General features: G+C 43.2%; 362 protein-coding genes, 4 pseudogenes and 1 other annotated feature (1 of these 367 cut by a window edge). Of the genes and pseudogenes, 97 read left to right on the top strand and 269 right to left on the bottom strand.

The genetic code is table 11. The features are described from left to right. Positions 1-580, top strand: partial view of a hypothetical protein gene (locus MHI51_RS16555; protein ID WP_076218059.1) — the 3' portion only. The gene continues 113 nt to the left of window position 1, outside the view; 580 of the gene's 693 nt are visible here — the last part of the coding sequence; its start codon lies off the left edge, out of view; the stop codon is at positions 578-580. 74 nt (positions 581-654) lie between these two features. Here the strand turns inward: MHI51_RS16555 and MHI51_RS16550 are convergent, their stop codons facing one another. From MHI51_RS16550 to MHI51_RS16540, 3 genes are all read right to left on the bottom strand, one after another. Next, positions 655-837, bottom strand: a complete 183-nt coding sequence (locus MHI51_RS16550) for a hypothetical protein (RefSeq protein ID WP_076126661.1) — start codon at positions 835-837, stop codon at positions 655-657. Between the two features lie 227 nt (positions 838-1,064). Beyond that, positions 1,065-2,294 carry an aminopeptidase gene (locus MHI51_RS16545; RefSeq protein ID WP_076126659.1) on the bottom strand — a complete coding sequence of 410 codons (1,230 nt, stop codon included), beginning with the start codon at positions 2,292-2,294 and terminating at the stop codon, positions 1,065-1,067. A 44-nt stretch (positions 2,295-2,338) separates the two neighbouring features. Further along, complete coding sequence (locus tag MHI51_RS16540) at positions 2,339-3,571, bottom strand: aminopeptidase (protein ID WP_038571402.1); 1,233 nt, start codon at positions 3,569-3,571, stop codon at positions 2,339-2,341. 177 nt (positions 3,572-3,748) lie between these two features. On the opposite strand from MHI51_RS16540, the gene MHI51_RS16535 reads away from it, so the two are divergent. Further along, positions 3,749-4,027 (top strand): hypothetical protein, encoded by a 279-nt coding sequence (locus tag MHI51_RS16535; protein ID WP_076126655.1) that lies wholly within the window; start codon positions 3,749-3,751, stop codon positions 4,025-4,027. Between the two features lie 54 nt (positions 4,028-4,081). Here MHI51_RS16535 and MHI51_RS16530 read toward each other — a convergent pair whose 3' ends face one another. Further along, positions 4,082-5,398: a TrkH family potassium uptake protein gene (locus tag MHI51_RS16530; RefSeq protein WP_076184980.1), complete on the bottom strand. Its 1,317-nt coding sequence runs from the start codon at positions 5,396-5,398 to the stop codon at positions 4,082-4,084. 191 nt (positions 5,399-5,589) lie between these two features. Between MHI51_RS16530 and MHI51_RS16525 the strand changes: the two genes are divergently transcribed. From MHI51_RS16525 to MHI51_RS16515, 3 genes are read left to right on the top strand one after another with little or no spacing between them, the layout of a single operon-like run. Beyond that, positions 5,590-5,943 (top strand): VOC family protein, encoded by a 354-nt coding sequence (locus tag MHI51_RS16525; RefSeq protein WP_036677380.1) that lies wholly within the window; start codon positions 5,590-5,592, stop codon positions 5,941-5,943. Between the two features lie 25 nt (positions 5,944-5,968). Next, positions 5,969-6,397 (top strand): GNAT family N-acetyltransferase, encoded by a 429-nt coding sequence (locus tag MHI51_RS16520; RefSeq protein ID WP_076218058.1) that lies wholly within the window; start codon positions 5,969-5,971, stop codon positions 6,395-6,397. A 24-nt stretch (positions 6,398-6,421) separates the two neighbouring features. Next, entirely contained in the window at positions 6,422-6,955 is a 534-nt protein-coding gene (locus MHI51_RS16515; RefSeq protein WP_076126651.1) for a GNAT family N-acetyltransferase, read from the top strand. Positions 6,956-7,004: 49 nt separating this feature from the next. Here the strand turns inward: MHI51_RS16515 and MHI51_RS16510 are convergent, their stop codons facing one another. Next, complete coding sequence (locus MHI51_RS16510; RefSeq protein ID WP_076126650.1) at positions 7,005-8,315, bottom strand: hemolysin family protein; 1,311 nt, start codon at positions 8,313-8,315, stop codon at positions 7,005-7,007. Between the two features lie 114 nt (positions 8,316-8,429). On the opposite strand from MHI51_RS16510, the gene MHI51_RS16505 reads away from it, so the two are divergent. The 8 genes from MHI51_RS16505 to MHI51_RS16470 all read left to right on the top strand — a co-directional run bounded on the left by MHI51_RS16505 (position 8,430) and on the right by MHI51_RS16470 (position 19,929). Next, positions 8,430-9,197 (top strand): DUF1836 domain-containing protein, encoded by a 768-nt coding sequence (locus MHI51_RS16505; RefSeq protein WP_076190239.1) that lies wholly within the window; start codon positions 8,430-8,432, stop codon positions 9,195-9,197. Positions 9,198-9,287: 90 nt separating this feature from the next. Continuing rightward, positions 9,288-10,490: an MFS transporter gene (locus tag MHI51_RS16500; protein ID WP_076218066.1), complete on the top strand. Its 1,203-nt coding sequence runs from the start codon at positions 9,288-9,290 to the stop codon at positions 10,488-10,490. A 185-nt stretch (positions 10,491-10,675) separates the two neighbouring features. After that, positions 10,676-12,232: a TerB N-terminal domain-containing protein gene (locus MHI51_RS16495; protein WP_076218057.1), complete on the top strand. Its 1,557-nt coding sequence runs from the start codon at positions 10,676-10,678 to the stop codon at positions 12,230-12,232. Between the two features lie 15 nt (positions 12,233-12,247). Further along, entirely contained in the window at positions 12,248-13,567 is a 1,320-nt protein-coding gene (locus MHI51_RS16490) for an ATP-binding protein (RefSeq protein ID WP_076126647.1), read from the top strand. Continuing rightward, positions 13,564-15,762, top strand: coding sequence for a DEAD/DEAH box helicase (locus MHI51_RS16485; RefSeq protein WP_405173106.1), 2,199 nt, complete (start codon positions 13,564-13,566; stop codon positions 15,760-15,762). Before MHI51_RS16490 ends, MHI51_RS16485 begins: the two co-directional genes overlap by 4 nt. A gap of 172 nt (positions 15,763-15,934) precedes the next feature. Further along, positions 15,935-17,605 carry a spore germination protein gene (locus MHI51_RS16480; RefSeq protein WP_076126801.1) on the top strand — a complete coding sequence of 557 codons (1,671 nt, stop codon included), beginning with the start codon at positions 15,935-15,937 and terminating at the stop codon, positions 17,603-17,605. A 37-nt stretch (positions 17,606-17,642) separates the two neighbouring features. Further along, complete coding sequence (locus tag MHI51_RS16475; RefSeq protein WP_076218056.1) at positions 17,643-18,746, top strand: GerAB/ArcD/ProY family transporter; 1,104 nt, start codon at positions 17,643-17,645, stop codon at positions 18,744-18,746. Continuing rightward, positions 18,739-19,929, top strand: a complete 1,191-nt coding sequence (locus MHI51_RS16470) for a Ger(x)C family spore germination protein (RefSeq protein WP_076218055.1) — start codon at positions 18,739-18,741, stop codon at positions 19,927-19,929. The genes MHI51_RS16475 and MHI51_RS16470 overlap by 8 nt, the downstream gene beginning before the upstream one ends. Before the next feature lie 76 nt (positions 19,930-20,005). Here MHI51_RS16470 and MHI51_RS16465 read toward each other — a convergent pair whose 3' ends face one another. Further along, positions 20,006-20,314, bottom strand: a complete 309-nt coding sequence (locus MHI51_RS16465; protein WP_076218054.1) for a DUF4190 domain-containing protein — start codon at positions 20,312-20,314, stop codon at positions 20,006-20,008. 24 nt (positions 20,315-20,338) lie between these two features. Then, complete coding sequence (locus MHI51_RS16460; RefSeq protein WP_076126639.1) at positions 20,339-21,118, bottom strand: GNAT family N-acetyltransferase; 780 nt, start codon at positions 21,116-21,118, stop codon at positions 20,339-20,341. 188 nt (positions 21,119-21,306) lie between these two features. Here MHI51_RS16460 and MHI51_RS16455 point away from each other — a divergent pair, with 188 nt between their 5' ends. Both MHI51_RS16455 and MHI51_RS16450 read left to right on the top strand, forming a co-directional pair. Next, positions 21,307-22,527 (top strand): MFS transporter, encoded by a 1,221-nt coding sequence (locus MHI51_RS16455; protein WP_076106745.1) that lies wholly within the window; start codon positions 21,307-21,309, stop codon positions 22,525-22,527. A gap of 45 nt (positions 22,528-22,572) precedes the next feature. Continuing rightward, the gene (locus MHI51_RS16450) at positions 22,573-23,091 is read left to right on the top strand and encodes a GrpB family protein (RefSeq protein ID WP_076218064.1); all 519 of its coding nucleotides are present in this window, start codon (positions 22,573-22,575) and stop codon (positions 23,089-23,091) included. A gap of 16 nt (positions 23,092-23,107) precedes the next feature. Here MHI51_RS16450 and MHI51_RS16445 read toward each other — a convergent pair whose 3' ends face one another. Continuing rightward, positions 23,108-23,971: an AraC family transcriptional regulator gene (locus MHI51_RS16445; RefSeq protein ID WP_076218053.1), complete on the bottom strand. Its 864-nt coding sequence runs from the start codon at positions 23,969-23,971 to the stop codon at positions 23,108-23,110. Between the two features lie 257 nt (positions 23,972-24,228). On the opposite strand from MHI51_RS16445, the gene MHI51_RS16440 reads away from it, so the two are divergent. The 14 genes from MHI51_RS16440 to MHI51_RS16375 all read left to right on the top strand — a co-directional run bounded on the left by MHI51_RS16440 (position 24,229) and on the right by MHI51_RS16375 (position 47,270). Continuing rightward, entirely contained in the window at positions 24,229-25,527 is a 1,299-nt protein-coding gene (locus MHI51_RS16440) for an alpha-glucosidase/alpha-galactosidase (protein WP_076132990.1), read from the top strand. A gap of 180 nt (positions 25,528-25,707) precedes the next feature. Continuing rightward, a complete protein-coding gene (locus tag MHI51_RS16435) occupies positions 25,708-26,385 on the top strand; it encodes a succinylglutamate desuccinylase/aspartoacylase family protein (RefSeq protein WP_076218052.1) in 678 nt (225 codons plus the stop codon). 156 nt (positions 26,386-26,541) lie between these two features. After that, entirely contained in the window at positions 26,542-26,922 is a 381-nt protein-coding gene (locus MHI51_RS16430) for a GntR family transcriptional regulator (RefSeq protein ID WP_076126630.1), read from the top strand. Next, on the top strand, positions 26,919-27,788 hold the full coding sequence (locus tag MHI51_RS16425; RefSeq protein WP_076126629.1) for an ABC transporter ATP-binding protein: 870 nt from the start codon (positions 26,919-26,921) through the stop codon (positions 27,786-27,788). The genes MHI51_RS16430 and MHI51_RS16425 overlap by 4 nt, the downstream gene beginning before the upstream one ends. Continuing rightward, positions 27,781-28,416, top strand: coding sequence for an ABC-2 transporter permease (locus MHI51_RS16420; RefSeq protein WP_076280407.1), 636 nt, complete (start codon positions 27,781-27,783; stop codon positions 28,414-28,416). The genes MHI51_RS16425 and MHI51_RS16420 overlap by 8 nt, the downstream gene beginning before the upstream one ends. 17 nt (positions 28,417-28,433) lie before the next feature. Continuing rightward, a complete protein-coding gene (locus MHI51_RS16415; RefSeq protein WP_076218050.1) occupies positions 28,434-29,072 on the top strand; it encodes an ABC-2 transporter permease in 639 nt (212 codons plus the stop codon). Positions 29,073-29,153: 81 nt separating this feature from the next. Further along, positions 29,154-30,248 (top strand): HAMP domain-containing sensor histidine kinase, encoded by a 1,095-nt coding sequence (locus MHI51_RS16410; protein WP_036676951.1) that lies wholly within the window; start codon positions 29,154-29,156, stop codon positions 30,246-30,248. A 187-nt stretch (positions 30,249-30,435) separates the two neighbouring features. Then, positions 30,436-30,852 carry a MarR family winged helix-turn-helix transcriptional regulator gene (locus MHI51_RS16405; protein ID WP_248548678.1) on the top strand — a complete coding sequence of 139 codons (417 nt, stop codon included), beginning with the start codon at positions 30,436-30,438 and terminating at the stop codon, positions 30,850-30,852. A 62-nt stretch (positions 30,853-30,914) separates the two neighbouring features. Further along, positions 30,915-31,127 (top strand): DUF896 domain-containing protein, encoded by a 213-nt coding sequence (locus tag MHI51_RS16400; protein WP_036676956.1) that lies wholly within the window; start codon positions 30,915-30,917, stop codon positions 31,125-31,127. A 278-nt stretch (positions 31,128-31,405) separates the two neighbouring features. Next, positions 31,406-32,344 (top strand): alpha/beta fold hydrolase, encoded by a 939-nt coding sequence (locus MHI51_RS16395; protein ID WP_076218049.1) that lies wholly within the window; start codon positions 31,406-31,408, stop codon positions 32,342-32,344. Between the two features lie 162 nt (positions 32,345-32,506). Further along, complete coding sequence (locus MHI51_RS16390) at positions 32,507-35,995, top strand: hypothetical protein (RefSeq protein ID WP_076218048.1); 3,489 nt, start codon at positions 32,507-32,509, stop codon at positions 35,993-35,995. A gap of 10 nt (positions 35,996-36,005) precedes the next feature. After that, positions 36,006-44,579 (top strand): hypothetical protein, encoded by an 8,574-nt coding sequence (locus tag MHI51_RS16385; RefSeq protein ID WP_405173105.1) that lies wholly within the window; start codon positions 36,006-36,008, stop codon positions 44,577-44,579. 264 nt (positions 44,580-44,843) lie between these two features. Beyond that, positions 44,844-46,721, top strand: a complete 1,878-nt coding sequence (asnB, locus tag MHI51_RS16380) for an asparagine synthase (glutamine-hydrolyzing) (RefSeq protein WP_405173104.1) — start codon at positions 44,844-44,846, stop codon at positions 46,719-46,721. Positions 46,722-46,736: 15 nt separating this feature from the next. Further along, on the top strand, positions 46,737-47,270 hold the full coding sequence (locus MHI51_RS16375; protein ID WP_081387607.1) for a putative immunity protein: 534 nt from the start codon (positions 46,737-46,739) through the stop codon (positions 47,268-47,270). Positions 47,271-48,292: 1,022 nt separating this feature from the next. Here the strand turns inward: MHI51_RS16375 and MHI51_RS16370 are convergent. The 13 genes and pseudogenes from MHI51_RS16370 to MHI51_RS16310 all read right to left on the bottom strand — a co-directional run bounded on the left by MHI51_RS16370 (position 48,293) and on the right by MHI51_RS16310 (position 64,031). Further along, positions 48,293-49,111, bottom strand: a complete 819-nt coding sequence (locus tag MHI51_RS16370; RefSeq protein WP_405173103.1) for an alpha/beta fold hydrolase — start codon at positions 49,109-49,111, stop codon at positions 48,293-48,295. A 23-nt stretch (positions 49,112-49,134) separates the two neighbouring features. Further along, a pseudogene (locus MHI51_RS16365) lies at positions 49,135-50,397 on the bottom strand (NADP-dependent malic enzyme); the annotation flags it as partial. 8 nt (positions 50,398-50,405) lie between these two features. Then, positions 50,406-51,806 (bottom strand): M20 family metallopeptidase, encoded by a 1,401-nt coding sequence (locus MHI51_RS16360; protein WP_076217613.1) that lies wholly within the window; start codon positions 51,804-51,806, stop codon positions 50,406-50,408. 16 nt (positions 51,807-51,822) lie between these two features. Beyond that, a complete protein-coding gene (gene aspA, locus MHI51_RS16355; protein WP_076217614.1) occupies positions 51,823-53,247 on the bottom strand; it encodes an aspartate ammonia-lyase in 1,425 nt (474 codons plus the stop codon). 164 nt (positions 53,248-53,411) lie between these two features. Then, positions 53,412-54,293: a DMT family transporter gene (locus tag MHI51_RS16350; protein WP_076217615.1), complete on the bottom strand. Its 882-nt coding sequence runs from the start codon at positions 54,291-54,293 to the stop codon at positions 53,412-53,414. Between the two features lie 43 nt (positions 54,294-54,336). Continuing rightward, entirely contained in the window at positions 54,337-55,755 is a 1,419-nt protein-coding gene (locus MHI51_RS16345) for a M20 family metallopeptidase (RefSeq protein WP_076217616.1), read from the bottom strand. Positions 55,756-55,780: 25 nt separating this feature from the next. After that, a complete protein-coding gene (locus MHI51_RS16340) occupies positions 55,781-57,205 on the bottom strand; it encodes an amidohydrolase (RefSeq protein ID WP_076217617.1) in 1,425 nt (474 codons plus the stop codon). Positions 57,206-57,225: 20 nt separating this feature from the next. Then, positions 57,226-58,521: a CapA family protein gene (locus MHI51_RS16335; protein ID WP_076217618.1), complete on the bottom strand. Its 1,296-nt coding sequence runs from the start codon at positions 58,519-58,521 to the stop codon at positions 57,226-57,228. 30 nt (positions 58,522-58,551) lie between these two features. Then, a complete protein-coding gene (locus MHI51_RS16330; protein ID WP_076217619.1) occupies positions 58,552-59,535 on the bottom strand; it encodes an ABC transporter ATP-binding protein in 984 nt (327 codons plus the stop codon). A 9-nt stretch (positions 59,536-59,544) separates the two neighbouring features. After that, positions 59,545-60,528, bottom strand: a complete 984-nt coding sequence (locus tag MHI51_RS16325; RefSeq protein ID WP_076217620.1) for an ABC transporter ATP-binding protein — start codon at positions 60,526-60,528, stop codon at positions 59,545-59,547. 24 nt (positions 60,529-60,552) lie between these two features. After that, positions 60,553-61,449, bottom strand: a complete 897-nt coding sequence (locus MHI51_RS16320) for an ABC transporter permease (RefSeq protein ID WP_076217621.1) — start codon at positions 61,447-61,449, stop codon at positions 60,553-60,555. A gap of 16 nt (positions 61,450-61,465) precedes the next feature. Then, positions 61,466-62,413, bottom strand: coding sequence for an ABC transporter permease (locus MHI51_RS16315; RefSeq protein WP_076217622.1), 948 nt, complete (start codon positions 62,411-62,413; stop codon positions 61,466-61,468). Positions 62,414-62,438: 25 nt separating this feature from the next. Continuing rightward, complete coding sequence (locus tag MHI51_RS16310; RefSeq protein ID WP_076217623.1) at positions 62,439-64,031, bottom strand: ABC transporter substrate-binding protein; 1,593 nt, start codon at positions 64,029-64,031, stop codon at positions 62,439-62,441. 206 nt (positions 64,032-64,237) lie between these two features. Here MHI51_RS16310 and MHI51_RS16305 point away from each other — a divergent pair, with 206 nt between their 5' ends. Next, positions 64,238-66,055, top strand: coding sequence for a GAF domain-containing protein (locus MHI51_RS16305; RefSeq protein WP_076277580.1), 1,818 nt, complete (start codon positions 64,238-64,240; stop codon positions 66,053-66,055). A gap of 162 nt (positions 66,056-66,217) precedes the next feature. Here MHI51_RS16305 and MHI51_RS16300 read toward each other — a convergent pair whose 3' ends face one another. The 3 genes and pseudogenes from MHI51_RS16300 to MHI51_RS16290 all read right to left on the bottom strand — a co-directional run bounded on the left by MHI51_RS16300 (position 66,218) and on the right by MHI51_RS16290 (position 69,152). Continuing rightward, the gene (locus tag MHI51_RS16300; protein ID WP_254848813.1) at positions 66,218-66,808 is read right to left on the bottom strand and encodes a TetR/AcrR family transcriptional regulator; all 591 of its coding nucleotides are present in this window, start codon (positions 66,806-66,808) and stop codon (positions 66,218-66,220) included. Positions 66,809-66,923: 115 nt separating this feature from the next. Continuing rightward, a pseudogene (locus MHI51_RS16295) lies at positions 66,924-68,325 on the bottom strand (MFS transporter). Between the two features lie 452 nt (positions 68,326-68,777). Next, complete coding sequence (locus MHI51_RS16290) at positions 68,778-69,152, bottom strand: helix-turn-helix domain-containing protein (protein ID WP_076217626.1); 375 nt, start codon at positions 69,150-69,152, stop codon at positions 68,778-68,780. A 152-nt stretch (positions 69,153-69,304) separates the two neighbouring features. On the opposite strand from MHI51_RS16290, the gene MHI51_RS16285 reads away from it, so the two are divergent. From MHI51_RS16285 to MHI51_RS16270, 4 genes are read left to right on the top strand one after another with little or no spacing between them, the layout of a single operon-like run. Next, positions 69,305-69,502 carry a hypothetical protein gene (locus MHI51_RS16285; protein ID WP_076217627.1) on the top strand — a complete coding sequence of 66 codons (198 nt, stop codon included), beginning with the start codon at positions 69,305-69,307 and terminating at the stop codon, positions 69,500-69,502. Further along, positions 69,492-70,343 carry a DsbA family protein gene (locus MHI51_RS16280; protein WP_076217628.1) on the top strand — a complete coding sequence of 284 codons (852 nt, stop codon included), beginning with the start codon at positions 69,492-69,494 and terminating at the stop codon, positions 70,341-70,343. The genes MHI51_RS16285 and MHI51_RS16280 overlap by 11 nt, the downstream gene beginning before the upstream one ends. Positions 70,344-70,356: 13 nt before the next feature. Further along, entirely contained in the window at positions 70,357-71,100 is a 744-nt protein-coding gene (locus MHI51_RS16275; RefSeq protein WP_341164793.1) for a pirin family protein, read from the top strand. A 23-nt stretch (positions 71,101-71,123) separates the two neighbouring features. Then, positions 71,124-71,591: an SRPBCC family protein gene (locus MHI51_RS16270; RefSeq protein WP_076217630.1), complete on the top strand. Its 468-nt coding sequence runs from the start codon at positions 71,124-71,126 to the stop codon at positions 71,589-71,591. 138 nt (positions 71,592-71,729) lie between these two features. Here the strand turns inward: MHI51_RS16270 and MHI51_RS16265 are convergent, their stop codons facing one another. The 3 genes from MHI51_RS16265 to MHI51_RS16255 all read right to left on the bottom strand — a co-directional run bounded on the left by MHI51_RS16265 (position 71,730) and on the right by MHI51_RS16255 (position 73,746). Beyond that, on the bottom strand, positions 71,730-72,314 hold the full coding sequence (locus MHI51_RS16265) for an MFS transporter (RefSeq protein ID WP_076217631.1): 585 nt from the start codon (positions 72,312-72,314) through the stop codon (positions 71,730-71,732). Positions 72,315-72,552: 238 nt separating this feature from the next. After that, a complete protein-coding gene (locus tag MHI51_RS16260) occupies positions 72,553-72,786 on the bottom strand; it encodes a transcriptional regulator (protein ID WP_076106729.1) in 234 nt (77 codons plus the stop codon). Between the two features lie 408 nt (positions 72,787-73,194). After that, the gene (locus MHI51_RS16255) at positions 73,195-73,746 is read right to left on the bottom strand and encodes a TetR/AcrR family transcriptional regulator (RefSeq protein WP_339187159.1); all 552 of its coding nucleotides are present in this window, start codon (positions 73,744-73,746) and stop codon (positions 73,195-73,197) included. A gap of 148 nt (positions 73,747-73,894) precedes the next feature. Here MHI51_RS16255 and MHI51_RS16250 point away from each other — a divergent pair, with 148 nt between their 5' ends. From MHI51_RS16250 to MHI51_RS16235, 4 genes are all read left to right on the top strand, one after another. Then, a complete protein-coding gene (locus MHI51_RS16250; protein ID WP_405173102.1) occupies positions 73,895-74,818 on the top strand; it encodes a ketopantoate reductase family protein in 924 nt (307 codons plus the stop codon). 134 nt (positions 74,819-74,952) lie between these two features. Beyond that, positions 74,953-75,621 carry an MFS transporter gene (locus MHI51_RS16245; protein ID WP_405173101.1) on the top strand — a complete coding sequence of 223 codons (669 nt, stop codon included), beginning with the start codon at positions 74,953-74,955 and terminating at the stop codon, positions 75,619-75,621. Positions 75,622-75,895: 274 nt separating this feature from the next. Beyond that, complete coding sequence (locus MHI51_RS16240; RefSeq protein ID WP_036677000.1) at positions 75,896-76,135, top strand: helix-turn-helix transcriptional regulator; 240 nt, start codon at positions 75,896-75,898, stop codon at positions 76,133-76,135. Beyond that, positions 76,125-76,475: a hypothetical protein gene (locus MHI51_RS16235; protein WP_036677002.1), complete on the top strand. Its 351-nt coding sequence runs from the start codon at positions 76,125-76,127 to the stop codon at positions 76,473-76,475. Before MHI51_RS16240 ends, MHI51_RS16235 begins: the two co-directional genes overlap by 11 nt. A gap of 209 nt (positions 76,476-76,684) precedes the next feature. Here the strand turns inward: MHI51_RS16235 and MHI51_RS16230 are convergent, their stop codons facing one another. Together MHI51_RS16230 and MHI51_RS16225 are read right to left on the bottom strand one after the other, a co-directional pair. Then, on the bottom strand, positions 76,685-78,163 hold the full coding sequence (locus tag MHI51_RS16230; protein WP_076277380.1) for a serine hydrolase: 1,479 nt from the start codon (positions 78,161-78,163) through the stop codon (positions 76,685-76,687). Positions 78,164-78,529: 366 nt separating this feature from the next. Further along, positions 78,530-80,023, bottom strand: a complete 1,494-nt coding sequence (locus MHI51_RS16225; RefSeq protein ID WP_076217636.1) for an SMI1/KNR4 family protein — start codon at positions 80,021-80,023, stop codon at positions 78,530-78,532. Between the two features lie 346 nt (positions 80,024-80,369). Between MHI51_RS16225 and MHI51_RS16220 the strand changes: the two genes are divergently transcribed. Continuing rightward, a complete protein-coding gene (locus MHI51_RS16220) occupies positions 80,370-80,687 on the top strand; it encodes a hypothetical protein (protein ID WP_076302981.1) in 318 nt (105 codons plus the stop codon). Between the two features lie 435 nt (positions 80,688-81,122). Here the strand turns inward: MHI51_RS16220 and MHI51_RS16215 are convergent, their stop codons facing one another. Together MHI51_RS16215 and MHI51_RS16210 are read right to left on the bottom strand one after the other, a co-directional pair. Further along, on the bottom strand, positions 81,123-81,713 hold the full coding sequence (locus tag MHI51_RS16215; protein WP_232061375.1) for a YdeI family protein: 591 nt from the start codon (positions 81,711-81,713) through the stop codon (positions 81,123-81,125). Then, entirely contained in the window at positions 81,689-82,630 is a 942-nt protein-coding gene (locus MHI51_RS16210) for an alpha/beta fold hydrolase (RefSeq protein WP_076217637.1), read from the bottom strand. The genes MHI51_RS16215 and MHI51_RS16210 overlap by 25 nt, the downstream gene beginning before the upstream one ends. A gap of 99 nt (positions 82,631-82,729) precedes the next feature. On the opposite strand from MHI51_RS16210, the gene MHI51_RS16205 reads away from it, so the two are divergent. Then, the gene (locus MHI51_RS16205; protein WP_076126589.1) at positions 82,730-83,641 is read left to right on the top strand and encodes a YafY family protein; all 912 of its coding nucleotides are present in this window, start codon (positions 82,730-82,732) and stop codon (positions 83,639-83,641) included. Positions 83,642-84,187: 546 nt separating this feature from the next. Here the strand turns inward: MHI51_RS16205 and MHI51_RS16200 are convergent. The 32 genes from MHI51_RS16200 to MHI51_RS16045 form a co-directional block, all read right to left on the bottom strand. Next, positions 84,188-85,045: an ABC transporter ATP-binding protein gene (locus tag MHI51_RS16200; RefSeq protein ID WP_076217638.1), complete on the bottom strand. Its 858-nt coding sequence runs from the start codon at positions 85,043-85,045 to the stop codon at positions 84,188-84,190. A gap of 9 nt (positions 85,046-85,054) precedes the next feature. Continuing rightward, positions 85,055-86,068, bottom strand: coding sequence for an iron ABC transporter permease (locus MHI51_RS16195; protein WP_076179405.1), 1,014 nt, complete (start codon positions 86,066-86,068; stop codon positions 85,055-85,057). Further along, complete coding sequence (locus MHI51_RS16190; protein WP_076126583.1) at positions 86,065-87,090, bottom strand: iron ABC transporter permease; 1,026 nt, start codon at positions 87,088-87,090, stop codon at positions 86,065-86,067. The genes MHI51_RS16195 and MHI51_RS16190 overlap by 4 nt, the downstream gene beginning before the upstream one ends. Before the next feature lie 74 nt (positions 87,091-87,164). Then, a complete protein-coding gene (locus MHI51_RS16185; protein ID WP_076217639.1) occupies positions 87,165-89,135 on the bottom strand; it encodes an AraC family transcriptional regulator in 1,971 nt (656 codons plus the stop codon). 256 nt (positions 89,136-89,391) lie between these two features. Then, a complete protein-coding gene (locus MHI51_RS16180; RefSeq protein WP_076309496.1) occupies positions 89,392-89,667 on the bottom strand; it encodes a hypothetical protein in 276 nt (91 codons plus the stop codon). Positions 89,668-89,726: 59 nt separating this feature from the next. Beyond that, on the bottom strand, positions 89,727-90,278 hold the full coding sequence (locus MHI51_RS16175; RefSeq protein WP_076217641.1) for an NADAR family protein: 552 nt from the start codon (positions 90,276-90,278) through the stop codon (positions 89,727-89,729). A gap of 2 nt (positions 90,279-90,280) precedes the next feature. After that, positions 90,281-91,168, bottom strand: a complete 888-nt coding sequence (locus tag MHI51_RS16170) for an NrtR DNA-binding winged helix domain-containing protein (protein ID WP_076217642.1) — start codon at positions 91,166-91,168, stop codon at positions 90,281-90,283. Between the two features lie 26 nt (positions 91,169-91,194). Then, positions 91,195-92,205, bottom strand: a complete 1,011-nt coding sequence (locus MHI51_RS16165) for an AAA family ATPase (RefSeq protein ID WP_076217643.1) — start codon at positions 92,203-92,205, stop codon at positions 91,195-91,197. Next, a complete protein-coding gene (gene pnuC, locus MHI51_RS16160) occupies positions 92,202-92,882 on the bottom strand; it encodes a nicotinamide riboside transporter PnuC (protein ID WP_076217644.1) in 681 nt (226 codons plus the stop codon). Before pnuC ends, MHI51_RS16165 begins: the two co-directional genes overlap by 4 nt. A 591-nt stretch (positions 92,883-93,473) precedes the next feature. Further along, positions 93,474-95,135 carry a DUF6138 family protein gene (locus tag MHI51_RS16155; RefSeq protein ID WP_076277375.1) on the bottom strand — a complete coding sequence of 554 codons (1,662 nt, stop codon included), beginning with the start codon at positions 95,133-95,135 and terminating at the stop codon, positions 93,474-93,476. 44 nt (positions 95,136-95,179) lie between these two features. Beyond that, a complete protein-coding gene (locus MHI51_RS16150) occupies positions 95,180-96,106 on the bottom strand; it encodes an ADP-ribosylglycohydrolase family protein (RefSeq protein ID WP_076126570.1) in 927 nt (308 codons plus the stop codon). 306 nt (positions 96,107-96,412) lie between these two features. Then, positions 96,413-97,354 (bottom strand): alpha/beta hydrolase, encoded by a 942-nt coding sequence (locus MHI51_RS16145; protein WP_076126568.1) that lies wholly within the window; start codon positions 97,352-97,354, stop codon positions 96,413-96,415. Positions 97,355-97,414: 60 nt separating this feature from the next. Then, positions 97,415-98,467 carry an LLM class flavin-dependent oxidoreductase gene (locus MHI51_RS16140; protein WP_405173100.1) on the bottom strand — a complete coding sequence of 351 codons (1,053 nt, stop codon included), beginning with the start codon at positions 98,465-98,467 and terminating at the stop codon, positions 97,415-97,417. A gap of 63 nt (positions 98,468-98,530) precedes the next feature. After that, positions 98,531-99,400 (bottom strand): NAD(P)-dependent oxidoreductase, encoded by an 870-nt coding sequence (locus tag MHI51_RS16135; protein WP_076217647.1) that lies wholly within the window; start codon positions 99,398-99,400, stop codon positions 98,531-98,533. A gap of 157 nt (positions 99,401-99,557) precedes the next feature. Beyond that, positions 99,558-100,142: a TetR/AcrR family transcriptional regulator gene (locus MHI51_RS16130; protein ID WP_249267693.1), complete on the bottom strand. Its 585-nt coding sequence runs from the start codon at positions 100,140-100,142 to the stop codon at positions 99,558-99,560. Positions 100,143-100,332: 190 nt separating this feature from the next. Further along, positions 100,333-101,091 carry an ABC transporter permease gene (locus tag MHI51_RS16125; protein WP_076126564.1) on the bottom strand — a complete coding sequence of 253 codons (759 nt, stop codon included), beginning with the start codon at positions 101,089-101,091 and terminating at the stop codon, positions 100,333-100,335. Beyond that, positions 101,088-101,861, bottom strand: a complete 774-nt coding sequence (locus tag MHI51_RS16120) for an ABC transporter permease (protein ID WP_076217648.1) — start codon at positions 101,859-101,861, stop codon at positions 101,088-101,090. The genes MHI51_RS16125 and MHI51_RS16120 overlap by 4 nt, the downstream gene beginning before the upstream one ends. Beyond that, positions 101,858-102,571: an ABC transporter ATP-binding protein gene (locus MHI51_RS16115; RefSeq protein WP_076217649.1), complete on the bottom strand. Its 714-nt coding sequence runs from the start codon at positions 102,569-102,571 to the stop codon at positions 101,858-101,860. Before MHI51_RS16115 ends, MHI51_RS16120 begins: the two co-directional genes overlap by 4 nt. Before the next feature lie 92 nt (positions 102,572-102,663). Then, positions 102,664-103,671, bottom strand: a complete 1,008-nt coding sequence (locus tag MHI51_RS16110; RefSeq protein ID WP_076217650.1) for a sensor histidine kinase KdpD — start codon at positions 103,669-103,671, stop codon at positions 102,664-102,666. After that, positions 103,668-104,345, bottom strand: coding sequence for a response regulator transcription factor (locus tag MHI51_RS16105; RefSeq protein ID WP_076190267.1), 678 nt, complete (start codon positions 104,343-104,345; stop codon positions 103,668-103,670). Before MHI51_RS16105 ends, MHI51_RS16110 begins: the two co-directional genes overlap by 4 nt. A gap of 207 nt (positions 104,346-104,552) precedes the next feature. After that, positions 104,553-111,350 (bottom strand): stalk domain-containing protein, encoded by a 6,798-nt coding sequence (locus MHI51_RS16100; RefSeq protein WP_405173099.1) that lies wholly within the window; start codon positions 111,348-111,350, stop codon positions 104,553-104,555. 108 nt (positions 111,351-111,458) lie between these two features. Further along, the gene (locus MHI51_RS16095; protein WP_076217652.1) at positions 111,459-112,400 is read right to left on the bottom strand and encodes a hypothetical protein; all 942 of its coding nucleotides are present in this window, start codon (positions 112,398-112,400) and stop codon (positions 111,459-111,461) included. Between the two features lie 341 nt (positions 112,401-112,741). Continuing rightward, complete coding sequence (locus tag MHI51_RS16090) at positions 112,742-118,348, bottom strand: hypothetical protein (RefSeq protein WP_405173098.1); 5,607 nt, start codon at positions 118,346-118,348, stop codon at positions 112,742-112,744. Between the two features lie 295 nt (positions 118,349-118,643). Further along, positions 118,644-119,852 (bottom strand): SGNH/GDSL hydrolase family protein, encoded by a 1,209-nt coding sequence (locus MHI51_RS16085; protein WP_076126551.1) that lies wholly within the window; start codon positions 119,850-119,852, stop codon positions 118,644-118,646. Between the two features lie 17 nt (positions 119,853-119,869). Further along, positions 119,870-122,101, bottom strand: coding sequence for an FAD-dependent oxidoreductase (locus MHI51_RS16080; protein ID WP_405173097.1), 2,232 nt, complete (start codon positions 122,099-122,101; stop codon positions 119,870-119,872). A gap of 84 nt (positions 122,102-122,185) precedes the next feature. Next, complete coding sequence (locus tag MHI51_RS16075; protein WP_076217655.1) at positions 122,186-123,808, bottom strand: response regulator; 1,623 nt, start codon at positions 123,806-123,808, stop codon at positions 122,186-122,188. Further along, positions 123,808-125,547 carry a histidine kinase gene (locus MHI51_RS16070; RefSeq protein ID WP_076217656.1) on the bottom strand — a complete coding sequence of 580 codons (1,740 nt, stop codon included), beginning with the start codon at positions 125,545-125,547 and terminating at the stop codon, positions 123,808-123,810. Before MHI51_RS16070 ends, MHI51_RS16075 begins: the two co-directional genes overlap by 1 nt. Positions 125,548-125,744: 197 nt before the next feature. Then, entirely contained in the window at positions 125,745-127,331 is a 1,587-nt protein-coding gene (locus tag MHI51_RS16065) for an extracellular solute-binding protein (RefSeq protein ID WP_036677074.1), read from the bottom strand. A 66-nt stretch (positions 127,332-127,397) separates the two neighbouring features. After that, a complete protein-coding gene (locus tag MHI51_RS16060) occupies positions 127,398-128,267 on the bottom strand; it encodes a carbohydrate ABC transporter permease (RefSeq protein WP_036677077.1) in 870 nt (289 codons plus the stop codon). A gap of 13 nt (positions 128,268-128,280) precedes the next feature. Further along, positions 128,281-129,228 carry a sugar ABC transporter permease gene (locus tag MHI51_RS16055; RefSeq protein WP_036677080.1) on the bottom strand — a complete coding sequence of 316 codons (948 nt, stop codon included), beginning with the start codon at positions 129,226-129,228 and terminating at the stop codon, positions 128,281-128,283. Between the two features lie 363 nt (positions 129,229-129,591). Continuing rightward, on the bottom strand, positions 129,592-130,173 hold the full coding sequence (locus tag MHI51_RS16050; protein ID WP_076126541.1) for a TetR/AcrR family transcriptional regulator: 582 nt from the start codon (positions 130,171-130,173) through the stop codon (positions 129,592-129,594). A gap of 91 nt (positions 130,174-130,264) precedes the next feature. Further along, positions 130,265-131,275 carry a fumarylacetoacetate hydrolase family protein gene (locus MHI51_RS16045; protein WP_405173096.1) on the bottom strand — a complete coding sequence of 337 codons (1,011 nt, stop codon included), beginning with the start codon at positions 131,273-131,275 and terminating at the stop codon, positions 130,265-130,267. A gap of 155 nt (positions 131,276-131,430) precedes the next feature. Here MHI51_RS16045 and MHI51_RS16040 point away from each other — a divergent pair, with 155 nt between their 5' ends. Beyond that, a complete protein-coding gene (locus MHI51_RS16040; RefSeq protein ID WP_341164812.1) occupies positions 131,431-132,453 on the top strand; it encodes an MBL fold metallo-hydrolase in 1,023 nt (340 codons plus the stop codon). 201 nt (positions 132,454-132,654) lie between these two features. On the opposite strand, the gene MHI51_RS16035 is transcribed toward MHI51_RS16040, so the two are convergent. The 4 genes from MHI51_RS16035 to MHI51_RS16020 form a co-directional block, all read right to left on the bottom strand. Further along, the gene (locus MHI51_RS16035; protein WP_405173095.1) at positions 132,655-133,479 is read right to left on the bottom strand and encodes a hypothetical protein; all 825 of its coding nucleotides are present in this window, start codon (positions 133,477-133,479) and stop codon (positions 132,655-132,657) included. Positions 133,480-133,564: 85 nt separating this feature from the next. Further along, the gene (locus MHI51_RS16030) at positions 133,565-134,158 is read right to left on the bottom strand and encodes an RNA polymerase sigma factor (protein WP_076217699.1); all 594 of its coding nucleotides are present in this window, start codon (positions 134,156-134,158) and stop codon (positions 133,565-133,567) included. Between the two features lie 224 nt (positions 134,159-134,382). Beyond that, positions 134,383-135,258: a stalk domain-containing protein gene (locus tag MHI51_RS16025; protein WP_076217698.1), complete on the bottom strand. Its 876-nt coding sequence runs from the start codon at positions 135,256-135,258 to the stop codon at positions 134,383-134,385. 397 nt (positions 135,259-135,655) lie between these two features. Continuing rightward, positions 135,656-136,537: a helix-turn-helix domain-containing protein gene (locus MHI51_RS16020; protein ID WP_405173094.1), complete on the bottom strand. Its 882-nt coding sequence runs from the start codon at positions 136,535-136,537 to the stop codon at positions 135,656-135,658. Between the two features lie 111 nt (positions 136,538-136,648). Between MHI51_RS16020 and MHI51_RS16015 the strand changes: the two are divergent. After that, a pseudogene (locus MHI51_RS16015) lies at positions 136,649-138,772 on the top strand (DUF5054 domain-containing protein). A 57-nt stretch (positions 138,773-138,829) separates the two neighbouring features. After that, the gene (locus tag MHI51_RS16010; protein ID WP_076302960.1) at positions 138,830-141,277 is read left to right on the top strand and encodes a hypothetical protein; all 2,448 of its coding nucleotides are present in this window, start codon (positions 138,830-138,832) and stop codon (positions 141,275-141,277) included. A gap of 445 nt (positions 141,278-141,722) precedes the next feature. On the opposite strand, the gene cydC is transcribed toward MHI51_RS16010, so the two are convergent. From cydC to MHI51_RS15985, 5 genes are all read right to left on the bottom strand, one after another. Further along, a complete protein-coding gene (gene cydC / locus MHI51_RS16005) occupies positions 141,723-143,450 on the bottom strand; it encodes a thiol reductant ABC exporter subunit CydC (RefSeq protein ID WP_076184901.1) in 1,728 nt (575 codons plus the stop codon). After that, the gene (gene cydD, locus MHI51_RS16000; protein ID WP_339187086.1) at positions 143,447-145,291 is read right to left on the bottom strand and encodes a thiol reductant ABC exporter subunit CydD; all 1,845 of its coding nucleotides are present in this window, start codon (positions 145,289-145,291) and stop codon (positions 143,447-143,449) included. The genes cydC and cydD overlap by 4 nt, the downstream gene beginning before the upstream one ends. Before the next feature lie 68 nt (positions 145,292-145,359). Continuing rightward, positions 145,360-146,376 (bottom strand): cytochrome d ubiquinol oxidase subunit II, encoded by a 1,017-nt coding sequence (locus MHI51_RS15995; protein WP_076126522.1) that lies wholly within the window; start codon positions 146,374-146,376, stop codon positions 145,360-145,362. Further along, a complete protein-coding gene (locus MHI51_RS15990) occupies positions 146,373-147,737 on the bottom strand; it encodes a cytochrome ubiquinol oxidase subunit I (protein WP_076126520.1) in 1,365 nt (454 codons plus the stop codon). Before MHI51_RS15990 ends, MHI51_RS15995 begins: the two co-directional genes overlap by 4 nt. 548 nt (positions 147,738-148,285) lie before the next feature. After that, positions 148,286-150,133 carry a hypothetical protein gene (locus tag MHI51_RS15985; RefSeq protein WP_405173093.1) on the bottom strand — a complete coding sequence of 616 codons (1,848 nt, stop codon included), beginning with the start codon at positions 150,131-150,133 and terminating at the stop codon, positions 148,286-148,288. An 80-nt stretch (positions 150,134-150,213) separates the two neighbouring features. Between MHI51_RS15985 and MHI51_RS15980 the strand changes: the two genes are divergently transcribed. Further along, complete coding sequence (locus MHI51_RS15980) at positions 150,214-150,849, top strand: TetR/AcrR family transcriptional regulator (protein ID WP_405173092.1); 636 nt, start codon at positions 150,214-150,216, stop codon at positions 150,847-150,849. Positions 150,850-150,931: 82 nt separating this feature from the next. On the opposite strand, the gene MHI51_RS15975 is transcribed toward MHI51_RS15980, so the two are convergent. From MHI51_RS15975 to nikB, 8 genes are all read right to left on the bottom strand, one after another. After that, positions 150,932-151,921: an alpha/beta fold hydrolase gene (locus MHI51_RS15975; RefSeq protein WP_248548641.1), complete on the bottom strand. Its 990-nt coding sequence runs from the start codon at positions 151,919-151,921 to the stop codon at positions 150,932-150,934. 257 nt (positions 151,922-152,178) lie between these two features. Further along, positions 152,179-152,775: a class I SAM-dependent methyltransferase gene (locus MHI51_RS15970; RefSeq protein WP_340393598.1), complete on the bottom strand. Its 597-nt coding sequence runs from the start codon at positions 152,773-152,775 to the stop codon at positions 152,179-152,181. Further along, positions 152,776-153,528, bottom strand: coding sequence for a class I SAM-dependent methyltransferase (locus MHI51_RS15965; RefSeq protein WP_076184908.1), 753 nt, complete (start codon positions 153,526-153,528; stop codon positions 152,776-152,778). It lies immediately after the preceding gene. Next, entirely contained in the window at positions 153,528-155,201 is a 1,674-nt protein-coding gene (locus tag MHI51_RS15960) for a nickel ABC transporter substrate-binding protein (protein WP_405173091.1), read from the bottom strand. Before MHI51_RS15960 ends, MHI51_RS15965 begins: the two co-directional genes overlap by 1 nt. 18 nt (positions 155,202-155,219) lie before the next feature. Further along, the gene (locus tag MHI51_RS15955) at positions 155,220-156,068 is read right to left on the bottom strand and encodes an ATP-binding cassette domain-containing protein (RefSeq protein WP_405173090.1); all 849 of its coding nucleotides are present in this window, start codon (positions 156,066-156,068) and stop codon (positions 155,220-155,222) included. 37 nt (positions 156,069-156,105) lie between these two features. Further along, positions 156,106-156,891, bottom strand: coding sequence for an ABC transporter ATP-binding protein (locus tag MHI51_RS15950; RefSeq protein ID WP_405173089.1), 786 nt, complete (start codon positions 156,889-156,891; stop codon positions 156,106-156,108). Continuing rightward, the gene (gene nikC, locus MHI51_RS15945; protein WP_076184910.1) at positions 156,888-157,733 is read right to left on the bottom strand and encodes a nickel transporter permease; all 846 of its coding nucleotides are present in this window, start codon (positions 157,731-157,733) and stop codon (positions 156,888-156,890) included. The genes MHI51_RS15950 and nikC overlap by 4 nt, the downstream gene beginning before the upstream one ends. Before the next feature lie 23 nt (positions 157,734-157,756). Beyond that, positions 157,757-158,701: a nickel ABC transporter permease gene (nikB, locus tag MHI51_RS15940; protein WP_256717171.1), complete on the bottom strand. Its 945-nt coding sequence runs from the start codon at positions 158,699-158,701 to the stop codon at positions 157,757-157,759. 232 nt (positions 158,702-158,933) lie between these two features. Between nikB and MHI51_RS15935 the strand changes: the two genes are divergently transcribed. Beyond that, positions 158,934-159,635, top strand: coding sequence for a hypothetical protein (locus MHI51_RS15935; protein ID WP_076278543.1), 702 nt, complete (start codon positions 158,934-158,936; stop codon positions 159,633-159,635). Between the two features lie 137 nt (positions 159,636-159,772). Here MHI51_RS15935 and MHI51_RS15930 read toward each other — a convergent pair whose 3' ends face one another. Beyond that, on the bottom strand, positions 159,773-163,069 hold the full coding sequence (locus MHI51_RS15930; protein ID WP_405173088.1) for a chitinase N-terminal domain-containing protein: 3,297 nt from the start codon (positions 163,067-163,069) through the stop codon (positions 159,773-159,775). Positions 163,070-163,236: 167 nt separating this feature from the next. On the opposite strand from MHI51_RS15930, the gene MHI51_RS15925 reads away from it, so the two are divergent. Beyond that, on the top strand, positions 163,237-163,440 hold the full coding sequence (locus MHI51_RS15925; RefSeq protein ID WP_076217685.1) for a hypothetical protein: 204 nt from the start codon (positions 163,237-163,239) through the stop codon (positions 163,438-163,440). On the opposite strand, the gene MHI51_RS15920 is transcribed toward MHI51_RS15925, so the two are convergent. From MHI51_RS15920 to MHI51_RS15885, 8 genes are all read right to left on the bottom strand, one after another. Continuing rightward, positions 163,420-165,342, bottom strand: coding sequence for an AraC family transcriptional regulator (locus tag MHI51_RS15920; protein WP_405173087.1), 1,923 nt, complete (start codon positions 165,340-165,342; stop codon positions 163,420-163,422). The two genes, MHI51_RS15925 and MHI51_RS15920, sit on opposite strands and share 21 nt — an antisense overlap. A 133-nt stretch (positions 165,343-165,475) precedes the next feature. Next, on the bottom strand, positions 165,476-166,423 hold the full coding sequence (locus tag MHI51_RS15915) for an ABC transporter substrate-binding protein (protein ID WP_076217683.1): 948 nt from the start codon (positions 166,421-166,423) through the stop codon (positions 165,476-165,478). A gap of 25 nt (positions 166,424-166,448) precedes the next feature. Beyond that, positions 166,449-167,498, bottom strand: a complete 1,050-nt coding sequence (locus tag MHI51_RS15910) for an NAD(P)/FAD-dependent oxidoreductase (RefSeq protein ID WP_076217682.1) — start codon at positions 167,496-167,498, stop codon at positions 166,449-166,451. Between the two features lie 25 nt (positions 167,499-167,523). Continuing rightward, complete coding sequence (locus MHI51_RS15905; RefSeq protein WP_076277346.1) at positions 167,524-168,834, bottom strand: NtaA/DmoA family FMN-dependent monooxygenase; 1,311 nt, start codon at positions 168,832-168,834, stop codon at positions 167,524-167,526. A gap of 208 nt (positions 168,835-169,042) precedes the next feature. Continuing rightward, positions 169,043-169,840: an AraC family transcriptional regulator gene (locus tag MHI51_RS15900; RefSeq protein ID WP_256719049.1), complete on the bottom strand. Its 798-nt coding sequence runs from the start codon at positions 169,838-169,840 to the stop codon at positions 169,043-169,045. 155 nt (positions 169,841-169,995) lie between these two features. Further along, on the bottom strand, positions 169,996-170,280 hold the full coding sequence (locus MHI51_RS15895) for a HesB/YadR/YfhF family protein (protein ID WP_076217679.1): 285 nt from the start codon (positions 170,278-170,280) through the stop codon (positions 169,996-169,998). Positions 170,281-170,303: 23 nt separating this feature from the next. Continuing rightward, complete coding sequence (locus MHI51_RS15890; protein ID WP_076130520.1) at positions 170,304-170,660, bottom strand: iron-sulfur cluster assembly accessory protein; 357 nt, start codon at positions 170,658-170,660, stop codon at positions 170,304-170,306. A 21-nt stretch (positions 170,661-170,681) separates the two neighbouring features. Further along, positions 170,682-172,085, bottom strand: coding sequence for an MFS transporter (locus MHI51_RS15885; protein ID WP_076184920.1), 1,404 nt, complete (start codon positions 172,083-172,085; stop codon positions 170,682-170,684). Positions 172,086-172,251: 166 nt separating this feature from the next. Between MHI51_RS15885 and MHI51_RS15880 the strand changes: the two genes are divergently transcribed. After that, the gene (locus MHI51_RS15880) at positions 172,252-172,935 is read left to right on the top strand and encodes a metalloregulator ArsR/SmtB family transcription factor (RefSeq protein WP_076217678.1); all 684 of its coding nucleotides are present in this window, start codon (positions 172,252-172,254) and stop codon (positions 172,933-172,935) included. 309 nt (positions 172,936-173,244) lie between these two features. Next, positions 173,245-174,057, top strand: a complete 813-nt coding sequence (locus MHI51_RS15875) for a class I SAM-dependent methyltransferase (protein ID WP_076130506.1) — start codon at positions 173,245-173,247, stop codon at positions 174,055-174,057. A 92-nt stretch (positions 174,058-174,149) separates the two neighbouring features. Here MHI51_RS15875 and MHI51_RS15870 read toward each other — a convergent pair whose 3' ends face one another. The 14 genes from MHI51_RS15870 to MHI51_RS15805 form a co-directional block, all read right to left on the bottom strand. Then, the gene (locus MHI51_RS15870; protein WP_076130505.1) at positions 174,150-174,341 is read right to left on the bottom strand and encodes a hypothetical protein; all 192 of its coding nucleotides are present in this window, start codon (positions 174,339-174,341) and stop codon (positions 174,150-174,152) included. A gap of 128 nt (positions 174,342-174,469) precedes the next feature. Next, positions 174,470-174,733, bottom strand: a complete 264-nt coding sequence (locus tag MHI51_RS15865; protein WP_076190298.1) for a hypothetical protein — start codon at positions 174,731-174,733, stop codon at positions 174,470-174,472. 154 nt (positions 174,734-174,887) lie between these two features. Then, entirely contained in the window at positions 174,888-175,475 is a 588-nt protein-coding gene (locus MHI51_RS15860) for a DUF1349 domain-containing protein (RefSeq protein WP_076130504.1), read from the bottom strand. A gap of 137 nt (positions 175,476-175,612) precedes the next feature. Beyond that, positions 175,613-176,623 (bottom strand): phosphotransferase enzyme family protein, encoded by a 1,011-nt coding sequence (locus MHI51_RS15855; RefSeq protein WP_076130503.1) that lies wholly within the window; start codon positions 176,621-176,623, stop codon positions 175,613-175,615. A 175-nt stretch (positions 176,624-176,798) separates the two neighbouring features. Further along, entirely contained in the window at positions 176,799-176,912 is a 114-nt protein-coding gene (locus MHI51_RS15850) for an RCC1 domain-containing protein (protein WP_139330042.1), read from the bottom strand. Between the two features lie 23 nt (positions 176,913-176,935). Beyond that, on the bottom strand, positions 176,936-177,655 hold the full coding sequence (gene treR, locus MHI51_RS15845; RefSeq protein ID WP_076130502.1) for a trehalose operon repressor: 720 nt from the start codon (positions 177,653-177,655) through the stop codon (positions 176,936-176,938). Positions 177,656-177,819: 164 nt separating this feature from the next. Continuing rightward, positions 177,820-179,790, bottom strand: coding sequence for a PTS system trehalose-specific EIIBC component (gene treP / locus MHI51_RS15840; RefSeq protein WP_076303695.1), 1,971 nt, complete (start codon positions 179,788-179,790; stop codon positions 177,820-177,822). Positions 179,791-179,840: 50 nt separating this feature from the next. After that, the gene (gene treC / locus MHI51_RS15835) at positions 179,841-181,544 is read right to left on the bottom strand and encodes an alpha,alpha-phosphotrehalase (RefSeq protein ID WP_405173086.1); all 1,704 of its coding nucleotides are present in this window, start codon (positions 181,542-181,544) and stop codon (positions 179,841-179,843) included. Between the two features lie 386 nt (positions 181,545-181,930). Continuing rightward, positions 181,931-183,118 carry a phosphopentomutase gene (gene deoB, locus MHI51_RS15830; protein ID WP_340010177.1) on the bottom strand — a complete coding sequence of 396 codons (1,188 nt, stop codon included), beginning with the start codon at positions 183,116-183,118 and terminating at the stop codon, positions 181,931-181,933. A gap of 20 nt (positions 183,119-183,138) precedes the next feature. Further along, positions 183,139-184,320, bottom strand: a complete 1,182-nt coding sequence (locus tag MHI51_RS15825) for a NupC/NupG family nucleoside CNT transporter (protein ID WP_036677141.1) — start codon at positions 184,318-184,320, stop codon at positions 183,139-183,141. A gap of 15 nt (positions 184,321-184,335) precedes the next feature. Further along, positions 184,336-185,640: a purine/pyrimidine permease gene (locus MHI51_RS15820; protein ID WP_076302118.1), complete on the bottom strand. Its 1,305-nt coding sequence runs from the start codon at positions 185,638-185,640 to the stop codon at positions 184,336-184,338. Between the two features lie 47 nt (positions 185,641-185,687). Further along, positions 185,688-186,395, bottom strand: a complete 708-nt coding sequence (deoD, locus tag MHI51_RS15815; protein WP_076277337.1) for a purine-nucleoside phosphorylase — start codon at positions 186,393-186,395, stop codon at positions 185,688-185,690. Positions 186,396-186,556: 161 nt separating this feature from the next. Then, positions 186,557-187,990: a helix-turn-helix domain-containing protein gene (locus tag MHI51_RS15810; RefSeq protein ID WP_076277336.1), complete on the bottom strand. Its 1,434-nt coding sequence runs from the start codon at positions 187,988-187,990 to the stop codon at positions 186,557-186,559. 118 nt (positions 187,991-188,108) lie between these two features. Beyond that, a complete protein-coding gene (locus MHI51_RS15805; RefSeq protein WP_076277335.1) occupies positions 188,109-188,660 on the bottom strand; it encodes a biotin transporter BioY in 552 nt (183 codons plus the stop codon). 247 nt (positions 188,661-188,907) lie between these two features. Here MHI51_RS15805 and MHI51_RS15800 point away from each other — a divergent pair, with 247 nt between their 5' ends. Continuing rightward, the gene (locus MHI51_RS15800) at positions 188,908-189,885 is read left to right on the top strand and encodes a biotin--[acetyl-CoA-carboxylase] ligase (RefSeq protein ID WP_076190305.1); all 978 of its coding nucleotides are present in this window, start codon (positions 188,908-188,910) and stop codon (positions 189,883-189,885) included. 129 nt (positions 189,886-190,014) lie between these two features. Here MHI51_RS15800 and MHI51_RS15795 read toward each other — a convergent pair whose 3' ends face one another. The 4 genes from MHI51_RS15795 to MHI51_RS15780 all read right to left on the bottom strand — a co-directional run bounded on the left by MHI51_RS15795 (position 190,015) and on the right by MHI51_RS15780 (position 194,318). Beyond that, positions 190,015-191,367, bottom strand: a complete 1,353-nt coding sequence (locus MHI51_RS15795) for an MATE family efflux transporter (protein ID WP_076184945.1) — start codon at positions 191,365-191,367, stop codon at positions 190,015-190,017. 234 nt (positions 191,368-191,601) lie between these two features. Further along, positions 191,602-192,285 (bottom strand): MarR family winged helix-turn-helix transcriptional regulator, encoded by a 684-nt coding sequence (locus MHI51_RS15790; protein WP_076281823.1) that lies wholly within the window; start codon positions 192,283-192,285, stop codon positions 191,602-191,604. Positions 192,286-192,580: 295 nt separating this feature from the next. Then, the gene (locus MHI51_RS15785) at positions 192,581-193,363 is read right to left on the bottom strand and encodes an ABC transporter ATP-binding protein (RefSeq protein WP_076130491.1); all 783 of its coding nucleotides are present in this window, start codon (positions 193,361-193,363) and stop codon (positions 192,581-192,583) included. A 112-nt stretch (positions 193,364-193,475) separates the two neighbouring features. After that, positions 193,476-194,318: a helix-turn-helix transcriptional regulator gene (locus tag MHI51_RS15780; RefSeq protein ID WP_076277333.1), complete on the bottom strand. Its 843-nt coding sequence runs from the start codon at positions 194,316-194,318 to the stop codon at positions 193,476-193,478. A gap of 149 nt (positions 194,319-194,467) precedes the next feature. On the opposite strand from MHI51_RS15780, the gene MHI51_RS15775 reads away from it, so the two are divergent. Further along, positions 194,468-196,177, top strand: a complete 1,710-nt coding sequence (locus tag MHI51_RS15775; RefSeq protein ID WP_076277332.1) for a glycoside hydrolase family 2 protein — start codon at positions 194,468-194,470, stop codon at positions 196,175-196,177. Between the two features lie 201 nt (positions 196,178-196,378). Here the strand turns inward: MHI51_RS15775 and MHI51_RS15770 are convergent, their stop codons facing one another. The 3 genes from MHI51_RS15770 to MHI51_RS15760 all read right to left on the bottom strand — a co-directional run bounded on the left by MHI51_RS15770 (position 196,379) and on the right by MHI51_RS15760 (position 199,219). Further along, a complete protein-coding gene (locus MHI51_RS15770; RefSeq protein WP_076277331.1) occupies positions 196,379-196,951 on the bottom strand; it encodes a TetR/AcrR family transcriptional regulator in 573 nt (190 codons plus the stop codon). Positions 196,952-197,235: 284 nt separating this feature from the next. Then, a complete protein-coding gene (locus MHI51_RS15765; protein ID WP_076277330.1) occupies positions 197,236-197,988 on the bottom strand; it encodes an SDR family oxidoreductase in 753 nt (250 codons plus the stop codon). A gap of 229 nt (positions 197,989-198,217) precedes the next feature. After that, positions 198,218-199,219 (bottom strand): NADP-dependent oxidoreductase, encoded by a 1,002-nt coding sequence (locus MHI51_RS15760; RefSeq protein WP_143761937.1) that lies wholly within the window; start codon positions 199,217-199,219, stop codon positions 198,218-198,220. A 184-nt stretch (positions 199,220-199,403) separates the two neighbouring features. Between MHI51_RS15760 and MHI51_RS15755 the strand changes: the two genes are divergently transcribed. Further along, positions 199,404-199,952, top strand: coding sequence for a TetR/AcrR family transcriptional regulator (locus MHI51_RS15755; RefSeq protein ID WP_076190311.1), 549 nt, complete (start codon positions 199,404-199,406; stop codon positions 199,950-199,952). Positions 199,953-200,050: 98 nt separating this feature from the next. On the opposite strand, the gene MHI51_RS15750 is transcribed toward MHI51_RS15755, so the two are convergent. The 7 genes from MHI51_RS15750 to MHI51_RS15720 all read right to left on the bottom strand — a co-directional run bounded on the left by MHI51_RS15750 (position 200,051) and on the right by MHI51_RS15720 (position 211,115). Continuing rightward, positions 200,051-201,379, bottom strand: a complete 1,329-nt coding sequence (locus MHI51_RS15750; RefSeq protein ID WP_405173085.1) for an amidohydrolase family protein — start codon at positions 201,377-201,379, stop codon at positions 200,051-200,053. A 172-nt stretch (positions 201,380-201,551) separates the two neighbouring features. Further along, positions 201,552-202,160 carry a TetR/AcrR family transcriptional regulator gene (locus MHI51_RS15745; protein ID WP_076133162.1) on the bottom strand — a complete coding sequence of 203 codons (609 nt, stop codon included), beginning with the start codon at positions 202,158-202,160 and terminating at the stop codon, positions 201,552-201,554. Between the two features lie 93 nt (positions 202,161-202,253). Continuing rightward, positions 202,254-204,869 carry a phosphoenolpyruvate synthase gene (ppsA, locus tag MHI51_RS15740; protein ID WP_076278092.1) on the bottom strand — a complete coding sequence of 872 codons (2,616 nt, stop codon included), beginning with the start codon at positions 204,867-204,869 and terminating at the stop codon, positions 202,254-202,256. A gap of 285 nt (positions 204,870-205,154) precedes the next feature. After that, complete coding sequence (locus MHI51_RS15735) at positions 205,155-207,806, bottom strand: endo-beta-N-acetylglucosaminidase (RefSeq protein WP_076278091.1); 2,652 nt, start codon at positions 207,804-207,806, stop codon at positions 205,155-205,157. 226 nt (positions 207,807-208,032) lie between these two features. Further along, positions 208,033-208,956 carry a phosphotransferase family protein gene (locus MHI51_RS15730; RefSeq protein WP_076278090.1) on the bottom strand — a complete coding sequence of 308 codons (924 nt, stop codon included), beginning with the start codon at positions 208,954-208,956 and terminating at the stop codon, positions 208,033-208,035. A 70-nt stretch (positions 208,957-209,026) separates the two neighbouring features. Further along, positions 209,027-210,049 (bottom strand): phosphotransferase enzyme family protein, encoded by a 1,023-nt coding sequence (locus tag MHI51_RS15725; protein WP_405173084.1) that lies wholly within the window; start codon positions 210,047-210,049, stop codon positions 209,027-209,029. 151 nt (positions 210,050-210,200) lie between these two features. Further along, positions 210,201-211,115, bottom strand: a complete 915-nt coding sequence (locus tag MHI51_RS15720; RefSeq protein ID WP_076219237.1) for a transcriptional regulator — start codon at positions 211,113-211,115, stop codon at positions 210,201-210,203. Between the two features lie 174 nt (positions 211,116-211,289). Between MHI51_RS15720 and MHI51_RS15715 the strand changes: the two genes are divergently transcribed. After that, positions 211,290-212,786 carry a glycoside hydrolase family 43 protein gene (locus MHI51_RS15715; RefSeq protein ID WP_342409674.1) on the top strand — a complete coding sequence of 499 codons (1,497 nt, stop codon included), beginning with the start codon at positions 211,290-211,292 and terminating at the stop codon, positions 212,784-212,786. Between the two features lie 119 nt (positions 212,787-212,905). Here MHI51_RS15715 and MHI51_RS15710 read toward each other — a convergent pair whose 3' ends face one another. Together MHI51_RS15710 and MHI51_RS15705 are read right to left on the bottom strand one after the other, a co-directional pair. Further along, a complete protein-coding gene (locus MHI51_RS15710; protein WP_405173083.1) occupies positions 212,906-213,757 on the bottom strand; it encodes an aldo/keto reductase in 852 nt (283 codons plus the stop codon). A 36-nt stretch (positions 213,758-213,793) separates the two neighbouring features. Further along, the gene (locus tag MHI51_RS15705) at positions 213,794-214,759 is read right to left on the bottom strand and encodes an aldo/keto reductase (RefSeq protein ID WP_076281835.1); all 966 of its coding nucleotides are present in this window, start codon (positions 214,757-214,759) and stop codon (positions 213,794-213,796) included. A gap of 325 nt (positions 214,760-215,084) precedes the next feature. Here MHI51_RS15705 and MHI51_RS15700 point away from each other — a divergent pair, with 325 nt between their 5' ends. From MHI51_RS15700 to MHI51_RS15685, 4 genes are all read left to right on the top strand, one after another. Next, the gene (locus MHI51_RS15700) at positions 215,085-215,759 is read left to right on the top strand and encodes a response regulator transcription factor (RefSeq protein ID WP_036677195.1); all 675 of its coding nucleotides are present in this window, start codon (positions 215,085-215,087) and stop codon (positions 215,757-215,759) included. Further along, complete coding sequence (locus MHI51_RS15695; protein ID WP_081387692.1) at positions 215,756-216,811, top strand: HAMP domain-containing sensor histidine kinase; 1,056 nt, start codon at positions 215,756-215,758, stop codon at positions 216,809-216,811. Before MHI51_RS15700 ends, MHI51_RS15695 begins: the two co-directional genes overlap by 4 nt. 119 nt (positions 216,812-216,930) lie before the next feature. After that, entirely contained in the window at positions 216,931-218,682 is a 1,752-nt protein-coding gene (locus MHI51_RS15690) for an ABC transporter ATP-binding protein (protein ID WP_076130605.1), read from the top strand. Next, entirely contained in the window at positions 218,682-220,442 is a 1,761-nt protein-coding gene (locus MHI51_RS15685; RefSeq protein ID WP_076219233.1) for an ABC transporter ATP-binding protein, read from the top strand. The genes MHI51_RS15690 and MHI51_RS15685 overlap by 1 nt, the downstream gene beginning before the upstream one ends. A gap of 102 nt (positions 220,443-220,544) precedes the next feature. Here MHI51_RS15685 and MHI51_RS15680 read toward each other — a convergent pair whose 3' ends face one another. The 13 genes from MHI51_RS15680 to MHI51_RS15620 all read right to left on the bottom strand — a co-directional run bounded on the left by MHI51_RS15680 (position 220,545) and on the right by MHI51_RS15620 (position 238,992). Next, positions 220,545-222,107, bottom strand: a complete 1,563-nt coding sequence (locus MHI51_RS15680) for an ABC transporter substrate-binding protein (protein ID WP_076219240.1) — start codon at positions 222,105-222,107, stop codon at positions 220,545-220,547. Positions 222,108-222,197: 90 nt separating this feature from the next. Beyond that, a complete protein-coding gene (locus tag MHI51_RS15675) occupies positions 222,198-223,133 on the bottom strand; it encodes a carbohydrate ABC transporter permease (RefSeq protein ID WP_081383287.1) in 936 nt (311 codons plus the stop codon). A 13-nt stretch (positions 223,134-223,146) separates the two neighbouring features. After that, positions 223,147-224,106 (bottom strand): sugar ABC transporter permease, encoded by a 960-nt coding sequence (locus tag MHI51_RS15670; protein WP_038574490.1) that lies wholly within the window; start codon positions 224,104-224,106, stop codon positions 223,147-223,149. Between the two features lie 121 nt (positions 224,107-224,227). Further along, the gene (locus MHI51_RS15665) at positions 224,228-227,578 is read right to left on the bottom strand and encodes a glycoside hydrolase family 9 protein (RefSeq protein ID WP_076219651.1); all 3,351 of its coding nucleotides are present in this window, start codon (positions 227,576-227,578) and stop codon (positions 224,228-224,230) included. A 226-nt stretch (positions 227,579-227,804) separates the two neighbouring features. After that, on the bottom strand, positions 227,805-229,547 hold the full coding sequence (locus tag MHI51_RS15660; protein ID WP_405173082.1) for a hypothetical protein: 1,743 nt from the start codon (positions 229,545-229,547) through the stop codon (positions 227,805-227,807). Next, positions 229,544-231,220, bottom strand: a complete 1,677-nt coding sequence (locus tag MHI51_RS15655) for a response regulator (protein ID WP_081387763.1) — start codon at positions 231,218-231,220, stop codon at positions 229,544-229,546. Before MHI51_RS15655 ends, MHI51_RS15660 begins: the two co-directional genes overlap by 4 nt. Next, the gene (locus MHI51_RS15650) at positions 231,136-232,878 is read right to left on the bottom strand and encodes a sensor histidine kinase (RefSeq protein ID WP_076184977.1); all 1,743 of its coding nucleotides are present in this window, start codon (positions 232,876-232,878) and stop codon (positions 231,136-231,138) included. The genes MHI51_RS15655 and MHI51_RS15650 overlap by 85 nt, the downstream gene beginning before the upstream one ends. A 142-nt stretch (positions 232,879-233,020) precedes the next feature. Further along, positions 233,021-234,232, bottom strand: coding sequence for an FAD-dependent monooxygenase (locus tag MHI51_RS15645; protein ID WP_076184978.1), 1,212 nt, complete (start codon positions 234,230-234,232; stop codon positions 233,021-233,023). Between the two features lie 5 nt (positions 234,233-234,237). After that, positions 234,238-235,473: an MFS transporter gene (locus MHI51_RS15640; protein ID WP_076184990.1), complete on the bottom strand. Its 1,236-nt coding sequence runs from the start codon at positions 235,471-235,473 to the stop codon at positions 234,238-234,240. A gap of 25 nt (positions 235,474-235,498) precedes the next feature. Next, on the bottom strand, positions 235,499-236,062 hold the full coding sequence (locus MHI51_RS15635; protein ID WP_076184979.1) for a TetR/AcrR family transcriptional regulator: 564 nt from the start codon (positions 236,060-236,062) through the stop codon (positions 235,499-235,501). A gap of 323 nt (positions 236,063-236,385) precedes the next feature. Continuing rightward, the gene (locus MHI51_RS15630) at positions 236,386-236,727 is read right to left on the bottom strand and encodes a helix-turn-helix domain-containing protein (RefSeq protein WP_036677218.1); all 342 of its coding nucleotides are present in this window, start codon (positions 236,725-236,727) and stop codon (positions 236,386-236,388) included. A gap of 515 nt (positions 236,728-237,242) precedes the next feature. Further along, entirely contained in the window at positions 237,243-238,100 is an 858-nt protein-coding gene (locus tag MHI51_RS15625) for a hypothetical protein (RefSeq protein WP_339167805.1), read from the bottom strand. A gap of 136 nt (positions 238,101-238,236) precedes the next feature. Continuing rightward, a complete protein-coding gene (locus tag MHI51_RS15620) occupies positions 238,237-238,992 on the bottom strand; it encodes a hypothetical protein (protein WP_143761892.1) in 756 nt (251 codons plus the stop codon). A gap of 373 nt (positions 238,993-239,365) precedes the next feature. Here MHI51_RS15620 and MHI51_RS15615 point away from each other — a divergent pair, with 373 nt between their 5' ends. From MHI51_RS15615 to MHI51_RS15605, 3 genes are read left to right on the top strand one after another with little or no spacing between them, the layout of a single operon-like run. After that, positions 239,366-239,806, top strand: coding sequence for a BlaI/MecI/CopY family transcriptional regulator (locus MHI51_RS15615; protein WP_036677226.1), 441 nt, complete (start codon positions 239,366-239,368; stop codon positions 239,804-239,806). Continuing rightward, positions 239,803-240,951, top strand: coding sequence for a M56 family metallopeptidase (locus MHI51_RS15610; protein WP_036677228.1), 1,149 nt, complete (start codon positions 239,803-239,805; stop codon positions 240,949-240,951). Before MHI51_RS15615 ends, MHI51_RS15610 begins: the two co-directional genes overlap by 4 nt. Beyond that, entirely contained in the window at positions 240,948-241,193 is a 246-nt protein-coding gene (locus MHI51_RS15605) for a hypothetical protein (protein WP_036677231.1), read from the top strand. Before MHI51_RS15610 ends, MHI51_RS15605 begins: the two co-directional genes overlap by 4 nt. Positions 241,194-242,049: 856 nt before the next feature. Here MHI51_RS15605 and MHI51_RS15600 read toward each other — a convergent pair. The 4 genes from MHI51_RS15600 to MHI51_RS15585 form a co-directional block, all read right to left on the bottom strand. Then, positions 242,050-246,975, bottom strand: a complete 4,926-nt coding sequence (locus MHI51_RS15600) for an S-layer homology domain-containing protein (RefSeq protein WP_076184649.1) — start codon at positions 246,973-246,975, stop codon at positions 242,050-242,052. Positions 246,976-247,000: 25 nt separating this feature from the next. Beyond that, positions 247,001-248,098, bottom strand: a complete 1,098-nt coding sequence (locus MHI51_RS15595) for a hypothetical protein (protein WP_076184648.1) — start codon at positions 248,096-248,098, stop codon at positions 247,001-247,003. Between the two features lie 414 nt (positions 248,099-248,512). After that, positions 248,513-250,678, bottom strand: coding sequence for a GH92 family glycosyl hydrolase (locus MHI51_RS15590; RefSeq protein ID WP_340393516.1), 2,166 nt, complete (start codon positions 250,676-250,678; stop codon positions 248,513-248,515). 63 nt (positions 250,679-250,741) lie between these two features. Further along, positions 250,742-252,916: an alpha-amylase family protein gene (locus tag MHI51_RS15585; protein WP_340393514.1), complete on the bottom strand. Its 2,175-nt coding sequence runs from the start codon at positions 252,914-252,916 to the stop codon at positions 250,742-250,744. Between the two features lie 270 nt (positions 252,917-253,186). On the opposite strand from MHI51_RS15585, the gene MHI51_RS15580 reads away from it, so the two are divergent. Further along, positions 253,187-254,470: a response regulator gene (locus MHI51_RS15580; protein ID WP_076218693.1), complete on the top strand. Its 1,284-nt coding sequence runs from the start codon at positions 253,187-253,189 to the stop codon at positions 254,468-254,470. Between the two features lie 31 nt (positions 254,471-254,501). Continuing rightward, a complete protein-coding gene (locus MHI51_RS15575; protein WP_162164258.1) occupies positions 254,502-256,229 on the top strand; it encodes a sensor histidine kinase in 1,728 nt (575 codons plus the stop codon). Positions 256,230-256,599: 370 nt separating this feature from the next. Here MHI51_RS15575 and MHI51_RS15570 read toward each other — a convergent pair whose 3' ends face one another. From MHI51_RS15570 to MHI51_RS15455, 24 genes are all read right to left on the bottom strand, one after another. Beyond that, positions 256,600-257,640 carry a hypothetical protein gene (locus MHI51_RS15570; protein WP_076218692.1) on the bottom strand — a complete coding sequence of 347 codons (1,041 nt, stop codon included), beginning with the start codon at positions 257,638-257,640 and terminating at the stop codon, positions 256,600-256,602. A 60-nt stretch (positions 257,641-257,700) separates the two neighbouring features. Continuing rightward, positions 257,701-260,163: a hypothetical protein gene (locus MHI51_RS15565; RefSeq protein ID WP_405173081.1), complete on the bottom strand. Its 2,463-nt coding sequence runs from the start codon at positions 260,161-260,163 to the stop codon at positions 257,701-257,703. 101 nt (positions 260,164-260,264) lie between these two features. Beyond that, entirely contained in the window at positions 260,265-261,695 is a 1,431-nt protein-coding gene (locus tag MHI51_RS15560; protein WP_081383668.1) for an ABC transporter substrate-binding protein, read from the bottom strand. A gap of 142 nt (positions 261,696-261,837) precedes the next feature. Further along, the gene (locus MHI51_RS15555; protein ID WP_051490964.1) at positions 261,838-262,722 is read right to left on the bottom strand and encodes a carbohydrate ABC transporter permease; all 885 of its coding nucleotides are present in this window, start codon (positions 262,720-262,722) and stop codon (positions 261,838-261,840) included. 5 nt (positions 262,723-262,727) lie between these two features. Then, complete coding sequence (locus tag MHI51_RS15550; protein ID WP_197740348.1) at positions 262,728-263,660, bottom strand: carbohydrate ABC transporter permease; 933 nt, start codon at positions 263,658-263,660, stop codon at positions 262,728-262,730. Between the two features lie 210 nt (positions 263,661-263,870). Continuing rightward, a complete protein-coding gene (locus MHI51_RS15545; RefSeq protein WP_405173080.1) occupies positions 263,871-265,976 on the bottom strand; it encodes a hypothetical protein in 2,106 nt (701 codons plus the stop codon). Continuing rightward, positions 265,969-268,617 (bottom strand): glycoside hydrolase family 2 protein, encoded by a 2,649-nt coding sequence (locus tag MHI51_RS15540; RefSeq protein ID WP_405173079.1) that lies wholly within the window; start codon positions 268,615-268,617, stop codon positions 265,969-265,971. The genes MHI51_RS15545 and MHI51_RS15540 overlap by 8 nt, the downstream gene beginning before the upstream one ends. 841 nt (positions 268,618-269,458) lie before the next feature. After that, on the bottom strand, positions 269,459-272,263 hold the full coding sequence (locus tag MHI51_RS15535) for a glycoside hydrolase family 2 TIM barrel-domain containing protein (protein WP_405173078.1): 2,805 nt from the start codon (positions 272,261-272,263) through the stop codon (positions 269,459-269,461). A 10-nt stretch (positions 272,264-272,273) separates the two neighbouring features. Beyond that, the gene (locus MHI51_RS15530) at positions 272,274-273,878 is read right to left on the bottom strand and encodes a response regulator (RefSeq protein ID WP_076218968.1); all 1,605 of its coding nucleotides are present in this window, start codon (positions 273,876-273,878) and stop codon (positions 272,274-272,276) included. Continuing rightward, positions 273,878-275,668, bottom strand: coding sequence for a sensor histidine kinase (locus tag MHI51_RS15525; RefSeq protein WP_076184638.1), 1,791 nt, complete (start codon positions 275,666-275,668; stop codon positions 273,878-273,880). Before MHI51_RS15525 ends, MHI51_RS15530 begins: the two co-directional genes overlap by 1 nt. A gap of 102 nt (positions 275,669-275,770) precedes the next feature. Further along, complete coding sequence (locus MHI51_RS15520) at positions 275,771-277,456, bottom strand: hypothetical protein (protein ID WP_076218969.1); 1,686 nt, start codon at positions 277,454-277,456, stop codon at positions 275,771-275,773. A gap of 30 nt (positions 277,457-277,486) precedes the next feature. Further along, positions 277,487-278,383, bottom strand: coding sequence for a carbohydrate ABC transporter permease (locus MHI51_RS15515; RefSeq protein ID WP_076218970.1), 897 nt, complete (start codon positions 278,381-278,383; stop codon positions 277,487-277,489). 6 nt (positions 278,384-278,389) lie between these two features. Continuing rightward, the gene (locus tag MHI51_RS15510; protein WP_081383282.1) at positions 278,390-279,283 is read right to left on the bottom strand and encodes a sugar ABC transporter permease; all 894 of its coding nucleotides are present in this window, start codon (positions 279,281-279,283) and stop codon (positions 278,390-278,392) included. Positions 279,284-279,490: 207 nt separating this feature from the next. Further along, on the bottom strand, positions 279,491-280,837 hold the full coding sequence (locus tag MHI51_RS15505) for an LLM class flavin-dependent oxidoreductase (protein WP_076125544.1): 1,347 nt from the start codon (positions 280,835-280,837) through the stop codon (positions 279,491-279,493). Between the two features lie 75 nt (positions 280,838-280,912). Continuing rightward, complete coding sequence (locus tag MHI51_RS15500; RefSeq protein WP_076218971.1) at positions 280,913-281,392, bottom strand: DinB family protein; 480 nt, start codon at positions 281,390-281,392, stop codon at positions 280,913-280,915. Beyond that, complete coding sequence (solA, locus tag MHI51_RS15495) at positions 281,392-282,564, bottom strand: N-methyl-L-tryptophan oxidase (RefSeq protein ID WP_076218972.1); 1,173 nt, start codon at positions 282,562-282,564, stop codon at positions 281,392-281,394. The genes MHI51_RS15500 and solA overlap by 1 nt, the downstream gene beginning before the upstream one ends. After that, positions 282,561-283,742 carry an amidohydrolase gene (locus MHI51_RS15490; RefSeq protein ID WP_076218973.1) on the bottom strand — a complete coding sequence of 394 codons (1,182 nt, stop codon included), beginning with the start codon at positions 283,740-283,742 and terminating at the stop codon, positions 282,561-282,563. The genes solA and MHI51_RS15490 overlap by 4 nt, the downstream gene beginning before the upstream one ends. Positions 283,743-283,795: 53 nt before the next feature. Continuing rightward, positions 283,796-284,812, bottom strand: coding sequence for an LLM class flavin-dependent oxidoreductase (locus tag MHI51_RS15485; RefSeq protein WP_076125550.1), 1,017 nt, complete (start codon positions 284,810-284,812; stop codon positions 283,796-283,798). Positions 284,813-284,823: 11 nt separating this feature from the next. Further along, positions 284,824-285,576: an amino acid ABC transporter ATP-binding protein gene (locus MHI51_RS15480; RefSeq protein ID WP_076125552.1), complete on the bottom strand. Its 753-nt coding sequence runs from the start codon at positions 285,574-285,576 to the stop codon at positions 284,824-284,826. Further along, the gene (locus tag MHI51_RS15475; protein ID WP_076125553.1) at positions 285,573-286,283 is read right to left on the bottom strand and encodes an amino acid ABC transporter permease; all 711 of its coding nucleotides are present in this window, start codon (positions 286,281-286,283) and stop codon (positions 285,573-285,575) included. Before MHI51_RS15475 ends, MHI51_RS15480 begins: the two co-directional genes overlap by 4 nt. Beyond that, a complete protein-coding gene (locus MHI51_RS15470) occupies positions 286,280-287,065 on the bottom strand; it encodes an amino acid ABC transporter permease (protein WP_076218974.1) in 786 nt (261 codons plus the stop codon). The genes MHI51_RS15475 and MHI51_RS15470 overlap by 4 nt, the downstream gene beginning before the upstream one ends. A 34-nt stretch (positions 287,066-287,099) precedes the next feature. After that, positions 287,100-287,957: a transporter substrate-binding domain-containing protein gene (locus tag MHI51_RS15465; RefSeq protein WP_076218975.1), complete on the bottom strand. Its 858-nt coding sequence runs from the start codon at positions 287,955-287,957 to the stop codon at positions 287,100-287,102. A gap of 4 nt (positions 287,958-287,961) precedes the next feature. Continuing rightward, positions 287,962-288,477: a GNAT family N-acetyltransferase gene (locus tag MHI51_RS15460; protein ID WP_076218976.1), complete on the bottom strand. Its 516-nt coding sequence runs from the start codon at positions 288,475-288,477 to the stop codon at positions 287,962-287,964. A 119-nt stretch (positions 288,478-288,596) separates the two neighbouring features. After that, positions 288,597-289,490: a LysR family transcriptional regulator gene (locus MHI51_RS15455; protein ID WP_076276550.1), complete on the bottom strand. Its 894-nt coding sequence runs from the start codon at positions 289,488-289,490 to the stop codon at positions 288,597-288,599. Between the two features lie 294 nt (positions 289,491-289,784). Between MHI51_RS15455 and MHI51_RS15450 the strand changes: the two genes are divergently transcribed. Further along, positions 289,785-290,324: a GNAT family N-acetyltransferase gene (locus MHI51_RS15450; RefSeq protein ID WP_076218978.1), complete on the top strand. Its 540-nt coding sequence runs from the start codon at positions 289,785-289,787 to the stop codon at positions 290,322-290,324. Positions 290,325-290,428: 104 nt separating this feature from the next. Here the strand turns inward: MHI51_RS15450 and MHI51_RS15445 are convergent, their stop codons facing one another. The 8 genes from MHI51_RS15445 to MHI51_RS15410 all read right to left on the bottom strand — a co-directional run bounded on the left by MHI51_RS15445 (position 290,429) and on the right by MHI51_RS15410 (position 299,511). Continuing rightward, positions 290,429-292,366, bottom strand: coding sequence for a hypothetical protein (locus MHI51_RS15445; protein ID WP_405173077.1), 1,938 nt, complete (start codon positions 292,364-292,366; stop codon positions 290,429-290,431). A 213-nt stretch (positions 292,367-292,579) separates the two neighbouring features. Further along, a complete protein-coding gene (locus tag MHI51_RS15440) occupies positions 292,580-293,596 on the bottom strand; it encodes a sugar kinase (protein WP_076218093.1) in 1,017 nt (338 codons plus the stop codon). Further along, on the bottom strand, positions 293,589-294,344 hold the full coding sequence (locus tag MHI51_RS15435) for a 2-dehydro-3-deoxy-phosphogluconate aldolase (RefSeq protein ID WP_076218094.1): 756 nt from the start codon (positions 294,342-294,344) through the stop codon (positions 293,589-293,591). Before MHI51_RS15435 ends, MHI51_RS15440 begins: the two co-directional genes overlap by 8 nt. Further along, positions 294,337-295,389 (bottom strand): DgaE family pyridoxal phosphate-dependent ammonia lyase, encoded by a 1,053-nt coding sequence (locus MHI51_RS15430; protein ID WP_370511604.1) that lies wholly within the window; start codon positions 295,387-295,389, stop codon positions 294,337-294,339. The genes MHI51_RS15435 and MHI51_RS15430 overlap by 8 nt, the downstream gene beginning before the upstream one ends. 13 nt (positions 295,390-295,402) lie before the next feature. Further along, entirely contained in the window at positions 295,403-296,536 is a 1,134-nt protein-coding gene (locus tag MHI51_RS15425) for an amidohydrolase/deacetylase family metallohydrolase (RefSeq protein ID WP_076218096.1), read from the bottom strand. Positions 296,537-296,680: 144 nt separating this feature from the next. After that, positions 296,681-297,574, bottom strand: a complete 894-nt coding sequence (locus tag MHI51_RS15420) for a sugar phosphate isomerase/epimerase (RefSeq protein ID WP_036677301.1) — start codon at positions 297,572-297,574, stop codon at positions 296,681-296,683. 24 nt (positions 297,575-297,598) lie between these two features. Then, positions 297,599-298,456 carry a sugar phosphate isomerase/epimerase gene (locus MHI51_RS15415; protein ID WP_076218098.1) on the bottom strand — a complete coding sequence of 286 codons (858 nt, stop codon included), beginning with the start codon at positions 298,454-298,456 and terminating at the stop codon, positions 297,599-297,601. Then, positions 298,453-299,511: a Gfo/Idh/MocA family protein gene (locus MHI51_RS15410; protein ID WP_076276545.1), complete on the bottom strand. Its 1,059-nt coding sequence runs from the start codon at positions 299,509-299,511 to the stop codon at positions 298,453-298,455. Before MHI51_RS15410 ends, MHI51_RS15415 begins: the two co-directional genes overlap by 4 nt. 123 nt (positions 299,512-299,634) lie before the next feature. Between MHI51_RS15410 and MHI51_RS15405 the strand changes: the two genes are divergently transcribed. Next, positions 299,635-300,504: an AraC family transcriptional regulator gene (locus MHI51_RS15405; RefSeq protein WP_341002579.1), complete on the top strand. Its 870-nt coding sequence runs from the start codon at positions 299,635-299,637 to the stop codon at positions 300,502-300,504. A gap of 70 nt (positions 300,505-300,574) precedes the next feature. On the opposite strand, the gene MHI51_RS15400 is transcribed toward MHI51_RS15405, so the two are convergent. After that, entirely contained in the window at positions 300,575-301,078 is a 504-nt protein-coding gene (locus MHI51_RS15400) for a DUF1572 family protein (RefSeq protein ID WP_036677310.1), read from the bottom strand. Positions 301,079-301,330: 252 nt separating this feature from the next. Here MHI51_RS15400 and MHI51_RS15395 point away from each other — a divergent pair, with 252 nt between their 5' ends. The 4 genes from MHI51_RS15395 (at position 301,331) to MHI51_RS15380 (ending at position 306,229) form a co-directional block, all read left to right on the top strand. Beyond that, complete coding sequence (locus MHI51_RS15395; protein WP_405173076.1) at positions 301,331-303,415, top strand: subtype B tannase; 2,085 nt, start codon at positions 301,331-301,333, stop codon at positions 303,413-303,415. Positions 303,416-303,580: 165 nt separating this feature from the next. Next, complete coding sequence (locus MHI51_RS15390) at positions 303,581-304,273, top strand: response regulator transcription factor (protein WP_405173075.1); 693 nt, start codon at positions 303,581-303,583, stop codon at positions 304,271-304,273. Continuing rightward, positions 304,270-305,517 carry a sensor histidine kinase gene (locus tag MHI51_RS15385; protein ID WP_405173074.1) on the top strand — a complete coding sequence of 416 codons (1,248 nt, stop codon included), beginning with the start codon at positions 304,270-304,272 and terminating at the stop codon, positions 305,515-305,517. Before MHI51_RS15390 ends, MHI51_RS15385 begins: the two co-directional genes overlap by 4 nt. Before the next feature lie 142 nt (positions 305,518-305,659). Next, on the top strand, positions 305,660-306,229 hold the full coding sequence (locus MHI51_RS15380) for a hypothetical protein (protein WP_076276540.1): 570 nt from the start codon (positions 305,660-305,662) through the stop codon (positions 306,227-306,229). A gap of 23 nt (positions 306,230-306,252) precedes the next feature. Here the strand turns inward: MHI51_RS15380 and MHI51_RS15375 are convergent, their stop codons facing one another. Continuing rightward, positions 306,253-307,242, bottom strand: a complete 990-nt coding sequence (locus tag MHI51_RS15375) for a zinc-binding dehydrogenase (RefSeq protein ID WP_405174063.1) — start codon at positions 307,240-307,242, stop codon at positions 306,253-306,255. A 131-nt stretch (positions 307,243-307,373) separates the two neighbouring features. Here MHI51_RS15375 and MHI51_RS15370 point away from each other — a divergent pair, with 131 nt between their 5' ends. After that, positions 307,374-308,228, top strand: coding sequence for a LysR family transcriptional regulator (locus tag MHI51_RS15370; RefSeq protein WP_076276568.1), 855 nt, complete (start codon positions 307,374-307,376; stop codon positions 308,226-308,228). 104 nt (positions 308,229-308,332) lie between these two features. On the opposite strand, the gene MHI51_RS15365 is transcribed toward MHI51_RS15370, so the two are convergent. The 3 genes from MHI51_RS15365 to MHI51_RS15355 all read right to left on the bottom strand — a co-directional run bounded on the left by MHI51_RS15365 (position 308,333) and on the right by MHI51_RS15355 (position 311,094). After that, complete coding sequence (locus MHI51_RS15365) at positions 308,333-309,160, bottom strand: SUMF1/EgtB/PvdO family nonheme iron enzyme (protein ID WP_076276539.1); 828 nt, start codon at positions 309,158-309,160, stop codon at positions 308,333-308,335. Between the two features lie 164 nt (positions 309,161-309,324). Further along, the gene (locus tag MHI51_RS15360) at positions 309,325-309,960 is read right to left on the bottom strand and encodes a glycoside hydrolase family 11 protein (protein WP_076190353.1); all 636 of its coding nucleotides are present in this window, start codon (positions 309,958-309,960) and stop codon (positions 309,325-309,327) included. Positions 309,961-310,212: 252 nt separating this feature from the next. Then, positions 310,213-311,094 carry an alpha/beta fold hydrolase gene (locus tag MHI51_RS15355; RefSeq protein ID WP_405174031.1) on the bottom strand — a complete coding sequence of 294 codons (882 nt, stop codon included), beginning with the start codon at positions 311,092-311,094 and terminating at the stop codon, positions 310,213-310,215. A 157-nt stretch (positions 311,095-311,251) separates the two neighbouring features. On the opposite strand from MHI51_RS15355, the gene MHI51_RS15350 reads away from it, so the two are divergent. Continuing rightward, complete coding sequence (locus MHI51_RS15350) at positions 311,252-311,965, top strand: MerR family DNA-binding transcriptional regulator (protein ID WP_405174030.1); 714 nt, start codon at positions 311,252-311,254, stop codon at positions 311,963-311,965. Positions 311,966-312,012: 47 nt separating this feature from the next. On the opposite strand, the gene MHI51_RS15345 is transcribed toward MHI51_RS15350, so the two are convergent. The 6 genes from MHI51_RS15345 to MHI51_RS15320 form a co-directional block, all read right to left on the bottom strand. After that, on the bottom strand, positions 312,013-312,483 hold the full coding sequence (locus MHI51_RS15345; RefSeq protein ID WP_405174029.1) for a GNAT family N-acetyltransferase: 471 nt from the start codon (positions 312,481-312,483) through the stop codon (positions 312,013-312,015). 168 nt (positions 312,484-312,651) lie between these two features. Beyond that, on the bottom strand, positions 312,652-312,822 hold the full coding sequence (locus MHI51_RS15340; protein ID WP_342410854.1) for a hypothetical protein: 171 nt from the start codon (positions 312,820-312,822) through the stop codon (positions 312,652-312,654). Positions 312,823-312,869: 47 nt separating this feature from the next. Then, positions 312,870-313,110 (bottom strand) — a binding site (T-box leader). 103 nt (positions 313,111-313,213) lie between these two features. Continuing rightward, on the bottom strand, positions 313,214-313,663 hold the full coding sequence (locus MHI51_RS15335; RefSeq protein WP_076125859.1) for a DUF1569 domain-containing protein: 450 nt from the start codon (positions 313,661-313,663) through the stop codon (positions 313,214-313,216). Positions 313,664-313,914: 251 nt separating this feature from the next. After that, complete coding sequence (locus MHI51_RS15330; protein ID WP_405174028.1) at positions 313,915-314,796, bottom strand: phosphotransferase family protein; 882 nt, start codon at positions 314,794-314,796, stop codon at positions 313,915-313,917. A 98-nt stretch (positions 314,797-314,894) separates the two neighbouring features. Beyond that, positions 314,895-315,458 carry a hypothetical protein gene (locus MHI51_RS15325; RefSeq protein WP_405174027.1) on the bottom strand — a complete coding sequence of 188 codons (564 nt, stop codon included), beginning with the start codon at positions 315,456-315,458 and terminating at the stop codon, positions 314,895-314,897. A gap of 348 nt (positions 315,459-315,806) precedes the next feature. Continuing rightward, the gene (locus MHI51_RS15320; RefSeq protein WP_076190357.1) at positions 315,807-316,154 is read right to left on the bottom strand and encodes a VOC family protein; all 348 of its coding nucleotides are present in this window, start codon (positions 316,152-316,154) and stop codon (positions 315,807-315,809) included. Between the two features lie 860 nt (positions 316,155-317,014). Between MHI51_RS15320 and MHI51_RS15315 the strand changes: the two genes are divergently transcribed. Continuing rightward, entirely contained in the window at positions 317,015-320,074 is a 3,060-nt protein-coding gene (locus MHI51_RS15315) for an ATP-binding protein (RefSeq protein WP_305954102.1), read from the top strand. A gap of 45 nt (positions 320,075-320,119) precedes the next feature. Here MHI51_RS15315 and MHI51_RS15310 read toward each other — a convergent pair whose 3' ends face one another. The 5 genes from MHI51_RS15310 to MHI51_RS15290 all read right to left on the bottom strand — a co-directional run bounded on the left by MHI51_RS15310 (position 320,120) and on the right by MHI51_RS15290 (position 323,695). Beyond that, positions 320,120-320,914 (bottom strand): SDR family NAD(P)-dependent oxidoreductase, encoded by a 795-nt coding sequence (locus MHI51_RS15310; protein ID WP_076276530.1) that lies wholly within the window; start codon positions 320,912-320,914, stop codon positions 320,120-320,122. A gap of 166 nt (positions 320,915-321,080) precedes the next feature. Continuing rightward, the gene (locus tag MHI51_RS15305; RefSeq protein WP_405174026.1) at positions 321,081-322,106 is read right to left on the bottom strand and encodes a helix-turn-helix domain-containing protein; all 1,026 of its coding nucleotides are present in this window, start codon (positions 322,104-322,106) and stop codon (positions 321,081-321,083) included. 18 nt (positions 322,107-322,124) lie between these two features. Further along, a complete protein-coding gene (locus tag MHI51_RS15300; protein WP_405174025.1) occupies positions 322,125-322,865 on the bottom strand; it encodes an LLM class flavin-dependent oxidoreductase in 741 nt (246 codons plus the stop codon). Continuing rightward, positions 322,846-323,208: a hypothetical protein gene (locus MHI51_RS15295; protein WP_076218114.1), complete on the bottom strand. Its 363-nt coding sequence runs from the start codon at positions 323,206-323,208 to the stop codon at positions 322,846-322,848. The genes MHI51_RS15300 and MHI51_RS15295 overlap by 20 nt, the downstream gene beginning before the upstream one ends. 37 nt (positions 323,209-323,245) lie before the next feature. Beyond that, positions 323,246-323,695: an OsmC family protein gene (locus tag MHI51_RS15290; protein WP_038571065.1), complete on the bottom strand. Its 450-nt coding sequence runs from the start codon at positions 323,693-323,695 to the stop codon at positions 323,246-323,248. A gap of 151 nt (positions 323,696-323,846) precedes the next feature. On the opposite strand from MHI51_RS15290, the gene MHI51_RS15285 reads away from it, so the two are divergent. Continuing rightward, positions 323,847-324,332, top strand: coding sequence for a nucleoside deaminase (locus MHI51_RS15285; RefSeq protein WP_076125601.1), 486 nt, complete (start codon positions 323,847-323,849; stop codon positions 324,330-324,332). Between the two features lie 122 nt (positions 324,333-324,454). On the opposite strand, the gene MHI51_RS15280 is transcribed toward MHI51_RS15285, so the two are convergent. Next, positions 324,455-325,354: a glycerophosphodiester phosphodiesterase gene (locus MHI51_RS15280; RefSeq protein ID WP_052097044.1), complete on the bottom strand. Its 900-nt coding sequence runs from the start codon at positions 325,352-325,354 to the stop codon at positions 324,455-324,457. Positions 325,355-325,680: 326 nt separating this feature from the next. Between MHI51_RS15280 and MHI51_RS15275 the strand changes: the two genes are divergently transcribed. Together MHI51_RS15275 and MHI51_RS15270 are read left to right on the top strand one after the other, a co-directional pair. Next, positions 325,681-326,655 (top strand): glycoside hydrolase family 43 protein, encoded by a 975-nt coding sequence (locus MHI51_RS15275; RefSeq protein ID WP_405174024.1) that lies wholly within the window; start codon positions 325,681-325,683, stop codon positions 326,653-326,655. Positions 326,656-326,704: 49 nt separating this feature from the next. Beyond that, positions 326,705-327,847 carry a glycosyl hydrolase family 8 gene (locus MHI51_RS15270; protein ID WP_076190363.1) on the top strand — a complete coding sequence of 381 codons (1,143 nt, stop codon included), beginning with the start codon at positions 326,705-326,707 and terminating at the stop codon, positions 327,845-327,847. An 82-nt stretch (positions 327,848-327,929) separates the two neighbouring features. Here MHI51_RS15270 and araA read toward each other — a convergent pair whose 3' ends face one another. The 3 genes from araA to MHI51_RS15255 are packed head-to-tail and all read right to left on the bottom strand — an operon-like array spanning position 327,930 to position 331,706. Next, complete coding sequence (gene araA, locus MHI51_RS15265; protein WP_038571054.1) at positions 327,930-329,354, bottom strand: L-arabinose isomerase; 1,425 nt, start codon at positions 329,352-329,354, stop codon at positions 327,930-327,932. Positions 329,355-329,386: 32 nt separating this feature from the next. Beyond that, positions 329,387-330,082, bottom strand: a complete 696-nt coding sequence (locus MHI51_RS15260; RefSeq protein ID WP_036677359.1) for an L-ribulose-5-phosphate 4-epimerase — start codon at positions 330,080-330,082, stop codon at positions 329,387-329,389. 16 nt (positions 330,083-330,098) lie between these two features. Beyond that, positions 330,099-331,706 (bottom strand): xylulokinase, encoded by a 1,608-nt coding sequence (locus MHI51_RS15255; RefSeq protein ID WP_405174023.1) that lies wholly within the window; start codon positions 331,704-331,706, stop codon positions 330,099-330,101. 308 nt (positions 331,707-332,014) lie between these two features. Here MHI51_RS15255 and MHI51_RS15250 point away from each other — a divergent pair, with 308 nt between their 5' ends. Further along, entirely contained in the window at positions 332,015-333,097 is a 1,083-nt protein-coding gene (locus MHI51_RS15250; protein WP_076125610.1) for a GntR family transcriptional regulator, read from the top strand. Positions 333,098-333,196: 99 nt separating this feature from the next. Here the strand turns inward: MHI51_RS15250 and MHI51_RS15245 are convergent, their stop codons facing one another. The 5 genes from MHI51_RS15245 to MHI51_RS15225 all read right to left on the bottom strand — a co-directional run bounded on the left by MHI51_RS15245 (position 333,197) and on the right by MHI51_RS15225 (position 338,067). Then, the gene (locus MHI51_RS15245) at positions 333,197-334,207 is read right to left on the bottom strand and encodes a helix-turn-helix transcriptional regulator (RefSeq protein WP_405174022.1); all 1,011 of its coding nucleotides are present in this window, start codon (positions 334,205-334,207) and stop codon (positions 333,197-333,199) included. A gap of 109 nt (positions 334,208-334,316) precedes the next feature. Further along, the gene (locus tag MHI51_RS15240) at positions 334,317-334,910 is read right to left on the bottom strand and encodes a chloramphenicol phosphotransferase CPT family protein (RefSeq protein ID WP_076125614.1); all 594 of its coding nucleotides are present in this window, start codon (positions 334,908-334,910) and stop codon (positions 334,317-334,319) included. 68 nt (positions 334,911-334,978) lie between these two features. After that, a complete protein-coding gene (locus tag MHI51_RS15235; RefSeq protein ID WP_342410846.1) occupies positions 334,979-335,968 on the bottom strand; it encodes an ABC transporter substrate-binding protein in 990 nt (329 codons plus the stop codon). Positions 335,969-336,098: 130 nt separating this feature from the next. Beyond that, positions 336,099-337,073, bottom strand: coding sequence for an AraC family transcriptional regulator (locus MHI51_RS15230; RefSeq protein ID WP_076125617.1), 975 nt, complete (start codon positions 337,071-337,073; stop codon positions 336,099-336,101). Between the two features lie 292 nt (positions 337,074-337,365). Then, positions 337,366-338,067, bottom strand: a complete 702-nt coding sequence (locus tag MHI51_RS15225) for a hypothetical protein (RefSeq protein ID WP_405174021.1) — start codon at positions 338,065-338,067, stop codon at positions 337,366-337,368. Positions 338,068-338,216: 149 nt separating this feature from the next. Here MHI51_RS15225 and MHI51_RS15220 point away from each other — a divergent pair, with 149 nt between their 5' ends. Next, on the top strand, positions 338,217-338,996 hold the full coding sequence (locus MHI51_RS15220; RefSeq protein ID WP_076303799.1) for a GNAT family N-acetyltransferase: 780 nt from the start codon (positions 338,217-338,219) through the stop codon (positions 338,994-338,996). 70 nt (positions 338,997-339,066) lie between these two features. Here MHI51_RS15220 and dhaK read toward each other — a convergent pair whose 3' ends face one another. Together dhaK and MHI51_RS15210 are read right to left on the bottom strand one after the other, a co-directional pair. Then, the gene (gene dhaK / locus MHI51_RS15215; protein ID WP_405174020.1) at positions 339,067-340,827 is read right to left on the bottom strand and encodes a dihydroxyacetone kinase subunit DhaK; all 1,761 of its coding nucleotides are present in this window, start codon (positions 340,825-340,827) and stop codon (positions 339,067-339,069) included. Between the two features lies 1 nt (position 340,828). Further along, on the bottom strand, positions 340,829-341,965 hold the full coding sequence (locus MHI51_RS15210) for a glycerol dehydrogenase (protein WP_076217597.1): 1,137 nt from the start codon (positions 341,963-341,965) through the stop codon (positions 340,829-340,831). Positions 341,966-342,168: 203 nt separating this feature from the next. Here MHI51_RS15210 and MHI51_RS15205 point away from each other — a divergent pair, with 203 nt between their 5' ends. Further along, positions 342,169-343,227 carry a PocR ligand-binding domain-containing protein gene (locus MHI51_RS15205; RefSeq protein ID WP_076125624.1) on the top strand — a complete coding sequence of 353 codons (1,059 nt, stop codon included), beginning with the start codon at positions 342,169-342,171 and terminating at the stop codon, positions 343,225-343,227. Positions 343,228-343,251: 24 nt separating this feature from the next. Here MHI51_RS15205 and MHI51_RS15200 read toward each other — a convergent pair whose 3' ends face one another. The 3 genes from MHI51_RS15200 to MHI51_RS15190 all read right to left on the bottom strand — a co-directional run bounded on the left by MHI51_RS15200 (position 343,252) and on the right by MHI51_RS15190 (position 346,929). Continuing rightward, positions 343,252-344,178, bottom strand: a complete 927-nt coding sequence (locus MHI51_RS15200; protein ID WP_076217595.1) for a VanZ family protein — start codon at positions 344,176-344,178, stop codon at positions 343,252-343,254. Positions 344,179-344,336: 158 nt separating this feature from the next. Further along, positions 344,337-346,295 carry an RICIN domain-containing protein gene (locus MHI51_RS15195; RefSeq protein WP_405174019.1) on the bottom strand — a complete coding sequence of 653 codons (1,959 nt, stop codon included), beginning with the start codon at positions 346,293-346,295 and terminating at the stop codon, positions 344,337-344,339. Between the two features lie 229 nt (positions 346,296-346,524). Next, positions 346,525-346,929 carry a MerR family transcriptional regulator gene (locus MHI51_RS15190; protein WP_076217593.1) on the bottom strand — a complete coding sequence of 135 codons (405 nt, stop codon included), beginning with the start codon at positions 346,927-346,929 and terminating at the stop codon, positions 346,525-346,527. Positions 346,930-347,098: 169 nt separating this feature from the next. Between MHI51_RS15190 and MHI51_RS15185 the strand changes: the two genes are divergently transcribed. Together MHI51_RS15185 and MHI51_RS15180 are read left to right on the top strand one after the other, a co-directional pair. Beyond that, on the top strand, positions 347,099-347,419 hold the full coding sequence (locus tag MHI51_RS15185) for a carboxymuconolactone decarboxylase family protein (protein WP_076276521.1): 321 nt from the start codon (positions 347,099-347,101) through the stop codon (positions 347,417-347,419). An 18-nt stretch (positions 347,420-347,437) separates the two neighbouring features. After that, a complete protein-coding gene (locus MHI51_RS15180) occupies positions 347,438-347,833 on the top strand; it encodes a cupin domain-containing protein (RefSeq protein WP_076217591.1) in 396 nt (131 codons plus the stop codon). 68 nt (positions 347,834-347,901) lie between these two features. Here the strand turns inward: MHI51_RS15180 and MHI51_RS15175 are convergent, their stop codons facing one another. The 25 genes from MHI51_RS15175 to MHI51_RS15055 form a co-directional block, all read right to left on the bottom strand. Next, positions 347,902-351,066, bottom strand: a complete 3,165-nt coding sequence (locus MHI51_RS15175; RefSeq protein WP_405174018.1) for an ATP-binding cassette domain-containing protein — start codon at positions 351,064-351,066, stop codon at positions 347,902-347,904. A gap of 103 nt (positions 351,067-351,169) precedes the next feature. Continuing rightward, positions 351,170-351,586 carry an SRPBCC domain-containing protein gene (locus tag MHI51_RS15170; protein WP_405174017.1) on the bottom strand — a complete coding sequence of 139 codons (417 nt, stop codon included), beginning with the start codon at positions 351,584-351,586 and terminating at the stop codon, positions 351,170-351,172. Positions 351,587-351,588: 2 nt separating this feature from the next. Then, positions 351,589-351,909: a helix-turn-helix transcriptional regulator gene (locus tag MHI51_RS15165; protein ID WP_038571021.1), complete on the bottom strand. Its 321-nt coding sequence runs from the start codon at positions 351,907-351,909 to the stop codon at positions 351,589-351,591. Between the two features lie 216 nt (positions 351,910-352,125). Next, positions 352,126-353,598, bottom strand: coding sequence for a glycoside hydrolase family 1 protein (locus tag MHI51_RS15160; RefSeq protein WP_076278465.1), 1,473 nt, complete (start codon positions 353,596-353,598; stop codon positions 352,126-352,128). Positions 353,599-353,640: 42 nt separating this feature from the next. Beyond that, positions 353,641-354,939 carry a PTS cellobiose transporter subunit IIC gene (celB, locus tag MHI51_RS15155; RefSeq protein WP_038571015.1) on the bottom strand — a complete coding sequence of 433 codons (1,299 nt, stop codon included), beginning with the start codon at positions 354,937-354,939 and terminating at the stop codon, positions 353,641-353,643. Positions 354,940-354,998: 59 nt separating this feature from the next. After that, positions 354,999-355,322 carry a PTS lactose/cellobiose transporter subunit IIA gene (locus tag MHI51_RS15150; protein ID WP_051490993.1) on the bottom strand — a complete coding sequence of 108 codons (324 nt, stop codon included), beginning with the start codon at positions 355,320-355,322 and terminating at the stop codon, positions 354,999-355,001. 23 nt (positions 355,323-355,345) lie between these two features. Continuing rightward, entirely contained in the window at positions 355,346-355,663 is a 318-nt protein-coding gene (locus MHI51_RS15145; RefSeq protein ID WP_036677859.1) for a PTS sugar transporter subunit IIB, read from the bottom strand. 143 nt (positions 355,664-355,806) lie between these two features. Beyond that, on the bottom strand, positions 355,807-357,729 hold the full coding sequence (locus MHI51_RS15140; protein WP_256721796.1) for a BglG family transcription antiterminator: 1,923 nt from the start codon (positions 357,727-357,729) through the stop codon (positions 355,807-355,809). A 221-nt stretch (positions 357,730-357,950) separates the two neighbouring features. Then, complete coding sequence (locus tag MHI51_RS15135) at positions 357,951-358,841, bottom strand: hypothetical protein (protein WP_339174258.1); 891 nt, start codon at positions 358,839-358,841, stop codon at positions 357,951-357,953. A 213-nt stretch (positions 358,842-359,054) separates the two neighbouring features. Beyond that, on the bottom strand, positions 359,055-359,975 hold the full coding sequence (locus MHI51_RS15130; RefSeq protein ID WP_036677864.1) for a metal ABC transporter substrate-binding protein: 921 nt from the start codon (positions 359,973-359,975) through the stop codon (positions 359,055-359,057). Then, a complete protein-coding gene (locus MHI51_RS15125) occupies positions 359,972-360,814 on the bottom strand; it encodes a metal ABC transporter permease (RefSeq protein ID WP_036677866.1) in 843 nt (280 codons plus the stop codon). Before MHI51_RS15125 ends, MHI51_RS15130 begins: the two co-directional genes overlap by 4 nt. Then, positions 360,807-361,550: a metal ABC transporter ATP-binding protein gene (locus tag MHI51_RS15120; protein ID WP_342410902.1), complete on the bottom strand. Its 744-nt coding sequence runs from the start codon at positions 361,548-361,550 to the stop codon at positions 360,807-360,809. The genes MHI51_RS15125 and MHI51_RS15120 overlap by 8 nt, the downstream gene beginning before the upstream one ends. Before the next feature lie 239 nt (positions 361,551-361,789). Then, positions 361,790-363,592 carry an alpha-L-fucosidase gene (locus MHI51_RS15115; RefSeq protein ID WP_342410839.1) on the bottom strand — a complete coding sequence of 601 codons (1,803 nt, stop codon included), beginning with the start codon at positions 363,590-363,592 and terminating at the stop codon, positions 361,790-361,792. After that, the gene (locus tag MHI51_RS15110) at positions 363,586-364,752 is read right to left on the bottom strand and encodes a glycoside hydrolase family 88 protein (RefSeq protein WP_076190378.1); all 1,167 of its coding nucleotides are present in this window, start codon (positions 364,750-364,752) and stop codon (positions 363,586-363,588) included. The genes MHI51_RS15115 and MHI51_RS15110 overlap by 7 nt, the downstream gene beginning before the upstream one ends. Positions 364,753-364,799: 47 nt before the next feature. Next, positions 364,800-365,831, bottom strand: coding sequence for a glycoside hydrolase family protein (locus tag MHI51_RS15105; protein ID WP_341002549.1), 1,032 nt, complete (start codon positions 365,829-365,831; stop codon positions 364,800-364,802). 16 nt (positions 365,832-365,847) lie between these two features. Further along, positions 365,848-367,050 (bottom strand): glucuronate isomerase, encoded by a 1,203-nt coding sequence (locus MHI51_RS15100; RefSeq protein WP_405174016.1) that lies wholly within the window; start codon positions 367,048-367,050, stop codon positions 365,848-365,850. Positions 367,051-367,106: 56 nt separating this feature from the next. Beyond that, the gene (locus MHI51_RS15095) at positions 367,107-368,669 is read right to left on the bottom strand and encodes an extracellular solute-binding protein (RefSeq protein WP_405174015.1); all 1,563 of its coding nucleotides are present in this window, start codon (positions 368,667-368,669) and stop codon (positions 367,107-367,109) included. 209 nt (positions 368,670-368,878) lie between these two features. After that, positions 368,879-370,705 carry a histidine kinase gene (locus MHI51_RS15090; protein WP_341002545.1) on the bottom strand — a complete coding sequence of 609 codons (1,827 nt, stop codon included), beginning with the start codon at positions 370,703-370,705 and terminating at the stop codon, positions 368,879-368,881. After that, positions 370,705-371,730, bottom strand: coding sequence for a response regulator (locus MHI51_RS15085; RefSeq protein ID WP_341002544.1), 1,026 nt, complete (start codon positions 371,728-371,730; stop codon positions 370,705-370,707). The genes MHI51_RS15090 and MHI51_RS15085 overlap by 1 nt, the downstream gene beginning before the upstream one ends. Positions 371,731-371,901: 171 nt before the next feature. Continuing rightward, a complete protein-coding gene (locus MHI51_RS15080) occupies positions 371,902-372,765 on the bottom strand; it encodes a carbohydrate ABC transporter permease (RefSeq protein WP_076125649.1) in 864 nt (287 codons plus the stop codon). Between the two features lie 18 nt (positions 372,766-372,783). After that, positions 372,784-373,677: a sugar ABC transporter permease gene (locus tag MHI51_RS15075; protein WP_051491014.1), complete on the bottom strand. Its 894-nt coding sequence runs from the start codon at positions 373,675-373,677 to the stop codon at positions 372,784-372,786. Positions 373,678-373,856: 179 nt separating this feature from the next. Further along, complete coding sequence (locus tag MHI51_RS15070) at positions 373,857-376,217, bottom strand: glycosyl hydrolase family 95 catalytic domain-containing protein (protein WP_405174014.1); 2,361 nt, start codon at positions 376,215-376,217, stop codon at positions 373,857-373,859. 170 nt (positions 376,218-376,387) lie between these two features. Further along, on the bottom strand, positions 376,388-378,202 hold the full coding sequence (locus tag MHI51_RS15065) for a hypothetical protein (protein ID WP_342410836.1): 1,815 nt from the start codon (positions 378,200-378,202) through the stop codon (positions 376,388-376,390). Positions 378,203-378,491: 289 nt separating this feature from the next. After that, positions 378,492-379,475, bottom strand: coding sequence for an aldo/keto reductase (locus MHI51_RS15060; protein ID WP_076276509.1), 984 nt, complete (start codon positions 379,473-379,475; stop codon positions 378,492-378,494). 15 nt (positions 379,476-379,490) lie between these two features. Continuing rightward, on the bottom strand, positions 379,491-380,081 hold the full coding sequence (locus tag MHI51_RS15055) for an SDR family oxidoreductase (protein ID WP_076276508.1): 591 nt from the start codon (positions 380,079-380,081) through the stop codon (positions 379,491-379,493). A 156-nt stretch (positions 380,082-380,237) separates the two neighbouring features. Here MHI51_RS15055 and MHI51_RS15050 point away from each other — a divergent pair, with 156 nt between their 5' ends. Further along, complete coding sequence (locus tag MHI51_RS15050; protein WP_076278454.1) at positions 380,238-381,146, top strand: AraC family transcriptional regulator; 909 nt, start codon at positions 380,238-380,240, stop codon at positions 381,144-381,146. Continuing rightward, positions 381,139-381,294, top strand: coding sequence for a hypothetical protein (locus MHI51_RS15045; protein ID WP_179087429.1), 156 nt, complete (start codon positions 381,139-381,141; stop codon positions 381,292-381,294). The genes MHI51_RS15050 and MHI51_RS15045 overlap by 8 nt, the downstream gene beginning before the upstream one ends. 313 nt (positions 381,295-381,607) lie before the next feature. On the opposite strand, the gene MHI51_RS15040 is transcribed toward MHI51_RS15045, so the two are convergent. Beyond that, positions 381,608-383,104, bottom strand: a complete 1,497-nt coding sequence (locus MHI51_RS15040) for a glycoside hydrolase family 43 protein (RefSeq protein WP_405174013.1) — start codon at positions 383,102-383,104, stop codon at positions 381,608-381,610. Between the two features lie 143 nt (positions 383,105-383,247). Here MHI51_RS15040 and MHI51_RS15035 point away from each other — a divergent pair, with 143 nt between their 5' ends. Continuing rightward, a complete protein-coding gene (locus tag MHI51_RS15035; RefSeq protein ID WP_076217573.1) occupies positions 383,248-384,111 on the top strand; it encodes an AraC family transcriptional regulator in 864 nt (287 codons plus the stop codon). A 460-nt stretch (positions 384,112-384,571) separates the two neighbouring features. Here the strand turns inward: MHI51_RS15035 and MHI51_RS15030 are convergent, their stop codons facing one another. Beyond that, complete coding sequence (locus tag MHI51_RS15030) at positions 384,572-385,552, bottom strand: aldo/keto reductase (protein WP_076125870.1); 981 nt, start codon at positions 385,550-385,552, stop codon at positions 384,572-384,574. Positions 385,553-385,904: 352 nt separating this feature from the next. On the opposite strand from MHI51_RS15030, the gene MHI51_RS15025 reads away from it, so the two are divergent. Further along, positions 385,905-387,035, top strand: coding sequence for a glycosyltransferase family 61 protein (locus tag MHI51_RS15025; RefSeq protein ID WP_342410834.1), 1,131 nt, complete (start codon positions 385,905-385,907; stop codon positions 387,033-387,035). 76 nt (positions 387,036-387,111) lie between these two features. On the opposite strand, the gene MHI51_RS15020 is transcribed toward MHI51_RS15025, so the two are convergent. Further along, the gene (locus MHI51_RS15020) at positions 387,112-387,837 is read right to left on the bottom strand and encodes a dihydrofolate reductase family protein (protein ID WP_405174012.1); all 726 of its coding nucleotides are present in this window, start codon (positions 387,835-387,837) and stop codon (positions 387,112-387,114) included. Positions 387,838-387,849: 12 nt separating this feature from the next. Continuing rightward, on the bottom strand, positions 387,850-388,596 hold the full coding sequence (locus MHI51_RS15015; RefSeq protein WP_076276504.1) for an SDR family oxidoreductase: 747 nt from the start codon (positions 388,594-388,596) through the stop codon (positions 387,850-387,852). A 168-nt stretch (positions 388,597-388,764) separates the two neighbouring features. On the opposite strand from MHI51_RS15015, the gene MHI51_RS15010 reads away from it, so the two are divergent. Next, entirely contained in the window at positions 388,765-389,310 is a 546-nt protein-coding gene (locus MHI51_RS15010) for a TetR/AcrR family transcriptional regulator (protein ID WP_076276503.1), read from the top strand. Between the two features lie 318 nt (positions 389,311-389,628). Here MHI51_RS15010 and MHI51_RS15005 read toward each other — a convergent pair whose 3' ends face one another. The 11 genes and pseudogenes from MHI51_RS15005 to MHI51_RS14955 all read right to left on the bottom strand — a co-directional run. Further along, positions 389,629-391,494 (bottom strand): ABC transporter ATP-binding protein, encoded by a 1,866-nt coding sequence (locus MHI51_RS15005; protein WP_081387453.1) that lies wholly within the window; start codon positions 391,492-391,494, stop codon positions 389,629-389,631. Continuing rightward, positions 391,481-393,220 (bottom strand): ABC transporter ATP-binding protein, encoded by a 1,740-nt coding sequence (locus tag MHI51_RS15000; protein ID WP_405174011.1) that lies wholly within the window; start codon positions 393,218-393,220, stop codon positions 391,481-391,483. The genes MHI51_RS15005 and MHI51_RS15000 overlap by 14 nt, the downstream gene beginning before the upstream one ends. Before the next feature lie 18 nt (positions 393,221-393,238). Beyond that, positions 393,239-393,724, bottom strand: a complete 486-nt coding sequence (locus tag MHI51_RS14995) for a nitroreductase family protein (RefSeq protein WP_405174010.1) — start codon at positions 393,722-393,724, stop codon at positions 393,239-393,241. Beyond that, positions 393,711-394,103 carry a hypothetical protein gene (locus MHI51_RS14990; protein WP_076125684.1) on the bottom strand — a complete coding sequence of 131 codons (393 nt, stop codon included), beginning with the start codon at positions 394,101-394,103 and terminating at the stop codon, positions 393,711-393,713. The genes MHI51_RS14995 and MHI51_RS14990 overlap by 14 nt, the downstream gene beginning before the upstream one ends. Positions 394,104-394,304: 201 nt before the next feature. Then, entirely contained in the window at positions 394,305-395,909 is a 1,605-nt protein-coding gene (locus MHI51_RS14985) for a response regulator (RefSeq protein ID WP_341002534.1), read from the bottom strand. Beyond that, positions 395,899-397,665 (bottom strand): sensor histidine kinase, encoded by a 1,767-nt coding sequence (locus tag MHI51_RS14980; protein WP_076217565.1) that lies wholly within the window; start codon positions 397,663-397,665, stop codon positions 395,899-395,901. The genes MHI51_RS14985 and MHI51_RS14980 overlap by 11 nt, the downstream gene beginning before the upstream one ends. 104 nt (positions 397,666-397,769) lie before the next feature. After that, entirely contained in the window at positions 397,770-398,609 is an 840-nt protein-coding gene (locus MHI51_RS14975) for a carbohydrate ABC transporter permease (protein WP_076125690.1), read from the bottom strand. Next, positions 398,609-399,508 carry a carbohydrate ABC transporter permease gene (locus MHI51_RS14970; RefSeq protein ID WP_076125692.1) on the bottom strand — a complete coding sequence of 300 codons (900 nt, stop codon included), beginning with the start codon at positions 399,506-399,508 and terminating at the stop codon, positions 398,609-398,611. Before MHI51_RS14970 ends, MHI51_RS14975 begins: the two co-directional genes overlap by 1 nt. Before the next feature lie 57 nt (positions 399,509-399,565). Next, positions 399,566-400,921: an extracellular solute-binding protein gene (locus tag MHI51_RS14965; protein WP_342410831.1), complete on the bottom strand. Its 1,356-nt coding sequence runs from the start codon at positions 400,919-400,921 to the stop codon at positions 399,566-399,568. Positions 400,922-401,146: 225 nt separating this feature from the next. Continuing rightward, entirely contained in the window at positions 401,147-401,476 is a 330-nt protein-coding gene (locus MHI51_RS14960; RefSeq protein WP_256717452.1) for a hypothetical protein, read from the bottom strand. Between the two features lie 115 nt (positions 401,477-401,591). Next, positions 401,592-401,759, bottom strand: a pseudogene (locus MHI51_RS14955) (formylglycine-generating enzyme family protein); the annotation flags it as partial. A gap of 191 nt (positions 401,760-401,950) precedes the next feature. On the opposite strand from MHI51_RS14955, the gene MHI51_RS14950 reads away from it, so the two are divergent. Continuing rightward, entirely contained in the window at positions 401,951-402,397 is a 447-nt protein-coding gene (locus MHI51_RS14950) for an OsmC family protein (protein ID WP_076217562.1), read from the top strand. Between the two features lie 121 nt (positions 402,398-402,518). Continuing rightward, positions 402,519-404,411, top strand: coding sequence for a squalene--hopene cyclase (shc, locus tag MHI51_RS14945; RefSeq protein WP_076217561.1), 1,893 nt, complete (start codon positions 402,519-402,521; stop codon positions 404,409-404,411). Positions 404,412-405,660: 1,249 nt separating this feature from the next. Here the strand turns inward: shc and spoVB are convergent. Next, the gene (spoVB, locus tag MHI51_RS14940) at positions 405,661-407,217 is read right to left on the bottom strand and encodes a stage V sporulation protein B (RefSeq protein WP_405174009.1); all 1,557 of its coding nucleotides are present in this window, start codon (positions 407,215-407,217) and stop codon (positions 405,661-405,663) included. Positions 407,218-407,689: 472 nt separating this feature from the next. Here spoVB and MHI51_RS14935 point away from each other — a divergent pair, with 472 nt between their 5' ends. From MHI51_RS14935 to MHI51_RS14915, 5 genes are all read left to right on the top strand, one after another. Beyond that, positions 407,690-411,175, top strand: a complete 3,486-nt coding sequence (locus tag MHI51_RS14935; protein ID WP_405174008.1) for a sugar-binding domain-containing protein — start codon at positions 407,690-407,692, stop codon at positions 411,173-411,175. Between the two features lie 491 nt (positions 411,176-411,666). Further along, positions 411,667-412,353, top strand: a complete 687-nt coding sequence (locus MHI51_RS14930; RefSeq protein WP_076278442.1) for a response regulator transcription factor — start codon at positions 411,667-411,669, stop codon at positions 412,351-412,353. After that, on the top strand, positions 412,340-413,329 hold the full coding sequence (locus MHI51_RS14925) for a sensor histidine kinase KdpD (RefSeq protein ID WP_076217557.1): 990 nt from the start codon (positions 412,340-412,342) through the stop codon (positions 413,327-413,329). Before MHI51_RS14930 ends, MHI51_RS14925 begins: the two co-directional genes overlap by 14 nt. An 82-nt stretch (positions 413,330-413,411) precedes the next feature. Continuing rightward, entirely contained in the window at positions 413,412-414,098 is a 687-nt protein-coding gene (locus MHI51_RS14920) for an ABC transporter ATP-binding protein (RefSeq protein WP_405174007.1), read from the top strand. Next, entirely contained in the window at positions 414,095-416,683 is a 2,589-nt protein-coding gene (locus tag MHI51_RS14915; RefSeq protein ID WP_076276492.1) for an ABC transporter permease, read from the top strand. The genes MHI51_RS14920 and MHI51_RS14915 overlap by 4 nt, the downstream gene beginning before the upstream one ends. A 229-nt stretch (positions 416,684-416,912) precedes the next feature. Here the strand turns inward: MHI51_RS14915 and MHI51_RS14910 are convergent, their stop codons facing one another. The 9 genes from MHI51_RS14910 to MHI51_RS14870 all read right to left on the bottom strand — a co-directional run bounded on the left by MHI51_RS14910 (position 416,913) and on the right by MHI51_RS14870 (position 428,105). Beyond that, positions 416,913-419,702, bottom strand: coding sequence for a glycoside hydrolase family 3 C-terminal domain-containing protein (locus MHI51_RS14910; RefSeq protein ID WP_341002517.1), 2,790 nt, complete (start codon positions 419,700-419,702; stop codon positions 416,913-416,915). 180 nt (positions 419,703-419,882) lie between these two features. After that, positions 419,883-421,364 (bottom strand): Lsa family ABC-F type ribosomal protection protein, encoded by a 1,482-nt coding sequence (locus tag MHI51_RS14905; protein WP_076217555.1) that lies wholly within the window; start codon positions 421,362-421,364, stop codon positions 419,883-419,885. 301 nt (positions 421,365-421,665) lie between these two features. Further along, on the bottom strand, positions 421,666-422,574 hold the full coding sequence (locus MHI51_RS14900) for an NAD(P)/FAD-dependent oxidoreductase (protein ID WP_405174006.1): 909 nt from the start codon (positions 422,572-422,574) through the stop codon (positions 421,666-421,668). Between the two features lie 279 nt (positions 422,575-422,853). Then, on the bottom strand, positions 422,854-423,366 hold the full coding sequence (locus MHI51_RS14895) for a DinB family protein (RefSeq protein ID WP_076125721.1): 513 nt from the start codon (positions 423,364-423,366) through the stop codon (positions 422,854-422,856). A gap of 414 nt (positions 423,367-423,780) precedes the next feature. Next, positions 423,781-424,326 carry a CueP family metal-binding protein gene (locus MHI51_RS14890; RefSeq protein WP_076278438.1) on the bottom strand — a complete coding sequence of 182 codons (546 nt, stop codon included), beginning with the start codon at positions 424,324-424,326 and terminating at the stop codon, positions 423,781-423,783. A 214-nt stretch (positions 424,327-424,540) separates the two neighbouring features. Continuing rightward, positions 424,541-425,407 (bottom strand): SDR family oxidoreductase, encoded by an 867-nt coding sequence (locus MHI51_RS14885; RefSeq protein ID WP_076184560.1) that lies wholly within the window; start codon positions 425,405-425,407, stop codon positions 424,541-424,543. Between the two features lie 195 nt (positions 425,408-425,602). After that, on the bottom strand, positions 425,603-426,898 hold the full coding sequence (locus MHI51_RS14880; protein ID WP_405174005.1) for a sensor histidine kinase: 1,296 nt from the start codon (positions 426,896-426,898) through the stop codon (positions 425,603-425,605). A gap of 17 nt (positions 426,899-426,915) precedes the next feature. Next, positions 426,916-427,353, bottom strand: coding sequence for a hypothetical protein (locus MHI51_RS14875; RefSeq protein ID WP_405174004.1), 438 nt, complete (start codon positions 427,351-427,353; stop codon positions 426,916-426,918). Next, entirely contained in the window at positions 427,350-428,105 is a 756-nt protein-coding gene (locus MHI51_RS14870) for a response regulator transcription factor (RefSeq protein WP_076217551.1), read from the bottom strand. The genes MHI51_RS14875 and MHI51_RS14870 overlap by 4 nt, the downstream gene beginning before the upstream one ends. A gap of 191 nt (positions 428,106-428,296) precedes the next feature. Between MHI51_RS14870 and MHI51_RS14865 the strand changes: the two genes are divergently transcribed. Together MHI51_RS14865 and MHI51_RS14860 are read left to right on the top strand one after the other, a co-directional pair. Next, a complete protein-coding gene (locus tag MHI51_RS14865) occupies positions 428,297-429,328 on the top strand; it encodes a M23 family metallopeptidase (protein WP_341144294.1) in 1,032 nt (343 codons plus the stop codon). A gap of 200 nt (positions 429,329-429,528) precedes the next feature. After that, complete coding sequence (locus MHI51_RS14860; protein WP_076303784.1) at positions 429,529-430,404, top strand: deoxyribonuclease IV; 876 nt, start codon at positions 429,529-429,531, stop codon at positions 430,402-430,404. A 44-nt stretch (positions 430,405-430,448) separates the two neighbouring features. Here the strand turns inward: MHI51_RS14860 and MHI51_RS14855 are convergent, their stop codons facing one another. From MHI51_RS14855 to MHI51_RS14810, 10 genes are all read right to left on the bottom strand, one after another. Beyond that, positions 430,449-430,772, bottom strand: a complete 324-nt coding sequence (locus MHI51_RS14855; protein WP_076217548.1) for a hypothetical protein — start codon at positions 430,770-430,772, stop codon at positions 430,449-430,451. Between the two features lie 84 nt (positions 430,773-430,856). Then, positions 430,857-432,077: an enhanced intracellular survival protein Eis gene (gene eis, locus MHI51_RS14850; RefSeq protein WP_076217547.1), complete on the bottom strand. Its 1,221-nt coding sequence runs from the start codon at positions 432,075-432,077 to the stop codon at positions 430,857-430,859. Positions 432,078-432,171: 94 nt separating this feature from the next. Next, positions 432,172-433,539 carry a Na+/H+ antiporter NhaC gene (gene nhaC / locus MHI51_RS14845; protein ID WP_405174003.1) on the bottom strand — a complete coding sequence of 456 codons (1,368 nt, stop codon included), beginning with the start codon at positions 433,537-433,539 and terminating at the stop codon, positions 432,172-432,174. Positions 433,540-433,762: 223 nt separating this feature from the next. Next, on the bottom strand, positions 433,763-434,389 hold the full coding sequence (locus MHI51_RS14840) for an HAD family hydrolase (protein ID WP_076303786.1): 627 nt from the start codon (positions 434,387-434,389) through the stop codon (positions 433,763-433,765). A gap of 58 nt (positions 434,390-434,447) precedes the next feature. Then, positions 434,448-435,929 carry a DUF4179 domain-containing protein gene (locus MHI51_RS14835; RefSeq protein WP_405174002.1) on the bottom strand — a complete coding sequence of 494 codons (1,482 nt, stop codon included), beginning with the start codon at positions 435,927-435,929 and terminating at the stop codon, positions 434,448-434,450. Between the two features lie 17 nt (positions 435,930-435,946). Next, positions 435,947-436,444 carry an RNA polymerase sigma factor gene (locus MHI51_RS14830; RefSeq protein WP_076217600.1) on the bottom strand — a complete coding sequence of 166 codons (498 nt, stop codon included), beginning with the start codon at positions 436,442-436,444 and terminating at the stop codon, positions 435,947-435,949. Between the two features lie 166 nt (positions 436,445-436,610). Next, the gene (locus tag MHI51_RS14825; RefSeq protein WP_405174001.1) at positions 436,611-438,995 is read right to left on the bottom strand and encodes a polyprenyl synthetase family protein; all 2,385 of its coding nucleotides are present in this window, start codon (positions 438,993-438,995) and stop codon (positions 436,611-436,613) included. 76 nt (positions 438,996-439,071) lie between these two features. Next, complete coding sequence (locus MHI51_RS14820) at positions 439,072-439,842, bottom strand: flavodoxin family protein (protein ID WP_405174000.1); 771 nt, start codon at positions 439,840-439,842, stop codon at positions 439,072-439,074. A gap of 166 nt (positions 439,843-440,008) precedes the next feature. Next, positions 440,009-440,575, bottom strand: coding sequence for an adenylyl-sulfate kinase (cysC, locus tag MHI51_RS14815; protein ID WP_076276478.1), 567 nt, complete (start codon positions 440,573-440,575; stop codon positions 440,009-440,011). A gap of 35 nt (positions 440,576-440,610) precedes the next feature. Further along, positions 440,611-441,690 carry a saccharopine dehydrogenase family protein gene (locus MHI51_RS14810; RefSeq protein WP_076276477.1) on the bottom strand — a complete coding sequence of 360 codons (1,080 nt, stop codon included), beginning with the start codon at positions 441,688-441,690 and terminating at the stop codon, positions 440,611-440,613. A gap of 128 nt (positions 441,691-441,818) precedes the next feature. Here MHI51_RS14810 and MHI51_RS14805 point away from each other — a divergent pair, with 128 nt between their 5' ends. Beyond that, entirely contained in the window at positions 441,819-442,904 is a 1,086-nt protein-coding gene (locus MHI51_RS14805) for a helix-turn-helix transcriptional regulator (protein WP_076276476.1), read from the top strand. Positions 442,905-442,982: 78 nt separating this feature from the next. Here MHI51_RS14805 and MHI51_RS14800 read toward each other — a convergent pair whose 3' ends face one another. Further along, the gene (locus tag MHI51_RS14800) at positions 442,983-444,506 is read right to left on the bottom strand and encodes an MDR family MFS transporter (RefSeq protein WP_076125763.1); all 1,524 of its coding nucleotides are present in this window, start codon (positions 444,504-444,506) and stop codon (positions 442,983-442,985) included. A 275-nt stretch (positions 444,507-444,781) separates the two neighbouring features. Here MHI51_RS14800 and MHI51_RS14795 point away from each other — a divergent pair, with 275 nt between their 5' ends. Next, entirely contained in the window at positions 444,782-445,204 is a 423-nt protein-coding gene (locus tag MHI51_RS14795; protein ID WP_179087001.1) for a MarR family winged helix-turn-helix transcriptional regulator, read from the top strand. An 80-nt stretch (positions 445,205-445,284) separates the two neighbouring features. Here MHI51_RS14795 and MHI51_RS14790 read toward each other — a convergent pair whose 3' ends face one another. From MHI51_RS14790 to MHI51_RS14765, 6 genes are all read right to left on the bottom strand, one after another. Next, complete coding sequence (locus MHI51_RS14790) at positions 445,285-445,626, bottom strand: DUF1801 domain-containing protein (protein ID WP_076125767.1); 342 nt, start codon at positions 445,624-445,626, stop codon at positions 445,285-445,287. A 292-nt stretch (positions 445,627-445,918) separates the two neighbouring features. Then, positions 445,919-449,359, bottom strand: a complete 3,441-nt coding sequence (locus tag MHI51_RS14785) for a discoidin domain-containing protein (protein WP_405173999.1) — start codon at positions 449,357-449,359, stop codon at positions 445,919-445,921. 290 nt (positions 449,360-449,649) lie between these two features. Beyond that, on the bottom strand, positions 449,650-450,009 hold the full coding sequence (locus MHI51_RS14780) for a multidrug efflux SMR transporter (protein WP_076306430.1): 360 nt from the start codon (positions 450,007-450,009) through the stop codon (positions 449,650-449,652). A gap of 17 nt (positions 450,010-450,026) precedes the next feature. After that, the gene (locus MHI51_RS14775) at positions 450,027-450,353 is read right to left on the bottom strand and encodes a multidrug efflux SMR transporter (protein WP_339248664.1); all 327 of its coding nucleotides are present in this window, start codon (positions 450,351-450,353) and stop codon (positions 450,027-450,029) included. Between the two features lie 13 nt (positions 450,354-450,366). Further along, positions 450,367-450,900 carry a TetR/AcrR family transcriptional regulator gene (locus MHI51_RS14770; protein ID WP_081387451.1) on the bottom strand — a complete coding sequence of 178 codons (534 nt, stop codon included), beginning with the start codon at positions 450,898-450,900 and terminating at the stop codon, positions 450,367-450,369. Between the two features lie 117 nt (positions 450,901-451,017). Further along, positions 451,018-451,494, bottom strand: a complete 477-nt coding sequence (locus MHI51_RS14765; RefSeq protein ID WP_076184542.1) for a GNAT family N-acetyltransferase — start codon at positions 451,492-451,494, stop codon at positions 451,018-451,020. Positions 451,495-451,617: 123 nt separating this feature from the next. Between MHI51_RS14765 and MHI51_RS14760 the strand changes: the two genes are divergently transcribed. Beyond that, entirely contained in the window at positions 451,618-453,285 is a 1,668-nt protein-coding gene (locus tag MHI51_RS14760; protein ID WP_405173998.1) for a ribonuclease J, read from the top strand. Positions 453,286-453,516: 231 nt separating this feature from the next. Beyond that, positions 453,517-454,383: a helix-turn-helix domain-containing protein gene (locus tag MHI51_RS14755; protein ID WP_076217535.1), complete on the top strand. Its 867-nt coding sequence runs from the start codon at positions 453,517-453,519 to the stop codon at positions 454,381-454,383. Positions 454,384-454,658: 275 nt separating this feature from the next. On the opposite strand, the gene MHI51_RS14750 is transcribed toward MHI51_RS14755, so the two are convergent. After that, positions 454,659-456,215: an ABC-F family ATP-binding cassette domain-containing protein gene (locus tag MHI51_RS14750; RefSeq protein ID WP_036677991.1), complete on the bottom strand. Its 1,557-nt coding sequence runs from the start codon at positions 456,213-456,215 to the stop codon at positions 454,659-454,661. Positions 456,216-456,446: 231 nt separating this feature from the next. On the opposite strand from MHI51_RS14750, the gene MHI51_RS14745 reads away from it, so the two are divergent. Further along, on the top strand, positions 456,447-457,031 hold the full coding sequence (locus tag MHI51_RS14745; protein WP_405173997.1) for an AAA family ATPase: 585 nt from the start codon (positions 456,447-456,449) through the stop codon (positions 457,029-457,031). A gap of 849 nt (positions 457,032-457,880) precedes the next feature. On the opposite strand, the gene MHI51_RS14740 is transcribed toward MHI51_RS14745, so the two are convergent. The 3 genes from MHI51_RS14740 to MHI51_RS14730 form a co-directional block, all read right to left on the bottom strand. Continuing rightward, positions 457,881-458,768, bottom strand: a complete 888-nt coding sequence (locus MHI51_RS14740) for an RsiV family protein (protein ID WP_405173996.1) — start codon at positions 458,766-458,768, stop codon at positions 457,881-457,883. A gap of 1 nt (position 458,769) precedes the next feature. Continuing rightward, entirely contained in the window at positions 458,770-459,276 is a 507-nt protein-coding gene (locus tag MHI51_RS14735) for an RNA polymerase sigma factor (RefSeq protein ID WP_076125785.1), read from the bottom strand. Between the two features lie 90 nt (positions 459,277-459,366). Further along, positions 459,367-461,253, bottom strand: coding sequence for an acyltransferase family protein (locus MHI51_RS14730; protein WP_405173995.1), 1,887 nt, complete (start codon positions 461,251-461,253; stop codon positions 459,367-459,369). Between the last annotated feature and the right edge of the window lie 120 nt (positions 461,254-461,373).

The raw sequence follows: 461,373 nt of genomic DNA, 5'->3' as shown, positions 1-461,373 counted from the left end.
AAACGGCTTAACTAAGCCCGAGAATTGGCATACTGGAACAGATTTAGATCCGTGGTCATGGCGTGCGCAGTTTCCAGGTGAGGGTCTTGCAGGATACGGAAAGTTTATTAAGAAAAAGGCTATTTTGGTCTCAAGGGAGTGGTTTCCGGCATTTGTAGCAGCAGTAGACAGTACCAAATCTATTGAAGAGCGGTATAAGGATGGGTTGGCTAGTAAAGAAGCTGTGACCTTACTGCAGATTGTTCGTGAACATGAAGGCATTGATACACGTAAACTTCGGGCAGAGGCTGATATGAAGGCAAAAGAAAAGAAAACAGCCTTCGATAACGCGGTTACTGAGCTTCAAGGATCGTTAGATATGGTGATCTCAGGCATCAAGCAACGCCTGAATGATGAAGGTGAAGTAAATGGCTGGAGCAGCACCTCGTTCGAGACGGTCAGTCACTGGATGTCAGATAACGGTCTATCCGCTTTTGAAGGGGATAGAGAAGAGGCCATAGCTTGGATACAAACGAAGATGAACGGGGTATGGTCGCCAACAGCAATAGCTTGGACAAACAAAGCATTCTCATGGAATTAATAAAAACGGTTAATCACTGCTCCATAGAGAGTGATTAACCGTAAGCGTTTTCCAATAAAATTATATCCATCACATTAAGGTTCCAACATAGGCGCCAAGTAAGCAATCAGGAAATACAAGAATCCAAAAAGCAGCATAACATAGGCAGTGTATTTAATAGCATTAGATGCAACAATTCTTGAATCTACCGGTGGTTGAATTTCTAGCTGTTCTTCTTCGAGGCTGTCAACTTCTTTGGATACTGGGTCTCTCAACATGATAATCCCCTCCTTGGAAATTCAATCCTTAACTGTATTGTGACATATTTGTGAACGGAAATCAACAATAGTGTGAACAAATATTGAACTTTTATTCAAATTTGGGCATTTTACCACCTGAAATGTTGCTGTTAAAACAAAAACAACCCGCTTACTCTCTAATTAGAGAGCTAAGCGGGTTGTTTGAAGTTGGTTCTATCTAGGATCTAACGGGTGTTATTTAAGCCTTAAGCCCAATCCCCATTACGGAAGATAGGTACTGTTGTTCCATCATCGTTAATTCCGTCAATATTCATTTCAGGTGAGCCCATCATAAAGTCAACATGGGTATGGCTTTGATTCATTCCTTTTTCCAACAGCTGTTCTTTAGTCATCGTAATTCCTTCTTGAATTGTGAAGGCATAAGCTGCACCTAAAGCCAAATGACAGGAGGCATTCTCATCATACAACGTAGTGTAATAAAGAATACCGCTCTCAGAAATCGGAGAGTGGAAAGGCACCAAAGCAACTTCACCAAGATAGGAAGAGCCTTCATCCAGTGCGATTAGTGATGCCAAAGTTTCTGCGCCTTCTTCAGCAGTAAAATCAATCACTTTACCGTTCTCAAAGGTCAGCGTGAAGTTATTGATTAGATTGCCGCCGTAGCTAAGTGGCTTAGTGCTGCTCACTTTACCATTAATACCAGACTTCAGAGGGGCAGTAAACACTTCTTCCGTAGGAATATTGGCTAAGAAAGGGACGCCCTTACCGTTCACAGCTCCAGCCTGACACCAGATGTGTCCTTCCGGCAACTCAATAGTTAAATCTGTACCAGGTGCTGTATAGTGCAGCTTGCGAAACTTACTTTCATTCAAGGAAGCGCAACGAGTTTTGAGTCCATCTAAATGGCGGCTCCATGCTTCAATAGGATCTTCCTGATCCGCACGTGTGGCTTTAAAGATGGCGTCCCATAATAGTTCAACCTGCTGCTCTGATGGAGCGTCAGGGAACACTTTTGCCGCCCAAGAGGCTGATGGGAAGGCAAGGCCGCTCCAGCTCGCATGATTCCCCATTAAGTACTCACGATAAGGTGCTAGGGTCTGCCCAGAAATACGTTGATTATCGGCAATTCTTCCAGGTTCAACGCCTTTTAAAAGATCTGGGTCAGCGGAGATAATGGTTAGAAATGCGGCTCCCTTTTTAGCAAGATCCTCTAATTCATCGGCTTGCCACTGCGGCGGCTCCAGGAAGGAATCAGATGGAGCAAGATCATAACGTGTACGTAATACAACTTCATCACTATAATTTACCTTTACAAGTCTCGCACCGGCTTCATAGGCTTTACGAACCACAAGTCGCACAAGCTCTGCGGATACAATATCTGCATTCACAACGAGTGTCTGACCCGGTTGAATATTAACGCCAATCTTCACGGCCAGCAATGCGTAATTCTCCAGCTTTTGCTTGAAATCCAACATAGTTTCTATTCCTCCCAATATCCTGTATCTCTTGTGTGCTTAAATTAGAACGCCCAGTTTCCATTCAGGAAGACAGGTTCTTCAGTTCCATCAGCAGTTATCCCGTAAATGTTCATCTCAGCTGACCCGATCATGAAATCCACATGGGTTACACTATTGTTGAGGCCATGCTCAATTAACTGCTCTGGATTCATGTCTTTACCGCCTTCTAAACAGAAGGCATAAGCCATACCTATAGCAAGGTGATTAGAAGCATTTTCGTCAAACAATGTGTTGTAATAAAGAATGTTGGATTCAGAAATAGGGGATTTATGAGGAACCAAGGCAACCTCCCCTAAGTATTTCGCTCCTTCATCCATGCTAATGAGGTGCTCTAGCGCTTCTTGACCTTGCTCAGCAGTAACACTTACAATACGGCCGTTCTCAAAGCTAATAGAGAAGCCATCGATGATGTTGCCGCCATGACTAAGTGGCTTTGTGCTTCTTACAGTGCCATTAACACCAGTCTTTAGTGGTGCAGTGAAGACTTCTTCGGTAGGCATATTGGCTACAAAAGAATGACCTTTTGCATTAATGCTGTCTCCTTGTGCCCAGATATGGCCTTCAGGAAGCTCGATGCTAAGGTCAGTGCCAGGTGCTATGTAATGCAGCTTTTTATATTTTTTTGCATTGAGTACATTCGCTTTTTGCTCCAAGGTGTCAAGATGCTCCTGCCATGCAGCTACTGGATCTTCACGGTCAAGACGCACGGTGTGGAAAATGGCTTCCCAGAGTTTATCTACACGTTCTTCGGCTGGAACCTCAGGGAATACTTTATCCGCCCAAGCTTGACAAGGAACAGCTACAATACTCCAGCTCACTTTGTCGGACATTTGCATTTCACGATATTTGGTGAGGGCAGCTCCGCGAACTTTTTGGAAATTGGAGATACGTACTGGATCAATACCTTTAAGTGCATCAGGATCTTCAGCGATCACGTTAAGGATAGCCGCACCTTTTTCGGCGAATTCAGTCATTTCACCTGCGTACCAAGTAGGAGGCTGAGTGAATACCTCTGGCGCAGCGTGTTCAAACTGTTGGCGTGTAATGCTTGCATCACTCCAGTTCACCTTAACTAAACTTGCTCCGATAGCATATGCCTTAGCGGTAATTAGACGTACGAAATCAGCGGCAAGAATCGGTGCATTCACCACTAGAATTTGCCCGGGTTGAACATTAACACCTATTTGTACAGCTAAATCTGCATATTTACTAAGCTTAGCCTGAAAATCAGTCATTGTAATTTCCTCCATTTACTAATAGTTTAGTACTTTACAAGCATTGTACTAAATTATTAACCGCCGGATGAAAAAAGTCAATTACGTGGAATTTACAGTGCAAAGAGAAGGAATTACATTCATTTCAATGATATACTGAAAGGGTAGCTGATTTGATGATAGGAAGGAAGATAGTGGATGAATTTAGAGATCGTAAGTGCTGAAATGAGCCGTAAAGAAGATAAAAGTTATGTAGGGAGGACTGTATTCACTCTCGAAAATCATAAGGCTCCATATGAAATTACTTTCTTCAGTACAAGAGGAACGGAATGGGATTACAGTCTAAGCTTTGCGGGTGAGCCTGGGAGCGAGGAACAGTTCTTAGAAACGGATGCATTGCTGGAGAATAACGATGATGTGTACAATCAGTTGCTGGATGCTGCACTTGATCAACAAGAAATCGTGGAAGAACAATAATATTATTGATATGACGCCAGCGGCATTATCTGGTAGCCGCTGGCCATATCATGATTATCCAATCGTTATCTTACCTTCTGGGTAACGGTACAGTTCTTTACTACCTTTTGGTTTCAAAGCATAAGCAAGTGTAAGTGGTCCGGTCCGGCCCATAAACATCAGGATAATCACTAGAACCTTTCCTGCCGTAGTCAGTTCCGGAGTAAGGCCCATAGATAAGCCTGAGGTTCCAAAAGCAGATACTGCTTCAAAAAGTACAGTTAGAAATTCAGCGCTCTCGGTTAAGGATAATAACATCGTAGCGATGACAAGCAGCATAAGAGACATTAATGTGATAGTAAGGGCTCTATATACATTTTCTTTAGCGATCCGGTGGCGGAACATTACAATATCTTCTTTCCCCCGTAATCGCGCAGCTACTGCAGTAACCAGTACGGCGAATGTAGTGATCTTGATTCCTCCACCCGTCGACCCAGGTGCAGCTCCGATAAACATCAATAGAATCATCAGAAATTGTGTGGATTGCCGTAAAAGTGGAACTTCAATGGTGGTGACACCACCAGATCGCGGAGTTACCGCTTGTAAAAAGGTCGCCCAAAACTTTCCGCTTGCACTCAAGGGCTTCAGCGTAGAATTAAACTCCAGTAAAAAAAACAGCCCCGCACCAATAACAATCAATATAAGAGAAGTCCAAAGAACAACCTTTGAATGAAGAGTGAGTCTTCTGCGTTTAGGAAAGTCCATAAGATCAGACAGAACGATAAAACCAATCCCTCCAAGAAATATGAGACTCATTGAGGTGAAGTTAACAATGGGATCATTTACAAAACGAGTAAGTCCGCTAAACGGCCCATGAATATCACCGAAGAGATCAAAGCCTGCATTATTAAAGATAGAAATACTGTGAAAAATCCCATAATATGCTGCTTTCCCAAAGGGCATATCCATCATAAACCTTCCAGCAAACAACACGGCCCCCGACAGCTGAATAACAAGAGAATAGATCAGGACTCTACGGATTAAGAGTACAATTCCCTGCATCGAATTTTGGTTCATGGATTCTTGCAAAAGGATTCGCTCTTTCAAGGATATCCGTTTATTAAGGACCAAGGTAATCAAAGTAGCCATCGTTACAAAGCCTAATCCTCCGATTTGAAATAAAATGAGTAGAACAACTTGTCCGAAGGTAGTTAGCTGAGTTCCCGTATCAATGACCGCAAGGCCTGTTACACAAGTGGCTGAAGTCGCCATAAACAAGGCATCGATAAAGGATATTTGTCCGGATGTTGAGGAGACCGGGAGACTAAGCAGAAAAGTCCCGGCAGTGATAAGGATTAAGAATCCTAGTGATAAAACTTTGGGTGGGGTCATTTTAAAACCACCGAAGTTCAGGTTAGCCAATGTAATTCTCCTGACGTACGTGATATTGGAGTAATGCTCACAGAATTATAACACAACTTACCAGCCCTTCCCTAAATGGAGGGAGGTAATTGACATATTTTATCGAATTATTCTAGAATAACACCCTATCCGTCAACTTAAAAGAGGAGGCTTTCTTAATGATGATAAGTCCGATTCTGAATCAGATTGGTGCTGTTTTTATTCCGGTAAAGGATATTGAGAAATCAAAACAATGGTATTGCCAATTGCTTGGACTCCCATTAGATGGAGAGGTATTATTCGGTCATTTATATGTTGTCCCTATGCAGGGACCGGGCATCGTTTTGGACAGTAAGATTTACACCGCTGAATCTGTTCTAAACATCCCTTCGTTTCATCTTAACACCGAGGATATTGATGCTGCTTATGATTATGTAAAGGCCAACGGAGGAGAGATTCTCACGGATATTGAGCATGATCATTGGTTTAATTTTAAAGATCCCGATGGAAATGTGATCATGGTCTGTCGTTGTTAATCGTTGTATAGAAGGGAGTAGACGAATGATAAGAGAAGCAGTGCCCGAAGACGCTACCTTCATTGAAGAACTTTATCGGATTTTGCTGCCTGAGCATCCAGCTATTCATGTATCTCCTGAGCGGCTGAAGCAGATAGCAGGTCATCCGGAGAGTTTTCTATATGTGTGCGAAGAACAAGAAACAATTGTCGGGTCGTTACATCTTCATTTTTGTATGGATGCTTTGTGTGACGATAGGCCCTTTGCTGTCATAGAAAGAGTCATTGTGGCTGAAAAAGTACGAGGAAAAGGGTATGGCGCAATGCTAATGAGACATGCCGAGAATGTAGCAATCTCCAAGGGAGCCCTTAAGATTATGTTATCAAGTGCTGCAAAGAGAGAAGAAGCGCATCGTCTCTACGAAATTCTTGGTTATGATAGCAGCTCCAGTAAGGTATTCAAGAAGTACTTATAGTTATTTACGATTGGAAGTGATGATATGATGGTTACACTTAGAGAACTGGTGCCGGAGGATGCAGGTGAACTGCTTCGACTTCAGCATCAGTTAGACCAAGAGTCCAAATTTATGTTATTGGAACCGGATGAAAGACAAGCTAGTCTTTGTCAGGTCAAAGAAATGCTCGAAAGCTTTCTGGCAGCAGAAACTTCAATTCTTATAGGGGCAGAGGTTGACGATCATTTGGCAGGTTACTTGTCTGTTAGAGGTGGAAGTGTTAGACGCAATAGACATAGCGCGTACATAGTGATTGGGATTCAGAAACAATATCAGGGGAATGGGATTGGGGCTGGCCTGTTCCGTGAGATGGACATCTGGGCTATGAACAATGGGATTGTTCGTCTTGAGTTATCCGTCATGACCCATAATCAAGCTGCTTTGGGGCTGTATACCAAGAGCGGGTTTGAAATCGAAGGGACGAAGCGGAAATCTCTTATTGTCGATGGTGAGTGGGTGGATGAGTATTATATGAGCAAAATTCTCCAAAAAGAAAAAAGGATAGAGTGTCAGATTTAATCTGATGACCCTATCCTTTTTTTATGAATAAAGGTTATGATTTCGTGATTTATGATGATTCAGTGTTGCTTGATTGTTCGATAACAACTTCAACCTTGCGGACACGGTATCTGTTCATCTCGCGGATGGTCAATGTTACATGGTCACGAACAATACTTTTGCCAATGGCTGGATCTGCGATATGACTGTATACCCAGCCTCCAACTGTGGTCACTTCTTCATCTTCGAAATCAAGCCCTGTAAGATCCTTGACCTCTAACAGAGATACCTTACCGTCGAACAGATAGTTAGTATCGCTTATTTTTTCGACTTCTCTGCGTTCATCACCGTCAAACTCGTCACGGATTTCACCAACGATTTCTTCCAAAATATCTTCAATCGTGATGAGACCGGATGTTCCACCATATTCATCAAGCAGCAAGGCAATATGCACACGCTCCAACTGCATACGAGTTAGAAGATTCTTGACCGGTGTCACCTCAGATACTGTCAGTACGGGTTGAATTAAGCTATGAAAATCAAAATCAGGATTGTTATCATACTGCAAATAGAGCTGTTTCGTGTTGATCATTCCGATAATATTATCCTTGCTGCCTTGTGCCACAGGGAAACGAGTATATTGCTCCTTGCGGATAATTTCGAAATTTTCTTTCAACGAATGATTGGTGAAAAGACATACCATATCGGTTCGCGGAACCATGATTTCTTTGGCGAGCATCTCATCAAAAGTAAAGATTCGGTTAACATAGCCATATTCGGCTTTATTGATTTTCCCGCTTTCGTAACTCTCGGACAGGATCAAACGAATCTCATCTTCACTATGCGCGTCTCCATGCTCACTAGCTGGTTTCATCCCAAAAAGACGAACAAGCATATTAGCGGAACCGTTCATGAACCAAATGAGAGGGTACAAAATTCTGTAGAACCAAATAATCAGCGGTGAAGTAATTTGACCGATTTTTTCCGGAATGTTTATAGCTGCCGTCTTCGGAGCAAGTTCTCCGACAACGACGTGCAAGAATGTTGCAATGATGAATGCGAGTAAAAACGCAAGAGGGTGACTCACACTAGAACTGATATTGGCCCAGTCGAAAATAGGAAGCAATAACTGTTCGAATGCAGGCTCTGCCAGTGCACCAATACCCAGCGCAGTGATAGTAATCCCGAGCTGACAAGCGGATAAATAGCCATCGAGATTAGCGGATACCTTCTGTACTGCCAAGGCATTCTTCTTTCCGTCAAGCACCATTTGACTGATCTGGCTACCTCTAAGTCTCACCAATGCAAATTCTGTTGCTACAAAAAAAGCGGTTAAAATAATCAAAATAACCACCAACGTCAAACTAAGTCCTATACCCATATAATCTTTACCATCCCTTTCGTTCCTAAAATAGGTTATACTCATTATTATGAGTTCTTATGAACTATTCTACGAACTTTTCAGTAAAATATCAAATGGTGGAGGGAAACAGATATGGAATCATTTGCATTGACTCGTGTGGAGATGTCCAGTCTACTGCTCTCATTGACCGGATTGTCAGACCGGAAACCGCTGAATATCCTCCAAGAGGCATGGGCAAAGTTTCACCGTGAAGAATTACAAAAGGGGACTTCGTTGCCCGCTTTTTTATCAACCAATGTTCCACCCATATTACAAAAGATCATTAAAGGCGGCCATGTAAAAGGCTTTTCACTTGGTGAAATTGCTTCATTGGGCCATCTTATAGAGTATTCCACATTGACCGTCACAGCTATGCAAAATTGGGTCAAGCGCGACTTCAAGGAATATCTCGGTTCGCCTAAAGAAGGAAAGAAATATTCGGTTAATCAGGCGGCGCTTTTGTTTATTATCGATGATCTCAAATCTGCTCTTAACTTTGAAAGTATCCGCCAACTGTTCCAGCTAATGTTCCTAAAGCCGGATCGGGATGATGATGATCTAATTGAACCGGCCAAGCTGTATTACGCCTATGCAGGGCTTTTTGAGGAGATCAAAAGCAATCCATCGATTCAGACGCAATGTAAAGTAGATCAAGTGTTGCACAAGGAGTTCTCTTGGAAAGATGATACCTCATTAAAAAGCTCTATAGATCGTGTGATTAACCGGCTGACACATTTGTCGAGAGCGCAGAGAGAATCCGTTCGTAATATGCTGCTTATCGCCACAATTTCTGTGCAGACCTGTTATTTTCAATCGCTGGCTAGGCAATACTTTAATGCTGCTTTATTTCTTGATTTTTGAGCACTTCAATTTTAAAATGTATAAGTGAAACAATCAAAAGTAAGTTTATTGGTTAACAGGTTGAAATAAGGGGGCTTCGAAGTGAATCAAATGACACTGCTGCGGAATCCGAAACAAAGGAAATTACTCTTCAGCGCTGGCTTGAGCTGGATGTTCGATGCGATGGACGTCGGAATGATTTCTTTTGTTGTAGCAGCTTTAGCTAAGGATTGGAATCTGGGACCGGAGCAGATCGGTATATTGACTAGTATTAATTCCGTCGGTATGGCAGTAGGTGCTGCAGCGGCAGGGATATTAGCAGACCGCTTTGGCCGTAAACCGATATTGCTGTGGACACTCCTTATTTTCTCGGCGGCAAGCGGATTATCTGCATTTGCAACAGGCTTTGCGATCCTCTGTGTGCTTCGTTTTATTGCTGGGTTTGGTCTTGGCGGAGAGCTGCCTGTCGCTTCTACCTTGGTCTCAGAGAGCATGCCTGCTCAGGAGAGAGGCCGTGCGGTTGTGCTTTTGGAGAGCTTTTGGGCAGTCGGTTGGATTGCATCTGCATTAATCGCGTTCTTCATTATCCCTGATTATGGCTGGCGTATAGCTTTCGGAATTGGGGCTGTACCTGCACTCTACGCTTTATATCTAAGACGGGCGATTGATGATTCACCGAAATTTGCTGAGATTAAAAAGGCACCCGTTTCCTTAAAGAAACGAATCGCTACCGTATGGTCGCCAGAATATCGCCGTTCTACAATTATGTTGTGGATTTTATGGTTTACGGTGGTGTTCTCGTATTATGGCATGTTTCTATGGCTGCCTACAGTTATGGTACTTAAAGGCTTCAGCTTGGTCAAAAGCTTCGAGTATGTGCTTATTATGACGCTCGCTCAGTTGCCTGGATATTTTACTGCCGCTTACTTTATTGAAAAGTTCGGACGTAAATTTGTCCTAGTCATCTATATGCTGTTCACTGCGGTTAGCGCTGCATGGTTCGGAAATGCGACTACTGAAGGCATGCTGATGGCTGCCGGAATTTGTTTATCCTTCTTCAATCTTGGCGCTTGGGGTGGCATGTATGCTTATACGCCAGAGCTGTACCCAACGGCTATTCGTTCCACAGGCGCTGGTTTAGCAACTTCCTTTGGCCGGATTGGGGGCATTATCGCACCTTTGCTGGTAGGGGTTCTAGTAGGTAAATCTATGGCGATTGGCTCGATCTTTATGCTATTTTTTGTAACGATTATTATCGGTGCATTAGCGGTATTGTTCCTTGGCAAAGAAACAAAGGGAACCGAGCTTCTCTAAAATGTGATTCTGCATTACATACTTGATGTTAATCTATCAACAATGCTAAAATATCAAGAAGAAACGATGTTATCGTCCTGTATGGATGACCACTATTCACGTAAGAACAAAACGGTTCCTTCACAGTTGTGAACAGGACCGTTTTTTTACATTAATCCTTATTTATAAGGACGGAGCGATCGCACATGAGTAATGATAGGAAGCAACCGCATTTCACAGAATTAGTCTGGGAAAGTACGGAACAAAATGTACCGATTCCGCCGCGAAATTCCCCTGAACCTGCGCTGCCTAAGTCATCTTCTAAGAATAATGGCAAAACAAATTCAACCCCTGAACCTTCATTACAGCTGCAGCTTTGGGATACAGAGATGGAAACGCCGGAGCCTGTGACTACCACCGAAGGGCAGTTCGTAACAAGAGCGAAGGAATTAGTTGAAAAAACTGAGGACTCAGCGCTTTTTGTTCCTTTTAAGAGTTACTGGCCTACATATGGCCATATGACAGGCACGCAAAGCAGATGGTATTTTTATTGGCGGAATGAAGTTAGACAAGGCAGATATCTGAAAACAGATCTTTCTTATATTTTTCTGCATGTATATGAGCTTATTAATGGCGTGGGGTGGACTGACCCTAATGATGGCTATAGGCAGCTAAATCTGATCTGGGAAGCTTACCGGGAAAGTTATAAACGTTTGGATCAATATCTTGGCGGCTGGATCGCGGACTTCTCTTTTGTACATCATTTGGATGTCCCGCTTTCTATCATTGTGGCTCGTTCACGTGGTCTTGCAGGAGATCTGGCGGAGCTTGAATTAATGAGAGGCCTGACGGCAGCGCCTGAGCAGCTAACCTTCGCAGTATTAACGGCAATGTCGGACTATGATATTAGTAAATCCAAGTTCTACATCGGAGAAGGCAAAGAAGCTCTTGAACAATACATTCCGCAGGTCGTGGCGTTAATTAATGCTTATGTCACCCGGAAACACGGCTCCAATCTAGTGGAAATGTTTCCGCCTGGACCAGCGGTGATGCGGGAGCGTTATTTATTCCGTAGTGCCGTATATGATATTTCATTATATGGCTATTCTGTTCTTATACCGGTTGTACGTATTAGTAAATCTCCACCACTTCGCAGTCTGATTACAAGGCTATTTCGTCTGACTGAGAATAAACTCCGGGAACTGATGGGCTACCGCGGACGACTTAAAGGTATTAATGTAGATGCCGATATGGACGATTTGATCACTCGTTTTCTAAAGCGTGAGCACCTTAAAGAGACGCAGGAAGACAAAGGGCCGACAGTCGTCATAGATCCTGAGAAGCTAGAACGCCTGCAAAGTGATTCTGAAATTGTACGGACAATGCTTACGGTTGAGAATATGGACGAGCAAGATTACGAGGCTAGCGAGCTCGAAGCAACTATCGGTGAAATCGATCCAATACAAGATAGTAAGGAAGAATTGTTGCCTGTAGAGGTGATTGAAGAAGCTCAAGCGGTTAGCATAGGATCGGAGGCAGAACAGTTTGCCAATGCTTTAAGTCCACTACAACGGGAAGCACTGCTTGCTCTTTTGGATGAGAATGGAAGTCAAGCTTTACTGAAGCTGGCTGCTGCTAATGGCACGATGTCAGAGCTTCTAATTGATGAGATTAATGAGATCGCAATGGACATTCTTGGTGATCTGATCATTGAGGGGGAAGACATTGTTGAGGAATATATCTCTATGCTGCGCAATATTTAATGAGGTGAACTTTGGATGAGTGAATTAAAAATACCTAAACGAATGACAACTGCGCTAGTCAATTCGTTGACGGCAGGTGTTGTTCCGCGTATCGGACTAGAGCACATAGCCGTTGGCCGTCGGCCGGAGATTGAAGCCATATTAAGAGATATGGAGAACATTGCAGAGGGTGGGGCAGCTTTTAAGCTGATTACAGGCAAATTCGGCAGCGGCAAAAGCTTTCTGCTTCAGATGATCCGTAATTACGCGATGGATCGGGATTTTGTAGTAGCAGATGCTGACCTGTCCCCTGAGCGTAGGTTAGTAGGAACTAAAGGACAAGGCTTAGCGACTTACCGGGAGCTAATGAGCCATTTATCGACCCGCACACGTCCAGATGGTGGAGCGTTGGAGATCATCCTGCAGAAATGGATTATTACGCTACAGCAGTCCGTGATGCAGGAGAAGGAATATGGGCCTGATCACCCTCAGCTTGGTGAAGAAGTAGAGAAGCGAATTTACGCTGTAGCCTCTGAAATGCGTGGTTTGGTACATGGTTTTGATTTTGCCAAAGTACTCGCCTCTTATTGGAATGCACACAAGCTGGCCGATGATGACCAGAAACAGGATTCGCTTCGCTGGTTGCGAGGAGAATTTGCAACTCGGACAGAAGCCCGCAAAGCGCTTGGAGTTGGCGTGATTATTGATGATGATAATTGGTATGACTATATGAAGCTTTGGGCGGAATTTACTGCGGCTATTGGCTATAAAGGTCTGCTGCTGTTTATTGATGAAGGTGTCAATCTTTATAAAATTACGAACAGTATTTCCCGTCAGAGCAACTATGAAAAGCTGCTTACCATGTTCAATGATACGATGCAGGGGAAGGCAGAGAACCTTGGGATTTTTATAGGGGGAACACCGCAATTTGTGGAAGATGGACGGCGTGGATTATTTAGTTATGAGGCACTGCGATCGCGATTGGTTGCTGGCCGGTACGGGGCGGCGGGTCTGAACAATTATACTGGACCTATCATTGCACTGGACATGTTATCACACGAGGAAATTCTTGTACTGCTGCAAAAGCTTAAAGAGATTCACGCCCTACATTATGGTTATGAAGCACGTTTATCACAGGAACAATTGGTTCATTTTATGGAGGAAGCGGTTGGAAGATTAGGGGCTGAGGAACTCTTAACTCCACGGGAGGTAGTTCGTGATTTCATGGATCTGCTGCATACGCTCCACCAGCATCCGGAGATTACTTTTGAACAGCTAGTGGGCGAAAAAACGGCTAAGCCAGCTGAGACTGAGCAAAATGAACTGGATGGATTCCTGGCGGAGTTTGAATTATGAGTGATAATCCGTTCTATAGGCTGGCTCCCTTCATTAAAGAGTTTATTTATAAGAACCGCTGGGAGACTTTGCGTGAGGCACAGGTGGATGCCTGCCGGGTGCTTTTTGATACCCCGCATCATCTGCTGATTGCCTCAGGTACCGCTTCAGGTAAGACAGAGGCAGCTTTTTTTCCTGCGCTTACTGAGCTGTATGAACGTCCTTCCGGTTCGGTTGGCATTTTGTATATCGCCCCTCTGAAAGCTTTGATCAACGATCAATTTACACGTTTGAATGATTTGCTTCGTGAAGGCAACATTCCGGTGTGGCACTGGCATGGAGATGTACCACAAGCCGATAAAACAAAACTGGTGCAGAATCCTTCAGGCGTGCTGCAAATCACCCCTGAATCGCTTGAAGGATTATTGATGAACCGCCCGAATGCTATTCCAGCGTTGTTCCATGATCTACGTTTTATTGTCATTGACGAGGTGCATGCCTTTATGGGAGCTGACCGGGGGATCCAGGTGTTAAGCCAGCTGGCGAGAATCTCACGAATGGCGGGATGTCATCCTCGCAGAATCGGTCTATCAGCTACGCTGAGTGACTACGCTTCTGTCACAGAGTGGCTGGCGGCGGGCACGCGGGAGAGCGTTGAAGTGTCCGCTCCACAAGGCGGGCGTAAGCTCCGTTTAAGTGTGGAGCATTTCTCTTTCCCGGATGCACGGGATGAGGTGCAGGCAGAGCATTTAGAACGTGCGAAGCAGTCTTATTACGATTTTATTTATGATCATACGCATCTGAAGAAGGCGTTGATCTTCACCAACAGCCGTTCAGATGCGGAGACGGCGACCCTAGAGATGCGGAGAACGGCCGCGAAGCGTGGTGAACGGGATGTATTTCACGTTCACCATGGCAGCATCTCCGCGATGCTGCGTGAAGAGACGGAAGCCGCGCTGCGGCAAGGCACCGGACCGGCTGTTGCCGCAGCGACGTTGACGCTGGAGCTGGGTATTGATCTGGGCGAGCTGGAGCGAGTGCTTCAGGTCGGCGCTCCCTATAGCTGCGCAAGCTTTGTGCAGCGGTTAGGCCGCTCGGGCAGGCGTGGAGACGCTGCATCCGAGATGATCTTTGTCACGCCCGAGGAAGAGGACGAGGAAGCTCAGCTTCCGGCCCGGATGCCGTGGACACTGCTTCGAGCGATAGCGGTAATTGAGCTATATGTGCGCGAGAAATGGGTGGAACCCCTGGTCGTGCGTCAGCTGCCAGTTGGACTGCTGTACCATCAGACGATGAGCATTTTGAAAAGTATGGGTGAGGCCGAACCGGATGATTTAAAAGAAGCGGTTCTGAGTTTGCCTTCGTTTAAAACCATAGATCCTACTGATTATGATATTTTCATGACCTATATGTTAGGCATGGGACAAATTCAGAAGATGGACGAAGGCAGCTTGATCATCGGGATGGCGGGAGAGAAGATCGTGAATAACTTCCGCTTCTACGCGGTCTTCAAAGATGATGAAGAGCATGTGGTCTATAACGGGACTGAGGAAATCGGATCGATCACAACGGTTCCACCACCAGGCTACTGTTTTACTCTGGCAGGTAAGCTTTGGAAGGTAGAAGAGGTGGATAATCGCCATAAAGCCGTTTATGTGAAAACCTCACGCGGCAAAGTAGATACGTTGTGGCTTGGTGCGGGTGGGGATGTACATACACGCATCATGAACAAGATCCGTGAAATCTTAGGAGCCACTTCATTGTATCCGTATTTAGCTCCGAGTGCGGCTGCGCGTCTTGAACGAGCCCGTCGTTTAGCGAAGGAAAGCGGAATGCTTGTGCGGTCCGTTATGCCGGCGGGTGGAGATTCCATGTTCATTCTGCCCTGGGCCGGTAGTCGGCAATTCCGTACGCTGGAGCGCCTTCTGAAGAACAACCTGAAGAGCCCTCTGGGACTGCGTTCTATCGTTCCCATGGAACCTTATTATATGGTCGTTGCGGGTAAAACAGATGCAGAAACGCTGGAAGCAGAGATCATTGCCGAAAGTATGGCTGCCACAGATCCATTATCATTGTTATCCCCAGATGAAGCACCCTATCTCGGAAAATACGATGAGTTCATACCGCATGAGCTGCTGCGCAAAGCTTTTTCCTTGGATGGATTAGATGTCCCGGGTTTGATTGAGGTTTTAAAGCAGTGGCAGCAACCTAATTAACCTTAAGCAGTACCTGTTGAAAATACTCTAAATTGCAGACGTCCGCTTATGCGGGCGTTTTGTTATGTCCGGACCAATGCTGATATATGAACTTTCCTTAAGTTTCAAATGTTGCATAAGAATAGGGTGGAAGGAGAATAGTACTAACAGATTCCTATAGAGGATGATTGCGATGTGGCCTAAAATAGTCTCTTATATTCCGGACTGGACAATTTTTATGCAGGCGGCGATTACGCTGCTCTTTCCCGTAGGGATTTTTTATCTTTACAGGCATTTGTATTTTTATGTTGGAAGCGGACGCTCCAAGGAAACAGAGGCCAAATCACAGGATGCGGAACTGAAGAAGAATGACAATCGGGAAGTAAATCCGCAGCCTCCTGTGTCTACTGCTTTTACCCAGGACTATGATGCCGATCTGACAGCGATAAAAACGGCATTGGGGGAGAACAGTGATGTACATTTTCGTGAATTCTCAGTTAAAGGTATACAGGCACGTGCCGCATTGGTCTATGTAGAGGGGATGCAGCACGAGGAGCTAATCAATCAGCAGGTGCTGCAGAATCTGATGTATGCCGGCGAAACGCAGGCTTCAGAAGGAATATACAACTACTTGAAACAGAATATGCTCCCCTTAGCTCAGCTTAGTGAAGCCAAGGATTTAGACCAACTGCAGGAGTTTGTCCTATTCGGATACACTGCGCTGATTGTCGAAGGCATGCGTGAGATGTTGCTGGTGGGTTCTCCGCATGGATCCGTGCGCGCGATTACTGAGCCAACCTCGGAGGCTTTACTGCGTGGGCCTCGGATTGGCTTTACCGAGGTGCTTAGTGAGAATACCTCTATGCTGCGGCGCCAAGGGCTTAATAAGAATCTGGAAATGAAAATGGTTGAAGTAGGCAGCGAAATCAAGAAGAACCTGGTTATCGCTTATATGAAAAACATTGTAAATCCTGATCTGCTCCAGGAAGTGAAGGAACGTATCTCCAAAATTGATATGGACTTTATTCTGGAATCCGGCTATGTGGAACAGTTGATCGAGGATGATTATTTAAGCCCGTTTCAGCAGACACAGAATACGGAAAGACCCGATCGGGTAATTGCTTCCTTGTTAGAGGGAAGAGTCGCGATTTTGCTGGATGGCACACCGTTTGCACTCGTTGTTCCAGTGACGTTCAGTATGCTTTTGCAGTCTCCTGAGGATTATTATGAGCGCTGGATTCCGGGTACACTTTTGCGGATACTCCGGTTTTGCGCATCATTTCTGGCTCTGTTGGCTCCGGCGCTGTATATTTCCTTTATCTCTTTTCATCCGGGACTGATTCCTACACAACTGGCGATCTCCATTATCGAAACACGCCAAGGTGTACCCTTTCCTGCATTAATTGAAGTGTTGATTCTGGAAATTTCCATTGAAATCTTGCGTGAAGCTGGAATTCGGCTGCCGAAGCCCATAGGTCCGGCAATGGGGATTGTCGGAGGTCTAATCATTGGAGATGCCGCGGTACAGGCTGGTATTGTGAGTCCTTTTTTGGTAATTGTTGTAGCCGTGACAGCGATCTCTTCGTTTTCCATACCGATGTACAGTGCGGGGATTACTCTCCGGATCTTACGATTCGCAGGCATGTTATTTGCGGCGGTCCTGGGCATGTTCGGAACCATCCTTTTCTTCCTGCTTATTTGCAGCCATCTGACTCGGCTTTCAAGCTTTGGAGTTCCTTACGTCACCCCTATTTCCCCTTTCCGCTTAAGTGACTGGAAGGATTTGTTCGTTCGTGCACCGTTATCGATCATGAAGCGAAGACCGGAGATGCTGAAGACCCAGAAGAAAAAACGCAGGTCCTAGAGAATGTATTCTTAGCAGGAGCAGAGGGGAGACCACAGTGTTTAAACGAACTGATGACAAGATCACAACCTCGCAGGCTTCTATAATCTTGACCAATTCAATGCTAGGTGCGGGAATTTTGACTTTGCCCAGAAATGTTGTTAAGGCTGTGCAGACTCCCGATGCCTGGATTTCAGTAGTGCTGGGAGGTATCGTCGTATCTTTGGTCATATTGGTTATGGTGAAGCTTAGCCAGCAATTTCCAGGGAAGACTGTCTTTCAGTATTCTAAAAGAATTGTTGGGAATCTTCCAGGCAGTGTAATGAGTACAATATTGATTCTTTACTTTATTGTGATTGCGGGTTTCGAAATCCGCGTTCTGGCGGAAGTAACATTGTTCTTTCTTCTGGAAGGAACTCCGATCTGGGCAATTGTAATGCCGTTCATCTGGGTGGGCACTTATTTGGTCTATGGTGGGATTAATTCCATGGCCCGCGTGTTTCAGATTGTATTTCCGATCAGTATTTTTATCCTGATTATTTGTTATATCTTAAGTGCCAGAATATTTGATATCCAGCATTTACGTCCTTTTTTGAGTGAAGGGCTGATGCCGGTGATCCGAGGCATGAAGTCGAGCATCCTGATCTTTACCGGTTGTGAGGTTGTGATGACAATGACGGCCTTTATGGAACATCCGCAGCAAGCGGTCAAAGGAATGATGGTCGGTTTAAGTATCCCGCTGGTACTGTATCTGGTTACTGTTGTGATGGTTATCGGCGGCCTATCCATCAATTCTGTAATCACCAGCACCTGGCCTACGATAGATTTGGTACGGAGCTTTGAAATATCAGGGTTCTTTTTTGAACGATTTGAATTTCCGTTGCTCGTCATTTGGCTGATGCAGATGTTCTGTAATTTTTGCAGCTTTTTCTTTAATGCATCACTTGGCATCTCCCAGGTATTCCACCTAAAGATCCATCCGGTTATGTTCGCTTTAATGCCCATCATCTTCATCTGTACGATGATCCCTCAGCGCATCAATGATGTCTTTAGTCTTGGTGATGCGATTGGCTATATGGGTGTGCTGATCTTTATAATGCTGCCACTGTTATTGTCGATTGTATTAATCATTAGGAAGAAAGGACTCAAGCAGAATGTTTAGACAGCGGGTTATTCGCCTACTATTGGTATTCGTGATTCTGCTTACGCAGTCTGGCTGCTGGAGCAGTAAGGAGATTGAAGACTTGAGTGTTTATACGGGATTGGCGCTTGACAAGGGGGAGCCGAAAGGAGTCGAACGGGAGTTTGAGGAACTCGGAGGAAGCTATTTTAAGAAAAATAAATTGACGGCTACGGTACAAATTGTGCCTGAAAAAATACTCGGAAACACTGGCAAAGATGGCGCAACACCCAAAACTCATTATCACAATATTTCTGAGACAGGGGATTCTCTGCTTGAGATATTCCGCCAAATCTCAATACGTAAGAACCGTCCGATTATAGGTCATCACCTCAAGGTTGTTGTCATATCTGAGAAACTGGTGCAACAGGAGAAGATCAGACGGCTAATGGACTTTTTACTGCGAGATAATGATATCCGCCCTAGCTGTCTTATATTTCTTAGCCAAGGGCCTGCGTCCGACACACTTAAAACAACCTCGGAGGAGATTCCATCTTTTCGTCTGGCAGACATGATTCATAACCACTTCAGAACCAGTAAAGTTATGAAGGGCATAACGTTGTCTAATCTAGATGCACTTATGTACTCCAGGCAAAGCTTTGTTTTACAAAACATCGTGGAGGCACAGGGTGAGGTCGAATTTTCCGGAGCAGGTATTATCAAGGGAGACACAGGACAGTGGATTGGCAATATTGATCAACAGGATGTGGAGAGTATAGCCTGGATCAAAGGGGACATAAAAGGTGGGAGCATTAAAACCTATAATCAGTTGAATGAAGCGATTACTTATGAAATTAAATCAGTTAAGAGCAAGATTACGCTGAAGGAGACTGCGGATGAGAAGTTCTCTATTCATGTAGCCATTGAGTCTGATGGACGTCTTATTGAGAATTGGGATGATAATGAGCATTCCGCGGAAGTTGCCTATTTCAAAGAATTGGAGAAGATATTCGAGGAGAGATTAACCGAAAAAATCAATGCTCTTATTCACAAAATGCATTCCACCTATAAAGTAGATGTGGCAGGGTTCGGAAATTGGTTTAGCATAGAAAAACCGCAGGTTTGGAAAAAGATCAAGGATCATTGGGACGAGGAATTTATTCGGATGCCATTGACCTTTGATGTTAAGCTTAAAATCACCGATTTTGGTTCCACGACTGAATGAAGGGTTCACTTGATAGCGTGTTAACTCGAAAAAGGATCTCAGCAGCCGATGATGGCTATTGAGATCCTTTTCGTGGTTAGTAAGTAGAAGCTGCAAAAACAAACACAACGACGAATAATATAATAATTGCGTACATCAGCGTGCCCACAATTCCACATACCAGGCCTGCAATCGCTAGGCCTTTGCCTTGTTCATAACGATTACGGATTTCCTTCAGCGATAAGGCGGATAGAATAATCGCAATAATTCCTAACAGAAAACCAATATAAGGCACAACAATAGAGAGGATTCCCAAGACAAAACCAGCGATTGATTTACCATTCGTCGGTGCCGGAGGGGGTGGAGGCTGATAATAGTTCAAATTGTCGTTTGTTGGATAGCTCATTAAAATCACCTCCAATAGAAATTGTTATTGAATGTAGTTAATCCAGTGCTCTAGCTGCACACAAGGGACAAGCCCAATAGATTCAGCTAGACGAATGGACGCTTGATTTCTTTCAAGGACGTGATAGCGTGGAATAAAGCCTCGTTCTAACGTTTCTTGTATGGCTGTGCGAACTACCATTTTCGCGTATCCGTATCTTTGAAATGCTTCTAAAGTATGAACAGCGCCGATTTCCCAAATCTGCTCTTCATTTCGGAACGCTAGGCAGGTACTAACCGGATTGTCGCCCTGAAAGATTGAAACGGAAAACGCTCCTTTTTGGAAATATTCCTCAATTTCTTCCTTATTGTAATGGTTAGCAGCCCAAAGTGGAAGTAGTCTGTCGTCAAATGAATGATTGATTGACACCTCTTTGTCCTTACTATACCTTAACCCCTCAGTTGTGCTGTAAGAGAAAAACCCCCGAGTTTTTTCTAAAGAAAAATGCGCAGACAGTGCCTCTTGGTACTTCACATCCTGTAGTTTAAAAACAAGCTTCGCCTGTGCTGGGAGCAGTGGTAGTAAAGCTGGAAATATATCGGGGCAGCTGTAATCCAAAAATACGATGTAATCCGCTTGAGGATATACCCTATGATCATATGCGTATGCTGTGGCTGGAAGAAGTAATACAATACCCCACTGATCACCATGCTCAACTAGATGTGTTTCCATGACTTCGTGGAAGGAGTTTAACATTTTTAACAAGCTTACATTCTTTAAGGGATTCGTTTGTAATTTGTTTATGATTCGTTCGTTCTGGTGCACGTCCATCCACTCCTAGCTCAGATTTATATATTTTACTATAAATTGTACTTATGCAGATATTTATATTTTTTCCTTTACTAATCATTAATCTATTGAAGAAGGAAGGTTGACATTGGCTGTTATAATATATTAGGGAAAATAAAGCTCGCTGTTTGAAGCAGCATACGTGAACGGAGGCACATAATTTCATGACACAATCTATCACAGGCGCTGCTGTTCGTGTAGGAGAAGGTCTATCTAAGCAATTCATCCTAATTCTAGCCATTGCATCAGGACTAAGCGTGGCAAATATGTATTATAATCAGCCGCTCCTAGCTGAGATAGGACGCACATTTAATGCTTCCTCTAACGCAGTGGGATATGTATCGATGCTTACTCAAATCGGCTACGCGCTGGGAATGTTATTTTTTGTTCCACTAGGTGACATTCGTGAACGCAGAACACTGATATCAGGACTTCTTATTGCTGTATCACTGTCACTAATTGGTTTCGCTACCGCACAAAACCTCACTTGGATGTATATCGCCAGCTTTGCTATCGGCATAACTACGGTGGTGCCGCAGGTCATCATTCCTCTCTCGGCTGAGTTAGCTTTACCGGAGGAGCGGGGGAAGGTTATAGGCACTGTAATGAGCGGATTGTTTTTTGGTATTTTGCTAGCAAGAACAATATCCGGAATTATAGGGGATATGTTTGGCTGGAGAGCGATGTACTGGATTGCCGCAGTAGTCATGTTATTGTTATCCCTTATTCTTTATCGGCTAATCCCGGCAACGAAACCAGACAATAATTCCTCGTACTCAGATCTGCTGAAATCAATGGGGCAACTGATTCGCAGATATTCGACGCTTCGTGAGTCATCTTTAATTGGGGCCTGCATGTTTGGCGGCTTTAGTGTGTTCTGGACTTCTCTAGCTTTCTTTCTGGAAGGAGAACCTTATCACTACAGTAGCTCTATTACAGGATTGTTTGGTCTTATTGGTGTAGCAGGTGCTGCTGGTGCTCCATTTATCGGGAGGTTAGCAGACAGAATTGCTCCTAAAAAGATTGTAGGAATCCTACTGTTAATTACATTAATTGCTTACGGATTTTTTGGTTTAGCCGGATTTACGATCTGGAGTTTGATTGCTGGAGTTATTATTCTGGATCTTGGGGTACAGGGGTCACAGGTCAGTAACCAAACACGGATATATGCACTTGAACCAGCGGCTCGCAGTCGTATTAATACTGTTTTTATGGTCAGCACTTTTACAGGTGGAGCGATTGGATCCACGCTGGGAAGTTTTGCATGGCAGCATTGGGGCTGGAGTGGTGTCTGCTTAATGGGGGGAACGCTGGTTGTAGCCGCTTTATGCATATGGATCGTCTATAGAGTGATCGAGAAAGAGGATATACCAGAGATTAGCTAGAAACGGATTACAGTACCTTTTATTATACCCGGGAGGTGTTTGATCATCGCTGAGAAGACGAAAGTTATAGAGGTTGTCCCGTATAACCCAGAGTGGAAGGCAGAATTCAATAGATTAAAAGAACAGCTCTTATCTTATGTCGGAGATCTTATTATTTCTATCGAGCATGTGGGCAGTACTTCGATTGAAGGGCTAGCTGCTAAACCTATCATCGACCTTGATCTTGTGATGGACAGCTACGATGTACTCCCACAAATCATAGAACGTTTACAACAGCATGGATATGAACACCAAGGGAACTTGGGAATAGAGGGAAGAGAAGCGTTTCAAAGACTTCAGGATGATGGATTTATGAAATATCATCTGTATGTATGTCCTAAGGATGGAAAAGGCTACTTGGAGCATATCGCTTTCAGAGACTATCTGCGATCGAATACAGCAGCGCGTCAAGCGTATGCAGAGGTCAAAAAACGCTTGGCAGAACAACATCGTTATGATATTGATGCTTATTGTGAAGGAAAGACAACGTTTGTAAGCTCAATTTTATCTAAAGCCATGAAATAAACGTAAGATACATCAATCACTTGCCCGTTCGAAGATGATTTCGAAATTCACTGGGAGACATGCCGCTCCACTTACGGAACTGCTTGGAGAAGTATAACGCGTCATTGAAACCGACCGAGGAAGAGATCTGGTCGATGGTCAGCGTGCCTCCTAGCAGTTTTTTTGCTTTATCCATACGAACCTTTAATAAATATTGTTTGGGAGACATGCCGATCTTTTGTTTAAAGACTTTAGAGAGGTGCGCCCTATGATAGCCTAGAGACGATGCCATATGGTCGATACTGATCTGTTGATGAAACTGTAGAGAAATCCAACGGATCGCTTGATCGATCTGACGGTCGATAACATCCGGTAATTCTATCGATTGAGAGGGAAGCGAACTTATGTTCGCAACACCGAATTTGTGCACTAGCAGCCGCAGCCAACCCGAAGCTTCTAAGCTCTCCAGTCGAGGATAAGCAGATTGCTGAAAGGATAAACGAATATGTTCATATACTTTATGTATCTCTATTAGGTTATCTAAGTGGATTATTGGCTTGTCCCTTGTAATTCCCACTTCGTGTAGTAACTGTTCAACCGCTTCCCCTTGTAAGGCCACCCATACATATGTCCACGGACGATCCATGTCTGCCTGATAGCTAAATAACGCCCCCGGAAAAATAACAAAGGTATCCCCCTTACTACATCCCTGCGAATTACTGCCACTTTGAAAAACACCTTCCCCATCAATTACTGTGTGAATGAGATAGTAATCATGAACAGATGGGCCCATTTTATGGCCAGGAACGGGTTTGCCTTCTCCGCTGAATAATACAGATAGGTCATGATCATCGGGAGCCAGATTAAACCCTGCTGTAAAATGATAATGCTCTAAAGCCATTTACTTAGAACCTCCCCAAGATTGCTTTTATAATACATTTAGATTATAGGATTGAATATACAAATGCAACAAACGTCCATATATCTCTTGTATTTCTCCATACTCATTGGGACCGCTCTCATTTATAGTGATTAGTGAAGAGAGCAGACGGTTATGATCTGACATCCTAGTGTTTATAAGGGGATTATAGTTTACTCTACTCCATAAAACTGCGATGTTAATACCGTTCACCTCACCTATAAGGAGGAATATTTCACATGTCTAAAATTACATTTATCGGAGCGGGTAGCACCGTATTTGCCAAAAACGTGTTGGGAGATTGTATGAGAACGCCAGCCCTGCAAGGGTTTGAACTTGCCCTGTATGATATTGATCTACAACGCCTGAAAGATTCCGAGAATATGCTAAATAATATAAAAGAGAGCAGCGGCAGCACTTGTGTTGTGAAATCCTATACGGATCGTAAAGAAGCTTTGCGTGGAGCTAAATATGTCATTAATGCAATCCAAGTGGGAGGCTACGATCCTTGCACCATCACAGATTTTGAAATTCCGAAGAAATATGGCTTGCGGCAAACGATTGCGGACACAGTTGGCATAGGTGGGATTTTCCGTAACCTGCGTACTATTCCAGTGATGCTGGACTTTGCTGCGGATGTACGGGAGGTTTGTCCGGACGCACTCTTTATGAACTATACGAATCCTATGGCAGTTCTGACCAATGTGATGAATACCTATGGCGGTGTAAAGACGGTGGGATTATGTCATAGTGTGCAGCATTGTATTCCGGGCTTGTTCGAGCATCTGGGTATGGATCAGACAGGTGTTCAGGCTAAGATCGCTGGGATTAACCATATGGCTTGGTTATTGGAGGTTACTAAAGACGGCGAGGATTTGTATCCGGAAATTAAACGCCGTGCCGCTGAGAAGCAACAAGAACATCACGGAGACATGGTCCGTTATGAAATGATGCTTAAATTCGGTTACTACATTACGGAATCTTCGGAACATAACGCAGAGTATCATCCTTATTTTATCAAACGTAATTACCCTGAGCTTATCGAACGGTTTCAAATTCCACTCGACGAGTATCCACGCCGCTGTGTAGATCAAATTGAACGTTGGCAACAAATGCGTGAAGAATTGGTTAATAACAAAGAACTTAAACATGAACGTTCGCATGAATATGCGTCTTATATTATGGAAGCTATCGAAACTAATGTGCCTTTCAAAATAGGTGGCAATGTTATGAATACAGGTCTCATCACCAATCTGCCAAAAGAAGCATGTGTAGAGGTCCCTTGTTTAGTAGATAGAAGCGGAGTAACTCCGACCTACGTGGGAGATCTGCCTCCACAGTGCGCCGCACTGAATCGTACAAACATTAATACACAGTTGTTAACGATCGAAGCAGCGATTACCCATAAGAAAGAGCATATCTATCACGCCGCAATGCTTGATCCACATACAGCAGCTGAATTGTCGATGGATGACATTACAAATATGTGCGACGAGCTGATCACAGCCCATGGAGACTGGCTCCCGGCGTATAAATAAATTAACTAGTTAGGACTAAGGAAGCCTGAGAAATCAGGCTTTTTTTGATTGTATTTCTACGAAAAACGAATGCTATCTTTAAAAAAGACCACGTCGTTTCTTCTTGCTTATCTGTCTAGGACAACTGGGGGACATCGGAATACACATATATGGATTATCTAAATGTGGAGGTGATCCTTTATGATCGTTGAAAGCTATACCTTAGCATCGTCCACAGCTTATGCTACTCCTTATTATGTGATTAGAGGTGAGCTTCCTGGTCCTGTCTTTATGGTGGTGTCGGGGATACATGGGAATGAGACAGGAAGTATTCGTGCCGCACAGATCATTGTAGAACGTTTTAACCAGAGAAGGTTGTATATACACCGGGGCACGATCATTGTAGTACCTCTAATGAATCAAAAAGCTTACCGCAAACGGATCAGAGGTGTACCCGATTTAAACCGCACCTTTCCACGTTCTAGCAAAACAGCGGCAAAACATCCATTAGCTTCAGCTTTGCTACAGCTAGTACTAAGATATCGTCCCACCTGGTTTCTGGATCTTCATGAAGCAAATGGGTTGTCACAAAAAAATCCGAAGCGACTTGGCCAGTCGATCATCGTCACTCCGGGAAGCCGAGGAACAGGTACAGCAAAACGTGTCATCAAAGGCATTAATCGAACGATTCCCAAAACCGCTTATCATTTTAATATCCGTATACGGGAGCGCCCCGGCTCCTCAAGGGCAGCCGTTACCCGTATATTAGGGGCTAAAGCATTTACTGTGGAAACCTGCTGGAGCCTTGATCGTGAGCTACGGATTCGCTATCAGATAGATATTGTTAGCCGTTTTTTAAAAAGTGCGGGATTATTGTGATAGAGAAAATATCTGATAACTGTGTAAGCTGGTTCTTAGATCCTAGGAATCAGCTTTTTCGCCGATACTAGAAAGTTAATTGACAACAATGGGTATAGTGTATATATTACATATATACATTGATAACACATAAACTAGGAGTGAGGGCACGATTCCATGAACATATTGATATCCAACACTTCCGGTGAACCCATCTATGCACAGATTGTCAGCCAGATCCGCCAGATGATTCTGCAAGGAGAGTTAGTGTCTGGCACCCCATTACCTTCTATCCGGCTATTAGCCAAAGAGCTGCAGATTAGCGTAATTACAACGAAACGAGCCTATGAAGAACTGGAGAGAGAAGGGCTTATCAATTCAATTGTGGGGAAAGGTTCCTTTGTTTCTGGTGCAGATCAGGAGTTTATTCGGGAACAACGGCTACGGATTATGGAGAACAAAATGAAGGAGATTATCGACGAGAGTAAAATGCTGGGGATTAATTTTGCTGAGTTTAGTGAGATGTTGAAATTGCTTTATGAGGAGGAGACAGAATGAAAGAAGTCATTCAATTGGACCAAATATCTAAAAAATATGGCCATTTTAGCCTATGCGAACTTACGTTCGGTATTAAAGAAGGGTATATCACGGGGCTAATTGGACCGAATGGGGCAGGGAAAACAACATTAATAAAAATGATGATGGGGATGGTGTTTCCTGATCATGGCAGCGTCAAGATTTTTGACCAGGAGATGTCTATCCATGAAGCAGAGAATAAGGATCGGATTGGCTATGTCTCCGATGAGAATTACTTTTACGATCAATTAACCATCGATCAGATGAGTAAGATTATTGCTCCTTTTTATAGTCGTTGGGATCAAGAAACGTATAGGAAATACATAGAGATGTTCAAGCTTTCCCCGCGGAAAAAGATTAAGGAGCTCTCCAAAGGAATGAAAATGAAGTATTCGCTCGCCATTGCCTTATCACATGGTGCAGATCTGCTCATAATGGATGAACCTACTGCAGGACTTGATCCTATATTCCGAAGAGAGTTGCTTGATTTGCTTAGTGAGCATATCCAGGATGAGAAGAAGTCTATTCTTTTTTCAACGCATAATACGACTGATTTGGACCGGATCGCGGACTATATTGTTTTTGTGAACGAAGGGCACCTAGTATTTAATGAAATGAAAGAATCTCTAGCCAACAAATACATGCTGGTAAAAGGCAATAAAGAGTTGCTTGATCGGGATGTACGAAAATGGTTCATCGGGCTTAGAGAGACGGAAGTTGGTTTCGAGGGGCTTCTGAACAATCGCTCTGAGGGGGAACACTTCTTTAGAGGTCATGCCATATGCGAAACGCCTACTCTGGAAGAAATCATGTATTTTACGGTAAAGGGAAACGCTTTGTATGTTTAATCTCTTGTTGCTGATTCGAAAAGATTTTATTCTCCTGCGGAATTTTATCCCTATATTTCTCTTGAGTATCTTGTTCATCGCATATGTTCAACTGGATAACTCCAGCATGTTTGCTACTTTTCAATCTTTACTGTTGCTCGTATACTCCTGTTCTATGGATGCACAGAATAACAACACAAAGTTTGTGATAGGGTTACCAGTAAGACGGCAAGAGATTATCTTGGCTAAATACTTATCACTTATTCCTTATTGTTTCATCGGTTTGGTTTGCTCTTTAGCTTTGTTACTAATTTCCTTTTCATTTGGATATTCCATTAGCCCGTTTTATTGGATAGGGGTATCTTTAACGTTACTTATGATTCCTTTGGCTGCGTCTATTTATCTGCCGATTCATTATTGGCTTGGTTCCAAAAACTATTACTTCAATATCCTTTTTAATGTAGTAATAACGATTACCACCCTGAACACTGGATCTTCACTCTCAAATTCATCCTTTTTCTTAACAATTACCGACATAAAGCTGCAGGATCATCTGTTGTCGATTGGTTTGATAGGGATTGTTTATCTCTCCATATTGTACTGCTCTTATAGGATTTCACTACGATTGTTTAGCAAGGAAGAGTTATAAGCTAAGGAGGACGTAAAGTGTATAAATCATTTTTTTTAATTCAAAAAGACTTCATTCTTCTGCGTAAATTTCTGATGCTGCTAATCCCCTTTTTTATTTTTATAGCTTACTCGAACTATCATAGCTTCAGTTTATTTACGGTAATGCCACCCATGCTGTTATTGATAAGCTCCTGCTCAATGGATACTCAGCAGATGACACAACGGTTTCTCGTTAATCTCCCTGTAAGGAGACAAGAGCTTGTCCGTGCCAAATATTTTTCGATCCTCCCGTATGCGCTTGTTGGGCTGGCAGCCACGTCCTTTACCTATCTCCTGATTATTGTAACAGGTAAAGCCGTAACCCCTCATTTTTGGCAAGAGGTTGGTATTACGTTATCCATATTCCCTCTCCTTGCGATGCTTTATTTACCGATTCATTACTGGTTAGGGGCAAAGGGAGCGCAAGTGGTTAATCTTGTTTTTATGATGATTGTAATGTTTGGACCGAACGTGTTTAGCTTTTTGATCCAGTGGATACCTGATGTGAACAGATGGCTGAGTTTTGGAGTGAAAGGTACAGTCATTCCCTTTATAATCCTAGGGCTGGCTTATGTATTCTTGCTTAGCTGTTCATATATCATTTCTCTGCGGATTTTTTTGCGGAAAGATCTTTGATTCGAAGGATTTGAGATTTTGAATGAATTCATATACCATTGTCACTACAAAGATAAATAGTAGGGGAAGGGTATACAACCAATGCCTAAAATGATCTATAGCTTTCGCACAAAAATGATTATGCTGCTGATGGCCAGTATGCTTGTATCCGGTGGAATTACCTTTTCAATCTATAAAATTCTGCAGAGATATTATCGATCAGAGGTCTTATTAGAAAATCCATTGACTAAAGTTCGCTACTTGATGCGGGATATCGGTGATGTTAATGCATTTCTGATTATCTTCATTCCTTTGGCCATCTTATTCTTTTTTATATTTACTAAACCATATGCAAATTATTTCAAGGAAATCTCGAAAGGGATCCATCAGCTGGCGTCGGGTGATTTCTCGGAGCGGGTAGATATCCCATCTAAAGATGAATTCGGCCTTATTGGCCATGATATCAATCTGGCTATTGACCATCTTCAGGAAGCTATTGAGCGGGGCGACTTTGCGGAGAGCAGTAAAGATCAACTTGTATTAAATCTGGCACATGATCTGCGTACACCACTTACCTCGGTTATAGGTTATTTGGATTTTATCCTGAAGGATAATGAATTAACGCCAGAACAGACCAGACATTACACAACGATTGCTTATACTAAATCTCAACGTTTGGAAAAATTAATTGATGAGCTATTTGAAATCACAAGAATGAACTATGGTAAGCTTACGCTTGAAAAAACCTCGATCGACCTGAGTGAGCTTCTTTTGCAGTTAAATGAAGAGTTATATCCCGTTTTTGAGAAAAATGGTCTTACTTCCCGCTTAGATGTAACCCAACCTCTGAAGATAGAGGGTGACGGTGAGCTGCTGGCACGTGTATTTGAGAATCTCCTCACCAACGCAGCGCGATATGGAAGCGACGGCCAATTTATTGATATTCATGGGTATTTAGAGGAAAATGAAGTCGTTATTGAGATCATTAACTATGGAGATTGTATTGATCCGGAAGAGCTGCCGCGTATTTTTGATATGTTCTACACCGGGGATCGAGCGCGAACGCATCCCACAGGGAGTACGGGACTGGGCTTATTTATCACTAAAAACATTGTGGAACAACATGCTGGAACAGTTTCTGCACAAAGCAGTGTAGTGCGGACGATGTTTGAAGTGCGGCTTCCACAAAATAATTGAGAACGAAGTCAAGTGTCGACTGGGCAGGAGTAAAACCGAGACTACGTGATCTTGTGGTTTTACTCCTTTTTTAATGGTTTGGTCAGCAAACAGGATGAATGTTACGGACATTTATTTGAAATTTTTAATAAATCGTGATATTATTAGCTTGCTAAGTAATTTGTAAGGCAGTACGGAGGAAATATCTGTGATAGAAGATGAGATAAGGGAACTACTGGATAGAATATCAGCGGAAATGCGTAGAGATTATGCAGAGCTGCTTAGAGAACTTAATCTTCATGTGGGTCAAGAACAGTTATTATGCCGGTTATGGAGAACAGATGGAATGACACAGATACAGCTAAGTGAACGCTTGAATTGTGAGCCTCCAACCATAACAAATATGGTGAAATCTCTTGAAAATCATGGGTTTGTTGTTCGAAAAAGAGATTCTGAAGATGGCAGAGTTAGCCGAGTGTATCTAACCCCAGCCGGACGTAATCTCTGCGAACCTGTGGAACAGATCTGGAACAAACAGCTGGATAAATTACTAGCCGGAATTATACCTGAAGAGCGTTTATTATTAAGAAGACTTATGAAACAAATGGCCGATAATTTAGCTTGAATCTGGAACTAATCGCCATAACCATTAGTAAGCTAATTAAAACTAAGAAAAGAGGAACATAGATGATTACAAGTTTGACTCGCATCAATGAATTAGCTAAGAAAGAACGTGAAGTAGGCCTGACACAAGGCGAATGGGTTGAACAGATCGCTTTGCGTGAAGACTACCTGCGTGAAATTCGTGGACAAGTTCGTAACAGTCTTTCTGGCGTGACAATTTTAGATCCGGATGGAAATGACGTAACCCCTGAGAAGCTTCGTGCAGCGCGTAAATAATCAATGAACTAATAAGTGGAAACTACACCTTTAGATAACGTTAGATTAGCCTATGGCTGATCGACGGATATCTAGAGGTGTTTTTTGTTATATAAATCTTAACAGAAGCTTAATTCGTTATCCTTAGGAGCTGGTGAAAGTTAAGAATCAATTAAACTTGCGTTACACAGGATCTAAGACTGGATTGTTAGAATGAAATAGACAAAAGATAAGGGATAACATGAAGGGGTGCAGAAGTTGGAGAAACTAAAAGAAACACCAAGGAAGGAAATGAAAGTATGAAAAAAACATTATTAATTTTACTTAAAGTAATAGTCGCTATAGTCATACTCATAGCACTTTTTCTGGTCATCGTTTTTACAGTCAATGTGATCAGCAATAAAGTGGAGAAAGGAAAAATAGAACCCTATGGTCAGCTTGTACCTGTCGACGGGAAAAAGATGAATGTTACCATACAAGGGCAAGGCAAGGAAACAGTCGTGTTACTCCCAGGGTTTGGAACCGCATCACCCGTAATTGATTTCAAACCACTTGTAGATGAACTGACTCCTTTCTATAAAGTTGTAGTAGTTGAGCCGTTTGGTTATGGACTAAGCGATGTCACCACAAAAGAACGAACGGTCGACAATATCGTGAGTGAGCTTCATGAAGCTTTACAAGAATTAAAGATAGATCGTTATATTCTGATGGGACATTCTATAGCGGGAATTTACGGACTGGACTATGTGAACAAATACGAAAACGAAGTTAGTGCATTCGTAGGCATCGACAGCAGCGTACCCACACAAGGGGGCAACGATGAAGAATTTCCATCAGGAACCTATAAGCTGCTTAAAAACTCAGGATTTATGAGATTGCTGGTAAAGCTCAATCCAGCCCAAATCGTTACACCAAGTGATGATGAGGAAACTAAAGAACAAAATAGAATGATTTCACTTAAAAACATGATGAATCCAAATATCATCAGCGAAGCAGAGCATTTTAAAAGTAATTTCAAAGCCACGGAAACATTAAATTTCCCAAAAGATCTTCCTGTTATTTTCTTCCTAGTGAAAGAAAATACGGATGTTCCAGGCTGGGAATCCCTGCATAAAGAACAGATTAAAGACTCCTTACACGGGAAATTGATGTTGCTTGATGGGGAGCATTATTTGCACCATACCCGATCCAAAGATATCGTCGAGAACTTTAGAAGCTTTATGGGAGAGATAAAGTAGGATAAATGAGAAAACGTCTACTGATTCGTTTAGTGAATCAGTAGACGTTTTTATATGTTCTTATTTTTGAAAGTTGAAAGTAATCTCAACGATCTTATGAATATTATTATTTCATAATGCAACACTAGAGCTTAAGACATATTCAACGAGGGAGAACTTTATATGAATCAGCCTTATTATGAATTCATTGATTTTTTCGATCGGATATTCACAAACTCAACTGGCTCATTATATAGACATCATGGAGCGGAAGGACTATGGGTTGGTTTTGTTGCAAGAGGGACAACTCCCGTATCCATAACTTTAGGAAAATCCTGGTCATATAACATAGGCAGTTACGTTTTTTGCGAAAAGGAACCTGCAGACCATAATGCCTTTCTGGATTCCATATTGAAACTTATGGACAATCAGCAAGGTCCTTGTTATGAGAGTGACAGTCGTATGTATGTTTCTAGGTACTTTTTCTGGTGTGACTGTAACGATAGAGGAGAGGCAGTAATAAAAAACTGTTATCTTGTATCACAGCTTAATAGTGGTAGTGGAATATCACACTTTGACAACCCTTTATTTATTAACAATTCGAGCCTGAAGCTTGAATTTATTGAAAAAATCTCTATTCAACCGACTGCAGGAAATCAATTTCTGTTTAATCAGTATGGAGATCAAGGGATAATTAATTTCCTTTCTTATAGTAACTCTTCAGAAGAAAATAGTTATATACAAGTAGGGATTCAAAACTTAGTCCTAGCTCTTCATGGCAAAGAGTCAGGTTCATTTAAGTTTGATACACGTGCGAAATTAAATGATAAAGGATTAAATTTCTATCCATCTCCAGAGTTACCTGTGACCCAGTTACCTGTAGGTTTGCGTTATCATTTTTTCTATAATGAAGCCGGAAAACAAAAAACAAAAAGCCAGCATTTTGGAATAACAGGAACTAGAGATACCGATACACCATACCGCTTTCAGTGTGTTTTAAATCCGCTTTTCCCACTCGCCAAAGAAAAGCTTCCAACAGCTTTCCGGTTTGGAATATTACCAGATGAAAGTACTGATATAAACATTAATCTGTTTAAGACTCCTTTTCGTTCCGATTTCGGACATCCCATTATGTTAAAACCTATAGTTTTTAGCTCTGAGTTTAGACTGGAGGATAACGATTATGAACCGTACTGGACTCCAGGTGGACCTTTCCAAATTCAGATGGCGAAACTAAGCGAGCGAACTAAGGATGTGCGACATTTACTCTGTGGATTATCCGGCACTGAAACTATAGGTTTCAGAAACGGGCACATGCTTAATTTTGTTTCCTATCAACCGGCGTTAGCCCCGATATTTCCTGTTCCTTCTCTTGAAGAACAAAGGTTCACAAGTGGTGATGCGACGATTCCGGAACTCTTACAATCTCATCGTACAACTTCATGGATTTCTGTCCAAAATAATCAATCACAAGAGAATATCTACGTCTCCCAACCTGAAGATGCTGTTTTATTTAAAACGACAGAAGTACGATTAACACCACCAAACTTACCCAGTCCATTAATTTATGATCAACAAAAAACTTCCCTGTTAACTGCAGAGCATCTATATCCTCTTGTTCCATACGTGGGTATGAAGAACAGTGATATATCAGATTTTGAGGATGAGGTAGCGACTCAGTATGAATACCAGGTTATTCATCCAGTCCGTAAACGAAATATTACAGGAATATCAAATCATGCGGTCATTACTTTTCCTATTATTGAGGGTGATTTGCGAAAAACGACAACTCCACAAGGTCTACTGGTTGAAGCAGATATAAATGATAATTGGGAGAGTATTTTATTAGCACAAATCGCTAACGGCACAGGGACTACTCAATATCTGAAATTAGGAATGATAAGTTCGCAACTGAAAAGTGCATTTTTAACCAATCAGTTATTTCTTGTCATCACTAATCCGCTGGACCCATTTGTTGGTCAATTTATGGATGAATTAGATATTTCGGAATGGCCGTTCCATATCAACAATAAGAAGGCTGACAATAAATACGGTAACTATCAGAATGTAATAATTCTGAAATTTTGTGAAGGAACGCTTAAGGATTTAGTAGAAAAACCTCAAAATTGGACTAATGCGGATACGTTTAATAAATCTGATAACGGTGAATTATTCGCGCTTTCTGCTTGGCTGCGCGAATATTTCGAGGATGCCTTAACGCAAAAGGATCCTTTCTATGCTCTTTTTAATCATAAAATTCAACAAGCCAGTTGGACTGGGATATTAGCATTAAAGGTAGACATTAAACAAAAGGCAATGCCGAGTGATTTGAAGGTGCTGAATGCCGGGATGGAGAAGGATCTCTTTCACGCGCATCATATAGGTATTAATGTGAATATTCCTGAGGAAGTGAATGGGAAGATCGTTCTCGAAAAGGACAGCTCTTTATTCGCTTTAGTTCACTATATGGATCCAGTTTACGATCAAGTGAACAACTTTGGGAACCCAATTCCTGTATACACTGAAGATGATTTCGATTTTAAAGTTTTATCTGTACGTGCACTTTTTTTTAACTCAGAGATTCAAGACTTTACAAGCGAAGTTCAGTTGACAGTAAAACATATGTTTGAGGAATCTGTAAACGAAGTGATTTCGCAGGGAGATCAACTCACTGTATCATCAGGCTTAAAATCCATTTTCTTTACAGGGCGTAGAGAAAATCACGGTGAAACCAACCTCTACGTCTTTAATACCCCGAAATCAAACAAATGTCAGCTGGAGAGTAGTGTATTCCATCATGTGGAGATTTCTGGTGCCAGCATTGATACTGTACAAATAGCAAATGGACCCAAATTTGAAACAAGGTTTAATCTTATGGGATTTATGGATTTTCAGAACATTAAAGGACTTGATGCTTTCTCGTATGGTAGTTTAAGTGCGGAGGATGCAAGCAAATCGAAGAAATCCGGACTTCCATTCTCGAAACAGTTGATCCGCCTTGTCTTTGATGAATCCACTATGAAGAGGGATAGTATCTGGATGGATACTTCAGATATCCTGATAACTCCTGAACAAGTTCAACCACGTAAGGAAAGTTTGATCTTTGGATTGCCTTTAAAATTTAAAAGGTTTGTATCGTTCGCTTCTTCTGGAAAATTGCCATCAGAATTGGGTTATATCCCACTTATCCTCTTTAACACTGCAATTTCTGTACCACAGCCTCTTGATATTAAAGGACCTTGGTCAGGCTTTGAGTTTGAGCTGGATCTAGGGAATGCGGGTATGCTTGCAGCGGATACACTTTTCACTACTCGTGTGTTGTTAGCATGGACCAAATCTAATGTTCCAGTGAATATTGAACGTCCGAAATATAACTTCTTTCTTGGATTGCAATTACCCGGAGGAGGAGAACAGGGTAAGCTCTTTAATTTACAGGGAGTTATTAAAATGGGTATCGGTGATATCGTGCTAACAGTAGATCCAAGTAGCGGTAAAACATCATACTCGATGCAATTTAATAATGTAGGCTTACAATTTTTGAATTTCAAATTTCCCCCTGGAGGGACGATGAATTTTGGCCTACAGCCTCCCCCTGGAGCTACAGCTGATCAAACCAACGGGCCTGGATGGTATGCGAATTATATAAAAGATTCCACTAATCCAATTTGTTAAGGAGGGTACCATGAGTATTTATATTTTAAGCCAGAAATTAATGGAACAGAAATCATTGTATCAAGCAGTGGCTGAAGCTAATATGATATCTCCCATTGATCTTGAGACGTTGAGACAATTATTGGTGAATTCGTTTGGAGTCGCAACTGACGATGTCTTGGTCATAACTAATCCAGAAATTGATGAAGCAACTGTAACTCACCTGAAGATCAAAGGCTCTATGCAAGTATTAAATAAGGCCACACATATAGCTGTTGAATTTATCTGGGATGGAACAGAATTGAGAATTGTTCTTGCCGCGGAATTCAGTTCGAAATGGAAACTACGCGATAGCTTTCCAGGACTTCCACCATCACCGCTGGACGTGTTAGAGATGAATGGCATTACGTTCTTCTTTACAACTACGAATTTGACTGATTATCCAGTTGAAGGAGGCCAGTGTATTCCTTATTTGAAAAAAGGACAAAATTTAGTGTGCGATTTTTCAGTTAAGGATAAGCTATTTCAAACCTATAAAGCCTACCTACCGGATTCGAAGATTTATTTGTTCTATACTCCTCTTGATGTTCAAGGCTTATTACGTAAAGAGTTGCCACACTGGGAATGGATACAACAGCTTTCTGGCGTTATGGTGAACATGCCAGATTTTTTAACAGTAATGAATCCGGGATTAGGATTATCAATAAATGAGGTACGAATCAAAGCTTTTTTGGTAGCTGAACTACGCGTTCCAAATGGGTCACTAATTAAGGTACAGTTGGAGCAGCTCACAGACGGTAACTACCAACTAATCTTAGGAGATGTTAGGGAATTAATCACTCCTCCTCAAGTATTTGCGCTCATGGAAGGACGAAGTTGGTTTAAAGGAATTCCCTCTAAAATGCTATCTTTTTTTGTTGAAATGTCGCTGTTAGATTATAAAGTAACTCTAAATGGAACTAATCATCAGATGAATTGTCATGAGATAACTGTTGCTTCCACCCAAGCATGGGAGGTGGGGAATCTCTCTATGATCCCGGAGATTTATTGGAAGGTTGGGGAGTGTCTCCACCCGGGTGAACAGGAATTGATTGTTCGAGGGCGCATATTAGTAAGTGGATTCAAGGAAGCCGTTCTTTTATTAGAAGAAGATCTTTCTTTTCACGGGATCTTTGATGCAGAAAATGACACGATTCAGGTGAACGATATTCTAATTACATTTGAAGGTAATGTCATCAACCTGCCTGGAACCTTACACTTTCCAATCAAACAAATGGATTTGACCATTACAAATGCTTTGAATGGTGACTATAAAGTTATACTTATTGGGAAGAGTGACCTCAATCTCTTGAATTTTCAAATTCAAGATCCTACCTTCGAATGGCGCAAATTCAGTTATATTAACCAGATAAGATATCATTACGTGTTTCGAGGGAAAGTAGTGATTGGACCATTGAGCTTTGATGTGGAAGCTCAGCCGAATTCAGTGGGTTGGTTATTGAAAGGGATGACTTTGAAAGAGGTCAAGATGAGTGATTTGGTGCCTTCATGGCCATTCTCAGATGTAATTGCTGACAGTATAACCTTTGAATATCAAATCACTGATAATGCAGATAACGATTCGTATAGTATATACGCTGATTTCAAATGGGAAATTAATGAACGATTTTTACAGTTAGAAATCGATGCCGTATTAAAGATTGAGGGAGGCTCCACCCATAACACTTATACGATTGAAACGGAAGTGGAGATACCAAGGATAGGGGCACAAGTGTGTCTAACTTATATTCTAGGTGGAGCTCCAATATATAAGGTTCAATGGGAAGGTATGAAATTTGATTACTCGCCAGATCAAGAATATATGCGTTTTGCTTTTACAGGTAATAACATAAGATTCCTACTGACAGCTATGATGAAGTTAACAGGGAGACCTTACTTCCATCTTCCTGAACCCTTAGACCAGCTCTTAGATAAGGTGGGGCCATCTTCCGTTCTTTTTGATTTAGGACCTGCTGAAAAGGTTACTTTAGAGACAGATTTGAACATAAGTATTTTGGGGTTAGATTTGAAAAAACTTAACGTTAACAAAGATAACTTAGATCACGTATTTGTTACTATTACAACTAACCAGTCCGACCTTGAATGGGATCTTAGTGACCCAAAAGAGAAGCCTAACATTAAATTGTTCCCCGATTTTTCAACAACGTTTGACCTTGAGTGGCTAGGACTAGCGCAAAGATACACCATGAATCAAACTAAGTTTGATTCCGTGGGTGATGCGGTCAACGCGATGAAATGTGCCTTTCAAAATGGAGCCGGATCAGCTGAATTACCTTATGATGCGGCTAGCCAGTGGCTGATGGGTACGGAGTTTAATTTGTTACAATACAACACAGGGGACTATTTCCTCAATATGCAGCTTGTTTTTAATGACCCAAAGTTATATGGGATAAAGATTGCATTAAAGGGTGAATTGGCGAAGCTGTTCGACGGTCTTGAGTTGGAGGTTATGTACACTAAGCTTTCAGAATCCAAGGGGGTTTACTCAGCTGAACTAACACTTCCAGATTCCATGCGATATATTCAAACCCCACCGTTTACGATAATCATTCCGATATTTGGCATCAAAATTTACACGAATGGTGATTTTGAGATTGACGTAGGTTTTCCTCGGGATCTCGATTTTTCAAGATCTTTCACCATTCAAGCTCCCCCATATTATTCAGGTGCCGGTGGGTTTTATTTGGCTCGATTGAAATCGGATGCTTCAGAGTATGTTCCAATAGCAACGAATGGCCATTTTGGACAAGTCTTAGCTTTTGGTTTAGGTATGGCTCTTGGAGTGGGTAAGGACTTCAATAAAGGAGTTCTAAAGGCAGGATTTAATGTGAGTGCGGTTGGCGTCTTCGAGGGTGTCCTCGCAACATTTCATCCCGATAACGCAAATAAGGAGGAACGTTATTTTTCATTAGATGCAATGCTTGGTGTCATTGGACGAATCTATGGAAGTGTGGATTTTGGTTTTGTGATGGCTGATCTTAACATAGCTGTTAACCTGGTCATTCGCACTCTGATCGCTGCTTACAAGAACCTGGTTCTCGAACTAATAGCGACTGTGGATGTATCCATTAAGTATCGTATTAAAATTTGTGGTGTGAAAATCACAGCCTATAGCTCTTTTCATACAGATGTGAATGAATCGGTTGATCTTGGAGGAGGGAGTAAGGCACCGTGGATAATAGAGGGTGAGAGCCTAATTGCACCATACATTACAAATGAGTGTAAAGCACCCATTTGGAAACAGCTTCCGATAAATCGCAGAATTAAGATCAAGACGTATTTTGTTCCTCAGCTTACAGTAGATCAACTGAAAGAGACGGATTCAGTTAATGCTCATTACGTTGCAATGCTTTATATAAAGAAAGATGAATTTAAAGGCTTGTTAGAATCATTTTTCTTATGGGTATTACAAGCCTTTGGTCAAGGGGATCTGGACCAAAATAACCCTATTATCACTAAGCAAGTTGTTAGTGATGCACTTTGTTGGTTCAGGGATGAAACAAACGGGACTCCGATGGATTATGATCATTTAGTTCAATATTTTTTCACTGATGAAGGTGCGATCCAAATCCATCAACCTGGTAGTGATTTGAGCGATATTTCTGTGTTTCCAATGGTTCCAGCCCTTTCGATGCGAGTTCCCTATTATAACGGGACTTCGCCCGTAGATGTAGACTTTAGCTTATACAACGAGTTAACACCAGTATATCTTGATAATCTTAGATTACATTTCTCACAAGTCCGAGCACGTTATTTATCGGAACTTGGTCAATCGATATCAAAACGCAGCTATTCATGGACTACAAGTCATAAATCGGCCTCTAAAGTCTTGTACGAAGATTTCTTTGTTTCACTCGCCAAACAAGGACTTCAAACTACAATGGATCTATTTAAGGGTGATAACAGTTTAGAATGGGATGCTATAAAAACCGAGTTGGAGTCTAAAAGCTCTGATATTTCAGCAATGGCGAGCCATTCATTGTTAAGCGGTATGCGGCCACCCAAACTAGACGAATTTGAAAATAATGTTTCAATGGTATGTACAGGCAATCCTCCAGTCTCCACCATGTCTCTTTACCAACTGACGGGTCAACAGTTTCTTTTACCAATCTTTACTCAGGTCCCTGATTGTAACGATTATGGTATTAAGATATCCTCAAACCAAACCTGGGTTCGTCTCTATGATTCGTCTAATATTGAGACAAGTGAAATCTGTGTGAGCCTCCTAAGAGAGGATATCACAAACATCCAAGAGTTGACAATCGAAGCGAACAATGGCATCAAAACAATGTCTGGTATTGGGATATTGCCTACCATGAAGCAAGTTACAAAGTGGTATACACTTGTTTCCCCTACAACAATAGGTAATTTGCAGCTATGGAGTTTCCCCAACAGCCTGCTAGGACTTATAGCGAAACAAAGCCCAATAAATTCATCTTTGTATGCTCAAGTGAACCAGGATGGTAACGGGGACGGCGCCATTGATTATCGGTCAGGTGTTATGATTAATGTATCGCTGAAGAAGCTGCCGGAAAGGGATAGTGTTACTGGAGTCAAGCTAGATGGAGCACTGTTTGAACTAGTAGGTACGGATGAAGCCGGTACAACTCTTTTAGAAAGATGGCTGACTTCCAATCAAGGGGATCCAGAAATACAGGTGAGTTATTCAACGAAAAGTGGTGAATGGACTCTAGGTGAAGGTATACCTACCATTGTGAAAAGCAACCTTTCTACAGAAACCAATCCGATGAATGGTTTATCTTTTCAGAATACGTATGAAAGTATTCTATGGGCATGGGAGTGCAGTATCGTTCGATCTGGAGGCTTCTATCTCCATTATGAGAATAATGGGAATACACTTCCCGAAGAGATCTTTAATGAACAGGGCATAGGACAAATCCGTCTAATCCTGTTGAACGAAGTAAATTCAACAACCTTGGATACCTATTCAAATTGCTTAATAACAATGTCGGGACAGACAGCACCACTCTATATAAGTCTGACCAAGAATAGAGCAACGATCGCTAATAACGATGATACACTAATGAGGATTTCTTCTCGACTAAGCTTACCTTTCATGGATACGGGACGTCTTCTTCAAAATCAGCTACTTAATACGATTGAGCTTACTATTCCGAAATCCGGTGGTTTTGTTCATTCTGTTGCCCATAGTGAAACCCTTCTGTCTATATCTGAGAGTTATGATGTATCTCTGGAATCTTTACTATGGGAAAACAGGAATCTAAAGAACCTCTTTCTGGTCGGTGATCTCCTTGACGTTTCATGGCCCATTCAAGAAAAGGTTAACACGATGCCTGTGGGGCATGTAGGTTTCTCAGTCCTCAGGGATGAGGTAGCAGATAACGATACTATCGAGAATTATTTGGAACAGATTTATCGACTGCTAGGATATCGTATTCGAGGGAATTTGGATTTTTGTCAGAGCATTGATGGACTACCAGTTGCTATTCACAGTTTAAATGATGATGAGGGGAAGTATGAGAACGTAGTTCCTATCTTCCCTTATGCGAAATATAATCCACTGAATTGTATGCCTACTGTTCCGAATAACTATTGTGTGCCGGAGTTTGACTTGAATCCCTATTCCGGAATAGGGAAAACGGTTCAAATCGATTTCTTTTGGCATGATTACTTTGGAAACCAACTAGTGATGAAACAATTCCCAAATTTCATTCAAATCCCAATTGGATTTACTGATCGTTTATTAGCTATTGAACAGTGGCCTGGTATAACGACTTCTTACACATTTAGTGTAAAAGAGATGAAGCGTAGATTTCATATCGAACTTCTGTTGAATTTTGAGTTGTATAAACAACAGCCAAATGAAGAGTACGGGGTCTATCTTAAGCGGTTGGAAGCAGACATGCTAATTTACACTAAAATTTATTATCAGCTATGCCAGTGTGACGAGACTGGTAATCCTTTAGTTTCGTACAAAGTGCAAACCAGTCTTGATGAGTATGTAGATCATTTATTTGACATCGTTCAAACTGACGAATTAAAAGCTTTTATCACCGATTGCTGTATCTACTTAAATAACCTGTTAAATCCTCTCGACTGTGATGGGAAAAGTGAAATTAGGAAGTCACTCGATTGGCTCATCGAAGATACGAATCCATTGGATATTTATGAATTAAAAGTACTCTTGTTTATAGAGCGTCCGATTGATTTAGTGGATATAAACTTCAAAGACGAAGACACTGTTCGAGCCGCTGTTTCGGAAATTCGACCGATGATCAAAGAAAACAGCTTAGTGGACTCTGATCCTAAGATGCGTTCTCTGAAGAAATTCGCAAGAAACTTTGAGATGGTATTCAATATGGATGCTTATGATCTTAAAGTGGCCATGGGAAGAACTAGGTTCGGCAGTACAGGAACAGATGCTGATAAACTATGGGTTGTCCGTGTTGCAAAACCTGGAATTACAGATCATGATCCAGATGCCACTTGTGGGGACAAGAAAGGACTGCGATATACGGTCGGTGCTTATCCGATATTTTTTGCGCCAAAATTAATGTCCAAAAGTAAGATTTCCCGGCTTGTTAGCATCCCTGAGTTTGATGGAGCTACTGGAACATTGGGGATATATAGGAGTCAATTAATCGGACCGATTGATATGGATAATTGGGCAAGATTGTATTTAAGTGCAATAGAAAATCTATTATCAGCTTCCATGGGCTGCAAAGTGTATGAGAAAGATCCACCTATGTATAGAAGTATACTTAGTCTAAAGGAACAATTAGCTAAGATCATACCGGAAACACTTGACCCCATACTGGAACCTACTGAGAGTGAGCGAATTAATGTTCCAATGGAAAAGTTAAAAGCCGATGCTGCCGAGAAACTTAAACAGCATTTGCTGATAAAGTTAACTAACGCCTATGACATTGAGACCATTGTCTCGTTTCCAGTTTCCGTTCCTTGGAGTCCATGTACCGAATCTCAGGCACAGCTTCCACAATTGTATGGGGGCATTAAGGTTCAAAAAAATACCAAACCTCTACGAGATGAGGAGCAGGATGGAACTGAATCAGCTTATCAAACCTCGAATTCTAAAGTACTACTTGAGAAAGGGGATAGTGCTCTTAGTTTTACATTCGATGCGAAGTGCGCTGAATGTCAATCCAGTGTAATGGTTGATTTAGCTTATGAAATTCAACATATTGAGCACGAAATAGGGAGTCTCCCAAATATTGAAGGTTATAAGGCTTCTTCATGGCTAAGTTTTATTCACCCACTGGAGCAAATTGAAATAGCTAAAGATGTAACTGTCCCAATACCACTTCGTTTTTATCCGGATGAACCTAAAATGATTAGACATGAAGGGGTTTCCATGCTTCAGGGTCTAAACAATACATCTGAGGAAACTACGGTGCAAACAGCCGTGAAGTGGAGATATGGGTTTGAGTTTGAAAGAGAATATGCTTCTCAAGATATTCTGGAATGCCAAGTGATGTTTAATCAGAAATCTAATGATGCATTTGTGAAGGTGGAAGACTTTTATGATAAACTCACTCGATGTGTACAAGTATACAAAAAGATGGAAGAGGTTCTAAAAAAAGATAACATTGATGAGGAGCTTCTGCTGAAGATTGTATCTTCCTTTATGTCATTAGCAATTCCAGTAGCGTCTTCTTGGAAAGAATGGTATGAACATGGAAACAGAAGAGCAATGAACGTAATTTCTGATACTGAGTATCGCTTTAGAATTCTACAAACACAATGCGATTACAACGGTGAGAAACAGATTTTCAATACGATTATCAACCCTGTATCTGTACCAGTGGAGCTTAAAGATCTAGCTCCAAAGCTTCAAATTGACGGCTATAATCTGGAGAAGATCGCCGACAATAGTTATGTGTATCAATTAAAGAATCCAGGTGGAGGGAATAAGTATTTAAGTTGGGCGGACGGGTTGGAACTTCCGAAAAGGAGTATCCAATTTGATGATTTACATTTAGCTTATTTACAAGATGCATGGGCTGGATTAATGGTAATTCGGAATGCGGAACTCGTTCCAGGAAGAACAACGAATGAGAATTTTGTATATAGAACACCTGTCATTCGCTTCCCAATGAAATTAACACCTCAATTGGATATCTACCCAACAATCCATATAGCAGCTATAGGAGCAGCAGGAGGGCAATTAGTAAGACGTTCATTGGATGAACATCTTACTGCATTATTTACAAGTTTGTATGGAGAAATGAATACAGGCTCGAAGATAGACAAATCAATTATTAAGGTAAGACCACGGTACCAACAAAAACTAAGTGGTAACTTGAGATTTGGTACATTACCTATATCATTGATTTTACCTTCAGATTATCAACTACCTGTTGATGATGATTTTATCAAAATATTGGGAGGCAACATTCGGGATTGGTATAATCAAGTTGAACCGTTTAAGGACGGGGTTTACCAATTTGAACTTACACTATACACAAGTGTAGATGATGCTAAAGCTCCTTTGGTTCGTCTTAGAAATTTGGTGTTAGATCGTAAGGATATTACACACGAATAATGTTAAGGATTGCTTTGCAAAATTATCTAAAATAATTTATCTGAGAAAAGCTTGTTAATTCAGGCTTTTCTTTTTTTGTCTATCTAAGGATAAATTCAAGTCTAGACAATTTCGATAATAGTGGTAAATGCAGTGGCTTTCCATTTCGTAAGAATCTTCTATAGATGCTTTGTTAGCGTTACATCTCTGAAAAAATGATGATATATCAAAGCAATTATGGGCACTCTATATCCTAATCTTTATAATAGGAAGGACTACCATAGTATGTGCGGAATAGCAGGAATATTAAAATATAATGGACAGCCACCACAGGAAGAAACCTTAAAACAAATGACAGGGGTTATGAATCACCGAGGTCCCAATCATGAGGGAGTATGGCTCGATTCTCGTATTGGACTTGGTTTTCGCAGATTGTCTGTAATTGATATACGTGATGGTAATCAACCGATGACGAATGAAGATCGTACTCTTTGGATTGTTTTTAATGGTGAAATCTATAATTATAAAACACTACGAGATCAGTTAAAGCTAAAAGGACATCACTTTCAGACGCAATCAGATACAGAGGTCATTGTGCATTTATTTGAGGAATACGGCAAGGACTGTGTCCATCATTTACGTGGAATGTTTAGTTTTGCGATTTGGGATCTTAAGGAACAATCTCTTTTTGCTGCTAGAGATCATTTCGGGATCAAACCTTTTTATTATTACAAAGACGAAAATAATCTTTTATTTGCTTCGGAAATTAAAAGCATACTTGCAGTGCAAGGGGTACCCAGAAAGCTTCAATATCAAAGTTTATTCAGCTACTTAACTTTTCAGTATGTCCCGCATCCTGATACGATGTTTGAACACATTCATAAATTAGGACCTGCGGAGCGATTATTTGTTAACTCGGATGGTGAAATGAAGATCGAGAAATATTGGGAACCCCATTTTCAACCGGTAGAACGATCTTTAGCAGACTATGCCGAAGAAATTCAGTGGAAATTGAAAGAGTCTGTAAACCTTCATTTACAAAGTGATGTGGATAGAGGATGTTTTTTGTCCAGTGGAATTGACTCCACCGCAATAGCTGCAATGATGAGAGCAGAAGAATCAACAAAAACCTTTTCGATTGGATTTGAAGGGCTGAACAATGAAACAATCATTGCAAATCAAACGGCAGCCAAACTGGGGACTGATCATTATTTTCACATTTTATCGCAAAAAGACTTTTTTGAAAGTATCCCGAAAACGGTCTGGCATCTAGATGAGCCTGTTGCAGATCCTTCCGCTATTGCACTCTATCATCTAAACCAGCTTGCAAAAGAACATGTAACGGTTGTCCTATCAGGGGAAGGCGCTGACGAATTATTCGGAGGGTATAGAATCTATAGAGAGCCAAATGCATTAAGACCGATAACCTGGATGCCTAACTTCATAAAGGATTCGTTACGAAAATCATTATCTGTATTTCCCTATCATTTTTATGGCAAAAATTATTTACTTCGGGGTCTGACACCTTTAGAAGAGCGTTTTTTCGGAAATGCTAATATCTTTAACAAAAGCGGTAAAATGAACTTGCTCCACGAATCGGTACACGCTCAGAATAGCTTTTTACATCCCACGGATATCGTTAAGCCTTTTTATGATAAGACAGCTCACCTAGACCCTACGACAAGAATGCAGTTTATTGATATGAATTTTTGGTTACCTGGAGACATTTTATCAAAAGCAGATAAGCTGTCCATGGCACATTCATTAGAATTAAGAGTCCCGTTTTTAGATAAAGAGGTTTTCGAAACAGCTAGTAAAATACCTGTGTCCAATCGGATTGGCCAAAAAACAACAAAACTTGCTTTGCGTAAAGCTATGGAAGGAATCGTTCCGGAAGCTATTGTGAATCGCCCGAAACTAGGATTTCCCGTGCCCATTCGTGATTGGCTCAAAACTCCAATTTCAGATATAATGTTCGAACAAATACGCTATAGTGGCATTGAAGAAATATTCAATATGAATATCATCGAAGAGATGTTTACCCAGCATCGGAGTAATAAAGGCGACTATTCGCGTAGAATCTGGCTAATTTACATTTTTTCAGTATGGTACACTCTTTTTATAAAAGAAGACCTGAAGCAGTTAAATAGTGCCGTGTTGTAATGGGGGAGTGATTCGTTGAATATTGAGGAATATGCATGGAATAAACATGAACAGCAATTAAGAGAAACTAACATGTTTACTTATACTAGTCCAAAGATAAAGATTGTAGATAACCATGAATTAAGAAATCGGCTTGAAGAAACGCTTGAAGAGCTGCCGCAGAAGTTTCTGGCCAAATGGGCTTTGAAAGTAGCAGTTGAGCACCTGGATCATCTGGTCCAGCAGCTTGTAAATGACCCGCGGATTGATTTAGGTATAGAAACGCTAGAAAAGCGTATAACTGGTGAGATTAGAGCCTTTGACTTAAGAAAAGTTGGATTTATTGTCAATGAATTAGCCAAAGAGTCCACAACCGAGGCTAGTAAGTATGCTGCCCGTTCTTTTGCACAAGCCATTGCAACTGGACATATGCGAGGACACGCTATGGTTTGCAGTGACTATGCAGTAAAACTGGTGAATTACATATCAGATCATTCTTCAGTTGCAGAGGCAGCTACTAAAGAACGGGAAAGACAATTAAGGATAGCTGAAGAGTTGCTTTGTAATTGAAGGTTTAAAGATGAACATGTATGAGGATGATTATAAAAGTTAAATAATGGGAATAGTTGACTTTTTATATGATCGAGAGTTATGTAATCTAATGCAAACAATAAAAACATTATTAGTACTTAAAGTTTTATGCGTGACTTGATGAGCTTTAAAGCTTAATACTCGTTTTAGATAATACGATTACTAAATAAGAATCAATTGCTAAGGAAAGGGCAGTTATTTTGAACAGGTTTGAACATTGATTAGATATCAGTAATGGATAGTTAATTAGTAATATTATGGAACTAATTGGTTGCTTCCATTAATTTATACACTACTTCCTCACAAAACCCGTATTTTGTACATATGTCTATGAATAGTATTTCAGCTTGGGAATACCTGCTTTCGCTCGTTATGCTCTAAGGACACAATTCCTCCTCATTAATGAGACGACATTTTTTTTAAGGTAGGCGACCTTTCCATCATTCAGATAAACCTCTTCGGTAGAATATCGATTTATTGATACCTCGCCTATTTTTTCTCCATTAGTGTATTCAATATACGGAGTAATCCAATCCCAAAACAACTTGATTTCTTTATCGTAATTTTTAAAATTTGCTTGGGTATTTATATACCATCTGTCACCATCAAGCTCAATTTCTGTGTACTTTTCGTTATTAAAATAAGCAGACGTGCAATTGAATTATACTTTTATGTCGATTTGCGAAAATGTGGGCACTTTTGTGTATTTCTCAGTGACACAATGTACCTACACAACTCCTCTTATTGTTGATATTTCAATACTCACTATGTAGGATTAGGAGGATTTGTGTCACTGGACTGGGGATAAAATGGCAGCCAATCGATCAATGTATTCACTACACAAAAACCACATTCCATATTATACCATTCGTACAACACAAACTAAAACAGCCTTCTATTAGGTAGTAATAGGAGGCTGTTTTTAAACTACTAATTATTTGTATCCGGAATTTGCTTGAAAATCAAGTGGAGAGTTTCATTTCCTCTTACAAGGGTATAACTCAGCAATTTATATATCCGCTCTCAAGTTCATCAAGCCAATTGTTTACTAAGGCATTGAATATATTGGGCTGTTCTATTTGTAGATGATGTCCAGCCAAATCCAGCAATGAAAAAGCTCCGTTTGGATATTCATCCAATATACCCCATGCATCCTTGTATCCGACAATATGGTCATGACGACCAGTAATAATAAGTACAGGATACTCGTTTATCGTTGTATCAGTGTCCATTTCAAATGTGAACCCGTATCCATTGTTGCGGACTTGAGTTAAAAATGAGTGATCCGCTTTTCTTGAGGGTAAGAGAATTTCGCGATTAAACCTGACCCATTCCTCTTCTCCCTGAATAACGGACACGGCAGCAAATTCAGAGGCATCTTCCAGGGGGAGACGCGACAGCAATGAACTATCGGCCTTGATGACTCTTTTCTCCGGCAAGTTTCTTTTCGACGGTTCACTTACAATTACTGGTGCAATTAAGAGCATGCCACGTACATCTTTTTGAAGATAATGTGCAACACCCCGTGCAATAAGGCCGCCGTATGAATACCCGAAGATCAAAAAAGGTTCATCAGGAATTTGTAAAGTTATGAAGTCAAGAACCGCTTGCAGCATATCATCTGAATTACGAATGTTTGCTTGAGCTTTCGATGCTCCCATTCCTGGTAAATCGATGTAGATTCTTTTCCAGCCCTGCCGTTTCACAAAATTCGGCTCTAGGCAGCCTGACATTACGCTGTGATCCAAAGACCAGCCATGCAAAATAACTACCGGGAATCCTTCACCTACAATTTTGCAGTTAATGACAATAAAATACACAGCCCTTCCCGTTATTATTTGGATTACGACACTCCATCCATTAAGTCTACAGGCATAACTCTCGCTTGCCCAGATGAAACAGCTGCTCTAATCACAGCAAACCTCACTCTCGCGACGACTTCTCTGTCCAATACAGCAGGAACAATATTCACCGGGCTTAATTCTGCATCCGGAATGGCTGAAGCTATGGCATAGGCAGCAGCAAGCTTCATCTCTTCATTAATGGAGGAAGCCCGGCAGTCCAGGGCTCCACGGAAAATCCCGGGAAAAACAAGGGCATTGTTGATTTGATTGGGGTAGTCACTGCGTCCTGTAGCGAATACTTGAACATAAGGCAGAGCTTCCTCCGGTGCAATCTCCGGGTCCGGATTGGCCATGGCAAAGACGATGCTGCCGGGAGCCATATACTGCACATCGTCAGCCGTAAGAACCCCTCCTCTGGACACCCCGATAAATACATCCGCATCCCTGATAACTTCCTTGAGCAGCCCAGGAATGGCTTCCACTTCTGGCCGCTCCGCCAGCCATTGCCACATGGGCTGAGAATAACGGCCGCCTAGTACGATAGCTCCTTCCCGGTCCACGGGGACGAGTCTGGTGACACCGGCTCTTAGCAGCATTCGGCATATCGCCATTCCCGCCGCTCCGATACCGTTGACGACAACGCGAATTTGATCGATCTGCTTGCCTGCCACCTTCAGCGCATTGAACAATCCGGCAAGCACCACGATCGCAGTACCATGCTGATCATCATGAAACACAGGGATATCCAACAGATCAGCTAATCGGCGCTCTATTTCAAAACACCTTGGAGAGCTAATATCTTCTAAATTGATCCCGCCGAATATAGGACTGATTCTTTGAATCGTACGAATGATTTCCTCTGTATCGGTAGTGTCCAGACAGATCGGAAAAGCATCCACCCCAGCCAGTTGTTTAAACAGCATGGCTTTGCCTTCCATTACAGGAGCGGCTGCATATGGCCCGATATCCCCCAAGCCCAGCACGGAAGTTCCGTCTGAGATCACGGCAACGGTATTCTTCTTGATAGTTAATGTGTGGGCCTTATCCGGTTCCCTATGAATTGCAGAGCAGACTTCTGCAACACCGGGAGTATAGATTCTTGCCAAATCCACACTGTTGTGTACAGTCTGCTTAGGCTCTACTGATAATTTCCCCCCTTGATGAGCTGCGAATATTTGCTCGGACATGCTGAAGCTCATGGTCCCTAGAATCCCGTTGTCCTTCACTCTTTCCAACCCCTTCACACTCTTGATGGTCTCGATTTTCTCTGCTAGACCGCTCTGCTTGCTGCTGGCTGCACTTCCGGCGGAATCAGTGACTGGTACACCTCTCCGTCCAACTGTTCCTTCAGCTCAGATTTCGCAGCAGCAATCACTGCGGGATGCTGCAGCACATGTATAGCTGAAGCAGCCAGCACCTTGCCTGCCAGCAGCATGCCTTTATGGGCTGCAGAAGATTTGCCCTGTGCCACCAGCTGCCAGCTATGCGGCTGGGTGCCGTATGCACAGGTGGTCACATAGACCTGCCCTGTAGGCACAATCCAGCTGACATCCCCCACATCTGTCGAAGCATACACATATCCCTGCTCCTCTGAATACGGCTGAAGCTGCTCCGACAGAATCCTTCCGCCTCCGTTCCGCACTATGCGCTTTTCTTCCGCCGAGAAGCTGTCCTGAATCCCCCGGGCAAACCGCTGCTCATCTTCTGTAAAAGCCGCACCACCGAGTTCAGTGAAGCACTGGTGCATCACCCGGCTTAAGGTGAAATTAGGAATCAGATCTGCGGAGGCACCATCCACCTGATGTTCTACACGGGTTCCGGTCATCATGGCTGCTCCACTGGCGATATCGCATACCCGTTGGATCATTTCCTTCACCTGGCTCATTCTTGGAGCACGGAGCTTATACAATACCGAGGCTTTGGCCTGCACAACATTGGGCGAGTGTCCGCCGGCATCCGTAATGGCATAATGCAGCCTTGCCTCAGAAATCAAATGCTCTCTCAGATAGTTGGCTCCTGCATTCATAAGTCCGACAGCATCCAGTGCGCTGCGGCCCAGATGGGGACTTGCAGATGCGTGCGAGCTGTTGCCCCTGAAGGTGAACTGGATCTGGCAGGTGGCCAGCATTCTGCTGTTATATGCCAGATTCTCATCCCATGGATGCCAGGTAAAGGCTGCATCGACATCCTTGAACAATCCCGCCCGCGCCATATAGGCTTTACCGCCGCCTCCTTCTTCAGCAGGACAGCCGTAATAACGGATGGTTCCCGGCAGGCCGCTTCTCTCCAGATAATGCCGGACGGCAACCGCAGCGCCAAGCGAGCCTGCACCCAGCAGATTATGTCCGCAGCCATGTCCGTTTGCACCTTCTTGCAAAGGTTCTTTGAAGGTTACACCGGCAACCTGGCTCATCCCTGACAAGGCATCAAATTCACCAAGTATGGCGATTATAGGCGCCCCCTTGCCGTAAGTGCCCACAAAAGCCGTTTCTATCTCTCCCGCGCTTCGCTGAACACTGAAGCCCTCTTCTTCTAGTACCTTGCATAAGACCTCCGCTGAGCGGTGCTCCTGGTAACGTGTTTCGCAGAAGTCCCAGATTTGATCACTGGCCTCCGTGAGCTTCCCTTGCTTCTGGTCGATGATATCCGATATAAATTGATAATAATCCATAATCCTCACGTCACTTTCAGCTATATTCCAAACGTTCCTTACCGGCAATGCCAGGTTCGGTCATTTGGTAGGGATCGAGAATCAGATCCAGCTCCTCCTCCGACAGCACATTGTACAGAAGGCAGAGCTCGCGGACGGACTTCCCGGTGGCAATTGCTTCATTGGCGATTCTTGCCGCCGTTTCATAACCCAGATGCGGGTTGAGCGCTGTCATTATGCCTACGCTCTGATCCACATAACTTCGGCAGCGTTCTTCATTAGCTTCAATTCCCTGCACACAGAGGGTGTTAAATACATCCAATGCCTGATTCATGATTGTTAAGGATTGGAGGAGATTGAATACAAGCACAGGCTCCATCACATTCAGCTCCAGCTGCCCGGCTGCTGAAGCCTGGCAGATCGTATGATCATTTCCCATGACCTGAAATGCCACCTGGTTAACCAGCTCGCACATCACCGGATTAACCTTGCCCGGCATAATTGAGGAACCCGGCTGCCGGGCGGGCAGCGTAATCTCACCCCATCCGGCCCGCGGGCCGGAGGCCATTAACCGCAGGTCATTGGCTACCTTTGACATATTGATCATGCAGATTTTCAGAGTAGCAGACACTTCAGTATAGGCATCCGTGTTCTGCGTAGCGTCTGGTAAGTGTCCCGCACGAATCAGCGGGAACCCGCTGATGTCCGCAAGCGATTCCACAGCTCTTACAATATATTGCGGGTCTGCGTTGAGACCCGTCCCCACAGCAGTCGCACCGAGATTCACTTCATATAGCAGCTCTTTCGTTCTGCTGATCCTCTGGATGTCCCGGCCCAGTACACTGGCATACGCCTGGAATTCTTGCCCCAGCCGGATCGGAACAGCGTCCTGCAGATGGGTGCGTCCCATTTTGATCACGTGATCGAACTGCGCTGCCTTCCTCTCGAATGCCGCATGCAGCCCGTGTAAAGTTCCAATTAGCTTCTCCAGCATGGAGAGAACCGCCAAGTGAATCGCTGTAGGAAAGCTGTCATTAGTTGACTGTGACATGTTGACATGAGAATTTGGGCTAACAACCCTATAATCACCTTTACGTCCACCGAGAAGCTCAATGGCCCGGTTCGCAATGACTTCATTCGCATTCATGTTAATGGAGGTTCCTGCTCCGCCTTGAATCGGATCAACGATGAACGAACCATGCCACTGTCCCGCTATAATCTCGCCTGCAGCCTGTATAATCACTTCGCCGAGTCTCGGCGTCAACTGCTTGAGCTCCATGTTCGCGGCTGCAGCCGCCTTTTTAACCATAGCCAGTGCAACAATCAATTCCCCGTGAATGCGGTAACCGGTAACCGGGAAGTTCTCCAGGGCGCGCACCGTCTGGATACCGTAATATACATCAAGCGGAACCTGTTTCTCTCCAAGAAAATCCCTTTCAATCCGAAATGCTTCCTCTGTCATTTCCTTGCCTCCTAGATTACTTGGGCGTTTGAGCTCTGCGGGTATGAAGCGTCATCGAGGTTCACTTCCCGCTATGGTTAGTCCGCAGTTCCATAGGACGGTACTGGGGCAACTATCCACAAGTGTGAGAAATGAACAAGAGTTATATCGCTCTATCTTCTTTTTTAGGGATCTTTGACTTTCGGCTGCCGGTTGATGCAATACAAGCTGAAGGCAATCAGCATTAGGCCGGCCAGTAGAAATCCGGTTAACGGCTCATTCAGCAGCAGCGCACCAAGGGTTACGGAAACTATGGGGACAAGGAACAGGAAAGAGGATATCTTTTGAAGATTGCCGGCATTCACCAGGAAGAAATACAGCATCCAGGATACAGCAACTCCAAACACGCTCGCGTACAGGAGGCTTATTAAAAAAGAGCCGTTCCATACAATGCCGCTCCAAGTCTCAGTAATGGAACCGGCACCCGTCAGCACCACTCCTCCAATTAAGCACTGCATGGCCGCAAGCCACATGAAGTCTACCCGGCCGCTGACTCTCTTGACGTACACCGTGCCTACAGACCAGCTGATCGCTGTACCCAGGGCAAGAAGCAGCCCAGCTGCAGATGCATTCCCGCTTAAGTTCTGGATACTTGCCACAGCAACACCCGCAAACCCCGCCAGAAATCCGGTCACCTTCAAGGCTGACATTTGGTCTCCTAACCACAGCCAGGCCAGCACACCAACCATAACCGGCTGTAAATATACAATCACTGCGAACATGCCGGAAGGCAGATAACGAAGCCCCATGATTTGTAGACCCAAAAATAAAATGACGTTCAAGACCGCAGAAAGAATATATATCTGCCAGTTGGCCTTCCACCTCAGTGCGCTCCGTTTGTGAACCATCAGCAGAAACAGGATCGCCCCTCCCGCCAAAGTCCTTATACCTGTAAACAGCAGAGGTGGAGCATAATTCAGTGCAATTTTATAGACCGGAAACGAAGCACCCCAGATCAAAATCAGCAGCATAACCAGCATAGCCGTACCGGCACGTGATACTTTCATTGTTCATTCCCCTTACTTGCTGTATCACCGCATTAACCAAAGGTTAGCGCTTAACAGGTCCTGGTGTTACGTCATCGGGGAAGGGGCATTTATAGGTTCTGCCGTTCAGGCGCAAGGCGTGCTCCCGCTGGGCTTCAGCCAGAACCTCTGGCTGAAGGAACAGTTCAAGTGCGGTAGCGCCAATGACCTTTCCTGCCTGCAGCATCCCTTTATGCCCTATGGACATTCCGCCCTGACTGACCACCTGCCACGTATGGAAAGGGGTCCCCAGTGCAACTGAGGTGACTTCACATTGAACCGTAGGCACCTTCCAGCTGACGTCTCCGACATCTGTGGAGCCCCAGAGCATGGAGGTCTGCGGATCGTATTCTTCCACCCGGTCTGCCAGCGCCTTGCCGTGCAGCCCGGCCGGCACATTGAATGTCCGCTCCTGACTAGTCAATGTACTGCGGATCGCTTCCGCAAACTGAAGCTCAGACTCATTATGAACCGGTCCGCCCAGCTGGACGAATTGCTCATACATCAGCTTCTCCAGCGTTTTGTTGACAATAAGCTCTGAGGAGCCGGAGTCGAATTGAATCTCAAGCTCTGTACCCGTCATAAGAGCAGCGCCCTTCGCCACATTGCATATCCGGTCATACAATTCTGCCAGATCTTCAGAACGTGGAGTGCGTAATTTGTACAGCACCTCCGCTTCCGCCTGGACTACATTGGGCGAGATGCCGCCGCTGTTGGTAATGGCATAATGCAGCCTGGCTTCAGGAATGATATGCTCCCGCAAATAGTTGCACCCCACATTCATCAATTCGACGGCATCCAGCGCACTACGGCCCAGATGAGGGGCCGCGGAAGCATGTGCACTGCGGCCCTTGAACTTAAAGTACACCTGGCAGGTTGCAAGAGAGGTATGATTGGTAACCTTGTTCCTTGCCTCCGGATGCCAGGTCAATGCAGCATCAACATTCTCGAACAGGCCGTTTCTGGCCATCAGGGCTTTGCCGCCCCCGCCTTCCTCGGCCGGACAGCCATAGAAGCGTACCGTACCGGCAAGACCATACTGCTCCAGGCAGTGCCGGACGGCGATCGCTGCGGCAAGCGCGCCCGTACCGAGCAGGTTATGCCCGCAGCCATGGCCGTTGCCTCCCGGGACTACCGGATGATTTGCGTTCTCTCCACGATGCTGGCTGAGCCCAAACAAGGCATCGTACTCTCCAAGAATAGCGATTACCGGCTTCCCGCTCCCGTAGCTGCCTACAACAGCAGTCCCGATATTGCCTGCGGCACGCTGGACCTCAAAGCCTTCCTGCTCCAGAATCTCCGCCATAAGTTCAGCGGACTGCTGCTCCTCATATCTGGTTTCGGCATACTCCCAGATCCGGTCACTTACAGAGATCAGCAGCTCCTGCTTCTGATCGATATACTCTTCTATAAATCTTAGCGTTTCCGCCTGTATTGGGGTCATCTATACCACTCCCATCAGATTGAATTTATCGTTTGACTGGACCGGGAACCACATCGTCTGCGATCGGACACAAGTAACTGCGGCCCGTAACCTTATGCCGGTGCTCCGCCTTAGCCTGTTCAAGCACTTCCGGATGCAGGAACAGCTTCAGCGCTGTCAGTCCCATCAGCTTTCCGGCATGGAGCAGTGCCTTGTGAGCCGAAGACGAAGCTCCCTGGCTAACCACCTGCCAGGTATGCAGCGGTGTGCCTAGGGCCATGGAAGCGACATAACATTGCACCATCGGCATCTGCCAGCTGACATCGCCGAGATCGGAGGAGCCCATGACCAGGTGGTCCTGCGGGGAATAAGGCTCCAGCCGGTCTGACAGGGCCTTCCCTTCCAGACCGGAAGGAAGTCCATCCAGCTTATCCTGTTCGGTCAGCGTCGTGCGGATCCGGGAGGCGAATTCCAGCTCAGCCGCATCAAAGTCAGGAACACCGATCTCCTGGAATACCGCATAGGCTGCCCGCTCCAGTGTACGGTTCATGATTAGCTCAGAAGCGCCGGAGTCGGGACGGATCACAAGTTCAGTACCGGTCATCAGAGCCGCTCCCTCGGCGATTCTCACAATCCGCTCATACAAATCTGCCAGCTGCTCGGAGCGGGGAACACGCAGCTTGTACAGCACCTCTGCCTCTGCCTGCACAACGTTCGGTGAAATTCCGCCTGTGTTTGTAATCGCATAATGAATCCGGCAGTCAGACTCCATATGCTCCCGCAGATAGTTGACCCCCATGTTGGTCAGCTCCACACCATCCAGCGCACTTCTGCCCAGATGGGGGGCTGCCGCTGCATGGGCACTCCGCCCCTTAAACTGGAAGTATACCTGGCGTGTAGCAAGCAGCGTAGCGGAATTAATATAATTGGCTGGACCGGGATGCCAGGTAATAGCCGCGTCCACCCCTTCGAACAAGCCCCGTTTAACCATCAGCCCCTTGCCGCCCCCGCCTTCTTCGGCAGGGCAGCCGTAGAAGCGTACAGTGCCGGACAATCCTTGGTCCAACAGGTATTGTCTCACCCCGATGACTGCCGCAAGGGCCCCGCTGCCCAGCAGGTTATGGCCGCAGCCATGACCGTTTCCGCCTTCCACCACCGGCTGCTTGCTGGAAAGGCCCTTTTCCTGGCTAAGACCGAACAAAGCATCATATTCACCCAGGATACCGATCACCGGGGATCCGGTGCCGAAGCTGCCAATTACCGCGGTTGGTATTCCTCCAGCGGCTCTCTCTACTTCAAAGCCCTCCTGCTCCAGAATTTGCGCGAACAGTTCTGCGGAGCGCGCCTCTTCATAACGCGTTTCAGCAAATTCCCAGATCCGGTCGTTTATACTGGCCAGGAGCTCTCTTTTATGCTCAATCGTTCCGCTGATATGCTCAATAGCTTCAGATCTAATTTCAATGGTACCCATGGCCGTCACTCCTAACCCTCTTATAGTAGCTCTACCTTTCCGGTTCCACCTGCAATCCGGATGTTCGTACCCATCGGCTTGGACAGCCTCTGTAAATCCTGAAGCGCTGCATCACTTGAAGATAACTCAGGCCAGCCCCGTTGGTAACGCGGCAGGCCGAAGCCCATTTCAATGGGGTGCAGCGTAATTTCGATAATCCGGCCGTTCTCCATGGTCCAGCGGGGTAGGAAGGACTGCCAGATCCGCAGATTGGCGGCCATTCCCCGGGTATCATTCTGCCCCCTCTGATCAAACGCATCAGCAGTTCCGTGGGAACTGTCCAGGCCAAACTTTGTATAATAATCAGCGGGCAAATGCGCCACCGTCTCATTCTGAAAGATAAAGTTTCCCAGGCTGTAGAAGATCGGTCTCTCTTTGTACATCTCCATCCCGCATACCTTATGCGGGCCGTGACCAATAACTGCATGTGCGCCTGTATCAATACAGGCATGTGCGAACTCGCGCAGGAAATCGGCCGGCTCATCTAGGTGCGCGCCTTGCATTTCATGGGTATGGATACTGACCAGAACAACATCCGCTTGCCTAGCCGCTTCCGATACCGCCTTAAGAATCCGCTTCATATCGCCGGCATGCGCTGAAGTAGCCACACCTTCCTTCTCACCGGCTTCGAAAATATAGCTCCCGAAGGGAAGCTGTCCCTCCGGCAAGGCCACACGGTAGCCGCTCTCCACAGCATAATGGTATTCAGCATTGATGCCGGTAACCTCCGCAATGGCCCGCAGTTCCTCCAGCCGTCGTGCAGTGACCACTTGCCGTATTTCATGCCGTAGCGGGTTGACCCCCGGCCTGCCTATCATATCGGCACGCTGCTCTCCGGCGGGCCACGACTCGTGAAAAGAGGACGTAACCGCGATTAATGCCACCCTACCGGAGGGGGTATCCAAATATTTGGGCTCCCCCGCTCTCGCCAGATTCTCTCCGCATCCGGCATGGACGAAGCCGTAGGCATCCAAATATTTAGCCGTCGCTTCGAGTCCGCCGTAGGAATAATCCAGGCTGTGGTTATTGGCCCAGGCGACCAGATTGAAGCCGTATGCCTTAAGGTCCGCCAGCACCTCAGGCGGAGCAATCGCCCAGGTGCCTCCGCTCACCGCCCCCGGAAAGCCTTCATACCTGTGCGTAGTGACTTCTAGATTCGTGAAGCGCACATCTGCCGATTGGATCAATTCAGCCAGAACCGTATACTTTACTCCCTGATTCGCCAGCCTCCTTGTAATGAAGCTGTCTCCGGTGGCTATGAAAGAAATACTTCCCATTTTAATCCCTCCCTGGCTTAAAACAGCCTGCTAATGCAGATGACAGCTTACGAAATGTCCCTCGGTTACCTCTTTATTCAGAGGGGCTTCCGTCTTGCACCGGTCCATGACATAAGGGCAGCGGGTATGAAAAATGCAGCCCGCAGGCGGGTTCAGCGGAGAAGGTAAATCCCCCTTGAGAATCACCCGCTCGCGGACCTCATTCGGCTTCGTGGCCGGTACCGCTGACAGCAGGGCCTGGGTATAAGGATGCAGCGGAGTCCTGATCAGCTTGTCTGTAGGAGCCTGCTCGACCATCTGCCCCAGGTACATCACGCCGATCCGGTCAGAGATATGCCGGACCACGCTGATATCATGGGCAATGAAGAGGAAGGTCAGCTTAAGCTCACGCTGAAGCTGCTGCATGAGATTGATGATCTGCGACTGAATGGATACATCCAGCGCAGAGACCGGTTCGTCGCAAATGATCAGCTTGGGATTCATGACCAGTGCGCGGGCCAGCCCGATACGCTGGCGCTGCCCTCCCGAGAATTCATGCGGATAACGATAATATTGATCGGCATTCATGCCCACCTTCTGCAGAATTTCCATCACCTTGTCTGTACGCTCCCGCTTATTCCCCATCCGGTGGATAATCATCGGCTCCTCCAGCGTAGCGCCAATCCGCTTGCGCGGATTGAGTGAGGAATACGGGTCCTGGAATACCATCTGCAGCTGCTGGCGCATCGGCTTCATCTCCCGCTCCGAGAGTCCAAACAGATCCTTGTTCTGAAAAATTGCCTGGCCTTCCGTTGGTTCAGTCAGCCGGAGAATGGTGCGGCCCATAGTGCTTTTGCCGCAGCCGGATTCGCCTACAACACCGAATGTCTCACCCTCGTACATGTTGAAAGAAATGTCATTAACCGCCCTGACCTGCTGGAGGGTTGCCCCTAGAGGGCTTTTTACCGGGAAATATTTCTTGACGCCCTTTACCTCAAGCAAAGGGCGTCTTGGTTGTTGAACGGTCATTGTCATCCGCCTCCTTTACTTGATTTGCTCATAATGCCAGCATCGCACCTTCTGGCCGTTGTCCGCCTCGCTCAGCTCCGGCATCCTCGACAGACACAGCTCATCGGCGTAAGGACAACGCGCGGCAAACCGGCACCCCTTCGGTACATTATTTAATGAAGGCACTGAACCCTTGATGACGTGAAGCGGCAAGGAACGGTCCCCATCCATATGGGGAATAGACTGCATCAATCCCTTCGTATACGGATGAAGTGGAGTGTCGAAGAGATCCTGCACATCTGCCTCCTCCACGATCTGGCCCAGATACATGACTACCACCCGTTTGCAGGATTCAGCAACCACGCCCAGGTCGTGCGTGATGAGAATTACGCCCATGTTAAGCTCCCGGTTCAGCTCCATAATCATGTCCATAATCTGTGCCTGAATTGTTACATCCAGCGCCGTTGTCGGTTCGTCGGCGATCAGCAGCTTCGGGCGGCAGGCGAGTGCCATGGCAATCATCGCCCGTTGTCGCATGCCTCCCGACAGCTGGTGCGGATATTCGTCCACCCGTCTCTCCGGGGAAGGAATTCCGGTCAGCCGGAGCATCTGGACCGCACGCAGCCGGGCTTCCTTCTTGGATACCTGCTGATGGATGCGGACCGCTTCTGCGATTTGATACCCTATCGTGTAGACCGGATTCAGTGAACTGAGCGGGTCCTGAAAGATCATGGCGATATCATTGCCGCGGATATCCTCCATCCCGCCAAGGGATTCCTTCAGCAGGTTCCTGCCCTCAAACAGCACCTCGCCTTCATAGCTGGCTGTGTATTTCTCGTCGAACAAGCGGAGAATGGATTGTGAGGTTACACTTTTTCCGCAGCCGGATTCACCTACAATGCCAACAATTTCACCTTCATTGACATGGAATGTTATTCCGTCAACTGCCGTTACCCTGCCTCGTTCTGTCTTGAAATGCGTTTTGAGCTCTTTGACCTCCAGCAGCAGCTGATTGTTCATGAATAGCCTTCTCCTCTCCGTGTTTTATTTTTTTACATTCTGCGTATGAGGGTCCAGCAGGTCACGCAGCCCGTCGCCGAACAGATTCAGCGAAAGCACGGACAGTACCATTGTTAAGCCGGGAAACACCGTCATCCACCACGCCTTCATGATGACCAGCTTGCCGTCATACAGAATATTGCCCCAGCTGGGCGAAGGCGCCGGAATTCCTGTACCCAGGAAGCTGAGTGAAGCTTCCACGATGATCGCTTCGGCAAAAATAAAAGTGGATTGTACAATCAGCGGAGATAGCGTATTCGGTGCGATATGCATCCATAATATCCGGCTGCCGGAAGCCCCTTGTGCCTTCATGGCTTCAATATAGGTCTGCTCCCGGACGACAATCGCCGAAGATCGGACAGCCCGGGCTACTGCTGGAGTAAAGACAATGCTGAGCGCAATAATGACATTGGTGACATTGGCTCCGAGCGCGGCCATCAGTGCGATGGAGAGCAGAATACCCGGGAAAGCCATAAGCCCGTCGCAGATTCGCATTAGAATATTGTCCAGGAACCGGTAGTAGCTGGCGTACAGGCCAATCACAAGCCCCATGGCTGAAGTGGCAAGTGCAACGGCAAATCCTACCCCCATGGATACCTGGGCACCGTAAAGTGTCCGGCTGAATATATCGCGTCCAAAGTTATCCGTGCCGAACCAATGGTTCGTATCCGGCGCCTTCAAGCGGTCTGCAACAGTCATTTCATAAGGGTCATACTTGGTGATGTATGGAGCCGCAATTGCGGCAATGACTAGAATCAGGACAATAATAGATCCGAACACCATAGATTTATTCGCAAGCAGCCTCCTCATCATCAGGCTCCGGTGCTGTTTTTTCATATGGACTTTCACAGTTTGCTGATTCATATTCTCAATTGCGTCCATTTCATGCCCTCCTTGCTTAGCCATTTAACCGGACTCTTGGATCTATGACGCTGTATAGCAGATCCACCAGCAGGTTGATAAATACAAAAGCTACGGTAATAAATAACACAGCTCCCTGGATGACAGAATAATCACGACGCTGGACAGAGTTGACGATCAGCTGGCCGACTCCAGGGATATTGAAGATGGTTTCGAGAACCGCAGCCCCCGCAACCAGCCCAGCAAAGGTCTGACCGATGACTGTCAATACGGGCAGGAATGCATTTCTCAGGGCATGGCGGTAGATCACGCCTCTTTCCTTGACCCCCTTGGACCGGGCTGTCTTGATATAGTTGGCATTCAGCACCTCCAGCATCGAGGAACGGGTCATCCGGGCAATAAGCGCAGCTGTAATCGTGCCGAGCGCAGTAGCGGGAATGATTAAATACCTGAAATGCGTCCATAACCCGTCACTCAGCGGCCTGTATCCGGCAACCGGCAGCCATTTCAGATTGACTGTAAAGATCAGCACCAGGAACAGGCTAAGTAGAAAGTTTGGGATCGACAACCCAAGCAGTGACAGACTCATTAAGGACTGGTCTGTTGCTGTACCCCGTTTCCGTGCAGAGATAATACCGATTGGAATCGCTATAACAACTGCAATCAATTGAGCCATAATTGCTAATGAAAGCGTTGGCCCAAGGCGGTCAAAAATCGCTTCCGTAACCGATTGCTGCATGAAATAGGAATAACCCAGATTACCTATCAGAGCATTGCCAATCCAGTGAAAGTACTGTTGGTAGAGCGGCAGATTCAGACCAAGCTGGTCGCGCAGGGCCGCCACTTCCTCCGGTGTTGCTTCGTCTCCCAGCATGACTGACGCCGGATCACCCGGCGTCAAATGAATAATCATGAATACGAGCAGCGAGACGATGAACAATACCGGCAGTACAGACAACAGGCGTTTAATCAAATATGCTTTCACTCCGTACCGCCTCCTTGACTGAAAATTACTTGTAGACCTTGGTATTCCACAGCACAATTCCTTCGAAATCGTGGTACCCTTCAACCTTCGAGGTTGTTGCTGTCAAGGTGTAGAGATCACCCAACTTAATGGTCGGCAGATAATCCCACACGGTCTGTTGAACATCTTTCCAGATCGCCTGCTCTTCCTCCTCTGATGCAGCGGCGTTCATCTTGCTGAGCCCTTCCGTAATGGCCGGGTCATTTGTCCAGCCGTAATAGTTCGGATTTAAAGCCGAGATTTGGGAGGGTGTTACTACGGAGGTATAACCGCCAAGATTCAAATCCCATTCAGCGGACTCGTTTAACTTCGCTACGAGCGTAGGCCAATCATACACAACCAGGTTAATATTCATCCCTGCTTTTTCAAGCTGATCTTTGATTACAACGGCCTGATCATAGATATAGCCATATTCACGGGTTGCCAGCAGGCGGATTTCTTCGCCATTGTAGCCTGCTTCCGCCAGAAGAGATTTGGCTTTCTCCGGGTCTTTCTGGTTGAAAAGGCCTGCTTCCGGTTCCACGTACCAGTCGCTCTGCTCCTTCAGCATGTACGATTGGTCAATGCGGTAGAACTCCGGAATGCCCGGATTCGCCATGAATATATCATCGATATTCAGCGCCGCATTTACGGCCTGGCGCATTTTCAAATCGGTAAACAGACCTTGCTTCTTATTGAAGTTCATGCTGATGTTCGTTGTCATTACCTGGGTTGTATTCAGGCTGGAATCATCCTTGATGCTGTCATAGTTGTCGGCTCCAAGCTGACTGGCAACATCATACTCTCCCGACTGTAAGCCAATCATGCGGGTGGAGTCCTCAGAGACAAAGGAGAGGCGGATATCCTTAACTTCAGCCACCTTCTTGCCACCAAGTCCGTCTGCTTCCGTATCAAGCGGTTGATAATCATCGTTTCTGGTATATGAAATATATTGATCCTGTTTCCATTCTACGAACTTGTAAGGCCCGGTTCCGATGAATGCCTTAATACCGGAACTCGGGTCGGCACTCTTAATGACTTCAGCAGGCATAATAGCCGGAAATTGCTTGTAGGTTGCCATTACTAGCAACACATCCAGAGAAGGTTTATTTAATGTCAGGACAACGGTATAATCTCCATCCGTTGTGAATCTGCCATCTCCGATGATTCCTTGTGCAGCTGTTGATAAGGTAATCCAGCGATTCATGGAGGCTACAACATCTGAGGAAGTCATCTCTTTCCCGTTATGAAAGTGAATACCCTCGCGCAGCTGGAAGGTGTACACGAGACCGTCTTCACTCTTGTCCCAACTTTCCGAAAGCATTGGGACCACCTGATACTTAGAATTCAAGGTGAGGAGTGTTTCAAAGATTGGACGAGCAGCATCCTTGGTTGCACCACCTGTAACCATCTGCGGGTCTAGCGTGGACGGCTGAGTCGGATAAGCAATTCTTAATTCATCACTTAGCGCTGCACCGCCGCTATTGCTTTCCGAATTGCCGGTTGCTGCACCGGAACCGGAATTCGAACCGGAAGAACTGCAGCCATACAGAAACATCATTACCGCCATAATCATCAGCAGCATCGTACCCTTTTTCATTGAAACGCCCCCTTTAATAATGTTTAATGATATGTCAGAAAAACTATCATAAAAACAAATTTACTCTGACTTGTCTTCATTCTATAGATTTATCGACAATTTTCTATGTTTAAAACCTCTAATTTAGTATAGAATATATGTATGTTACCTCTATAATCTCGATTTTAATGTCATGTATTCTAACGCAATGGTGAGGAGATGTCGAATTGAATCCGAAAGCAAACCCTGTCATTTCCAGCAAGCTGCTGTTCAGCAGCAGTGAATTCAGAAATATTATTGAAGGTATCCGGACACTCACCTCAACACTTAACTACGATGAGTTGTTGAACAGAATCCTAGAAATTGCTTTGACAGTCATTCCCCTCAGCACAAGCGGAATCTTCCGCTTATTCGACGAGAAACGGCAATTGCTGATTCCACTGGCTTATGTGGGGAATATTGCAAGCTCGCTGCTGCATAATACACGCAGAGGTGAATCATTGTCGGGAAAGGTATTTGATGATGGGATTGCTAGGATTTACAATATGAACGATATGCTGGATGAACTGGAGCACCTGTCGCCGGAGAATCAGAACTTCCGTAATAAGCTGCTCACCGATGAACAATATATTGCCCGTTCCATGATTTCTGTTCCGGTTACCATACGGGGAGAACGAAGAGGGACATTAACGCTGCACCGGTTTGATGATGAGGGCTTGTTCACCGCCTATGATCTAGAATTACTGAAAGTATTTGCCGATCAGGTAGCTATCGCTGTGGAGAATGCAAAGCTGTATAGCGAAGTTCAGAATGTATTGCAGGAGGTTACGGAGCTGAGCGGCCAGATTCAGGAGAACAACCAGATTTTGCAGAAACGCCTGGAGGTTCATGAGGCCTTGACTGCTTTGTCTCTGAAGAACAAAGGCATACATGCCATTGTCAAAGAGCTGAACCGCATGATCAAAATGCCGGCGTCCTTCGTGGATATGCTCAACAAGCATTCCCATAACGGCAATTCTCAGCAGATACAGCTTGAATTTGATGATATTGCAGGGCTTTGGGATACCGAGGATCACGTACCGCTTACAATCAGCTTCCATGAACAGGAATTTTATCTGCATCCCGTTACTGTCGATAAGGTGCTGCTGGGGTGCATCATGGTCAGGCTTACCGGACCGATTGCCAGCATGGACATTGTGACTCTTGAGCAATCCAGCTCGCTGTTCGCCTTGGAGATGATCAAGAAACTCAGCCTCACTGACATTTACTATAAGGAGACTAAAGAAATCTTCACTAAGTTGCTGCAGAACCAGAATGACGATGCGCTGATGGCCAAGGGAGTTGAATTAGGTCTTGATTTCTCCGGGTACATGTCGGTTTCTATACTGGAGATAACCGGTCAATTTGAGCTGTATCAGACAGAAATTAACATCCAGCGGCTTGTGTTCAAGCTGAACGAGACTTTTAATAGCACACCCCATATGGCGTTTGGACTTCATAATCAAGTAATCATGCTAACTTCCTTCCCCCATGCTGCAGATGCCGAATGGGTTAAACAATCCATGGAGCGTATGATTCAGGAGTGGCGGTTCAGTTCAAGCAAGTACGTGCTGAGTGCAGCAATGGGTACCCCTTACAAAGGCATAGTCAATATTGCCAAAAGCAATACGGAAGCTCAAAAAACCCTGCACTATATGTTCAGCAAGCAGCAATCTGGATGTATTCAATATAAGGATATAGGTATCAACCGGTTATTCCTTGGACAGGATGTCTCCGAGATCCACCAGTTTATCTCAGACATCCTTGGCCCTCTGGAAAGCACACCGGGTCATAGTAGCCAGTTGGAGCAAACCTTGCACATTTATATGTCTGAGGATAAAATTGCAATCAATACAGCAGCGGTGCTTGGTATTCACATCAATACGCTTTATCAGCGGCTCAAAAAAATCCAGCAAGTGCTGAACATACGCTTCGACAATAAAGACGATATGTTAAAAATTCAAATGGCTTATCATCTCAAAGATACCTTTAACCAAAAGCATTAGCACGGGACGAATAGAGTAATGAATATAACATCTTCAGCAATTACACAATGAATACAAAAAGAGACGTATTGGCAAGCACTGCTCCATTCGGATCAAGGCTTGCAATATACGTCTCAGGATCGCTTCACTACGTTACTCCTATTTTCATAAAACGGTTGCTCTTTAAGGCGCCAAGCCTCTAGTAAATGTCTTCACACTCTCCGCAATAAATGATTCAAGTGATATATGAGGGAAAAACCCGCCGTTATCCAGGTTGTTTAGGAAGGTCCCATAATTCATTGAAATGAAGGAGTACGCCTGAAGCTCTGGATTCGTATCAATTAGCTTCCCTTTTTCGAACATAACCTTAAAATAATTCGATAGTATCTCCATGAATTGTCTGGGGTGTTTGATTGTTCTTTCATGAAATCCCGGTAAATTGTCTATCTCTTTAATGCTGATCATAATCATTTTGCGGTTACGGTTCATGATTTCATGATAGGTTCGACTGATCAATAACAAGTCCGTCTGTAAATCCCAAATCAGTTTTTCATTAAATAGCTTTGTCATTTCTTCAGCATAATGAAAACGGTCAAATGCAGCTTCGAGCAGATTTTGTTTGCTGCCAAATTGCCGAAACAGTGTTTTTTCACTGAGTCCGGCTGTCGCAGCAATTTCCTGGGTAGTTACTCCTTTGTAGCCTTTGCTTGCGATTAAATCGATTGCTGCCAATAGCAATTTATCACTAGTGCTTAAAGTGCTGTTGTTGCGCAACTTTCCCACCTCATTTTGTAGCCAGTTCGTACCGACTGTCATTCCTCGCGATAATAGCCCTTCACAAAAGAAATGTCAAGGCAACCGGCGCACACCTGAACCTCATTAATACCGGTTACATTTGGCCCTTTTCCACACGTTGGGCTGTATTCATTTTCGAACTGCGGCCGAATAGAACGAAATATAAAACGGCCATTACAGCAACCAGCAACGCAAGCGCAAGGAAAATATTGCTGTATACGAAAGCAGCGCTATTTGTCGGCAGCGGGTTTAAATGAATAGTTGGGGTACCAAAGTCAAGAATCTTCCCAATAGTCGCTGTGGATACAGCTGCAGCAATGAAATTAAACATCGATAACAAGCCCATACCAATTCCGATTTGCTCCTTCGGCAGTGTTCTTGAAATGGTGTTTGACAAGGCAATCTGCATAAACGATTGACCGGGAACACTTAAGATTAGGAATAGGGAAATAAATATAGGTGACATGCCTACAACGGAAGACAAGCACAGGAAACCAATGATAAGAAGGGCGGCGGCTGTAGACAACAGAAAGGAATTACCTTTTTCATCAGCTAACTTACCGCCTTTACGTCCCATATATGCGGTCACAAGGGCAGATGGCAACATAATGAGCCCTGTTACGGCTGCTGACAAATGGTTTACTTGTGACAGCAGTTGCGGCACCATAAAGGGAACGCCGAAGCCTACTGCAGTCAATACGAAGGTAATGGCTAAACCGAAGGAATAAGATTTGTTTTTAAAAACAACCAGCTTTACGAACGGATCAGCAGCATGACGAATACGTAAGATGAACAAGATCAATAAAACAATTCCGGTTACAGCATAACCTATACCTCCATTGGTTAACGCAAGCAGCAGAGTAGCTACTGTTCCTGCTAACAGAATTCCGCCAATAAAGTCAATTTTGCTGGCACTCCCTTTTTCATTATCCAAATACTTCCGGTAGAAAGGTAACGTAAACAGTGAAAGCAAAGGAATTACAAAAAGGACTTGCCAATTCAATGCGCTGGACACCAAACCAGCAATGATCGGACCAAGTGCAGCACCAAGAGCTGTTCCGATAGCGGTAGTGCCTAACGCACGGCCGCGTTTTTCAGGTGGAAAATAACGAATGGGTATGATCATGGCCAGCGCAGGAATGACGGATGCCCCAACTGCCTGTAAGATACGTGCGGGCGATCATCATCCAATAAGCGGAGGCCAAGATCCCCGCTAAGGAGCCGGCTGCTAAAAAGATGAGGCCAAAGGTCAGTAAGTTCTTCAAGCTGTATTTGTCTGTCAGTTTGCCGAAGGTGACAGTTCCTATTGCGTATACAATCATATAACCGGTCACCATCCAGCTCACTTGCGACGGTGAAATTTGAAATTGTTTGCTGATCACCGGAAGCACCACATTAAACATCGTTCCATTCATAACGGAAATGATCAGTGTAAAGACCAGAATTCGCATTAAGCGCTCACCGTTATTTTTTTGAATACTATCTGTAGTTTGCATAAGTTTGCCTCACTTCTAAAAGGTAATATATTTTCGTTAAGTACAAAAAAACTCGCTCCTCCTTCTAACAGGATAAGTCTTTATGTAGAATTGGATCGATTCCTGCCGATTGAATTCACACTTTTATTCCAAAAGATAGTACGCTTATAGTTCCCCTTTCACCTCAAGTATGTCTGTCAGTACTTACTGACATTCGAAAAGATAATATCCTCTTTTATATATAGTGTCAAGCCAAAACGAAATAGCAATGAATTCCTAACGTTAGACAACCGTTAGGCAATTTAAAAAGGCTGCCGGTAAATAGCAGCCTTACACAGTCCTCTATCGCCTCAAGTCCGAACCGAAATTGAAGTGAATCACATCATATGAGGAAATAGATCCCTTTTTTTGTAATTTTACATCCTTTTCGTGCTTTATTATAAAGTTATATATTCAATATTTTTTTACCACAATCAATCGAAATTCAATATTTCATTCTCCTCGGCCCTTTTCTCAAGTTCCATCTCTTGCATGAATTGCAGGTGCTTGGTACCCCATTCATTCATAACTGCCAACACGGGCTCCAGAGTTAGACCATGTTCTGTAATAGAATACTCCACCTTAGGCGGAACTTGCGCATAGACATTCCTTTTAACGATATGCTGCTCCTCCAGCTCCCTCAGATGCAGTGTGAGCATACGCTGAGTGATCTCTGGCATTAAGCTTCTCAGCTCACTAAACCTTTTGGTGCCTCCTTTAATCAGATGACGCAGAATAAGGGGTTTCCATTTTCCCGTTATGATTTCAAGCACAGGAATCACGCGACATGCTTCGAATTCATAATCCATTTTGAGACCTCCATTAGTACCTTTTTTGATACTATACCACAATTTTGTGCTTACTTCACAATTGGGATGCATGGGTACATAATAACTTCATAGACACCAAATGAGGCTGGTACAAACGTTGTTTCAATGCAAACATAAGGAGGCTTAACATCATGGCGCAACAGATTGATATCGCTGAATACGAAAGTGCTGCTCCCCGGCTTGATTGTGAAGATGATGATGCTTTACTTAATAGCAGTCCCTCTAAGCTTACTCTAATCAACTGGGATAATAAAGAAGCGATTGGTTGTGATCTTAACACTGGTGTTTGTTCACGGATAGAAGAGGAGCAGAAAGAAAATGAAGATTGAAATCATAGCATTTACCGATCCGTTTTGTGTATGGTGCTGGGCATCCGAGCCTATAACCTATCAATTAAAAGAACGTTATCGCGAGCAAATTCAATTTAAATATGTTATGGGTGGGCTAACGAAGGATATGTCTGCTTTTTACGATGCTCAGAATCAAATCGGAAGCACAGCGCAGGTTGCACCCCACTGGAGACTAGTATCAGAAAAAACGGGTCAACCCAGTGATGAACGGGTCATGCTAGATATTACCGACCCCCATTTTTCCACATGGCCTTCCAATATCGCGGTCAAAGCAGCGCAGATGCAAGGCAGTTCCATAGGTGATGATTATTTGCGGAGACTGCGCCGGGCTGTTCATACAGAGCGGAAGAAAATTCAGGAACATGATGTTTATATTCAGTTGGCAGATGATATACCAGGCCTTGACGTCGAACAATTCAAACGGGATCTGGATTCAGGGGCAGCTGAGAAGCTTTTCGAAAAGGATTTGCGCATCTGCCGGATCTATGGAGTGACTGGATTTCCGACTGTAGCCATTCGCTTACTGGATGCGTTAGCCGGAGATAATTCGGATACTCTCCTGTTGAACGGATATCGTCCGTATGACACTTATTTACAGGTTTTCTCCAGGCTAGGGGCTGATTTAGTAGAATATGAGCCACGCTCAGTCCGCGAATTGCTTACGGACTATGGTCCATTGACCACTAAGGAATTGGCAAGTATTTATAACCGGGATTTAGCGGACATGGAAACAGATTTGCTCAATCAATCAGCCGATTTAGGTCTTACCCAAACTGATGTCAACGGACATGGACGGGTATGGGACTTAGAACAAATTTAAAGGAGGAATTTCCATGCAAGTACTCAAAGCTAATCAAGGGCATCAAATGGGGCAAGGCCTCTTTCAGCTTCGTTTAATGCGTCCGGGGTTAATCTGGGGAGATCCTTCGCTTGAAGATTATGCTTTTGGTCCTCTGAGCAGAATCGATCGTGGAATTCTGGGACCCGGTGCGCTTGTTAGAATGCATGAGCATAACAATGATGAGATTTTTAGCTATATGTGGAAAGGAAAGATGCTGCACGAAGATTCGGCCGGACACCGGATTGAAGTATCTCCTAACCATCTAATGATGATGAACGCGGGTAAAAGCTTCTTTCATGAGGAGTCCACACCGAACAGTACCGTCGATATGCTACAAATCTTTATCCGGCCGGAAAAGGCTGATCTTCCTTCGAAAGTTCAGTTCTTTGAGCGTGTTGTCATTCCTACAAACGGAGAATGGACATTGCTGGCAGGACCAAAAGAAGTTGAGGCTCCACTTGAAATTCGACAACAAGTAATCGTTTATGATGCCCATGCTAAAGCGGCAACAGAAATGCAGCCTCCCAGCATAGAGGGCATGGAACCTTGGCTTTATGTGATGGATGGAAGCATTTCAATGAATGATATTACAATAAATAAAGGAGATGCGGTAACTTATTCCCTCTCTGAAATGTCAACGATTCAAATTCTTGAGGACTCTTCTCTTGTGCTGTTCCTGGTTAAACTAGATGCTCCGATGACGCTGGCAGGACCTTTCAGTGGAAGAAAAAGATAAATTACTAAAATAGGAGTGATACCATGTTTACAGTATCCAGCAGCATCCCGGTTAACAATAGTACAAAAAATCATCCCGTATTGGATAGACATCAAGTATGGCAAGGTCTTGTTATGAAAGCAGAAGACGCAACCCGTTTTGTAGGTGCGATAACAGAGTGCACAGTAGTAGAAAAGGACGAAAGATCACTTCTGCGGGAAGTGGTGCTGTACGGTGAAAGAATGAATGAACAGGTTAACTTTTTCCCTGAACAGATGATCGTCTTTGAACCTCTGGGCGGGCCGACTAAAGGCTTCATTAAAAATGAAATCGAAGAAGATGAACATGGCAATTTATCTGTAAGATTTACCTTTACCTTCGAACTAAGAAGCGGAGAACAAAACAAAGCAGCAGAGAAAGAATTCTCTAATAAAATGGAGAAAAGCTATATTGAAGCCGTTGAAACAACACTTTCCTCTATAAGAGAAATGGTTACAGTTGGAGCTCTTTAAGCTAATTCAGACTACTGGAAGGCAAGCAATATAAAGCCCTTTCACCTCCTTAGCCGGGGTAAAAGGGCTTTATTGTGTTCCTGACGGCTGCAGCTATTCAATGCTTACCATCATTCGTGTTTCGCAGCTAACTGCTGCTCACTTTTTAACAAACAATGTTAAGATTGCTCCGGCTAGTGCCAGGAGGGTTGCCACCATAAATGCCGAGTATACACCTCCTATCATATCCTCCGGCATAGGTTGCCCTGTTGAAGTGATTGCATTGAACATGACCGTAACCAGAATAGTTGTTCCGATTGAACCGCCGACGAGGCGCATCGTGTTATTCATTGCTGTGCCATGAGAGATCAGCTTGCGGTACAAGCGGTTGATGCCAGCCGTCATTAGCGGCATCATGACAAGCGAGATACCAATCATTCTAATCATATAAACCGTCAGTACATAGCCGTAAATCGTTCCGGTTTCCAACTGGGTGAACAAAAAACCTGTAACAGTGATAATTGTAAATCCTGTGATGGCAAGGCAGCGAATTCCGAATTTATCGAACAACCGGCCTGAAGCCGGCATCATGGCGCCATCAGGAGCGCACCCGGGTAGTAATGCAAGACCTGATTCCAGAGCATTATACCCCAGCATGTTCTGCATAAATACCGGAATCAGTGTCTCTGTGCCAATCATTGAAGTGAATGTAAATACCCCGAGAATCGTCGTCAGAGAGTACACCGGATCTTGGAAAACCCTGAGTTCAAGAATTGGACTTACAATACCGGTATTCCCGATATTCGAGGAGAAACCATACTCGACCTGCTTTTGGGAAGAAAGCTGAATGCGTTACGCGCGTATGCCGAGCAGTATCTCACAATGATCAACTGCCTTCTTATTTTGATAGAGCTATCGTTTCCCATTATCTTAGCTTAATGGATCACATTCGTAGTCTTAATGCAACCTACCACTTATTCCATTAATCTCCCTTTACTTCATTATCATTCGGAATTAATTCATACAAGGCACGAACATCACAACCGATGGAATCGGCGATCGATATGGCAATTTTGAGTGGCATCACTCTTTTGTTTTCAATAAAGTCGTAAACTCGTTCCGGTTTAAAAAGCAAGTCTTTTGCCAGCCATTCCGCTGACTTCCCGGATTCCATCAATCGTTCATTCAGTAAGCAACGTCCTAGTTCAAATTTCAAAAAGTGATGACCTCCCGCATAAGATAATACTTAACCTTAAGCGTTGTCCATTGCCAGCATGAATATACTTCATAAAGGGTCCTATAACGATGAAGTTCCCCATGTTTCCTGTTAGTTCAATCTGAGGTTTTCCTATTTTCAGCCTAATTTTCCTGTTCACAATTGAGATTAATGATGCATAATAGCACTGTGTAGAAAATCTGCTAAATCCTCCTTGCTATATTGATTAATGATGTTCATATCTCTCACTCCGTGCATATATAAGCAATAACGCCCCATCTCGTGGTCTATAACATCGTCCACCTTAAGAGTAAGTTAGGTCAGTTTTTATGGAGTATATTGTGTAAACAAGCTTATGCGCGCTTTTTTATTGTTATAGAACATATGGATTTGGTTTGAATGACAGACTCATTCTTTAATATAGGGCGTAAACCCTCTTGAATATAGGTTCTCCACTAACTTGAAAAATTCTTCTGACGATAAATCCTTTTGACGCTGGAGCCAAAGACGAAACAAAGAAAGAGCAGTTGTCAGGTAAAACTCAATGAAGTATGGCGTTAGTGATTGGTTTTGCGGAACGTTTAATTCTAATTGATTCAAAGCGATTTCTTTTTTTAAGCGTTTTAAAAAACGGACACTTCCATAATCACCCAAAAGGGCATTAAGAACCAGGAGATGTTCTTTTTTATCCAGACAATAAAGCGTGTCTTGAACCGTATCCAACGATAGCTCTTTATTTGCCAATTCTTTTTTCATTTCATTCAATAGGTCATTTTCAACAGAGTCTAACAATTCGTAAATGTCAGTAAAGTATTGATAAAAGGTGCTGCGGTTATATCCTGACTTATTCGAAATTTCCTGAATCGAAATTTTCTCAATCGGCTTTTGGCTATATAACTCACAAAAAACTTCTACAAACTTTTGTTTTGTTTTCTCCGTTATTTGGGGTTGCTTTTTCATGTTTCCCTCCTACTAGTGAATAAGAATACCATCCGACAAATCATAAAAAACTGATGGTTGATCAAGGAATAATGAAGATTTATAATCACATCATACAACGCGTTGTCGGATAATCAATAGGGAATATTAATAAGTTGGGGTGGTTTATATGTCAGCAAAACAAGATAGAATTTTAATTTTTGGTGCAGGTGTCATCGGGAGCATGTACGCAATTAAGCTTATTGAAGCAGGGTTTGACGTTAGCCTGTTTGCACATTCGAATAGATATACATCATTAAGAGAAAATGGCCTGCAGTATATAGAAAAAGGTACAGTTAGATCGATACAAGTGAATGTCATGGATACGCTCGAAAATGACGATGTATACGATTTTATTTTCGTTACTGTTCGTTATGATCGGTCCGAATCAGCATTGTTAGCGCTAAAAGATAATCAAAGCAAAATTATAGTTACGATGATTAGTAATTCAATTGGATTTTCTTCGTGGCTGGATATCGTAGGGGATAGACTTTTACCAGCTTTTCCCGGCTTCGGCGGACAGATTAAAGATGGGTTATTACATGCGCGATTTCTACCAAATTTTATAGCGGCAACTGCATTTGGAGAAATTAATGGTGTAGCGACAGAACGCATAGAAAACCTCGCAAAACTATTTAAAACAGCAAAGCTTCCCTACGTTATTAAAAAGGATATGCAAGCGTATCTAATCACACATTCCGTATCAGATATTGCCATGCTGAGTTTTTTGCATTCTGAGAATAAGATTATTGACAAAAAAACAGCCAGAACCAGAAAGACGGCACGCAAAATAACAGTCACTTTAAAAGCGTATCTTAGGGAAATACAAAAAGCGGGCGTTTTAATTGATCCTCCAATACTTAAAATGGTGCTTAAATTTCCAAACTTATTTTTGGATCTCTTCTTTATGACATGGCTACGAACTAAGATGGTTAGGGATATGATGTTGCCGGATTATGCGAATAATGCTAACAATGAGATTGTACAGCTGAGTAATGATTTAATGAAATTTTTAAGTCAACATGATATCAAATCGGAAATACATGTTCCGTAATTTTTTGTTAAAATAGTATGGTATTTTTTAATTTATTTTCATTAAATCCTTCAATCAGGCATTAATCTGAATATGAAAATCTAAATATATAGTTTTTTCGTAGCATCCTTGAATAAACTACCGGGAAATGATAATTGAACAGCGGCAGTCCAAGATTTTATTTATCAAGTCTTGGACTGTCGCTGCTTTATTATCCGGGACAGTCGGCTGATAAACGCATTTCAGTATTCAAAGTTTTACTCACACCTGGGGTGATTCCTATCTTGGTTGTGGTTTTTGCCTGGATGCTGGCTCATAATATTTTGTATACCTATATCTCTCCTTTCCTGGATGATATGGGGCTTGAACCCTATCTCGGACAGGTTCTGCTTGTTTTTGGAATTATGGCACTGGTGGGTATCTGGGTGATTGGGATTTTCATTGATCGTTGGTTGCGTCCGTTGGTTCTCATCAGTCTTACCGGATTTGCTCTGATATCTCTTGTACTAGGACTTTGGAGTGAGCATGGTACTATTATCTTCATTTCTGTTGCGCTGAGGGGGCTGACATTCGGTGGTGCGGCAACATTGTTGCAGACAGCACTTGCTCAGGCTGCGGGGAAGCAAGGGGTGGATATCGTGATGCCAATCAATACAACGGTTTGGAATCTGGCTACCGCCGGCGCCGGGATATTGGGAGGAGTCCTTCTGAATCAATGGGGCACCACCTCCTTTCCTTGGTCACTCCTGCTTCTCTTGCTTCTTGCTCTGTTTGTTGCCTGGTGTGCTAAAAGGCATGGATTTCGTCCATCCCAGATCCGTTAAGTAATCCGATTGCGATCCGTCTGCTATTGACTGTAAATTGTTCTTGCACGATCGTGGCAATCATTCATCGATTTGCACCACTGAAAATCATAAATTACATTAGATCGATATGTGAACCAGGCGGAATCATGAATCTCGTCAGGTTCTTTTTGCATTCTGGCTTTTGTTAAATCAAAGTAGTACAGGTAAACATAAATGTATTATGTAATTAAGTATAAGTATACTTTACATTTGTTAAAAATCAGTTTATAATTTGATTCAAGAGGTGATGGTCATGAAGAAAGATTTCGGTGATTCGATATCCAATAAGGTTTATGAATATCGTGTACTTGCCAGAATGTCTCAGCAAGAATTAGCAGAGAAAGTCGGGGTTTCCAAACAAACCATTTTCGTAATGGAAAAAGGGAATTATGTGCCGACTCTGCTATTGGCTTTTCGAATTGCCGATTTTTTTAATGTTGATGTAAACGATGTTTTTACTTATTTGAAAGGAAATGATCAAAATGAAAATTAAGTCTATTTCTGATATCCATAACGCAATTTTCCACCCTTTAAAGTCCTGGGCTGAGCAATCTACGGGAAATTGGAATATTCTCATTGGAGTAGGTTTTTTACTGCTCATGGGTAGTGCGATTTTTACCTATGTATTTTATAAGAAGATTGGGCAAGACGATGAACGGACAAATAAAATCTTTTTGAAAAGCAGTTACTTTATGCTGTTGACAATTATTCTATGTGACATGATTTTTCCTAAAGAGTATATGTGGAACATCTTTTTCTTGTTCAAATATGCGCTAGCGTTTTTAGCTGGTGGAATTTACATGGCCATCCAGTATAAAAAGGATTTGTCGTAAGGAAGGGTCAGAGCGAGGACCAGCTAAGGATGGGGATTAGACAATGTTGATAAATATGCTAACTAAGTGGTATGGAAGTTCAATAGGTGCAATCGGGTTGTAAAATAAATTGCTAAAATCAAAAATATCCTTTTATGTTCCTTCCCCCCTCTGCTTCTAGCGGCAATGAATACATGTTCTTGTCCTTTGATCGCGACAAGAACATGTATTCATAAATCAAAAAAACCGCGCTCTGCCCCGCCTTTTATGAGACTATTATATCGGTGATTGTATACAAGCCATGTAATGCTTGCTGTTAATAATGCTGAAGAAATCAAGGCTGTAAGAACACTATATGGTTGCCAAATAAGTATCGTTGGCCAATCTAATGCACAGCACATTATACACAGGGCAATCGTAGCCATCAGCAAAATAGCTGTTACGATTATTCGCTTTTTAGTCATTGGCTGCCGCCCATTCATTTTTCTTCTGCGTAATCCTAAGAGAAAGAACAGAACGGCCAATAGGCAAAAAATAATTGTGGTAGACGATAAAATGATGTCCAAAAGCTGTGTGCCGCTTATTTCATATGACTGCGTTAGATTGCCGTCTAATATCTCTTTAACTTTTAGTATCATGCTTCTATTGATATTTGCGCCATTGGTCAGCAAGCAGACGGCTGTTCGTTCATTTGGCAGTATGATCACTTCGGTTCCAAAATTGGGATTTCCCCCGGGGTGCTCTATAATCGTTTGGTTGGCGTTTACCGTCCAGCCCGCCGCATAATACATTTCGTTGACGGCCGGAACAGACATATCACCCTGATGTGATTTTTCGATAACCGTATGGAATATTTCGGGTATGTCCTTCACAATACCCATCTGTATGCCCATCCAACGCGCCATATCTTTTGTACAAGAAATGATGTAGCCTGCGGGTTTATTCCCGGAAAAATCCGGCGCGTTATATGGAGTTGTCATAAAAAAGGAAGAACGGTAGCCCTGTGCCAACTGTCCGGTGGCTTGAGCATCTTCTTTATAAACATACGTCTGGTGAAGACCTAACGGCTGAAATACCTGTTCCCTCATAAAGTCTTCATAGCTTTGTCCCGACACAATCTCAATAACCAAACCCAATACGTCATAATTAACGGTCCCATAGTTGTACTGTTCACCGGGAGGGAACGCCAACTCAACATCTACCAGCATTTCCACAGTCTTTTGCAGCAAATCTGGTGTATTGCCTTGTGGAATATTTTGAGAATGCTTACCATTTGTTAGGCCGCTAGTATGGTGAAGAAAGTTATTGAGTGTAAGGCTTTGCATATCAACAGGTTTTCCTTGATACTTTAACGTAAACCAAGGTAAATATTTTTGGACAGTGTCAGTCATTGACAGCAGCCCTTGTTCCTCCAACAGCAGAATACCCATGCCGGTAAAGGCTTTACTGACCGAGGCCAGTTCATATAGTGTGTTCTCACTTGCAGACAACCCACTTTCACGGTCTGCATACCCGGAAGAAAAGTAGAAAATTTCATCATCAGCTAGTATCGAGATTGACATTCCCGGCACACCTGATATACGACGGGCATCATCCAGCAACGCGTGTATTGCCGCAGATTGCGTATCTGACAACGCCGCATAACTTTGTGTTGCGAATCCTGAGAATACGATAAGTATCGCTATTACACAAACAATAGTCTTTTTCATAAGCTCTCCATTTCGAGTAAATTATGCGAGGATAATATAAACAACCTGTAGTACGCCTTATCCGCCTAATGCGTCGCTCCAATATACTTAATGCTAGACGTTCAATAATTAGATTACAATTGTAAACTTCACAGACCCATGTATATTATTTCTTGTTTCGCAAAAAAGGCCCCTCTGATTACTTAGCGGAAAGGTCAATGGTTTAAATCTTATGTCTACAATTTTTCTGCTTCATCATTACTATTTTATTAGGTATCAGCGTTGGTCTAACGGCAAAAAGAAAGGAGACTAACCAATATGGCTAGTCTCCTTTCTTTTATAAAAATTTCACCCTATAATGATAAAGCTCAGTGCAGGCAAGCTTCATTAATCTTTCCATGTGACCTGCCATCCATATGACTGAAGTTTAAAGTATTTATTAAACTCCGCAACTACGGACTTCGCGTTCTCTTTCGATGTTGCATGAAATATAGTTATATCGACTATATTACAGTCTGAAATTTCCTCCAAACCTTTAAGTCTTGATGCATCTACTCCAATCTGCTTTAGACTCATACAATTTTTGAGTATTGTTAAATCTCCAACCGGATAAGTGAACTGCTTTAATTTCTTCAATTCTCCTATAACCTCTATATGTGATTCATCTATTGCACAGCTATCTGTCTCAAAAACCGTTAGATTCTTTAAAGCTTTTAAGAATGATAAATGTGGTATTGTCACTTGTTTGAGCTCTAGTTTTATTAACTTACTAAGGTTTGAAATATAAAGCAGGTCGCCAACCTCCATTTCTTCTAAGCTTAGTTCCTTCAAATTTTTTATAGTTCCAATTAATCCCCTATCAATTGAGTTCATTCTACATAATCTCAAACTCTTTAATTTCTTTATATCTTTCAGTGTATGTATATCTTTTAATGGAAGTCCTATTAATGTTAGCTTCCTTAACCCATCTAAAGAAACCAAGTACTTCAAATCAGACTCTTTAAAAGCTTCTGATCCTATCACAAGTTCTGCTAAAGAAGTCAACCGTTGAAGTACATCAAAATTAGTAATTTCATCCGCATGTATAATAAGTTCTTTAAGATTAACCATATGGGTTAAAATATCCAAAGATATTGCTCCGTATTTTTGAGCTTGATCAGCTCTAATAAATACCATTCTCTTTTTTTTTAATGTTTTTGAAGATACAAAACCACTTTCAACATCGTCTTTAAAATACTCTTCCCAAAATCCGCTTACAGGGATAAGGCTGTTCTCTTCGATATTCAAATTAGTCAGAGCCAAAATATCATCTAACAAACTTCCACTTTCACGGGATAATATGATTACATCTTCTTCTTCACGAATACCAATACTACTATTTCTGAGACTCGAATCGATAAATTCAAAGAAATGTCCCAAACTTTCTGCAATAACATAGGAAAAATGAGAATTATGATCTATCGTAATAATTTGCCCATAAACGCCCTTTTCTCCGGGGTCTAAATCTATTGCCAAAAATGAGCCACCACCATCTTCAGCAAAAGGAATCCAGCCTTCTCTGTAGTTCCCATCTTTTATTACATCTGATTTGCTGGATATAATATCGTACGCTGATTCCAAAAGGGACTTCCAGTTGCTTACTATCGATTCAATGTTCATCCAACCAAGACCAGCCATTATGCCAAAAATCTGCTCTCCTTCTCCATTAAAATTCATGTATAGCTTTCTGAAATCTTCTGGAAATTTGCAGTTCATCATGCTCTCGAAAAGATTTATTTCTGATTCCTCAACTGCTGGATTCAGTAATTCCTCTACATTTGGTATATGCGATTTTAATGTCTCTATAAGGAAACACTCTTCTTTTTTATTAGCTAATGACATATATTGGCCCCCATTCTACAGAGTCATAATAGTTTCAGTAAACATTCTTGGTTGATCATCAATCATTTTGTTATGATTCATCTTCAACAGTTCTATCAATAATTAATTCTATCTTAAATATGGAGCATCTATCTCCCGATTTAGCAATATCGTATCATGAATTTGTAAATATTGTTGTATTAAGTCATATGAAAAAACCTAAGAGTCATCTTAGAGGTTAATTTTATCTCTATATAAACTTCATTCACAACTAATTTTCACCCTATTTAATGGTACGGTTCAGCGTAACATCTATAGAACGCAGACACCTACACAAACACCTGCACCATTGTCTCCACAAGCCGCGTTGGATACGATTAATGCTTACTACGTTCAGCAAGCTGGCGATGCGCCTGACCACTCAATATTTGACACTACTGGAGTAACAGATGTTACTCCGTCGAACTTAACCTATGTTGATTATGCATTGAGCGTGGACGAGACATCTCCATGGACAGTACTTGAAATTCAAGAGATTGTTAATGAAGTTCATTCAGGACTCGTATTGACAGCGATCGGCACGGGGCTTTCCCATGCCGTTTTGAATTCCATTTTTATTCCCGTTCTTACCTTTGAGCTTAACTTAATGACCTTGCCTGTTTGGGTGTCCTTATTGTTTTTCTAAGTTTTGCTTGCTAAGCGACTCTATTCAGCATCATTCTGCTCTTCCAGCCATCTCAAAATCGCTTGGTTTGTTTCTTCCGGCTTTTCTTGCTGGATCCAATGACCGCAATCCAGATTGACCACTTCTGCATTAGGCACGAACTTTGTCAGGTTTTCAGACCTCTGGACCGTATCCCGGTCACCATAGATCATGAGGGTCGGCTGTACCATGAAAATGAAGGGGGTTGCGATTTTGGATGAGCTGTTTCATCCCTTCTTCATTTAGCGATTTGATTTATGCCTCGCATTTAAAACGTTCTGACTTTTGATGAGAATGAAACCCTAATTGATTGAGAAATACAGTAGCTCCTCTCTCCTATAGATCAGGGAAACAATAGACCCAGATTTATGCAGTACCAAAAATCCTTTTAACCATTCTTTTGTTATTTATATTTCCTTATTCTGTAATATATTTTTTGCAATGTTGAAATTTTAGCCCTTCTTCAGATGAAGCGATCAATATTCCAAGCCTTCTTAATCGTGTTTCTTCTTTCTTAGCGCTCATTACCCACCAGATTGAATCTCTTTTATAGGATGGTGATAAATTAGTGAAGAATAGCCAGGCTGTTTGATTTGCCTTGATTTGTTCTTCATATTCTTTAGCAAGTTCCACGTTTCTTTGTTCAGAGGAATAGCCTTGTGCATCGGTTCTGTTGTTAAAGACGTGCATTCCTTCTGGTCTCATCTTTCCAAACTGTATTAGTGCTTTTACCTTCTTTACGTTCACAGCACTCCATACACTATTTACTTTGCGCGGAGTAAAGCGAATCTTATAGCTTTGTTTATCAATGGTTTTTCGTATACCGTCAATCCACCCAAAACAAAGAGCGGCATCTACTGATGCAGACCAAGTAAGGCTTGCACGACCTGTACTTATCCCAAAATAGCCCACCCAAATTTCACTAGCTTCAGCATGATGTTCTTCTAACCAATCGTTAAACTCTTCTTGGTTGTTGAAAAAAACTACATCTCCCATTGTTCCAGCCATTTTAAAATCGCTTGGTTTGTTTCTTCCGGCTTTTCTTCCTGGATCCAATGACCGCAATCCAGATTGACCACTTCCACATTGGGCACGAACTTTGTCAGGTTTTCAGACTTCGCAACCACATCCCGGTCGCCGTAGATCATGAGGGTCGGCTGCTGGATGATTGGGTTCACTTTCGCCAATAAGCGCCAGTTGCGGTCAAGGTTCCTGTACCAATTTATGCTGCCCGTGAACCCTGATGTTTCAAAAGCGGAGACGTAAACGGCCAGCTCGCTTTCGCTCAATACGGGCTCACCGAGCGGTGTTTCTGCTCTGGCGAGATTGATCAACGCCATACCTGGCTCAGGTGCTCTGAGAGGCTCGTTCTTCCGGTACAGGTTGCAAAGGAACCTGTATGTATTGTCTTCGAATACGGCGTCCGCGACGCCTGGCTGTCGATTGAAGTGGACGAAATAGAAATCGCCGCCAAGTATTTCTTCCATGAACTCGATCCAGGGTTTTTCTCCGCGCTCTTGGTAAGGCAAGCTCAGATTTATCACTTTATTGACGCGGTTTGGATGCAACAAGGTCAGTCCCCAAACGACGAATGCACCCCAGTCATGACCGACAAAGGTAGCGTCCTCGTATCCATAGTGATCGAGAAGCGCGATGAGATCACCCGACAAGTGTTCAATGTCATAGTCTGTTACTTCGGTCGGACGGGATGAGTTGCCGTAACCCCGCTGGTTGGGGACGATGACATGGTAGCCCGCTGCGGCAAGTGCGTCCATCTGATGGCGCCAAGAAAAGGCATGCTCTGGCCAGCCGTGGCAGAGTACAATAGGTTTTCCTGCGTTTACTCGGCCTGCTTCAAACACTTCGAGTTCCACACCGTTGGCTGAAATAAGGGTGGGCTTGGGAAAATCGGTTGGATTAAACATCGAATTAAAACCTCCTTCTTGTGATACTTGTAGTATAATGAATAAAAGGTGACATCTAGGTGTCACCTTTCTGAAATCATGTAAAAAAAGAGGGCAATTATGGACAAAGTGGAGAGACTCATTTCGATTATCATGATATTGCTGAAAAAAGAGGTTGTTTCTACAACGGAATTCTCACAACTATTCAATGTCTCCAAAAGAACGATCCTTCGCGATATGGAAACATTGAGCTTATCGAACATCCCGATCTACTCTGTCAATGGGGTCAAAGGGGGCTACGGCATAATGGATGAATACAAGGTTGATAAACGCCTTTTAAGCAGCTCCGATTTACAGAATATATTAACTGCGCTCGGCGGATTGGAACAAATCCTCCGTACTGAAGAAGTTGAAAGAACGATAAAAAAAATAGAGGCAATGGTTAGTCCATTGTCTCTAAATCGTTCCATTCAACTGTCGTTTTATGATTGGGAAGGTCGGTCCGAGATTCTTGAAACCTTAAAGACATATCAAGAATCCATTTCAAAAAAGAGGCTGGTTTCGTTTGATTATACAGATAAGGACGGGGCTGTAACGAATAGAATGGTCGAGCCCTATGAGCTGCATTTTAGCGAATCGAGTTGGTACTTGAAAGGATTCTGTTTACATCGACAGGGATATCGAACTTTCAAGTTATCTCGGATCGATCATATTACTATGGATGAACGCGCGTTTCATCCTAGAGACGATTGGTCAGAGCAAGTACACGAAGCAAATTATCTACCTGAATTCGTCACGATTAAGGCCTGGATATCGCCTAGCATAAAAGATCAAATCATCGAAAGGTATGGTCGAAGAAGTATTGAAGACCATAATTCTGGATTTTTATTAGCAACCATTTATGTCCCACAAAATCGTATGGGATTTCAACTTTTAGCAAGCTTCGGCACTCATCTAAAAGTTGTAGAGCCCAAAACCTATGTTGAAGACTTTCGAAATTATTTATATCAAATGATGGAGAACTATTCCTGATATATTTAGCATTAAAGCTTCAACCTTCAACTCAACTTTTCACCCTATTTATGGTACGGTTCAGCCCGATTTGTCTTCACCGTGTGATACATCTGTTCCAAGATTTCAGCCACGTTTAGATTCTATTGTGATTGTGCGCCTGAGTCTGAACCAGCTGATCTTCTCAACTGCTGTGTTGCGGTCCCCATCTGCAGTTTCCGGGCAATCTGCTTGTTGCGCATTCCTCTGATACCTTCAATAGTCCTCCTTGCTTCATTTAGAGTTATATATACTGGTTCTCTCAAATTAATCACGTAATCTAGTGCTCCGAATAATAAAAAAAGCCCGCAAGCTAGTTACCTGCGGCTGTGAATTTAGGATATGTTGTTATTTATTATTATCTCTCCCCTCTGCAACAAGCCTTAGCCCACTTTCATGGAGTTAGTTGCTTGTGGAAGCTACACCAAAGGCTATACGCGTTGAATCGTGGCTATCATGACACCGGCAAATCCAATGCCTAACTGCACCAGTATTTCCGTGCGCCTAGGAGGACACGCTATGCGATTTTCAAGTGGCAATCGCCTCCTTCTGTTCCTTAGCTTTTGGGAATCCTTGATCCACACCTTGTTCTCTACGATTATCACGCAAGAGCTCGTACGTCACATACACCGGTCGCCCTGTTCGTGGTTCCAGCATAATCTCGGCATCAATGGCAAATACCTCACGCAGCGTCCGTACCGTCATTACACGCTCTGGCGAACCATGCTCCACCACCTGACCCTCACGAATCGCCACCATATAGTCGGAGAAGCGTGCTGCCAGATTCAGGTCATGCAGCACCATCACAATCGTCACCTGTTGACTGCGATTTAGTTCATAGAGCAGTTCCAGCACTTCAAGCTGATGCGCCAGGTCCAGATAGGTTGTGGGTTCATCCAGCAGGATCAGATCGGTTTGCTGGGCGAGCGCCATCGCAATCCATACGCGCTGACGCTGACCGCCAGATAGCGTATCGACCTCACGATGCTCAAATGCTGTAAGCTGTGTAACCGATAGAGCCCAGACTACTACTTGCTTATCCTCTTTGGAGAGCTTGCCGAAGCCCCGTTGATGAGGAAAACGCCCATAGGCGATTAATTGACCGACCGTCAAACCGCTCGGTGCGGTTGGCGTCTGCGGCAGAATTGCCATCTGTTTGGCCACTTCCTTGGTGGACAGCGTACGGATATCGGCGCCATTCAGATAAACCGTACCATTATTCGTCTTGAGCAACCGACCGACTGCCTTTAGTACGGTTGATTTGCCGCATCCATTGGGACCAATAATCGAGGTAATCTGTCCACGCGGAATCTGCAAGTCCAGTTCTTGTACGATAAGCGTGTCATTATAGGCAATATCGATTTGTTGCGCTGTAATACTTTCCATGACGTCCTCCTAATTGGCCTTCGATAGTAAATAAAGAAAGTACGGAACACTGATGACCGTAATGACAATTCCCGTCGGCACATCTCCCCCCAAGCTAACCGTGCGCGTAATCGTGTCAGCCAGCACCACGACTAATCCTCCGGTCAGGCTGGCAGCCGGAACGAGCAATTTGTGATCGGGCCCGACCAGTTTTCTTGCCACATGCGGAGCGATCAAGCCAACGAAAAAGAAGCTTCCGCCCACGGCCACACTGCCAGAGGATAAAGCAACCGCAGCGATCGACAACCCCAAAAACTGCCGCTTCACGGCAAGACCCAGCCCTTCTGCCGTCTGATTGCCCAGATGGAGGGTGTTGAGTATGCGAGACTTGTAGAAAATATAGCCGAGTAAAATCAAGACCCATGGTGCCAGCACGGAAATATAACGCCAATCAGCGCCCCATAAGCTTCCCGCCAGCCAATGCAGCATGAAATCCATCTGCGAATCATTCAGCTTGAGAGTCAGGAAGGTGGTCAGCGCTTCATACCCGCTTCCGAGTGCGACCCCGGTTAAGATCAAACCGATTGGCGAAATATCTCGCCCACGGCGATACGATAATAAGAAGATCAATCCCGCCGCCAATAATCCGCCAACAAAGGCCAGTAGTGGTAGGGCAATAAAGGAGCCCTTTCCTGTCGATGCGATGAATACGACGAAGAACAGGACAAACAAACCCGATCCCGAACTAATCCCCAGCGTCCCTGGACTAGCCATGTCATTACGCAGCAAACTCTGCATCACGACCCCAGCCGCTCCCATTCCCAGACCTACCAAGATCGACAGTGTGATTCGTGGCAGGCGAAAATCGAACACGATCAGATTTTGCTTATCTGTACCGTTTCCGAGGAGAACATTCAGCACTTCTAGCGGTGAAAGATTCATTTTGCCAGAATTCATGCTAATGACAGCAAACATAAGGATGAGCACCATAAGCACTATATTGACGATAATGCCCCTTTGCACCGTATAACGCTGCTTGATCATTCAGATTCCCTCCTTTGCTTGCGAGCCAGGAAGAGAAAGTACGGCACACCAATGATAGAAAATATAATACCAATCGGTGTTTCGAACGGCTTATTGATCAAGCGGCCAGCCAGATCGGCCGACACGGTCAGCAACGCACCATATAGTGCAACTGCCGGAATAATGTAACGATAGTCGACACCGACCATGTATCGCACAATATGTGGGGTAATCAGACCAACAAACCCGATCGGACCAACTAAGACAACAGCTAATCCAGTCAGCACGAGCACGATAATCGTCGATAAACCTTTGACCAGTCCGCTACGAATACCGAGTCCACTTGCCACATCATCCCCCAAACTGAGCAGTGTAACAGAAGGAGATAGCGCCAGCGCCAGCAGTACACCACCAACAAATAGCGGTGAGATGATCAGCAATTCCCCCCACTTGACCCCCGCTGTACTGCCTGCCGTCCAGAATGCTAATGCTCGACCCAGATTATAATTGATCGCTAAATACTGACTGAGCGCGCCAAATAGCATAGAGATGGACAGTCCTGCCAGTACCAGCCGCTGAGGCGTCATCCCGCGCTTGCCCAGTGACGCGATGAAGTAAGTGATCCCGGTCGCGAGTGCTGCTCCCAGACAAGCAAACAGCATCATATGCCCATACGAATAACCCGGCAGAAAGGCCAGGCAAAGAGCAATCGCGAATGCTGCACCAGAGCTGATGCCCATCAGCCCGGAGTCAGCCAGCGGATTTCGCGTCGTTCCCTGCATAATAGCCCCACATACCGCAAGGCTGCATCCGACGATCAGATCGGCTACGGTACGCGGAAGACGTAGGGTTTGTATAATTTGATGCTCAGTGAGCGTTGGATCAAATCGGAAAATAGCCTCCCATGCAGTCGCTAACCTCATGTCGGCGGCGCCGAAGCTAATCGACGCCGCCGACATGAGAACCGTTAATCCAAGCCCTACCACCATGTACATGGTGAAATTCACCGCCCCACGGCGTTTTTGTTCAGGCTTGTTTTTCATTACGCTTTCCTTTCCTTACCTACTGATAGTCATATTTACAAATTGGAGTACTTCTTTTTACCTCGTCAAAATCCTTATCTAGCCATAGCCAGCAATTGATTTACAATATGATCAATCAATGCACTGGAAGTCATTATATCCGTGGACCAAGATAGCGATGTACCCACCGATATGATCCGATTATGTTGCACAGCAGGTAGCGATTTCCAGACAGCATTATCAGTAGGGACTTCCGTATCTCCTATAGCGATTAGATAATCCCCTATGTAAGCAGCCAAGACCTCCATAGAGATATCTCCCCAATATTTATCTGTGTCAATAATATCAGTTTGAACTTTTGAAGGTGCCTTCATTTTAAGTCCATTATAAACAAGCTCGCCAACCGCATGCTTGGCTCCAGCGATGTAGTTACTTTTATCACTGAATTCCCCCATAGTAATCGTCACGTCTGAAAGACCTGCATTCTGAAGGGCTAGCTTCGCTTCTTCGATTTTTCCGGCATAAGCACTCAGAACAGCCTTAGCCTCTTCCTGCTTGTTCAAAACATCACCAATAAAATGTATCCGCTCTTCTGTAGTCATATCACCATAAGGGACATAAATTGTCGGGGCAATTTTGGATAAATCTTCATAATTTTCATCGCCCCATGCTAAAATGATCAGATCAGGCTCAAGAGTCATGACATCTTCCGGCTCCATAGCTATTTTAATAGAGTCTGTAATCTGGTTAGCAAAAACAGCCTCTTTCCCGTCCCTTGCCGCTCTCGCCACCCCTAAAGGAGTTACACCTAGGGCCACTACATCACCAACCAAATAATCGACTACAACACGCTGAGGGTTGTTCGGTACCTTAACGTCGCCCTTTACTGTGGATATCGTTCTCGTCTGCGAGACTGCTTCTGAAGCATTCGTCTCCGATACTTCCGGTTGTGTCGTCTGTTGTGTCTGCGCAGGGTTTGAATTCACCGTTCCCCCGTTATTCGATGGCGTTCCCGACGCACATGCCGACAATAACAGCATCAAGCTCATCGTCGCCGCCAAGATCATTTCTTTACTTCTTACTTTTCCAAACATGGTTGATTCCCCTTCTCTATAAGACTGGACTAGACCCGCTAGTTCCCTCTCATAGTAAAGAAAATGAGAATCATTATCAATACCATCAACCTGCATAGATAGTGCGTTTATTTTCCGATAATCACTTGGTGTCATCTTGTAATACTTCTTAAACATCCGAAACAGATTTTTCTCATCTGCAAAACCAGATCCTGTTGCGATCTCTTTAATGGTTGCTTCTGTATGTTTCAAGTCATGGCAGGCAGCTTCAATCCTTCTCTGAATGAGGTACTCCTGTAAGCTCATGCCTTCCTTTTTTTTGAACAGCCGCGTCAATTGCCCGCCACTGATCCCAAACATATCAGCAATTTCTTGGAACATAATCGGCTGCATGTAATGTTTATCGAGATATATCTTGGCAGAACAGGCTGGATCTGGCTGGAGATACCGAATTTCACCACTCTCAAAATCTCTGTACACCCCATGTATCAATTGATATAGAAAACTTTTGGCCTGCAGCTGATCCATCGCTTTGCCGCGGTTCCAGCCAGTCATCATCTGTTGAAACCAATCGAGTAACAAGATAGGATTGCTTGGTGTATAACCATACTGTTGAACAAATGGATTTACTTCCTCCAGTAATTGCTGCAGGTGCCTCTTGAAAAAAAGAGGTAATTCTGCTTTATAAAACACCATAAAGGTCTTCACATTCTCCCCTTTAGGCGAAATACTGAGCAGGCTCCCCTTCCCTCCGTGAACTAAACCAAAGCGTTCCATTCCAAATGTGGTTTCATTCATTTGAATTTGTGCTTCTCCTCCACATGCATAGATAAACATGCTACTAGGCATTTTATACTGCTCCAACGGGTATTGGGACGCTACATTCTGAAAACGTACATCTATTAATGTAATGATCGAACGTGTCCAAATGTGGGCCATCGTATCGATCATCTCTGGTGTAAATACCTGGCTTGCTGCTGCTTCGTCTTGCATCTATCTGCGCTCCCTCATCTCACCTTTTGCAATTTATATATCACCTATCAATTGATATTGATTATCAATATCATAATTCATGAGGTAAGTATATCATCATTAAGTGACATTGGGGACAAGTTCTTGCCCTGAGCAAAAGACAAGCACTTGTACCGATAAAAAAAACCGCGCACAGCGCGGCTTCCAGTGAGACTATGTTCTTGTCCTCTGAGCGAAGAATCGTTTCTATACTCTCAGTAGAAGATATTATTTACAGCTAAATATTCCGAAGCAGTGAAGGATCAAGTTCCTCTCTCCCTAAGTAGCCGCTGCAGATAACGGGACGGTTAATGATTTCATACATTTTTTTAAGATCCGAAATGTACTCTTGGCTCCAAGTTTCAAAAGAATCGAATTCCGCCTTAGAAATTTGATGGTACTCCGGGGAGTCGGTTACCCCCGTAAGGACCTCATATGCATAAATATTATCGCCAAACTTTCCTACTGATTGGTATCTTCCTGTTTTCAGGCAGATATAATCGGTATATTTCACGGTCATCCCTCATCCTGTCATTGATTTCCTCAAGTCCATTAATTTAATCTTGTATAAATCTAACTCCGCAGCAACTCGTCCCGCGCTTCCGTCAGTGCGAACCCCAGCAGATTTCTGCCCCGCCATTTCATGGGATTCTCCGCATCCGGATTGGACTGGCCCATGCCGATCCCCCAAATACGGTCCCGCGGGCTAGCCTCGACGAGGATGCGGTTCTTCGTCGAGTTAAGATAATCGTTAAGCTTCGGATTCTGCGAAAATTTGGCCAAGCTGGCTCTTTTGACGATGCTGTAACATTCCTTATCCCAAATATCTTTGTCAAAGTTTTGGACCGCACGTCCAAAAGCCTTCATCTCCTTTGGATGCTTAGCTTTAAGGATGGACTCCAGCATTTCGTCATCGCCGAACAACCTTGCCTTCTCGGCCATCATAAACTGCTCGGCGCATGAGTACTGCGTTCCCTCTAACGTGAACGGGCACAGCCACCATTGGCTGAAGCAGCTTTTATCAACGCTCCCGTCCTTAGGCGGTGTATGTCCCCAAAAAAACACGAATTTGAACTTTTTTCCTTCGTTATATGCTTTTCTTAACTCATCGATATTGTAAATCATCGTTAACCCTCCAAATTTCTCCGATATAAGCGGGATGGTCTATGCCCCGCATTTTCGGTATAATGATCGGTCTCCACTACAAGATCGGCTACTTTACGCCGGAAGGCCGCCTTCAACAGCTCTTTATCCATAATTACCTCATAAACCTGCTGCAGTTCCGTCAAGGTAAAAAGCTTCGGCATCAAGTGCAGTGCAATATCGGTGTAATTCACTTTTCCCCGTAACCGATCAATAGCGCATGCTATGATCTTCGCATGGTCGAAGGCCAATCCGTCATTCGATACGATCTCATAATCCGTGCCAGTCGATGTAGTCTTCGCTGTCATAGTCCTCGCCACGACCGCCGAAAGTTCTTCTTCTTCACTGCTTAGTTTGAGTTCGTACTCCAGCGTCTTGATGTATCCGTCCACAATCAGTTCTTTTTGCTCCCGCAGCGGCCGATAGGATACCTTGAACCAGGCGGCGTCTGCTGCATCATCTCCTGCCTTTAACTCCAACTTGTCGCTGTTAATCAGAGCCATATAGCTGCAGCTTATTACCCAGGTTCGTGGGTCGCGCCCGATATCACTGAACGTATACAGCTGCTCCAGATAAACGTCTTCTACGCCGGTTTCCTCGCATAGTTCCCTTACTGCTGCCTGCTCAGTTGTCTCATTCGGCCGGACAAAACCGCCAGGCAGCGCCCATTTGCTCAGGAAGGGGTGAGCCCCCCGGCGAATTAGTAGGACGCGTAGCTCTTTTTCTGGTAGTTTGCGATAACTGTCAGCCTCGTCTTCCGTCACAGTGAAGATAACCATATCCGTTGTCACTGAAGGACGCTCGTAATCGCCTGCCTTGTATTGCTTCAAAAATTCAGATTCCGTAAGTCCATCCTTATCCAACAAATCCAAGTGGGTATGCCTCCTTTATATTTGATTTAATCGTTCAGCTCTCCGAAATAGTTCCCGTAGGGCTCGAACTTTGCCAACACTTCATCTACCTTGCGTATACGTTCCTCCAGGCTCCCCCGCAGCGTAATATAGGGGATCCGCCGCTCCTTCAAATCCGCGATAATCTGTTTATGAAAGACATGCCGCTTCTGATCCCCGCTGCGGTCCCACGTATCGTCGTAAGGAATATCGTCAGCGCATAAGAAGAACAGATCATAACGTTGCGCGTTCTCCAGAGCGATCCGGGTTAACAGCTCGGGGGCCCGGCCGTGGTAATCTAGGGCGAACATATACGTCGTGATCGCATTGGTATCGACGAACAGAACCCGGTTCGCCGCAAGCATTGCCTGTTCTTCGCGCTCGATATGACCCACCGCGATTTCATCGAACGCTTCCAAGCCGATTCGGCGGTCCACCTGATGTTCGGTCCAATAATCGCGTCCGTATTCGCTTGCGAACGTTGTGCAATATCGCTGTGCCAGTGCTTCGGTGATCGTCGACTTACCCGTTGACATCGCTCCAACGAATACCAATTTCGTGATCAAATCCCGGTACACGATATCACTTACGAACTCCCTGTACTGATATGGATTGGAACGGACCATCGTCGCTGAGATCGGGACCCGCTCTCGGGCTTCATCCACCCGCCGGTCTATTGCACCCAAAGCGAGACTCATATGTTTGCCGTAGAATTCGCTCGAGTAAAAATGCGTTACTTGCTCTCCGTTCAGCAAACCGAGTATATACTGTTCTTCCCGAACCTCATGCTCCCTGTCATCCGAATATCCATCCGGACCATCCCAAGCTTCGATTACCCGGACTTCCGGATAGAGCCTGCGAATCCAATTTGCCCGGACATGAAGCGGGATCGGAGTGACTGTCGTTTCGTAAATGACTAGGATCAATTCATCGACCTCTTGTAGCGCCGTTTCAATCATGAACTGATGGCCTTTATGCAGCGGGGCAAACTTCCCCAGTGTTAGTCCAAGCGTGTTCATGCCGCCACCTCCTTCGCCCCTTTATTCCAAATATAGTACCCGTAAACTGCGTTGACCAGATACGCGCTCCACATCACGATCATCAGTAGGCCTTCCCCGCTGCCCTCCAGCATGCGAATCGCCCACAGCAGCACCGTAAAGAGATTTAGCACGATATAGACCAGCCATTGTTCCTTGAATCTTCTAACCATTAAGAAGGTCGCTACAACAGACAGCACCGTTGTAGTGGCATCAATGTAAGGCGAATTCTGTCCCGGAATGAACGAAAGCCCAAATCCGAGCACTAAACAGCCGATTACACAGACCATCCCAACGAGGAGCAGTCTTCTAAGATCCATCTGCCGCATGGTCAGTCTACCGTCTTTTTGGCGATTATTTTTCCACATGTAGAAGCCAATGACATTCATTGGAACAAAGAATAGCAGATTCAGCATAACCTCTCCAAACAAACCGTTAATATAGGCCAAATAAGCATAACCGATGGTATTGTACATGCCGAAAACATAGCTCATCAGGTTGCCCTTCGCTGCAAGCACCACGCATAACACCCCAGTAATAAATACCGTGAATCCGAATAAAGAGTCCTTTGTAATCACTGTAAACCCGACAGCGATTGAGGTAAATAGTATCAACCACGTAATTTCGAACAGATTCCAGTTAGCCGCTACCTTTTTCATCTTACATCCCTCCGCTTTTTCCACTCATTCATAGAGCGAAAAAAATTAGTTGTACTTAGTATCATTTTGTTATTAACATATTGTTACTATCAAAAATAACAGAAAATTCTGCGAAGGGCAAGCAAATTCTTCCTATTTCCATAGACAGGTACTTATTTAAGGCTTCTCAACAGAACTAACTTTAAATTTGTAAAAATAAAAAGAAACCCCTATTAAAAGGGATTTCCTCTAATCTTGTTCAACTAACGTACCAATAGGTGGACTGTTTTTTTAAGGTTTACTATTCCGTCTTTCTACTCAAATAAATAATCACCCTCTTTTTCTAAGAGAACAGGTAAATACTGAGTTACCATTTCAGTAAACACGAAATCATCCCCACAATTAAATTGTGCACTTCATTACATAAACCCGTCTTCGGGTTCACCAACATCAAATCCTAATACTTTTGTCGCCTCCAATTTAAATCTCTCTATCCAAGAACTCCAATCACTATTACTCATCTGTGCATAAAATGATAAACCACTTGGCTCCACTGAAGCCACAATAAAAACATCATCATCTTCCTGCCCGAACCAATAGGGAATTCCATTTTTATATATCGTCATAACTTATAAGAGTCAGTAGCTCCGATAGAATAACTCTAAGCTCAAGCTCCGTTTGCTCTGACTTCACGGCTTTTTCCAGCTTTGCACGGCTTCCGAATATCCGGTATAGAACCTGCTCCCGTTCATATATTTCTTTAGGCGACAGCTCTTGAAGCAGCGCTTCTGCAAGCTCGACCCGATCGATCACGAAGTTTTTGACAGATCTTGCTTCCTCATTTCCTGCTAGCAGAATGTCGACTAGAACTGGCATAAGCTCAGCCTCCACACCGTGCGTATCAATAAAGGTCTCCGCATAACTATCCTGTATCATTTGGTGCTCCGAATCTACCATCTCCATATAACGAGAGACGAGTGAGAAATATTCCTTGCTATATAATCCTAATCCGAGTACAGCATAGGTACCAGGCATGACCGACTTTTCACCCGGTTCCGTGTCCTTGTACCACGCATAGGGCTCCATTGCGATATCCGCATACGCAGCCAGCTTAGGAAAAAGAGACGGATAGGCTAGTGCACCAGCAAAAAACTGATGAAGACCTGATTTAGCCATTTTTTTTAGAGGAAGATAGTTCCTTTGTTTGCTTTTCAGCTTCAGGTGATATTCCTTCGGGAATCCCTGCTGCAGCAATTGGGTAATGTGATCCAATGCTTCTCCATAAGCTGCTTCCTCCTCGTTCAAAATCCGGACTTCAATGCTCTGTGTTACATCATTATTATCAACTTCAACACGGGTCCCTTTATATACTGGAGTGAATTTCCCGCTTCCCCCCAGGATATACTCCGCTGCGTGTTTTGAACCAAGTTGGACAGCTAGTTTCAAATATTGTTCCCGGATGTCCGGTTTCGTTTTTCCAATTTGCAGAGCGGCATATACAAAAAAGGAAAGTTGATCTGCATTCGGATCCATAAGCGCCATATCCTCTTTAGGTATCCAATCCATTCTAAAGCTGCCTGTACGCACAAAATAGCGTGGAAGAAAAATATTTTGAATCCAATTATCCATAGCCAAAGTATACTGGCCAGTCCATTCGTCTAAGCGTCGCCTATTACTTCTGAGCTTGTCGGATAAATGCTCAATTAATGGGCCAACCGCATTTTCTTCTTGCTTCATAAGATCAGGGTTCATCAAGTGATGAGAAAAGAAAAACTGGTCATCAACACTCGGCAATACGGGAAGATCAGACATGATTTTGGATGTTATAAACTTCTGTAATGATTTGCGGAGTTCGTTCAGCTTCTCTTCGTTAACCAGATGCACGCAAAGTGTTAAGTCTTCGTCCTCCATTTCAAAGGAAAGTACGATCTGGAATCGGTAATCAAAAAAACGAGGACCTAACTTCTCTGATAAAAAAAGCTCCTCCACTCTCTTGCATAATGCCGGGTAAAGTTCAGATCTAATTAATTCATCCGTGAGTTCGGCGATATAAGGACCTGCTTCGATTTCATAAGAGCTGTCCGTCCAATCGAACGGTTCTTCAACATCAATATGTATTTTTCCGTCACGCCAAGCTACCTGAAGATAATCCTTTATCCCTGCCTGGAGCGGACGATTTTCTATGAATTCATTTATTCTTATAGTCTCTTTGTTGTATATGGTTATCATCTCGCTCCACACATCGTCTAAAAACCTCTGTACTGCTGCGTTCATTCCCATTCCTCCTCATAGTTAGTGCTAATAGAACCTAGTACTCCTCATGCAGATTGAAGACGGAGCAGCAGTTGATCAACCAGATCTGTCTCTCGCAGCTGGTTGATCCAGCGCTGAGGGATATGCTCATACCCATATCGGATTCCGGCAAGTCCACCTGTGATACAGGCTGTTGTATCCGTGTCGTTGCCTAAGGCAACTGCTCGTTTGACGGCATCTTCGTAGGAAGTGCAGGTTTGGAGGATCATACACGCACTGAACAAGGAATCCACAACATAACCAGATCCTTCGCCATAGAATACTTTATCTGGATGAATGTTCTCTTCGAGCTCCCGTTCATGCTCAGGCATCTGCTGGTAGATCGTTCGAAGCTTGCTAAGAGCAGTTCGGTAGCACAGATTGAAGTCTTGCTCTTGCAACAGTTCACGTGCAATTAACACATAGAAGGCACAACATACCTGATTACAGATATGTGCATGAGTTACAAGGCATTGAGTATGTGCATCCTGAACGAGTTGTTTATCTGTTCCTTTGTGCCACAAGGCAAGTGGTAGCACACGCATTAGCGCCCCATTCCCTTTCCCATCAGGAACTGTATTGCCACTCTCGTAAGGGGACATTCCTTGGTAATAAGTAGACAACGTACGACTGGTTTGTATTCCAACATCAAAAACTTGTTGGGCTACTGCCCATCTACCTTCATGATACCAGTCGACCAATTTGTCAGCAAAATCAGTTAGCTCCAGTGTACCTTTATCGATCAGACTCTCCAGCAGACATAGTGCCTGCGCACCATCATCCGACCAGGTGCCGGCTGGAACATCTCGGTAGGTGGGCTGAAAGCCCACAGGAGGAGTAAACTCAATCTGCTCCAGAGGTGGGAGCTGCTCCGCTGATCTGAATTCATAGGGGACACCAAGAGCATCTCCAATCAATAAGCCGTAAAGCCCACCCTTAATCTTATCCCACATGTTGTATTCTCCTTATCACTAGATATAATTTGGATCAAGCTGTCTACAAATATATAAGCCTACCCTATCAATATTTAAACTGTTTTGCATCATGTAAATAAAAATTGAAGAAATAAGCTTCCAATGAACAATACGATAGTAATCTAAGCCCTTTTTGAAATCAATAATATATAACAAAAGATGAGGCTGTTTTTAAAATCAACAACCTCATCTTTTTTATGAATACTTCCCGAATAATTACGTGTCTCTACTTAAATAACCAATCAACTTTTTCTGCGTATTCGCAGTTTATTTTAGTCCCTATAATTAGCTAGGATGAAGTGCCCGGGCCATCGCATCCATATAGCCCTGAACAGCGCGCTGACTCACTTCTGTTTCTGGAGCGAAAATTTCGAAAAGGTGAAAACAACCGGGATACAGGTGGAATTCAACATCTACACCTGCTTGTGCAAGTCGTGCCACATACTCCATTGTCTCGTCTCGGAATAGATCGAGCTGACCTATACAAGTATAGGCTGGCGGCAAACCTGCCAAGTTCTCCGCTCTCGAGGGTACTGCATAAGTAGATTCTCCTCTGACATCGCTCTCCTCGCCCAGGTACATGTTCCAAGCTGCTATGTTGTCTGTTCGTTTCCAGATTGCGCCTGCTTCCGTAATCTCATGACTGGACGGTGTGATGTTACGGTTGTCAAGCATCGGGTATAATGGCATTTGGAAAATAAGAGACGGTCCTCCTTTATCACGCGCCATCAGCGCGAGTGCTGCTGTCAGTCCGCCGCCACCGCTAGCACCGGCAATTGCAACCCGATCCACATCAATGCCAAGCAAGGCTGCCTCCTCCGTCATCCATACCAATCCAGCATAACAATCTTCGATCGCCGCCGGATAAGGGTGCTCGGGAGCAAGCCTATAATCAACCGATACGACTATACATTCAGCTGTCTGAACAAAACGTTCGCATAATTCGTCGTCCATATCCGGATGTCCTAACACGTATCCGCCCCCGTGAATCCATAGCATGGCAGGTAACAAGTCATTCGTTCGCCCGGCAGGCTCATAAATTTTCACCAGCATCTCGCCTCCATCCCTCGGGATTTTGCGCCTGGTTGTGTTTACATGCTCTGATCCTTCCACGGATGCAGCTGACACTAAGCTCCTGCTCCACTCTAAATTCTTCTCCAATTCAAACCCAGGAAATTGTGAATAAACCTCTCTTAATTCTGGTAGTATACGTGGTTCAACACTCATAATAATCCCTCCAAATAAAATAATGAATTCGTTCGTTTACGTCTTATTCATAGATAATCCTTATCCCATTTGAGCTTCCCACTTGGCAATTTCCTCTCGTACTCGCGGCGCAACCTCTGTACCGAGCAGTTCTATAGCCCGCATAACCAACTCATGCGGCATCGTACTTAAGGGAACATACATCATGAATCGTGTAATCCCTACATGCTTACGCAGATGGATTATTTTTTGGGCGACTGTTTCCGGATCCCCTACATACAACGCACCATCAAAGCGTTGGGCAGCATCATAGCTGGAACGATCGTAGTACGCCCACCCCCGTTCTTTGCCGAGCTTATTCATACCGTACTGGGCAGACGGAAAAAAGAGTTCTGCTGCCTGTTCCGTATCTTCTGCAACAAATCCGATGGAATGTGAACCTACCTGAAGCCGTGATACATCATGTCCGGCATGAGCTGCCGCCTTTTTATACAGTTGTACAAGCGGAGCAAAATTGGTTGGGTTTCCACCGATAATCGCCAGGACTAATGGCAGGCCCAGAAGTCCTGCACGCACGGCAGACTCCTGGGTACCGCCACTACCAATCCATACGGGTAAAGAGTGCTGAACAGGGCGCGGGTATACACCCAGATTATTTATCGCTGATCGATGTCCTCCACTCCATGTAACTTTCTCAGATTCCCGTATTTTCAGAAGCAGCTCGATGTTTTCATTAAATAAATCCTCATAGTCATGCAAGTCATACCCAAAAAGCGGAAAGGATTCAACAAAGGAACCCCGGCCCGCTATAATCTCGGCACGTCCATTGGATAAGCCGTCAAGCGTGGCAAAATCCTGAAACACACGGACAGGATCAGCTGATGAAAGAACCGTCACAGCACTCGTCAATCGAATCCGCTTTGTTAGGGGGGCTGCAGCAGACAACACCACTGCGGGTGATGAAGCTGCATAATCTTCACGATGATGCTCACCTATGCCAAACACATCAAGTCCTACCTGATCCGCAAGGACGATTTCTTCGACGACTTCTCGTAATCGCTGTGCGTGACTCATCACAACTCCGGTCTCAGTATCAGGCTTTGTTTCTATGAACGAAGTAACACCTATTTCCATAGTTAATCTCTCCTTATATTTTCTCTAGCAATTCGCCCGACATCATCGGTGCAACCCAATTTTTTAAGAAGAATGCTCAAGACAACGGATTAAAGCCGTCCAATCCAACTCACCATAACCATTGGCGATTCCTTCAGACAAGTGATGGTGGATAAGCTGACCTAAAGGTAGAGGAGTTTGAACGGACTTCGCTGCCTCAATAGCCAATGCAACATCTTTTAACCCAAGCTTCATTTTAAAACCGGCCGGTTCAAAGCGTTGTTCGCTCATGATCGCTCCATAGTTCTGATATATTGGAGATTGAAAAAGAGCATTCACGACATTCATAAATCGGGACGAATCAATACCGTGCTTTTCTACCATTAGCTGCACTTCCGACAAAGCTTCCAGCATTGAAGCAATTAGAAAGTTAACGCCAATTTTCACAACGTTCCCTTCTTCGCCGTGATCCCCAATCTCTACTATCTCTTGACCCAATACTGTTAAAACGGGAAGTACCCGTTGTCTTGCTTGTTCCGGACCAGCTAAAATAATACGCAATTTAGCTTCTTTAGCGGCATCTGGGCGCCCCATCACCGTGGCAGACACAAAGTGTTGCTTTCGCTCCGCATGCGAGACGGATAATTTTCGAGCCAGATCTACGCTGATTGTACTGGCAGAGATGTGAATTCCATTTTCCGACAATCCATTCAGAACACCATCTGGTCCCTCGACGACCTCCTTCAAAGCAGCATCATCAGAAAGCATGGTAATTACAAGATTGCTTTCTTTCACTGCCTCTAGCGGTGTTTTGGCATATCGTGCTCCCTGTTTCATTAAGGGTTCAACTTTTTCAGGGGTCCGATTAAAGATGACTAATTCATAACCCGCTTTCAACAGATTTTGGGCCATTGGGAGCCCCATATTTCCAAGCCCAATAAACGATACTTTCATTAGACACCTCTCCTTATTTTGAGGGATTTCTCAATAACGGAATGATCATTCCATAATAATTAAAAAAAATATAGTCTAACACATACTCCTTAATTAGCACCTTCAAAATATGGGGAATATGATAACGGAACGATCGTTCCGAAATAATTAAAAAAAATTAGATTCCTGCTATTACAAAGCTAATCATCTCTTTTGCACGTTCCGGATTCTGATCTGCTTTGGCCATAATATTAATGCTTTGATGTAAATTCAACAATAAATAAGACAACGCTTTGATATCAGTCGTTTTATCAATTTCTCCCCGTTGCTGGCCCTTTTCTAAAAGGTCACAAAAAGCTTGCTCTAATTCCAAAAAACTAGTCTTTATCAACTCATTAATTTTTTCATCTGGCGACTCCAATGTTGTAGCTACATTCGTAACAAAACACCCGCCCGGCAGGCTGGTATCGTATGCTGAAGCAATATGATACTCAAAAAATTGAAGAATTCCATCTCTAACACTAGATGCATGTTCAAGAATAGCCTGCTTATTGAAATTCCCCTTTTTATAATGCTCAAGGGCATCTGTATACAAGGTTTGCTTGTCGGAAAACGTATCGTAAAGGCTGGATCGGCTAATGCCCATCACCTCTAGTAAATCAGGTATGCTAGCCGCTTCGTATCCTTTTTTCCAAAACAACAGCATGGCTTGATGCAGCGCTTGATCTTTGTTAAATTCTTTTGTCCTAGCGATAAGTAACACCTCCCGTCATTGAAATATAACATATCTGAACTGATCAGTCCAGATTTATAAAATAAACGGACACTCATATTGGTGTCCGTTCTTAAGAGCAAATACTTAGTCATTGAATTGCTCATAAACATCTTTTATCCAAACATCAATGTTTGTTTCATATTATTCTAGTTTAATGATCAAATCAGCTAGCTCAGAATTAGGCATCTCGTTTACGGTAAAATATAATAGCTGCTGTAATAAAGATCAGTGTCCATAACAGGGAAATACCTGTCCCTTCCATTGGTGTAAGGACATTTATTTCATCGGAGGAAGGCGGCATATACATATAATATCCTGCTGTATCTGGAAAAAAATATTTAGTATTGTGTAGAAAATCTTTCGACAATGGACTGACAATGAAGTAATAGCCAAGCAGTACCACTAAAGCAGGAGTAGTTCGTCTTAATAAAGCACCTATAGCTGCACTGAGAAGTGTGGTTAAAGTTAGATAGCCTGTTGCACCTGCTAATGATTTTATCATTTCGTCTATTTCAATCACTACTGCTGTGTCTTTCATCATGATAAAGGTATATAGTACACCTGATGCAGTAGTAAAAGACGCCGCAGGAATGGTTATAATGGTCAAGGCCAAATACTTCGTGGATAATTGAAACCCTCGCCAAGGTATCGTAGTTAAAGTAGTTCGAATCTGTCCCCCTGTATACTCTGAACAAGTAGCTAAGATACCAAGAATAATGAATCCTGCTTGAAGATATCCCATAGAAGAAAGTCCTGTATTCAGTATATTTTGCGTTCCTGCTGCCCCTTGTAGATCAACAGAAGTAAAAGCAGCGGCTAAACCTAAATTAAGAATGAATGTAACCAAAAGAGTGAGCCCTATCAATGGTAATGTAACTAATTTATCCAGTTCAGCACCCAGGATTTGTGTTATCTTTCTACTAGATGAGACACTCATGCTGCAACGTCCCTCCTATGGAATACAATAGCTGCAATAATGAAAACAACGACTACCCAGGCAAACATGACTAAACCGCCTGTGAAGGGGGTGTGAAACCTGTCGAATAAACTGCCTGTGGACGTGTTGTCCGTAAACATAAACATTTCAGCGCCAGCCCTATCTGGTAAGTAAAACGCCAACTTTGTAACCCTATACAACAGGACACTAAATGATACAACGGATGAATTTATTATGAGCACAGCAAGCGGGAGGATGCCATTCTTAGTTAGAAAAGTAATTCCAAGTGCTAAAAGAGCAGTGAATGTCCAGTAACAAATGGCACCGATAAGTCTGGACCATTCAAATGCAGGGGCATATTCACCAAGAATAAGATGACTTACAGACACAGTTGTCATAATAGCAACAATACAAAGCAGTATGCTGATCACAGTCACAGCACCTGCTTTTGCCAATAAAAAATGAATTCGGGATGAAACAACAGTTAAACTCGTTGTAATCTGTTGTCCTCCACCAGATTCACTGCTCTCTGTCAAATACTCACTGCTGACAGCAAGCACACCAAGAATAATAACGCCTTGCACACCAAGAGCTAACCCGATATAGCCAACTTCCGATAGCCGCGTGCTAACTCCAGCTATAATCTCCTCTTTTTGTGCTATGCTGTCCAAGGCAGAAATAAGCGCTGGGGCAAACGCTCCAATGAGAAAAGCAAGCCAAATACCCGGTAAGGAGAACAATTTAGAGAGTTCCGCGTTGAATGCTCTCATACAACTTCACCCGCATTTTCAGATGTCAGGGCAAAAAAGGCTTCCTCCAGCGTGGAATAGTTACCTATTACTTCTTCCAATGTTCCATCTGCAACGATAGTTCCATGCTTAATAATCACCACATCATCAACCGTCTCTGCAAGCTCTCCCATTAGATGACTGGATAACAACACCGTATTTCCAGACTCAGCACGTTCACGTAAAAATGTCCGAATCCACCGAATTCCTTCTGGGTCGAGCCCATTTACGGGTTCATCTAAAATCAATACTTTTGGATCACCGAGTAGCGCAGCTGCTATTCCAAGTCTCCTCCCCATACCAAGAGAATACCTCCCAACTCTTTTTCCGGCTGCATTAGTAAGACCTACTATTTCCAGAACTTCCTCGACACGTGAGTTTGACAATCCTGCGGCACGGGCAATCCAACGCAAGTGTGCCCGTCCTGTTCGCATACGATGAGCTCCAAATCCATCAAGTGCGGCACCTACTGTTGATACAGGATTATGTAATTCTGCGTATGGCTTTCCATTGATTAGTGCACTCCCTGAGGTAGCACGATCTAATCCAAGCAGGATGCGAAGTGTAGAGCTTTTACCTGCTCCATTTGGACCTAGAAAACCAGTTACTCTGCCAGGTCTAGCTTTAAAACTGATACCTGATAAGATTTTCCCAGTTCCGTGATGTTTGACTAAGTTATTAATTGTAAGCAACCATAACACTTCCTTTCTGTTATGGTTCTAATTATAAAGAAGCAAAGTTACATCTCGGTTATCCTGCTGTTTACTTCTGGTTTAACTTTAGGTTAAGCTCTACCAATAGCCACTGTTGTGCCGTTTTCATTTGATGTAAAGTCAGCTTTAAGCTTCATTTTATTCAACATATAATTTGAAGTCGATAAACCTATCCCCGCCCCACGCTCATAGGAAGAGTTATCCATCCCCGGACCTCTGTCTGCAACAATGATCTGTTCTTTTTCTACATCAACCACAATGTTTACATATTTCCCCTCTGCTGCATGGCGGAGAATATTCTGAAATAAATTATCCAGAACACGTGTCATCCATTTAGGATCTGCTTCCCAATAAAAAGTCTTCTCTGTCGGTAAATCAACCTCGATCCGGATTTCTTTTTCTTCAAATACAGGATACCACGCAGCAACAGATGCTCTTACTAAACGTCCAATATCTGTTGAAGTGGGCTCAAAAGGATGTTTTCCTGATGTAAGCAATGTATAGGAAAGTAAATCATCCATTAGATCTCCGACTCTAGTAATCGTATGGTTCATCTCTGATAATGAGTTTTGTCCTTCTAGACTCATTGATTCTTTATTTAATCGGGTGACATGTCCTCTCAAAATGGTAAGCGGCGTTCGTAAGTCGTGAGATAAATTCGCGATGAGTCGATGTCGTAACAATTCCTCTTCATGTTCTCGCTTGCGACTGTCTTCAAGCTGTTGAATCATCCAATTAAAAGAACTTCCTAACTGGTCTATTTCATCCATACGATCACTTTGAACAGCTATTGGTTTAGGAAATGAGTTATGATTAGCTGAAAATGACATGACTTCCTGTAAGCAGGTGAGACGTTTACGAAGTCGCAAGAAGAAAATCCAAGAGATTACCACAAATGCGACAATAATAAAACCAAACACAAGAAGTACAATGTAAAAATAATTTAACTTATTCAGCTCTTCTTCATTAAAAGGAGACGCAATGAACGCAGATAAGAAAATAAGTACGATCGGAGGTAAAAAGATAAATAGAAAATGTCCTTTTAGAAAACGACGAAATAATGATTTAGTCTGTTTCATAATTTCACCCGATAGCCTATTCCCTTCAACGTTTCAATAATCTCTGGGGAGTCTGGATGGCGTTCCAGCTTTTGACGCAGTCGATGAATATGTACCATTAATGTTTTATCACCTGTGATATAAGCTTCTTCCCAGATGGCTTCATAGATTTGTTCTTTTGGTAAAACTTGATTAGGGTGGCGTAAGAAGTACATCAAAATATGATGTTGTTTCCCTGTCAATATAATTTCTTCTCCTGTGTGTTTGTCAAATACCGTTTGGATTTCCGGATCTACTTCAATATAATTCCCTAATGAAATGCGTTCGGAATGTGTTCCGCCCTTTCGACGGATTAATACTTCTAATCTAGCAATTAGTTCATCCGTATGGAATGGTTTCGTTAAATAGTCATCAGCAAATTGTAACCCTTCTACCTTGTCATCTATCGATGTTCGAGCAGTTAACAGCAAAATAGGAACAGCAGGAGCTGCCTTTTTTAATCGTTTCCCCACAGTAAATCCGTCTAAACCGGGTAACATGATATCCAAAATAACGATTTCATGCTGATTTACTTCTTTTTCAGCTCCTTCACCAGAAAGCAGCCACTGTACTGAAAATCCTCGTTGTTCCAATTCTTCCTTTACCCAACTGCCTATCTTCTCATTATCTTCAATATATAACACGTTTCTTTTCAAGTAACTTCCCTCTTTCTAAACCGAGTTCACTATTAGACAGATTAACACAATCTAAAGAATTGTTTCCAGTTAAGACAATTTTATTGTTCGTTAATAGAGGACTTTCACCGCCAAGTTATCGTCTATGCCGGGCGCACACTAGAAAACCCTCTAACATGGCAGTGCATGTTAGAGGGTTTCGATCGTAGCTGCTAATTTTAGGAAATACTACTTCATGATACTAATGGATTTCGAAGTATTATCGAAGAATATATTTGCACCAAAATACTCAGCAATGAAACGTAATGGGAGCATAGTACGACCGTTTACAAGTTCAGCTGCTACATCCATCCCTGGTGCAAGTTCACCGATCTTAATCGACAAAGTCTGACCTTTCAAAGTAATCATTACGGTTTTCGTAACGTTATCCCAGCTTACATTTGCTCCTAAGCTCTCGGCAACGAAGCGCAGTGGGACTAACGTTCTGCCTTTAACTACCGTTGAAGCAACGTCCATACTCATTTCGATTCCGTTTAATTTATATCCTGTCTTTCCTAAAGTGAATTCCAATTTCACAGGTTCAGGCTTGGCTGTAATGAAGATATAACCTAGTCCTTTTGCCGTGAAAGTAAATTTACCTGTCTCACGCTCATAGTTGCCGCCTAAACGCTCCATGTTACCGTTCAACCGAAGCATGACACCGCATAACAGGCTAAGATCATTTGTGGACAACTTCTCTTTTGACAGATCGAAGGTTACGGGTATAAGCCCTGTATAATCCGTTACTTCCCGGCCATCCACGAAGATCTTTAATTCATATCCCCGCCCTATAGCTCCGCCTCTTTCATCTACAGGTATAATGACAACCTTCATCCGCTTTCCTGTATTCAACTGCTTCAACAATTCAGCGGACAATTTAACAGATATGGTGTCATTCGTAACGATTAGCGGTTTGTCGGCATTAATAATCGCACCGATCGTATCGCTTTGAATCTCAAGCTCATCTTTTCCGGCTGACATCGTCAATGCAATGGAATTACCCTTCTTCAGCTGCTCTTTGATTGTAGCATCAATACGCTCCGCTACTGATGACTCTGGCGAAGGAGTCGGCGTACTGCTGTGGCCATTTGAATTGCCGCCATTGTTATTGCCATTATTGCCACCACTGTCATTTGTAGTAATTACAATAGTTAACTCTATCGTATTCATGCCAGCATGATTGGAAGCCGTAATATTGAATTTGTAAGTTCCCGCTTCAGTAGGCACGCCTGAAATAATACCCGTAGCTCCTTCTAAATTCAGCCCAGCAGGTAAATAATTATCACTCACTTTCCAGGTAATCGGTTTGTCGCCGTAAACCGCTAATGTTACCGTATACGGTTGTCCAACGTTGCCGCTTAGCAGATTCTTAGTGATAATCTCCGGAGCTGTATCCACTGGCTTATCTTCTTTAATCTCGATGCTCAATTCTCGCTCATCTCTACCAAAATCATTCGTTGCTGCAACAGTGAATTCGTAATATCCCGCCTCTAGAGGCGTACCCGAGATAACGCCTGTTGCTTCATCTAGGTTCAAATCTACTGGCAAATCTCCTCCCTGGACCTTCCAAGAAATTGGTTCACTGCCATATACCGCTAGTGTTACTGTATACGGTTGTCCAACTTTGCCATTTGGTAAATTCTTAGTGATAATCTCCGGAGCTGTATCAACTGAGACATCTTCAGTGATCACTATATTGAACTGTTTTGTGTCACTGCCAACGTCATTGTTTGCTTGAACTTTGAACTTAAATTGACCCCATTGACCCGGTGTACCAGAGATAACACCAACATCTTCATCCAAGCTCAATCCTGATGGTAATTGCCCCTCTACAACGGCCCATTTGATCGGCTTATCGCCATCAGTGGTAAGAACTGCCGAATAAGGTTGTCCTACCTTGCCATCCGCAAGCGAATTCGTCATTATCGTTGGTGCCGTACCTGCGTCTTCAGCCCATTTCGCATATAATTCAATATCCCTTGTAACAGGATCAGCATCGAAATTCCAAGCATCGTTTAATCCTTTATCTTGATACCAACCGCCGAAAACAGTTTTATCTTTTGTCGGCGCTGTTGGCTCGGTAATTGTACCGCCCATGTCAGCGAACTTCACCGCAACTTCACTGCCCCCATTGGAATCAAAAGTTACCGCATAAGGGTTGTGCGCGCCGATGGAAGGCGTTCGAGTGCTAAGTGAATTGCCGAAGAAGTCTGTTCTCTCCGTCATATGAGGCAGAGCATTCGCCCGATCCACATATGGGCTTACAATCTCGGCACCTGCACCATAGGCCAGGTTATTACCATCCGCAAGACGGAACCCGTTCATCGCACTGTAATCAAGCTTGGCCTCCACTGTTCCACTGTTGGTAATCCAATGTTCAGGCGCAGATTTATAGTCTTTTAATATAGAATTCAGTTCCTCTTCCGTTACATAGCGGTTGTCTGTTGCTGTTACGCCTGCACCTAGATATCCGCCTCCACCTGCGTTCATGCTGCCAAAAAGATTAGCCGGATACACAATGTTGTTCGTAAACCGTCCGGCTGCAAATGGAGCTGATGTTCCCCCGCCTTTCAGACCAACCTGGTTGTTTGCCCCAGTGTAGGCAAATATATTATTTTGGAAATAAATGTGCAAGTTGGAGGCTGTCGGGTCAAATACTAACGAACTGCTATTCTTCAATGGTGTGACGATGACATTGTTATAGTATAAGCCACTTAATTCCTCGCTCGTTGAAGAACCTCCTGCAAGCAATATTAGACTGTTAAAGCTCTTGTTAAAATCGGGGCTGCGGCCGTCGTTCACGCTAATATTATAGCGAACGATATTGCCCTTGGCAGCATTCATCTGTAAGTACCAACCACCATAGTTATTTCGGCTGTAATTGTATTCATACACATTGTCCTGACAATAGTTGTCAATGTCCCAAGCCATACCGTCATTACTTGCATGATAAGGGTTATCCACAGCTTCATTATAGCGGAAGATGGTGCCTTTACTTGCCATAATCCACGCAGCCGCATAGTTTTGCGAACCTAGATATGTTGGTGTTGTATTATTTGGCCCCCAGTTCGTAACCAGATTGCCGCTCTTATCGCTTAAATAGCTATAACCGTTGTCTGTGACCACATTTCGTTCCACAAGGGAGTTGTTCCCGCCGGACATGACAATGCCATCTCCAACCGAACTAGAAACCCAGTTGTTTCTAAACACAGCGTTGGATGCCCAAGGATAGCTAGAATTACTCCAAGTAATGCCTGTGTTATTAGTCCCAGGATTGCTTGGCCCGTAGGCATTATTGCGAATACCTTCGTTATCACAACGAAGGGTTTTGTTGCCTTCAACCAATATATCCACATAACCATTAATAATGATACCGCCGGATACCTTACTTGCTCCATTTGCTTGGTGCAACCCATTAACATCATGAACATAGTTATCTCGAATGACGATTCCTTGCATACGAGCATCAGCATAATCTTGAATATTAAACTGACCTTGTCCCAGCTTGGAAATCCGTGACATTACAGCGATACCGGAGCGGCCGTCACCTGCCGCATTGCCGATGTTCGTTACTTCAATTCCACTGACTACCCAATAGTTTACGTCATATAACTCTATGGTACCGTTTAAGGAAATGCCTGATGGGCTCGACGCTGTTCCTCCACCATTAATTACCGGGCGTTGGTTAGGGTCGGTCGTATTATATTTTGTAAGTGTAATCGGATTTCCTTCCTCACCATTGCCGCGCAGTCTGATTTGTTCGTTCCATACGCTATTCGCATCCAGATAAATAGTTGAACCTGGCATAAATACATATTCATTAATCTTGGAGATTGATTTCCATGCCGTAGCTGGTGTGCGTCCATCTGCATGATCGTCACCGTTATTGGAGAGATAATAATCACGGACTTCAAGGGGGACAATGTTCAACTCGAAGGTGATTTCGGCAGGATACAGATCAAGTCTAACGGTATATTTTCCCGGCACGATATTATTTCTTGTGAATGATTCTTTGTTAATCTTCAATACATTACCGCTAACCGTATAATCCACATCCCGCAGCAGAGTTACAGCGCCGATCTTCACTCCAGCCAGATCCGTTAAATCAGGATTTACGGTGATATTATAGTCATCCAGACCAATAACATATGTGCTGTCTTCCAAGTGACTATACTCTTTAGGCAAGAGCTTTAGCGTAATAGAAGCTGTTCCGGCTTGGGCTGCTATTCCACTATCGATAACATATACGTCATCGATAAAATGCCTGTTCTGTATATCCTTAACCGTTCCAGGCTTGTTGCCCCAGTTCGTAGCAAGCTGCAATGCGTCGATCTTGGAAATATTGTTCTTAACTGGAGTATCAAAATTTCCGCCAGCTGTTGTTTGCCTTTGAATGTCTTGTCCATCGATTTTATAGGTTGTTCCTGTTGATGTAACGAACCATTGAAATTTATGCCAGCCTTCGCTTCGCTGGACATCTACAGGATAGAATCTCCCGGATGAACCAGGCCTGACTGCGTAATTGGTCAGATTTGCCGCCCAGTCACCATCTCCATTGCCATAATTTATTGCGATATGTTCATTGGACGATGGGGTTAAGCCAAAGACAGCGTGGTCATTGGAAGCCGCTCTGCCATCATCATAGTACCAAGCAGTAACAATTGTTGTCTTACCGGTTGCAGGGGCATAATTATAGGTATCTGGAACCGTCGCCACCTGACCGGTGCCGCTTGATGTCGCGGCCTTTCCTCCGGTACGGGACATCACATCGCTGTGAACATATCCGTTCGCACCATTTGAAAATTTCTTCTCCCCTTCAAATCCATCGTAAAACTTAGTGTCAGCCTTATTGAAGTAATCAACGCTCACATGTACAGTAACTTCTTCGTTCCCTGTCGGAATATAACCTTTCTTAACCGTCACGAATCCGGCATCATCAACTTCAATCTTATCCTTGTCTTGATCCGCCGGACTGAAGCTGATGTTATCAGCAACGAACACATCAGCTGTGTCAACCATTAACCGCGTTCTATCTCCTGCCCGTAATGTATCGTTCTGGCGAATTAGCGCAATGTTCGCTGAATATTGTGCACTCTCCCCTGACTCATCAGAGTCTAAGAATCGTGACGTTGCGTTGCCGTTTGCTTTTATTTTAAATGTATCATTTAAAGTCGGGGACAAAGCCGCATCATTGCTTGTTGCTGCAATCGGGCTTCCTTTAGCCACACCATTACTGAAGAGTTGAACCGAATAGGCAGATGCGTTAGCGACGCGATCCCATGTAGCGTACGTGCCGTTCCATCTGGCATTTGCCGGTGTAGGCAATTTCTCGATCTTTAATATTCCGGATGCTGCAACTTCTTCACTGATATCTCCCGCGTTATTTATGACAATAGCTGTAACCGTGTAGTTGCCCACTCCCAGTGCCCTTGCATAGGGCAGAACATGATGCCTTTCATGATTGTTAGGCTGGTCGGGTCCCCCATTTTTCGATAAATAATAACCAACAGGTACACCGTCTTTGAACAGTGTTACAAGGGTATCCCCGTAATTGGAAGCGCCATTATAAATACCCGAATCCGAGTCAAGCGTTGGATTAATTGGTGCATTCACCTGCGTATTGGTGGTTATCAACAACGGTACAGCATGGGATTTCACTACAACTCCCTCTGCCGAGGAAACCTCGCAATAATAAAAATTGCCTTGTTGTGAAGCTGCGTCCACATTGGAAAGTGTTAATACTGCCTTATCAGCTCCGCTGACTTTTGTCCCGCTCAAGCCAGTCTCATCATCAGATACATACCATTGATAAGCAGTAGCAGCGGCTGATGCCGTAATGCTAAATGTTGCTGTCTCACCTTGTTTCACTTCTGCAGCTGTTGGCTGAGTGCTTATTTCTAAATTTGGCAATCCGCCGGGAGGTACCAAATTCACTGTTAATGTTCTGGTTCCTGTTGTTGTAGCCACATCTTTTACAACATAAAAATCGTCGATTAGATGTTTATTTTTAATATAAGCTTTGTTCCCTGTCTGGCTATTCCATCCTCCCGCTATTTTAGGCTGAATGGTTGTACCGCTCTTCATAGCTCTGTAAATATCACTTTGCGCTGAATCGGATATTAATGTTCCGTCTATTTGTAACGTCGCACCATTTGGTGTAATAAGCCACTCGAATTTATGCCAGCCTGTGGAACGTAAAGCCCCGCTATCTTTCCAACGGTTGCCTGCTGTACCCGCTGATGATGGTGCATAAGCCCAAGTATATTTCGTCGGGTTATGAATAACATCAGCCTCTGAACTTTGATAGAATGTCCCGGCAAAGGTGGCATTTTTACCATCTACAATAGCAAATTGCGTTCTATCCGTCGCAGTCTTCTCCTCATTAGGATACGGGTCAAAATACCATGCCGTCATCTTATAATTGCTGCCAGCCGGCAATGCCACATCTTGAGCTACCTTTTCATTATTCGTATCATCCGAAGGTGTAATCGCTTTCAATCCAGAACGGGACTGTGCATCGGACAGCGTGAATGACGAGCCTAATTTGCTCATAGATGTCATCGGACCATTGTTGTTCTCGAAGTCCTCCATGAATAACACTTCTGAGTCAGGGTAATAACCCGCCCTGGCCGTGATTGTCACCGGGACGCCCGGAGCATCTGGCGACGCAAATGTATAACCGTTAGATAACGTAATGTTCCCCTGATTATTAACAGTTAAAAGTTGCGAATTGCTGGAATCATAACTTACCTCGTCAATAACCGGTCCTTTAACCAGACTGCTTAAAGGTGAACCTTTATACGTAAGATTTACCCTACCTGTTTGACCTGCCGCTTGTGTCAATTCTAGTACAACGGAGTCAAAAGATTCGCTCCCTCCCGCAGCTGACACTTCGGATGAAGGTGCCAAGCCGAACAGAGCAGGGAATGCCAACGTTGTAGCTGTAACTATCGACAAAGCTTTTTGCATCCATTTCCATCGTATCATTCCAAAATTTCCTCCCTTTGAAATTAATAAATTTATACTTTATAAAAAATCTGTATCTATGGAAGTCTCAATAGACATAGATTTTTATAAACTTAAAAACTAACTATTCTAGTTCACTACAAACTCACTGAATCGATTACCGTTATACACGATCTTCAATTCATTCGTATTTGCAATTAACGCGCGCAAGTCAGACTCCGCCGATCCGTATAGAATGGAATCTTTCACTTCTTCCAGTTTAAGCTTGGTGATTTCCGGTTTTGTGGTTAATGTAGCAACGACATCCTCACCCATATATTTACCGATTACTGTCTCACCTACAGAAGCAGCAGCTAAAGACTCCCAGAACTTAAGAGACTCGGTATCTTCTTTGGATATATCTAAACGATTTAGCACTTTCTCTTCTTTGACTTGTCCCGCTGTCGCTAACGCAGCCGTTAATTTATCAGCTACACGAATATAATCCGCACTTTTTGATGCATACTCAACTTGTAACTGGGCGTCGCTCATTTTCGTTTTCTTTACCTGGGTTTCTATCAAATCCGGCCAACGGGCGCCACTTAAATATTGCATGTATTGATATAAATCAAACTGAGGCAACCCATAGTAAGTCTCTCCTGAATCATCCATCTTAGCTCGCTTAACATTTTCTTCTTGCATGTCGGATTTAAGCTCATCAAAGCTTTGGTAAGGGGCGATTCCTCGCTTGTCTGCAATAAATTGCTCCTGCTTGGACATTAGCAATGCTGTCATCGCAGAATTTTTGGCGTATTCAGAGGGGGTTTCATGATTTTTGCCGTATTGATGTGTCCAGAAGCCCTCATCTACTTGGGCCCCATAAGTTCTGAAGAAATAGTCTACCGTTATAGCTCTCTGCTCTTTGACAAAAGATTGAAATTCTTCCTCTGTTACGGCGTATCCATCTACTGTAAATATCCAATTTTCAGGCAGTTCCACCTTTTTGTTAGTTAAGCCCAACATGAGTAAAGCAAGAACAATCAGAGCGGTAAACAAGATAATCACTGTTGGTTTTCGTCTTGTAATCCCCATGACAGCCTCCTCTCCAATATTCAACCTAGCTTTGCATGAAAGCCATGACAGTGAAATTCTTCGCCATTGCAGGAGAAGTTCCCAAATTTAAATGGTTAGACATTATTGTAAGTTTAGCCACACCCTAATATAAGCGCTTATTTAGACTGAATTAGAACAAATTTGACATGTTCAAATTACCACGTTTGGTTGAAAACGCCCTGCTAATCTAGCATGAGCAGTATTATGTAGATATCACCCAGTTGAGAGCCTTGAAAGATTAGCTTTTTGTATAGCTCTATACTAAATTCCAGGAAATAAAAAAGCCGAATGGATTGTTCTCATCCACTCAGCTCATAAGTTTATTTTACAATAATCTTTATCGTATCACTTTCCGTTGTTCCACTTCCATTCATAAACTCACCGCGATATTGATAGATGCCAGGAGATTTTCCTGAAATTTGTGTAATGGCCGATTGAGCACTTGGTGTTTGTGAAGATAAAGATTGCGTTTCAATAAGTTCGCCATTTTCATATAATCGATACTGTTCTGCGTTCGTGCCCCACCACATATTAGCAGTAATACTATAGTCGCCATCTTGATCCCAGTTGTCACTAGACAACACAGGTTTGCCGGGATTCGCCTCAGCCACGGTGACGGTGTGTGGATCACATGAAGTCGTTCCATACAAATTCGATAACTCACATGTATACACATAGGTTCCATTCGGCTTTCCTTGAATAGGAATAATGGAAGTCTGGGCGGCTGGCGAAACATCGGCCAGTGACTTCGTTTGGATCAATTGACCATTCTCGTACAACTTATACAGTGAGCCATTGTTTCCCCACCACATATTCATTGTAACCTCATAATTGCCATCATTTATACCTGTCGCAACACCGCTATTATTCGAAAGTATCGGTTTACCTGGCACCCCATTTGCAAGCAATTCCGGGCTAACGGAATGCCGTTCGAACTTGACTGCATCAGCCCTCGTATAAATCATATCGGCAGGTAGAGTTGGCGGATCTACCGTTGTCGGAGTAACCCTGGTTAGACGAACGTACTCGCTGCCGTCTCCAGTAAAGTCGAACGTTCCTAGATTAACCCAACCTGATGAGCCGACGGTTGCATCAATATACGTAACCTCGGTAACCGACTGATGCTTCACTTCCACTTTGACATAGTTATCGTTTGCCGTCGTATGGACGAGCTTGTAAATGGAGACCGTATATTTCCCCTCTGGGAACTGGCCTTTCCACGTCGCTGATGAACCTTGAACGGTAGAATAACGGGACTTAACCCCAATTTTGTATCCAGCTAAATTGCTTTGGCTCCAAGATCCTTCTGTCGTGTATAACCCAGTCGTATTCGTGCTGTCGACAATAACCGTTAAGTCCCTGATCGCAATTGTCATAGAAGGTGTTGTTAAGGTCACCCCGTCAATCGTTACAGTGGCCCATACCTCAATATGATCCGTTTCTCCGTCGAGACTTAGAAGGGTCAACATACCGCTACTGTCCACTTCAGCCAGATCGGTTCGATCAACGAAATACTGCACATTTGCCTGTGATAGATCACCAATCAGACCGTTATCCAAATAGCCGGTTACGCTTAGTTGTGCGGTTTGAGTCATTTGCAGTTCACCCCGATCCGACAGGATCACCACAGACTCCAATTGCGGCATACTGTTTGGATCCACCCACATCATCGCATCGGCAACTACCCGTGACTTGTTGGCCTTATTGGTTAATTCGACATATCCGCTATCGCCTGCTGCAAAAGGATAATCTCCCAGGTGCACCCAAGTCCCATTGGCCGTTGTCTCATCAACGGTAACCGTCTCGGAGCCTCCACTATAATAAACGGTAAATGAGGCATTCGTTGCCCAATTTTCACTTGTAGCGGTTATTTGCGGAAGCTTGTAATACACACTGTAAGTAACACTTTCCGGCAGCTCAGGCCGCCATTTAATTCTGCTTGTCGCTGTGCCGGCAGTCGATTTGGCGTACACATAGTTATCATAGTAATAGTCGTTAGCCGTTGTATCCCGTATCCAGACGCCTTCTGTCTCTGCCTCCGTATTATCCACAATGATCGATGAACTCTCCTGCCAATCCGGTTGAACTGGAGTTTCTTGTACTTGATCAGGCAAATAGAGTGTCCGCTTGCGGGTCTGTTTCCCATCCGATTCCACATAATAAGTGAAGGTTTGGGATAAATCGTTTACCCGTATCGACCATTCCATCGGATAGATCGTATCTGGAATGGTTGTATACGTTACTCCGCCATCCAAGGAATAATGGATCGTCGCTGGTTTTGTCGTTTTTGCCTGCACATAAGCATCATAGGCCGTTTCGTCGGGCTTGACGATCAGCATACCTTTAACCGCATCTATTGGACTGTGGATATCGAAGAAATAGCTTGCATCCGATGTATCAGCAGTTCTGACCTGGTGCAGCGGCACATCAATGTTGAGTCCTTCTACAATGATAGCGGTTATTCCTTTGCTTGAAACCGTGGCTTGAATGATTCCACCACTCATAACCGCTTGCTCTGGTGTGCCATTGTCGCGGATGATGGTTACGGTATAATCTTGTGCCGGGTTGAACCCAATGATTTGCGCATTCAATTCGATCGGAGTCTGGACTTCAGCTGATGATTCGTTGCTTAACCCGATGTAGAATTTATTCCCGCTCTCTCCCGTTATCCAGTTCAATTGAGGATGGTTGGTCTTGATAATCCCCTTGGGCATCCAGAGCCAAACGTCGGAATTACCGTAAAAAATCCCTGGTTTATTTCCATAGAGGTGATATTTGAACCATAAAAAATTAGTTTCAAAAACAGAAGGAAATGTAATACTACCATTTGATTTCAACGTTTGTTCGCTGATCAAATAATCCATCGTTTGCCCGAGCTGTCCCGGGATATGGTGATAATAGATGGATGTAGCCCCGCTTGGGCCTTCCAGAGGAAACTCTGGCTCAAGTTGGCTAACGGCGAAGCCCTTATAGTAATAACCTGGATAACTTGAATATCGTCCAATAACTGCATTATGAGCAATATCCTGCAGCAGTTTATCACCTGTATAGAGCGACAATCTCAGCATGAATGGAGCTTCCTGAGCATTCATCCGATAATAGCCAGTTGTACTTCCCGCTTCAAACGTCAATCCATTGGGAGAAACAAGCCAACTATCCGCTTGTACGCCTCCGGCTACATCTTCTGGGAGCTTGATCCGAGGATATTGATATTTACCACTTTCCGGCCAATGGAACGACTCCGCGTAATTATACGTCTCAGGCTGCGGAATCGTAACTCTACCTTCAGGAACCGGACGAGCAACAAACATCGTTGCATACCGTTTGGCTTCCTTATAAGCTGCATTCAAGTATTTGGGATCCTGAGTTTCCTCGTAAAGCTCCAAGATCTCCATCCACAGCTTGCTATAATAATAAATGAACTCATTTTTACTCACATTGACGGATGCAGGCGTATCAATATGCTGCATGATATAGCTGTCGGCTGCATCCTTGGCAGCCTGTAAATACTGCGTATCTCCCGTCATACGATACATCATCAGGGGTTGAATGACAGGACCACGGTCTTTCTGGTCAGGATCACGCACGAGGTATTCTTCCTGTGCCAGTGCTCCAATTCCTGCCGAAGTACCCATCATCTGATTGAGAGCGGTTACGCTTGAAAAATCAAACGGCAAGGTTGCCATTTTCCATAACGACGGCACACCGTATACTGGCTTTTGCGTAGGCGACCAGCCTATACCATTTCGCGATAAGCCATACTGGACGGACGGCAATGCTCTCGTATCGTAGAGCTGGTCATCCCCAGTCAAATAGTAAGCCCCCAAAAGAACTGCATTCGAGCTTGTTCGAACGCTATCCTCGTTTTCGATGTCAATAAAGCCCTTGGCACGGCTCCACCACCCGCTGGGTGACGGGACATAATCAACAGAGTCATCCCCTTGCGGCTCTATCTTAAGTAAATCGATCATATTGAACATCGCGTCAGTAAGCGACTGATCTGATACATTTTCCCGGTAAGCAGAATAACCGTACTCTTTGCGAAGAATATCCGCGTAGGACTCATACAATTTGCTTTTTTGAGTGATTAGTCCCATATGAAATTGATAAGTGCTTTCTGCGTTCATTTGAGAATAGGTCCCTAATTGAGGAGCGTACAAGATTGGCTGCACGCTGCCTTCGTTGTTGACAAGGCTCATGCCAAGCCTTTGCTTCGTAACGCCTCCCGTCGGTTCAAATTCAACCGGAAGCTCATCCGACGGTACAAATACCCCATATGTCAATGGATTCCCCGAACCGTCATTCTTCTCAATTAGACTCATCGGAGCGCTTAGTTCCCTTAAGCTTGTTGATTCCACTGAACCTACCATTTTGGCGTGTGATCTGAAACCATTTAACACTTCATTGACGTCTGAGATTTGCTCTGTTGTGAAGGACTGATAACCGATTACATAATTGCCATCCTTGCGAGGTGTAAAGGCGAAGGAAACATCAGGTTTGTCCCCTGACATAGACCAGTTCACTTGTAAATCGTAATCGCTTTCATGTGAAGAATCGGTTAATATCGCCGTGTGGCTGTCTGGGAAATTGATCTCGTCGAATGTAATCCAGCGTTTGTTCATCGTATCGTAATAATTGGTTCGACTCCCCGCATTCCCATCCAATAAGACCCATTGTTCTTCAAGTCTTTCCGCCACATTATTAACAGGCATCCAGTTCCCCGTATCCGTATCCTTGTAGAACATATCACGAACGATGGTTTTGCCTTCATCCCAAGCAGCTTCATAAAAGGTAGCCTTATAGCTGGCATTCTCGATGCTGCCTTTTTCCGTGTAACTGAGATTCGCCAATGTACGGCTGCGCAGCGGAGGCAACGGCGGAGCTTGCTGCCGTATATTCCCTTCAAATTTGACCGCATCGGCCCGCGTAATGATTTTTCCGGTCGTAGGTTGTGTTCGAGTCAGTCTGACAAATTCGCTATCATCACCACTGAAATAATAGGACCCCAAATCAACCCATCCGGCCGATGGCCCCGACGAGGGTCTCAGATCCATAAACATGACATCCGTAATCCCATTGTGAACAATTTCGATTTTAACATTACTGTCTGCTTTATCCGCCCAATCAAGCTTGTTGAATGAAATTTTCGCCGTCCCTGCTTCTAATCGCGGATTCCATGTGATGCTTCTTCCTACTGCATCGGTAAATTTGGAACTAGAATTTTTATATCCCTTCACTCCCGTACTTGTAGTCCAATCAGGAGCGGAGAACCCGTTATTTGCGTTATCTACATCAGTGGTGACGACATCATCAATCGTGAGGCTTCCATCATCAATGATGATCGTCTTATGAGGCTCTTTTTGCTGAATATTCCCTTCGAACTTGACCGCATCTGCACGAGTAAGTATCGTGCTGGTTGTGCTGGTAAACCGAGTTAATCTAACGAATTCGTTACCAACTCCGGAAAAATAGTACTCTCCCAAATCAACCCATCCCACAGAAGCGCCAAATGAAGGTCTCAAATCCATAAAAAGAACATCCGTCGTTCCATTGTGGACGATTTCAATTTTTACATTGCTATCCGCTTTATCTTCCCAGTTAAGCTTGTATAACGAAATTCTCGCCGTTCCTGCTTCCAATCGTGGATTCCATGATATCGTTCTGCCTGCTGTACTCGTATATTTGGAGCTGGAGTTATCATACCCCTTCACCCCTGTACTTGTGGTCCAATTTGGAGCCGAATATCCGTTGTTCTCGTTACCCACATCAGGTGTCACAACATCATTGATCGTGATGCTCCCGTCATCGATGATAATCGTCTTATACGGTAAGGTCTCTGCATAAGCGGTCCTTATTCCGTCTAGGCTGAAAGGAACTAATATCGTCACGATGAAAACGATTAAGAAAAACAGCTTCCTTTTTATCATACAACTCACAGCCTCCCTTAAGTTGATAACGCTTACAAATTAATAAAACCCTCCTTTGTTCGAAGATCATAAAGAAGCAATCAGCCGTATTCTTCTGGCTAATCCCGCTCCGTCATTTTTATCATAGCATGTCACGTAACTGTGAAATTTCTTTGATTTCAAGAATTTCTTATAAGATTTTAAGCAAGAAGAAACGACATTGTCTTCCTTTAAAAAGAGACCTACATCATAACTGGCCGCTCAACTGCAGTCAGTATGATATAGGTCTTTCAATTGGAGAAAACCTTATGATTAATTATAATGGCGGCTGCACCAATAACAACTTCCCAAGCTGGATCACCGTTTGATCATACCAATCTGGATGCTGCCGAACATGCTCAATACTTCGTTCATTGCCGCATGCCTCAAATACAGCCGCTTTGTCTGTCTTTTCGGTATCGACTTCGAAGCGCACCGTATGTTTCCCATTCGGGAGCTCCGGCAAGAATACATACTGATTACGATTATGATCGTTGTGTAGTGTGAATCGATCGACAATAAAGGGTTCCCCACCATCCACCGACACCTTCAATCTGCCAGAATCAGGCCCCCCGATATCGAATAACCCGATATGGGTTCCCTCGAACTGCACCGTAATAGCCTCTCCAGGATCGACTGCTCGCCACAGGCCGGGGAACAACCAATTGTACTCACGTACTAAAGCACAATCATCGGGAGTCATGTAAGACCATCCTGCGGAAAAATCGGTAAGACTATCCAATGACAGCATGCTCGCATATTCCCAAGGATTAGCCGGGACCAACGGATTCTGAGGTAAGTGATGTACTGACCTTCCTGGATGATCCTGAAGTTCTCTAATTTTCTCAAATGACCGGGTGATCGTATCCGTGTAAATCTGATGTCCTTCGGGAATAGTCGGATGGATCGAATCATGTGTAAAAACAACGGCTCCGGAAATGGACACGTCTTCCCTTGAGGTGAAAACGAGTTTTCCCTCCGACACCAAGTGACTGACCGCTACGCCCAGATGAATCGAAGGAATACCGTAATAGTCGGCCACTTCCTCTTGCATTAGAGCCCCCTTCTGGTATTCTCCAGACTGAAATAAGGCCACATCCCGCTCCTTCAGCGTATAAACGAACAGGATATCAGTAAACCGGCTCCGCTTGCGGATCTGACGGACAATCCCTTCGATCCGCGCCTTGGATTCGGGATCTCCGCCATCATTACCGACAAATTCAACAAATACTAGATCAGGTCGATGACGCAGTACATCTGTCTCCAAACGGGCACAGCCCAAATCCGATCCTGTCCCATCAATGCCTGCATTCACAGAGCGGATATCCGCCTTAGGATATTGCTTACGAAGCCAATCCGCCGTCATAACCCTGTAGCCTTCAGAACGTGTATTACTGCCGCCGAAATAGACGATTGTTACGGTATCCCCATTTTCCAATTTTTGAATTATATTGGGGAGCCCTTTACGAGGGAATAATTCCTTCATCGTGACTTCACCTGTCCTCATTTATCGATTTTAGGAGCAAACAATTTCACAGCAAACACTTCAAAATAAGGCGAACCATAAGTTGCGCAGAAATTAATCCGGATTCGGGTTACACCGTTCGCATTTATCTTATGTTTATTCAACGTGAGATAATTTCCACGAGTTATGATTGTCCTCTCGGTTCCGTCTTCTAAGGTCAAGGTCATATCATAATCTTGGATAAGGGACTCAATCGGGTCGTTGAAATGCTCCAAATCCAGCTGCGAATTAAAAACAAGATGGATTTCGTCCAGATTTTTGGGGCTTGCAAAACAGAATTCCAACCATTCCTGTCCTTCCGAATGTTCAGAAATCCAGCCATTCGGTTGGCCATAAGGTCTGGAGTAGCCATTGACAACATTCTCAGGGCTATACATATTCTGAGCTGGCACCAGGTCCTTAAAGCAAATGCTCTTATTGAATTTCTTCAGCCTGGACGGCTCTTCCGGCCTATAGTGGAAGCTGACCGCTCCTGTCAATTTCTCTTCATTACCGTATATGGCAAGGCTCGCCGTGCCCTCCAATATGATGTAGATTTTGTCGTCAGCCGGTTTCTTGCAGTCCAAGTCTAGCGTAATCCAGTCGTCATGACCGGCTGTAATAACCAAGTGGTAGTCTCTCAACTCGCTGGTTGGAATGTAGTTTTCCTTTCGTTCCCCGCCAAAAAGCTTCACATGTAGAGTTTCCGAATGCTTGGAGCTATTTTTAATTTTGAACCGTACGCTTTCAGCCACGGATGTCTGAATCGGCAAGACCAAACATAACCCTTTCTCCAAGGAAATCTCTTCGGTTGGATGAAGATTGTCATAGCTGCGCTGAGACGAGGCACGAATAGTTAATCCGTCAGCGAAGTAAGGATCCAATTCCTCTTGAAGGCCTACAATGGTTTGTCCGTCTCGAAGCAATAGCGCCTGCAGCTCCCCCATATGAGCTTCGACTATAGCAGCAGGGTCTACCTCATATTTTGAGCACAACGAAGCAGCTGTTCCAACCGCCTGCCCCATACAACCGCAGGTTGCCATAACCCTTGTAGATCCGAAAGCCACATGGGTAGCACTTATATTGCGACCAGCGAACATGAGATTAGGAATATTTCGTGAATATAAACTGCGGAAAGGGATATTGTACAATCCAGGCACGAAATTCCAAGCTGTAGCCGGTCCCTCATCGTAGATGCCCTTATTAGCATGTAAATCCATATACCATCCACCGACGGATACAGCATCTTCGAAATGCGGCTTTGCTGTGAGATCGTTCTGAGACAACATGTGATCCCCAATAAACCGCCTCGACTCCCGCTTTCCCGGGATCGGGCATACATAATCCAAAATGAGATTGTCTACATCATCAAATTCACCGCTATTTTTGAGATAATCCCAAATCCCGTATACCAATTTCCGCAGCTCCAACGCGATGTCTTCATTATTTTTGATAATATCCATATGTCCGCCGTATTCCAGCCACCACAATCCGCCAAGCCCGTTGATTTTTCTTGGAAAAGCCCGATGGTTTAAGCCTTTTCTGATACTATCGAAAAAGGCCAACTTCGTAATATCATACGCAAAGCCAGGTCTTTTGTATGGAACGGAATACCCTACGTCACGGGCTTGAAACAGGATCGTATCACCCATGGTGTAATGGTCCGCCACTTCAGGAGCCAATTCTTCCTTGTATTCATGTTTCGCTTCTCTCCCCCATCGGAAGAGAGCACCTGACTGATATCCAACAACTCCATCTCCGGAGCAATCGATATAGGTTCGGCTTTCAAAACGAAATTTCCTTTCGGAAGCCAATTGAAGACCATCCACCCATTTAATTCTGCCGTTCTCCATGCCCGTCTCATGCACGCATGTATTCAGAAATAGAGAAATGTTAGGCTCAGCATAGACCATATCCAACAAGACCGTATCCGAAAGCGAAAGCATCAGCTTCTTGTTGTATAACGGATTATAGTGGAAAATCTTCAACTTGAGTTCTTCCACCAACCCTCCTTCGCGTGCATAATAGGATGGACTGTTTCCGAGATAAGCCGACCCGTTGATATGAACCCTGACCTCGCTGCTCGCATTTCCCCCAAGAACCGGTCGATCATTAATAAGTGACACTTGCAGTCCTTGGCGTGCGGCAGCAATTGCAGCGCATATCCCAGCAATACCTCCGCCGACGACGGTTACATCTGCTTTAATAAGCTCCATTTTGATAACCTCCATGATTAGATCCTTCTATCATGGTAATCCTTTTGCTCCCTTTTTTTTTACATGATTTCGCGAAAAAATCACACATTTTTTGCAACCTTAATTGGATTCATACCGTGTCATTTTTATCCGGTATTGCTTAGGAGTATCACCCGTATATTCTTTAAATAATTTGCAAAAATAACCTTCATTCACAATTCCTACTTCTTCGCACAATTCCAATATAGAATAATCCTGAATATTTAACAGCTCGAGAGCTAATTGGATTTTTTTACGATTGATGTAGCTGATAACGCCTTCGTTCATTGTTTTTTTGAATAAGCTGCTAAAATACGATGGAGCTAAATTCACTTCCTCGGCAATCGCCTCGAGCGTTAATCGCTGTTTCAGGTTTTTCTCTATAAACCGCATAGCACTCATGATTTCTATACGATGTAAAAGTTGCCCGGCGTGTACATATTCGAAGGTAAAGTCGCCAATATAGGCAAGCTGCTCCCGAAAAGCTAAAAATTCTATGGGAAACTCTGCTACTTCCGCGGCCAACTTGTTCCCCGATTTAAACTTCACAATAATGTCTCTGTACAAGTCTCTTAACATAGGCGCCATGATGGACTTATGGATTTTATGGTCCGTAACAAATTGGTTCAGATCAGCAAATGCTTTCTCCAGCTCTTCCTTGGAAACCTTTCTTTTCACCCCAGCAAGAAAATCAGCCAATTTCTGCTGAACTTCTTCTTTTCTGTCATTATGGTAATGGAACCGATGCATGGGTGTTTTTACTACTTTCTCTGTATGATAATAGAAATCATCACTCACATTTTGTGCTTCCGTGTAAGCTTGTTTGATGGATTCCCAGCCTCGGTGTGGACCTCCAAAAGCGACGGATACCCTTTGATTCAAATATTGATGCAAATGGGAGACGATCTGCCCCCCCAATGTCTGGCAATCATATTCCGTTTCCAGATCACTGCGATTATTTTCCCAGGATAGAAAGCCAATAAACCGATTATCGGATAGATCCGCAGCTACACCACTGCCACCATTCATCACCGTTTCTTCGATTATATTTGTAATCGCATACCTCAATATGTTCTGATCAGACGCTGAATAATCATTTCGGAAACTTTCATACATATTCATTTCGACAATAAAGCAGCGATAGTTGGCTTGAAAGAAATGGAACTGCATACGATTGGCAAAATCTGATGCCCGATGAGAAGGGATTTCGCCTCTGATAAGCTCGTTAAAAAATTGCTTGCGGACTCTATATTTATTTTCAAGCACGGATACGTTTAAAGATTGAAATTCCGCTTCTTTTTTCTTAACTTCATTTAAAATCCCGGCTGCCTTATCTAAAGCTCGATCCAAATCCGCATCTCTGAGCGGAACCTTAACAATGTACTCCAATACGTTGGCTTGAATAGCTCTCTGGGCGTATTCAAAGGATGAATAAGCGGTCAAAAGAATGAATTGGGTATGGGGAAGCTTTGGCTTTAGCTGCTCAATCATGGAAATTCCATCCATTCGCGGCATGACGATATCAGATATTACGATATCCGGCTTAAGCTTTACGATCTCCTCTATCCCCTTCAGCCCATTATTCGCTTTTCCCACTAAATGAAATCGCTTATCCCTAAGGGAGCGCTCGTGAAAAAACAATTCCAATCTCTGAATGATTAGATCTTCATCGTCAACAATGAAGCAGGTATAGTCTCTCATCATCATGCATCTCCTTTAAACAAGCCTGCTGGGAATAAGGCGCGAACCCGGGTTATTTCCTTAGGTATGCTTATGATTTGGAGCCCGAACTGTTCTCCGTAGTGAAGTCTGATTCGGTCATGAATATTATTTAACCCGATTCTTTTCCTTTTCAATTCCACATCCCCCGGTTCTGAAATTAAAATATGCTTTATTTTATCAGTTGGAATTCCCTCGCCCTGATCAACTACTTCTATGATGACGTTGCCACCCTCCCTGTACGCATGAATAGTAATAGGGCCTTCGATCCCCCCTCCGTTATAACCATGGAAGATACTATTCTCCACAAGGGGCTGCAACAGCATTCGAAAAACCGGAAAATCTATTAGCCCTGCTTCGATATTTTCGATTAATTGGAAGTTTCGGTTATAGCGGATGTTCTGGATCGCGATATAGTCTGATACATTTTGCAATTCCTGACGCAGTGATACCTTCTCCGAAGCGTCGGCTATCCCATATTCCAATATTGAAATGAGAGACTCGATCACCACATCTACTTTCTCTATTTGTCCGAGTCGTATGACATTGCTGATAGAACCAAGCGTGTTATACAGAAAATGAGGGTTTATTTGAGACTGCAGCACTTGAATTTCCAGCTTTCGTTCAAGTTCGTTATGAAGCTCTGCTCCCCGAATCAGTTCCACAATTTGCTGCAGCATACGATCGAATGCTCGGGAGAGATCTCCAAACTCATCATTTCGGTTAATCGATATTGTAGTTGTGAGGGAGCCTTGCTCCACCCGCTTCATTTTTGTTTTGAGTGCATAGAGCGGGTTCCTTATATATTTGGCAATAAAGAAGGAAACGAACAGACTTAAGAGAAAACCAGCAGCTAGAAGCTCGATATAATAGGTTTCCAATCTGGATAAAGCAGCTTTCAAGCGTGATTCATCGTTGATTGAGATGATGGTCCAGTTGAATTTTTCAGTCGGTTTTTTTAGAAGGGAAACTTGAATCCCCTCCTTGGTGTGCAGTTGAAGGTTTGTTTCTGTAGTATCCAGAATTTCTTCTGCTGACGTTTCACCGATTGAAAAAGTATGATCTTGAACATTCAGGGGGCCTTTATTTTCCGAAAATCCGGCAATGATTTTTCCCGATGCGGTGATTAGAGCCAAATTCATTTGTTCTTTTTTATTAATCTTGAACAAGGTATCTTCAATGGCATTTAGATCTAGATCTACTGCAATGGCCATAGGAAACGGAGCACTGTTCAGATATCGGACCATCGTAACTGTCCAGCCGGAATATTTAGATTTGTAAGGATCACTGACAAATGTAATCCTTCTATTCTTGTCAGCTGCATCAAACAATGGTTCTCTTTCAGCTAAAGGTTCATCAAATATTCGGGTAGGTGTACTTCCGCCTAGAATAGATAAATCGTTTTTGATCAAATAAATATTACTGACGTAATTACTGTTGAGTTCATAGAGCTCTCTTAATTGCTTTTTAATCACGTCCGGATTGTCAATGTTGGCTTTCACCGATGACTCGACCGAGAACAGCATCGTCTGGAAGGAGGAAAAATTAACTGTGAAATACTGATCAATCTTATCAAGTATTTGGTTGGTGTAATAAATGTCAGAGGTTCTTATTTCCTTTTGGACATAACGATAAGACAATTGGCTTATCAAGATTATGCAGCTTAACACAAATGCAAACACGATAAAAAATAGTTTTAAAGGCAAGCTGATTCTTCTTCGCATCGATCATCTTCCTTTTAAATCTGTAATAAACAAATAATAGCATATGATAAGAAGAAACGCCTTCGGCGTCCTTTTTAAGGACGATAAGCGTTTCTTCGAAAAATAGAAGGATAAAGTATAAAGTATAAAGTAAAACTTATACTTTCTTATATTTCAATAAAGAGAGGGGCTAATTATAGCCGCTCTCTTCGTTTGATTTACTTGATTAAGCCTGCTTCTTTAAATTGCTTGATTACTGAGTCTTTATACTTCTGCATGTCAAACTTAGTTTCCAATGTATTGAGGAAATTGTCCCAGTTCGAAAGAGGTTCTTTGCCAGTCATAAATTTGACCAAGCTTTCATTAATGTAACGTTGGCGGTCAGCTGCCAAGGAATCGTTCGGGTCTTCAGTCAATAAATTCCCGGGCAACGTAGCCGCCACGTATTTCTGATTGTTCTCAAAAGCTTCTGCCGTCTTCGGATTCTGGAAGCTGAAGTACTCAGCATCATCACCACGACGCGGCATTCTATAATGATCGACCCATAAGTACTTTTCTTTCATTTCCTTAGATAATTCGGAGGTTTTATTTTTGATCTTGCCGTCTACCAAATCCCAATGAATCCCTTTAATTCCGTATGCAAAATTCGGATATGCTTCTTTGTCCGTAAAGAGATAATTCAGCATGGACAAGATCCGAATGATTTTGTCCTTATCCGCTTTCTTGGATATGGCCCATGAATTGCCTTGGAACGATTTTCTCTCTACAATTTGATCACCATAAGGACCTGTCATTGGAGGAATGACGATCCATTCCGGCACCTCTCCACTGATTTCTTTCATTTTTTGCTGATAATCTGGTTCCAGCCTGCGGGCATCTCTTATCATGAAGCCAACTTTACCCTTAAATAGCTTTTGGTCCAATAAATCGGGAGTATTCATCGTCACCCAGTCTGGATCTACAACTTTAGCTTCCATCATTTTATTGATATAAGCGAGCGCTTCTTTCATTTTTGGGTCGGTAAACAGGAACACCGGTTCATTGTCTTTCACATCAATGGCTGAGGGAGGATTGACTCCAAACATCCACATCAAACTATCGAAGCCATAGGTTTGCAGATTGCCTTCTTTATTCATACCGCCTATGAATCCGTACGTATCATTTTTGCCATTGCCGTCCGGGTCTTTCTCTGTAAAGGCTTTCATAACTTCAAATAGCTCGTCAGGTGTTGTTGGCACTTCCATATTCAGCTTTTTCAGCCAATCATTACGGATAAAGAAGCTTCGACTAATACCGTTTACATTATCATAACCTGGAACTCCAATGGTTTTTCCCTGATAGGACATCGCCTCCCAGGAGTCGTTGCTAAAACGTTTCTGCAATTCAGGAAATTGATCCAGATACGGTGTCAAATCCGCAAGAACGCCTTGGTCATAATATTGCGCGAGATCAGCACGGCTCTTCAAAAAGATCAAATCTGGAATATCTCCGCCAGCAATGAGCGTATTTAATTTAGTCGTTGCTTGCCCTGATTGAGGAATCATCATTTCCAAGTCGATATTTACTGCTTTCTCCAACATTTGGCGTTGGATATCTTCTTCACGGGGAGGAATCGGAGCAGCAGCATTGAAAGTTCCTTGGTTAAACATCGAAATTTTCAATTTGGTTTCAAAGGGACTAGACTGGCCTTGTGAATTACCCGAAGCTGTCGATGTAACCTCTTTTTGTTCCCCACAGCCTGACAATACTGTTCCCACACCGACCATTGCTGTCAGAATAGCAAATGTAATCGCTTTACGTTGCATAATGACCTCTCCTTTGCTTCTATATTATCACGGTTTCCCCGTAACAACTCAGGTTGGAATATCTTTTTAACCTTTAACCGATCCCAAGAGCACACCTTTGGTAAAATGCTTTTGCATAAATGGGTAAACGATCAAAATCGGAACTGTAGTCACGACAACTGCTGCCATTTGTATAGCGAACGTACTAACAGCTCCGGTATTGGCAAGCGAATCAGCACTTTGTGTTGCGACGTTAAGCAGGATGTTGCGCAAGATCACTTGGAGCGGCATTAAGTTGGAATCATTGATATAAACAATAGCATCGAAGTAACTATTCCAATGCCCGACTGCGTAAAATAATGAAATTGTGGAAAGGACGGGCAAGGACAGAGGTAAAATGATCCGCCATAACGACTGAAGTTCACTTGCACCGTCTACCCTCGCTGATTCCTCGATTTCAGCAGGCAATTGCTCGAAAAAGCCTTTAATGATCACCAGATTAAATGCACTAATGAGATTTGGAATGATCAATACCCACGGACTGTTTAGCAATCCCAGAGAGCGGACTAGTAAATAAGTCGGAATTAATCCTCCTCCAAACATCATAGTAAAGACAATGAATAGTAAAAATGGGCTGCGACCCGGCAAATATTTTTTGGATAACGGATATGCCGCGATTACCGTAAAGAACACATTGAGAGCAGTGCCTACAATCGTTCGAAACAATGTGATTTTATACGCCTGCCCAATACCATGAGAAATGAATACTTCTTTATAGGCTAGAAAGGTAAAGGTTTCTGGTATAATAACAATTCCTCTTCTTAGCACTTCCGATTCTGGCGTTACTGAAACAGCAACCACATATAGAAAGGGTAGTAAGCAAAGTAGAGCTAGCAAAATAAGAATAAAATAAACGAATGCTTGCCAGACCTTTTCTCCGATTGTCAAATTGATCATTTTGATAACCACCTCACCAAATTTGCCCATCGAATTTTTTGGCGAGCTTATTCGCTGCCAACACTAAAACAAATCCGATGACCGCTTTAAATAATCCCACAGCAGTAGCCAAGCCAATCTTAAGTCGCTCGAGCCCTTCACGGTATACCCATGTGTCGATAATGTCGATCTTCTCCTGATTAAAGCTGTTGGCAAACATGAATATTTGGTCAAAACCAGCATCCAGAATATGGCTTAATTTAAGGATCAGCATCAGAATCATCACGCCTCGAATGCCGGGAAGTGTTACATGCCATAGCTGTCTCCACTTGGAAGCGCCATCAATTCTAGCCGCTTCATATAAGCTTGGATCGATTCCTGCTAATGCTGCAAGGTACAATATCGCTCCCCATCCAATATCCTTCCATATTTCAGATAAGATGATCAGCAGTCTGCCCCAGGCAGGTTCCGTTAGGAATGAGATGGGTTCAACTCCAGTTTCCTTCAATATCATGTTAAAAAGACCATCCCCTGGGGCTAATAATGCCACCATCATTCCATAAACAATGACCCATGATAGAAAGTGGGGTAAATAAGTGATCGTTTGAACGATTTTCTTAAACCATTGGGTATAAACTTCATTGAGCAGCAAAGCAAGTATGATAGGAGCTGAGAAACCGAACAACAGCTTATACAGGGATATGATAATCGTATTTCTCATGATGTCCCAGAAATAAACGCCGTTCATAAAATCTGTAAAATTTCTAAATCCCACCCATGGGCTATCCCATAGTCCCAAAGCTAGGTTATAGTTTTTAAAGGCAATAATGATTCCCGCCATAGGAATGTATTTGAATACGGCAAAGTAAACTAATGCCGGGAACAAGAGAGCGTACATCACTTTATACTTTTTTATCGTCCTTATCCATGAGTTCCGCTTTTTGGGGAGGGGAATGGCGTCCGCTGCCAATTTTGCTTGCATATCATCACCTCGTCTTTATTTGTATTTGTATAATAGCATCCCCCTACTGGATAAATTTCTGTAATTTCAAGAATTTCTTATAAGATATTAAGTAAGTACAGCCCTGGATAATTCCAATGCAATAGGCATGATTGTCTTGCATTTAAGCTCGTACAATAACTCTGACTCGAAAGTTTGGGTATAGACTAAATACAATCCTGAGTCCCCAAAAAAAAAAGCCCCTAAAAAAATTGGGCTTAATTAATGGTCAGTTTCTATATAATGCATCCACGTATTTTATTTTCCATTACTAAAAATAATCACCACATCATCAACCGTCGCTGCATGCTCTTCCATTAGATGAATGGGATAAATCAATAATGCTTATGACTGGGCTAAAATTCCTTTAACAAACAATGAGACACTATGCTTGTAGAACTCTTCCTCGGTGACGAATTGGGATTGATATTGCCGGTGAATCAGCTCGCTCATCTGAAATCCGTAGCACATCGAGAGAAAAGACATTGCGACAAGACGCTCATCCTGTCTGGCGATAACTTTTTTCTTCTGCAAGCGTTCAAAATATTCAACCAGCAAGGAGTGAAGCTTCGCCGGCGGATCGGCGAGCACTCTGTCTAATTCGGGAAGCATTCCTTTGTCGCGGATGCCAATCAAAATGATGTCCGCATTTTTATGGAAAAATAAACGGTACTGCTGACTTACATTCAGCAGATCGACTTCCGGATTATCGGTCGCTTCCTCTTTTAACAGCTTCTCAAATTGTGGAATATCCGAATGTCTTTCAATGATGGCTTCCAATATGCCTTGCTTGCTTCCAAATTGCCGAAAAATCGTAGATTCATTGACTTTAGCTTCCGTTGCAATGGCTTTGGTGCTTACTCCTCTATAGCCATTCTTTTTGATGAGCTGTGTCGCGGCTTCAATGATTCTGTCTGAAGTTTGCATTGTAGTTCTCCTTTTGCATATGTTAATCCTATTCTACTACAAGTTCTGCATATGCAGCAGGGTCGGGGTTCATCATTTTGATAAACGTTTTTTAAGGCAAATCGCTTCTTTTTTCCCAGCGGCTTGGTTCCGTAATCTTGACATGATCAGGCACCAATTGCGTGAGCGTGCCTAATTTATCAAATGTAATCTGGATTCGGTCAGAGGGCAACAGCCATTCTTCGGTCTCGATTGCGCAGCAATCCGGTATCGTCCCCATTCCTATAATCGTGCCCGGGAGCGGCGTGAAAACTTTGAGAACCTCCTCCATCACTTTTGCAGGGTGTGCAGAATACTCGGATGTGCTCCCCTTCCAGTGCAGTCTCTCCCCGATGCATACATTCACGTCCAGTACCAGCGGATTGTCGATTTCATCCGGCGTAACCAGAAATGGCCCTATGCCTTTGCTGCGATCAAAATCTTTGCAGCGCGTCGGTCCGGTCAGCCCCTGGAAATCCGGCCATTGCACATCGCGGACAGTACTGTCATTAAAAATAACATAACCTGCAATGCAGTTCTCCATCCCTGTAACAAAGGCCAGCTCCGGCTCAATATCCAGGTAGGAAGAATACGAAGGCCAATGAATCGTATCTCCATCGCCAATTAATGCATTATGGTTACATTTGTAATAACTGAAAGTTACTTTGTTCGGATCTTGCTGGAATTTTTCAGCAATTTTTTGTTTAAGCTCTTCTCTTTCCGGCCCTGTATATTCTCTTTGCAGCAGATTTACGCCAGCATTTCTCAGATGTCTTGGTGTCAGCCCGAAATCGATAAGCGCAGCCGGATTTGGAACTGGCGGCAGCAGGTTTACCGCTACAATCGGGCAGATTTCATTTTCATTAAATTGATGCGACTGTTCGACCGCATATTGCATTAATTCCTTAGCGGCATCATAACTTGCCGGTAAATAATGAAGATAGCTGTCTATACTTTCAAGACTGTCAACGAATGTTCCCTGCTTTTTCATGATTGCGGCAAAAGACACGACAAATTTCTCGTTAATTACAAGCCCAAACAAAGGTTCCTGGGATGTCTTGGTTTGAAAGGTTACTAGTTTCATGTTGCAGCGCCTCCATCCATGTAGTGTGATGTTGTTCTGTTACATCATATTACACGGAACAAATGCATGCAAGTACATGCTTGCAATTATGTTTTCCACTCTCTATAATAAAGGCATGCTTTACCCCAAAAACATATACGTAAAGGAGAATTTTTATGAAGTATGGACGTATTATCCAAAAACCTCGCGTTAAATTTTTTGAAGTCGCAGATGGCGTCTTTGCTGGTATTTCGCCGTATCGCGGGATCAGTTGGGCCAATGCCGGATTCATCAACAAGGGTGACGGGTTGGTGTATGACACGTTTTTCGATTTGTTCCATGCGCGGGAAATGCGGGAGGCTTTTATGGATGTAAGCAACGGCGGCTCTCCCGCATATGTGGTGAACTCGCACTATAACAGCGACCATGCCTGGGGAAACAAAGTGTTTGAAGATGCTTGTATTATTATGCACAAGGAAGCCTCCAGAGAGCGTCTCACCGAAAATATCTCTTGGATGGACAGCGTCATCAGAAGAGGAAAGAATTCTCCGGAATCGACTCCGGGCGAGCGGTTTTTTGCAGCGGAATTTGAAGGATTTGACCTGGAAGGCGTAGAATGGGTGCTCCCGAATATTGAGATAAAGGACGATATCAACATCCGTCTTGGCGATACAGAAGTTATGATTCAGAACGTAGCTCCAGCCCACTCTGATAGTGACTTACTGTTGTGGATGCCAAAAGAAAAAGTACTGTTCGCTGGCGATGTCGTGTTTAATGGTTGTACGGCATACAGCGAAGAGGGAACCCTCAATTGGGTTAAAGTGCTTGATCGCATTATTGATGAAATTAAACCCGAAATCGTTGTTCCAGGGCATGGCGCCATATGTGGCCTGGAATTCGTGAAGGAGCAGAGAGAATACCTCCTAAACCTGATTAGCGAGTTCAACAAGCATTACAATGACGAAATTGATTCCTTGTCTCTGACCAAGCAAATGGATATTTCCCGCTTCCTTCATTGGATTCAGCCAGAACGCTTGTATGTTACAGTGGATATCCTATTGAAAAGCAAACGAGGGTTACCACCCTTTCCAATTTGGAACGAGGTGCCTGCTAAGCTGGAAGACATGAAAGCTTTTTTGGCTGGAAAATATGGCAATCAGATCAAGCCATGGGACCCTATGAGTGTTTGGCAAGAATAGCAATTTACAGCTAACCTATGAAAAACAAAAAAACGGCCCTGTCGCAAATGATGCGAACAGCGGCCGTTCTTATGCATTGTTCCACGGAATTAAAATCGGTGCTTAGAAACGATTATGATAAAAAATGAAGAAGGACTATGGTTTACTAGAGGGGAATCCCCCCAATTGGATGGGAGGAGACTCCCGTTGTTGTTGTATTTATTATTCCAAATAGCCTTCGGCAAGTTTCATTAGGGTTTCTTTGCTTACTTTATTTAGGTCACCCCGTAAAGTATAGGCGTATTTCAGCTTTTTGTCTGGGCTCTCGTATACCCATTTCAGCTCGTGCGTCTGCGAAGGAGCAAATTCTGTATGCAGCATTTCTACTCCCTTCACTTGAACCTTCTCCTGCTTAAATTCAACCTTCTCGTCAATATACATTGTAGGATCGCTCTTTCCACTCAGATTAGTGATATCAACCCCGATTTCATCTTCGCCATTTTGATACGTAGCAAAGAGAAGGAAAAACTGATCTGTCATTTCAACCGGCATCATGGCATATCCCTGATTGGATTCTTCCGCCTGCCTTCTCAGCTTTTCTGCCATTTTCTTTTTTTCTTCCGAAGAAGGAGGATTCACTTCCTGAGCATTTTTAAAGATTACGTCCGCCTTCTGGAATGTATAATTTCCATTGATGTTGTCTGCGATCTTAATGGATTTATCCGTAATCTTATCGCGCAATTGAGATAGATCATGGAAGATCGTCAACTTTGTTCCAAGATCTGTTTGATGATTCGGGTTATTGGCAACCATATAGAACAGCCCAGCTTCCCCGTTCTTAAGCACCTTTTCCTTCACTTCAAAAAATGCCTTGAACCGCGCTGCCTCATCTTTCGTTTCTGTTTTTACGTAATCTTTTGTAGATTTAGTTTCATATACGACTTTTCCATCTTTATTGGTCAAAGAATGATATTGAACTGCCGCATAACCCGTGGAGGCCATTAACATCATCCCTACACACGCAGTCAGAACAACTTTATATTTCATAAAAAACCTCTCCTTTTCTTTTGGCTTAGCATGTATTATTCTCATTACTTTTCCTGTCAAGTCGGCGTCGGGAATGCGCGCGTCATCAAACAGTTTTTTCAAATCCCGATCCCTGTCCATATTCATACACTCCCACTCCCTTCACTTGCGCATAATACTTTCGAAATTTTGCAGATGTACGTTCGTATCTTTTACGAAGGCTGACGCTGTTTTTACCGAGAATCAATCCGATCTCCTGATAGCTTTTATCCTCGACACAACGTAAGATTAACAAATTACGCTCTTCCGCCGATAATTTTGCCATGGCCTGATGTACGGATTCATCAAAATAGTTGGCTTCAATATGCAAATCGACTTCATTATTTTCTTTCTCATCTTGGTAAAAGAAAGGCAAATATTTCACCAACTTTCGCTTACGAAGGATGTCGATACATTGATGGTAGGCAATCTTGTATACCCAGGCACCAAAATCCATCTGATATTGGGTATATTTTTTCAAGGTGCGGAAGGTCTTCAAAAATACCTCCTGTGCGTTTTCCTCGGCTTCGGCATAATTGCCCAGCATGTGATAACAGTAGAGAAAAATCGGTTTTTGATAAATCTCCATGATTTTCTCGAATTGTTCTGTGTTCCCATCCAACACATCTGCAATGATCTGATTTAACTCCGTATCATTCAAGCTGTCTCCCCCCCTTTCACTCTATACAACGAAGAGCTCGACCTAAAATGTGACAGCAATAAAAATCTCAAGAATAAATCTTCTTTATTAACCCCTCGTTTTTTAGCATCTCCCTTGGCACATATTGCTTTTCAAACTTTAATGTTAATAAACATAACAAAGAAGCCCTTCTTGTGAGGGCTTTCTTTGTTTTTCTTACTCAAATATCAGGAGCCTATGAATAATTATTGAGGTTGAAAATCTGAGAACCCTGAGATTAGTACCCTCAACCCCTTGCTGACGCTATCGACCTTCCATACACCATTCGTAAATACGAGAGTGATCGTACGATCCTCGGCATATTGATCTTCTCCTGTTAGACCATTTGCCAATATAACCGATTGCGCAAGCGTGGCTAAAGTCTTGTTAATGTATACTGGCGACGAGGCAGGCGATTCATAGGTACTAGCTGTATTCAAGCCTTTATTTTGAACGATAGACTTAATTAATTTATCGGTAAAGTACGGTTTGAAGTAGGAACTAATATTTTTAATTGAAGAGATATCAGCTGCTTGATTTAATTTATCGGAGAGTTGTTTTAACCGTGGATCCATAATTTTCTGCTTATCAGAGATTTGAATAGATTGTTGCTCCATGTTGACTACGAGTTCCTTACCCCCCAATGTTATGGTCGCCTGCTTAGACTGTTGGTTCCATAAGACATTTGCACCTAGCGATTGACCGACAAAGCGTAGCGGAACATAGGTTGTTCCTTTAATGACCTGCGTGGCAGTATCTATATCAATATATTCCCGGTGCGGAATATCCGGGTTATCTGTAGTCGGTGGTGATTCAATAATTGCGCGTTTGAAATTTGCAGCAAGCCAGAGGGTCGTGTCTCCATTTTTAATCTTTACTTCTTTCTCCGTTTGAAACCATTCCACACTTGCGCCTAAATTTTCTGAAACAGCTCGTAACGGAATGAGAACTCGACCGTTGTTAATTTGGCCGTTATTTATGATCGTAGGTTTGGATGTATCCACTGCAAAGCTATGCACCGGTATTACTGGAAGCACAAGTAAAGCTGAGGCAAATAAGGAAATCATCAATTTTTTCTTCATAATAAAACCTCCCATAATAGATTTATCTTAATAATAGAAGTTTTCCTTTCTTATTTTGTTTGAGTTGTTTGAATACCCAAATTGTTATAAGTTTATCCAATATTTATACACTATTACATGCAACGAATCTAGAGAAACTTCCATACTATTAATGAGCTGTAGCGTAAGCGATGCTGTATCTCAGAATCGCGTCCGTAGAAACATCAACAAATTGCCGAAAGCTTTAAGCGCTTTATTTGACTTGAAAGATTTAAGTACATCCAATGCGCTAGTTGAGAAGCACTGTCCGGGCCGGCGTTCGAGAATAAACCTGTTCATCAAGTCCTGCCGATCAATCTTTAAGTTCATATGACCACTCCGTTATATGACGAGTGTTTTCAAAATTTCAATACCAAATTCATCGCTGCATATTCTGCTTTCTCCAGGCCTTCGGTGTCACCCCTATCATTTTTTTAAATACTGTAGCAAAATGCTGACTTGTCTTAAATCCAAGTTCCATGGCAATATCCGTGATGGACATCTTCGATTCCTTCAGCATCTGGCTTGCACAATCTATACGAACTCGTTCCATACACACTATAGGCGATTGTCCATTCGTCTCTCGGAACACACGATAGAAATGCGACTCACTCAACCCGAACTCCTTTGCAAGCTGTTCAATTGAATAACGAGCAGATGGATTCTGCTGAAGTCTGTCCTTCAGCTGCTGCGTGTAGGTATGCATGTTTGGGGAATGCACAACAAGCTGCGAATGATGAAATAGATGCAGCAAAATTTCCATGACATAATGCCGAAGTTGAAAATCCAGCAGTACCGTACTCTGGTTCTGTAGAAGCTGCTTCAATTGTTTGAAATAGACGACAACGTCCTTGCTGACCAATTGAATGCGTGGACAGTTCTGCATCCAATTAACGAAGATCTGACGCTCCTCCTCTTGAAGCCCGAACCATTCCTTGTTTTGGGCTGGGTCGCGAATAATCATCCACCAAATGGTGGATGGACCAATATAATCAAATTTGGCACGGTGCCGCTCCCCCGGACTTGTATGTATAACTTGCTGGGCATTCGTATGGTATGTTTCGTCTCCGATCTCCCAGTCGACAGCCCCCTGATCAACATAGACGAATTCGTATGCATCCTCATGCACATGATTCGTTAAAGGCATCGCTTTGCTAAAATGGTCATACCCCATTAACAATAAATCCTTTACTCGAGCCGAGTTGCCATTCTCTCCCTCTATGACATATACCCACCGTTCATTTTTGATATGATTCGCCACAATCTATACTCCACCTCTGCATGATTTGTTTCTGATCCTATTCAATATAAATCGAAAAGTCAAATGAGATAAATTGCTATACACTGAAATCGTGATTATGAGGAAGGAGCGATGAACTTGAATCAGAGCGCAACACACATTCACGTTATATTCAAAACACACTTGGATATTGGCTACACGGATTTCGCGAAAAATGTGACGGACCGATATATGGGGCAACTTTTTCCAAGTGCGATTCAAACAGCGAAATATTTTGCCGAGAACCCGGAGAAAGGTTCCTTTATCTGGACAACGGGCTCATGGTTAATCCATCATCTATTAAAGCACGGTTCCGACGAAGTAAGACAACAAGTCGAAGAAGCGATTGCAAAGGATTATTTAAGATGGCATGGTCTTCCTTTCACCACATATACCGAGTTATATGATCGCGAATTGCTTGACTATGGCATTCAAATGGCGACGCGACTTGATGAGCGATTTGGCAAGCGTACGATCGCAGCCAAAATGACGGACGTTCCCGGTCATACACGCTCGTTAATCACGCATATGGCAAAGGCTGGTCTAAAGTATTTGCACTTAGGCGTTAACCCTTCCAGCTATGTTCCTCACGTTCCTGAAATGTTCTTATGGCGAAATACGGACGGATCTGAAATTGTTGTCCACTACAGCAAAGATTACGGCACAACCTTTGACATCGAAAGTTTGAACGATATCCTTTACTTCGCGCATACCCATGATAATCATGGCCCTTCTACGGTGCAGCAGATTGAAGCTGAGTTCGCCAAGCTGCGAGAAGCTTATCCGCAGGCAGTGATACAAGCTTCCACATTAGACCAGTATGCCGAAAAGGTATGGGCTATTCGTAATACCTTAACTGTCGTAGAAGAAGAAATCGGCGATAGCTGGATTCACGGTTCTTCCACCGACCCTTACAAATTAGCATGTTACCGAGAATTGCTACGCTTGAAGAGTAAGTGGCTGCAAGAAGGGGCGTTAACAGACAGCGATGAAGAATATCGCAATTTCTGTGATGAGTTAATTATGATTCCTGAGCATACGTAGGGTGTAGATATCAAAAGATATCTTGCAGATTATATCCACTATGGTAAAGATGACTTCCAAGAAGCGCGCAAACGCGATAAGGTCGATATCAACTTAAACCCGCTGGAATATCGGTTCTACGAAATGAACTCCCGCGCTGAAATGATTGAAATGTTTGGTGAGGAAGCCGATGCCAAGCTGAATGCACGTTCCTTTAGTCTTATAGAGAAGTCTTGGCAGGAACAGCGTGAATACTTGAAACAAGCAATCCAAGCACTTCAACCTGAACGACAAGAGAAAGTCGAAGTTACCCTGCTCGCGTTGAAACCATCTCGTAGCACTCTAACGGATGCAACTATCTTATCAAGTGACCAGCCTTATGTATTAGGAGATTTTGAGGTTGTGTTTGAGGATAGTGGCGCAATTGTCGGACTGAAAGATGCTCGCGGTCGGGCATGGACCGGTCCAAAAAATCAAATTGGTTTACTCTCCTACGAAACTTATTCGCAGGCCGATTATGACCGATGGTATCGTGAATATCATCTCAGATGGAGACATACGCATGTGTGGGCAACCGGAGATTTTGGGAAACCAGGGATGGACTTAACCCACGAGTGGATAGCACATGAAGTTATGACACCAAGGCTTCAGTCCTTGCAGGCTGTCTTTTGTGAAGAGCAGGATGTCGTGCTTGCAAACCTACGTATGCCGAGAGCGGCATGTGAGCGTATGGGCGCTCCACGGGAATTAACGCTTGAGTATGTCTTTAAAAAACATACGCATACAGTGGAATGCAAGCTGCAGTGGTTTGACAAAGATGCCTATCGCCTTCCTGAAGCTTCTTGGATGAGCTTTAATCCGATCGTGAACAATCCAAATCAATGGAAGCTGGACAAAATCGGACAACTCATCTCACCTTTGGATGTCGTTCAAGGTGGAAATCGCAACATGCATGCGGTTCAGCAAGGGATGTACTATGCAGCAGCAGATGGAAAAGTGCAAATCGATACGTTGGATGCTGCACTTATCTGTCCTGGGAAGCCACGCTTGCTTCAGTTTGATCATACTTTTGCTCCGCTTACCGGAGGTATGCATGTGAATTTGCATAACAATGTATGGGGAACGAACTTCCAAGCATGGTATGAAGAAGATGCTTTGTTCCGCTTCAAGCTGTATTTTCAATCTCATATATAATTTCCCTTCGTTTATATCTCGATTCGATAATCCTGTAATTCCGAAAGGAGCTCTACGATGAATCAGCACAAACCTTGGACAATTTACGTCATTCAACATTCCCATACCGATGTCGGCTATACCGAGCGTCAAGAAAAAATTCGTCAATATCATGTCAATTATATTCGGCAGGCTCTGCAAATTGTACGTGATATTGAGAGCGGCGCCAGACCTGACTTAAAAGGCTATAAGTGGGTATGTGAAACCTATTGGCCTGTTGAATCCTTCCTATTGAAAGCCACAGACATAGAAAAAGAAGAACTCGCTCATGCGGTGAAGAAAGGTTATATCGGTCTCTCCGGCACCTATCTCAATTTCGGTGAGCAATTAAATCAAGAGATACTCTCTATCATGATTAAGCGGATAACAGATTATGGACAATCGATTCAATTCCCGGTACGTTCTGCGATGACGGCAGACATTACAGGCTTTGGTTGGGGATACAGTCAAGTGCTGGCGGATGCAGGTATCGAGAATTTGATTACATGTATTCATACGCATCATTCCATGTTTCCACTGTGGAAGAAGCAGATTCCGTTCTGGTGGGAAACGCCGAAAGGAGATCGTATTCTCACCTGGAGCGGTGAGCATTACATGTTCGGCAATGATCTTGGATTGACCCCAGGCATTGGCGGATCTTATACGATTCGCGATGATCATGATGTCCGAAACGGTGTATCCTTTGAAGTGGCCGAAGCACGTTTTGATCGTTATTTACAGCAATTGGTTGCTGATGGTTACACGTTCCCGTTCGTACCGGTGATGGTGTCCGGACTTCCTACCGACAACGGCTCGCCGAACGCAGCGTTGATGGATTTTGTGAATCCATGGAATGAGAAGCATGGCGAACGCATCCGGATTCAACCGGCGACCTTGGACGATTTCTTTGCAGATTTGAGAGCTTATGCAGAGGAGCATCCCGAGGAAATCGAGACCTTCCGTGGGGACTGGCCAGATTGGTGGACAGATGGCTCGGCGACGACGCCGATGCATGTACAGATTTTCCGTGAAGCACAGCGTGTCTATACAAAGGTGAAGCTATTAGATCCCGCATGCGAGATCGTCTCCAAAGAACGTCTTGAAGCAATGGAATATGAGCTAGCGCTATTCGCTGAGCATACATGGGGTTATCATTCCTCGGTCACCGAACCTTGGAATCCGTTCGTTCAAGAGCTTGGCTGCAGGAAAGAAGCCTATGCGGCCAATGCCAGCTCACTCGCTCATACCGCTTTATACGACATCCTTGAGGCTCGCGGTGACGCTTTGCTTCGTCCTAATTGTCCAATGAAATTTGAGTTATATAATCCTAATGATTTTTTGCAAACTGATTATGCTGAACTCATTATGGAAGGCTGGAATATATCGGAATTGAAGAACGGTTTTGAAGTCATGGATGAATCGACGGGCACTGAATATGAGGTGCAAATGGTTACAGGGCACCGCGGTGTCATCCTTACCATTCCGGTAACGCTTCAGCCAAAGCAGCAGGTACAATTGACGATCAAGTCTCTTATCAATCACAAACCTGTAACTGCGTATCGAACAGATTATGTAGGCTCGGATCGTATGTTGGATATCATCCCGCCAGTCGCACCGAAGCTTCAGGTTACGCCGAAATATATGGAATCGCAATACGTAAGACTTGAATGGGAGATCGGTGCTGGCATCACGAAATGGATCGACAAGACCGTGAATCAGAACCTGCTTCGTGCAGATCGGAATCACCATGCATTTTCTCCTGTTTATAATGTGACTCGGGCAGCTAACGAATTTGGTATGTATGATGTTCGGCGCAAGATGGGACGCAATCGTAGAGGCCCTGATGCAATTACTTCTGTGGGAACACTGGTTAATGTTGATATTGTTGAAAAAGGCGCACTATACGCTAAAGTTCGTCTGACATACAGCGTCAATGGCTGCAGTCATTATTCCTTACTTGTCACCTTATACAGTGATCGTGCGCGAATTGATGTTGCCGTACGCATGCATAAGGAAAGTGTATGGGACCCAGAAAATCTATACATTTCTCTTCCGTTCGGAAGTGCTCCCTCTTCACCGCAGCAAGAACTATGGATTGAAAAAACCGGTGCGTCAGTACGACCGCGTATCGACCAACTCCCGGGTTCCCTTGCCGATTTCTACTGTGTTGATGAGGGTGTGGCGTATATCAGTGAAGGACGAGGGATTGCGATTGCCATGCCGGACACGCCGCTGATTCAAATCGGTTCATTAGACTATGAGGATCGTCTTCTGAGCGGCCATCCGGAGCTTGCCCATGATCCAGCCCACCTGTACTCATGGCCCATGAATAATTATTGGGAGACAAACTTTAAGGCGACACTGGGAGGATTCTATGAATTCCGATATTATGTTACTTGGGGTGAGGAACTTCATACCCCAGAATCTGCAATGAAGGCGTGCAGGAGCATGAACGCGGGTATCCTGTCTTGGAGAACAAATTTATAAGCAATAATCATTGAAAATAATCTCCCTACAAGATGTCTCTTCTCCCTTAACATAGTAAACTAAAAAGTTGATCTGCAAAATAGATCAACTTTTTAGTGTCACGTAAATTGAGGGCTTCTCCGAGATTAAACCTCCCCATCGTTCAACATGCCATCATTAATGGATATAATGGATATTTTACTGTTTAATTTTATATATTTCTTCTTCCAGACGTTCCAATTTACGTGTGCTAATACAATTTGAGCCGGTTTAGCGTTTTTCTCTGAAGCGATTTTTATTACCAGTTTTTGAAGAACTGCTCATCGTTTAAGACAAACGTGGATTATAGTCTAGGCGAGAATCGCAAAACAGGCTAAAGAACTGCTCCCGATATTACACCGGAAGTTATTCTTTAGCCTGTTGCTTGGTAAGATTGATCGAATGCTCAGAGGAGCTCTTGCTTTTTTTACACTCCAACTTCTCCGATCATTTGCTGTTCGATTTGTTTCATCTCATAAAAATAGCCTTTTTGCCCCATCAACTCCGAATAGGACCCCGTTTCGACTACCCTGCCTTGGTCCATGACCACAATCTGGTCCATCTCTTCCAATCCGGTTAGCCGATGACAAATCAGGAGAAGCGTATCATTAGCCGCCTGTGCGTAGAGATGCTTCAAAACATGATGCTCTGTCACATAATCCAGCGATGAAGTGGGTTCGTCCAGAAGCCATACCCGTCCTTTGCGGAGCATCGCTCGCGCCAGAGCCAACCTCTGCTTCTCGCCGTCTGACAGATTCTCCCCTTTTTCATACACCATATCGGTCAACGATGTATCGGGCAGCTGCATTTTTGCTAGCACATCCAACAATTGTTCGTCTGCATGTTCTTCTCCATTCAGCAGCAGGTTGTCCCGGATCGTTCCCCGGAAGAAATGACTTTGCTGAAACACTACAGTAGCCGTTTGCCAAATGCTCGTTTCATCCAGTTCCTTCACCGAAATGCCGTTTAACCGTATATCACCGGCCGTTGGTGTTCGCAGCTTGAGCAGCAATTCGATAATCGTTGATTTTCCTGATCCACTCGGCCCGACAATCGCCGTTTTGGAACCAGGTAAAATGTGCAGGGATACATCCCTGAGCGCCGGTCTCCACTCCCCTTCATATTGAAACGTAACATCGGATAGCTCCATCGTAACGGCATGATCAACAGACAATGTGCCACTTGGCTGCGAGGACTGCTCATCAAAGGTCTGAACTGTTTCCGTCAGTCGTTTGGCTGCGTGTTCGCTATCCTCTTTATACGCGGGTAATGTGGCCATAGCCGCCGCTTCTTCAAATACGGTTTGTGATGCCATAACCAGCATGGCAAGAAATACGCCTGCAAGCGCTCCTTCCATAATTAAATAGGCGCCAAGCGTAAGCACTCCCCAGGAAACGAAAAACGTAACAAAAGTGTGCATCGATTGCCCGCGCAGCAGTTGCCCGGCTGCTCGTTGCTGCTCAGCTGCCAATACAGTGGAAGCATGCTGGAGATGTTCCTCCCGCTGTGCCAATTGACCATATACTTTTAAATCCCGGAAACCGTACAACACTTCGGTAACTTCCGTGGACAGCTGCGCCCTCTGCTCACGAACGCGTCCATGTATTCTCCGCTGCCCGAGTAACACAATTCCCGGTACAACGAATGCCGTTACCAGCATACCTATTACAAACAAAACGGCAATCCAGATCGAAAAGGTAGAAGTAAACAGCACCGTAGCCAAAAACACCATGACGACCATGATCGGAGGATAAGCGACTCGCAAAAAATAATTTTGCAAACTTTCCACATCCCCAACGATCCGCGCAAGCAGATCCCCGCTTCGATTTTTGTTCAATATACCAGGCGTTAAAGGAATAAGCTTGGCAAAAAAGGATGTACGTAAACGGCTAAGCATGGAGAATGTCGCCCGGTGAGAATACAAGCGTTCTCCATAACGACTCGCCGCCCGAAGCAGACCCAGCAGTTTGACCATGGAGGTGAGTACAATTAAAGTATAAAGCGGTGGCGCAAATACCGTTTGCGAAATCAGATATCCGCTCGCAGAAAAGAGTGCCACACCGGCTATGCCGGCGATAAATCCACCCAAAATCGAAAGAATGATATCCTTGCGCTCCTGAATCATCGCCTTTGACAGAACAGCCAGTTCATTCATGAGGATATCCCCCCTTTCCGCTCTACATCAATCATCTCGGCATACTGAGGCAGGCGCTCCAGAAGCTCGTCATGTCGTCCCGAGTCCACCAACACTCCATTGTCCATAAACAAAATCTTGTCGGCTTGTTGAATCGTATATAATCGGTGAGCTACCGTAATCATTGTAGCCGTTTTTGCCAGTTTGGCTATGGAGCGTTGCAGTACCCGCTCGGTGTGCAAATCCAGTCCAACTGTGGGTTCATCAAACAAAATGATAGCAGGACGCTTCAAAAAAGCGCGTGCTAAGGCAAGCCGTTGCTTTTCCCCACCAGACAGTCCCCGGCCTCCTTCACCAACAAAGGTATCAAATCCATGCTCTAATTGGGCTGTAAGCGCAGCGAGTCCTGCTTCTTCCCCCGCCCGCTCAATTTCTGCTCTGGAGATGCTCCCACGAGCACCAATCGCAATATTTTCAGAAAATGTGCCTGCAAAAATATACGGATGCTGTGTAATGTAGCTAACATGTTCGAACCATTCGGTTTCATCGTATTGCGAGAGTGGACTTCCATTCACCAGAAGCGTTCCCGATTCTGGTTTCAGCAGACCGGCAATGAGATGTAGCAAAGTCGTTTTGCCGGAACCGCTTTTGCCAACAATGGCAATGTGTTCTCCTGGACTAAGCTGGATCCGCCCCGTCTTAAGCTCGAAAGAATCTGGAGCATACTGAAACCGGAGTTGGTCAATTACGATGGACGGCGGTATTAAAAGGTCTCCAGAATGGGTGAGTTCCAATTTGCTTATTCTGTCGGTCCTATCACCGACCTTATCCATGCTGTCGATCTCGTCGATTCCATCGGTTGTTAATGCTCCTTCAATGCCATTAGCGTCCCTGCTCCCCCCTGCCGTTTCCTCAAGCATCTGTTCCACCTTACGAACCGCACCCATACTTGTCCGGCCACTGTGAAAGGCCGTTCCCGTATTCTTTAACAGGTTGTAAAACTCGGGAACGAGCAGCAAAACGAGAAAGGCGGTGTGGAACGTCATAGCTTTGAAAACGAGCAACTGGATGGCCAGTTCAAGAGCGACAATGCCAATGCTAAGCATTACGATCGATTCCAGCATGAAGGTATTCGTAAACGCAATCTTCAAAATGCCCATTGTGGCATCACGATAACCCAAGCTACTGCGCTCGATCTCCTGTTGCTGACGGTAAGCCCGTCCAAATATTTTCAATGTCACCAGTCCTTGAAGAGAATCCAGAAACGTCCCTGAGAACTCAGCCAGTTGCGCATATTTTTCTTCGGATTTGTTCTTCGTTTTCAGCCCTACCAAAATCATGAACAGCGGGATGAACGGAGCAGTAAACAATAGAATGAAACCTGTGTTGGCATGTTGGATAAATGTAACGACCAAAATCAGAACCGGGATGATAGCAGCTTCCATCATACGCGGCATGTATTGACTGAAATAACTATCGGCCTCATCCACAGCATCCAGAGCAACACTGACCTTTCCTCCCGTCTGTCCACGAAGGGTTGAAGGCATGGAGGCATGAGTCAAGTTTTGCAGCACGGCAGCGCGCATATTTGTCTTAGCAGTGGCAGCCATATGTAAGCCAACTATACCGTTTCCATAAGACAACAGTGTGCGCACAGCCATAACAGCTAGAAGTATGCCGAGCAACAGGATAACCGATGAAAATGAAGCTTTCTCGACAAAAATCCGTTGGACTGCTTCAGCAAGCAGTCCAGCCTGACTCACAATAGCTATACCAAGCGCTAGTGAAATGATTGCGAGGAGAGCCATGTTTTTCCTTTGTGAAGACATTTGTTGAGAAATCAGACTGGATTTCCTCTTCACAGATCACACCTCCTTTATCTATAGGCTTGTAGGAAAACCTCAAACATGCCGTAATGGATTAATCAGCTTTATTTTTTCCCTTTAACATAATCCGCATCAAACAGGAAGAGTTTGAAGACCAGAATAAGGGATGGGATCAACAGGCATAGACCGCCGATAAACACAATTACTAACGCTAAACCCATTGCCGGTGAAGTTGCACTGCTCTGAATCGTGATATACGGATCAAGAATATAAGGGTATTGCCCAATCCCATAAGCGAAAAAGGCACAGAAAAACTGCAACATGACGCATATAAAAGCTAATCCGTAACGGCGTCCGTTATATAATAGCCACATCGCGATCATGAAGAAAGCAACGGAAAGTGCCAGTAACCACCATAAATCCATCATATTTTGAAAATGGCGCTCATTGTGTTGACCCAAATAGATAAATGCTGTCAGTGCGAGGATTATCGTGGGTGTGCTCCAAAACAGGGCGTAGTTGCGCATCAGCTTCAACGCGGAATGATCCTCCGCCCGAGAAGCGTAAAATGTCAGAAATGATCCGCTAATGAACAAAACGGACACGATTGCCAGTCCAACGATACTCCACGATAACGGATTGGTAAACAGCGCCCAGTAATCTAGAGAAACCGTCTCCCCCTGCTTCACGATAAAGCCGCCTTCAGACAAAGTTAGCGCCACTGACAACGATGCTGGAATAAGCAAACCTGTAGCTCCGTACAAAAAAAGATATACTATGTTTTTCTTGGAACCGTAATTTTCAAAAGCATAGAATGAACCGCGAATCGCAAGAAGAATCACTGCAATGCTTCCCGGAACAAGTAACGCGGAGCCATAATAATAGGCTGTGTCCGGAAAAAATCCGACGATGCCAATATAGAAAAAGATAAAAAATACATTTGTAATCTCCCATACGGGTGATAAATATCGGGAAATCAGACGATTAATGAGATGATCCTGCTTTGTTAAACGTGCATAAAAGGCGAAGAAGCCCGCTCCGAAATCAATGGAAGCTATAATTAAATAGCCGTACAAAAACAGCCAGAGCACCGAGATGCCAATCAATTCGTAACTCATCATTCAGTGCCCCCCTTTTCCGTAAATTGATTAGGATGATCCTTCATCCATTTCTCCATCTCAGCTTCTGCCGGGTTATTGTTGAACAAGCGTCTCAGCACGATTACACACATACTGCCGAGTACGATGTACAAGAGCAATAAGGCGAAGAATATAATTCTTACATTCGGTGAAGACGTGGCAGCCTCCTCAACACGCATATATCCACGGATAATCCACGGCTGTCGGCCAATCTCTGCATAAAACCATCCCAGCTCAACAGCCAGAAAAGCGAGAGGGGCGCTCAGTGCGATGATGCGAAGCATCCACTTGTTAAGCTCATTACGCTTTTTCCAGAACACAAACAGAAAATATAGAAACGAAATCGCGAGCAGAGTAAATCCAATTCCGACCATTAAATCAAACAGATAATGAACGAGAAGCGGTGGCCATTCTTCCTTGGGGAATTCCTCGAGCCCCGTCACCTCTGCATTAAAGTCTCCAAAGGCCAGGAAGCTGAGCAGCTTCGGCAGATGAAGAGCCCCTAGAACTTCATGCTCTGCATTCAGCCATCCCAATAGTACCAAATCCACACTGCTGCTCGTCTCAAAATGCCACTCTGCCGCTGCAAGCTTCTCTGGCTGATGCTCGGCCAAAAACTTGGCAGACACATCACCGGCTAACGTGTTCAGCAAACCGAATAGTAAAACGACCGCCATCATTAGATTTAAAGATTTTTTGTGGTATGCGGACACACCTTTTCTCAGCATCGCGAAGGCTGCAATCCCGGCTAACAAGGCAGCTCCAGTCAAATAGGCCGAGCTTAATACATGGAACACTTTGGAGAACGTCGCCGTATTCAGCATCGCTTGCACCGGGTTAATCGCTGTGAATTGGCCTGCTTCCATGACAAAGCCTTCAGGCTGGTTCATGAATCCGTTCACCGTCGTAATAAAAACGGCAGACATGCCTGCCCCGGCGACAATCGGTATCGTCAGCAGCCAATGGATATACGGATTTTTGAACCGACCCCACGTATACAAATAAATGCCCAAGAAGATAGCTTCAAAGAAGAACGCGAACACCTCCATGAATAACGGAAGTGCAATGACATTCCCAGCCAGTTTCATAAAATTCGGCCATACCAGGGCCAGCTGTAGTGAAATCGCTGTACCGGTCACGACACCAACCGCCACAGAAATGACAAATCCTCGAGACCACCGCTTTGCCATAAGTGTATAATGGGGGTCCTTCTTCCGAATCCCGATAAACTCTGCTATAGCGATCATTAGCGGTATACCGACGCCAATCGTCGCAAAAATAACGTGGAACCCGAGAGTCAAGCCTGTCACCAGCCTGCTCCATAGCACCGTATCAATTGCCATTCTTTACTGCTCCCTTCAAAACACTGTTCATTTTTCTATGATTAGGCCTGCTAACTGTTGGCTGCATTCAATATCAGGTTTAGCAAGGTTCAGCGACATCGTTGCCTGTTCGTTTTAGTATGACGTTCATCGTTCTTTGCTATGTAAAAAGAGAAAAAATTCACAAAGCAAGAGTTGGCGAGCCCGATTTATCTGATACTGAGCAGTCAAAATTATAATGTGACCCAATAATTAAAATCATCTTATCTTAAATTGCAAGTAATTCAATCACAGATATCTCTTAATCCCTAAACGTTCAAGAAAGGGTCAAATCTTTCTGACAACTCAGTGAATAACACAATAAGTACCCGAAGGAGCTATTGATTGATTAGTGCATATGTGATGTCACAAGTTCCCTCCTACTTCGATGCTGGCAAAAAAACGATATTTTCTCATTTTGAGCCATAATATATCCCCTTTTGCAACAAAAAACACTGACTCAAATCATCAGTGTTTTTTGAATTAAAGCTAATGTCATCTTCGTCATGACAAATCTTGATCTGCCAATATCATTTAGTACGACCGTAGAAAAAAGAATACCCATCTGACTTCCCAAGCTTAGTCGTCTCCGTTCCGTCCACTAGCTTGACCGCTTTCAGCAACGATACAATTTGCGTATGCATTAGCTTTGCATCAAATTTGTCCATCTCTCTGTTGTCACTATCCACGAGCAGATAGTCGGGCATTGGAATGAAACCAATCACCGGTATCCCTGCTTCAAATAAGGGCTGACTCTCTCCAAACTCAAACTTGTTATGTCCACGCAATAATACAGTACGTGTGCTATCTGTCTTTTCAATAGCCTTCAGCCAAATGGCTGCCATCATTTCATTGCCCGCATAGGTATATTCTGTACTTATTTGTCCAGTTGGACCATAGTGACCCGTATCATCGTCCTTCCACTCCATGCTGCCTAAATGCTCGACCGTAATTCCAGCTACAGCTTTTAAATGGCCATTCTTGCCATCCCACAGCTCTCGATGCCCCTCCATCCAGGTGGAAGTTGCCTGAGAGGACCCTTTGAACTCCGGTAATCTAAAATGCCCTGTCACAAAAGCAAATATCATCGTACGTTCCGGCTGCTCCTGCTGTAAGTAACGAATCATAGACAGCATGCCCACAGCGCCATTCTCCTCCACCACATTTATCCCATCCGTATGAGTATTTACGATAATTGCTTCGTCTTTATTCTTACCGTCAATTTTCACATAAAAGGATTCTGTTGGGGCATCTTTTTGTATTACCGCTTCTAAAATAACCGTACCTTCTTTATGCTCCTGAGCTGCCCTGATAACCTTTTGCCCTTCCGTTTCATTCACCCAGATCGCAGGGATTCCAGCATAATCGGTGGTAAAAGGCACATATTGCTCTTCAACCTTATCGTCAGATACCCCTTTCCAGACTAAAACAACAGCTTTTACGCCCTTTTCCTTCGCTTGCTCCAATTTAGCTTCTTTTAAAGCTGTAGTGAGGACCAGATCGCCTTCATTTGGGGCAATTTGGTTGTCCATTGGAGATGAATCCCGCATATTCATAACGATCCCACTTGGAAAATTTCTGAAATTCTCAATTTCAATGACAGCAATTTTTCCGCTGGCCTGGCCATATTCACCACGCTTCGTATACACCAGCTCCCCAGTTACACCTTTTTCGTCAGTTTCCCCGGAATAGGGAAAAGCTGAAGAGACATGAATTACCTGCTGATCAATCATTAAAGTACTGTTCTTTTCTTCCCATCGGTCAAAAGTATAGCGATCACGATAAACTTGCAGCCCCATATCCGATACCTGCTGCTCCAGCCAAGCAATAAACTGATTGTGACCCTCAGAGCCGGTTGTACGGCTTCCAAAAGAATTCATTACTTCAATATCTTTGAGCATCACTGCTGCAGAATCCAAATTGCGTTCATCGATCGTCACTGTCGTATCAGCAGCTAATGCTACAGGTGTTGTAATAGGTTTTGCATAGACTCCAATACCCCAAAGTGCAGTAACGATAAGTGCAGCAATGCTGAATAACACTTTACGAACCACTAGAAACGGAGTAACTCTTCTGCTTACCTTTTGCCCCAAGAGTCCTCTCCATATGCCCGCTATGATCAGCAAGAGGATAGAAAGCGCAAGCAGCCAAAAATTTCTTGTTAGTAAGAATAACCCTTCTGCCACCATCGCACTAATAAATACTACATGTAACTTCTCACGCTTCTTTAATAGTAAAAAAGAGATGCCTAATTCTGCTAATAAAAAGATGATGGTCACGATTGAGATTACCGTTTCTTCGCCAATGAATACCGTAGCACTTAGTGCTAGGATCAAAAGCAGCACTGCTGACAATCGTCTATATAAGATTTCTAACATGACGCCCTCCCATTTTAACTAACGATTATTTTGACATTACATTTGTAATGCCTTATGGTTTTAGCATATTGAAAAGACTCATGAAAAACAATGAAACGAACATCAGAATGTACAAACGGAGGGGAAATGTCATCTCAAATCATGAATTATACAGTCCAAATACCTCTCAGCATCGTTCCAATAAAGAAACCAACCGTTTGACAAGAGAAGCCATCTGTACGGCATTAGTCTTCTTGATCCAGGAACAGCCTTTTGACAAAATCACCATCACCGATATTGTGAAGCGCGCAGGGGTTTCTCGAACAGCCTATTACAACAACTATTCCTCCAAGCAAGAGATCCTGGTGGATTTGGTCGATTCGCTTATTTTTGAAATTAATCAAAAACTCTTACCTTACACCAATGAATTAACAGGCAAAGCTAAAGAACCTCAAAAATTTATCAAAGTGCTTTTTGAAGTTATTTTTCAGCAGCGGAACATCTACAAAGCACTTCAGAGTGCAAAGTTTGATCATGTAATTCTGGATTGCTTGAATGAAATGATGCTTTCTACTGCTCATGACAAAAGCGACGAGAATGTGTACCGAATATACTTTAAAGCGGGGGCCCTCTATAATGTTCTCCTTAAATGGATACAATCAGACTTTGCAAAATCCATAGACGAAATGGCCAAAATTTGTCTTGAGGTATACCATACTCCAATGTCCCAGGAATAAGGTTTAAAAATCGTGTTTATAAATGAAAAAACAAAGAAACCACGGAACCAAGTTCGGCTCCGCAGTTTAATTATCAACCCTACTATTGAATTTGAATTTGTTTCATGTACTCTTTGAATGCCTCGGCGATTTCTTTGTATTTTGTATGATGCAGATAATGTGAACCTTCCATTGGGATCATTTTGCCCTGTGCGGATTGTTTGACTTGCTCCTCATGCAGCGGAATCCACTGTTTATTGTGCTCGTTATTTGATTGAACGAAGAGAAGCAGCGGCAAGTCATTTGGCATTGTGATTTTTTCTCCATTTTTGAAATTGGAACCGAGGTGGCCCAGTTCATTCATCAACGTTGGATTGGTCGCGACTTGATTCGAAATCAAACGCATCTGTTCTTTGGTATGCTCATCGAACGCAAGCGATTCATAGGGATCTCCGCTCACTTTTTGGACCAATCTCATTAGACCTGATTTTTGAAGAAATTTCATGGCGTTCAAAGGTAATTTGACATCCATTCCGGGTTGATTGGGAACGCTGCTATCGATGCCGACAAAAGCAAGAACTTCATCCGGATATGTGTTCACATAGGTCGCTCCGTAAAGTCCCGCGATGGAATGTCCCATTAGAATGTAACGGTCTACACCCAGTTGCTGCAATGCTTCGTGAACCTCACTTACTATATTCTCAGTCGTTCTCTCCTTCTCGGTTTCATCGCTCAAACCATAACCGAAAGGCTCGACCACCACGACTTTATAATTAGGGGTAATTTCATCGATCAGCAATTTGAAATCAAGTGCAGGCGTCGGGGTTCCTTGTCCCGGTAGGAGTACAACCGTTTGTTCTCCACTGCCTTGAATAAGCACATTCATCTTTTTCCCATCCACATTGACATACTGGCCATACGATTCGATTTTCTTTTTCTCTACCCCGTCGCTGATTGCATCAACGATAAAAACGATGCCCATGAACAGCACGAGCGCCCCTACAATACCTCCGATTATTTTTAACCATAGGTTCCGTTTCTTGTGGCTCTTAGTCCCTGTTGTTTTTATTTCTACCTTATTTGCCACGTTCATCTCTTCCCTTCCTTGTCCCTGTATCTGAAGTGCCGCCTTGACGACATATTCAAAGTGTAATCAATCAAGATGTACTCTTCGTGACGACAATATGAACGGAATATGAACAAGCCCAAAAAAAAAGAAGTTTTAGATTAACATCAAATCGGAAATGAAATAATGTTCTTGTCCTTTACTCAAAAAGCAGCGCCTCTCATTAGAGATCGCTGCTTTTTATTGTATACTTCATTTAATATGTGTAGGTTCTCACTATTCTATTATTTCTCAGCACAAATCATGAATATCGGTGTTGACCGGTTTAAGACTTGCTGTTTCTCATCCAGAATTTTTGAGTTCAAATTCTCTTCAGCAAAAATATTAGCGAAGCCTTCTTTTTTGAGAGTCCGTATATCCCACTCGGGACGCCATTCTCTGGTCAGCGGCAATACAAGACTCAGACGGTCTGTCTCCTCTATGTCCTTGTGATGCGGGAGTTCACCAAAGCCCTTATCTACATAGGTTTGCTGATCCTCTACTCGCTTTTGCTGCATCTCTTCGTCCCAGAGATGGCGATTCCAGTTGGCATCAAAAACCAGCAGCCGTCCCCCAGGCTTAAGTACTCTTCTCCACTCTTTGTAGGCTGACTGCGGATCGGTAAGGCTCCAGGTGACATTGCGGCACACGATTAGATCGAAGCTCTCCGCAGCAAAGTCAAGCTTGTGCGAATCCATCTTGCGGAAAGTAACGGTTACACCTTCCCGAATGGAGTGGGCACGTGCTTCTTCCAGCATATTGTCGGTACAATCGATCGCAGTAACCAGATGCCCGGCACTCGAAAGAATCACAGAGAAGAAGCCAGGAAACCCATTTATCATTCACTCCTTCTTGGCAAGTATCATGAACCGGTTTACATTCTGGTAACCGTATTTCAAATAATCTAGCGGCATCGCACGGGCAGGGATAAAGTTCCGGTGAACATCTATGGTTCGGAACCCGGCCTGTTTCAGCGCTGTCTCGTCAGCTTCAGGCCGTAATACATTAACATATGGCAACTCGCTTAGCAGGCTTTTATCTTGACTGCTTCGCTGGCGGATTCTTTGTTCTGTGAGTAGAATCAGTGTCCAGGACAAGGCATACCAAAGTCTATGGAATACAGTCTTGCTCTCTTTATACAAATAGTTACCGTCAAAAATAATCAGGGTCCCGCCCGGTTTTAGAATCCGATACCATTCAGCATAAGCCCTCTGTGGATCAGGAAGCGTCCATACTACATCCCTGCAGACCACTGCCTCAAAGCTATTCTCTAGCTCCATATGCAAATCGGCAGCATCAGCGACATAAGCTGGAACTTTATATCCATAACTCTCAAAATTTCGTGAAGCTCTATCGATCATTCCCTGAGAGGTATCCACCGCTGTAGGCAGATGACCCATCTGTGATAAGAGTATGGAGAAAAAGCCAGGCCCTGTTCCCACATCCAGCACCTTTTGCTGGGGAGTTGTTCCCAACCCTTTAATAAGCAGTTGTTTCCAGAGATTTATGGTTTTTTTGCTGCGGAATTGAGTCTGTATGACTTTGTCATAACTCTCCGAGCTTGATGTCCAGTATTTCGAAATCTCTTTTAACATCATTTTTCTCCTATGTCGAGTAGATTCCAGAAGACCGGTATAAAGGTGGAGTACCCCGGTTTAAATCCAGTCACTCTATTATTTACTGCCAAGATATCGTCAGGAAAATAAATAGCTGCAAACATAGCCTCCTGATACAATTTGGAGAAAATGGAGTCATATGCGGTCTGACGTTCCTGAATATCGGTTGTTCCTACTGCTGTGTCAATCAGTGATTCTAGTCCAGGATCAGACCATACGACAGCAGATTCGTCAGCTGTTTTATGAAATAGGGACAGCAAGAATGCATGCGGATTATAGGCATCATCATAAGTCCGGTACATGATTAGATCATAGGCTTTGCTTGTCCATAAGGTATCGTAATAGGCATTCGGCTCAAGAACCTGAAGATTCACTCTAATGCCAATCTCCTTTAACTCAGACTGAACCAGTTCACTAATCGACTTCCATTCGGGATATTCAGCCTGCTGCAGCACGAAATTAAGCTCAAGCGGCGCTCCGTCCTTCTGTACAATTCCATCTCCGTCCGAATCCGTGTAACCGGCAGCTGCTAGCAGTTGCTTCGCTTCCAGCAAATCAAAGCCGTACCAAGTATTATTGGACTCCGTCACATAAGGAACTGTCAGCGGGAACAGGCCTTGAGCTTCACTGCCGATACCGTCCATAAGATCATCGACAATGCTTTTTTTATTAATTGCCAAATTGATAGCTTTGCGCACATTCAGATCTTGAAGTGCGGTCGTTTTGTAGTTAAAGATCATGAAATGTGAGTTTGTTCCTTGTGCTTTTTGCAAGGTCAGTGAAGAATCTGCTTCAATCACTGGCACGCTTTCGACTGGAAGCTTACCCATTTGTCCCCCGGCAATGTCAACATCTCCAGCTTGCAGCGCTAGTACTCTGGACTGTGGATCAGGGATTACCTTTAAAATAATTTTCGACAGCTTCGGCATTTCTCCCCAATACTTCGGATTTCTGACCAGTACGGCTTCCTGATCTGTTTTGTAGCTCTCAGCTATCCATGCGCCAGTTCCAATCGCTTTGATGAATTTACCCGTAATATCTCCTGCGGGTTCCACAGCGGAAGGGCTGATAATTCGGACCGGTCTTGCAAAGGATAACTCAGTTAAGAAGGGATAATACGCTTTGTTGAATGTCATTGTGATCGTATGTTCGTCCACAACAACAAGGGATTGCATCGCAGTTGCTACATTTAACGAATTGGCTGGATCCTTAATCCAGCGTTCGAAGGAGAATTTAACTGCATCGGCATTAAACTCCGTACCGTCAGAGAATTTGACGTCATGGCGAAGATGGAACGTATATACTTTCCCATCTTCTGAAATATCCCAAGACTCCGCAAGCGACGGCAGTATTTCGCCTTTTTCACCATACTCCACTAACCCCTCATATATCATCGCGTGCACATTCATCGAACCATCATAGGCACCGGCATCCAATCGGTCTATACCGGCATCAGACGATATAGCAACAGTGACTGTCTTGTCCTGAGCTTCAGATCCTTGTGCAGCTTCATTATTGGCGGTATTATTGGCTCTAGCCGTAGAATTGCTGTTATTACTGTTGCTGCAACCTGATATCAACACAACTATTACAAGAAGCATAAAGAATAACGATTTTGATAATAGGTTTTTTGTCTTAGGGTTCGTTCTCATTCTTGGTACATCCTTTCTCTACTTAACATCATAGGAATGGCTGGGTTGCCACTCCTCTCCCAGTCTCTTCTTTCTTAAGCGGGGGTCCTGCACAGGTACCGAGGAGAGCAATGTTTTTGTATAAGGGTGGTCTGCTTGCTGCAACATGGTTGCACCCGATTGCTTCTCTACAATTTCCCCTTGACACATTACAGCCACACTGTCGCAAAAACGATTTACAACTGACAAGTCATGTGTAATGAATACATAGGATAATCCCAGCTCATGCTTCAATTCCTGCAGCAGATCCATCATTTGCTTTCGCAGGGTGACATCGAGACTCGAGAAAGGTTCATCGCAGATAATCAGCTCCGGCCGCAAGGCGATTGCGCGCGCAATTCCGACCCTTTGCTGCTGTCCGCCGCTGAGTTCATGCGGATAGCGGTGAATATGCTGCCGTTCAAGTCCCACAAGCTCAAGTGTGTCTGCTACCGTGGCCCTGCGGGCTCCAGCCTTCCTCTCTCCATAGTTTCGAAGAGGCTCCCCGATAATCTGCTCTACCGTAAACAACGGATTAAATGAAGCCAGACTGTTCTGAAACACCATCTGCATCTTCCTGCGGATCATGCGCATTTCGCTAAAGGTCCAATCCGTATAATCCTCGTTCCGGTACATAACTCTTCCGGAGGAGGGTTTCTCCAGTCCCAGCAGAAGTCTGGCCAAAGTGCTCTTACCACAGCCACTTTCCCCCACTAAACCAAGGGTCTCACCGCTCTCCAGACTGAGAGACAGGTTGTTGACGGCATGAACACTTCTGGCATTACGTGTGAACCACCCCCTTTCCAACTCATATTTCTTGTTCAGGCTTACCGCTTCCAATAACTTCAAGATCACCACGTCCCTGAAAAATGTAATATTACCGTTGTTATCTGCACACCATTAAGTATTTAGTATAGGGATGCACGGGATTAGAAAAGAGTTCAAACACATTGCCTGATTCCACAATCTTCCCGGACTTCATCACATATACATAATCTGCAAGCTCCGCAACAACGCCAAGATCATGGGTAATTAATAGAATGCCGACATTGTTCGTCCATCTGATTCGGTCCAGCTCTTTAAGAATCTGGGCTTGAATGGTTACATCCAATGCCGTTGTAGGCTCATCTGCAATTAGCAATTGTGCTCCGGATACCAGGGCGATGGCGATCATTACTCTTTGACACATACCACCGCTAATTTGAAAAGGATATTTATTGAAAAGCAATTTAGGCTCGCTGAGCCCTGCTTGCTCCATCTGCCTCATGGCAAGCAGCTTTGCTTCTTTTCCCGATATACGCTTGTGCAGTTTAATCGTCTCCATGATCTGCCTGCCAATAGTAAGTACCGGATTCAGCGCGTTCATAGGATCTTGAAAGATAACAGCCATTTCTGTTCCCCGAAGCTTCTGTAACTGACGGCTGGAGCACTCACGTAGATTGTTACCCTTAAGCCAGATTTCTCCACTCTCAACTATGCCTGGAGAATCTACTAATCCTAATATGGACATTGCCGTAACACTTTTACCGCTGCCGCTCTCACCTACAAGTGCGACAATCTGCCGGAATTTCACCTCGATACTGACATCATCAACCGCTGTAACTTTATAACTGCCTGTGTGAAAGCAGGTGCGTAAATGACTGACCTTCAGCAGTGGAGACTCTGCCATCATATTCTGGCCCCCCACTTTACTACAGAATTGAAAGCACGCTCTGGTTGTCGCAAGCCTTCTCCCAACAGATTAAAGCCCAGAACCGCCAGCATGATCATCATTCCCGGAAATAGCATCAACCGCGGCTCCGTTTGAATATAGGCACGGCTGTCGTTCAGCATTACTCCCCATTCCGGTGTAGGCGGCTGAGCTCCCAAACCCAGAAAGGACAAACCCGCAATGGAGAGCATAATCGTACCCACTTCCATAGAAGCAAGAACCAGAATAGGCCGGGCTGCGTTCAGCAGAATATGCCTGAAAATAATTTGTAAATGAGAAGTGCCTGACGCTTTGGCCGCTGTAATATATTCACTTTCCTTGATTTGAAGGACCATACTGCGTATCACTCTGGCATACCCCGTCCACCAGACAGCAGCAAATGCGATTAGCAGATTCTTCATACTGGGACCTAGCATGGCTGTAATAGCAAGGGATAGGATTAAGCTGGGAAAGGCAAGCAATATATCTATGATCCGCATAATCAAATGATCGATCTTGCCGCCAGCGTAACCAGCCAGTAAACCAACAGGGATGCTAATCGCAAAAACAACGATCAACACCATAAACGAATCATTCAGGGAGGTTCGGGTCCCATAGATTAATCGGGATAAGACACAACGTCCCAGATGATCCGTACCGAGCGGGTATTGCCAGGAAGGTGTAGCCAGTTTGAGTTCCATGTGAATCTGCAGCGGATCGGAAGGTGAGAGCCATGGGGCAAAGAGTCCAACGGATATGAACAAAAGTACTATGCCCGCTCCTAACCTTGCTCCCTTATTCTTAAATAAGCTAATACGAAATATGACAATCCGCTCCTTCTAAATCGTCACCGCAGCCTGATTCGCGGATCCAGCAGCAGATGTAATAAATCCACTGTCAAGTTAATCAGGACAACGACAACAGCCATCCATAATACGTAACCCTGAATGACAATATAGTCTTTCGCAAAAATCGCCTCAATGGCATACTTACCAATTCCCGGCCAAGAAAATATAGTTTCAACAATAACGGAACCGCCTAATAGCCCCGCTATGTTAACCCCAAGGAGGGTAAGACTCGGAAGAAGCGCATTACGAAGTGCATGCCGAATGATTATTCTCCATTCCTGCAGTCCCTTAGCTCTAGCTGCTGTGATGTAACGCTTGCCCAAAACGTCTAGGAGACTGGAACGAATCAAGCGGATGTAGACTCCTGCCATACCAAATCCTAGTGTGAGGGCAGGTAGAATGACACTGGATACCCCATCCATTCCCATCACAGGAAATAGCTTAAACTTCACCGCACCATAATAAATCAGAAGCAGACTTAGCCAGTATCCTGGCATTGAAACACTGAGCATTGCACATACTCTTCCCAGTCGATCAAGCATTCTACCCGGATATAATGCAGACCCCACTCCTATCGGCAGGGCAATAAGAATAGCGGACAATACGGAACAGGCACTGAGCAGTAAAGTTGCCGGAAAACGACTCATCAGCTCTGTGAACACTGGACGACCGCTGCTGTAAGATAAGCCAAAATCGAGATGGGATACCCGGTTCAACCAGTGAAAATATTGCTTATGTACAGGACCATCCAGACCAAGTGTATGTCTGGTCGCCTCAATAGCTTCCTGCGTAGGTTTGATGCCGTCAGCACGCAGCATGATCTCCGCTGGATCACCTGGTGTTAAATGCATCAGCGCAAAGGTAATGCAAGAGATGCCGAGCAGCACGGGGATGAGCTGCAATAAGCGTTGCAACAAGTATCGATTGATGGCATTCAACTCCAAAATATTAATCGTAATAATTACGATTATAGCATAATCTTTTTAAATTAATAGTCTTAAATTGATTTATTTTATGTAGGACATAAAAAATCAACCCCTATTAAATGAGTTGATCTTTAAACATTTGGTCTCTGCACAGTCGCAACTATTTTTCACAATAATATTGTCAAATCCTTAGGAATCATGTCATTATAAGTAGGTTCATATTAAAAATAACAATAAAGGAAGTGTGTATTTGAGTCGGTTCAATCTAGTCCTCATCTATGTTTTATCCATCATGATAGCTTTTCTTTTAGGAATTTACGTGGCCCCTAGCGTTGAAACACGCTTGAATGGGCAGACTGTGGCAAGTAATCCCGTTATCGAAGAAATACCGCCTAGTACCGCAGATAAAGCTGCTATTGCTGCTGAATCCAACACTACTGGATCCAATCCTATTGAATCAGATCCTACTGAATCTTCACCTTCACCTTCACCTTCCCCGGAAGCCGTTGTCTTGGAAGATATGCCTTCGGACGATGATACTGGACCCGTTGGTGATGACTCTGAAGATCTGTCAGTAGCAGATACCCCATCCGGGCAAGGGATTGGTGCGCCATTAGAATTCAAGTATAGTACGAACTCTGCCGATGCTGTTAAGCTTACTTGGGAAGCTGACAACTTAACTGGAAAAAGGATCAATTATTACACAGCCCACATCAGCACGTTTAATCCAGTAGGCGATCCTTCCAATGATCAGCTGAACGGCAAGAGCAGCTTTTCACTTAAATATGTGGGGCCGGTTGAGCCCAATGATACTTTATTTATTTTCAGTGATTTTACATATCAGAATACAATACATACGATTATTATTGACCAGCTCACACTTCAATATGATGATGGTACTATCGAGACCTTCGACTATGGTTACGAAACTACCGATGATAGCGGCCTATAATCCACATGATTTGCAGCCCTGGTGCGAACCAGGGCTTTTTGCGAGGCACAATTGAACTAATGGTAAAGTAAAAAACGAAGAGCGGCCTGGAATCCGGCGCTCTTCGTTTTTTACTTTTATTGTTACTGTCAGTCTGTTTAGCGGATGACCGTTACCTTGATCGTATCACTGGCAGTCACTCCCGCCGCGTTGACCAGCTCCGCCCGATATTCGTACACACCGGCAGTGCGTCCGCTGATAGTGGTTGCTGCACTTTGTGCCGAAGGCGTATGGGCATTCAGCGGCTGCGAGTCGATGAGCTCCCCGTTCTCATACAGGCGGTATTCTGTAGCGTTAGTCCCCCACCACAGATTCATCGACACCTTATAGGTGCCATCTCCGTCCCAGTTATCTTCGGATAGTATCGGCTTGCCCGGCGCGGAGTCACTTATGGTGACCGTAAGCGGATCGCTCTTGGTCGTACCATATTTGTTGATTAACTCCGCAGTGTAAACATAAGTGCCGTTCACCTTACCATGAAGCTCTGTACTTGCCGTCTGGGCAGCCGGAGATACATCTTTCAGTGTCTTGGAATCAATCAGTGTGCCGTTCTCATAGAGTTTGTAACTCGTGCCGTTATTACCCCACCATAGGTTCATGGTGACTGTATAGTTACCATCACTAAGTCCATTAGCATAGCTGCTGTTGGAGGATAGCACAGCTTGTCCTGGCTTACCAGTCGCAATCACCTGGCCGCCAATAACCTGGAACGTATTGCTCTTTTCAGTCGTATTGCCGGCTGCGTCATGCACGATGTATTTCACGGTGTGGGGGCCGGCGCCTAAATCGGCGGCGCTCAGGGTCTGGCCTTCGGCAATCGGTCTTCCATCTAATAGAAGCTGTTTCGAGGTGACACCTGACAATACATCGTCAGCAGTCAATTCAAAGTAAAGCTGTGCTCCTTCTTCTACATCTCTCACCTCATGACCGGATTCTTTCAGTTCGGCAACCGGTGGAGCCGTATCAATATTAAGGTTCAGCGTCTTTAGATCTTCCACTTTGCCTTTTGCCGGCACAGCATGGTATGTCAATGTATGCCGCCCATCTTCCTTCAGGTCCACAGGTGTACTGTACTCAGCTTCCTTGTTGCCGTTCAGCGAGTAATAAACATTAGCTGTATCTGTATTCGCCTTCAGGGTAACGGTGACCGGCTGGTTAAACCAGCCGGAATCATTAGGCTCGGCAGAAAGCGTCGCCGTTGTTACCGGAGCCCCCTCTTCTGCTGCTGCGGCGAAGTCATCGAGGCTTCTCGGCTTGAGCTGGTAGATGCCTTTAAAAATTGCGGCAACACCTGTAATATTAAGTTTCTGTCCCTCTGTATAAGGGAAGATATCCTTAGTAATGCCTGTCCGGGCATCCACGCGCACATGATTGCTTGTCCCGTCGGTATTGACGGCGTCGAATTCAAAGGAGCCGCTTGGCGTAGCGTTGATAATGTTCGCCACGGTCACACCGTTCAGTTGAACCAATTGGCCTTGGTTGGCATCATTCACCATGCTCGCCGCAATCGGCTGCGGCAGTGTCGCCGTGCCCGTCTTCGCAATTTGCACTGCTTCTGTCAGCTCCAGCTCTGTGTTGTACAATGCGGTGGACGCTGTTACCTTGACCTTATCGCCCACGTGGAAGCCGCTCTGACTCTGAAAGACATAAACCCCACCGGTTCCATCTTGGAGATAGAAGGACTGTCCGCCGAAGATACCCGGCTCAGTCGTCACGGTCCCCTCCACCGTTACCAGTGATCCGGCTGCCTTAGCCCGGGAGTCGCTGATAGAGATTGTAGCCGGAATGGGATCTTCCTCAGCCGGAAGCGGTTCAGCAGGAACATTGCCCAGCGTCACCGATTCAGTCTTGAGGTTTGTACTGTTCTGGCGGAGGCGCAGATTGGATGCAGCTGTGGTGCCCGGCTTGATCTGGATCGTCAGATCCTTATAGGCATGACCGTTCAGATCAGCTGTCAGATTGAATGAGGAGCTATAGCCGTAGCTGCTTGGCCAGGTACCGTCGCTGTTCTGAATCTTGGCGATTTGGGCGCCGCTGCTTACCTGGTAGACACCTACCTGGAAGCCGGATACGCTTGTGCCTGCAGGAAGATTATCTGCACTCACCCGAATCTGAAAATTCTGTGCATTTGGCAGCACAGCCTGGTGCGTGAAGTTATAAACCGCACTTGCAGTGGCTGCCGGTCCGCCGTAGGAGCCTGCTTTGAAGGTGCTGCGATCATACCATTTGTAGCCAGCATTAGGTTGAGCCCAAGGCTCCGGCTGCGGCTCAGTGGACAGCGCCGGCTCCTCGAATGGCAGCAGTGTTGTCGGCTGATCTAGCGTCAGGCCATTCACCTGGGTGAAATCCGTATAGCTCTCCTGCTCGGCGAGCCAGTTCACGGTGTTAACCAGCAGTGTGGCATCGTCCACTTCCTTGAAGCCATCGTAAGTTGTTTTCTTGGCGCCGGTATCTTCGCGCAGGTATTTCGGTGTTGCATCCTCTACAGGAGATGAGTCACCGATGAAGGCTGCCTTGCCGGCGCCTTTTTTAGCAACTGCCACATAGGGACCTTCTGCCACACCGCCGCCGTTATAGACCCCCTGGTCTACGGCATTGGCCCAGGCAGCATTGGTTTGCGGCAGGTAGACGATACCTTTCGCACGGGTTGGGTCTAGAATGGCCAGCGTGGAACCGGCATGCATAGCTACCGCTGATACGCCCGTTGTAATGCCGAAGGCTTGATCGGGAGCTACGACGTTGGTTGCGTTAATGTCGCCAAGCGCATTGTAGCGGAAACGGACACCGAACTCGTCCGCCAGCCAGTCAGAGCTAACCACACCCTGCATGGCTGCAGAAGCGACCTCATCGGCATTCATGCCTTTAGCTGGATTGTCCCACGCTCCACGGCGGTAGCCGTTGAAAGCTTCTGAACCATCCCAGCGGTTTTTGTTGCGGTCGGCGTTATAATGGTCGCCGATGAAGAAAATACTGCCGCCATCCTCCACATATTCCGCCATCGCAAGCTGCTCGCTTGCTTTGTAGGGCACGTTGGATTCGGCGACGATGTAGACATCATAATCGGAAAGATCACTCAAAGTAATTGGAGTCGTCTTGCGGAGTTCTTTAACATAATAGCCTTTCTGGGCAAGGGCATTCCCAAAGTCTGAAAAAGCGCCGTCAATCACCCAATCGGCTGCTCCCGCAGTCTGCTCATGGGTGTTGTCGAACAGGATCTTCTGGCCTGCATGCTCATTGACGACTTTGGCCTCAATGTACGGCGCAGGATCGTTTGGTCCTTCTGCGAATACCGCCGAACCGGCTCCGAACGTGAACAGCTGAAGTGGTACGGCCACCGCCACAGCTAGAGTGCTGTTCATCAGCCTCTTTTTCCAAACTGAATTCTTCTCCTTCATACCCTTCCTCCTCAAGATATAGTCCGGTGAGTAATTACCATAAATACCCACCTGTTAGACATCTACTATCCTATCTCAAAACAATTAAAAAAAAGATAGATTTATGTAAACTGCTGTAAAAATTATACTTTTGGCCTATAAAACGGGTCGAATATAGAAAGGGTATTATGAAAAAAGTCACAGTTGCTGAGGCTTATGATGAAGGATTGGACTATCGGGAGATTAGCAAAAAAAACGAAACGGATAAATGCTCCGTTTCGCTCTCTTCCTATGTCGCCGCTGGCAGTTTCTGCTTGTTGTCCTGGTATCAATATTCCAGAAACATCAGTGGCTTAAGTATGTCTATTAAACTATTTACTAGTGCCAAGTAACAAATTCACAATCGTAACAAGCTGAAGCTCTAATGAAAAAGGATCTTCCATTACGAATTCATCATGATAATTATCACCATACAAATAAACTTTGCCATTTTTCACTGCAGGGATGCCTTTCCATATGTTACTTTCCATTGCTTTATTGGTAGCATCCGCATCGCCATTATAAACAAAAACATAATCACCTAAATATTCTGGAAGCACTTCTAATGAAATCGATTCAAATCCCTCCGCCATATTTTTTGCACTTTCTGTTGGAGGCAGCTGAAGCATATTGTATATAGTGGAAGAACCATAGTTTCCTCCCTTTGCCGCTAAGACGTATACCGCCTTTTGTGAAAACTGAACAATCGAAACGGTTTCCCCTTCCTTGATAACCCCGGCAAGTTTAGACTTTGCTTCAGCTACTTTCTGATCATATTCCGTAATCCATTCTTCTGCTTCTTTTTCTTTTCCGAATATTCTGCTTACACTCCTAAATTTATCAAGCGGCCCTGCTGTTTTTAACCCCTCCCAATAAGGCAGAAAAACAGTGGTCCCAATTTTCTCATATTGTTCTATGTTCTCATCGATCGAACCGATAATTAAGTCCGGATCTAGCATCGTTAATTTTTCCAGATTTAAAGGGAAATCCCCTAAATCCTCAATTTTCTCGATCGTTTCTTTGGGTATGTCCGCTTTTTCCATCCAGCCTTCATCCAGCATAAACGTTCTTGCTCCGATGGGTACAATTCCTAATTTCAATAAATGCCCCATATATTGGTCAGCCGCCACTCTTTTCGGCTCTGCTGGTACTTCCACATCTCCCTTAGGCGTTGATACTATTCGAGTGTTCGTACTTTCTTCTGATGTTGCTTGATTTACGGTTCCATTCCCATTACTTTGTTCCTTCGTAGCAGTACCCGTCCCACTTGAGCAAGCACCTAATAATAGAGAACCGCAAAGCAGTAAAGCAGCCGTCGTCTGAGATTTTGTCATTTTAAACATATGTAATTCCCCTTTTTCCGTATTATGATAATGATTATCATTATTAATATACTGTTGAACGATGGGTTCAAAAATAGAGGATATGGGGAAGTTTAATGGACTTTCAGCAACTTTTGGCCGCAGTGACTCTTTTGTTCTAAAATGTGCAGGGGATACACCTTTTCTTTTCTTGAAAATTCGGCTGAAATAATATACGTCTTTATAACCAACGCTTGCTGATATTTCCCCGACCGAAGCATCTGTTGTCATTAAAAGCTCTGTTGCAAGTTCAAGCCGAAACCGAATTAAGTAATCAATCGGACTCATGCCTGTGTACTCTTTAAACAAGGATGACAAATGATAAGCACTGAAATTAAATACTTCCGCAAGAGAATCTAATGTAATTGGCTCCGCATAGTACTCCTGAATGTAGGTGATTACTTGGACTGCAACACTGGTCTGTTTCACCTCAGTCTCTTTTCTATGTAATTCTTTTAAAACCTGATGAATGAATTGATAAAAAAGTGATTTTACGTTGAGTCTCTCTTCTTGCTCGTTCCATTTTTGATACATCAATTGCATTTTGTTATAAAGTAAAATGGGTGCATCAGGGGAAAAACAATATTGTGATTGGAACAGATCCTCCTCTTGAATCCATGCACGGTAATAAATGATATAGTAAACAAAATTCTTACTTGTCGGAACAATATTAAGTATCGCCCCTTTCCCGCTATGCAGGACTTGAAATCCTGTAAAAGAAAATTCAGAGTGATCTAACTGAACTTGAGCGCTCCCTTGTACCGAAAGTAAAAATATACTGGCAGGAATCTTGTACTTATGAAGAATTTCGCCTTGAACCCTTTCAATATGGCGCACATCCAATAACTTGACCGTCGCTTGGTCCCAAAGCAATATTTCATTGCTTTTGTACATAATGACTACCCCTCCGTTATCTGTCTAATCCTCATCATAAATGATAACCATTATCAATAATAGTCAATATATTTATCTTAATAACAAAAATCCGATTGCCCTAAAAGGTGCAATCGGATTTTTTAATATAAATTTATTGTTCAGACGCCAATTGCAGAAAATGATCTGCAGCCAAACGGACAGCCAGGATACTTGCGCTATTGAGTGAGTTATCAAAGATTAGAACATGATTGTTTTTCACTGCTTCCAGTGAGTTCCACACGTTCGAAGTTTCCTTGTCCTTGATGGCTGCCTTTGCGGTATCCATATCATGCTGGATAATAATATAATCAGGATTCATGCTGTATATCCCTTCCAGAGAAAGGGCTCCTCCCTCTTCAGGATATCCCTTCGGTGGCAACAACCCGAAGCCTACAGTTTGATTGTAGTACATCGTGTTTTTAGAGCCTTGAGCATTAAAATTAGCTTTTCCGTCGACCCGTAGTAAAGCAAAGGTTTTATTCTCAAGACTACTTAGCTGTTCTTTTGTTTTTGCAATCATTTCTTGGGTTTCCTTAATGGCTTGTTCCGCTAATGTCTCTTTACCAACAATTTGAGCACACAGCATCGTCGTTTTTTCCCAGGTATCGGTGTAGTCAATTAAGATGACTGGTGCAATCTTATTCAACTCTTCATAATTGCTATCAACAGAACCCTTGAAGGTTACAATCACATCAGGCTTTGCTTCCATGATCATTTCCAGATTCGCATTGCTGCTGCCCAAATCAATGATTTCAGCAGTTCCAGCGTAAGGCTGTAAAGTAGTAAAATCCTTCATCGCTTCCGCTGCGTTAGTTGATGCGATTGGAGGCGTATCTAGAGCAAAAAAGTAATCTAAATACAAGGGATGCAGAACCGCTATACGCTCAGGTCGTGTCTTGAGCACCACTCCATTGTCGCTGGCATCCGCAATTGTTCTTGGCCATCCTGCTTCTTCGATCTTGCCAACTTCTGGTGTAGGCGTGACTGAAGTTTCGGAACACCCAGCCAGTAATCCTGCTAGTATAATTAAGGATGCAATCCATCCATATAGTCTTTTCATTTGGCTCCCCCTTGAGTTGTTATCATTACTGTCTGTATAAATGCTTCATTAAATCACGGTTTTTCTGCGTGAACAGGTCATTATGTGAAGACACCATCCCGGACGAATTTGCCTCCGGTGTGATGTATTGTTTGGCTTGGTTTACCGCATTGGCAGCATCCTGAAATGCCCCCGCGATCAGGTGCAGTTTCCCATCATGATGTAGAACATCCCCTGCCGCATAAATACCCGGCACGGATGTCCCGCTCATTACTGATCCTGAAATCCGGTGTTCCCACAGATCCATTTTAATTTCACTGTTCACCAGCAGTTCTTTGTCGCGCTCATAACCGTGATTAATGATGACCTCATCGACAGACAGCTCAAATCCCTCTCCGTTGTCATTACTTTTTAGCAGTACAGTCCCTATTCTTTCGTGATCCGGTGTGGCAATCAACTTTTCGATTGAAGTATTTAACAAGCACTCTACGCCATTGTTTGCCAAGCGTGAAATATCGGCTTCATGCCCCTTTAAGTTCTCTTTCCGGTACGTCAGAAATACCTTTTTGGCAATCGGAGCCAGTTCATTCGCCCAGTCAACAGCAGAATGGCCGCCTCCCGATATTAGGATAGTCTTCTCTTTAAAGCGGGCAAGTGACTTCACCGTATAATGCAAATTTGTGATTTCGAATCTTTCGGCACCCTCGATTTCGAGCTTGACCGGCTTCAGAATGCCTCCTCCAATGGCCAATATGACAGTTTTAGTGAAATGCTTCCGGTTTGCGGCCGTGTGTAAAATAAAGTAACCTGCTTCATCTTTCGAGATGGATGTGACCTTTTCATTAAAGGCAACCTCCGGTTGGAAAGTCATCCCTTGACCAACCATTTGTTCAATAAGCTGTGAGCCAAGAATAGGCTGTAAGCCTCCCACGTCCCAGATCATCTTTTCCGGATAGACATGCACCTTGCCGCCAAGCACAGGTTGGAATTCTATAATTTTGGTTTTCATTTCACGGAGTCCGCTATAAAATGCAGCAAATAATCCAGCCGGACCGCCGCCAATAATCGTAACATCAAACAATTCCTCTTCATGCATCGTTCAATCGCCTCATTTCTCTTTTTTAAATCCCTAAATGCTCACGGAAAGTGCTACCCGTATATTCGCTCCGGAATAAGTCTCTTTCAACCAGCTGCGGTACCAACTTCTCAAAAAACAGCTCCATAGATTGTTCCGAACCGCCTGGCAGGGCGATGAAGCCATCTATAGCCCCCGCTTCAAACCGTTCAATAATATCGTTCAGCACATCCCCGACTGTCCCGACAGATACCCAATGTGCAGATCCGACAACCTCCGGCCTGTCCAAGATTTCTTTCACTGTAGGCTGATTTTTAATAATATACCGCCGTAACAACTCAGCATGAGTCCGGCTGCGGACGGCCTGACTGGAATCGGGTAACATATCGGCAGTTACTCGCTTATCTAAGGGATAACCGCTTAAATCAAGACCTAGCACCGATTTGAGCGATGCATGTCTGCGTTCAAGGCTTAAATTCGCATGTGCAGCTTTATGTAATTCAAGTGCTTCTTCGCGCGTATCGGCCAGGAAAAAATATAAGCCCGGCAAAACTTTGATAGCATCCGGATCACGGCCCTGCTCAGCCGCTTTTCTTCTCAGATCATTCCTTAGTTCCACTCCCGATTCGATATCCGGCATTGCGGCAAAAATAGCATCAGCTACAGATGAGGCGAAATTCCGTCCAATATCCGAAGCCCCAGCTTGGAATAGCGGCGGCGTTCCTGACTTGTGAGCAGGCAAAGTAAGCGGCCCTTTTACACTGAAAAATTCCCCGGAATGATTAATGGCAGTCACTTTATCCTTATCCGAAAACATACCTGACTGACGGTCGATAACAATCGCTTCATTCGGAAAACTCTCCCAAAGCTTGCATACAACATCCGTGAACTCCATAGCCTTGGCATATCTCTCTTCCGGTGACGGCATAGGTGAGTCGCTGAAATTATCGGCGCCTTCAATAGAAGTGACAATATTCCAGCCGGCGCGTCCATTGCTCAGCCAGTGTAAGGACTGCAGCTGCCTTGCAACAACATACGGCGGATTAAAAGTAGTGGAAATCGTCGTTACCAGTCCGATCCGCTCGGTTTCACGAGCTATCGATGCAAAAAACAATGCAGGGTCTGGGCTACCGAAATTTGAGGAATCTCCTAACATCTGCGGACTAACATACAGATAATCAGCTCTGAAAAGAAAATCGAGCTTTGAATTCTCCGCCATTTTTGCCAAATCAATATAGTAATCAATAGAATCCATCTTTTCTACTCCGCTATCCGGGTGCCGCCAGCCGTCTCCTTTCATCCAGGTTGCATTTAAGGACAGGCCAATACATAATTGTTTGGGTCTTTTTTCTGTCATATCTACCAGCCTTTCATTTATAAATCAATTTACTGATAATGATTCTCAGTTACAAAGGTGAGTTTATCAAAAATTTAAATAAATTCAAATGTACAAATCTCAAATCCAGCATGCATCATTATTTAATCTAAATAAAAAAAGTCTGCACTTCTGGCTTATCACCAGTAGCTGCAGACGTAGTTCAAGTACAAGAAGCTCATTATGTACATTATTTATAGGCAGAGGGAGAAACACCGAATTTCTTTTTGAATAATCGGCTGAAATATAGTGGATTGTCATAACCGACACGGTCAGCAATCTCGCGGATAGGAAAATTACCTGCTTTGAGTAATTCACAGGCCCGTTCCAAACGATAATTAACAACATAGTCGATGGGTCGTAGTCCCGTATATTTATGAAAGAGGTAAGAGAAGCGGTTGGCACTCATTGCATGCTGTTCCGCTAACTCACCAAGTGTAAGTGAATTCATATAATGAAGTTTAATATACGCAAGGGCTTCGTCTACCATTCTTTGATTCGGAGAACGATCGTTCTCTCTGTAACTGCACGCAATCAGAACCTGGTGCATCAGGCTTAAGAACAACTCCTTGATACGCAGCTTCCCAATTTCTCCGGATGGATGGGCATTCTGATGGAGCATAATTAGTAATTCAATAATTTTTAGATTCGCTCCCGGCTCCAGCTTGAAATGAGAGTCAAATTCGTGAGTACTATTCAATTCTTCCGGCATATCCAATTTATAAAAAAGGGAGTAATACTCGAGCTCAGATTGTCCTATAACCTGCGAATCCATCTGCATGCCCGGAGCAGCATGAAAAACTGATCCTGGCCGTAATTCATATACCGTTCCATTCACACATATTCTGGCTCCCCCGCGAATGATAAATAGAAATCCATGCTTAACGGTGGTGAATTCACTTAATAAGCTTTTGGGCTGGATGACTAAGCGGCTTCTATCTTCTATTTCATAGAAACCTTTAGTAAATGCCTTTGCTAATTTGTCCAAATTTATCAATGCTCTGCACCTGCTTCCTAGCACCATGCTTCTTATAAAAATCAGATCCAATTCTGATATTTATTTAAAACAGTATAGACAATAGTATGCGAAATTGCTAGAAGTGTAGTAGATATTCTACTGTACACTGCAACCCAAGAAGATGCTCAGGAGATTTTGCTTGAAAATATGCCGTTTTCATTACAATCAATTTGAAGAAGTTCATCCTGTAAAATCCAAACATCAGTTTTTTCAACAAAGAAATGAAATCCGCCAATGGATTGAACCCATGCGGGATCGATCGGTGTAGCACTTGCATTAATTCCAACAGTGAAAGCATCAGAGCCTCCACCGGCATATTTTGCGTAAATTCTTACATATTGCCCCTCTTCCAAACCCCATTCATTCTTAAATGAATCCAATGCTTTTTCGGATACTGCAAATGATATCATTCCTCTTCTCTCCTTCCTGCTGTTTAATCACATTTTTTTATTTCGCCACGATAATTGGCCATTCTGAAACTGGCTCCGCATCCACATGAAGCTTTTGCATTAGGGTTATTCATAGTGAATCCGCCTACCATTCCACTCTCTTCATAGTCAATTTCAAGACCGTCAATATATGGAATACTATTCGGGTGAACCAATATACTAAAATCTTGTTTATTTAATATAATATCCTCTTCTGCTTGCTGCTCATCCACGACTAGGGTATAGGATAGTCCACTGCATCCCCCTTCATCAACACCCACTCTTAGAAATGGATTTCGGATATTCGCACTTGATAAGATTTCGGCGATTTTTTCTGATGCTTTGTCACTGACCTCGATGATCATTGTGAACTCCTCCTTCGTTTATTTGTTTTTCAAACCTAAAGATTGAATACCCGTTCCTATCTGTTCAGCTACTGGTGAGATCCGAGTGCTCGCAAATAAACTCATTACAATCAACAAGAGATGGAAACCCATTGCTACAATTAATCCGGATTGGAGTGACATTCCGCCAGCCTGACAAACCACAAGGATGGAACCGCCGATCCCGATAACTACACCGGGTGTAAAAGAATCCGCAAATTGCAGATTAGCCGAGGTGTTGCCGACACCTCCTTCTCCTGTCTGAGAAAACGCCACAACACCGCTAATCGGATGCGCCAATCCAATGCCGATTCCAGCGATGATCTGTCCAATAACTGCTACGGTAACGGTCACAACGGGTATCCAAAATACGATAGTAATCCCTATGGCAAGCAGCAATACACCCAGAATAATTCGCGTATGCCGTCCACGGCCCTGATCTGCCGAATCCCACCGTCCTTGCAGATACGCTATGACGCACCAACTCAACGCAGCACTCGCTACAATCAATCCGGCCTGAGAAGGCGTTATTCCTTTCACATCGATTAGAGCCAATACCAAGAAATTCTGTGTGCTGGTATAGGCAGCGAAGAACAGCCCACGTGTTGCCAGAATAGCTGGCATGCCTCTTCGAAGCGTAAGAGTTCCCTTCGGTAGCAGTTTGCGGAGCGGAAATATCATAAGTACTAAGCCGATAATGACTAAAACAAATCCCATAATGCTCGGAAGCATGCTTAGACCAACTAAGAAAATCCCTGTACCCATCGTTAACAGTAACGCATTCCAAGTTGATGAAGCTCCGATATCCCCTTGCGTCTTCGGTGTTTTTAATTTCGTGAACGCAGGTAAACTAAGCAGTGCTGAAATCATCAGGATCGGTAATATTCCCCAGAAAACAAACCGCCAGGACCACTGATCTGCGATAAGACCTGCAACGTATGGACCGAGCATGGACGGAAGAACATAGGCCGTACCAAATGCTCCGAGTATTTTGGCGCGTAATTCATCCGGGTAGCTTAAGGATATTGCTGTGTACACACAAGTCATCATAGCTCCGGCACCCAAACCCTGCATGGCCCGTGATCCTATCATGGTATACATATCGCCTGATGTTGCGGCAGCAATCAACCCAACGATAAACAAAAGAAGTGCGATAGTGAACGGTACTGCAGGTCCTCTTCTATCTATGATTCGACCGACGACCAGAGTTCCGATAATCTGCGCAAGCAGATAAGTACTGAATATCCAGCCAAACAGGCTAAGGCCGTTCAAATCTCCAGCAATTGAAGGGGCAATGGTGGTTACGGACAGGCCTTCGAATCCAACGGCCATCACTGACAGAATAATACCTATGGATAGTGCAAAATAACGTGGGCTGAAAATACTTTGATGATTAGACGACATGAAATGTGACCTCCAAGAAAATTGGTATGTATACATCGTATCCGGACACTTAGTAAACATTTTTGTTTATAATGTCTAAGCTACAGTTCAGCTTTGACTTTGTCAACATTTTTGTTTAAAATGTAGTCTGTGATGTAGATTTAGTTGTTTCAGTAGGAGGTGCAACATGAGCCGAAATCAAACCAAAAAGGATGTCTCAACCAAGACCCGAAGAGCGATCATTGATCTGTTAAAGCAACAAGGGGGAATGGATGTTATGGCACTCTCCTCCCAGTTTTCGCTATCTGGAATGGCTATTCGTCAACATTTGAATGCGCTGAAAGAAGAAGGGCTGGTTACTAATATAGAAGAGTCCCGTCCCATGGGGCGGCCAACCAAGCTATGGATCTTAACCCCCGCGGCCGATCGGTTTTTTCCAAGCGGATATTCGGATTTATCCGTCAGTCTGATCCATTCCATGAAAGAAGCTTTCGGAAATGAGGGGCTGGACAAGCTGCTGGCTGTTCGAAATAAGAATATGCAAGAACAATATCTTCAGCATCTTGGTGATACAGCAGACGTTAGAGAGAAGCTGGAGAAACTGGCCGAGATTCGAACAAATGAAGGGTATATGGCCGAGGTTAAGGAGCAGGATGATGGCAGTCTTTTATTCATTGAGAAACATTGCCCGATCTGTGAAGCTGCTGCTGTATGTACCGGGTTATGCAAAAATGAGTTACATCTATTTAAAACTGTTCTAGGTAATAATGTTCATATTGAACGGGGGGAGTACATATTAGCGGGAGGAAGAAACTGTGTTTATACGGTTAGACAAAATAAGCTCTTGTTTCCAAGCTGCCATGCCGAATGACCGCGCCACTAAGGGAAGGTGTTCCCGTTGAAATATTCATAATTTGAAGCGGTACCCTGCAGCGGTTTTACATATTGTAACAAATTCGTGGGGCATAACTTTCCTTTTCTGATACGGTCATATCATGCTTTATTTCACAATTGGGAATTTTAGTGGGAAATTTTGGATGGATATGTTCATGGGAAAATGGTAGATTATTCTATGGTTAATCCCTCAGCTTGTTCGTGTTCGATATATGTTATTGGGATTACGCGCAAGTCGGGAGATATGTTTAGGCTTATATAATCTATATTTGGGGCGGGTGTCTGCATGGACAAAAATTCTGGTTATAGAACAAACGTTATAGGCGCTGGTGAGGTTGGCGTCGCCATCTCGGTCGATATGGATACGAATACTATTCATGAAACAAACAGCTTATTTTGGGATACAAAAGGAAATGAAGTTTTAGGAGCTACTGCACTTCCTCTTTATGGAGCATTTGTATCGGAAGAACAATGCCAACTTTTTGGTGATGTCTCAGGGAAAAAGTTGCTGGAGATAGGCTGTGGAAGCGGTCAATCTTTGCAATATCTGGGGGAACGCAATGCATCTGAACTATGGGGTACGGATATAGCAGAGAACCAAATCGAAAAGACTAGGCAACTTTTGACGGAGCACGGTCTTTCAGCAAAATTGATCTGCTCACCCATGGAAGAAGAATGTGGCCTGCCAGAGGATTATTTTGACTTTGTATATTCGGTTTATGCCATAGGCTGGACAACTGACCTTGAGGGTACTTTTAGCCGGATTGCTTCTTACCTTAAAAAAGATGGATCATTTATTTTCAGCTGGTCTCACCCTATACACAAATGTGTTGTTGCAGAAAATGATATGCTTGTTTTTAAAAAATGTTATTTCGATGAATCTTGGTATTCAGTATCTCTTGATGAAAGTACGCTAACTTTATCGGATCGTAAATTATCAACTTATGTGAATGCGCTATCTAAAGCTGGATTTGTTATTGAGCAAATGATTGAGCAATCTGATGATGAACTTATGCAGTCGCGGGACGATAAAAGCGATTTTGCAAAAAAAGCAAAGATGCTTCCTGTAACTTTTGTAATTAAAGCAAGAAAACTCTAGCATCTGATACCTATTGAACAACCTTACAACGTAAAAATTATTTTTCTAAGCCGATCCAGAAAAGGATCGGCTTATTTGATAGCTTTTTAAGATCAATCTTGTCTGTTCTCAACAGATTTCATGCGGTTTTGATCATCTGGCACTCGGTCATTACTGAATTCCTGGCCTGCTTCTGCTTCACCATGACCGGAAGCACTTCGGGCAAAATTTGTGAACTGCCTCTTCTGCTCATCCAGCTTGTGTTTACTTTTAAGAAGCTCCTGCGGATCTTGATTTGTCATCATTATCACCTCGCAAAATAGATTCATGCTGTTTATTCGCACTACATAAGTTTTCCATAATAGGGCGGTGCTTATGCAAGATAAAAAAACTCCTGCTCACCATAAGCAGAAGTTTCTAAATGAAGTTCTAGTTAACGAAAAATATCAATTATTTTATGCAAAACAAGGTATTCCAAAACAACAATTCCACCGCAAATGAGTATAAAAAACTGAAGTCTTGCCGTATTCATTCTATCCTTCCAATACTCTCCCCGGAATAATGAAATGATGTTAGGTGTAAAAGTATGCCTAATCGATTCGTTATAATCATCATTATCCACGAAGAACACGCGAAACAAAAATATATATACTGGAATATTTAAGAACAGTAATAAAATGATCATCACAAGACTCATTGTCCTCGCCTCCCAAGATCCAATTATCCTAATTTTACCACATGGGTAACTGTAGAAATCGGAAACTGATGACAACTTTATACCGCTCATAAAAAAAGACCTTCCTTTTAGGAAGGCTCTATTGAGTAATGTTCACTTTCAGCTGCGTAAACGACTATTTATGCTCCAACCACTTACACTCTGTAATTTCCATTTCGGTGAAAACACCTTTAAATGAAGAATTCTCTGGGCTACAAGCATATAAGCCAAAATTTATTTCCTCATTCCCTTCAAACAAATGAAAAATACGCATCTGTTCAAATGTAGTCCCGTCCAAAGAGCTTTCAATACAGAAATCACTTTCGCGTCGACTTAGTCTATAATACATAGTTTTAATGTTTGCATCGATATCAGTTGTTGCCCAATCTGAATATCCGTGATTTGTAACCACACTTCCAAGTCTTTGGAATTCCTCATTTTCATATTCTACCGATGCCTTGAACCAATTATCACTGTCCTGATAGATGACTATCCCACACTGCTCGTATCTATGTGTACTATCATAATCTGTTCTTACTATAAATGAAAAATACTTCTCAGCAGTTTTCATTAACAGTGCAGGTGAATTATCATTTCTAAAACCATAATAGGTTCGTTGCCAAAAATCTGTATTCGGCATCGTTACAAATTCAATCCTGTTTTCTGTAATAGAATAATCATTGATTGGATTTATCCAAAAAAGCTGTTCTTTATCAAAGTTCATTGCTCTACTCCTCACTTTTTATAAAGTTTTGTCAACCATTTTCATTGCTAAGATTCCAAATACAATTTAAATAGTTTTCAGCAGTTCATCCTAATAATACCATTTGAAAAATATAACGCACATCATTTTCTAATCTTTTATTTTGAAGTATCCAGAGAATTAAATAAAAAGGTTGTCCCGTTTACATACGCTCTCAAAATCGCTTGAGCATATGGCTGCTCTTCAATCAAACCCTCGGTCTCTAGCGGATTCTCTGCATGAAAGCTATAGGCTTCGATTATTGCCATGACTAAGAAGCACTCTAGCTTCATTATATATTCATTTTCCAGCTTCCTGATTCTCTGATATCCTTCGACGAAATAAGCTCTCTGTGTTGGGTATAATCCCATAATAGCCTGAGCTATATCGTAAAGATGATAGCCGAAGCCACACCTGCCAAAATCGATAGGATACGGTTCATTATCCCGAAAAATGACATTTCCATTATGTAAGTCCGCGTGGATCATCCCATAATTTTGTTCATGTCTTGTGAACGTTTCGAGACATGTTGCCACTTTAGTGGCGGCTGCGGAATATAACTTAAAACCCTCATCCGATATGAAATGTTTGCGATGTAGACTTAGGTGATCCCAGTCCCGTTTAAAGCTCAGTACACCCCAAGAAGGGCGAGTAAAACCGCTGGAAGGACTAAAATCAGAGCTGGCCTCATGAAGCTTTGCCATCAATGATCCTATTTTACGGATGCCCTGCTCCGTTAGTTCGCTTTTGTCTACATGCTTTCCCTCGACCCATCTCATTAAGCTCGAATAAAACCGTTGTCCGTCACACACCGACGCTTCCGTAATAAAGGTCCCTTCACGATTGATTACAGCTTCGGGCAAGAGGAGGCCCTTACTCTTCAAAGCGAACAACCACTCAATTTCTGAAATGGTTCCTTCGCGTTGTTTGTTATCCGGGTGAATGCGGAGCAAGAACTGTTCCCCCACATCGTTTACAATGCGGAAGGTGACATGTTCGGATACTTGAATGAAGTGAATGGAGTTCCAGTCTATTTCATATTCCTGTAAAGCATGAAACGCCGCTTGTTTTACTTGCCTCAGAGTTCGGTGTCGGTTCTCCTCAGTATTGATCCGAAAGCCATTATTCATTGCTTATCTCCTTTGTCTACCATACTTCCATCATTTTAACAGTCTAGACGGATAGCTGTAATGATAAAGAATGAATATGAAAAGAGTTTTCTCTTTTTGACTCACCTATAAAAATAGGGAATTCATTGCCACTTAGGCATGAAATTCCCTACTCTTCAAATCTAATAAGATTCTTCTACAAGCGAAATTGCAACAGGTTCTGCTGGCCCTCATTGTTCGCTCCCCATATCCATACGTTTCCATCGCTTTTCAGAGCCATGCTATGCAAGGCACCAGCGGATACACTGATAACTGGGACACCCTCGGATCAGCTTATCGCCTCACCCTTCGAGCAAAATCCACGAACTGGAATTTATCCAGCCGGTGTCTAGACTCGGTATATTGGTAAAGCACCGTGTTCTCCAAATACACATAGTTTCGTACTACTACAATATGCGTAAAATTCTTCAAATCGAGCAGTCTATGATCCTCCTCAGTAGAAGGCTCAACGGATATCAGCTTCTTCGCATAACTGATCTTAAGCCCCAATTCCAGCTCCAGATATTCATAGATTGAGCCTTCCGCGATTTCCTCACTCAGAAAGGAAACAATATCCGCACGAAAATAATCCTTATCCAAAATGATCCGTTCACCTTCAATTTCTCTGGCGCGAACAACCTTCCAAATCAGAGTTTCAGGTGGAATCTGCAGATGTCTGGCGATTGCGGAGCCTGCCGGCTCTTGTATCGTCCGCTCTACCAGTGTCCGTGAGGCAGTACCCAGGGTATCGGCCATCTCTTTAAATGAAATCAAACCGGTAACAGGGAAATCCATTCGGGTCATGTCAAGCACAAAGGAGCCTCTGCCCTTAATTTTGTGAATATATCCTTCACGGAAAAGTAGATTCAGCGCTTTGCGCACGGTCTCTCGTGAAGTGGTGTAAGCTTCGGCGAGTTCACTTTCGGAAGGCAGCTTGGTTCCCGGCAGCAGTTGTCCAGAATGGATTTGGTTGCTGTATTCATTATAAATTTGCAAATATTTATTTTCTCTCAATTTTGATCACCGCCCTTTATTGTATCACGTCATGCCTTTGGAAGCATCGATTCAATTGGAAGGGAATTTATAGCGTTGAACATATAAATTCTTATATTTATAGAAAAACAGCCCCCAAGGGGCTGTCTTTCTAAAGTATAAAGTCTTTGCCAATATAGCCTTTATCAACCCTTGAGATGAATAGTCAAGATGCTTGTTTGTTTGGCCGTAGCTGGTCCGGTCTTCTCCTCGATCTTCTCGACCATCTCCTGACCTGCAGGAATGATGATTGGAGTAATCACCGGGTAACCTGCTGCGCGGATAGCTTCCATATCAAATTCTAGTAGAAGCTCTCCTGCTTGCACCTTATCACCAATATTCTTCAGGCTGGTAAAACCGCTACCTTTAAGCGCCACCGTGTTAATTCCAACGTGGATTAATACCTGAACACCGCTGGCATGCTCCAGTATAAGCGCATGTTTGCTCTTAATCACATGGGCTACTGTAGCATCAAAGGGAGCATATACTTTCCCCTCAGAAGGTTCGATTGCAATTCCCTCACCCATTTGCTTTTCAGCAAAGGCAGGATCGGGCACCTGTTCCAGCGATACTGCAGTTCCACTAAGCGGGGAGACAAGCTCCAGAATATTAACTGATTCCTGTGACCCTTGAACGGAATGACGGCTACTCAATTCCTCTGGTTCGCTCGTAGTACTAGAAGCCTCTGTAGCTGTGTTCTTTTCGGAACGACCCACTACAGAACGTCCGTACAATACTGTGGCGGCAAATGGCACAACGAGAACAATAACCATGCCAATAAAGAAAACGCCCCACTGATTCGGGAAAATAGAAAGGAAACCGGGAATTCCCCCTACGCCAATGGATGAAGCTCGAACCTGGTTAACGGTAAGGAGCATACCGGCAATTGCTGAGCCGATCATCCCGAAGATGAAAGGATAGCGATAGCGGATATTCACCCCAAAGATTGCCGGTTCAGTCACGCCGAGGAATGCAGAGACGGAAGACGTAGCCGCCAAACCTTTTGCCTTTTGTTCTCTAACAACGAACATCATCGCCAGTGCCGCAGCGCCTTGCGCAATATTGGAGAGCGCCAGCATCGGCCAGAGGAAGGTGCCTCCCTCACTGCCGATGAGCTGAACATCGACTGCCAAGAAAGTATGATGCATCCCAGTGATGACCAGAAGTGCATAGAATCCACCATAGATCAAACCACCAAGGAGCGCAAAATGATCAAATACATAGATCAAACCCGAGGTGATAGCATTGGCAATAGCGAACGTAACGGGTCCGATAATGGTGAAGGCCAGAAAACCTGTAACCAGCAGGGTCACTGGAGCAACGACCAGTAGTTTAATGGAATCAAGCACCCGGCGGTTGAGGAACTTCTCCAGTCTAGCCAGAATATAGGCCGAAACCAGTACAGGCAATACTTGCCCCTGATAACCGATCTTCTCCAAATGCCAGCCGAACAAATTCCAGGTCGGAACGGTTCCCTCAGTTGAAGCACTTGCATAACTGTAGGCACTTAATAGATCCGGATGTACGAGAATGAGACCCAGCACGATTCCGAGCAGAGGACTGCCCCCGAAACGTGTAACAGCTGCCCAACCGATAAGGGCTGGTAAAAAGGTGAAGGCTGTGCTGGCAATCGTGTTAATAATCGCAGCAATGTCTTTCCATGCAGGATAGACATCTACCAATGACTTACTATCAAAAAAGATACCAGGTCCGGTCAAAATATTATTAATCCCAAGCAGCAAACCTGCGGTTACGATGGCCGGAAGAATCGGAATAAAAATATCAGCCAGTGTTTTGATCGCCCGCTGCAGTGGATTCTGTTTCCGTGCTGCCGCTGATTTCACCTCATCCTTGGAAGAGCGGGCACCACCAGTGATCTGAATCATTTCATCATATACTTTATCCACAGTTCCTGGTCCGATAACGATCTGGAACTGCCCTTGCGTAGAGAATTGTCCTTTTACGAGTTCGTTACGGTCCAGGGCTTCCGAATCCACCTTGCTCTCGTCATACAGCGAGAATCTCAGCCGGGTTACACAATGCGTCGCAACCTCAATATTCTCCTTGCCCCCAACCGCCCGTACAATATCTTCAACATTTTTGCGGTCTATAGCCATATCTTCACTCCTTACAAAATTGATGTGTGCTCCTTCTCAAGTACACCTCGTTAGCGGACTAACCACATGTAGGAAGCATAAGGACTAAGCTGAAGCTCTTGTGTTAATGATGGTGCATCTGCTGTATTCCCAATCAGAAGCTCGTCCTTACCACTTGGCGACAATTCAGTCCAGTGATTGTCTTTAAAGCGGAAAGAGATTTCTTTATTGCTGAAGTTCGAGACCACAACAAGTGTCTCTCCATCTCCTGTTCTGGCGTAAGCGAAGACTTCAGGATGACCTTCATCGAGTCTCTTGAAAATACCTTCTATGAATACTCCATACTCCTTGCGAAGTGCAATTAGTTTGCGGTAATGGTGGAAGATGGAATCAGGGTTTTCCAGTTCCTTCTGCACATTGATGTCTGGATACCGCTCATCTACCTTCAACCATGGAGTACCAGTGGTAAATCCGGCATTCCGGCTGTCATCCCACTGCATCGGCGTACGTGAATTGTCCCGCGAACGCTCCTGTAGAATACTGAGGGCAACCTCCGGGCTTTTCCCCTGTTCACACAGAATGCGGTACATATTTAGTGACTCAATGTCGCGGAACTCATCGATGCTTTTCCATACCGGATTCGGCATACCGATTTCTTCCCCTTGATATACATAAGGTGTTCCCTGAAGGCCATGCAGAGTTGTCGCGAGCAGCTTGGCGCTTTCCACACGGTAGACCTTATCATCAGCGAATCTGGAAAGGGCACGCGGTTGATCATGATTGTTAAAAAATAGTGCGTTCCAGCCTCCGCCTTTCTGCATTCCGGTCTGCCACTGCGCGATCAACCGTTTCATTGCCTCGAAATCATAAGGCATCAGTTCCCACTTCTGTCCATTCGGATAGTCGACTTTTAAATGATGAAAATTGAAGGTCATGGAAAATTCCCGCTCTTCGGGACTTGAGTACCGGATACAATGCTCCAGTGTAGTTGAGGACATCTCTCCTACAGTCACCATCTCAAACGGACCAAACACCTCTTCATACATTGCTTTGATGTATGCATGGACCTGTGGACCGTCAGTATAGAATTTACGTCCATCCCCCGGTGGAACACTCCCGTCATCGTTAGGGAAGCGCTGATCTTTGGAGATTAAATTAATTACATCCATGCGGAAGCCGTCGACACCCTTTTTAGCCCAGAATAACATCATATCATTCACTGCTCTACGTACCTTCTCATTCTCCCAGTTCAGATCCGCTTGGGTTTTATCGAAGAGAGTAAGATAATATTGTCCCGACACTTCGTCGAACTGCCAGGCAGGCCCCCCGAACTTCGACTGCCAGTTGTTGGGTAAGCCGCCGTCCGGAGCCGGGTCCTTCCAAATATAGTAATCACGGAAAGGGTTGTTCCTGCTTGAAATGGACTGTTTGAACCACTCATGTTCAGTCGAGGTATGGTTAACCACGATATCGATCATTAGCTTCATTTCGCGTCTATGCAGTTCCTGTATTAGCTCGTCAAAATCCTCCATCGTACCGAAATCCGGGTTAATATTTTCATAATCTGCTACATCGTAACCGTTATCATGTTGCGGCGAAACATAAACCGGCTGTAACCAGACAATATCGATTCCAAGCTTCTGCAAATAATCTAATTTCTCAATAAGTCCTTTAATATCTCCTGTTCCGTTGCCTGTAGTGTCCTTAAAGCTTTTCGGGTACACCTGATACACCGTGGAGCGGCGCCACCATTCCGAATACTGGGACTGACTCAAGTTGAACACCTCCAAAAAGAATTCCTATATTTCAACCATTAAACCTGTATATACAAGTTCAAACACTTCACACAGTTTAAACCTGTATATACAGGTTGTCAATACTATTACTATCGAAGGAGTGGCATGAGTAGAAACTAGATTATTTATAACGTTGTATTAGAATGCGATTCATCGAAAAAAGGGTTAACGACAGGTGGCTCTAAAATTAACCCTTTTAATAATTGATTATTACCCTAATATTTGATCCGTAATAACAAAAAAAGCCGCTTTCTCGGCAGCTTTTTAGATACAAAGATATGTAGATAAAAAAACAAACAGGATACCTTTTACTAATACAAGTTAGGTATCCTGTTTCTATTCAAAGTGTCTATTCAAATTATAGTTTATTTAAGCTCCTGTAGGAGGCTCTTACCAAATTGGGGCATGGTCACAACAAAGTTATCAGCAACTGTTGCTCCAATATCCGAAAAAGTCCTCGATATAGGCAGCTCCCCTTGTCGATTGAAACTCTTACTGTAGAGGAGTAAAGGAACATATTCACGGGTGTGATCCGTACCCGCATGAATGGGATCATTGCCATGGTCTGCCGTAATTATAAGAAGATCATCTTCGCATAGTTCTGCTAGAACTTCATGTAAACGATCATCAAATTCTTCCAGCGCTTTCCCATACCCGATCGGATCTCTACGATGGCCATAAAGTGCATCAAAATCAACAAGATTCAAGAAACTAAGTCCTGTAAAATCAGTATGAAGGGTCTCCATGAGTTTATCCATGCCATCCATGTTAGACACTGTTCTGAAAGACTTGGTGACACCTTCCCCATCGTATATATCTGAGATCTTGCCAATCGCTAGTACATCGAACCCGGCATCCTTGAGCTCATTCATCACGGTTCTTCCATAAGGCTTCAAGGCATAATCATGACGGTTCGATGTTCTTTTGAAATTTCCGGGCTGCCCGAGGAAGGGTCTAGCAATCACTCTGCCTAGCATGTACTCCTCACGTAAAGTAATCTCTCTGGCAATCTCACAGATTTGATACAGTTCTTCCAAAGGAATAACCTCTTCATGAGCCGCAATCTGAATCACGGAATCTGCAGAAGTATAGACAATGAGTGCACCTGTGTTCATATGCTCTTGTCCAAGCTCATCGAGAATAGCTGTACCACTAGCGGGTTTATTCCCAATCACCTTTCGTCCTGTTCTTTCTTCTAATTCATTAATTAATTCATAAGGAAACCCTTCAGGAAACACTTTGAAAGGAACATCAATTCGTAGGCCCATGATCTCCCAGTGACCTGTCATCGTATCCTTTCCATTAGAAGCTTCCTGCATTTTGGTCCAATAAGCTAAAGGGTGCTCTACGTTGGGAACTCCGGGTATTGGGTCAATATGACTTAACCCTAGCTTGGATAACGCAGGAACATGTAGCCCATTCATTTTTTCTGCAATATGCCGTAATGTATGTGATCCTGCATCCCCAAACTTGTCAGCATCTGGAGCTTCACCAATGCCAACAGAATCCATAACGATGACGAAAATCCGCTTAAACCGGGGTGTTTGTTTCATGTTAATACTCCTTGCATCAACTAGAATATGATACCGATAATCAAAGCTGATAAAACGCTTACAAGTGTGGCGCCAAATAACAGCTTTAATCCAAATCGTGCGACGATATTCCCTTGCTTTTCATTCAATCCCTTCACTGCACCCACAATGGTACCAATCGACCCAAAGTTAGCAAATGAGATTAGAAAAACGGAGACAATGGCTGTAGTACGGCCACTTAATCCTTCTTGAATCTTAACAAAGTCAAGCATAGCAACGAATTCATTCGCAACAAGCTTTGTCGCCATAATACTACCGGCCTCAACAGCTTCATGCCATGGCACACCGATAAGAAAGGCGATGGGTGCAAAGACGTAGCCTAACACTCCTTGGAACGAGATTCCGAATATGCCACTGAAGACTCCGTTAATTAAAGCAATGATTCCCACAAAACCAACTAACATTACCCCAACTACTATGGCTACTTTAAAGCCATCCATAATATATTCGCCCAGCATTTCAAAAAACGTTTGTTTTTCTTCTACCTGAACTTCAACAATATCTTCTTCAGGTGTAACTTCATACGGATTAATGATGGATGAAATGATAAATCCGCCAAATAGGTTTAATATCAATGCAGCTACTACATACCGAGGTTCTAGCATCGTCATATAGGAACCAACGATTGACATGGATACCGTAGACATTGCAGACGCACATAATGTATACAAGCGATGTTTTGGTAATAGTCCAAGCTGATTTTTCACCGAAATAAATACTTCATTTTGTCCGACAATTGCGGCTGCAACTGCATTATAAGATTCCAATTTACCCATGCCATTTATTTTACTCAATACCAGTCCAATATACTTTATAATGAATGGCAGTATTTTGTAATGTTGCAAAATCCCAATCAATGCTGACATAAAAACAATGGGCATCAAAACATAAAGGAAAAATGTATGCGCCCCTTCATTTGCAATGCCGCCAAACACAAAGTCAGTACCTTCATTGGCGTATCCAAGTAATTTTGCAAAACTATCAGCAAACCCTTTAATCAAAAATTCTCCAATGCTCGTTTTTAGGATAATTAATCCCAAACCTATTTGAATAGCAATCATTACAATGATCGGACGATATTTAATCTTTTTCTTATTGTTACTTCCTAGCCATGCCAGTAATAGAACAATAACCAGACCAGCAATAGAAATTAGATAATGCATTTTTAGCCCTCCAAATTATCGGTTAATTTTCTTGGAATCCTCATATCGAAATGCATCTTTCCACATTAACCCTTGTTCCAAAATAATCGCTAACAGGCTCCCGCATATTAATCCATTATTTAAAATGGCTATCACGATCGGAGATAAATGGGCCGTAGCTGATGCAGGAATAAACATTAAACCTACACCCACTAAAAGGGAAAGCCCACTGACAATAAATGTTCGCTCTTCATGAATAACCTTTTTCAATTCCTTTAGCGCTAGTCCGACCATCTTCACAAAAATGACGAAGGTAACAGAATAGCCTATGGGAGCTGGAATCGCAGATATGAAATTCATCATAGGCGGAAACAAGGATATTGAGATCACTAAGCTGCAGCCTATTAAAAATGATTTGCGCTCCCTCATCCCTGTTTGCTCAACATATCCCGCCGCTCCCGAAATAGGGACTGAGCCGACCGCTCCTAAACCACCACTAATAAGATGCGTAATTCCAGAAGTAAACCCGGCGCGCAAATAACGACGATGATCCCCTTGCTTTGGTTTCATAACGGTCTCCATCAAACGGATGGATGCCACTGCATTGGTTATTAATAATAGGGTTAGTAAAAATGCAGTAGTAATTGTCCCGGCATCGAATCGGGGTGTTCCAAATGGGAATATTTCCGGCAGCTTAAATAGAGTATCCGCACGAGAAACCGCCGGCATACTACCGCAGATTATAAATAATAGGCAGCCTATCACTATACTGAGAATTATTGAAAACTGGCTTAGTAATACAAAGCGGCTGTTGCCTAACCAAAAGGTAATGCAGACCACGATCACACTAAGGATGAATACTTTAACATCTAACATGGTGTGGGCGATGGTAATCCCCATCATCCCTTTCATAAAAGATCCGCTTAATTGAAAGATCAATAAAAGTAAATAAATAAAGGTGATGGTTGGAGTAAAAAGACGAGCGATTTTATCCATTAGCTTAAATGCTGAAATTAAGATAAACAACACTCCGCTAATGATCATCGCTCCACTTAAAGCCTGTAAAGCGCCGTTGTTAGAGGAATAGAGTCCCCCCACTAAACTCGCGTAAATGGTAAAAATGCTCCACCATAACCCTGCTGGACCTTCATGAATAGGGAATTTATGACCCATCAGGCCTTGTAAAAATCCAGCTATTGCTAAAGTAATCATGGTGCTCTGAATGAGTCCAGAAGTCTCTATGGGTGTTAAGTTATATAAATCTGCGATAGCAATGGGTGCAGCAATTGCACCAGCGATCATAAAAATCATCCACTGCAATCCTGACAGTATTACCTTCATTTCTTTCTCACTCTCTTTTCTAACAACACTGCACTCTTATCAATAAATCAGCCTTCAACGACTGTGTTAAGAGCTACTTCGACCATTTCATAAAAGGATTGTTCACTTTCTTTATGAGTTAGGTGCTCCTGTCTTAACAATTGACTGCCGACGGTCAAAATCGATAACGCTTTTACACCATATTTAGCGGCTAAAGTGTATAGGGCGGTACTTTCCATTTCTACAGCTAATACACCGAAATCCATGAACTTATGAAGCCGATCTAAATTTTCACGATAGAATTCATCAGAATTATAGATGTTACCAACAAACACCTTTGCATTTTTAGCTTGTGCTTGTTGATATGCTTTCATTAGCAATGAGAAATCTGCCGTTGGTGCAAAATTACAGCCATAAAAGATCTTTTCCGTCATATTACTGTCTGAAGATACTGCTTGGGCTAATATAATATCGCGGATATTTATTTCTTCCTGCATCGCGCCACATGTACCAATGCGAATCAATTTCTTAACTTCATAATCGACGATCAATTCTGTTGCATAGATACTCATCGATGGATTTCCCATCCCTGTCCCCTGAACCGACACAGGCACACCCTTGTATAATCCAGTGTATCCAAACATCCCTCTTACTTCGTTATAACAATAAGCCTCCTCTAAAAAGTGTTCTGCCACAAACTTTGCACGTAAAGGATCTCCTGGGAGCAAAACGAGCTCTGCTATTTCTCCCTTATTTGCACCTAAATGCCTACTCATAGTTCTTCCTCCAACTTTTAATAGTAAACTGAGGTTTACCGAAATCGCTTTCCATTTGCCTTCAAGTAAAATCAGTTTCGAAACTAGATTGAGCATAAGGTTTTTTAACATTACAAACTAGACCAAAAACTTACGGAGCTTACGGAAAATAATTGGTCAAATTATAAAAGCAGTTCTTTACGAATGTTGTCTAAATCTCTTTTAGAGGGGATCGTGGAAATAATAACAACAGGCACTGTCGTTAATGCAACCGGGATATTACTAATGACAAGATCGATATTATTTTGCTGCATGATCTCGTCGGTCAAGCCTTTCATTATGGAAGTATTAAGGATCAACTGATCCCCAATCTCCTTCTTTATCAAATCTGCTATGTAATGACGAATTGAAAATTCTTCCCCGATCACTAAAAAGGCCCTCTTACTTTTATAACGTAAACTCGAGCGGACAATTAAGGTTAGCTTTGTTAAATGAAAATGATTAAACAAAACGGAAGGGTAAGTTTTATTCCACGTTTGCATACAGGTTTGCAATTCTTGATAAATCTGCTGGCATTCCTTTTGAACATATGTTGTTAAATGACTTGTTGAAATCATCATCCATTCAGGAATGGCATTTTCGATTAATAGCTTGTCAAAGAAACCGTAAATCTCCAAAATAAACCGTTCTTGTATATCTAAGTTCGGGTATACCTTTGCTAATAACATTAGAAGCAGATTCCCCATTTGATATTCTTCTTTATCCTTGTGTAATTCGACTTCTTTCATCGGAGTGATCTCTGACCCTTCATAATAATGATATTGGCTGAGACTAACCATGGATTGCATAAAGAATATTTCACTGTTTGGAAATTCAAGGGACAGCTTGTCCTCAAGACGTCCTGTAATAGTTTTCACTGGAAAATAAAACATCCCCTTTTCCCAAGGGTAAGCATTTTCGTCGATGTTCACACATTTTCCTTTAGCCACTCTTTCTATAACAATGGCCAACAAAAACGATAATCTCCTTTTGGAATTGATAAAATATACAATGTTATTCTCATTTTCTATATTTGTGATTAACTGATTCATATAAGCAAAATCAACATTCGCAAAGGGCCAGCCTGTAAACTCATACGCATCACAATATAACTTCCAATAAAAATATCGAATATTCATTTCATTCCCTTTGATCATGGGGGTAGAAAAACTAATGCGTAGCTTATAAGCTTTTAGATCATCATTATTTAATTGCACAATCAATTTCTTTAAAGACGAGGTACTCATAAACATGGCTTCGGAGAGCTCCTCCACAGACAGTCGACCCACATTCATAAACAAAAAATCCATCAGCCGATAAAAGATGGTTTGTCTGAACATAGAAGAAATCACTTCACTAATCGTACTTCGCCCATCACGTTGAAGAACTATTCCCTTTCCTCTAGAAACCTCAATGGTTACAGTAGATGGTAATTGCTTGCTGATTTCCTCCACCATCTTCCGGATGGTCTTATCAGAGATCCCTAAACTTTTTTCGATTTCCGCTAAGGTAAACCATCTATGTTCTGTATCAAGCAGCGTTAATAGTTGACTAGCTAAATTAAATCCCTTATCCATTTTTCTACACCCACTTCAATTTCGTTTAATTTTTATAGTATAAACAAATTCGCAACCATAACCCTATTCTTTTTCAATAAAAAAACCCGGGTTTTATTTACCCGAGTTTCACATCACATTATATTTGTGTTTTTTCTTCTATAGGGCTTATTGCTTTCAGCTGCATCGTTATGACGGCTGCAATAACGGCTTTGATGATGTCTCCCGGAAGAAAGGCCAACGCTCCGACAAGACCAGCCCAGATCGAAGTATTGGTTATCAATGCCATGACAGGGGCACCAATCAGACTCACTAGTAATACACCGAAGATTATGTTGATAGCTACCAGCTTCCAAGTTCGAACCTTCGGCCAGATTTTTTCGGAATACCAGCCAATAAGGCCGGCCGCGATTGGAAAACTAAATATGTATCCTGCAGAAGGTCCAACTAACACCGCGATTCCGCCGCGACCGCCAGTCAGTACAGGCAGCCCAATGGCTACTAGTATGATGAAAATAATGAGACTGAGGGCGCCCATCCGTTTCCCCAGAAAACATCCAGCCAACATGACGCCAAGCGTCTGGGCAGTGATCGGAACGGGGATGAAGCCGAGGGGGATGGGCGGTATCATCCCCAACACCGCGATAAGTGCTGCGAATAATGCAGCATAAATTAGTTCTTTTGTCTTCAAAAAAATGACCTCCATTGGATATCAATGATTGTATTCTGGTTAGTAAATACGTCCAGTAAGCTGAATTATAATGGAGTTATTCTTTATTGTAAACCATAAATTAATATATGGTTTACAATAGGATAAAATACCATGCTTGAGTTTTTCCTATTGTTATATAGAATTAGAGTATTCAGTCGCAATCGTTGGATGTTAATCTATTCAATGGGTTTTGGTCGGAGAGTTATACTTTTGGAGGTTTAAGTTCATGACAGTAAAAGAACATATTCTTGCCTTGCTTGACAGTAATAAGGGTGAATATTTTTCCGGCGAGGAAATAGCCGTTCAGTTATCCGTGACGCGCAGCGCGGTCTGGAAAGCCATAAAATCTTTACAGACAGACGGTTATTCGATACAAGCTGTAACCAATAAAGGATATTCCATGTCACCACAAACGGATATCTTATCAGCCAGTGCAATTTCAAAGTACCTGGATACTCAGGGGCAAAAGTTACGTGTTGAAGTCTTTAAGACCATATCTTCCACGAATGAAGCCGTAAAAAACCTTGCCTCAAATGGAGAAGCTGAAGGTAAAGTGATTCTTTCGGAAGAACAAACAGCTGGTCGCGGGCGAATGGGCCGGAAATTTTTTTCTCCACCTGGAACGGGTATCTATATGAGCATCCTGCTGCGTCCCAAGCTGTCCGCAACAGACTCAGCTTTATTGACCACTTGCGCCGCTGTAGCTGTAGCCCTTTCTATCGAGAGCGTATCCGGTAAAGAAACGCAGATTAAATGGGTAAATGACGTTTTTATGGAAGGTAAAAAAGTATGCGGGATCCTTACCGAAGCATCCGTGTCACTGGAAAACGGCTGGCTTGATTATGCTGTCCTCGGCATCGGTATCAATGTAGTCCTCCCTTCCGAAGGCTTTCCCAATGATCTTACCGAGATTGCAACAACTGTAATTTCAGAAAACAATCCTTATGGTGATCTGCGCAACCGTCTCGTTGCAGAAGTACTAAACCATTTCATGAGATATTATGAACATTTAACGGACAGATTGTTTCTTTCCGAATACAAAAAAAGGTTAATTTCACTTGGCGAACCTGTGACCGTGATAAAGGATAATGAACAACGTAAAGCAACAGCCATTGATATCGATGACGATTGCCATCTGAAAGTCAGATATGAGAATGGTGACGAAGAGTATCTTTCAAGTGGAGAAGTTAGCATTAAAATTTAACTGGAGCTTCGCCTCCAAAGCAGCTAGTGCTGCCTCATGGCAGGCTGCTTCATCATACGAGCCAAAAAAACCTTGCTGATTCAAGGTTTTTTTAGATGAACTAAAAATATCAACTTAAAGCTTAGGATTCTACTGTACTAAAGTATCTAAATCAGGCTGCAATTTGTTCCGCAGAACATACAGCATGATGGCACCCACAAGGAACGCAACAGCATCTGAAATGACGAGCGACCAGACTACTCCGTGGAAACCGTTCATTCGATTAGCGATATACAATACTGGAATCAGAGTAACACCTTGAATAATTGACATAATAAAGGCGGCGGTTCCTTGTGCTGTCGCTTGGAAGATCCCCGTAAACAACGCGGTCGTTCCTGAAATGAACAGGGATAAGAACGTTACATGAAGAATGTAGCTGCCCAGTTCAATTAATTGCGGGTCATTCGTAAATAAACCGATTAAGTGGTCGGAAATCAGATATACAATAATGCCGAATACGGCTGCTAATGCCACAGTCACTTTGATTGTGAATGTTATGGTATGCTTCATGCGTAATTTATTGGCTGTAAAAGAGAAGGCAATCAGCGGCACGACTCCCTCACATAAGCCCATCAGAATAACCTCTGGAAATTGTAATAATCGTGATGAAATTCCGAAGGCCGCAATGGCCTGCTCCCCATATTCGACCAGAAAACGGTTAAAGATAAGTGACATTGCACCCATGAAGAGACTCATAACAAAAACGGGTACTCCAATTTTAAATACATTGCTCAGAATGTCTTTGGAAGCTTTGAACCATTTAACAGAGAGGGTTAAGAATTGGCTCTTATATCCCATGTGGAAGGCGTAGAATGCACTTGCAACCAAGTTAGAAATGACTGTAGCAGATGCAACCCCGATCACGTCCCAATGGAAGACGAAAATGACTAGCGCATCGAGAATAATATTCACAACAACACTGAGAAGCATGCCGATCATCGAAGTGATCGCTGCCCCCTCCGAGCGCACGATATTCTCCAGCGTGAAGAATAGAACGACGAATGGTGAACCAATAAGCATAATCGTGACATAGTCCTTCGTGAACCCGAAGGAGTCAGGCGTCGCTCCCAAGCCATGGACGATTGAATCGATCAAGGGGATGCCGGCAGCCATCAAAATAAGACCGAGAGCTAAACTGCTGTAAAAGGCGAATGAAGACACATGCTTTACATCATCATATTTTTTCTCTCCCAGCAAACGGGAGATGAATGCACTGCTACCGATACCAATCAAGTTACCTAGCGCCATAATGGCGGCGAATAACGGTAAAGTTAGTGCGAGTGCGGTTAACATCGCAGTATTGCCCAGTGTACCAAGGAAATAGGCATTCAAAATGGAGTATATGACACTCATCGACATGCCTAGCATCATCGGTACTGCGAAGTGAGCTACGGCTTTTGCGACAGGTGCTTTTTCAAAGTAATGGAGGTTTTCTGCATCCATAAGGTTCACCACTATCTTTCTTTATTTTGTTTTTTGAAATTACTTAGAATTCTAACTATCGGTCCAATATGATCCGTGACGCAGCAACAAGCAAACCTGTACCCTAACGACGAGTTTTCAGATTTGGCGTACGAAATTTGACTATTCTTTAGTTTCACATTACGCTGCCTTTGCCGTTCATCTTTCTCTGGTGGAAAGGCAGCGCCTCAGCTACTGTTTGCTAAAAGACTTTAATTACTTATCGTCCGGGCCATGTGACTTGTCAGGTGACGAATTACTGTCATCGCTGGAAGGCCAGCCGAATCCGCGCATGTCACCACGCCCTTCTCCGCCAAATCCAGGGAACCTTCCGCTAAAGCGTTCGTCCCTAGAATTTCCCCACATTCTGTGCATTTGTCCGCGCATAGCCATCATTTTTTCAAATTCCTCTGTTCCCATGCGCGCCTTGGCAGCTTCCATCCACATAGCCATCACATCACGTTCTTCGCCCGATCCAAGTTCTTCCTCCAAAGCTGTAATGACGCGAGTTAGGTAATCCCCGAAAGCTATCTGCTCTTCTGGCGATAAGCGAGAAAATATGTTGCCGCTGTCTATCTCTTGTTTCTCTTCCTCTTGTCCTTTTTGCGTTAGGTAAATCAACATGATACGTTTGTCTGTTTCTGAGGGTTTACGGGTGATGTATTCTGCTTTCTCCAGTTTACCAAGCAATTCATTAAGGGATGATACACGGATGTCCAACATATAGGATAAGTCTTTGGTGCTGATACCGTCTTTCATCCGAAGAAACGCTAATATCCTCCCTTGCCCACGTGATGCGTCGGCCATAGGACCAACCGCGGCATGAGACTTCAAGTGTTGCCTTTGCAACAGCCATTGCAGTTTCGCGAGTTTTTCGTACAATTCAGTATTCATGTCCATAATGAATCCTCCATTAAGTTTTTACGGTACCTGTTGAACTTTATAACGGTACCTGTTGATTTGTATTATAACGGTACCTGTTAGATATGTCAAAATGTTTTTTACAGGTACCGTTAATATGTTGTTTGACTGTTTATGGACGTGGCTTATAAGCTTGCAAACAAATATAAAACCCGCGCGGTGCGCGGGTTATTTTAAAATTATATTGTGATTAGTTTTCATTTTTTATATCTGCAAGCAATCCTTCAAACCACTTCAGAGCGGTTTGCTCGCCTATTCGATGTGCCTTGATATGCTACTTATCACCGGCAAGTGTAAGCCACTTGCGGTTATGATGTTCCTGTACTTCAACGGGGGTATCGAAGAAATCACTCAAAACATCTGACTGCAAGCAGTTTACTGTCTCGTCACCTTTGTAGATTTCACCGTTCTTTACCAGCAGCGTGTGCGTGAAGCATGGTGTTATCTCCTCGATATGATGGGTTACATACAGCAAGGTTGGTCCACCAGGTTGCTTTGTTATCTTCTCGATCATCTGCAGCAGCTGTTCACGGGCAAAAATATCTAGTCCCGTGCACGGCTCATCAAGGATTAGTAGATCTGGATTGGCCATTAGTGCGCGTGCAATGAGGACTTTCTGACGCTGTCCTTGCGACAAGGTATCATATGTACGACCAGCCAAAGAAGAGCAGTCTAGAAACTCCATTAACTCCTCGGCTTGCTTTTGATCCTCTTCATTCGTCTTATCATACAGACCAATCGTCGCGAATTTTCCGCTTAGGACGATGTTCAGGGCAGTCTGATGGCCGTACAGCTTCTGCTGCAAGGAGGTGCTTACCCAACCGATTCGTTTGCGTAGCTCTCTCAAGTCCACATCGCCGAAGCGATGGTCCAGCACCTCGACTTGTCCTGTTGTCGGCCAGATATAGCCGTTCACTACATTTAGCATCGTCGTTTTTCCTGAACCGTTCAAACCGACGATACACCAGTGTTGTCCTTGCTTCACTTCCCAGTTCATATCGCGTAAGATCATTGTCGTATCACGTTGCCATGATACATTTTTGAGTGATATAATCATGCCCAATTTTCCCTCCTTAAACATGCTTCAATGAGTTCAATATTAACATGGTAAAGTCCTTCCCGTAAAAAAACATAACCTCAAGATTTTTTACCAGCGGTTCTGCGGACAATTAATCTTTGATTCTCTGTTTGTTTCGGTATACTGTCGGAGGGATCCCGTTAAGCTGTTTAAAAATCTTACTGAAATGATATTCTTCGTAGTACCCGCATAATTTGGCGATTTCCTTAACTGGATAATCGGTAAAAACCAGATAACGACAAGCTTGCTTGTTCTGTAAGTGCATATGGTATTCCTTCGGCCCCATCCCCGTAAATTTCAGGAACATCTTCCGCAAGTAAGATGGCGAAATGCCGTATTTCTCCGCTAATTTCTCGATCCGGTGATGATCCTTATAGTCGTTCTCGAGTGTTTTCTTGATCTGTTCGAAGGCGGCGAAAGCTCCAGACTCCATCAGATTCCAGTCCGGTTGAACGGTCTGGTGTAGCATATGCAGCAGGATCTGCATTTTAGCCCGGGATACGGCTATGCCTTCGGTTAGTCCGGGCAGCCAGTCCTGGTGAATCTCCCAGACCAGCTGGCTAATTTCCTCAGCCTGCTGTTGGTTATATTGGCTTAAGAAGGGAAGTCTCAGTTTTACGATTGGCTTGACTTCCTTCCATACCGCATCATAACCAAGCTCTGCACAATCGAAGAGCAACATCGTTATACGAAGTGGAGCATCCATCTGCGAGCGCATGGACAGTTTAAGGCCTGGTTTTAAATAGATTAGCATTCCAGCCTCTACGTTGTGCTCAACATTGGTCAGGAAAACCCCTTTACCTTCATGAATCCAGTACAAGCTGTGCACATTTACCATGTTACGGATGTCCTCCCACCCGGGATAAGTAGCTTTGTCGAGTACAAAATGGATATGCACTGTGAGGTCATTCAGCTTGTAATCATTTTCTTCCAATTAATATCCCCTCCTGCTGCTAAAAGAGCGATTTAAACAAGACGGTAACGTTTTTTTCTATTCAATGCTTAAACTCCAAATGTTACTATCCATATTATCAAGATGTCTGAAATTCACAATACATTACAGGAAAAAAAGGAGGAACACACTTGTTAAGGACTTTTAGCGAGTATCAAATTCGGAGAACTGCGCTGTTGGATGGGCCTTGGGATTTCATGAAGGATCCGTTAAATACGGGTGTTCAAGAAAAATGGTTTGAGCGATTTCCACATTCTTGGCAGTCTCTTTATGTGCCCTCGTGCTGGAATAATGAACTGGGAATGTACGATTTTGAAGGTGTCGGTTGGTATCGTAAAAAAATACAGATTGTGAATTCGCAGCATGTCAGACTCATCTTTCATGCCGTGCTGGGCCACGCCGATGTCTATTTGGACGGGCAGCACCTTGGGTATCACTATGGAGGATTTACACCTTTTGAATTTATTGTTCCTTCCTTAGGAGCAGGAGAACATGAGATTATCGTCCGGACGGACAGCACCTTGGACCGACTTACGATTCCTACGGAGCAGGTGGATTGGTTTCATTATGGGGGAATCATACGGTCGGTGGAGCTGCAATATTTGCCTGAACTTTACATCGAACAACTGAAGATTGATTATGAACTGCATGGACCAGATGCCGATGTCACTGTTCAGGTGAGGCTCCATTCCTTCTTTAAGGAGCAGCACACTACAAAGATCACATTCTCCGAAAGCGGACATGAATTGCACTCGGAAGAAGTACAGATTGAAACTGGCCAGACCCTCAGTCATACGTTCAAGTTGCTTATGCCTGAAGTACGTTTGTGGAACGTAGGTCTTCCAGAACTGTATACCTTTCAACTGCGGACAGAGGAAGACGACAAGATTGAACGGATCGGTTTTCGCTATATTGAAACAAAGGATCATCGGATTCTAATTAACGGTTCACCCGTTTATCTTAAGGGGGTGAATAGACATGAAGAGCATCCTGAGTGGGGTTTCGCCTTCCCTCCGAAGCTGATGCACAAGGAGCTCAGTATCATTTTGGAGTTAGGTTGCAATTCCGTCCGGGGTTCTCATTATCCCCAAAGCCCATATTGGCTTGATCTACTCGATGAGCAAGGGATTGTATACTGGAGCGAAATTCCGATATGGGGAGCCTTTCTGCCGAACGAAACAGTAAGTGAGCCGCTCTTCCAGGAGCGTGCACTGACTATGATTGAAGAAATGATCAGCTTGCATATGCATCACCCAAGTGTGATCTTTTGGTCCGTTCATAATGAGATTGATACCCGGACGCAAGAAGCATATGCTTTCACACAAGCTCTAGTCGGATTGGTGAAGAAACTCGACAGTACTAGGCTTGTCACCTACGCTACGATGCATCCACTCGAAGATATTCTACTTCCTTTATTCGATGTTATCGGTATTAATAAATATTTTGGTTGGTACGAAGGCGATACAGCCAGCTTTAAAGACATGCTGGAACAGTTCCATGTGCGTGCGGAGCAGATGGGAGCCGGTGACAAGGTAGTGCTCATGACCGAATTCGGTGGTGCTGGACTATTTGGGGATGTGGGCTGGGAGCAGAGATTGTTCAGCGAGGATTATCAGGCAGATATTGTAACTGAAGCACTGGCGATCTTCAAAAATGATTCGAAAATTGGCGGGACTTACATCTGGCAGTTTGCAGACATCCGCGGCGATCTGAAGAGCAGCAGCAAGAACTTTCGCGACCGTGCCCGCGGCTTCAACAACAAGGGTCTGGTTAATGAATACCGCAAACCTAAACAATCCTTCCGTGAAGTGCGCCGTATCTATCGATCTTGGACAGATTAATATCCACATTGACTAAGAAGCCCATCGTCAACATGGGTTTTTTTAGTGTCTGCATTCTTAGTTCCTTACAGTTGGTGTCGGACGCGGTATTTATATAGTTAAACTGGGCGTATTAAGTCGGTTCTATTCTTTGCGTACTCGGGTAGCAGTAAGTTGATTGTCTATTTTCGGCATTCGATACAAGTGCTAGATAAAGGAGTTTTAATCTAGAGTGATCAGTATGGTATGAATAATACTTGTTAATTTCTCATGGTCCGTTGCCGTTTTTACCATTGTACGTAGTCCTAACCAGGCATTCATTAAATAATGGGAAATAGCCTCGGGCTCCAGTGAAATTCTAAGTTCACCTCTTTGCTGGCCAGTCTGAACGAGGTCATATAACAACTTCTCCGTTTTTGAATAGCTATTCTCAACAAAGGATGCAACCTCCGGATCCAGTACTCCCAACTCCACACCCGAATTAACTATGAAACATCCTTGAGGTTCTCCTTCGCTCCTCATCGAAGATTCTAGAAATTGTCGAATGATCTCCTTTACGGGTTCTTGTTTCTCAACCAAGAAGCTCATTTTTTTGTTTTGAGTAGATTCGTACCGTTGGAGTGCCGTCAAATATAAGGCGTGCTTATCACCAAATGTATCATAGATACTTCTTCTGTGAATTCCCATACAGTCTACCAAATCTTGCATTGAAGTTTTCTCGTAACCTTGCATCCAAAATAGTTTTATCGCTTTATCTAGTACTTCATTAATTTCAAATTCTTTGCTTCTTGCCATTGTAATCACCTCAAGCAATCATTATACATTTAAGTAAACGATCCGCAAACTAATATATAAAACGTAAATAAAATCAAGCAAGATGCTTGATTTTATTCATAACATGATAACTTAACTGATGCTTACCGAAGAATTCTTACTTTGTCTGCTTATAAACAATCCAGAGTCCAATCTTTTTCCAGCGTGTGCAAAAAAGTTGTACCCCACGATTAAGAATAGGGAAGCCAGTTCTTTTTGCTCCAGTTTCTTCAACGATCGTTTTAGTGACTAATATCTAATTCGATTTAAAACTCAGATATAATTGGATAGATTTGATCTCTCAGATTGAAGTCATAGTTCTGGTCAACAATCCCTATCATATCATTGCTATCATAAAGCTCTACCATGAAACTCGCCATTTGTTTGGCAGTGTGGTATTTAGGCATGTTTGCTTTGTAATCAAATTCTTCAGCATCTATTGATTTCTTCACAAATTCCGTTTCAGTTATTGCTGGTGCTAAAACCTTTGCTTTTAATTTCGCGCCTTTAAGCTCTAGTTCCTTTGCAAGCCCTTCGGTGAAGGCACTAACATAATATTTAGATGCAGAATAAGCAACGCTCCCAACAGCAATGGCATATCCGAGTGCGGATGATACGTTAATTAACTGAGTTCCTTCTACATCAGCATAATCTCGCACAAATAGTGTAGAAAGGATCGTCAAGGATTCGATGTTAACACGTAACATAATTTCAACTTTATCTAAATTCTGTTCTACCACAAAAGAAGCTTCACCAAGTCCTGCATTATTAATCCAGGTTTCTATTTGGTATACCTTCAAAGTGTTATACAGTGTGTAAGCCTGCTCTGTAATAGACAGATCATTTGAAATAATAATAACATTTACATTAGGATCAATATTCTGAATTGTTGATTTAAGTTCTTCTAATTTATCTAATCTTCTAGCTACCAAAATTAAATTTTTACCGCGTGCAGCAAACGCCAATGCTGTTTCATACCCAATTCCTGAGCTTGCTCCTGTAATCACTGTATATTTCATATTATTCTCTCCCATTTAAGTTTTTTGATCAATTAACAACATTTCAATAGAGTTTTGTTCACGATTAAACTTGTATCTCATTCCCCCCTCCCTTAATAAATTTCTTCAAAATATTCAAGAACGATCATTCTAGTTAAGGTAAAAAACTACACTATTAACTCTAATTTGCATCAGTATATCAATTCTAGAATGATCAGTAAAGAATTTTTTGACAACAATTGAGCCCTCCTTAAAATCTGATAATAACTTTCCCTTTAGGATGACCTTCAGCAACAAAAGTCAGTGCTTCGTTAATATCTTCTATGTGGAATTCTGTAGGGTCCACTGCTGGTACAATCCCATTATCTTCAATAATCTTCGTAATTTTCTTTAATTGTTCGCCATCACTGCGAACAAAAATGAAATGATATTGAATCTCCTTTTTCTTCGCTTTATGATCATACTTAGCCCCGGCGATGGTGAAGAGCTTTTGTTTCCAGCCAGAGAAGCCCAGATCTTCTGCAAAACGTTTGTTAGGACCGGTCCGCAGAGAAAGAAGGCGGCCTCCTGCTTTAATAATTGAAAGTTCATGATCAAATTCGCTGGGTCCCAAGGTATCTATCACATAATCAACATCACTAAGCTGTTCCCAATAGTTCGTAGTCGTATAATCAATATATTGGTCTGCACCAGCGGCCATTGTCCGTTCACGTGCTTCTGGATTTCCACTGATAATGACCTTGAGCCCCATGCTTTTGGCGATAGGAATGGCCATTTGGCCAAACGAACCAGACCCTCCAGGGATAAACACGCTTTCGCCAGCTTTAGCATTTAATTCTTCATTTAATCCTTGATAAGCTGTTAATCCTGTTAATGGCGCAGCAGCACCAGTCACAAAATTCAGATTGGCAGGTAGGTACCCGATGGCATCTGCATTAATTGTCGCGTATTCCGCAAAGGCACCGATTTTTTGTAGTGGCAGACGTGAATAAATTGCATCGCCAACTTTGAAACCTTGCACCTTCTTACCCACTTTTTCAATAACACCCGTCAGCTCGTTACCAAGTACTAATGGGAATTCATAATCCTGAATCAGCTTTACACTTCCGGTACCAATAAGCAATTCCAAATGATTAACTGCTGCTGCTTTCACCTGAACCAAGACTTCGTTATCACTTATTTCTGGGATTGGAATATCGTTCACTTTTACTATGAACTTTTTTGAATATTTGGTGATCTGTGCTGCTTTCATAATTAATGACCTCCTATGCGTTAAAAAAAGTAACATTTATTTGGTTTTGTAACTTACACAACAAGCATAAAACAATAAGTTACAAAAATCAACAATTGTTACTGAATATTTTATATGTTAGAATACTCGCAAGTGTATTAACGATAAAAGGGAATTTATTGAAGAAAGAAGGGTTAGCAGTACGGTGGCTAAAATCACTCAAGAGCTCATTATTGAAACAGCGGAGGCATTAATTAAACGCACGGAAAAATCCGAAGTGACACTCTCACAAATTGCGGATGAATTAAGTATCACCCATGCAGCGCTCTATAAGCACTTTAAAAATAAGCAAGAGCTCTGGGCAGCCGTATCTAAGAGCTGGTTCAACCGGATGATTTCAGAACAAATTAAATTAGATATGACTAATTTAACTAAACCGCAAGAATTGCTTCACGATTGGCTATGGGCATTTGTTAACGCAAAAAAACGCGCTTATAACGAGAATCCCAAGATGTTTGCCTTGAATACTCAATACGTGGATAGCAATCCACTGGTATTACGCGATGTTCTCTGGGATTCCTACCAAATCATTGACGGCCTCATGGACTATCACGATCCCCACTTGGAACGGGCTGAGGCGATTCTCTCTGCGTTTGCAGTATTTAGCCTCCCATCCTTCAAAGAATCCTGGAATTTACCTGACTACCAAGACAGGTTTGAACGCATCTGGAGTTTAATTAATAAGGGTCTTTGAATTCAAAGTTTTAGGGTATCTTACGGCTACAAATTCTAATTCGTAGAGTTCATGAATTGCTGAAATATGCTTAGCTTCTACAATCATTTATCTCACTCCTAAATACTCCAAACCGTATCCAGCAGCTCGTCCACTGCTTGAATTCTGGTCACAGAGGGTGTTTGTATTAAATTCCCTCTGACCATAACCATAGCTACATCAGACAAAGTTTTTATGTTCTCCAATGGGTTTTGCTCCATCATGATTAAATCCGCATATTTGCCAACTTCTATTGTCCCTGTCTGGTGATCGATTCCCAAAATCTCTGCATTTGATTTGGTTACTAGTTCAATAACCTGACTTGCGTTCAGCTTTGTTTGTCGCATGAAATGATCAAGCTCACGCCAAAGATCATAGTGGGTTACATAGGACATAGCGGCATCCGTGCCCACACCAATTTTGATATCATGTTCTATAGCCTGCTGTAGCCCTTTTAACATAGAGCCATACACAAGCCGGGCATTTTCCTTAACGGTTGTATTCAACTTTGTCAGGCTCGGATCTAATTTCGCACTGGGATAAGCTGCTTGTAAAGTAGGGATCACAGCGGTGTAGCCCTTTAAGGCTCTGGGATTATTTTTGTACAGCCTGATCATTTCCTCATCCATCTCCGCGCCGTGTTCAATAGTATCCACCCCACCCTTTAACGCAACTCTTACACCTTCGGTACTTTCTGCATGTGCCGCCACACGCATCCCAATTTTATGAGCTTCCTCGCAAATCGCAGCCACCTCTTCTTCCGTCATTTGCAAGCGGCCTGCTTCTCCGACCCTTTTGGCATCGGTAACCCCGCCAGTTACACATATTTTGATTAGGTCCACTCCGTTTTTTACATTGATTCTTACATTTCTTCTCCCTTCCCATGGTGAATCACCGACCAAAGCCAAATAAGGTGCACCGTGGCCATCCGTTACGCTCAGGAAATACCCGGACACCAAAAGATTAGGTCCAATAAATTGATTTGCCTTAATCTCATCCCTCAAAAGAACATCAGTATAAAAAAATTCACCTACACTACGCATCGTTGTTACTCCGGAATGCAGTGCGGTTAGGGCATTTTTTTTCATCCATTTCTTCAACACGTTTCTGCCCAGTCTCGTATCCAAAATATGATGAAACGCAAAATTCAGCAGCCCTTCACTGGCAGATAGCGTAAATGGCTTCCCATCGGCAAAAAGATGAACATGCGCGTTGATGAGACCGGGCATCACATATTTCCCCGAACAATCGATCGTTTGGTAATGGGTCGGAACAGTTACAGCGCTTGCTTTCCCGATCTCTTGAATCAACCCGTTTTCCTGAATCAAAATAGTCATATGGGTATCTGTGCCTTTTATTGCATCTCCATATATAACATTGCAGTCCTTAAACGCATAACCTATCTTCATCGTAGCTTCCCCCGTTTCATGATTACACCTTTCAATAGTGAATTAATTATTCATTATTGGATTAAAAAAATAGGGACCCTCGTAGATGCTAAATGTGCATATCCACTTGGTTGTCCCTCATTGCAGTGTTGTGCGCCAGTTCCACCCCACACCTAAATTCGGCGCATTGACGTTATTCGTTTAAGCTTTTTAGTCCATGCAGCCAGTATAAGCTTAATGCCTCAAAAATCCGTTTCCGGCTATCGGCGCTCATCTCGTGCTTTAATAAATCCAGAATCATATTGATGACATTGTTCGCGATGATCTTCAGCAGAATCATATTTTCTTCGGTTCCGATTTCGTATCTTTTATAATGATCCTTAATATAGGGCCTTTTAGTTTCGATCATCAGATCGATCAGCTCGTTTTTGGCATTGCTATATACGGTCCCTTTATTCTTTTCAAAAATAATAACAATCTGCCTGCTGTACTGGGTTAATATAGTTATTTGCTCTTGAACGATAGCTGATTTTTTCTCATTATTAACATCATCAAAAAAAGTCTGGTTATCGATGCGAATATTTTCCACTAACACATTCTTCAAATAGTCCACTAAAGACGGCGGAACAACCGAATAGAACAACTCTTTTTTATTTTTAAAATAAGTATAAATATTTCCAACAGAAATTTGAATTTCATCGGCAATATCATTCATTTTGGCATCAGAGAAGCCTTTTTGGAAAAATACCTTTAAAGCGGCGGATTCAATTTCCTGTTTCACTTCATCTTTTTTAGACTGCATATTGCCCCTCACCTTTAATAATGAATTTAAAATTCACTATTAAAAAATAATTCAAAAGATTGAATTTGTCAAACCACATTCGTGATTCAGCCATTACAATATCTCGATATAGCCTTCTGTTCCATGCACACGAATTCGTTGCCCGTCTTTTATCAATTTGGTAGCATTCTCCACGCCGACAACTGCTGGCAAGCCATATTCACGCGCAATAACTGCCCCATGGGTCATTAGTCCACCAACTTCAGTAACTAGGCCTTTTACAGATACAAACAATGGAGTCCAGCTAGGGTCAGTAAATAAGGTAACTAATATATCTCCGTTTTCTAGATCAGCATCCTCTATGTTTAAGATGACACGCGCACGTCCCTCTATAACACCGGAAGAAACCGCTAAACCTACAATAGCTTCAGTTGGGAGGTTTTCTCGTTTATACTTCCCCGCAATGATTTCACCATCAGACGTAATAACACGTGGTGGAGTTAGTTTTTCAAATAATTTGTACTCTTCTTTGCGTTTGCTGATGATCTGGTAATCCATTTTATTTGTGCTTACAACTTCGCATAGTTCTTCAAAAGTGAGGTAGTATATATCTCCTTTTTCAGGAATAACTCCCGCTTGTACTAGTTGTTCTGCTTCTTTCAGTAAAGCTTGTTTATAAACGAAGTAGCGATTAACCATGCCGTATTTTGGGTATTCTCTAAACCCGCTGAAATTCCGGATGAGATCAATCATTCGTTTTGTTTCATTCGCTTTTTGTTCACCATCGGGTAATTGCTTCAATCGATCTAATAGCTCTTGTTCTTTTTTCAAAGCTTCCTGTCGACCTTGCTCAAATTTCCGATGGCCAGCATTAGGTTTAAAGTTTTTGATATTACTGAGAATCATGGGGACAAGTGTAGTTGGTTTTTCGCTCCAACGAGTTCTTGTAAGATCGATTTCTCCGGTACATCGCATTCCGTATTTACTGAGATAGTCATAGAAAGCGTCTTGGGTTTCCTGCCCACCCTCAAAGCTAACCAGTTCATTTAAGAAATTTTCATCTTTAACCTGCTGTAAGTAATCAATGACTTCCGGATAAGGCCGAATCACATCAGCGAGATTGAGTAGCGCCAGACCCATTTCTGAAGTAATATTGCCCTGTACAGATTGAGAAAGCGTATCCGCTGCGTTTTTTTCACCTAACCACTCATTTATTTTTTCATTGATCCATGCTGAGGCATCCATAGCCGCCATAATCACACGCATACTTTGTGGGTTGAATAGAATCTTCTTTAATTGCTGCATATCTTCCAGAATAAAATCAAACAACTCCGCCCCTGATTTGGTTTGAATGATTTGTTGCAACTCTTCTATCGAGGCTTGGTTGCTCTTAATGAGGTCAGAAACGATTGTCGGATCATTTTCGAGTTGTACTTGAGAATCACTAGGTGGCAGGCTTGTATTTCTCTTACTCGGAGTAGAAGCCTTTTCATTATCTGCCGAAAATTTTATAAAATCTTCTCGCTCTACGATGGTTATGAGTGCGTCTTTTATGAGGGGATCAGATTTACCTAAGGCTTCTATGATCATTTCTCTGCTGCCAGATGAAGCAAGACTTGGTGTGACATCAACAAACAATCTTCCGCCAGCTGTACGCATAGGTGCAGGAGTCGTTAACAGGTAAAAGGCCAATCCCAGCGGTTTCATGGGATCTGTCATCATTTGTTGATGACCAACAGATACATAAACGTGGTTTTCTTGATCATTCGCTTCTGGGATGGGGAATAAAGTCGTGATTGGCCGACTCTGGACGATATAAAATGTATCCTCGGCCAAACACCATTCGATATCTTGTGGGCAACCAAAATAAGCTTCAATCTGTCTGCCTATCCTTGCTAATTGTAAAATTTGTTGTTCAGTAAGTGTTTGAGTCTCTTGCTGATCGAGTTCGATCTGCCGGGTCTCTGTTCCGCCTTCTTTTAGTCCGTAAATAGCCAATTTTTTGGTTGCTATTCTCTTATCGACAATTTTCTCTTGCTGTACTTTATAACCATCGGCAGATACCAAGCCAGAGACCAGAGCTTCGCCAAGTCCAAAACTGGCATCGATGGATAGCAGTTTCCGGTTAGAAGTAATCGGATCAGCGGTAAATAAAATGCCTGAAGCCTGTGGAAAAACCATCCTTTGAACGATAACGGATAAATAAACTTGACTGTGGTCAAATCCATTTTGCATACGGTAGATTACGGCACGATCCGTAAATAGAGAAGCCCAACATTTGCTGATATGCTGAAGGATTGCTTCTATGCCGATGATATTTAAATAGGTATCTTGTTGACCTGCAAAAGAGGCATGTGGTAAATCTTCAGCGGTCGCACTAGAACGCACTGCATAAGCATGTTCATCACCCAGCTGGGTGAGATAGTGAGAAACTGCCTTCACAACATCGGAAGGAATTTCTGCTTCCACAATGATTTGCCGAATCTTCCTACTGATTTCACCGATTTGATCCCGATCTTCTACTTTTAGCATAGTTAGTTGATCCAACAAAGCATGATACGTTTGGTTCTGTTCGAGGGCTTGGTGATATCCTACTGTTGTAATACAGAATCCTTCTGGTACTTGTATTCCTTCTATTTGTGATAGTTTCCCTAAATTTAACCCTTTTCCGCCAACGAGCAAAAGCTGTGTATTGTCCACTTCCTGAAAACCGAGAACTAAAGAACGCATTTATTATCGCTCCTAACTATTAAATTGAGAAAAAAATTGACAAGAATTTAACGGCATGATAATATAAATATATAAGATGCATTTTTTATGCCTAACTATAGAATTTCAGTCGTGAGTTGATTATATCATCGTGTCTTTTCATATGCAATATATAAGAATCTGATGAGATAAATCAGGTTCTTTTTTTGATTTCAGCTATCATTAGTGTTAAAACAAATAAACCGTAGCCCCTCAAGTGGCCTACGGTTTATTTGCTTTAATATTAGAATGACGTAATAGGGTATATTATAATCCCTTCACTTCAAACTCATAGATCCGCGCTGCCGTATCGGCTCCCTGCGTAGGTTTGAGAATCAATAATTTTACATAGCGGGCTTTTACTAACGCAATTGAATCAGTCGACTCGGCAGCCGAGTTTCCTTGGACGTTGACGACATCCGTCCAGTTCGTTCCGTCGCTGCTGACCTGAATCGTATAATCACTGGTATTAAAACCGGACCACTCTCCTCCGCTCTCAGCATGCTTGATGACAAAAGCGCTGAGTTGATGTTCGGCGCCGAGGTCGACCTGAAGCCAATGGGGCAGATTGCCAATTGCGCACCATTTACTGTTATCCGTCACTTTACCATCTACGGCGTTAGGTGCCCCTTCCTTTTCCCCGCAGGCATGATCGGCTGTTGCAGTTTTACCAAGTGCCAGATTTTTCACTGCTCCAGCTTCCTTACTCACTGTGATAAGCGCTTTTTTCGTAATTGTGTCTTGGCCCGAGCTGTTAGTTGCAGTCAGCGTCACACTATAAACGCCTTCCTGAGAGAACGTCACAACTGGGTTCTTTGATGTGCTGACCGCGGGGCTTCCGCTTTCGAAGGTCCATGACCATCCTTCTGTCACTTCAGTCGACAGGTCGGTGAAGTTTACGCTCTCGCCTGGAGCGACTAGGGTTCGATCAGTTTTGAACTCCGCAGTCGGCTTTGGATAATCCGGCCAGCTGATCTTCACGCTAGAGGATTGACCTTGCTCGTATCTTCCATTGACGGCAACAACCTTCAATACTGTGATAGTTTCTTTGTCTATTCTTCGCATCTCAGGAACGTAAAACACATGATTTGGTGTTGCACCTATGAACATCTCACTGCCATCTGGAAGTACTCGATAGATTTCGTATTGCTTGACCTGTTGGTCAAGCTGTTTCCACTGTAATCTGGCATCTCCATAAATACCATTGCGAAAGTCAGTTTGAGTGACCTTAAGATCGCGAACCGCGGGTAGTGGTTTGATCGGGTCATTAGCATTTTGAATGGAGAGCTGGCCAATTTGAATGTTGTAATTATTAATCGCATTCTTAGAATCAAAATACAGTGACAACGCTACGATCCGTTTCCCTTTGTATGGGGTCAAATTCAATGTTTCAGTTGTCCAGTCTGGCGATGTCTTATCCTTCACATTAAGGAAGATATATTGATTGGGCTGATCTGCGAATGCAAGACCAACCTTCAGGCTTGGCTTATTTTGTGTTTTGTACGTAATAGACAGCTTTGTGCTTGCTTCGATCTTAAGGTCGGTCTTGTAGAGCTTCAGATGTGTCGCATTGTTAGGGTTCAGTACGCCTGATACCTTCAACGAACTGCCGCCGTAATAGGCATCGGACCAATCGAGCACTGGTGAAAGCGGGGTACCTTTGCTGTCTGCAATCCAGCGCCAGGAGGGAAGAATATCCTGCAGACTCCGGTTGTTCCAGCTTTTATCCCGCACCTGCTTCCCTCTTACAAAATATTTCTGTCCGCTTCCCGTGTTGAAGTTGGTGGTGAAAGGCAGCTCATTGATTGGTGATGATTCGATCACATCGTTAGCGATACCTTTCCAGGCTTGATCGCTCGAGGTGTTACTCGGATTCCCGTTTGGACCCACCCAGAATTTGTTCTCGCGTACGAAGAAATCTTCCATACTCTCTGCGCTGTTAAAAGCCCAATCGGGGCGGTAAATACCAAGGGAAGTAACGGCAGGATCTTTATCCGGAAACAACAGATTCCAGTTCACCTTTGTATCGTAACCCTTGGCTTCGACATCGATGCCTGCATACAAGTCATAAGGACTTCTGCCCAAGCTTCTAGCCTTCTCTGCCGAGCTTTTAAGATCCTTCCACCAAAAGTTCAGGAACATATTGTCTGTTATTTGCTTTTTATTGTCTTGCAGGAACATCGCATTCTTGTCGTTAAGTGCATTTTGCCAACTGATACTGCCCTCATTGGTCATGGAATCATACCATACGATGTGCATAGAATTTGACTTGTGCGATTCCAGATAACTTAGGAAAGCTTTCATTTGCTGTGCGTCAGCCGGAGTTCCGCCCTCAGTCTCCTGGTTAATAAACCAGCCGTCAAATCCGTAATGGCTCGCAACCTGGATCAACTTGTCAGCAGCAGGAAAGGATCCGTCACTATTCTGCTGAAGCATCTGCTTGACCCATTCATACTTCCCGCCATATACGGTTGGTGGGAAGAATACCGTTCCGATGATCGGCACGCCATTTTTATGAGCCGCGTCGATCGTATCAGCGCTTGGAGGTACGATGATCCCTTCGCCCGCGGAACCACCCCAATAGACCAGCTTGTCAACATATTGCCAATAGGTAAATGTGTTAGCTTCGAATTTGCTTGAACCCTGCGATGGAACTCCGCTTGTTCCCGGGTTCAGTGCTGATAAAGCCATGACTTTTGGCGCTTTGGTTGCATGAGCGTTGACTCCATCTGCTACAAAACGGTCCTGCAGCGGGACTGTGCTCCGGTTAAATGCCGCATCCGGGTCGGATGCCGGACTCCACTGAAGCAATTGCTCCGGAAACCAATAGGATGAATAAGGCTGTTTCGCGAACGCAGTTGTGGATAAGGCTGCGCACATCACAAGTAAGAATATAAAACCTGCCCCAATCTTTTTCATGCCATACTCCTCCAATCGATTGATTAAATGATTGCGCTTACATTTTATCAAGTTGGACAAAGCTATAGATAGTGGATTAATGGCAAGTTCAGGTGCATTTATTACAGGTCGTCAGCCTAGGCTATAATCCCAGTGGGGAATTTGCTCCTTGAAATTTGATATTTATATACAAAAAGCCGCAATTATGCGGCTATTAAATGTTTATGATAAGGTATAGCGTCAGTTATTACGCTTTTAGGTTTAAAAGAAAATGCCGTGTGTCCTGATAAGCCTCTGTCCAGCCCATCTTAGCATAGAATCGAAGTCCATCGAGTCCCTTAAAATAATAGGCACCGATTAGCCGCTCCTCAAAATTCGGGGTCACTATTCTAGCTTTCTTTTGATAATTTTGATATGTGTTAATGACATCACACCAAGGCATATGCTTGTCGAGAACCGCAAGGTCTATGAGAGAATCGCCATACATGCAATTTCCATCAATAATGCCGGTTATCCGTGTTCCGTTGGACAACATATTCCACTGTTGAAAATCTCCGTGTATAAAGCTTCTATTAGATTCATTATAGGGTACATAGGTCATCAAACGACTATAGATTTCTTCGTATACGTCTCTTTCCAAGCAAGACGTGCGGAAGAGTTCATGCCAATTCTCCCAGAATGTCCCCGTCTGATCTTCCGCATTTACGGCAATGACGAAGTCTTTCCAAGATGAATAGGAACCATTGCCGTCAGGTCCGATCCAACCATAACCGTTAGTTCCCCCAATATCCGTTTCGGCCATTCTTGTTAAAATGCCGATAATTTCCGGCATCAGACGGGTTTGTTCCTCTGCTGTACAATCGGATAGATTGCGACCTTCCATTCGCTCCATGATCAAATAGGTTAACTGATTAGTCCTCCCTAACCCCAAACATTTTGGGAAAGGGATACCTTGGTCGAGTAGCAAATTAGATACAAATTGTTCGGTCTCATATGCTCGTTCCAAATCGCTGAATTTCACAACATAGTCTTTTCCTTCTAAAATAAAAGAAAACACGTTGCTTATATTGCCGCCAGACAACGGTGTAATCTCAGCCGCTCCCTGTCCAAGATGATTCCACAGTACTTTTTCAATTTCACTCATGGTCAATTCCGGTTTTTCGTAAGCCATATTTACTCCAACTCCTGCTTATTTGAGTCTACTATGAATTTATCCGCAGCATATCAAAAACACCCTCATCCTAAATATCTCGTTCCTCATACTCAAAGGGTTCATCACATGAGTAAATTTCATGGAAAAATCCTACATATGGGATATCGTCTTCTAGACATTTTATACGATATGACAGCTCTTCATCGCATTCCGGCTCTTCACCATTGTTCCACATTACCTCGAATGCATCAACGATGTTTTCCATGAGGGTTACTTGGATAAACAACGGCAATGTGTCTAACATCGAATCTTCGATCCTGGTCTCGGATCTGTAGCCATCAAGGACTGTTTTAAAATAATCATCCATAAACTGTTTGCGTTTATCAGTGTCTTGTTCAAATTGTATCCAGCCCACTCCAAGTGTCCAGAGATTTGCCAGGTCATACATATACCAACAAAAGCAGGAGTTATCGAAATCAAAAACAGTTATTTGCCCTGTATTAAAATCGATCATATAATTCCCATCGCAGTAATCAAAATGAACCATCCCAAAAGACTCGTGATTCCTGTCCATCCCTTCTAAGGTTGTAAGGAGATCTACCAGTTTCTCTTTCAACAGAGATAACGAGTCAGGTATTAGCTTATCTATATAATCGGCATTGTATTTATCAAAAAAATCATACCGGGAATGGACAGGTGTATAACCCTTCGATAATTGATGCATTTTTCCAAGAACTTTGCCACAGTTATAATAGTATTCCGTAATAGGAACGCCTTCCCGATACTGATAATTATTTTCCACGAGCATACCCCCCTTGGCCTTTTCAAACAAGCAGACAAAAAAGGTATGATTATTAAGAGTTATCGTTTCCAGCAGATTCCCCTTCTGGGAGTTGACCACATTCGAAACACTGCCTCCATGCTCGTACAAATACCTGATATATTCCACTTCACCCAAAATATCTTCTCGGCTTCTGTCACTTAAGAAGGCAATTCTGATTATTTTTGCTTCAGAATCAGCTTTATCACAGTTATATGCGACATTCCGTCCTCCTTCATGTGCATTGATAAGCCTGATTTGATAACCTTCCAATCCGTACAATTCATTCACTAATGGAAGTAAGTGTGTATCAGCGATTTTAATAACCTCGTTATAATTCAGAATATCTCTCCTCTCAACTTCTTCAATATATGGATAGTTTACCAGTTCCAGCTGATAAACTGGATGGAGAAAACAACTATAACTGAACTATCCTGCTTCATTAGGTCATCGTTCCTAGGTACACACGAATTAAAATATCTTGGTCATGGTTACCGAATCCAGCCCCATAAAGTGTCAAACCACCAACATTAACAGCCTTCTCGTCAACTGCGAACCGAAGCGTCCAGAATTGTTCCCGTAGCAAAATATCTGCGACAGTAATGTCCGACATCCTTTCTTCATCAATAAATGTGCCCGAAGTGTCAATGCGGATCGTCTTCAATAACCCGTATTGATTTACATTCCGATGCCACCAATCCGGAGTATATATGCCTCGTGCCGCTCTTCCAAAGTCTGCCGGACTGGTCCAAGTTCCAAGCTTCACACCGTTAAAAAAGAACTCAATATCCGAAGGCCAATGATCTTTCAAGCCTGGCGCTTCAGAAGCAATTTCCATTGAAATCTCGATGGCCTCGGGCATTTGACCGGGAAGTAAGTAGTTAGGCGTTTTGTACTCTACGTAACCTCTCCCAAACCACAAAATGCCGGCGTTGACCCGCTCGGGATCGAGAAAATAGCGGGGATCGTCCCAAACCCCAATCTCTTTCTCTTGTGTCCCAAGACCACATGTAGGATGGACATCAAACGAGGTATAATGACCGACTGAAATGGTCTGCTCTCTGATCCTCGGAGTTTGAGTGGCAGTGGGGAGTTCGATTTCAACTCTTTTTTGTTTAAGGAAGCACATTTTGTGTGTTCCTCCGTTTAGGCGTATCCTGTGACTTCCTGTAAGTCCAGCTTGTTCGAGCTTTCGGATATGCATAGTAACTATGGAAGGGCTAAGCTCTAACTTAGCCGCGATCTCCTTCACATTCATTTCATTATCTGCAATGAGGCTCATAATCCTCCATCTGACTTCGCTTGCCAGCGCTTCATACAACGACATGAATTTTGCTTCGCCGTTTGCTTTGATCATCATCATAATCACCTGACCTGTGCTTATTGAAATTACATATATATTAATTTAATAAATATAACGTATATCTTCAACCCCGATTCATTGAAAACCTATAAGCAATAGTGTTTAATTTTCTTAGTAGTTAAATATATTGAATTCTTATTTATATGAATTTATTAATGAGGTGGAGAAATGAAATACAATAACCCGGTCATCAAAGGGTTTTATCCTGATCCCAGCGCATGTAAAGTTGAAGACACTTATTATTTGGTCTGCAGTTCCTTTCAGTATTTTCCCGGTGTTCCGATTTTTGAAAGCAAAGATTTAATTAATTGGACCCAAATCGGTCATTGCTTAACCCGAAAGAACCAGATTCAACTGGATACTGTGGACAGCTCCGGTGGTGTATTCGCCCCCACCCTGCGGTACAATAATGGACGATTCTACATGACGACCACTAATGACACTCTGCGCCAGAACTTCTATGTCTGGACTGACAATATTTACGGCGAATGGTCTGATCCGATTAATGTAGATCAAGGCGGTATTGATCCGGATTTGTATTTTGAAGACGGCAAAACGTATTTCATGAGTAATGGGACAGACGATTACGGAGTTAATGGTATAGTCCAATGTGAAATTGAAATTGAAACCGGGCAGAAGCTGTCGCCAAGCCGTTCAATCTGGCAAGGATCCGGTGGGCGTTATTTGGAGAGTCCTCATTTATACAAAATTAATGGACAATACTATCTGCTAGCTGCTGAGGGTGGAACCGAATATGGGCATATGGTTACTTATGCAAGAGGCAATTCTCCTGCTGGTCCATTCAAAGCCTACCCGCATAACCCCGTATTGACTAATCGAAATTTAGGCGGTTACGAGCTTCAGGGAGTTGGACATGGAGATTTGGTACAAGACCATGAGGGGGATTGGTGGCTGTTACATCTTGGATTCCGGCAGACTGGCCAGTATCTTACCTATCACCATTTGGGGCGCGAGGTTTTTCTAACTCCGATTACCTTTGGCGAGGAGGGATGGTTTACAGCAGGTCATGAAGGTACCACTCTTATAAGTTTCGAGACTGATCGTATTGCGGACAAAGTCATTCAGCAGGAGAAAAGAGTCTTTACGTTCGAGAACACAGATTGGAATTTGGACTGGTGTTACCTGCGTCACCCGGTTACAGAAAATTATAGGTTAGAAGCTGATAAAATAAAGCTTAAAGGAACTGCTGTAACGTTAGATATCCCGGCTACCCCGACATTTATTGGTATTCGTCAAAAAGACTTTAACGCAATTATTTCATGCGAAGTCAGCCTTACGAATGGTGAAGCCGGAATTACACTTTACATGGACGAAAATCACCATTATGACTTGGCCTTGCGTAAACATCCAGAGGGTTATGAGATTATCGAACGGCTGAATATCGGAGATATCAAATCCATTGAAAAAACAAAAAATATAGGTCAGTGCAACCATGCTTCATTAGTTGTCAAAAGCAGTCCAACGCATTATCACTTTTATATCCAGGTAGACGGTACTGAGATCTTATTCGGAGCTGCGCAAACCAAATATCTATCCTCTGAAATAGCCGGAGGATTCACAGGTGTGCTTATTGGTTTGTACGCCACTGGAGAAGACCAAGATTATAATGCGATATTCACAAATTTTAGCTGCCTTTATTCTTAAACCTCCAAATTAGAATGAACTGTACAAGGCTAAGGGTGTTCTTATAAATAAAAGAGGGGTTAACCCCTTAATTATGGTTAACCCCTCTTTTATCAAAACCTACAAGATCCTAAGAAAAATTAGATATCCAGCTTCCTGGTACTTAACGCTTTTACCATTACAGGATCTCTATGTGAAAAGAACAAACTCTCTTTTGTGTCTAACAGCGCAATTTGTTCTATATCCTCTGAGTTTAATTCAAAATCAAAGATATTAAAGTTTTCAATTATTCTTTCTTTCCGGACAGACTTTGGAATCACAACAACTCCTCTTTGCGTCAACCAGCGTAAAACCACTTGGGCAACAGATTTATTATATTTTTGAGCTATTGATACTAAAACTTCGTTCTGGAACATGTTGTTTTTACCTTCAGCAAATGGACCCCATGATTCAATCTGAACATTGTTTTCTTTCATGAATGCAGCACTTTCAATTTGTTGGCAGAAGGGATGTGTCTCAACTTGATTAACGGCAGGTGTTACTTCATTATGAATAATCAAATCAATCAGACGATCGTTCTGGAAGTTACTTACGCCAATCGCTCTGATTTTTCCTTCACGGTACAATTCCTCCAGCGCCCGCCAAGAACCATGCACATCGCCAAATGGCTGATGAATTAAATACAAATCCAAATAATCAAGTTGCAATCTTGAAAGGGATTTTTCAAATGCTTCCTTTGTACGTTCGTATCCTGTATCTTGAACCCATAATTTCGTAGTAATAAATAGATCCTCTCTTGGTACTCCACTCCGTTTGAGGGCTCTTCCCACCGCTTCTTCGTTTAGGTATGAGGCTGCGGTATCTATCAGTCGATAACCTGACATGATCGCATCGTAAACAGTTTGTTCACATTCAGCTTCATCTTGAATTTGAAAAACCCCAAAACCAAGTATCGGCATTTCAACACCATTGTTCAAAATAACTTTTTGCATAAAAAATCCTCCTATTAGTTGATGATATAGCTCTATTTAAAAGTGTGAACTATCAATATCCATTTTAGACAAAGCTTCATTTAGACTATCTACATCTTCCTTTGTTAATTTGAGATCAGCTCCATATAGGTTTTCTTCTAATCTGTTTAATTTTGTAGTGCCTGGAATTGGAATGATATATGGTTTTTGAGCTAATTCCCACGCGAGTACGACTTGAGCTGGTGTTGCATTTTTACTTTTTGCAACTTGAGTAATTAAATCTAATAACACTTGATTATGATCAATCACATCAGGTTTGAATCTTCCCATGAAACTTCGATAGTCACCTTCATCATATTTGGTTTCCTTGGTATATTTACCACTTAAGAAACCATTTCCTAATGGACTGTAAGCGATAAAAGCAATTCCTAACTCTTCACAAAGCTCAAACAACTCTTTTTCCGGTTCACGCCACATCATGGAGTACTGATTTTGGGTTGCAGTAATCGAACATACAGCATGTGCTCGTTTCATATAATCAATCGGTGCATTAGAGACTCCCCATGTTTTAATCTTCCCTTCAGCTATTAAATCTTTCATTGTTTCTGCGACAGCTTCAGGTTCGACATTCGGATCCACTCGGTGCTGATAATATAAATCAATGCAATTGACCTTCAACCTTTTTAATGAGCCTTCTATTTGTTCACGAATAGAATCTGGTGTGCTATTCAAAATAAGTTGAGGTTGACCGTCTACAGCTTCTTGTCCTAAAATTCCAAATTTAGTTGCAATCACAACTTGATCTCTTAGGGGTGCAAGGGCTTCGCCTACTAATTCCTCATTGGAATCTCCATAAAAAGCAGCAGTATCAAAGAAATTACATCCTAGTTCAACTGCTCTGCGAATTAATTTAACCATTTCATTACGATCGGCTGGCTTTCCATAGGCATGATCCATTCCCATACAGCCAAGCCCTATTGCCGAAACTTCCAAGCCACTATTTCCTAATTTACGCATTTGCATCTGTGATCTTCCTTTCGCATGAAGTTCAGTCAAAGTTCAACGTTCGACGTAGTCTGCATTATTTTCAGCACGTTAATCCAGCTAAATTAGTTTGGGTACTATTTTAGTATGCAACAATTTTTCACAAAACAGATATCATAATAGTATTAAATCATTGCCTATTCCTCTCATTTCATTAAATCCTCCCTATGTATGAGTCACTTTATATCGACTACAAGGATTTCAAACCAAATCTTAAGATTAGATAAATATTGATTCTGCTCCCTTTAAAACAAATTCCCCACAGGTAATAATGGATACAAACCTACTATTGGAGTGAACAGTAATGATTAACATACTCGTAGTTGAAGATGATAAGCATGTAAGAAGACTTCTTGAAGCTGTTCTGAAACGCGAAGGATATGATGTTGTAACTGCTGAAGACGGAGTTAAAGCTTTGGAGGTCCTTGATTCACAGCATATTGATCTAATCATTCTGGATATCATGATGCCTAATATGGATGGTTATGAATTCGCCAAGGAAGTAAGAGATGCCGATAGCTTGGTCCCCATTCTTATGGCTACAGCAAAACAGCTGCCTGAAGATAAGAAAAAGGGGTTCCGGATTGGAACTGATGATTATATGACCAAACCCATTGATACCGAAGAAATGCTGCTCAGAATCCAAGCGCTGCTTCGCCGTTCGCAAATCGCAAGTGCCCGTAAATTAGTAGTGGGTAAAGTGATCCTTGATTATGACGCATTGACAGTAACGCGGGAGGACGAGAAACAAACGCTTCCGCAAAAAGAATTCTATTTGTTGTATAAGTTGTTGTCCTATCCTGAACGGATTTTCACGCGCATCCAGCTTATGGACGAGATATGGGGCATGGAAAGTGAAAGTACGGATACAACCGTTAATGTGCATATCAATCGTTTGCGGAAACGGTTTGACGCTTATCCAGAGTTTGAACTGGTTTCCGTCAGAGGTCTTGGATACAAGGCGGTGCGAAGCCAGTGAGCAAAATAAGTAACAAGCTCAGCAACAGAATCAGCCTTCCCATCTATTTTTCTCTTATCATATTTTTCATCTTTCTTATTACCGTTGTGATTACAGGACTACTCTTCTTTCTCGCACAGGTTTTTGGTTTGTTGAACGAAGAGCTTGCCCAGGATGGATTCGTACTACCCATAATGGTATTAATCGCTTGTACAATTATCGGTACCACGATATCAGCCATCACAAGCCGGAAAATGGTAAAATCCATCCGGATATTTATAGAGGCCACAGAGCGTCTTGCCAGTGGTGACTTCTCCATGCGGCTCCAGCTCAAAAGCCCGCCAGAGTTTGAAATTCTATCAGAGAACTTTAACCGTATGGCTGAAGAGCTTGGGGGTATCGAAATTCTGCGAACTGATTTTGTAAACAATTTTTCCCATGAATTCAAAACACCGATTGTATCTATTAAAGGGTTTGCTGAAGTCTTAAAGAATGATGATCTTACTAAAGAGGAACGTGATGAATATCTAGATATTGTCATTGAGGAATCGACCAGACTTGCCTCCCTTGCTTCGAATGTACTGGAGCTGACGCAGGTTGAGACGCAAAAGATTCTGACAAACAAAATGCGGTTTAATGTTGGGGAACAAATTCGCCAGTCTGTGCTTTTACTGGCTGCCAAATTTGAGAAGAAGCACCTGAAGCTGAATGTTAATATTCAGGATTATGAACTCTCCGGCAACAAAGAGCTTTTAAATCAAGTTTGGTTAAATTTATTGGATAACGCGATCAAATTCACTCCTGAGCATGGTGAAATTGAAGTTAAGATGAAGAAAAACGATGATAACCTGGTGATTCTAGTTCATGACTGCGGAATCGGTATTCATCCTGAGGCTCTTCCCAAGATATTCGATAAATTTTATCAGCAGGATACTTCCCACTCGACTGCAGGCAATGGACTTGGATTAGCAATTGTTAAAAAAATCATTCATCTACACCATGGAACCATTTCTTGCGAAAGCATTCCATTACAAGGAACCACATTTACAGTTACGATTCCGATTGGAATGTAGTACGAGCCCTGGAGAACCTCATCGTTCTTTCAGGGTTTTTTTATTTTTCAGAAAAGTTAACTTTCAGTTTATCTTCTTTCGTTATCATTTTAGCAACGCCACATAAAGGAGTCAGATGTATGGTAACTATACTTAAGTACTTAAAACCGAAGGAATGGGCCCTAATCGGTATCAGCATCCTATTCATTGTCACACAGGTATGGCTGGATCTGGAATTGCCCGGTTATATGAGCGAGATTACTCGTCTTGTACAGATACCAGGGAGTGAAATGAGCGAAATCATTGCAGCCGGAGGCTGGATGTTGCTCTGTGCCCTCGGCAGCTTAGCTACATCAATCATAGTGGCAGGGATCGCCGCTAAAATTGCCGCTAACTTCTCTTCAAGATTACGCTCTAAATTGTTTGATAAGGTACAATCTTTTTCTATGGAAGAAATCAACAACTTCTCTACAGCTAGTTTAATTACCCGTTCAACGAATGACATTACGCAAGTGCAAATGCTGATTGTCATTGGTCTGCAACTGCTGGTGAAGGCTCCCATCCTTGCCGTTTGGGCAATGCTCAAAATTACAGGCAAGAGTTGGCAGTGGTCGCTTGCTACCGGTGTCGCCATTGGGGTATTGATTCTTATTGTCGGCATAGTGATCGTGCTAGTGCTTCCGAAATTCCAAAAATTGCAGCAACTGACTGATAATCTTAATCGTGTTGCAAGAGAGAATCTTACCGGCCTTCGTGTCATTCGTGCGTATAATGCGGAAAGTTACCAGGAAGATAAATTTAGCGTAGCCAACAGCGAGCTTACCCGAACGAATTTATTCGCCAATAATGTACTGTCCATGATGATGCCAAGTATTTCTCTGATTATGAGCGGTTTAAGTCTCGCAATATATTGGATTGGTGCTATTTTGATTCAAAATGCCAATGGTACGGCGAAGATGGGCTTATTTTCAGATATGATTGTCTTCTCATCCTATGCAATGCAGGTGGTTATGGCATTCATGATGCTGATCATGATTTTTATCCTGATGCCTCGTGCCCATGTATCCGCTAAAAGAATCAATGAAGTGCTGGATACTAAGCCAAGCTTAGAGAACGGATCACTTACTTCCTCCAAGGCAAATCGGTTGGGTGAGGTCGAATTCAAAAATGTCAGCTTTAAATATCCGGATGCAGAAGAATACGTTATTGAAGATATCAGCTTTACGGTGAAAAAAGGAGAAACTGTAGCCTTCATCGGTTCAACCGGATGCGGAAAAAGTACCGTCGTGAACCTGATTCCTCGCTTTTATGATGCTACAGCAGGTGAAGTGTTGGTGGATGGAATTAATGTTAACCAATATGAGCAAACTGCACTGCGCAATAAAATGGGATATGTATCTCAGAAAGCGATTTTGTTTGGCGGCACGGTGAGCTCTAATGTTGCTTTTGGCGATAATGGCAGTGATCTGTCCTCGGATGTTGTTGATGCCATTTACACCTCTCAAGCTTCAGATTTTGTTGAAAAGATGGAAGGAAGCTACGAGGCTCATGTCTCTCAAGGCGGTACGAACTTGTCTGGCGGTCAAAAACAACGTCTTTCCATTGCCCGAGCCATTGCCCGTCGTCCTGAAATATTAATCTTCGACGATTCCTTCTCAGCGCTTGATTATAAGACGGATCGCAAATTGCGAAGTGAATTGAAGAAAAAATCCAGCGGTACAACGATACTAATCGTTGCCCAGCGTATCGGTACAATCAAAGATGCAGACAAAATCATTGTACTGGAAGCCGGACGAATGGCAGGCATGGGAACACATGATGAATTGATGCAGACCTGTGATGTCTACCAAGAGATTGCTTACTCACAACTTTCAAAGGAGGAGCTAGCTTAATGAACAAAAGCAAAGAGCAACTCAACACGTGGAGCAGACTTCTCCACTATTGCAGAAAATATATCCCTGTAGTTCTTATAGCTATTATTAGTGCAGCAATCGGTACGGTTCTGACTCTGCTTGGACCGGATAAGCTTTCGGAGATGACAGACTTGATCACGGCCGGCCTCGTCACCGGAATTGATATGGAAGCAGTAACTTCTATCGGCCTTTTCCTTGTATTTATCTATATCCTTAGCGCTGTGTTATCTTTGGTACAAGGATTAATTATGTCCGCAGTTACGCAAAAGGTCTCCAAAAACTTAAGAGCCGATCTCTCACGCAAAATGAACAAACTTCCGATCTCTTATTATAATAATTCTACAACCGGTGACATCCTGTCCCGGGTTACCAACGATGTGGATACGATCGGGCAAGCTTTAAACCAAAGCGTCGGCACACTGGTAACTGCCCTTGCCCTCTTTACGGGATCCATCATCATGATGTTCAAAACAAATGTGATCATGACTATTACGGCGGTTGTTGCAACTATCATTGGCTTTGGCCTCATAGCGGCAATTATGAAAAAATCCCAAAAGTATTTTCAAAGTCAGCAAGAATACTTAGGGAAAATCAATGGCCATGTGGAGGAAGTATATACAGGACATACTGTAGTGAAAGCCTACAATGGTGAATCGCAAATGCGCAATACATTTGAATCCCTGAATATGAATCTTAAAGATAGTGCATTTAAAGCGCAGTTCCTCTCCGGTCTTATGATGCCGATTATGATGTTTATAGGCAATCTAGGTTTTGTGGCCGTTTGTGTAGTTGGTGCTGTACTTGCTATGAACGGAACGATATCCTTTGGGGTCATTGTAGCCTTTATACTGTATGTCCGTTACTTTACACAACCGCTCTCTCAGATTGCTCAAGCCGCACAAAGTCTGCAATCGGCTTCCGCGGCAAGCAAACGTGTCTTTGAGTTCCTCGATGCTGACGAAATGGACAATGAAAGTCATAAAGAAAGACATCTTAAAACTGCTGTGGGCAAAGTTGATTTTGAACATGTGCAATTTGCTTATGAAAATTCAGATAAACTTGTGATTAAAGATTTTTCTGCAGAGATTAAGCCTGGGCAAAAAATTGCTATAGTCGGTCCTACCGGCGCAGGTAAAACTACACTGATAAATCTTCTAATACGGTTTAATGAATTAAAGGGCGGAGAAATATATATTGATGATACCCCCATCAGCAGCTTAACAAGAGAAAACATCCATGATCTATTCTGTATGGTCTTGCAGGACACCTGGCTTTTTGAGGGCACTATCAGGGAAAATCTAGTGTACAACAAAACAGGTGTAACCGATAAAGAAGTTGAAGATGCTTGTAAGTCGGTAGGCTTGCATCATTTCATTCAGACCTTAAGTGCCGGTTATAATACCATACTAAATGACAAAGTTAATTTATCCACGGGCCAAAAGCAACAGCTTACGATCGCCCGCGCGATGCTCAAAAATGCCCCAATGCTCATCCTCGATGAAGCTACAAGCTCAGTCGATACAAGAACAGAGCTCTTGATTCAGCAGGCAATGGATAAGCTCATGGAGGGAAGAACCTCTTTTGTTATTGCGCATAGACTCTCAACCATTAAGAACGCCGATGTGATTCTGGTTCTGAAGGAAGGCGATATCCTTGAAAGCGGCAGCCACGAAGAACTACTTGCCAAAAATGGTTTTTATGCGGAGCTTTATAATAGCCAATTCGACCAAGCCTCTTAAAGCCTAGTTGACACTGTGAATTAAATAACGAAAGTCAAAAGGACCTACTCATTGTTCTTATCCAGAACAATGAGTAGGTCCTTTATTTGCTATGAACACATATCATCTACTGGCAAGGAATTCATCAAGCTGTTTTTGCTTTTCAGCAATGACTTTATCTAGGCCGGCCGATTTTTGGGCGGCGATAAATTTCGGCAATTCTTTGTCCAGATCAACCGAGCCGGTCTCAAGCATCTTTTGATATTCTCTTAGAACGTTTGCTAGTGCTCCGACTTCGGATTTGACTGGCTCGCTGTCAAAGGTGAAGCCCAGTGCCGGCGATGATTTAGCGCCTTCGTTGAACTTTTTGAACTGCTCCCACTTGTCTGGAGCTTCCGAACTCCAGACATAGTTCAGGAATTGATTTCCCAGCTCCCAAGCGACGCCCGGTGCGTACTGTCCTGACTTCTCCGTCTGCGTCATAACATTACCATTAAGTGTAAAGTGTGTACCTTCAATACCGAAGTTAAGCAGATTAATAATCTCTTGATCTGTATGAAGCAGGTTAATCAGCATCATGGCGCGTTCCGGATTCTTAGACGTTGATGAGATGGCTAACATGGCGCCGGTAGTCTCCGATGTGGCGACCGTTTTACCTGTTAAAGTAATTTGTGCAAGCTTGCCATCAAGTCCTGTCGCGGATGCGATTTCTTCTGCTTTGCCTGGCTTAAGAGGCTCTACAGTGGAAAATACATTGCCCGTCTTATAAGCATCAAGGGATGACGTTTGGGAAGTGGCCGCATCTTTGTTAAGATACCCCTTCTGGAAGAAATCACGGGTTACTTTTAATGCATTTAAGTATTGTGGATACTCTTCGGCCGGTTTGACTGTCGCTTCCGTGCCATTCTTATCGATAGCGCCAGGTATCGTCGTATCACCTAAAAAATCCAATTCCACAAAAGAGTGAGAGGCGAATGTGCCACCCGTTGTATACAGCGGATACATGGTTGGCTTCTTCTCTTTAACGATCTTATAAACGGCATCTAAATCTTCGATTTTTTGCACTTTACTCATGTCGATGCCGAGTTCATCGGCAATGTCCTTCCTGTACACAATGCCCCCTGACGATGCCAACTCTTTATTCGTAGGGACTGCATAATTTTTGCCGCCGATTTTGGAGCCATCGAGAAAAGCTGGATCCAAGCTATCCTTAATGCCCTGGCCATACTGATCGAGCAAGGGACCGAGATCTAAGTAAGCACCTTTGGCAACGTTCTTTGCATACCCGTTCCATGAGGCTGTAAATAGAATGTCTACGGGCTCTCGAGAAGCGATGATGAGGTTAGTCTTATCATCCCATGCTCCCCAATCGATTGGTGCGATATCTACCGTCGCGTTGATTTTTTCGGTCAAGATCTTGTTCAGCGCTTCCTCGACGATAGCCTCGTCCGCCTGTGGAGCTCCTTCGTAGACCAGCTTTAGTTTATAAGGCTCCAGCTTCGAGGGCTCATTGGATGTGTTATCGGTGGTTGAGTTCGCTGATGAGCTCGGTGCGGCGCTTTCTTTTCCGGCATTATCTGGTGTAGCGTTGTTCGAGTTGTTTGAATTGCCGCAAGCCGTAGTGGCTAATGCTGAAATAAGCATCAGTGTGAGAAGCAGTGAAGCCTTGCTTTTCGTATCCTTCATTTTCAAGTAATCCCCCCATAAAATAGAATGATATGCTAAACCATATACTGGTTTTAGCCGTTTCCGTGCCCACGTAAGTGATCGGCAATCTTAGCCTTTAACGGAGCCTACTGTCAGGCCTCTGATAAAGTATTTCTGGAAGAACGGGTAAGCAAATACGATAGGTCCAACACCTACAACCACCATCGCCATACGCACGGTTTCACTTGGGAAGTTGATCATTCCGCCAGCTCGGGTAATTTCAGCCATCGCGTTCGGGTTACTGGATAAGTACTGGATGTTGACCATCATCTTGTAAAGAAAGTACTGCACGGATATATTGTGGTTGTCTGTAATAAACATTAGGCTTAGGAACCAGTCGTTCCAGTATGTCAGTGTTTGGAACAGTGCAACGGTTGCCAGAACCGGCAGAGATAATGGCAATACAATTCGGATAAATATCCGTAGCTCCCCTGCCCCATCTATTTTTGCTGACTCCAGCACAGCTTCAGGTACGGTCTCCTTAAAGAAAGTGCGCATGATCAGTACCCAGAATGCGGACATGATCAGCGGCATGATCAGTGCCCAAAGTGTATCTTTTAATTCCAGCATCTGTACGTATACCAAGTACCAAGGGACTAAGCCGCCGGAAATCAGCATCGTTAGAAAAACAAAAAATGTAAAATACTTAGCCTGCGGAAAATTATTCCGTGAAATGGGGTACGCATACAGAGCTATTATGATGACACTTAGTATCGTACCTATCACCGTGACGGTTAGTGAGATTCCATAGGAATGAACGATTTGACTGATATCTTTCATTAGGAATCGATAGGCTGCCAGATTGAAATTTTCGGGCATAAATCGATATCCGTGTGTCATAACGGACTGCTCATCGGAGAACGATACCGAAAGAATCAGCAAAAGCGGTAGGATACAGAGCGCCGAATAGATGACAAAGAAGATGTTGATGAGGGTTGACGCCCATCCCGACAGCTGATTCTTTGGATTGGACCCAGATAAGGATTTACTCATTGTATTGGTCATAAGGGCTCCTCTCTTAGAACAGCGCGTTCTCGCGGTTAAAGCGGCGAACGACCCAATTAGATACAAAAACCAAGATGAAACCAACGACTGATTGGAACAGGCCTGCTGCTGAGGAAAGTCCGATATCCCCAACGGTCAGGAAGGTGCGGTAGACATAGGTATCGATAACGTTTGTCACAGGGAACAATGCCCCCGATTCACGTGGCACTTGGAAGAATAGGCCAAAGTCGGCATTGAAGATCCGGCCAACCTGCAGCAAAGTCATAATCGTGAGGACAGGCATGATCAAGGGAATCGTGATTTTCTTGATCTGTTGCCACTTATTTGCCCCATCAATTGTCGCGGCTTCGTAGTACTCCTCGTCGATACCAATGATTGCTGCCATATACACAACCGTGTAGTACCCCATGTTCTTCCACGTGTTAATGATCGGCAAAACGATCGGCCACACTTCTTTCGTGAAGTACCAGCGTACGGAATCAAGACCAAGCGCCGGCAGCAACGTGCCGTTGAAGTATCCTCGCTCGTCGCTCATGAACCCATATACTAAGTACGAGATGACGATCATCGACAGGAAGTATGGCAGGAACATGATCGTTTGGTGTAGCTTCGAGAGGAAGCGGTTCTTCATCTCGTTAAGCATCAAGGCGAACCCTAGAGGAAGCGCCATGTTCAATACAATAAACAGCGAATTATAAAGCAATGTGTTGCGAATGATGATGTACGAATCCTTCGAGGCAAATAAATATTCGAAATTCTTCATCCCTGTCCATGGGCTTCCCAGGATTCCGTCCTGGTAATTGATTGTTTTAAAGGCAATAACGATCCCGAACAAAGGGATGTAGTTATTTATTACAAGCAGAACGATTCCCGGCAGCATCATTGCGTAGAACATCCAGTAAGTACGAAGATTCTTCACGATGGAAAAATTACGTACAGTACGTATTGGTTTCCTATTTGTAGGAAGAGGCATAGCTTTCAATAGAGTTGTTGCACTCCTTTCACTGTCTTACACACTCCCCACACCGTTGTTTAGGCGGTAATGGGGAGTTCAGGTTTTCACTATTGAGCCGTAACGTCAATTGTGACGTTACTTATTGAGGTTCTGTTCCCCACTGAAGAGCGCCTGCGATATAGCCAGTTGTATGGCTCCAATCGGTGTAAGTCGAATCGGTCGGATCGAAGGAGTAATCTCCCGTCTGCGTGTAGTTCGTCCAATCGGTCTTGCTCACGCGGATCTGAAGCTCAATGCTGGCTCCAGCTGCCAAACTTCCGGCTCCGCTCGTAAAGCCGATTTCCAGATAATGATCAGCTCCTGTCAAAGGAGCCGGCAACTTGACGAAGTCGCCAGTTACGTTGCTACTGCCGACAGTGGACCAATCGCACCAGAAATTCTGGTCCTTCTCCCCATCGATCGTGTAATAATAATGAAGCTTCACGTCGGACAGATTGATGGCAGTGGTACCGGTGTTCTTCAGCTTTATCCGTGGGCTCAACGAATTGCTCGTTGCCGTAACAGGAGAATTGTACTGCTGCACTTTGATAGATCCACTTTCGGCAGTGGGGGTATCGACCACGGAGACCTCAAGATTCGCACTTGCTCCTGCGCTAAAGTTGAACGTCAGCGTCGTTGTTCCCACCGGTTGGGCAGCCAGATATGCCTTCTGAATCGTCACTGTCGTGCCTGATACGGTGTAGTCCGTACCAGCAACTAGGGCAGTCGTGCCATTATTAATGCCGATGAGTGTGTTATCGTTCAGCGTCAAGGTCACCGGAATGTCGGTCTGATTCGCGGTTTGCTTGTCAAAGGCAGCGGTCGTCGGACTGATCGTCGAGTTAATAACCGACGAATCGTTCACAGCAACGGATAGCGTAGCAGATGAACCGGCGTTAAACAGGAAAGTGAGGTTCGCCTTGCCGATTGGCTGCTGCGCGAGATAGCTCTTGTGTAGAGTGACCGTGTTGCCCGAAACGGTATAGTCCGTGTCCACAACGAGAGATGTCGTACCGTTCTTAATGTCGGTGAGCGTGTTGCCGTTCAACGTTAGAGTCACCGGAATATCAGCTTGATTTGCTGTTTTCTTATCAAAGGCAGCAGTCGTTGGACTAATGGTCGAGTTGCTGCTATTTCCGGTTGCGAATGCGGCAATGAATACCAACCCTGAATTCCAATAAACGGTATGTTCATTTGTAGTCCATTCTTGGAAGTTATCGGTATAGTTTTTGGCTGCAAATCTTGATATCTGGTTTCCTACGGTTATGTCGTTGGAGTATTTATTCGGTCCTCCGACAAGATATCCCTTAGGTACACCAGGTAATCCATCTGTTCTATACATGATGCTGAACGGATATTTCACGCTGTTATCACCGTAACCTGATACAAAAGATACGCCTACCGGGTTCTGGCCAAGAATCCAGTCTAACTGACTATTGTTAATCTCATTAATGATAGCGCGGTTGCTCTCAAAAGTTCCCAGTAACTTCGTACCGATGATCATTTCCATCGGTGTGTCCGCAACCTGCATGGTGATTCCCCAATAGTAGTTACCATCTTTTATGATGCTTTTCCAAGGGCTATCGTTATATCTGCTCACTTTGTCATTGAACCATTGCTGGAATTTATCCGAATACCAGCTTAAGACTCCGGAGTCCGGATTAGCGGCTTTCAGATAACTGAAGAAGCCTGTATTCCAGGTGTTTGCCCAACCACTGGCGAAATCAAGGGTATCCTCAAAAAATATTCCCATATCGGTGTAATTCGCCAGGAAATAATCATTGTATTCGGCATCGCCGGTCGATCGGTACAGGGAGCCTGCAGCCCACAGACGATTCGAAGCGTCATCCGTCACATCGTAAGGCCATCTGCCCGTGTTAGGCGTCCGAATATTTTCCGGATGTGCTTCCAGGTACCCCCATGCGTCTATTGCCGCATCCAAGCAACTTTGGGCAAAAGCCGGATCAATATTCTGATAAATTAAGTAGGCATGTGCCAATACACCGGCTGCGGTAGCTGTATCGGCGGTCGTTTTGATATCAGTCCGCGAGCTTACCGTATCCTTATCGATAATTTCTCTGTCTACCATATTGTCGTCATCCTGAAAGGTCACTCGCGCATAGAAACCGCCAGTTGCAGCATCCTGCATTTTGAGCATCCATTCCAGTTCCCACCTTGCCTCATCCAGGATGTCGGGAATGCCGTTTCCGCTCTCAGGAATATTAAATTGATTGTCTGTAAATTTCTCCGGCATCATTTCATAGGCCCAGAAGAGATCCGACAAGGCTTTGGCTCCTGCGTTAACGTACTTGCCTTTATCGCCCGCATCGTACCATCCCTTGGAAACATCTTTTTTGATGGAAGGGTTAGACATTAAAGGCACTGCGGTGTCAGGGGTAAAATCTGTTCTTTGATAATTTTGAGTGTATGGGCTGGTAATATTAATCCCGGTTCTCTGGTAATAGAAGTATCTTGTTACGTCATTTAAAAAGGGTTCATAGATTTCGTTAGCTTCGCCGATAGTGAACTTGGGCGAATTCTGAAGACCCTGCACTGAAACATAATATTTTCCCGGAATCGTTAAATTTGTGAAATCGGCGGTAAAAATACGCTCCCCGCTATCGATAGCATCATAATTTTTGGTGAGTACAAGCGTTCCGGAGTAAGCTGTCGAATTATTTGTGGCGTTAATAATGTTAAACGTAGTACCTGCATCGACCGTGAGCACATCCTCAAAACCGGTTACAAGCGCTTGCTTCACTCCATCTACGGGATACCCTAATTGATTGACCTTGATGGGGGCGTACTCTTTCTCCTTATCGGGAGACGTAACCCTAATGTCATTAAGCCACACTTTTAAAGGTTGAAAACCATTATTCTTGATGGATAATGCATCTATGGAAGATACATCAATTCCTTGGGAGACCTGAATTAGATCCTTTAACGGGATCTTCACATGGGTCCAACTTGTAGTAATGTTGACGTAGTTGTTAATGTTTACTGTAGTGGTAATTTCATTGCCGGCAGCTCTTTCGAATACCCGGTCTTTGAAGCCCAGTAAAAAGGACTCTCCGCCCGCATTTCCTTTGATATTAAACTCAAGGAATCCATTTGGATGATAAGAGGTAAAGTCATATGCTTTCCAGCCGGCAACCGTAATTAAAGCGTTGTACCAGGAAGGACTGGTAGGCGTCTTCGCATTCAACAATAATGAAGGCAATCCATTGTACATTGCTGTAGAATCAATGGGAAGCTTGCTGTTCTCCGTCTCCAATCCAAACCCGCTATCTCCTGCCCAGCCGTCGGATATATTACTGAATATTTGGTAATCTAGTAAGTCTCTCCACCCTGCAGGCGCTTCGGGGGTTGCCGCATTAGTCTTGATCGGATTTGAAAAAAAGATAGTCACAAACATAGTTAATGCCAGAAACACGCTTACTTTTTTCCTCATTACCTCTCCTCCTAAAAAGTTTTGTGAGCATAAACTGCTTCGCTCCGCTTCATACAAAAATCAGTTCGAAAGTTTACACTTAGTTAGTGAGAGTTACTCTATGATTAACTTCGTATACCATCACCTCTTTTTTGAAAACGCTTTCTAATAAAATCATTTTAATTCACGAAGTTAATCCTGTTATATAGAAGAAATAAAGGAACATAGAAGAAAACAAGCCACAATATTATGGCTTGTTTTCCATGTACCAATTATTTACTTCTCTCGTGATTACGTCGCCGCCATTCTTGTAAAATTGGGCTACGAACTCATCAAAGTAGGAGATCGGCTTCTCGCCATAAATGATGCTCAGATAACTCTCCGTTGCGAGTTTCTGCAGGAACACTCCGTGTTTCTCCATCCCGTCCGTTAAAGGTCCGTGGTATCGGTTTGGGATTTCGAGTCCCTGCTCGGCAATCGCCACCCCAGCCGCCGTAAGTTGAGCTGAATTTAAACCTTTAATAGCTTGTTCGATCGGCGTCGTCACTATGGCTTCCGAATTTTCAGATAATTTTCTGATTGCATCCGCATTCATATAAGGCAAGGCTGGAGCGCCACCTGTCAGCGGATAGAGCATCCAGCGCATATCCATTGAAGACCCGTCCGCAAGCGGCCACTTATCATTTGGCACGCCTTCAGTGGCGAAATTGACAGTAATGACCTTGTCGTTCATGATCACATAATCGTAACCTTCGTGAAACCCTTGTGCGAATCGGGGATCGAAGTACGGGTCATCCGGGCCGAAATTTTTGGCAAGCAACTTGTTATAATAAGCGAACCAGGCTTCCATATTCGTGAAATCCTTGCTGAACACCGTGTAGATACCGTACAACGGCTTTTGTGCCTTGCCCTTTAACCCATCTGGTCCGGCAGGAAGGGGGTAAGCCTGCCAAGCCGCTTCGGGATCGACCTTCACTGTATCGCCGAGCGGCCAGGCTCCCATCCAAAACGGGCCGAACATGACACCGGCCATTCCGTTAACCGCCAGTTCGGACGCTTGGCTCGGGTCCTGCATGCCTGCATCCCTGTCCATATAGCCCTTCGCCATCCAGGATGCCATCGTTTCCAGGTATTTCTTAGCATCCGGGTGTACGGCGCCAAAGATCAAGCTGCCCTTCTCGTCTTCATTCCAGAACAGTTTGATGTCAGACGTGCTAATCATCTGCCTTGAAAAAGCTCCGGCAATCGCATCTGTCTGCCCCATCCAGCTCCAGGGACCTTCCTTCAGCGGAACCGCTAGACCAACTTCGTCATCTTCGCCATTCCCATTAGGATCTTGTTCAGAAAATGCCTTCAGCACGTTCTCCAACTCACTTATCGTCGTAGGCGGGTTCAACGACAGTTTCTCAAGCCAATCCTTACGGATCCACATGACCGTTCCCTCATCTCCTGCACTAAAACGGGGAAGTCCATATATCTTGCCGTCTTTGGTCACTTCTGCCATGGTATAAGCGTACTTCTCCAGCGCTTCTTTTAGCTTAGGATGAGCATACTTCTCGATGGCATCATCCAGCGGAAGCAACTTGTCGGCTTTGAGCAGATACTTCAGGATGTCTCCTTCAGCGCTAAGGGTGTCCGGCAGCTTGCCATTCACAGCCAGCGCGAGCCGAATTTTGGTATCTGCATCTTCGAACTTGCTGACAATCCAATCAAACTTCGTGACGATTCCCAGATTATCTTCCATCCAGCGGGTATGCACGTTGTCTGTAAGGCTTTCATCTGGCTTGAATGCGTTAGGCCGATTCTCGTCTACGATTCCTGTTGTGATCGTTATAGGCGGATCGTATTTAAAGTCCCATACCGGCTTCTTTTCCCCATTGGATATACTGTTCTGTGCCGTTTTCCCTGTGCTACTTAAACAGCCGGAAACTAGCAGCACTCCGCTCAGAACTGCCCATAGAAAGATGGCCTTTCTTTTTTGCTTCTTCACCGGCCCAATCCCTCCATTCCCGATCGGTATCTGTCCCTGAATTCCTGGGGCGTCACCTGATAATAGTCACGGAATTTCCGAATAAACCAGTTAGTATTGGGATAGCCAATGCTTTCACCAATATGGTAGATTTTATTATTTGTATGCTTGAGCATCTCGCAGGCTTTGAGCATACGCTGCTCGTAAATATATTGGGATACGGTAGTGCCTGTGCACTGCTTAAAGATTTTTGACAGATGGTTAGGATGTACGAAGACGCGTTTGGCCAGCAAAGTAAGTGACAAGTCCTTGTCCAGCTCCTTCTGGATGTAGAGTTGCGTCTTCCGGACGATCACCTGGCTGTGGTCCTCGGTCTCCTCCCCTAGCTTATCGCGAAGTGTGCGTAGTAAGTCGAGCGCCCAGCTTTCCAGCTGCGACGCGTGCAGCATTGCTTTTCCTTTAACGAAAGCCGATTGCTCAGGAGTGAGCATTTGGGCCAGCGTCCTGCCACTGCGATTCGCGATATACTGGAAGGCATTGGAGAGAAAGAAAAAGACGTCGCGCATGAGGTAAGGTGAACCCGTATGCATAAGCGGTGACACGAACGCTCGGATCTTAGCTTCCGCCGCTTCCCATTGCTCCGTTTCCAAAAGATGTGTCAGCAGAGGCGTTTCATAGAGCTTGCGCATAAGACGCGCTTCCTCTTCATTCCGCTCTGGCACCTGTCCACCCGAAAAACTGTCACTATCCAATCGCGATTTAGCTGTCATATAACTAGCTTGCAGTTCTTCCGGGAATAGACAGTCGGTTTCCCCTACAGAAATTTCACCTTTAAGCAAACGCTGTACTTCTTGCTTTAATCGCTCTATCCGCTCAAGCACCCATTCCGGATCAGGTGGTGCTCCTGATAGGTCGTATACCAGAGCGAGCAGGTTTCCTTCATCATCCGCTGCCGACCAGCAGTCATAGCGGTCCATCAGCAATTCTTCCAGCATGTTTGTTACCGCGAACCTGATCAGTGACTGCGAATAGAGATCTTGTCCGTCGAAAGGGGAACCCAACCGGACAAGGCACATTGAGACGTGACCTGGTATCGGAAGAGGCAGGTCAAACAGCTTTAACTTCTCTGCAAGAACCTTGCCATTTAGATTTCCGCTGAGTACTTTGAGCAACAACCCTGCTTTCAGTTCTGCACTATTGTCTCGGTAGATACGGAAGCCCTGTTCGATTGATCGCTCCTGCTCAAGCTGTTTAATGATCCGGCCCATTGCCGTAAGTAACTGCTCGTCCTTCGCGGGCTTCATCAGGTAATCGAGCGCTTGCAGCTCAATCGCTTTTCGGGCGTAATCGAAGTCCGCATAACCTGTGAGCAGCAGGCACTTCAGCCCTGGAATACGAAGCCTGGCCTGTTCGATCAGTTCCAGGCCGTTCATGCGCGGCATACGGATATCCGTCATAAGGATATCAATGGGGAAGGAGTCTATCAGAGCAAGTGCCTCGCTCGCGCTGTATGCCTTCCAAACGCGGGAGATACCAAGTGTCGCCCATGGAATCGTATCTGCCAGACTGTCCGCATAATGTTTCTCGTCATCAACTACAAGCAGGCTATTCAATGCTCTTCCTCCTTCGTTTCTTCTTTCATCACCTGTCTCCAAATCAGCCTCACGTTTAGACCACCCAGTCTGGACGGGCAAAACTCAATTTGAGCGTCTGAACCGAAGTTGCCTTGCAGTCTTTGATATACGTTCCAAAGACCGCAGCCTGCATATTCGCTGGCCGGAATATGAAGCTCCATTTGCAGTTGGTCCATCCGTTCTTTATTTAATCCTTTTCCGTTATCCTCCACTTCCAAGTGCAATTGGTCTTCATTGACGTAAACTCTAATTTCAACCCGGCCTGGATATTCGACGTTCTCAAGTCCATGCACGATCGCATTCTCCACGATTGGTTGGATAAGAAGCCGGGGAATTCGCAGCTCCGCCAACTCTTCAGGCAGTTCGATGCTGTAGGACAGCGTCTCATTGCGAAGCCGAAGAATCTCGAGGTGAATGCGCACGAACGCCAGTTCTTCACCCAGGCTGACTCCTTGATTATCCATTCGCGTCGTATACCGGTAATAGTCGGCCAAATGATACGCCATGTCTATAACAGCCCGATTCTTTCCCATCTTGGTCATATTAATGATGAAACCCAAACAATTGTACAGAAAATGAGGATGGATCTGTGCTTGTAGCTGTTTTAGCGTGGCATCACGCGCAAGGATACGCGATTGTAGGACATTCTCGATGAGATCTTGGATCTGCGTCGCCATCTCGTTAAAGTTCTGCATCAGGAACGTGAATTCATTGTTTGATTTCTTCGGTAGCCGGTACGCGTAATCGCCTTCCTTAATCCTCTGCACCGCACGCACAAGTTGGAAGATAGGTCGATGTACGTTCCAGTACAAAGCAGACGCGGCGGTAATACAGGATAGGAGCAAAATAATCGAAGAAGCTCCAAATAATAACCTCTGTTGCTTGATAGGTCCGATAATCTGGTTAAGTGGAACAGAATCGACGAGATGCCACTCAAGAATATTGGAATAATAATAGGTAATCAGATAAGGCCTGCCGTCGAAGGAATGAATTAAAAAACTTGAATTCCGGCTATTGATCCTGTCGCCTAATTCCGCGATAATTTGGTCCATCTTGGGCCCATCTGCGGATCGGCTGGCGATGATGGCATGTCCTTCTTTGTAAAAAAACGGGTTGTCAGAGTGACCAGATTTGTAGGTATCAAGCAAATTTTCAAAGCTCCACTTGTAGAGGTTAATGCGAACGGCAACATCCAGATCGTCCGGACGGGCTGGTTTGTAACCCGTAGTGACATAAGTTCGAGTAAAACCGGAGCCAATCTCCAAATCTTCGCTGTAGCTCCACCCTAGCGAAAATCGGCTATCAAACTCTTTAAGGTCATATTCATAGGAGGGGGAAGAAGAAATACTATCGTCTCGTTGCGGGAAATAGACGGTCACGTCATTGCGCCAGTTGCCCGATGCGCTGGCCAGCGACAGCTTCTCTTGGATCAGCAGCCTTGTCTTCATTAGGGAATAATCGCTCATATTGAGGTTGTAAAGGTATTCCAGCACGTTCGTGTCAACGAGCATAGGTGCGGAGACTAAGTCGAACTTCTCAATGCTGGCATCCAGTTGTGCCACGAAGAGCTCCATCCGGTTCAGGCTGGCTTTGATAAGCTCCTCCTGTATGACGTTGATGCTCTTAGAGGTAGAATAATAGTACAGCGCCACGACCGGAGTTAGCAGAATCAGCAACAACACTAACATTTTCTGAAAAATATTAAATTTGATCCGCATGGGATTTCCATCCTTGTTTTGTAATTACACCTCAACCTGTATTTTACAATGGATAGAAAGCGTTTTCTATACAAATTCTTTGCGTTTCAGCAAATTAAAATAACCTCATTCCCAATGAACTCTACTTAGGAATGAGGCTTCGTTAAAATTTGAAGGCATTATCAACCGTTATTTTAGGACTCCCCAAAAAGAATCTCCGCATTAAATATCTTGCGATCCTGCTATTTCCCATCAGTTTCATGCAGGCTAGCGAGAATTTTTTAACCCCTTTAGGGGATTTAACGGTCATGCTGATTATCAACTGTTGAGCAAAATGCACAAAACGAATTTCCCGATTACGAATGGGCTGCAAACGATCTAAACACTTGTATTCATGATTTGGCTCTAATTTTGATGCAACAATAAGTTCAGCAGCGACCAGCGCTGTTTCAAAAGCCAAGGACAATCCGATAGCTCCGAGTGGTGAGGAACAATGTGCAGAATCACCGATTAGAATACAACCCTTATTATGCCAATTGTCCACCATAAAAGTCTCTGATTGGATAGAAACAAACGATTTGAAATCAATGATCTTTTCAATGTCTTCTTTAAGCTCGGGAAAGGCCTTTATGAATTCAAGCTTTAATGGTTCGATGCCTTTGCTTTTTATGGAATTCCATTGGTCTTTCTTCATTGTAAAACCTATCTGCACACAATCAGAGGAATAAGGAAGCCCGATGAAGTTACTAAAATCAGACAATCTGAAAAGGAGTTTTTGATTTAGCTTGAACTCATTAGTCGATATTTTGCACCAGATTAAATCAAAATCTTCTTTTTTATACTTAAAAGAAAAATCGCTTGTCTTCCTAACCGTGGACATCCGTCCATCCGCTCCGACTACTAAAGAAGCATGGATCGCAGTCATTTGTCCATCTACTAAGGCGTTTACTCCGACTGTTCGATTTGCACTTTTAATAGTTGAAGTGACCTTTGCGTTAAAAATGAGCTCAAAATTACTATAATCCTTTGCCAGATCATAAAGAAAAGTTAACAGGACGGATTGTTTTATTTTAATTGCGTAAGGTCCCTCCGGCATTTCTTTTTCATAATCAATTTGAGTGATATATTTCTTATTATTCCATATTTCAGCATTAAATAATTTTATATGCTCATACTTTTCAAGACGCTGTTCCAGATTCAACTCTTTCATGAGCCTTACAAATCGAGGCTGAAGAACTTCTCCTCTGAACTTGCGATTAAAGCTTGTTTGACTTTCCAGTACGGTAACTCTAATTCCGTTTTTGGCTAACAGCAGCCCTAGAAAGAGACCAGAAGGTCCACCACCAACAATGCAAATCTCCGTTTCTTTATTCATTCCTATCACTCTGTGGGTAAAGTAGCAGCCCGTTCATTTTTCACTACTGGAACCCTAGCCGATAATCTAAGAAAAAGAGAGATTAAAAAACCTAATAAAAGAATAGAACCTAATATAGTAAAGGATAACGAATAATTTTCTGTTTTTAGTAATTTCAAAGCTAATATCGGGCCTGTGCTAGCGCCTAGGAATAGAATAAATGCATTGAATGAAATCGCAGACCCTCTTGCATTTCCCCCTAATTGACTGACGATTGAGATGATAACGGGAGTTACCAGCGCGATACCAGCCACAAATACAACGCTCATTAGGACAAGAAGTGGCAGGTTCGTACTAAAACCTAGAGCAAGCAACCCAATTGCAGCTAAAGCTAAGCCTCCCCTTAGAACAGCGGCCATTCCAAGTTTTTGAGCAATTCTTCCGGAAAAGGGTGATAAAAGCATCCCCGCGATTCCAAATGCACGAATATAAAGGATATCCTGTGAGGAAAGACCAAACTTAGCTGAGCTTAAATAACTTCCCAAAACGGTGTACATGCCAACTAAAGTTAATAGAAGCATAAAGGTTATCGCAAAAGCCAAAAGCAATTGTGATTGTTTTAGCAGAATTGTCATTTGTTTAAACTTCCGCAGAACATTTTCTTTCGGTCTTAGCATTTCATCTTTAGGAAGGAACCTCATTACTATTACTGAAGTAATACCATACACAATCCCCAAAATAAAGAAAATAGCACGCCAGCCAAGAGCTTCGTTAACAATCCCACTAAAAACCTGGCCTACTATACCTGCCATTAACAGTCCTGAGCTTATAAATCCAACGGCTGTTAGTCTTTTATGAGGCGGGAACATCTCCCCTGCATACACTAGCGCAATAGGTGCAAAAGCAGCAGCCACTAAGCCTTGCACTCCTCTGAGCATAATAAGCCCGTAAAAACTATCCACAAATCCTAATGCAAGCGTAACTACGGTTAACCCAATAATGCTGGCTACTAAAAATACTTTACGTCCATATCTGTCTGAAAAAGGTCCATACAAAAGACAGCCCAGAGCATAACAAAGAGAAAATGAACTCCCAATCCAAGCCGCCTCACTCGAGCTAATCTGAAAGGCATGTGAAAATACTTCGGATAATGGAATTGTAATATACATGCTAGTTAAAATAACTAATCCACACCAAAATAAAATAATCGTCATTAATGAATAGTTCTTATTGTAATTCTGAACGTCTATCGTCTGATTCATAAAGTAAATATCCCCCGGTTTACTATTAATTTGCAACAGTGATGCCTTCCAAGACATGGATCAACAAATCGTTTATGTAATCCGCATCCGGAATTTGTTTATAGATGAGAATTTGAAAGTATATGGGACCATAAAGCAGATCTAAAGTTATATCAAGGTTGATTGCTGGTTTCAATTCTCCCATATCTATGGCTGCTTGGAGTAATTGTTTGGCTTCATTTCTTTTTGTCATTAAAAACAATACGTAAAAATCTTTTGCGATTTCTTCGCTCTCTGTAACTATAGTTAAAGTGGATTTCCCGATTTTGCTATTGAGGATACGAGCTAAAGCTTCAAGCTGTTGTTTGAAGTTATCCTGAATGGATTTATTACTATCAAATTCAAACTCTGATTCTACGGTCATTAGAAAAGCGTCCAGTACAAGACGCGCTTTATTTTCCCACCATCTATAGATGGTTGTTTTGCCTACTCCAGCTTGTGCTGCAATCGCCTCAATCGTTAAAGATGAATAACTGTTGGATTCTAACATTTCAAGTGTTGCAGTAAGAATCTCTTTTTTACTTCGAGGTTCTTTGTTTTTCACGTTCATATTCATTTCACCTCCTAGATGTTATTTAAGTTATTAAAAGGATGTAATTATAGAACGATACGTATCGTTTCATTTGTTACACTATCTTATATCATTTTCATAAAATTTAAAATAGTTAATTTGAAAATTATTATTTTCTGGATTTAGGCATGCGGTAGATGACGAAACATAACTTGCGCATACAAAAACTAACGCTTCGGAATGGTCCGAAGCGTTAGTTTTCGTGGATATTTGCAATTAAGGATTCGATGACTAGTCCAGATACATCATTCCACTGATGATGGCTAAAACTTGAGCTACATCTGTTATCGGTGCAATATCCTTTAAAATTCTTTCCTTTGTTGGATAGATTCTTTTATCCAATCATTTAAAACGGATGTACTAACAAAAATTTCATCTCCGATTTTAATAATGGGAAACAACACACCGGTATATGCACCTTGTGTTTTCAACATTGTTTCTTCTGTAGTAATAATCTTGCGCACTTGAGATTCAGTGATGTTTAAATATTTAGCAGTTTCTTTAAGTGTCATTAATGGTTTATTTGAATATTCATTGTTAATTGTTGGACTTATAGATGACTGACTGCCTTTGATGATAAAACAACCAGTAATGATTGCAATTCCTAAAATTATTGAACTAATAACGTTACTAAGATTTTTCATAGATATTCCCCCGCTTATTTAGTTCTTGTAATTTTTGCAGCTAATAAACTTCTTAATTTTATTTAGTTTGCTACCTTTAATAGAAACTTGTTCGTTTTTTCAATAAAGCACCATTTCTAATTCTTATTGTAATACATCAGGAAAAGATGAGTGTTGTACTTAGTTACATATTACTCCTCAATTTTATTCGACACACCACATATTTTCAGCTGCTCTCATTTTAAAGTGAAATAACTAAAACGTTCAGCAAATCATTAGACCCATGAAGATTGTGATAAAAGACAAGCAAAGGGAACGCGATCGTTACAAAGTTGCATCTGGAGAGAAGTGCCGCTTATCATACTTCCATCGTAAAACACTCTGGATTAAACGAAAAATGTGCATATTACTATTCATTGTTTCTTTTCTTTTAGATTCTATATTAGCATTTAATACTTTTAGTATAAGCAACTATTACAAGTCATCTTCATGAAATAATTACTTATCTCCTATTTTTATATTAATAATATATTTTTCTAAAAATTAAAAAAACTTATTGGTGTAAATGGTGCTAAACTTTGTTCTTTATTATTATAAAGAAGTTTTATTTCTGGTTGAAAAACTATATTCTCCTTTTTCTTAATAATATAATTACATTTAATTTCATAAACTTTCAGTTCTTTTAAAATTTTTTTATCAACTTTATTTCTGAATTCTTCCTTAATTTCTTCCTCTGCATATATATCTGGATTAACTTCTACAGTAACAATTTCAATAAAACTCTTTACTTCTTTCGGATAAATTAATTCTGCTTTTATATCACTAGTAATAATATGATTTGAATCTAATATCTTATACGAGTATGAATACTCTTTATTTAGTGCTGTTACATTTTTAGGGGATATCGGAGATTCCATTACGGAAATTCCATTTTCCTCACCAGAATAAAATTGTAAATATACTGGACTAATATTTTTTTTAAAGGTTTTACTTCTTAGTTTTATTTTGATTTTATCAAAACCCAATTTTTCTAAACCTAATATCCTATCAGAATTTAACCTTATAGAAAATCCTTCTACTAAAAAATTCTGGTCAGTCAATTCCCATTCTATATCGTCTGGGCTAAATTCAATTTCATCCTTTTTTTCATTGGATAAAGTTATTGTTATATCCGATTTATTTAATTTTTCAAAAGTATCTTTTTTTAAATTTGATGTTGATCCAAATAACAGCAATGACGAACCATTATTTTCTGAATGTTTTATATTGATCGTATATATCCCAACTGCTTGATTGAATTCTAGCTTATTTAGTATATTACTAATGCTATTAGATTCACACCCAAATACTATTAATAGAAGAGCTACTTCAATCAAAAACATTATTTTTTTCAAATAGTGTCAATTCCCTTCCAGTTATACAGATATAAAAAAGGAGTGAATAGTATGTATCCACTCCTTTTTTACATTAACTAAACTCTTAAACTCTCAAACCTATTTCTGCTGTTATAACTCATCTTTAATATCAAATCTATAGAGCAACCTGCTGTAATGCGTAATATTGGTCATGTGCTTCAGTAAAAGCGCTGCCTGCATATTTAACACCTAACTTAGTAACATCATAAGTATACTGTTCTTGGTAATATCTTAAAATAATCCTACCTTTGTATCCTTTAGTAGTTGGGTACGAAATGGTCTGTGTCGTTGTGAATGCAGCACTTGAACCGATCGTTCCTGAAATATTGGTTTTTAAAAACGCTACGTCCACTCCACCACCACCCGTAACTGAAGCAGTGACAGTTGTGGTTACTCCTTTCGAAACTGAAACAGTACCAGGATAAGCAACGTAATCTGAGACTGGCTTAAATAAATTATAACTTATAGGCTTACTTACATTAGAAAGTGTGTATGTCGCTCTTGCCAAATAATTTGTTGCATCGGGTTCATTCGGCGTAATTGTTTCCAGTTCTGGTGTAAAGCTGCGCTTGGTTGAATAGTCACCGATATATGTTTCAATTGCACCTGGTTCATTTACAGTAATTGTATCCTGTTCGGATTTAAAGATACTCTCGGATGCATAGTCACCGATATAAGTTTCAGTTGCGCCGGCTTCATTTACAGTAATTGTATCCTGATATTCTGATGCTGCAAAAGCGGTTGTGCTTAGACCAAAACAAAAAGAGCATGCAAGCAGCATTGTAAAAACTTTCCTAGTTTTTTGTGTTCTTACAGCTCCACCCCTTTTTTTTAAACCACCTATCTTAGTACAGTTTTTTTCATATCGCATCAAAGTCACCCTTTCGAATTTATGGAATTTTTCGTTAAAATGTGTTATCCAAATAATAGTTATTTACATCATCAACAATTTAGTTTCAAAAAATATCACAAGAAAAAAGTAACAACAATTGTACTTATTAATAAATCAATATGACCACCCACCTTCATATGAATAAAATAAAGACATGTATATACTTTTAACATTAACGCTTAACATTTATTGTGTATGGATAAATTACCATTTAAATCATTATTTTGTCAACAATAGCTTAATAGATACCATTATTCTCTTAATTATTAATATAAAGTAAAAATCAACGGTTGATATAACGTGAAAATCGATCTATAATTTTAAGATACTATATTATACTGGGGGAACCTTTATGTCCTATACAAAATTGACTAATCGGGAATTAGAAATCATGCATATTTTATGGAAGGAACCCCACCCTCTTACCGCGACAAATATTTTTGAGAAAATCGAGGAGAAATTTAGTATATACAGCATACAAAACGCCTTACAATCGTTACTTACTAAAAATGCAATTGAAGTTGCAGCTTATACAAAGGTTTTTAAAACAACTGCAAGAAAGTACAGACCTATTATCACTACAAATGATTATGCAGTTATGCAATTTGCTCAATATTACTCAACGGATGATGCTCAAACTGGTATTACAGAATTAATCTCAACATTATTTAAGTTCGAGGATGAAAATATTGATATACACACGATTGATAGATTAGAAAAGTTAATAAAAGCGAAAAAAACAGAGCTTGAACAAACGAAACTGACGCAAAAAAATGGGGAGGTCGATAGATGATAACCATTTGGAGTATACAAACTACTCTATTAGTAAGTAGTTTGTTTATTTGCTTATATTGCCTTATAACTAAAAAATCATCTACTATTAGTAAAGTTGGTGTTCCGGTTTTATCCCTATTGCTGTTACTTATTACAATCAGATTACTTGTTCCAATAGAAATACCTTTTGCTCATACTATCGAATTACCAAAATTCCTACCCATAATAAATGATTTTTTTAATTTTTCTATTTATTCATTCAGCGATCAAATAAAGATTAACTTATATCTTTTTTTGGGTGTTATTTGGTTATCGGGAACACTCATAAGTATTAGTCGGATTTTTCAAAGGTACTCTAATTTGTGTAAATTAATAATGACGTGTTCTATCAAGAAAAATATAAACTCTGAACTTTTAAGTGTCCTCCAGAAGGAAATTAAAATACCTAAAAATTTAAAGTTAATTGAAACCTCATTGACTTCAGTTCCCATGATGTATGGTTTTTTTAGACCCACAATTGTTTTTCCAGTACATAATTTTACTGATCAAGAGGAATATTTTATTATTCGGCATGAATTGCATCACTATTTTAATAAAGATAATTGGATTAAAACTATCATTGAACTGTTATGTGCTTTTTATTGGTGGAATCCTTTTGTATATCAATTGCGTAACCAAGTGGATAGAATTTTGGAAATAAAAAATGATCTTACCATAACAAAAAATTGGGAGGAATATAAACGGCTTAATTACCTCGAATTTCTTGTGAATACCTATAAAAACTCTATAAAATCTAAATATATGCCCTTTACTATGGACCTTATTGATAAAAACAGATCTACTTTCATGAACCGCTTTGAGCTACTGTTATCAAACAATAAACCTAAAGAATCATGGTTAAGGTTTTCAACCACGAGTATATTAGCCTTATCATGCTTTGTGTCTACATTATTTTTTGTTGTACAACCACGATATTCTTTTCCAGATAATTACGCTAGCACAGCTATTGATATAACGCCTGATACAGCTTACATAATAAAAAACAAGGATGGTACTTTTGATATTTATCTCAATAAATTAGGTTATTTCACTACCATACAAGAGATTAATCCGTTTTACGATAAGTTACCTATCATAAAAATGAAAGAGGACGATATTAAATGAAGAACCAGAAGATTTTCAAGAGGATCATTGGAAGTATTATAATCATTGCTTTTTTTAGTAATTTTTTGAGTGTACATATAGAAGCTAGTTCATATACAACACCACTCGAACAAAGTGACTTTAAAATATTTGCAGACGTACTGGAAAATAAGATAGTACTTATTGACGGTAAATGGTATGAAATCGTATTTAATAGAACTACGGGGAAGATCATTAGTAAAAAAGAAATTAAGCGGAATTAGATTATCTGCACGAATATAATTTTCTGAAAAATGATAAATGAGCTAAAAAAACCTTAAGATGCACGAGCTACCAAAGTCAAAAATTAAAGCGAGACCGTACTTCAATATAGAGAGTACAGTCTCGCTTTTTCAATATAAATTCAGATCATGGATAAACAATACCTAGCAATTTCACAGAAAAGTGTGGCTACACTAGCTGCGCGGCTCGGGTAATTTATCCACTAGAATTGTAAGGTCAACAACATCGGATAGTTCAGTTAGCGAGCTACAATTCCCTTCAGAATAATTACCTTTGAAGGGAATTTTGTAATAGATACGCTTTAATACCATTCACAGACGAAAAACGAAAATGGTTTTGTTCTGTGTTTTACCACTAATCATTAATTATATTATAGTGTCTCAGTTCACAATCTTCCATTTATTACCAGAGTATATTTTTGCTCCGTTGTATAGGAGTCACATTCATCATTAGTGATATTCGCTTCGAAGAAGTTATCATACTCTATGACTGTAGCATCCAAGTAAGAAGTAACCTCAGCATCACAATAAATTCACTAGTAACACTGCCTCCATCCAAAGACTCGACCAAAGGGCTGGTTCGTCCAACCCAACGATCCTTAATAACAGAAATAAGTGGCTGAATAGCGTCCTGTGATTAGTGTGATAAATGCTATTCTTCCATGTTTACCACTCCTTACTTCAAAAGATATTTATTAATAATTGTAGCTGTTAATGGATACATGTGAAAGGAAACAACATTTTTAATTATTAGATCTTTCGCCACCTATTAATAAACACTTTGTAAGCAAAAAAAAGCTGGAGCCAAGTGAACTTGGCTCTAGCTCTTCTTTGGTGCTTACAATTCCATTACTCTGTAAATTAAAGCAGCGGCTTCCGCACGTGTGGTCAGGCTCAGTGGTCTGAAGGTACCGTCGGTATAACCGTTGACAATTCCTGTCTCCCGCAGGTACTCAACCGCATCCATCGCGTAAGAACCGATTTGATTCTCATCGGCAAAAGTTGCTGCCTTGCCGGAGATATCCGACTGGAGAGCAGTTAAGCTCAGAGCGCGAAACAGAATAACAGCCATTTCTTGGCGGGAAATAGGTTCTTTTGCGGCAAATACGCCTTCGCTACGTCCGTTAACAAGCTTTAGCGCCTGAGCTGTTGAGACAGCTTGGTAATACCAAGCATTTGAACTCACATCTTTGAAAGTACTGCTACTCTCGGCTTGAAGTTCTAGCGCTGATACTAACAGTTGAACAAATTCCGCTCTTGTAATTTGCCGGGCAGGCTCGAATTTGCCCCCGCCTGTGCCATGAATAAGATCACGGGAAGCCAAAGTTTCCAAGATGACTGTGGAGCCTGAATCAACATCGGAGAAGTGGATATTTGCATTAGCTGCAGCATAGAGTCCAAAATCCCTTGTTGTAAACGTTGTTTTGCCTGTTCCTGATACGTATTTGGAGTTTTTGACCACTTCGGCCACTCCCTCGCCGGTAACAGAGTAGACGATGGCTTGATGTGGGACTTCACCAAGGTTTAATTCATATCCAAATGATACCTTCATTGCCGCAGAAGGGCTTAATGTTTCTTTGGACTTACCGTCTACCGTCATTGAGATCCGGAACAAAGCATGCGTTTTCCATTTCTCTTTTAAGGCAACTGGAAGGGTTGACGCATCAACAAAATGGATAGATAGCTCCAACTGCCGGGCACCCTCTGGAATATTCTCACCTAAAGTGTTAATTGGAAGTGTTATTGTGGCAGCACCTGCTTTTACAGTTAGGGAAGTAACATTATCTTTTAGTTCGGGAATGGGCACTTGAAAAGCCACACCACTGGCAGTCGCATCCTCTTCAGCAAGCTCAAGTACTAAAGCTCCATCTTGCACTCCCTTCATCGCTTTTTGGAGTTCTCCTGTGGGAAGCTGTGCAATTTTCATTCCTTCAGCACCGGGTGAACCCTGAATGCGAATACGGCCCGCTGAAATTATATTCACTGGATTAACTATTTTTCCTCCACTACTCTCATTTGTGTTGCCACTATTATTGCTGCCGGACGAATTGCCGGGCGTATCTGTTCCCCCACCTTCTTCACTCCGCACTACATTCAAAGTGTATGTCTTAGTTGTTATGCCGTTCGCAGCGGTAACTTTAACATCGATTCTGTTATCTCCTACCTTAAGCTCACTTCCGCCTGTTACCGTCAATTTGGCTTCTGCATCAGAAGGTGTCCCAGTTACAGCCACCGCTGTCTTGGAAAAGGGCACATTTATTGTATAGGTCAGTTTCTTACGGTCAAACCCAGGGATGTCTGTACCGTCCATACTCAAAACGCTCAAATCGGCATTATCACTCAGTGGTGTCTCTTCTTCACCTTCTACGTTCATAAACTGGAAGGTGCGGAAAAGTGAGGCGTCCTTCGCAGCGCCAATGCCTGATCCCCATTCAATATATCCTTTTCGACCCGCGCCATCATTATCGTTAACCAGCATGGAGAAGCTTAAGATATCGCTCGCCGCTGGACGGATCGGGCTTATTTCGCTCCAAGGTAGTGCCAGTGCATATGAGGTAACCTTGGTCGCCTCATCTCTGGTCACACTTAAAGTTCCCTTAGTCAACACTCCGGTAGCTGCACCTTTCATGGACAGCCAACGATATATTTGCGGCCCCTCTGGTGTTTGCGAGATTCCGTATTCATACCAGGATTGACTATCGCCCGGTACACCGGGAGCAAGACTGAACTGAATACTGTCATTTTGCCAAATATTAATCCCGGCGGCATTATGGCTGAATACATCATCGCGGATATCGGCGGTCAAATAAATGTGTTCTTCATCCCAGCGTAGTTGCGCTGTTCCACTAAGATCATCCGCACCCTTATATCCGTTGAGCAAAGGGGTTCCGTCCGCAAGATCAATCAGAGCTGGACTTCGTGTATCGGACTGATGCTGCATCCGGTTAATATCTATGTTTTGCTTGAGGTGAACTGTCTCATAACCTTCAAGGTCAACTGTCAACTCAAGAGGATATTTAACCCCTTCAGAGAATCCCGGCAGTGGAATTGAATAAGTAAATCCACTATTTGGGGCAATTTCAGACAATTGCGATTCACTACCGCTGATCTGACCAGTCTCTTCCCCTAGGGTCCAGGAAATCTTTTTAATTCTCAGAGGATCCACACTGGAATTGTTCGTAAATTGAAGTTGTAGCGACATGCCGCCGTTATTACCATCTGTAATATGAGGAGCAATTTTTAAACCTTGAAAATATAGTCGCAGATCATCTACAGGGGCTTCTGGAAGAGTAGCAGGATCAAGTCCGGGTCCATTATAAGCTCCAATATTCGGTGGAGTTGCTGCTGAAACGGGATTGCCCCAGTAGTCCCGCCCACCGTTGTCTGCAATGACAGCACCGGCCCCAAGTGCAGGAGACCCCTCTCTCAGCTTGTAACCGTCCACTGTATTCCAGCCCATTCCGGCGGTGCCCTGAGCAACTAAGAGTGGATTTGCTGTGATAGGATTGGTATTTTCCGGCTCGCTTACTGGATGGTTGCCATATAATAGATTATGGTCGAAGCTACCGTTCACCCCTGGCAGATTATAACCTCCTTGACCAAGGTTGTAGACCAGATTGTTCCTAAAAGAATATGGAGCGTTAATATTTCCTGCGTCATCCCATTCATGATCGATAATTTTGGTGTTTTGCCCAGCTCCGATATAGATAGTATTGTTATAGATTTGTGTATCTGGCGTAACCCCGCCTGCAAAATTAAACGTATGCGTTAGATCATTCTGGCTGATGTTGTATCTGACTACATTGTTAGAGGAGCCTGTCAGCACGCCTGGAGTCAAACGGGCATCGACAAAAAGCATGAATCCGCCTTTGTTGCCATGGCTGTAATTATATTGAACCACACTGTCCATCGTATCGATATCCAGATTGAAGCCTTGACCATCTCCCTCTGGTTTGTTCGTGTTAAAAGACTCATTGAACTGGACGATATTATTCTTGCCGCGAGTCGGCCAAATTGCGGCAGAGCCGTTAAACTCGCCTTCTTCGGAATAATTTCCGCCTTCCTCCGCTATGTTATGCTCAATCACCGCTCCATCCGCACCGAAGGTGAGAATACCGTCGCTGTCGGCTTGTTTGACATAATTTCCACGGATCGTAACATTGACCGTAGCATAGTCTGCTCCGTTAAAACGCTGATCCCATACCACAATACCGGTCCGGCCTATCCGTTCCACTGTATTGCCCTCGATCCATACCCCATCGAACTTGTCCGTGCCCGTCGTTCCGCCCACATATACGGAGATACCTCCAAACGCATGTGGGCCACCTTCGGCTCCGGAAACCGTTGGATAACGGAAACTGCTTGATACATCATGGACATAGTTATCCTGAATGCGGATATTACTTAATGTTCCTCCATTTGCGTTCTCCACCATAATACCTTCCCGGTAAACACTTCCCCTCTCGGAAGCATAATTAGTGACCTCAAGATCCCGAATCACCCAGTTCGAAGCGTTACGTAGGTATACAGCTGCTCCGGCCATGCCTCCACCGTTGATAATCGGTTTGCTTCCACTCCCATAGGCAGATATTGTAATCGGTTCTTCATCTGTGCCGCTGCCCTTAGGATATAATTGTTCATTCCAGATTCCACCCTTCTTTAACAAAATACGATCCCCAGCTTCAAAGGTAGTCTGATTCACTACAGAGAAGGTCTTCCAGGCAGTCTCCGGTGTTTTTCCATCGTTGTTGTCGCTGCCTGCAAATGAATCCACATAATATTCTCCGTCTCCACCGCTGCTCCCTCCATCTCCAGGCAAGCGGTTGGATAAAGTGACCGATCCTAGTTGCATCAGCCAGGGTGCGGAATCACCGCTAAGCTCGATTTTTAAATAATGAATGCCGGAAGGTATCCCTTGTGCCGGAGTATAATTCGTCCCAGTCCAAGCCGCGTCACCAGTGGCCTGTGGAGGTTCATGAACAGCAGAAAGTTCTGTCCAAGTGGATGCATCCGCCGAACCATAGAACTTGATAGTCCCGCTAGACCCGGCAAAGGAATGCATGCGGGCTGTGAAATGTTGCAGATTATGCAAATGGTACACGAGTGATTCTGCTGAGTCTGCTGTTCTCACCGCACGAGAATGATCTCCACCAAAAAAAGCGGGATTGCTTGTATCTAAAGACCAATTTGTACTGTGTGCATAAAGCTGTGCAATGTCGTCAAGCTCATCAACAATCGTTTTTGGTGCAAGCGACACATTGGAGAGCGTAAGGTGCCCAAGCTGCATCAGCCAGGTATCGAGGTCACCACTGACTTCAATTTTGAGATAATTGACACCATCCGGCAGCGCCCCCGAGGGTGTATATACTGTTCCGTACCAGCCAGAACCGGTTGCGGTGGGACTGTCGTTGATGGCTGGAAGCTCCGTCCAGATATCTGCATCTGGCGATCCGTAGAACTTGATAACAGCCGTGGAACCAGAGAAATAATATGCATGAAGCGTAAACGACTGAACTCCAGTCAAAGTGTAAATGGCATAGCCAGTCTCCGTGGAGGTTCTGACCAGCCGGGCTGCATCTCCTTCGAAAAACTGAGGATTACTACTGTCAATTAGCCAGTTCTCGGACCTGTGTTCCGCTGCCGGTAGGGTTGAGAAATCATCGGCATTCGTCTCTTCAGCATGGGCAGAAACGCCCATTACAGGAAGCACCGCTGTGAAGATCAGCACCATTATAAGCAGTGATTTTGCGAGTTTTTTGAACATTATTGTATTATTCCCCCTTGAACATTTATTGGATGGTATGGTTTGCGAGATCTTCAGCCATCGGGTAATTCCATTCCACGACAGCTTCGGACAGCTTTTCGTCCACAATGGATCTATACTTCTGCTGCGCCAAATTCAGTGCGATGGCATCCTTCACATGATCGAACGGCTGAATAGCTGCATCATCTGCCGACAGGCAGTAAAGTAGGTGGATAGCCCCATTTTCAGTAAACAAACCGCTAAACTCTCCCGGCGCCAGTTGCTCTGCGGTAAGCAATACCTTTGGATTTTCCAGAGCTGCTGTTCGCCGTGAAGCACTTGTTATTTTCACCTCGCCAACGTTTACGCCAAACTCTTTTGCCTGGTCTTGGAAGCCTGTGCCTGAAGAATCTGTTGCTGCTGTCGCTGTTGCTATTGCATGGAGCTTTTCCATTCTTTCTAAGGCTTTTTGCTGATCTTTGTACTCTGTTTCTGGGCCAAAGGGAAGCGTTGCCCATTCCAGACGAATCGTTCCCGGCAGAGAATATTTCGCAATTAGATTTGCTGCATATTCCAATTTCACCTGTTCGTCTGAAATCACGATACTTCCGTTACTGCGCATGGCCTCAATCGTGGCATCCTCAAGGTTGCTCATGTAATAACTGAAATAGGCCTGCGCCTCCAGATGAAGAGGACCATACACCACCTCCTTATTCGCTGCTGCCTGACTCCGCCGATTATTCTCGCGCTCCATCTCCTTGAGAAAACCTTCAAAACTGATATCCGTTACGACTCCTGCTTCTTGAGCAAGCTGTAGCTCCATCCGCTTCGTCAAAAGCTGAGTTTGAGCTGTATTGATCCATTTCTGCATTGGATTTTCGCCGGAATAGTAGGCAGACCAGAAGTCTTTTGAATAGTCGGCGTTGTAAGTTTGTTTAAAATAATCAACAATCAGTGCCCGATTCATTTGAAGATGCCAGTTGAACTCCGCTGCTGTGGCCTCCTGCCCGTTAAGGGTCAGAAGCATTTCTTCTGCTTGTGGAGCTTGCAACTTCTTCGCACCAATCAGCAGCAGGCTTCCTGCTAACAGAGCGGTCAGAATAACGATTAGCTGATTTCTTTTGGAATGAAGTTTTAGAGTCATAAGTTATTTCCTCCTCTCTCATCCTCGATGTTAAGCGCTTTCATTATCTTCGATATTAGACATGTTCACCTTGAAATAACAGGCGAGAAAGCTGCGAAATGGTTTGCCATTTCACGATTTGACTGTAAAGCCCAGTTTTCGCCCCATAAAAAATGCTGCGGAGAATAGAGAAGTTACGTATTCGAACGTGGAATGTTGTACAATGTGCAGGAATTCAGCGCGTTTGTCGGGATTGAGCAGCAGATTGTTGTATATCAAGCATGATATCCATGCAATTACGGGATCAGAGTGATTTATAGAAAAGTCGATTTGCAATCATCACTGATTCAGTGTGTTCCTCAATTTTTTTGATTGTAAAATCATCTAATAAAAACAAAGACAGTCCGGAATTTTCCAGACTGCCTTGCATTGTTCTTAAGACTGATCTGTGCCCGAAAACATACAGAAATTCAAGGCTCCACCTTTGACAATCTCGTCATGTGACAGAGAGTGGTGCTCCCATAGCGATCCGTTCCAGTGGACGGATTTACTGTACACATTGGCGGGGCTGTTGTTCTCTGCTTCAATGATCCATTGCTGCCCATTTTCAAGCTGAATAGTTACCTTATCAAAAAGCGGGCTGCCGAGCACATATTCAGGAATTCCGGGACTTAAAGGGTACAGGCCGATGGCGCTCCAAATAAACCAAGCACCCATGCTGCCGTTATCTTCGTCGCCGGGTAAACCATCCATCTGGCTGCTGAACAGTTCGGCCATGGTTTTGCGGACCCAATATTGCGTTTTGGACAGCACACCCAGTCTGGCAAATATATAAGGAATGTGGAAGCTCGGCTGATTGCTGATGGCAAACTGCCCCAGATCGGCGGAGGCCATTTCTGACATTTCGTGTATTTCCAAACCATAGGATCCCACTTTAAATACCGGTTCCTCGGTCATCAACTGATCCAGACGCTGGACAAAAGCCTCTTCACCACCCATCAGCCCGGCTAGTCCCGGGAAGTCGTGGGGCACTGCCCAGCTCCCCTGCCAAGCCCCGCCTTCACAAAACGGATTACCCCACTCCAGAGGATCAAATACTTCCTGCCAAGTACCGTCCTCATTGCGACCTCTCATAAACCCAACTGTCAGATCAAACAGCAGCTTATAATTCTGTGCCCGAGCCATAAAACGCTCATAATCATCCATTTTGCCAAGTGTTTTGGCCATCTGCGCAATACAGAAATCTCCGTATACATAATCCAACGTGTTGCTTACACTTTCATGGAAACGGTCATGCGGCAGATAACCATGCTGCAAGTACAATTCAAGGCCCCTTCTGCCCAGCTTCTCGTCCACTGATGGACGATCTGCATGCTTCAGAAGACCTTCATACAGTACCTCTGTATCAAATCCGCCGATGCCCTTAACCACGGCATCCGCAGCTGCGGCATCAATCAGTGTGCCGGGCATAGCACTGCGCTCCCCTGGTGACAGCCACTTTGGCAGCCAGCCGCTCTCCTTGTATGCCAATGTCCACGCCTGCATAATCTCACCCAATAAAGATGGGAATAGGATACTGTATAAAGGAAGGCTGGTTCGGTATACATCCCACAGCCCGATATCCGAATACATCGGACCCTGGCAGATGCTGCCGTTAAAGGGGCTGTAATGGATCTGCTCGTTCTGCTCATTATATTCATGCCACGTTCTCGGGAACAGGCAGATTCGGTACATGCAGCTGTAAAAGGTGCGGAGGTTCTCTTCATCTGCGCTTTCAGCAACAATGCGCCCCAACCGTTCTTCCCAGCTTGCCTTTGCTCTATTCAAGATCTCTCCGAAGCTGTCTTCCCCAATCTCTCGGTTCAGATTAAGCAGCGCCTGCTCTCCGCTAATAAAGGAAGTCCCGCACTTCACTCCCACTATGCCAGATTCCGGTGCAGCTATTCCTACGTAAGCGCCCAGTCGTTCGCCAGTCCCTTCATGGGTCTCCAGTGGCTGATAATCTCCGTTAAAGATTCCCGACTCCTCCATGTGAAAATCCCTATCGAACTGGAACACGAAATACATCGCGAAATTATCGGGCACCCCGGCGGTATGGCCTCTTGTGTAGCCGGTGATTCTACGTTTATCCGGCTGGAAGGTGAGATGTGACTCACCTTTCAGAGGTGCTATAATAAGCCTGTTCTGCTGCCTCTCAGCGAAAGTTATTCTTATCGCTGCACAACGTTCGGTTGGAGTCAGCTCCAGCCGGGTGCGGTAACGTTGAAGAAACACATCGAAATAGTGAGGGGACACTTGCATCTCTTCCGTTTTGAAGGAAGAAGAACGTGAACCGGGACTGAGGAGCAGTGGACCTGTCTGCGGCAACAGGGTCAGATGCCCATAATCTCCGATCCACGGGCTGGGCTGATGGGTCAGCCGGATGCCCTCTAGGTGGCGATGGCGCGGGTGGAAGAACCAGGTTCCACCTGCTTCATAGGTTTGCGGGCACCAAGCCGCCATACCAAATGGCATCGCTGTAAGTGGCAGTGTATTGCCATGTGAATACCGGAAATCTGACTCCGTTCCCTGTAATGGATTTACATAATCTAACCAACCCAAATAGATACACTCCTTTAGCCAGTTTTCACCGGCTCTATATTCTCCGCTCTTTACTGATACCGGTTAAGATAATCGGAATACTTGAACATCTCCAGCTTCCACCCGCACAGTCAGTTTTGTAGTTGTGGGTTTCAATAGATTCATTGGTTGAATTTCAGCGCTGCCATCATCAAACCACGGTTCGACAGAAGTATAAACAATACCCAGCGTAACGTCAGCCTTAACCGCCATATCCCCTTCATTATGAACAAAAAGAAATGCCCCTCGGTCCTGCTCACCTTCCCACTCGGAGAGATCCGCGCGGACACCGCCGCTTGCTTGTACATACGGCTGCAGCTTTAGTTCCTTCTGTAATAGATCCCGCACCAGCTGAAGCGTTCCGGGATGTCCATCCTGCCAGTAGGCAGCCGCAAGCAAGGTACCGAACCATACGGCACGCCCGTTGCCATAAGCGGCGGTAGTCAACACAGGCATGCGGTCCTCGGCAAATTCAGCCAGTACCTTCACATGGCTTTCCAGCTCGATATCCGATTTGTAATAGGATCCGTGCGCCGTATCGTCTGCTGCCGATTCCTCCGCCTTGCTATGCTCCATAATATTCCGCAACGGAATCGCTGTCCGTGATTCGAACGCAACCTGATGATAGCTGTGATCCAGGTTCTCAGCGGAATGAATCCAAGTCTCACGGACCCCGAACACCTGGTCAAATCCATAACCGGGCACCGTATAGCTGTGGCAGCCATTCTCTGCCTGAAGTGCACCGAACGAGCATTCCGAAATCAAGATCCCGCCCTTTTCCACCCACTGGCGTAGGATGTCACACAGTTTGCGGTTCAAATATAGAGGATAAGGCATCCACAAGCAGTGGTATTGCTCCAGTGTCTTCACGTTAACATCCGTCTCATGCAGAAATTCAACTTTATAATTGAGCTCATGCAGTAGTTTATGGGCGCCTTGTAAGGAATCGTTGTAGGTGTCCAGATGATCATGTGCCGCAAAGTTAGCAACCTGGTTCTGCGGACTGAACAGAATGGCAATCCCGTCTCCGCGCCGTTTTGCATGCATCAGCTCTTGCTTATTGTTTTGCACCAGCTTATTTAGATGAGCCATATCCTTGTACCATGGGGTTGGACTTCCGTCCAAATATACACTGCCCCATGCAGGGGCCTCCTGTCCCAATATCTCTGGTCTGTACTGCCAGAACAAATATCCCGTGATGCCACGAGCGAGCGGGGTCAGAATATGCCGTTTCATTTCCCGCAGTTCCGGCTGACGCGGCTTCATTGCAGTATTGCCTGGCAAAGCATGAATCTCCGAATTGATAATGGGTTTACCTTTGGCGGCAGAGATCAGTAGATCAGCAGACCAGGCCGAGGACCCAAGGCTATTGCCTGTCAAGTCACAGGGCTCAGCCAGCTTGAAGTCGTCCGAACCCGCTGTAATCATATTAAAGATAGGGGCGGGCACAGTGTGGGCCATAACAGGATGCAAAAGATCCAGTGACTTCACTATATCTACCCGGCTCCGCAGCTCATCCGTTAAAGTACCGGACATGAACAGGCGCCAGTCCACCAGATCATTAAATACGCCTTGTCCACGCGGTGCCTCTACTTCCTCCCAGCTCCCGTAAGTCCGCTGCCATGATTCATTGAGGGCTTCCAAAGTAACATATTTATTTTTTAGCCATTCTTGGAACACCCACAGCGATTGCTCGCAATAACACACCTGGTTGTCAAAAGACAACTTGCGCTTGATTCCTGTGGTTAGTTCAGGCTCATTCCATAAATCCCAGACCCAGAGCGCCGGATGATCCTTAAAAGTCTTCACCGTCTCCGCCAGAAACTTTGCCTTTTCTTCGGCGGCAGCTGGATGATGATAACAGGGCCCCGGCGCTCCGCCGATCTGGCGGCAGTTAATCGCCCTTGGTTCCAGAATGGAACCGTCCGCTGTAACCATTTTGGAATCAGGATATTTTTTATAGAACCAGGCCGGCGCCACGTCGAAAATTACATTCAAAATGACCTTCAAACCATTCCTCTGCGCAATATCCATTAGCTCCTGAATATCATCGAAATGATAGGTCCCTTCTTTGGACACACTCGCGCGCCATTGTACCCAATATTTCACACAATTGAAGCCCTGTCCGGCAATATTGCTTAGGTCTTGTTCCCATTGATCACGGAAGGGGGTCGGGGAACGGTAATATTGAAACCCAAATGGAATAAATGAATCTTGCATCTAGTGTACTCCTCCTACAACGTTCAATTTCGATCTCTCTATGTTTATAAAAGCGCTTACTGCTCTTTTACGCTTAAAGTCTATCACAGTGGATTTTGCAAAAGTTAGGATGGAATCCTATGAAACGGTTTGCGAAGCTGTTGAAATGTTTGATCCTTACGCTACGTGGCAGTCACTGCGCAGAGTCACCGGGGAATATACTGCGAAATCGTTTGCGATCCTGACAACCTCAGAAATTATACCTCCTCTTTAAGAGGTTTCATGTTTATAATGGCTGTAAGACATATTAGAAACTACTTCGAGGTGAAGCCAATGTTGAAAGCGCTTGTAGTGGATGACGAATATCTGGTCCGCATGGGCATCACCCAGACCATAGACTGGGCAGAATACAACGTCGAGATCATAGGAGAAGCCAGCAATGGCGAGGAAGGATTGGAGCTTGCCCTAGTGCACCGTCCAGATGTGATCATTACCGATATTCGTATGCCGTATATGAACGGTCTTGAGCTCATCGAAAAAATACGGGAACAGGACATGCTCGTAGGGATTGTCGTGCTCAGCGGTTATGACGAATTTCAATATGCGCAGGCTGCTTTGCGTTATGGCGCCTCCACCTATTTGCTAAAGCCCATTAATATAGAAGAACTTGCAAATACAGTTCGAAGCGTCGGGGATGAAATCCTTGGCAAAAAGCAACTCTCCAAGCGGTATTCACAGCTTAATGAGGAATTGGCCTCGATCTCCAAGCAGTTCTGGCAGGATTTGCTGCATGACCAACTGCATGACGAAGAGTTTATTTCAAATAAGATAAAATTACTGGAACTGCAATTGGAACCTGGAAAAGCTATCCTACCGCTGTCCATTACCTTTCCTCCTGATAACGGCCTTCAAGGAAATACTGTAGGCAAAGCGCTGGAGGATGCAGCGGCGACTATTCTGGAAGCGCATTCTTTTGAGCAACTGTGTCTATTCCGGGACAGCCATCTGGAGTGGGTTATGATCCTTCGGACCGGGGAACCAGAGCTGGCCGGAGATTCTGCACGAAAATTGGGCAAACAACTATCTGAATGGAGCCAACAGCACTTCGGCCAGGCCTTAAGCGTCGGCATAGGTAAACCTGCGGGAGAATGGAACGGGATCGTAGATTCATACCGGCAGGCTGTACTTGCTGCGCAGCGTGCCCTTTCTGGCATTGAACGTGTGCTGTATGCTGAAGAAGAGGCTGGGGCTCGGTGCCGGCGTGAAATCAGGGACGCACTCGCTTTTATCCGGGAGCACTATGCCGGAAACATTACCGTTGAGATGGTTGCTGCGGCGGTCTTCGTCAGTCCAACCCATTTGATGCATCTGTTCCGTAAAGATCTGAACAAAACCTTTTACGAATGTCTGACGGAATACCGTATCGAGGAGGCCAAACGTATGCTGCGCAATCCGAAGTATCGGGTGTACGAGGTTGGCAATCAGGTCGGCTTCACCGACTCCAAATACTTTAGCCAGATCTTCAAAAAAATGACGGGCATCCCGCCGAGTGAATATGCAAAAACCTATGGGTAAGCGGAGACTAGCCAACCGGATGGATTCCTGGATGAGGCGGTTCAAGATCAAAAGCCGGATTGTTGTTGTTCTGTTAGCAGGACTGTCTCTGCATCTGGTGCTGATGCTCGTTATTTTCAATTTTTATTCCTATACCTACCTGCAAAAGGATCTGTACCGCCATGTCGTTCAGACTCAGCGCCAAATTGGGCTTAGCGTGGAGCTCATGGTCGATGACATTCAAATGTTGTTTCTGCGGTTTCTGGTGAACAGTGATATCTACCAAATCATCAATAACGATTCCCTGCCGTCAGCTGACAAGGAATCGCGAATCGGAGCTATCATCGACGGTATGCTGGCCCAGAACGACCTGGTGGGTAATGTAATTATCAGCACCAACGATAATATGCTTTATTCTTACCAATCTAAGGAGCAGATGCTGGAAGTGCCTGAAGCCCTGTTCATCAAACGCATTCAGGAGAGCAGCATGCCTGTTGTCGGTGAGATCAAACGGGATGGAGAAGGCAATGCGTATATTCCATTCGGCCAGCAGTTCCGCAATTTCAATACAGGGCAAAATATCGGGGTCGTGATCATTTATGTCAGGGAGGCTGCTTTGGCGGACCTGTATTCCTCCAGCTTCACTGGCATCGGCTACTCCTTCCTGACTTCCGACAATCGGATTATTTCTCACCCCGACAAACGGCTCTTGGGCAATTTTTTGGAGGAAAACGCCCCTCTTCGCCCAGGTAAAAAAGAAGGCTATCGTACCTGGTCAGATAACGGAAATTCCTACATCATTGCTACTTATCCTTTGAATCCCCGGTTGGAGACACTTGGGGTCAGCTGGGAATTCACCAGCGTGATTTCCAATCACAAACTGCTCTCGGGAATCGCCAAAGGCAATCAAAATGCGCTTTTGTTCGCCAGCGTTACCTTTATTGTGCTGCTGATTTTTTCCTTCTATCTGGCAGCCAAAATCACCCGTCCACTGCTGAACTTGAAGAAGAAGCTGAGCCTGTTTGGCAAAAAAGATCTGGCCGCTGTTTATGAACAGCGCGGTCAGGTTGATGAGATTTTTCAGCTTGAGAACAGCTACTATCAGATGGTGGAGCGGATCAGCCAATTAATGCTGGAGAAAGATGAGGAGAAAGAAAAGCAACGGAAAGCTGAGCTGACCGCACTTCAATCACAGATCAATCCCCATTTTCTCTACAACACACTGGATGCAATTGCCTGGATTGCCCGACTGAAGAAGCAGCCCGATATCGAACGGCTGATTTCTTCATTAGCTACCTTTTTTCGAATCAGCCTGCATAAAGGCGACAAGTTCGTGACCGTGGACGAAGAAATCCGCTTGGTGCAGAGTTTTGTGACAGTTGAGCAAATGAGGTTTCCGGATAAGTTCGAGATTGAATACGAGATTGAGGAATCGCTGCGCAAGGTTCGCATTCTGAAGCTGATTCTTCAGCCTATTGCAGAGAATGCGATCAAACACGGCATCAGCGAGAAACGCGGGATGGGCCGAATCTGGATTAAAGGCGAATTAGTGGCAGATGAGATTCGCTTCACAGTGACTGATGACGGGGTGGGATTTTCCAACGGTGCGACGCTTAGCCAAGCCAAGGAAGATGTGTTGTTTCAGAGCGGGTATGGACTAAGAAATGTGGACGAACGAATTAAACTTGAATATGGTCCTCAATATGGTTTAAGTATCTCCAGCACGCCGGGGCAAGGCACCACGGTTACGATCAACTTGAAGAAGGAACTGCCCAATTAGCGAATTTAGTTTATAAATGCGGACATAACAAAGAAATCGAACCTTTTTGAGTGGGTAAGCGGGACTTCTACTTTGCTTAAAAAAACGATTTCTTGTTTTATTCTGAGTAGTGGCAAATTAAAGATACTTTCGAGAATTATAGGTGCTTTAGTTGTATTTAATACAGCTAAAGCACCCTTTTTTTGCAGCGAGCAGAAGTTTAAATGTATTTGGTACATCTATACGTTCCAATTCTGTTGGCAGCAACTAACTTTCCGAATAATAAGTGTACTGAATACAACTATATCTTACTTCATCCGTTTATTGCCCAAGCTAGATGTATGAAATACACTTCGGTTAGCGATTTTCATGATTCAGACTCCATCTTATCTTAGTCTTTCATTGTTGAATTAATCTTCAGGTACAACTGCTTCAGTGGATTAACTATACTGCCGCTAAGCACTGAGATCAGCAGCCAGAACACTATGAACACTACGAGGTTCAGGGCGAGCATTAAATACTTAAACGTTCGCAGCTCTGCATTCATGCCATCTGCTGAGATATAGGTGACAATCCGCTCTGCCGATTCCGGTAGTGGATAGAGCAAAATCAGGCCGTCAGCCGTTTCCCGCTCCAGCAGATCTGCATCACCTCTGCCTGTACTATTTTGATCGATACCCTGTGTCACGGGCTCAGCCAAGGTAGCTTTTTCCGAAGTAACTAGTGCTGCTTTGATCTCCTGCAGGCGCTCCTTCGGGACATCGGCAGCACTCAATAGCTTCCCGTTTCCGGTCAGTAAGTAAACTTCATTTTCCCCGTAGATTGTATTCTCGCCAGATAGGTAGAAGCTGTAAAGCTTGTCAATCTCCACTTCAAGCGAGAGCAGACCGAGGACGTCTCCCATCGAACCCTTAATTTTTACTTCAAGCAACAGACGGTCGCGCAGATCCGAAGGTGCATTCATTAGATGCTCCCGGTTCAGCACCGTCCAGCGCAAAGCCTGCTCTCGGTTATTTAGAAATTGTTCCATCCCTGGTTCTTTTTTGATCTCTGCAAAGGGCAGCAACCCGGAAACATTGCTTGAGGAGTAAGTTCCCCCTGCTTCTCCCCAAATGTAAATGCCGAGAATGTCACTACTGGAAGAACGTATGCCCTCAAGTATCGGAGAGATTGCCCCGTCATATGTTGGTTTTTTCAGCGCATTCTGCACCACCTGGTTGTTGGATATAAGCTTCGAGGTCTCCTCCAGCCAGTTCATGAACAGAAGTGTATTCTTATGCTGCTGGCCAGTGTACTGAACGGATAGCTGCCGCAGCATGTCAAGGCTTCTATGCTCCATAGTACGGTACAGAATGAAGCTCGAAGCGACAATATAGACAGTAATGAACAACACCAGGACTAGGCGGATATTGCGGCCGAACGATCTGAACATATGACTTCCCCATCCCCCTCCGGTGTATGAATCATGAAAACAAAATCAACTGAAATCAGACTAACAGCTAAGGTGACTAATGTCGATCTCCTTGTAAAAGGAACCCTCATCTGTCTCATGCACTTCATGATTAGGCAGAATTATTGTAATTGCCGATCCGGCTTGCCAAAAAGCTTTCATGTGGAAGATCTCCTGTCCTGTTACTGAACGGATCTCCCATTTGATGTTTATTGGGCCGATACTTGTACTTACGGTTCCGCTGGCCTGCCGCAGTTCTCCATAGTGGGGCTTTATAGTTATTCCCTCTATTCCTTGTTGGACACCCAATATCCCTCTGGTGAACTCAGTGATCGGCAGTGCGCTCCATGCGTGGCAGTCACTTCTGGTGCCGGTTGAATCTATTTCTGGAAGTGTAGTGAGATTAAGCTCCAACTGCTTCAACCACCGTGTCCATAGTCCGAACGAGCGGTCATACATTCCGCATTTCTCTAGCGCGCGGAATAGATAGTAGCTCATCGGCAACGAAAGCTTAGCCAGTGATGTGTCTGTTAACGTTGACTCCAGCAGTGCCGCCCCTTCTACAACATCCACTGTGCCCGCCAAAACCGCCCAGACCTGCGTGTGCTGGCTATGCTGCGTTCCCGCAGTTGCCTCCGGACTGTCGCGGAACAGCTGACTGTTCGTTAGCCGGCAGCAATCCATTACCGCAGCGTTGACCGCCGCTTTGCGTTGACGCAGTTCACCAGCAATCTGTGTCCAACCGCTGGCTGCAAGCAATTCAGCCGCTTGCTCCAGCGCGGCCGCATACATCAGGCTCAGTACGGTTGCGGGTGCATCATCCGTACAATCCGGTGCGCCGAGCGGCCATTCCTCCACCCAATCGAAGTAATTCCAATATTGGCGGGGCGTTCTGTCCACCAGACCCTCCGGAGTCAGATGTTGATCGAACCAGTCCAGCACAGATAACAGCGCTAACCGGTACTGATTCACCAAGGCCATATCCCCGAAGGATCTGTAGTGGTCATGAATCATTCCGATCCAATATAGGGAGAAGGAAGGAATGACCTGCGGCAGCACAGAGGGATAGCGACTTTGCAGCATCCCGTTTGGTAGCTGAGAGGCCTTATAATCTTCCATAGCTCTCCGCGCTAACCGGTCGTCCCCTGATAATAGGTACGTAAACTCCATCATCAGTTTGGTATCCATGGTATACTGCAGCTGTTCATAATACGGAGTATCCTCGTAGGTCTCATGCATGCAGCGCTGAAGTGTTCGTACACTGAGCTCCCATAGTTGGTTATATTGTTCATCGGAGCAGTGAAAGTTTCCTTCCGGCTGCAGTGGATATCCGGTCTCCCTATAGCTAAAGCTGGAAATCGTTAGAGGCTCGACACCAGCCTGCACTTCCAGCCGTACATAGCGGAAAGTACGGAACCAGAACGGTTCGTAGATTTCCATCCGCGCAGAGATGCCGTAACCTGCCGGGTGATAGCTATCGTAGCCCCCTCTTAATACATGTTCCTTCGTATTATCGCGGACAGCTTTGCGGCGAATCTCATCATCCCCCGTTTCTTCTTCATAACACTCAGCGCATAGTAGGGTAATCCGGCTACCTTTGCCTCCAAGAAGTCTAAGCTGCAAATACCCTGTGGTTAGCTCGCCAGCATCCAACTCCAACCAAAAATGTTGCCCTGCTTCTATTGTTATTCCAGCGGAAGGCAGTACTGCGTTGGGTGAAGCGCCGCCATCTCCATTTCGCAGCTCCAGACTATGCCCTTCCTCAAAAAAGGCTTGCCCTACCCCGCTACTGCTGCGCATTAGCTTCAGAAAAAATTGCTCCCGCTCATACAACAGCGGAATCGGACGCCGGGCCAGCTGCCAAGGGGTTAATTGGCCATATTCATCCCGCACCGGTTGCACAATTCCGCTAGCAAGCCAGGCACTGTCATCATATTCGGGCAGTGTCCAATCCAGCAGCGCTGCGTCACCCTCCACTTCTTCCAGTCCACCCATCCAGCGTATGATCGGAAACTGCTGGAGCTTATAGCGGCGATCCTTAATACTTTTCCATGAGCTATCCGTATTTAGCTCCTGTACTAGCTGCCCGCCTTGTGTAACTGCCGCTTCCACAAGCAGACCGCCTTTTTGCGAGCGCCAGACGGACAAAGGTCCGTCTTCACCCAGCTCAAAGGGCGTAGTCCCTGCATAATGAACGACCATAACAGCAAGCACATTTAAACCTGGTTGTAGAACATTGTCCAGACTGAATTCTTCATAATACTGTATATGACCATGTCCTTTACAAGGACCGGCCCATAAACGCTGCCCATTGACGAACAGCCTGTAGCGGCTGTCTGCGGTAATGGCCAAATCCAGGGTGCAGGTCTTTCCGATACCAGCTGGCAGTTCGAACACTCTGCGAAAGTACGCACGCTCGTGCTGCTGTTCCCTATCCGCTGATCCTTGCTCCTCCTGCGGCCAGATCCAGCGTGCTCCCCAGTCTCCCCATTCTTTTGCTGCCATGTTATGCATATCTCCTTTATCTCATTTAAGTAGTTAAGGCAATCTACGCAGAAACGGCATCGCCGCCCTTCAGAAGGACGACGTCGCCGTTGGTCTGCGTTTTATTTAACCTTATCGAGATAATCACGTTGGAATTCTTCGGCAGCCCTATCCAAGATCTGTTGCGGATCTGCGTTCTTGTCCGTCAGTACGGTTTGCAGTACGATATCCAGCTTTTGGTACAATTCCTGTGCGTTGACTGGTTCTTCCGCCCGCATGCCTTTGCTGCCATTGTCCATATAATCACGGAACAAATCCAGATTGACGTTGTTGTATTTGTCGAGAATCTTTTGTTCTTCTCCAATCCGTTTCTCATCAGTCCAAATCCGCAGCCCGTAAGGCCCTACGATCAGCCCTTGATCGCTCAGTGTCTTCTTCTCAATATCCCAACCGGTCAGTGCCTCTTCAGAGGACTCTGGTGTAAATCCGTAGGTTTTTAGCCATTTGAATCCGGCATCAATCTGCTCAGGTGTTACATTAGGCGAGAACATATATAGGCCGCCACCGAGCAGGGTTACAGGTTTCCCGATCGGTCCTACTGGAAGCGCGGACATTGCCACATTGTCCTTGGACATCTTAGTCTGTTGCTGGATGACCGGTGACCAGTCATTCGTGCCGAAGCTCATAGCGACCTGATCGGTTCCGAACAAGCGGAACATATCGTTCGTAACATCGACCAGATTGTTGTCGGGCAGTACATCATATTTCCATTTTAAGTCCTTCACATATTGCAGGGCCGCTGCTGCTTCCGGCGAATTGAACACCGCCTGCCATTTCCCGTCCACTTGTTTTTCAAATTCTGCTCCGTATGCCCAGGCAATGTTCATGAACATCCAACCGCCTTGACCACTTTTTGTAGGCAAGAACATTCCGGCTTTACCGGTCTTTTGTTTAATAATCTGCGCAGTTTCTGCTAGCTCTTCATATGTTTTAGGAAATTTAGGAATCCCCTTGTCGTCCAGCAGTCCAGCCTCCTTGAAAAGATTCATATTGTAGAGCATACCGATGACGTATCCGTCCTTCGGAATCCCATAATACTTATCGTCCTTGGTAACCATTTTCAGCAGATCTGGATTGATCGCCTTGTCGTAGCCATATTTTTTCATCGTATCCGTTATATCAGCCGCGTAATTTGCCTTGATGATTTTGCTTGTTTCTGTAAAAAAGGTTTCGTATACTGTCGGAAGCTGGCCGCTGGCCGCTTTTGGCAGGAATGAGCTGACATCATAACCCCATTCATCTTTGTCCACAATAATTTCCGGATAATTGGCTTTCATCTTCGCCATGACCTGCTCATACTGGGCGATTTTGGCTTCCTCATTCGGCTTTGGCCAGTTACTGACCTTGATCGTCACCTGTTGATTGCCCGCTGTCTCCGTCTTTCCTCCGGCATTCTTCTCATTGGAGCCGCCTCCACAGCCAGCCAGTCCGGCAGAAAAAAGCAGCGTAAGTGCCAGTGTAGCTGTCAGGTTCTTGGTGTGTCCTTTTTTCAATGTAATTCCCCCTAGTCTTATTGTTAAAGCATTCTTCGCAACACGTAAAGCGCTTTCTTTTTGAATCTGAAATCATCTTAACATGCACCTTCTGCAGCACCCTACGGGGCAAAACTGTGAAATGGTTTGTGATCGGGTGATGTTACCCTTTAATACTGCCGCCGAAGGATTGCCCGTTCATAATGTACTTTTGGAAAAAAATAAACAGGATAATCGGCGGCAGAATCGCAAAAGTCAACGCAATAAACTGTATGTCCTGTGGCAATGTCGCCTTCAGATTGTAAATAGCCACAATGACCGACCAGGTCGATTTATCCTTCAGCACCATAAAGGGCCAGAAGAAGTCCTGCCAGACACTGTTCATCGTAAGGATTGTAATTGTAGCCATAACTGGTCCGCTGAGCGGGAGAATGACTCGAATAAAAATACCGATGGTGCTCGCTCCGTCAATTTTGGCGGCTTCCAGCAGCGCTTGTGGGATGGTATCGAAAAAGTTTTTGAAGATCAGAATTACCACCGGATTCACAGCAGCCATAAACCACATCGGCCAGTAAGTATTGGTCAGGTTCAAGTGCAACAGCGGAAAATCAATCAGATTCTTAAACAGCGGCACCATGCCCACTGTATTCGGCACCATCATGGTCCACACGATCAGTGCAAACAGCAGGGCACTGCCCCGCGGCTTTAGCTTGGAGAAGAAATATCCGGCCAGTCCGTTAAAAGTAAGGCAGAACAGTACAGAACCTGCGGCCAGATAAGCCGTATTCAGATAATAACTGAGGAAGTTAAACTCCTGCCAGGTCTCCCATAGCTTGCCAACATTGAACGAGCGGGGGATCAGGGTGGGCGGGATTGCATAAAACTCTTTGATGTCCTTCAGACTTGAGACCATAATCCAGACCGGAGGCAAAATACAGACAGCGGCCAGCACAATCATCAGAATGAACATGCACCAATACAGCAGGCGCACCCAAGGTGATCTGTATTCTATATTGCCGATAATGCCATATGCTTCTTTAGTTTTCATAGCTTCTACTCCCTGTTCAATTTCTTATCCAGCCGGAAATAAATAATGGTAAGCACCATCAGGACTAGAAAAGTAATAACCCCGAGCGCCATTGAATGGCCTGCTTCAAAACTCCGGAACGCATAATAATAGCTTTGCAGCATTAAGGTCATTGAGGCATTGTTCGGTCCACCCTCAGTCATTACCAGGGGTTCATTGAAGATCTGGAATACACCGCTGATCTGCAAAATCATCATCAGTCCGATCATGCTAGAGATTTGCGGAATGGTGATACTTTTGAATCTCCGCCATACATTCGCACCGTCAATCGAGGCTGCTTCGTACAGATCATGATTAATGCTCTGTAGACTTGCCAGATAAAGCAGTACTGTTCCCCCGAAATTTCGCCAGGTAATCGTGAAGATAATCAGCATTATCGTCATTTGCGGATCCTGAAGCCATTGCTGCACCGGAAATCCCATGGCACTCAGCATAATATTCAGCACGCCACCCTTTCCGGGCTCAAACAAAAACATCCATAACATCGAAGCGGCAATGCCGGGAACCATACTCGGAAAAAAGACCGAAAAGCGAAAAAATGACTTCCCATGTCTCAATTCATTAATCACGACAGCGACAATAATGGGTACGGCAAAACCGATCAGTAGTGACCAGAACACATACACAAAAGAGTTGGTCAATGTCTGTTGAAACGCCGAGTTCTGTATAACATCCTTGTAATTCTGCAGTCCGGCGAAACTTACGGCATTATAACCCTCAGTATTGAAAAAAGAGAGCACAATGCCCTTCACGAGCGGCTGCCAGGAAAAAAAGAAAAAGGCAAACAGTGTGGGTACAATTAATATCCAGGATGACCAATCTTTGAATAAACGCCGTACAGGATAACCTTTCTTTTTCTCTGTCATTAAAGGATTTAGTTCACTGGTTTTTCCAATCATGCTCCTGTCCTTCCTTCCTCCCGGAATCAAGCTTTAATCCGGTCAGGCGTTGTATAGTTGTTATACCTAAATGATAGCGCTTCCTACTGAGCGCCGAAATCCGGTAACCCTGCGAAAGCGTTTGTAAAGCTACTTATTTGTTGGCAAAAAAAAGCAGTGCACGCACCGGAATGGCCGCACACCACTTATGTTCATGTTATGGTGAATCGTTTAGGCCTCACTTAACCCTGCGCTGATGCAGAGGACGGCCGCTTCCGCCCGAAACGCTTCGCTCGCCGGATTGGGCTGCTCCTCCATAATACGAAGCACCGACTGAGGCTCTACGCCGGGCTGTGGCACACGGGAGGGAGAAACTACGCTCCACTTCTGCTCACCCTTGAGCCTGTATGACAGCTCATAAAGATATAAGCCCGCATGTTGTCCGTCAGTGAGCTGGCTTACGCCATCCTGCCACGAGCAGAGTTCAAGCGGATGCTGTTTGTCCGGCAATACACCGGACGCCAGTGTGATGCGCTCATCTCGAACTACCTGCTGCTTCTGTTCCCAAGCCTGCTGATCTAGGATTCCCAGATCCAGGCGGTATTCCATTCCCGGCTCTCCATAAAGAGTCCAAGCCACAGGGCTACCCACCGCTACGAACTTAGGTGCTTCCAGAAAAACGGGTTGATGAGTTGGGACAAAACGTTCGGTCTGCTCCCACTCTCCCGCAGCCGGACTGCGTCTGCGATAATGCACCGTGCCCGTGAATTCGAGCTCCTGTTCCTGTAGCAGAGCTATTAGACATAGAATAGCTTGCTCGTAAAGATCCGTGCAGTTGTTATGGCCGAAGCGGTATCCGATCTCATGGCGAAGCGGTATCCCGCGACTCCGGACCAAAGCCGCGAAGGAAAAGCTGAAGCGGCTAAGGGTAAAGGCATCATGCGTGCCATGGTTAATCAGCAGCTTTGTGCCACTCGCTTTAAGACCCTCCAGAAAAAATTCGGATTCCAGTCCGGTCGTTTCCTTTAGACTTGCAGAGTCAATAGTTCCCGTCAGAGTCTGTAGCAGAGTCTCGATTCCCGTGCTTCCGTTCTGTGGATGCTGCCAATCTTTCTTCCAGATTTCCCGGTAACCGGTGTCTACTTCCGCCACATGCCAGATCAGTGGGCAAGCTCCTTCGGCAAACTCACGGGTAAGCCCGTTCAGAATCAACGGCGGTGCATAACACAGTGTGTAGCGCACCCGGTAGGGTAAGCAAAGCGGATTGCCTCCAGCCAGCAGCGCAGTTAAGCCGCCGCGCGAACCACCTACAGCCACTACCTGCTCTGCATCACCGCCATAACTTTCTTGACCTCTGGTAATTGCCGCCCCAATGCCAGCATAGATGGAGCCTTGCAAGGAACGGCTGCCGATATATCCTCCTCCGTTCCACAGAATGCCGACAACGCCTTTGCCGGTGCTGGCCAGAGTCTTGCCGATGATTTCCAGAAATGAGGGACCTACCGTACTGAAGGTATTCTCATTGGCATCATAATAACCATTGAACAACAGTGGATATCCCTTAACCTTTGCCGCGCTCCAAAAGGGCGGCAGAATATAGGAAGCAAGGCTATGCTGGTCATTCTCTGTAACTAGCAGACTGCCGCTGATGAGCTGAAATACAGGCGCATTACTTAAAAGTGAAGCATTGTCTGTGGATGCATTGCGGAAAACCACCGGAAATCCGAAGGTCTTAAGGATGCGGTCGCTCAAGGAAACTGCAACTAGATCATCTACAGCATAGAGACTGTAGCGGTCACCGATATAATGCTCGAATTGCGGAGTTTTAAAATTCTTATTTCCCTCGTTGCCTCCGAACAGCTGATGATCTTCCGTATTGTATACATAAGGGCTATCTGGGTCGCTATTGTAGAGCCGTGCATGCTCGGAAACAACCTTTTCCCCGGCTTCGTCCATCCGCAATGTCCCTATGCCATCTGTTCCGCCATAACGGAAGCCTCCTTTTCCCTCAGCAACGCTATTATCCCAGTGAGACACTACAGGAAGCATATTGGTCAGCAAAGGACTGACTAATACAAATACCCCCTCCTCTTTCTCGGAGATCCCTTCTGCTGCTTCAGCTTCAACAGTGTCTTCATGGAGGGTTGACCAATTCGCTTTCTGATAAGCTACTTCGCCGCTTCGCAAGCAAGCAAGCAGCAGTGGAGCGTTGTGCAGCCTTAAGTAATCAGCCACTGCTCTGCTAACAGGTATAGCGACAGGTGTAGATCCCTCGGCTTGAATAAACCGACTTAGCGGAACATATGCCTCCGGTACAAAACACAACGTTTTACTCACGATTTTTTTCTCCTCCAACCTGTATCATTCTGCTCTGTGCTGTTAGGAACGACATGAATCTAATTTCTGGCAAGCCATCTGTGATCCTATAATTTTCCCCAGACAGGAATCCTCCTGAGAGTTTAGGAGTGCAAGTAACCGTTACTGTTTTGGTCTCACCCGGAAAGAGGGTATGGAACTGCTCATCCGCTTCCATCCAGTAGCGGTCTCCCCTTTCCTCTGCATGTACATGCAGCAAAACTTCACTACCGGTATTTCGGACTGTAAAACGGGCCTGCTGGCTCTTCTCCTGAGCACCCGTCGGCTGCCATAAACTCTCCTGACGCACCTCAAGATTGCCTCCTATAAGTGCAAGCGCGGGAGCATATGGATGCTTTTTATTGGTAGAGAATACATATAAATTCTGCTGTGGTGCTTCATCGCCGTCCTGGTAGGACAATCTGACGAAATATAAAGCATCCTCATGCTCTGGCACGTTGAAATTCAGCACCCCAGCGCCGACAGCCTGATCTTTGTTTCCCTCTGCCTCAAATGATTGCTGATAGATGCACCGTCCGACTGCATCGAAGACTTCCGCGTCGACTTCTACCTTGCGTCCATTTCCTCCATGCACGTATACATCTCCCTGAAATCCGGTGCTTGGTGTAAGCAGTAGACTGCGGTAGTCCAGCGAAACATGTAGCGGACGGAAGGCAGATTTCACCCAATGGTAGGCCATCTTCGTTTCACCGTAATAATCGACAAGGTTAGTGCAGGACACATTCGGCCACGGCTCGTTGAACTGCCAGACAATACTGCCGCTGTTTCGGAACTTACGGCGGCGGTTAGCCTCCAGCACGAACCGGATTCCTTCCGCCTGTATCCACTGGCTGCAGGCAGAGAACTGCTCCAAATCTGTCATGCTGCCGAACATTTCTTCTTCACGGCTCAGCGTATCCCACCACTCCCCGTGATGTCTCCATATCGCGTTGTTCTCCATAGAAACCGGTCGCCGGTTGGTCTCACTCAGAAATTTCTCCAGACTTTTGAGAGAACTCAGACCGTCCACTCCAAATTCGCTGTGCAGCAGATTATCGTTGCTGCCATATAACTCGTAGTGATAAGGGTTTCCCATATACTTCCAGTAACCGTGCACATCATGCCCCTGACCTTTGGCATCCGTAATATATTCTACCGGGCCGGAAGCTGAGGTCGGTAGGAAGAGTCGCTGCGGATCATACTGTTCTACCAGTTCTTTCAACATCGCCAGATTGGAATCGCTGCTGTCGGAAGGCTTATTCGGCTCACTCATTAATTCATTGCCGCCGCTCCATACCGTTAGCGATACATGATTGCGTTTGTCACAGAGCGCTGTGCAGGCAGTCTTGTGAAGCAGCTCCAAAAACTCCGGCTGCTTCGAAGGGATATTGTCAATACCTGAACTGGACTGAATGAACTCCTGCCAGACCATAATGCCGTTTACATCACATAAGTCGTAAAAAGCCTTTTTCTCAATGATTCCACCGCCCCATACCCGAACGAGATTAATATGAGCTGCTTTCATCAGACGAATCATCAGTTGATATTGTTCAACCGTTACATTCCCGTAGAGATGGTCCAGAGGGGTCATATTTACCCCTTTCATATAGATCTTGCTTCCGTTAATCACCACTGTATATGGTAGGGCGTTGTCTGGACTGTCTACATTGTGGATATAATCGAGCTTGCGAATGCCCGTTTGAAAGCTCTGGGTATCCAATTCCGTTCCAGCTTCATCCAGTAGCTTTAGTTCAAGATTGTACAGTGGCTGCTTTCCATAACCGTTTGGGTACCATAGCTCAGGTTCGGGTATTTCCAGCTCCGCGTTCAGAAGCTCTCCAGCTCGAACTGGTCGCGATTGAACCAGCAGCGGATTCCCCTCCGGATCAGCACAGGTGATGCACACTGTCAGTGTCCCATCATCTTCAGAGCCAGCCATTCGCTTGATTCCTGCTTGAATGGTAATTCGACCAGACGAGATCTGATTTCTATCGTTCTCGCCAAACTCCGCATCTGTAGTGATCGACACATCATCCCAAAAGCACTGTTGATGTACCCTCAATACCACATCATCCCAAATTCCGACATTGACCAACCGGGTAGAGAAATCCCATTTATAATTAAAACGGCTCTTCTGCGTGAAGGTAGCCGAGGTTTTGCCGATTTGCCCCATTTCATCTGGCGCCTGCTTCAACAGCACTGAAATTTCAAGGCTTTCCCGCCCGGAGAGCAGGTCTGTAACATCAAATACAGCCGGCTCGAACATACCTTTATGTTCACCCAGCAGTAAATGATCAGCGTATACCGAGGCTTCATAGTCCAGTCCCTGAAAGACCAGTTCAACTCTGGCTGCTCTCAGCTCAGGCTGCTTCAAGGTCGTACGGTAAACCCACCAGCGGTTCTCCACCCATTCACAACTCAGGCTATTTAACTCTTGATAAGGGTTGGTAATCCAGCCCTGTCTGAAGAGATCATAGTGAACTCCACCCGGCACAGTGGCAGGCATCCAGTCCGTAACCCCCATCAATTCCTGTCCCAGCTCCATACTGGTGCCCTTTAGCGGAACCCAGGGCCAATACCCTTTGACTTCCCACTTCAAATCGTTCAATAGAATTTCATTCATGTCTTCTCCCGTTCCCCCAAACCCTGCTAAATTTGGCGCTGTTCCTGACGATGAGCGGCTCTGGCGCCATTCGTTAATGCGCTTACAACTTTAGGTGTGCAGCTTCATTACCAATGATAGCACCGGGTTAATGTTTTCAAAGGTCTCCAACCCTGTGAAATCGTTTGTAAAACTGCTCAGTTGCTGATAAACACAAACAACCCCTCTAGGCTGGAGTGAGGGTTATCAGCAATCATCTATAGAGGTGACTTTTTAAGGCTTGTTTTGTTTCGGAGCCTCTGACTCCCGTGCTTTACCAATACGTGTAATACGTCGAACGCGAAAAAAGGAGTTCCCTTCAGCCGCGAAAGGCTGCTTGGTGAACTCCTTTACTTTTTGTTCGATAGAAGTTTTAAGAACTATTGCAACAATGTAGCACCACCTATCGGACATAGATGACGCTAAAAGCAGTATTATTGTACTTTTGGTGGGCTAACTGTCCCCATAGCCACTATCTGTATGAAATACAACACATATGGACCTCTTTATAAGCAATAGCGTCACTGGAGTCCGAAATGTTGTTCAAAAGGCTGAAAATTAGCAAATAGTGTCATCTGGGTCCGAAACCCTCAGAGACTCAGATAACGATGACACTGTTGAAGCTGGCGGCTACCAATAAACTAAAAGCAGCAAAAAAACTAAGAGCAGCGAATCTCTCTTTATTATGAGAAACGCTGCTCTAGAGTTTTTTACGATGAAACCTTCTGTCTTACTCAATGAAAAAGTGGTTTTTAGTATAGCGCCATTGAACTGTGCATCCCTATGAAACTTGAAAAGCAGCTCAGTAATCGCCTGCCTCTGCCTATTGGATCAGCTCTAGAAGCTCCGCAACATTGGCCTTGTACTGTGGTTTGAAATCGTCTGATTTCATATAACCCGCAAGGCTGGATAAGAACTGTCTGCCTTCCGGCGTATCGTTAACCTTATCAGCATCCAATGCGCATATCAGCAGGTTGCCTGCTCCTACACTGCATTCCACTAGGAAACTCAGCTTATGATTGCGTTCAAAATTATCGATAGTCTGCACTACGGGATTCCAGTTGCGGTCAGCTGCATCCATGATGAGCGATTTCGAATTCTCAACAATACTCCACCAAGGATAAGTAGAATATTCCTCGCTCGGGAACTCACGCAGCGCCGGGTGGTTGTTATCAATCAACAACCCCATAGTACCAATGGGTACTGGCCGGTTCATGCTCTCTGAGATCGAGCGGAACATTGGATAACACCAGAAATCTGTGCAGTAATAACCTTCAACAGCATTTTTGAGAGATTCCGGTTTCGGCATAAGCAGTACATTCTCACCTTGCTCCAGCAATGCAAGTGCATTATCAGATAGCTTGTCGAAGACATGGACACCCTCCAGCATGTTGCCACTCTTCACTGGATAAATCCACAGGTCATAGCTCTTACGGATATCTGTTCCCTGTATGGAGAGGGACAATATGATAGTACTCATCCGGTCAACTACAGGTAGTTTTATTGCCAGATCGCAGATATCGATATAATTCGTTCCTGCAGGTACGTCCACCTCGGTTGAACCTGAGGCGAGTATACCGTTATCCTCGGTAAGCTCCCAATGCAGTTCAAATGTACTCGGCATCCCGCTGCGGAAACAGCTCAGTTCGACATGGGCATCGAACGTTTCACCAGAGACATAGTTATACTTGGGGAATCTTGCCAACAGAACGGCATCATTACAAAAAGTTCGCCAGTCCTCAGCACTTATCATTCCTTTGGAATCCATAAAGGCGTCGAGGACACCCACCAGCGCCGTTCCCTGGCCACTGAAATCCTGCAAATCAAGCAGTTGGAAGCCCGCAAGCCGCCGGGAGCGGAATGCAGACTCGAGTTCCTCTTTGTAGCAAGCTACTGCCAGTTGCCCCGAGGATTCAAAATATTTGGCGGCCAAATGACCCAGCCCTTTACTTTCCAGTCGTTCACGGAAAATTTTGAAATTCTCAGCTTTGAGCGGACCGTTGTATTTATCGATTTCCTCATAATTAGGATAGGTAGCATACTGTCCGATCTCATGCGAGATTACCGGAATGTGCGGTATCCATTCTGCGGAAGCGTCTCCAGCCTTCACCGTCTTGGCTTCCGTACCATACTGGATCTGGATCTCGCCGCCAGCGGCAGCTTCCAACCCCTCTTCGTTGAAGAAATCCTGAGGGACGATCTGATCGTCATAGTCTTTCATCGTGCCTGGCAGATCAATCTGGACATGACCTAATGGAGCATCACACATCGCATAGGAGCCTCTGAACAGCCGATCTCTGGAGAAGCGCACGCCGCTGAAAAAATCGTCATGTTCCAGAATTTCTGGCACCCATTGGTGGTTATTGGATCCCTGTGTATAGAGAATCCGATTATCAAATGCTTTATAGTCCTTTAGGAAGGAATCAATCTTAGCTTTGCTGCCCCATAGCTCGTTGCCAAGCGACATCATCACGAAGGAGGGGTGATTGCCAAAAGCCTGGAGAATGGCATAGCCTTCGCTGATCAGATAGTCCTGCTCCGCCTGATTATGGCCCTCGTCGGTTTCTTCCGTGATTGTTCCCCAAAATGGAAGCTCTGGTTGCATGTAGATACCGAGCATATCCGCTGCGGTGAAAGCAGCTTCCGGCGGACAGCAGGTATGAAAGCGATAATGATTGATGCCGTAAGACTTGGAGATGCCAAGGATTCTTACCCATTCCTCGACGTCAGTCGGGGCATAACCGGTAAGCGGGAAGATTAGGCCGTCATGTTTGCCGCGGAGGAAGGTTTTTTGTCCGTTGATTGTAAACTTATCGCCCTCTGCCCGGAATTCCTTCAATCCAAAAACGAGCTCCTGTCGGTCCATTATATATCCATCGCTGTCTTTCAAAACAAGGTTTATGTTATAAAGATTGGGAGCGCCTTCACTCCAGAGCAGCGCGTCTTGACCAAGCTCATAGTTGAAGGAAAAACTACCCGGTGAGACTGGGTACTCCCGCTGGTCCACAGCATGTGTATTGTCGCTGTTGAAGCTCTGCGCAGACACTGTAAGTATAGATTCGTTCCTGCTGTCCAAGGTTGCCGTGATTCGGACTGAGCGGGCTGAGAGATCCGGATCGAGCCGGATGCCGCTGAGCCGTGACTCACCATAGAACTGAAGCTCCATACGTCCGGTAATCCCATTCCAGTTGGTCTGGGTATCCTGCGACGTTAAATGTCCACCTTTGGTTGGGTAACCAGTATTGTCCACACGGATGGTGAGCGTATGATTCCCAGGTTGAAGCTGCGGCAACTCGTATATATGTGGGGTGTTCAGACTGTTACGGCTGCCTATTTCCTGATTGTCCAGCCATAGAGTCGTCAGCCTCGTGCGTTCCAAATATAGGAAGCAGACTTTGCCGGCTAGTTCTTCCGGAATGACGACCTCTTTTGAATACCAGACTTGCCCTTCAAACAAATACTCATCCGTTAATGCGCTTACTAAAACATCCTCGTTCTTCGGACCTTTGCGTGCGTAGGACGTTGTTCCCGGCAGTGTGATAACATCTGTAAAAGGCAATGCCAGTCCTTGATTTCCCTCATCCAATTGCAACTTCCATTCGCCTTCCAGGCTGATCTTTGTCTGCAAAATATCACTCCTAATAATGATAATCTCTGAACTCCTGAGGTGTAGTGCCGGTTGTTTTCTTAAAAAGGAAGGCAAAATAAGCCGCGGTTTGAAAGCCCACCTGTTCGGCAACCTCGTAGACCTTAATATTGGGGTCACGAAGCAGTTCCTTGGCTTTGTTCATACGCGCTTCCTGCACGAAGTCGGAAATCGTGCGGCCCATTTCTTTTTTGAAGAGCACACTTAAATAGCTGTGATTCAAGTGAAACTGCTCAGCAAGCTGCTTTACAGTCATGTTCTCATGCAGATGCTCCTCCAGTTGGCGGGCGACCCGCTGGATAAGGTTATGCTGCTGAGCGACCTGCTCTCTTTGATTAAGCTTAGCATATTGCGCCAAATATTCCAGTACGACCTTCCTGACTTCATCTACGCCTGTACAGTCGATCAGCCGCTGCCACATGAGGATGTTCATCTCTGAATCCTTCTCATGTATACGCTTCAGTTTTCTGGCTAGTTCGCTAAGCAAACCCATTCCGAAAGCCTGCACATAGGAAAAGGATACAGGCTCTCGCGCAAGTAACACTTCGAAAGCATGATTGAAATAAGCGGAAGCTTTATCGCTCTCTCCTCTGTCCAGTAGCTTAACGATTTCCGGAATGTATTCTTCACGCAACCGGAAATCATGATATTCATTCATCAAGTTCCGGTCGAAATAAAGGATTTGTCCGTAGCCGGCCAGCCTGGCACCGGTCATCATATGCCTTACTTCCTTATACAGCAACGGTATTTCCGTCCAGAACAAACACTCTCTGCTGATTCCGACCGAGACGGAGGCTTTATACTGCTCTCTTAGGATATCTTGGATAAACGCAAGCTGCTTCTCAAGTCTTGCCCGCACCAATGGCGTTGCGTTCAGCACAATGACGGCCAGTTCATCCGCTCCTGTCTTCCCTATATAGGTACCGGAGAAACCAGATAGACCAGTCTTAACGCAGTTCAATAGCCCTTCGCTAAGCAGGATCCGATCCTTGGCATCATGCGGATTATCTAGGAACCTGCGGTCATATCCAAACAGGAATAAAGTTGCCTGCCATTCCCCATTAGGCAGATCCAGCAGGCGCCGCCAGGATTCGAGCAGCTCATCACTGTGGATCCAGCCTTCGACCATATCTTTGACGAAACGTTCCTGCAGCACCTCATAGCTCTCTGTAACTTTCTCCCTAAGTACAGTGGTTTCCTGTTCAATCTGTTTTTTCTTCTCAACTACTTCTCTGAACACAGCCAGTTTCATTTCGAGTTCTTCCGTCTTGATGGGCTTCAGAACGTAAGCTTTAGCTCCCAGATGTATAGCCTCCTGCACAAATTCAAACTCGTCATATCCACTGATCATCACAGTCTGTAAAGACTGGAGTGTCGGATAATCCGCTCTGCATCTGGCGAGCAGTTCGATCCCTGTCATACCGGGCATCGAGACGTCAGCGATCAGCACATCCACAGGAGTTTCTCCTAGAATCGTTAGTGCTTCTTCACCAGATAATGCAGTTAACGGTTCCTCATACCCCAGAGCTTTCCAGCCAATATGACGAAGAAGCCCTTGAATCTGCATAGGCTCGTCGTCGACAATTAATGCCCGCATTAAGCTCCATCCCCCTTTTTTATCTCAGGACTTTCCTTGCAAACAGGGATATCAATGGTTACACAAGTCCATTCGTCTTCTACACTTTCAATCTCAAAGCGGCCCTCTGTGCCAAAATACAATGCAAGACGTTCACGGATATTGTTCATCCCGAATCCGTTTTGCGTACCCGTGTAGCTGCCGGCACGGATCTGTTCCAGCTTCTCACTGCCAATCCCTTTTCCATTATCAAAAATCTGAAACTGCACCGTATTCTCCACTCGTTTGATCGTAATTTGTATAAAAGCATGAGTTCTAGTTGTGATGCCCCCGTGCAGATAACAGTTCTCGACCGTTGGCTGTAGGATCAGCTTAATGCTGTACAGGTCAAGAACGTCCGGCTCTACCAGCCACTCTACGGATACCTGACCGGGATAACGCAGCTGCTGAATTTCGATATACGCTTTCAGATGCTCAATTTCGTCACGGATCAGCGTCACATTAACCCGGTTATTGAGTGCCAGCCGATAGAATGTCGTCAGCGCATCTATGGTTCGGATTTGCAATTCGTCCTGCTGATCTAATGCCCGCCAACGGATCAGGCTTAACGAATTATAAATAAAATGAGGGTTAATCTGTGCCTGCAACGCCCTGAATGATTGCTCCCGCTCTTTGAGCATGGCCTCTGTATGTTCTTCGACCAGTTTTCTCAAACGGCCAGACATGGAATTGAACAATACCTCAAGCTCACCCAGCTCATCGTTGTCACGGTTTCTCACTGTAACTTCGAAATAGCCCTGTGAGATATCTGTCATCCTGGTGCCCAGCTTGCGGATCCGCCAAATCACATTTTTAAGTACAATCATGATTAGAAAGATGGACAGCAGCAGGAAAAAAGCAATACCTGCTCCGATATAGTACATAATCCGCGTAGACTGCTCCTCCAGTCGGTCAAGATGCACAAGTGCGGCAACCGTCCAGCCAGACTTAATCTCCTGAGTGATCAGCATCATCCCGCTTTTTGTCGCTGAGGTTTCCAACGAGTTGTTCCAGTACTGACCTAAGGAGGATGAGGATAACCGGCTGCCAATTTCAGAGGGCTCCGAGGATGCAATAATGCGTTCGTTGTCGTCAACGATATACAATTCTCCGGCCCCTTCAAAAGGATGTTCGAACGATTCCATGAAGACACCGTTATAGTTCAGTAACAGGTACACAATCCCGTAAACATCTCCATACGCGTTCAGAATTTTATGGGATACCACTAGCTTAGTCCTGTCGTCAGCTGCATTAGTCCATACCAGATTGTCTGTTGTGCGAAGCATTTTCGTATACCAATCCCGCTCTCGAATTCCCGAAAGGCTCCGTTCTTCCGGCTTCCACAGAAGCCCTCCATCTTGCACTAGTGTATCGTTGGTATGATAGATTCGGAAATTCTCAATCCCTGGCAAGTATTTACTGGTGAGCAGGAAGGAACGGTCCACATAATTGACCGTACCCAATTGTTCATCGATATCCGCATAGTCCCTGGCTAATCTAGAGATCAGCTCACCATCCGTAGCCGTTCGGGTAGCCAGCAGATCATAGCTTTGCTTCCTGAATTCAATACTCTGCGCACTTTGCCGAACGGCTTCCCTGATCGTAAGCATATAATTGGCCCGCACCGTATGAAGCATCATGTACCCTGCACCTGCAGCCAGCAGTACGGTGGGGAGAAATACAATTAGTCCGTAGAATAATACAATTTTACTCCTCAGGTTCATGGAACGGGTCATACGGATGATCCATTTCTCTATTTGTTGTTTAATCATAGATTCCCCCCATGAAGTGCAAAGGGAGCCCCCTCCAAGTGAGAGGTGCTCCATTAATTTTTTATCGTTTACGATCCGCGACTGAAAGAGCATCACGGTTGTCTATTGCAAGGCTGTTACTTCCTTCTTGTACGTATCCAGCCACTCCTGCTTGACTTCACTCCAGTGCCCACGCTTCTCTAGTGCTGCTTGGAAATCGCTCCAATTCTTTTCGAATTGCCCCTCGTCTTTGGCCATTAAAAGCTTGGCTCGATATTCCTTGCGGATATTTTCGATCTCCGGTGAATATTTCTCCCATGCGCCGCCCTGTTTCATCTGGAATAGATCATAAGGCTCTGCCACGCGGATCGTTCCCATTTTGCCGATAGCTTCAGTGAACTTAATGGTCTTAGCAGCTCCGGCTTTTCCTGCATCCTCTGTGTTCCACCATGGGTACCATTCATTGCTGTAAGAGGCAGTCATGTAAAGCTCAGGGGTGACTTTAGCTTTTTGTGCGGTGTCTCCGGAATTGCGGCTCGTCTTGTAGGTTTCGTCTGTGAATTTCCATTTGCCCAACGGTTGATCAATCCAATCCCAGTATAATCCCGCCGGTCCTTCATTAATGACCTGCTGCTGCTCGGGTTTTGGCTGCAAGGTATAATCGAAGAATTTCAGAATAGCTTCCAGATTTTTAGTTTTTTCACTAACATAGACATCATAGCCTGGATTCGGATTGGTAACCTGGTTAATTCCGACTTTCTCTACACCATCCACTTTAGGAAAAGGGATCGCTTCGTAAAACCACCCTGGCTCTGTTGGGCCGTCCAATGTCTCCCAGGCTGAGGCAGGAATGTTCCAGAAGCTGCCGACATTGAAGGCAATACGACCCGATTTGTTCTTTTCTGTATACTGTTCTCTTTTGCTGGTGACGACCTCTGGATCGATCAACTTCTCCTGGTACATCTTGTTCATCCATTGATAAGCTGCTTTATAATTGGGATCGTCGTAAGCGAATACAAAATCATCGCCGCGTTTGTCAACGCCATTACCTGCTGTAGTCACCCCGAATGCTGTCAAAATCGCGTTTTCATCGCTCCAGCCCAGATTATCACTAGTGTCCATCAGGAATGATAGAGGAATAAGCGATTTGCCGGAAGCATCCTTCTCTTCTGCAGCTTTCCGAAGGAAGGTCTCAACTCCTTCTAACGTTGCTAAGTCCTCTTTGGTCATACCTGTTTTCTCCAGCACATCACTTCTGACAATCCAGGCTTGAGATGCCCAGCCTGGCCACGGATCTTCCGGGTTTTGGTCAAACCAGGTAGGAATGGACCAGATATGACCCTCATTATCCTTCATAAGTTCCAGATACTGCTTTGGAATAGACGCCAGTCCTGGATATTTGTCAGGCATGTCGAAATACTGCTCTAGCGGCATAAGCTGTTTCGACCGGTTCATCGCGCTTTTGACCGTTTCGTTTCGGCTGAAGATAGCTGCATCTTCAAAGCCGCCTGTGTTTATCTTCAAATTAAGTGCAGTCATTGCGTCGCCTTGAGTGGTTTCCAGCTTCACATTTACTCCAGGCTCCTGTTCACGCCAATATTTCTGGACCAAACTATCATTATTGATGGTTGCCGTCCATCCAAGCCAGAGATTAAAGGAAGTCGAGCCACTGGCGGGCTGGTTACTTGACGTTTCATTGTCGCTTCCAGGCTTGTTCGCAGTATTCCCACCTGATCCGGAGCATCCGGCAATAGACATCAGTAAGGTTGCTGCAGCCAAAGCGGCTAGACCCGTTTTTTTGAATATCATTGATTTTTCCCCCTGTTCTATTATTGAAAATCAACCTTTTACTGACCCTACAAGAACTCCTTTCACAAAATATTTCTGCAGGAACGGATACACGCACAGGATGGGGATTGCACTCACCATAACGACTGCCATCTTAATCGACATCAGCGTAATGTTCTGCATTTGTGAGCTTCTCGCCAAAGCCTCCTGATTGGTATTCGAGCCAAGGACAGCGGATAAATCCTGTGCAGCGAGCAATTGCTGCAGGAAGGTCTGCACCGGAATCAGGTTCTGCTTCGTGACGAAGAAAGCACCGGCGAACCAGTCATTCCAGTGTCCCACTGCGGTAAACAATCCAAGTGCGGCAAGCATAGGTTGAGAGAGTGGAATAATAATCTGAATCAGAGTACGAACAGGACCGGCTCCATCTAGTTCAGCGGATTCTACCAGAGCTTCAGGGATTCCCTGTATAAACTTCAGCATGACAAACATGTTCCAGACCGAGAACAGCCCGGGGAAAATATACACCCAGAACGTGTTGATAAGCCCGAGATTATTAAGCTGAATATAGAAAGGAACCAGTCCTCCACTGAATAACATGGTTAAAAGAACATAGCCTAGTATCGTGCTTCTTAATGGAAGACCGCGGTAGGACAAGCCAAAGGCCACCAGAAGTGTGACGATAAGTCCTGCGAATGTGCCAATGACTGTCCTAGCGATTGTAATTAGATAAGACTGGCGGATAATCTCATTTCCTAATACAATCTCATAATTAATTAATGTGAAATTCTTGGGCCATAGATACACGCCACCTTTGGCCGCACTTGCACCGTCATTCAGTGAGATAGCCAGCATGTACAGGAATGGATATAGTACAGACAAGCACAGACCGGCCAGTACTATGACGATGACGTATTGAGCTATTTTTTCACCTCTGCTGAGCTTCATATACCATCACCATAATCCTTCACCATTTATTTTTCTGGATAACTGATTAGTCGAAACAACCAATATCAAACTGATCACTGAGGATAACAATCCCACTGCGGTCGCCATCCCAAAATATCCCTGCTGCAATCCGTTGCGGATGATATACGTATCCAGTACATCCGCGACCCCTTGATTAGCAGAATTCATCAGCGGATAAATCTGATCCATCCCTACTGAAATCAGGCTTGGGATACTCAGAATTAGCACAATCGATATTGTCGGTAGAATACCCGGGAAGGTGATATGCCGAATCTGGGCTAGCTTTCCTGCACCCTCTACTTTGGCGGATTCATACAATTGCGGATCAATCGTTGTGATCGCAGCCAAATAGAGAATCGTGTTCCAGCCGGTCTCTTTCCACAAGCCGCTTAATATAACCATGGGCCGGAACCACTCCGTGGAACCTAGAAAAAATACAGGATCACCGCCTGCTTTCTCGATGAACTGATTGACCAGCCCACCATCCAATGTCAGAAAAGACTGCAGGATGTAAGCGACTACAATCCATGAGAAAAAATGTGGCAAATAGCTGACCGATTGCACGAATCGCTTAAATACAGGCCGGGTTACCTCGTTAATCACCAGTGCCAGTAGAATCGGTGCCGGGAATCCGAAGATGAACTTAAGCACAGATATATATAACGTATTTTTGACGACAGTTAAAAACTGGGGATCTTGCAGGAAAGAAAAGTTGTCTAATCCCACCCATGTGCTGTTCCAGATCGAGGTGCCAATCTGAAAGTCGCGGAAGGCGACCTGAATCCCTGCCATCGGAATATAGCTGAACAGAAATAGCAACAGCACTCCCGGAAGAATCATTAAATATTGCCATCGGTACTTGTAGAACTTAGCGTACAATTTACATCCCTCCTTGATATTTCTATCATAAGGTGCAGCGGGAACCCTGCCTATATAACAGTGATTGGTTATCTATTGCTCTGATTGGTTCTTTAAAGCGCTTACTTTGTTAGACAAGCTCCGCGCGCACGCAAATAAACGCAGCCTTAAACGGCTGCGTTACATTTTTTATGACGAAAGCTAATTATTCGATTCAAATTATTATTGTTAATGTACGGCTTTTTGCCCTACCGGTTGTGAAGCCTTGGAATAGCGGTTCTCTGGCAATGGAATACCGAGATTTCCACGCAGGGTGCTACTTTCGTATTCAGTGCGGAACAGGCCCCGCTCTTGCAGAATCGGCACTACCCGATCCACGAATTCCTCCAGTCCATTAGGAACAGCAGCTGCGATCATAAATCCGTCTGCTCCTCCACCCTCAAACCAGGTTTGAATCTGATCAGCCACTTGCTCAGGTGTGCCAATAAAGCTGCTGCGCGGGGTAGCGGATTGTAAGGCGACCTGTCTTAGTGTTAAGCCTCTCTCCTTCGCGTCCTTTTTGATTTTATCCGTGCCGCTCTGAAAACTATTGCGCCCCAACTCGCCAAGCTCAGGGAACGGTTCATCCAGCGGATATTGCGAGAAATCATGATGCTCGAAGAATCTGCCCAAATAGTTCAGTGCATTCTCAATCGTCACGAGACCAGCAACCTCCTGATATTTACGCTCTGCTTCCTCTGATGTGTCGCCAATGATTGGTGCAATACCAGGAAAGATCAGCACCTCATTCGGATCCCGGCCAAATGAAGCTACCCGTGTCTTAACATCGCTATAGAATGCCTGGGCATCTTCTAGCGTTTCGTGGCCAGTGAAGATAGCATCCGCTTCCTTTGAGGCGTAATTTTTACCAACTTCTGAGGAACCTGCCTGAAACACGACTGGCTGCCCCTGCTTCGAACGAGCAATATTGAGCGGTCCTTTCACGGAGAAGAACTCTCCTTGATGGTCCAGGGTATGCATTTTTTGCGGATCAAAGAATACACCTGTTTCTTTGTCTCGAACAAACGCATCATCCTCCCAGGAATCCCATAATCCGCGGGTCACCTGCAAATATTCGGTAGCAATACGGTAACGCTTGCCATGGTCAGGATGCTCTGTTTTGCTGTAATTCGAGGCAGAGCCTTCCAGTGGTGAAGTCACCACATTCCAGCCGGCCCGGCCACCGCTGATTACATCCAGTGAGCCGAATTGACGCGCGACGGTAAACGGTTCACTGTAGGAGGTGGACAGGGTACCAACCAGACCGATGTTGGTGCTGACGGCGGCGAGTGCGCTAAGAATGGTCAGCGGTTCAAACCGGTTAAGGAAATGCGGAATGGACTTTTCATTAATGTACAAACCGTCTGCGATGAAGATCAGATCCAGCTTGCCTTCTTCTGCCTTCTGTACCCACGCCTTGTATAATTCAAAGTTTACACTTGCATCCGGCTTAGCATCAGGATGGCGCCACATCGACGTGCTGCCTCCTACTCCATGCAGCAGTGCGCCTAGCTTCAGTTGTTTTGGTTTGGTCATGTTCATTCCTCCTAAAAGTTTTGTGAGCATACGATTCCCAGGTTTTACTTCATGCAAAACTAACAATGAAAGTATTCATTGCACGAACGATGCATTGACTGCGCCCTGCTTGATTCGCTCAATCTGACCAAGATGTCTCTCTACATGTGCGGTGAAGCTATGGACGATATCGGAAATTTTAACGTTTTCACCCTTGAAGTTAACCCCGCTTTTCTCCCAATCCTCTGCGCTGAGCCGTTCAAACAATAGACTGTTATAATAAAGCAGGCTGCGGAACAACTCCAGACTATCGGAAGCACTACCACTATTGGCGTACTGGCCGCTGACCCAAGCGTCCTGATTGAAGACTGGCAGCTGCGCAGTTGTAGCAGCGAGAATATCACGTATACGGAACGAAACCACAATGCTGTGATCAGCTAGATGGGCTAAAACCTCAGTAATACTCCAACTCGTTGGTGCTGCCTTCCATTTCAGCTGTTCCTCTGATAACCCTGCGGTTGCATGCACCAGTTGGTTGTGCGTACTTAAAAAATTGCTAATTTGAACTTTGCTCATTAAATCCCCTCCAAAATAAGGCCTGCTTGCGAATGATCAGGTGTAAAACGTGATAACGCAAAAGGTTGAATGTTGTGGTTGGTAGCTCCACTTGTCGCCAAATCAGCAAGTATTTCACCTACAACACTAGAAAATTTAAAACCATGCCCTGAGAACCCTCCGGCTACCAGCACATTGGAGTGGAGCGGATGGCGGTCAATAATGAAATCTTCATCAGGCGTATACTCATATTTGCATACAGAGCCTTTAAGTAATCGGCCAGCTGCACCCGGCATGTAAGTCTCCAGTACTCTTCGGAGGTCTTGCTCATCGCTGGCTTCACTGCCAAAGGGAGCAAGTAGTGTGCCTGGTTTCCATTCCAGCCCCGTATCGTGCCGGCCGATCTTCAGACCGGCTCCAGCAATGCTGGGAAAGCCATAATAGCCACCTTCCTCAGCTCCTAGCGTGAAGCCAGGGAAGTTACCGGCTGCAAAAGCAGGTGAGCTCTCAAACCAGCCCACAACTTTGCGGATCGCCTTGATTGGCAAATGCACAAAAGGCGCTAACGCACCAAACCAGGCTCCGGCACTAAGGATAGCTGACGCTCCGTGATAATCGCCGTTTGTTGTATGAACTGTTACACTGCTTTCGCGGGCGGTGATGTTTACTACCGAAGTGTTCGTCAACAGTTCCGCACCCTGTCCAAGGGCAAGCTGGCGGTAGGCGGTGATACAGCGCTCGCTGTACAAATACCCGGCATCCGGTTCATACATTGCTGCGAATGTTTCCGGAATGTTCAATCCCGGCCAGCGCCGCCGGATCTCTCCGGCATCCAGTTGCTGGACCGGCACCTTCCGTATCTTTGCTTCCGCGAGACGACCGCTAAAGGAATACACTGCACTATCTGCGAGATTCAATACACCCGAGCGGACAAGCAGTTCTATTCCGCTCAACTGCTCAGCTTCTTTCCATAAACGATCTGCCCGCAGAGCCAAATCAATGTAGGCGGGATCACCACTGTAAGCATGCCGGATCAGCCGCGTTTCCCCGTGATGGCTTCCCTGTGTATGTGGAGGATCAAAGGCATCAATTAGCAGCGTCTTCACTCCGCGCCTCGCAAGATAGTAACCGGCACTCATGCCCATCGAGCCTGCGCCGACGATAATTACATCGTAACTGTTATGTTCAGCTATAATTCTGCACCTCCATCGGGACTGTACTGCACTAGGGATCGTACAGCTACATCCGCAAGGAAACGTGCTGCCACAGGGAGTGCGCGTTCATCCAGATTGAAGGCCGGATGATGCCATTCCTGGCTTCCTTCAGTACCTACAAAAACGAACAGTCCGGGTACCACGCGCTGATAGAAGGCGAAATCCTCTCCAGCCAGAGAAAGCTCTGGCTGAATCGCTCGGTAGCCAAGAGCATCGACCGATTCACCTCCAAGCGCTGCTAGGGAGGGATCGTTGATAACCGGAGGTGGCCCTTCTATCCAGCGAACGGTAGCTTCTGCTCCAAGAGCCGCTGCTACACCGACCGCCACTTCCTGAAACCGGTCCAGCACTTTGCTGCGCACCGTTTCATCAAAGGTGCGGATCGTCCCTTCAAGCACCGCTTTTTCGGGGATAATGTTCCATGAATTGCCGCTGTGAATCTGCGTCACACTGACCACCGCACTCTGCAGCGGGCTGACATTGCGACTTACAATGGACTGGAATGCCGTCACAATATGCGAAGCCGCTACAATCGGGTCTATGCCAGCTTCCGGAACGGCAGCATGAGAACTGCCACCCTGCACTTCTATCACAAACCCGTCAGCTGCTGCCATTAAAGGACCACCCTTAATACCGATGGTTCCGACTGGCAGGTCTGGCTTGTTATGCAGCCCGATCACTGCCCGGACGTCTTCTAGTGCCCCGCTAGCAATGATTCGTTGTGCACCCTGCGCCTTCTCCTCGGCTGGTTGGAATAACAGGCGCACCGTTCCCTGTAATTGCTGCTCTCGCTGTTTCAATTGATAGGCGGCACCAATCAAGGCAGCCGTATGGAAATCATGCCCGCAGGCATGCATTTTGCCGGGATATAATGAAGCAAAGGATACTCCGCTTTCCTCCTGGATTGGCAAGGCATCAATATCTGCGCGCAGTGCGATGACCGAACCGGGCTTTTTGCCGCCAATCTCTGCGATCACGCCGGTAGACAGACCGTATTCTACGATCCTGACTCCTGCCCGCTCCAGCAGGGAAATAATATATTCTGTTGTGCCATATTCTTCATTGGACAGTTCCGGGTGCCGGTGCAGATGACGGCGTATCCCGATTAATTCTTCTTCAAGCGCTTCCGCACTCAACTCTTTAGCTTTACTTGTCATTTACAGTCACCCTCCTTTACACGATTTCCTGTGTGATACCGAGCCCGCCCGCTTTATGCCTCTGCCGCCACTTCAGCGATTGCTTCGCTCAGTAGCTCAAAGGATCGGAGCCGTTTGTCAAAGGGCTGTACATTCGTCGTTATGATGAACTCCTCGACACCGGATGCCTCTGAAAGTTCCAACAACTGTTCACGGACAGATGATTTTGTTCCCTTGGTAATCTCCGGTTCCAGCTCTTCAATCGTGTAGGCTTCATTGCTCTGGCGGGCAAATTCCTCCGCCTGTTCCAAGGTCCCTACTGTCAGCTTCTTCCCGCTCGCCAGTTGAATCCGGATCAGCTTATGCGCACCTGCCAGTTCTTTCGCTCCCTCTTCAGTCTCAGCCACCACTAACGCTAAAGCGATAATGGCTTGCGGTTGTCTGCCCTGTGAAGAAGCGAAACCGCTGCGGTAAGCACGAATGGCATCCAGCGCTACCGCCTTATCGCTGTTAATAAACAGGGAGAATACGTAGGGTAACCCCAGTTCAGCGGCAATTTCCGCGCTGCTTACACTCGCGCCAAGGACATACAACTCAGGAGGAATACCAGGAAGGGGACCTGCCTTCAACCCTGCCAGCGGATGGTTTTCTTCGAGGCGGTTATGTACATACTTTTCCAGCTCGATGATTTTGTCCGTCAGGTCTGGGGTTTCAGCTTTTCCCTGCTGTAGTGCCTGTGTGCTACGTGGGAGTCCACCGGGAGCACGTCCCACACCGAGATCCACTCGTCCAGGAGCCAGTGTAGACAGCACATTGAAGTTCTCCGCTACCTTATACGGGCTGTAATGCTGGAGCATGATGCCACCGGAGCCAATGCGGATTCGCTCTGTTTTAGCCAGAAGATGTGAGATAAGTACTTCCGGGGAAGAGCCGGCTACCTGCTCGGAGTCATGATGCTCCGAAACCCAGAACCGGTGGAATCCAAGCTCTTCGGACAATTGTGCCAGCTTGATCGTATGCTGGAATGCTTCCTCCGGCGTTTCTCCCGGATAGATCGGACTTTGATCAAGTACGCTGATTGTAATAGCCATTGTTTTTCCTCCTATATGGAATAGTTAAATTCAGGTGTGATCCGCTTCAGGAACTGCTTCGTTCTTTCTTCGCGCGGATGGTTAAACAGCTCTGCCGGAGTCCCTTCTTCAACAATGACGCCTCCGTCCATAAAAACCACATGATTCGCCACATCGCGAGCAAAGCCCATTTCATGAGTCACCACAATCATTGTGATGCCTTCCTTGGCAATTTTACGGATGACGGCCAGCACCTCACCCACTAACTCTGGGTCCAACGCCGATGTGGGTTCGTCGAACAATATAACCTCCGGCTCGAGCGCCAAGGCACGGGCAATGCCAACCCGCTGCTGCTGGCCTCCGGACAGCTGACTTGGATAGGCGTCCAGCTTGCTGCCAAGACCAACCTTTTCAAGCAGGGCAATACTCCGATTTTTCGCTTCGTCCTTCGGAAGCTTTTTGACAATCAGCAGTCCCTCCATCACGTTCTCCAGCGCGGTTTTATGGCGGAATAAATTGTACTGCTGGAACACCATTGCCGTTTTTTGCCGGAGCAGATGAATCTCCTTTTTGCGGGGATGTTTGCAGTTCACTTTGAAATCGCCGATGGCGATCTCTCCGCTGCTTGGCTTCTCCAGATAATTCACACAGCGTAAAAGTGTCGTTTTGCCTGAGCCGCTGGGACCGAGAATGACGACAACTTCACCCTTCGTCACCGTTAAATCTATATTATTGAGCACCTGATTCCGACCAAATGACTTCGAAATTTGCGCAAGCTTGATCATGCTACTCCACCTCGATTGTACAGATTAATTCTTTTTTCAATCAGCGACGTCACGCGTTCGATTAGGAACGTAAGTCCCCAGAAAATCAGTGCTGCCGCCAGATAAGCCTCAAAAAACTTCCAGTTCGTTGAAGCTACAATTTGCGCCTTAGCATTGATATCCACCACCGAAACGGTAAAAGCAAGGGTAGATCCATGCAGCATACCAATTACCGAATTTGACAGATTAGGCAGACTCGCCGCCAGCGCCTGAGGAAAAACAATCCGCCGCAGTGCCTGGGGTGTGGTCATTCCGATAGAATGGGCAGCTTCCAGCTGACCGCGATCCACAGCAAGCAGACCGGAACGGACAACCTCGGACATATAGGCTCCCGCTGTAATCGAGAACGAAATATAGGCAAAACCGATCATCGGAATGGCTACCGACCTGAAGCTCCAGCCGAACTGCACTGCCAGACCATCGATTAACACGGGAAGTCCAAAATAGATAAGCAAAAGATGCGTCAGCATGGGTGTCCCGCGGATGAACGTAACATAACCGACAGCCAGCGGATACAGCAGCGGAATTCTGTATATCCGGATCAACGCTACAGCCACACCAATCACAAATCCAATGAGTACTGAGACAGCAGTAATAGATAAGGTCACAGGAATTGCACTTAAAATTTGCACCAGAGCAGTCCAGATAAAAGATGGGTCCAGCTTCATAATCCGCTACCTCCTTTACCCGGTCCAAGTTCAGCAATGATGCGGCGGTAGGACCAGCTTTTGTTGATTTTGAACGTTTTTTTCTCCGGTGTATTCCGTTTCTCATGCCGCAGCAGCCGGCGTTCTGCTATAAGCAGCAGTTTCTCGATTGTAAAGCTGATGACCAGATAGATTAGCGCAAGCGCGATATACGTTTCAATAAAGTGCTGAGTTAAGCTGCCTAGCGTCTGTGCTTTACCTGACATTTCCATCACCCCAAGAGTAAAGGCCAATGACGTATCTTTCAGTAGAGCAATCACCAGATTGGAGAATACCGGAACTGCGATTCCGAGCGCCTGCGGCAGCACGATTCGCGTAAAGGCTTGAAACCCCGTCATCCCTGTAGCATAAGCAGCCTCTACCTGCCCCTTATCCACCGCCATTACAGAAGCCCGGATCATTTCGGACATGTATGCCCCCGTATGCAGCCCGTAAGTAAGAATCACAAAAACAAGCACCGGAGTCCGGGTCATATCGACATGAACCAGCTTCATAATTTCGGGCAGACCATAATAAAACAAGAAGAGCTGGATAAGAATCGGAGTTCCCCGAAAAAAAGAAATATAGATTTCGGAGATGGTTTTTAACACAGGCACTTTATAAAGTCTTGGCAGAGCTACGAGAAAGCCGACAAGAATTCCTGTCAGTAGAGAACAGGCGACAATCAGAAGCGTGGTGCTTAAAGTCCCTAGTAACTTAGGCAAAAACGAAAATACAAAGCTGATATCAAACTGTGCGCCCATATATTCCCCCCCCTTCCCGTGCTCACCGGCTCAATCATTTCACCGAATCCGCTGTAACATCCGCACCCAACCATTCCGTACTAAGCTTGCCTAGTGTGCCGTCTGTCTTCAGCTCTTTAATCGCACTGTCAATCGCATCTGACAGATTTTGTGAATCGGCATCATCCTTACGGAAAACATAGAGAATGTCCGCGGAGGATAGCTCGTCGCCCGTTGCTTTTAGCTGACTCTGCGGATCAATGATCGGCAGGACAAAATCTGCAGCCAGCGTAGCGTCCACACGCCCAGTACTAATCTGTGCGACGGTATCATTCGCTGCACCATTCTGATACACGATATCAATCGCATTGTCATTCTCTTTATTGTAGTTCTCGAGTATTTGTGCTTGTGCACTCGTTGCACCTACAAGCACCTTTTTCCCTTTGAGATCATCAAGCGATTGGATTGAATTATTATCCTTTGCCACTACAATGCGGTTTCTCCAGTGGGCATAGGCTTCTTTGTTAAAAGAGTATTTCAGCTCCCGTTCCGGATTTTTCTCCATGACATGGGCGACCAAATCGATTTTTTTGGTTTCCAGGCTCAGCAGCAGATTGCTGAAATCCATGGTTTGAAATTCGAATTCATATTCTGGCAGCTGCTTATCGATTTCTTTGAGCAGTTCCACATCAAATCCGGTGAGTTTGCCGTTCTCATCTATGAAGCAGACTTTCGGAAAAGCAGTACCCGTGCCCACAATGATCTTAGTTACCTTTGCCGAATCCTTTGCCGGTGCCGCAGCTTCTGCTGCATTTCCATTCTGATTGCTGCTAGCGCTGTTACTGTTGTTTCCGCAGCCGGCAATCGCCAGTGTCAATACCGATGCAAATACTAGTAAAATGGACTTTTTCATTGTTTTATCCCCTTTGTATGAACTGTGGTTTGTCTGTAAGTGTTTTTTTCATCAGATACATAATGCCGTCACCGTTCTGCTGATCCAGTTCTAAAAACCGTTCGTACCCCCGGCGTTCATACATTTGAACCAACCACGGATGTTTCTTCGCCGTTGCCAGCGTGACTGCAGCCGAACCTAACTGACCAGCAATAATGTTCTCTTCCACCCAATCCAAAAGTTTTCCACCATAACCTCTGTTACTGTAATCTGGATGGGCAGCAAACCATTTGATAAAAGGCAATGGGCTAATCTTCTTAATCTCTTCTTCTTTTGAATGGGTTATGGTCGCAACTATCGTTCTGTCAACTTCAAGCACATAACACTCATTCGTAGCTATATTGTCTTCAATAAGCGCCAAGTCGGCTGTGGCCGCCGGCCAATGCAGTCCGAGTTCACGAATCAGCTGATAGGCACGATATGTAACATCTAGCAATTGCTCCGCATCCTTCAGTTCTGCCAGCCTGTATACCTCACTCATCACATGCCCTCCAGCCTTTCGAAAATTAACTTTATAATCCCTATCGAAATAGTCGTGATTATATGCAATTAACTTTATCACTGCATGTGTCCATGCGCTAATAGAGTTTTTTAATACATCTATACAATTAGTCGATCTCCCACTTTACCAATCCCCAGTTCTAGCAGGGTTTTGATGAATTCTGCGTTCTCTCCATTTAGCGAAATCAGGCTGGTTCGTAAGGAGATGCCTTCCGTCTCCGCAATATCCACCCGGATCAGCGACCCAACCGCCACTTCCTCCTGCACACTGAGGGCGGGAAGGAAACAGATGCCTGCTTTTTTCAATACCAGCTTTTTGGCTGTCTCCAGGTTATCTACCTGATATTCAATCTTCGGTGGCTGTTCCATACTCTCAAATACACGATGCAGCCGCATCCAATCCAAAGATCCGCATTCAAAAAAAACCAACGTCTCCTGGCGGATATCCTCCAGTGAAGCCCGCTGTGCTTCAGCAAAGCGGTGTCCCTCATGTACATACAGTGAGATGGGGTCCTCGCAGAATGGAAAGGTTTGAATTGCCGGATTTACGACCTTACGAATAAAAGCCAAATCAAGCTCCTTCGATTTTAACTTTTCAGTCAATACTTCCGTAGAAGCTGTCATCAGCTTGATTGTGATATGAGGATATCTGCGCTTTAAATGAAGCATCAGATGGGGCATTAAATAATTGGAAACCGAGACCGTACTGCCGATTCTCAGTTCATTTGGAATGTGCCCCTTAGCCTGAACCTGATATTTTCCGTTCTGATAAATCTGGAGAATCTGCTGGGCATAGGGTAGAAACTGTTTACCTTTATCCGTCAGGTTAATCTGCTTCCCCAACCGATCAAACACTTTGCAATCCAGTTCCCTTTCTAGCGATTGAATCCGGGCCGTTACTGTCGGCTGTGAGATATATAGGACTTCGGCCGCTTTATTGAAGCTTCCATAATGATTGATGTAGACAAAGGCCTCAATATTTTCAATGTTCATCCCTAATCCCCCTATGCTTTTATTAATTTTACTATTCCGATGAAAAAACAATGAATTATAGCGATGCTTTCCTATAGATTTTGTTTATATCTTAGTCATCACCCTATTTTTTGTCAACAATTAATTCCATGTAAATCAATCGGATTTTGAATCAAACGTTATGTTTATTTCATATAGAACTTTTCTATTCCTATATCAGAATTATAAAACACCTCTTATTCCACTGGGAATTATCATATATAATAATTTCATTCGAATGAACATTACATTTGTCTGAAAGGGGATAGCGAAAACATGTCACAAAAGATCATTATCCGTGAAGCTGAGAATAAAGATCGTAATGCTATCGCCAAAGTGCTGTTAGATGCATACCACCAATATTCGGAGATCATGCCTGAGCCGTTGTGGCTGGAGTATCGGAAATCGCTTCTTGATTCCGTTCATGGTGATACCCCGCTCGTACGGATCATCGCTGAAATCGACAAGAAAATCGTTGGTAGCGCACTCTTGTTCAGCTCCTCGGAAACGGCTTACGGGAAACCGGAGCTAGGGATTCACTCCCCTATCCTACGTCTGCTAGCCGTATCTCCATCCGCTCGTGGTCTTGGCGTTGCAACCCTTCTGATTCGCGATGCTGCACGGAGATCACTACAGTTGGGTGCCACCACCTTGAACCTGCACACCTCGGAAATGATGTCTTCAGCCATCAAACTGTACCAGCGCTTAGGCTTTAATCGTGCGTATGAGACCGATCTTATGAACGGTGACACTCTAGTACAAGGCTTCCGGCTAGACCTGCTGTCCTCCGTCCGTTCTACAGCGGGACAAATATAGAATTCGAGAATTCTTAAATATTTGTCTTTTAAATATAAAAAGAAGCCTCGGAAAGCTTCCCCAATGATCTTGTGTGATCGTTACGGTGAACTCCCGAGGCTTATTTATTTTTCTTTTTTATAAGTGATTTCTTTAAAACTCACAGTGATTTTTCCCGTATTATCGGCATCGCCCATTCGAAGATCTGTAGTAACGGTAGCACGGGAAGGGATGGACGAAAAGCTTGCCCCCTTCTGCTTCTTTTTTACATCATAGAGATAATAAGAAACATCCTTAACATTAAGCCCTACATTATCCTTGTGTATAAGTTCTACAGTATAGGATTTTATCACGGCTACATTAGCGTCCATCCACCCCACAACTTCAATAGCTGTATCTTCATGGTTGCCTTCAGTCTTAATGGAGCCGATGGAAAGACCATCCTGATTATAAAAATTAATTTTTTGTGCAGCTATTTTCAGATAATCGATATCGATGTCAAGAATTCGGTTTTCGTTGACTTCTGCTGTATCCATCCAGGCAATCGTGCCCGCCGGGTTCCACTTTATTTTCTCAGAAGGCACATATTGCTCTAGTGGTAACGGAACAGTACGAAGAGAAACTCCTTTATTATCGTAAAAGGTTAATTCGCCGCTCTCATCATCATGTACAAATCTTTTAAAAGTTGGTGAGAGGAACAGGGATGGCGCCCCGGTCGTCGAATGTGGGATTACGCGATATTTCAGAAGATGGACATCGTCCTTTCCTGTTTTCAGATCAAAGATCCATACATTGCCGAGATAACTCTGCATAAACAATTTTTGCTCATCAGCTTTCCATTGAAATTTATAAATGTAATCATAATCATCAGAAAGCGGCCAGAAGTTTTCCCGAAGTCGTTCAATCTTTCCTGTAAGAACATTATATGAGGACAAATGATATTGCCCAGCTTTTTTCGTCACATCCGATTCCAGAAATAATAGATGATCCTCATCCAGCGGGATTAGCATATTATAGTTGCTCATAAAAGCATTATTCCATCGATTATTGGAATCGTTGAGCTCGTCGCTCCATTTCACCTTTACCTCATCCGAAGCAGGATCATGGGCTAACAAAGCGTTGACAGCATTATGGTCGCCATAGAAAAGATGAATGGTATGATAAGCGATTCCTTGCAGTTCAACTACTTCTCCACCGTTTAATAGATAGTTATTTTCGGATAGGCCAATCGGTTTGGCCACCAGATCTCCAATAGAGTTCCGTTCTGTATTAAACTCCAAACCATTAAATTTTGCTTCCGAGAACAGAATCTTTTTTAACTTGGCAGTTGATTCGTTAGTAAGTGTGTAGCCTGTATCCGTTTTGTTCACATTCATTAACATGCCTTGCTCGCTTGTCTCGTTAATCCATAAATGAAAGGCATATTTATTATTATCTGAAATTAGAACGATATCGTAGTTAGGCGTTGCGGTATTTAAATTTCCTGGTATTTGTTCAGCGGTACGGATGGCTCGGACGAAAGTATCTATGGTTTCATGATCTGTATATTCATCCTTTATGTTTGCATTCACTGAACCATGTGCTAGAGCGTTTGCTAATGTGATTCGCTTGATGGTCTCATCTATCTTTAGATTATCGGATTCTACATGCTGATCATTTGATTGAAATAAGTTAAGCAAAGCAGCCTTATCCGTTTCAGATAACTTGTAATGCCCATTTACTCCTGATTTGGTGAAAAGACCATTATTATTGCCCATAATCCAGAATGAGAATTTTTCGTTTTCTTTATTCTTCAATTCAACAATAGCCTCATAATCAGGTGCTGCAATATCAAGCTTCGCGTTGTCATACTCAGCAGTATGTATAGCTTTATTGAAACGTTCTATTAGCTTTTGGTCCGTTATGGTTATTAATCCGCCGCTATCATTATGGATTGTAATGGAGTCCACAGAACTCAGATCGATTAGCGTTTGATTCCCTTTATCTTTATTCCCTGTATTGGTACATCCAACAAAGATTATTGAAATAACTGCTAAAAGGGCTAGTAGATTTAACTTTTTCATATAGGCTCTCCCTTCTTATTCTCTCTTCTTTGACGCCGGATAGAGGATAAAGTTGCAAAAAATGAGATTTTACACCTATTTAAAAAGATCTAATTAAGCCAAATCTAGCCTGTAACCATTGGATCTGATTCTTGGCCTGAACAAAAGTACAGTGTTTATAGCGATAAAAAAAGCCACCGCACAGGCCTGTTCTCCTGTAAGGCAGCTTCTTCTTTATCTCAATATATCTCTTACAGCACCCGTCAGTACACCAACAACTTCTTGCTCGGAGGCCAGCGGAGAATCTCCTTCTACTGTGTGGGCTAGCATACCGGCCGTGGCCGCAAAGGCTACAGAATGCTGAGGATCAAAACCTTCCAGCTCACCATGAATTATACCACTGGCATATGCATCTCCAGCCCCGACTCTATCAAGCACCGGAAAGGTTAAGGTCTCGGAATAAGCGAAGCAACCGGCTTTGAAGATATAACCGCGCAACGAGTGGTGGTTATCATCATGGATGGACCGATGCGTTCCTGCTACCGTACTTAGACTGTAGCGTGAAGCTACTGTGGGAATCAGCTCCTGAAGTTGTTCTTCTCTTGAAGTTCCTTCGGGCTTCATACCAAGGATTAGCATTGCGTCTTTTTCATTCATCAGCACGATGTCGGCCAAATGCAGCATGTCTTCGTAATGGGAGCGCGCCAGCTCATAGCCTCTCTCCCCCCAGAGCGATGGGCGGTAATTGCAGTCAAAAACGACTAGGCCACCGTGTTGCTTAACCGTTTCCGCATATGTTTTCATCGCTTTTCGCACATCGTCGTTCATTGCCAGTGTTATCCCGCAGAAATGAACAGCATCCGCGAGGTCTGCCAGCTCTGCGAATGGATAAGTACCCGGAGGAGCAGTATTGAAGCTGCTCTCCGGGCGACCGGAATAAGTCACTCGGGAGGGGCGAGCCCCGAATCCGTTTTCAAGAAAGTACATCCCTATACTTGAGCCCCCACGCTGGATATGCTCCGGCTGGATGCCCAGTCGCCGAAGATAGGCTGTTGCTGCGTCACCAATAGGATTCGCAGGCAGTCTGGACACCAAAGTCCCCCGATGTCCGTATCGGGATAATGCGGACAGTACATTGACTCCGGTGCCGGAGAACGAATACTTCAGCAGGTTACCCTGAGATAACAGTTCAAAGCCCGGTACCTGTAGCCGCATCATTATTTCACCAAAAGCGGCGATATGTTTAGGCATATTGATCCGCCAGCTTTTTCATCGTCCGATACAGCTGTTGTATATCCGCCACTCTCGTTGCTCCGCTCTGCGGATCGATGATCGATGTATAGACATGGGGAATCACCTGCGGCACTCCTGCTTCCAATATAATGGACAAGATCTCTTCAAAGTTGTCCAGATCGATACCGCCGGTCGGCTCCAGCGCAAAACCCTCTTCCGCACAGGCTTTGGCCACAGCGATTAGCTCCGCTTTACGGCTCAGCCCCTGCATCGGAAAATACTTTAAAGCATTTCCGCCCATATCCCGAACCAATGCAATGGCTGCATTTACGGGAATTACAGCGGGTACAGATTGTGCCGCACTGGCCGGGCCGGTGGAGATATTCACAAAACCAGGTTGTCCCGTTGGTGCGATCATGCTGTTAATCCAACTATCTTTCGCTCCAAGGTTAGCACGGGTCGCACCAACTGCTGGGAATACCTGATTAATGTGGTTGCCAGCATAGGATTTGACAATCTCTGCAACAACAGCAGCTTGCCGATTATCACCCGCACCTAGTCCTATTGATACCGCACCGTCAATTTCCCGCCCATATGCCTCCATCGCTTGCACAGCTTCTTCTACCGTTGCATAGTCTTTGGACAATACACCGACCAGTACATAACCTTCGGCAGCAGCAAATACCTCTTTGGCATTTTCTATATCCTTAGCCAATACGTTTAAGGCCACCCGACCTTTATAGAACCGCTTGTTAATTTCAGACATTGCTTGCCCCTCCTGTCAATTCCCTTATCCTCGCTGTAATCATTTCTATGTCATCACCCATTAGCGGACGCGGGTCAATATCAAAATAACCTTGCCTTACCCCATAGTCTCTAGTGTAAATAGCCACTTCACCTTGTTGAAGCTGCTGGGATAGCTCAAGTGCTGTTATTGCGCACTGATTCGGGTCCACATGGATGCGTCCACGGTAAATCGCCCGGCCTGCTTCATCCTGCACGATAGTTACCCGAATTCCGGGAAGCCCGTCGAGCGGCATCAGCAATTGGAGCGTAGCTTTTTCCTTTTCGCTTGTATCCTGTTTGTGAGCATATTCATCCAACGCTTGCATCAGGCCGAAGGATGTTTCCTTACCAACCTTCATGCTGCGTCCAATGCCGTGAAGCTGCACTTTCAGCCATTCAATATAAATACGTTTTCCCGCCACAAGTCCGGATGTTGGACCTTCTATGGCTTTGGAGCCACTATAAATGACCAGATCGGATATTTGCACGTATTTCTGCAGATCCTCTTCCGCTGCAGCATCTACAATAAGCGGGACGTTATGAGTTTGGGCCACAGCCCAAGCTTCCTCTACAGAGATCATATTCTTCTGAACGGCATGATGAGATTTGACATACAAGATAGCCGCAGTCTGATCCGAGATCGCAGCAGCCAAATGCTCCGCCCGTCCTTCATTGGCATAACCTGCTTCCACTACTTTACCGCCGCCGAGATAAACCATGGTTTCCACTGGTGCACCGTATTGTACGTTATGACCTTTTAGCATTACAATTTCATTTCTAAAAATGCTATCCTGATGGAGCCGTAGACTTGTACGAATATTACCGCGGGTTACCAGCGCCGCCACGGATAAAGCAATTCCACTGGAAGCCGAGTTCACGATCACCGCTGCTTCAGAACCTGTATGACGTGCAACATAATCCCCCGCTTTATCCACCAAATCGGCGATTTCCACATAACTCTGTCCGCCTTGACGCATAGCTTCCATCACCGTATCGGTCGGTGCCGATACCCCGAGGATGCTCATCCGGCCGCTTGCATTAATAACTCTTTTCAGGCCGTATTTCGCATTCCATGTATTTGTCACCTATGATCACTCCTATTGCTTGAATGGTTTGCTGCGCTACCCGGCTTTCCCCCTCAGAATCTACCAGCTCAATCTTCTCATCCGTCACACGAAAAAGGGTCAGATTCGCCTTGTTGTTGATCCGAATCTCCCCAAGTTCCGGGCGTCCCAGCCACTGAGCTGCTCTACTCGTCACCCGTGCAATTGTATCTTCAAGGGAATATCCCAGTGCAAGGAATTTGTTCAACAGATTCGCCATGGAGTAGACGGGACCATTCATACGGTTGCCTCTGTATATGTCTGTGCTGATCGTATCCGGATCAATACCGTTTTGTTTGGCCGCCTCGGCCACAGCGAACGAGAAGCTAGCCGTACCATGTCCCACATCCAAGTGAACTCCACGCTCAATAGCATCTCTCAGCACCTGGAGCGGTAGATTCTCCTTATCGAACAAATTGTTGCTTTTGCCATTTAGATAATGGGTTATCACGTCGTTGCGTTGAAGTAGCGGTAAAACCTCACGGATATCCGGCGGTGCGGAGCCTATATGTACCATCAGTGGCAGCCCGGTCTTTTCCGAAAGCTCCAGTGCATGTTGAAGCGGTTGAATGCCATTGTCACCCACTACGCTTTTGCTGATTCTGGCCTTCAAGCCTACGATAAATTCAGGATAAGCAACTACCGCCTGAAGCACCTTTTCATGATCAATCCACTCTAATTGGGACAACTCGTCAATTCGCATCAGGCCAATCTTTGAAATGTTAAGAAAAGCAAGCAGTTGCGTTGCTGACTTTTTCCCCGCCTCTGCCAGCTCACCAATACGCTCCGCTCCGCAGCTACCTGCGTCCACGAGCGTAGTCACACCACATTTGATTCCGATTTCATCGATCTCGTCTCCATACGGATTCAATTCTGCAAACGCATGTACATGCAAGTCTACCCAGCCGCTAGAGACATGCGCCCCATTGGCTTCCACGACCTTGAAACCATGGTCTTCGGCGGTGCCACCGGGAACAATCTGGACTACGTTGCCATCAGCTATGACAATGTCCACTTCCGCTCCATTCAGGACTTTCGCCCGGCGGAGGAGCAAACGTTCTGCTGTCATCGTCACACCTTCTTTCCAAATTCAGAACATTACCGTCCTAGGTCTTTCCCGCACACTCTATAACACAAACAGTCCCAATGGATGTAGGATCTTTTTTCACAGGGACTGTTTGGATGAACTATTTATTCTTTATCACTACCGTGTTCAGACCCGAAAACCCTTTAAAAAATTCACAGCCTGGCGGATATCTTCCTCCGGATTAGTGCCAACTTCCCGTTCTATGGTCAGGAATCCTGTATAACCGATGTCGTTCAGTGCTTGCAGATAGTTGTTCCAATCAACAGAACCCGCTCCGAGCGGAACTTCACGGAATGCCGAGCCGGTCTCGGCCATTTCAGCGATTTTCTCATGGTCTAATGCTGGTGCTTCATAACCATATTGACCGTAAACATCGCGTGGATCGATATCGGCAAGCTTGAGACCATCTTTAGCATGGGTGTGTACAATGTAGTCTTTTAGAGTATGAACACCTTGCACCGGATCATCACCAGTCACCATGACCATATTGGCCGGATCAAAATTAACGGAAACCCCTCTGGAACCCAGACCGTCGAGGAACGTCTTCAGACGTGCTGCGGGTTCTGGCCCAGTCTCAATCGCAAAATAAGAATTCATCTCATGTGCATATCTGCTAAGTTCCTCACACGCAATGTGCATGGTTTCATAGATTTTACTGGCTGGATTAGAGGGAACAATACCGATATGTGTAGTTACGATATCTGTACCTAGCTCCTTGGCCAGCTCCATAATGCGCTTGGACTTTTCAATTTTGGCACGGTTCTGGGCAGGGTCCTGAAAGCCATGTCCGCCTAAATCTCCAACGAGGGCAGAGATTTCTAAACCCAGCGATGCAATGTAATCCTTCCATTCACGGCGTGCTGACTGAGAGAGAGTAGCGGGATCAAATTCGCCTTGTACCGCATAAATCTGAACTCCATCTGCCCCAGCTTCTTTTGCCTTGCGCAATCCCTCTTTCACTCCAACCTGAAAGCTGTCTACGATAACACCGATTTTATTAGTAATAATTGGTTTAACCATGGCATAATCCTCCAGTATAATGAATTAGATTTGGTTCCAAACCCGCTTGATATATTCCAGCCCCAGTCTTGTTCCCTTACGGCACTCTTCCATTCCCTCAAATTCTACAGAGATATATCCATCGTAACCGCTTTCCTTAACGATTCGAATTACACTCGGCATATCGATGTCTCCTTGACCAACGATGGCACCTCTCAACCAGTTTCCACCGGAGGATTGGAACCAACCTTCGCCAGGCTGGCGGTCTTGCGGACGAATATAGAAATCTTTGAAATGCACCATTGAAGCAAGCTTGATGTTGTTAGGTACAGCTATTAGCGGGTTCTCATCTGCGCACAGGAAGTTCCCAATGTCGAGTGTTGTACGGAAGTTGTCTCTACCCACCGCATGAACCAGCGCCTGTACACGATCGCTGTGCTGAATAAAGTATCCATGATTCTCCACACTGGTCGTAATGCCTAAACCTGCGGCATAATCGGCAATTTCTCGGCAGGCTTCAGCCAAACGTGGAAGCTCTTCCAAAAAATGCTTGATGGATAGATCGTTTGAGGAGGCTACATCATGCCGCATCCGCTGAATGCCTAATGCCGCGCACACGTCTACTTCCCGCTTTACCCGCTCGACTTCCCGCTGCATTTCCGCTGTCTCCAGCCCGGCAAAGTTCGCCCCGATAGCATAATTGGATAACTCTAGTCCACGACCCGCTGCTGTTCGTACAATCTGATCTATTAGCTCAGGATTTTCAACCAGATTAATACCTAAGGGAACAATCTCCGCATGTTCTGCGCCCAGATCGGCGATCGTCTCAATGACACCTTCAAGCGTGAGCTCACCCGTCGAAAAAGCTGAATGCAGACTGTAAGTGCTGATTCCTAACTTCATAGTTTCACCTCTTCACCTTTGGCTGCGGATTCATAGATCGCGCCGAGTATCTTCATAATTGTAACGCCGTCTTGCACAGGACTAATCGGTGTAGAGCCGGTACTGATGTTGCTCGCAAAATGATTAATTTCATTCTGGAATGCACTGTTGAACTCAAACCCCTTATTATCGGTCTGCGGATAGGTATTGACGATCGTATCCGCCTGTTCTTTAACAAGGACTATCTCAGGATCAATTTCAAAACCACCCTTGTCACCGTACAGGCGTACTGAACGCTCGTCTTCTTTGGCATGCAGTGTAAAGCTGACATCGACCATCAGCGAAGCTCCATTCTCAAAGCGAATCAGTGCATTTGCTAAATCTTCCACCGTATTGTTCGCTGCGTCGTAATCGGCGGCTTTATAGAATGAGAGATTCTTAATATTAGAACGATTGCCGAGCTTCCGGTAGGTGTTAGCACTTACCGATACTGGATTCGGACGGCCCATCAAATACCAGCATAGATCAATCACATGGACACCAATATCGATCAGCGGTCCGCCGCCGGAGCGTTCAATATCACTGAACCAGCCGCCGGGATTGCCTAGTCTCCGGAACGTCGTTGCTTTTGCATAATAGATTTCGCCGAATTCTCCTTGTTCCACCAACGTCTGAAGGAGCTGGGCATTGGAGTCATAACGTCGTACAAAGCCTACTTGCAAAATCTTGCCGCTCTTTTCCACTGCTTGCTGTACCTGAAGCGCTTCTTCAACCGTACGGCAAAGCGGCTTTTCCACAAGCACATGCTTGCCTGCCTCAAGCGCCGCGATGCTGATCTCGGCATGAGAGTTGTTCCATGTGCAGATGCTTACTGCATCTATTTCGGAATTGGCCAGTAATTCACGGTAATCCGTGTATACTTTCTCGACGTTATATTCTGTAGCCACTTCGCGTGCACGTTCTTCATTCAGATCACATACCGCATATATGGTTGTCTGCGGATTATTCCGATAAGCACTTAAGTGCATGCCGGAGATAGAGCCCGTTCCTATTACGCCAATTTTGATCTTATCCATTAACACTCGCTCCTTTATTTTGCATAGGTTATGATTCGTATTATAATGATTTCAACCCTAAACACCATGCAGAGCCTTGCGGTTTCATTTGTACAATTGTGCTATAGGAGGTGCAGTCTATAAATGTTGGACTATGATAAACATCTACAGGAACCCATGGACATGCCGGATCCCGAGTTTCCGATTAAAGTACATACCCAGCGTTTCAACCAAGAAGGAGTTATGTTGTTCCCACATCATTGGCATGAGCATCTTGAGTTTATATTTATTGAAAGTGGTGAGGCTGTTTTCGAGTGCGGACGAACACCGATCAACGTTCGGGCTGGCGATTTAGTTGCTGTGAACAGCAACGAGCTGCATTATGGGGTAAGCGCTTCTTCTGATTTATTGTATTATGCGATTATTGCAGATACTTCTTTGCTGCATAGTGCGGTAAGCGACGCTGCCGAAACCAAGTTCATCGCCCCGATTCAGCGGAACCAGCTGCTGTTACGTAACCATATCCGGGGGGATCAGCATATTACTGACTGTGCTTTGGCGATTATTCGGGAACTGGAACGTCGCGAATTTGGTTACGAGCTGGCCGTCAAGTCCGAGCTATACCGCCTGTTAACGCTGTTGTTGCGCAGACATATCGTCACCGTACTCTCACAAGCTGAGCAAGAGAGGCGTATTCAGACCGTTGAACGCTTCGCACCTGTTTTGCGTTATATCGATACCCATTACCAGGAACCGATTCAAGTTGACGAACTTGCGGCGCTAACGGGGCTAAGCCGCTTCCATTTCAGCCGTCTCTTTAAAGAACTAACTGGGCATACGATATCGGAATATGTAAATGCTGTCCGTTTAGACCGTGCAGATTATTTGCTCCGCCATACCCAGCTAACGATTTCTGAAATCGCTGCCACTACTGGCTTCAGCGATATCTACTATTTCAGCCGCACCTTCAAAAAGCATAAAAAAGTAACCCCTAGCAGTGTGAGGGGATTCTAGTTAGAGTGAACAAAGGACTGCCTCTTGGCAGTCCTTTGTTAGTGTATGCAACGTTCCTCTAGTTAAATTATTATTGCCATACAAGCTGTCCCTTTCTTATTTTTGCTGCATAGATGATTTGGCCTGTATGATAATGGACTTCTCTCACCATCGCTATCATGAGATTAAGAGCAGTGGTCTCGTTATTTACTTGGCTATATGTTAGTGGTGGCAAATTAAGAAAGGGTTGTGACATCAATAACTCCGGGTTAGATTGGAGCCGTTCAAGATATTGGATAATAATATCAAAAGCATCCCTGGTCATGGTTATAGCTTGCTCTTTTGTCATTTCTAGACCTCTTTCAAACTCCCTCTCTCTATCTCTTGTATCAGGAATATCTAAAAGAATGGTTTCAATTCGTGAGTGTACTGCCCCGCTAATATGAGCAACCAAATTTGCAATACTGTTACTTTCCACGGTTGGGGACCATGTAATATCCTCTTGGGTACATTGCTCGATTGCTTGGAGCGTCCATTTTTTTTCCGATCTAAATTTAACCAACATACTTTCAATTAACTCAATGGCGATATCCATTGCTAACCTCCTATTGATATAACCTATGTAAATTTTACCAAACTCATCTCTACTGTCAAATGAAATCCAGTACCAATGCTATTTTTATGCCACAATGATTTGTTACATTCTTATCCGAGCTCCTGAGTAGAGTTAATTGATAACGTTTGTTGGCCTTAAAAGAAGGAGTTGGTATATGACACTGGATCATTCAGATTAGTACAAAAGAGACTGATGAGATTATCTACTATTTTTAGAAAAAGGAGATTCGAAATGAAACTTAAAAAATGGATTGCCCCTATCCTCACATGTTCTCTGATGAGCCTCTCTTTCGCTACAGGATCTGCAAGTGCAGCAACTAACAGCGAGTATAGCTTGAAATTCAATGCGACTAACTATACTACTAAGACCATAACGGTGGATGGTCAATCCGTCACTTATCGGGCATATGAGAATATCGTTTATGTAAAGAACCCTGTAGATATTAATTATGAAACTATGAACGTCTATGTCCCTGAGGAATACTTCCAGGGTAAGTCGATCGGTAGTTACACCGCCGATACCGCACCTATCTTCTTCCCAAACCAGGTTGGCGGGTATATGCCTGCTCAGCCAGGTAGTACTGAAACAGGTAAAGGAATGGGTATGGGGGCAGGTCCACAGAACGGCGCTCCGAAAACAGACAAGGAATCCGCAGCAGCCCCAGGCGCCGATACAGGAACGGAATTGAATAAACCCGCTGCGGGTAAAGACGAAAACGCAGGAACACCTTCATCTGAATCTCCCAGTGCTATCGCAGTTGCCCTGTCCAAAGGTTATGTGGTCGCATCTCCAGGCGCTCGCGGTAGAACTACAAAGGACGAAAAAGGTGTTTACACTGGTAAGGCACCCGCAGCTATCGTAGATCTGAAGGCGGCTGTCCGCTACCTTCGCTTTAACGACGACATTATGCCTGGTGACGCCGAGAAGATCATCTCTAACGGCACAAGTGCTGGCGGCGCGCTCTCCGCATTACTGGGTGCTACCGGCAACAATGCGGAATATGAGCCTTATTTGGAAGCGATCGGAGCAGCTGATGAGCGTGACGACGTTTTTGCCGTTTCGGCCTACACGCCGATTACGAATCTAGATAACGCAGATGCAGCTTATGAGTGGCAATTCAACGGAATTAACACTTATGAAAAACTTGATTTCTCCGGAAATACGGATTTTAACATGGAAAGAACGTTGGTAGAAGGAACATTGACGGAGGATCAGATTCAGGTATCTAACGAACTGGAAGCTATGTTCCCTGAATACGTCAATAGTCTAGGACTTACGAATACTGACGGAACAGCTTTGAAGATGGATGCGGACGGCAATGGCACCTTTAAAGATTACATCAAAGCTTTTGTGATCGCTTCAGCGCAAAAAGCGTTAAAATCGGGTACAGATCTGTCCGACAAAACCTGGATCACCATTGAAAATGGCACTGTTACGGATATCGACTATGATCAATATCTTGCATACTTGGGCAGAATGAAACTGCCTGGAGCCTTTGACGGTTTAGACCTGAGCAATGGTGAAAACGATCTATTCGGCACAGCGAATGTCGCTGCACAGCATTTTACTCAGTTCGGTTTGGAGCATGATACAGCGGGGGGAACACTTGCTGACCAGAATCTAGTGAAAATGATGAATCCAATGAACTATATCAGCACTGAGGGAACAACCACTACAAATAATTGGCGGATTCGGATGGGAACCAAGGATAGTGATACTTCCCTCGCTGTTTCTACTATATTGGCAACAGAGCTTGAGAACAAAGGTTCAAACGTTGACTTTGCAATGGCTTGGGATATTCCACACAGCGGAGATTACGATCTGGATGAGCTTTTTGCTTGGGCGGACAAGGTTAGTGCTACTTCGCCAAAAGCATCCGCAGCTGCCATTCCTTCCAAATCATCATTGTTGGTGAATGGTAACAAGATATCTGTTAACGCGTACAATATCGACGGCAGCAACTATTTTAAATTACGGGACATTGCTATGGTTGTAAACAACACTACACAACAGTTTGAAGTGACATCGGATGAAAATACAAATACTTTAAACATTACATCTGACAAAACGTACACTCCGACGGGCATTGAACTTTCAGCATCTGTAAATACTAGTTCAAAGACCGGTGTTATGACAGCCACTAAGATAACTTTGAACGGACAAGAGATTTCAGTAACGGGCTATAATATCGGCGGTAGTGAGTATTTTAAGCTGAGGGATGTTGCAAAATCACTTGATTTTAATTTGGAATGGGATGCTGGAACGCACACCATAAGTATAGATACTTCTAACATCTATAAGGACAGCAATAAATAATAGAACAGTAACTTATTCTGGTTACAAGAGGCCGATCCTTCAATCGGTCTCTTTCCATTCCATGTAGAATGCGATTATTTCCCTCACGGACATGCAGTCTTCCTTGCTCCTTTTAGACAATTTACATACAATAAGGTCCAAGATATCGGAATAAGGGTGGTAGCTATGCAGGGTAAAGTGAACATACTAATTTGTGATGACAATATAGCTGTACATGAGAGCATATCTGCTTATTTACAGGCGGAAAATATGGAATATGAATCCGTATACAATGGTGAGGAAGTTCTTTACAAATTGGAAGATCAGCATTTTGATCTCTTAATTCTAGATATTATGCTGCCTGGACTTTTTGGGACAGAGGTCTGCCGTAAGATTCGCTTGACTAGTAACGTCCCGATTATAATGCTGAGCGCAAAAGGTGAGGAAACAGACCGCATATTAGGCTTGGAAATTTGTGCAGATGACTATATTACAAAACCGTTCTCCCCCCGGGAGGTCGTTACAAGAGTAAAAACCATTTTAAAACGCACTCATTACACCTTTCCAAGTGAAGACGCCATCCTGACGCTGGGAGAAATGAAGATAGACCGAAATGCTTTTAATATCAAAATTAATGGATCACGAATGGAATTTACACCTAAAGAGATCGAATTGCTTATCTATTTTACAATTAATAAAAACAAGGTGCTTTCAAGAGAACAAATCTTAAATAAGGTCTGGGGTTATGATTATTTCGGTGATACTAGAGCCGTTGATAATCTCATTAAAAGAATGAGAAAAAAACTGCCTGAAAAGAATTTGGGATTTGAAATCAAGTCTGTTTATGGGATGGGCTACAAAATGGAGACTTCCACATGAAAAAAGTAACTTCCAACAAAAAAGTGATTTATCTGGCCATCCTCTTTTGTTTCATTTTAGGACAACTTGGAGGAACCTTGATTATTAAACAGCTTTTTTTGAATTATAAATTAAAAGATATGCTGCCTCAGGCCTCTGCTATAGCTGCTGAAATGGCACAAAATGAGATGAGCATTCGAGGTTTTAAACCGTATCTTATGAAGGTGTATGATTTAGAGGGGAATGACCTTTCACCTGGTGACGAAAATAAGCAGCTTTTTTTCAATGTTACATCGGAAGAATTCAAGGATGCCCTTATAGATTATATTCCCGAAGTAATTAAGTACAATAAATTCGCTGCGATTAAAAATATTAATGGGTTTCCGAGTAAATCCATTGTCGTAGGTGCACCTATTATTCAGGATAAACAAGCGGTCGGAGTCGTCTTTTTATTAGAACCTGGTAGTGAATTTCAGGCGGTATTGAATGGCTTCTATTACGTTTTTACAGGTACCCTTTTGTTAGGCACACTAATAATCAGCTTCTTTATATCCTCCTATCTAAAGGAGATGAAGCAGCTTGAAAAGACTCGTCGGGATTATATAGCGAATATTAGCCATGAGCTGAAATCTCCCATTGCCTCTATCAGAGCTTTAACGGAGACGCTGGCAGATGGAATGATTCAAGATGAAGAAAAAACAAATAAATACTATGGAATTATTTTATCCGAATGTGCGCGCTTGCAACGATTGATTTATGATGTACTGGAATTATCAAGAATGCAAAATAAAAAAGAAACTTGGAATAAAGAAAAAATAGATACTCAGGAATTAGTCATACTTATTGAGTCTAAATACTCTTTCTTGTCCGATGAAATGGGCATTGTATTTGAGATTACAGATAACGCCAGAAACCTTCCAGATGTTTTTTCTAATAAAGATAAAGTGTTGCAATTAGTCAATATTTTGATGGATAACGCCATGAAATACGTTCAGGAGGATGGGAAAATAACTTTTGATGCTATTGTGCATTCGAGGGTTGTAACTGTGCAGATATCAGACAATGGACCCGGCATTGCAAAAGAGCACCTCCCTTATATCTTTGAAAGATTTTACAAAAGCGAACAGTCCCATAATGAAAAAGGAAGTGGTCTTGGGCTTGCTATCGCCGAGGAAATTGTAAATGGTCTGGGAGAAAAAATATCGGTTACAAGCAAACCGGGAAAAGGAACGGCTTTTCAATTTACCATTAGACGGTTCAAATAATAACTCTCTCATTTAACACCAAGAAGGTCAGGTAAGGGTATTTCCCTCTACTGACCTTCTTATATTTTATTAATTGTGTAAAAGAAACTATCTTCCATCTTATGGGTATAATTAACATAAAGCTCTATAGGAGGGAAAATCATTGAGAAAAATAAGGAAGCTGATTCTTTTAGGATTTTGCATCATGATTTTACCGGGAACCGTGATTTATGCTGCAGCTGGCTCATCTGAAGTATCATTATATTTGAATAATGTGCTTCAAAAACAGCCCGCAATATTGTCCGAAGGTTCGATTTCCTTGACGACTGAGCAGTTGTCTAAAGATTTATTTGCACTATTCGCCTTGGATGAATCAGGTAAAACCGTTCGAATCTACAAGCCTAATATAAACATGGTTATGCTCGATAATAACGGAGAGATTTTTGGTAAAGTAAAAAGCCCGTCACGTTTTGCATTTTCGACTCTATTACAGGTGGATCATTTAAAAACAGAAATTTCAGATATTAAGGTTGTGATCACCGATCCTGCGGATAAAACAGAAACCATTGATGCTCAACAAATTAAGAACAGCGAAGAAAACTTTTGGTTCAAAACCAACGAGTATACATATTCCTTTACTACAAAGGGCACCTACACTATTCAAGTATTTTTTAAAGATGTGGCTTCGAAAAAGTGGTTTCCTGTCTCCGAAATCGATGTATTTGGCATTTGAATTCCAGTTATAATGGACTCCGCTCATTCTATTCTTATCGCGATATTACCAAATTGTTCTCCCTGCTGCATTCGGTGAAAGGCTTGAACTGTGTCTTGTAAAGGATACACTCGATCAATGATAGGTCGAATCGAATGGTGTTCCATAAACTGAAACATATCCGCAAACTCTTCACTACTTCCCATTGAGCTACCTATGATACTAATTTGCGGGAAAAATATGGCTCGCGTCGGGATTTCGATTCGATCTCCTGAGCTTGCACCAAACGTAACAATACGTCCATTGGGTTTAATAATATCAAAGTAATGTGGGAACGTCGCAGGCCCAATGCTGTCGAGGATGAGATGAACGGTGTCTCCTTTCATGCTTTCCTTCCAGTTGCTATGACTGTCAAACGCATGATCAGCTCCATGAGCGAGTGCAGCTTGTCTTTTCGTTTCACTGCGTGAAGTGACACTGATACGTGCACCCACCGCTGAAGCCATCATCATGGCATAAGTCGCAACCCCACCACCAATGCCAGGTATAAGAACATGTTCACCTTTCTTTAAGCGGCCTCTAGTGAATAGCGCCCGATAGGCTGTTAAGGCAGATAAGGGCAGCACGCCGGTTTCTTCCCATGACAGGTAAGCTGGCTTGCTGATGGCATTTTGCGCAGGAATGATGATTGACTCAGCGAATGTGCCTTCTGAAGGTCCCCCTACAATGGCTGGAACGTTTGGAACATTATCGGTATGTTCCCATCCGATGCACGGATTAATGATGACATCTTCACCTACTTTATGATCAAGCACACCTTCACCTATTGCTTCAATTCTCCCCGCACCATCAGAACCGATAATCAAAGGAACATCCTGTTTTGTTCTGGCATCCATGATAAACAAGTCCCTGTGGTTTAGCCCTGCAGCCTTTAACCTAACCTTCACTTCTCCAATCCCCGGTCTTTTATCCATAATCTCTTTATAGTTCAAGCCCTTCAGGCCACCTTCTCCAGCATGTATAATGGCTTTCATCATCTAAGCCCCTTCCTCAAGTTGTTATTAATGAATCTATAATAAATTTTACATAGTGGGTGTAATCCAGTAAAATGATCAAAACTGAAGGTGACTATCATAAATCATCATACCAAGAAGGTGCAAAGGAAATGGAAAGTGGAGATTTGAGAATATTTCAAGCGGTTGCTCGCGAGGGTAGCATAACGAAGGCTGCTCAAGTCTTGAATTATGTCCAATCAAATGTGACGAACCGGATTCAGTATCTAGAAGCTCAGCTGAAAATCCCCCTATTTCGTCGATCCAATCGAGGGATGACGTTAACGCCGGCTGGTGAGAACTTACTGGCCTATACAGACAAAATATTATTACTAATGGACGAGGCTGTGATAACCACACAATACTCTGAGCACCCTGCTGGTCCGCTCCGTTTAGGTTCCATCGAAACAACAGCGGCTACTCATCTAACGCCTCTGCTAACCGAATATCACTTACGGTATCCCGAGGTTAATCTATCGCTTATAACGGGAGAAACGCATAAACTCTTACAAAAGGTGCTTGATTACCAACTAGATGGAGCCTTTGTTTATGGGCCCACTGACCAGCCTGATATAGAACATGTTGTTGCTTTCGAAGAGGAGCTGGTGCTTATCTCACAACCAGGTAAGAGCGATATGCGCGAATTGCTTACAAAGCCAATGTTGTTTTTCGACGTCGGATGTACACATCGCGCCAAAGCTGAGAGTTTCCTAAATGAAAGCGGGATGAGCTCTTATAAGATTATGGAATACGGAACGTTAGATGTAATTCTAAGTGGGGTTACCGCTGGACTCGGCGTGTCTATGCTGCCCCAATCTTCGATTTCCAAGGCTGAAGAGGCGGGAGTAATTACTTCCCACCGTCTGCCTGAAGGATATCGAGATTTGCAGGTATGGTTTGTGTATCGCCGGAACGCGGTTTTTTCTAGTGCGTTTTCAAAATTAATCCAAATAATCGAAGAAATATAGCAAACATACATATTGGGGTTTGATTATATTCGAGCGCAAAGCTTGTTTATTAATCAAACCCTTTTCAGCTTTTTCCGATTATACATGGTATGTCTTGTTCCCGTCTACTCACCACGAATTACTCGAAAACCTTGATCAGGACCCATACCATTCGCTTCGAACTTTCCCCGAAAAGAAATCTCGTTGTTGCTGATACCGCCGATCCACCCGCCACCCTTTACAACCCGGAAAGAACCGCTGTTACTATCTATATCTCCGTACCAGTTCCAACACCATTCCCTTACATTCCCTGACATATCGTAAAGACCTAGCTCATTAGGTTTTTTGCCACCGATAGATTTTGTTTTGTTGTGGTTGTTTTCTATGATCGGCCAGTTCCAATCTCCTGATAAGTATTTGTCTCCAGCATTTTGCCAATACCATGCTACTTCATCTGCTTTATTGCTTCCACTGTAGATGTAACTTTTGCTCAACTGTCCTCCACTTGCAGCATATTCCCACTCTGCTTCAGTAGGCAATCGGTAACCATTAGCTCCTGCATTGAGCGTTACTGTCCATTTTAAATTATCGTTATCACTCTTATTATTCGGATCTTTTTTATTTTTATCTATATTGTAATAGGGTTTGAATCCCTCTTTTATACTTCTTTTATTACAGTAATCTATTACGTCATACCAATTAACCATTTCTACTGGCAAGTTGTCGCCTTTGAATGCTGAAGGGTTGCTTCCCATTATTTCAACCCACTCTTTCTGAGTCACTTCATATTGGCCGATATAGAAATTTGATATAGTTGTACTTTTGTAGTTGGAATTTGTGTTAATGAAAGTCCCGCCTTTGACTAATACATAAGTATCCTTCTGTTCAGGCTTTTCTTGCGAACAAGCGCTGATAACAACTACTATTAAAAGAGAAATTAATAGTTTTCTCATGGATATATCTCCTTTCCAACCACTGGTATTGTAGTTAAGTATCATTTGTTGAATGATCTAGAATGATCTAAGGCTGCCGGCTGTGGACCGGCAACCTTAGCAATGATAGTGATTAATAGTTATTTTAATAATCTGGAGATGCCTGAGCTGGTCCGATGCTCAAGTTACCATACTGTTACGTTTGAGCTCCCGCTACTTTGATATCCTTCTGTCGCTAACACCTGATAAGACCAACTGCTGCCCAGATTCATTCCGTAACTTTTCCAAGCATTAACGTGGTTGGCAAAAGTGATCGCGACATTGCTTCCCGTTGCTCGCTTGGATTGTCTTACACTCCAAAACTGTGTGAAGGTTGCCGTACCATCAATAGAAGGGGCGTTCGTTCTCGTAGTCGTATATATATCATATGTGCCTCCATCACTGGTCACGGTACCTTTATAAGTTCCAGTAGGTCTATAAGTGCCCCAGCTATCAACGACGTAATATTCTATGAGGGAGTTTCTCGTCCACCCATAAAGAGTTAAATACCCATTCCCGGATGGTGCCCAGACGCCTGCATTGTAGTTTATTGTTCTAGATGGAGATCCAGTATTCCAACCCTTACCAACAACAAAGTTACCAGTATTTGACCATGTAACACTGTAATTCCCACCAGATCCATTAGTAGCATTTACTGTCCCGCCACCATCGGTCCAATTTTGCCAATAGTCTGTCGCTGCACTTGAGGTTGCTGCAAACAAGCTGAAACTCATTGTAGCTGCCATAATTACAGTCACGATTTTCTTGTTAAATTTAAACATAATCTACCTCCTGAAATTTTTTGTCACTACATACCTACATACTGCTTGTCTGTATTTCTAGTAGTCGAAGCAATTCCTTATTGGGGCAGATTCGCAACACCACTTCCTTCCATATATATTAATGTAAGCGATTTCATATAAAATCTTATCATAGATCGTTTACTATTTAATCTCTTCAAATTAAAGATTTTACCCTAAAAAGTATTGTTCTTTTGGGATACCTTATTCACTGGATTTTTGTATCTGCCACAATTACAATCCAGTATTTTTTAGTAACACGTTCATAAACCAAGGCTTAATCAGTGGTAAGACTACTGCTGGTTGCATAGCTTTTGTATGGTCCATCTGGGCTCCCGAAAGGATTTCAACATCCCAGCCTAAATCCGCCAACTGCTCCTTATTCTTTTTTAACAACCCGACGATGTCAACGGTAACGCTCCCGAAATTTTCACCGTAAACGATCGTATCATTTCCACCTGCAAAAGCTAGTTTAGGGAGACTAAGCAAATGTTGAATACTGCGATCATCAAAGGCTGTGAGGCTCTGGTATAGAGAGACAAATTGTGCTGTAACACGGGTATCTATGGTAACCTTTATATTGTCCCAATCCATTTCGTTTGGATTCTCCGATCCTGTTGGGCTTTCTACAGATTCATTTTGGTTACTCAAAGCTTGTGTATGTGTTTTATGGGTCACAACCCTCATTTCTTGATAGGGACCATTATAGGGTGGAAAACCTCCCATTACCAAACTCTCCAAGCGATCTGTTCTTATAGCCATTTGCAATCCAATCAACGCAAGCCAGGAATAACCGTAGTAACTAAAGCTTGTAACATTCATTTCATCCGCAATGTGGAGAAGATCCTTCACAATATGATCTGCTGTTAGATTTTCCACTGGATGTTGAAATAGATGACCTTCATAATCGAAATAAAGCACTTGAAAAGTGTCCGCTAATCCTTCAACAAAATGTTTACCTAATTCGGGATCTACTCCCCACAGCTTTAAGTTTTCTGCTTCCTGATTGTACACAGATTTTTTAGCGATGGGTAACATGAGGGTTGGGCAATCTGGAAGTCCTGCCATACCTACTTCTATTTCTGATTGATTTGCTAATTGTATTATCTTTTTCAATGAACTCACTCCTTTGTGTTCTATAAAAGTATCATATAACATTCATGCAATCTTTCGGTTTATCCCTCTACCTCCCTTGATATATCTACCTAAATTCGATTTAATATTGTTGTAGCACTTGAATGTTCAACTTTAATGTATTGGGGTGATGATGTTTATGGAAGAGATATATACACCTACACTGATAGCTAAGCAATTAAATGTGAGTACCACTACTTTAAGGAGATACGAAGATCAAGGTTTAATTCCAGATGTACCAAGGACCGCCAGCAACCGCAGATGTTACACTTCCATCCATGTGCAAGCTTTTATTACCATTCGGGCATTATTGCAGGGATATGAAATTCCGGTTGTGTACGAAGTGATGAGGAAGATAAAAGGCCAGCAGATGGAGTCTGCTCTTTGGGCAATCAATCAAGAGCAACATAATACCCAAGTGGAAAAAGAAAGGTTAGAGGAAGTCTTACGCATGTTTCGGGATGTTGATTTATCTAAATACAAAGATTTAACTGTATCAGATTCAATGACGATTGGTGAAGTTGCACAAATGGCAGGAGTTAATCCATCAGCTATTCGGCATTGGGAACAAGAAGGGCTAATCTCTTCGAATAGGAACAAAGATAATGGCTACAGAGTCTTCACTTCAACGGAATTAAGAAAAATTATTCTTATCAGCAGTTTAAGGAAAACTGTTTATTATATCGAGAATATGAAACAGCTTTTGAATGAAATAGAAACACATAACTACAAAAAAGTGGAGATATCCTTTCAGCTTGCCTTACAAAAATTGAATTCTCAATTAATGAAGCAATTTTTCGCGATAGCTGAACTTACAAACTATGTGAAATTGTATAAAAGTAATGCCGAGTAACATATTGATCATAGAAAATGGACTACCTTGCGGTAGCCCTTTTGTGCCTATTTGAACTTGATGTCAACAATCTTCCCGCTTTCCACAAAACCAATATTTCGATAAACCTTATTCGAGTCAGGATTCTTTAAATCAGCATAAAGCATGGGTACTAAATCCTCCGATAAAAGAACAGAACTTAACTCTGCTACTAGTGCACTTGCATAACCTTTTTTCCGGCAAGACGGTGGTGTGTATACCGCATTTAATCTGGAATATCTTGCCGACCTATGTGCAATGTACGCCATTGATACAGGTTTATCGTCTACAAACCATATATACAAGTCCCCTGTCTCAATCATCCTCTTGGCATCTAGAATTTTAGCTTCTGGGTTCACCCTACCCCCATAAGCCCCCTCTGAGAAACCCGCCAAAAACTCTGCTACAATGGCCAGGTTTTTTCTCGTTGCTTGTTGCATTGTACCCTTTACGTTCAACGGTTTCTTTGGATCTGTACAGAAATAAGATTCTATAGTCATCGTGGACTCATATTGAAGATGATTTGCCTGAGAATACAGCTGTGCAAAACGTTCTGTTGTTTTTGGTTCTCCAGATACTCCCGGTAATGTAGTCTCTTTAAGAAATTCTATAAGTTCTTCGTAGAGAACGGCCTTCTTATCCTCGACAATATCCTTAGAACTCCAAAGCTATGCGTTATGTCCCGTTGACTGGGCATAAATCATTGTTTCATCAGAATCTTTTAAGCAAGTAGAACTCTTCGACTCGCAAATAAGGTGAATCAGGTTGTATTGAACCTCATCAGCAATAAATATATCCTGGCTAAGTATTCGATCGGAGACATTGATTTTTTGAAACATTGTTACTCCTCCTTATTTATTTATAAGAACGCAAAAAACTCCGTCCCATTAGGGACGGAGTAGATTCCGCGTTACCACCCTGATTGGTGTATTTATGAATACACCCTCTCTGCTGCCATCGTCCAACAACGATGCTTCTTTGTAACGGCAGAATCCCGGGCCCGCCTACTATGATTTCGGGAGCCAGCTCTGAGGCGATTGTTCGATTCGGGTGTCCTCTGCCTCGCACCAACCGGCAGTTCTCTGATCGACATATCCGGATTTACTTGTCCTCTTCGTCGCATTTGATTGCAATGTAATTAGATACAATATAAAGTAATAGGGATTTTATGTCAATAAAAAATATGTAAGTTGGCGACGTTAAACAATTATTATTCACTGCGGAAAAATACTAAACACCAAATTGTCTTAAATGATGGTCTAGATGTTTATAAATCCCTTTACCCCATTGCTCCGGAGTGAATTTCCCGAAAAAAGGATGTGGATGGGATGAACAATTCTCCGGACCGTTACTTTGAAAAGTTATAATCTTTTGTTTCAGTATTTCTTTTTCTTTTCCAAAATCTCTATCATCTAAAATAAGTATGGTCGGAATTGTTGACATATTATGTGGTACTGGCTTGTCATTGTAAAAAATAGATTTCACAAACCCTCCTATTAATATTCCTAGCCAACTTCTAGGAGGAAAGGAGTTTCCATTTGCGATGTCTTGAAATGCTGAACAGTGAGCCAACATTTGAGAAACATTCATTTTTCCCCACTGTGGGTTTGAATTTGGACTTAAATTCTCGATACGGCTCAGTATTTCCGCTGTATGTAATTTGTTATATATATTTTCCATAAACACACTTCCCATTGCGTTTTTTGGGTTTTCGATTTTTTCATTATTAGGTCTGATGATCCATATATCACGATAAGCTATTGTATTCATGATTGCATCATAATAATTTTACAGTATACTGCCGATCTAATATTCGCCATTTCCATTATTCTATCCTTTATTCACTATCATATCCTCTAACGTAATAAAGCTATCCATCATGGAGGTAGCTCCTCGTCTTAAACTGTCTTTAAATATCGTTTCCCGTCAGTTCAACAACCTACGGATTTCTGCAATACAGAAATACTTTCCTTTAGGAACGCCCTATTCTTTTCAATCCCTCTATTTTTACACCAGACAACAGCACCAAAAGCATCGTAAAAATCATAAAAGGGTAGTATTGTTTCCAAATCCATTAGAGGACGAATTTTTGAATATCCCTCTTTATACGAAATTCTACTTTGAGGATTCACTTCCCAAACATATCGGTTAATTTTTGTGAAATCAATTTCAGAGGATCCACCCCGTGCACTCTCAAAATCAATAATTCCAACAACCATATTATTATTTGTTAGTATATTACCTTGTCGAAAATCCATATGAACAACACACGGGCCATCAGGAGGAGGTAAAACTGAGAAAGCACCCTCAAAGTAATTAATACATTTTTCGAAAAGTCCTCTCTCAAGGACTTCCTTGCAAGGTTCTATAAATTTTTCAAAGCTATTTCTTATATAAAGTCTCCAATTGTTCTGATTAAAAAATTGAAAACCGTCTAATCCTTCCACACCATATCCCGGCATTTTAACTTCATGCAGCTTTGCGTGAAGTACTCCAATTTGAAATGCTAATTCATCGTCAATAGCACCTGTACATGGTATACCTTTAATCTCAGATAAAAGTAATGCACCAGAAATTAAGTCATCCCCACTCCAGAAGTCTAACACCTTTGGAACCGGTAATACCTCCCTCAACAGTTCAAGCATACGATATTCGCGATATAGTTTATCCCTGTTATAAGGGATCTTCGCATACAGCGTTTCTCCATTAGTAAGATTCAGCTTGTATACTTGTGAACTAAAGGACTCAGGAACATTATCTATACTTAATACATTAAGGTTAAATCTTTTTATGATTGTTTCTACTAAATTCAACTCGCACCTCACATGTTATGAATGAATAGTAATTAGTTCTGCTATCTTATTCTTAATTTTATTGAACTATCCTAACCATTAGTTTAATAAAATTACACTTAGCCCTTTTTCCTTCTTGCTCTCAGGTAAATGACCGAAATCACCACTAGTCCTATTGCAATTACAATATACAAATCAATATCCTGCTCAAACATTAACCACATCTTGTATTCTAGGTGTACTTGCTGTTTGGGTCGAAGTCCTTCACCGAATAGTTCTGTTGCTTGGTTAAGGTTATTCATTTCAATTGTTATACTGCATGGACTACTGCTTGATTCGCCATCCACTTCGCTAATGTATATTAAGTATTTATTACCTTCCTTGAAATCAAAACCCCAAGTGTAGTCTGTTCTCACAATAATTTGAGAGTCAACTTCAGTTTTCCAACTTCGTTCAACATCCACTAATATATATTTGATTTTCTCTTTTGTCCCCGTAAATCCTTCTTGTTTCAAATCGACCTTTATTTGTTTTACTTCACCGTAAATAGCTCCGCCGTAGACCTCTAGGGCTTCTTGGGGACTTCCTAACTCGACACAGGATAAAGCTTTAGCATCTTGTCCATTTGCAATAAAGAATGCGAAAGTGAATAAACATATTAACGTGATTAAACGAAGTTTCAATTTACCACCTGCTCTTATGATTTTATTACATAACTTCTTTATTGACATAAGTTATAGGTGAAATGTTGCACTAATTTTCCAATTCCTTCAATGAAATAGGGAGTACACCTCGACGGTATGCTCCCTATTTGGGTTGACAATAGTATTTCGTTGGCCGTGGATGCAGCGCAAGCGCCGCACCTCAGAATATAGAAGTTAAAGTTCTTCCTGGGAGCTGAAAGCTTTGAAGAAATATTCCCCACGGATTTGACAACTTTATTCCCTAATACATTTACAATTAGATGTTGAACTGAGCGTTTTTATTAAACTAACGCACCTGTTAGCTCAATAGCAATGATGTGCAACTCCTTACTTCTCCCAAAGCTCGATCAGTCGACCTTCTGGGTCTTCAATCCAAATAAACTTTCCAAATTCACTAATCTCTATTTTCTTTGCAAGAGGTACACCAATCTGTTCAAAATGCTTAATCGTCTCATTTAGATCATACACTTGGAAATTTAACATCACTTGTTGTTCTATTGGAAAATAACTGTCATCCTCGGTAAAGAAAGAAAAAATAGTCTCATTTCCCACTTGAGGTTTTATCACAGTCCCATTCCAATTCTCAATGTCAAGCTTCAACACCTCACTGTACCACTTTTTTGTAGCTTCAAGATTCTTAGTTCTCCAGAATATTCCTCCGAAACCTTTAATCATCGTATCTACACTCCTGTCTGCATTGAATTTTCTAATAATATACCCTTTAGGATTAAGGAGAATCCACCGTTAACCTCCAGTCATTACACCGAAGGTTAGTACTAACGGGGGATTCAAAATCACATTCACAATAAACGAGAAGCCTAGCTTATGAAAAATGATATTGGAAGCAGGAGTGAAGTGTATCGGACCCTATAGTCGCTATTAACCATAATTCGGCTCATTTGAGAACCTATCGGACTCTATAGTCGCTATTGGCTCGAAAAGCCCTCATATCGCGCATGTTTGGAACAAATAACGCCTCTGGGGTCCGAAACACTTCTCAAAAGCCAAAATTCAGCCAAATAGCTGCATCTGAGTCCGATCGCTCATGGTGAAGAGAGCGTGTGGGAATACAATACGCACAACAAGCAGCATAGTCGCACATCCGGTAACACAGACGCCAAACATGCAGCAAAATCGCACATCAAGTAATCCAGACACCCAACAGCAAAGCACTAATCAAGTGTTGAAGTATCCGTGTGTTCGTGTGTTCGTGTATTCGAGTGTTCGTGTGTTCGTGTGTTCGTGTGTTCGTGTGTTCGTGTGTTCGTGTGTTCGTGTATTCAAGTGTTCGAGTATTCGAGTACGCAAATGTTCAAGGAGATACATCATGCTTCTTCCATGTGGAGAACATTCCTCTTAGCCCCACGCAGTGTCCGTTGCTCATTACTTCTCCTTCTTATGTAAATAATCTTCATTTTAGATTCTAGATTAGAATTATTTGCTATAATGTTCTCATGAAAAATAAAACTATCCTAAACAAATTAGCTATCATTCTACTTTTTATAAGCATTCTCTTTGGCCTACGCTGCATTTGGTTGAGTCTATTTAAGGTTTCCGACACTGTACCTGTGATTAACAATGGGGTACTGGATTTACGCGGCCAGGATCTGGAGCAGGCTAACTTATTCAGGCTGGATGGTGAATGGAGCTTCTATCCTTCGCAATTCGTTTCATCGAAGACTTCTACTCTACCAAAGCTATCCCACTCGCTTCAAGTTCCTGGAAATTGGAGCCATGTTATGGGAAGCGATCAGAATTCTTCTTATGGTTATGGTACGTATCGTCTGCGAATTTTGGTAGACCCGCTTCAGCAACCTGTCTCTTTCTGGATCAAACAAATTCATTCCGCTTCCAGTGTGGAGATTAACGGCACACCTATTCTCAATAATGGGGTAATAGCTCTTGATGCCGATACATATGTACCCAAAACCACCTCATATACAGCAGCTTATTTTTCAAAAAACACCACAGTGATAGATGTATTTATTCACGTAGCTAACTTTGATCACCCCTATAAGGGCGGTATAAAAGGCCCTATTTTCTTTGGCTCTCAGGAACTCATTGACCGGACATACTTTTACACTGTCGGATTTCAAATGCTTACAGCAATTATCTTACTACTGCATGGGCTTTATGCCTGTATTCTGTACTTATTTAATCCTAAAGAACGTGCTTTGTTTCTTGTAGGATTAATGACCTTATCTGTAGCTGTAATCCTTTTAGCTCGAAATGACAACTTAGTGCTTTCATTACTGCCGATTAATTATACTTGGTCCTTAAAAATCCGTTTGATCGCCTTCTTATGGCAAAACCTTTTTATTCTGCTTGTTTTCAGGAAATTCACCTCAGGTGCCAAAGTCAACAAGTGGTTACGTGCTTACACATGGTGTCTTTTCCTTTATACCTTGTTTATATTTATTGTCCCTGCTTATTTAGTCAGCACATCCATTCATTTGGGAATCATTCAAGTGTTCCAGTATATTCCCTTCATTTGGTTGCTCTATAGCTTAGGGCGCTTATTGTTCAAAAAGCAAGATGATAAAGATGTTGTTTTTCTGCTGTTATCAGGTGCGGCGATCGTTTCTAATTTGTTATGGAATTTGTGGGATAGTAACGGACAATATTCAATTGTCTATTATCCTTTGGATATTATCGCAGCCATCGTGGGCTTCTCAGCTTATTGGTTTAAAAAGTATTTTCAAAATGCTAAAGAGAACATGGAACTGAATGAGCAGCTGAAAAAAGCAGACAAACTTAAGGACCAGTTTCTCGCTAATACCTCACATGAGCTGCGTACACCGCTTCACGGAATCATGAATATCGCGCAAAATATTGTCACAAAAGAAAAGGACAGACTTTACGAAAGTAGCCGTCAAGATATGGAACTGCTGATCACAATCAGCCGCCGTATGTCTCATATGCTTGGTGATCTACTGGATGTGGTCCGTCTTCAGGAGCATCGTGTTATTTTACAACAGGAACCTATTTCGGTTCAATCAGTAGTTCCCGGTGTGATTAGTATGCTTCAATATATGATTGAAGGTAAGCCAGTCCAGCTATCTATGGATATCCCGGAAGCTATGCCGCCAGTTCTTGCGGACGAGAAAAGACTGGTGCAGGTTTTATTAAATCTGGTGCACAACGCGCTTAAATACACCGAAGCAGGACTTGTAGCTGTTAAGGCTGAGGAACAGGACGGACAGGTTCTTATCTATGTGACAGATACCGGAGTAGGCATGACTGAAGAGACTATGGCACGGATATTTCTCCCCTATGAGCAAGGCCCTCACGGAATAAATGACGGGCGTGGAATTGGGCTGGGATTAAGCATATGCCGGCAGCTCGTAGAACTGCATGGGAGCAGCCTAAACATTCAATCTGAGCTTGGTAAAGGTTCAACTTTTAGTTTCACACTCTCTCTTGCCGATTCTTACAGCGAACAGATAATAAAACAGACGGAACCTACAGTTTCGTATATGGCAGATGAGATTCATAGACAGATGGCTGAGTGGGGAATTTCCGAACATCAGCCAAGTAATCACTCTGAAAAAATTCCGCCGCTTTTTACAGAGATTAAGGTAAATATTCTGGTGGTAGATGATGATCCTGTCAATCTGAATGTACTAAAGGGTATTCTTGAAACCGAACCTTATATCATAACTACCGTGAACTCAGCCCATGAAGCATTGGAATTGTTGGATAAAAGGAACTGGGACTTACTTATTGGCGATGTTATGATGCCACAGATGTCGGGATACGAATTAACACAGAAGGTTCGTACTCGTTACTCCTTATATGAGCTTCCGATTCTACTGCTTACTGCCCGTAGTCAGCCTGAGGATATTTATACTGGATTTTTGTCCGGTGCCAATGATTATGTCACAAAACCTGTAGATGCAGTGGAGCTTAAATACCGTATTCGGGCTTTAACTGCGATGAAGCTATCCTTCAATGAACGGGTGCGGATAGAAGCAGCCTATCTACAAGCACAGATACAACCGCATTTTTTATTCAATACATTGAACTCTATTGCCGCACTCAGTGATTTGGATACTAAAAAAATGCAGGAGCTCATTGGTGCGTTTACTTCTTTTTTAAGAATCAGTTTTGACTTTTTAAATATCGGAGAGCTCGTGAACCTCTCCCATGAACTGGAATTGGTAGAATCTTATCTGTATATTGAACAGACTCGATTTGCAGAAAGGATATCTGTTGTCTGGAAGGTAGATCCGAATATTGACATCCTAATTCCTCCTCTATCCATCCAACCGTTGGTAGAAAATGCTGTTAAGCACGGTATACTTAAGCGCCAACAGGGTGGAACTGTTCAAATACGTATTATCCGTCTGCACAAGACTGTAAAGATTGAAGTGGAGGATGATGGGCAAGGCATGGATTCCGGGACTCTCTCTTTACTGCTGAAGCCATTGATGGAAGGCAAAGGTGGCATCGGGCTGGCTAACACCCATCGGAGGTTAAGTCAATTATATGGTCAAGGTCTCTCGATCCAGAGTAAGCCTGGAGAAGGCACCTTGGTATCCTTTGTTGTACCAGAGGACAGTGATGATTTTTCAAGCAAAAAAGCCGCTCCATAAGGAGTGGCTTTTTTGTATCGTTATCTATATCCTTTTAGAGTAAGCTTAAAAAATAGTCGGCACCATTCCCCCATCCATGCGAATTGGAGAACCTTTAAATGCAGAGGCATAAGGACTGCATACAAATGCTGCTAGTCTGCCTATTTCAAAAGGTTTAATAAATCGTTGTATTTCAGATTGTGGAAGATTTGTAGTCATGAATTTTCTTTCTTTTTCTGAAAAAGTCATATCTTCATTGGAGTATATCCCATCAATAATTTGATGCACATTTTCAGAAAGTGTTGGTCCTGGCATGATTGTATTGACTGTAACTTCAGTTCCTATCGTTAACTTAGATAAGCTTTTTGACAATGATAATAACATTGATTTGGTCATTGCATATTGAGGCATTTGGCCTGAAGGCATAATGGCTTCTTCACTAGCAATAAAGAGAATGCGGCCATAATCTTTTTGTAACATTTTAGGTAAATAGAATTTTGTTAATCTATTCGCAGCAAGGACATTAGTACGGAAGTATTTTTCGAATATTTCGTCGTCAACGTCCTCATATTTCATAATTTCATAGATACCCATATTATTAACTAAAATATCTATATTAGGGTATTTTTCGAATAAGGCTTCTCTTTGTTCAATATTCACAATATCCGCTGTAGCATTTTGTGGAGAGGTAGCCGGGAAATTTGACTTTATTTCATTTACAGTTTGTTCTACCTGATCATAATTCCGTCCATTAATTAGTACATTAACTCCTTCTTTAGCAAGTTCAAAGGCGATTGCTTTGCCAATACCTTTTGTTGATCCTGTAATTAAAGCTGTTTTATTATTTAATCCCATATCCATATTACATTTCTCCTTTTATCACGGCGTGCTGAGTAGTTGTCATTTCAAGAATAGTCCTGTGTGCCGGCTAGGATTATATTATCGTACCGGGGTTGTTCAGTAACTAGCGGATTGCGCCAAAGTTCTTGTTTAACACGCCAATGATAAATCTCTGAAAATACTGTCTTTATGAAGAGGGTATCAAGTTTAAACCTAAATGTTCAGTACGCCAATTTGAAGGAGTATCACCTTCCCAAAGACGGAAGGCACGGTAGAACGAGTTCTGGTCTTCATATCCAATCAAGAAAGCCACTTCTTTAATATCAAGCGATGGATCTGCCAGATACTCTCGTGCTTGCTCATGTCTAGCTTGTGTCAGCAATTGCTTGAAGCTTGTGTTTTCTTCAGTAAGCCTGCGTTGTAACGTACGGTCACTCATACTTAATGCCTTCGCAACAGCTTGAATGTCAGGGCGTCCTCCGCTGAAGCTGCGTTTCATGATCCATTTGACCCTCTCGGTTATAGAGCGAGTGCCCTTCTGTTCAGCAAGCGTCCGGTCCAAAACGGGAGTCAGAATCTCCAGCAGCTCTTCGTTGTACGAGATAAAAGGCCGATCCAAATCATTTCGACGCAACGTCAAACGATTATATTGAGCACCTATCTGAATTCGGCAGCCGAAATAAGCTTCAAGAATCTTTACATTTCCTATAGGCTGTGAAAACTCGACAAGCTGTGCTGTCAAAGGTAGACCTGTGCCTCGCCGTCCGAGTTCTAGAAGAAATGCCAAAGTGAGGCCGAGCAGCAGCGGTGGACCAGAATGCCTGGGATGCTGCCATTCCAATTCGATTGTACATAGCTCGCCTTCCTCGGTAATACGCAAGCTTTCAGGAGGGCACATTTGTTTGTATCGTACCATTCGGTTAAGAGCATCGCGATAGTCCTTAGCATGGTATGTTGCTAAAACCGTCGGCGGATATTGTGTGGTTTCATAGACGGTTGCAAGCTTAATGATTCCTTCGGCAGTATCTCCAATGAGATCGGAATATGCCTGCCAGACTGCGAAATATTGGGCGGTGGTGACTTCTGACTCTGTGATCTGGCTAAGTGGAAGATTTGCTTTGCTGGCTACATCTTGTGCAGTTATCCCTAATTGACTTAATCCAGCCCAAAATCCTGGTGGGATTTTAATTTGATCAGAGGTATGAGACTTCATACATATGGACCTCCTTTATTAAGAACTCCAGCACGCTTGGGCAAGCAGTTCGAACGAATGTAACCGTTTCTCATAATCTGGAATCATGGTAACGATAATGAATTCATTAACTCCATACAAAAGAGATAACCGTTCCAACTTACCTTTAACACTTTCCGGAGTACCTACCAGCAGCTTGCGTTCCAAGGGCTCAGACTTCGCTTCGGCAGAACCTTCTTGTTGGAATAATGTCGTACCAGATGAGGCCAATCGCTCTGCCTCTTCCTCAGTCTCGGCGCAAATGACACCAACAGCAACCATGGCCTGCGGTTCAGGAGAAAGTGAAGAAGGAGTAAAGGTTTCACGGTAAGCCTGCAAAACCTCCTCCCCTGCTACATCGCTCATGAACTGGCCAAACACATAACCTGCTCCAAACTCGGCAGCATATGCCGCGCTTTTCTTGTTTGTACCCAGCAGCCATAGCTCTGGAGATACGGGAGGGACCGGACGGGCGGTTATTGAACGTCCTTCATAGGAATAGTTACCCTGCAATAATTCAGTGACTCCTTTAAGGAGTTCTGGCATTTTCCAAACATTTTCGAGAAAATTGCCACCTAATCCCGGCATATCATGATGTTCAGCAACCCAATAACGAGTATATCCCAGTCTTTCTGCTGTCTGAGCCAGCTTCACTGCTTGTCCCAATGCGGTACTAGCATCCACCGTATTAAAAACAGGTACGAGATCTAATACACTAAGCTTAATGGATGTTGTTGTCATGATTAAGTCCTACTCGAGGGTTTCGGTAAAATTCGATCATATCGATAAAAATAAGCTTGTAATCAACTGTCACCGCAGCCAGATCATACATTCGGCCATGGCCGTCTTCTTTGGAGGCAAAAACAACATCGTGCCGCAGCTTGTCCATAATCATTTTGCCGATGAACTGATGCTCGTATTCCGCGTACTTCTTTTTGAAAGCTTCATTAAATTCCCACACCTCTTGGTAAGACCGCTCTAGCATTGCGTTTACCAAAGTCAGCTCGTTGCCCTCTTTTTGTACAGCCACGTAATAATTTCCGCGCTCATCCTTGATCAAATCCTTATATAACTCAACGTTCAAAGTTAACGTCTCCTCTCTGATTACCTAGGACTCAATTTTATAGGCTTGCAGTCAGCACCGTTGGCTCTGTCGTGATTTCTACATTTCCTGCAACGGCTCTGGAGATCATGCAGGAGCCTTCTGCTTTATGGGCAATTCGGATGGTTTTATCGATATCGTCCTGTGACGCATCTTTGGTAAGGGTGATTAGGGGTGAATGTTTGATGGCTTCATATGTAAAAATGTTATTCGTTACATCGACCGTCGCCTCTGAGGTTAACGTCAGCTCTGAAGTCGTAAGCCCTGCCCGCTCCAGCATTGCTGCAAGTGTAATGAGATAACAGGTTGCTGCTGCTCCCAAAAGCATCTCATCCGGATTCGTTCCTACTCCGGGTCCTCCCATTTCCTTCGGAATGGAAATTTGAGTCTTAAGCTGTCCAGCTTCAATAGTTCCGTCACTGTTACGGCCACCGTTCCATACGGCGTTCAATATAAATGGATGCTTCATTTTTATATATCCTCCCTAGCTTGATATTGCATGATATATTTTTCATCGAATACTTTACATGCTAACATAGAAGAATGTGGTGAACAAACAGGCTCAGGCCTACTATTCATGAAACTTATCAATAAATTAAAATTCAGGAGGTTCTAACATCATGATAAACGACACGGATATCAAACATCTTAAGCGTTGTATTGAACTTGCCCAAATTGCACTCGAAGCTGGGGACGAACCCTTTGGTTCCGTCCTTGTATCAGCAAGTGGCGAAGTGCTGGCGGAAGACCGCAACCATGTAGGTAGCGGTGACCATACTCAGCATCCCGAATTCGCTTTAGCCCGCTGGGCAGCTCAGAATATGACACTGGAAGAACGTAAGCAGGCAACAGTGTATACCTCCGGAGAACATTGCCCTATGTGTGCAGCGGCACACGGGTGGGTTCATTTAGGACGAATTGTATATGCCAGTTCCTCGAAGCAATTATCGGCGTGGTTAAATGATATGGGAATTGCAGCATCACCCGTCCGTAATTTAAGTATTCAGGAGGTTATTTACGAAACGTTCGTAGATGGCCCTGTACCCGATCTTGCAGAACAAGTACGGGAGCTTCATCTACAATTTCACGAGAAAAGACTTCATTAGAAAGAAGAAACAAAAATAATTGATTTTCCGTAAAAAAAGAACCTTTGGATAAAGGTTCTTAGGCTGTCGAGAAAGTCCCGACAGCTTTATTTATGTCCAGAAAAGGGTGATTTCACATCCCTTTACCTTTTATTATTCTTAATTACTTCGCTAAAGCGGTCAGGGAAATTTGTATGTACACCATCTACACCCCAAATTACGGCTTTATCCATATTCACTTGATAATTCACAGTATATGGAAACACCTTTAGCCCTGAATTTTTTGCCTGCGCGACATATGCCGCATTTATTTTTTGAAAGTTAGGACTTATGCCTACCGCATAAGTTTTTAATCTATTCACATAGGATTCTGATATTTTATAAACAGGGAAATCATACCATACAATTTGATAAAGAGGGACTGCTGGATTTATGGAATGGAATCTACGCAAACTCGCTTCACTAAATGAATGAATAGCAACATGAGCCGACAGATCATAATTTAAGATTTCTTCGTTTAACAATGCCTCGATGTTCGAATTCGACGTGGGATCTTTAATCTCAATCATATAGTCCACTTCTTTTCCGAACCTTTCAAATACCTCTTTTAGTGTCGGAATACGTAAATCTACATATTTATCTCTAGCGAACATGGGATATTGTTCATTAAACCATGAACCCGCGTCTAATTTTGAGATCTGCTCTAAAGTAAAATCCTTTACATACCCTTTAGCATTCGTGGTACGATTTACGGTCCCATCGTGAATAACAACAGGAACATGATCTTTTGTTAACTGAATGTCTAACTCGATATAATCGGTCTTCATATCAATGGCTAGCTCGAATGCAGGTATTGTATTCTCAGGAGCATATCCTGAAGCACCACGGTGAGCGATGGTATATACTTTATCCGCAGGCATGATAATTTCCTTTACTTTAATGCGAATCCAGGGGGAATAAGCATACAAAGAGGTGAACAATAAGATTAATAAAAGCACATGTATACCTATAAAGTAGATTCTGGAATTTTGAATTTTTTGCATTAAGCTGACCTCATCTTTTTAAAAATATAATGTAGAATACTTGGTGTCTTTCGCTCTAACATTCATTCTTGTGTAAAATTATGATTTATATTCCCTTATGTTAATCTCACCTCATCGTATTTGTAAGGCAAAGTTTGGAGATTTCTATTGTACCAGATTATCTAGAGAAAATATTGTGAGGCAGCATAAATGGGAAAGGATCTGCAAGGTCAAGAAAGCAACATCTAAACTTTGTGGGGTATAAACTATAGTTGCTATATATACAGAGTCCTAAAGTTCTTATACCATTAACTTTGTAAGCGATTAACTTTATAGGAGGAAATGACTTGACAAAGCCAGTGCAACCCAATGAACCTCTCGTAACTCATATTTATACTGCGGACCCTTCTGCTCATGTATTTGAAGGCAAGATTTATATTTATCCCTCTCATGACCTGGATCACGATATGATCTCTAATGACAACGGTGACCAATATAATATGGAGGATTACCATGTTCTGTCTATTGATGGAGATGGCTCCCCTTGTATCGACCACGGTGAAGTGCTTCATGTGAAGGATGTCCCATGGGCTAAACAGCAAATGTGGGCTCCGGATGCAGCATACAAAAACAATACCTACTATTTGTTTTTCCCAGCCCGAGACCATGACGATATTTTCCGAATTGGGGTTGCAACCTCAGCGTCACCTTCCGGACCCTTTACACCTGAACCGAACTACATTCCCGGCAGTTATAGCATTGATCCCGCTGTTTTCGTTGATGATAATGGCAAATCATATATATACTTTGGGGGTCTTTGGGGCGGTCAACTTGAAAAATGGCAAACCGGCTCATTTGTTGCGGATGCAGAGGGACCGGCTGAAACGGCACCTGCTCTAGGACCTATCGTAGCGGAGCTGAGCGAGGACATGCTGAGCTTTGAAGGTGCGCCTAGAGAAATATCCATCGTCGATACGAACGGAAATCCGATACTTGCTGGAGATGAAGAGAGAAGATATTTTGAAGGTCCATGGGTTCATAAATATAACGGTTATTATTATCTTTCTTATTCCACGGGTACTACCCATAATATTGTATACGCTATCAGTAAAGATCCGCTTGGGCCTTTTGTATATCAAGGAAAAATACTTACACCCGTCCTGGGCTGGACAACACACCATTCTATTGTTCAGTTTAAAGAGAAATGGTATTTATTTTATCATGATAGTTCTTTATCTGGTGGTGCTGACAACAAGCGTTCTGTAAAATATACGGAGCTGAAATACAACGATGATGGCACCATTCAAACCATCCATCCTTAGTTTTTATTGAAATGGAGTGCATGCTGTAGTCCATAGGAGGGGAAATATCATGCCAATAACACAACAAGGTGCTTTTTATACGGGGAAATATCGCAATTTATTTAAGGAGCTCGGCTTTTCTGAAGATGAAATCAACGCTAAACTCGAAGAAACTTGGAGTGATTTGTTTTACGGAGATCCGAACGTACGAATCTACTATCCGCTGGACGAGGATAAAAGCTATATTCTGGATACAGGTAATCTGGATGTTAGGTCTGAAGGAATGTCCTACGGGATGATGATGGCTGTTCAAATGAATAAAAAAGATGAGTTTGATCGTTTATGGAACTTCTCTAAGACGTTTATGCAGCACAAAGAAGGCCGTTATGCCGATTACTTTGCCTGGCACTGCAAGCCTGACGGTACAAGAATTTCTCAAGGACCCGCACCGGACGGGGAAGAGTTTTTCGCCATGGCTTTGTTTTTTGCCTCAAAACGTTGGGGGAACGGTCCGGCACCTTATAATTATTCCGAGCAGGCTCGAATAATATTGCGTGCTTGTGTACATAAAACTGAAACAGGCGCTGGTGACTCAATGTGGGACGCGGAAACGAAACTGATTAAATTCGTACCGGAATCCACCTTCAGTGATCCATCTTACCATCTCCCCCATTTCTATGATTTGTTCGCTTTGTGGGCTGATGCAGGTGACCACATGTTTTGGCGAGAAGCGGCGGAAGCCAGCCGCTCATATCTACACACTACATGTAATCCTATAACTGGTCTCGCTCCCGAATATGCTAATTTTAACGGCACCCCGGCAGAACCCCAGCCTCATGGTGATTTCAGTCATTTTTTCAGTGATGCTTACCGGGTTGCGGCTAATATCGGTCTGGACTGGGCATGGTTCCAAAAGGACAGCTGGCAGGTCGATCAATGTAACCGGATTCAAGCTTTTTTTAGGAATATCGAAGTTTCCAATTACCGGAGGTATACCATTGAGGGACAGGCATTCGACGAACCGGCGCTGCATCCGGTAGGCCTTTTGGCGACCAACGCTATGGCTTCGCTTGCTTCTGATGGCCCGGAGGCAGAGCATTTTGTCCGTTTGTTTTGGGATACACCTTTGCGAACTGGACAACGTCGTTATTATGATAACTGTCTGTACTTCTTTAGTTTACTGGCCCTAAGTGGAAACTATCGCATTTATTGAAGTAAATCGAACAAAACAATAGGACTCCATTCCTCAAAAAGCCGAGGAATGGAGTCCTATTGATCGTAATAAAGCTTTGCTATTATTTAATAACTACATATTCCAAGTTAACAAGTTTTGCGTAAGCAATAATTTGGTCTGTTGTAAGAGTTAATGAAACAACGGTGTGGTGACCGCCACCATTTTCGATCCAAGCTTTAACTCCGTCTTGGAAGTTTGGTTTAACATTCCAAAGCACACGAGCTACTGGAAGGTTTGGGGCTGGAACAGTTGGTTCAAAAGCAGTCACTTCATTGATCAAAAGTTTGTAATGCGTACCGAAGTCAGCCATGGAAACCACTACACCGTCTCCTGCTTTGCCGTCAAATACTAAACGGGCTGGATCGTCTTTACCACCAATACCTAGTGGAGACACGATGATTTTTGGTTTGTTGCTTGCCAAAGTTGGATCTACTTCAAGCATATGGGATTGAAGAATAGATTCTTGTCCAACTGTCAATTCATAAGTGTAATCTTCCATAAAGCCAGTCGATTGGTTATGGCTCATCACTTTAAGCAAGCGGTCGAGAGCTGCAGTCTTCCAGTCTCCTTCTCCAGCAAAACCATATCCTTGTGCCATCAAACGTTGAACAGCAAGTCCTGGAAGTTGTTTCATTCCATGTAAATCTTCAAAGTTTGAGGTGAAGGCATTGTAGCCACCTTGATCAAGGAAACGTTTGATAGCAATTTCATAGCTTGCTTGAACTCTTACGCTAGCTTCCCAAGCTTCTTTGCTGTTAGTGCCATAGTCGAATTCATACAGCTCTGCATATTCAGCAAACAAACCATCGATTTCTTCTTCTTTAACTTCATTAATGACTTGAACCAGGTCACCAATACCAAAGTAGTCAACCGTCCAGCCAAATTGAATTTGGGCTTCAACTTTATCTCCTTCAGTTACACCAACGTTACGCATGTTGTCACCAAAACGAGCAACTTTGATATTGAAGCTTTCGTTATAAGCAACGGCTACGTCCATCCATTCTGCAATTTGCTTTTGAACTTCAGGGCGTTCCCAATAGCCTACAACCACTTTGTTTTGTTTGTTCAAACGGGCGTTAATAAAACCATATTCACGGTCACCATGAGCTGCTTGGTTCAAGTTCATGAAGTCCATATCAATTGTTGCCCATGGAATACTTTCATTATATTGCGTAGCTAGATGAAGCAAAGGTTTTTGCAGCATTTTTGTTCCGCGGATCCACATTTTTGCAGGTGAGAAAGTATGCATCCAAGTGATGACACCTGCAACTTCGTCACGGTAGTTAACTTCTTTCATAATGTTGGTGATTTTATCTGCGCTGACAGCCAAATCCTGCAATACTAGTGGGTAAGGCAAAACTCCGCTTTTATTCAAAGCATCTGTCATCGTTTGTGCGTGCGCTTTAACTTCAGCCAATGCTTCTTCCCCATAAAGATGTTGCGAACCTACGACAAACCAAAATTCTTTTGCTACTGCTGTTGACATATTCATCCTCTTTTCATCAATTTGTAGTTTGATTATTTTTGACCGTAATAAGCGTCTTTCCCATGTTTGCGCAAGTAATGTTTATCTAGAATACGTTGTGGCAATTCTTCCGCAAAATGGTTCAACTCTCTAGCAAATAAATTCATTTTTGATACTTCATCCAACACTACGCTGTTCATTACAGCGGATTTTGCATTTTTCCCCCAAGTAAAGGGTCCATGGCCTTTAAGCAAAACACCGGGAACCGCCATAATATCTATCCCGCGTTGTTCAAAGGTTTCGATGATTACATTACCTGTTTCCGCTTCGTAACCCCGATCAATTTCCTCTTGCGTCAAGAAACGCGCACAAGGAATGGAGCCATAGAATGTATCAGCGTGCGTAGTTCCCATTACAGGAACGTCAAGTCCTGCTTGTGCCCAGATAGTCGCCCAAGTGGAATGTGTATGCACAATTCCGCCAATTTCGGAGTAATGTTTATAAAGTACTGCGTGAGTAGGTGTATCGGAGGAAGGTCTCATCTCCCCTTCAACTACATTGCCATCCAGATCAACAACTACCATATCGCTGGCTTTCATTGTTTCATAATCTACACCACTAGGTTTGATTACGAATAATCCACTTTCGCGATCAATTGCACTCACATTTCCCCATGTATACTTGATTAGTCCATGTTTCGGCAATTCCAGATTGGCTTGAAAAACCTCTTCTTTAAGTTGTTCTAACATCTTGGTCCCTCCATTTTCAGACTAAATTATCAACAGCGGTTTGCTCAATCGCCAGACCTTTTTTATAACGTTCGATAAAGGTTTCAAAACCTTTAATGTCGGTTGCATCGGGATGAATTTCTTCTCCCTTTACATCTTTGAACACTTTTTGATCGAGGAAGTCTTCCAAGCTTTCTTCCTGATTTTTGTTCATCATGTAGGAGGCAAGAATAGCCATTCCCCATGCGCCGCCTTCTCCAGCTGTCGACATTACGGAAACAGGAACATTCAGTGAAGCTGCCATCATTCTTTGGCCAACAACCGGAGTCTTAAATATACCGCCGTGTCCTAAAATACTATCTATGGCTACATTCTCTTCTTTCGTCAAAATGTCCATTCCAATTTTCAAAGCACCAAAGGCGCTGAACAAATGTGTACGCATAAAGTTAGCCAGATTAAATTTGCTCTCAGGCGAACGTACAAATAACGGACGACCTTCTTCTAACCCCGTAATGTTCTCACCCGAGAAATAACCGTAACTGAGCAATCCACCGGCATCTGGGTCTGCTTCCAAAGCTTTATTCAGCAGTACGCTGTACAATTTGTCAGCTTCGGCTTTTTGTCCCATCGCTTCATAGAATTCACGGAATAATCCGAGCCAGGCATTAAGGTCACTTGAACAGTTATTAGCATGAACCATACCTACTGGACTTCCGTCTGGCGTAGTCACCATATCGATTTCCGGATAAACCTTGGAAAGCTCTTTTTCCAATACGATCATGGCAAAAACAGAGGTTCCTACGGAGACATTCCCGGTACGTTTTCTTACACTATTGGTAGCAACCATACCGGTTCCTGCATCCCCTTCTGGAGGACTAAGCGGAATCCCAGCTTGTAATTGCAATGATGGATCCAGAATTTTGGCTCCTGCTTCGGTTAATAGACCTGCTTGCTCGCCGGCAACATACACCTTAGGAAGAAGGTCGCTGGTCTTCAGCGAATAACCTTTGCCAGCAATAAGCTCATCAAACTGTTGTATCATAGATTCATTATAATTTCCTATGGATTCATCAATCGGGAACATACCTGAAGCATCCCCAACACCAAGTGCTTTGTTGCCGGTCAATAACCAATGAATGTATCCTGCTAACGTCGTAACAAACCGAATCTGCGGCACATGTTCTTCTTTGTTTAAGATCGCCTGATAAAGATGAGCAATACTCCATCGTTCAGGGATATTGAATTTAAATACATCGGTCAGTTCTTTGGCTGCCTTCCCCGTTGTTGCATTACGCCAAGTCCGGAACGGAACGAGCAATTGATCCTGTTCGTCAAAAGCCATATATCCATGCATCATTGCAGAAAACCCGATTGAACCAACGGTTTGGAGGGTGATTCCGTAATTTTGTTGAACTTCTTGCTTCATCTCACGATAAGCATCTTGTAGACCTTTGATAATATCTTCTAGGCTGTACGTCCAAAAGCCGTCTTTCAATTGATTTTCCCATTCATAACTTCCAGAAGCGATCGTTTGAAAACTATGATCAATAAGTACTGCTTTAATACGCGTGGATCCAAATTCAATCCCTAGCGAAGTTTCTCCCTTATTGATTGCTTCTCCGATGCTTAATCGATTCGATATCACGTTGGTCACCTCTCTGACAGCGCTTTTTTAATATAAAAGAATTCGCTTTCTTAATTGACAGCTTTAGTATAAATTTTTGTACGTACATTTGTCAATAAAATAGTTATATATACATACAAATATGGCGATGATAATAATTTCGCGCCCTACTTAGTTTGTTTATGATGATCTATGGGTACGAAATATTTACATTTTTTCATAAAAAAAGAGCCCCTTTATATTTAATTCGTAGTCATGCTATAATTTGTACATACAACTTAACGAAATGTACGAATTATAAAGCGAACAAGTATGGAAAGAGGAATTACATGAAACCAAAGTATCAAGTGATTATAGAGGATATAAAAAGCAAGATCCTTTCAGGAGATTACAATGTAGGCGAACAAATTCCTACGGAGTCTGCCTTGCAGTCCTTGTACGAGGTTAGCAGACAGACTGTCAGAAAAGCCATTTTAGAGCTATCCAACGAAGGATTCCTCCGCAGCGAAAAAGGTTCTGGCACTTATGTCAGCAACCAATATCGCACAAAGACCGGCGGGAGTTCCCATAAGAAGACGATCGGTGTAATTACGACCTATATCTCTGACTATATCTTCCCTTCTATTATCCGGGGGATTGAAAGCCGAATGAATGAGGATAACTATTCACTACTATTGGCTAGTACCAATAACGATGTTGCGCAAGAAAAAAAAGCTCTCGAAATGATGTTGTCCTACGGCGTAGATGGTTTAATTATTGAACCTACGAAAAGTAATCTGTATAATCCCAATATTGCGTATTATCTGTCGTTTAAGGAGCAAGATATTCCACTCATTATGATTAATGCTTTTTATGAGGAAATAGAGCTCCCCTTCCTTTGTCTTGACGATGTGCAGTCCAGTTATCTGGCAACAAAAGAATTGATCTCCAAAGGCCACTCTCAAATTGGACTTATCGCAAAAATGGATGATTTACAAGGCAAATATCGAATGAAGGGTTATATCAAAGCCCTCGAAGAAGCTAAATTGCGGTTTTATCCAGAGCAAATATTTTCGTTCAACACCGAGACCAAACAAACCTTAGCTACGAACTTGAAGGATTTCCTAAATAAAAATAGAGATACCCTCTCTGCGATTGTCTGCTACAACGACGAGGTTGGTCTGGAAGTGGTCAATGCTTGCAGACAGCTAGACATTTCTATACCAGAGGAATTATCAATTATTGGCCAGGACAACTCCTATATTGCCCAAAATGCAAACATCAAACTGACCACTTTAACACATCCCCAAGAAACTATGGGCCGTGATGCAGCGGATTGGGTCATTAAAAAATTACAAGGAAAAAAGGATCTTCCCAACAATACTTATTATCAACCTGTGTTAATTGAAGGAGAAACAGTAGTCGAGAGATAGAATAAATTCTGAGGGATTTTGCGTTCCTCTTCATATGTAAATGTAATAACCCACCAGTCGTGACTGGTGGGTTATTTGCAACTGTCATCTCCGTATTCTTTAAAGGTTCGATTCGTGTTTTGAAGTCAACAGTACAGAAGAAGCAAACTGTTTCACAAGCTTGCCGGGATTGATCCCGTATTTCTCCCGAAACACCTCTGAGAAGTGACTTGAGTTGGAATAACCTACAGCACAGGATGTCTCATTAACGTTCAAATTACCTTGCTGCAATAGGTGTAGAGCCTTCTCCAACCTTATATCCCGCAAATAGCCAAATACAGTTGTTCCGAACATTTCTTTAAAGCCTGATTTTAATTTGTTATCATTCATTCCAATCAATCGGGAGAGCTCCAACAGGCTTGGCGGATCTATCATCCGTTGCAACATGATGTCCCGGGCTTCACTAATTTTTGTCATGTCGCTTTTCGACAGCTTTGTTGTCCCAGAAGTACCCTCTGTTAGAATCGATTGAAAGCCCAACGACAAAAGCTCTAATGTACTACATTCGATCTCCAGATTTTTGGTGCTGCGGTTTTGAAGCGCTGCCAGCATTCGTTCAAGCACGATAGCAGTAGACGGCTGCATCGTTTCCTGGAATACACGAAAAGACGCTTGGCCAAGAATGCGGTCAAAATCAGCGGATCTCCCACCCCCGCCTTCTTCCATGAAGTGATGAAAAGTCGAAACAGGAATACCTATGCCTAACATAAGATAATATTCATTCCCCTGAAACTCAAATTGAGAGCCAACTTCATTCATGAGTTGTAGCGTACAGCTTCCCGGAACAAACTCATACTGGACACCATCTACAGAGACTTCTCTTTTCCCTTGTAAACAATAATTAAGTTCAACCATTGCTGTTTTGGTTACCAAAGGCATGCTGTAATCCTGGCGAAAGGTAAAATCGGATACCACCACATTGATATCAAAGCGTGGGACGAATCGACGAACGAACCCTTCTCCCCTTTGCGAATGTAGTGCCATGTGCTCTGTACGATCTCTATTCTGCCGCGGCAGCTCAAGCCCATCGAAAAAAAGATTGAAATTGTGATGATAATCTATTCCAGTCATTGCTACCGCTCTCCGTTCAAGTTTTATAATATTGAGAATAATTCTCATTATTATAAAGGATCCTCTCTTTTTTGACCCGCTTGAATATGGTGTTATCTGGATACGCCATCTAGGAAACACTAACATTTCTTTTACTTAATTTCTTAAATACCGAGTATTCCTTATTGGACTTAATAAAACTTAATATCTTTGCGGCACATTCTATTGAATTCATCTCTTCCGTATTTACTTCGAGGTCATATTCATCAAAGCAATATACTTTGCTAAACTGTGAAGCTGCTAGTCCAATCTTTCTATCTCCTCTTGTTTGCTCTCTTCTTATGAGTTCTTCTTTCGAGCATATTACACCTATAAATAACGTAGGCTGATCGAAAAATTGATCAAGAAACACATTAAACCTCTTATCATTGTCGATTACGGTATCTACTATTACATTAAAACCCATTTCTATTAACAATTTAATTGTCGAGCGGTACACTGAGAATATGGAATCATCTAATATTTGGGAAACGACTTGATGATCTATTTCTCTTGGAGGTTCATCTGGAAATTTATTATTAATAAAATCATTGTAATTATTAAAAAAATCATCAATTGATAAATGATAAAAAGGAATCTCTTTCTGTTTTATCAGTTCAGTCGATATGGAGGTCTTTCCGGAACTTGAAGTTCCATTTAGAAAAACTAATATCCCTTGCTTCAATTTAATCATCCCTTCAAATAATAATCATTGCAACTCAGAGAATATTCGAGAAAAGATTAAATTATCCTTTACTGTTTGATATGTTCCTTGATTTGTTCGGCTATTTGCTCCAACAATGCTTCTTTTCCTAAAGCAAAGAAAGCCTCATTATAATTTTGTCTGCTTGTCATGCGATATATATTATTCGATTTTGCAGCTTTCAGATTACTCCAGACCTTGCTTTGGTCAAGAACATTCTGGTCATTATCGGATAATAAAATGATATGGTCTGGATTAAAGGTAGACAGTGCTTCTAGACTTGTCACTTTCCCTCCCCATGGATCTGGCTCCGGTGTACCTGGCGCGAGGGGTAATCCTAGATCATTAAAAATCATATCCGCAATACCTGTGCGGGAATAGATGCGTATTTCTTTCTCTGTAGCTTCGATTACCGCAAACGTCTCTTCCTTGGTTATCTCAGTGATTTGATCATGTAGTAGTAGAGCACGTTGATCATAGACCTTCAACCACGTTTCCATTTCCGCTTTCTTATCAAGTACCTCCGCAACAAATGCAAATCGCTCTCTAAAAGCGTTAAAGCCATAAGGCACCCTCACTGTTGGAGCAATCATATTTAGTTGATCATAGATTTTTTCTTGGGTAGGTCCTGCCAGTATCAAATCAGGGCTTGCTGCAATGATCGCTTCTAAGTTGACTTCCGTCTGAAACCATCCAGCGGGAGTTACATCAGGCAGTTCTTTTTTGAGAATAGGAGTGATTTCTAATGAATTAGCCATATCCGTATTCCCAGTAATAACAGGTTTATATCCAAGCACCAGAAGTTCTTCCGTTGAGCCGGATACATCGGCAATTCTAACCGGATTCACCGGTATTACAACATCTCCTTTAGCATCCTTGAGGGTACGTGTTTCGGTCGAATTAGTAGCGACGGGTTCTGAATTTACCGCAGGTTGAGAATTTTCTACCTTAGCCTCCTGACCTGAATTCCCACACCCGTACAGAATCACCATCATGATTAAGGCGATTCCGACAAAAGAGATTCGTTTTAAACTGAACATTTTTTCCAACCCTCTCCAATCTATTGATAATCATTCTCACTTCTAGCAAGTCCGATCATACACTCTGCTAATAGGATAGAACTACCGGCAGAGGGATTGAATAACGGTTTGGCGGATATTTATTTAATTTTTATCGTTTTTTAATTACTTCTGAAGGATTAATTCCATACTGCTTCCGAAAAGCTTCGGCAAAATGACTAAAGTTGTTGTAACCTACCATCGTCGCCGTTTGGCTGACACTAATTTCCCCGGTACTTATGATTTCCCATGCTTTTTCTAAACGTTTGTTCCGTAAATATGCAAATACAGTTGTTCCGTACTCTTCCTTAAATCCAACTTTTAATTTGTATTCGTTAATGCCTGCCAGCTTGGACAATTCGATTAGCGATGGTGGGTTTGCCATGTGGTCAAGGATGATATCCCTGGCTTTCCGAATGTTTTCTCGGTCACTACGTGATAAATGCAAACTACGTTTAGTATGTTTCTGCTCAAAAAGAAAAGCGTCAAAATATACAGAAAGGAGTTCTAATGCCTTCCCCTCTACGTACAACCGGCGCATGGAGGTATGATATGGACAGTCTCTCAATTGAACCAATAATCGGGTGGTTTCTGGAAGAATAGGCATACGGAACATTCGAAAAGCACGTGAATCTAACAGCCCGGATAAGCTGCGAGCATGTGAAGAGCCTTGATCCGCCATCCATGAATCGAATAGTGTAACCGGTACACCTATGGACAATAAACGGATAGGTTCAGCACTGCGATAGTGAAATTCCGCTTGGAAATCCTGCATGAACTGCAATGAACAACTATCGGGCATTAACTCATGGCTGGTATCTGTTACATGAACTTCCCCGCTTCCCTGCAGACAAAAGCTTAACTCAATCATCGCCGCTTCGGATTGAACCCGAACTAGGCGATCATCAGCAAAACGGTAATCACTATCAACAATTTCGATCCCGGAGGGTGTGATCACTCTATCGACGTATCCTTGGGTACTGGATTGTGCAAAATGTTTCCTCTCTGTAGTGCCCCTCATAGACGGAGCCTCAAACAAAGCATCGAAATACCCGTTATAGATGTTATGAATAGATGAACTTGTCATTCTGTTATACACTCAGCAGGTAAGCTGCACTCCGTAATCCCAATATTATGTTTTATCATGAGCAGATCACCTTTTCTCTTCTATTAAATGATAACAATTATCATTTAGATCATTATATGCGAGATATTAGATAACCTGCAATGTACAGTTTTTAAGGATCTCTTATCTCCGCCTCCTCAGTAAAGCGGTAGCACTTCTTGTGTCAGCCTTATAAAGAGATCGCTGAGTTAGGTTGCATATAAAATACAAATAACCCCTCATCCTAAGGGATAAGGGGAAGTTATGATATCATCTAATTTTTAATTAATTCTACTTCCTTCATTGGAGCCTTTGTCTTACGGAGCATCATCCAGATCCCCCCCAGACAAAATAAAACACTACATCCCATGCCAAACAACGCGCTGGCGTTTAATGCCTGAGGTGAGCCTTTCATTGTAAGCACAGCCATTTGAGTGACAACAATGGAGACTAAGGCATCAGTAAAGCTAATCATTTTTAATGTTGATATAATGGGATTTTTGAGATGACGGTTAACAATATTTCCATGAATGGCAAAACCAAGTTTTGTAAAAGCGATCAGTGCTACCAGATATACAATGTAACCTTCATAAACCAAAGCGTCTCCGACTAGATAAATCCGCAGGCAGACCAACAGATATGAAACCCCTAGAAGACAAAGAAAAACACCGCCACGCTTATAAACATAAAGCTCCATGGAATACCTTTGCTGTGCTGAACTGACTTTTTTAGCTAATGTATATTTATGAAGCACCTGTCCTTTGGCTATACAAAGGATCAGATAATAAAGTGCATTTGTGATGAACCATCCGGACAATAGATATAACCCAAGAATTAACTTGCCTATACCAATAAAAGCATCGATGACTAAGGAAACAGCGTTGAACATGGCGGTTCGATCTTGCGGATTTCCGAAGTACCGAACTAAGATTGCCTTAATATATATCATCCTTTCAAGAAAACCTTCATATCTCATTTTATGTTTCTAAGGGGACAATAGTATCATACTTGACTCAACCCAGCAATAAAGCAATTAAAGTTCTGATTTATGATATATTAGAAAAGGTTGTGCAAATTCGGCAAGAGGAAATAGCAACAGCAATTGTTAATGGAGGCAGGTCGTATATGTATAGAAAATTAACAGCAGCAGAGTTAGATTTTATATTAAGCTCGATTAATAAGGAACAGCATTTTTTATATTATTCATACCTTACTTTTCGCAGACAAAACACAGTGCATTACGGTCAGTATTCTGACCAGGGCGAGTTGCTTGGAGTATTAGCCTTTTTAAGTGGCCTTCCGTTTAATGCTTTTTCTGTATATCCAGTTCAGCAATCCTTTTGTCTCAGCTCAATGTTGGCGTTCATGAAAGATGAATTACATCTACATAACCATGCGGTAGGTAGCTTTATTATTAACGAACAAGAGCTGCAGGTCTTTGCTTCTCAGCTTGAGTTCTACAGCCCTCCCAAAAAATTGCTTCTTATGAAACATATTCATGAAGATGTTCTACCAACAGCGGACAAGCATGTTATGCACTTAGGACCTGCTCATTTCCAGCGAATTGAAGCAAAGATGAACGAGCTGCAAACCATGGCTTTTTCAAAAGAAGAATTACAGAATCCGTTCTATGGTGTGATGGCACAAGACGAGCTGATTGCTGTAGGAGGATACCATATATATAGTGAGGATTACGTTGAACTAGGAAATATCGGAACAGATGTGGCCTGGAGAAGAAATGGTTATGGTAAAAAAGTCTGTGCAGAGCTAACACGCCAAGGACATGCCATTTCAGCTAACGTATATTTGAATGTTTTTGAGGAGAATGTAGGAGCCATTTCTCTATATCAATCGCTGGGATATGAACTCATTTGCCAACAATACATCGTTGAATTTATGATTTAAATTAAAAACGTACTGCAGCTAATGCAGTACGTTTTTTTAAATTTTTAGGTGATACGCCAGTTAACCTTGTTTATTTCATTGCTTTTTCCAGCTCTGTGAAAATAACCCCCAGCGCATGAGCACCCGCATCTGGATAACCGATGCTGCGTTTCCCTACTGTACCGGCTCTTCCCATACGGGCAACGATTTCTATAGTATTTTTAGAACCTTTGACAGCTGCTTCCGCTGCTTTATTTGCCGCCACTTTGATATCGTCGCCTTGTTCTGCACTTTGGGTCCAGGCATCTGCGAACGGTACAAGCGCATCAATCAATGTCTTGTCTCCGACGACAGCCCCTCTGCCAAAAGATCTTTCACCCGTATCTTGAATCCCTTTGACAACAGCCTGCATCATATCAGCAAACTCCTGAATGGTCAGCTCTTCCTTCTGCTGAACATTTTTACTCGCTGCGCGGAAGCCTGATCCCCAGATCGGTCCGGATGCTCCGCCGCAATATTCCATAATGACCATGGAGCAGGCGTCAAGGAACTCACCGATATTAGTGAGATGATGAGCTAAAATATCTTCCCACTCGACTTTCAGCTGTTTAAAGCCCTTAGCTACACTCATCCCGAAATCGCCGTCTCCAGCGTGGGAGTCAAGCTCACAGAACGGAACTTCATTCTCGATAATAACCTGGCTCATTTGATCGAGCAGATAGACGATATTTTGCAAAGTAAACCGATTGTTCTTAATCACCGCTGAAGCAGCATCCGTATTATTCTTAAAGGATACATTGCTGTCTGCTTTCTCTTCTTGGATTACTTCAGTATATTTCACAGGCTCAAAAGGGCCTTTAATCGACAAGGCTGGTGTATCACAAGGCGCAGATAACCATTTTTTCAGTGTCTCATCCAGCTTCATTATCGTCACCGATGCACCTGCCATGTCAATGCTGGTCATGTAGTTACCAACAAACACTTTAAACACTTGTTTGTTCTTAGCGGTTAATTCGCGGATAACAGAATTGTTCAGCAAATATAACTCTTGCAGCGGGGTGCCGCCAAAACCATTAATTAATACGGCTACTTCCCCCTGCTTCTGATCATTCATTTGGAAGTTGTCTAACAAAGAAGTAACCATTCGCTGTGCTAATTCATCTGCGGGTACAATTTTCTCCCTGCGTATTCCGGGTTCTCCATGGATGCCAACCCCATATTCCATTTCGTTCTCTTCAATATGAAATGTCGGAGTACCTTTGGCAGGCACGGTACAAGAGGTATAGGCGAAGCCTATGCTGCGCACATGATCAATTGCATGTTGCGCCGCTTCTTTCACCTCCGCTAAGGATAATCCAGCTTCTGCTGCTGCTCCGGCTACCTTATGAACAAGCACTGTTCCGGCTACGCCTCTTCTTCCGACTGTATAAAGGCTGTCTTCAACGGCAATGTCGTCGTCTACTTTGACATAATCCACTTCGATACCGTCTTCAGTTGCTAGATGGGCCGCATTTTTAAAGTTCATGATGTCACCGCTATAATTCTTGATAATAAGCAGCGAACCTTTGGTGCTTGCTGTGCGGCGAATCGCTTGATAAACCTGAATTTGGGATGGAGAAGCAAACACATCACCGCATACAGCTGCATCCAGCATCCCGGTTCCTACAAACCCGGCATGAGCCGGCTCATGCCCGCTTCCGCCACCACTGATCAGGGTAACTTTATCTTGATTGATCTCTTTCTTAGAAATCACTTTGAATTTAGGATCGAAATCCAGCTCGGGATGCGCCAAGACAAGCCCGTTACACATTTCCCTAACCAGAGTCTCCGGCTTGTTTATTATTTTTTTCATCTTAAAGCTCCTTAATTGATTTATATTGACGGCCTAATTGATCGGCTGCCATAATTGCTGATGCAACCGCATCCTCCGTAATTGGGAACGGCATCGAATGGATAGATTCCTCAGCAATGCAAGCTTTTTTAGCAACCTCAAGCAGTTCCTCATAGGTTACATGCTCAACACCAATATCCGCTAAGCATACTGGGAGGCCAATCGAAAGACAGAAGTCCAACACTTCTTTTAATTCAGTCCGGTCTGCATTTTCAAGAACCAATTGAGCAATCGTGCTGAAGGCAACCTTTTCACCATGATAATAATGATGAGTTCCTTCCAAAGCAGTTAACCCATTATGAATCGCATGAATCGCTGCCAAACCACCACTTTCAAACCCAAGACCCGATAAAAGAATATTCGTCTCAATTATATTCTCCAAAGCTGGGGTTACGATATTCAGATCGCAAGCTTGCTTCGCCTTGAATCCATTCTCAAGCAATGTCTCATAGCAGAGCTTCGCAAGTCCCAACGCTGTTACTGTTCCTTTAGCTTCACCGCAAACCCCTTCACGAACTCCGCAAGGTAGACCTGCATTCACATTGGAGTAAGAATTTGCAGTAGCTCTTGCTTCAAAATAGGTTGAAAGTGCATCTCCCATACCTGCCACAAGAAATCTTGTAGGTGCATTGGCAATAACTGTTGTATCAATCATGACTACACTCGGGCTTTGCTTGAAATAAGCATAATCATCGAATTCACCTTCCGGAGTATAGAGCACCGCTGAGTGGCTTGTCGGAGCATCAGTTGCTGCTATCGTTGGAACGATAATCAGCGCTTCTCCTTCAGCTACACATTTTGCCGTATCAATCGCCTTACCTCCACCCAAGCCAATCGTACATGCACATTGATGTTCTTTGGCTAGCGCTTGTAATCTGGCGACTTCTTGTCTTGAGCATTCCCCGTGGAAGCCACTTTCAACAAGAGTTATATTAAATTTCTGTTTAGTTGACTCCAGTTTGTCTTTCACACGTGTTACATCATCTGGATGGGCAATTAACAAAGCAGAATCACCAAATGTTTTTACGAAGTAACCTAAGTTCAATAATTCATTCTCACCTTGTACATATTTCGTCGGACTGATAAATGCTCTTCTCATTTTTCGTTCCTCCTCAGTTGTTTATAGTTATCATTATAGATTGCTCTAATTTAAGAAACATGAAACAATAAAAGCTTATTAAAGCGTTTTCTTATCGTATTTTTTTGTCATAATCGTGAAAAATCGAACTTTCATGTCATTATGTTGAATTATTCTGTATAATGTTCATTAAGATTCTATAACTTACATAGGAGAATTTTGTGATGTCAAAATCCCGGTTCAATCTAGAAGAAATTATTGATTTGAAGAAATGGGAAAAGCTCCAGGATTCCTTATCTCTTGTAACCAAAATGGCTATTCTTACTGTTGATTACAAGGGTGTTCCTGTGACCAAGCACAGCTATTGCCAGCCATTCTGTCAAGGTGTGCGCCAGGACTCCCATCTCTCTCAATATTGTCAAAAATGTGATGCCCGCGCTGGGATTGAAGCGGTTCGCCAGAACAAACCGTTTATTTATTTATGTCATTTCAATATTATAGATATCGCGATTCCGATCATTATAGATAATCAATATCTAGGTGCAATTATGGCCGGACAGCTCAAGCTTCGTGAACCTGACGTGCCACAACTGGAGCAAATTGTCTCTCGCCCTCCGAATGTGGAGACGAACATGAAATTTAAAGCACTCAAAGAGGATTACCAGGCACTGCCTGTTTTATCCTACGATGAAGTAACAAAGTGTGTTGAGCTGCTGCTGCAGTTAAGTACCTATATCGTGGAGGAAGCCATTCAAAAGCATACTACTGTGGATTTGTACAAAAAGGTTCTGACCACCAATATAGAAGCACCCGCTTCTGCTGAAGCAATGGACGAGTCAGACCGTACGTACCGAAAAATCCAATCCATACAGCAGGAGTTATCCGGGGCCTTGATCGAGACCAAATTAAAGAATGGTGTACAAAAGTTCGTCTCAGTAAATTCTGTGCTTCAGCCTGCTTTTAATTACATTTATGCTCACAAAAATGAGAATTTCAGCCTCAAAGAGATGGCTAAGCTTTGTCATATCAGCCCCAGTTATTTCAGCCGTATTTTCACTAAAGAAACTGGAGAGAATTTCTCCATCTTCATTGCCAGACTCAAGATTGAATGGGCTAAGCAACTGCTGGAATCCACGGATTCCCCGATCAATCAAGTCAGTGATGATTTGGGCTTTTGCGACACGGGATATTTCATTAAAACCTTCAAAAAATACGAGAACCTCACCCCGGCTGTATATCGGAATATGTATATGAGGCGATCAGCAAAAGAAACCCTCCGTTAATAAAATTAACGAAGGGTTAGTTCCTCATTCCCACCAATGCTTCATTTCACTGAATCCTACATCCCATAACTTCACATTCCCTTTAAGGATAAAGGTTATTTCTTTTACGGTAACTAATGCCGTATTGTTGAGTTCAGCTTGGGAACTATATTGTTCACTGGATTGAAGGATCATGTTACCATCAGCTATAATCATTAGTTCACTGCTAGAATTTTCATTTTGCGGGAATCCAAAGCTGAAATATAACCATACCTCTTTTTTATCACCCAAAGTATAGGTGTATTTTTTAATATCTTCACCTTCACTGCTGTACAAATTCATTTTTGGTATTATATTTTTACCTGCGATAGTGAAACTGGGAAGATTATGCGTGGTAGGCATGCTTCCCGTAAGCTTTTCCAACGTTTGTAATCCCTGCACGGGTCTTTCACTTTTCTTCAGAGTTAAATCAATGATCTCAGAGATTCCCATGATTCCTACCAATAGCACAACAACAGATAATGCCGAAGTAAAAAGTGATCTCCTGGTGATTTCCGGGGAAAATCCAATCTTATATGCACAAAATCCGATCATTGCCCCTAACGTATTGGAGATGACATCGGCTACATCAAAGCAACCCAAAAAAGTTAAAGCTTGAAGACTTTCCAGCACAAAAATTGTTAAGATAAACAAACAAATAAACTTCTTAAAATGTGTACGATACAGCAAAGGAAATAATACGCCAAAAGGAATAAAAGCAGCGATGTTCCCAAAGTCATAAAACCAAGAAAAGGATAGGTCAAAGAGATCAGGAAAAAGAAGCGGAACACTTTCTGGAATCAACATAAACGTATATTCATACTGGCTTGTTGCATGCTCTACTCTATTGAAAGCAAAAAACAAAAAATATAAGATCAACAGTGTATACAAAATAGTTCCTATAATAAGAATCTTTCGTAATTTCACTCCCATAATAACTTCACAATTCCCTCCATATGTCGATGGAAATAGTATATCTCTCCAAAGTGACATTCCCGTGACACTGAAGGTGACGATTTAGTCATTCAAAGCTTATATCGACAAAAAGTCATCACCCTTAATTTAAGGTCGATGACTTTTGGTTACATAAATTATCTATTCGAGACTAGTTTCCAGTGCTGGCCAGCAGAACCTGTATTATTTGTTTGAATAATATTTGCTCCCTCTGTCGTCGAACCCTGATCTACTGCCAGAGCTTTTCCACTATTACGATTAATAATATTGTAAAAATCACCTGAGGACTCCAAAGTCCACTGCTGGTCATTCGATCCGTTATCATTCCATTGTACACTTTGAGCACCGTTAGCTAATGAACCTCCTAAAATGCCCAGGTTTTTACGACTATTAGTATTGACCAGCTTCGTATAGCCATCAGCTGTGCTGACTACAAACCAATTTTGGTCATGGGAAGAAATTCCGCTGGTCCACTGAACCGCCTTCCCTCCATCCGCCATCGAACCTTGATAGATACCCAACACTTTACCACTGTTCTCATTAACTAATCGATAACTGTCCACCATAATATATCCTTCATCTGGAACCAACTCCCACAGCTGATCAGTGCTGCCTGCATCAGTCTGCTGTATAACTTGGGTACCCTCTTCAGTAGAACCCTGCGCTATACCTAACGTCTGACCACTGTTACGGTTAACAATCTTGTAGTAGTTACCAGAGGCTTGTAAAGTCCACTGCTGGTCATCGGAATGGTTTTCAGTCCATAAAACGGCTTTAGCTCCTTCTGTTGTTGATCCTTCTAATATTCCGGCGACCTTTCCACTTTTTGCATTCACAATGGATTTGTAACCGTTAGGAGCATAACCACTTTCCGCTGTGGAAATGAGCCAATATTGATCCAAAGAATTAGTCCCGCTGCTCCATTGGACGAGCGGATTGCCATTCGCAGTTCCACCTTCCAATACACCTAAAGCCTTCCCACTCTTCACATTAATTAATTTGTAGTAACCTACGGACATATCACCATATTTCACCGTGTTTTTCCCACTAAAAAATCCGGCTTGAGGGATAAATAAGCGGCCATTGCTAAGCGGCAGTAGTTGGCGGTTATACCCTGCATCTACGGGCGGATTATATGGAACCCAGCTTCCGGATGCATCCACTCTAGAAGAGTTGATCAGCACTTCTTTTTTCCCTGCAACGTTTAATACGAGTCTCCCATCTCCCAAAACAGAAATATAGGGACTTCCTCCGTACCCTACAAGAGATCCTACTTCAGTTGGATTCCAGCTCTCAGGATCTGCTGAAATTTTCAAATAATTGGGCACGCCCGGGTATCCGACCATCTCATAGGTCATTGCGTAATTACCATTGCCCAGCTTAGCGATTGTAGGCATTCCTGGACGTAATTTACTGTCTGCAAATGCCACATCAACTACCACAGGTCCCCAGTTCGTACCCTCCAACGTAGTCTGATGAACTAACTTCTGGGCATGGGCAGGATCACGTTCATCTGAATAATAAACAATGAGTTTGTTGTTGTGAACCAAAAAGAAAGGCTCCCAAATGGGATCATAACCAATATCGTTTCGTCCACCTTCAGTAATGGTGCTTACATATGTCCATGTTCTACCTAAATCATTGCTTTTATATAATTCCAACTTGGTAGCTGCTTTGTTGCTTGGCACAGAATTTCCTGCAAGAAGCATAGTACCTGCAGGCATGTTACCTATAGATTGGGGGAGTTCAAACAATTCAGGGCAATTTAACATTCCCCAACCGTTTTGAGTATCCTCCACTTCTCCAACCTGATTCCAAGTGACACCATTGTCAACGCTTTCATAAATAGGGAAAACAGGGGTGGTATTAGAGGTTTGTTCAAATGTAGCATACATTTTATTATTGTTGATGCCACTATATTTAAGCTGGATTGCCCTAGGTGATAAAGCCCCATAGGATGGTGAATCTGCTGGTGGTACATATAAGACATTAGGACCGAAAGCGTTTACAATATCGCCGTCAAAGCTAATCCCTGTGCCAACCACTGTCACTAAAACCAACAAAAAAGACAAAACCTTCCTCAGTTCTCTTCTCAAAAGTAATTTCTCCTTTACTCTGGTTTTTTTAAACGAATACAGCTTCAATATAATTAATAAACGGATAAATGAGAATGTAATATCTCGACCGGATCATGCAATATGATTACACAAATAGACTCTCATCTTCGATTTCAAGTTTTGAAATTAGAAGAGGCAGATGAACAACCTTTGATAATCAAAAGTTGTTCATCTGCCTCTTAACTTGTTAGGAATCTACTTTTTCTTCTTAATGTGATTTCTTTTCATTGTGATAAAGGACGAATTCGTATTTATTCCCCGTTAGTTGATCATTATAAAATACAATTTTACGGTTCAGTATATCTAAGTTTTGTTGCAATGCCTTAATTTCTTGTTCCACTTGTTGCTTACGCTGTTCAAGTAAATTTTTCCGTTCAGGAATTGTCTCGTCCCCCATAGCCCGCCACTCGGTATATTGCTTCAATTCTGCCATCGTCATTCCTGAATCTTTTAAATGAAACAAAAATTGAACCCAACCTATATCCTGATCTGTATATTCGCGTAAATTATTGTCACTTCGATGTGGAGTAAGTAAGCCTTCCAATTCATAATATCTGAGCGTGCTCTTGTTAACACCGACGATTTCTGCAAATTCTCCAATGGAATAAGGCATGATCCCCACCTCCATTTCTAATTTTGTTTCTATTCAAAGGATATACTTAAATTAATAAAAAACCAAATGTCAGAGTATGAATCCATTTTTATGGCTTGCCTTAAAGTGTACTTTAAGGTCTATACTTCATTTTGAAGCAGTTAATCATCGATGAAAGGGATGTTCTTATATGGCTGAAAAACAAACAGCAGGACGAGACTTGTTAGGAGAATTCGCTCCGAAATTTGCTGAACTGAACGATGATATCTTATTCGGTGAAGTGTGGTCAAGAGAGAAAGAATTATCTGCACGTGACCGCAGCATGATTACAGTTTCAGCATTAATATCAGGAGGAAACTTTGAACAATTAACTCCACATCTGCATAAAGCAAAGGCAAACGGAGTCACAAAAGATGAAGTAGCGGAAATCATCACGCACCTTTCGTTTTATGTAGGGTGGCCTAAAGCATGGTCGGCATTTAATATTGCTAAAGAAATTTATAAAAATTAAACGAAAGAGGTTTTTATTATGGCTAATGAGCAACTAAGCAACAGTACTATCTTTCCACTCGGACAAAAGGTTGAAGCTAATTTTATAGGTGATGCATACTTGCAGATGATTTATACTGATGCGACACCTTTGAATGCGCCTATTGGGAACGTAACCTTTGCCCCGGGAGCTCGCAATAACTGGCACTTCCATAAAATCGGACAAGTATTATTAGTTACCGGTGGTGAGGGTTGGTATCAAGAAGAAGGCAAACCAGCTCAATTCCTCCAAAGCGGGGATGTTGTGAATATTCCAGCGAACGTAAAACATTGGCATGGTGCTACAAAAGACAGTTGGTTTGTCCACTTAGCCATTTCACCCGGAGAAACAGAATGGTTAGAACCTGTTGATGGTGAGCTTTATAATCAATTATAAAAAAACGCATCGAGTCTATAGACTCGATGCGTTTCTTTTCTATATCGTCTTTTTGAGAAAACTAAACTTTATTGCTCAAGAAATTGGTAAACTGCCATCATCTCTTGTTTATTCAACTCACGAATACGATTGAAAATTGGAATATCAGCAACAGCTTCAATATTTAAGCTTTCAGAAATAACGTCACTTATTTTACCCGTTAGCCAAGTCTGAACATCTATACCTTCAACGACTTCCTTACGTCCTTCATCATTGATTCCACTCGCATAACAACTCACACAGGGAATAGTTAATTTATATACACCATCATGAAGTCCATCTTCCGAGATAACTTTTTTTCCTTTACAGAATGGACAGGGATGGCTTGCTTTAACCTTATTAATTAAGGTGACGATTTTTTTGTAACCAAACGCTTCATAGACATAAGTCAGCTTTTTATATTTTCCATTAGTGAAATACTTATCTATGATATTTTCTCTTGTTTCGTGGATATTGGCAAAATCACAGATCGTAATCCGGTTTTTCATGCTGATGGTTTCGATACTGCCGCTAATGCTGTCCCAGAATGGCAGGGCATTTTGTAACACCATTTCATATTGCGCAAAACTTCCTAACTCTAGTTCAAGCATTTTTAGAGCGACTTGTGTTTCCCTAGGTAATAGAGAGACCTCTTCTGTCAAAACCATATCGCCGCCCACGATGGCTTTCATTTTTTCTAGTACCTGTAATTCGCCAACAGTGCTAATAACTTGATCAAGGGGCATCCCAATAAGCTCGCGAATATCAGTGTCGCCGTATTTAAGCTTTTTATGATGATTTAATACCGTTCCTTGACAAATTGGACAGGTAATCATTTTTTTGGATGCTTTAATATGCTCTTTAATAATCGATTTCGAGATAACCATATAGTTCCCGATAATGGTATTAAAGCCATCCCAAGTTCTCGAGGCTTTAGCTGCTTTATCATAGAAGGACTTTTCCCAATACCCGTATAAAAAGGTGTGTTTTTCAGCTTCTGTCATCTCATTATAACTTTTGCTAATATCCTGTCCGAGCTCATTCTTTAACTCATCAAAGATGAATTTTATTTTTGGTAATTGATAGAATTTCAGAATCTCCATCGCATCTGGATGTAATGAACCGTCCCAAAAGGGTACGTTCTTGTCCTGAAGAACAATATCAAAGTCAAATTCTTCAATCACACGGCGGCCCTTACAGCTTGGACAATGATTGTCTGATTGATAGAAATCAAAGCTTTTTGTATCCTTATTAGTGGGATGCGCTGCCACAATATGGTTGATCAAGCCACCCATTTCATAAAGGAAAGTAAACTGACTATACAAGTGTCGTTCCAGATCAATGGCGATGACAGGCGCAATCGTATCCGATTCATATTCACCATAAATCAGGCGGGCCATGGAGGATAAGCTTTTTAAGATGCCACCTTTATAGATGTTCTCTGCATTTTTAAAATAGGGGATCTGACTTTCTTTTAAATAGTCAGTTCCATTTTGTAGCTGGAGTGTTGAAGAAATGTGCGCAGGTGCCACACTATCAGCAGGATTTTGTTGACGATAATAATCATCATGACTGAGAACATCAAGATGCTCCACAGGTGCAAGCTGTCTTTTGCCAAAATCAACGATAAAATCAGAGTTCTCTAACATATAAGAATTATGTTCAATCATGATTATGGAGACAGATTCATCCTGCAGAATGTCCCTAATGCTGTCAATGAATTGATTTAAAATATTTTGTGATAAACCTTTGGAAGGCTCGTCAAAAATAAAAAGTGTATGTGGATTTCTTGAGCCCGCAAACAGCTCAGAAACTAAATGGACACATTGAAATTCACCCGTGGATAAGGACTGTGTTTTCCGCTCCAACGTCAAATAACCAAGTCCAAGCTTGATCAATAAGCTTAGTCTTTTATGAGCAATGTCCTCATTTGGCAGTTCAACAATAATATCTTCAATCGAGCGCTCAAAAATATCATCAATATCCTCACTGTACTTTGTGAGTTTCCTTTTAATATCAAGAAAAGTGGCAACGGTCGAGCGACTGGTAATCGACTGATTTCGATCTTGCCCTACGATCACCAGCTTATCTTTGGAATAACGCTTTAGAAAATCTTTGACCATACATTCATTAACCAGTGTAGATTTACCACATCCGGACTCACCTGTAAAAGTTACCAGTCTATTTTGAGGAATCTGAATTTGGGCCATTTGAATATTACGACAATAAAGATCATGAAATTGATAATATTCTGCAGGTGCTGCCTGATTTAGTTCTCTATTGATGGGCTCAGGACGTGGTGATTCTTCAACAATTTTCCCGCCATATTTGCCACTGCCAGGTCCAAAGAACAAGTGTTTATCCGCTGTGTCCAGCACCGTGTCAGAATGGTCAATGAGCCAAATTTGATTTTTATATCCCAACTGTTTAATCTCCGCTAAAATCTTCAATAGGGTTTGGTGATCGAGACCCACGGAGATTTCATCAATGATAATCACGGTATTTTCACTTGTTGCCATGAATTCTGCCAGGTAAAGTCGTGTTAATTCTCCGCCTGATAATGTACCCATAATACGATTTAATGTTAAATAACCAATATTCATATTGATTATATTTTTCAGAATTTGTTGTTTACCTTCACTTATTTTTAGAATATCTGCCTGTGATAAAATGGTCTCTATACTTAAGTCGTTTAGATCAGAAATACTCTTTGCTTGATCCAATAATTCAATTTTATATTGTTCAGCTGCTTGATTATAGCGTTTCCCCTGACACTTTTTACACTCGACATTTTTTGTAGTTCCACGACCCTTACAATCAGGACACCAACCCAACTCATTATTAAATGAAAAAACCTCTGGAGAGAGATTATATTGTTCAGCAAGAGTGACACGGATTTCAGTAAACACACCTGTATGTGTGCCAATGGTTGACCGAGGATTTGAAGATATGGATGATCTACCAAGAAAAAGAACAAGTGGCATTGCTTCCATTTTGATCGCACTGAAATTAGTCTCCATAATATTGGGGAATAAATACTGGTATTCAGCTTTTGGCAGTAAGGAAACGAGACGTTTTTTTGATTCTTCCCCAATCGTTTGACAAAAAGTTGTTTTACCAGATCCAGACAAACCAGCAATTCCTAACGACTCATCAACTGGCAGTACCGTTTCTAATCTGTTAATATTGTTCGCAATTAATTGATTTATTTTCATAGTAAGCTCATCTCATCTCCATTCTCTTCATCTAGTATTGCCATGATTTATTCCATTAAAAAGGGCACTTTCCTTGTTCCAGAAAAGCGCCCTATTCTTGAAATTACAATTCTGCTAATGCCTTTTCGAGCTGACCACCCATATTTGTCCAAGCATATTTAGCACCTTCGATGGCTCCTTGGCGGGCTTTCGTCTCTTCACTAAATCCTGATTGATCTAAATGGAGATTAACCTTCCCCTCTGAATCTTGACTCAAAGTCCAAGTAACAGTTGTACTTTCTCCCGCACTATTCCAAGTATAAGATAACGTATGCGGCTCATCCACGACGAGTACTTCGCTATCTATAATTCCATCCCACCATTCATTTGGCTCAACACGGAATTGAAATTTATGACCAACGACGGGTTTAAAATCATTACTCCAGATCCATTTCGCAAGCGTATCCGAATCCGTTAAAGCATTCCATACCTTCTCGATCGAACTTGTAAATTGAAAATCTAATGATACATCTGGGTTCATAGTTATTCCTCCAATATAAGTTTTAATTTATCAATTCTTTGTTTCCAGAATCCTTCATAAAAAGATACCCAATCTTGAATTTCTTTCAAAGGATTGGCATTCAACCGATACCTCGTCTCTCTGCCAACCTTTCGAGCAATTACGAGACCAGCATCTTTAAGTATATTTAAATGCTTCGAAACGGCTGTACGACCCATTTCAAAATGAATCGTTATCTCATACAGAGGTAATTCATCAACATCAGCCAGAATTTGAAGAAGTTTTCGTCTTGTTGGATCCGCAACAGCGTCATAAACATCCCTCACTTGACTATTGTCGCTCACAACCACCCCCACCTTTTCCGTAATATTTCCTGTAATGTCACCTAGTATCCATCATTATTAATTAATAGGACACCATTTGGTGTCTAATTGATTATAAGACACCAAATGGTCACATGTCAACAATTCAGTAAAAAAAGCATTACCAAAAGCGAGTCCAGCATAGGACTGCTTTTGATAATGCCTCCAGATAAATCATTTCGTTGTACGCTTTAATAATTAATCTAATTGTTCTCCATTAGTAGCGATAACATTTTTGTACCAATAAAATGATTTTTTCTTTATACGACGTTTTGTACCTCTGCCCATATCATCTTGGTCCACATAAATGTAACCATAACGTTTGGACATTTGATTTGTTCCTGCACTCACCATATCTATGCAACCCCAGCTTGTGTAGCCCATTACATCTACACCATCTGCAATGGCTTCTTTTATTTGCTTAATATGTTCTTTTAAATAATCAATTCGGTAATCATCCTCTATAACATCGCCTTCTTGTAATACGTCTAAGGCACCTAGGCCATTCTCTGCAACAAGTACCGGCTTTTGATAGAGGTCATACAATTGGTTTATTGCAGTTCGTAAACCCTTAGGATCAATCTGCCAACCCCAATCACTCGATGGTAAATAAGGATTTTTCACTCCGCCTGTAAGCAAATTCCCTTCTGCGCCTTCTATCTTTTCTGGATGTGCACTGACTGCACCAGACATATAGTAGCTAAAGGATACATAATCCACTGGATAGTCTTTCATGATTTGTTCATCCTCGGGCTCTGTTTTCAGAACTATATTTTTTTCTGCAAACATTCGAGCGGTATAAGCCGGATAGTAACCTCTCGCTTGAACATCAGTAAAGAATAAAGAGGTACGTTGTTTATCAACTGTGGCTTGAACGTCGTCAGGATCACAACTATAAGGAACAAGAAGTTGATAACTAACCATACATCCAACCATTGCTTGAGGATTACTTTCTTTACACGCTTTGGTTGCAAGTGCACTTGCGACAAATTGATGATGCGCTCCTTGAAACATTGCTTGTTCGATATTCGGGTGATTTTCTTCGATAACCCCTAAACTTACATATTGGTGGTGTACTACACAGTTAATTTCATTAAAAGTCATCCAATATTTCACTTTATGCTTGTATCTTTCAGCTACAGTGGTTGCATAGCGAACAAAGAAATCTATAACTTTCCGGTTCACCCAACCTCCATACTTAGTTGTTAGATGAAGTGGCATTTCATAATGGGATAAAGTAACAATAGGCTCAATTCCATATTTGTTCAATTCATCAAACACACGATCATAAAATGCAAGACCTTCTTCATTAGGGATTAATTCATCCCCATTTGGAAAAATACGAGTCCAAGCAATGGACATACGGAAGGCTTTAAAACCCATTTCGGCCAATAAAGCAATATCTTCTTTATAGTGGTGATAAAAATCCACCCCATGTCTTTTGGGATAATACTTTTCACTTGCGGGATCTTGTGCTTCTTCTATTTGTTTATGAGTCATGAGGTGCCACTGGTCAGACCAGTTTTTTTTAGGGGTGTTTTCGTCAAAAATATATACATCTGCTAGAGAAAGCCCTTTACCGCCAACATTACTTGCTCCTTCTAGTTGATTGGCAGCTGCTGCTCCTCCCCATAAAAAGTTTTCTGGAAATGTCGTTTTCAATTCAAACATGTGTAAACCCTCCTTGTTGTTAAATAAAACATATGCTACGGATTAAACCTGTTGGATAAGGGCATCTTGTTCTTCTTTATATTTTTGATTATCCATTATTCTAAAGAACGGATAGTAAATAATAAACGCTACTGCAAACAGTACAATTTGTAAGATCATTCCCGAGATACTACCTGTCATCAAATATCCGCCGATAATTAATGGCATTGTTCCCGGAGGCAGTACACCTATTGGCAACGCTACTAATCCAAAATCCATGGAGAGATAGGTTATCAAAACAGTAACAATCGGTGTTATAAGAAATGGGATTAACATCATTGGGTTTAATACGATAGGCATCCCAAAGATTAACGGCTCATTGATATTAAATAGTCCTGGTCCAATCGTCAGTCGACCCATTTGTTTCAGCTGTTTGCTCTTCGCAAAGAATAACATAGCAATCGTTAGTCCTAGAGTTGCACCAGATCCACCGATAAAGATAAGATATCTGAATTCTGCTGTAACAATATTATGGACGGGTGAACCCGCTGCGTAGGCTGCAGCATTTTCTGAGGTCAATTGCAGCCAGATAGGCAACATGACAGAACCTACAATGGTGGAACCATGTAATCCGATTGCCCATAATAAGTTGATTAACAAGAACACAACAATTGTTCCCGCTAAGCTTGTTCCAACAGTGGTTAATGGTTGTTGAAGAAGCTTGGCAACAATGGTATGCACGTTATCAAAACCAGTAAAGTTCTCAACAAGTAGGCGAACTCCCCAGACACTCACGATAACAAAGAAACCAGGAATAATCGCTGTAAAGGATTTAGCAACTGTTGGCGGCACACCATCCGGCATTTTAATAACTATATTTTTTTGTACGATTCTACGATATATTTCTGTTGCGAAGATTGCGGTTAACAATCCTACAAATAAACCTTGACTCGAAAAATAATTCACGTTCATTGCTTTTGTAACAACATCATCTACTGTGAAAGAAGTTGATGGTGTGACTACAAAATATGAACATAATGCCACAGCCCCTGAAGAAAGCGGATCCACTTTATAGCTCTCTGCTAGTCTATATCCCACGGCAAATGTTGCAACTAATGCGACAAGGTTAAATGTACCATTGTACGGATATAGTAAGGCTGTTTTGATATTTGGATGGGCGACCAAGAAATCTAAATAGGCTGGAATTGGCAGGTTTGCTAAGATTAAAAAAATGGAACCGATAATAATAAACGGGATAGTTAAAACCATTGCATCGCGAAGCGCTTGTAAATGCCGCTGACCAGAGATTTTACCTGCAACTGGCATTACCTTATCTTCTAAAAATTTCGTTATTTTATCCATAGTTTCTTGCACGCTCCCGAAGAAGTATTTTCTTATTGCGATGCCACTTCTTTTTGATCCTATTTTGAAAGCTTATAAAGTTCAATGATTTCCGTAACAAGTAAAGAAATGGTCTCTACACTCATTAGTTGGTCTTCAGCATGCATAAGGATCAGTGAGAATTGAAGCTGTTCGCCATTTGCTTCTCTTTTGATTAATGATTTATGCATTTTATGACCTTCTCTAAAAAATTGCTTTGATTCTTCTAATTTTTCTTGTGCCTCTTTAAATTCTCCCTCTTTGGCTGCGTAAAGCGCCTCCATTACTAAGCTTTTAGCTGCGCCTACATTACTGATAATGTTAAAAGCCACAGTATAGTATTCCTCTTTCACTTCATCTACCATTTCTCTCTACTCCTCTCTTATCTCTATTTACTTTCAATTAATTGCAAGGCTTGTTCAAGTACTTTTTCACCGTTCATCATTCCGTAATTCAACATATCAATAGCTTCTATAGGAATGTTTTTATCTGCTAATCTTGTTTCTAATTGCTTTTTCATATATTTCACCTGAGGTCCTAACAATAAGACATCAACCTTTTTCTCTTGCAAAGTAATATCAATTTCAGATGCTGATTTAGCAAAAACATCGACATCCAACCCTTTTTCTTCAACAACCTTCTGCATTTTTGTTACTAAAAGGCTTGTACTCATTCCTGCTGAACACACTAACATAATTGTATTCATATTGACTTCCCCCTAAAATTATCATTTATTGAACACCTTTAGTGTAAACTTAAATCGCTTTCTTTTTAAGCTAACCTTTTTCCAAATCAACAGGAAACGGTTACATTGCAAATAGTAAGGCAGTACCTAATTTCTCACTCACTCTAGTTTAGTAATTGTATAATTTCTTCCACAGAGTCCTTAGCAAGGATCTGCACAACAATCTCTTTATCCTCTATCAATGATCCTAGCTTTTTATACATTTTATCTAGGTCGACATTGTTTCCTTCTTTAATGTTTAATAAACAAATTAATTGCACCATTTGCTTATCATTCCAACGAATAGGACGTTTTAACGTACAGATTGTCCAAAAGGTTTCCGAGGTAACAGGAAGTGAAGGATGTGGAACAGCGACAAGATTTCCAAAACTAGTGGGTGCATAGGACTCTCTTTCAACTACTAAGGATTCATAATGCTCTGGTACAAGTCCTTGTTTTGTTAGCTCATTGCTTAAAAAATGAATCACACTTTCCTTTGTGGTAAATTCTTTTTTCACGAATACTCTAGATGTGTCAAGGTAAGAATGAGTTTCTGCCACCTGTTCTGAAGACAGTAAGACTTCCTTGATTCTTTTGAGGTCTTTAGCTTCTAGAAAGGTATTTACAACATAGACGGGAATACCTATATCTTCATTGATCGGAACTGTACTGATAATAAAATCAATCGAGGATAGGTCCGTTTCTGCTAATTTGTAAAAACTAATTGTGTCTACAATCTGCAATAGATTCTCAAATGAATTGATCAATCGGTAATAAAGTAATTTGGCACTTCCAACACCAGACGCACATACAAGAATAACTCGTTTTATTTTTTTGTTTTTATTTTTCATTCTTTCTAAAGCAACCCCAATGTGCAAAGCAATGTAAGCAACTTCATGTTCTCCAACTTCTGAATCCAAATAGTAGTTAATACATTTACTCGCAATAAGTGCTCCTTCGAATGCGGCTGGAAAACTCGTCTTAATATCATTTAACAGAGGATTTCTAAAATTCATGTTGTATCTTAATCTATTCATCGCAGGCCTAATGTGAAGGGTCAGGGCTTGAATAAATTCATGGTCATGGCCAAAATCCCAATTCAACTCAGTTTGTAAACTTTTTAAAATACAGCTGACAATGGAGTCCACTTCATCGAACTTACTGTACTCCGTTAGATTTTCTTTCGGCAGCAATTTTGTTCCAACCAAATGGATGATAATATAATTAATCTCTGAATCGGAAAAGAGCAGATCCGTGAAATCTTCTATGTCTTTAACAATTTCATGGGCAACAATTTTTTCAAAAGGATACTCTTCCATAAGGTTTACCGACGGTTGTTCGATTAAAAATCCCTCTTCGATACGTTTACAAGCTATTATTAAGTGAATAGCGAGGTTTTCCAAGGAAATATCTGAAATCTCAATTTTGTATTTATTTACTTTGCCGATGATTATTTCTTTAATTTTCGTGTATACCTCTTTGTCAAACAAAGTAAAGTTATCGAAAGTTGGATCGGAGTTTTCTTCTCTTTTGTATAAAAAATTAGACAAACATATTCGTTTCTTAAATTCATCGCCCTCTATAAACAGGCCATAATGAGGCCGATTAACTAAATTCAGGTTGTATTTTTCCAGTATCTTACGCACTTCTTTTAGATCGTTTTGGATTGTCGATTTAGATACAAACATCTCATCTTCTATAGTGGCCAACTTGATATACTTATTTTCTAATAAAAACCGACTCAACAAATAAAGAACCCTATTATCTTGTTCAGAAAAGTCTACTGTAGAAGGATTGATTTTATCATTAGTTAACTCATTTAATTTTTGGGAAAATATATCTTTATCGAAGACTCTTACAACGAAGCCCTTCCCACGAATTAACTCTATTTTTAGTCCTACTATGGCGGATATATTTTGTAACTCTTTCAAATCATTACGGATCGTTCGATCGCTAACATTCAGTTCCTTAGAAATCCATGCAGCTGTGACAGGTTGATTAGAATTAATTAAGTATAAAAGTATTTCTTTTTGCCGTTTTGAAAACAATTGTATCCCTCTTTCTTATCCAGAGTATGAATATGAGCTAATATTAACTGAAGCATACATTTACATACATTTGCTCATTTTTTTATATCGGTTACAATATCACTTCCTAAGAAAATTTGATAGTGTTCTTACAGTAACATAAGAAACAGGCGTCCTCATTTAAGAAGACACCTGTTTAAATTTCAGCTTCGTTTGACGAGTCATGGCAAGAAATTTACGGGTTAACTCAACTTCTGCTGCAGTATAATTGCTAGCTCTTCCGCTGAATCCCACACAATAGGACGAATATCCTTAAGCTGTACAAAAAGTTTATCCGCCTCAATACTGTTTACGGTCCATAATACGGGTATGTTTAAACCAAGTGCATATCCCGCTGAAAAATACACCTCTGGGGATTGCCCCGTTAAATCTGCGATAATCAGTTTGCTTTCTGCGATTTGATCCAACTCGTATTTTTCGCCGTTTTGAGTTTTCGTATGTGTTAATAAGCGCGGCAGGAAACCACACTGTTCTATTTTGGGCAATAACTTCTCCAGCCATGTTGTAGACAAATTTTCTTCATCCGACACGAGCACGAGACAAGGTTTTAGTTTTTTACCTCCAGCGCTTTCCGCAGCTTCATTCCAGCCGGTTTCAGTAAGCTTAAAGGTCATGCCTTCCCTGATCAGAAGCTGATCACTAATCAACTTGTCTATGATGTATACCAGCTCTTGCAGATTGGGAGAATACGTCAAGTTATAGCTGCTAGAGAGGGGTTGAATGACAACCGCTTCCCCCGGGCCTTCAGAATGTCTATATAAATATTGCAGTAGACGGTTTCCTTTATCTTCAATGCTCACAGGTATTTTGGGTGAATTTACAATGGACTCTAAATCATCAGCACATATAGTGATCTTTTCATCACAATCAGTCAGCTCACGTATGTAAGCAGATACTACATGAAGCATGTCGCGTTTCTTTTGATGCGGGAGCGAATTAATGGGTTCGTAGCTGTCTCTACGTAGACTATAAAACCCGCCTGGTGAACAAGAACAGCCTATATATCTATCGTTATCGCCTTCTGGTTCAATGGAAACAATCTCATCACAGAACAAACAGTGTTTCTTAATCATGACAACTCTTCACCTCTTATTATGTGTTAGCCTCTACCTTACCAAGATTTTTTTGAAAAGTAGACAAGAAGATATTTCCTGTAGCAGGTTATTCCAAGGCGTAAACGTAATATTTCGAGGCTCGAATGTAGATTTTATTCAATAAAAAACCGACATAATCATCAGCTAAAAAACTGAATCTTAGGTCGGTTAATATAGGCTTGGAGCCGGCATTTAGGATTGAGATAAACCTTCTATAACTTTATCAATATTCCATTTGATCATCTTAATGTATGTGTCGCCCTCTTCGCCTTTCTTAGCTAAAGAATCAGTGAAAATCTTAGAGTGTATCGGTACTCCCGTTTCATTTGCGATAGTTTCCATTGTTTTTGGATTTACGCTAGTTTCCAGAAATAATGCAGGCACTTGATTTTCATCAATGATCTTAATTATGTTTTTCATTTGTTCTGGCGTTCCTTGACTATCCGTATTGATCTCCCAGATAAAAGCTGATTCAAATCCGTAAGCTTTGGAAAAATATTTGAATGCTCCTTCGCTGGTAACAAGGATACGTTTCTCTTGTGGAATTTTTTCGACTGCTTCTTTTGCATATTGATCCAATTCATTCAGTTTCTTCACATATTCCGATTGATTATTAAGATAAAATTCTTTGTTGTCGGGATCTTTTTCGATTACACGTTTTGTGATGATATCTACATATTTTATTGAATTCTGAATATCCAGCCAGGCATGAGGATCTACCTGTGTTTCTTTTCCTTTTTCTGTTAGGTACATTGGAGATACTTCATCTGAGACTGCAAAAGCAACATCCTTTTTATTAGTCACATCTAGAAGATCTTGAAACCACCCCTTACCTGTTTCTAGGTTCAAACCGTTATAAAACACTAAATCTGCGCTAGAAACCTTACTTGTATCCTTGGGTAATGGATCGTACATATGCGGATCTGTTCCGATGGGTACCATACTGTAAACTTCAGCTTTCTCCCCTACAATGTTTTCGGTCATATCAGCGATAATGGAGTACGTTGCAACAATCTGCAGCTTATCATGGTCTGCATCTCCTTCACTAATCTTTGAGCATGCGGTAAGAAGTACGATAAACATTGTCAAAGAGAGTATTTTTATGGTCTTCATCCTTGTTTCAACCCTTTCCTGAAAAAATTATTTTTGGGTGAGATTATAAATGAAATTCCGAACATGCTTACGCCGACCAGAACAATCGTGGCACTTGTAGGTAAATTGAATTTAAAGCTTACAATTACACCTATAATCCCGGATACAGCGCCGATTGTAGAAGCCAGGATAATCATGTGGAACAGCTTATTCGTCCAGAGATAGGATGTAGCAGCCGGAATAACCAGCATTGCAATCACAAGCACAATTCCTACTTGAGATAACGAAGATACGGTAACCACAGATAGGAGCATCATCAATAAATAATGATAGAACCCTGTTTTTAACCCATAGGCTTTGGAAACAACCGGATCAAACGAACTCATTAAAAGCTCTTTATACAGCAATGAAATGATGGCAATAACAACAATCATAATAATAAAGGATTGCATTAACTCCGACTGTGGGACGGCCAGAATATTACCAAACAGAATGTGAGTTAGATCAAGCCCGCTTTTGGCAAAAGTAATTAGGACGATACCTAGCGCAAAAAATGAGCTGAGAATAATGCCGATAGAGGTGTCACTTTTAATATTGCTGCGACTTGTAATAAATTGAATGAGAACTGCTGCTAATAGTCCAAATAGTGAAGCTCCAAGAAGAATGTTGATGCCTAAGATATAAGATAACGCCACCCCGGGTAACACCGCATGTGATAACGCATCTCCCATTAATGACATCTTTCTAAGTACAATAAAGCTTCCTAAAACCCCTGATACAATTCCAAGAATGATAGCAGATAATCCCGCGTTAAGTGCATATATCGGAATGTTTAATACTCCTGAGAAATAATCAATCATGATCTGTCGCCCCCATCCCTTTGATCACCAGATTACCTAAGGAGGCACCATAGGCGCTGAGGATATTCTCTGGCGTAAAGGTGTCTTTAACGTCACCAAAAGCAATTAATTTCTTATTGAGAATGATGACTTTGTCAAAATATTCTTCGACCTCATGCAAATCGTGATGAACAATGAGTATGGTTTTCCCTTCTTCGCGAAGTTGTTTTAGCAGCTTTACAATGATTTTCTCACTGACTAAATCTATGCCTACAAAAGGTTCATCTAAAAAAAATACATTTGCTTGTTGTGCAAGTGCCCTGGCGATAAAAACTCTTTGGAGTTGTCCCCCGGACAGATTGCTGATTTGTTTATTCGCAAGATCACTTATATCCACCATCGCCATACATCCCTCGACTCTTTGCCGCTCTGTTTTTCCGGGACGCTGGAAGATTCGCAAATTAGGGTAAGTTCCAGTCAGCACTGTATCCCTTACCGTGATTGGAAAAGAAAGATCAATGTCATTCTTTTGCGGCACATATGCGATCTTCCGTTTGTACTCAGAAATATCTTTTCCCTCCACCATAACTGATCCTGTTCTCTTCTTTATCACCTCTAGCAATGACTTGATGAATGTAGATTTTCCCGCACCATTTGGTCCGATAATTCCGATTGTATACCCAAAGGGGATATCAATATTTACATTTTCTAGTGCAGAATTACCGAAATAATCTACGTTTAGGTTTCTGATTTCAATCATAAAAAAAACTCCTTATCTCTGTTAAGTTCATATGTAGCACTGTTCTGTTCATCCTGTTAATTTATTTCCCAATAGAAACAATGATTCCTTTGATCCAATTTGTTTCCCTAGGTAAACTTTTATTCTTATATACAATATATTTACCCGAGGGCAATATGTCAACAACATTCCTTAAATCAACAAAAAAAAGAACCCAAGTGATTTGAGTTCTTTTGCATTATTTCAATATAAAAATCTCATAGTTGCAGTAGTTTTAAACATCTAGGCTGCATCAAATAACCTCCTGTAATACCCTCTGCCTGCAATTGAATCGTATATTCTCCTGCCGTGGGGAAATACAGCTCACCTACTTGAAAGCTTTGAAAATTACTAACTCCATCAGTAGAATGAACTTTAGCTTGTAAAATTTGATCCGCTGCCTTGATGAGGTAGTCTCCGCCACCACCATTCTCTCCTTCTTCGCTGCGATATTCGATACTAACCTGAAATCTTACCGGACCTAATGTTCGGACATGCCAAATTGCGGTATCCTCTCTATCCTTCCAGTCCAACAGATTATCATGGTCTTTTTTTCCTGTATCGTAACGGAGGGTTGGACCAACGATCTCACTTTCAAATACCCCTAATTCTTGTAAGGTATCTTCTCCAAATTCCAATAATCGGACTGGATTACCTTCTACAGGTTCTGCACAGACAATTGCGATGACCAGCGGCATGTTGTTAGAATTTTCGGCAAAGTTCGGTAAGCTGGGGAGTTCGACTTCCAGATCCTGCTCAGATAGCTTTGTGAAAATCAGCTCCTCCCCTCCATCTAAAGCAAATACCTTTTGAACAGCGGTCTTCAGACCGGGGACGATTAGCTTATTTCTCTTCTTAAGATCGAAAACATGCAGATATAATGTGTTTCCTTTCAGAGTGCATCTGCCCCATGACGGTTTGGCTGTGGGCGATTCTCCAGCACCGTAAATGCTATCCCCATTGGTATTTAACCAATCTCCTACATCAAGCAAAATGGATTCGGATACCGGATCCCATTCCCCTGTTGCTGTTGGGCCGATATTGATTACCAGATTTCCATTTTTACTTACAACATCGATGATCTGGCGGATGATAGTTACAGGGGATTTCCAATGGTGATCGGATCTCTTATACCCCCATGAGTCGTTTAACGTAATAATATTCTCCCAGTACTTACCAAGGTTACGAGTCGTAAGTTGATTATCAGATGTATTTGAATAATCTCCAAGTGGTGCTTTCCATACTCTGCTATTGACCAAACATTCTGGCTGAATTGCATGAACCGCCGCCAAAAACGCTTCTCCTTGCTCACGGGTCAGTTTGCCTCCGCAATCAAACCACATTAAACCAACTTTGCCGTAGTCCGTCAGCAGCTCACGGACTTGAGGGATTGATTTGCTGTGCAAATATCGTTCAAAGCGGGTGCGTTTATCGGTATCATTTATCCACGTTTGAACGTCATCGTAAGCGCCGATATTCAGTGGATAATCCCAGGTATTCCCTTGAGAGTCTGGATCATGCCAATCCATCGCATGAGAGTAGTAAATTCCGAGTACCATTTTTTCCGCACGACATGCCTCCATTAGTTCCCGAAGGGGATCACGGCCCAATGAGGTGTGCTTGACGATCGAATATTCGGATACACTTGAGTCATACATCGCGAAGCCGTCGTGATGTTTAGCTGTAAAGATGATATATTTTAGGCCAGCACGCTTGGCAGTCCGTACCCACTTCATTGCATCAAAAGCTGATGGATTGAACGCTGCGGCCATTTCCACATATTCAGCCACTGGGATCTTCGCGCGTAGCATAATATGCTCACTGTAAGAAGCTTGTATTTCTTTTCCCTTCCATTCACCCGCAGGCAGGGCATAAGGGCCCCAGTGAATAAACAAGCCGAGCCTGGCTTCCTGCCACCATTCCATACGCCGAGCCTGCTCGTTATCTATCGGAGTTTCGACCGACTGTATACTATACGGATCATCGAGAAGGTTTTCTGTTGTTTTTCCGTTCCTTACCATAACTGAAGAACGGCTCCGCGGAGTTTAGATACAGCCTCGACGAAGAAATAATCGCCATATATCAGTGGCGTATCAATGTGCACACCCCCTGGAAGATTGGATGTTCCAGAAAGAATCAAGCCCTCCTCTTCCGGAATGTCCCAAGTCCCATAATTCTCATAAAGTGAGCGAACGATTTGTTCTGCGGCTCGCAGGTAAAAAGAGGCTTCCGCCTGTGGTACGATCTTTGCCAGCTCAATCAAGCCACATGCCGCACATGCACCAGCAGAGGTATCACGCGGCTTTTCGCCTGCATCAGGTGCCCTGAAATCCCAGTGAGGTACATGATCCTCAGGAAGATTAGCTAAGAAGAAGTGCGCAGCTCTTTTAGCTCCCGTTAGAAACTTATTCTCTCCGGTATAGTGAAAAGACAAAGTAAGACCGTAAATCATCCATGCGCTGCCCCGTGCCCAAGCGGATTCTTCCGCATAACCTTGGCCGGCCATAGCGCCGATTTTTTCGCCTGATTCCGGGTTGAACTCCAGAATATGATAACTTGATCCATCCGGACGTAAAAAATGCTCAACTACCGTTTCCGCATGCGCAGCGGCGATATGCCGGAAACGCGGATCCTCTGTAACTTCCGATGCCCAGTATAGTAAGGGCAGATTCATTACTGTATCAATGATGGACCATCCCGCCCGGTTTATCTTCTCCGTGTCATGCCAGGCTCTGATAAATGACCCTTTCAGGTTAAAGCGGCTGGCCAGTTGAGCAGCAGCCATCAACCCGCGCTGCTTGGAGCGTTCATTACCAGTCACTCGGTAATTGGCCAAAGCTGAGAGTGTCCATATAAAACCAGCATCATGATGTACGGTAAGGGCATAAAGAGGTTCATCCAATTTCTCTTCAATTTGCTCGGCGATTTCTTGCAGCGCCGGATGATTACCTTCTGCGGCAATCTGCCACAAAATACCCGGCCAGAACCCTGCTGTCCACCACGATGGACGCATGTTGTCGTATACTCCGCTCACGGAAGCATGCGGAAAACTAACACCAATTCGCTTACTAGTCTTTTCCACTTTATTTACAATTTGTTGCCAAGCGCCATCCGCCCATTCCAGAGTAGACTCCGAAATTACCAGTCCGCGAGTTTGTTGAGTTGGTATTACTTCACTCATTTTAGTTCCTCCTGTAAACACTGATGATATTTATGAAATTTAATTTCTTAAAGCGTTGTCCGTAGTGGAATTACCATATTCCAAGTGTGCTTCGCATTTCGGAACCCTCCCGGTCCATCTGCTACTGCAGCGAATAAATGGGTAGGGACCCCTTCTTGAAATAATAGGAACGGACGTTCAAAGCTGCCCATCCACTGCTCTGTGCCGTCCTCCCAGAGTACACGCCGGGAATACGATTGCGTTGAATCAGCCAGCTGCCAGTCGGTTCCATCCGGAGATGATGCAAATATCCCACCGTGCTTTTCTCCACATATCCGGCCATCCATATCCTTGGCGATCATTTGGTACCCGTCCGTGGTCCGCCAGATAAATGGATCTTCAATATGAGACCGCTCTGCTGGAAACAGCGGTGCGTTGTTAATTACTCTATATGGCCCTTCGTCCTTAGGTGAACCGGCAATGCCAAGCGTCATCTGTCCATAGGAATTGCCCTCGTATTTGCGGGCTTTATATACCAATAGCAAGGAGCCATCTTGGCGAATACAAGGAGCCGGATTGGATGTGAGGAAGCTGTCGAACCTGCCCGGACGTGTAGGCAGAATAGGTGCGTCCATCCTTGTCCATGGTCCGAATACACTGTCGGCTATAGCTAAGCCAACACGTTTGTTGGCACGAGCGGCAATCACCCGATAGTCGTCAAGTTCCACTGTTTCATTAGGCTGCGGCTCAGCGAATGGATGAGTTGAGCCCATATAATACAACAGATACTTATCACCATAACGAAGGATATGCGGATTATGGGTGCTTCGTCCGTCCCAGTATTCCGCTCCCCTTGCGGGTAGTACGGTTTCTTCGTACGTATAAGGTCCTTCCGCGTTATCGGCAGATGCGCGGACAATTTCTGAGCGGAGTAACCATCCCGGATGCATCGGCAGCCACTTCGGCCAACGGGATGCAAATAAATGAAAACGCCCATCCTCGCCACGCACAGCTGATCCGCACCACACCCACCAATCCTCCATGCGGAACCCTCCGTTCAAAGGAGCAGGCAACATTCGGTTCATCAATGAAAAAGTCATTTTCTACCTCCACGGCTTATTGCTTTACATCTGTTAGTCCATAACGTTTAGCAGCACTGCCATGTAGCCATTCCGCAGCAATATTCAGCGCCTCCTCCCGGCTGATCCAGCCTTCCGCTATTTGACTTTCCAAAAAGCGCGCAAGTATTTTTTTAACGAGCAGCAGCTTGCCATATGTCCATTCGATACAGCGCGCATCCGAGACAATGAGCGAACACTTGAGCGGGGCGAGTGCCTCCAACCGATACTGCATGCTCTGCAAATAGGTACTGGGTCTGAAGTTATACCACCACATCCCACCTACATGAACGTTAGGGAAATTCCATGCAGCCTGCACAATATCCAGGTTATTTAATTCTGAAGCCACCACCAGCTCAAACGGAATGGAATACCGTTCAAACAAACCATACAGTTTAACAATCCGTAGCGGATCGTTAACTGGCGCAGCCGATGTATTACACCATCTGCGTTCGACGCCGAGAAACAGCTGCAAGAACATTCCTCTTACTTGCAGTTCCGAACAGATATGATGAAGGAGCAGCATCATGATTTCATCCGGTTCAGTTACGCTGCTAAGATTGTAAACATCATGAGCATTGGCTTCAAAGGCTGGCAACGTAGTCATGATTCCCGGACAGCCCATCGTCTGATATGAGTGCAACTGCTCGCTAATAAACTTTTTCGCTTGAGTATAAGCCGCTTCCCGGCTGGGATCAGAGGCATCTGCAATATTCTTTGCCAGCTCAGGCAGCCAGGAGTCAATTCGAGGAATCTGTAGAGCATTTTCTCTCATGTGTGCAAAGTTGGCATGCTCCGGACGGTTTACAATAAACCGCTGCACATGCAGGCGGTCAGCTACGTTTTGCGCCCAGCCGGGATCGTTACTTTGCTGTTTAACCGTTATATCCGCTTTGAACACCGACTCTGAATCAGTGATGGAGATACCGTACAAATCTTTCATGATTGCTGTAAAAGCACGATTCATCATCGTATTACGGGAAGCGTGGTAAGCTCTAACAAAAGAGTCAGTCCGTTTCTCTTTCGAAAGTTGGTCCGCATCTGCCGGATATCCTGCTGACTGAAGCTCTTGGTTCAACCAGAAATAATCGGCTATTTCCCAGAAGTCAGCCGCGTTTAGCTTATCGCCGACAAGATGGGTATGTGTATCGATTACAGGCATACGCATGATTTCATCACACAAAGCAGTTTGACTCATCATACTCCCTCCTAACTGGCAGGAAGCCCTTCGAATGAAGAGGCTTCCTGAGAATCTTTCTATTTCCGGCTTTGCTGATTAAGGATTCCCTCATTATTTTTGTAGCGTTCTGTTGCTTCTTTTAAGATTTCTTCGCCGCCCTTTTGCTTATATTCCTCGATGACTTTTGGGAAATCGCTAATCGGTTCTTTGCCATAAATCATTTTGACCATATGGTCTATGATCAGTTTTGGTGCCTGATCGGGACGTTTGGAGGCAAGATCAGGGAACTTGCTGAAAGACTCCAGATCAGGTACAAATCCGATGCCCCCTAAGCCTTCTTTACTCAGAGTTTCATCCAATGCTTTCAAGACATCTTTACCACCCGTAAGCAGCTCAGTTCGTTCGCGGTTGATTGTTCCGTCCCCTACCCAGCGCAGCTGTGTGCGGAATTTCTCTTCATCTTGGGCAGCCTTGTTCTCTGGCAGCTTATAATCAACTTTTCCGTCTTTTACCGTGTAATTCTCGCCTTCAATCCCAAAGCTATAGAAATTACTGGCTTCCGGGGTCTGCATCCATTCAAACATTTGGATAATCCGGGCAGCCTTTTCTTTACTGACTTTATTGTTGATATACAGTGAGGTATTGACCGAACTATACAAGCCGTATCCTTTTTGTCCATGGTCACCGGTTGGCGACGAGATAATATCCACTTTCGCTTCCGGATTGGACGCGGCGATCTGGGTCCGGAAATCCAGGAGATTCTGCGCATTAGCTGTCCAGATCCCTGCATTGCCTGCAGCAATATTTTCACCATACTGTGCCGTTTGGATTGTCGCAAAATCCTTCTGAATGAGGCCTTCGTCATACATCGTTTTGTATACGTTCAGTGCTTTTTCCATATTCTCGGAATTATAAAATTTGGGTACGATCTCTCCATTGTCCTCTGTAAACTGATAGCCAAGCGCGTCATATGCACCAAATGCGATATCTGCATACTTGAAGTTCTCACGCATCTGATAAGGAGCGCTCACACCGAGTTTCTTAAAAGCGCGCAGCACATTCAAGAAATCCTCAATCGTTACAGGTACCGGAAGGCCAGTTTTCTCCAATAAATCAGTTCGGATAAAGGTGGCACGTCGAGATGGATTGCTGAGCCAAGTCGGAATGCCATATATTTTTCCGTCGTAGCTGACTTCATCCCATGCTTCCTGCGGGACAACCTTCATCAGGTTGGGCGCATTCTCCTTCAGCAGATCATCCAGCGGCATAAAAACACCAGCCTGAACCGACCCAGCCATCGATTTATCCGTAGCCCCTCCGACATTTTGAACCACATCCGGGATATCACCGCCGGCAAACATAACAGCCATTTTGGAATCAAAGTCCTTCAAAGGAATTAACTTAATATCTAAATCGACATTCGCCCGTTTCTCCAACTCCTTGACCCACTTATCGGTGTTAATGTCTTTAGAACTTTCCGTGTAAGCGTTTCCGCTTGTGTTTAACGAAATACTAAATTTAAGCGGTTTTGTTTCGCCTGCTGCATCGACGTTACCGTCCGATGTTTCATTGCTTCCGCATCCTGCGACGAGACTTGAGACAAGCGCCGTGGATAGGATCAGACTAACCCATTTTTTCATCTGGATAATCCCCCTTATTAGTATAAAAAGGTATTTGGTTTACCTGTACCCATCATAAAGCTGTATCAACAGCACTCCCATGGGGTGGATTATTGTGGGATGTGTTTTTTTGTGATCGGTTGTCGTTATAAAAAAAGACCATCCCAAAAAGTCCGCGGCTCGGACCTCAGGACAGCCTTTTGATCCTCTTTCTCTTCGGCGATTAGCACCTATGCATTAAGTACTTGATGTTCCTTCCTTCCGGAAATCGGCATTCTCATGATCATGCGTGTTCCGCATTCTGGACTGCTTTCTACGTCAACGCCGAATTCTTCTCCGAAGACAAGCTGAATCCGGCGATGAACATTTTGCACACCGATGCCGCCTGGGCTTCCTTTCCCTTCCTCCACATCGGCGAGTCGATTTTCGCTCAGTTTGAGGCGAAGTTCTTCAAGCCGCTCCGGGGTCATCCCGCTGCCATTATCCGTAATGCTGACCCAGAAGATATCGCCATCCTCTCCAGCATCAATCGTAATCGTGTGATAATCTTCAACACCATAACGAAAGGCGTGCTGGAACACATTTTCCACAAGTGGCTGTAAGGTCAAGCGAACCATTTTGCGTAGAAGCATTTCAGGCTTTATCCGCACATCGATTTCAAACGGCCTTCCGATCCGGTGATTGATAATGACCATATAATGGATGACATGCTTCAGCTCATTTGCTACGGTTATCTCTTCAAGATTGGTGCGCACCGAATAATGCAGCATGTAGGACAGGGCTCCGACAATTTCTGATATTTCATCTGAATCCTGAATTACTGCATAGCAGACCACCGTTTCGAGCGTATTGTATAAAAAATGAGGGTTGATCTGCAGTTGTAAGGATTGGAATTCGGCCTTCTGCCGCTCAGCTTCCATTTCCTTGTTCTTCAGTTCTGACTGATACACGGTGTCCACAAGCTCTGACAGGCGGGTTACCATCAGATTGTAACGAACGATAAGCCCAGTGACCTCATCCTGGCTTTTCGGAAGGGAGATTAATTCCCAATTTCCTTTTTCGGTCTGGCTCATTCCTTTCATCAGTATACGGATGGGTGTAGTAACGGACTTACCAAATCGGCTTGCCAGAAACAGCGCTATCATAAATGTCAAAATCGCGACAACAATAATATAATTCCGGATGGTAATTAGCGGCTTTTGCAGCTGAGTGTCTGGGATGGATACAACCAGATGCCAACCGGAATATTCCGCATTACGGCTGATATAAGATTTTTCCACGCCCTCTGCCGAACTGCGGAACATCGCCTTTCCTGCTTGCTCAATTTGCTTGCCAAGACTATCGGGAATCAACGTCCCTACTTTGTTTTGATCGTTATGATATTGAATCCTGCCTTCGCCATCTACAATAAAAAAATAGCTTTCGGGACCAAGATCGATTCCTTTCCATAACGTAGAGAGCTCCTCCGCTTTGACTTCGATGCCTACGAATCCTTTCATCTCTGGTGACTGAAGACCGCGAATGCTGCGGATTAAGGTCAACATCGGCGTTTGATCCCCACGGATACTGTAATTGATTACATTCAACTGTCCACTGACATCTGTATGTTCTTTGAAATACCGGATCTGTCTAGCGGTGTCTTCCTGTGTAAAAGATGGCGCTGAACCGCCATTATAATAATAAAGCGCATTCCCGGAATACCCGATAATATATAGGGCTTCAATCTCGGGATTGCGAATCCATACAGGTTCAACAATAGCATCGCGAATATCGGTCGTGTAGCGGTAATTTTCATATTCCTCACGATCTGCTGATAGATCAATATATCTTTTAACTCTCAAATCCGTTAGTAGCGCCACGGTGGACCGTTGATAGGATGAAATATAGAGATTGGTATGATGAACTGCATTATTTACGATCTGAATCATTTGGTTTTCAGTGCTTGACTGCAATTGCTTGGCAGAAATGCTGTAAAAGGAAATCCCCAGCGCTGACAGGGAAAGTAAGATGACAATGGTAAAATAAAATAGCAGCTTCCGGCTGAGGGTTGCTCTCATTATTCAATGCCAAACGAAGCACGGTATTCCGAAGGTGACACACCCACGAGATTTTTAAATGTCTTCGTAAAATGAGGATAATCCTCGTAACCTACATGAATCGAGATGTCACTGATTGTCATGGTGGGTACGGCAAGAAGTCTGCGCGCTTCCTCCATTCGTCTCCGGATCCGATAGTGTACGAAGGTTTCCCCCGTCATTTTTTTGAATAATGCGCTGAAGTAGGTGCGGGCAAGTCCCACCCGTTTGGCTACTTCTTCTAACGACACATCCTCGGCCAGATGTTTATCAATGAAAGCTTTTGCTTCTTCAACCGGGTCCTTATAGTTGCCTTTGCGAGTAAGCTGCAGCTCCGCAAGTATACCGTTTATTATCGCGACAAATGCTAACATCGTTTCTTTTTTCGTATTGGCGGCTTTTACCCCTCCACAGCACCGGGACGGAGGCTTCCAGCCTCGGCGTTCCAAGCGATCTACGATCATTTGCAGACAATCACTCAGCACTGCATCCATGCTAAAGACGTTCAATCCTTCAAATAAACCCGATGTTTCTCTTTCATCAAGCAGACGGTTTGTCTCATCACGTTGCAGCAGCCAGATGTGTTGTTCCAGCTGTTCGGCCCAATCCACGTATTTATGAACAGGAATAATGCTGCCTGTCATGCCGGATATCAGTTCTCTCAGCATATCATGCACATCCTGCTGGAGAACCGGCTTCAGTAAATACCGTTTAACGCCATAGGCCATTGCTCGTTGTGCATATTGAAAGTCATTGTACCCGGAAATGACTGCCACCTGGACATGACTGTAATCACGGTGAATTCGTTCACATAAATCAAGGCCATCCATCCGCTTCATGCGCAAATCTGTCAGCACTAAATGCGGTTCTAGCTTTTGGATAGTTTCTAAGGCTGCTTCGCCGTCGTCGGCTGTATAAATCGCGGTGAATGAGACCGGATAACGCTGGACCATCTTCACCAATCCTTTTTGAATGACAGGCTCATCTTCTACAATCAATACTCGCACTTGTATCAAATCCCTTCCGGAATGGAATCAGAATCAGTTGTCTTGTGGTATGAAATTGATTTGAAGTTGCGATTATTGGCAACGCTTCCATTTTTGAGTTTGGATTATATCTTACCATATTTTGATAAGCAGATGGCTGTTTCTTTTAAAGGATGATGCAAGCTGATTAATTTAAGACTTAATAGATCCGATTAACATCCCTTTGATAAAATACTTTTGCAGAAACGGATACACGATAATAATCGGTATGACGGAGACGACAATAACTGCCATTTGCACACCTGCCGGAGATACTTCATTTACGTTTTCTAATAAGCTGCCCGCTTGCCCAAGGTCGTTACTCAGTACGATTTCCCGAAGCCGCAGCTGAAGTGGATAAAGCGCTCGTGTATTGATAAAATACAACGCCGATGAATAAGAATTCCAATGGGATACCGCGTAAAACAAGCCCATAGTTGCCATAACTGGTTTGGACAAAGGAAGGATGACGCTCCACATCGTGCGCAGCTCTCCCGCTCCATCCATTCGCGCGCTGTCTATCAGCTCAGTAGGCAGGGCTGAGAAAAAAGAACGCATGATGAACAGGTTATATGCACTGATGGCCGATGGGATGATTAATACCCATAAAGAGTCGATCAAGTGCAAGTTTTTGATGACCATATAGTTCGGTATGAGCGGAGCGTGAAATATCATCGTAATTAGGATTAAAATCAGAACTCCTTTGCGCATCGAATATTCGGATCTGGATAAAGGATAGGCCAGTGATGCAGTTAAAATCAGATTAATAAGCGTTCCGACAACGGTAATAAATATACTTACCATGAAAGCTCTCCAGATGGAGGTATCCCCAAGAATAACTTGATAATTCATAAGTGTCCAATCTACAGGGAATAGCTTAACCTCGCCTGCATTAATGGCATGAGTGCTGCTAAATGATTTGGCGAGCACATGCAGCAGAGGGAAGACCATCAAGCACCCGACCAGCATCAGAAATATATAGTTGAAAACGTCAAATAGGCGACCTTTATTTTTCATTTACTCTTCGACTCCTTTCTAGTAAAGTCCATCCCCTGATGCTTTTTTACTAAGCGTATTCCCGATCATGACTAGCAACAGTCCGACGACCGATTTAAAGAGGCCTATAGCTGTTGTATAGCTGTATTGCTGATCAATAAGACCCACTCGGTATATATAAGTATCGAGAATATCTCCATTGGTCTCATTAAGCGAATTGATAAATACAAACACTCGCTCAAAGCCAAAATCAAGGAAGTTACCGATATGAAGCAGGAACATAATCATGATAGTGGGCAAGATCGTCGGGATCGTTATAGATAAGGTTTGTTTCCAACGATTTGCTCCGTCAATCCGGGCCGCTTCGTACAGCTCAGGATTCACAGCAGCGAGTGCGGCTAAATAAACAATAGTTCCCCATCCACTGTCTTTCCATATGCCTGTTCCAACCAGGATGGTACGAATATACGAGTCCTCGCCCAGAAAATAAACGGAGTCGAGCCCAAAAGCATTTAAGATCTGGTTCACGATACCTGTCGTTGGGGACAAAATGCCAATCATAATCCCCCCAATAATGACCCATGAGAGAAAATGGGGCAAATAAACGACGGTCTGCAAAATCCGTTTATAGAAAGCTTTTCTCACTTCATTAAGAAGGAGGGCGAATATTATGGGAACCGGAAACGCAAAGACCATATCATATAGGCCGATCAGGATAGTATTTTCAAGAATTCTCAAAAACTCTGGATAGGTGAACATCCGCCGGAACTGATCAAGGCCAACCCACGGACTGCCTGTAAAACCTTTGAATATGTTGTAGTTTTGAAAGGCCATGATGGAACCCGCCAAGGGTAAGTATTTAAATACGATAAAAAAAATAATGCCCGGAAGTGAAATGAGATACAGCGCTTTATATTTGCGCAAATTGGTCATTCGTCTTTGGAATGGGGAAAGATCTGGCCTGCTCGCTGGCAATGCGGCTGGCACTTGTTGTGGCATAAATATCGCTCCTTTGGTTGCAGTTTGGATTTTGTTGTATGGCTAATGTTAATCCAATATCCAGGTCTTCAAAATGGAGATTTTTCGGCTTGCCTGTGTTTTATTACGATTGACTATTGTGCACAAATCTTGCGGGACTTCCCTGCAACTGAAGAAAAAGTATATTCAAATCCCTGACCATCGCTAATAAGAGATTGTTCTGGCAGATCGAGCGGAACGGCAGACCAAATTCGATATTCAGTGGTAACCGTAGAGTGAATCGTCGCTTCATCCAGCTTTCCTTGGCTCCAAGAAAGATCAACGGTAAAACCACCTCTTGCTCTCATCCCCCTTATGCTGCCTGAAGACCACTCCTTGGGAAGGGCAGGTAATAGTCGAAGTTCTCCTCGGTGGGATTGCAGCAGCATTTCTGCTACCCCTGCTGCTCCACCAAAATTGCCGTCTATTTGAAAGGGTGGATGGCAGTCTAAAAGATTCGAATACGTGGAGGAGGCTAACAGTTTAATTAAATGCTCATAGGCTTCCGCACCCATACCTAGACGGGCATAAAAGTTGACGATCCATGCTCTGCTCCAGCCGGTATGACCTCCACCTCCGTCAAGGCGGCGTTCAAGCGTTCGCCGGGCTGCTGCGGCAAGCTCAGGGGTGTGCCTCATGTCAATCTGTTCCCCCGGATGTAATGCGAACAACTGAGAAATATGCCGGTGACCTGCGTCTTGCTCTTCGTAGTCAAACAGCCATTCCTTAATCTGTCCATGACTGCCCACACTCGGCTGTGGAATGTGTTCAAGCGTCTCATGTAGTTCAGAGAGAAACATTGTATCTTCTTCTCCGATAATTAATGCCGCTTCCGAACAGGCGGATAGCAATGTATATGCGATTTGCAAATCCATGGATGGTCCCATACAGAGGCTGCCGCTGCTTCCGTCCGAAAGAAGGAAGCGGTTTTCCGGGGAGACTGAAGGCCCAGTAATTCGTAAGCCACCTTCCTCTACCATGTAATCAAGCAGAAAAATCGCTGCTTCCTTCATCACTGGATAGGCCCTTTCCTTGAGAAAAGAAAGATTCAGTCCAAACCGGTAGTGTTCCCACAAATGAAGGCATAACCAAGCAGCACCCATTGGCCAGACCGTGCAGGTAATTAGGATGCCTTCTGGTCGGGTTTCCGCCCATAAGTTAGTGTTATGATGAGCAACAAAACCGCGACAGCCATACATTTCTTTTGCCGTTTCTTGACCGTTCAACTGCATCCGTTCGATCAGATCAAACAGCGTTTCATGGCATTCAGCCATATTTAGGACTTCGGCAGGCCAGTAATTCATCTGGAGGTTAATATTAATTGTATATTTTGATTCCCATGGCGGGGTAAAGCTATCATTCCATATGCCTTGCAGATTAGCAGGCAACGTTCCTGGTCGAGAACTGGAAAGCAGTAAGTAGCGCCCATACTGTACATATAGTGCAACTAGTCCCGGATCACCAGACTCATTGGGATTGCTTCTTTCATCTTTTGCTTGCTGTAACCGCTGTAATCGCTTATCGGTAGGAAGCTCAGCGTACAGGTCTCCACCCCTAGTTAAATCGATTGAAAATCGAGCAAACCGGGACTTGTACTCCTCCTTATGCTGCTTTATTAGTGTTGCAAAAGACTGAGCCGTAGCTTGATCCAATTGCTCTAGACAGGCTTTTTCAGGTTGATCTACGCGAAAGGTACTCTGCGCTGCCAGCATAAGGGTGACGGAGTCTGCCCCCTCAATAGAGATGAAATCCCCGATGAGCCTCTGGCAGCCTCCTTGTTGAACTGCCCTTAGTGCTGTGCAAAAGCGAACGCCATCCGCTCCGCATTCCCCATTCATTAAAACTGTGTTTGCAGGACCAGTGCTACAGCCGGTATCGAACGGACGACGCATAAGATTCGCAGCCAACGTGATCTTGCCAAGTCTGTCAGCTGTCAATCGGACTAGCAATACACCGTCCGGTTCACTTATAAAATATTGCCTGTAATAGCGAACCCCGCCACAACGGTACGATACCGTAACGACCGCTTGCTCCAAGTCGAGCTCCCGCTCGTATTTTTCTATAACCTCACTGGAATCCAGAAACTTTAAAATCAAATCTCCAAGTGGCTGGTACGGCTGCTCATATTTTGGTGAAGCAGTCATAGCCATTCGTGCCAAATGTTCTGCCTCCGCCTGCCTGCCGTCTTTCAGCATTTGCCGAATCTCTGTTAAATATGGCTGAGCTGCAGGATTAGCTGCACGTCCAGGGCCGCCGTACCAAATTGAATCTTCGTTAAGCTGGATTTTATCTTGGCCGATCATACCGGACACCATTGCCCCGAGGCGCCCATTTCCTATGGGAAGAGCCTCATTCCAATTTGACGCCGGGCTTGTATACCATAATCGAAGACGTTCTGATTCCTGCTTGGTTGCCGGTAATGCTACTTCTTGTTTCGCTCGTCTTCTTTCACTCAACTCTTGTTCACCTGGCCTTTCCTATTTTCAGTTCATATCATTCGTCAGTAACTCCACTTCCTATGCTACTCTTGATCCTGATGTCTCTCCATGGCATAGATTGTTAGGGGTTGTGTTTTTTTATGATCCAAACTAAAAAGGATGCGGAAAATTCCGCACCCTACTGTAAATTATTTTTTTATATTATTGAGCGCATTTCGACCTAAACGTTCCATCAGCTGCTGCTTGTAGAGACTATTAATGACGACATGTTGACCGCAACTGCACCAATATCCATCTTCACGGGGCCGGGAATCATAATCGTTAGGAAGCAGTCCGGGTATCTTGCTACCAACATGGCCAATGGCGTAGTTTTGAGCGGTTGGTGGCCGCTGTAAAGTGAGCTCTCCTTGTGTATTCCAAGTCACATAATTCGCACCTGCCCAGCCATGTCCGCTGCCTAACCACGCCCTATCCCGAATAGAGATGGGAGCTTTGATATTATCGAACAGGCCTCCGACTGACCAGCGATGATGAGGTTCACTGGTGTTATAATTTTTAACAGCTTCTCCATCCAGAAATACATTCGGCCCCGGTACCCAGCTATCGACGGTGAACGCATGCCGCGCCGTCTCTGTATAAATACGTTGAGCGAGATTTAGCTGGCCCATCTGATGTATGACATAACGGCGACCCCCAGTAACCACACTGATCATATCGTACATTTGACAGTCCTGAACCGTAACCCATTTGGAATAACGCTTCATTTGAACTAGAGAATAGGACAGATGGTAACCTCTCACCTCTCGAACCCAGCCATTCTTCACACTGTTGAACACGACGAAACGTTCAGCATGTTTTTCGTCCGCATAATAAGAATCTGTTGTATCGTTATCCATCTTAATATCTATAATACTTGGGTCAAAATCGGACTCTACCCTCATTTTCTCTACCCCCACCTGCTGAATGCGGGCATGGTCTGTATATTTATAGATCTCTCCGCCGCCCCACTGACGTTCGATAGCATTCGCCAATGGGGCATCGACCGTAATCGTATTACCTACAATAGCAGTGATGACTCGGTCAAAATCCAGAATGAACGGTGACCATTGGGTTACGGTTCCACCCGGGCGCTTATAGATGTTATCCATACCAATTTCGTGAATCCAGTTTTTATTACCTATTCTGCGGACTATGATCTGATCGCCTACACGGTAAGCACTCCCGTCTTCTACATGGAAAGAACGCGAGCCTGAGGGCACATACAAATCTGAAATCATCTGCTTCGAGTTGCTGTCCAGCATAAGATCTGCATTTTCACCAATTTCAATTAGATTTCGCAGTTTCGCTCCGGTACCATAAAGAATAGTGCCCTCTTTGTCCTGACCTTCACCGCGAAGGACGATCCCGCTTGCTTTAATGAACAACGTGCCTCCGACTTCATATCTGCCTTTTTTCAAAAGGACTGCCCCGCGGAAGCCGTTCTTATCGAGCGGGAGCATAGCCAACTGGTCAATTGCCACCTGAATACGGTCCGTCGCGTCACCCTCCAAGGGTAGAACGGTCGACTTAACGGGAATATTCGGGATCTCAACACCACCACCCCTATAACCCGCATTAGAAAAGTCCAAGATCCGATTACCTCGATAATCACCGATATACATCATCATTCCATCGTTACCAAGGAAAGCGATTGTGCTCTGTCCCGCGGGGATGCTCTTTGGATCCAGCACGGTAAAATAATATGAGTCATACTGAGGAGCTTTTCCGTCCTGCTTGAGGGTCATTCGCAGTTCATAAGTACCCAGTAGATCAGCCGTGCCTAACGGTGTCCATTCCATTAACGAGTCTTTAACCATAGAAGTCTCAGGCAACTCAGTCACCAGTTTCGTTCTATCAAAAATCAATTCACCGGCAACCCTTCCGTTAACACACGGTGTGAAGGAAACCGTCGGGTACACCTGACTTGGATTGAGGATGGCTGGTTGGCCAATTTCAGTATTCATGTGCGTATGCTTCAATGTGGAATTAATAATAAAGAGTTCATCTCCTTTTCTATATTCACTCTCACATATCGGATACATATTACCTTGGCTTAAGAAGAATTAACATGTCATTTTTATCGATTGGAATGTGTTTTCTTATTCACCTATTTATGCAAACCCTTGCACCCGCATGGTGCTGAGCAACGATTAAGCCAAACTAAAGACAAGTTTCTAAAGGCACTAAATGGTAGATGAAAGTTTAGCTTAGGTAAAAAAAAGGCGCGATCCCCAAGGGTATCACGCTTTTTATCTAGCTTAGATTTCCTATAACTGGGTGTGGCACATAAGGCTCTTCCAGACTCGCTATTTCACTTGGCTCCAGCTTCACTGATACCGCTGCAACGGCGTCCTCCAGATGATTTGCTTTGGTTGCACCAATGATAGGCGATGTTACTGGCTCTTTTTGCAGAACCCAAGCAAGCGCTACTTGGGCACGTGGAATCCCGCGCTTAGCCGCAATTCCGGCAACTACCTCAACAACCTTGCGGTCAGCCTCAGCCATTTTTGCATAAAATGCCTTTCCGACTTCGTCTATCTCTGAACGAGCTGTTTGTTCATTCCAATCACGGGTTAGTCGACCTTTAGCAAGCGGACTCCATGGGATCACACCGATTCCTTCTTCCCGGCAAAGAGGCAACATTTCCCGTTCTTCTTCCCTGTAGAGTAGATTCAAGTAATTTTGCATAGAGACAAATTTAGTCCAACCGTTACGCTCAGCAACATGCTGTGCCTGCAAGAACTGCCAAGCATACATAGAGGACGCTCCAATATATCTAACTTTACCTGCCTTTACTACGTCATGAAGGGCCTCCATGGTCTCTTCGATAGGAGTGTCATTATCCCAACGATGGATCTGGTATAGGTCCACATAATCTGTGCCCAGCCGTTTTAGACTGTTGTCTATTTCGGTCATAATCGCTTTGCGTGAAAGTCCTGCTCCATTTGGTCCCTGATGCATCCGGAAAAACACCTTTGTAGCAATGACTACCTCATCGCGGCGAGCGAATTCTTTTAAGGCACGTCCGACAATTTCTTCGCTTGTTCCGTCAGAGTATACATTAGCCGTATCAAAGAAGTTGATGCCAAGCTCCAGTGCTCTTTTAATAAAGGGTCTGCTCTGCTCCTCATTTAGCGACCACGGAGCCATTCCACGTTCAGGTACTCCGTAACTCATACAACCAAGACAAATTCTAGATACATCCAAACCAGTACGACCAAGTTTTGTATATTCCATTAGTATGTGTCTCCTTTAGATTTTGGGTTTGTTTACTCCTAAACTGCGGCGAATTTCCATATCTGGTGACTCGGCCAATTTAACAACTAATGCAGCCACACTTTTTCGCGACACTTCTCTCCCTTTAAAAGGTTCACCTTTCTGAGTTGTTTCGTAGTCTATCTCGTCTTTATAGGTAAACCATCCAGGTCTCAGAATTGTATAGTTAAGATTTGAAGCTTCAATAATTTCTGCAGATTTACGATATGGATCCAATATACTGCTGTACTTCTCTCCTGGAACTTCATCGTAAATGCCCATTGAGCTGATAAAAATCAAACGTTTAAGACCAGTGGTGTTCATTGCTTCAACGATGGTCTTAGACATTTTCTCCAAATTACCTGCCAGATTAGCATAAACAACATCTTGCCCGATCATCGCTTCTTTTAATTGCTCACTATCCAACACATCTCCTTCAAATACTCGAGTGCGGCTGGATGTTATATGGCTTAATCTGTCCGAGTTGCGGAGATATAGTGTTAACCGGGCATCGGTTTCGTTCAAAAACAAATCAATCGCATGTCGTGCAATTCCGCCATTAGCGCCTATGATCAAAACATTGCTCAATTTCAAAACCCCTTTCTTAGTTCTAATTATGCGATAAATGAAGTGAACGCCGTTATCTCAATTATCTTAAATGATTGCCTATTCCTCTCACTATCACTAACACAAAAGATGTTTTTACTTTATAATTGAATAAGAACAAAACATTAGGAGGAGCACATGTCTAAAGAATTACTAGAGCGGAAAGAAGAACTCGCCAGATTGATTGAACATCATTCGAGCCAGGATGGAGTATATGAGACCGCTATCCCCTCATTGTTTGTGATTCGTAACTCCAATGTGACCGAGCCAGTATACAGAGTATACAAACCTTCTTTATGTTTCATTGCGCAGGGAACAAAGGAGATCTTATTGGCCAAGGAGCGTTTTGAGTATGGTCCCGCAAATTATCTAATATCATCAATGAATTTACCCGTTATCGGTCAGATTATAAAAGCTTCTCCCAACGCACCCTATTTAAGCTTTAAGCTAGAATTCACGCAGAGTCAGATTTTGAAAGTACTAAATGATTCCGAATTTAAACTCGCTCCGAAAGAAAATGCTAAGCGAGCTATGTATGTCGGGCAGATAGAGTTATCACTATTGGATGCGATCCTGAGATTGGTACGTTTGCTGGATGATCCCAAGGACATTCCGTTTTTGGCTCCGATTTATACTGATGAAATTCTATACCGGCTTCTGCAGGGACCCTATGGAGTTACACTCGCTCAAATTGCGATGGAAGGTAGCAGCACCTACCGCATTCGGGAGGCCATCGAACAGATTATCGAGAACTGTGATAAACCTTTGCGGATTGAAGAGCTTGCTGAAACAGCCAATATGAGTATTTCTTCGTTCCATAGACACTTCAAAGAGGTAACTGCCATGAGTCCTATTCAGTTTCAAAAGCATCTGCGCTTACAGGAAGCTCGCCGCCTTTTATTATCTGAATCAGCGGATGCAGCGGATGTCGCGTTCCGAGTTGGCTATGAAAGTGCATCACAATTCAGCCGCGAATATTCTCGGATGTTTGGTTCACCACCTAGAGCAGACATCAAGCGTTTGAAGGAAGATATGCTCATTGGATAAAAGCGAACGTGTTCGTCATTCACAATATGGAACTATCAGCTTAACACCAACTTGTATGGGTAACCTTTGCGCACAGGCTGATTCTATCGGGCTGGTCCTATCAGGTTTATCCTATCTGCTGATCACTATCGGACCCACGGGACCTTAAACGTAGTATTATCTCACATTTGGGATGCTAAAGGACCGCATAGCCGCTATTGGCTCAAAAAACACTCAATATGAATCTATTTCGAAGTAATAGCTGCATTGGGGTCCGAAACTATGCTTAAAAAGTGATAAATACGCAAATAACGTCCTCTGAGTCCTTAAGCCTAAGAGGTTGATAAATACAAGCTGAGGAAGACAACCAACAACAACCAAAAAACACAAAGCAGCGATTCATCCATACTTGGAGAATCGCTGCTTTGTATTTTTCACAAGCTAACACTGCTTTTTCTGACGATCACGTAGCCGACCGCCTTTTATTTCTTTTGATAGCTAAACCAATCATAATAAGCAGTTGTTCCATAAGGAGAGTAGTTATACATGCCGAAGAATACTCCAGTAAATCCGCCTGCGACTTCAGTAGATATCAAGTGTGTCTCGGCTTCGCCAAGCAGATGCCATATTTGATCCACACCTCGATAGTAAAATATATATTTTTCAGGTAATACCTGGATTCTCAATTCTACCCCTGTACCTTCGAAAGCCGAAGAATATGCCACACCAATTATGCTCCCTACCTGTCTGCGCAGCGTAATAACATTTTCACCTTCCATCTGCGTTAGTCCAATTGCGTAGTGATACTTCTGATCCATAAAAACTACAAGACCAGCTTCGTCACCCTCAAGAGGGCTAAATTCCATTTTGGTGGTAATTTCACAATTCAAATGCCGCTGTCTACAGCCAATAAAAGCAGGCGTACCCTTCTCATTTAATCTCACATCTGATCCACGTAAAGCTAGCCACCCTCCCCGTTCCTGCAATGACCAATCCACCTTATTAGCATTACGTATGAAATTCCAGCTCATTCTTAGGTCAGATTGATCAAAATCGTCGGTTTCAGGCTCTTCTTCCCACGGCATTGGTGAAGGCAGGTCAGCTTCCATTTCTAAACCAACCACTCCGTTATCACCAATCATTGGCCACCCCTCCTCCGTCCACTGAACCGGAGCCAAATATGTCTCTCTGCCAAGATGATGACGGTAAGGATAACCTACTGGTCGAATCCCCAGAAATACCGCCCACCAGCTACCATCCTGAGCTTCAATTAAATCGGCATGCCCTGTAGCTTGAATGGGGTAATCTGAACTTCGATGTGTCAAAATGGGATTGTGAGGAGACGATTCATAAGGCCCATATGGCGATCTACTTCTTGCAATAGTCTCCATATGTCCATATTCTGTCCCACCTTCCGCACACATCAAATAGTAGTAATCGTTTATTTTGTAAAGATGTGGACCCTCAGGGAATTTCCCTCCGCTACCAGTCCAGATCAAGCGTGTATCGCTAAGCTTTTGACCCGTTTCAATATCAATCTCACATTGGTAGATCCCCATCCCTTGCTCGGAGCCTGTGCTTGTGAAATAAACCTTTCCATCGTCAAAAAACAAGGAGGGATCAATGCCTTCCTGCTCCACATAAAGTGGATTCGACCATTCGCCTGCCGGGTCATCCGCCCAAACGTAGAAATGACCTCCGCTATCCTGATTTGTCGTAACCATATAAAAACGACCGTTATAATAACGAAGAGTCGGCGCCCAAACACCTCCGGACACCACGGATTCATCAAATTGAAGCTGATTCTCACGAGTCAAACAGTACCCAAGCTGCTTCCAATGCACCAAATCCTTGCTGTGCCAAATGGGTATTCCCGGAGAATAGGCAAATGAACTGTTTACCAGATAATAATCCTCGTCTACTCTGCAAATGCTTGGATCTGGATAAAACCCCGGGATAATCGGATTGTTATATTTCATGTAGTATTCTCCTTCTCTATCTTAATCACTGAAACCTATGTCAAGGATTATACTGCTTCAACTGGATAGAAAGCCTTGATTATTCGGTCCTAAAATAGCATGATATAGACATTCATCTAGACAAGCTTTTGGAGGGTAACGAGTTGAGTGAATTTTATTTAAAATGGTTTACATCTGATCGTCAATTTCCATTTTTTATTCAATACGGCTATCATGACGAAGACACCGATCTACATAGACATGCGGACTTTTCAGAGCTCGTAATTGTATTGAGTGGCACAGCTACACATATTGTTAATACTGAGGAGTCTTTTATCAAAAAGGGAAATGTGTTTGTAATTAATGGTTCGACCCCGCATGCTTTTAAAGATCCTCAGGATTTCAAGATCTGCAATGTTATGTTTCAGCCTGAATTGCTATCGACAGCTGGGGCAGATTTGCGGACATCCAACGGCTTTCAAGCCTTATTTGTGTTGGAACCCCTGTATCGCCATAAACATTCCTACACAAGCAAACTCAGCTTGCCGATTCCTAACCTGGAGTATGTCTCTTTTCTCATTGCGGGCATGATTGAAGAATATCACAACAAGCTACAGGGTTATCAGACCATGCTGGGCTCCAAGTTTATGGAACTGGTCGTCTATTTGTCCAGACAATATGACCCACAGGAAAAAGGGATTCAGGGGAACCATCTGATGCATTTGGCGAATGCACTCTCATATATGGAAGATCGTTATCTTGAGCCGTTAACACTGGATCAGATCGCCAAACATTCGGACATATCAGTCAGACACTTAAACCGGATCTTTCGCTCCTACTATCAGACAACCCCGATCGCTTATCTTCATCGTTTACGTCTGGAACGGGCTTGCGGGTTATTAAAGCATTCTAATCTCAGTATCACCCAAATCTCACATGAATGCGGGTTTAGTGATAGTAATTATTTTACTCGCCAATTCACTAAAATCTATGGGATGTCACCCAAGGTCTATAGGAACAAGCTTTGAGGGTAAAAAAAGAACACCAGGCAGCGATTCTCCTATTATTGGAAAATTACTCCCTGGTGTTTTTGAATTAATGCGCATTACCTGATCAGATTATGGGCAAGTGAATATAAACAGACTAATGGTCGCTAATCGCTTTTAACAAACCTTGAACTTGAGGCGATCGGAAGTTCCTCTCCGCATTCTTCTAGATCTACGTCTTAATCGAATCTGGAAAATAACTGCATTCTATACACTTATTCCGTACGCAGAAAGAACCTTCATACTTTAACTGCACTTTATACAACTAAAAACAACCAAACCTACCTAATGGGTAGAAAATCAAGGGAATAGATGTACGAAGTACACTTATATCCCCGAGCTGAGTGATTTGAAGGAATATAGTTGTACGAAATACAGTTAAACGTTGATAAACATCGCTGACTTCGGCTCTAAGGTATTATCCTCCCCCATTGATTTTTTATTAATTAAAACCAACGATGGAATGTGGTACATAAGGCTCCTCTAAAAACGCAATTTCTTCAGAGGTTAAAGTAATGGATAACGCACCTACGGCATCTTCGAGATGCGATGTTTTTGTAGCCCCGATGATAGGTGCCGTAACAGGTTCTTTTTGAAGCAACCAAGCAAGAGCGATATGAATCCGTTGAACACCGTGTTTTTCGGCGATTGTCGCAACTCGCTCCACGACTAATTGATCGGTATCGGCAGTTCCATCATATTTAGATTTTTGAATCTGATCAGTTTCTGAACGATGAGTTGATACCGCCCAGTCTCGCGTAAGTCTTCCTGATGCAAGGGGACTATAGGGAATAACACCAATATTCTCTTCCTTACAAAGCGGCAACATCTCTCGTTCTTCTTCACGATAGATAAGATTGAGATGATTTTGCATAGATACAAATCGGGTCCAACCGTTTTTCTCCGCTACATATAACGCTTTTTGAAACTGCCAAGCATACATTGCTGAGGCACCTATGTATCTTGCCTTACCAGCCTTCACTACATCATGAAGAGCTTCCATCGTTTCTTCGATAGGTGTGTGATAATCCCAGCGATGAATCTGATATAGATCTACATAATCTGTTCCCAATCTCTTGAGACTCTTATCAATCTCACTCATAATTGCTTTCCGGGATAATCCTGCTCCGTTCGGACCTTCATGCATACGGTTAAAGACCTTAGTTGCTAAAACAATCTCGTCTCGATTGGCATAATCCTTAAGCGCTCGTCCAACGATTTCTTCACTCGTTCCATCGGAGTATACATTCGCTGTATCAAAAAAATTAATACCCAGGTCAAGCGCTTTTTTTATGATAACACGGCTCTGCTTCTCATCAAGCACCCATTGATGGATCCAACGTTCGGCAACGCCAAAGCTCATACAACCTAAACACAGTTGGGATACGTCCAGCCCCGTTTTTCCAAGTTTTGTATACTTCATATATCTCGAATCCACACTTTCCAATTAAATTGTAATATCCTAATGCCCTGTCTTAAAGGGGTACATATTAATTCATAAAACAGCTCCAACGCATACCGATGAAAAGGAACTGGGGAATAGTTAACACTTCCAGCAGTACATTGCACCTAATCGATGATTTAAACGGCGTTTGAATAAACTGAATTTATATTCAATCCTAGTCCATGTCAAGCCTATTAATCAAGTAATAACAGCATTTGAATCAAATCTTGTTCATCCGCCTCTTTCCGTGTAAGTCTGTGTCCGAAGATTCTTCATTTCATAAAATAGCTTAATAAGTTTTCTGCGCTTCTACTTGGGAATATGAGGTGACATGATGTTATTTTCTGCACAAGGGGTACCACCCCAAGGATATTACCAAAGCATCTGGGACTTTACTTCCCACAACGAAAACAGTACAAAGGAAGCGGGGAATGTCGTTCCTTTTGACTTCGGACGGGCGGCTGAGTTCAGAGCGCCTAAAAGCATTGAAACGAGCATTGCTCCAGCACTAACACCTTATTGTTTGAAGCCCTTTGGCGGATACGTTGCCACCATTTCCAGAGGGAAGGTATGGGGAGAATCTGGTGCTGTTCTAACACCAGAAGGGAAATTGATCTTTGATCTTTCCCAAGAATATGACGCCAAGCAATATAGGATGCTTGAAGCAGATGAGCACCCAGTGTTTCACCGGTGGAATGATCCGCAGCTTCAACATTTTGCCGGGACCGCGGCGGTGTTAACCTTTTGCGGAGCCCATAACTATTTTCATTGGATGTATGATGTGCTTCCTAGATTAGCGATGCTTCAATCGAGCGGAATCACTTATTCCACTATTATCATGAATCCAAATCCGTATGGACCCTTTGTGGAACAAACGTGGACCATGCTTGGGATATCCGAGTCATTGGTGATCCGGACGAATTCAGAAGCATATGTTCAGGCTGACCAGTTACTCGTCCCTTCCTTAATGATGAATTCACATTATCCTCCTTGGACCACGGATACACTGCGGAGATTTTTGTTACCGCATAGAGAAACAACACTAGTCACTCCGGAACGTTTTTATATTTCACGAAAAAAAGCTAGCTCAAGACGGTTGGTTAATGAAGATGAAGTCATCTGCTGCCTTGAAAAATATAATATCGTACCGATTTGTCTAGAGGACTGGACGGTTGCCCAGCAAATCCAATTATTCGCCTCAGCAAAAGTAATCGTAGGTCCACATGGTGCTGGACTCGCTAATCTGGCTTTTTGCCAGCCTGGAACACAGGTCATTGAAATTTTCCATGCCCAGCATGTTATTCCAACCTATTGGATGATCAGCAACCATAATAATCTCGAATATTATATGGTGTACGGGCAAGGTGTACCCGATCCTGCGATTCGTTTTCCAGGACTGGAGGACATCTATGTGAACGTAGATCGTCTGAAACAAACGATGCATCTGGCAGGCTTGGAATGAGAAGATTGCTTACTACTTTCTCGAATTCAAAAAGCGCAAAGCATATTTTGCTTTGCGCTTTTTAAGAAACATAGATTTAATCACGCCGTGTTACATACTTCAACCATAGCCCATCATCCGTAAGTTTTTCTACACTTTTTAAGCTAAGATTTGCTGGGGGCTGTTGTTTCATAGATGCATCCATTTCAAATAAGGTCACAGAATTAGAGGCACCATCTGCGATGGGAACTATAACCAGGCTCAACTCATCAATTAAATCTTCATTCAGGAAAGACCCGTTTAAAACGCCCCCACCCTCCAGCATCAATTTATCGATTGAGAATAATTGTTTCAGCTTTCCCACGACTACAGAAAAATTCAATCGTTCTTTTCCACCAAATATATATGAGATTCCTAGATTTTTCAGATAAGCTAGATAAGCATCAGATACCTGTTCTGTAAGCACTTCAATGATATGATCCTCTGTTCTATTGTGACTTCCTTCTGAAATGTAGTTTTTGGTCCAGCCTAATTTTCCAGTGGGATCTACAGCTACTGCATATGTTGAGGCATCTTTTTGAACGATATAGTCTGTTCTTGGAATGCTTGAAAGGTTACTCTGCTCTAATTCTAGTTTATTGCCTAATGTAAAATTCTCCTCCATGGTAATCCTGCCACATATCCAAGCTTTACATCCATACCGATCATGAATATTTTCGTACTCATCAATAAAATAGGCAGTCCGTTCTTCATCCAAATAATCTCCGATGATTTTACCATCCAATGAGGTAAGCATATGGCAAATAATATAGGGTCTGTCCATAATGATCCCCTTTTAACCAACTTGAACAGTTGGACGAATAATCATTTCATTGATAGCTACATCTGACGGTTGCTCAATGGCAAATGTGATCGCACGTGCAATGCTGTCTGCATCAATAGCCACTTTGTAAAATTCATCCAAGCCAGCTTTTGACTCTGCATCTGAGGTAGTAGTTAACAATTCGCTGCTGACGGCACCTGGAGAAACATTGGTGACACGAATATTGGTTCCACTCATCGCTTCTTCTTGACGAAGCCCTTCAGAAATTGCTCTAACCGCATGTTTGGTGCCACAATATACTGTACCCCCTGGGTAAATGTTATGACCAGCAACCGATGACAGATTAATAATATGACCTGATTTTTGCTCTCTCATTGAGGGGAGAACAGCTGCAATCGCATATAAAACCCCTTTGATATTTACGTCAATCATTTGATCCCATTCATCCACCTTTTTCTTAAAAAGAAAGGCTTGTGGCATGATTCCCGCATTATTAACTAATACATCAATTTTGCCAAACTTTTTAAGTGCATAAGCAGCCAGTTCTTCCATCTGTGTTTGGGAAGTCACGTCTGTTACTTTGTAGATGGCCGTTCTACCACTTTGTTCAATTTCTCCTTGTAGCTTTTGTAGACGTTCCTCACGACGTGCGCCTAGGACAAGCTTAGCTCCTTTAGAGGCTAGTTCTTTAGCAGCGGCTTCCCCAATCCCACTAGAAGCACCTGTAATAATTACGACTTTATCTTGGATATTAGACATGCGAATAAACATCCTTTCGATATTGAATATTGATTCATTAATGGACTATAGTCTATTATTATAAACAGTTACAAAATACATTCAATTGTACGATGATTCTGTTTTGTTCAATACTGAACAGATCCTATGAATGTGTTCAGTATTTTCTGAAAGTTAGGTGAACCACGAATGTCTAAAGTGGATAGAAGAATACTCAAAACTCAAGATGCGCTTAAAAAGGCTGTTATTGAACTAATGTCTGAGAAAAATTTTGACGACATTACCATACAGGATCTCTCCGACACAGCAAATGTAAGCCGGGGAACGATCTACCTTCATTATCTGGATAAATATGATTTGTTAGATAAACTTATCGAAGAACATATAGAGGTCCTAAGAACACTTTGTGAATCGGCGTCTGAATTGGATTTTATCGAGGCAACGTTGACCTGGACGGAATACTTCGATAAAAATTATTCTTTCTTCTCTATGATGCTAGCGAGTAAAGGTGCTCCTTATTTCCGAAATCGTTTCTTAAGCTTTCTTCTCGATGAGTTTAGACATGAAGTAACTACCACCGAAGGCATAAACGAAGGGTTACATGAAGAGGTTATTATTAGTTTTGTTGCATCGGCTTATGCAGGGGTAGTGGAATGGTGGTTCAAGAATGAAAGACCTGTGACCTATCAAGTCTTGGCTGAACAACTCGGAACGTTATTAGAGAGGAATTTATAAAAAAAAGCGGCGATTCTCCTATAATAGGTGAATCGCCGCTCTTTTTTATCGGGCATTAATTACGGCAATAGATTACACATCTTTTTAAGGACTTCGGACCCAGATGACGTTATTTGGTAGTTTTCAGCTCTTGAAACAGGGCTTCGGACCTCAAGGACGTTATTCCTTAGAAAGTGACTTATATTTTGTGTTTTTCATGCCAATAGCTGCAGTGGGGTCCTTTAATCTTCTGAAAATCAGAAAATCTTGCCTTTAAGGTCAGAGGAGTCCGATAAAAGCATCTACTTACAAATGTTATCAGTTCAAGTAAAGATTCTTTTAAATCGCTCGTTTGAACTGGGTATTGTACAGCTCGTAATAAACGCCTTGCAGCGCAAGAAGCTCTTTATGACTGCCTTGCTCGGCAATTCCGCCACCCTGAATAACGAGTATACGATCAGCATCCTGGATGGTACTAAGCCTATGGGCGATCACAAAGCTTGTTCGTCCCTTCATTAGCTTTTCCATCGCCTGTTGAATATGCATTTCCGTACGCGTATCCACACTGCTGGTTGCCTCATCTAGGATCAAAATAGCTGGATCAGCTAGAATGGCGCGGGCAATCGTTAAAAGCTGACGCTGGCCGTGGCTCAAATTACTGCCTTCCGCATGGAGAATAGTCTCATATCCATGCGGCAGTCTATTGATAAAGGCGTCTGCATTGGCCAATCTTGCCGCTTCCTCTACCGCTTGGTCAGTCGCATCAAGACGGCCAAAGCGAATATTTTCCCGAATCGTTCCCGAGAATACATGCGCGTCTTGCAATACCATTCCCAATTGACTACGAAGTGCATTTTTATCCAGCTCTCCAATATCGCGGCCATCAATGAATATGGAGCCGCCGCTCAAATCATAGAATCTGATCAGCAAGTTGACAATGGTCGTTTTTCCAGCTCCCGTTGGGCCAACAAGCGCAATTTTCTCTCCGGGTTTTGCTTCAAACGTAACCCCGCTCAGAATCGGTGAATCCGGCTTGTAAGCAAATGAAACGTCTTTGAAAATAACATTCCCTTTTAACCTTGGCAGATCGTCACTTTGTTCATCACCGTCACCGTATTCGGATGGCATATCCATAACTTCAAACACACGCTCCGCACCAGCAATTGCCGACTGAATTAGATTGTACTGGTTAGCAAGATCGGAGATCGGTCGTCCGAACTGTTTGGAATACGTAAGGAAGCTAACGATTACGCCAACCGTAGCCATGTTATGAAAAGCCATCCAGCCACCCACCCCGGCAATGATCGCAAATCCAAGGTTATTAATCATGTTCATGACCGGTCCCACTAATCCGGAAACAATTTGTGCTTTAATGCCGACTTTATTCAACTCTCCACTGATTTTGCGGAACCGTTTCACTTCTGTCTCTTCCCTGCTGTATTGTTTGACTACTTTTTGTCCGCTGATGGTTTCTTCGATAAATCCACCCAACTCACCTAGATGGCGTTGCTGATTTTTAAAATAAGTTCGACTTAAACCTATGATTTTACGGCTGGACAATAACACAAGAGGGATCGTTATCAGTGAAACTACGGTCAACGGAACGTTCATCATTAACATGATCACTAGTGAACCGCTTAGGGTGATCAAACTGTTTAATAACTGGGTCACACTCTGATTAAGTGTACTGGATACGCTCTCTATGTCGTTGGTTGCCCGGCTCATTAGTTCTCCGTTAGCTTGCGTGTCAAAAAACTTAATCGGTAGCTGTTGATATTTGCTGAACAGATCACGACGCAGCTCAAACACGGTATTCTGTGAGACGGATGTCATAACATAGGCTTGCACCCAAGCAACCACACTGCTTAGCCCATAAATACCTATTAGGAGTAGACAAAAACGAATAAGACCCTGATAATCGTGAGGAATTACCGCAGTATCAATCGCTTTACCGATTAGATAAGGCCCAATCAACGAAAGAATTGCATTTAACACAGTAAATACATACACAATGATTAACCCGAACCGCTGGCGGTTCAAATACATCCAGATGCGTTTGAGTGTTCCCGCTTGATTCTTAGCACGTACGATTGGCACAGCTCCGCCCCGTCCGGGGCCAGATCCCGGTCCAGATCCAGATCCAGGTCCGAATCCGCCTGATCGATTAAAAGGAGTGGTGTTCATGCCATTATTAAGCTTTGACATAAGGCACCTCCTCTCCCTTCATCTGTGATCTCCAGATATCTCTGTATATTTCACTGCTGTTCATAAGCCCATCATGTGTACCTTGTACAGCAATTCGGCCGTTTTCTAATACCAGAATACGATCAGCATCAATTACAGAGGTGACACGCTGAGCTATCAAAATATTCGTGCTGCTGCGCAGCCGTATTTTTAACATCTGCCGGATTCGTGACTCTGTCGCTGCATCGAGCGCGCTAGTGCTGTCATCCATAATGAGGATTGTTGGCTGAATTAAAAGTGCCCGTGCAATCGAAAGCCGCTGCTTTTGCCCACCGGACAGGTTAATGCCACGCTGGCCGAGCTCTGTATCGTAACCCTGTGGAAGTTCTAAAATGAAACTGTGAGCTTCAGCGGCTATTGCTGCTTCTTTCACTTCCTCATCTGTGGCATCCGGTCTGCCGTATCGGATATTATCGCGGATAGTACCGCTGAACAGAATAGCCTGCTGCATAACATATCCGATTCTGCTACGCAAATCTTCAAGGACAATCATACGAGTGTCGGAGCCATCAATTGTAATGGATCCAGAGGACACTTCGTAAAACCGGGGAATGAGGCTGACCAATGATGATTTACCAGTACCGGTGGCACCAAGAATGGCCACTGTTTCTCCTGGCTCCGCAGTGAAATTAATATCGTCTAACACTAGATTTTCATCCGAAGGATCATAAGCAAAAGATACATTGTCAAATACGATCCGACCGTTGTGTATGGCATCTTTTTTAGCGTTGACAACTTCTTTAATCTCACTAATGGTGGAAAATACTTCATTCTCCCGATCGGCAGAAACCTTGGCTCGTGAGAAGAAGGTCAACATATTGCTTAACATCAGCATTGACATCAACAATTGGGTTATATAGTTAATAAAAGCGATCAGCTGACCAACTGGCAGCCCACCGTTCCAGCTTTGCACTCCCCCAAACCATAGTACAGCAACAATACTGGCATTTAGTACAAGCATCATTAGCGGCATATTTAATGACATTAACCGTACCGCTTTTATCGCAATTTCTGTATAATCCTTGTTAGCTGTATTAAAGCGTTTCTGTTCATGGTTAGCGCGGACGAATGCTTTGACTACACGAATGCCTGATAAATTTTCCTGCAACACTGTGTTCACACCGTCTAATTTGACCTGCATTTTCTGAAATAAAGGAAAAGAAAGTCGGATTAACCCATACAAAATTAAACTCAAGAGTGGCACGGCAACGGCTAGGATGAGGGTCAGCATAGGACTAATCCGAATCGCCATCACCAAGCTTCCGACTAATAGCAAGGGAGATCGAATACTCCGCAAAATCATTTGCACAAAGGTTTGCAGCTGTACCACATCATTTGTTAATCGTGTAATCAGTGAGCCCGTCTTCAATTGATCCAGGTTCTTATTAGAAAATTTCTGAATATGTTCAAACAAGCTAATCCGCAAATCATTTCCGAAGTTTTGAGAAGCAATACTCGAAAAAATAGTGCAGCCCACCCCACCAATTAGACCGATAAACGCTACACCAAGCATGATCAGTCCGGTCGAGAAAATATGAGACAAATCTTTTGTCATGACACCCTTATCCACAATGCTTGCCATGAGCGTGGGCTGCAGTAAATCCATAGTCACTTCGACCAGCATCAGCAATGGTGCCAACACACACCACACCCAATATGGCCTCAAATAATGCTTAAGCTTCCACATTCCGCCACCTTCAATTGTTTAAGATAAATACGTGATTTTAGAACTAATCGGTGTTCTGGGTTTCGCATTCGGCACTTCCTCCGGATACCCCATTCCAAATATCCCAATAACATCGTAATTTTCTTGAACACTAAGAATCTCACGATTATGAGGCAAAGCCCCCAGCGAAGCCCAATACGTACCTACACCTGCTTCATGTGCAGCTAATAAGAAATTTTGTACGAAACAAGCAGCAGCCATAACATTCTCATCGCGTTCAAACGCAGTTGCGGCAGGCTTAGACAGAACTGCAAAAACAACAGGTGCGTTGCCAAAATCCGTCTTATGCTTTAATTTCGCTCTAGTATTGGGTCCGATGAAAAGAAGCTCCCAAGGTTCGGTCATACGATGAATAGGAGCGTAACTTGCAGCCTCCAGCCATGAATGTAACTCCTCTTCACGAATTGGAGTCTGTTTGAATTGTTTTGTACTTCTACGGGTTTTAATAAGCTCAGTTATTTTCATCTTTTTCTTTACTCTCCTCTTTATTAACTTTTGATGTTGTATCTTCTGGAGCGATCTCATGAATCTGAAAGATTTGTTTAAACTCTTCAATGATCGCTTCCGTTGCTTTTAATTCACCGCTAACCACTTGTTTAATCGATTCAAGCTCAGGCTGATTTAACTGCCGCTGTAATGTAGCCCGGTTAACCATAAGCTTATCTAAAAAAGCGATGGCTCTGCCACGGCGAAAAGTTTGAGCACTTTTAGGATGTGGATCCATTGATTCCGTCATCCCATGTTTCATAAAGCCACGATCTCTGTGTTCGCCACGTCCCTCACGATCTCTGTGCTCTCCATGTTCCCTATGACCGCCACGTTTGCCGACATGTCCTTCACGCATTTTATTTCCTCCTTTTGCGGTGTATACATTTGTATACGCGCTCTTCATGTATACAAATGTATACGATAGAAACCATTTCTGTCAAGATCATTTTTCCATTTTGTAACATCATTATTGCTTACTTTATATCTAAAAAAACAATAAAAAACCCGCATAAAGTGCGGGCTTAAAGAGAAAAATTATCAAATTCAACGGAGTGATTTATAGGGAAAAGCTATTTTTCTTATACTCCTGAACGGATACTCCCATTACTTTTTTAAAACAGTTACTGAAGTAAAATGGATCTTTAATGCCGACCTTTTCAGCAATTTGATAAGCTTTCCAATCCGTTTCATTCAGAAGCTTCACCGCTTTTTCCATTCTGCACTTGAGAAGATAATCCGTAAAGCTAATCCCTGTGTCCTGCTTAAAGATCCGGCTAAAGTAACTGGAATTCATGTGGAATTTATTCGATACATAGGATAAAGACATCTCCGGAATGTGCATCTCCTGTTGAATAAAATCTTTAACTTCATGGATAATATTATTAGTTTTTTTGCTTCGTGCCTGGATTACTTGAGAGGTTACCTTCTCTGTGAGTTCAAGTAATGTCTGTTGCATGTCTGGCAGGCTATCGAGCTCAAAAATCCTTTTATATGGCGAAATATCGAAAGAAAGATTATTATCTAGTATAACTCCCATTTCAGCGAGTGAATTGATTAATGTGGAGACAAATTGGGCGGAAACCAGCCTAGCTCGTTCCACAGAAAAAGCCTCGGACTTCTCCAAATCCTGAAACATTTTCTCAATGGATTGCACAGCCTTGTCTAAGACACCAGCTTTTACAAAAAACAAAATTTCCTCAATTTCAATCGTCTTAACTTCCCAGGATCGGCCCCCGAAATGAATTTCATCATTAAAAAAATAGATAGCGTTACTGCCCTTTAACTTACCATATCTAACTGCCTCCAGCGCCTCTTTATAGGATTCTTTGATCCTATTGAAATCTGTACAGGTACTACCTACGCCAATGCAAGCTTTACATCCAAGCTTTTCATGGAGCGATTGGGCCAGCCACTCTCCAATCTTCGTAAGATTCTGATTATCTTTTCTATTAAGAAGGACAATCCGTTGACTGTTATCAAAAAAAACTTCGATTCCCTCATACTCTTCAAGCGCGTAATCAATAAACCTCTTACAACGCAAAGACTGCAGGATTCGTTGTTCCTCCCCTTCTTCTAAAGGAATTTGAAGTTCAATAAGCATGATTGAAAACAAGCTGTTCGCTGATTCAGGAAAAAAGTAATGGAATCGGCTATCCAGCTGATCGGGGTCCCAGAGGCCTGATAGCAAATCATTTAGAAATTTTTCTTTTAGTTGAACGGCGTGTTCTTTTAACTGTCGGTTCAGCTCCTGATATTCGTTCCACCGCTCTGTCTCTTCCCGGATTTTCCCATGAAGATCTACCGCAACTCTTCGTATCTCCTCGGCTTGGAGCGGCTTCAAGATAAAATTTTGTACTCCAATGTCCAGGCTTCTTTTTGCATATTCGAATTCGGGATGTGCAGTGATGATCACAATTTTGACTAGCGGATACCTTTCTTTTATCAACCGGCTTAATTCCAGTCCATCCATAAAAGGCATACTGATATCTGTAAATACTACATCCGGTTTCATGGTTTCGATCAGATCTAACGCTTCGCTTCCATTCGAGGCCTCACCTACGAATCTGTAACCAACCGCTTGCCAATCTATAATGATGGGAACAATTTTTCTCGCATTAATTTCATCATCCACAATAATGGCTCTGAGAAGTTCAAGCTCCATGACTATTCCCCTCCTCAAGCGGTAGTTCCAATTCAATCCGAGTTCCTTCTCCCGGTGCACTGACCAAACTACAATTCATGTCCGCCCCATAGTACAGCTTCAAACGCATCAAAGTACCGCGCAACCCAAAACTGGACTCATTTTGCCCATAGGGCTCAGCTTGCATTTCCCGACGTTTGTCTTCATTCATCCCCACACCATCATCTTCCACGACTAGCTTCAGTCGATTCCCCTGAATTCGGGCAAGGATGCGAATCTTACCACACTCCCCTAAAGGGCGAATACCATGATAAAGCGCATTTTCTACAAGCGGCTGAAGCGTCAATTTGGGTATCCGAACATACTCAGCTTCTTCCGGCACCTCAATTTCACTGATGAAAATTTCTGGATAGCGAATATTTTGTATACTCAAATAACTTTTAGTGATCTCTACTTCTTCTCTTAACGTTACTACATCACTGCCCTTACTAAGACTCTGACGATAGAAGGCTGCAAGCTCAGAAATAATCTGATACGCCTCATTATTATTTCCTGACAAAGTTAAATAGCCAGCTGATTCTAACGTGTTATATAAAAAATGCGGTTTAATTTGCTGCTGCAAAATATCCAATTCGAGTTTCCGAATCAATTTCTGTTCTTCTTTCTCCCGCTTCAGCGCTTGCTCAATGGTCATAATCATATTGTTATACCTATCTTTCAACTGGTTCAGCTCATCCGTTCTCGCCTCGTACCGAACCAAACTGAAATCTCCAATCTCCACTTTTTTCATGGATCGCAGCATATGTAAAATAGGTGTAGTAATGAATCTAGAAATCCAGACGGAGCCTAAAAATATAGAAATGAAATTAAACAACATAATCATTAACAGCATCAGATTAAATTGACGATAAGGGCTTTCCCATTCCCCAAGAGGCTGAGCACTAGTAAACCTCCAACCACGATCCATTGAAACCAGAGAAGAGATCAGATAATTATGATCTTTGATCTTTACGATTTTGCTACTGCCGAGCGGCACATCAAGCATAGAAGAGTTTGTATAAGTCGATAATTCAGGCCGTGTAAAATCAAGGAGTGTCTCATATCCAGTTTCGATCATTAAATCAGGTTTATTATCGTTGATCGAACGTTCATAGCTTTTTTTTAGCTCCTGAACTGTAATGTTCACGACTAATACTCCTATTTTCTTAGAAGTGTTCATGTCGTTTACGATGCGAATCAGAGAAATATATTGTGGATCCTGCTGGGGTTCCTTCGTCTCAAAATTGAAGATACCTCCGGCATTTTTCCTCCAAATTGCTTTTCCGTCTAAGGCGACCGCCTCGGAGTACCATTCCGCTGACTCGATCCCATCCGTTCTGATCGGTTTTGCAGACTGCAAATCAATCGCAAACTTACGTCCTGCATTATCGAATAGATAGACAGAAGAGATAGAGGGCTCTGCGAGCATAAAATCTGACAGAGCAACCTCTAGCTTGTAAGTTAAAATTCCGATGTCGTTACCCGCCAGATCACTGCCCAAAATTTCCTGAACCGTATTGTTCGACACGATCATCTTGGAATAATTATTCGTGCTGTCAAGAAGTGATTCGATTCCGGAATTCATGGCGTTCAAGGTTTGAAGCGATACCTCACCTACCTTTTCCTCGGTGAATTTCTCATTGATTCGTTGGTACATAATACCGCTTGCAATCATGGAAACCACTAATAAGGCCAAGTAGTAAAAAACGATTTGTGATCGGATACGTGCAAACCTCACCGGTAACCTCCTGACCGACAATTAAGCGAATACGGACTTTTATTTATAGCTTCTTCAATACGACACTAGTATAGCATTTTTCGAAAGATTCCTATCCCATTGCTTTAACCCTTAACTGCCCCGGCAATAATGCTTTTTTGGACTTGATTACTTAGGAACAAGTAGATAATGATCATGGGTAGTGTAGCCACAACCATTCCTGCGAACATAGGTCCAAATTCTGTGGCATAGGCACTTTTAAACGAATTGATGGCGACGGTAATTGTTGCTAAGTCAGGATCATTAATGAATGTATTGGCAAACATCAGTTCGTTCCAAGCGGATAAAAAAGTAAAGATGGAAGTGGTTACGATAGCCGGCTTTACAAGCGGAAGCATAATACGGAAAAAAACCTGATAAATATTGCAGCCGTCTACAACGCTGGCTTCTTCCAACTCCCCTGGCAGCGCTCTAAAGAAACCAATCATGATAAAGATTGTAGTAGGAAGTGCACTAACGGTATAAGGAATGATTAAGGCCCAAGGCGTATTCAGCAAGCTTGTCATTTTTAACATCTGAAAGACAGGTAGCAGCGTAGCATGAACGGGGATCATCAATCCCAGCATGAAGAAAGTAAGCACCACATTATTAAGCTTCCACTTCATTCTTGCGACAGCAAAAGAAACCATTGCCGATAACAGAGCAGAAATAATGACAGTTACCGTTGTATACATAAGGCTGTTCAAAAAGTTACGTGCGATATTCGCCTTAAAAAGTGCGTAGTCGTAGTTCGCCCACCGCCACTCATTAGGCAAGCCCATCACATTTGAGCCTGTAATTTCTATGTTTGTTTTAAAAGAGGAAAATACAAGCCACACGAGCGGATACAGTTGAATAACTGCGAAGATTAGAAACGCAATCTGCAAAACAACCTTTGGCCAGCGGCGGTTATGTGTTGTTGTCATTAGCTCTCCTCCTTATCATCGTAGGTTCTGATCAGTTTTTGTAGAACTAAGTAGAAAAAGAGACATTCCACAACCATAAACACGGCCATCGCGCTGCCGTACCCATACATATTGCGATTAAAAATCGACGAATACATCAATGTACTTGGAACACTAGTTTCCGGTGTAGGGTAGCCATTGGTCATAATGAAGACTAAATCGAAAAACTTCAATGATCCCAAAACAGCAAATATGACGCATACCTTCAGGATCGGTGAAATAAGTGGAATAGTGATAGAGAAGGCGGTTCTTATACTTGATGCTCCGTCAATTTTTGCAGCCTCGTACAAATCTTCAGGAATCCCTTTGATGGCAGCGTACATTAGAAGCATATGGTAGCCGATATATTGCCAAACGATTGGAATCATAACACTTATTAGTGCAGTTCCGCTTTCCGTTAACCAATCATGTGTCCAGGAGGACAAGCCTAGTTGATTGAGTATCGTATTCAGCAAGCCATATTCAGGCTGATAGATTTTCAGAAACATAACCCCGATGACAGAGGAGGATACCAAGACTGGAATGAAATACAAAGTACGATACAGCTTTTCACCCCACACCCCTCTGGCAAGAACCAGTGCGAGCACCAGAGCTATCGGAAGTTGCATGAAAACAGAAAGAACTGCCAGATACAACGTATTAAGTATCGAATGATTAAAATCCATGCCGTACGTATCTGCAAAAAATAAATCCTTATAAGAAGCTAAACCAATAAATTTAGCCGGTTGTATCCCATCCCAGTCCAACAGACTGTAATACATAGACTGAAGGATCGGGAAAAAACCAACAAGAATGTATAAAATCAAAGCAGGAACAACAAATACGGCGATAGCCTTTTTGTTTCCGAATACTTGATGCATGCTTCACTCCACCTTAAATCGATCAGGCGGCGAACAATTCTCGCCGCCTGACGCAGATTATTGTCCTTGATTAACCTTGCTCTGTAGTTCTTTCGTGTAGTCTTCAGGTGTTGTTTTTCCGGCGACGAATTTCATCAGCGAACCGAACATAGATTCAGTGTCATTACCATTCAGCATTTGATCCCACCAGTAGGAGAAACCAGTTGCTGATGAGGACAATTCACCAATTTGCAGAGCCAGTGGATTCATTTGAGAAGTGTCACCTACATCAACTTTCCATGCTGAGGAGCCTGAACCAGCCAGAAATACTTCTTTAGACATGGTCTCAATAAAGAACTTGTATACTTCCCATATTCTTTCCTTGTTTTTCAGATCGGCATTGAGCACGAATGTTTCACCCGAACCTCCGAACCACTCGTCAGCATTTCCTTTCCCCCCTGGAATGGTTGGAAATTTAATCGGTACCACTTTACCTTTGACCAGAGAGTTATCATCTTCAATCTGTCCGTTAACCCAAGCGCCCATGAACATCATAGCTGCTTTGCCTGATAGGAACATATTTGTCGCGTCATCATAAGAAGTTCCAACAAAATGTTTGCCGAAGGAGTCCGCATCAATCAATTGTTTGTATTTCGCAGCAGCTTCTGTGAATTCAGCTGTGTCGAATGATCCTGTTTTCGTTAAAGCGGCATTTACAGCATCCACGCCTGCCATCCGGATGGCTAGAATCGCGTTCCATTGCATTGCCGGCCATCTGTCTTTAGCCCCAAGTGCAATCGGCTGAATGCCTTTTGCTTTTAGTGCTTCAATCGCAGCAACAAGCTCATCCCATGTTTCCGGAATTTTCGCTCCTGCTTGCTCAAATAGTTCTTTATTGACGTACATTTGAGCAGTAGCTATATTGATCGGCAGACCGTAAAGCTTGCTGTCGAAGATGAAATTGTCTGTCGTACCTGGTACAATTTGGTCCAGCGTTCCATCTTTTGCGAGATCATCAATGGACAAAATCCGGTTCCCCGCTATAAATGGCTCAGAGAATCCGCCACCCCAGGTGTAAAAAATGTCGGGCAGCTCATTGGCGGCTGAAGCCGCTTTCACTTTTGTTTTATAAGATTCGCCCCCAACACCCACATGCTCGATTTCAACATTAGGAAATTTAGCCTGGGTTGCTTCAAGTGCTTTATAAAAACCAACAAACCCGCCGTCTTTAGAATTTGGATCCGCGAATTGGGACCACATAGTAATCTTGAGCTTCTCTTCCGCCGCAGGGTTTTTTCCCGTTTTGCCTGCGTTTGCATTAGCCTCAGAATTCACGTTATTCCCGTTGTTCCCACCACAAGCAGTGATAAGTATGGACATAGCCATCAACACTGTTAGAGTTAGGCTAATCCTTTTTTTGTTGACTTTTTTCATTCTTTTTCGCCCCCCATTTTTATATTGCTTACAGGACTAATTATATAAATCAATTTATCGAGTGAACATGAAAGCGTTTTACTTAATGATGTATTCTCTTTACATTAGACATTTTTCTTTATTAGCTACACATAAAGAAGACCTCTGATTTCTTCAGAAGTCTTTTTTTCATTCATATCAAAACTTAGGGAATGAACACCTCTATATAGCTGAGTGGCTTAGGTTCTATCTTCTCTCTTCTCTATTATCAGAAGTTATCTCATGAATCTGAAACATATGTATGAACTCATCGATGATCGCTTCCGTAGCTTTTAGTTCACCACTAATGACTTGTTTTGCCGATTCAATCTCTGACTCGTTTAGCTGCTGCTGCAACGCCGAACGATTAATCATTAGCTTGTCCAAAAATGCGATAGCCCTAGCACGACGAAAGGTCTGAGCGCTTTTGTGAGGATGCTCCGAACCCTCCTTGACTCCATTTATATTCATTTCTTCATGCTCTCCGTATTCTCGATGCTCGTTATAACCGTGCTTATCTATGTGCCCTTCGCGCATAATTATTCCCTCCTCTAATTCCACTTACAAAACCATAGCCCATTAATAAGACCGGGTAAGATGGAAGCCGTCTGACTCCTTATCCAAGTAATGTGTATACCATCTTCACCTTTATATTCACAAACGGCTTTAGATCTCCCTGAGATGAGTTATTAATTATAGCATTGGATAGATCCATAGTTACAGGATAGGGTGCAAGAAGAAACGGTTTGAATTGTGCTTTCCAACTACGCTTTATCCGATCGTCTCTTAATTCTATTTCTCCCCCTGGAATTGCAACCATAGGATAGTCCAAATAGCCCTCAATTTCGGTCGACACTCTAGCTGCCTCCTAACTATAATTTTAATCATGTATTGACGGGTATACAGAATAGAACTATAATCTATACAATTCCAAGAAACATACTATGAATTACAAAAAAATAAGAAACATTAAATCATCCTTAGTTTGTCCACAAGAAGGAGTGTAAACACATGCCAAATGTTCAAACTTTCAAAGCAACTGCTCATTTGCAAGACGGCGTAAAGGTCGTTACTAATGCAAGACAATTCGAGCTGGTCATCGATGAACCGACAAGTCTAGGGGGCACGGATACAGGAATGAATCCTGTTGAAGCTTTGCTCGCTTCTTTGGGTGCCTGCCAATCCATTGTAGCTCGGGTCTACGCCTCTAAATTTGAGGTGGATCTTGAAGATTTCAGAGTAGATGTGGAAGGTGACTTGGATCTCGACGGATTCTTCAACCGCTCTGAAGTACGTCCTGGCTATTCCGATATTCGGTATACATTCTACATAAAGACTCCATCCCCTGCTGAGAAGGTCGAACAGTTCGTACAATTTCTGGAGAGCAAATGCCCTGTAGGTGACACCATTGCTGCTCCGGTTAATCTCAAGCTAAATCGTATTGTGATTGAAAATTAACCTTTTAATAATGCTAAAAGAGCTGCAAAGTTGCGTAAAAGCGACTAAGCAGCTCTTTTTCATGTCCTGTTCTCCGACTTCATATAATGTTAAAAATGATGCCTTCGGAGGAACCCAAAAAATGACGGATATACTAAGTAAAGTAGATGAAGAAATCGAACGTTTGTCAACGTTCTTGCTACAACAGCAGAAGGATGACGGCTCATGGCATTTTTGTTTTGAGAACGGGATTGTGATCGATGCTTATATGATCATTCTCTTTAGGGTGTTGAACCTGCAGAATGAAACGCTCATTCGGCAGCTACATGATCGCATTCTTGATGCACAACAGCGAGAGGGTTGCTGGCAGTTATATAAGGACGAAGAAGCTGGGAACTTATCCACATCAGTCGAAGCTTATTATGCCCTGCTCTATTCTGGATACAGTAAGATAACAGACGAGCCAATACTTCGGGCTAAGCGTTATATACTGTCTAAAGGTGGTTTAGGCAAGGTCACAAGTATCTTAACTAGAGTCATTCTCGCCGCAACGGGTCAAAGCAAGTGGCCTTTAGCAATTTCTTCGATTCCACTGGAGGTGCTTTTGTTTCCGTCTTACTTTCCAATTAACTATTTCGAATTCTCTGGCTACTCTAGGGTACACCTCACTCCTATGCTCATTATGGCCGATCGGCGATTTTCGATCACTACAACCCATGCTCCTGATCTGTCAGATCTTATGGAGACACGATTGGATAGAGATGAATCGCCTACCCGTGGATATCAGGAGATGCAGGATGTTATTCAAATGGGTTTGAGCAGATTACTCGGGAGTCCACACTACATACATGAAGCTGCCAAAAACAAAGCGGAGCAATATATGCTCCAGCGAATCGAATCCGACGGTACCTTTTACAGCTATGCCAGCAGTACAATTCTTATGGTTTTTGCCCTGCTTGCTCTCGATTATGATCGGCAGCATCCGATAATTACACAGGCCATTCGAGGTCTCACCGCGCTGCAATGCCAATCAAATCATAATACTACAATTCAAAACTCTCCATCTACAATATGGGATACAGCGTTAATCTCCTATGCTTTACAAGAGGCACAAATTCCAGTTGATCACAAAGGAATAAAACACGCTGCTTCTTATCTTCTGGATAAACAGCATCATAAAACTGCTGATTGGAGCATCCATAATCCGGATATAGTTCCCGGTGGATGGGGATTCTCTGAGTCTAATACAATCAATCCGGACGTAGATGATACAACGGCAGCCTTGCGAGCCATCCGAAGCTTATCAACCATTCACCCTTCATATCTGGAATCATGGAATCGCGGACTGAATTGGGTCCTATCGATGCAAAATAACGACGGCGGCTGGCCGGCATTCGAAAAAAACACCAATAAAGAAATGCTCACATGGCTCGCTATCGATGGTGCTAAATCTGCAGCCATTGATCCTTCGGAAGCAGATCTTACCGGACGAACTTTGGAGTTTCTCGGAAACTTCGCTGGTTTAAATACACAACACGAGTTCATTAAAAGGGGTACAAAATGGCTGCTTCAACATCAGGAGAAGGATGGTTCGTGGTATGGAAGATGGGGTGTTTGTTATATTTATGGCACTTGGGCATCATTAACAGGCCTGCAGGCTGTTGGGCTGCCTATAAATCATGATACATTGCAAAAAGGAGTGAAGTGGCTTCTAAGCATTCAGAACTCGGACGGCGGTTGGGGAGAGTCTTGTCACAGCGACCGGCTACTACAATATGTTCCTTTAGGAGAAAGCACACCTTCACAAACCGCCTGGGCACTTGATGCGATTATCGCCGTTCAGCCAGAGCCAACAGCTGCGGTGGAAAAAGGAATTCAAAGACTAATTACGTCTATTCATGAAGAGGATTGGAAAACTTCTTATCCCACTGGCGCTGGTCTCCCCGGTAATTTCTATTCCAATTATCATAGTTATCAGTATATCTGGCCACTACTCACACTGAGTCATTACAGAAAAAAATACGGTCAAGGATAATACTCGGTAATACTCAGTAATACTCAGTAATACTCAGTAATACTCAGTAATACTCGGTAATAACTAGCGTTGTCCTGCTCCACTTTTTAACTGTCTCGTAAAAGCTTGAATCGCGCCCTATGCCGTCCTTTTTGACAAACTCTCCTTATCAGTTCTTACTTAATAGTCTACATCTCCATTTCAGTCGGTCCGTAAACGGGTACGACCCAGTAATGCAACCAAATCATTCATTAAATGCCATAGAGATTGGTATATCAGCTACCCTACCCTCTCCAATAACTTACTCCAGTACGTATTCCTTTGTTCAAACTAAACTACATGTTTTCTTTCCATTAAGACCACCTGCTTTTTCTTTTAGTAAAAAACAGCAGAGCAGCTAACATCCGTTATAGGAGAATCGTTGCTTTGCTGTTATGAACCGGGGGTCGAATGCTTTTATCCGTTGCACCTACCTAAATCACCCAGTCTTAATTAAGATTAGAGCTTTCGGACTCAGAAGACGCTATTTGCTTGTTTTTAGGCTTTTGAGTTAGGTTACGGACTCCAGTGCAATTATTCCTTAAAAAGAGAGCCATTTTTGGTGTTTTTCATGGTAATAACTGCGATGGGGTCCGATAAAATTCCAAATGTAAGCTAAATCTGCTCTTAAGGTCAGCTGTGTCCGATAGCAAATACGTGTGCGCAAAATGTTACCTAATCAATCCAATTTGCTATTTGGAGCAGCCCTATAGAAATCACTTAGATTACTTATGAGATAGATTCCATTTTTGCATGGAGTCAATTGAGCGTAGTTAACACATAGTCAATCAGGCGCAATCTCCGATAATCAAGGATCGCTGCCTGATATTTTGGATCACTGGCGTTTTGCCTGAGCAAATTATGACTGTAACTTCTGATATCCCCACTCCGTATATTTGTAGCGCAAGATTTTAACGCAATCTGATGAAATAACTGCATTTTATACACTTAATCCATATTGCTAGGGAATAACTCCGACTTTAACTGCATTCTATACAATTAAAATCAAGAGACATCACCTAATAGGCTTTAACTCGTGAGAATAGATGTAAGAAATACAGCTATTTTCAATGTGTAACTATTTTGAACGATTATAGCTGCACAAAATACAGTTAAACACCTCGCTGCTCCCCATCCATTACCTTCATCCGCCTCCATACTGTTACACAGAGGGTTGCATAATCAGTCAATTTACTTTTTGGAGCACGGTACCGGAATATCCCCTCCTCTTTCAAGAAACAGGTGTAATCGTTGGTGGTTTCGGTGCCCTTTCCCACGCATGGGTTACCTGCAATGTTGCTGCATAGGTGATTAACGAAACAAGCAACGCTCCGAACAGTTCAATGACCTGCCCCAGGTGCAATCGTTCAAGAATTCCGTGAGCCGCCAACCCGCTAAGCGCCATGACAATTCCTCCCGCTCCCACCTTGAATACAATACGAAAGTCAAAATAAAACCCGATCGTTCCTGCCACAGATAAAAAATTCAACAGTGTCAGCAGCAAGAGCCCCAGTCCGAATCCCATGGCCACCCCTTCGATTCCAATATTAGAACCTAGAACAAATATCGCAATCACTTCAAAGACATTCGTAAGAATATGATTCCACATAACCGTTGATGCTTTCCCCAAACCAAGCAAAATTGCTTGCAGTGGCGCTCCGAAATAATAAAGAAAAAATAAGGGTGCAATTAACTTTAACAGCTCGCCCGCTTCTGGCGAATGATAGATCATGGTTGTTAAGGGTACAGCCCATAAGTACAGGATGATTGTACATGGGAAACCTACTATAAGCGCGGATCGCATAGCCATATCCATCCGACTATGCATAAGCTTGCTATTGTTGCTCACACTTGCTTCGCTGATCGCCGGAATTAATGCAGTCGACAACGATTGTGTGAAGAAGCTGGGGAGAAACAACATGGGAAGAGCATAACCCGCCAGAAGTCCGAATTGCTTGGTCGCCATCTCAACACCCACACCAAACAGTACTAGACTTTTCGTAATCAGCAGTGGTAGAAAGGCATGATAGAGAGAATGAATAAAACCGCTGCCTGTCATCGGTAAGCCGATGCGCAGCAAATCTCTCAACGTACTGTCTCCTTTAAGTGAAATTCTTGACGTAGGTGGTGAAGAGGTTTTGATCTTACCTCGATTTGCCCATTTGAAAACAGCGAATAAATAGAGCAAACCAAAACCTTCCCCAACAACGGAGGCAGCCATTGCACCAGCAGCCGCATAGGCAATACCGTAGGGCAACAAAACGTTGACAACACCGATAATGACAATGATTTGCGCCAGATTCTCAATAATATCGGAAAAGGCAAGTGGGTTCATGTTCTGTTTTCCACGAAAATAACCTTTCAGTACAGCAGACATCGCAATAATTGGAATGATCGGCGTAATAGCAACCATAGCATAATACGCCCGCTGATCGGCCAAAAAAATCGATGCGATCCATTTGGAGCCAAACAGAGCCACTAAAGTTAATATAATACTCAACGTACCCGTAATGCTTAAGGATACTGTGAGAATACGCTTTACTCGCGCTTCATCCTGCTTAACCTCAGCTTCCGATACAAGCTTTGAAATCGCAACAGGAAGCCCCAGCTCTGTTAGCGTAATAAATAAGGGAAGCAGTGGATGAGCAATCATAAGCAGCCCTACTCCCTCTGCTCCCAAAAAACGTGCCAGCAAGACTCCGTTCAAAAAACCAAGCCCTTTTGTGAAAAATGACGACACGGTTAATATGAACGTGCCACGAATAAAACTTTGTTTACGCATCCCCATTTATACGCATCTCCACCTATGGTTTGTCCTGTCCTTCTTTCTAACTTATTCGAACAAACACAAGTACATGCAGACAAGTATTTGTAAAGTATTAAATCAGCGATAAGCCCAACACATCTTAGCCGGTGTACCAGGCAATTTTCCTCACTTTCATTAGCTTCTGTAGCGAAATCATTTTTCATAGACCAGAGATACTTCTCTGCATCATTTATTAGTACTGTTTTTTGTATAAATTTCATCCTCCGCAATAAAAGATATATTAAGAAATAAATAGATAATTTACCAATGGCATGTTATCATTTTGAATGCGATTTCAATAGCGTTGTTATAACAGTTTTTTTACTCTTCTTCGTGAATGTCTTTTTGCAAAATCTTTGATATGATAAAAAAGAGTACAAAAGGCTTTACGGAAATCATTCACATCGTTAATAACCACTTCTAAATTTTCCAAAGATAAAGGAGAACTTCATTCATGAGTCAGAAAACAAGATTAAATAATGACTGGTTATTCAGCAAACAGCCGCTTAAGTCCACTTTAGAATCGGTGATAGCAGCTGATTCGGAGTGGATCGACGTAACCTTACCCCATGACTGGCTAATTTTTGATACACATAATCTATATGAAAGCGGAGAAGGCTGGTACCGTAAAAGCATAGTAATAGATGAGAAAGTGCCAAATAGTCGTGTCTCGCTTCGTTTTGAAGGCGTATACATGGACTCCACTCTCTATGTGAACGGCCATATCGCAGGCGTCTGGAAAAATGGATACTCCACTTTTGAAATAGATATCACGCCATACATTATTGAAGGTATCAACGAAATCTATGTTCAAGTGGTTCATGAGTCTCCTAATTCACGCTGGTATTCCGGTGCGGGCATCTATCGCAGTGTATGGCTGAAGACGTATCCGGGGACACATATTGTGCCTGATGGTATTTATATCTCTACTCACAAAAAAGAGGATTCCTGGAATGTTGAGGTAGATACCGAAGTCTTGTGCAATGATCTATTGCAAAGCGAAAAACACTACATAATTCGTCACAGTATACTGGACGCTTCAGGTATCTGTATCTCTCATGCAGAAAATGAAAGTCCAGTACAAGTCGGGTCTGCTGTATCCAGCTCTGCCCTCTTATCCGTCAATAATCCAATGCTGTGGGATATTAACCATCCTTACTGCTATTCCCTAAAAACTGAACTGCTGGAGAATGATCAGGTAATAGAAGAAGAAATCCAAACCTTCGGATTCCGTACGATGGAGTTTGACAGCCAACAAGGTTTCTTTTTGAATGGCCGAAAGGTGAAGATTCATGGCGTATGCCAACATCATGATTTGGGATGTTTGGGGGCTGCGGTGAATAAGGCAGCTCTAAAAAGACAGATTATCCTCCTGCAGGAGATGGGCGTAAACGCTATTCGTACGGCCCACAATATGCCAGCCGTTGAACTGATGGAACTAGCGGATGAGATGGGCGTGCTCATAGTTTCCGAAGCATTCGATATGTGGGAACGCAGTAAAACTCCTTTTGACTACGCCAGATTTTATCCGGATTGGTGGAAACAAGATATTGCCAGCTGGGTACGCCGGGATAGAAATCGCCCCTCCATGCTCATGTGGAGTATCGGAAATGAAATATACGACACCCATGCCGATGAACGCGGCCAAGAGTTAACCATAGAATTACGTGATCTGGTGCAGGTTCATGACCCTAAAGGAAATGCAGTGGTTACTATCGGTTCCAACTATATGCCATGGGAGAATGCACAGAAATGCGCAGATCTAGTGAAGTTCGCAGGGTATAACTATGCCGAAAAATACTATGACCAGCATCATGAGGAACATCCCGACTGGATTATTTATGGTAGTGAAACTTCGTCTACTGTACAGAGCAGAGGCATCTACCACTTCCCTTATGCTCAGTCTGTATTGTCTGACGATGATGAACAATGCTCAGCCTTAGGGAACAGTTCTACTAGCTGGGGTGCCAAAAACACAGAAGCTTGCATCATCGCAGATCGTGATGCGACCTACTCACCTGGACAATTTATTTGGACTGGATTTGACTATATTGGGGAGCCGACCCCGTACTTCACTAAAAACTCGTATTTCGGTCAACTGGATACCGCGGGATTCAAAAAGGATTCCTATTATATTTATCAAGCAGAATGGACGGATTACAAGGTCGCCCCGATGATTCATATTTTTCCGTACTGGGATTTTTCTGAAGGGCAGCTTATTGATGTGCGAGTATGCTCCAACGCACCACAAATCGAATTGTTCTTTAATGATCAATCCATGGGCACGGTTAACATTGACCATAAACATGGTAAAAAGCTGCTTGGGGAATGGCAGCTCCCCTATAGCAAAGGTACTCTCCGAGCAGTCGCTTATGATGAACACGGAGTACAGATCGCTTATGATACGGTAACTTCTTTCGGAGATTCGGCCACTGTGGTCATGAATCCTGATAAAACTCAGATGACTGCTGACGGATCGGACTTGGTATTTGTGGAGATCTCGACCCTCGATCAAGAAGGACGTCCCGTGGAGAACGCCAATAATCGTATTCAAATCTCTGTAGAAGGACCGGGGCGTCTTGTTGGTTTGGATAATGGTGACAGCACTGACTACGATTCATATAAAGGAACAAGTCGCCGGATGTTCAGCGGCAAATTGCTTGCGGTCATTGCCTCTTCATTGGAGTCAGGTACAATCGTTGTACGTGCATCTTCCCATGGCTTACAGTCTGCTGAGCTTACACTGACTTTGGAAGCACGAGAGCTAGATCATTCTAAGAACGAGGACGAAGAGCTTGTACTTTATCAACACTCATCACAATCACTATCGGATGTGAGCGAGTTATCCCAAAACTATTTATCAGATGAAATTCCCGTTCGCAAGCTGGAAATCATATGCCCGCAAGGAAATCAGCTAACGAAGGACACCCGTTCACTTCCGGTTCGTGTGCAAATTCATCCAGAGAACGCAACCTATCAGGAAATTGAATGGCGAGTTACGAATGCTGCCGGTATTGACGCCAATATAGCCGTTCTTGAGGCAAATGGACATGAAGCAGTAATTTCGGCTTTGGGAGACGGAGACGTCTATGTACGGTGTGCAACGAAAAACGGTGCAGATCAAGTGCGCCTGTATTCGCTTATGGAATTCCATATTCGAGATATGGGAGCTGCCTTTTTGAATCCTTATGAGTTTATTTCCGCTGGTTATCATAGCAATACGAGCCGGAACTTAACGAATGGGAATGAACGCGGAGTGGCTACTGCAAGAGAAGGAGAAAGCTGGATATGTTTCGACAATATCGATTTCGGTGATTATGGAGCTACTGAACTTACCCTTCCTATCTTCGCGCTAGATAACGATAAATATACGATTGATATATGGAAAGGTACACCGGATGCTCCAAACGCAGCTCTGCTGACACAGGTAACCTATCAAAAACCATCCAGATGGAATGTATATCAAGAGGAAACCTACTCATTACCAGAGCGAATAAAAGGTGTCACCACCCTTTGTTTTGTTCTTCATAAAAAGATTCATCTCAAGGGCTTTCAGTTCAACAAGCCTTTAAAAGCGTACGAACAACTTAACGTTCTGGAATACAATCAGATTTATGGGGATTCCTTTACGCTGGCAGATGGACAAATCAAAAATATTGGTAACAACGTCTCTCTCATCTTTAAAGATATGGACTTCGGTCATACTGGAAGCACTAAACTAACCTTATGCGGGCATTCGCCTATCGATAAAAATACTCTGCATATTCTATTTAGCGGACCAGAGGGTGAAAAGAGACAGCTTGTGGAGTTTACACAGTCAAGTGATTATTGCGAAAGAGAATTTGTATTGGAGCGCATAACCGGTCCGCAAACCGTCACCTATATATTTCTACCGGGGAGCCAGTTTGATTTTAAGTGGTTCCAGTTCCAAGCAGAGTAAGGTATTTTCAACTTTAAACTAGATGGATAGCTTTATTACAGAACAAATCCCCTGCTCATTTGTCACGGTTCAATAAGGATGTTTTCGGCTTTTGTTTGCCGTAGGATTATCAAGTCCTACGGCTTTTTTTCTTGTTTTAAACCTTTTATCAGACATTGCTTTTGAAATTCATCCTTAATTTGCAGACTCTTTTCTTTCGTGAGATTTCTTCCTGTTACATTTCGCTTCATACTATTTAACCCTATTACATTTTAGCGTTTATATTTCTGCCTTTAATATAAGTTTACACACCCTATATTTTTTGTTTATACCTCGGACTGTATGTTTCTGTCAAAAGAAATATAATAGATCTAAGGAGGTGTTATGCATGGATTATGTAACGGCAAAGGAATCAGCGAAAAAATGGGAAATACTTGCCTTGTTCCAATTGACGCTAAAAACCCGGCTGACGGACGATATAGTTGCAGTAAAGTAAAGGACGGTGCAAATAAATGAACCAGATATTTTTGGTTGAGGACGATAAGACAATCGCTAAAAACCTTGTGCTTCTGCTCCGCTCAGAGGGATTTACAGTCTCTCATGTCCCTACGCGGAGTGAAGCCCTTACCGCGCTTGCCGGAAATAAATTTGACTTGGCGTTGATTGATATTTCTTTGCCTGATGGAAATGGCTTTGCGGTTTGCACGGAAATCAAAAAAACGCAAGATATTCCCATAATCTTTCTGACGGCTTCTGGCGATGAGTCAAGTGTTGTTACCGGGCTGAACATGGGCGCGGACGACTATATCACTAAGCCTTTTCGTCCGCGTGAATTGATTGCACGAATTGGAGCCGCCTTGCGAAAAAGTGGGCGTTCCATATCTGATTTTAAAATTCACGGGCTTCATGTCGATATGGCAAGTGGCATTGTGGAGAAAAACGGTAGCGAGGTCTTTCTTTCAGCATTAGAATACCGCTTGTTGCTGATGTTTATTAGCAATTCGAAAAGTATTATCACGAGAGGCAGGCTGCTTGACGAATTGTGGGACGCTGCAGGCGAGTTTGTCAATGACAATACACTGACCGTGTACATCAAACGTTTGCGGGAGAAGATAGAGAACGATCCAGCAAGTCCGCAAATTATTCTGACTGTTCGTGGGACGGGATATAGATTGGGGAACGAGTATGCTTCGGAATAGAGAGTTTCGACATTTTGTCATTTTGTTCTCCTTAATTGCCACCTCCGCTGTGACGCTGGGATTTGCAATCAATATGGCGGCGGGAATCCTTACCACTACCTCTACCGCCGCTTTTGGCATAGCGTTTTTCGTGTTTACCAAAGCCCGATACATAAGCATTGCACGGATTTCACATCAAATCGACCTTGTGCTTCATAATGCTGACCTTCTGTACATTGAAGAGTCGGACGAGGGCGAGCTTTCTATTCTGCACAGCGAGATAACAAAAATGCTACTGCGCATTCGGGAGCAAAACGATGCGCTGAAAAAAGAAAAAGAACATCTTGCCGATTCGCTGGCCGACATAGCCCACCAACTCCGAACCCCACTCACATCAGCCAACCTCATTCTGTCTTTGTTAGAGAATAGCCCTAATGAAAACGAACGGAAAGCATTTATACGAGAAACAGAAGAATTGCTTGTGCGGATGGATTGGCTGATTACTTCTCTACTAAAATTATCTCGCTTGGACGCGGGCATTGTGGTGTTCCAAAACGAGCAGATAGATGTAAATAGCTTGATACGCTCCGCCCTTCGCCCGTTCCTAATCCCAATAGAACTGCGCTATATTGATTTGCAAATAGACGTGCCGAAAGTAGTACTTATTCAAGGCGATCCAGGTTGGATTTCGCAAGCAATTCAAAACATCCTCAAAAATTGTATAGAAAGTGCAGGCGAGCACGGGAGGATTGAGATTGATTGTACGGATAACCGGTTATTTACCGAGATTGCCATCCACGACAGCGGTGCGGGTTTTCAGAAAGAAGATTTGCACTGCTTGTTTGACAGGTTTTATCGCGGGAAAAACCCAAACGCTACAGGATACGGGATTGGATTGGCTCTCTGCAAGATGATTATAACGCGGCAAGGAGGAACGATTACCGCAAAAAACCACCCGCAAGGCGGCGCAATCTTTACCATTCGTTTCTCAAAGTGACAGATCTCTCACCTGAAAGTCACAGAGATGTAAGTTGAAGGTTCTATTATATGGGTAACCCATCAGAAAGGAGACTCACATAATGGAGTTTTTAAAAATTGAAAATTTATGCAAAGTCTATGGTAAGGGAAATAATCAAGTTACTGCGCTTGACCATGTTTCACTTACAATTGAAAAGGGAGGATTCACCGCAATCATCGGTTCGTCCGGCTCGGGCAAATCTACATTGCTTCATAGCGTCGGGGGCGTAGACGTACCGACAAGCGGAAAGGTATATTTGAACGGGCAAGATGTATATAGCCAAAGCAATGAAAAACTCGCCATCTTCCGCAGACGGCAAGTTGGACTGATTTACCAATTTCACAACCTCATTCCCACTCTGAATGTAGTGGAAAACATCACCTTGCCTATCCTTATGGACAAGCGCAAGGTCAACGAGGAAAGTCTAAATGACCTGCTCGAAATGCTTGGGTTGCAAGATCGAAAAACGCATTTACCCAATCAGCTTTCAGGTGGTCAGCAACAGCGTGTTTCCATAGGACGCGCTTTGATGAATGCCCCGGCGGTCATGCTTGCCGACGAACCCACGGGCAGCTTAGATAGCCGAAATGGACATGAAATCATCAAGCTGCTCAAAGAAAGCAATAAAAAATATGGGCAGACCCTGATCCTCGTCACCCATGACGAAAATATTGCCCTGCAAGCAGACCGTATTATCGGTATAACAGACGGCAAAGTAACGCGGGATGAACAGGTGGTTCGGCCATGAATATTTTTAACAAAGTCACACTGCAAAGTATGAAAAAAAGCCGTTCCCGAACGATTGTCACGGTGATCGGAGTTGTTCTGTCCGCCGCCATGATTACGGCTGTCGCTACCTTTGGCACTTCCCTGTTAAATTATCTGGTAAACGGTTCTATTGCGAAATACGGCGGTTGGCACGTTGAGTTTTTGGATGTTGATTCCTCTTTCGTGCAAGAGAGAACCCATGACAGTAAAGTTGCAAACAGCGCAGCATTTGAAAATATCGGTTATGCAACGCTTGAAGGCGGGAAAAGCCCTGAAAAGCCCTATCTTTTCATCGCCGGATTCAGTGAGGAAGCCTTTGATACCTTACCCACAAGCCTGATTTCCGGCAGGCTTCCTGAAAATAGCAAGGAGATTCTCGTCCCGTCTCACGTTACTGCAAAGGGCGGTGTTAGATTTAAGTTGGGCGACACACTTTCACTTTCTGTTGGAAGCCGATTGAATGGAAACAAGAATCTCGGCCAACACGACCCTTATCAGAACGGGGGTGAATCGGGAGAGGACAAAGAAACCCTTGTTCCAAAATCAGAGAGAACCTACAAGGTTGTAGGTATCTGCGAAAGACCCAGTTTTGAGGAACATTCCGCACCGGGATACACCTTGATAACGAAAGCAGATCCTAAAGACCAAGCGGACAACTTCAGTATATTTGTCACACTGAAAAATCCGCACGGTGTAACGGCTTACGCAAGCAGTACAGTCGGAGCAGGAGCTTATGTCTTTAACGATGATGTACTGCGCTTCATGGGCGCTTCGGACAATAAACTGTTCAACACGCTTCTGTACTCAGTTGGCGGCATTTTGGTTGCCATAATAATGATAGGCTCGATTTTTCTGATTTATAACTCGTTCAACATCTCGCTGAACGAACGCACACGCCAGTTCGGGATTCTAGCATCGGTGGGTGCAACGGCAAGGCAACTGCGAAATTCTGTGCTATTTGAGGGACTTTGCATTGGTGCAGTCGGCATACCTATTGGCATTATGGTCGGCATAGGCAGTATCGGACTTGTAATTCCTATGGTTGCCGAGAATTTCGGGAAAACTTTCCACAGCACCGTGCCTTTAACCCTATCGTTGTCTGTCCCCGCAATTGTCGCAGCTACAGCAGTCAGTTTAGTTACCATTTTGATTTCAGCCTATATCCCGGCCAGAAAAGCTGCAAATACTCCCGTGATGGAGAATATTCGTCAGACCAACGAGGTCAAAACCGAATCGAAAGCGGTAAAAACATCAAAATTTGCACAGCGTATTTACGGTTTGGAGGGTACACTTGCGTTAAAAAACTTTAAAAGAAACAAAAAACGTTATCGCAGCATTGTGTTATCGCTCACTTTAAGCGTCGTGCTGTTTGTATCGGGAAGTGCTTTTGGAACAACTCTAAAACGACTTTCAGAACAGTTGATGATGGACATGGACTATGACATTCTTTTTACCACTCAGGTGACGGACGACAGCGAAATGATCCCGCTTTACAACAAACTTAAAACCTCTGACGGGGTTTATGAAAGCTCGTACCAAACCGTTTATGTGTATACATCCGTAATTAAGGAAAGCGATTTTTCAGACCGTTACCGGGAATACGCGGGGTATACTACGCCGGACGAAACGGTTCAACTACCCATGGACATCCAGTTTATTGAGGACAGCAAATATCTGAGTTTTATCAAAGAACTGGGTTTGTCTGCAGATGAATATACCGGGCAGGACGCGAAGATGATTGCCGTTGCCAAAAAGCGGATTGATAATAATGAAAGGCCAAGCGAAGTGTTTAATATGTTTGCAAATCATTCCATGACATTTAGTGTCGCCCCCCAAACAAATGACAAGCAAATGATGGAACAGGGGCAAAGCATAAACATTACGTTTGTCGATACGTACCCGGTGGATCCGCCTCCAAGGCAATCTTTAGAGCAGCGGCCATACGTTTTTATGGTGGTAGCTCCCTATTCACTCAAAGAGAACTTTAAAAGCCCGGATACCCATGCGGAAATGGGCCTGGCCTTTCTTTCAAATAATCCCTCGCAATCGGTGGCTGAAATGGAAGCGATCATTCAGGACACGGGAATGATGTCTGCTTATACCCTTTACAATGTCCATACAATAGTTGAACAATACCGCAGTTTAATATTTGTTATTGATGTGTTCACCTATGTTTTTGTTATTATGATTTCCCTGATTGCGGTTGCAAATGTATTCAATACTATTTCCACAAATATCAGACTGCGCAGGCGGGAACTTGCCATGCTCCGCTCGTTGGGGATGTCCGACCGCGATTTCAATAAGATGATGAGTTTTGAGTGTTTCTTTTATGGGATGAGGACGTTGCTGTTCGGAATTCCAATAGCGGGAATCATCTCGTGGCTGATTTATGAAGGGTTAGTGGCCGTAGAAAGGATAGATAACTTTAATTTTGTGTTCCCGTGGGGCAGTATGGCAATTAGCGTGTTTGGCGTAATCTTTATCGTGTTTATTACAATGTTGTATGCCATTAGCAAGATAAAAAAAGAAAATATCATTGACGCGCTTCGGGATGATTTGGCTTGATTTTAATACCGATATTAAGATCAGGTTTTACTGCAAAATTGTGGACATACGGCTTTCTATGTATTCAAATTTAAACTTCACCAAAAAGTAAATCCTCCAATATAGATTATTTACAATTCAACAGTAATCGTTCGGCTGTGTGCCTAAACAATTATGTTTATCGTAAACATCCTTATTGGAGGATTTGCATTAGCGCAGGGTTTTTCCTTTAACTTATATTTAGAGCTACTTAGTCAACTTTATTAAATTCGATCCAGTCGATCTGTAAACCTGGTTTAATGAATTCCAGTTTCATTTCATAAAGACCTGCTTCGAGTTCTACTTTCACAAGCTTTTGTCTAATCCATTGACCTTCTGTCCCGTTGGTTTGAATGGTTGTCATCAATTGATCATTCAAATTAACATTGCATGCACTTTGAGCCAGCTCAGGTTCTGTTGACATGATATGCACGAGGATCCGATATTGTCCAGCTTGGCCAACTTCAAAGAAAGTCGATCCTTCAACGGCTGGCTTAACCTGTGGATTTTGAGATAAGGATTGTACTTGTTCTGCAGTAAGTGAAGGATTAGCCTTAAAGGACTCAACTGTTTCAACAATTTGCTGTTTTCTCGAGAATACTGGAGCATGTATGATGAACTCACAAATATTCATTGCAGAACGTTGCAGCTCTCCTCTAGTCAAAGATCCATTTTCCAAGGATTCAATGGTGTTGTCATTCCATCCATTAATTTCGGCGCCATAGTTAGCTACAACCATGTACAGGTCATTTTGTGCACGGACCATCCAATTTGTAAATTTCCGGTCTGCAGCTCCACCATTAACGACATCATTCATGATGGCCCACCAGTCTGTCATGACAATACCTTTGAAGCCCCATTCTCCGCGGAGAATTGTAGTGTTCAAATCGTAATTTGAAGCGGCCCAATGTCCATTAACAGGGTTATAGGAGGTCATAATTGAATTCGCTCCACCCTGCTTCACTGCAATTTCAAAACCTTTCAAATAAATCTCGCGAAGCGCACGTTCCGACACAACAGCGTCCACTTTACTGCGATGTTTCTCCTGATTATTGCAGGCAAAATGCTTCAGCGTGGCATTAGAGCCACCTTTCATAATCCCACGTGTACATGCAGCCGCAAACACCCCAGAGATCAAAGGATCTTCAGAAAAATACTCAAAGTTGCGGCCATTAAGCGGGCTGCGACGAATATTTAGACCTGGTCCAAGCAAGGTGTCTATGTTGTTTCGTACCAACTCTTGTCCTTCTAACACATACAGCTCTTCGACTAATGCGGCATTCCAAGTAGCTGCAAGAAGCGTTCCGATCGCAACCTGAGTCGCTTTTGCTCCACTATCCATACGAATTCCTGAAGGACCATCTGCCGTACATGCAACAGGGATTCCTAAGTTATATAGACTATCACTTACTCCTCCAAATGCAGAAGCTGTACCCGGTGTAACCAATGGGCTGCTCATACCTTCACCCCGTACAATGGCAGCCAAATCATCGTCACTAAGCTGGGCAATAAAAGCTTCCATACTAACTTTTTGTTCAAATACATCTCTTAATTTATGCCCTTGATTGCCTGTCTGGGAGATCGTTGTTGGTAGATTGCTCTCGATCCGTTCTGCTAACGAAATCTTGCGTGTTGGAACCTCTGCATAAACAAGTTCATATGAACCGTCTGATTTTTGAACACCAGGTTGCATTCTTGTAAAGCTTTGCGTGGGTGCAAGAGCTTCTTGTAACTGTTCCACAACTTGAAGAGTTTCCACGACATAGCCGCTATTCCCTTCAACCTTGACTTCCTCCACTTTTTTAACACTCGTTCCCACAAATATGCGGTACGTGCCTTCTTCTAGCACATAAGCGGAAGCATGCCCTGACACACCAGCATCATCATAGGAAGCCATTGAATGAACAGGGAAACTCACGGTAAGACGTTGTGCTTCGCCTGGCTGAAGGACTTCTGTTTTTGCGAAGGCTGCCAAAGCTTTAGCAGGCTGTCCCAATTTTCCTTGTGGAGCTTCATAATAGACCTGAACAACCTCTTTTCCTGCAAAGGTAGTTCCTGTATTAGTTACGGTTACGCCGACTTCAACATTAAGTTCGCCAGCTTTGTAAATAAGTTTAGCTTCTTCTAACTCGAGCTTAAACGTGGTATACGATATTCCATAACCAAATTCATATTGAACCTTTTCTGGGCAAAATGTCTCGAAATAACGATAACCAACATAGATATCTTCCTGATAAAGGTTTGTAAATTCATTACCGTAGTTGTGTGTTGACGGGTAATCGTTGATGGAATATGCGATCGTGTCTGTTAATTTTCCGCTTGGAGTTACTTCTCCAGCCAGCACGTCCGCAATTGCATTACCACCTTCCATTCCCCCCTGCCAAGAGTAGATGACAGACGAAATCGGATTTTTATAGCTTTCATCGTTCAGCCAGCTCATATCAATAATATTAGAGACGTTCAGTACAACAATCGTTTGCTCAAAATATGTAGTTACCTGCTTCAGCATCGCTTTTTCATCAGCTGTTAGTTGGTAGCTTCCTGAACCATCGACATTATCCTGATCTTCTCCTGCTGTACGTCCGATTACAATGATTGCTTTGTTCGATTTACTTCTAGCCTCAGCTACCAATTCGTCGGATAAAAGCATTTCCTTCTGGTTCCATGGCTCTGCAGCCCAAACGCCGCCACCATTATCAAACGGATTTTGCTCAATCCACTTCTCATATACTGCTGCCAAATCTTCGTTGACCGTAAGGTTCTTTTTACTGCGAAGACCGCCCAGCAGGTTGGTCGTATAAGTAACATGAACACTACCGCCCGAACCAGTACCACTGCGATAATAATTCACTTGAGTTCTGCCAAAAACAGCAACATTATCACTTTCAGCAAGCGGAAGCACCTGATGATCATTCTTCAACAGTACCGCACCTTCTGCTGCTACCGTCCGGCTAAATTCTGCAAAACCTTCTAATGGAATTCCCACACTCTGTGTACTCAACTTGTTTCCTCCTGTTGTTCAATTCTATAGGTTGTTTCTTTAGGCATCAATTACATATCATAAAGTTTAACTATACCATTATAGTACATTGGATAACTGTAATATATATAATAATTATCTTTATTAATATAATAATATTGGTCTGTTAGAGTTGGAAATTTTCAATCGGTGTTAAAAATATCAGCTAAGTTCAATGATCTTCGTGGCAACATTATGGCAAAATTCGCGATCATGCTCCACAAAAACGAGTGTTGGTGTATATTCAAGCAATAGCTCCTCAATTTGCATACGTGAAATAACATCAATAAAATTAAGCGGTTCATCCCAAATATACAAATGAGCTTTTTCACTAAGACTTTTGGCGATCAGGACTTTTTTCTTTTGGCCGCCACTGTAAGTGGATATATCCTTATCAAATTGAATTCTGGAGAAATCAAGCTTTCGCAGAATAGATTTAAAAAGACTTTCATCTATCCCATTCTCTCTAGCATAATCTGTTAAATCGCCCCGTAGATCTGAAGTGTCTTGTGATACGTAGGAAATGATAAGCTGGCTATCCTTAGTGAAGGTGCCGGTATAATCTATCTCCTCATCGCAGATCAATTTGATGATACTTGATTTGCCGGAACCATTTTTACCCGAGAGTGCAATTCTCTCCCCCTGCTCAATGGTAAAGCTTACTTCTGAACATACCCTTTTCTCTCTGTAAAAAACCGAAACATTGTCCAGCTCCGCAAGATGACGTTTATGATAAGCAAGCTGCGTAATCTCTAAGTTCTCAGAATTTTCGATGTTTTTAAGAAGCTTAGACTTTTCGTTGATGGCAGATTGCTGTCTCTGCTCGATGGCTTTAGAGCGTTTCATCATTTTAGCGGCCTTGTGTCCAACATAACCTTTATCTAACTTAGATCCAGAATTTCTAGTTCCATTTTTAGTTTTTTCCACCTCATGTGACCAGTTACCTGTTCGTTTAGATGAGGCTGACAAGCGTTTGATATCTCTTCTAAGTTTTTCGTCTTCCGCTATCTCAAAGTTATCTTGTCTGACTTTATTCTCCCACCAGCTAGAAAAATTGCCCTTTTGAATCTCTATATTGGTTTTGTTAATTGACAAGATGTGGTCCACACAATTATCAAGAAAGGATCTGTCGTGAGAGACCAGAATATATCCACTTTTCGTATTGAGGTAATCACTGACAAGCTTTCTTGCCGTCATATCCAAATGATTTGTAGGTTCATCAATCAACAGGAAGCTATTTTCCTTAATGAATAATGTGGCTAACAGCACTTTCGTTTGCTCTCCGTTAGACAATGAATCAAAGGGACGATATAACACATCCTCAGAAACCTTTAGCAAAGAAAGCTCACGCATTAACTTCCAATGAATATAATCCGGAAAAATCTCGCTGATCACATCTATGGTGTTAAGCTCCTTGTTATTCACCTGAAAGGGGAAATATTCAAAGCTGACATGAGCAGAAATATTACCGCTGTATTCATGCTTTCCAAGCAATAAGCTAAGAAATGTAGTCTTTCCTCGACCATTTCTCCCTGTGAAACCTAATTTCCAATCGGTATCGATTTGAAAGTTTACGTTCTCAAATATGTTATCGTAGCTGCCTTCATAGGCAAAGGTTAGATTTGTGACATTTATTAATGACATAAAATAATCCTCCTGTATTTTAACAAAATAAAAGCCACAAGAAAGTTACTTTCTTGTGACTCAAATAAATACAGCAAATCCAGCCCCAAATGGAGTTAGATATGGATATATTTTCGAGTGAAAAGAAGTAGTAACTTTCTTGCATACAAAGAATAAAACAAACGAAATAAACCATTGTTGTTGTTTTATTCATCATGGGACGCAAGAATAATTACTACACTATACTTTTCAACTCCGATCATTAATTTGTAATTATGTTATCATGCATATTTATTATTTTCAACTTCCTACCCATAATTCGTTAAAAAAGTTCAAATTCTTCTTCTATAAGATCCATATTTACACTCATAGCTGTCCGACTCCCGTCAGCCGCGGCAAACACTAACTGAGAAGGCATAAAATAAGAAACATCTCCAGCCGAATATAATCCTGGAATCGAGGTTCTCCCCGCACCATCCGTGCTAAACCCACCAGAATCATTCCGCTTTACAGTCAAATGGTCTACGATTGATGCCGTTTGGATCAAATTCGGAGAAATAAACCCTCCCGTTCTTAAGATCTCAGTACCATCTGCAAAGCGAACCGCCTGAAGTTGCCCGTCATGACCCATAAAAGAGGAAACTGTTTGTTCATTGACTACAACTCCCTTAGCCTCAAGACTTTTTTTCTGTTCATCTGAAAGGAATGTCTTGCCATTCGTGCAGATAACCAAATCTTTACTCCAATTGAGCAGCATTTTAGCCATATGAAAAACATGTGGATTTTCGCAAACAACGACAAGGGGTTGATCTCGTAGTTCCCAGCCGTCACAATACGGGCAATTAAACAGACTTTTTCCGTATAATGGTCGTAAGCCCTCTATCTCAGGAAGGACCTCTTTTAACCCAGTCGCCAAAATCAATCTGCGAGCTTCAATGTGACGACCAAACGAATCATGTACCGCAAATCCAGAATCAATTTTGTTAATCGAAATAATCTCAGTCTGGATATGCTCAACAGACGGATAACGTAGTACCTCCTCATACGCAATGCGACGAAACTCGGCTGGTGTAACCCCGTCTCTTGTAATAAAACCATGTGATGCATGGGTAACAGCATTCCTTGGCTGATTATTATCAATTAAAGCTATTTTTCTTCTTGCCCTACCAAGAACAAGGGCTGCGTTCAAGCCTGCGGGTCCACCACCAACAATAATGCAATCGTAAATCATATGAATCATCTCCTATATGCAGATATTAAAGACTCTTTTTGTCTATTATTAAACCAAAAAAATATTTGCCACACCATAGACTTAATGAATCTATAATATCTCTAATTCAGCTAAAGTGTCAACCCAAACTTTCCGATCCTCCGTGAGTTTTATTTAGTGTAATACTAGAAAAAAGTAAATAAGCCCATTACCTTATGTTTGGAGGTAACTTAATACTCCAATATATCAGGTAAGAGCTATATGTTGAACTTACTTGGCAGTGCAGGGCTTCCTCACTTATCAACCTTCACCGTTTGCTAATTCTAAATCATCAGCCGAGGGTCCGTAAAGACCAGGTACCGGCACGTCAAGCAGCCGCAGATAAACTCCAAGCTGCGCCCGGTGGTGAACCATATGATTCAATCCGATGGTACGAAGCGCAGCTGCCCGTGTCTGACGACGGATGATCTGCTCCCCGTTCCGCAAGGTCCACTCCGCGCCGAGCATCTCCACATTGCTTGCAGTAATTAATTCCTCAATCTCACGAGCTTTCAGGTCGAACTCTTGTAGAACCGCGTCGGGACTCTCCAGTGCTTCTCGTCGATATGCCACAGATGCCAAATCAAACTCCGAGTAAAGTAGAATTGCGGATTGCCAGCTCAGAAGATTAACGAGGTGTGTGGCCAGCCCACCCAGGCTCATTGACTTAGAGTGTGGTTTCCATGTCATATTCTCCTGAGGCAGCTTCTCCAGTATCCGACGTGTACCAGCCAGCTCTTGCAAAACATCCCCAATGATCAGCTCTTTAACCATTCATCTCTCTCCTCTCTTCTGTAAAGCAATTTCTTTTGATCATTCGTGTGATAGTTTGGATTCCTTTTACCCAAACACTTTCTAACTCTCCGGTGGATCGGACCGAGGTGCACTTATTTCGTAGATTTATGACATTTCACGAGGTTATCGGACCCAGATGCAGTTATTTCCCTAAATACACTCCAATTCTGCGCCATTTCAAGCCAATAAGAGCTATGCAGTCCGACAAGCTTGAGAAATGCCGCGAAAATTTAAAATAGCTGCAATGGAGTCCGATACGATGGACATTTGGCGAAAGTCCAATACAGAATACATCAGAAGGAAGATCTAATTGGATTATCAATAACGACTTCGACATCGCTTAAGAAACATCCTGCTGAGCATTCGCTTTTCAAGTCTTCTCTCTGCAACTTTTTAGATACTTTCTGCCAATTGCATAGTTGTAACACATGTATTATCACTCTTAAAAGTGGAAAGCTCAGATTTTGCTGTTTTTCCGTCCTGCTCAATGGTTACGTTATATTGTTTGTCCCGGGGCAACCAAAGATCAATAAATCCGTTAGATAGCGATTTCATTTCTTGATCCACAATCACATTGCCTTCGCTGTCTTCGATATATACTTTAAACTCATCATCCGTTAATTCACCTTGGCAGCCAGTCAAGCTATGTGTTGCGCAAGGATGCGTATTCTCCACATATGGAGCTATAGAAACAAAAAACTCATCTTTAGGCAAGTCGTAAGTTTTCTCTTTATTGTTACTATCGGTTACAATAAGTTGCTCAGAAGTGATAGACGCGGACAGGTTTTCCAGACTGCTTGAACTATATTCTTGCACTAATTGCTTAATGTCGGTTGTATCTTGTGCTGAAGGCGTATCCTTATCGATACCTCCCAATAACAAATACGCACCTAATGCAACAACCGCCGCTCCCGATACCACCAAGATATTTCTTTTCATTTGTAATCATCTCCTTCGCTTATTCGCCAGATTATGTACTCACTCAAAGTATCTTCCATTTCTTTTAGTATAACTAGTTAGACTAAACTAACACAATTATGAACAAGGCAAAATAGTGAAAAGTTATGTATTTGATTCATCCTCTATCAACACAGAAAAAAAGGCCTCCTCACTGGTTTTTCAACCTCGAGGAAGCCTTTTATCTTTTATATTATTATGCTTGTAAATTACCGACCATAACACGAATGACATCCGCAAGAGGAGTAGCTGAACGTTTCAGCAGTTTCTCTAAATCGCTACTTTCAATATTAAGCCAACCTTCACGAATCCCACGTTGTATAGCTACAACTATTGGAAGCGCAGCTTCTGGGACACCCACCTCCGACATGGTCTTGGCATAAGCCTCGTCGTCAACCTGGATTACTTTGATTTCTTTACCGATTACACTGCCTATGATCTCAGTCAATTCCTCTTGTGTTAAAGGGTTGCCAGACAATTCATACACTGTGTTCTCATGTCCGTCACCTGTCAGAACATTTGCTGCAGCTTCTGCATAATCTCCGCGTGTAGCCCAGCCAACTTTACCATTCCCTGCTGAAGTCACCCATGGGGCACCTGCTAGAGCACCTTGAATGGAGCCGATCTCATTCTCCAAATACCAGTTATTACGGAGGAAGCTGTAAGGAATGCCTGTTGCGCGAATAGCTTCTTCGGTGATGCGGTGAACTTCAGCAAGAAATAGCTCACTCTTGTCTGCTTGTCCTACACTTGTGTAGGCAATGAAGCCGACGCCTGCTTTTTCCGCAGCAGCAACAGCTGCTTTATGTTGACGAATCCGGGTTTCATTATCACCATCTGCAGATACAATTAATAATCGATCCACACCGGCAAATGCTGATTCCAGCGTCTCAGGTTGATCAAAATCACCATGACGGACTTCCACTCCACGTGCCTGAAGATCACTTGCTTTTTCTGGGTTCCGCACACTAACTACAAGATCACCTGCAGGTACAGTTTTAAGTAAAGCTTCTATCACCAATGATCCGAATTGACCTGTTGCTCCTGTTATTGCTATTTTCATTTTTACTTCCTCCTCAAATTAGGATGATAAATTTATTTTAACCACTACCTGTAACTATTGTAGTTACAATCAGTTTGGATGTCAACTTATTTATGATCCCAACTCTGGCTGGATAATAAACAGGAGAATTAAAAAATTATATTCAGAACAAAAAAACCACCGTCATTTCCGTTAGGAAAAACGCTGGTTCTATGATTAGCTCCAACTCAACTTAATAATGGTCCCTTGTCCAGGGCTACTCTCAACAGCAATTCTGCCCTCCATACATTCGATTAATCCCTTGGAGATCGCCATGCCAAGGCCGGATCCGTTGGAGCTAGATACCGTGTCCGTTCCTCGATAATAACGTTCAAATAATCGGTTAAGTGTGACTTCATCCATTCCATCGCCATCATCGGAGAATTGAATAGTAAATCCACTGTCCAAATCATTCATAGTAAGCGAAACCGTTAAAATCGTATCCGAGGGGTTATGAAGTAAAGCATTCGCAGTCAAATTGTTCACAACCCGCTCTAGCCATGGAGTATACAATCGGGCCCTTACTTCGTTTGGTGCCGGCACAAATATAATTCGCTGCTTCCCGTATTCGGGATTTGCAGCAGCTTGATCAAGGGTTTGATGTAACCAAGAGTTCAATTCCACTTCCATCAGCTCTGGTGGCTTGATCCCTGTTTTTAGCCGATAGGTCATGGCAAGATCACTGATCAGCATGTCCATATGGGCTGATTTATCCAGCATCGTCCTTGTAAACTTGCGAACTTCCTCTTTCGACCAATCATACGAAGGCTCCGCCAGTAAATGAGCATAACCAGTTATAGAAGATAAAGGAGTTTTTAAATCATGTGTAACACCTGCGATCCATTCTTCCCTCAAATTCTCTGTTTGTTGCCGCAACGCCTGATCTCTCTGCAAATTAGCAGATAATTTCTCTATGGAGACCATTACATCAGAAAAAACCCGGTATCTTCGCCTCCATTTACCTACGTGTGTTCGACTACGACGATTTCCTTTACGGTCCAAAGGCTCTGTATATATGGCATTTCCAATAGAATCGAGCCATACAAGCATATGCAGCATTGGCGCTCCAAACCTATGAGCTTGCCATAAAGATAGCAATATAAATGCAAGCAATAAAGCCGCGAGCATTGCTAATGAGCCTTTAATGACAATTTTAACCTCTTCAGGTACCCATACCTTTTGTCCTGTATCTGCACCCTTTACGTTCGGTTGTCCAACGATCCATGTTTGGCCCGTTTGTTTATCAAAAGAAGATCGGACATGATAGCCGTAACGTTCACTGTAGAGAGTGCGTAGTGCTAGCTCTGGCACTGAGTACTTGGTGGGAATCATCTTTGGCCTATTATAGGAGAGCAGCTCCGTACCCGATGAATCGATGAGTTGAACAAAAGCCTGTGATGATTTAATTTCTCTTTCAATCGAATCAGGCAGAACCAGATCTCCATCTACTGCATCAAATGTACCATCGCTCATTTTTTTTAACAGAGGATCTAGTATATTTGGCGCGCCATAAAGAAGTGTGAATTGTCTCCCATTTTTCTCTTGAATCCATACAGCCAGAGTATACGGAAAGGCTGAGTCCCTGTCCAATAGGCGACTACTTCACCCGGTCCATATTGAATTGGGACATCTTTTGGAGTGTTGTAGGCACTTTCAACTTTTCCATTTTCATCGATATTTTGCAGCCAGCCCTTATTCTTCTTCACTTGCTCCAGCAAGCTCGGGGAAAATTGAATGCCCTTCTCATCAATTTTGGAGGATTCAACCAGTTGCTCTAAGCCAACATTAGCAAAATCACGCGTAATACTGATATCGAGAAAACGCAACAGCATCCAAGTAAACGTTACTGCTGCAATAGCGAGAACAACCATTCCCGTAATTGCTAGCTGTAGAACGAACCTTAACGTTAACCGACGTTTGATATTCATGGCATGGACAACTCCTGGCGGTCTACCTTCACCAGCTTATAACCAAGACCCCTAACGTTAACAATAAATTTTGGATCGGACGGGTCTGCTTCGATACGTTCTCTAATTCGATGAATATGAACCATGACCGTATTATCATCGCTCAGTGCTTCATCGCCCCATACTTTCTCATATAACTCACTTTTGCTGAAAATCTGATTGGGATGTTTGCATAAGAAGACCAGCAGTTGAAATACAAGTGCCGGACAAGCAACAGACTGACCCTCTACCAGGAGTTCTCCCGCTGTCTCATCTAGCTTAAACCTTCCGTAATCATATACATTTGCAGATTTATTGGGGACTATTTCTACACTCTTGCCAGTAGCCTGTTGGTTAGCAGAAGCAAAATATCTCCGCAATTGTGCTCTTATACGAGCCACCACTTCAAGCGGGTTAAAGGGCTTGGTAATATAATCATCTCCGCCTATAGCAAATCCCGTTAATTTATCGAAATCAGACGTTCGAGCAGTCAGAAAAAGAATAGGGGCATCCGTCGTCTGACGGATAAAAGGGCAGATTTCGATACCACTTCGTCCGGGCAGCATTACATCCAGCACAATTAAATCATATTTTTTGGATTCACAGGCACTTACTGCTTCTTCACCTGTTTGCACTGTATCTATATTGGCGTAGCCTTCCTTACGCAGCACTGTCTCCATAATGTCTAAAAGCGATACCTCATCATCAACCAATAAAATTGAAGCCTCATTCATATAAATTTTCCCTTTCACAATAGACGTTTTTAACATCATAGCATGATTTTTTTGGCTAGCAATCTTACTAATCTTAACGGAAGCTTAATTCGTATTCATTAAACAGCTAGTAAATTATGTAAGTGTTAATATAGAATTTCAGAAGAGCTAAGGATAGACTGCTACAATCGTAATACTGGGAGGCGATATATATGAACAAAAAACCTAAAAAAATCATTCATAAAGTTATTTTGAATACAAGAACTGCCTTGGCTGTAGGGTCATTGTCTTTATTAATGGCTGCCTGTGGAGGAGAGAATGCAGATGTGCCGACTACTGAAAAGGCGGAGCAGACAACAAGCCCGGCCACAGCTGCCATTCTGAGCGGATTTGCTCCAGATGAACTATCAAAGATTCTACTGGACGGGAAGTACAAGGAGTTGTATGCCCGCTTTAATCAGCCTTTAAAAGATGAAATAAGTGAAGCTGAATTAACAGAGACAGGAAAAGAATTCACTAAGGGTATCCATGCATTGGAAAAGGCATCGACCATGCAGCTTAATGGATTTGATCGACGCACATGGGTTAGTGATGCTGGCAATAAGGGGCTTGTCGGGATGTTTGATCCGGATGGGACGATTACATTAATTCAAGTTCAAGAGCTTACCCCTTCTCCTGAAACCGACAATGTACTAAGCAAACATGAATACGCACTGCCGTTTGAGGGAGATTGGTATGTATTTTGGGGTGGTGAAAATGTGCTTGTGAATTATCATTATGAGTTAGAAATCCAGCGGTACGCTTACGATTTTATACAAACCAAAGATAACTATTCCTATACAGGAGATCCACTAAAAAATGAAAGCTATTATGCCTTTGGCAAAAACATTCTCGCTCCAGCGGACGGCACCGTTGTATCGGTCGTGAATGACATTAAAGACAATGAGCCAGTTGGGGTCATGAATCCGAATCAAGCTACCGGAAATATCGTTGTCATTGATCATGGCGGGGAATATAGTCATTTGGCGCATCTCAAACAAGGGTCAGTTACTGTAAAACCGGGGGATAAAGTCGAAAAAGGTGAAGTTATTGGCTTAATAGGTAATTCTGGTAATACGAGCGAGGCCCATCTACACTTCCAAATCTCAGATGGAGCTGATCTATTCACTTCCCGGGCAATCAGAGTTAAATGGGAGAAAAATTTAAAACCAATTCAAGGTGAGACTATTTCCGCCGCTAATTAGCGCTAAATTCCGGGTCGCTAAGGTTGTCTCTCATAAATAATAAATCAGATGAGACAACCTTGATCTTCCCTAAAAAACATCCTACTTTCTTGTAATACCAATACATATAATCCGGGTAATTCACAAATAATAATAGACATATAGGATATATAGTGACTAAATATGGCTCTCTTTTCAGAGGAAAGGAAGTGTCAACCCCGATGTCTTTACTCCTAGGCTCTCATGTGTCTATGACCGGAACAAAAATGCTCCTTCGAGCTAGTGAAGAGGCAGCCTCTTATGGAGCGACCACCTTCCTTTTTTATACCGGAGCCCCACAAAATACACGCCGCAAACCCATTGAAGCTTTGAATATTGAAGCAGGACATGCTCATATGAGAGATAACGGTATTTCTAATATTATTGTACACGCTCCATTTATTGTTAACTTAGGAAATACACTTTCGGCACAGGTCTTTGAGCATAGTATAGAGTTTCTTCAATCAGAAATCATAAGAACAGAAGCTTTGGGTTCAACCCAAATCGTCCTACATCCTGGCTCCCATGTTGGTGCTGGCTCTCAAGCTGGAATCTCTCGGATCGTGGAAGGCTTAAACGAAGTGCTAACAGATAAACGAAATGTTCAGGTTTCATTAGAAACTATGGCTGGAAAAGGTAGTGAATGTGGAGTCTCTTTTGAAGAACTTGCAGCTATTATTGATGGAGTGACCCATAATGAGCGCCTATCAATTTGTTTGGATACTTGCCATATCCATGATGCCGGTTATAACGTAAAAGAAGATTTTGATGGCATATTGGATAAATTTGATCGATTGATCGGAATAGAGCGACTAAAGGTAATTCACGTCAATGATTCAAAGAATATTATGGGCTCACATAAAGACAGGCACGAAAATATAGGGCACGGATATATCGGCCTTCAGGCGCTAAGATATGTGGTCCACCATCCACAACTATCAACCATTCCCAAACTCCTAGAGACTCCCTCCATCGGTGAAAAGAAATATGTAAACGCACCCTATAAGCATGAGATTTCCTTGTTAAGGGGAGAAACAGATGAGCTGGTAAAAAAATAAAAACCGCCAATTACGCGGTTTTTCATCTGTGCAGCCATGATCGACTATCCTTTTGTGGAATCAATTGTAGTAGGTGCGATTCCATTTACCTGGAGTTTTTTTAACGAGTTTTTCTTTGCTGTTAATTCTTTGGAAAGATCAGCTTGCAGTCGATTCATGTTCTTAATCTCATCGTTAAGCTTTTTGATTCGCGTCATTTTACTGCTCAAATCTGTGTGAGACTTGCTAAATTTCATATCCTGTTCTAATTGATTAATTTTGAATTTGGATTTTTCTTTTTTGTTCTTCACGTTTTTGAGCTTGCTCTCTACCTCTATGATTTCTTGTTCTAACCTTTGGATCATTGGTTTGGTGAAATTAATCGCCATTCTTACACCCCATATCATTTAGTGTTGCCGAGAATCAATTCTACTATAAAAGAACAAAAAAGCACACTCATTAGAGTATGCTTTTTAAAAATAATCAGAGAAATAAGGATGTTCTGGCCTGATTAACCCTTCCAGGAATTGAACTGTAGCTTCATCTGCCTGGATCCGACCGATCCTAGCCAAATAGGTAGGTCGCTTATAGCCCATTAACATCGCGGTTAAAGTAGGAATGTCAATCAACAAGGAAGGGTTAGTCCCTCCTGCGTGCAAAACACCTGTTCCATCTTTATCCACATTAAGCGTAAATGTACCCCGGTTCCATTCCAGCATCGGATCACTCAAGGTGAAGATAAGGCAACCATCTTTATCCTGTTTTTTAAACGGATACTGTTCGATAAATAATTGCACATCCACTATCCGGGCCATAAAATAAGGAGCAATGGTTTCCTTGATGTCACCATCATCTAAAACGAAGGAAAGCGGCTCCCCTTTATAAATATCCCCTTTGACAAGAGTAATCATCGAAAAATGTGCACTTATAAAGTTCCATAATCCCACGCGAGCTTCTTCGTTAATATATACCATTTCTTTGATGTAAAAGATCTCCTCAGCAACCCAATACAACAAATACCCTGTGGGCAAATCTTCATTGTTATAGTAGATGCCCACTGTCATTTCATCCAGATCCCAGCGTAAATATTCTTCCCAAGCCAACTTATTTCGAAGCATAGCTCCATGATGCTGCATGGAGAACTGATCATATATCTCCTTGATATCTGGATGTTCAATAGTTACCCGCTCCACGTTCCCAGGAACTTTTTTAGTTTTCGGCAGCTGGGTATCCGGAACTTCAAATGAGATTTTATCGGTAATGATCTCCCAGCCTTTCCGCCTATAATACGGAATAGAATACGGAAATAGATAAGAAATTGATTGCTTGCGGCCCCGCATTTTAGTTAATGCATGCAACATCAGCTTATTCATTAAACCTAAATTAGCATATTCGGGATAGGTTCCAACACCCGTCAGGCCACCCATCTCATAAATTCGCCCAAAAATATTTACTTGAAATGGGTATACTGCTAACTGTGAAATCAATTTATCACCATCAAACCAACCGACCACATCAGCATACTTTAGAACTGGCAGCTTCGCTTGGGTGATTTCACGATTTTCCCAACCAAAGATTTGTAAATCACGATTCGTCACTTGAAATACATAACGTAATAAATTATTAAATTGCTCTGCATGTTTAGTCTCGACATTTGCTAACCTGATTCTATCCTGCAACTTATTGCGACTCACTAGCAATACCCCCGCTGAATTCCCCAGATATAAATCAGAAATCACTCTTATTATTCTTTATATCCGTTCAATAAATACATTCTTTCAGAGAAGGTTAGCCTAACGAGTTCTTTTGCAGCTTCGGGATCAAAGCATACGCAAACGTGATGAATGGGCTTAACCACAGAAGGGTGGCATAAGGTATATATTCAATTACCGGCACACCTAGTGTAGCAGCGAAAAAAGCACCGCTAACTCCCCAAGGAATTAAAGGATTAACAAGGGTTCCACAATCCTCTAACGTACGGGATAGTGTCTTTGCTGGAATGCCTCGGCGATTATATTCATCTTTGAACATTTGACCAGGCAACAAAATAGAAAGATACTGTTCACCAGTCATCCCATTAACCGCAATGGATGATGCGCCGCTCATAAGCACGATACTGCTTTTACGTTTGAGGGGTTGAATGATTTTGCGAAAAAAAGCCTCTATGACACCACAATGTTGTATTAGTCCGCCTAATGATAAAGCAATCAAGATAAGTGAAATGGAACTCATCATTGATTGCATTCCACCTCGGTTAACGATAGAAGCAACGGTTTCATTGGCAATAGTACTTTCGTATCCATTCTGCATCACACTGAACCAGACACCGATTTCTGCCTGCTGCTGAATAATAGCGGTCACCAGAAGACCAGTAACAATGCCAACCATCAGTGTAGGAAGGATTGGGATTCGTTTGATTGAGCAAATAATAACGGCAAGTGGTGAGATCAACGTTAACCAGTGGATATGAAATCCATCTTGTAGAGCAAACTTAATCCCCTGAATCGACGATAAATCAATCGCATCGGCTTTTGGTGCGAACAAGAAAAAGACAGTAGTTATAATAAGCGCCGGAATCGTTGTGTACATCATATTACGAATATGTGTGAACAAGGATATACCTACCACTGCAGGTGCAAAATTTGTAGTATCAGATAAAGGTGACATTTTATCACCAAAACAAGCTCCGCAAATGATCGCTCCAGCAGCAAGTGTTGGAGAAATCCCTGTCGTCAAAGCAATACCCATCAAAGCTACGCCGATCGTGCTAACGGTGGTGAATGAGCTTCCAGTAAACATAGAGACGACAATTGTGACATATAACGCGCTTACTGCAAAGTAGTTCGGATTAATATAATCCATACCATAAAATAAAAGTGTAGGCACCGTACCACTCATCATCCATACAGCGATCAATATTCCGATTAGCATGAGGATAAGAATGGGCATTATAGCTGTTTGGATGCCTTTAATGATAGCTGCCTCAATATCTTTCCATGACACGCCAAATAAACCCAATAAGACTGCTGTGCCAACTGTGGTTGCGAGAAGAGGGATATGAGGTTCTGCTTTCAATAGGAAAATAGATACAAAAAGAAGTGCGAAAATAAAAGCGATGATAATCATACTTTTTGAAAAACTAAGCTGACGGTCCATAACGATAGTGCTCCTTAACATTGTGATTGGGATAAAATTCGGAGATTGCGGCGCTTCCTTACTTTTAAGCTTTTAAGCTTTTAGGCTTTTGGGCAATGAAGCACAGAGGTAATATTAACGATAAGATAGAGAAGAGTCAATGTTAAGAACATACAATGAAGGTTTTTCCATTAAAAAAACAGAGGGCAAAATGCCGCTCTGCTATATATTCACCCTATTCACTTTACAATTGCAGCTTTAAAATATCCTGCGGAGTTTCAAATTTATATTTCGCGGGAATATGCTCATGCTGCTTGCATCCCCATAAAGCTAATCCAAAATCGACACCAGCATCTCTTGCACATTCATAATCATAGATCGTGTCCCCTATGTAAATAGATGATTCAGGGTTTGCTTTTGATACTCTAATAAATTCTAGCAAGGGGTCTGGATGTGGCTTATGCTTTGCTGTATCTTCTGCGATAACGGTATATGATAAATATTTAGTTAAGCCAAATGGAACGAAATCGTCATTCAGCTCATCTCTTGTCTTGGAAGTCACAATTCCTTGAACGATCTCTTTTGACTGTAATGAACTCATTACATCTACAATTCCGTCAAAGATGTTAATAGTATCATAGAAATCTTTCATGAAAACATTCCATCTCTCATTGCCCTCATGAATATCTTCGATCCCAAGTTGTGGTAATGAAGCTGAACCGGGAATACCTAACACAAAATAGAGCTCTGACAATTCATACTCTCTGTTATGATCCACCTTTAACATCTTTTGCAGAGAACTCAGAACAGCGATTTCTGTATCAATTAAGGTTCCATCCACATCAAAGATTACAGTGTTATATTTACGCATAACTACCTCCTATAGGATTACAACAAATACAAGATTATTAATCGTTAAGCTTAATCTATTACTTAGAAAATAACTCTACGGCTTGCGTATCCATAATCGGATTAATATATTTCTCTAGCGTAATCGTTAGGGGTTGAGGATAATCTTTCGCTCCCTTTCCAAAAGTATAACGCATTTCATCCACGGCTGTACCCTCCTTTGAAGTCATGTAGCCACCGAAGTTTCCTGCCGAAGTTGTTTTGATTGCTCTTTTATGCACATTTCCTTCCGCATCAGTAAAAGTCTCAGCAAGTCTAGTGTAGTATTTTAAATATTCGGCATCAGTAATTGTATGCCGCAACAAGATCTCTCCTTCATCTGCATAATTCTCTTGCGTTGGAACAACAAGCTCAAGGCCACTTCCCGGTGCTTCAATGATTTGCTGCTTATTGAGATCGACAACAATTTTCATTTTATTCTTTTCCACTGCCGAGATACCAAAGGTTTTTAATGAAACGGTGTCTGGCTGACGGTTTAGACTGCTCTGGCTGTTCCTGAACACCAGTGTAAACTTGGTGTTGTCCGAATAGACTTCAGAATTGTCAGAGTTGATGATGTCGGGGTAAAATAATTTTTCGGTAGCTCCCCCATTTGTACTAATCAGAACTGGATTAATCAATTGGAAAATTTGTTTATCATTGTTCGGATCATACTCCAAATCTACATAGGTACTAAGCGGTGTATATTGCACTAGATTCACTTTAATCTTTTGCCCGTCAACTGTCAGCGTTTTATCCGTTTTTAGAATTCTTTCCTGTGCTTTGAGCATATCAGGATTAAGTTCGAAAGCAACATCCAGATTAGTCCGGTACTTATTACTACTGGATTGTAGCGCCTTATCTGAAGTTTCAGTGAGAATGACATTATAGTTTACTTCCTTTGGATATTTAACCGTTGGTGAAAGACTAGTAGTGTATATAAAATCCTTAGACTGGCCTGGTTGAATTCGGTTATCGCTGGCAAGCATACTTAGTGCAGCACCTTTATGTAGATTCGAATCCTGTATGCCTTCATATTGAAGCGCAAAATTCGCATGTATAACTTCTTTGTCTGTATTGTTCTGAACACTGTATAGAATATACACCTTCCTTCCATCTGTTACTGCACCAGTTACATCCACTCGGTACCCCTTGTTTTCCGCGCTCTGACCCACCGGCATCACGAGATTCTCTTCCAGAGCACTAGCAAGCGCTGGTTCTAACCTTGAAAATGAACGATAAGCTGCAAAATCATCTGTATTTTTAGGGCTGGCGGTTTGAACTGAAGGTTCAGCCACTTCCTTGGCCGGTAACCCGATTGAAGAGTATGTAAATAAAAGGGCTGCGGCTGCAACTGCGATCACTCCCAAACCTGCGGTATAAACGCGGCGTTTCTCACGTTTTTTTCCTTCCATAATTCCCTTTCGCATCGCGTTATAAATTTTCATTTCCTGTAAAGTTTCAGTATTCTGATTCATTTCATCAACATTTTTCTGCAAAATACGATCTTCTTTATCTGTCACTCCGTTCACCTCCCATATCACTTCAGCACATTACGAAGCTGTTTAAGTCCCTCGCGTAACCAGGTTTTGATTGTACCTTCAGGTTTTTTTAGCACTTTTGCGATTTCGATTGTAGTCATGTCATTGTAATATTTAAGAAGTACCACATGCCGATATTTGGGCTTTAATCGGTTCAGAGCACGTTCCAGATCAATCCGGTCGTTACTTTTCATTTCCTGAGTTGCAACCTCTGCCAGCTTCTCCGTAGGAATCACTCGTTTTTTTAGTCGTAGTTCATCCATACAGCAATTGATCGTAATTCGAATCAACCAAGGTGTAAATGACTGTTCATCTTTAAGCTTCTTACGTTTCATCCAGGCTCGACATGAAGCCTCTTGTACAACTTCTAACGCGTCCGCTTCTGTCCGTAGATAACTATAAGCGACAGTGTACATTTTCCGATGCTCCACATACAGGCGTTTAAAGAAAACTTCCTCATCCATTCGGGCAAAATCAACCATTCTGACCTCGTCCATCGTCCTATCCACCACTCACCACACCCCCTCTTTTTTTGTCAGTGTCGGTATTAGGATAAAGTCATCGTTCTGATGTTCTTATAAGTAAGACGGAGTTGAACGTAAAAACGATTGATTTTTTTCATAAAAAAGTGCTGGCAAAGATGCCAACACTCCATTTTCATATTTATCGATCACGATTAACCATATAATTCAATAGATGTTTTAAAAAATTGATATTGCGGGGGATCTCTTTTAGCGCCTCCATGGCAAGACAATAGTGCTCCCACATCTCTTTTCTAGCGCCTTCTGAACCCAGAATGGAGACAAACGTTGCATTGTTATTCTCAACATCCTGCCCTGTGGGCTTACCCAGTAATTGTAAATCCCCTTCCAAGTCGAGTAAATCATCTTTAATCTGAAAAGCAATCCCCGCATGATAAGCAAATTTCTTCAAAGCTTCAATTTCTGTCTCCTTAACCTGTGCGAGAATCGCTGGCATAACTAGTGAAGCTTCGAACGCAATGCCCGTCTTATAGAAACAAATCATATTTAATTGCTCTAGCGTCAATGCTTTCCCTTTAGAATTCAAATCCATCGCTTGCCCCATGCAGGTATCTTCCGCCTTTTGAGCTGAATATTGCATTAAAGCAATTACGGATTTAGCATCGAATGTAGAAAGGGATGCCTGTTCCACAATCGATTTCTGAATTAGAAAGAGTCCTGTCAATTCCGCCGTTGCGCTATTATACACCTCATGTAGAGTTGAACGGCCTCTTCGAGTGGGGGCATTATCCTGAGAGGGCAGATCATCGAAAATTAAGGATGCAGTATGCATATATTCCAAAGACCTCAAAAGCGGCACAATTGCCGCGCTGTCTAATCCGTATTCGTTCACCCCCATAACCCAAGTCAGAATAGGTCGTATTCGCTTGCCATCACCCTCTAAACTATAATTGGCTGCATCAATTAACATTTCTTTCATAGCTGGTGTCCCAACAGGTTTATTAATCGGCAATTGATTGTTGATTTCACCACGAACCTTTTGAATCGTATTGTGAAAATCCACCTTTTCCTGCTTGTTGTTTTTTAAATTCGTAAGCATTTGATCTCTTAGTAGTTTGTCAAAAAAATCCACATCATCAGCTTTCAACACCATTTGCTGCACGAGTCGATTAAATTCGGGTTGACCCGAAGCAAAGATCTCCATAATCTCTTTATACTTTTCAGTACCCACACGTACTTTACAACGCTTCAAACCGTTAATTGCTCGATCTAGAATCACTTCACGGGTTTTGACATCGGAGTGATATACGGAATGGATTAGATGAGAGATGACGGTCCAGTATAATTCAAAAGGGTTTATCAAATCTGAACGTTGATCACGGTATTTCAGAAAATAGGTATACGGCGTTACCGCTCCCTCTTTCATATCGTCAAACATATCTGCAAAATCATCAGCCAGTTGATTGTAAAGACCATAATAAAAAGTGCGTTGATCAAATCCATCATCTGTAGGTGCACTAATAACGGATCGGACAATTAAACGGGAAGAAGAGGATTTTAAGATAATGGGGATATAAAGCTCTTCATTGGTGTATTTAGCATTGGAAAGTTCCTTAACACGGTCCAGCTCCTGAGATTGAAAAAACACAAAGGATTGCTCGAAGAATATGTTCTGCATTTCTGGACGTTGATAGCTTTTAATATATTCGAAAGCTTCACTAAGCTCCGAATGTACGTATCGAATGAATTCCATGTTCTCTCCGGACCATTCTCCAAGGTCTGGCACAGTTCTAGTAAGGATAGCGTCGCGTATCATGAGGGAAAATTGCTCTTTTTCTTGAACCGTTAAGACACTGGAATCGAGAAGATCATCAATATAAGGGTAAGTCAGCCCATAAGAATAACCAAGTCTAATGGCTTCACTAAGCTTCTTAGAACGTTCCAAAGGTGGGGTAATCTCCCCCATTTCCTCCATTACATGCAGAATGACCCCGATAATGATCTTAATTAACTTACGCTGCGCTTGTTCGGCATTCATTTCCTGCGGAATATGGGTTGATACGTTCTTTAGCTTGTCGATCACCCAGATGGTGGCGGTCTCGACGCCTTCTTTCTGCGCCCAGCGATATACTCCTGCCAAGCTCATAAATTCCGATTGATCTCTTATCGTTGTTGAATCGTCTGGGATCAATTGAGATCTAATGTCAGCAACCATTCGCTGAATCCTGTTTTGTGTATCAGTAGAATCCAAGGCTTTGCCCAGATCCCTCATATATAAATAGGACACGCTGCGATCTAAATAATCATCCAATTTACCGTTAAGATTCAGCCAGCCTATATACCTATGATAATCCTGCGAATCAGGTTTCCTTTTCCCTCTAGAGAAAAATGACAACCATGAGCGGCGATGAATATGATGTTTTTTCCATAATTGAATATCTTCAGTGAGAGTAGATACATAAGTTTGTTCTTTGAACTGCAATTGCAGTGAAATAAAATACTGAGCCGCCCTCTGCTCGGCTAGCGAATAGGCTGAATCGGCATGATCGGTTACATTCACATTCATAGGTGGATTACCTCAACTTCTCTTTTGGTTAATTGTCGGTCATGTTCATATCTTATACGGAGAAGTGTCTTTATGGTTACGAATTCTTCGCCATACGTTTCCCAATAAAGTCAAAGATCAGACCCGCTGTCCTTTTTATAGGCCCCAATGAAACAGGATAATAATAACCCGACTCAAACCAGCCTTGTTCTTTGTAATAACGATAATCCCTGGAATGATCATCAAGCATTGTTTTTATACTTGTACGTGACATTCGAAACAGCATTAATCTGAGAAAAGAAGGAACTGGAGTCTTGGGCGACATAAGGTCCTTATAGAATCTTTCGGAGGCTTTCTTTATTTCTCTCGTCATTTTTTTCTGCGCAACTTCTGTTCTTGGCTCCAAAGTAGTCAAGACACAGCCTTTTGTAACTTGAAATCCGAAATTCTCGCTCATATTACTAAGGTATTTCACAATTTTGCTGCCTCCAAAGATCCCCTGATTGACAATAGCCGTGAAGGTTTTCCCGAAGAATCGAGGTCTATGAAATACAAAAGCAAGCCGGTCCAAGAGGTTCTTCATCGGTGCCGATACATGAAATGCATAATTAGGCGTGGCGAAAATAATTCCGTCAGAATGGATCATTTTCTCCATCAATACATCGCGATCATCCTTTAGTGGACAATATTCCTCACCTTTATTGAAACATATCTTGCAGCCCCGGCAATATTCAAGCCGATAATCTTTTAAAAAGACATACTCAAATTCAATATCACCATATGCTTTTAAATTATTACCAAATTCACAAACCGCTTCAAAGGTCGCATGCTTTTGTTGATTCCCAATAAATGCAGTAACTTTTTTCATTTGAACCCCTCCATATATGCATATTTTGAATAAGACCCATCAATATGAATGAATTTTATTTTATTCATTCATATTGTAGCACCTTGATCCCTTTTATGCGATATAATTCCATTTGAGAATGCAAAAAAAAGAAGCCCGATTTGACCAGGCTTCTGTTAACTTCCCTCTATATCTTTTTAGCGTAATTATGTGTAACAAAATCAACTAGCAGATTCACACTGCTCTCCATATCGTAAATCTCTGTGTTAACTGTCAATTCGGCATGTTCAGGGGCTTCATAAATAGCATCAATACCTGTAAACTCACGAATTTCACCTTTTCTAGCTTTCTTATATAGCCCTTTAGGATCACGTTGTTCGCAGGTTTCTAATGAACATTGCACATAAACCTCTGCAAACTCGCCAGACTGAAAACGATATCTAATCGCTTCTCTAGCAGCTGAAGAAGGTGAAATCATCGGGACAAGCACTATAAAGCCTAGTTCCAAAAACATAGATGCTACTTCGGCTGCGCGACGCATGTTTTCTTTACGATCCTCTTCTGAAAAGCCTAAATCAATATTCAAACCTTTCCTTAGCTGGTCGCCGTCGATTACAGCACATCGGATGCCTTGCTTAAACAATTCTTTTTCAGCTTGTTGTGCTAGTGTACTTTTTCCTGAACCTGATAATCCTGTGAACCAAAACACGCCCGCTTTATGACCGTTCAACAGCTCCAAATCTTTTCTATTCATTCTAAGACGCCCCTTTCTATATGATTAATATTATACTAGTTTACCGCAGTCTTGAGAGAAATGGCTGATCCTAATTCCTTCTGTATATACGCTATATCAGTCATCTGCTCAATATGGTAAACTCCACCTGTGGGTGGTGAATCATATAGATGTTTTGCTACTGCCGCTGTTACTTTTGCCGTAATGATAGATTGATTCTTTCCTTGTAATAAAAAATCCGCATGATGTAATTTACCTTCTGAATTTCTTCCATGTGCCTCAACCTTAATAGCGAACCCATCATCCCCCAAATGCAGCCGCCCCATAGCACGAACAATTGAATTCTTCAGCCAGCCTATTTGCAGTAAGCGAACGGCTCCAGTTCTTTTCGTTATTGCCAGTATTTTAGTAACTACAGCTGAATCAAGACAAAATCGTGTAGAGATAGACGATGATTTTAGTGTTCTGCTAAGTGTCTGTTGATCTGAGAATGGAAAACGGTAAGCATATCGGTTACCCATCTCATCACCAAAATGATACAACCTTCTGTCTGTAAAGCTCTCCACCTCAACCTGGCGATTATCCTGCTTCACTTCGAACTTAGCTGCTAAACTGTCAACTGTCCATTCTAGCGCCGCTTTGCCATGAGAATCACCTAATCCGAGCATAATCGCAATTTCTATCTCCTCAATCTGATCCATTTGCCGCTCTGCTTCAAGGGCCAGGAGATTAGTGATGCCGGGAGCAAGTCCTACACTTAAGACAGCACTTGACCCATTGTCTTCAGCCTCCCTCTTGTATTTCTCAATTTCATTCAAAAACAAACCGTTCGCAGATACATCCACATAATGAATACCGCTTCGAAACACAGCTCTTATAAAATCCGTATCCGTTTGATCTAAGCACATAATGATTAATTTCACTCGTTCTAACTTATCAGTAGGTAAAGGTTTATTAATATCCAACTGCATCGGCTTAATTTTCCCATCAGTTGCTTGACTGAATTGCTTTGCTTTTACAAGGCTTCGCCCTGCAGCATATACTTTTCCAGGATATTTTTTCTCTAAGATTTCACAAATGGTACGCCCTACATGGCCATATCCACCGACGACTACAATATCTTCTTTTCTCTGCATTTTATCACCGCATCCTATATAATAGAAATAATTAAGAACCATTCTCAATTATACGGATATGGTTTACATTCACTATCCCATAAATGTGGGATACCTGTTTTTATACTCCATGACTAGAGGGCTGACCTATGAAAACCATAAGACAACTTAATCATATTAAACAACAAATCATAAGGTTAGGTACTGTTTCTGAATCTTCACATAGCTACCGTACTTCATTACTGTCGATTTTACGCGAGGCTGTACCCTTTGATGCTGCCTGCTGTACCCATGTTGATCCACAGACACTACTCTCGACAGGTGCGGTGACAGAAGATAACGTGGAATCCATTCATCATCACTTGTTCCAGATCGAATACGGTGAAGACGATATTAATCCCTATGAGCAAATGGTTCATAGTAAAGTGCACGTAGCTACTATATATGAAGCAACCGAAGGGCAGCCAGATTTGAGTGCCCGCTATCAAAAAGTACTGTCTCCGGCAGGATTTGAGGATGAATTACGCGCTGTACTTGTTCATGGAGATGCGTGTTGGGGATATCTGACACTTTACAGAAAGTCGGGTCAGCCTGTATTTTCACAGGAAGATTGTGTACGGATAGCCTTAATGCTTCCTGAGATTGCCGCAAGAATGCGGGCTTTCAGTCTTGAGTTGCCTGAGAGAAATCAGACTTGGCTGGAAGAAGATTACGGTTCCGGAATTGCCGTCCTTTCTGATCAACTAGTTCTCCTCTCCTCCAATCCTACAGCAGACCGCTGGTTAGAGAAACTTCGTTCATTAGAAAAAATTGATCACCATATCCTGCCACGACCAATTCGGGCGGTGAGCACACAAGCAATCAATAGTCCCTCTGAATCTTCGGGGATGGCTAAGTCCTGTATCCGGATGTCAGACGGACCTTATCTGGTGATCCGGGCTAGCCGGCTTCATGCATACGACGGTCAGACGCAAATTGCCATTTCATTCGAGCCTGCACGTCCAGCAGATATGCTTCCTATCATTGCAGAAGCGTATGATCTGACGAAACGGGAACAGCATTTACTTGAAGGAGTAATTCGCGGATTATCTACTAAAGAATTGGCTGCTGAATTACATATTTCTGCTTACACGGTTCAGGATCATTTAAAATCCATTTTTGCTAAAGCAGGTGTCAGCAGCCGTAGAGAGCTTATCTGGCATTTACATTCTCGATATAGCATTTCAGAGAAATAGGATCGCCGAGCTTCTTATCAAAAAAGCCCAAGCCTTTATTAACAAAGGACTTGGGCTTTTATTTTATCTTTTATTTCCTTAATGCGATGCCGTAAATTCTTCCAGCTCAGAAGCAGGATCAAACTTCTCCCTGCTCATCACAAATGCTGCCATTAGAGCTATAACTGATGGAATAATCGCCCAAGCAAAGGTATGAACAAGAGAAGAAGATAATCCTTCGGTGATTTTATCAAGAACCTCAGAGGGAATTTTGGCCCGTGTGTCGGGAGTCAAAATTGTACTTGGATCACTTAGATTAACACCTTCTGGTGCCGCGCCTCCCTTACTGAACATGGAAGCTAGTTTATTCGAAAAAATGTGACTTTGAATAATACCAAATACCGTAATGCCAAGTGTCATTCCCAGCTCCCGTGTGAAGCTAAGTGTCGAACTTGCAGAACCCCGTTGTCTTGCTGTAAATCCATGAATCGCTGCATTGCTTAGAACAGAAAATGATGAACCTATGCCAAGACCCACCAGAAACATAAAAATAGTGACCATAAACCGGGAGGAGTCTGGTGTTAGTGTGGTAAGTAGAGCCATACCTGCAACAAGGAGTACTAACGTAGAAATCATGATCGTGCGATAATTAAATTTAGAGAGCAAGAATCCTCCGCCAGCAGCAGTGATAACAGAACCAATCATCATCGGAAGTAGAACAAGCCCCGAATTTGTCGCAGACCCGCCAAGAACCCCTTGAATATAAATTGGAATGTACACCGAGGCTGTAATAAATGCCGCTCCGCTAAATATCGCCATAACATTACTCGTAGAATAGAGACGATTCTTGAACATGCCAAAGGTAATGATTGGCTCTTCTGCACGACGTTCGATAACAATAAAACCAATTAAAAACACAACAAAAGCCATAAACAATCCCAGAATCATTGTCGAGTCCCAAGCATATTTCTTACCCCCGAGCTCAATCGCAAACATGAGACAAAGGATTGAAGCTACAAGTGTAAAAGCCCCAAGATAATCAATTTTCTCTTTGGAATGCTCAACAGATTCTTTGTAGAAGAAAGCGATCATAAAGAATGCAATAACACCAATGGGTAAATTGATATAAAAGACCCAAGACCAATGAATATAATCCGCTATATAAGCGCCAATAAGAGGACCAAAAATACTGGAAATACCATAGGCAGCACCGAATAACCCACCGATTTTCCCCCGTTTTTCTGGGGCCACTACATCGAACATAATCGTGAATGCAATAGGAACGAGTGCCCCTCCACCAATACCCTGAATTGCCCGATAAATACTAAGCTGAACAATAGAATTTGCCGTACCACATAAAGCTGAACCAATCATAAAAACAATAATACCGAAAATAAAAAATCGCTTACGTCCATACATATCCGATAATTTACCGAAAATCGGCATACCCGCCATCTCAGCTATCATATAAGCGGACGTAACCCACATCAATTTGTCAAAGCCGCCAAGGTCACCTACAATGGTTCCCATTGCGGTTGCAAGTATAGTATTATCCATTGATGCCATAAGTGTAGCCAACAATAGAGCTACTATAATAACCCCAACTTTATTTTTCTTTTCCATGCTCCTTTTTCTCCTCCACTTTTCCCAAATGTTTAGTTCTACTCTAATTGTTAAAGGATTGTGCACAGGCTTCATTCCAAACCACGTGATTTTATACCTTTGCAAATTAGTGAATAATTCGATAAAATCAAGACAATTAATTAGGTGTTCATCAAGCATCTTGTTTATTAATTATCTTGACTATCAAGATATAAACATTTTAAAAGGAGGGTCCTCTTTTGTCAAGAGATCGACACAATCAAGTTACAATTCAGCAGGAAGACTTAACTTTACGCATGCGGGGCCTAGGCAGCCGAACGGTTTTGTATCAGCAAAAAGTAGCAACTTCTCTAGGGTTATACAATAACGATTTTCTATCTATAGATATCCTTCATGAAAAAGGTCCTATCACCGCCGGCGAGCTATCCAAATTAACTGGACTTACTACAGGCAGCATTACCACATTAATTGATCGACTTGAAAAAAACGGCTTTGTTCGCAGAGAACATGATCCCAATGACCGTCGTAAGGTGATCATTGTTCCTTTATATGAGAATAACGAGGTTGGAAATGCCTACCTTCCTTTGCACACTAAGATGGTTAAACTGGCGTCTTCCTTAACTGAGCAGGAGCTTGAGCTTATAACAACATTTTTAGGCAAAGCAAGTACCATCCTGGAAGAGCAGATTCACTATCTCAGCACTACAACGAGTAACTAAGACTGTATAATCGTCAAAAAGGACGATATCCCATGAAGTCAAATGACTTTGAGATATCGTCCTTTTAATATAAGTATGGATCAAAGAGAAGCTGAAGCTTGAGCAACTAAAGAGACCAATTGTGCAGAATCAAATGTGTCTCCTTTTCGAAGCTTCAGGGTTTTCCTTTCAGGTGGTCCCTCAAATACTCCCTCTGGAAGCGTTAGCTCGGTTGTATTAAAGATTACAAAGCTGACTGCGTCTTTTGATGTCGAGATGGCCGCAGCGTATTTTCCATTTTTCAAAAAATGAGGTTTCTTATACTGAATACGTTCCTGCACATCCGGTATAGCCTGATGAACAACCTCACGTAGTGAGGTGGACAACTCCACCTGCCATGATTCTTTTAGCGCTTCAATAAAATCGATTACTTCCTGATTCATTTTTCATCTCTCCCTTTAAGTAATTAAATGGTTTGCCTGAATAAGCGCAGTAAGTTGTTTAACAAAATCAGGAGGTCCTTTGAGATCCGACGCATCTGCTATGACGAACATAAGATGATGAAATCAACACATCCGCAAAAGAATTTCAAAAATTTAATAGTTTAAATTCCCCTTATATTAATTTCTTGTTCATGTAGTCATTATCCTTCTGGAAAATTAGAGATATCCAGCTCGTTACAAGCAAAAGAGGGAAAAGCTCCTAAGAGCTTCTCCCTTAACCTCGTACATAAAATTAATGAATCGTTAGATTAAAACCGCTCTGAATATAATTCAGATTCGGATAAGCAATGTTGGAGGTTGTCAGGTTATTAAAGGTTGCAGCACCATTGCCTGTATAGGTGTAAATAGCTGCACCTTTATGTGGACCTGAGAACCGTGAAGTTGTTATTCCATCAAGTCCTGTACCGTTAATATTGATGTTGTTGAACACGATGTTCTCGAATCCACCACCATATCCAAATTGAATCGCATCACGCTGGGTATTAATGATGTCTATGTTATTAAATGTAACGTTCTTGATAGCATCATTTGATGCTTCAAGATCAATTGCGCCACGTTCACCCCCATAAAGATCTTTACTCGTACCACTGTTAATAATGGTTGTGTCTGAGAAAACTACACCCGTATTATTCTGGAAATGATAACCTGGAAAAACGGTATTCATACGTATGCCGGAACCACCAACTGTATCAATGATATAGTTATGATCAGCCTTATGACCACTTCCTCCAAAGAAAGCAATCGCTGCCGCACGCCAGTTATTCTCAATGGTGTTATACGAGAAGGTATTATTCACACCAGCAGGTGCACCATTTGTGTTACTGGTCCATACTGCAAGACCATCGTCACCATTATTTCGCACACTGCTATTGCGTACAATTGAATTGCTAGTTCCTTGCGAGAAGTTGATGCCGTCTGCAAGATTGTTCCGAATCCGACTGTTTTCAACTACCAGCCCGGTAGCATAAATCGCAGGTGTATGAGCGTAGTCGCCTACCCACATTCCGCATTCAAAATGCTCTACCCAGACATCATGGATAATAGAGTTGGTTCCAAAGTTATCCATAAAACCTTTGTAAATTGCATTTTGTCCATAACGTGAGCGCAAATTAGAATTCATATATACATTACTGAAATCTAGCTTACCTGAAATACGGAGTGAAATACCACCGCCCGCAGCATTAGGATTGGTGAACTGAATATTGGTGTGCCAGAGACCAGCACCAGTAATAGTGAGGTTATTGATCATATTACTAGCAGAACCAATCTCCCACATACTGCTAAGATTAAAGGTTCCTGCTGGAATATAAATAGACTTACCGCTTGCCACGGCTGCATTTACAGTAGCTTTAAAAGCTGCCAGATCATCTTGTCCATCGTTTGCCACAGCACCGTAATCTGTTACAGATACGGAGTTAGCTGGGCGGGCAATTGCTGTTGGAACAGATTCAATTTCAAGGAAATCCACACCATATTCCAAGCTATCTCCATTGTTCTTCTGGATTCGAATCTTGTCCCCAGGTTGGAGGGGTGTATCCATCTTCCAGTGAACTTCATCAAAACGGAATAGTGGACGTCCAGCACTAGGTGTATCGCCAGGCATATCACCTGAGAAATACTGCCAGCTGTAGTATGAGGTTAGGGAAACTGTTTTTACTTTCGCTCCATTCACATACACATCCAGTGAACCATTCAATCCCATCCCATCTGCAGAGTCAGGCATTGTAAATCTCATAGTTACACCTGCGCCGCCTTGACCCTGTCTGACCGTCCACTCTAAGTTCGAACCATTCGAAGGAAGAGCTATATAACGCTGACCAGAAGCCTCAGAGGCGATTAATGCTTGATCAAAGGTTGGCGCCGATTTCAATGTCGCGCCACCCCCGAGTGTAGCATCCTCGGTATCATATCGGCTATACGGCATGCTTGCACCACGCGCAGCATAGACAACGAGATTAGAAACACTTACATTATTCGCTTGCTTGGCAGCTATCTCATTAGCATCCACTTCAACAGTAGTGGTAACTGTGTAGTTACCATTAATCGCTGTCCAAGTCCCTGGAATCGCAACATTAACTATTGCCCCCGCTGCTAAGGCACCGTTATAAGATCCATTATAGGTTTGAATAGTGGACCCCGCAGAGTTTTTAAGAACAACGCTTATACCATGTGAACCACTTGCAGAGGCAATGGTTCCTTGATTCTTAAGATTTACATTAAACGCTACATTGTTATTAGCAACAGGATTACTTGGTGTCCATGTAACAGTTCCCACTAAGTCAGAGCTGGACACTGGAGCGATAATAAGTGACGCTGGGTTCGTGTAGCTGTTATTCGCTTCATTTTGTTCGATAACTAGGTTGTCTTCATCAACTTTGGCACTAACTGAATACGTTGCGGCAGGCTTAACTCCTGCGGTAAGTGTCATCGATGCTGTTGTCGATGCTCCAGTTGCTAGTACACCTACCGGAGCTGAGCCTACAAGCTCATTATTTAAATAGAAATTAACAGTAGTAGCTGGAGAGCTGGCATTGCCGATATTCTTTACGATTGCGTTCAGCGTAATCGCATTAGACTCAACCGGATTCGTTGGTGACCAGGACATGCCAGTAATCACCAAATCCGGATTCGGAGCTGGAGTACCGTATACTTCAAATTCGGCGATCTGTCCAGCTGGAGCACCCGAGTTGGCAGTAATATTAAGCTGTAGACGTTTGACAGTTGCGGTAACAGGAATGGTTACTGTATTTCCTGAAGCTGGATTAAACGAATACGATTGTGCTGACACCAGATTCCCAAATGTCGTTGTGTTCTGATTGTGACCGAGCACTTGAATCGTTTGGGTACGTGCTCCCCATGCAGCGGCTGGATTTAACTTTAGAACGATGGAGGAAACGTTGTAGTTTGACCCCAGGTCAAGTATCAATGAACTAGGATTACTGCCACCTTCCCAGTATGTGTTGGTGTTGTTGTCATTAGCATTTGCTGCCACAAATGATTGCGTATTAGAGGATGCGGTAATCGATTTGCCAACCGCGATATTACTGCCCGCAACAGGTGTGGCCGTTGGCGTTGGTGTGGCTGTTGGCGTTGGTGTGACTGTTGGCGTCGGTGTGGCTGTTGGCGTCGGTGTGACTGTTGGCGTCGGTGTTGGTGTACTAGCTCCATAAATTTCGAATTCAGAAACTTGCGCTGCCGGCCAACCCGTATTGCCTGTTACATTCAGGCGTACATAACGAGTGCTGGTTGCTGAAAAATCAATCTTAACGGTGTTCCCTCCTGCTGAAGGATTGAACACATAATCAGCTGAACCAACAATGTCAGTGAATGTAGATCCATTTATGCTGCCTTGAACGGCGAGTGTTTGCGTACGCGTCTCCCAGCCCGTTGGCAGCTTCAATACGATTTGGTCAATACTTGTCTCTGTACCGAGATCTACTTGGATCCATTGCGGAAATGCATTATTGCTGCTTTCCCAATACGTCTCTTGATTGCTGTCTTTCACATTGTTTGGACTATACGTTTGTGAATGACCACTAGCCGTCACAGTTTTGCCCAGCGTCAAATTCGCGCCACCAGAGGCACTAACAAATGTGAACGGACCCGCTGCCAGGTATAAACTTGAAATCAACAGGGTTACTACAAGCGACCAAACGACATACTTGTTGCGCATTATAATCCTCCTCTTAATGTAGATACTCACTAACGTGTCGCCTTATCGGAGTGCTCAAATGATAGCGTTTACAATCAAATTCATCTCAGAGCACATTAAATAACAACCGATCCTCCTTTCAATGTGAGACACTCTCATTATAGAGAAAGAGCGGATCAAGCTATAAGATGTAATTCTACGGAAAAGATATGTGATACCAATATCGCGCAACTACCCTAAATATGGAATCTATTAACATCACGTCCATCAAATAAAGGCCTGATTTCTCAGGCCCTAGTTTTTTATGAAGATTAACTTGTCGTTTTAAGTTCTTTTTCATTAGCTGAATCTGGAGAGTTTAATAAAACCACACCTCCAACTATTAATACTATGCCTGCAAGTGTAAGCATACTAAATGGATCCCCCCATATTACGATACCAACGATTGCGGTTAGAACTGTACCTACACCTGCCCAAATCGCATAAGCTAGGCTTAAAGGTAAAACTCTGAGACTTATGGACAAACTATAAAATGCGATAATAAAACCAATAATAATACCTATAGTAGGCAATATTTGTGTGAACCCTTCTGACATTTTCAGCATAGTTGTACCTATTACTTCGCTTATAATAGCTACTCCCAGTACCCAAAAACCCTTATTCTTGTTCATAACATTTCCTCCAAGCTCTAATGAGATCCACCAGAAAGTTTCATAATGACTACTCCACCAATGATAAGAATCAGGCCGAGTAGTTTTTTCAGATTGAAGTTTTCTTTATAAATGATGACTCCAATTAACGCAGTTAAAGCCGTACCTACCCCCGACCAAATACCATAAGCCGTCCCTAGTGGAATCGTTGAAAGCGCTAAAGAAAGACAATAAAAGGCTGAACCCATGCCGAGTACGACTCCTATTGAAGGTAAAATCTTTTTAAACCCGTTAGAAACCTTAAGCATGGAGCTACCAAATACCTCGCAGATAATCGCTGTTGCCAGTAACAGATATGAATTCAACAATAGCCCCTCCTTACTCCGTCATGTTTATTAATTCTTGAATTACTTTATCTCGTAAATCCTTATCTAAAGCTCCTAACCCGAACATTTCTGAATACCATAAACCGTCCGCTGCCAGCCTGACAATTGTGGAACGTACAGGATCTATTCCATCGTTCTCTATATTGTTTTGCCATACTGAGTATTGATCTTGAAATTTCTTAAGGATATCCGGATTCGTAAAAAGAGCAGCCGAAAGCGCGGTGCTAATCTCTTGCTCTTCCTTAAGATCGTCGTCTATCGCCTGAACAAACGCTCGTCCCCACTTCCCCGTTTCTCTAGATGCGTTCGATACTCTTTCTTGAACATTACTGAAAAAATCACTTGTTAATTCTTCCACCATACTTTTTATTAAAGCTTCCTTATTCGGAAAATGGTGCAGCAGTCCACCTTTACTGACCCCGGCTTCTTTGGCAACGGCTTCAAGCGTAAGCTTCTCCACCCCATTATTTTTAACTACTATAGAAGCTGCTAATAAAATACTACTTCGTTTTGAATTACTGTTCACGAAAATCACCTCTGTTATTTACTATACCGTCTGGACGGTTTTATTGTCAAATAAAAAATCATTACCTTAGATCAAAAAAAGCCTGGTAATCCAGGCCTCCAACATTTTTAAAGCAATTCACATTAAATTTTTAATATACCAAGCATCACAAGCGAAATGCTCCGACCCCGCAAGCGGTTCATCCAAAAGCTCAAATCCATTTTTCATATAGAAACGGTTAGCTGCGTGCATGTTTTGAAGTGTCTCCAAATAACATTGGTTGTAATGAAGCTTAGCAAAGTCCAACGCTGTATTTAAAAGTTCTTTGGCTATCCCGTTACCTCTAATCGACTGAGATAAATACATTTTTTGTAACTCACATATCTTGTCATCATTCCCGAAAGGAGCAATGCCACACCCCCCTAATACTTCCCCTCCCTCTTCGACAACCCAATAAGCCCGATTCTCACTATGATTATAATCATCTGATAAATGATGCAGGCTGTCATCCTCCCAGGCTAGACCCGAGCGATTCCCGCCAAACTCAATTAGGCAGTCCCTAATGACCTTTTCAATGGAGCTATTATCTTTCATTTGTAATAGTCGGATATTCATGAGTAACGTTCTCCTATCTTTCGATTAGCTTTCTTCAGTTATTATATTGTATCAAGCTTCAGAATGGATAATTATAATGGGATTCAAACATAATATAGAGAAATTTATTTAGGAGGGGCTTCAATGAAAATGGCAGCTAAGCAACTCTCGATTGCAGCATTAGGCGGGGTTCATGAAATTGGTAAAAATATGTATATCCTGCAATACGCAGATGATATTGTTGTCATTGATTGCGGCTCTAAATTCCCAGATGAAAGTCTCTTAGGGATTGACCTAATTATTCCTGATGTTTCGTATTTATTAAATAATATTGATAAGGTACAAGCGTTGGTGGTGACTCACGGACATGAGGATCATATCGGCGGGATTCCTTACCTGCTTAAACAGTTGAATATCCCAATATATGCTTCCCGTTTAACCTTAGGATTAATCGAAAATAAACTTAGGGAACATGGAATTTTACGACAAACGAAACTCCATTGTATTAATTCAGAATCTAAGTTAACCCTGGGAGCCATTACTACAACATTTTTTAATACAAATCATAGTATTCCAGATTGCCTTGGCGTAGTATTCGATACACCTGAAGGTATCGTAGTTCATACGGGAGACTTCAAATTTGACATGACGCCTGTCAACAAGCAGTATCCAGATATACATAAAATGGCCGATATTGGGAAAAACGGTGTAAAGATCTTGCTGTCAGAAAGCACTAATGCTGAGCGTCCTGGCTTCACCCCTTCTGAAAAGCTTGTTGGCGCTCACATAGAAGAAGCCTTTTTAAAAGCAGACCGTAGAATTTTTATTTCTACCTTCGCCTCAAATGTACATCGTCTACAGCAGATCATTGATGCTTCTCATTTAACTGAACGTAAATTGACCTTACTCGGCAGAAGTATGGTAAATGTAGTCAGAGTGGCCCAAGAACTCGGTTATTTGAACATTCCGGACGATATGCTGATCGAACCTGCAGAAGCTGCTAAGCTCCCTCCGGCACAGGTAACTGTTTTATGTACAGGCAGTCAAGGAGAGCCCATGGCCGCACTATCCCGCTTAGCGAACTCAAGCCATCGATTGATGGAGATCCAGGCTGGGGACACGGTGCTGCTCGCAGCCAATCCCATCCCGGGGAATGAACGGAATGTTTCAAGGATTGTCGATAATTTATATATGCTGGGCGCTAAAGTCATCTATGGTTCACGCAGTGAGCTTCACGTCTCCGGGCATGGCAGCCAAGAGGAGCTTAAGCTAATGCTGACTCTAATGAAACCTGAATACTTTATTCCGATTCATGGTGAATACCGTATGCTGCATCATCACAGCTTGTTAGCGGAGGCGGTAGGCGTCAAACCGGAAAATATCTTTATTCTAAAAAATGGAGACATCGTTGAGTCATCGTCTGGTGTTGTCCGCCAATCCGGTCGAGTGACTGCTGGGCAAATTCTAGTAGATGGCCTTGGGATCGGAGATATTGGAAATGTTGTGCTTCGCGATCGTCGCCAGCTGTCAGCAGACGGCATTCTGATTACAGTGATTACACTGAGCCAAACCGATGGACGTCTATTAAACGAGCCAGACACTATTTCCAGGGGATTCGTTTATGTCCGTAACTCCGATAATTTAATGGACGAGATCAACCAGCATGTAACATCAACCCTTAAAAAAATGAACGAAACGGATCTCGGCCAATGGAATATCATCAAGCAGACCATCAAAGAATCATTAAGTAAGTTCCTATACGAAAAAACGAAACGGCGGCCAATGATTCTTCCAATCATCATTGAGGTTTAATGTAGGAATGCAATCGAATAGATATTGGCGAATTCTTACTCCATTATGAGTAAGAATTCGCCTTTTTTGTGTTTTATAGTTTTATACTCTCCTTTTATATCTTCTGCTGATAGTATTAGGTTCAGATGCAAATCTCTACATATTGAAGTACAACTAAGCAAGAATTATCAAAATCCCTTTAAATAGGTGAGGTATATTAATACCAGGGAGGTGATCAGGCTGTATTACAAGATGATTCACAATAGTATTGAATTTATTGAGAACCATTTGGAAGAAGAATTGAATCTGGACAGAATTGCGAAAGAGGCTGGATTCTCCAAATATCATTTCCACCGGCTCTTTCAGAAATATGTCGGCAAAAGTTTAGCTGAATACATTCGTTCCCGTAGGTTGAGTTCTGCTGCCCAACTGCTGCTCTATTCCGAAGAACGCATTCTAGATATTGCACTGCTTTATGGTTTTGATAGTCAAGAGGCTTTTACAAGAGCTTTTAAAGGACTTTATGCTCTCCCCCCAGCCCAATACAGGTCGCAGATAAAACTATTGATTCAGGAAAGAGAGGAATTAACCATGTCCGAAATTAAAGGTTGGTTCATCACCGGAACATCCCCCAGCAAATATAAGGCATCATTAGATATGCAGATTTACCATAAGGGAAGGAACTCTGTATCACTGGAATGCGCAGAAACTGAACCACCTGAAGAGAACGAATTTGGTACTCTAATGCAGCAGTTTGATGCAAAAAATTATCTTGGGAAGCGGATGCGGTTTGCCGGCTTTATCCGGACCGAAGAAGTCAGCGACTGGTGCGGCTTATGGATGCGTATTGATGACAAGCTCCAGAATATGCTGGGTTTTGACAACATGCAGTACAGAAGCATTAAAGGAACTGCTTCCTGGAATTTTTACGCTTGTGTGCTGGATATCCCGGCAGAGGCGGATTGTATCAACATTGGTATTCTCCTATCGGGATCAGGAAAGATTTGGCTAGATGACTGCACATTTGAAGAAGTAGGCCTGGACGTTCCCGTCACTGATTCCCGTGCACGGACAGAAGAATTTCCGACGGAACCACAGAATCTGAAGTTTGAAGCCTAAAGTCTTCTTATCGGACGGAAAGTTTTGAGGAGTGATCTATTCTTTGTGTTAATTATGAAAATCATTAAGGCGGCCATCAATTTTTGACGGATTTGTTATCTGGAAATCTGCATTGAAAGTGGAATCACTCCACATGATGATCTTGATTTCTACTCAGACGCCAATTTTAATCGCCACAATTAATGCAGATAGTGCCTCGGAATAAAAAACAGGATACCCTTCGGAGTATCGAAGTAAGGTATCCTGTTTAAGATTCGTTAATTGAACTCGTATACTTAGAATACTTTCGTTGTCCAATCTTCGCAATTCCAGATATCGGTTACGATGTCCTGATAAAAATCGGGTTCGTGAGAAATCATAAGAATGCTTCCTTTGTATGCTTTTAGAGCGCGTTTCAGTTCATCTTTGGCATCGATATCCAAGTGGTTCGTCGGCTCATCTAATACAAGAATATTAGTTTCGCTATTAATCAGCTTACATAGACGAACTTTAGCTTTTTCCCCACCACTTAGTACAGCAATCTTACTCTCAATATGCTTCGTGGTTAATCCGCATTTAGCTAGAGCAGCACGTACTTCGAATTGTGACAGAGACGGGAATGTATCCCAGATTTCCTCAATACAAGTCTTGTAATTGCCTTCCTTCATCTCTTGCTCAAAATAGCCAATCTCCTGATGGTATCCACGTTCTACCGAACCGGACAAAGCAGAGATTTCACCTAAAATGCTGCGCAGCAAAGTTGTTTTACCAATTCCGTTTGCCCCAACCAACGCGATCTTCTGTCCACGTTCCATCAACAAATTAAGCGGTCTGGACAATGGAGAGTCGTAGCCGATAACCAATTCTTTTGCTTCGAAAATCATCTTGCCGGCAGTTTTACCTTCTTTAAAGTTAAACTGTGGTTTCGGTTTCTCCTTGGCAATCTCGATGATCTCCATCTTGTCGAGCTTCTTCTGTCTGGACATCGCCATGTTACGGGTAGCCACGCTGGCTTTGTTACGAGCTACGAAATCCTTCAGCTCTGCTATTTCTTGCTTCTGGCGATTATAAGCAGATTCAAGCTGTTGTTTTCTCATTTCGTAGACTTGTTGGAATTGCTCATAATCACCCACATAACGGGTCAGCTTTTGATTTTCCATATGGTAGATCAGGTTGATAACACTATTCAAGAATGGCATATCATGTGAGATCAGAATAAAAGCATTATCATACTCTTGAAGGTAACGTCTCAGCCATTCAATATGCTGCTCATCCAAATAGTTAGTAGGCTCATCGAGGAGCAAAATATCTGGTTTTTCAAGCAATAGCTTAGCAAGCAAGATTTTTGTGCGTTGACCACCACTAAGATCGGCTACATCGCGATCCAATCCAATGTCAGTGATCCCTAGTCCACGCGCGGTTTCTTGTACTTTCGCATCGATCATGTAAAAGTCTTGATTTGTAAGTGTATCTTGGATGGTACCTACTTCTTCAAGCAGCTTTTCCAGCTCTTCAGGTGAAACGTCACCCATTCTGCCATACATATCGTTCATCTCTTGCTCAAGATCGAACAGGTACTGGAAAGCACTTCTGAGTACATCTTGAATCGTCATTCCTTTGGTTAACACTGCATGCTGATCGAGGTAGCCAACACGCACCCGCTTGGACCATTCGACTTTACCTTCATCAGGTTGCAGTTTGCCTGTAACAATATTCATAAAAGTGGATTTCCCTTCGCCGTTAGCGCCGAATAATCCGATATGCTCGCCTTTTAGGAGACGGAATGAAACATCCTTAAAGATCGCACGATCTCCAAAGCCATGACTTAATCCTTCAACATTTAATATGCTCATTTATGGACACCTTTTTCTTATTTTTCTCGCTATATTATAAGCAGGATTAGCTAAAAACTCAATGGAGAAGCAAAAAAATATCATTTTATGGGCTAATCCGCGAGCAATTTTAGTTTTGTGGACCGTCACTTGCCGAGAATGGGATTACGCTGGCGATTGCTCGTCATCTTTTATATGATAGTATGCATAGATACACATTGGAGTTGACTTGAGAACTAAGGAGAATTAGAAATGAATAAACTTGTATTTTTTCTTGGTCCAGCTGGTGTAGGCAAAACAACGTTAGCTAAAGCGATTGCTTCGCGGCGCAAAATACCTTTTTTCGATATGGATATTCTACTACGACCTGCTGCTGACGCGATAATGACTTTACACGGACTGGATCCGGCAGATAGAGACTCAGCTGAGTACAAAAGGTTATGCCGCGATTTAGGTTATCGAATCACTATGGATGCTGCGCTGGATAATATAGGCTTGGACGTCGATGCTTTTGTAGTTGGTCCCTTTACCAAAGAGGCAGCCAATCCTGACTGGATCAGCCATGAGTTAGCTCGGATCGGGCGTTCCCTTCATGATGTTGAGGTCAAGGTTGTCTTGGTAGGGTTAGCCAACGAGGAATTGTACCGGGAACGAATTCAAAACAGACAATCACCACTAGATGAATGGAAGTTCCAGCATTGGAATGAATTCCGCACTTCTCTTGGCAACCGTACGGTAGAATGGCCGCTCCCGGCTGAAAATATTGCGTTGATCGACAATTCTAACCCGGATATTAATGCTACTGTTGCGGCAGTAGAACAATTTATATACGGCTAAACTTTCGGACCCAGATGACGTTATTTCCACTTTTATCACCTTTTGTGCAGAGTTTCGGACCCCAGTGCAGCTATTCGTTAGAAAAGTGCGCGTGGGGCGTGTTTTTCGCGCCAATAGCGACGATGCGGTCCGATAGAATTGCAAAAGTGCGATGATGCTGCGCTTAGGGTCAGCAGAGTCCGTTAGCTGCTGCGTCACCCGTAAAATAACGAGAGCAAACGATGTTTGAGGTTTGGACAAAGAGCCTTGCCTAAACTTTCGGTCTCAGATGACCTTATTTCCACATTTATCCCCTTTTGTGCAGAGTTTCGGACCCCAGTGCAGCTATTTGTTAGAAAAGTTTGCTTGGGGAGTGTTTTTCGTGCCAATAGCGACGATGCGGTCCGTTAGGATTGCAAAAGTGCGATAATGCTGCGTTTAGGGTCAGCTGAGTCCGTTAGCTGCTGCGTCCCCCGTAAAATAATGACATCAAACGATGTTTGAGGCTTTGACGAAGAGTTTTGGTTAGGGTTTCGGACCCAGATGACCTTATTTCCACATTTATCACCTTTTGTGCAGAGTTTCGGACTCCAGTGCAGCTATTCGTTAGAAAAGTGCGCTTGGGGCGTGTTTTCCGTGCCAATAGAGACGATGCGGTCCGATAGAATTGCAAAAGTGCGATAATGCTGCGTTTAGGGTCAGCTGAGTCCGATAGCAGCAGCGTTCGCGTCAAATAATGAGAGCAAACGATGTTTGAGGTTTGGACAAAGAGCCTTGGTTAGACTATCGGACCCAGATGACCTTATTTCCGCTTATATCACCTTTTGTGCAGAGTTTCGGACCGCAGATGACGTTATTCCCACAATTCTTTTATTGAATATACTTCTGACTGACCAAATCATCAGCAAGCACCGCGGTTGGTATCACAAATTCAACGGAGCCCATATAACCCGGTGCGACATCGTATTTGTTAAACACAATCACAAGCTTACCTTCGGTGTTGATATAAAAGCTCTGATTCTTCGTAATGGAGGTAAACTGATCCGTTGGTACATCATCGCCATACTCAGGGATCCAGTAAACTTTCTCAGAGTCTGCTTTCATTTGAGCAATCATCTGTTCTTTAATATTTTCGCTGATGCGTTCAATGTATTGATCATCTTTAAATAGCATTGGCAATGTAATAAGGATCTGGTTCACTTTGTCTATCGTATCAAAAGTAACTTCCATTGAAGATGAACCAGCGGTTTCCTCAACATATCTGCCAATGGAGAAAATGCGCTCATTATCCGTTTTCACTTCATAACCTACGTCCAGCCCCAAATGGCCCCCACCTTGTTCCTTCAACGCTTCGATCTCCGCTTGGAACTTTTCGTATAGTGCTTTATTCTCACTTAAATATTTGCTGTTCAATCCAAGCTCCAGTTCTTTATTTTCCATATCCGTAACGGCTGGAACCTTGATATTTGCATCGTAGTTCTCTTCTTCTACAACGTATTCTTTAATAGTCAGCACTTTTATTATCCGATCTACGCCTGGAATGGAAGATAATGCACTAGCTACGGTTGTACTGGTGTTTATGGCTACTAGAAAAATAACTGCGGCCGCACCAACACTAGCCACCCACTTAGTTGTCGTGTGTTTTTTTCTATTGGCTTTAAGTGACTGCTTTATAGAACGGTTTACAATCAAATCAAGTTCTTCCGGAATGGGAATATCGGTATACTCATTATGTAATTCTTGTATTCTTTCGTCCATCTTACTTTATCTCCTTTAAGGCTTCATCATTCAGCTTCACCCGCAATAACTGAAGGGCCTGATACAGCCTTGTCTTTATTGTATTGGTGTTCTCGTTAAGAACTTCAGCCACTTCATTAATCTTCATATCCTCAAAATATCTAAGCACGATCACACTTCGGTATTTCGCCGGCAGCTCTTCCAGTGTTCTTTTCAAATCCATATCTGTATAGCTATCCTCAACAGCCGGACTATAGGTTTCTATTATCTCTGGCTCCATCGTCTGAACCTTCTTGTTTCTGCGCAAAAAGTCTAAGGAAGTATTCACGACAATCCTGTAAAACCAGCTTTTCACGGCATCGTGATCCTTTAGCAAATCCATTCGTGTCATCGCTTTATAAATAGAATCCTGCACAATGTCGAGGGCATCCTCTTTGTTTTTCACATAACTGTAAGCAAGCCGGTATACATTTTCTTTGTTTTCTTTGATACATCGCGTCAATATTTTCTCGGTTTTCCTATTCAACATGGTCGATTATCCTTCTCTGTTTGTGATCTGGTGTTGTAACAGGAGTAAGACGTTTGGTGAGTATAAAAAAGTTTGGAGATTCCAAATAAATTATTTATTTTCTTTTTCCAAAGCTTTAATTAGAATTGATGCATAATACTTGGCACCCTCACGTTTCAAATGAATACCATCTTTGTAGAAGTAGTCGTCTTTTCCTTCACTAGCTGAGTACCAGTCTACTATGGTCGTATTCCTGAATTCACTGGAAACTTTTGAAAGGGTGGAATTCACAGTCTGCTCCCACTTTCTCGGCACACGTGTATTGACCAAAATAATCTGCTCCGCATCGCTTAACGAGTTTAGTAGTTTACGTAATTGCTTGGAGTTAAAAGCTCCATTCGTTCCCAGCTCTATGATCATCCGCTCCCCTAACCGTCCTTGTGCTCTAAGCTGATCAATTACCTCCTGTGCCTGCATCATCTGTCTGCCGACCTTTCCATCGATGACAATACCAGGGAGACTTTCTACCAAAAATGGTGCTGCATCCAAAATGACAGAATCGCCAATGGCCGTAATATTCTTTCCGGTTTGATTTTTCCCGGTTACCGCTATGTTTCCTTCTGGTTCAACTTGTTGCTCTTCAGTGTCAGGTTTTTGCTTCTCAACATCAGTCGTATTTTTTTCTACAGGTGGTACCAATGAATTGTGATCTATTGGATCTTGCGCTGTTCTCTCTTGCTGTACATTCTGCTTCTCTTGCTGTACATTCTGCTTATCTGCAACTTCGATTGGAAGTGTGTCAGATTCAGCGTTGGATAAATATCCATTGCAGGCAATCGGAATAAGAATCAAAAAGATCATGGTCATAAGAAAGACTGGGCGGTAGCTGCGGCGTTGTTTCGCACTCCTATGGTTCCAAATATCTCTTAATGATCCCCGCCGGAGCGGCTCCTCCACATATTTGTATGATAAGGCTGCCAGTAGAAAACATCCTGCTAACTGAAGGATAATTCGAAGCACGCCGCTCTCATCTGGATTCCCATTAGGGCTGGTAAGAATAATTACGGGATAATGCCAAAGATATAAGCTATATGAACGTACACCTATCCATCGCAAGGGTTTACAGCCCATTTTCCGTCCAAGAGAACTGGCAGGATGAGCAAGCACGGCAATCACTACTGCAGTAATGATAGAGATGATCAAAAATCCACCCCGATATAGTGATTCATCAAACTCGTTAACCCGGTAAACTAGCACCATTAATACCAGCAGTCCCAGAGCACCAATGATATCAAACATATAACGAGATCTTTCTGTGACTGTATTTTTAAGTTTCTGACTAGGCCATGCAACAGCAAGCGCCGCTCCAATTAGAAGTGCAAATATGCGAGTATCTGTTCCATAATAGACCCTGCTTGGATCTGTGCCCGGTACATAGAACATAGCCATGGCTAAAGCTGAGACAGCAGCACAAGCCAGAATCCAGGCAATAAGTTTACCTCGACGAGGTATGATCGTTAGTCCTAATACGAGCAGCAGCGGCCATAGAATATAAAACTGTTCTTCAATAGAAAGTGACCATAAATGTCCGATCGGAGAAGGAGGTCCAAAACTTTCGAAGTACGAAACATCATGAAATATTAACCACCAGTTATTAACGTAAAATAGTGATGACATGAAATCTCCTGTCAGCCCATTTAATCTCGTGGGATCTATGATTAAGAGCCATACGGTGACAACGATCAGCATGACTATCGTCGCCGGCAGCAACCTCCGTGCTCTACGTATCCAAAAGTCCAGAAGGTCCAATCTTCGATGACGCTCCCATTGGTTAATGATTTGGTCTGTGATGAGATAACCCGAGATCACAAAAAAGATTCCCACTCCCAGCAGTCCACCCCCAGCCCATTTCAAATTCAAATGATAGGCTATGACAGCGAGTACGGAAAAAGCTCTTAGTCCATCAATACCAGGCATATAACGCTTGTTGTTATTCATTCTGTTTCAGTCCTTACCCTTAATTTGTTGTTCATAGGCAGGACGCAGGAGCAGCTCAAAAAGTTCTTTAAACTGGTTAATCTGTTATCAAAAGTAAAAAAACACCCGCGCAAGAATTAC

The sequence above is a fragment of the Paenibacillus sp. FSL H8-0260 genome (genome assembly GCF_045040625.1).
In the GTDB taxonomy this organism is placed as follows: Bacteria; Bacillota; Bacilli; order Paenibacillales; family Paenibacillaceae; genus Paenibacillus_AQ; species Paenibacillus_AQ odorifer.
Note: the sequence above shows the minus strand (reverse complement) of the source record. Positions and strands in the feature narration are given on the sequence as shown.

What these genes read in the sequence shown, in the direction of transcription:
- MHI51_RS16550 (WP_076126661.1), bottom strand. Translation starts at nt 837, where the DNA reads ATGTTGAGAGACCCAGTATCCAAAGAAGTTGACAGCCTCGAAGAAGAA.
- MHI51_RS16545 (WP_076126659.1), bottom strand. Translation starts at nt 2,294, where the DNA reads ATGTTGGATTTCAAGCAAAAGCTGGAGAATTACGCATTGCTGGCCGTG.
- MHI51_RS16540 (WP_038571402.1), bottom strand. Translation starts at nt 3,571, where the DNA reads ATGACTGATTTTCAGGCTAAGCTTAGTAAATATGCAGATTTAGCTGTA.
- MHI51_RS16535 (WP_076126655.1), top strand. Translation starts at nt 3,749, where the DNA reads ATGAATTTAGAGATCGTAAGTGCTGAAATGAGCCGTAAAGAAGATAAA.
- MHI51_RS16530 (WP_076184980.1), bottom strand. Translation starts at nt 5,398, where the DNA reads ATGACCCCACCCAAAGTTTTATCACTAGGATTCTTAATCCTTATCACT.
- MHI51_RS16525 (WP_036677380.1), top strand. Translation starts at nt 5,590, where the DNA reads ATGATAAGTCCGATTCTGAATCAGATTGGTGCTGTTTTTATTCCGGTA.
- MHI51_RS16520 (WP_076218058.1), top strand. Translation starts at nt 5,969, where the DNA reads ATGATAAGAGAAGCAGTGCCCGAAGACGCTACCTTCATTGAAGAACTT.
- MHI51_RS16515 (WP_076126651.1), top strand. Translation starts at nt 6,422, where the DNA reads ATGATGGTTACACTTAGAGAACTGGTGCCGGAGGATGCAGGTGAACTG.
- MHI51_RS16510 (WP_076126650.1), bottom strand. Translation starts at nt 8,315, where the DNA reads ATGGGTATAGGACTTAGTTTGACGTTGGTGGTTATTTTGATTATTTTA.
- MHI51_RS16505 (WP_076190239.1), top strand. Translation starts at nt 8,430, where the DNA reads ATGGAATCATTTGCATTGACTCGTGTGGAGATGTCCAGTCTACTGCTC.
- MHI51_RS16500 (WP_076218066.1), top strand. Translation starts at nt 9,288, where the DNA reads ATGACACTGCTGCGGAATCCGAAACAAAGGAAATTACTCTTCAGCGCT.
- MHI51_RS16495 (WP_076218057.1), top strand. Translation starts at nt 10,676, where the DNA reads ATGAGTAATGATAGGAAGCAACCGCATTTCACAGAATTAGTCTGGGAA.
- MHI51_RS16490 (WP_076126647.1), top strand. Translation starts at nt 12,248, where the DNA reads ATGAGTGAATTAAAAATACCTAAACGAATGACAACTGCGCTAGTCAAT.
- MHI51_RS16485 (WP_405173106.1), top strand. Translation starts at nt 13,564, where the DNA reads ATGAGTGATAATCCGTTCTATAGGCTGGCTCCCTTCATTAAAGAGTTT.
- MHI51_RS16480 (WP_076126801.1), top strand. Translation starts at nt 15,935, where the DNA reads ATGTGGCCTAAAATAGTCTCTTATATTCCGGACTGGACAATTTTTATG.
- MHI51_RS16470 (WP_076218055.1), top strand. Translation starts at nt 18,739, where the DNA reads ATGTTTAGACAGCGGGTTATTCGCCTACTATTGGTATTCGTGATTCTG.
- MHI51_RS16465 (WP_076218054.1), bottom strand. Translation starts at nt 20,314, where the DNA reads ATGAGCTATCCAACAAACGACAATTTGAACTATTATCAGCCTCCACCC.
- MHI51_RS16455 (WP_076106745.1), top strand. Translation starts at nt 21,307, where the DNA reads ATGACACAATCTATCACAGGCGCTGCTGTTCGTGTAGGAGAAGGTCTA.
- MHI51_RS16445 (WP_076218053.1), bottom strand. Translation starts at nt 23,971, where the DNA reads ATGGCTTTAGAGCATTATCATTTTACAGCAGGGTTTAATCTGGCTCCC.
- MHI51_RS16440 (WP_076132990.1), top strand. Translation starts at nt 24,229, where the DNA reads ATGTCTAAAATTACATTTATCGGAGCGGGTAGCACCGTATTTGCCAAA.
- MHI51_RS16435 (WP_076218052.1), top strand. Translation starts at nt 25,708, where the DNA reads ATGATCGTTGAAAGCTATACCTTAGCATCGTCCACAGCTTATGCTACT.
- MHI51_RS16430 (WP_076126630.1), top strand. Translation starts at nt 26,542, where the DNA reads ATGAACATATTGATATCCAACACTTCCGGTGAACCCATCTATGCACAG.
- MHI51_RS16425 (WP_076126629.1), top strand. Translation starts at nt 26,919, where the DNA reads ATGAAAGAAGTCATTCAATTGGACCAAATATCTAAAAAATATGGCCAT.
- MHI51_RS16420 (WP_076280407.1), top strand. Translation starts at nt 27,781, where the DNA reads ATGTTTAATCTCTTGTTGCTGATTCGAAAAGATTTTATTCTCCTGCGG.
- MHI51_RS16410 (WP_036676951.1), top strand. Translation starts at nt 29,154, where the DNA reads ATGCCTAAAATGATCTATAGCTTTCGCACAAAAATGATTATGCTGCTG.
- MHI51_RS16400 (WP_036676956.1), top strand. Translation starts at nt 30,915, where the DNA reads ATGATTACAAGTTTGACTCGCATCAATGAATTAGCTAAGAAAGAACGT.
- MHI51_RS16395 (WP_076218049.1), top strand. Translation starts at nt 31,406, where the DNA reads ATGAAAAAAACATTATTAATTTTACTTAAAGTAATAGTCGCTATAGTC.
- MHI51_RS16390 (WP_076218048.1), top strand. Translation starts at nt 32,507, where the DNA reads ATGAATCAGCCTTATTATGAATTCATTGATTTTTTCGATCGGATATTC.
- MHI51_RS16385 (WP_405173105.1), top strand. Translation starts at nt 36,006, where the DNA reads ATGAGTATTTATATTTTAAGCCAGAAATTAATGGAACAGAAATCATTG.
- asnB (WP_405173104.1), top strand. Translation starts at nt 44,844, where the DNA reads ATGTGCGGAATAGCAGGAATATTAAAATATAATGGACAGCCACCACAG.
- MHI51_RS16360 (WP_076217613.1), bottom strand. Translation starts at nt 51,806, where the DNA reads ATGGATTATTATCAATTTATATCGGATATCATCGACCAGAAGCAAGGG.
- aspA (WP_076217614.1), bottom strand. Translation starts at nt 53,247, where the DNA reads ATGACAGAGGAAGCATTTCGGATTGAAAGGGATTTTCTTGGAGAGAAA.
- MHI51_RS16350 (WP_076217615.1), bottom strand. Translation starts at nt 54,293, where the DNA reads ATGAAAGTATCACGTGCCGGTACGGCTATGCTGGTTATGCTGCTGATT.
- MHI51_RS16345 (WP_076217616.1), bottom strand. Translation starts at nt 55,755, where the DNA reads ATGACCCCAATACAGGCGGAAACGCTAAGATTTATAGAAGAGTATATC.
- MHI51_RS16340 (WP_076217617.1), bottom strand. Translation starts at nt 57,205, where the DNA reads ATGGGTACCATTGAAATTAGATCTGAAGCTATTGAGCATATCAGCGGA.
- MHI51_RS16335 (WP_076217618.1), bottom strand. Translation starts at nt 58,521, where the DNA reads ATGGGAAGTATTTCTTTCATAGCCACCGGAGACAGCTTCATTACAAGG.
- MHI51_RS16330 (WP_076217619.1), bottom strand. Translation starts at nt 59,535, where the DNA reads ATGACAATGACCGTTCAACAACCAAGACGCCCTTTGCTTGAGGTAAAG.
- MHI51_RS16325 (WP_076217620.1), bottom strand. Translation starts at nt 60,528, where the DNA reads ATGAACAATCAGCTGCTGCTGGAGGTCAAAGAGCTCAAAACGCATTTC.
- MHI51_RS16320 (WP_076217621.1), bottom strand. Translation starts at nt 61,449, where the DNA reads ATGGACGCAATTGAGAATATGAATCAGCAAACTGTGAAAGTCCATATG.
- MHI51_RS16310 (WP_076217623.1), bottom strand. Translation starts at nt 64,031, where the DNA reads ATGAAAAAGGGTACGATGCTGCTGATGATTATGGCGGTAATGATGTTT.
- MHI51_RS16290 (WP_076217626.1), bottom strand. Translation starts at nt 69,152, where the DNA reads ATGGATTATGAATTCGAAGCATGTCGCGTGATTCCTGTGCTTGAAATC.
- MHI51_RS16285 (WP_076217627.1), top strand. Translation starts at nt 69,305, where the DNA reads ATGGCGCAACAGATTGATATCGCTGAATACGAAAGTGCTGCTCCCCGG.
- MHI51_RS16280 (WP_076217628.1), top strand. Translation starts at nt 69,492, where the DNA reads ATGAAGATTGAAATCATAGCATTTACCGATCCGTTTTGTGTATGGTGC.
- MHI51_RS16275 (WP_341164793.1), top strand. Translation starts at nt 70,357, where the DNA reads ATGCAAGTACTCAAAGCTAATCAAGGGCATCAAATGGGGCAAGGCCTC.
- MHI51_RS16270 (WP_076217630.1), top strand. Translation starts at nt 71,124, where the DNA reads ATGTTTACAGTATCCAGCAGCATCCCGGTTAACAATAGTACAAAAAAT.
- MHI51_RS16255 (WP_339187159.1), bottom strand. Translation starts at nt 73,746, where the DNA reads ATGAAAAAGCAACCCCAAATAACGGAGAAAACAAAACAAAAGTTTGTA.
- MHI51_RS16250 (WP_405173102.1), top strand. Translation starts at nt 73,895, where the DNA reads ATGTCAGCAAAACAAGATAGAATTTTAATTTTTGGTGCAGGTGTCATC.
- MHI51_RS16240 (WP_036677000.1), top strand. Translation starts at nt 75,896, where the DNA reads ATGAAGAAAGATTTCGGTGATTCGATATCCAATAAGGTTTATGAATAT.
- MHI51_RS16235 (WP_036677002.1), top strand. Translation starts at nt 76,125, where the DNA reads ATGAAAATTAAGTCTATTTCTGATATCCATAACGCAATTTTCCACCCT.
- MHI51_RS16230 (WP_076277380.1), bottom strand. Translation starts at nt 78,163, where the DNA reads ATGAAAAAGACTATTGTTTGTGTAATAGCGATACTTATCGTATTCTCA.
- MHI51_RS16225 (WP_076217636.1), bottom strand. Translation starts at nt 80,023, where the DNA reads ATGTCATTAGCTAATAAAAAAGAAGAGTGTTTCCTTATAGAGACATTA.
- MHI51_RS16215 (WP_232061375.1), bottom strand. Translation starts at nt 81,713, where the DNA reads ATGGCTGGAACAATGGGAGATGTAGTTTTTTTCAACAACCAAGAAGAG.
- MHI51_RS16210 (WP_076217637.1), bottom strand. Translation starts at nt 82,630, where the DNA reads ATGTTTAATCCAACCGATTTTCCCAAGCCCACCCTTATTTCAGCCAAC.
- MHI51_RS16205 (WP_076126589.1), top strand. Translation starts at nt 82,730, where the DNA reads ATGGACAAAGTGGAGAGACTCATTTCGATTATCATGATATTGCTGAAA.
- MHI51_RS16200 (WP_076217638.1), bottom strand. Translation starts at nt 85,045, where the DNA reads ATGGAAAGTATTACAGCGCAACAAATCGATATTGCCTATAATGACACG.
- MHI51_RS16195 (WP_076179405.1), bottom strand. Translation starts at nt 86,068, where the DNA reads ATGATCAAGCAGCGTTATACGGTGCAAAGGGGCATTATCGTCAATATA.
- MHI51_RS16190 (WP_076126583.1), bottom strand. Translation starts at nt 87,090, where the DNA reads ATGAAAAACAAGCCTGAACAAAAACGCCGTGGGGCGGTGAATTTCACC.
- MHI51_RS16185 (WP_076217639.1), bottom strand. Translation starts at nt 89,135, where the DNA reads ATGCAAGACGAAGCAGCAGCAAGCCAGGTATTTACACCAGAGATGATC.
- MHI51_RS16175 (WP_076217641.1), bottom strand. Translation starts at nt 90,278, where the DNA reads ATGATTTACAATATCGATGAGTTAAGAAAAGCATATAACGAAGGAAAA.
- MHI51_RS16165 (WP_076217643.1), bottom strand. Translation starts at nt 92,205, where the DNA reads ATGAACACGCTTGGACTAACACTGGGGAAGTTTGCCCCGCTGCATAAA.
- pnuC (WP_076217644.1), bottom strand. Translation starts at nt 92,882, where the DNA reads ATGAAAAAGGTAGCGGCTAACTGGAATCTGTTCGAAATTACGTGGTTG.
- MHI51_RS16155 (WP_076277375.1), bottom strand. Translation starts at nt 95,135, where the DNA reads ATGAACGCAGCAGTACAGAGGTTTTTAGACGATGTGTGGAGCGAGATG.
- MHI51_RS16150 (WP_076126570.1), bottom strand. Translation starts at nt 96,106, where the DNA reads ATGTGGGATAAGATTAAGGGTGGGCTTTACGGCTTATTGATTGGAGAT.
- MHI51_RS16145 (WP_076126568.1), bottom strand. Translation starts at nt 97,354, where the DNA reads ATGAGTGTTGAACCACGTATACTACCAGAATTAAGAGAGGTTTATTCA.
- MHI51_RS16140 (WP_405173100.1), bottom strand. Translation starts at nt 98,467, where the DNA reads ATGGAAATAGGTGTTACTTCGTTCATAGAAACAAAGCCTGATACTGAG.
- MHI51_RS16135 (WP_076217647.1), bottom strand. Translation starts at nt 99,400, where the DNA reads ATGAAAGTATCGTTTATTGGGCTTGGAAATATGGGGCTCCCAATGGCC.
- MHI51_RS16125 (WP_076126564.1), bottom strand. Translation starts at nt 101,091, where the DNA reads ATGAGTGTCTCATCTAGTAGAAAGATAACACAAATCCTGGGTGCTGAA.
- MHI51_RS16120 (WP_076217648.1), bottom strand. Translation starts at nt 101,861, where the DNA reads ATGAGAGCATTCAACGCGGAACTCTCTAAATTGTTCTCCTTACCGGGT.
- MHI51_RS16110 (WP_076217650.1), bottom strand. Translation starts at nt 103,671, where the DNA reads ATGAAACAGACTAAATCATTATTTCGTCGTTTTCTAAAAGGACATTTT.
- MHI51_RS16100 (WP_405173099.1), bottom strand. Translation starts at nt 111,350, where the DNA reads ATGATACGATGGAAATGGATGCAAAAAGCTTTGTCGATAGTTACAGCT.
- MHI51_RS16095 (WP_076217652.1), bottom strand. Translation starts at nt 112,400, where the DNA reads ATGGGGATTACAAGACGAAAACCAACAGTGATTATCTTGTTTACCGCT.
- MHI51_RS16090 (WP_405173098.1), bottom strand. Translation starts at nt 118,348, where the DNA reads ATGATAAAAAGGAAGCTGTTTTTCTTAATCGTTTTCATCGTGACGATA.
- MHI51_RS16085 (WP_076126551.1), bottom strand. Translation starts at nt 119,852, where the DNA reads ATGAAGGAATTATTCCCTCGTAAAGGGCTCCCCAATATAATTCAAAAA.
- MHI51_RS16080 (WP_405173097.1), bottom strand. Translation starts at nt 122,101, where the DNA reads ATGGAGGTTATCAAAATGGAGCTTATTAAAGCAGATGTAACCGTCGTC.
- MHI51_RS16075 (WP_076217655.1), bottom strand. Translation starts at nt 123,808, where the DNA reads ATGATGAGAGACTATACCTGCTTCATTGTTGACGATGAAGATCTAATC.
- MHI51_RS16070 (WP_076217656.1), bottom strand. Translation starts at nt 125,547, where the DNA reads ATGCGAAGAAGAATCAGCTTGCCTTTAAAACTATTTTTTATCGTGTTT.
- MHI51_RS16065 (WP_036677074.1), bottom strand. Translation starts at nt 127,331, where the DNA reads ATGCAACGTAAAGCGATTACATTTGCTATTCTGACAGCAATGGTCGGT.
- MHI51_RS16060 (WP_036677077.1), bottom strand. Translation starts at nt 128,267, where the DNA reads ATGATCAATTTGACAATCGGAGAAAAGGTCTGGCAAGCATTCGTTTAT.
- MHI51_RS16055 (WP_036677080.1), bottom strand. Translation starts at nt 129,228, where the DNA reads ATGCAAGCAAAATTGGCAGCGGACGCCATTCCCCTCCCCAAAAAGCGG.
- MHI51_RS16050 (WP_076126541.1), bottom strand. Translation starts at nt 130,173, where the DNA reads ATGCAAACTTCAGACAGAATCATTGAAGCCGCGACACAGCTCATCAAA.
- MHI51_RS16045 (WP_405173096.1), bottom strand. Translation starts at nt 131,275, where the DNA reads ATGAAACTAGTAACCTTTCAAACCAAGACATCCCAGGAACCTTTGTTT.
- MHI51_RS16040 (WP_341164812.1), top strand. Translation starts at nt 131,431, where the DNA reads ATGAAGTATGGACGTATTATCCAAAAACCTCGCGTTAAATTTTTTGAA.
- MHI51_RS16035 (WP_405173095.1), bottom strand. Translation starts at nt 133,479, where the DNA reads ATGAAATATAAAGTTGTTCTGACTGCGTGTGTAGGGATGATGTTAATG.
- MHI51_RS16025 (WP_076217698.1), bottom strand. Translation starts at nt 135,258, where the DNA reads ATGAAGAAAAAATTGATGATTTCCTTATTTGCCTCAGCTTTACTTGTG.
- MHI51_RS16010 (WP_076302960.1), top strand. Translation starts at nt 138,830, where the DNA reads ATGAATCAGCACAAACCTTGGACAATTTACGTCATTCAACATTCCCAT.
- cydC (WP_076184901.1), bottom strand. Translation starts at nt 143,450, where the DNA reads ATGAATGAACTGGCTGTTCTGTCAAAGGCGATGATTCAGGAGCGCAAG.
- MHI51_RS15995 (WP_076126522.1), bottom strand. Translation starts at nt 146,376, where the DNA reads ATGATGAGTTACGAATTGATTGGCATCTCGGTGCTCTGGCTGTTTTTG.
- MHI51_RS15990 (WP_076126520.1), bottom strand. Translation starts at nt 147,737, where the DNA reads ATGGCAATTGATACGGTGCTATGGAGCAGGCTGGTGACAGGCTTGACT.
- MHI51_RS15985 (WP_405173093.1), bottom strand. Translation starts at nt 150,133, where the DNA reads ATGTTAGAAATCTTATATAGACGATTGTCAGCAGTGCTGCTTTTGATC.
- MHI51_RS15980 (WP_405173092.1), top strand. Translation starts at nt 150,214, where the DNA reads ATGAAAAACAATGAAACGAACATCAGAATGTACAAACGGAGGGGAAAT.
- MHI51_RS15975 (WP_248548641.1), bottom strand. Translation starts at nt 151,921, where the DNA reads ATGAACGTGGCAAATAAGGTAGAAATAAAAACAACAGGGACTAAGAGC.
- MHI51_RS15970 (WP_340393598.1), bottom strand. Translation starts at nt 152,775, where the DNA reads ATGATAAATGGGTTTCCTGGCTTCTTCTCTGTGATTCTTTCGAGTGCC.
- MHI51_RS15965 (WP_076184908.1), bottom strand. Translation starts at nt 153,528, where the DNA reads ATGTTAAAAGAGATTTCGAAATACTGGACATCAAGCTCGGAGAGTTAT.
- MHI51_RS15960 (WP_405173091.1), bottom strand. Translation starts at nt 155,201, where the DNA reads ATGAGAACGAACCCTAAGACAAAAAACCTATTATCAAAATCGTTATTC.
- MHI51_RS15950 (WP_405173089.1), bottom strand. Translation starts at nt 156,891, where the DNA reads ATGATGGCAGAGTCTCCACTGCTGAAGGTCAGTCATTTACGCACCTGC.
- MHI51_RS15930 (WP_405173088.1), bottom strand. Translation starts at nt 163,069, where the DNA reads ATGAAGGAGAAGAATTCAGTTTGGAAAAAGAGGCTGATGAACAGCACT.
- MHI51_RS15925 (WP_076217685.1), top strand. Translation starts at nt 163,237, where the DNA reads ATGAAAAAAGTCACAGTTGCTGAGGCTTATGATGAAGGATTGGACTAT.
- MHI51_RS15920 (WP_405173087.1), bottom strand. Translation starts at nt 165,342, where the DNA reads ATGTACAAAAGCAATGAAATATTGCTTTGGGACCAAGCGACGGTCAAG.
- MHI51_RS15915 (WP_076217683.1), bottom strand. Translation starts at nt 166,423, where the DNA reads ATGAAAAGACTATATGGATGGATTGCATCCTTAATTATACTAGCAGGA.
- MHI51_RS15910 (WP_076217682.1), bottom strand. Translation starts at nt 167,498, where the DNA reads ATGCATGAAGAGGAATTGTTTGATGTTACGATTATTGGCGGCGGTCCG.
- MHI51_RS15905 (WP_076277346.1), bottom strand. Translation starts at nt 168,834, where the DNA reads ATGACAGAAAAAAGACCCAAACAATTATGTATTGGCCTGTCCTTAAAT.
- MHI51_RS15895 (WP_076217679.1), bottom strand. Translation starts at nt 170,280, where the DNA reads ATGATATCATTTGCAGTATCCGAAAAAGCATTGGATTCATTTAAGAAT.
- MHI51_RS15885 (WP_076184920.1), bottom strand. Translation starts at nt 172,085, where the DNA reads ATGTCGTCTAATCATCAAAGTATTTTCAGCCCACGTTATTTTGCACTA.
- MHI51_RS15880 (WP_076217678.1), top strand. Translation starts at nt 172,252, where the DNA reads ATGAGCCGAAATCAAACCAAAAAGGATGTCTCAACCAAGACCCGAAGA.
- MHI51_RS15875 (WP_076130506.1), top strand. Translation starts at nt 173,245, where the DNA reads ATGGACAAAAATTCTGGTTATAGAACAAACGTTATAGGCGCTGGTGAG.
- MHI51_RS15870 (WP_076130505.1), bottom strand. Translation starts at nt 174,341, where the DNA reads ATGATGACAAATCAAGATCCGCAGGAGCTTCTTAAAAGTAAACACAAG.
- MHI51_RS15865 (WP_076190298.1), bottom strand. Translation starts at nt 174,733, where the DNA reads ATGAGTCTTGTGATGATCATTTTATTACTGTTCTTAAATATTCCAGTA.
- MHI51_RS15860 (WP_076130504.1), bottom strand. Translation starts at nt 175,475, where the DNA reads ATGAACTTTGATAAAGAACAGCTTTTTTGGATAAATCCAATCAATGAT.
- MHI51_RS15855 (WP_076130503.1), bottom strand. Translation starts at nt 176,623, where the DNA reads ATGAATAATGGCTTTCGGATCAATACTGAGGAGAACCGACACCGAACT.
- treP (WP_076303695.1), bottom strand. Translation starts at nt 179,790, where the DNA reads ATGGCTATAGACCGCAAAAATGTTGAAGATATTGTACGGGCGGTTGGG.
- deoB (WP_340010177.1), bottom strand. Translation starts at nt 183,118, where the DNA reads ATGAAACAAACACCCCGGTTTAAGCGGATTTTCGTCATCGTTATGGAT.
- MHI51_RS15825 (WP_036677141.1), bottom strand. Translation starts at nt 184,320, where the DNA reads ATGCATTATCTAATTTCTATTGCTGGTCTGGTTATTGTTCTATTACTG.
- MHI51_RS15820 (WP_076302118.1), bottom strand. Translation starts at nt 185,640, where the DNA reads ATGAAGGTAATACTGTCAGGATTGCAGTGGATGATTTTTATGATCGCT.
- deoD (WP_076277337.1), bottom strand. Translation starts at nt 186,395, where the DNA reads ATGAGTAGGCATTTAGGTGCAAATAAGGGAGAAATAGCAGAGCTCGTT.
- MHI51_RS15810 (WP_076277336.1), bottom strand. Translation starts at nt 187,990, where the DNA reads ATGGATAAGGGATTTAATTTAGCTAGTCAACTATTAACGCTGCTTGAT.
- MHI51_RS15800 (WP_076190305.1), top strand. Translation starts at nt 188,908, where the DNA reads ATGACAGTAAAAGAACATATTCTTGCCTTGCTTGACAGTAATAAGGGT.
- MHI51_RS15795 (WP_076184945.1), bottom strand. Translation starts at nt 191,367, where the DNA reads ATGGATGCAGAAAACCTCCATTACTTTGAAAAAGCACCTGTCGCAAAA.
- MHI51_RS15790 (WP_076281823.1), bottom strand. Translation starts at nt 192,285, where the DNA reads ATGGACATGAATACTGAATTGTACGAAAAACTCGCGAAACTGCAATGG.
- MHI51_RS15785 (WP_076130491.1), bottom strand. Translation starts at nt 193,363, where the DNA reads ATGATTATATCACTCAAAAATGTATCATGGCAACGTGATACGACAATG.
- MHI51_RS15770 (WP_076277331.1), bottom strand. Translation starts at nt 196,951, where the DNA reads ATGGCAAGAAGCAAAGAATTTGAAATTAATGAAGTACTAGATAAAGCG.
- MHI51_RS15765 (WP_076277330.1), bottom strand. Translation starts at nt 197,988, where the DNA reads ATGAAATATACAGTGATTACAGGAGCAAGCTCAGGAATTGGGTATGAA.
- MHI51_RS15760 (WP_143761937.1), bottom strand. Translation starts at nt 199,219, where the DNA reads ATGAAAGCAGCACAGATCACCAAATATTCAAAAAAGTTCATAGTAAAA.
- MHI51_RS15750 (WP_405173085.1), bottom strand. Translation starts at nt 201,379, where the DNA reads ATGAAGATAGGTTATGCGTTTAAGGACTGCAATGTTATATATGGAGAT.
- MHI51_RS15745 (WP_076133162.1), bottom strand. Translation starts at nt 202,160, where the DNA reads ATGCAGTCTAAAAAAGATGAAGTGAAACAGGAAATTGAATCCGCCGCT.
- ppsA (WP_076278092.1), bottom strand. Translation starts at nt 204,869, where the DNA reads ATGCGTTCTTTAGTTCTCGGTTTTCAGGAAGTGGACAATACACAGCTT.
- MHI51_RS15735 (WP_076278091.1), bottom strand. Translation starts at nt 207,806, where the DNA reads ATGAAAAAGATTGGGGCAGGTTTTATATTCTTACTTGTGATGTGCGCA.
- MHI51_RS15730 (WP_076278090.1), bottom strand. Translation starts at nt 208,956, where the DNA reads ATGGCTTACGAAAAACCGGAATTGACCATGAGTGAAATTGAAAAAGTA.
- MHI51_RS15720 (WP_076219237.1), bottom strand. Translation starts at nt 211,115, where the DNA reads ATGATCAAAGCAAACGGCGAAGCAAAATTCATGTCGTTGTATGAAGCG.
- MHI51_RS15715 (WP_342409674.1), top strand. Translation starts at nt 211,290, where the DNA reads ATGAAATACAATAACCCGGTCATCAAAGGGTTTTATCCTGATCCCAGC.
- MHI51_RS15710 (WP_405173083.1), bottom strand. Translation starts at nt 213,757, where the DNA reads ATGCAAAAAGTTATTTTGAACAATGGTGTTGAAATGCCGATACTTGGT.
- MHI51_RS15705 (WP_076281835.1), bottom strand. Translation starts at nt 214,759, where the DNA reads ATGCAAATGCGTAAATTAGGAAATAGTGGCTTGGAAGTTTCGGCAATA.
- MHI51_RS15700 (WP_036677195.1), top strand. Translation starts at nt 215,085, where the DNA reads ATGATTAACATACTCGTAGTTGAAGATGATAAGCATGTAAGAAGACTT.
- MHI51_RS15690 (WP_076130605.1), top strand. Translation starts at nt 216,931, where the DNA reads ATGGTAACTATACTTAAGTACTTAAAACCGAAGGAATGGGCCCTAATC.
- MHI51_RS15685 (WP_076219233.1), top strand. Translation starts at nt 218,682, where the DNA reads ATGAACAAAAGCAAAGAGCAACTCAACACGTGGAGCAGACTTCTCCAC.
- MHI51_RS15680 (WP_076219240.1), bottom strand. Translation starts at nt 222,107, where the DNA reads ATGAAGGATACGAAAAGCAAGGCTTCACTGCTTCTCACACTGATGCTT.
- MHI51_RS15675 (WP_081383287.1), bottom strand. Translation starts at nt 223,133, where the DNA reads ATGACCAATACAATGAGTAAATCCTTATCTGGGTCCAATCCAAAGAAT.
- MHI51_RS15670 (WP_038574490.1), bottom strand. Translation starts at nt 224,106, where the DNA reads ATGCCTCTTCCTACAAATAGGAAACCAATACGTACTGTACGTAATTTT.
- MHI51_RS15665 (WP_076219651.1), bottom strand. Translation starts at nt 227,578, where the DNA reads ATGAGGAAAAAAGTAAGCGTGTTTCTGGCATTAACTATGTTTGTGACT.
- MHI51_RS15650 (WP_076184977.1), bottom strand. Translation starts at nt 232,878, where the DNA reads ATGCGGATCAAATTTAATATTTTTCAGAAAATGTTAGTGTTGTTGCTG.
- MHI51_RS15645 (WP_076184978.1), bottom strand. Translation starts at nt 234,232, where the DNA reads ATGAATAAAGAAACGGAGATTTGCATTGTTGGTGGTGGACCTTCTGGT.
- MHI51_RS15640 (WP_076184990.1), bottom strand. Translation starts at nt 235,473, where the DNA reads ATGAATCAGACGATAGACGTTCAGAATTACAATAAGAACTATTCATTA.
- MHI51_RS15635 (WP_076184979.1), bottom strand. Translation starts at nt 236,062, where the DNA reads ATGAACGTGAAAAACAAAGAACCTCGAAGTAAAAAAGAGATTCTTACT.
- MHI51_RS15630 (WP_036677218.1), bottom strand. Translation starts at nt 236,727, where the DNA reads ATGAAAAATCTTAGTAACGTTATTAGTTCAATAATTTTAGGAATTGCA.
- MHI51_RS15620 (WP_143761892.1), bottom strand. Translation starts at nt 238,992, where the DNA reads ATGCGATATGAAAAAAACTGTACTAAGATAGGTGGTTTAAAAAAAAGG.
- MHI51_RS15615 (WP_036677226.1), top strand. Translation starts at nt 239,366, where the DNA reads ATGTCCTATACAAAATTGACTAATCGGGAATTAGAAATCATGCATATT.
- MHI51_RS15610 (WP_036677228.1), top strand. Translation starts at nt 239,803, where the DNA reads ATGATAACCATTTGGAGTATACAAACTACTCTATTAGTAAGTAGTTTG.
- MHI51_RS15605 (WP_036677231.1), top strand. Translation starts at nt 240,948, where the DNA reads ATGAAGAACCAGAAGATTTTCAAGAGGATCATTGGAAGTATTATAATC.
- MHI51_RS15600 (WP_076184649.1), bottom strand. Translation starts at nt 246,975, where the DNA reads ATGTTCAAAAAACTCGCAAAATCACTGCTTATAATGGTGCTGATCTTC.
- MHI51_RS15595 (WP_076184648.1), bottom strand. Translation starts at nt 248,098, where the DNA reads ATGACTCTAAAACTTCATTCCAAAAGAAATCAGCTAATCGTTATTCTG.
- MHI51_RS15585 (WP_340393514.1), bottom strand. Translation starts at nt 252,916, where the DNA reads ATGCAAGATTCATTTATTCCATTTGGGTTTCAATATTACCGTTCCCCG.
- MHI51_RS15580 (WP_076218693.1), top strand. Translation starts at nt 253,187, where the DNA reads ATGGCTGTAAGACATATTAGAAACTACTTCGAGGTGAAGCCAATGTTG.
- MHI51_RS15575 (WP_162164258.1), top strand. Translation starts at nt 254,502, where the DNA reads ATGAGGCGGTTCAAGATCAAAAGCCGGATTGTTGTTGTTCTGTTAGCA.
- MHI51_RS15570 (WP_076218692.1), bottom strand. Translation starts at nt 257,640, where the DNA reads ATGTTCAGATCGTTCGGCCGCAATATCCGCCTAGTCCTGGTGTTGTTC.
- MHI51_RS15565 (WP_405173081.1), bottom strand. Translation starts at nt 260,163, where the DNA reads ATGGCAGCAAAAGAATGGGGAGACTGGGGAGCACGCTGGATCTGGCCG.
- MHI51_RS15555 (WP_051490964.1), bottom strand. Translation starts at nt 262,722, where the DNA reads ATGAAAACTAAAGAAGCATATGGCATTATCGGCAATATAGAATACAGA.
- MHI51_RS15550 (WP_197740348.1), bottom strand. Translation starts at nt 263,660, where the DNA reads ATGATTGGAAAAACCAGTGAACTAAATCCTTTAATGACAGAGAAAAAG.
- MHI51_RS15540 (WP_405173079.1), bottom strand. Translation starts at nt 268,617, where the DNA reads ATGAATGAAATTCTATTGAACGATTTGAAGTGGGAAGTCAAAGGGTAT.
- MHI51_RS15530 (WP_076218968.1), bottom strand. Translation starts at nt 273,878, where the DNA reads ATGCGGGCATTAATTGTCGACGACGAGCCTATGCAGATTCAAGGGCTT.
- MHI51_RS15525 (WP_076184638.1), bottom strand. Translation starts at nt 275,668, where the DNA reads ATGATTAAACAACAAATAGAGAAATGGATCATCCGTATGACCCGTTCC.
- MHI51_RS15520 (WP_076218969.1), bottom strand. Translation starts at nt 277,456, where the DNA reads ATGATATTCAAAAAAACGGGTCTAGCCGCTTTGGCTGCAGCAACCTTA.
- MHI51_RS15515 (WP_076218970.1), bottom strand. Translation starts at nt 278,383, where the DNA reads ATGAAGCTCAGCAGAGGTGAAAAAATAGCTCAATACGTCATCGTCATA.
- MHI51_RS15505 (WP_076125544.1), bottom strand. Translation starts at nt 280,837, where the DNA reads ATGACCAAACCAAAACAACTGAAGCTAGGCGCACTGCTGCATGGAGTA.
- MHI51_RS15500 (WP_076218971.1), bottom strand. Translation starts at nt 281,392, where the DNA reads ATGAGCAAAGTTCAAATTAGCAATTTTTTAAGTACGCACAACCAACTG.
- MHI51_RS15490 (WP_076218973.1), bottom strand. Translation starts at nt 283,742, where the DNA reads ATGACAAGTAAAGCTAAAGAGTTGAGTGCGGAAGCGCTTGAAGAAGAA.
- MHI51_RS15485 (WP_076125550.1), bottom strand. Translation starts at nt 284,812, where the DNA reads ATGGCTATTACAATCAGCGTACTTGATCAAAGTCCGATCTATCCGGGA.
- MHI51_RS15480 (WP_076125552.1), bottom strand. Translation starts at nt 285,576, where the DNA reads ATGATCAAGCTTGCGCAAATTTCGAAGTCATTTGGTCGGAATCAGGTG.
- MHI51_RS15475 (WP_076125553.1), bottom strand. Translation starts at nt 286,283, where the DNA reads ATGAAGCTGGACCCATCTTTTATCTGGACTGCTCTGGTGCAAATTTTA.
- MHI51_RS15470 (WP_076218974.1), bottom strand. Translation starts at nt 287,065, where the DNA reads ATGGGCGCACAGTTTGATATCAGCTTTGTATTTTCGTTTTTGCCTAAG.
- MHI51_RS15465 (WP_076218975.1), bottom strand. Translation starts at nt 287,957, where the DNA reads ATGAAAAAGTCCATTTTACTAGTATTTGCATCGGTATTGACACTGGCG.
- MHI51_RS15460 (WP_076218976.1), bottom strand. Translation starts at nt 288,477, where the DNA reads ATGAGTGAGGTATACAGGCTGGCAGAACTGAAGGATGCGGAGCAATTG.
- MHI51_RS15455 (WP_076276550.1), bottom strand. Translation starts at nt 289,490, where the DNA reads ATGAACATTGAAAATATTGAGGCCTTTGTCTACATCAATCATTATGGA.
- MHI51_RS15450 (WP_076218978.1), top strand. Translation starts at nt 289,785, where the DNA reads ATGTCACAAAAGATCATTATCCGTGAAGCTGAGAATAAAGATCGTAAT.
- MHI51_RS15445 (WP_405173077.1), bottom strand. Translation starts at nt 292,366, where the DNA reads ATGAAAAAGTTAAATCTACTAGCCCTTTTAGCAGTTATTTCAATAATC.
- MHI51_RS15440 (WP_076218093.1), bottom strand. Translation starts at nt 293,596, where the DNA reads ATGCCTAAACATATCGCCGCTTTTGGTGAAATAATGATGCGGCTACAG.
- MHI51_RS15435 (WP_076218094.1), bottom strand. Translation starts at nt 294,344, where the DNA reads ATGTCTGAAATTAACAAGCGGTTCTATAAAGGTCGGGTGGCCTTAAAC.
- MHI51_RS15430 (WP_370511604.1), bottom strand. Translation starts at nt 295,389, where the DNA reads ATGAGCATCCTCGGGGTATCGGCACCGACCGATACGGTGATGGAAGCT.
- MHI51_RS15425 (WP_076218096.1), bottom strand. Translation starts at nt 296,536, where the DNA reads ATGACAGCAGAACGTTTGCTCCTCCGCCGGGCGAAAGTCCTGAATGGA.
- MHI51_RS15420 (WP_036677301.1), bottom strand. Translation starts at nt 297,574, where the DNA reads ATGGTTAAACCAATTATTACTAATAAAATCGGTGTTATCGTAGACAGC.
- MHI51_RS15415 (WP_076218098.1), bottom strand. Translation starts at nt 298,456, where the DNA reads ATGAAGTTAGGAATCAGCACTTACAGTCTGCATTCAGCTTTTTCGACG.
- MHI51_RS15410 (WP_076276545.1), bottom strand. Translation starts at nt 299,511, where the DNA reads ATGGATAAGATCAAAATTGGCGTAATAGGAACGGGCTCTATCTCCGGC.
- MHI51_RS15405 (WP_341002579.1), top strand. Translation starts at nt 299,635, where the DNA reads ATGTTGGACTATGATAAACATCTACAGGAACCCATGGACATGCCGGAT.
- MHI51_RS15400 (WP_036677310.1), bottom strand. Translation starts at nt 301,078, where the DNA reads ATGGATATCGCCATTGAGTTAATTGAAAGTATGTTGGTTAAATTTAGA.
- MHI51_RS15395 (WP_405173076.1), top strand. Translation starts at nt 301,331, where the DNA reads ATGAAACTTAAAAAATGGATTGCCCCTATCCTCACATGTTCTCTGATG.
- MHI51_RS15390 (WP_405173075.1), top strand. Translation starts at nt 303,581, where the DNA reads ATGCAGGGTAAAGTGAACATACTAATTTGTGATGACAATATAGCTGTA.
- MHI51_RS15385 (WP_405173074.1), top strand. Translation starts at nt 304,270, where the DNA reads ATGAAAAAAGTAACTTCCAACAAAAAAGTGATTTATCTGGCCATCCTC.
- MHI51_RS15375 (WP_405174063.1), bottom strand. Translation starts at nt 307,242, where the DNA reads ATGAAAGCCATTATACATGCTGGAGAAGGTGGCCTGAAGGGCTTGAAC.
- MHI51_RS15370 (WP_076276568.1), top strand. Translation starts at nt 307,374, where the DNA reads ATGGAAAGTGGAGATTTGAGAATATTTCAAGCGGTTGCTCGCGAGGGT.
- MHI51_RS15365 (WP_076276539.1), bottom strand. Translation starts at nt 309,160, where the DNA reads ATGAGAAAACTATTAATTTCTCTTTTAATAGTAGTTGTTATCAGCGCT.
- MHI51_RS15360 (WP_076190353.1), bottom strand. Translation starts at nt 309,960, where the DNA reads ATGTTTAAATTTAACAAGAAAATCGTGACTGTAATTATGGCAGCTACA.
- MHI51_RS15350 (WP_405174030.1), top strand. Translation starts at nt 311,252, where the DNA reads ATGGAAGAGATATATACACCTACACTGATAGCTAAGCAATTAAATGTG.
- MHI51_RS15345 (WP_405174029.1), bottom strand. Translation starts at nt 312,483, where the DNA reads ATGACTATAGAATCTTATTTCTGTACAGATCCAAAGAAACCGTTGAAC.
- MHI51_RS15340 (WP_342410854.1), bottom strand. Translation starts at nt 312,822, where the DNA reads ATGTTTCAAAAAATCAATGTCTCCGATCGAATACTTAGCCAGGATATA.
- MHI51_RS15335 (WP_076125859.1), bottom strand. Translation starts at nt 313,663, where the DNA reads ATGGAAAATATATATAACAAATTACATACAGCGGAAATACTGAGCCGT.
- MHI51_RS15320 (WP_076190357.1), bottom strand. Translation starts at nt 316,154, where the DNA reads ATGATTAAAGGTTTCGGAGGAATATTCTGGAGAACTAAGAATCTTGAA.
- MHI51_RS15310 (WP_076276530.1), bottom strand. Translation starts at nt 320,914, where the DNA reads ATGGATATGGGATTAAATAATAAAACAGCTTTAATTACAGGATCAACA.
- MHI51_RS15305 (WP_405174026.1), bottom strand. Translation starts at nt 322,106, where the DNA reads ATGAAGTCTCATACCTCTGATCAAATTAAAATCCCACCAGGATTTTGG.
- MHI51_RS15300 (WP_405174025.1), bottom strand. Translation starts at nt 322,865, where the DNA reads ATGACAACAACATCCATTAAGCTTAGTGTATTAGATCTCGTACCTGTT.
- MHI51_RS15290 (WP_038571065.1), bottom strand. Translation starts at nt 323,695, where the DNA reads ATGAAGCATCCATTTATATTGAACGCCGTATGGAACGGTGGCCGTAAC.
- MHI51_RS15285 (WP_076125601.1), top strand. Translation starts at nt 323,847, where the DNA reads ATGATAAACGACACGGATATCAAACATCTTAAGCGTTGTATTGAACTT.
- MHI51_RS15280 (WP_052097044.1), bottom strand. Translation starts at nt 325,354, where the DNA reads ATGCAAAAAATTCAAAATTCCAGAATCTACTTTATAGGTATACATGTG.
- MHI51_RS15270 (WP_076190363.1), top strand. Translation starts at nt 326,705, where the DNA reads ATGCCAATAACACAACAAGGTGCTTTTTATACGGGGAAATATCGCAAT.
- araA (WP_038571054.1), bottom strand. Translation starts at nt 329,354, where the DNA reads ATGTCAACAGCAGTAGCAAAAGAATTTTGGTTTGTCGTAGGTTCGCAA.
- MHI51_RS15260 (WP_036677359.1), bottom strand. Translation starts at nt 330,082, where the DNA reads ATGTTAGAACAACTTAAAGAAGAGGTTTTTCAAGCCAATCTGGAATTG.
- MHI51_RS15250 (WP_076125610.1), top strand. Translation starts at nt 332,015, where the DNA reads ATGAAACCAAAGTATCAAGTGATTATAGAGGATATAAAAAGCAAGATC.
- MHI51_RS15245 (WP_405174022.1), bottom strand. Translation starts at nt 334,207, where the DNA reads ATGACTGGAATAGATTATCATCACAATTTCAATCTTTTTTTCGATGGG.
- MHI51_RS15235 (WP_342410846.1), bottom strand. Translation starts at nt 335,968, where the DNA reads ATGTTCAGTTTAAAACGAATCTCTTTTGTCGGAATCGCCTTAATCATG.
- MHI51_RS15230 (WP_076125617.1), bottom strand. Translation starts at nt 337,073, where the DNA reads ATGACAAGTTCATCTATTCATAACATCTATAACGGGTATTTCGATGCT.
- MHI51_RS15225 (WP_405174021.1), bottom strand. Translation starts at nt 338,067, where the DNA reads ATGAGATATGAAGGTTTTCTTGAAAGGATGATATATATTAAGGCAATC.
- MHI51_RS15220 (WP_076303799.1), top strand. Translation starts at nt 338,217, where the DNA reads ATGTATAGAAAATTAACAGCAGCAGAGTTAGATTTTATATTAAGCTCG.
- dhaK (WP_405174020.1), bottom strand. Translation starts at nt 340,827, where the DNA reads ATGAAAAAAATAATAAACAAGCCGGAGACTCTGGTTAGGGAAATGTGT.
- MHI51_RS15210 (WP_076217597.1), bottom strand. Translation starts at nt 341,965, where the DNA reads ATGAGAAGAGCATTTATCAGTCCGACGAAATATGTACAAGGTGAGAAT.
- MHI51_RS15205 (WP_076125624.1), top strand. Translation starts at nt 342,169, where the DNA reads ATGTCAAAATCCCGGTTCAATCTAGAAGAAATTATTGATTTGAAGAAA.
- MHI51_RS15200 (WP_076217595.1), bottom strand. Translation starts at nt 344,178, where the DNA reads ATGGGAGTGAAATTACGAAAGATTCTTATTATAGGAACTATTTTGTAT.
- MHI51_RS15190 (WP_076217593.1), bottom strand. Translation starts at nt 346,929, where the DNA reads ATGCCTTATTCCATTGGAGAATTTGCAGAAATCGTCGGTGTTAACAAG.
- MHI51_RS15185 (WP_076276521.1), top strand. Translation starts at nt 347,099, where the DNA reads ATGGCTGAAAAACAAACAGCAGGACGAGACTTGTTAGGAGAATTCGCT.
- MHI51_RS15180 (WP_076217591.1), top strand. Translation starts at nt 347,438, where the DNA reads ATGGCTAATGAGCAACTAAGCAACAGTACTATCTTTCCACTCGGACAA.
- MHI51_RS15175 (WP_405174018.1), bottom strand. Translation starts at nt 351,066, where the DNA reads ATGAAAATAAATCAATTAATTGCGAACAATATTAACAGATTAGAAACG.
- MHI51_RS15170 (WP_405174017.1), bottom strand. Translation starts at nt 351,586, where the DNA reads ATGAACCCAGATGTATCATTAGATTTTCAATTTACAAGTTCGATCGAG.
- MHI51_RS15160 (WP_076278465.1), bottom strand. Translation starts at nt 353,598, where the DNA reads ATGTTTGAATTGAAAACGACATTTCCAGAAAACTTTTTATGGGGAGGA.
- celB (WP_038571015.1), bottom strand. Translation starts at nt 354,939, where the DNA reads ATGGATAAAATAACGAAATTTTTAGAAGATAAGGTAATGCCAGTTGCA.
- MHI51_RS15150 (WP_051490993.1), bottom strand. Translation starts at nt 355,322, where the DNA reads ATGGTAGATGAAGTGAAAGAGGAATACTATACTGTGGCTTTTAACATT.
- MHI51_RS15145 (WP_036677859.1), bottom strand. Translation starts at nt 355,663, where the DNA reads ATGAATACAATTATGTTAGTGTGTTCAGCAGGAATGAGTACAAGCCTT.
- MHI51_RS15135 (WP_339174258.1), bottom strand. Translation starts at nt 358,841, where the DNA reads ATGATTAAGAAACACTGTTTGTTCTGTGATGAGATTGTTTCCATTGAA.
- MHI51_RS15130 (WP_036677864.1), bottom strand. Translation starts at nt 359,975, where the DNA reads ATGAAGACCATAAAAATACTCTCTTTGACAATGTTTATCGTACTTCTT.
- MHI51_RS15125 (WP_036677866.1), bottom strand. Translation starts at nt 360,814, where the DNA reads ATGATTGATTATTTCTCAGGAGTATTAAACATTCCGATATATGCACTT.
- MHI51_RS15115 (WP_342410839.1), bottom strand. Translation starts at nt 363,592, where the DNA reads ATGGTAAGGAACGGAAAAACAACAGAAAACCTTCTCGATGATCCGTAT.
- MHI51_RS15110 (WP_076190378.1), bottom strand. Translation starts at nt 364,752, where the DNA reads ATGAGTGAAGTAATACCAACTCAACAAACTCGCGGACTGGTAATTTCG.
- MHI51_RS15105 (WP_341002549.1), bottom strand. Translation starts at nt 365,831, where the DNA reads ATGACTTTTTCATTGATGAACCGAATGTTGCCTGCTCCTTTGAACGGA.
- MHI51_RS15100 (WP_405174016.1), bottom strand. Translation starts at nt 367,050, where the DNA reads ATGATGAGTCAAACTGCTTTGTGTGATGAAATCATGCGTATGCCTGTA.
- MHI51_RS15095 (WP_405174015.1), bottom strand. Translation starts at nt 368,669, where the DNA reads ATGAAAAAATGGGTTAGTCTGATCCTATCCACGGCGCTTGTCTCAAGT.
- MHI51_RS15090 (WP_341002545.1), bottom strand. Translation starts at nt 370,705, where the DNA reads ATGAGAGCAACCCTCAGCCGGAAGCTGCTATTTTATTTTACCATTGTC.
- MHI51_RS15080 (WP_076125649.1), bottom strand. Translation starts at nt 372,765, where the DNA reads ATGAAAAATAAAGGTCGCCTATTTGACGTTTTCAACTATATATTTCTG.
- MHI51_RS15075 (WP_051491014.1), bottom strand. Translation starts at nt 373,677, where the DNA reads ATGACCAATTTGCGCAAATATAAAGCGCTGTATCTCATTTCACTTCCG.
- MHI51_RS15065 (WP_342410836.1), bottom strand. Translation starts at nt 378,202, where the DNA reads ATGAATACTGAAATTGGCCAACCAGCCATCCTCAATCCAAGTCAGGTG.
- MHI51_RS15060 (WP_076276509.1), bottom strand. Translation starts at nt 379,475, where the DNA reads ATGGAATATACAAAACTTGGTCGTACTGGTTTGGATGTATCTAGAATT.
- MHI51_RS15050 (WP_076278454.1), top strand. Translation starts at nt 380,238, where the DNA reads ATGTCTAAAGAATTACTAGAGCGGAAAGAAGAACTCGCCAGATTGATT.
- MHI51_RS15040 (WP_405174013.1), bottom strand. Translation starts at nt 383,104, where the DNA reads ATGAAATATAACAATCCGATTATCCCGGGGTTTTATCCAGATCCAAGC.
- MHI51_RS15030 (WP_076125870.1), bottom strand. Translation starts at nt 385,552, where the DNA reads ATGAAGTATACAAAACTTGGAAAAACGGGGCTGGACGTATCCCAACTG.
- MHI51_RS15025 (WP_342410834.1), top strand. Translation starts at nt 385,905, where the DNA reads ATGATGTTATTTTCTGCACAAGGGGTACCACCCCAAGGATATTACCAA.
- MHI51_RS15020 (WP_405174012.1), bottom strand. Translation starts at nt 387,837, where the DNA reads ATGGACAGACCCTATATTATTTGCCATATGCTTACCTCATTGGATGGT.
- MHI51_RS15015 (WP_076276504.1), bottom strand. Translation starts at nt 388,596, where the DNA reads ATGTCTAATATCCAAGATAAAGTCGTAATTATTACAGGTGCTTCTAGT.
- MHI51_RS15010 (WP_076276503.1), top strand. Translation starts at nt 388,765, where the DNA reads ATGTCTAAAGTGGATAGAAGAATACTCAAAACTCAAGATGCGCTTAAA.
- MHI51_RS15005 (WP_081387453.1), bottom strand. Translation starts at nt 391,494, where the DNA reads ATGTCAAAGCTTAATAATGGCATGAACACCACTCCTTTTAATCGATCA.
- MHI51_RS15000 (WP_405174011.1), bottom strand. Translation starts at nt 393,220, where the DNA reads ATGTGGAAGCTTAAGCATTATTTGAGGCCATATTGGGTGTGGTGTGTG.
- MHI51_RS14995 (WP_405174010.1), bottom strand. Translation starts at nt 393,724, where the DNA reads ATGAAAATAACTGAGCTTATTAAAACCCGTAGAAGTACAAAACAATTC.
- MHI51_RS14990 (WP_076125684.1), bottom strand. Translation starts at nt 394,103, where the DNA reads ATGCGTGAAGGACATGTCGGCAAACGTGGCGGTCATAGGGAACATGGA.
- MHI51_RS14985 (WP_341002534.1), bottom strand. Translation starts at nt 395,909, where the DNA reads ATGGAGCTTGAACTTCTCAGAGCCATTATTGTGGATGATGAAATTAAT.
- MHI51_RS14975 (WP_076125690.1), bottom strand. Translation starts at nt 398,609, where the DNA reads ATGACAACAACACATAACCGCCGCTGGCCAAAGGTTGTTTTGCAGATT.
- MHI51_RS14970 (WP_076125692.1), bottom strand. Translation starts at nt 399,508, where the DNA reads ATGCATCAAGTATTCGGAAACAAAAAGGCTATCGCCGTATTTGTTGTT.
- MHI51_RS14965 (WP_342410831.1), bottom strand. Translation starts at nt 400,921, where the DNA reads ATGAAAAAAGTCAACAAAAAAAGGATTAGCCTAACTCTAACAGTGTTG.
- MHI51_RS14960 (WP_256717452.1), bottom strand. Translation starts at nt 401,476, where the DNA reads ATGCGCGAAGGGCACATAGATAAGCACGGTTATAACGAGCATCGAGAA.
- MHI51_RS14950 (WP_076217562.1), top strand. Translation starts at nt 401,951, where the DNA reads ATGCCAAATGTTCAAACTTTCAAAGCAACTGCTCATTTGCAAGACGGC.
- shc (WP_076217561.1), top strand. Translation starts at nt 402,519, where the DNA reads ATGACGGATATACTAAGTAAAGTAGATGAAGAAATCGAACGTTTGTCA.
- spoVB (WP_405174009.1), bottom strand. Translation starts at nt 407,217, where the DNA reads ATGGGGATGCGTAAACAAAGTTTTATTCGTGGCACGTTCATATTAACC.
- MHI51_RS14935 (WP_405174008.1), top strand. Translation starts at nt 407,690, where the DNA reads ATGAGTCAGAAAACAAGATTAAATAATGACTGGTTATTCAGCAAACAG.
- MHI51_RS14930 (WP_076278442.1), top strand. Translation starts at nt 411,667, where the DNA reads ATGAACCAGATATTTTTGGTTGAGGACGATAAGACAATCGCTAAAAAC.
- MHI51_RS14925 (WP_076217557.1), top strand. Translation starts at nt 412,340, where the DNA reads ATGCTTCGGAATAGAGAGTTTCGACATTTTGTCATTTTGTTCTCCTTA.
- MHI51_RS14920 (WP_405174007.1), top strand. Translation starts at nt 413,412, where the DNA reads ATGGAGTTTTTAAAAATTGAAAATTTATGCAAAGTCTATGGTAAGGGA.
- MHI51_RS14915 (WP_076276492.1), top strand. Translation starts at nt 414,095, where the DNA reads ATGAATATTTTTAACAAAGTCACACTGCAAAGTATGAAAAAAAGCCGT.
- MHI51_RS14905 (WP_076217555.1), bottom strand. Translation starts at nt 421,364, where the DNA reads ATGTCATTAATAAATGTCACAAATCTAACCTTTGCCTATGAAGGCAGC.
- MHI51_RS14900 (WP_405174006.1), bottom strand. Translation starts at nt 422,574, where the DNA reads ATGATTTACGATTGCATTATTGTTGGTGGTGGACCCGCAGGCTTGAAC.
- MHI51_RS14895 (WP_076125721.1), bottom strand. Translation starts at nt 423,366, where the DNA reads ATGGTTAAAGAGCTGATCATTGGGGATGTTTTGCAAGAGCTGGCTGGT.
- MHI51_RS14890 (WP_076278438.1), bottom strand. Translation starts at nt 424,326, where the DNA reads ATGAAAAGAAATATCTTGGTGGTATCGGGAGCGGCGGTTGTTGCATTA.
- MHI51_RS14885 (WP_076184560.1), bottom strand. Translation starts at nt 425,407, where the DNA reads ATGAAAATAGCAATAACAGGAGCAACAGGTCAATTCGGATCATTGGTG.
- MHI51_RS14880 (WP_405174005.1), bottom strand. Translation starts at nt 426,898, where the DNA reads ATGAGCGATGGTACATTTGATGCAGTAGATGGAGATCTGGTTCTGCCT.
- MHI51_RS14875 (WP_405174004.1), bottom strand. Translation starts at nt 427,353, where the DNA reads ATGAATATCAAACGTCGGTTAACGTTAAGGTTCGTTCTACAGCTAGCA.
- MHI51_RS14870 (WP_076217551.1), bottom strand. Translation starts at nt 428,105, where the DNA reads ATGAATGAGGCTTCAATTTTATTGGTTGATGATGAGGTATCGCTTTTA.
- MHI51_RS14865 (WP_341144294.1), top strand. Translation starts at nt 428,297, where the DNA reads ATGAACAAAAAACCTAAAAAAATCATTCATAAAGTTATTTTGAATACA.
- MHI51_RS14860 (WP_076303784.1), top strand. Translation starts at nt 429,529, where the DNA reads ATGTCTTTACTCCTAGGCTCTCATGTGTCTATGACCGGAACAAAAATG.
- MHI51_RS14855 (WP_076217548.1), bottom strand. Translation starts at nt 430,772, where the DNA reads ATGGCGATTAATTTCACCAAACCAATGATCCAAAGGTTAGAACAAGAA.
- nhaC (WP_405174003.1), bottom strand. Translation starts at nt 433,539, where the DNA reads ATGGACCGTCAGCTTAGTTTTTCAAAAAGTATGATTATCATCGCTTTT.
- MHI51_RS14840 (WP_076303786.1), bottom strand. Translation starts at nt 434,389, where the DNA reads ATGCGTAAATATAACACTGTAATCTTTGATGTGGATGGAACCTTAATT.
- MHI51_RS14830 (WP_076217600.1), bottom strand. Translation starts at nt 436,444, where the DNA reads ATGGACGAGGTCAGAATGGTTGATTTTGCCCGAATGGATGAGGAAGTT.
- MHI51_RS14825 (WP_405174001.1), bottom strand. Translation starts at nt 438,995, where the DNA reads ATGAATGTGAATGTAACCGATCATGCCGATTCAGCCTATTCGCTAGCC.
- MHI51_RS14820 (WP_405174000.1), bottom strand. Translation starts at nt 439,842, where the DNA reads ATGAAAAAAGTTACTGCATTTATTGGGAATCAACAAAAGCATGCGACC.
- cysC (WP_076276478.1), bottom strand. Translation starts at nt 440,575, where the DNA reads ATGAATAGAAAAGATTTGGAGCTGTTGAACGGTCATAAAGCGGGCGTG.
- MHI51_RS14810 (WP_076276477.1), bottom strand. Translation starts at nt 441,690, where the DNA reads ATGCAGAGAAAAGAAGATATTGTAGTCGTCGGTGGATATGGCCATGTA.
- MHI51_RS14805 (WP_076276476.1), top strand. Translation starts at nt 441,819, where the DNA reads ATGAAAACCATAAGACAACTTAATCATATTAAACAACAAATCATAAGG.
- MHI51_RS14800 (WP_076125763.1), bottom strand. Translation starts at nt 444,506, where the DNA reads ATGGAAAAGAAAAATAAAGTTGGGGTTATTATAGTAGCTCTATTGTTG.
- MHI51_RS14795 (WP_179087001.1), top strand. Translation starts at nt 444,782, where the DNA reads ATGCGGGGCCTAGGCAGCCGAACGGTTTTGTATCAGCAAAAAGTAGCA.
- MHI51_RS14790 (WP_076125767.1), bottom strand. Translation starts at nt 445,626, where the DNA reads ATGAATCAGGAAGTAATCGATTTTATTGAAGCGCTAAAAGAATCATGG.
- MHI51_RS14785 (WP_405173999.1), bottom strand. Translation starts at nt 449,359, where the DNA reads ATGCGCAACAAGTATGTCGTTTGGTCGCTTGTAGTAACCCTGTTGATT.
- MHI51_RS14780 (WP_076306430.1), bottom strand. Translation starts at nt 450,009, where the DNA reads ATGAACAAGAATAAGGGTTTTTGGGTACTGGGAGTAGCTATTATAAGC.
- MHI51_RS14765 (WP_076184542.1), bottom strand. Translation starts at nt 451,494, where the DNA reads ATGAATATCCGACTATTACAAATGAAAGATAATAGCTCCATTGAAAAG.
- MHI51_RS14760 (WP_405173998.1), top strand. Translation starts at nt 451,618, where the DNA reads ATGAAAATGGCAGCTAAGCAACTCTCGATTGCAGCATTAGGCGGGGTT.
- MHI51_RS14755 (WP_076217535.1), top strand. Translation starts at nt 453,517, where the DNA reads ATGATTCACAATAGTATTGAATTTATTGAGAACCATTTGGAAGAAGAA.
- MHI51_RS14750 (WP_036677991.1), bottom strand. Translation starts at nt 456,215, where the DNA reads ATGAGCATATTAAATGTTGAAGGATTAAGTCATGGCTTTGGAGATCGT.
- MHI51_RS14745 (WP_405173997.1), top strand. Translation starts at nt 456,447, where the DNA reads ATGAATAAACTTGTATTTTTTCTTGGTCCAGCTGGTGTAGGCAAAACA.
- MHI51_RS14740 (WP_405173996.1), bottom strand. Translation starts at nt 458,768, where the DNA reads ATGGACGAAAGAATACAAGAATTACATAATGAGTATACCGATATTCCC.
- MHI51_RS14735 (WP_076125785.1), bottom strand. Translation starts at nt 459,276, where the DNA reads ATGTTGAATAGGAAAACCGAGAAAATATTGACGCGATGTATCAAAGAA.
- MHI51_RS14730 (WP_405173995.1), bottom strand. Translation starts at nt 461,253, where the DNA reads ATGAATAACAACAAGCGTTATATGCCTGGTATTGATGGACTAAGAGCT.